Genomic DNA, 375,048 nt, shown 5'->3' with positions numbered 1-375,048 from the left:
CCCCGGGGGGGCCGCCGTTTCGGGTGTCGGGCGGGCCCGGGCCGCCCCGGGCCGGCCCGGGTCGGCACGGTCAGGTGGCGAAGACGCGTTCGACGGCCTGGCGGCCCCGGCGGGCCACGCGCAGGTACTCGTCCAGGAACTCCTGGGGCTCCACGCCGCCCAGGATCCTCGCCACCGCCGCCAGGTCGGGGCCCTGGCGGGGCAGCTGGTCGGTGGCGCGGCCACGGACCAGGGTCAGCAGGTTGCGGACGTGGGAGGCCTGCTCCCAGGCGGCGCGCAGCGCGGCCGCGTCCGCCGGGTCGACGAGACCGGCGTCGGTGGCGGCGGCCAGGGCGTCCAGGGTGCGGGTGGTGCGCAGGGCGGGGACGGTCCGGCCGTGCAGGAGCTGCAGCAGCTGGACGGTCCACTCCACGTCGGCGAGGCCGCCGCGGCCGAGCTTCGTGTGGGTGGTGGGGTCGGCGCCGCGGGGCAGGCGTTCGGAGTCGACGCGGGCCTTCAGGCGGCGGATCTCGTGGATCTGGTCGCGGGTGAGGCCGCCGTCGGGGAAGCGCATCGTGTCGGCGAGCTCCAGGAAGCGCTCGCCGACGCCCGCGGAGCCGGCCACGTGGCGGGCGCGGAGCAGGGCCTGCGCCTCCCAGACCTTCGACCAGCGGGCGTAGTACTGCTGATACGCGAACAGGCTGCGCACCAGCGGGCCCTGGCGGCCTTCGGGGCGCAGGTCCGCGTCGACGCCGAGCGGCGGGTCGGGGGCGGGGCGGGCGAGGAGGCGGCGCAGGTCCTCGGCGACGGTGAGGGCGAGCCCGCTGGCCGCGTCGTCGGCCATGCCGGGCGGGGGTTCGTAGACGAAGAGGACGTCGGCGTCGGACGGGTAGCTGGTCTCCTCGCCGCCGAGCCGGCCCATGCCGATGATCGCGAACTCGAGGCCGCGGTCGGCGGCGGGCGCCGACGTGACGCCGAGGGTCGCGCGCAGCGTGGCGTCGATGACGGCGGACAGGGCCACGCCGACGGCGGAGACGTCGAGGAAGCCGAGCAGGTCGGCGCAGGCGATGCGGAAGAGCTCGCGGCGGCGGGAGGCGCGGACGGCGTTGATCGCGGTCTCGGGGTGGTCGTGGCGGGCCGCGGCGGCGGCGAACTGCGTCGCGAGCTGCGCGGCGGTGCGCGGGACCAGCTCGGCGTCGTCGGCGAGCAGCCGCAGCGCCTCCGGATCGTGGACGAGCAGCTCGGTGACGTAGCGGGACAGGGCGAGCAGCCGGGCCAGGCGCAGCGCGACCGGGCCCTCGTCGCGCAGGAGCCGCAGGTACCACGGGGTGTTGCCGAGCTTGTCGGACACCTGCCGGTAGGCCAGCAGCCCGCGGTCGGGCTCCGGGGCGTCGGCGAACTCGCTGAGCAGGACCGGCAGGAGCTGCCGCTGGATCGCCGCGGTGCGGGAGACGCCGCCGGTGAGGGCCTCGATGTGGCGCAGCGCCCCGGCCGGGTCGGCGAAGCCGAGCAGTTCGAGGCGGGCCTTGGCCGCGGTCGCGGTGAGCCGCAACTGCTCGCTGGGGACCCTGGCGACCGCCTCCAGGAGCGGGCGGTAGAGCAGTTTCGCGTGCAGCCGCCGTACCTCCTGCGCGTGCCGGACCCAGTCGGCCCGGAAGGACTCGACGGCGTCCCGCGCGGCGTTGGGACGGTAGCCGAGGGCGTGCGCGAGCCAGCGCAGCGCGGCCGGGTCGTCGGGCACCGTGTGGGTACGCCGGAGGCGCTGCAGCTGGAGGCGGTGCTCGACGGTGCGCAGGAACCGGTACGCGCGCAGCAACGCCTCACCGTCGGCGAGGCCGACGTAGCCGCCCTCGATGAGGGCCCGCAGCCCGGCGATCGTGGTCGGGGTCCGCAGCGACTCGTCGGCGCGGCCGTGGACGAGCTGCAGCAGCTGCACCGCGAACTCGATGTCGCGCAGCCCGCCGGGGCCGCGCTTGATCTCGCGGTCGAGCTCGCTGCGCGGGATCTGCTCGATGATGCGCCGGCGCATCGCGCGGACCTCGTCGACGGCCTCGGGGCGCTCGGCGGCGGACCAGATCAGCGGCTGCAGCTCCGCCAGCCAGCGGGCGCCGAGCTCGAGGTCGCCGGCGGCGGGCCGGGCCTTCAGCAGCGCCTGGAACTCCCACGTCTTCGCCCACTTGCGGTAGTACGCGAGATGCGAGGCGACGGTCCGCACCAGCGCCCCGCGGCTGCCCTCCGGGCGCAGGGCCGCGTCGACGGGCCAGGCGACGAAGCCGCAGATCTCCATCATCCCCGACGCGAGGGTGCTGCCGGCCCGCATCGCGACCTCGACGTCGGCGCCGCCGACCGGCTCGCAGACGAACACGACGTCGACGTCGCTGACGTAGTTGAGCTCCCGCCCGCCGCACTTGCCCATCGCGACGACCGACACCGTGCAGACGTCGGCGAAGGAAGGGTGCTCGACCTGGACGATCGCCAGGGCGGCCGCCAGCGTGGCGTCGGCGAGCTCCGTGAGGCGGCGCATCGTGACGTCGACGTCCGCGGCACCCGTCAGGTCGGCCGCGACGATGCGCAGCAGCTCCCGCCGGTACGAGCTGCGCAACGACGGCACGGTCGACACGTCGCGGGTCGTGAAGCCGGCGGGGCGCTTGTTCTGCTCGCCGAGCAGCTCCTTCCACTCGTCGGGGTTGGCGACGAGCAGGTCGCCGAGGGTCGCGGACACGCCGAGCACCCCGATGAGCCGCTGCCGCAGCGACCGGTCGGTGAGGACGGCCTCGCGGACCTCGTCCCCGGCCGCCGCTCCTGCTGCCTCGATGAGCCGGTGCAGCTGGAACAGCGCCAGGTCGGGGTCGGCGGCGAAGTACAGCGTGTCGAGCAGCGTCGCGGCGTCGTCGTCGACGGGCCGGCGCGCCTCGGCGTCCCACAGCCGCAGCCCCTCCGGGCCGGCAAGCGCGGAGGAGCGGGCGTCGTCGGTGAAGCCGAACCGGGCGAGGTGGCCGGCGGGGGGCATCAGGCGGGCCCCAGCAGCGGCAGGGACCGCGGGCCGCCGTCGCCACCCTGGAAACCATCGGGGGTGCGGCCCAGCGCGACGGCCGCGAACCGCTCCGCGAACGGCTGCCACACCTCGGCGACGTCCGGCAGCGCCTCCTCGACGCTCTCGAGCAGCTCGATCGGGTCGATGCCGAGCTCGCCCAGCGTGCCGACGCCGTCCATCGCCCACGCGGCGAACATCTCCAGGTCACACTCGATGTGGAACTGCAGCCCCCACGCGGACGGGCCGATCCGGAACGCCTGCACCGGGTAGTGGGTGGACGCGGCGAGCAGCGTCGCGGTGACGGGCAGCTCGACGATCTCGTCGTGGTGCCAGTGCAGCACGTCCGGGGCGAACGGCACCGCGGCGAACACCGGGTCGTTGTCGGCGACGTCCCGGCGGGCCACCAGGCGCACCCCGATCTCGGGCCCGGCGGCGCTGCGCTCGACGGTCCCGCCGTGCGCCTGCGCGAGCAGTTGCGCGCCGAGGCAGATGGCGAGGGTCGGCACCTTGTGCCGGACCGCCTTGCGTAGCAGGCCTTCCAGCTGGGCGAACCACGGCGCGCCCCGCTCCCCGTCCGGCCCGGGGAACGCGTCCTGCTCGCCGCCGAGCACGACCAGCGCGGCATACCCCTCCAGGTCGGCGGGCAGCTCCTCACCGGCGTGCGGGCGGACGACGGTCAGCTCCAGGCCGCCGCCGGTCAGCCAGCCGCCGAGGCGCGCCAGGCCGTCGCTGGGGTCGTTCTCCACCACGAGCGCCACCCGTCCCCGTGGGGACCCTTCGATCGTCACGACCCGACAATAACGGCGTGCGAACGCTGCGACGCGGAGACGTGGTCGGACTGGTGTCACCGTCGGGCCCGACCAGGCCGGACCGGGTGGCCCGCGGCATCGAGCTGCTGTCGGGCTGGGGGCTCGAGGTCCGTGCGGGCCGGCACGTGTTCGACCGCAGCGGCTACCTGGCCGGGCACGACGGCGACCGGCTCAGCGACCTCAACGAGGCGTTCGAGGATCCCGAGATCCGCGCCGTCGTGTGTACGAGAGGCGGCTACGGCGCACAACGCATCGTCGACGGGCTGCGGCTGGCGTCGCCGAAGCATCTGGTCGGGTTCTCCGACATCACCGCGTTGCAGCTCGCGGTGTGGCGGCGGACCGGCTGGGCGAGCGTGCACGGGCCGGGCGGCGCGTGGTTCGACGACCGTCTGCCGGCCTCCTCGGCGGAGTCGTTGCGGGCCGCGCTGTTCACGTCGGGGCCGCTGCGGTCGTACCTGAGCGACGACGAGGAGACGAGTGCGGTGACGGTGCCCGGGCCGACGGTCAGCGGGGTGCTGCTGGGCGGGAACCTCTCGATGCTGGCCAGCACGGCCGGCACCGTCGACATGCCGTCGTTCGCCGGGGCGATCATGGTGCTGGAGGACGTGGGCGAGGCGCCGTACCGGGTGGACCGGATGCTCACGCACCTGCGGCGGGCGGGCGCGTTCGAGGGCGTCGCGGGGGTGGCTGTGGGGCAGTTCACGGACTGCGTGGGCGCGGGGCCGACGGTCGTGGACGTGCTGCGCTCGTGCCTCGGCGGTCTGGGGGTCCCCGTGCTGGGCGGGCTGCGGATCGGGCACGGGGTCGGTCAGGAGACGGTGGTCCTGGGCGCCCGGGCCGAACTGGATACGACCGTGGGCTGTCTCACGTCACGCGCCGACCAGTCTTTTGACTGATGGCGTGGGGTTGGTGCTGGGGCAGGATTGCGGCATGAGTTTCGTGACCACAGGGTTCGGGGGGCGGCGGCGTCCGCAGGAGCCTGACCTGCCGCCGGGGCAGTATCTCGCCCACGACTTCCCCGTGCTGTCCGCCGGGCCGACGCCGAAGCTGAGCACGGACCGGTGGGAGTTCGTCATCACCACCGAGACCGGGGCGCGGACGACCTGGACGTGGGCGGAGTTCACGGCGCTGCCGCACGAGGACGTCACCGTCGACATCCACTGCGTCACGAAGTGGTCGAAGCTGCAGACCGGCTGGCGGGGTGTCGCGATCGACACGCTCATGCAGGACGTCGAGTCGGCCGCCGACTTCGTGATGGCACACTCCTACGACGGCTACACCACCAACCTCCCCCTGGAGGACCTCCTCGACGGCCAGGCGTGGGTGGCCTACCGCTACGACGACGAGCCGCTCACCCCCGAGCACGGCGGCCCCGCGCGGCTGCTGGTCCCACACCTGTACTTCTGGAAGTCCGCGAAGTGGGTGCACGGCCTGCGGCTGATGCTGGAGGACGAGCCGGGCTTCTGGGAGGCGGCCGGCTACCACGACTACGGAGACCCATGGCGCGAGCAGCGGTACCAGGGAGACTGAACGGTCCGGAGCGGAGCGGAGGAGCCGTGCAGCATGGGCACAGTCCGGAGGTCAGGCGGCCGGAGCGCAGCGGAGGGCGACTGACCTGGCGTAAGGCGACGCTTCTGGAGGCGCGGTGGGAGACGTCTTCGGCGCGGACCCTGGTCTTCGACGTCCCTGACTGGCCAGGGCACCTGCCAGGGCAGCATGTCGACCTGCGGTTGACGGCCGAGGACGGTTACACGGCGCAGCGCAGCTACTCGATCGCGTCGGCGACGGGTGCTGCCGCGTCGGGTCTCGCTGCGCCGGGTGGCGACGGGCTGGGGGCGGGTGTCGTGGAGATCACCGTCCAGCGGCTCGACGACGGTGAGGTCAGCCCGTTCCTCGCTGACGTCTACGACGTCGGCCAGCCCATCGAGCTGCGCGGGCCGATCGGCGGCTGGTTCGTGTGGCGGCACACCGACCCCGCCCCGGTCCAGCTGGTCGCGGGCGGGTCCGGCATCGTCCCGCTGATGGCGATGATCCGGTCCCGCGCGGCGCACGGCGTGCGGACCCCGTTCCGGCTGCTCTACTCGGTGCGGACCCCGCAGGACGTCATCTACGCCGACGAGCTGCGCGAGCGGGCCCGCGACGACCGCGGTCTCGACGTGCAGTTCATCTATACGAGGGTGCGCGGCTCCCGGATCGGGGTCGCCGACGTCAACACCCACGCCTGGCCGGCCGACTTCGCGCCCGCGGTCTTCGTCTGCGGCCCGACCGGCTTCGTGGAGACCGCCGCCGACGTCATGGTCGCCCTCGGCCACGACGCCAGGAGCATCCGGACCGAACGCTACGGCTGACGCCACCCGGGCAGCACCCACCGGCCCCGGCCGACCACCGCCGGGGCGTCCGGCGGCGGCTCGGCCTGTCCGGGCGATGCGGGCCGCTCACGAAGGATCCGGCCCGCATCGGCAGCGGAGCTACATGATGCCGAGGTAGCGCTCGCGCTCGAACGGGGTGACGACGCGGCGGTACTCTTCCCACTCGGTGCGCTTGTTCTTCAGGAAGAAGTCGAAGACGTGCTCGCCGAGGACCTCGGCGACCAGCTCCGAGCCGGCCATGGCGTCGACGGCCTGGGACAGGTTCTCCGGCAGCGACTCGTAGCCGGCGGCGCGGCGCTCGCCGTCGGTGAGGGCCCACACGTCGTCCTCGGCGCCCGGGGGCAGCTCGTAGCCCTGCTCGATGCCGCGCATGCCGGCGCCGAGCATGACGGCGTAGGCGAGGTAGGGGTTCGTGGCGGAGTCCAGCGAGCGGACCTCGACGCGGGCCGAGTTGGGCTTGCCGTAGGCGGGGACGCGGACCAGGGCGGACCGGTTCGTGTGGCCCCAGCAGACGTAGGCGGGCGACTCGGTGATCCGGTTCGGCACCGACTGCGGGAAGAGCCGCTTGTAGGAGTTGACCCACTGGTTGGTGATCGCGGTGTACTCCCGCGCGTGCACCAGCAGGCCGGCGATGAACGCCTGGCCGACCTTCGACAGCTTCATCGGGTCGCTCGCGTCGTGGAACGCGTTGCGCTCGCCCTCGAACAGGGACAGGTGCGTGTGCATGCCGCTGCCGGGCTGGTCGGTGAACGGCTTCGGCATGAAGGTGGCGTGCACCCCGTGGGAGAGCGCGACCTCCTTGATGACGTGCCGGAAGGTCATGATGTTGTCGGCGGTGGTCAGCGCGTCCGCATACCGCAGGTCGATCTCCTGCTGGCCGGGCGCGACCTCGTGGTGGCTGAACTCGACCGAGATGCCGATCCGCTCCAGTGCGAGGACCGCCTGGCGGCGGAAGTCGCGGGCGACGGCGTGGGTGGTGTGGTCGAAGTAGCCGCCGGTGTCGACCGGGGTCGGCACCGAGCCGCGCTCACCCAGCGACTCCAGCAGGAAGAACTCGATCTCGGGGTGGGTGTAGAAGGTGAAGCCCTTCTCCGCCGCCCGCGACAGGGCCCGGCGCAGCACGTGGCGCGGGTCGGCCCACGACGGCGAGCCGTCGGGCAGGGTGATGTCGCAGAACATGCGGGCGCTCTCCCCCGACATGCCACCCTCGAACGGGAACACCTGGAACGTCGTCGGGTCCGGCTTCGCGACCATGTCCGACTCGTACACGCGGGCGAAGCCCTCGATCGCCGAGCCGTCGAAGCCGATGCCCTCCTCGAACGCCGACTCCAGCTCGGCCGGCGCGACCGACACGCTCTTCAGCGTGCCGAGCACGTCGGTGAACCATAGGCGCACGAAGCGGATGTCGCGCTCTTCGAGCGTCCGGAGCACGAACTCCTGCTGACGGTCCACGGTGGTTCCCCCACGAGCTGCGGTATTCGGCTGATTCGGGCAAGTCTCGCCCGGACGTGTTACGCCCAAGTTACCGGACCTACCCATCCCACCCCGCACTGGAGTGAACGTCACAGGAGCACCCCGTGCGGCGTTGGTCCACACTTGAGGCATGCCACGGTTGCGCCTCGCACTCGCCCAGATCGACCCGACCGTCGGGGACCTGCCCGGCAACTCGTCCCTGGTGCACGGCTGGACCAGCAAGGCGGCCGGTGCGGGCGCGCACGTCGTCGCGTTCCCGGAGATGATGCTGACCGGGTATCCGGTCGAGGACCTCGTGTTCCGCCGGTCCTTCGTCGCCGCCTCCAAGCGGGCTGTCGACGACCTCGCCGCCCAGCTCGCCGGCGACGGCCTCGGCGAGACCGTCGTCATCGTCGGCTACCTCGACGCCGACGAGGCCGGCCCGCGCAACGCGCTCGCGGTGCTGCACCGCGGCACGCAGGTCGCCACGTACTTCAAGCACCACCTGCCCAACTACGGCGTCTTCGACGAGGACCGCTACTTCGAGCCCGGCGACACCCTCACCGTCATCCGGGTCGGCGGCGTCGACATCGCCCTCACCATCTGTGAGGACCTGTGGCAGGAGGGCGGCCCGTTCGCGGTCGCCGCGGCCGCGAAGGTCGGCCTGGTCGTCAACATCAACGGCTCGCCGTACGAGCTGAACAAGGACGACACCCGCCTGGCGCTCGTCGCCCGCCGGGCCGCGGAGGCGCGGGCGACCATCGCCTACGTCAACACCGTCGGCGCGCAGGACGAGCTGGTCTTCGACGGCGACTCGATGGTCGTGCGCCCCGACGGGTCGCTGATCGCCCGGGCGCAGCAGTTCGCCGAGCAGCTCATGGTGCTCGACCTGGACCTGCCGGCCGCGGAGCCGGTCCCGCCCGTCGTCGAGGACGCCGAGATGCGGGTCGTCAACGTCCTCATCTCCGACAGCGTGGTGGCCGCCGACCAGCCGGCGCCCGCCCCGGAGATCGCCGCCCGCGTCACCGACGAGGCCGAGGTCTGGCAGGCGCTCGTCGTCGGCCTGCGGGACTACGTGCGCAAGAACGGCTTCCGCGGGGTCGCGGTCGCCCTCTCCGGCGGCATCGACTCCGCCGTCGTCACCGCCATCGCCTGCGACGCCCTCGGCCCGGCCAACGTCACCGCGGTGTCGCTGCCGAGCGGCCACTCCTCGCAGCACTCCAAGGACGACGCCGAGGACATGGCCCGCCGCACCGGCCTGGACTACCGCGTCGAGCCGATCCAGCCGATGGTCGACGGCTTCCTGGCCAACATGGCGCTGTCCGGCCTCGCTGTGGAGAACCTGCAGGCCCGCGTCCGCGGCGTCATCATGATGGCCATCTCCAACCAGGAGGGCCCACTCGTCCTCACCACCGGCAACAAGAGCGAGCTCGCGGTCGGCTATTCCACCTTGTACGGCGACTCCGTCGGCGCGTTCAACCCGCTGAAGGACGTGCCGAAGACGCTGGTGTGGAAGCTCGCCCGCTGGCGCAACGAGGAGGCCGAGCGGCGCGGCGACGTGCCGCCGATCCCCGAGCGCTCCATCTCGAAGCCGCCGAGCGCCGAGCTGCGCCCCGGCCAGCTCGACAGCGACTCGCTCCCCCACTACGAGGTCCTCGACGCCATCCTCGCCGGGTACGTCGACGGCGACCTCGGCCGCGACGACCTGATCGCCGCCGGCCACGACCCCGCCGTGGTCGACCGCACCCTGCGCATGGTCGACCTCGCCGAGTACAAGCGACGCCAGAGCGCCCCCGGCACGAAGATCTCCATCAAGGCCTTCGGCCGCGACCGCCGCCTCCCCATCACCAACCGCTTCCGCGAGACCCCCTCCTGACCCGCCCGGCCTGCCCGGCCCGGCGGGCCCGGCCGGCCCGACCCACGTGGACGGCCCAGCACCGGCTCGGATAGACATTGCGCGATCTACCCCCGATTCAGAGATCATCTTGAGGGCGGATCGCGCAATGCCAATGGCGCAAAAGCCGCATTCGAGGGCATTGATCAACGCCTGTCGCAGGTGTTCGCGGGCCGTCGGGGCGTCGCGGGCGCCGGGGCGTCGCGGGCGCCGGAAGCCGACTGGCGGGCGCAGGGTGTGCCGGACGCCTTCACCGCGCTCCGGCGAGCAGTTCGCAGTAGGTTCCCGCCACCCGAGCATCCGGAATCGTGGGAGACCCCACCCCAATCCACCGCGGCGGCCCGCCCTCGGGATGCGGCGCGCACGCGGGTGAGGCTGCCGCGCGTCAGCGCCGGCAGTGCGCCGCGCAGCGGTGCATTGGGGTGCGGGTGAGAATCCCCGCCGGGACCCGCCGCGCCAGCGGTGGGGCGGCAGCACAGCACAGTGAGATTCAGCATCCGTACTGCCGGAAGGTGGGGTGCGGTGCGACCATCGGGGGTGTAAGGCCCGGGGACCCCACGACGGGGCCTCGAGGAACCCGAAGGAGGACAGTGATGTCCGAGGTTCAGTCGCTGTACGGCGGTGCCGTCAACCGCCGGGTGCGCACCAGGGACCTGCTCGCCGCCAAGGAGCGCGGGGAGCGGTGGCCGATGCTGACGTCGTACGACCAGTACACGGCGGGCATCTTCGACGAGGCCGGCATCCCGGTCCTGCTGGTCGGTGACTCGGCCGCGAACAACGTGTACGGCTACGCCTCGACGGTGTCGGTCACCGAGGACGAGCTGCTGCCCCTGGTCAGGGCCGTGGTCCGGTCCACGCGGCGGGCGCTGGTCGTCGGGGACCTGCCGTTCGGCTCGTACGAGGAAGGGCCGGCGCAGGCGCTGCGGACCGCGGTGCGGTTCATGAAGGAAGGCGGCTGTCACGCCGTCAAGCTGGAGGGCGGCGTGCGGGTCGCGCCGCAGATCGCCGCGCTGACCGGGGCCGGGATCCCGGTGATGGCGCACATCGGGTTCACGCCGCAGAGCGAGCACACCATCGGCGGCTACCGGGTGCAGGGCCGCGGGGACGCCGCCGACGAGGTGGTCGCGGACGCCCACGCGGTCGCGGAGGCCGGCGCGTTCGCGGTGGTCCTGGAGATGGTGCCGGGCGAGGTCGCCAAGCGGATCACCCACGAGCTGCGGATCCCCACGGTCGGGATCGGCGCCGGCGGCGACACCGACGCGCAGGTCCTCGTCTGGCAGGACATGGCCGGGATGCGGACCGGGCGGATGCCGCGGTTCGTCAAACAGTACGCGGACCTGGCCGGCGTGCTCGGCGACGCGACCCGGGCGTTCGCCGACGAGGTGCGCTCCGGGGTGTTCCCGGCCCAGGAGCACACCTTCTAGCTGGCCGTCGGGGGCGCCGGTCGTACACCGGCGGAAACGGCGAACCGCTCAGCGCTCGGGACGCGAGCCCGGCCGGCGCAGACCCTGTGACATCTGCGCCGGCTGGTCGGGCTGCCCTACAGGGAGACCTCGAGCTTCTCCAGGCCTCTGATCACGAATCCGGGCTTCCACTGCGGCTCCCGGTCCAGCCGCAGGCCGGGGGCCTTCGCCAGCAGCGCGCCGAACGACGCGGCCAGCTCGATCCGCGCGAGCGGCGCGCCGAGGCAGTAGTGGATGCCGGCGCCGAAGGAGATGTGCGGGTTGTCGCGGCGCTCGATGTCCAGGCGCTCCGGGTCGGTGAACACGGCGGGGTCGTGGTTCGCCGAGCCGAACAGCAGCGCCACCTCCTGGCCCTTGCGGATGGTGTGCCCGCGCACCTCGATGTCCTCGAGCACCCACCGCTCGAACATCTGCAGCGGCGTGTCGTAGCGCATCAGCTCTTCGATCGCCGTCGGTAGCAGCGCCGGATCCGCCCGGAGTTTCCGCAGCTGATCCGGGTTGCGGAACAGGGCCCACCAGCCGTTGCCCGTCACGTTGACGGTCGCCTCGTGCCCGGCGTTGAGCAGCAGCACGCAGGTGCCGATGAGCTCGTCCTCGCTGAGGCCTTCGACCGCGGTGAGGGCGCTGATCAGGTCGTCCTGCGGGTCGCCGGCGCGGTGCCGGGCCAGGCCGCGCAGGTAGTCGGAGAACTCCTCCGCGGCGCGGACCGCCGCGGCCGCCGTCTCCCGTGGCGGATTCAGCTCGTACATCCCGCAGATCGCCGCCGACCAGGGGCGCAGCAGGTGCCGGTCCGGCTCGGGGATGCCGAGCAGCTCGGCGATGACGGTCACCGGGAGCGGCTCGGCGACCTCCGCGATCAGGTCGCCGCCGCCATTGGCGACGAACGCGTCGACGAGGCCGTCGGCGAGCCGCTGCACCACGGGGCGCAGCGCCTCGACCCGCCGCGGCGTGAACGCCTGCGACACGAGCCGCCGCAGCCGGGTGTGGTCGGGCGGCTCGCGGTCGAGCATGCCGTTGTTGTTGAGCGTCCAGAACGGCTCGTCCTGCGGCGGCGGGGGCGTGCGCCCCATCTCCTCGTGCGTGGCCACGTGCAGGTAGGTGCGGCCGAGCCGCCGGTCCCGCAGCAGCGCGTTGACGTCCTCGTGCCGCGACACCAGGAACTGGCCGCTCGGCTCGAACCAGCTGACCGGGTCCTGTTCCCGCAGCCGCCGGTACCCGTCGTAGGGGTGTGCGACGAACGCCGGCGACCACGGGTCGAAGGCGCTCACAGGTCCGTCACCCGTACGCCGGCGTGGACCTTGTACCGCTTGTTGATCGCGATCAGGTTGGCCGTGAGCGCCTCGACCTGCCCCGCGTTGCGCAGCCGGCCCGCGAACACGCCCCGCATGCCGTCGACCTTCCCGGCGATGGCCTGCACCTGCAGCGCCGCGTCGCGGTCGTCGCCGAGGACGAGCACGTCCAGGTCGATCTTCTCGATCTCCGGGTCGGTCAGCAGCGCGGCGCTGACGTGGTGGAACGCGGCGCACACCCGCGCCTCCGGCAGCAGCGTCGCGGCCTGCTCGGCGGCGCTGCCCTCGGCCACCGGCAGCGAGAACGGCCCCTGCTTGTCGAACCCGAGCGGGTTGACGCAGTCGACCACGATCTTGCCGCCGGTCAGGTGCGGCGCCAGCTCCGCGACCGTCGCCGCGTGGCCCTCCCACGGCACCGCGATGACCACGACGTCGGCCTGGCAGGCGAAGGCGTTGTCGCCGCCCTCCGCCGGCTGCTGGACGCCCGGCAGCGCGTTGAGGTCCTCGGCGGCCTGCGCCCCGCGCTCCGTGGAACGCGACCCGAGGACGACCCGCAGGCCCGCCCTGGCGAACCGGTACGCGAGCCCGCGCCCCTGCGGGCCGGTGCCACCGATGATGCCGACCCGCAACGCCGAGACGTCGGGCAGTTCGATCTGGTCGTAGGTCATGACTCAAGTCTTACCGTGCTGAAGAGCACCTTGCGGCTGGCGGGGTCCGCAGCTGTGAGGATTACCCGGATCCGCTCCCCCAGCGGCAGCCCGTCGCCCTCGCAGCGGGCCCGGACCGCCGGCTCGTCGAGGGCGATGTCCGCCCGGTGCTTCTCGACGTCCAGCACCGCCGCGTCGAACTCCTCACCGATGCGGTGCTCCAGCAGGACGGCCTCGACCAGGTCGATCGCGCCCCGCTCGGCGGCGTTGGCGACCCGGTCGGTGCGGCTCATGACCTCCGGCAGCCGCGGCAGCGCCTCGCGCGCCCACCCCGGCACCTCGGCGCCGTTGTGCAGGGCCAGGCAGACCTCGGTGACGTACCGGTCGGCGAGGCGCCGCAGCGGCGCGGTGACGTGGGCGTACGGGGCGGCGACGGCACCGTGCAGCGGCTGCTCCGGCCGCGCGCCGTCGAACGGGGTGTAGCCGGCGCCGCGCATCATCTCGGCGGCCTGGTCGATGAGCGCCGCCGCCCGCGGGTCCATCGGGTCGAGCGCCGCGATGACCTCGCCCGGGCCCTGCCCCTCGGGCCAGTCGAGCCGCAGCGCCTTCGCCGCCAGCCGCAGCCTGCGCACCGCCTCCTCCTCCGGCGGCGGCATCGTGCGCAGCAGTCCGATGCCGTGCTCGAGCATGATCTGCGCGGCGGCCATGCCCGTCAGCAGTGAGATCTGCGCGTTGTACTCCTCGACCGGCACCGGCCCGCGGATGGCGAGCCGCCAGCCGTCGCCGTCGGGCTCGATCTCCTGCTCGGGCATCGGCAGGTTGATCGCGCCGCGCTCCAGCCCCTTGCCGGTGAGGAGCCGGCCGATCTCCGGCAGGAGACTGATCGACGCGTGGGCCCGGCCGGCGTCGACGTCGCGCTGGACCTGCTCGTAGCTGAGCTTCGCCCGGCTGCGGACCGTCGCCCTGCGCACGTCGACCGCCGTGGTGGTGCCGCTCTGGTCGATGTCGATCGTCCACAGCACGGCGGGCCGGTCCTGGTCCGGCAGCAGGCTGGCGGCGCCCTCGCTGAGCACCGCAGGGTGCAGCGGGACCTTGCCGTCCGGCAGGTACACCGTCTGCCCCCGCCGCCAGCTCTCCTGCTCGATCGCGGGCGCGTTGCCGGTGAACGCGGCGACGTCGGCGATGGCGTAATACACCCGGTAGCCGCCGTCGCGCCGCTGCAGGAGCAGTGCCTGGTCGAGGTCCTTGGACGTCGGCGGGTCGATCGTCACGAACTCGAGCGCCGTGCGGTCCTCGCGGTCGTCGTGCGGGTCCTTGGCGGCGGCTTCCGCCTCCCGATCGGCGGCGTCGGGGAAGCCGGTGGGCAGGTCGAGCTCTCGGCGCAGCCCGGAGAAGTCGATGCGGGCGGCTCGGATACGTCGTAAGGCCACCGCACAGTCTTACCACCGGCACCCCGTCACACGGCAGCGCCACGGTCCCTCGTTCCGGACCGTGGCGCTGCCGTGTGGTTGTCGCTGTCCGCCGTTACGGGCGGGCGAGGCTCGCCCAGTCCTCGGGCGTCATGCTCGCGGCCTCTTCGACGTTGTTGCCGTTCTCGCGGCCGGGGATCGCCTCGGTGGCGGCACCACCGGCGGGCGCCACCGGGGCACCCTCGACGTCACCGATGCTGCCCGCGTCGAGCCCACCCTCGGACACGACGGCCGGCGGGGTCGCCGCCTCCGCGGGGGCCGGCGCGCTGGCGGCCGGAGCCGGCGTGTCGGAAGCCTCCGGGGCCGCCTTCTTCGCCGCCGTGGACCTGGCCGCCTTGCTCGGCGCGGCCTTGGCGGCCGTGGCCTTGCTCGGCGTGGCCTTGGTGGCCCTGGTGGCCCTGGCCGCCTTCGCGGGGGCCGCCTTGGCCGCGGCCGGCGCCGCCGCCGACTCGGTCGCCGCCGGGGTCGCCTCGGTCGCCGTCGCCTCCGTCGCGGCCGGGGCCGGCGTCTCGGTGGCCGCCGGGGTCGCCTCGGTCGCTGCCGACGCGGTCTCGGTCGCCGCCGGCGCGGTCTCGGCCGGGGCCGGGGTGGCCTTGGCCGCGGCCGACTTCGCCGCCCTGGCCGGGGCGGCCTTGGCGGTCTTCGCCGGGGCTGCCTTGGCCGCCTTCGCCGCCTTGGCCGGGGCCGCCTTCGCCGTGGCCTTGCTCGGCGCCGCCTTGGCAGCGGTCGCCTTCGCGGTGGCCTTGGCCGCGGGGGCCGTGGCGGTGGCGGGCGTCGCCGTCTCCGCGGCGGCCGCCGTGCCCGTGGCCGCGGCCGCCTTCGCCGGGGTCGCCTTGGTGCCGGTCGCCTTGGCGGCCGTCGACTTCGCAGCCGTCGACTTTGCGGCGGTCGACTTGGCGGCCTTTGCCGGGGCGGTCTTCGTGGCCGGGGTCGCCTTGGCGGTGGTCGCCTTGGCAGCCGTCGACTTGGCGGTGGTCGCCTTGGCAGCAGCCTTCGCCGGGGCCGCCGCCGCCGTCTTGGCCGGAGCCGCCTTCGCCGTGGCCTTGCTCGGCGCCGCCTTGGCAGCGGTCGCCTTCGCAGCCGTCGACTTGGCGGCGGTGGCCTTGGCAGCGGTCGTCTTCGCGGCGGTGGCCTTGCTCGCGGTCGCCTTCGTGGCTGCCGCGGGCGCCGCCTTGGCCGTGGCGGCCTTCGCCGGGGCCGCCTTCGCCGTCGTCGCCTTCGCCGTCTTGGCCGGGGCTGCCTTCGCCGCCGTGGCCTTTGCCGTCTTGGCCGGGGCCGCCTTGGCCGTGGCCTTGCTCGGCGCCGCCTTGGCCGCCGTCGACTTCGCGGCGGTCGTCTTGGCAGCGGTCGCCTTCGCGGCGGTGGCCTTGGCGGTGGTGGCCTTCGTGGCCGCGGGCGTCGCCTTGGCCGCACCCGCCTTAGCCGGAGCCGCCTTCGCCGTGGCCTTCGCCGCCGTGGCCTTGGCCGCCGTGGACTTGGCTGCGGTCGCCTTGGCAGCCGACTTGGCCGGAGCCTTCGCCGGAGCCGCCTTGGCGGTCGTCGCCTTCGCAGCGGTGGCCTTGGCGGTGGTGGCCTTCGCGGTCTTCGCGGGGGCCGCCTTCGCCGCCGTGGTCTTCGCAGCGGTCGCCTTGGCCGCCGCCTTGGCCGGAGCCGCCTTCGCGGTCGTCGCCTTGGCGGTCGTGGCCTTCGCGGCCTTCGCGGGGGCCGCCTTCGCCGTGGCCTTGGCGGCCGTCGCCTTCGCGGCGGTCGTCTTGGCAGCGGTCGCCTTCGCGGTGGTGGCCTTGCTCGCCGTGGCCTTCGTGGCCGCCGGCGTCGCCTTGGCCGCACCCGCCTTCGCCGGAGCCGCCTTCGCCGTGCTCTTCGCCGCCGTGGACTTGGCAGCGGTCGCCTTGGCAGCCGACTTGGCCGGAGCCTTCGCCGGAGCCGCCTTCGCGGTCGTCGCCTTCGCGGTCTTCGCGGGGGCCGCCTTCGCCGCCGCGGACTTCACGGCTGCCTTGGCGGGGGCGGGGGCCGACTTGGCCGCAGCGGCGGTCTTCGCCGGAGCCGCCTTCGCCGCCGCGGACTTCGCCGCCGCCGACTTCGCCGGGGTCGCCTTCGCCGTCGTCGCCTTCGCCGCTGCCGTCTTGGCAGTGGTGGCCTTCGCCGCCGGAGTCGCCTTGGCCGTCGTCGCCTTCGCCGCCGTCGACTTCGCTGCCGGAGTCGCCTTCGCGGTGGTGGCCTTGGCTGCCGTCGACTTCGCGGCAGGGGTGGCCTTCGCCGTGGCCGCCTTCGCCGCCGTCGACTTCGCTGCCGGAGTCGCCTTGGCTGTGGTGGCCTTGGCGGCCGTCGACTTCGCTGCCGGGGTCGCCTTCGCCGTGGTCGCCTTAGCTGCCGTGGACTTGGCGGCGGGGGTGGCCTTCGCGGTGGTGGCCTTGGCCGCCGTCGACTTCGCGGCGGGGGTGGCCTTCGCCGTCGTGGCCTTGGCGGCCGTGGACTTCGCGGCGGGGGTCGCGGACTTGGCCGCGGCTGCCTTCGCGGCCGGGGTCGCCGACCTCGTCGTGGCCCGGCCGGTCGTGGACTTCGCCGCCGGAGCCTTCGCCGCGGAGGCGCCCGTCGTCTTGGCCGCCGGGGTCTTCGCGGTCGTGGTGCCCGCGGCCTTCGCAGCGGGGGTCTTCGCCGCGGAGGCGCCCGTCGACTTCGCCGCCGGAGCCTTCGCCGCGGTGGCGCCCGTTGCCTTGGCCGCCGGGGTGGCCGACTTCGCCGCCGCCGACCTCGCTGCCGGGGTCTTCGCCGCGGAGGCGCCCGTCGACTTCGCCGCCGGGGTGGCCGCCGTCGCCGACTTGGTGGACGGGGACTTCGCGGCAGTGGCCGTGGTGGCGGTGCCGGTGGCGGTAGCCTTGGAAGCGGCCGGGGTCGTCTTCGTCGCGGTGGCCCGCTTGGCGGCGGGGCGCGCCGCCCTCGTGGACCTCGGCGACGACGAAGACGGGGACGCGGCGGCGGGAGCCGCCGTCGTGGAAGCCTCGGACGTGGCTGCCGGGGTGGTGGCGGTGGGCTGGGCCACCGTCGAGCTGGTCGCGCGCCGGCGGGGAGCGGCGGCGGCGACGGTCTTCGCGGCCTTGGCGGGGGTCGCGGTCAGTGCAGCGTCCGCTGCGGGAGTTGTCGTGGCCGCGCTCGTTGCGGCCGATCTCGTGGTGGCCTTCTTAGCTGCGGCCATCGTGGTCCTCCTGGAGGAGTTCTCCCGCATCCTGCGGGATGTTCGCGGTTGGGTTGTGCGGATGGAGACGGGTCGGACCGGAGTCGTATGCCGGGGCGGTTCGCGGTCGCCTTCGGCTCCGACGTGTTGCTAGCGCTTGCCTTCCCACCGTTCGTCTTCGGCATCCCACGCCTCGTTGCGTTGCTGGACTGTTTCCAACGCCCGCTGCGCTTCTGACGCCGAATCATAGGGGCCGAGTCGATCCCTTCCGGCGCACATGTCTGCCTCGGACTCGACCCGATGGTGGGAAAGGCACCAGTAGTACCGCTCAGCACCGCTGCTGCTCATGACATCACTGTGCACCGCAAATGAAACACGCGCCACCGAAACCGGCAAATAGCTGGTTGGGATTCCACAGTAGACGCAACCGCCCGACTCCGGGAGCGGACGCCCGCAGAAGGTCCGGAAGTCGTCGCGAACCACCCATCGGGTTGCCGGAAATCCTTGTGCGTCAACGATTCCGTGAATGGGCCGGCGGCGGCGGACGGCTCGCGGCAGGCACCGATGAGCACGGATGCCTGTGGCCACGATCACCCGAGGGTGAGCCGTTCGGTGGAGCGAGATTCGAGTCGGACGGGCGATCCTCCCACCATCGTTAGGAGGCGAACAGTCCACGGTGGACGCGGGGCTGCGGGGCCCCGATACTCGGTGCCGTGAACCTGAACGCAGCGGTCCTCGCGATCGGCGGCTCGGCCGCCCCGGGCGACGTCGTGAAGTCCCTGACGGGCGGGCGTCCCGCACTCGCCGCCGACGGGCACGCCCTCGTGCTCTACGACGACGCCGCGGCAGCTGTACGGGACGTCGCCGGCTACCTGCGGCCGCGCGGCATGACGATGGTCCGGTTCGGCCTGCACGTCGGCGGAACACCGCAGGGCGAAGAGCGACTGACCGGGCCCGTGGTGGCCGCCGCGACCCGCCTCGCCGACCTCGCCGGGCCCGGGCGGCTGCGCGTCTCCGCCGACGCCGCCGGAACGCTCGGCGACACGGTGCCGCTGGACCCGGCCGGCGACGGCTCGTACGAGATGCGCAAACGCTAGCGGGGTGGGGTTGCCCCGCGGGGCGGCGGCGGGCTGCGGGACAATTGAGGGGTGAGCCTCCATGCCGATGACCTGCCGGACGTCCTTGCCATCACGCCGCTGACCGCGCCGCCCGACGTGTCGCTGCGGCCGCCGGGCTCCAAGAGCATCACCAACCGGGCGCTGATCTGCGCGGCGCTCGCGCCGGGGCGCAGCACGCTGACGGGGGTGCTGTTCGCCGACGACACCCACGCGATGCTCGGCGCCGTGCGGGCGCTCGGCGCGACGCTGACCGTCGACGAGGCCGCGCACACCGTCGTCGTCGACGGCGTCGACCCGCGCACGCAGACCACGCCGGCGAGCATCGACGCCCGCCAGTCGGGCACCACCGGCAGGTTCGTGGTGCCGGCGGCGGCGCTGCGCCCGGCGCGCAGCGTCGTGGACGGCGCGCCGCAGCTGCGGGCACGGCCGTTCGGGCCGCTGACCGACGCGCTGCGCGAGCTCGGCGCGACGGTGGAGGACCTGTCCGAGGCCGGGCCCGGGCTCCTGCCGATCGCGGTGACCGGGCCGGTCGCCGGCGGGAAGGTCGCGGTGCCGGGCCACCTGTCGAGCCAGTTCCTGTCCGGGCTGCTGATGGCCGGGCCGCTGATGTCCGACGGCCTGTCGGTGGAGCTCACCTCGCCGCTGGTCTCCGTGCCCTACGTCGAGGCGACCACCGCCGTCATGGCCGCGTTCGGGGTCACCGTCGACGGCCTGCGCGTGCGCCCGGGCGCGTACCGGGCGACGGACTACGCGATCGAGCCCGACGCGAGCGCCGCGTCGTACGTGCTCGCCGCCGCCGCGATCACCGGCGGCCGGGTCACCGTCGAGGGGCTCGGCACCAGCAGCCTGCAGGGCGACGTGCGCTTCGCGGACCTGCTGGAGCAGATGGGCGCGCGGGTCGAGCGGACCGCCGACCGGGTCACCGTCACGGGCACCGGCACGCTGCACGGCATCGACGTCGACATGGCCGACATCTCCGACACCGCGCAGACCCTGGCGGCGGTCGCGGTGTTCGCCGACTCCCCCACGCGCGTGCGCGGCATCGGCTTCATCCGCAAGAAGGAGACCGACCGGATCGCCGCGATCGTCACCGAGCTGCGCCGCGCCGGCATCGACGCGGTCGAGGACGAAGACGGCTTCACGGTCAACCCGGGGACGCCCGCGCCGACGGCCTTCCACACGTACGACGACCACCGGATGGCGATGAGCCTGGCGCTGCTCGGCCTGCGCGTGCCCGGCATCGAGATCCGCGACCCGCGCTGCGTGTCGAAGACGTACCCGACGTACTTCATCGACCTGGCGCGCCTGTGAGCGACCTCCTCCTCGCCCGGCGGGCCGCGCTCGCCGGGGCCGAGGTCGGCATGCGCTACTTCGCCGCCCTCGCCGGGCTGCCGAAGGAGATCAAGGCTGACGGCAGCGTCGTCACCGAGGCCGACCGCGCCGTCGAGGCCGCGATCCGGGCCGTGCTGGCCGAGGAGCGCCCCGGCGACGCGATCCTCGGCGAGGAGGGCGGGCTCACCGGCACCGGCGGCCGCCGCTGGATCATCGACCCGATCGACGGCACCGCGATGTTCGTCGCCGGCGACGACCGCTGGCTCGTGCTCGTCGCTCTGGAGGAGGACGGCGAGATCGTCGCGGGTGTCGCCGCTGTACCGGCGCAGGGCACCATCTGGTGGGCCTCGCGAGGCGGCGGCTCGTTCCAGGGCGGCATCGGCGGCGACGACGCGCGGCGGCTGCGGGTGGCCGCCGACGGCGCCGAGACGCCCGAGGGCGCGACGCTCGGCGTCATCCCCGACGACTACGTCTTCCGGCCCGAGCGGGCGATGCTGGAGCCGCTGACCGCCGTGGCGCGCAAGGAGCCGTGGCCGGTGCACGCGGCGCTGCTCGTCGCCGACGGACGGCTCGACCTGTGCGTGCAGACCCGGGGGCAGATCTGGGACTTCGCGGCGACGTCGCTGATCGTGCGGGAGGCCGGTGGGCAGTACAGCGGCCTCGACGGCCGGCCGGAACCCGGTCCCGGCCCGTCGGTTTTCGCACGGAGCGCCACTTTGCACGCCGCAACCCTGAAGCTTTTCGACGGGCCTTGACACTCATCGATGCATTCGTCCAGCATGTCCGGCGGGGTCGTACTACATCACGCTTGGAGTCGCTGTGCGCCGTGCCCGGGGGTTGCTGTCCGCTGTCGTTGTCCTGCTCGCGTTGCTGGTCCCGGCGTCCGCGCACGCCGCGCCCAGCCCCGGCGCCTCGCCCGCGGCCGCCGAGGACGATCCCGCCACGAAGGGGTTGACGCGCACGTCGCTGGACCTCGGCGGCGGTGAGGCGCAGGCGAACGCCCTCGGGCCGGTCGGCATCCCGGGCGCCTCGATCTGCCAGCGGTTCTACATCTACAGCTACCGCGCGGCGCGCTACGTCTCGGAGGAGCAGGGGTACACCGGCAGCAGCCACAACATGCTGCGGGCCCGCTCCACGGCCGGCGCGCTGGGCACGTGGGAGCACTTCCGCCTCTGCGCCTACAACGGCCGGACCGACACCATCTACATCCAGGCCAGCTCCGGCTACCTCGTGACCGCCGAATACGGGTACAGCGGCAACCTCCGCGGCATGATGCGCGGGCGGGGCGAGTGGCCGGGCGTCTGGGAGGTCTTCGAGGTCTGGTCCGACGCCGGCGTCTACTACCTGCGCAACCAGTCCACGAAGGGCTGGGTCAGCGTCCGCGTCGACATGACCGGCAGCTCCGCCAACATGTTGCGCGCCAACGGCGCGAGCGCGGGCCCGTGGGAGATGCTGGCGTTCACCTCAGTGGCGTGAGCTCCGGCAGGTCCCGGCCGGCCAGCTCGTTGGCCTCCCGCCATGCCTGGATCCACAGCGGCGTCATCCGGAAGTACACGTAGCCCTTCCCCGGCCGGAACCCCGTCTTCTCGGCGAACGCGTCCTTCGTGCCGTCCGTCAGGTCGCCGGCCGGCACGGTCTGCACGGCACACTCGATGAGGACCACGTCCCGCGTCGGCCCCACACCGACGCGGGCCCGGCCGTTGGCCGCCAGGTTGCGCGCCGTCGGGTTGTTGACGGCCGTCGAGAACAGCAGGGTCGCCCCGTCCCACAGGAACGACAGCGGCACCATGCACGGCTCCCCGTCCGCCGACGCCGTCGCCACCCACGCGTCGACGTCCTCCTCCAGCCGCCGTACCGTGTCCGCCACGCGCTGCTCGGTGCTCCGTGCCGCCTGTGCTGTCATCGCCACTCCCCCTGGTCCCGGTCCCCTCAGTATCCGGGGCGCCTCAGCGCATCTGACACAGCACCCGCACGTCATGCAGCCCTTCCGGCGGGACGACCACGGGCTCGTCGGGGCGACACCATGGAGCGCCGCTGTTCAGGGGCTCTCCGGTCGCGACGTACCGCCCCGGCGTCAACCTGATGCTGAACCGTCCGTCGGCCGCCGAGGTGGTGCTCGTGGTCGTGCCGTCGGCCGCGTCGAACCACACCGTCCCGGCGGTGCCGCGCGAATACCCTGGCATCGGCCCGCCGACCATCAGGAGCGTCCCGGTGACGACCGCTCGGGCCGCGCCGGCCGGCTGCTGCTTCTGCCCCCACAGCGTGGGCCCGGCGGTCGCTCCCAGCGCCACCGCCACGACCGCCCCCACGACGGCGAGGTACCGCCGGTCCCGGTTCCGCCGCTTCCGCACCACCTCGTCGAACGCCGGCGCCTGCCCCGGCTCGTGCAGCTTCGCCTCGGCCGCCAGCAGATCCCCGAGCTCAGACATTCGACGACTCCTCTCTCAGCAGCCCCGCGAGCGCGCTCCGGGCCCGGCTCAACCGCGACTTCACCGTCCCGGGCGCGACGTCCAGCAGCTCGGCGGTCTGCTCCACGCCGTACCCGAGCAGGTGATGCATGACGACCACCTGCCGCTGCCCGACCGGCAACCGCCGCAGCGCCGCCGTGAGATCCACCCGGTCCCCACCCGGCGGCGACGCGTCCACCGGCGGCCCGTGCCGCAGCAGCGCCCGCAGGGCACTCCGCGCGTTCCGCCGCCGGTTCGCCACCAGCCTGATCGCCACCGTCCGCACCCACACCTCCGGCGACTCGAGCCGGGACACGCGCTCCCACCGCCCGAGCAGCCGCACGAACGCCTCCTGCACGCACTCCTCGGCCTCCGCCCTCCCCCCCGGCGACCAGCGCCACCACACCGACGAGCCTCGAGTAGCTGGCCGCGTACAAATCAGACACCGCATCGCGACCGGTGGACCTGCCCATACTCCTGTCACCCCCGAACCCCCGCCCCGGTTCCACCCCCGACCGACAATTCTTCGAACCCCGGCCTGGGCGTGGAGGTCGTGGTCGGCGTCGTCCTCATCGCTGTGGCCGCCATCCGAGCCGTCAGCTGAAGGTCCGACGTGATCCTCCGGCACGACCGCCGCGGCGGCGGCCACGCCGACGATGAGACCGGACGCGGAGTGGAGCAACGAACGCGACCGGACGGGCCGGCGGCGATGGCGCGCGGGACGCGCAGGTCCTGCCGCGCGCTCAGCGCTCCGGCAGTGCGCCGCCGCGGCGGCGCATGGGGGTGCGGGTGGGAACCCCCGCCGGGGCCCCGCCGCGGAGCGGTGGGGGTTATTGCAGCGCAGCGACGGACGAGTCGACCTGTACGCCGGGTTCTGTCCTCGCCCGGAGGGGCGGGGGCGGCCATCCATCTCGGCCTGCCGTTGCCGGCAGGCTCCAGCGGTCTACCCGCAGGCTCGGGCGGGCCGCCCTCGAACGCCTGCGTCTGACCTTGCTCCGGGTGGGGTTTACCTAGCCGCCCCGGTCGCCCGGGGCGCTGGTGGGCTCTTACCCCACCGTTTCACCCTTACCCGGCCCCGAGGGGCCGGGCGGTCTGTTCTCTGTGGCACTGTCCCGCGGGTCGCCCCGGGTTGCCGTTAACAACCACCCTGCCCTGTGGAGCCCGGACGTTCCTCGGCGGCACCGGTGAAGGTGCCGACGCGGCCGCCCGGTCGACTCGTCCGTCGTGATGACTATGGTAGGCGGCACCATGAACCTTGCAGACATCGCGCTCCTGTCCGGGGCCGGGCTGGCCGCCGGCACGGTCAACGCGATCGCCGGTGGCGGGTCGCTGATCACGTTTCCGGCGCTGATCGCGACGGGGTTGAGCCCGGTGGCGGCGAACGTGACCAACTCGGTGTCGGTGTTCCCGGGGTACGTCGCCTCGGTGTACGGCAGCCGGATGGACCTCAGCGAGCTGCCGCGGCGGACGGTGGCGGGCATCGTGCCGACGTCGGTGGTGGCCGCGGCGCTCGGGTGTGTGCTGCTGCTGATCACGCCGGCGAGGGCGTTCGACCTGGTGGTGCCGTTCCTGGTACTGGCGGCGGCCACCACCCTGGCGTTCCAGGACCGGCTGCGCAAGCTCGTCGGCAACCCGCGGGACATGTCGCCGGCGCGCAGGACGCTGAGCCTGCACGCGATGGTGTTCGCCGGTTCGCTGTACGGCGGTTACTTCGGTGCCGCGCTCGGCGTCATGCTGGTCGCGGCGCTGGGTCTGGTGCTCGACCAGTCGATGGCCAGGATCAGCGCGCTGAAGAACGTGGTGTCCGCGATCGCCGGCCTGGTGACGGTCTGCGTGTTCGCGCTGTTCGGGCCGGTCGAGTGGGTGGACGTGCTGGTGGTGGCGCCGACCGCGATGCTCGGCGGCTACGTGGGCGCCCGCCTCGCCCGGCGGCTCCCGTCCGCGGTGCTGAAGTGGCTGATCGTGGCGTTCGGCACCGGCGTCGGCCTGATCCTGCTGTACCGGGCGCTGACCTGACCTTCCGCGCCGGCAACGCGCGAGCGGCCTGCTGTACCGGGTGCTGACCTGACCTCCGCGCCGGTGACGCGCCGGTGACGCGCCGGTGACGCGCCGGCGGCCAGCACCAGAGCCGCCGCGGCGCCCGTTATGAGGCGGTTGCGCGGGGCCGGCGGATCCGGCATCAGCTCAGGTGTGCGGTGTCGTTGACGGTACGCACGGCGACCCCGCCGTCAGGCCATGAGTCGACGATCGAGAGGCCGGCCGGGTCGAGGTACAGGCGGTACATGAACGCGTCGCCGGCGGCGAGGGCGTCGCGCAGCATCGACTTGATCGGGGTCACGTGGCTGACGACGGCGATCCGCTGTCCCGCGTACTGCTGCTGGAGCCGCCGTACCGCCCGCCGCACCCGGATGGTGACCTGCTGCAGCGACTCCCCGCCGGGCGGCGCGACCAGGGGCGAGGCGAGCCAGCGGTCGAGCTCGGCCGGGTACGCGGCCCGCACCTCGGCGAACGTCAGCCCGTCCCACTCGCCGAAGTCGCACTCGACGAGGTCCTGGTCGGTGACGATCTCGACGTCGCCGACGAGGCCACGCACGGCGGCCGCGGTCTCCAGGCACCGCCGCAGCGGCGAGCTGACCACGGCGGCGAGGTCGGGGGCGAGGTCCCGGATCCGGACGGCGGCACGACCGGCCTGGTCGCGACCGCGGTCGGACAGCGGGATGTCACTGCGCCCCGAGTAGCGTTTCTCGGCGGTGTACGGCGTCTCGCCGTGCCTGACGAGCAGCATCCGCAACGGCGACCCGGTCGACGGCGGCGCCCAGGACCGGGCCACGGGCTCGGCGGGCGCGGCATCGACGTCCGACGTATTGACCAACGTCTGTGCTGTGGCGTCCGTGGAACCGGACGAGCGGGCAGGACCGGCCGATCCCGCGCCCGAAGACGAGCCTTCAGAAGAAGACAGGCCCCGAGACGAAGACGAGTTCGCGGCGGCGGCGACGGCGCGGGCGGCCGCGCGGCCCGGTGAGTCGGGGCCCGCGACCGGAGCGGCATCCGCAACAGCGGAACCAGAAGCAGCGGCGGAACCAGCAGCGGCGGCCGAACCAGAAGAGGCGGCCGAACCAGAAGAGGCGGGAGAGCCAGGAGTGGCGGGTGGGGTGGAGGCGCCGTCCATGGCGGCGTTCGCCAGGCGGTCGGCGTGCTTGTTCCGCTCGCGGGGGATCCACGAGTAGCGGACCGAGCGGAACGAGCGGGCCAGGTCCCCCGCCTCCGCTGCCAGGGGGACCAGGCCGGGGTGCTTGATCTGCCAGCGGCCCGACATCTGCTCGACGACCAGCTTCGAGTCCATGCGGACCTCGACCTCGTCGGCGCCGAGCTCGGCGGCGGCGCGGAGGCCCTCGATGAGGCCGGTGTACTCGGCGACGTTGTTGGTGGTGACGCCGAGCCGGCCGAGGCGTTCGGCGAGGACCTCGCCGGTGGTGGAGCGAACGACCGCGCCGTAGCCGGCGGGGCCGGGGTTGCCCCTGGACCCGCCGTCGGCCTCGATCGTGACCTTCACAGGCCGGACTCCGCGGTCCGGACGAGGATGCGCCGGCATTCTTCGCAGCGGACGACCTCGTCGGCGGCGGCGGCCTTGACCCGGGCCTTGTCGCCGCCGGCGAGCTCCAGGCGGCAGCCTTCGCAGCGGCCGTGGCGGAGCATGGCGGCGCCGATGCCGCCGCTGGACTCGCGGATCTTGTCGTACAGGGTGATGAGGTCGGCGGGGAGGTCCGCGGCGAGGGGCTTGCGGCCGGAGCGGCGGAACTCCTCGTCCTTGGCGATCCCGGCCAGGGCCTCGTCGCGGCGCTGCTCGGCGGCGGCCCGCACGGAGCGGGTCTCGGTGAGCCGGCCGGCGACCTCGTCGAGGGCGGCCTGCGCGGTCTCCCGCTGCTCCATCAGCTCCAGCTCGGCGTCCTCCAGCTCGCCCTGGCGCCGCTTGAGCGTGGCGATCTCGTGCTGCAGGGCCTCCAGCTCGCGGGCGGGGCCGGTGCCGGCGTCGAGACGCGCCTGGTCCTTGTCCTTGCGGGCGCGGACCTGCTCGGCGTCGCGCTCGAGGCGGCTGATGTCGCGGTCGAGGTCGTCGACGGCGACCTGGGCGCGGACGCGCTGGTCCTCCATCGTGGACAGCTCGCGGGCCAGCCGGTCGAGCTCCGCGTGCTCGGGCAGCGACTTGCGCTTGTGCGCGAGCTGGGTGAGCGCGATGTCGATCGCCTGCAGGTCGAGCAGGCGACGCTGAGCCTCTGGGTCGGCCTTCACTGGTTGCGGTCCTCCAAGGTGAACGTCCACGGTGAGGTGTCCACATCGGACACGATGGTCTGCAGGCCGGCTTCCTGCCGCAGGAACGCCGCCACGTCGTCGAGCCACGGCCGCTCCGACGCCCAGTGCGAGACGTCCAGCAGTGCGGGGCCGCCGTTGGCCAGGTGCTCGTGCGCCGGGTGGTGGCGCAGATCCGCAGTCAAGTATGCGTCAACGCCGGCCCGCGCCGCGTCGGCCAGGAACGCGTCGCCCGCACCCCCGGACACGGCAACCGTCCGGACCGTGTCCGTGGGGACCCCGGCCACCCGTACATCACCCACTGCCGACGACACGAGCGCGGCCAGGTCCGACAGTGCCATCGCAGATGGCAGCTCGCCGACGCGCCCGTGGCCGCGGTCTTCGGCGGTCGGGACCAGCGGCCGGAGGCCGGCGAGGCCGAGCCGTGCGGCGAGCGCGTCGGACACGCCGGGGGCGGCGACGTCGCCGTTGGTGTGCGCGGTGTACAGGGCGATGCCCGCCTTGATCATCCGGTGGACGATCGCGCCCTTGTACGTGGTGGGCGCGACGCTGGACACGCCGCGCAGCAGCAGCGGGTGGTGGGTGAACATCAGGTCCGCGCCGGCGGAGACCGCCTCCTCGACCGTGCGGGGGTCGCAGTCCACGGCGAGGAAGACCCTGGTGACCTCCGCGGACGGCTCACCGAGGGTGAGACCGACCCGGTCCCAGCTTTCGGCCCACGAGGTCGGGTAGCGCTGCTCGATGAGTTCGACGAGTTCGGCGACTAGCACGGCGCGACGTTACTCCACCCGCGGCGGGCCGAGCGCCTCGACGGGCAGATGCCAGGGAAAGCGGTCCGTGATCCGCTCGCCCGTGCCGGGCGGGTGGAGGGGCAGGACGTCGGGGCCGTAGAGGACGGTGACGCCCCAGGCCCGCAGCTTCTCGATCGACTCGCCGAACGCGGGGTGCCGGGCCATGGCGGCGTTGGTGAAGGGCACCGCGACGATCGGCAGGCCCATGCCGAGGCCCTCGACGACGAGGCCGAGGGCCAGGGTGTCGGCGATGCCCGCGGCCCACTTGTTGATCGTGTTGACGGTGGCCGGGGCGACGATCATGGCTTCGGCCTGCGGGAGGATGTCGGGGTCTCCGGGGTACTTGTACCGGTGCCGGACGGGGTGCCCGGTCTGGGCGATGAGGCTCGGGATGTCGAGCCACTTGAGGGCGTCCGGCGTGGCGACCACGCAGACCTCCCAGCCTTTCGCCTGGGCGAGCGACACCAGCCTGCTGGCGTGCTGCGTGACAGGCGATCCGCACATCACGGCGTAGAGGACATGACCGGCCATGCGGGCATTGTGCTACCCCGTGCCCTACACCCCCACGCTCATGTGCTCGGCGAGTTCAGCGACGGGCGCCGAGGGGGTGCCTCGGGTGCGCCGCAGGACGTCGCTGAGCACCTCCCGGGCCAGCGGCCGGCAGCGGATCTCCGAGGGGGCGAGCCGGTCGCCCTCCAGGAGCATCTCGCTGGCCTGCTCGATGTCGCCGAGGAGGGCGTAGGCGCGGGCCTGGTCGAGGTAGTGGTGCGCGCGGCGCTCCGGCAGCAGCGCGTGGAACGCCTCCAGGTTCAGCGACTCGTGCACCTCGACCGCGTGGCGCCCCTCGCCGAGCTCGACGGCGGCGGCGGCGCGGTGCAGCTGCACGTTCGTCGGCCCGAAGCTGGACCAGTAGTAGTTGTGGTCGCCGTCGAGGCCCCGGGCCGCCTCCTCCGCCCCGCCGAGCAGGTCCCGGACGGTGGCGCCGTCGCCGATGCGGGCGGCGGCCATCGCGCCCTGCAGCAGCAGCATCCCGTAGACCGACAGGCGCTCGGGTGCGCAGTCGTTGCCGTCGGAGCCGGGGGCGAGCCGGTTGGCGATGTTGACGTTGATCTCCAGCGCCGGGCGGGACCGGCCGAGGGCGAGCAGCGCGAGGGCGACCCTGGTGGTGGCGGCGCCGGCGAGGAGCTGGTCGCCGGCGCGCTGCGACACCGCGATCGACCGGTCGGCGGCGAGCCAGGCCAGCTCGTGCTCGCCGAGCTTGCGCAGCGCCGAGGAGGCGATCTGGTAGACCTGCCCGAGCAGGTGGGCGGCCTCGCGGCCCTGCCCGCCGTCGGCGTAGGCGGTGTCGGCGGCCTGGGACTCCCGCAGCAGGCGGGGCAGAGTGCGGGCGAGCATGCCGTACTTCGCGTGCTGGTAGCTCAGCCACGCGTGGGTGACGGCCTTGCGCATCTCGGCGAGGGGCGGCGGCTCGGGCGGCGCGTAGAAGAAGGCGCTGATCTGGTCGTAGCGCTCCAGGGCGGCGCGGATCTCCTCGACCTCGACCTGGTCGACGCAGTTGACGCTGTCGGGGCGCCGCTCGGGGTCCTTGCCCAGCAGGATCTGCACGTCGAGCTGGAGCACGTCGGCGATCTCGTAGACCACCGAGAACTTGTCCAGACGTCGCACGCCACGCTCGACCTTGTCGACCCAGCTCTTCGACTTCCCGAGCCGGTCCGCGAAGACCTGCTGGGACATCTTGCGCCGGTTCCGCCAGTAGGCCACGCGCCGCCCGATCGGCAGCTCATCCACGCCGCTCACCTCCGGAGGTCACCCGCTCGGCCGAAATCGCACCTTTTGTGCGGTTCGTCCGGCGTTCGTGCTCATACGTTCTGAAGTGCAAGTTGCAGACCCCGTTGCCATTGCCAACGACGCACACGTCGTCCGGTGACGCGACGTGGTTCTGTGCGCACTTTCGAGTGATCTCCGCTGCTAGGAGGAGCACATGCGGTCCTGGGAACGCGCCAAACTCCGCAAAGCGGCCGTCCGGTACGCCGAACACGGCTGGCACGTGCTGCCCGGCGCCTACCTGGTCGGCCAGCACGCGGGCCGGCACGCCAGGGAGCGCCGCTTCGACTGCGGCCAGCCCGGCTGCCGCACCGTGGCGTGCCACCCCACCGCGAACACGCCGAGCCGGTCGCCGGCGACCGTCGCCGAGTGGTGGCGCGTGCACCCCTACAGCGTCCTGTTCCCGACCGGGTACGCCTTCGACGTCCTGGAGGTCCCCGGCGCGCTGGGCCGGGCCGCGCTGCTCGGCGACGGCTTCGTCGCGGCGCGCGGGCCGGTCATGGTGGCCCGGCAGAAGGGTCAGGGGGACCGCTGGTCGTTCCTGGTGCTGCCCGGGCACGGACTGCTGCCGGAGCTGGCCCAGCAGCCCGGCGTGGTGCTGCACGGGCAGGGGTCGTGGGTGCCTGCGGCGCCGAGCCCGCAGTTCGGCGGTCGGGTGCGCTGGGAGCTGTCCCCGGAGTCGCACGGCTGGCGGCCGGCGGAGCCCTACGCCGTGCAGGCCCTCATGCTCGACGCGATCGGGGCCGGACCCATGGCGGGCACGGGACACCGGGGCATCTGGCGCACCGCCGCCTGACCCCACCACAGCAGACGGCCGGTCCTCTCGGGGGGACCGGCCGTTGCCGTTGTCCGCAACCGGGCCGCCGCTCAGGCACGAGCAACCAGCGCCGTCGATGGCCGAACGCCCGCGACCAGTGCCGCGACGGTCGTCGGCGCCCGGGGGCGGGAGGCCTCCGCCGCCCGGGCACGGGACATCGCCCGAGCGGCGGGGGTCGACGAGCGCGCTAGGCTTCGGAAAAAATTCACGTGCAGAATTCATGCCGCTGCCCAACGTAGCGTCGGTGTAGCCCTACGTCGACCCTTGTCCTCCGACTGGGCTACTCAAGGGTTGCGTGAATACCTACTCAACCCTGAGTGTTGATCTACTCAATTGATCAGTAACTCACTAGGACGTCCACGGTGGCCACCACCCGGCGGACGTCGGCGCCCGCATTCCGGTCGGGCACCTCCACCGGCTGGGCGGCGGGGTCGACCCGGACGATCCGACCGCCCTCGGGCAGCCTGACGCCGCGCGCCGCGAGCAACGCGGTCAACGCACCGTAGACGACCGCCTCCGCCCGGTCGGCTGCGGCCCACACCTGGAGCCCGATCCGCCAGCGGACCTGACGCGCCCACGGCAGGCGGGAGCGGACCGGCTCCCCCACCGCTTCCACGAGCAGGACCGGTGGATCACTCGTCGGATTGGCCGGTCGCGAGGTCACCAGGGTCGCGTCGGACAGATGGTGTTGTGCGCGCAGGTACGCCACGACGAGGCCGACCGCGTCCGGCTGCGCCACGGCCGTCACCGCCCCCGTCACCCTCGTCCCCCTCGCCCGTGTCCTTGTCGAGGACAACGGGACGCGCACCGCCTGGTCGCGGTACCAAAGATACATTTCATATTCCCCGAAGAAAGGATTCATGTGTGATCGGAGAAACGGCGCGTCCGGTCGAACGGTTCGTTGATTTCCGCCGCCGGTGGTTGCCACCGCCCCCCACTCCAGGGTAATGACCAGGAAAGATCGGGTGGGTGCTTTTGCGACAAACATCGGCGCCCCCCAATCGGCAATTTGCCGCCGACCGGAGGGCGCCGGAGCGCGGATCAGCTGAAGCGGGCTCCCTCGTCGCGGCGGTGCGCCCAGGCCGCGAGTCCCGCCGCCGCGACCGTCCAGGCGGCCAGGGACACCATCGCGGTGGCCGACACCGTGAAGTCGCCGACCGCGGCCCAGAGCAGCTCGGCGGCGCCGCGGGTCGGCAGGAACGGCGCGATCGTCTCGACGAACCCGGGCGCGTCGCCGGGCGCCGACAGCAGCCCGCCACCGAACGCGAGCGGGAAGAAGATGATCTGCGCGACGGCGAGGGCGGCCTTGGTCGGCAGGGAATAGCCGATCGCCAGGCCCATGAACGTGAACGGCAGGGCGCCGAGCACGACCGCGCCGAGGGCGAGCAGCAATTGCACCGGGGAGGCGGTGGCGGCGGTCAGTGCCGCGCCGATGACGACGACCGGGATCAGCGACAGGAACATGAACGTGAGCCCGGACAGGACCCGCCCGGTGAAGGCGACGGCGGGCCCGGCAGGCAGGGTGCGGCTGTAGGGGTCCCACGGCTGGGCGCGGTCCTCGGCGACGCCGACGCCGTAGGTGAACAGCGAGCTGGTCATCACCGCGAACATGACCATCGAGGCGGTCGCGTAGGTGGCGCCGGCCGGATCGTCCCCGGCGAACGGCACGACGAAGAACAGCATCGACGCGGCCGGGAAGAACGCCCCGCCGACGACGGCGACGGGGATGCGGGCGGTCTCCAGGATGCGGAACCGGGCATGCGTGAGCGCGAGCGACATGATCAGCGTCCCGTCAGGGTCAGGAATGCCTCTTCGAGGCTGGTGGGCCGGACCTGCAGCCCGCGGAACGGCACGCCCGTGGTGACGAGGTCCCGCACGAGCTGGTCCGGGTCGGCGGTGAGCAGGGAGGTGCGGCCGTCGGCCTGCTCGACGCCGACGACGCCGGGCAGCGCCGGCAGCTCGGGCAGCGTCGCGCTGTCGAGGCTGACCCGGTGGATGCCGACCATGGCGCGGATCGCGGCGACGGTGTCGTCGGCGAGGACCCGGCCGCCGGCGAGGACCACGACCCGGTCGGCGAGGGCCTCGATCTCCTCCAGGTAGTGGCTGGTCAGCACGACGGTGCCGGTGCGCCCGTACGCCCGGATGTGGGCCCACAGGTCGCGGCGCGCCTGCACGTCCAGGCCGGTCGTCGGCTCGTCCAGGAACACCAGGTCGGGGCGGCCGACGAAGGCGAGCGCGACGGCGAGGCGGCGCTTCTGGCCGCCGGACAGGCCGCCCGTCTGCCGCCCGGCGACCTCCGTCAGGCCGAACCCTTCCAGGAGCTCGCCGGTGGGGACCGGGTCGGCGAAGTGGGCCGCGACGAACGCCACGCACTCGCGCACCCGCAGCGTCGCGGGCAGGCCGGTCTCCTGCGGGGTGACCCCGATCCGGCGGCGGGCGGCCGGGTCGCGGGGGTCGCCGCCGAAGAGCTCGACGGTGCCGCTCGTCGGGCGCCGCAGGCCGACGAGCAGGTTGACGAGTGTCGACTTGCCGGCGCCGTTGGGGCCGAGCAGCCCGACCACGCCGCCGGCGTGGATGTCGAGGCTGACGCCGTCGAGCGCGACCTGGGCCTTGGCGCCGGTGCCGTAGCGCCGGGTGACGTCGACGGTGCGGGCGAGGAGCATCAGGACTCCCTGGTGGGGTCTAGGTGTTGGGATCCAGGAGGGCGCGGACGGCGGCCGTGTAGTCGTCGAAGGCGACCCGGCCGCGGTCGCTGAGGGCGGCCGAGGTCGTCGGGGTGCGGCCGCGGAAGGACTTGACCAGGTCGACATAGCCGGCCTGCTCCAGCTTCGTCAGGTGCACCGACAGGTTCCCGGCCGTCATGTCGAGCAGCTCCTGCAGGCGGGGGAAGGTCATCCGGTCGCCGGCGGGCAGCCCGGACAGCGCGGCCATGATCCGCAGCCGCGCCTGGGCGTGGATCACGGGGTCGAGCTCAGCCACGCCGCCGTCCCCGCCACCAGAGGACCACCGCGAGCAGGCACAGGCCGCCGCCACCGCCGGCGGAGATCAGCAGCGAGTGCCAGCCGGGGCCGAGGGCGACGCCGGCGATGTTGATGACGGTGAGCCAGGCGCCGAGAACGAACATGTCGCGCGACAGCCAGATGGCCGCGCCCGCCATGTACATGACGGCGACGGTGCCGACGGAGACGCAGGCCCACAGCAGGCCCTGCTCGTCCTGGGGCAGGTATCGGACGAAGCGCCCGGTGGTGGAGCCGACGCCGGCGAACGCGAGGAACCAGGCGATCCCATAGGCCGTGCCCTGCCACGACGAGCGGCCCTCGACGCCGCGCCCGCGCCGGACGGACGCGACCAGGGTGCTCACCATCGCGGCCGCCATCGCCGCGAACAGCACGACCAGTGGCAGCCACTCGGGCAGGTCGACGAAGACCCGGCCGCCGGGGCCGAACCGCAGGAACAGCAGCCCGTGACCCACCAGCCAGGCGAGACCCCAGGGCAGGTAGTAGACGAGCGGGTTGAGGGTGATGGTGCTGGTGACGGCCGTGCGCTCCTGCTGGATGAGGGCGAGGGACTCCGCCGGCGAGGCGGGCGGCGCGTCGTCATCGACCGGGGTCATGCAAACTACTTTACGCCGCAAACCTGTTTGCCGGAAGAGAGGGCCGCCCATGCGGACGGCCCTCGCTACCCGTCGATCAGGAGTCGCCGCCGGTCTCCCCCACCGGGGCGGCGTTGACGTCGTCGATCGCGTACTTCTTCGCCGCGTCCGCGGCGGCCGACGCCGGCACCTCGCCGCGGCGGGCGAGCTGGCGCAGCGTGGCGACCACGACCGACTCGGCGTCGACGTGGAAGTGCCGGCGCAGCGCGTGCCGGGTGTCGGACAGGCCGAAGCCGTCGGTGCCGAGCGACGTGTAGTCGGTGGGCACCCAGCGGGCGATCAGGTCCGGCACGGCCCGCATGAAGTCGGAGACCGCGATGACCGGGCCCTCGGCACCCTGCAGCGCCTGGGTGATGTACGGCACCAGCGGCTCGTCGGCCGGGTGCAGCAGGTTGTGCTCCTCGGCGAGGATCGCGTCGCGGCGCAGCTCGGTCCACGACGTCGCGGACCACACGTCGGCGGCCACGCCCCACTCCTCGGCGAGCAGCTTCTGCGCCTTCAGCGCCCACTGCATGCCGGTGCCGGAGGCGAGGATCTGCGCCTTCGGACCCTCCTGCACCGGTGCGGGCAGGTACTTGTAGAGGCCCTTGAGCACGCCCTGCACGTCCAGGCCCGCGGGCTCGGCCGGCTGGAAGATCGGCTCGTTGTAGACCGTCAGGTAGTAGATGAGATCCTCGGGCTTCTCGCCGTACATCCGGTTGACCGCGTTCTCGGTGATGTGCGCGATCTCGTAGCCGAACGCCGGGTCGTAGGCCACCACGGCCGGGTTCGTCGCCGCGATGAGCAGCGAGTGACCGTCCTCGTGCTGCAGGCCCTCACCGTTGAGCGTGGTGCGGCCCGCGGTGGCGCCCAGCAGGAAGCCGCGTGACATCTGGTCGGCGGCCGCCCAGATGCCGTCGGCGGTGCGCTGGAAGCCGAACATCGAGTAGAAGATGTAGACCGGGATGATCGGCTCGCCGTGGGTGGCGTAGCTGGTCGCCGCGGCCGTGAACGACGCGACCGAGCCGGCCTCGTTGATGCCTTCGTGCAGGATCTGCCCGTTGGTGGACTCCCGGTAGCTCAGGAACAGCTCCCGGTCGACCGGCGTGTAGTTCTGCCCGTGCGGCGAGTAGATCTTCGCGGTCGGGAAGAGCGAGTCCATGCCGAAGGTGCGGGCCTCGTCGGGGATGACCGGCACCCAGCGCCGCCCCATGCCCTTGTCACGCATCAGGTCCTTGAGCATGCGGACGAACGCCATCGTGGTGGCGACCTTCTGCTTGCCCGAGCCGCGCTTGATGTCGCCGTACACCGACGACTCCGGCAGCTTCAGGTCCACGTGCTTGGTGCGCCGGTTCGGCACCGGGCCGCCCAGCTGCGCGCGCCGCTCGCGCATGTACTGCATCTCGTCGGACTTCTCGTCGGGCCGGTAGTACGGCACCGCGTACGGGTTGTCGCCGATCGCGCTGTCCGGGATGTCCAGGTACAGCCGGTCGCGGAAGTCCTTGACGTCCTGCAGCGTCAGCTTCTTCATCTGGTGGGTCGCGTTGCGGCCCTCGAAGTGCGAGCCGAGCGTCCAGCCCTTGATCGTCTTGGCCAGGATGACCGTCGGCTGGCCGGTGTGCTCGGTGGCCGCCTTGTACGCCGCGTACAGCTTGCGGTAGTCGTGGCCGCCGCGCTTGAGGTTCCAGATCTCGTCGTCGGACAGGTGCTCGACCATCTTGCGCGTGCGCGGGTCACGGCCGAAGAAGTGCTCCCGCACGTACGCGCCGGACTCCGCCTTGTAGGTCTGGTAGTCGCCGTCCGGGGTGACGTTCATCAGGTTGACCAGCGCGCCGTCGGTGTCGGCGGCCAGCAGCGGGTCCCACTCCCGGCCCCAGACGACCTTGATCACGTTCCAGCCGGCGCCGCGGAAGAACGCCTCGAGCTCCTGCATGACCTTGCCGTTGCCGCGGACCGGGCCGTCGAGGCGCTGCAGGTTGCAGTTGATGACGAACGTGAGGTTGTCCAGCTCCTCACGGGCGGCGACGCCGATCGCGCCGATCGACTCCGGCTCGTCCATCTCACCGTCGCCGAGGAACGCCCATACGTGCTGCTGGCTGGTGTCCTTGAAGCCGCGGTTGTGCAGGTACCGGTTGAACCGCGCCTGGTAGATCGCGTTGATGCCGCCCAGGCCCATCGAGACGGTCGGGAACTCCCAGAAGTTGGGCATCAGCCGCGGGTGCGGGTAGCTGGGCAGGCCCTTGCCCATGCCGCCGTGCGACAGCTCCTGGCGGAACCCGTCGAGCTGCTGCTCGCTCAGGCGGCCCTCCATGAACGCGCGCGCGTACATGCCCGGCGAGGCGTGACCCTGGAAGAAGATCTGGTCGCCGCCGCCCGGGTGGTCCTTGCCCCGGAAGAAGTGGTTGAAGCCGACCTCGTACAGGCTGGCGGCGCTGGCGAAGGTCGAGATGTGACCGCCGACGCCGACATCGGGGCGCTGGGCGCGCTGCACGAGCATCGCCGCGTTCCACCGGATGTAGGCACGGATGCGCCGCTCCACGTGCTCGTCGCCGGGGAACCAGGGCTCACGCTCCGGCGTGATCGTGTTGATGTAGTCGGTGGTCGTGAGCGGCGGCACGCCGACCTGTCGCTCCCGCGCGCGCTCCAGCAGGCGCAGCATCACGTACCGGGCGCGCTTCGTGCCGCGCTCGTCGATCACTCCGTCCAGCGACTCGACCCACTCGGTGGTCTCCTCCGGGTCGATGTCCGGCAGTTGACTCGGCAGGCCGTCGCTGATCACTGGGCGCTTGCGTTCGGTGGACACAGGCGTTCCTTCTAGGTGTAGGACCGGTCGCCCCCGAGGTAGGACGGTGGTGGCCGATCGGGATGGCCTCTGGGTGTTCGGGTTGAGGCAATGTGTGAGCCCATGTCCCATCCTGCCTGCCCTCAGTGCAATCCGTCACGTCTACGGGGCGTCAACTGCGACGCGCGACACGATACCGGCGGGTAACTTCTGCGTGACAAAACCGCGACTGATCGACCGTACCGCGGGTCCGGATCGACTACGGTCCGGCCGTGTCCGACAACTCCGCCTGGTGGCTGCTGGTCCCGGTCCTCTGCGTCACCGCCTCGATCATCACGGTGGTCGTCGTCATCACGTTCGTCGTGCGCCGGGTGGTGCGCGGCGCCGTGAGCTCCGCCTTCAACAACACGACCGGCGGCGGGCTCCGGCGCGGCGGCCCGTCGTCGTCCTCGTCCCCCTTCGGCACCGACCCGATCGGGCCCGACTGGACCCCCGACGGTGGCGGCTCCGGCCCCTCGGGCGGGCACCACGGCTCCCACGGCTCCCATGACTCCCACGGCGGCCACGTCCATGGCTGGGGGCACAGCATGGACCACGGCCACTCGCACTCCCACTCGCACGACTCCGGGTCGTCCTGGTCGTCCTCCGACTCGGGCTCGTCGTCGTCCAGCGACTCCGGCTCCTCGTCCTCGTCGGACTCCGGGTCGTCGTCCTCCTCCTCCAGCGACTGAGGCCACCGGCCTCCCGTTGCGCGCGTTGACTACCGTGCGGCTGTGCCTGACAACGCGCCCTCGGGCCCACCGTCCGAAATGATCGCCGTCATCGTGATCTTCCTGGTCGTGGTGGTCGTGGTGGCCGCCATCGGCGCCGCCCGCGGCGGCGGCCGCCGCTCCGGGTCCTCCTCCGACGCGACCTCCTCCGACACCGGCTCCTCCGGCTTCGACTGGTCCTCCGGTTCCTCGTCCGACTCAGGCTCGTCCGACTCAGGCTCCTCCGACTCGGGCTCCTCGTCGTCGTCCTCGTCCGACTGACAGACTGGGGTCCATGCACTCCGAGGTCATCACCGTGCGCACCGGCTCCCGGCCGGTGGTGCGCGACATCACGGACGAGGCGTCGCGGTTCGTCGCCGGGCACGCGCCGGACGGCGACGGGCTGCTGCACGTGTTCGTCCCGCACGCGACCGCCGGCGTCGCGATCATCGAGACCGGCGCGGGCAGCGACGACGACCTGCTGCGCGCCCTCGACGACGTCCTGCCGGCCGACGACCGCTGGCGGCACCGGCACGGCTCACCCGGCCACGGCCGCGACCACGTCATGCCGGCGTTCGTCGCGCCGTACGCGACGCTGCCGGTCGTCGGCGGCCGGATCGCGCTGGGCACCTGGCAGTCGATCTGCCTGGTCGACCCGAACGGCGACAACGCCACCCGCCAGGTCCGTTTCAGCTTCCTGACCGGATGAGCGCGTTTCCTGCCGGGGTTCCCGGCCCCGGCGCGGGAGGATTCTGACGTGATCGAGCGTCGCGTCGCCGTCGTGTTCCTCGTCGACCCGCAGGGGCGGGTCCTGATGCAGCACCGTGACTCCCACGCGAAGGTCTCGCCCAACCAGTGGGCGATGCCCGGCGGCAAGATCGAGGACGGGGAGACGCCGGAGGAGGCGGCCCGCCGCGAGGTGCGGGAGGAGACCGGACTGACCGTCACCGACCTGGAGCACTACGTCACCGGTACAAGACCCTCGGTGACGACCGCCGACGGTCTGGTGGAGATGCACGTGTACTACGCGGCCACCGACGCCACCCAGGACGACATCGTGCTCGGCGAGGGGCAGGCAATGGTCTTCCTCACACCTGAGGAGGCACTCGCCCGCGACCTCGGCGTGACCGCGGCACTTCTGGTGCCGGGCTTCCTGGAGTCTTCGCAGTACAGAGCCCTGGCGACGCGCAACGGGCCGTGACCGTCGCGACACCGGGCGACGCGTCGGACTGGCAGACGAAGACCAAAGTCGGCCATGCTGTCGAGCGTGACCACCCCTCAGGACCTCGACGAGCGGTTCCGCGCGGAGCTCGCCGGGCTCGTCGCCGCCACGGTCATCCGGGACCTCGACGAGCCGGTGCGTGACGACACCGCGCTCACCGGTGTGCAGGCCCGCGAGTTGTACGACGCCCAGTGCACCAGCCGGCACCTCGACCTCGCGGCCCGCTGGCTGCGCAGCTTCAACGCCGGTTACTACACGATCGGCTCGTCCGGCCACGAGGGGAACGCGGCGGTCGCCGCGGCGCTTCGCCCGACCGACCCCGCCCTGCTGCACTACCGCTCCGGCGGCTTCTACTGCATGCGCGCCGCCCAGGTCCCCGGCAGCGACCCCATCCGCGACGTCATGCGCGGGGTCGTCGCCTCGGCGAAGGAGCCGATCGCCGGCGGCCGGCACAAGGTCTTCGGCCACCCCGACCTGCACGTCGTGCCCACCACCTCGACGATCGCCTCGCACCTGCCGCGCTCGATCGGCGTCGCGTACGCGCTCGGCCGCGGCCGCCGGCGCACCGGTTCACACGCCGACGCCGGTGCCGGCACCAACGGCCACGGCTGGCCCGGCGACGCCGTCGTCGTCTGCTCCTTCGGCGACGCGTCGATCAACCACGCCGCCGCGACCGCCGCGTTCAACACCGCCGGCTGGTGCGACCACGTCGGGCTGCGCCTGCCGCTGCTGTTCGTCTGCGAGGACAACTCCCTCGGCATCAGCGTCCGCTCCCCCGAGGGCTGGGTCGCCGCCGCCCTCAGCAGCCGCCCCGGGCTCCGGTACTACACCGCCGACGGGTGCGACAGCGCGGCCACCTACGACCGGGCCGCCGAGGCCGCCGCCTGGGTGCGCCGTTTCCGCCGGCCCGCGATCCTGCACCTCACCACCGTCCGGCTGATGGGCCACGCCGGCGCCGACGCCGAGATGGCGTACCGCACCCCCGTCGAGATCGCCGCCGACCTCGCCCGCGACCCGCTCGTGCACACCGCCCGGCTCATCGTCGAGGCGGGCGTCGCCACCCCGTCGGAGCTGATGGCCCGCTACGACGAGCTCGGCTGGGACGTGCGCCGGGTCGCGGAGGAGGTCCTCGGCGAGCCGAAGCAGGCCAGCGCCTCCGAGGTGACGGCGCCGCTCGCGCCGCGCCGGCCGGTCCGCGTGTCCCGCGCCGTCGCCGACGCCGCCGCCGACCTGGTCGACGAGGCCGTGGACCCCGACGCGGGCAGCGACATCGGCGACGACCTGGAGTTCTCCGAGGCGTACGAGCCGCCGCACTCCCACCGTGCCCCCGACACCGACGCGCCCGCGGCGCCGTCGTCTTCGGATTCGCCGTCGCCGTCGCCGTCGGATTCGCCGTCGTCCTCGGATTCGCCGTCGCCTTCGGATTTCACGGCGACCGAGGTGCCGGACGCATCGGAACTCTCGGAAGTGTCGGAGACATCGGAAGCGTCGCCGGAGCCGGCCGACACCCGCGCCAACGGGCGTCCGCCGACCCGCGCGGCCGCCTTCAACGGGAAGCTCCCCGAGCGCGCCGGCCCGCTCACCCTCGCCCAGACGATCAACGCCGCCCTGACCGACGCGATGCTCGCGTACCCGCAGATGGTGGTCTTCGGCGAGGACGTGGCGGCCAAGGGCGGCGTCTACGGGGTGACGAAGGGCCTGCGGGACCGCTTCGGCAGCGCGCGCGTCTTCGACACCCTCCTCGACGAGACCTCCATCCTCGGCCTCGGCCTCGGCGCCGGGCTGGCCGGGATGCTGCCCGTGCCCGAGATCCAGTACCTGGCCTACCTGCACAACGCCGAGGACCAGCTGCGCGGCGAGGCCGCCACCATGCAGTTCTTCTCGCAGGGCGCCTACCACAACCCGATGGTCGTCCGGGTCGCCGGTCTCGCGTACCAGCTCGGCTTCGGCGGGCACTTCCACAACGACAACGCCCTCGCGGTGCTCCGCGACATCCCGGGGCTCGTGGTCGCCGCGCCGGCCAGGGCCGAGGACGCGGCCCCCATGCTGCGCACCTGCCTCGCCAGCGCGGTCGTCGACGGCAGCGTCTGCGTGTTCCTGGAGCCGATCGCCCTGTACCACACCCGCGACCTGCACGGCGACAGCGACAACTGGTGGCTGTCGGAGTACGCGCCGCCCAGTGAATGGTCGGCCATCCACGTGCCGATCGGCCGGGCCCGCGCGTACCACAGCGGCCCGAACGACGACCTCACCATCATCACGTTCGGCAACGGCGTCCGGATGTCGCTGCGGGCCGCCGCCCGCCTGTCCGAGGAGGGCGTCGCCTGCCGGGTCGTCGACCTGCGCTGGCTGTCGCCTCTGCCCGTCGGCGACATCATCAAGCACGCCTCCGACACCGGCCGCGTCCTCGTCGTCGACGAGACCCGCCGCTCCGGCGGCGTCGGCGAGGGCATCATCGCCGCCCTGGTCGACGCCGGCTACGTCGGCGTGGCCCGCCGGGTGGCCGCGGTCGACTCGTTCGTGCCGCTCGGCCCGGCCGCCAACCACGTCCTCGTCTCCGAGGAACAGATCGTCCAGGGAGCGAAATCGCTGTTGGCCCGGTAGTTTGGACCTTTAGTTTTTCGATCGCATCGGTGCGCCACTTGCGTTGACGGCCCGTACTGTGTGGACTACGCGCTAACAGTGGTGTTGCGACAGGAGGCAGTGGACAGTGAACGCGACCGCGGGTCAGGCCGAGGTGAAGAGCCTGGCGGACCGGTTCGGCGTCGAACCGGGCATGGTCGTTATGGAGATGGGGTACGACGACGACGTCGACCAGGATCTCCGCGACGTCCTGATCGACCGGTGCGGTGACCTGGTTGACGAGGAGACCGACGAGGTCGTCGACGTTGTGCTGCTGTGGTGGCGCGACGACGACGGCGACCTGGTCGAGACGCTCATCGACGCGCTGGGCCCGCTCGCGGACAACGGCGTGGTGTGGCTCCTCACCCCGAAGGCCGGCCGCCCGGGGCACGTCGAGCCGAGCGATATCAACGAGTCGGCTCCCACCGCCGGGTTGCAGCAGACCTCGACGGTCAACGCCGGCAAGGACTGGACGGCCGCGCGCCTGGTCGCGCCGCGCGCCGCGAGGTCCCGCCGCTAGCTTGTCGGTGCGCTCGCCTTCCCCTCCGCAAGGAGCCATTGAAGGCGAGCCCTGACCCCCAGCCCGGCCCCGCCACCTTCGTCAGGCACCCGGGCCGTTCCCTCCTGCGCTCAATCCGCTCCTCGCCCACCCGCCGAGGTGCCGTTCCCCGCTGGACCGTGGCCACGCCCCGGCCTTCCTCGCCGCCACCGCCATGATCGTCTCGCGGATCCGGTCGCCCCGGCAGCCAGATCCGCTATCCGATCACTGCGCCACCCCACCGGCCGGCCGCCCCGCGCCACCACGATCGCGCACAAGTCCGCCCCTGTCCCCCGATCGTGGACACGCGCGGCCCCATCCCCCGGCTTCACCCACACCCCGCGTCGGCTCGCACCAGCCGGGGGCCGCGGACTTCGCACCCGCGCTGGCGCTGCCCGGCAATGCCACCCTCCTCAGGCCGACCACTCGCCACCGCCGGGAACCATGACCGACGGACAGCGATCCGCCCTTCAATCTGCGAGAGGGCGCGGAATCCGGCATCCGGAGCGTGGCACCGGTCGCCCGGAGCCCGCACGGCTTGTGGTCGTGCGGGGTCCAGCAACCACCATCGCGGTGAGCGTGGCGCCCGGCCACATGAGGCGAAGGGTGCGGCAGGTCGGCGGTGGGGTCAGGCGGCTGAGGAGCGGGTCTGGGTCGGCTTCCAGGTCGGGGTCGGGGACGGGGAGTTGGACCAGGACTTCGAGGGGGTCGGGGACGGGGACGGGTTGCCGCCGCCCGAGTTGGACTGGGGCTGGTAGACGCGGACGTCGGAGAACGTGACGTCGGCGGCGTCGCCGCTGGGGGTGAAGGCGCCGAGGTTGACCTTGCCGCGCTTGATCGATTCGTTGACCTTCGAGCCGAGCTTGACGCCGTTGGCGTAGACGGTGATCTCCGAGCCGATGACGACCAGGGCGACGTACGGGTCGCTGGTCATCTTGACCGGCCAGGACGCCAGCTCGTTGCTCTGGCTGGGGGCGGCGTCGCCCAGGGCATACAGGCGGATCACGCCGTCGCAGACGCCCACCGTGTACGCCTCCTGGCCCGCCCTCGCCCACATGCCCGCGCAGCCGCTCACGCGGTGCACCTTCGCCTCGATGCCGGCGTCGGTCATGTTGACGTTGAGCGTGTCCTTCAGCGTGCAGCCGGTCAGGCCGCGCGGATCCGACACGACGTGCAGGTCGTCGCTGGACGCGTCGCACCTGCCGCCCTCGGACTCGTCCTGGGAATACCACAGCTCGTGCAGGCCACGGTCCTGGAACTGCTTCCAGTTGCCGGGCACCCACGACGGCCGGTCCTGCTGCGAGTACGGGGGAAGCGTCTGCCCCTCGGCCGCCGTCGGCGCCACGGACCCGCCGCTCGTCACGGAGGTCGTGGGCTGCTGCGCGACGTCGTCGTCCTTCTTGTTGCCGCCGACCTCGGTGTACACCACGTAACCCGCGAGTGCGAGCGCCAGCACCAGGATGCCGACGAGCAGCGGGATCGCCACGTTGCGCCGCGCCGGCGGGGGCGGCGGCTCCTCCCGCGGCATCGGCGCGTATTCCATCCGCGACGCGGACGGCGAGTCGTAGACGCGCTGGACCGGCTGCGGCGGCTGCGCGACCCTCGGCGGCTGCGGCGGCGGCACGGGAGCGTGCCCCTGCTGATACCCCTGCGGCCCGCCGCGGTGCCCCTGCTGGACGGGTGGCGGTGCCATCGGGCGGAGCCGCTGCGTCGCCTCCGCGTCGCCGAACGCCGGGCTGACCGGCGTGCCGCTGACCGGCGCCGCGCCGGCCTGGAAGCCACCCGCCTGGTATCCGCCCTGGTATCCACCGGGCCCGCCGCTGACGGGCGGCGGCGCGCTGACGGGCGCGTTGGCAGCGGGAGGCGCGCTCATCGGAGGCCCGCTCATCGGCGGCGCGCTCATCGGCGGGCCACTCACCGGCGGACCGCTCATCGGCACCGCGCTGACCGGCGAGACCCCACCGGGCGGCGTGCCCTGCCCGTGCTGGAACCCGGCGGCGCCCTGCCCGCCCTTCCCCAACTGCGCCGCCGCCTGCTGCGCGGCCGCCTGCTGGGCTACTTGCTGAGCCGCCGCCTGCTGAGCCGCTGCCGCCTGCTGAGCCGCTGCCGCCTGAGCAGCCGCCGCCTGGGCCGCCGCCGGTCCCGCCTGCTGGGCGCCGGCCGCCGGCGCACCAAAAGCGCCAGCCGCGCCGGCCACTGCGGCACCCGCGACACCCGCCGCGGCAGGACCCGCGACGCCGGGCGCCTGACCCGCCGGCCCCCCGCCGGGCACAGGCCCACCGGACCCGGCCGGAGGCCCGGACTGCGGCGGCGCCATGCCGGGCTGCACGCCCACGTTGACCCAGGCGCGGAGGCTGCCCTCGGCGACCACCATCTCGGGCTGCTCGATGATCGTCGGCGCGACGCCGAGCTCCTTCTGCAGCAGCGTCGCCACGAGCGGGATGCGGCTGGACCCGCCGACGAGGAACAGCCCGGCGAGCTTGCTGTTGTCCAGGCCCGCCCAGCGCACGACGGCCGCCGTGGTGCGGACCGTCTGCTCCAGCATCGGCCGGGCCAGGTCCTCGAACGCCTCGCGGGTGATCTCGACGTCCGCGGCCGCGATCGGCACGTGCAGCCCGGTCGACGGGGTCCGGGACAGCATCTCCTTCGCCACCCGGGCGTCGTCCCACAGCAGCCGCCGGTGCCGCCGGTCCTCGGTGGTCTGCGGGCTCTCCAGCCGCGCCCACACCGGCGGGTCCTCCAGCTTGCGCTTCGCGTGGTCCACGATCAGCGCGTCGAGATCGATGCCGCCCAGGTCGTCGATGCCGTCGACGGCGCGGACGTCGAACCCGTCGCCCGCCCGGGTCACGACGCTGGCGTCGAAGGTGCCGCCGCCGAAGTCGTACACGAGCAGGCCCTGCTCAGCGGTGAGCGGGCGCTGCAGGACACCCGCGAAGTAGTGCGCGGCGGCGACCGGCTCGGGCATGAGCGCCGGCTGCGGCAGCCCCGCGATCGTCGCGCCCTCCACCAGCGCGAGCCGCCGCGACACGCCCCACGCCGCCGGGTGCGTCATCGTCACCGCGCCGATCTGCCCGCCGGCGACCCGCTTGGCCTCCGCCGTGACGTGCGACAGGACCGCCCCGATCAGCGCCGGCACCGTGAACTCGCGGTCGCCGAGCAGCACCGTGCCGTCGTCGATGCGGCGCTTCGGGCTCGCCTCGAAGCGCGCGGGGTCGACCCGCGCGGCGTGCACCGCGTCGCGGCCCACCAGGACCTGCCCGTCTGGCTGCGCATAGACGCAGGACGGCAGCAACGGCGAACCGTCGAACAGCAGGGGGCGGACCCGCCCATCCGGCCACGCAAGCAGCGCAACGGTGTGGGAGGTCCCGAAGTCGATGCCCAGACGTGGACCGGCAGTCATGCGGGCGAGTGTAGGCCCCCGGTACGACAAAGTGGCATGCTCGTGCCATGACCCTGGACGTCGGTGCCGAAGCGCCGGACTTCGCACTCAAGGACCAGAACAATCAAGAGGTCCGCCTGTCGGATTTCCGCGGGCAGAAGGCGGTGCTCCTGGTCTTCTACCCTCTGGCCTTCACCGGCACCTGCCAGGGCGAACTCGCCTCCATCCGGGACGAGATCGCCGACTTCCAGTCCCCCGCCGTCCAGGTGCTCACGGTGAGCGTCGACTCGCCCTACAGCCACAAGGTGTGGGCGGACCGTGAAGGATATGACTTCCCTCTCCTGTCGGACTTCTGGCCGCACGGCGCGGTCGCCCAGGCGTACGGCGTCTTCAACGACAAGGCCGGCTTCGCCAACCGCGGCACGTTTCTCATCGATTCGACGGGCGTCATCAGGTTCACCGAGGTCAATGGCCCAGGTCAGGCCCGCGACCAGGACCGGTGGCGCACGGCGATCGCATCGTTGCAGAGCTGATACAGACCTGATACCGACTGGGGCGGATGAGGCGCGGCAGGTAGCATCCTGGGGTACCCGGGTTCGCGTCGCCGTGACAGCAGTTCGGGGCGCGTAGCTCAGTGGAAGAGCACCCGCCTTACAAGCGGGGGGTCGTTGGTTCGAACCCAACCGTGCCCACCAGCACACACCTGACATCAACGCGGTCGAGAAGGCCTTGAGAGGGCGCGGCGATGTCCGCACGGCTGGAGGACTACCTCGGCGGGCCGCGGTTCGTGGGCACGGTCGTCTACGAGCCCGGCTGGTACCTGCTGAGCGTGCCGGACGAGGCGCACGCGGAGCTGCTGGCGCTGGTCGAGGAAGGCGTGGAGCTCAAGCCGGCGGCGCGGCCGCACGTCTCGGTCATGAAGGGCGAGGCGCCGTGCCGGAACGCGGGCGACTGGGGGACGGCGTTCGCCGGGGAGGCCGTCGCGTTCCGGGTCGCGCCGGTCGTGCACGGGGAGAACGGGCTGCACCTGTGGGTCGACTGCCACAGTCCACGGCTGTGCGAGATGCGGGAGCACTTCGGGCTGAGCACGCTGCGGCGGGAGGACGGGGCGTACCTCGTCAACTTCCATCTGACGGTCGGGCGGCGGAAGCAGGCCGTCGGCGCGCGCAAGCGGCCGCAGCTGCGGCTGTCACCGCAGAGCCACATCGACGTCGAGACCGGCATGCAGCACCTGTAGGGCGGCCTACAGCTTGTGCGGGCACTGGTGCAGCGGGCGCCGCGGGATGCGGGCCGGGCGGCGGATCGAGACGAGCCGGGCCGGGCGGATCGACGGAGCGGCGTGCGGCGCGGAGGTGGAGGTCGCGGTGCGGGACACGGCGGCCAGGTGCGAGGAGAGCGCGGCGTGCAGGAGCGTCGGCGACTGCTGCGGCATCGGCTGCATGCGCCGGTTGCTGCCGGTGTACGTCGAAACCGCCGGCGCGGGCGTGTACACCCGCTGCGCCGGGATGCGGGGCGCCGCCGGGACCGCGTCCGTGGCGGCAGGCTCGTCCTTCTCCGGCCTGGTGACCACGAACGCGACGATCGCCGCCACGACGACCGGGACCAGGTAGAGGAGGGCTCCGGCGTATTGCTCGGTCACGACGACGACTCCCAACGCTGCGCACAACTGACCTGCGCAACGCTACGGATTGCCCCGCATCGACGATGTCATCCGGTCGGTCCGCCCTGCAAGTCCGGGCGGGGTGCAGCTGAGGTGCAAACCTCCCGGAACCAGGCGAACGACGCCCGCCGCGTCCGCTCCTGCGTCTCGAAGTCGACGTGGACGAGGCCGAAGCGCTGGTCGTACCCCTCGGCCCACTCGAAGTTGTCCAGCAGGGACCACGCGCAGTAGCCGCGGACGTCGACGCCCGCCTCGACGGCCTCGCGGACGGCGGCGAGGTGCCCGGCGTGGTAGTCGATGCGGAACTGGTCGTCGACCGGCGCGTACGAGCAGCCGCTCTCGGTGATCCAGATCGGCGGGAGGCGGTCGCTGTACACCTGCCGCAACTGCACCAGGAGATCCTTCAACGCGGAGGGCACGACGGGCCACCCGAAGTCGGTGGTGGGGTAGCCGGTGATGTCGAGGCGGCTGAACGGGAGGTCCTCACCCTCGACCGGGGCGCTGATGAGGCTCGGGTTGTAGTAGTTGACGCCCAGCGCGTCGATCGGCTGGGAGATGACCCGCAGGTCGCCGTCCATGACGATCGAGTCGATGTCGGCGGTGGTGAGGGCCTCGACGATCGGCGGGTACTCGCCGAGCAGGACCGGGTCGGTGAAGAGCCGGTTCTGCACCAGGTCGTAGAACATGGCGGCGGCCTGGTCCTCGTCGGACCCGCTCTTCGGCCACACCGGCGAGTAGTTGTTGGCGAGGGTGATCGGCGAGGACGAGACGCGGCGCAGCGCCGACACGGCCAGGCCGTGGCCGAGGAGCTGGTGGTGGATGACCGGCAGCAGGTCCATGCCGAGCTGCTGGCCGGGCGCGTGGACGCCGAGGACGTGCCCGAGCACGAGGTGGATGTACGGCTCGTTGAGCGTCACCCACAACTTCACCCGGTCGCCGAGGGCCTCGCCGACGAGCTCCGCGTATTCGCCGAAGCGCATCGCGGTGTCGCGGTTGCCCCACCCGCCGAGGTCCTGCAGGGCCTGCGGCAGGTCCCAGTGGAACAGGGTCGCGACCGGGTCGATGCCGCGGGCGAGCATCCCGTCCACGAGCCGGTCGTAGAACGCGATCCCGGCGGCGTTGGCGGGACCGTCGCCGGTCGGCTGGATGCGCGGCCACGCGATCGAGAACCGGTACGCGGTCGCACCCAGCTCCTGGATCAGGTCGAGGTCGGACTCCCACCGGTGGTAGTGGTCGCAGGCCACGTCGCCGGTGGCGCCGCCGCGGGTCGTGCCGGGCGTGCGGCTGAACGTGTCCCAGATGGACAGCCCGCGGCCGTCCTCCTCCGCGGCGCCCTCGATCTGGTACGCGGCGGTGGACACACCGAACTGGAACCCCATGGGGAAGTTCTTTGGAAAGTCCGACATGATCGCACGCTACCGGCTGCGGCAGTATTGGGCCATGGCACACGAGATCCCAACCGCCGAGCTCGCCCCGGGCGTGCAGCTGCCCACGATCGGCTTCGGCACCTGGCAGATCACCGGGGCGTCCGCGTACGAGTCGACCCGCACCGCGCTGGACGTCGGCTACCGGCACATCGACACCGCGACCATGTACGGCAACGAGGAGGAGATCGGCCGGGCGCTGCGCGACAGCGGCGTCGACCGCTCCGAGGTCTTCATCACCACGAAGCTCCCGCCGTCGCAGGCGGGCCGCGAGCGGCAGACGATCGAGGCGAGCCTCAAGGCGCTCGGCGTCGACGCCGTCGACCTCTGGCTCATCCACTGGCCGCCGTCGCGGGGCAAGTCCGTGCCGGTGTGGGCGGCGTTCCAGCAGCTGCGCGACGCCGGCCTGACCCGCACCATCGGGGTCAGCAACTACGACGCGGCCCTCATCGACGAGCTCGTCAAGGAGACCGGCGAGACCCCGGTCGTCAACCAGGTCTCGTGGAGCCCCGGCGAGCACGACGAGCGCTTCCTCGCCGACATGCGCGACCGGCGGGTGGTCGTCGAGGGGTACAGCTCGCTGAAGAACACGCCGCTGGACGACCCGCGGCTGGTCGCGATCGCCGAGGCGCACGGGGTGACGGTGCCGCAGGTCGTGCTCCGGTGGCAGCTGCACCACGACATCGTCATCATCCCGAAGTCGACGCACCGGGACCGGATGGAGCAGAACCTGTCGGTGCTCTCCTTCTCCCTGACCGCCGAGGAGCTGGCGACCGTCGGTTCGCTCTAGGTCACCCGCTTCTCCTCAGTTTCTCCGTACAGTCCGGTCCACGCGCGCCCGCCAGCCTCCGTCGCGGGGCTGGCGGCGCAGCTTGGCCAGGGCCTCGACCGCGCCGGTCACCAGCTCGTCGTAGTCCGGCTCCGGCCCCTTCTGGATGAGGAACGCCAGGCCGGCGGAGTTGCTGACGGCCCACCCCGCCCGCCGGCCCAGACGGTGCGCGGCGTCCGCGCCGTGCGCCGTGACGAGCTGGATGTCGAAGGGGTGCCGCACCTCGCCACCCTCCCTGGTCACCACGATCCTCGCCTGCGCCAGGGTGTCGTCGCGGTTGAACAGCGCCCGCCACCATCGGGTCCTCGGCGCCTCGACGACGACCTCGACGCCCTGGCCGTGCTCGCCCGGGTCGCCGGCGGCCGCGACGGCGCGCACGAGGTCGACCACCCTCGCCGTGTCCGACCTGCGGAACGGCACCCAACTGTTCACGGCGACATCTTCGCGCACCGTTTTCCTCAGGTGTCCCTGCCGTCGGTCGTTCAGCCGGACAGAACATCCGAAAGGACGTCTGTCATGCGCCGCTGGCTCGGCTCCCGCCGCCTGTACACCAAGATCCTGTTCGTGGCCGCGGTGGCGGTCGCCGGGACCGCCGCCACCGGGATCGTCGCCCTGGTCGGCATCTCCGGCCTGAGCGACACGCGCAACACCGAGGTCGGCAGGTCCGCGCCGTACATCGCGGCGCTGCACTCCGCCGCGCTGACCGCCAAGACCGCCGCCAACGACGAGCGCGGCTACCTGCTCGGCGGCGACACGCAGTTCCGCGACGAGGCCCTCGGCCGAAAGACCGGCGTCGACGCCCAGCTCGCGACCGCCCGCCGGCTCGCCCCGTCCGGTCAGGCCGTCGAGGAGATCCAGGCCGCGACCGACGCCTGGTTCGCCGCCCTCCAGGCCGAGTTCACGCTGTTCACGACCGACCGCGCGGCCGCCGTGACCGCCGCCTTCGGGCCGAACCGTGACCTGCGCAAGTCGTACGAGACCCTCCTCGACAAGGAGGTCACCCGCGCCGACCAGGCCCTCGTCGCCGGGCGCGACTTCAGCGACACGGTCTCCTCGGTCCGCCGCACCGTCGTCACCCTGCTCGTCGTCGCGCTCGCCCTGGCCGTCGCGCTCGCGCTCTACATCGCCCGGCTCATCGTGCAGCCGCTCAGCCGCGTCTCCCACGTGCTGCGCGCCGTCGCCGACGGCGACCTCACCCAGGACCCCGACGTCGACCAGCGCGACGAGGTCGGCCGGATGGCCGCCGACCTGCGGACCGCGACCGGCAACCTGCGCCGCACCGTCGCGACCCTCGCCGAGCACTCGGCGGTCCTCGCCAGCGCCTCCGAGGAGCTCGCCACCACCAGCCGCGCGAGCTCCGAGGGCGCCGCCACGGGCGCCCGCCAGGCCGCCGCCGTCGCGACCCTCGCCACCGAGATGTCCGGCGCCATCTCCACCGTCGCCGCCGGCGCCACCGAGATGGGCGCCTCGATCCGCGAGATCGCCCAGAGCGCCACCCAGGCCGTCACCGTCGCCGGCCGCGCCGTCGAGGTCGCCGGCACCACCAACACCGTCATGAGCAAGCTCGGCGACTCCTCCGCCGAGATCGGCAACGTCATCAAGGTGATCACCTCGATCGCCGAGCAGACCAACCTCCTGGCCCTCAACGCCACCATCGAGGCCGCCCGCGCCGGCGACGCGGGCAAGGGCTTCGCGGTCGTCGCCTCCGAGGTCAAGGACCTCGCCCAGGAGACCGCCCGCGCCACCGACGACATCAGCCGCCGCGTCGCCGCCATCCAGTCCGACACCACCGGCGCCGTCTCCGCCATCGAGGAGATCAGCGCCATCATCGGCCAGATCAACGAGTACCAGACGACGATCGCCTCCGCCGTCGAGCAGCAGTCCGCCACCACCGAGGAGATGAGCCGCAGCGTCGAGCAGGCCGCCGCCACCGGCAACCAGGTCGCCTCCACCATCGGCGAGGTGTCCACCTCGGTCCAGCTGACCACCTCCGGCCTCACCGAAGCCGACCGCGCCGCCGGCAGCCTGGCCGAACTCTCCGGCAGCCTCCGCACCATCGTCCAGACGTTCCGCTACTGACGTACCTTCCGTGTGCGCGTGGCCCTCCGGTGCCGTGTGCCCTAGTCCGGCCACATCACCTTCTGCGTCCTGCTGAGGACGGCCATCCGCCGGCGGAGTCTTCGAGCGTCTTTCCGCGGCAGCGCGCGCAGCAAAGCTTCGAGCACCGTGCGCGCGTCCGGTGGTTCCGGGCAGCAGGCCCGGACACCGCATCCCACCGGTGTCTCGTCGCGCGGCGGCTGTCCCGGTTGGTGGACGAGCTTCGGCCAGCGACGAAGCGCATACGCCGTTGCGCGAGGCCAGGACCAGGACCGTTCAAGTCGCGCGATGACGCCCTGCGCGCTTCCCGACAGTCCGGAGATCCTGGAGCAGTCCTCGTGTCGCTCGGTCCAGTGGGGAACCAGCGGACGGAGGTCTTTCGGCCGCCTACGCGGCATGGTCCTTTCGCGGACGCGGCATCCCGCCATGATCGCACCTGCCGGGCTTCCTCGGCCAGGTCGGGCAACGCTGAGGGGGCGGGAAGCTCAGATCCGGGGCGAAACGCCCGATGGGTGGGGTAAACCCCTTTGGAGGGTGTCCGGATGAGCGCGACCACAGGTGGGCGGGGGCGGATCGGTGACGTGCCGGTCGGTGTGAAGATCTTCGGTGCGGTGCTGATCGTCATGGTGACGTCCGCGGTCGTGGTCGGGTTGGGTATCGCGGGGTTGAACCGGCTGGCGGCGGGTGGGCAGACCGTGTACGACGACGGGGTCCGGCCCACGCAGACGCTCGCCCAGCTGCGCGCGGACGTGCTGGCGGACCTGAACACGACGGTGAAGTACTTCATCTCCAGCGCCGAGTGGCGGGCGAAGCACAAGGAGCAGATGCAGCAGCTCGACGCCTCCATCGCCGCGTCGATGGAGCGGTACGCCGGCGAGACCGCCGACCCGGCCAGCCTCGACAGCCTCCGCAAGGACTGGGCGTCGTACATGCAGATCCGCGACACCGAGGTGCTGCCCGCCGCCGACAAGAACGACCTGAACGGGTTCTGGGACGGCTACAACAAGTCGGAGCAGCTGACCGACGACATGAACAAGCGGTTCGAGACCCTCGTGGCCGGTCAGGCCGGCGCCGCCGCCGCGGAGGCGAAGGCGCTGCGCGACCGGCGGGACAGCACCAACTGGCTGGTCGTCAGCGGCGCGGTGGTCAGCCTGCTGCTCGGCCTCGGCATGGCGTGGCTGGTCACCCGCGCGGTCGTCGGCCCGCTGCGCCGGGTCACGGGGGTGCTGGAGGGGGTGGCCGACGGTGACCTGACCCGCACCACCGACGTCGGCGGGCGCGACGAGGTCGGCAAGATGGCGTCGGCGCTGAACCGGGCGATCGGCAGCATGCTCACCGCGGTCACGACGATCAGCACCAACGCGGCCGCGCTCGGCGGGTCGTCGCGGAACATGGCCGGTCTCGGCGACACCCTCGCCGGCGGCGCCGCGCAGACGGCGCAGCGGGCCGGCGCCGTGCGCCACGCCGCCCAGGAGGTGTCGAACCACGTGCAGACGCTCGCGGCCGCCGCGGAGGAGATGGGCGCCGCGATCCGCGAGATCGCCTCGAGCGCCGGCGACGCGGCGACCGTGGCGGGCGAGGCCGTCGCCTCGGCACGCGAGACGACCGGCATCGTGGGCCGGCTGGGCGAGTCGTCGTCGGAGATCGGCAACATCGTCAAGGTGATCACCTCGATCGCCGAGCAGACGAACCTGCTGGCCCTGAACGCGACGATCGAGGCGGCCCGGGCCGGCGACGCGGGCAAGGGGTTCGCGGTCGTCGCCTCCGAGGTGAAGGACCTCGCCCAGGAGACGGCCCGGGCGACCGAGGACATCGCGGCCCGGATCCAGACGATCCAGGCGGAGACGTCCGCGGCGGTGGCCGCCATCGAGGGGATCTCGCAGATCACCGACCGGATCAGCGACTACCAGACGACGATCGCCTCGGCGGTCGAGGAGCAGACCGCCACGACCGGCGAGATCAGCCGGAGCGTCTCGGAGGCCGCCGCGGGCGCCGACGAGATCGCCCGCACGATCGGCGGGGTCGCCGACGCCGCCGAGTCGACGAGCCAGACGGTCGAGGAGTCGCGGGCGACCGCCGACTCGCTCGCCCGCATGGCGTCGGACCTCAACGAGACGGTCGGCCGCTTCCGGGTGTGAGGTGGCGCGCCGCCCTACCCGACCACGATGAGCGACCCGATCGCGGCCCGGTGCGTCACGTACTCCTGCGCGACGACGTTGACGACGGCGACGGTACGGTCCGCAGGCCCGTCCTTGACCGTCGCCACCACGTCGAACTCCCCGTTCGCGTCGGCGCGCCCCTGCTCCACGGTCAGCACGCCGATCCGGACGAGCAGGTGCGCGCCCGGCCGCAGCCCCCAGACGTGGACGTGCACGTCCGAGTCGCGCGCCGCGGTGCTCGGCGTGACCCGCAGCTCGGGCTTCGTGTCGAGCTCCCGCCGCAGCTCGGCGGTCGCCGCGGCGAGCTCGCGGGTCTCCTCCTGGAGCGGTCGCGTCCCGGAGATGAGCGACACCGAGGCGATGACCCCCACGACGCAGGCCGTCAGCGCCGCCAGCATGGCCCGGCGGGCGTCGCGGGCGGAGCGCTCCGGGATGTCCTCGACGGCTTCCCAGACCAGCGCGGTGTCCACCAGCGGCGACGAGAGGTTGTGCCGGTGGAGCGCGGGCTCGCCGTCCGTCAGCACCTGCAGCTGGACCGCGGCTCTGCGGCGCAGCAGCCCGGGTGCGACGCGCACCGACGTGCCGCCGCCGGTCGCTTCGAGGCCGGCCGACGCCGGGTCGAGGTTCATCACCTCGACCACCGGCACCGTCAGGTCCAGCGTGATGGGGCTGCCGGCGCTGAACTGCTCCCGGGGGATGTCGTGCCGGCCCGTGTTGCGGACCGAGACCCACACCACGAACGGGTCGGCGACCGGCGTCCCGCCGTGCTGGACCGTGAGCGACCCGGCCCGGAGGAACGCCGCGGGGGTGCCGAACCGGACCGCGATCCGCCGCTTCGGCGGCAGCAGCGCCGAATACCCGAGGCGCGCCGAGATGACGGCGAGGACCAGGCTCGCGACCGTCAGCGCGATGGTCAGGCCGTTGAACGCCGGGCCGTCGAGCAGGTTGAGCGCCAGTGACATGGGGGTCCTCGCCTGCCGGGAGTAGGGCCGCGACGGCAGACATTACTGTTCGTCGAACTCTTGCGGATCGGTCGAGCGCACAGACGCGACCGGCCACCCGTCGAGGTGACGGGTGGCCGGTCGGTCGTGCGGTGCGGATCTAGTGCGACGGTGCGGGCTCGAGCGGGTCGACGCGGTGCCGGCCCTCGCCCTCGGCGTCCACCGCGGCCGGCCCGCCCGTCTCCGACGGGGACGTGGTGGCGGCGTGCCGGCCCTCACGCTTGAGGCGGCGGCGCTCCTTCACGCCTTCGACCATGGTGTACAGCGTGGGCACGAGCACCAGCGTCAGCAGGGTCGAGCTGACCAGGCCGCCGATGACCACGATCGCGAGGGGCTGGGAGATGAACCCGCCCTCGCCGGTGAGGCCGACGGCCATGGGCAGCAGGGCGCAGATCGTCGCGACGGCCGTCATCAGGATCGGGCGGAGCCGGTGCCGGCCGCCCTCGATGACCGCCTGCCGGACGGGCATGCCGCTTTCCCGGTACTGGTTGATGAGGTCCATCAGCACGATCGCGTTGGTGACGACGATGCCGATGAGCATCAGGACGCCGATCATCGAGGGCAGCCCCAGCGGGGTGTCCGTGATGAGCAGGAGCAGGATCGCCCCGGTCGCCGCGAACGGGATCGACACCAGCAGGATGAACGGCTGCGCGATGCTGCGGAACGTCGCCACCATGATGATGAAGACGATCGCGATCGCGGCGAGCATGGCCAGGCCGAGCTGCGCGAACGCCTCCTGCTGGTCCTGGGTGACGCCGCCGAGGGTGACGGTCGCGCCGGCCGGCAGGGCCAGCGTGTCGATCTTCTTCTGCAGGTCCGCGGAGACCGTGCCCAGGTCGGAGCCCTCGGCCCGGCCGGTGACGGAGGCGCTGCGGTTGCCGTCGATGCGGGTGATGGCGACCGGGCCGGCGCCCTCCTTGACGTCCGCGATCTCGTCCAGCCGGACGAACGGCGTCTTGCCGCCCTGGACGGGGATCGCGAGCGCCTTGAGCGCGTCGAGCGTGGCCGGGGCCGGGCCGGAGCGCAGGATCAGGTCGCGCTCCTGGCCGTCGACGGTGAGCTGGGCGAGGTTCTGCCCGCGGTACGCGGCGCTGACGATGCCGCCGACGGCCGCGTCGGACAGCCCGTACTTCGCCGCGACGTCCCGCTTGACCCGCACCTCGATGCGCGGGTTGCTGGCCGCGAGGTTGCTCTCCACGTCCGCGATGCCCGGGGTGCCGGTCATCGCCTCCTGCGCGGCCTTCGCCGCGGTGGCCAGGTCCGTGGTGTTGTTGGCCTTGACGACGACCTCGAGCTGGTCGGTGGAGCCGCCGCCACCGCCACCGGCGGCGATCTTCACGGTGCCGAACGCCTTCTGGTCGGTGACCTGCTTGCGCAGCTCCTCGATGACCTTGTCGACGTCGGCGTTCTCCTTCGCGGTGACCGAGAAGTTGGACGTGTTGCCCGACTGCGCGCCGGCGAAGCCGAAGCCGGCCGAGGCGCCGATGGTGACCTGGTAGGACTCGATGTCGGAGCGGGCCCCGAGGAGGTCCTCGACCTTCTTCGTGGCGGCGTCGGTGACGGCGAGGCTGGAGCCGACCGGCAGCTCCTGCGAGATGGAGAACTCCGTCTGGCCGCTCTGGTCGATGAAGTTGGTCTTCAGCTGGCCGGCCAGGATGAGCGTCGCGACGAACACGAGGAGGCTGAAGCCGACGGTCGCCCAGCGGGTGCCGCGGCTGCGGGTGACCCAGCTGACGATCGGCACGTAGGTCCGCTGGAGGCGGCTGCGCTCCTCCTTGTCGAGGGCCTTGGCGAGGATCGCCTCCCGCTCCAGGGCGCCGACCTGCTTCGGCGGGCGCAGGAACCAGTACGCGAGGACCGGCACGACGGTCAGCGAGACCAGCAGCGACGCGAGCAGCGCCACGGTGATGGTGATCGCGAACGGGCGGAACAGCTGCCCGGCGAAGCCGCCGACGAGACCGATCGGCAGGAACACCGCGACCGTGGTCAGGGTGGAGGCGACGACGGCGCTGGTGACCTCGCGGACGCCGGTGAGGATCGCGTGGCGTTTCTCCTCGCCGTACTCCAGATGTCGTTTGATGTTCTCCAGCACGACGATGGAGTCGTCGACGACGCGGCCGACGGCGATGGTGAGCGCGCCGAGGGTGAGCAGGTTGAGCGAGTAGTCGCCGGTCCACAGGCCGATCAGGGCGACGACGACCGACAGCGGGATCGACACCGCGGTGACGAGCGTCGAGCGCAGCGAGAACAGGAAGACCAGGATCACCAGCACGGCGAAGAGCAGGCCGAGGGCGCCCTCCGTGCTGAGGCTCTTGATGGACTTCTCCACGAACGGCGCCTGGTCGAAGACGGACGTGATCGCCACGTCGCCGCCGAGCTCCTTCTTGAGGCCGTCGAGCTTGTCCTGCACCTCGTGGCTGATCTTCACCGCGTTGCCGTCGGGCGAGGCGGTGACCGCGATGCCGAGGCTGGGCTTGCCGTTGGTGCGGGTGATCGACGTCGTCTCGGCGGTCTTCAGCTCGACCTTGGCGACGTCACCGAGCTTCGCCGTCGGCGTGACGTTGAGGTTCTTCAGGTCGTCGAGGGTCGCGAGGGTACCGCCGACCTGCACGGAGAGGCTGCGGTCGCCCTCGGTGAGGGTGCCGGCGGGGAACGACACGCCGTTGGACTTCAGCGCGGCGGTCACCGTCTGGGAGTTGACCCCGGCCGGGAACGCCTTCGCCGGGTCCAGCGTGATCTCGACGTCCTGCTTCCCGGCGCCGGTGACCTCGACGGCGCGCACGCCCTCGATCCCCTGTAGCGCGGGCACCACGATCGCGTCGAGCTGCTGCGCGAACGCGACCTGGTCGCCGGACTTGCTGGCGGCGAGCACCACGGCCGGCAGGTCGTCGGTCGAGCCGGCGATGACCTGCGGGTCGACGGTCGACGGCAGCGTCGACTTGATCCGGTTGATCGCGGTCTGGATCTTGTTGGTGATGTCGTCGATGGACGAGCCGAACTCGAACGACACCTGGACCGTCGCGACCCCCTCACGCGTGGTGGAGGTGATGTCGGTCAGCCCCGGCACGCCCTGGAGCGCGTTCTCGATGGGCTGGGTGACCTGCTCCTCCACGATGTCCGGCGACACGCCCGGGTAGGGCGCCAGCACGAACGCGGCGGGGAAGTCGATCGACGGGATGAGCTGCTGTTTCAACGAAGGGATGGCAATGGCGCCGAAGCCCAGGACGACGATCGCGATGATCGCGACCAGCCCCCGGTTCGCCAAACTGAGCCGGGCGAGGAACGACATGTCTGGAGTCTTCTTCCGATCGGCTAAGACAGACGTTAGTTCGTGTGATGCTAACCGTTCGCCTCGCACAAAATGGTTACAGGGGGTACAACTTCCCTGTGAAGACTCACAGGGAAGCGCTGCTGCTGCGCGTGATGACGGCCGAGCAGCGTCTGCGCACCCTGTTCGCGTACGACCGGACCAACCGGCTGTTCTCAGTAAACCTCACGATGCAGCAGCTCAAGGTGCTTATTCTGCTGGCCCGGCACGATGGGATCGCCTCGCAGGAGCTGACCCGGCACCTCGGCGTGACGTTGGCCACCCTGTCCGGGATCGTCGACCGCCTCGTGACGCACGGCTACGTCACCAGGGCCGAGGACCCGCACGACCGCCGGATCCGCCGGCTCCACCTGTCGGCCGCCGGGCAGGAGCTCCTGGTCGAGATCATGGACAGCGGCGCCCGCGCCCAGCAGCGACTGCTGAGCCGCGTCGACGACGACACGCTGCTCATGCTGGAGACCGTCCTGGCCCGGCTGCTGGAAGCGGCCCGTGAGGATGCGCTGGAGCAGGGCATCGCAATCCCGGATGACCTCGAAAATGCCAGCCACTAGGCTGGGGGTGTGACGGTTCGCGTGCGTTTCGCCCCCTCCCCCACCGGGATGTTCCATGTCGGCGGTGCCCGTTCGGCCCTGCAGAACTGGATCTATGCCAAGCAGCAGGGCGGGGTGTTCGTGCTGCGGATCGAGGACACCGACGCGGCCCGCAACCGGCCTGAGTGGACCGAGGGCATCCTCAACGCCCTCGCGTGGATCGGCATCGCCCGCGACACCTACGAGGGGCCGTATTTCCAGTCGTCGTACGCGGAGCAGCACACCGCCGCCGCGCACGAGCTCTACACCGCCGGGAAGGCGTATTACTGCGACTGCACCCGGGAGCAGATCCAGGAGCGGTCCGGCCCGCAGTTCCGCGGTTACGACGGGTTCTGCCGCGACCGGTCCCTCGGCCCCGGCGAGGGCCGCGCGCTGCGCTTCCGCACCCCTGACGAGGGCTCGACCGTCGTGGTCGACCTGGTCCGCGGCGAGCCCACGTTCGACAACAAGCTCATCGAGGACTTCGTCATCGCCCGCGCCGACGGCTCCGCGGTGTTCCTGCTCGCCAACGTCGTCGACGACATGACCATGGGCATCACCCACGTCATCCGCGCCGAGGAGCACCTGCCCAACACGCCGAAGCAGCAGCTGCTGTGGGCGGCGCTGGGCAAGACCCCGCCGGTGTGGGCGCACGTGCCGGTGGTGGTCAACGAGAAGCGCCAGAAGCTGTCGAAGCGCCGCGACAAGGTGGCCCTGGAGCAGTACCGCGACGAGGGCTACCTCGCCGACGCGATGCGCAACTACCTGATGCTGCTCGGCTGGGCGCCGTCCAACGACCGCGAGATCGTGCCGTGGTCCGTGATCGAGGACGAGTTCCGCCTGGAGGAGGTCAACCCGTCGCCGGCGTTCTTCGACGAGAAGAAGCTCCGCGCGTTCAACGGGGAGTACATCCGCGCCCTGACGCCGCAGGAGTTCACCGACGCCTGCCGGCCGTGGCTGACCGGCACGCCGGTCGCGCCCGGCGGCACCCCGGTCGCCGCTCCCCCGTGGGACCCGGCCGACTACGACCCGAAGGTCTTCGACGCGCTCGCCCCGCATGCGCAGACCCGCATCGCGCTGCTCGCCGAGATCGTGCAGAACGTCGACTTCGCGTTCCTGCCGGAGCCGGCCGTCGACGAGGCCGCCTGGGCGAAGGCGATGAAGGACGGCGCGGCCGACCTGCTCGGCGCGGCGATCGCGGCGTTCGGGACGGCGGCGTGGGACGCGGAGTCGCTGAAGTCGACCCTGGAGGCGGTCGGCGCCGAGCGGGGGCTGAAGCTCGGCAAGGCCCAGGCGCCGATCCGGGTCGCGGTCACCGGCCGGTCGGTGGGGCTGCCGCTCTTCGAGTCCCTCGAGGTCCTCGGCCGCGACCGCACCCTCGCCCGCCTCCGCGCGGCCCTCGACAAGCTCTGACCGCGCGACCCCGGGCAGGGTTCGTCCGGCGGCGTCACCCTGCCCGCGGGTGTGACCCGGACCCGCCCGGGTAGCGGTTCGCCTCGTGAGAAGCCTGGTCGTGCTCGCCGTGCTCGCCGGTGCCCTGCTGACACCCGCCCGGGCCGCCCATGCCGAGGCCGAGGCCGCCCCGCGCACCGGGATCCACGTGCGCGACGGGCGGCTCGTCGAGGCCAGCGGCAGCGACCTCGTGCTGCGCGGCGTCAACCACGACTTCATGTGGTACCCGGACCGCAACAGCTCGTTCGCCGCGATCAAGGCCGCCGGCGCCAACGCGGTCCGGCTCCCGCTCGGCATCGGGCACCAGTGGCGGCGCAGCGGCACCGAGGACATCGCGAAGGTCGTCGGGCTGTGCAAGGCGAACCGGCTCATCTGCATCCTCGACGCGCACGACACGACCGGCTTCGGCCAGGACCGGAAGGCCGCGACGATGGCGCAGGCCGTCCAGTTCTGGCTCGACGTCCGCGAGGCCCTCGCCGGCTCGGAGGACCACATCATCGTCAACATCGCCAACGAGCCGTTCGGCAACGGCACGACGATGCCCTGGGTGCAGCAGACCTCCGACGCGATCCGGGCGCTGCGCGCCGCCGGCTACCGCAACGCGCTCATGGTCGACGCGCCCGGCTGGGGCCAGGACGAGTCGTTCGTGATGCGCGACAACGCGGAGAAGGTCCGCGACGCCGACCCGCAGGGCAACACGCTGTTCGACATCCACATGTACGGCGAGTTCGGCACCGCCGGGAAGGTCAACTCCTACCTGAGCTCGTTCACCGAGCGCCGCCTGCCGATCCTCATCGGCGAGTTCTCCGGCGAGCACCAGTGGGGCGACCCCGACGAGGACGCGATCATGGCCTTCGCGGAGGCCCGCGAGCTCGGCTACTTCGGCTGGTCGTGGAGCGGCAACGACAAGCAGTACAGCTACCTCGACCTGGTCGACGACTTCGACGCCGGGAAGCTCACCGCCTGGGGCCGCCGCTTCATCTCCGGCCCCAACGGGCTGACCACCGGCACCCGCGAGGCCACCGTCTACCGCAACAGCGGCGCCGCCTCCCAGCCCCGGGCACCGCAGCAGGTGCGGGTCCTGGACGTGACCAGCTCGCAGGTCGTGCTGTCCTGGAAGCCCCGGCGCTACGCGATCTACCAGGTGGTGGCGGTCGACGGCGCCGCGGAGACCCGCGTCCTCACGACCAACCGGTCGACGGTGACACTGCGCGGGCTGCGCGGCTCGACCGAGCACACGTTCGCCGTGTACTCCAGGGACCTCCTCGGCACCCGCTCGCCACGCTCCGCACTCGTCGCCGCCGTCACCACACCGGCGAGCTGACCGGCCGCCCGGCCGTTGTGCTACCGGTCTCTGGTCACCGCGCCGCGGTGACCAGTCGCTGGCCACTGCCGTGCATCAACGAGCCGCGCCGTCCCGGCGACACGGGCCGATCGGGAGAACGACACCAGGTCTGCCCGACCCGGTGACGGATCCGCGCCGGAACAGGCGCGCACGCACCGTGACGACCGATGTCCGCAGCGGGCACGCTCAATAGGCTCGTCCGGGTTCACCGAAGGTAGCGCCGACGTCACGCGCACCCGGTCTCGACCCGTCAGAGGAGTGCCCGCAGATGCACTTACCGTTGAAACCCGCCGTCTTACTCTGCGCGGCGCTCGCCGCCGTCCTGCCTGCCGTCGCCCCGGTGGGCGCGGCGCCGGCCGCCGCGCACGCCCCAGTCTGCGACGACCTCGTCGAGGTGATCGCGTTCCGCGGATCCGGCGAGGACCAGAACACCAAGGACGGCGAAGCCCACGAGTGGATGGGCCCGCGGCTCAAGGGCATCGTCGACGAGGCCCGGGCGATGACCACGTCCGACGGCGTCAACCTCAACCACGCACCCGTCTGGGGCGTGCCGCTCGCCGACTACCCGGCGATCCCGCTCGAGGACTACCTCAACCTGTCGCCGCTCAGCTTCAAGGCCGAGCCCGCGAAGATGCTCGAGTCCGCCGGCAAGGGCGGCACCGCCGCCTGGAAGCACATGGTCGAGTCGCGCCGCGCCTGCCCCGGCCGCCGGTTCGTGCTGCTGGGCTACTCCCAGGGCGCGACCGCGGCCCGGATCGCGCTGAAGTACACGCCCGACTCGTGGATCGCCGGCACGTTCCTCATCGGCGACCCGGAGCTGCACCCGGGCGCCGGCTACGCGAAGGGCACTGGCGCGACCGGCGGCGGCGGTTCGCTGCTCGCCGCGTACCGGACCATGGGCGGCGACGTCGACGCGCTGCTGCCCGACCAGCTCGCCGGGCGGAAGTTCGCCACGTACAGCTTCTGCCACGTCCACGACCCGGTCTGCGACGCGCGGCTGCTGTGGAACTCCGACGAGCACACCAACTACGGCGTGGCCGCCGCGGAGCGCAGGACCCTCGCCACCGTCATCGTCGACATGTACCGCACGGCGCGGAACAACCCGCCGCCGGCGACGGAGAAGGTCGCCCTCGACGTGGTGTTCGCCATCGACACGACCGGCTCGATGACGCCGTACATCACCAACGCCCGCAGCTCCGCGGCGAGCATCGCGGACAAGCTGCGCACGTCGTCCTCCAGCTTCCAGGTGGGGCTCGCCGAGTACCGCGACCACGGCGACGAGTTCGTGGCGCGGGTCGTCACGCCGCTCACCGGCGACGCCACCGCCTTCCGGTCGGGCCTGGACAAGCTCATCGCGGCCGGCGGTGGCGACACCCCCGAGGCCGTCTACTCCGGCATGATCACCGCCGCGGGGGTCGCGTGGCGGCCCACCGCCCGCCGGGTCGTCATCGTCATCGGCGACGCCCCCGCCCACGACCCGGAGGCGGTCACCGGCTACACGAAGGACGACGTCGTCAAGGCGTTCAACGCCGCGGGCAGCTTCGCCTCCGCCAAGCTGGCGCCGTCGTCGACCGGGCCGATCCGCCTGTACGGGCTGGCCGCCGACACCACCCTGCAGGCCCAGCTGAGCGCGATCGCCACGGAGACCGGCGGAGAGGTCGCCCCGATCGGCGACCCGGCCGACGTCGCCGCGAAGATCCTCGAGTCGCTCGCCGACGCCACGTCCGCGCCGGTCGTCACGCTGGGCGTGCCGGCCGCGTTCGCCGGGGTCCCCACGACGATGACCGCGACCGACGCGAACGCCGCCGCCGGTCTCACCTACGAGTGGGACGTCGACGGCGACGGCGCCGCCGACGAGACGACCACGACCGGGCAGCTGACGCACACGTACGCGAAGGCGGGCTCGTACAAGGTGACCGTGCGCGTCAAGGACGGCGAGGGCCACGAGACGGTCGCCACGGCAACCCAGACGGTGACGGCCGCCCCCGGCGTGGTGACCGTGCCGCTCGGCGGCCCGTCCGAGCCGCCGGGGAGCGCCACCCCGACCGCGCCGGCGACGACCCCGCCGGCGACGCCCTCCGGTACGCCGGCCTCACCGGTGCCGGCGACGACACCGAAAGCCGAGGACCAGCTCGGACGCACGGGCTCGAACCTGATGCCCCTGCTCTACACCGGCTTCGGCCTGATCGTGGCCGGCGCGGCGCTGCTGGTGACGATCCGTCGCCGCCGCCTGCGCTAGCCGCCGCTCCACCGGCTGACCGTCGCCGCATCGCTCGCGGCGGCGGTCAGCCACAGCGCCGCGTCGTGTCAGGCGCCCGCGGTGCCGTCGGTCATGCAGAGGCGCGGCCCGCCGACAACCCGGGTGCCCTGGTCCTGGCCAGGCTCACCCGCGGGGCTCCTCCGCGAGCGGGAGCAGGGTGCGGCTGCGGCCGGGGCGCGGGTACTCGACCGCCGCGGCGGCGAGCCGGGTGGCGTGCTCGCGCTGCTTCTGCCAGTGCCCGTACAGCGCCCCCTGCTGCGCGAGCCGCGACACGGCGCGGATCGTCTCGGGGTCGACGTCCCCGGGCGGCGCGTCCCGCCACGGCGTGCCCGGCAGCGGCATGAACACGTGCGAGTGGATCCTGGCGCCGAGCCCCGCCAGCTCCTGCGCCAGCCGCAGCGACGCCTCCGCGTCCGCCGGGTCCTCCCCCGGCATGCCGAAGATCATGTCGACGTTGATCCGGAACCCTTCGGCGATGCCGATCCGCACCGCCCGCCGCACCGACTCGACGTCGTGCCCCCGTTTCGCGGCCGCCAGGACGCGCTCCGACCCCGACTGCGCCCCGACGATGAGGTTGTCGTTGGCGCAGTACCGCTTGACGAGCCGCAACGCCTCGACGGTCATGTGCTCGGGCCGGATCTCGCTCGGGAACGACCCGAAGAACACCCGCCCGTCCGGGCCGATCCCTTCCTTGCAGCTCGCGAGGAGCTCCTCCACCGCCGCGAGGTCCGGCTCCTCCCCGTCGGTCCCGTAGGACAGCGACGTCGGCGTGATGAACCGCACGTCCCGCTTCCCGAGCTCCCGCATCCGGTCCACGTGCCACCGCACGTTCTCCACGCTGCGGTGCCGGAACCGCGCCGAGAACATGAACGGCGTCTGGCAGAACCGGCACGCGTAGATGCAGCCCCTGGTGATCTCGATCGGGTTCATCCGCTTGTACGACAGGGGGAACGCCCGATAGGTCCCCAGCGGCTCCTTGTGCGCCTTCCCGTTGCGCCGCACCGCGCCGGTGCCGTCCCGGTGGACCAGCCCCGCGATGCCCTCCGGCTCGCCGCCGCTGTCGACGAGGTCGAGGAACGTCCGCTCCCCCTCCCCCACCGCCGCGACGTCCCACCCGGCGTCGAGCGTCTGCACGGGCTCCGCGGTCGCGTGCACCCCGCCGGCGACGTGCACCGCCCCGGGCGCCTGCTCCTTGATCGTCGCCAGCTCCTCGGCGAGGGCGGCGGCGTCCGGCGAGTAGAACGACCACAGCACCAGCTTGCGCCCCGGCCGGTCGTTGATCGCCTCGATGGTGGCCCGCGCCGACTCCGCGAACACCACCTCGTACCGCGTCTGCGTGACGTGCTCTTCGAGCGCCGCCAGCAGCGTGTGGAACCCGTAGGTCACCGCCTTGCGGTACCGCAGAATCAGGACCAGGTCGCTCACACGGTGCAGTGTAGGCAGCCCGCGTCGGGGCGCCGCCGCGTGCCGTGCCGCTCGCGCCCTCGGTCAGTCGACGAACTCGATCGGCACGCGCGTGTACCCGGGGACGTCGTCCGGGATGCGGAACTCCTGGGCGCTCGCCGAGGCCACGAGGGTGTTGAGCAGGCTGGTGAGCATCGAGACGATCGCCTCCTTCTCCTTGTCCACGTCGGTGGCGAGGTAGGCGGCCTTCGTGGCGATCTTCCCGAGCACCGTCGCGTTGGCGGTGCCGAAACCGTAGGAGATGATGTGCGGCCTGCGGCGCCACGAGGCGTCGGTGAGCGCGTTGAACTGGGTGGCCCAGTCCTTGTCCATCGGCTCGCCGTCGGTGAGGATGAACACCGCCGGCCGGAGCACGGCGCGGCGGCCGTCGTGCGTCAGCCCGCTGATGTCAGCGTCGATGCGCTGCTTGACCAGCTGGAACATCTTGCCGTAGTTGGTCGTGCCCTGGCACGTGATGGTGGGCAGGTTCTCGACCGTCTCGATGTCCGACAGCTCCAGCACGACGTGCGCGTCCGTGTTGAAGGTGATGATGGAGACGTGTGCGAACTCGGCGACGCGCGGGCTGTTGCCGACCACGTCGAACACGTGGTCGACCGTGTCGTTGAGCAGACTCTCGTGCGATTTCATCGATGACGAGGTGTCGATGACCAGATAGGTCGGCAGGCACTTCGACTTCAGTGCTGGCGCGTTCACGGCGCTCGATCCCTTCGGTTGTCGGACGTACCACGGTCACCCGGCTCGCTCGTTGTACTGACGGACGGCTGGCACGCACACGCTCAGAGCGACGACAGCAGGGCGTAACCGCCGCAGAACAGCGCCACCGCGATGGCGATGAGGATGGCGATCGCGATGAACCCCAGAACCGGGTTCCCGCCGGCGGACGACGAACGCGTCGCCCTGGCGCTGACCCGCGGCGGCGGCCGGCGGATGTTCCCAGTGCCGCCGGCCGGCCGGGTCGGCGAGGTGCGCGCCGGGTTCCTTCCGGCCGGTCCGGGCACGATCGAAGGGGTGGCCCGGGTGCCCTGGGTGCCGGCGGGCGTCCGCCGCGGCTGCGTGGGCATTGGCCGGATCGAGCCCGTGACCGTCGCCCGGCCGGTGGCGGTGACGGGCCCACTGGTCAGGGTGGGCGGGCCCGGCTGGATCGTCTGGGTGGGGGTGACCGGCGCACCGGCTCGGGTGGGCGGGCCCGTCCGCTGCCGTGGCCGCCAGTCGATGACGCCGGACGGGTCGACCGTGCCGAACGCCTGCAGGAGCTGCCGGAGGCTCGGCCGGCCCTGCCTGGTCGGGGCCGTCAGCATCCGCAGCAGGGTGTCCGGGACGTCGCCACCCGAGCCAGAGAGCGCGGCCGTGACCTCGGGCACCTCGCGCTTCGCGGTGAGCACCCGGGCGATCAGCAGCGCGACCCGGTACCGATCGACGTACGTGTCGACCTGCTGCGGCATCGGTGTGAGCGGGTCCTCGAAGTTGGCCGTGTTGACGTGCGGGCGCGGCCCGTAGGAGCTGCCGTCGATGTCGATGAGGTACACGGTGTGCCTGGTGGGGTGCCAGAACGCGTTGGCGTAGGACCAGTCCGCGTAGACGATGCCGCAGCGCTCGAAGAGCCCGGCGAGCTGGGCCAGCATGACGCAGAACTGGGTCCGGTCGGGCGCGGACTGCTCCGGCACCCCGCGCTTGACGAGGTAGTCGTTCGGCTTGGCGAGCCAGTCGATCGGGAGCCGCTCGCGCCGGATCGACGCCGTCTTGGAGTTCGTCGACTTCCAGGAGACCAGCAGGTCGTCGGGGGCCTCCGGCATGACGACGCCGACGGTGCGGTCGCCGTCGGTGACCCGGCTGACCGGCCAGGCGGTCGACTGCGTCACGAGCGTGCGGTCCGTGGCGTCCGGCAGGGCCGCGGGCTGGGCGATCAGGCGGTCCATGGCGGCGATGTCCAGGGCCGCCGCCGCGTCCCAGGTGTACCGCTTGAACAGCAGCCCCGGGCGCGCCGGGATGCGCCAGACGCCCTCGCTCTGCCCGCCGCCCTGGAACTGGGGCGGGCCGTCGAACCTGCCGAGCACGGGGATCTGCACCACGGCCGGCAGGTGCATCACGCTCATGGCCGTGCCGCTTCCGGGCCGCCGGGCGCGTGCGGCCAGACCACCACCGCGGTGCGGTCGTCGAGCAGGCCCTTGGCCTGGAAGTCGACGTCGAGCATGAACGACGCGAGCGGCGGCGGATCCCGCCACCGGTCGGCGAACCAGTGCTCGGCGCCGTCGACCTGGCTGAACGCGTCGGCGACGCCGTCGGAGAGCAGCGCGACCGCCACCGCCTCGTTCAGGTCGAACAGGATCGCCCGGGCGGCCTGCGGGTAGTGCGGCAGGAACGCGCTGAGCACGCTGCCGTCGAACTGTTCCTTCGCCTCGCCGGTCAGGCACTGCCAGCGCTGCCGCCGCAGCATCCACAGGTGGGTGTCGGCCAGCTGCCCGGCCCAGGCGATGCGCCGTACGCCGGTGGAGCGCGTCGGCAGCACGGCCAGGGCGAGGGTGGTCCGGACGTGTGCGGGGTCGAGTCCCCGCTCGCGGGCGGCCGCGGCGATGTTGCCGGCGACCTCGGCGAAGATCCGCTCGACCGACAGGCGGTCGGGCGGCACCCCCTGGTCCAGCTCCCGGCGCAGCAGCCCGACGGCGGTGCCGACCGCGACCGACGCCCCGAGCTCCGCGCGCGAGCTGTCCGACATGCCGTCGGCGACCGCGATGATGAGGTGGTCGCCGGTGGCGTCCTGGGCGACCCGGTAGGCGTCCTGCCTCGGCTTCGCGGGGCGTTCGCACCGGTGTCCCGCGCCGACCACGGACGCCGCGCGGATCCGCAGGTCGCCCACGCGCGCCTGGTCGGCCGCGACGCCGGGCGGCGACGCCGGCTCCTGCGGCAGCAGCCACGCCATCTGCGAGGCCCGGGACACGGGGGCGAACCGGGGCGGCACGGCGTGCGCCGGCACCAGGTCGCTGTGCGCGGGGCCGCCGGCGGCGGGATCCTGCACCGGTTCGGGCCGGCCCTGACGTGGCGGGGGCGGCGCCTGGTCGGTGCCGTTCCTGCCGCGCTCCGCGGGCGGCCGGCCGTCCCTGTGGTCGTGGCCCGGCGACGGGTACCGGCGCTCGAACTCCCGGTCGATCGGCGGCGGGACCGGCGCCGGCGGGCCGTCGTCGGCACCGTCCGGGCCCGTGACGCGGCCGCCGGCGCGCTCCCGGCCGCCGCGCTGGGCCGAGCGGGCGTGCTCCCGCCACCCCCGGCGGGCTTCGCCCTGGTGCATGTCCCGGCGCGTGCCGTCCTGGCGTGTGCCGTCCTGACGCGCGGTGTCCCGGTCGTCCGGTTCTGAGGCGCCGGTGGCGCCGGTGGCGGTTCCCTGGCCGCGCAGCACGCTCGAGATGCCGTGGCGCAGCCGCGTCAATATCTGCATGGACATCGATCTCTTCTCGTTCGCCAGGGTGCCCACCGCGATGGGCACGAACACCGGGTAGGGACGGCGGTCAGTTGCTGGTCGGCCCGGACTGGGCCGGCCTGCGCTTCCGCCAACCGGCGACACCGGTCGGGTCGGCCGGCGGGGCGGCCGGCGGGGCGGCCTGGTGCGGGCCGGGCGCCGCGGTCGCGTTCCGAGGCTCGGGTGGCGATTGCGGTGTCGAGCGCGGCGCGGCCGGCGGGGCGGCCTGGTGCGGACCGGACGGCGCGTCCGGGGCGGCGGCCGGCGGACCGGCGACCGGCCCGCCGAGCCTCGCGTTCACCGGCGGCGGCCCGCCGGTCGCCATGTTCCGGGTGTTGCGGAGCAGCCGGTCGCGGATCTCCTCGATGTCCATGTTCTGGATCAGGCCGGCGTCGAGCATCCTGCGGAACATCTCGTCGGAGCTGCGGAACACCGCGTCCTGCCGCTGCTCGAGCTCCTGCTGCCGGGCGTGCATCAGCCGCAGCACCTGGAGAGTCTGGTCGGGGTGGTGCCGCAGGTGGGCGGCGAGCGACCCGAACTCCCCCCGCACCCCGGCAGCCACCGCGCGCATGCGCTCGCGCTCCAGCTCCTGCTCCGGCTGGAGGGGCGCGGCGTCGAGGGCATGCCCGCGGGCGGCGTCGTCGCGCGTGACGTGCGCGGAGACGTGGTCGATCGTCAGGCCGTAGCCGAAGATGCGGACCGGCGGGTCGTAGAGTTCGTTGATCTCCTGTTCGACCTGGTCGCAGTCGGTGATCTCGTACTTCCTGCCGACCTTGCGCATGGCGTCCATGACGCGCCGGACGACGACCTGCTCGCCGTCGCGGACCCCCTCGCGCACGACCTTGACCGGGTCGGTGACCTGCCAGCCGATGTCGACCTTCGCCGCGAAGAAGGAGCTGTCGCTCTTCGCCGGCAGCGGGTCCCGCCCGGTGGAGACGGTGCACTCGTGGTGGGAGATGTCGACCTCGTACATGGTCTTGTACCGGCCGGACATCGCCTCGCCGAAGGTCAGCAGCCGGCCGAGGTCCTCCAGCTTGCCTTCCTGGGTCGAGTACACCGCGGTCACGCCGGCTCTGAGGATCGGCCTGGCGAGCAGCTGCACCCTGGCGACCGGCTGCTCGCTCAGGATCAGCGAGCGGGGCTGCGCCGGGTGGCCCTGTCGAGGGTCCTGTCGAGGCATCGGGTACATCACCGGTCTCCAACCTTCAGGTGACGGCGGCCAGAACGGCCTGCGGATGCCGGCCGCCTACGGACGTCAGGCGATCCCGCCCGCGGTGACCCGCCCCTCCGGAACACCTGGCCGGCGCCGAGCTCGCGGCCGGGCCGCCCGACGACGAGCGGCGCCACGCGATGACTGATGCATACGCCTGCCATTGAGGGCCCTCCGGAGGATTCCGGTCATGCCGACGACCGCGGCGGGCCGGGCGGCCGCGGCGTGACGCACACGGTGCCCATCGGCATCCTCCGGTCGGTCGCCTGTCGCGGTCCTCCCCCATCTGACGGACAGCGGCGCAGGCGGGCACGACCGGCCCTCAGGTCCGGCCGCCACCGCCGCGACCGACACCGGGGTCGAGGCGGTGCCACGACCCCGGCGGTCATCAGGACGTCACGGACGGCCTCGTCTCATCGAACGGCGCGGAAGATCCCGCGCACGAGGTCCTGGATGTCGTGCCGTTCGTCGCCGGCGGTCGCCGCCCTCCGGTGGTCGTGGCGCGCGCCGAGCTCGCGGATGACCGCGGGGAAGAGCCACAGCATGCCCGTGACGATCGTGACGCGCGCCGGCGCCGCGTGGCGTGGCGGTCGGCGTCTCCTGCAGAGCGCGACGAGCGCCCCGACGGCCGTAGGCCGGTAGTGCATGGGAACCCCCTGGTTGATCGCGGATCTTGTCTTTGTTCGCGGTTAGGCATATTGAGCTGGACCGACGTCAATCGGTCCAGACTCCGGAACAATTCCGGATGACCTCGAATAGGCCATTCGGCCGACCGTGCCGCCGGCGCTGGGTATGGCTTTCCGGATCGACGGTTCGTAGGCTGTTCCGGAACGTTCGGCGCCGCGAGTCGAACGTGATCGAGGTGGTCTCAAGGGGGTTGAGCGATCTGACGATCGTCAGTGCCGCCGATCTTTCGACCGCCAGGGATTGGGCGGATTTCGGGCGGCTGCTCAGCCGGTTGAAGCTCGACCGTGGGCTGTCATTCATCCAGATCCAGAAGCGGGCAGAGGCGCTGAGCCTGCAACGGAGCCTCCCGCCAGCGACGGTGAATCCGATCATGAAGGGGATGCGGCGACCGGCGAAGGAGTCGCTGGAGTGCCTGCTCGAGGTCTTCGACGTGCGGCCGGCGGAGCGAACTGCCTGGCTGTCGGCGTGGCAGCGGCTCGCCGAGACGCTGTCGGCCACATCCCTGCCGCGCTTCGACGAGGTGTCGCCGCGGCAGCTCGGAGTGCATGCGGCGATCGCGGCCGGCGACAGCAGCGGGGAGCTGCCGGTGTACGTGCAGCGCGACTTCGACGATCATCTCCGCAGCCATCTTTCGGAACAGATCGATCAAGGCCGTTTTGTGCTGCTGGTCGGCCGGTCATCGTCGGGCAAGACGAGATCGCTGTATGAGGCGGTGCGGGTCGTCGCTCCGAATTGGCCGATTGTGCAGCCCTCCGGAACCGCCGAGATCATCGATCTCCTGCACGGCACGCGGCAGCGGATCATTGTCTGGCTCGACGAGATGCAGCGCTTTCTCGGTGCCGATCCGCGGCTTACCAAGGAACACGTCATACGGCTGCTCCAATTCCCCGCGCTGGTGGTCGCGACGCTGTGGTCCGACGACTACCTGATGCGGAGGTCGCCGGGTGGGTCCGGCGTCCCGGCAGACCTCCAGAACGACCGCAGGCTCCTCGATCTCGCAGAGGTCGTGAGCGTGTCCGCGGAGCTGTCCAGCGAGGAACGCGCCGCGGCCGTCCAGGCCGCCAGGACCGACCCCCGGATCCGGCTGGCGCTCGCCGTTCAGGATGCCGGGCTCACGCAGGTGCTCGCGGCCGGGCCCGACCTGCTGCGGCGCTGGGAGCACGCGCCGGACCCCTACGCCAAGGCGGTCATCAGCTTCGCCGCCGACGCGCGGCGGCTGGGGGTGCTGTCGCCGATCACCGAGGCCACGTTCGAGTCGGCGATCGGCGGCTACCTGACCTCGTCGCAGCGCGTCAACCGGCCGCCGCGGTGGCTCACCGACGCTCTGGCGTTCAGCCAGCAGGAGGTGCACGGTGCGGTGGCGGCGCTGGCGACAAGGGACGATGGCCGTACAGGCCGGCTGACCGGCTATGTCGTCGCGGACTACGTGGCGCAGCACATCCGGCGTGCGCAGTGCCCTCCGGCCGGTGCGTGGGAGGCGCTCGTCACCGGTGTCGAAGACGCGGAAGACCTGCGTCGCCTCGCCTTCGCGGCCACCGCCCGCATGCGCTACCGCCACGAGGAGCAGGCGCTGCGGCGGCTTCTGGAGCTCCACGGAGAGGGCGTCGTCGAGCTCGCCGGGGTGCTGTTGCGCAGCGGGCGCGTTCAGGAGGCGCTCGACTTGCTGCGCCAGCACCTGGACGCGACGCCGGACGACCGCGTCGCGGCGGCCCGCCATGCCCACATCGCCACGCTGGCCCGGCGGGTCGGCGAACTGCGCACCGCCGCGGAGGCCGGCGATGCCGAGGCTGGCCGGCGGCTCGCCGAGCTGTGCGCCGACGGAGGCGTGGCCGATGCGCTGCGAGCCAGGGCGGATGCCGGCAGCCTCCTGGCCGAGGAGGACCTCGCGGCGTTGCTGGCCGACCGTGGCGCCGTCGACGAGCTGCGGTCGCGAGCCGACTCGGGCAAGCAGCCGGCCGCCGACGCCCTCGCCGAGCTGCTGGCCTCGCACGGCCGCAGAGACCTGCTGCAACAGCGGGCCGAAAGAGGAGATCAGGCCGCCGCGCGGCAGCTGATGAAGCTCCGCGACTCGACCACTGCGGCGGACGGTGCCGCGGTGCAAGCGCAGATCGCTCACCTGCGACGCGGGATCATCGGCGGCGACGATGCGGCGGCCCGGCAGCTGACCACTCTGCTGTTCGACCTTCGCAACGAGGCCGAGCTGCGGCGCGAGGTCGACGCCGGCACACTTCAGGCCGCCGAGCGGCTCGTCGCGCTGCTCAACGCCGACGAGAACGTCGACCGTTCGTTCGTCGACCGTCTCCGCACGCACGGCCTCGAAGCGGACGGCGCCCCCTGTGTGCCCGGGGAGGCGTGACGATGGACGCGATCACGATGCCGCGCGGCGAGATGGCCTGGCACAAGCAGCTGGCGGGGATTCCGGTCGACCGCGTCGTGCACCTCGGCGGCGTCCCCGCCGCTGACATTGTCGCGGCGACGGCCCGCTTCGACGACCTCCCGGCGGCGGTCGTGGTGACGTCCGCGAAGGCGGCCGCCGGAAGCGTCGCGGTGCTCGTGTCCGAGGTGATCGACGCCCTCGACGTGGTGGCGCGGCAGCTCCTGCACGGATGGCTGCCCGAGGCCGAGCAGCTCGACGGTCCGCAGGGGGCCGCTGTGGCCGCGATCCGGGCGATCGCGATCGAGCGGGCCCGCGCCGCGGGGCTTCCGAGCGCCTTCCTGGCCGATCTCGCGGAGCGTGCGTTGACCGGCCGGCCGTCACCGCGGGTGCGGTTGCGGCCGGGGACACGGGTCGCAGGGCTTGCCCGTGTCGTCGCGACGGGCTTTCAGCGCGATCGGTTGGTGTTGTCCATGCCGGTCGGTCGCGTCGCTGTCGCGGGCGCGGAGTGGCTCGCCGATCACGGACGGCTGGGCGTTTGGCTCACCGGGGCCGGGTCACCCGGCCCCGAACGCTGCTGCACCGTCCACCTCACGCCACCACCACCGGCGGTGACGGGGGTCGCGGCGGCCGCCGGAAGGCCGCATCCCAGGAGCACGGTCGAGGCCGCCCTCGAGTCCGTGCTGCGGCAGCAGAACGAGCGGTGGGCGTATGGCCGTGCCTGGAACGCGACCTACCAGCCGTCGCCGGTACGCGGCGCGATCCGCCCGGATCTGCTGTGGGCGGCTGAGCGCGTGGTGGTGGAGCTGGACGGGCCAGAGCACTGCCGGCCCGCGCAGTACGACGCCGACCGGGTCCGCGACGTCCAGCTCCAGCTGGACGGTTATGCCGTGCTCAGGTTCACCAACGCACGGGTGCGGCACGACGTGCAGGCGGTGGCGGCGCAGATCGAACACCTCATTCGGACCCGAAGGCACGACTTGGCGAAAGGACAGCAGGGTGGCTGACGACCTCACCCCCTCGGAGAGCGCGCTGCTCATCGTGTTGATGGCGGAGGCCCGGGAAATCTCCAATCCCGAGCTGCAGGACCGTTACCAGATCACGCTCACCGGCAAGAGCCGGGAGAAGCTCAACAAGGCCGGCTACGTCAGGAGCGACAAGGTGGGCCGTTCGTTCGTCCACCAGCTCGACGACAAGGGCTGGGAGCGGATGCACCAGGCGCTCAACTTCGACAGCCCACGAGCCCGGGCGTTGGGCGCGGCGTTGAGCGCGCTGCACGACAACCTCCGGGAGCGCGTGCTGGGGCGTAACGCCTACCACCGGTTCAGCGAGATGTTCGCGCACACGCCGGAGCCTCGGGACGACGTCGAGGCGCGGATCCGGGAGACCTACACCGCGCTGGCACCACACCCCGGCGCGTGGGTGAAGCACACCGACATGCGGGGAAAGCTCAGCGACGTGCCCGCGGCGGCGTTGGACGAGGCATTCTCTCTGTTGAGCCGGGCCGAGGACGTCGAGATGATGCCGGAGTCCAACCAGAAGACACTGTCCGCCGAGGACCGCCGCAACGCCGTGCGCGTCGGGGGGCAGGACACGCACCTCATGGCCATCGGAACGCGATGAACGAAGATCAACGCAAGGCACTGGCGGCGCTCAGGTTCGACTGGGCGCCCGTGCCCGACGACGTCTGGCGCCCGTCACCGTTCCACGTCGAGGGGCTGCACCAGGGCGTCATCAACGACGTCCTGGCGGGGCTGGCGGACGCGCACGCGAGCGCCGACGGCAGCCCCTTGGGCCTGGTGCTGAAAGGCCGCCGTGGCTCGGGCAAGACCCACCTGCTGGGCTGGGTCCGGCAGCAGATCCAGGACCAGGGCGGCTACTTCTTCCTGGTCAGCGTGCTGGATGCCGAGGGATTCTGGGCGAGCGTCCTGGACTCGATGCTCAACGGCCTCTTCCGTACGGTCCCGGACAGCGACACCCAGCTGCGGCTGTTCCTGCGGCGGCTCGCGTCGGTGGTCGGCGCCCCCCGGACGGCGCGCCGAGCCGTCATGGGCGAGACCGAGCTGACCCCGGCCGCGCTGGACGCGTTCCTCCTCGGCCTGGCCGAGCACCACCGGGAGGTCGCACGCGAGTGCGACGACACCCTCCGTGCGCTCGCCCTGTCCGCTTCCGACGACGTCGCGCACCGCGACCTCGCGGAGAACTACTTCAGTTCGGAGCCGGACGCCGACCACGAGGAGCGCGCGCGCTGGCGTATGCGACGCCGTCCCCGCCCCGCACAGATGATCGTGCGTGACCTGTCCCGGCTGCTGGCGCTGACCGGTCCGACGGTGATGGCCGTCGACCAGATCGACACGCTGATCTCGCAGTCGTCGATCACGTCGCAGGACGGCCAGCCGTTCGAACCGGCGGACACCGGCGACTGGGCTCAGCTCCTGGTGCTGGAACAGCTCGCGCACGGCCTGATGGCGCTCCGCGAGATCACCCGCCGGACCCTGACCCTGGTGGCATGCATCCCTCCGTCATGGATGCTCATCAAGAGCCGGACGACCGACACCGTGCGCGACCGGTTCCGCGAGCCCGCCGAGATGCTGACGATCCAGCAGCCGGCCGTGGCCCGGAGCATCATCGAGAAGCGGTTCGCCCACAGCTACGGTCAGATCGGGTTCACGCCGCCGTATCCGACCTGGCCGGTGCGTCCCGAGGCGTTCGAGACGGCGGCCAAGCACACGCCGCGGCAGTTGCTCATCGAGATCGACGAGCACGTCCGGAGCTGCCTGCTGCACGACAAGGTCCGCGAGCTCGAGCGGCTCGGCGAGGCGCCGAGTACCGGACCGAGCCCCGCGCCGCCGCTGGCACCGCCGAGACTCGCGGATGAGGCGCGCGAGCGGTTCGACGCGCGATTCGCCGAGCTCCGGGATGAGGCCGACGTCGCGACACCGCTCGACCCCGACCGTGAGGATGCGATCGTTCCTGGCCTGCTGTCCGCCGGGCTGACGGCGTGGATCATCGAGCAGGGGATGGCCGAGGAGACCCTGAGCCAGGACGGCCCACCCGGCGCGAAGCCGATCCTCCACGCGCGGCTGCGCCGCACGCTCGACGAGGACAACGAGGACCAGGCGCACTGGTCCTTCCGGGCGATCAGCGCCCGGCATCACGGTGTCGCCGCGCTGCACCGCATCAACCGGGCGGTCACCGCGGCGGGCGTCGACAGCAGAGTGGCCAAGCGCCGGCTGTTCTTCCTGCGCAACGGCGCCTGGTCCGGCGCCAAGACACTCGCCGTCATCAAGGAGCTCAAGGGCAGGAACACGGCGACGCTCGCCTTCGGCGAGCCCGACCTGCGCACGCTCGCCGCACTCAAGGTCCTGCTCGACGAGTCCCATGCCGACCTTCCGGCGTGGTTGATGGCCCGGCGACCGGCCAGCGAGGTGCAGGTCTTCCGGCAGGCGATGGCGGACCTGGAAACGCCCGCGCAGCCCGACGCGAGGACCCTCGGCGGCGAGCCGCCGGCCGTTCCCCGGCAGGCCGGCGGCGACGCGCCGTCCGCGGCGCCGATGCTGACCGTCGGCCACGACTTCTCCACCGGCGCGCCGGTTCGGCTGGCCGTGGAGTCGTTGCGTAAGCACGTCGCGATCTTCGCCGGCTCCGGGTCGGGCAAGACGGTCCTGATCCGGCGCCTCGTCGAGGAGTGCGCGTTGCAGGGTGTCTCCGCCATCGTGCTGGACCCGAACAACGACCTGGCCCGGCTCGGCGATCCCTGGCCGGCGCAGCCCGAGGCGTGGGGGGCCGGTGACGCGGACAAGGCCGCGGCTTACATCGCCGGCACCGAGGTCCTGGTGTGGACCCCCCGCCGGGAGACCGGACGGCCGTTGAGCTTCCAGCCGCTGCCGGACTTCAGGAGCGTGCTCGACGACCCGGACGAGTTCAACGAGGCCGTGGACTCCGCGGTCGCCGCACTGATCCCGCGGGCGCGCCTGGACAGCCGGGCGGCCAAGGCGCACCTCGGCCTCGCCGTCCTACGGCGTGCCGTCGACCACTACGGCCGCCGCGGTGGCGGCACCCTGCGCGGCCTGATCGACACGCTCATGGATCTGCCCGACGGTGTCAGCGAGCTCGACGGCGCGGACAAGATCGCCGGCGGGCTGGCCCAGGCATTGACCGCGTCCATCGACAACGACCCGATGTTCGGCGGCGACAGTACACCGCTGGACCCGGCGGTCCTGCTGCAACCGTCGGACGGCAGGCGGGCGCGGATCTCGGTGATCAGTCTCGTCGGGCTGCCCGCCGACGATATGCGCCAGAGCTTCGTCAACCAGCTCCAGATGGCGCTGTTCGCGTACATCAAGAAGCACCCTGCCGGCGACCGGCCGCTGCTCGGCCTCTTCGTGATGGACGAGGCACAGACCCTCGCACCGTCGGGGACCATGACGGCGTGCACGCAGAGCACGCTCGCGCTGGCCTCACAGGCCCGCAAGTACGGCCTCGGGCTGGTGTTCGCCACCCAGTCGCCGAAGGGGCTGCACAATCGCATCCCGGGCAACGCCGCCACCCAGTTCTACGGCCTGCTGAACGCCCCGATCCAGATCGACGCCGCGCGGGAGATGGCGAAGGCGAAGGGTGGCGACGTCCCTGACATCTCCCGGCTGCGCTCCGGTGAGTTCTACGTCGCGGCCGAGGGCGAGGCGCCCCAGAAGGTCCGGACGCCGCTCTGCCTCAGCCACCATCCGAAGAGCCCGCTCACCGCCGAGGAGGTGCTCGGCCGGGCCCGGGGGCGGGCAGGTGCCGGCGGCGTCAGCTGAGGACGGGCTCGGTGCGCAGCTCGTGGGCGCCGTCGGGGCGGGTGACCTCGTAGTACAGGCGGCCCGGGACGGTGGTCAGGTAGCGCAGGCCGTGCGGCGGGTGGGGGGAGCCGCAGGGGGCGGCGGGCGCGGCGGTCAGCGGGCCGAACAGGCCGTCCGGGCCCAGGGCGCCGGTGGCGGTGCCGGTGCGCTCCTCCCAGTTCTCCCCGGCGGTGGCGCGGCCGTCGTACGTGGCGGTCAGCGTCCCCTCGTGGACCGAGACGGCGGAGAGGCGGACACCGCGGGCGTCCCAGTGGCCGGGCCGCGGGGCGAGGGCGACGCCCTGCCAGGCCCAGTCGACGCCGTCGGGGCTGGTGGCGTACCAGGTGGACATGCGGTCGGCGTGTTCGGGGGTTTCCAGGGGGTGGACGGAGGCCCAGAGGTGCCAGCGGAGGCCGTCGAAGTGCAGGACGGGGTCCTTGACGCCGATCTCGGCGGAGCCGGGCAGGACGGTCAGGGCGGGGGCGTCGCCGAGCTTCCCCGGCTCGTCGGCCTCCAGGAGGTCGACCCGCCAGTGCTTGGTGCCGGGGGTGGCGACGCTGACGTACAGGCGCCAGCGGCCCTCGGGGGTGACGACCAGGGCGGGGCGCTCCAAGGAGGCGCCGCCGAAGCGTTCCCTGGTGACCTCGGCGACCGTGGTGAAGTGCACGCCGTCCGACGAGCGGGCCACGACGTTCGCGTACCCGCGGCCCGAGCCGATCGGGCGGCGCAACCGGTACGCCAGGAACACCGACGAATCGAGCATGATCGCGCTCGGGCCGCCGGCCCAGTTGCCGGGCCCGCCGGCGGGTGGGGCGACGACGACGTCGGAACCTGTCAGGCGGGGCAGTGCGGGCAACGAAGGCTCCTAGCGGTAGTTGCTGGCGTGCTCGAGGCTCAGCCAGTCGGCGTACGACTCGCCGGAGACCTCCTGCAGCAGCTCGATCTCCTCGACGAACCGGGGCAGCAGCGCGGCACGCTGCTCGGCGGTGACCTTCGGCCGCCTGCCGTGCTGGCGGTGCAGGAGCGCGAGCAGCGGGGTGCTGAACGCCCGGCGCACCGGCACGGGGAACCGATGCCCGATCCTCCCACCGTTGCGCAGCAGGAGGCGCAGGCCGGCGTTGACCCGCGTGTCGGCGACGTACCGGCGCACGTTCTCCGGCGGGATCTGCGCCACGTGCCCGGTGCTGACGCCCAGGAACGCGCAGACCCGGTCGACGGTGGCCGCGGGGTCGTCGCGGAGGTCCTTGTAGCGCAGCAGCAGGAGCCGCTCACGAGGGAAGAAGCGCAGCAGGTGGCGCAGCTGGCTGCCGTACCGGCCGAGGGCCGTGTAGTGCCAGAAGTCCGCCCAGCCGGCCGCCTTCCTGGTCTCCTCCAGCTCGACCGCCCGCAGGAAGTCCGCCTCGGACTCCAGGCCGGCGCCCCACAGGTGGGACCAGTTGGAGTGGGCGCGGTCGACCGGGTCGCGGAGCACCAGGACGAGCTTCGCGTCCGGGACGAGCTTCGCGATGCGTTCGTGCGCCGCCAGGTCGTACAGGTAGAACGGCGTCGCCTCGCCCCGCAGCGCCCCTGCCGGTGCGGGGTCGAACAGCGCCTCGTAGTCCGCCCGGCGCCACACGTGCTCCTGGTAGGTCTGCCGGTCGCCGGGCCCGCCGGTCGTGGGCGGCGGGCCGTCGGACAGGAAGAACTTGGGCTCCTTGACCTCTGGGAGGAAGAGCTGCGGGTGTCGTACGAGTGCCGCGTGCAACGCCGAGGTGCCCGCCTTCGGCACCCCGGCGACCAGGAAGTCCGGCAACGCCATCACAGTCTCCTACCTACCTTGTCGATAGGAAAGATAGCCTAACTGCCACGGGCGGGGGACGACAACGGAGTCCGCCGATGGCATGCTGCGGTGATGAGCGTGGTCTCTGTCATCAACTACAAGGGCGGGGTCGGCAAGACCACACTGACGGCCAACATCGGCGCCGAGCTCGCCGCCCGCGGGCGCACGGTGCTGCTCATCGACCTCGATCCGCAGGCGAGCCTCACGTTCTCCTTCTACCGGCCCGCCGAGTTCGAGTCGCGGCCCACGATCCTGCCGTGGTTCGCCGGTTACCTGGCCACCCGCGCCGCCGAGCCGCTGCACAAGTACGTGGTGAGCCCGCGCGAGATCAACGCCGTGGTGCAGCCCCTGGGTGGCCGGCTGGACCTGCTCGCCGGTGACCTCGGGCTCATCGAGGTCGATCTCGACCTGGCCGCGGCGCTCGGCGGTGCCCGCCTGCGGGCCGGCAGCCCCCGCTACCTGCCGGTGCACCGGCTGCTCGCCGACGCCCTCACCGACCACGCCTTCGACGGGTACGACTCGATCCTCATCGACTGCGCACCCAACTTCAACATGGTCACCCGCACCGCCATGGTCGCCAGCGACCACGTCGTGGTCCCGGCCCGTCCCGACTACCTGTCGACCCGCGGCATCGACTACCTGCGGGCCCGCATGTCCCGGCTGGTCGAGGAGTACAACGCCGCCGCGCCCCACCCGATCAACCCGGAGATCATCGGCGTCGTCTACACGATGGTCCAGTACACCGGCGCGGGCCCGCTCATCTCGCAGCGCACCTCGGTCAACGAGACCTCCCGCATCGAGATCCCCGTCTTCCGCCAGACCATCCGCGACAACAAGACGGCCGTCACCGACGCCGGCGAGCGCAGCCTCCCCGTCGTGCTCGCCCCGCCCGGCACCACCTCGATCGAGACCCTACGATACGAGTTCCAGCAGCTGACGAGCGAGTTCCTGGCGCGCACCCGGATCTGAGGAGCCTTCCGCGATGACCGACCCCGCCGACCTCGCCCACGACGTCCTGCTCAAGGTCGCGGCGTTCGTGAAGTCCCTGCCGGCCGCGCAGCTGGCGGACCTCGCCTCCGGCGCGGCGAAGCTCACCCTGGTGTCGAAGGCCGGCGCTCCCGCCACCGCGTCGAGGCCCCTGTCCCGCCCCGTCGCCGAGATCGAGACCATGCTGTCGGAGATCGGCACCCGCGCCGCGGCCGTGCAGTACCTCAACGACGAACGCCTCACGGTGGCCCAGCTCCGCGAACTGGCCAAGGTCCTCGGCGTCGCCCTCCCCGGCAAGTCCACGAAGTCCGACATCACCACGAGAATCGTGGACTCCGTCGTCGGCCGGCGCCTGGACGCCTCGGCCATCGACCGCCTGGCCGGCCGCTGACGCTTCGCACCGGGGCGGTCACCCCCGACCGGGTGAGTCGGTCAGTCGCGGCGGTGGCGGCCGGTGGGGCGGGGGCGGTCGGCGCGGGTGTCGAGGAGGGCGGCGGTGCGGTGGAGGACCTCGTCCCACATGGACGTGGGGGTGTTGCCGGTGATGAGGGTGGCCAGGTCCTCGGCGAGGCGGTCCAGCTGGGTCATGTCGACGGTCGGGTCGGGGTCGGGTTCGATGACGGCGCGCTGGCGGGGGATGCGGGCGGTGACGTCGGGGCCGGGTTCGACGGGGAGGGGGTCGCCGGAGCAGACGATGTCGAGGTAGCGGATCGTGCGGGTGAGGGCGACGAACAGCAGCCGGTGGCCGCGGTCGTCCTCGGCGACGATCTCCTCCGGTTCGACGACGATGACGGCGTCGAACTCGAGGCCCTTGGCCTCCTGGGGGCTGACGAGGTTGATCGGGTGGTCCAGCTCGCCCTGGTCGGCGCGGCCCCACTGCAGGTCGTTGGCGTGCAGGGCGAACTCGAGCTCGGACCGGCAGGCGGCGGGGCAGACGATGCCGACGAAGCGGCCGCCGAGGGCGTGGTCCTTGGCGACGAGGGCGGCGCGGCCCGCGCGTTCGGCGGGCTCGACGACGTGGATGCCGGGGTCGGCGGGGCCTTCGCGGACGGCGCGGGTCGGCTCGATGTCGGGGGCGGCGACCGGTAGCAGCTCGGCGGCGAGCTCGTAGACCTGGCGCGGGACCCGGTAGCCGTACCGCAGCCCGACGACGACCTGGGGCAGCACCGCGGGCAGGTGCTCGGTGACCTCCTCCCAGTGGTCGCGGGCCCAGGCGCCGGTGGACTGGGCGAGGTCGCCGACGACGGTGAGGGAGCCGGTCGGGCAGCGGCGGGCGACGGCGCGCAGCTGCATCGGGGAGAGGTCCTGCGCCTCGTCGACGACGATGTGGCGGTACCGCCGCTGCACGCCGTTGAGGAGATCCTCCAGCTCGTCGAGCAGCGGCAGGTCGGCGTTGCTCCAGATCTGTTCGGAGAGCTTGTCGGCGCCGCGGCGGTGCAGCAGCGCCACCTCGTCGGCGGTGAACTCGTCGCCGGCGGCGCCCGCGAGCCTGGCCCGGGAGCCGAGGAGGGCGCGCAGGAACGCGGCGGCGCTCTGCAGGGGCCAGAGGCGTTCGAGGAGGTTCTCGACCGGGCCGAGGCGCTCCGGGTCGGTGGGGCCGCCGCGGGCGCGGACGAGGTCGGCGAGCTGCGCCCTGAGTCGTTGGCGCCGTTGCGCGTACGGGCCCCCGGCCTGCCGTGCGGACGCGACGGCGGCGGCGACCTCGACGCCGGAGAGGGTGAGGAACGTGCCGTCGAAGAGCATCCGCTCCGCGGGCTCGGGGGTGCCGACCCGGTTCTCCAGGGCCCGCGCGAGCAGCCGGGCCATCCTCGCCTCACCCTTGATCCGCCGGGTCTGTGCGGGCTCCGGGCGTCCACGTTGTACGGGCGGCGCCAGCTGGTCGATGTCGAGCTGCACCACGTCGGCGTCGCCGAGGCTCGGCAGGACGGTGCGGATGTAGCGGGTGAAGGCGGGGTGCGGGCCGACGACGAGCACGTCCTGGGGGCGCAGGCGGTCGCGGTGGTTGTACAGCAGCCACGACACGCGGTGCAGCGCGACGGCGGTCTTGCCGGTGCCCGGGCCACCCTCGATGACGAGCAGCTGGTCCAGGGGTGAGCGGATCAGCCGCGACTGGGCGCCCTGGATGGTGGCGACGATGTCGGTCATCGTGCCGGTGCGGCCCCGGTCGAGCTCGGCCAGCAGCGCGTCGTCGGGGCCCGCCTCCGCGAGGGCGGCGACGGCCGTCGCGAGCTGGGCGAAGACGACGTCGTCGAAGTCGCGGATCCGGTTGCCGTCGCAGTGGAACGTGCGCTTGCGCCGCAGGCCGCGCGGGTCCTCGTGGGTCGACTCGTAGTACAGGGCGCCGATCGGGGTCTGCCAGTTGACGACGAGCACCTGCCGCTGGTCGTCGAAGACGGTCTCGCGGCCGATGTAGAACGTGTCGTCGACGCCTGAGCGGCCGGGCGGGTCGGCGGGCAGGCAGTCGATCCGGCCGAACGCGACCTGCTCCTCCGGTGGGGCGATGGCCTCCTTGCGGCTGCGGCGGAAGACCGCGAGCCGGCGGCCGGCGCCCGCGTTGGCGGCCGCGTCGGGGACCTCGCCGAGCTCCGCCCGGGCGCGTTCGCGGTGCTTGCGGGCGAGGTCGAAGTGCTGCTGCTCCAGGGCGATCTCGGTGGCCAGCTCAGCCGGCTTGGACTCCACGGCCCGCCTCTCGCACGATCTTGACCACGCTACGTGATCTCCAGGTTACCCGCCGACAAGGACCTCGGTCGATCCCCCGTTTCGTGCGCAGATCGGCGGGTAGCGCCCGGCCGTGCTGATCAGAGCGGCGTTCCTCGCCCTGCTGCTGTCGTTGCTCGGGGCCGCATACGTCTCGGTGGAGCCCGCCTACGGCGCCAGCGGCATCAAGGCCGAACGCGGGCATCTCGTCGAGGCGAACGGGGAACGGCTCGTGCTGCGCGGGGTGAACCACGGGTACTACTTCGGCAAGGGGCCGAAGTCGGTGTTCGCCGACATCAAGGCGGCCGGGGCCAACTCGGTGCGGGTCGCGCTGTCCAGCGGCACCGGGTTCCCCGCGACCACCCCCGCCGAGGTCGCCGGGATCATCGGGCAGTGCCGGGCGAACCGGCTGATCTGCGTGCTCGACGTGCACGACACGATGGGGTACGGCACGGAGCCCGGCGCGGCGACCATCGCCCAGGCCGTCGACTACTGGCTGACGCTGCGCAAGGTGCTGCTGCGGCAGGAGTCGTACGTCATCATCAACGTCGCCAACGAGCCCTCCGGCCACGCGGTGAACATGGACTGGATCGGCGACACGAAACGGGCGATCGAGCGGCTGCGCGGCGCCGGCCTGCTGCACGCGATCATGGTCGACGCGCCGAACTGGGGCAACGACTCGTTCCACGTCATGTACGACCACGCGGCGGAGGTGTTCGCCGCCGACCCGGAGCACAACACCATCTTCGACGTGCACATGTACGGGCCGTTCAACACCCCGGACAAGGTCTCCGGCTACCTTGACACGTTCGTGCGGCAGCGGCTGCCGATCGTCGTCGGGGAGTTCTCCTCGATGCACCAGTACGGCGACCCGGACGAGGACGCGATCATGGCGTACTGCCAGCAGCACGACCTCGGGTACCTCGGCTGGGCGTGGAGCGGCAACAGCGCCGAGTACCACTACCTGGACCTGGTCGACGCGTTCAGCCCGGCCCGCAGGACCGCCTGGGGCAGGCGCCTCATCGACGGCCCGGACGGCCTGCGGCAGACCTCCCGGGAGGCCGGGATCTACGGCGGCTTCTGGTTGGCGGCCAGACGATGAAAAGCTGTGCGGGTGACGAACCAGGAGCCGCCGGCAGGGCGTGACACCCGCCGAAGCCTCGAGGCGAGCGTGCGCTCGATCGAGCGGGCCGCCGGCGCCCTCGCGACCGCGAGCGTGGCGCGGATGGACGAGACGCTGCCCTGGTTCCGGGACCTCCCCGCCGACCAGCGGGCGTGGGTGATGCTGGTCGCGCAGGCCGGCGTCCGGTCCCTGGTCGACTGGCTGCGCAACCGGCAGGAGGGCGCGACGCTGCCGCCCGACAGCTCCGACGAGTTCTTCGACGCCGCCCCGCGCGCCCTGGCCCGCTCGATCAACCTCGGCCAGACCGTCCAGCTGATCCGGGTCACGATCGAGGTCGTCGAGGAGCAGCTGCCGCTCCTGGCCGCCGAGGGTGAGGAGGCCGGGATCCGCGAGGCGGTGCTGCACTACAGCCGGGAGGTCGCGTTCGGCGCCGCCCGGGTGTACGCGCGGGCGGCGGAGACCCGCGGCGCCTGGGACGCGCGGCTGCAGGCGCTGCTCGTCGACGCGCTGCTGCGCGGCGACTCCTCCGACGTCCTCGCCAGCCGGGCGGCGGCACTCGGCTGGGCGGACGCGCCGCCGGTCGCGGTCGCGGTCGGCCGGTCCCCCGGCGGGGAGGCGACCGCGGTGCTGCACACCGTCTACCGCGCGGCCCGCCGCATCGGGGTCGAGATCCTCGGCGGCGTGCACGGCGACCGCCTCGTCGTGGTCCTCGGCGGCGCACCCGACCCGATCGCGGCGACCGAGCGGCTCCTCGTCGGGTTCGGCGAAGGCCCGGTCGTGGTGGGGCCGGCGGTGCCGTCGCTGGACGAGGCGACCGAGTCTGCCAGGGCCGCCCTGGCGGGGTTCCGGGCCGCGCCCGCGTGGCCGGCCGCGCCCCGCCCCGTCGCCGCCGCGGACCTGCTGCCGGAGCGGGCCCTCGCCGGCGACGCGGAGGCGCGGCGGATCCTGCGGCAGGAGATCTACGGCGCGCTCGTGCGGGCCGGCGGCGAGCTGCTGGAGACCCTGGACGCGTTCTACGCCGGCGGCGGCGTCCTCGAAAGCGCCGCGCGCGGGCTGTTCGTGCACCCGAACACGGTCCGGTACCGGCTGCGCCGCATCGGCGAGGTCACCGGGTTCGTCCCGCTGGTGCCACGTGACGCGTTCGCCCTGCGGATCGCGCTGACGATCGGCAGACTGGATCCGTTCGCACCTGCACCCTCGAGTCCGCCGTCCCAGTGATGCACCGGCAGCTGTGACGCAGTCGCGTGACGCATGTCGCAGCGCCACGTGACGCACGTCGCAGGACAGGTGAACAGAGCGTTGCGGTGGGTGACGGCGTGGATCTGTTGGGGCAACACCACGCAAACTCTTGTAGGGTTCCTACAAACGACCTGGTTCACTTTGGTGCGTCGCGCTACCCGCGCGATTGACGGAAATCCGGAAAAGTCATAGACGTGCTCGCCGTACTCGCCCCAGGGCAAGGCTCCCAGAAACCCGGCTTCCTGACACCGTGGCTCGCGCTGCCCGGCGCCGAGGCCCGCCTGCGCTGGTGGTCCGTCCTCGCGGGCGTCGACCTGGTCCACCTCGGCACGGAGGCCGACGCGGACGAGATCAAGGACACCGCGAAGACCCAGCCCCTGCTCGTCGCCGCGGCACTGCTCGCCGCGGAGCAGCTGCCGATGTACGACACCACGATCGTCGCCGGGCACAGCGTCGGCGAGCTCGCCGCCGCGTCGCTGGCCGGGGTGCTCAGCCCCGAGGCCGCCGTCACCCTCGCCGCCGTCCGCGGCCGGGAGATGGCCGCCGCGTGCGCGCTGGAGCCGACCGGCATGAGCGCGGTCCTCGGCGGCGACCCCGACGAGGTCATCGCCGCCATCGAGGCCGCCGGCCTGTACCCGGCCAACCGCAACGGCGCCGGCCAGGTCGTCGCCGCCGGTTCCCTCGCCGGCCTGGAGAAGCTCGCCGCCGCGCCGCCCGCCCGCACGCGGATCATCACGCTGCAGGTCGCCGGCGCGTTCCACACCCCCTACATGGCACCGGCCGAGGAGGCCCTCGCCGCGATCGCGGCCGGCGTCCCCACCGCCGCCCCGGCGAAGCTGCTGCTGTCCAACCGGGACGGCGCCGTCGTCGAGCACGGCCCGAGCATGCTCCAGCGGCTCGTCAAGCAGGTGACCGCGCCGGTGCGCTGGGACCTGTGCATGACCGCCCTCGCCGACCTCGGCGTCACCGCCGTGATCGAGCTGGCCCCCGCCGGCACCCTCGCCGGGCTCGTCAAACGGACCATCAAGGGCATCGAGATCGTCACCGTCCACACGCCCGACGACCTGACCGCCGCCCGTGACGTGATCACCCGCCACGGCAGCGCGCCGGTCCTCGAGCCGCACCCCCAGGGCAACGTGGTCCTGGCGACGGCGGCAGGCACGTTCACCCCCGCCGAGGACCTGGCCGAGGGCGCCGAGGTCGGCGGCGGGCAGCGCATCGGCACGGTGCAGACCCCGCAGGGCCCGGTCGACGTCACCACCCACGGCGCCGGTGTGCTCGCCGAATGGCTCGTCACCCTCGACGACCCGGTCGCGCCCGGCCAGCCGCTCGCTCGCATTGGAGACCAGCTATGAACCAGCCGACCGGGTCGAAGATCCTCGCGTTCGGGCACTACCAGCCGTCGCAGGTGGTCACCAACGACGACCTGTCCAAGGTGATCGAGACCAACGACGCGTGGATCCGCGACCGGGTCGGCATCGCCGAGCGCCGCGTCGCCGGCACGGAGACCGTCGCCGACATGGCGACCGCCGCCGCCGGGAAGGCCCTCGCCGCGTCCGGGCTCACCGCCGCCGACATCGACCAGGTGATCGTCGCGACCTGCAGCTCGGTCGACCGCTGCCCCAACGTGGCGACCCGGGTCGCGGCGAAGCTCGGCATCCTGGCGCCCGCCGCGTATGACCTGAACACCGCCTGCTCGGGCTTCTGCTACGGCCTCGCGAGCGCCGACCACGCGATCCGCGCCGGGGCCAGCCGCAACACCCTCGTCATCGGCGCGGAGAAGCTCTCCGACGTCGTCGACTGGACCGACCGCACGACCGCCGTGCTCTTCGGCGACGGCGCCGGCGCCGCGGTCGTCACCGCCACCTACGGCGACGAGCCGACGGGTGTCGGACCGGTCGTGTGGGGCTCCGCGCCCGAGAAGGGCGACGTGCTGAAGATCGAGGGCTGGCGCCCCTACATCAAGCAGGAGGGCCAGTCGGTCTTCCGGTGGGCCACCACGGCCATCGCCCCGTATGCGCAGGCCGCCCTCGACCGGGCGGGCGTGCAGGGCAAGGACATCGCCGCGTTCGTCGCGCACCAGGCCAACACCCGGATCATCGACGGCATCGTCAAGCGGCTCGACCTGCCCAACGCGATCATCCTCAAGGACCTCGTCGAGTCCGGCAACACGTCGGCGGCGAGCATCCCCCTCGCGCTGTCGAAAGCCATCGAACGGCGTGAGGTACCCTCCGGCGCGCCGGTGCTGCTGTTCGGCTTCGGCGGCGGCCTGACGTACGCGGGCCAGGTCGTCCGCTGCCCCTGAGGCACGCCAGCTTTTGTTTCGCCAGCGTTCGACTTCAGGTCGGTGCTGCGTCAACCCAAGGAAGGAAAGCTCTATGTCCACCCGTGAAGAGATCGCCGGCGGTCTCGCCGAAATCCTCGAAGAGGTCGCCGGGGTCAACCCCGACGACGTCGCCGAGGACAAGTCGTTCACCGACGACCTGGACGTCGACTCGCTGTCGATGGTCGAGGTCGTGGTGGCGGCGGAGGAGAAGTTCGGCGTGAAGATCCCGGATGACGAGGTGCCGAACCTCAAGACCGTCGGTGACGCCGTGTCGTACATCGTGAAGTCGCAGGCCTGAGAGCCGTTGCCGCGGTCTCGGGTCGTGGACGGTCACCCCGGACCTGCCCGAGACCGCGTCAAGAAGGTCAGCCCTCATGTGGGTCAGCCAGAGAGGTGTAGTGCTGTGAGTGTTGAGGTCGTCGTCACCGGACTCGGGGCCACCACGCCCCTGGGCGGGGATGTCGCATCCACCTGGGACGCCATGCTCGCCGGGAAGTCGGGCGTGTCGGCGCTGACCGAGGAGTGGGCCGCGCAGCTGACCGTGCGGATCGCCGCGCAGCTGGCCGTGGAGCCCAGCACGGTCATCGACCGGGTGCAGGCCCGCCGCCTGGACCGGTCCGAGATGACCGCGATCATCGCCGCCCGCGAGGCGTGGGCCGACGCCGGCGCCCCCGAGGTCGACAAGCTGCGGCTCGCCGTCAGCGTCGGCTCCGGCATCGGCGGCGCGCAGACCCTGCTCGCCCAGGACGACATCCTGGAGGCCAGCGGGCCGCGCAAGGTGTCGCCGCACACCGTCCCGATGCTCATGCCCAACGGCCCGGCCGCCTGGGTCGGCCTGGAGCTCGGCGCGCAGGCCGGCGTGCACTGCGTCGCCAGCGCCTGCGCCACCGGCGCCGAGGCCATCGCGCACGGCCTGGACCTGATCCGCCTCGGCCGCGCCGACGTCGTGGTCGCCGGCGGCACCGAGGCCGTGATCCACCCGCTGCCGATGGCCGGGTTCGCCTCGATGCGCGCCATGTCGATCCGCAACGACGAGCCCGAGCGGGCGTCCCGCCCGTGGGACAAGGGGCGCGACGGGTTCGTGCTCGGCGAGGGCGCCGGCGTCATCGTCCTGGAGCGCGCCGACCACGCCCGCGCCCGCGGCGCCCGCATCTACGCCCGGCTCGCCGGCTCGGGGCTCACCTCCGACGGCTACGACATCGTCCAGCCGCACCCGGAGGGCGACGGCGCCGTCCGCGCCATCGACTTCGCGCTCCGCGACGCCGGGATCGCCAAGTCCGACGTCGTCCACGTCAACGCGCACGCCACCTCGACGCCCGTCGGCGACCTGGCGGAGATCAAGGCGCTGCACCGCGCGCTCGGCGACCACCCTCTGCTCACGTCCACCAAGTCGATGACCGGGCACCTGCTCGGCGCGGCCGGCGCGGTCGAGTCGATCGCGACGATCCTCGCGATCTACCACGGGGTGGTCCCGCCGACCATCAACCTCGACGACCCCGACGAGGGCCTCGACCTGGAGGTGGCCGCGCACAAGGCCCGCCACCTGGACATCCCGGCGGCGCTGAACAACTCGTTCGGCTTCGGCGGCCACAACGCGGCGCTGGTCTTCGCCCGCGCCTGAGGTTTCGCCTGATCGGACCGGGGGCCTACGGGCCTCCGGTCCTTTCTCGTCTCCCGGCTTCGCGTATTCGGACGCATCGCGCGTACTACGGCTTCCCGGACATGTCTGCTGCGCGAAGTCCTCCGGCTTCGCCCGTACAGGAGCCGCATCGCGCACACCAACGGCTCTCCCCGGATATGTCCGCTGCGCGAACATATCCGAAATTTCGGTTATGTCGGGGAGCGCGAGCGAGTGCGGGTCAACCGGCGCCAGTGGCCGGTTTCGCGTCAGCTGCAGGCGCTCGCCGGTGCAGGCCTTGCACCGGCACCGCGTCAGCTGCAGGCGCTCGCCGGCAGGCCCTGCACCGGCACCGGGGAGCGGCCCGGGGCCTTCGCCTTGCCGACCAGGACGTCGGCGAGGGCCAGCATCGACGCCTGCGTCGAGGAGTAGGTCGCGACCAGGGTCCCCTTCGCCGAGCGCAGCACGTACGGGGTGTCCACCGCCACCGTCACCGCCGCCGACGAGGACAGGTCGGAGGTGCCCTTGCCGTACCCGAGCAGCCGGACCTCCGAGCCGCCCTGCTTCACCACGGTCGCGCCCGCCGCGGTCAGCGCCGCCTCCAGCCAGCCGCGGGCCGTCTCGCTGCCGGCGCTGGTGACCCGGACCGGTCCGGTGACGAGCGCACCCGTACAGGGGCCGCGCAGGACCGTGACGGCCGCGGCGGCGCTCGCCCGGGCCGCCGCCTTGCCGGCGTCGCCGTCGACGACGGACGCCTCGGGTCGTGGCACCGCGGCGAGCCGGAACTTGAGCGTCAGGATGCGGGTCGCGGCCTCGGTGAGGCGCTGCTTCGTGATCCGGCCGGAGCGCACCGCGTCGAGGAGGCCCTTGTACGCCTCCGTCAGCTTCGGCGGCATCAGCAGGATGTCGTTGCCGGCCAGGACGGCCCGTACCGCGGCCTCGCCCGGCCCCCACTGCTCAGCGGGCTCCATGTTCAGCGCATCGGTGACCACGACCCCGGTGTAGCCGAGTTTCGTCCGCAGCAGGTCGATGAGCACCTTGCTGGAGAAGGACGCCGGTACACCCGGATCCACCGACTTGACGTCCAGGTGTCCCGACATGACGAGCCCGACGTCGGCCTGCGCCGCGGCCACGAACGGCGGCAGGTCACCGGACTCCAGCGCCCCGGCGCTCTGGCCGAGGACAGGCAGGCTGCTGTGGCTGTCGACGGTGGTGTGGCCGTGCCCCGGGAAGTGCTTCACCGTCGCGGCGACACCCGCCGCCTGCAGGCCCTTGACCGCGGCGGACACCTGGGCGGCGACGAGCTTCGGGTCGCTGCCGAACGACCTGGACCCGATCACCCCGCCCGGCTGCGTGCCGAGCACGTCGGCGTCGGGGGCGAAGTCGAGGTTGATCCCGATGGCGGCGAGCTCGGTGCCCGCGGCCTTCCACGCGGCCTCCGTCAGCGCCGGGTCACCGCCCGCGCCGAGGGCGAGGGCGCTGGGCAGCTGCACCATGCCCTCACGGATGCGGGTGACCTGGCCGTACTCCTGATCCGTGCCGATGAGCAGCGGGACCTTCGCGGGCAGGCTGAGCGCGGCGGACTGCAGGCCGGCGGTGAGCTTCGCGACCTGCGCCGGCGACTCGACGTTGGTGGTCTTGTTGGTGCCGGCGGTCGGGTCGTCGGCGCTGCTGGACACCAGGATGATCCCGCCGAGGTGGTACTTCTTGACGATCTCCGCCGGGGTCGCGGCGCCCGCGTACGCCTTGTTGGCCGACACCGAGCCGGACGACACCTTGTCGGCGTTGTTGCCGTACGCGTACGGCATCAGCAGCTGCCCGATCAGCTCCTCGTCGGACAGCTTGGCCACCAGGTCCGCGGCCTGCTTCGCCGGGTCGCCGCCGGGCTTGACCGCCGAGTCCTGCGCCGTGGCGGACGGCGCCGGCGAGCCCGGTTTCCCGTCGGAGCACCCGCTCACGAGGACGGCGACGGCCGTCACGGGCACGAGCAGGCGGGACATGGATTCCAGACGCGGCACCGTGCCACTCAACCATGCACGTGCAACTCACGCTGTCTGCATCTTCACCCGACCCGGGTCGTTCTTCAGATCACCCGGGTCCCGTCTCGACTCTCCGGTGCCGTGCTCAGCGTCGCTCAGCTCGCCGCGGTCTGCCCGCCGTGTTCGCTCTGCCCGCCGTGTTCGCTCTGCCCGCCGTGTTCGCTCTGCCCGCCGTGTTCGCTCTGCCCGCCGTGTTCGCTCTGCTCGCCGGGCCTCGCTCAGCCGACGCGGGTGAGCAGGGTCATGGGGACGCCGTCGGCCGCGTGCCGGTAGGGCTCCAGCTCCGCGTCCCACGGGCCGCCGAGGGCCTTCTCCATGGCGTGGGCGAGCGTCTCGTACCCCCGCGACGTCGCGATCAGGCTGCGGAGGCGGTCCTCGGACAGGACGATGTCGCCGTTGGCACTCGTGGAGCCGTGGAACAGCCCGCGCCCCGGCACGTGCATGAACCGCTCGCCGTCGACGCCGTTGCTCGGCTCCTCCGTCACCTCGAAACGAATCATGGGCCACTGCCGCAGGGCAGCCGCCAGCTCGCCCCCGGTGCCGGACATGCCGGACCAAGAGCACTGCGCCCGGCGAGCCGACGGCTCGACAGGCTGCGGCGTCCACTCGAGTCTGACCGGCGCTCCGAGGACGCGTGCGATCGCCCACTCGACGTGTGACGACACGGCGAGCGGTGACGAGTGGACATATATGACGCCACGCGTGGGCACGTACAACCTCCCGGAGACCGAGGTGCGTCTTCCCCTACGACCTCGAACCCGGCACGGTCTGCCCTGTAGCTATGTGCTTGTGGGACCCATGATGACGATGATGCTCTCGGTGCGCCAGAGAATCGGCAACTCGGGTCCTACGAAATGTCCAACGGGTGGAGCCTCCACCAGGTAACTCACTTTTTTGGGCCGGACCCGGCGGGTGTTACAGTTTGCTGTCTTTCCTGGGCAGCAGTCTGCGATCTTCGCGGTTCGCGGCCCCATGGGTAGTACAGCACGACCTTCCGTAGTTACAGCCTCGACAAGGAGTTCCCGCCGTGGCGACCAACACCTCAAAGACCGCGCGGGCCTCAGTCCGCGCAGGCCAGGCCGCAGCCGGCGCCCTGAGCGTGCTGGGTGAGTTCAAGTACCTCATCCCGCTCAACGGCGGCAAGCACGTCTACGTGCGCAACCTGACCAACGGCAAGACCAACCGCCTGGCGACCTCGTCCGACGCGTTCATCGAGGAGATCCGCGTGCTGGCCGGCGCCGGCCACGCGACCAAGGTGCGCGTCGAGCTGCAGGCCCTCAACACCGCCCACCCCGGCCACGGCTGGGACGCGACCGAGCAGCGCCTCGTCGACGCGGGCGTGTTCGAAGCCGCCTGATCGCCTCCTCCGCACAGCTCTTCTTCACAGCTCTTCCACACGGCCGCCGCCCGGGTCCCGGGCGGCGGCCGTGTCACTCCATCACTCCGGAAATGCTCCCGAAGATCGCCGGGGTAGTTCGACGTACTTCCGGGTAACAATGGTTCATGGGTACCGTCGTCTCATCCCCCAGTGTGAGGCTCCCGGACGGCGCCCGCCTGTACAGCGTGCTGCACATGCCTGACCCCGCTCCGGCGGCGCACGGTGCGGCACGGACCCCGGTCACGGTGGTCCTCCTGCACGGCTGGACGCTCGACAACCGCCTCTGGCGGCAGCAGATCGCCGATCTCCCGGCCCGCCTCGCCACGTTCACGACGAGGCCCGTCCAGCTGCTCGCCTTCGACCTGCGCGGCCACGGCCGCTCCTCCGCGACCTCCGGCACCGACGCGACCCTCGAACAGCTCGGCGACGACCTGGCCGAGGTCGTGACCCAGCTGGTGCCCGAAGGCCCCGTCGTCCTCGTCGGCCACTCCCTCGGCGGTATGGCGATCATGGAGTACGCCCAACGCCACGCCAAGGCCTTCGCCGCCCGCGTCGTCGGCGTGGTCCTCATCTCGACGTCCGCGGAGGGCTCGTCCCGCACCAGCTACGGCCTGAGCCCACGCCTCGCCCGCGTCATGCGGATCCTCGAGATCCAGGGCGCCGGCCTGCTCGCCCGCTCCGGCGCCTGGCGCCCCCACCGCCGCCTGATGCCCCTGCTGTCCCCCGGCGTCCGCTGGCTCGTCTTCGGCGACCGCGTCGACACGTCCTGGGTGGCCCTGACCGCCTCGATGGTCGGCAACGCCCCCCTGTGCGCGATCGGCGGCTTCCGCCCCTCGGTCGACCTCCACCACCGCGTGGAGACCCTGGCCGCGATGCGCGGCCTGCCGGTCGCGGTCCTGGTCGGCACCCTGGACCGGCTGACACCCCCCGCCTGCGCCGAGACGATCACGCGCGAACTCCCCGACGCCGAGCTGATCACCTGCGACGACGCCGGCCACATGCTGCCCATCGAACGCCCCGACGCCGTCACCGACGCCATCGCCGACGTGATCCGCCGCGCCGCGAACACCATCCGCATGGCCCGCCACCGCCCGCGTACCGCAACCCCGCCCCCCAAGCTCCCACCCACCGCAAACCCCACGCACACAACCGTCAAGGTCACGCCCACCGCAACCCCGGCGCGCAGCACCGTCAAGGTCACGCCGACCGCAACTTCTGCCCGCAAGACCGTCAAGGTCACGCCGACCGCAACTTCTGCCCGCAAGACCGTCAAGGTCACACCCACCCCAACTCCAGCACCCAAGACCGTCGAGGTCACGCCCGCCGCACCGTCTGCCCGCAAGACCGCCGCAGCCACGCCCACCGCACCCACAGCCCGCAAACCCGTCAAGGTCACGCCCACCGCACCCTCGGCGCGCAAGACCGTCGAGGTCACGGCTGCCGCAACCTCAACGGTGACGGCCGTCAAGGTCACGAGCGGCACGACCACGGCCGCCGAGTCGGCCACCCCCGCGCCGACCGCGACCACACCCGCCGCGAAGACGGCCGCCGGCCCTCCACCATCCACTCCCGCGGCCACCGAACCCCCGCAGTCCCCTCCCACTGCCATCGAGACCGGCGCCGGCGAACCCGAGATCAGCGCGACGGCGGCCTGACGTCCGACCCCGAGACAGCGCGACGGCGGCCCGACGGCACAGGCAAGGCACAACGACGGCGCCGACAAAGCAAATCGACGGCGCGGCAGCGGCGCACAACGACGGCGCGGGCAAAGCACATCGACGGCGCGGCAGCAACTGCCGCGCACGCGTGCACCGCCGCAGCGACGTCGACCCGTACGCCGTCGCAAGCGACGGCGGACCCATGCACCGCCGCAGCCGACCCATCCACCGCCGCAGCCCCCGTGCACCACGACAGCGATGCGCACGGGTCCGTGCGACGCCCGCGACGCCCGCGGCGCTGCGGGCCCGTGCGCGGGGGGCGAGCGGTGCTGCGGCAAAGGCCACGTCCACGTCGACGTCGACCGGCGTTGACGCGAGGTCCGCTCCGAGGAGTGTCTGGAGTCCGACCCCGGCGGCGCGACCGGCTCATCCGACCGTAGCACAGCCGAACAAATTTCTTGTCGGCGTGGCACCCACAGTACCCCCGCCGTCACAGGGCCGGTCAGTGGGGTGGGGTGACGGTCACACCGTCCAGGGTTTGTACGAAGGCGGGGCCCAGTGCGGTCGCCGGGGTGTGTGTGCCTGGGGGGATGCCGCCGGCGAGGACTGCCTGGACGGCGCGGAGGGAGGCGTCGGCGGTCAGGGCGTAGGCGTTGGGGCCGGTCAAGGTGGCGGTGAGGGTGGCGCCGGAGGCGTCTGTCACTTCGCCCCAGACCTCGCAGCCGGTTGTCGCGCGGCGGGTCTCGGAGGGGCCACCGGCGGGGATCAGGGCTCGGGCGACCGCGCGCAGCGGGGCGAGCCGGAGCAGCCGCACGAGCGGCGACGCGGCGTTGCGGGGCAGCCGCATGTACACGGTGATGTCGGGCACGCCGGTCGAGTGGTAGGCGGTCACGAGGTCGCCCCAGCGGGTGGCGCCGACGGGGCGTGGGCCTGACGGGAAGGGGACGGTGCGGGAGGGGGTGCCGAACGGGGTCTCGACGAGGCGGCCGTCCACCCGGCGGCGGCCGCCGGACGCGGCCTCGGCGAGGCTGGTGCGGGCGGTGCCGCGGCTGAGGCCGCCCGGGGCGTCGAAGGCGAGCTCCAGCCGCACGGCGCCGGGCATGGCGGCGGCGAGCATCGCGGCGAGGCAGTCGGTGGGGACGACGTCGAAGCCGGCGCCGGTCAGAAGGACCACGCCGGCGGTCGCGGCGCGGGGTGACTGGGCGAGCATCCAGTCGAAGACGTCGAGCTCGCCGGTGATGTCGAGGTAGTGCACGCCGGCGGCGAGGCAGGCCTCGACGAGGGGGCGGGCGGTGGCGGCGAACGGGCCGGCGCAGTTGACGACCGCGCTGACGCCGGACAGGTCGGGTGCGGTGAGCGGGAACGACCGGTGCGGCAGGCCGAGCGGGTCCGCGATGCCGGCCACGGCGGCGGAGCGGCCGGCGAGCACGGGGCGCTCACCGCGGGCGGCCGCGAGCCGGGCAAGTAGTGACCCACTGTAACCGTTGGCGCCGTACACCATCCATGTCACGGTCGCCACGGTATGAGAAGGTGGAGGCCGCGGCAAAGGTGGAGCCACAGCGAACGCACAGCACGAAGGCACGACAATAGCCAGCGGGGCGACCGCGGGGAGGCGACTGTGCATCACATCGAGACATGGATGGCGACGCTGTCGCCGATCTGGGTCTACCTGCTGGTCGGCGGCGTGATCGGGATCGAGAGCATGGGGATCCCGGTGCCGGGCGAGATCACGCTCGTCACGGCGTCGTTGCTGTCCGTCACGACGAAGATCGACCCGTGGATGGTGGCCGGGTCGGCGTCGGCGGGGGCGATCATCGGTGACTCGATCGGCTACTTCATCGGCCGGCGGGGCGGGCGGCACCTGCTCGAGCGGGTCGGCCGGCGGTTCCCGAAGCATTTCGGGCCCACGCACCTGGCGAAGGCCGAGCGGGCGTTCCAGCGGTGGGGCGTGTGGGCGGTGTTCTTCGGCCGGTTCATCGCGCTGCTGCGCATCCTCGCCGGTCCGCTGGCCGGTGCGCTGCGGGTGCCGTATGGCAAGTTTCTCGTCGCCAATGCGCTGGGCGGTCTGACCTGGGCGTTCGGGACGGTGTTCGCGATCTACTCGGTGGGCCGGGTGGCGGAGAAGTGGCTGAAGGACTTCTCCTGGATCGCGCTCGCGCTCGCGGTCGTCGCCGGTCTCGCCACGACGTGGTACCTGCGCCGCAAGGCGGCCGCGGAGGCCCGGGCACTGCGCGAGGAAGCCGAGAAGACCCCCGCCACCACCCCGTAAAAGCGCGAGAAGCCCGGCAAGGACCCTGTAAAAGCGCGAGAAGCCCAGGCAAGGGCCCCGTAGAAGCGTGAGGAACCTCGCCAAGGATCCCGGAGAAGCGCCGGGAAGACCCCCGCGACCACTTCGCGCGAGCGGCGGCGCAGTAGGCTCGTAGGGTTGTTTTTAACCCGGTGCATAGGGGTGGGGCGTTGAACGACGCGGTTCGCGAGTCGGAGATCGCCGCCGAGCAGGCTTACCTCGACCGGGTCTACACCCGCCTCGACCAGCTGCGGATCAATGCGGCTGAGGTCGAGCGCGAGGGTTACAGCCTCGCCAGGGTCGGCAACTTCGGCGCGCTGGTGGAGCGCGACGCGATGGTGTATCACGCCGCGAAGCGCCGCCGCGCCCTGGAGAGCGAGCACGACGGTCTCGTCTTCGGCCGCCTGGACCTCGGCCCCGACGGCCGGTCCGGCGACGGCAAGGACGCCGCGTCCGCGGACCCGGTCGTGCCCGGCGGTGAGGTGCGTTACATCGGCCGGTTGGGGCTGCGCGACGAGACGTACGAGTCGCTCGTGGTCGACTGGCGGGCGCCCGCGGCGGCGCCGTTCTACCGGGCCACCCCCGCCGACCGGATGGGGGTCGTGCGGCGGCGCAGCATCCGCAGCAGCAACGAGAAGGTCGTCAGCATCGAGGACGACCTGCTGGATCCGGAGGCGGCGCCGAGCGACATGGCGGTGATCGGCGACGGGGCGCTGCTGGCGAACCTGTCGCGCGCGACGGGCACCGGCATGAAGGACATCGTCGCCACGATCCAGCGGGAGCAGGACGACGCGATCCGCTCCCCCAGCCTGGGTGTGACGATCGTCCGTGGCGGGCCCGGCACCGGCAAGACGGCGGTCGCCCTGCACCGCGCCGCATACCTGCTGTATGCGGACCGTAACCGGTACGAGTCGGGCGGGGTGCTCGTCGTCGGCCCGTCGGACGTGTTCGTCGGGTACGTGTCGCGGGTGCTGCCGTCGCTCGGTGAGGACACCGCGTCGCTGCGGTCGCTGGGGCAGCTGCTCGAGGGGGTCCAGGGCACCCGGCACGAGCGGCCGGAGGTGGCCGCGATCAAGGGTTCGCTGCGCATGCAGCGGGTGCTGAGCCGGGCCGCCCGGGGCCCGGTGCCGGACTCGCCTGAGCGGATTCGGCTGTTGTACCGCGGGGAGCTGCTGGTCCTGGAGCGTCCGGCGCTCGACGAGCTGCGTCGCACGGTGCTGAACCTGGGGGTGCGCCGCAACGCCGCGCGGGCGAAGGCGGCCGGGCACGTGCTCGACGCGTTGTGGCGGCAGAGCGTGGAGCTGCTGCCGTCGGGCCGGCAGCAGAAGCGGGAGGAGTTCGCGCCGGACATCGCGGAGCGGCCCGAGTTCGTAACTTTCATGCGGGGCTGGTGGCCGGTGCTGCGGCCGGCGGAGGTGCTCGGCTGGCTCACGGACCGTCACCGGTTGTCGCGGTGGGCGAACGGGGTGCTGAGCAACCGGGAGATCGCGGTCCTCGCCGGGTCGATCCGGCCGGACGACCCGTCGGTGGAGGACGTGGCGCTGCTGGACGAGCTGCAGGAGCTGCTCGGCGACCCGCCGGTGCGCAAGCGGGTGGCGCGGGATCCGTTCCATGTGGCGGAGGGGGTCCGGGAGGTCACCACGTACGCGGACCGGATGGCGGCGGCGCGGGCGCAGGCGGTGGAGCGTCCGGCGGACTACCGCGACTACGCGCACATCATCGTCGACGAGTCGCAGGACGTGTCGCCGATGCAGTGGCGGATGATCGGCCGTCGCGGGCCGAACGCGACGTGGACGATCGTCGGTGACCCGGCGCAGGCGGCGTGGGACGACGCGGCGGAGGCGGAGCGTGCGATGGACGGCGCGATCGGCACCCGGCGCCGGTCGGCGTTCACGCTGACCACGAACTACCGCAACTCGGCGGAGATCTTCGAGGTGGCGGCGCGGGTCATCCGCAAGGCGCAGCCGGACATCGAGCTGCCGACGGCAGTGCGCTCCTCAAACGAGAAGCCCGTACTGACGACCGTGACGGCACCGGAGCTGGAGGCGGCGACCCGGGCGGCCGCTCAGACGCTTCTGGACCAGGTCGAGGGCACGGTCGGGGTGGTCACGCCCACGGCCCGCCGCGACGAGGTCGCCAAGTGGGTCGCGGGGCTGGACGAGCGGCTGCAGACGGTGGGTGCGCTGGACTCGAAGGGCATGGAGTACGACGCGGTCCTGGTGGTCGAGCCGGCGCAGATCAGGGACGAGGCGAAGACCGGGTTCAGGACGCTCTACGTGGCGTTGTCCCGGGCCACCCAACGTTTGACCACGGTAGGAACCACACCCTTCTGAACACCGTTCGCACAGTTCTCTGTTCGAGTTTGTTGACTTCTGGTCGGCTAGGTTCGAAGCTGTAGCGCATGCGAGCGCACCTTGCCGCCCTTCAAGGGGGTGTCCACCCGGCCGTCAGTTTCGGCCGGGCCACCGGGGTGCACACCGTCCCTGGCGACGTAACGTCTGCGTTGGAATCTGCGATGGGATTTGCCATCCGCGCAGCCGCGCCAGCCGCTGCGCCTGCGAAGGGAACGGCGTGATGCTCGCACAGCAACGTCAAACGGCCATTCTGGATCTGGTGCGCCGGCACGGTGGCGTTCGGGTGAGCCAGTTGGTGCGCCAGTTCGGCGTATCCGACATGACCATCCGCCGCGACCTCGAGGCACTGGCCGACCGCGGCCTGGTCGACAAGGTGCACGGCGGTGCCACCATCGCCGGCCCCGGATCCACCGAGGAGCCCGGCTTCGACGCCAAGTCGGTGCGTCAGCGCAACGAGAAGGCCGCGATCGTCGAGCGGGCCGCCAAGCTCATCGAACCCCACACGGCGGTGGCGCTGTCCGCCGGCACCACCACGGCGGCGCTCGCCGCGCACCTGGTCGATGTCCCGGGACTGACCATCGTCACGAACTCGATCCCGGTCGCCGACACCCTGTACCACGCCGGCAGGCCCGACCAGACGGTCGTGCTCACCGGCGGTATCCGCACCCCGTCCGACGCCCTCGCCGGCCCGGTCGCCGAGGCGGCGATCGGCTCCCTCAACGTCGACGTGCTGTTCCTCGGTGTGCACGGCATGAGCCCGCGCACCGGCTTCACCACGCCGAACCTCATGGAGGCCGGCACCAACCGCCTGATGGTCTCCGCCGCCCGCAGGCTGGTCGTGCTCGCCGACCACACCAAGTGGGAGATGGTCGGCATCGCCACCATCACCCCGCTCGACGAGGCGGACATCCTCATCACCGACGTCGGGCTTCCCGCCGAGGCACGGGTGCAGCTCGCTGAGCGCGTCGGTGAACTCATCGTGGTCGATCCGAACGGTTAGCCACCCCAACTGGAGAACGAGTGAAGCGCACGGTCACCCACCTCGCCGACGGTCGGGAACTCATCTACTTCGACGAACGCGACGACGCGTCCAGGGACGCCGTCGACCTGCGGGAGCTGCCGCCCCCGCCCGCCGCGTCAGAGATGCGTCACGACCCCATCCTCGATGAGTGGGTGGCCATCGCCGCGCACCGGCAGTCCAGGACGTTCCATCCGCCGTCGGACGAGTGCCCGCTGTGCCCGTCGTCGCCGGCGTGGCAGAGCGAGATCCCCGCGAGCGAGTACGACGTGGTCGTGTTCGAGAACCGGTTCCCGTCGTTCAGCCACCGGGTCGGGCCGGAGCAGGGCGACATCCTGCCTGGGCTGGTGCCGACCCGGCCGGGCGCGGGCCGTTGCGAGGTCGTGTGCTTCACCTCCGACCACAACGCGTCGTTCGCGTCGCTGTCGCAGGCCCGGGTCCGCACCGTGATGGAGGCGTGGGCGGACCGCACCGCCGACCTGTCGACCCGCGACGACGTCGAGCAGGTCTTCTGCTTCGAGAACCGGGGCACCGAGATCGGCGTGACGCTGTCGCACCCGCACGGGCAGATCTACGCCTACCCGTTCGTCACGCCACGGACCCGCCGGATGCTCGAGTCGGCCCGGGCGCACCCGCAGGGCAACCTGTTCGCCGGCGTCCTGGCCGCCGAGCGGGCCGGCGGGGAGCGGGTCGTCGCGCAGAACGCGCACTGGACCGCGTTCGTGCCGGCGGTCGCCCGCTGGCCGTTCGAGATCCACCTGTACCCGCACCGGCAGGTCCCCGACATCCCGGCGCTGACCACCGACGAGCGCGCCGCGTTCGCCCCGATCTACCTGGAGGTGCTGCGGCGCCTCGACGGCATGTTCGGGCTGCAGATGCCGTACATCTCGGCGTGGCACCAGGCGCCGGTCCGGGTCGACCGGCACCTGGCCTACCTGCACCTGCAGCTGTTCAGCACCCGGCGGGCGCCGGGCAAGCTCAAGTACCTCGCCGGGTCCGAGTCCGGCATGGGTGTGTTCGTCAACGACGTGCGGCCGGAGCAGGCCGCCGCGATGCTGCGGGAGGTCCAGCTGTGACGACGGCCGCGGAGCGCCTCACGAAGGCCGCCAGCATGTGGGCGAGCCCCGGCAGGGTCAACCTCATCGGCGAGCACACCGACTACAACGACGGCTTCGTGCTGCCGTTCGCCCTCCCCCACGCGACCGCCGTGAGCGGCAGCCGGCTCGCTCAAAAAAGCTGGCAGGTCACGTCCGAGCAAACGGGCGAAACAGTGATCTTCGATCTGGAAGACAAGGTCGAAGGCTGGGCGTCCTACGTGGCGGCCGTCGTGTGGGCGCTGCGCGAGGCCGGCGTCGACGTGCCGGGCGCGACCCTGACCATCGCCTCCGACGTGCCGTTCGGCGCGGGGCTGTCGTCCTCGGCCGCCCTGGAGTGCGCCGTCATGGCCGTGCTGGTGGACCTGGCCGGCGTGGACGTGCCGATGCGGGACCGGCCGCGGCTCGCGCAGCGCGCCGAGAACGAGTACGTGGGCGCCCCGACCGGCATCATGGACCAGGCCGCGTCGACGCTGTGCCGGGAGGGTCACGCCCTGTTCCTGGACTGCCGGTCCCTGGCGACGGAGCAGGTGCCGTTCGACCTCGCCGGCGCCGGTCTGAAGATCCTGGTGGTGGACAGCAAGGCGCCGCACGCGCACGTCGACGGCGAGTACGCGGCCCGCCGCCGGGCGTGTGAGGAGGCGGCGGCGATCCTGGGGGTCACGGCGCTGCGCGACGTCGACGTCGACGGGCTGCCCGACGCCCTCGCCAAGCTCGACGACGAGACCATGCGCCGCCGGGTCCGGCACGTGGTGACGGAGAACCAGCGGGTCCTGGACACGGTCGACGTGCTGCGCGCCGGTGACCTGCGCGCGGCGGGGCCGCTGATGACGGCGTCGCACGAGTCGATGCGCGACGACTACGAGATCACGGTGCCGCAGGTCGACACCGCGGTGCGGGTGGCGCTCGAGCACGGCGCGCACGGCGCCCGGATGACCGGCGGCGGTTTCGGCGGCTGCGTCCTGGCGCTGGTCGACGAGGAGGGCTGCGACGCGGTGGAGACGGCGGTGCGGGAGGCGTTCGCCGCGAACGGCTTCACGCCTCCCGACACCTTCGTGGTGACACCCGGTCAGGGCACCTACAGCCTCAGCAGGTGAGTCAGCACGTCAGCCGGGCGTCGGCCCAGTCGGCGTGGTCGTAGTCGATCGAACCGGCCCCCGCGGTCACGAGCCGCAGGTCGGTGCGCCCGCTGACGGCCACGTCGACGGCGACGGGTGCCGCCGCGGTCACGGTCGGGCTGGTCCACAGCGTGACGCCGTCGGCGACGACGCTGAACACCACCCCGGTCGAGGACGTGCCGACCTCCGCGTCGATGCCGGCGACGGCGGTGAACCGGCTGCACGTGCCGCCGAGGGGCACGGTGACGTCGCCGGCGGCGTGGACGCCGACGCCCTTCGGGTAGCTGACCCCGCCGACGGTGATGACGCTGCCGTCGCCGGCGGCCTGCTCGCCGTTGGAGGTGTCGCGCTCCGCCGGACCCCAGCCGTTGGTGGCGGTGCCCCAGGTGCGGTCGCTGACGGCCGTACCGGCGCCGCTGCCGCCGCACACGAGCGTGGGTGCGCCCCAGTCGGCGTGGTCGTAGCTGATGCCGTTGCGGGCGTCGGTGGCGCGCAGCTCCAGCGTCAGGTAGCCGCCGGTGGACACGGTCAGCCTGGTGGGTGCCTGGCCGCCGGTCTTCACGCCCGTGTACCCGAGGAGCCGGCCGTCGCCGTACACCGCGAACCGCACGGAACCGTTGGCGCCGGCCTCGGCGTCGACGCCGACCTGGGCGGTGAACGTGCGGCAGGCACGGCCGAGCCAGACGTGGACGGCGGCGTCGGCGTGGGCGCCGATGCCCTTGGTGAACGCGGTCCCGCCGATGTTCAGGGCGGCGCCGTCGCCGGCGGCCTGTTCACCGTTGGCGCGGTCGCGTTCGACGGGGCCCCAGCCGCCGCTGGAGGCGAGCCACGGCAGGTCGCTCACCTGGAGGGTGCCGGCGGCGGGCGCGGCCGCGAGGGTCCCGGCGCGGGTCACCCGGAACATCGCGACGCCGTGCGACGGGACGGTCGCCGAGAGCGTGCCCGACGTGGTGCCGGTCGCTCCCGTCCAGAGGTTCTTCGTGGTGTACGAGCTGGAGCCGCCGATGCCGAGGGCGGCGGTCGTGGTGCTGATCGAGGCGGCGGCGCCGCCGCGGTTGAACAGCACGGCCGCGACCGACCCGTCGCTCATCGGTTTCGCCCACACCTCGGTGTCGCCGAAGTCGGCCATGCGGCGGCCCTGTGAGCCGCCCCAGTCCTGGTTGACGGCGATGACGTCGGCGTTGCGCAGCACGTTGAGCGTGGCCGCGGGGACGCTGCGCAGGTCGTTGCCGAGCAGCAGCGGCGAGGACAGCAGCGACCAGAGCGAGAAGTGCGCGACGTTCTCGTCGGCGGTGAGCGGGCCGTTGCCGACCTCGAGCATGTCGGGGTCGTTGTAGTACCCCTTGCGCGCGAACGTCTCCAGGCCCGCCTGCTGGTCCAGCAGCGACGTGACGCTGCCCCAGCTGGCGTTGATGTCGCCGGTGGTGCGCCACAGGCTGCCGCCGGTGTTCGGCGCGAACTCCCACGGCGCGTCGTCGCCCCAGTTGCAGATGCTGTAGACGATGTGCCGGCCGGTGGCCTTCAGCGCGTCGCCCATCGCCTTGTACCGCTGCGCGGCGGGGCGGCCCTGGTTGTTGCAGTTGTCGTACTTGAGCAGGTCGATCCCCCAGGACGCCCACGTCTGCGCGTCGACGGTCTCGTGGTCGAGGCTGGCCGGCAGGCCCTGGCAGGTGGCGGTGCCCGCCGAGGAGTAGATGCCGAGCTTCAGCCCGCGGGCGTGCACGTAGTCGGCGATGGCGGCGATCCCGCCGGGGAAGCGGACGGGGTCGGGGCGCAGGCGGCCCTGGGCGTCGCGGGTCGAGGCCATCCAGCAGTCGTCGATGTTGACGTACGTGTACCCGGACGCCTTCAGCCCGGTGCTCACCATGGCGTCGGCGGTCGCCTTGATGAGGTTCTCGTCGATGTTGCAGCCGAACCGGTTCCAGCTGTTCCACCCCATCACGGGGGCGGTGACGGGACCGGGCTGCGGGGTGGCGGTGGCGGACGCCGGTTTTGTCGCGATCGAAGTGATGACTGTTGATGCGAGCAGGGCCGTGGCGGCGGCCGTCAGGGCGCGCGTCAGCGCCCGGGGACTTCGGGTCATCCCAGCTCCCAGGTTGAGTAAGATCGAAAGTGTTGAATATTGTGGCATACGCGAGCGCGAATGGACACGATCGATCGCCTCGGTGTCGGGACAACTTCGGCAAGGTCTCGAACATGTGACAGTTGGTGTTTGGTTTTGGTCGGGTGGGTGGAAAGTCTTGACAGAAAAAGTTGGAGGATGAGTGAATGCGGTACACCCCGAACGCGGCGTGCCTCACGCCGCGGTCCCCCTCGCTCAAGGGAGTGACCCGACATGATCGATCTGCGTGGCCGCTGGCGGCCCGCCCTGGCCGTGCTCAGCGCCTCCGCCCTGCTGCTGACCGGCTGCGCGAAGTCCGAGGACGACCCGGCCGCGAAGACCACCGCCGACAGCTCGGCCGCGGTGCAGACGACGAAGTCCGCCGCCGCCGGAGGCTCCACCTGCACGCTGACGAAGTTCGGCGGCCAGAAGGTCGACCTGAAGACGGCCACCATCGGCTTCTCCCAGTCGGAGAAGGAGGCCAACCCGTTCCGCATCGCCGAGACCCAGTCCATCAAGGACGAGGCGGCGAAGCTGGGCATCCCGGCCGCGAACCTGAAGGTGACCAACGCCGACTCGAAGTTCGACAAGCAGATCACCGACGTCAGCACCCTCATCGACCAGGGCGTGCAGCTGCTCGTCATCGCGCCGCTCAACTCCGACGGCTGGGACTCGGTCTTCCAGAAGGCCGCCGCGAAGAAGATCCCGATCGTCACCATCGACCGGAAGATCAACGCGAAGCACTGCACGGACTTCCTGACGTTCATCGGCTCGGACTTCTACGAGCAGGGCAAGCGCGCCGCCGACAAGATGGCCAAGGCCCTCAACAACACCGGCACCGTCGCGATCCTGCTCGGCGCCCCCGGTAACAACGTGACCACGCTGCGGACCAACGGGTTCAAGGAGCAGATCGCCAAGGTCGCCCCGAACATCAAGATCGAGTTCGAGCAGACCGGCCAGTTCTCCCGCGAGGAGGGCCAGAAGGTCTCCGAGCAGCTGCTGCAGTCCAAGCCCAACATCAACGGCGTCTACGCCGAGAACGACGAGATGGCGCTCGGCGCGATCACGGCGCTGAAGGGCGCCAGCAAGAAGGCCGGCGACGTCAAGATCGTCACCATCGACGGCACCAAGGGCGCCGTCCAGGGCATCGTCGACGGCTGGATCTACTCGGTCATCGAGTCCAACCCGCGCTTCGGCCCGCTCGCGTTCGGCACCGCCACGAAGTTCTTCAACGGCGAGGAGATCGCGGAGAACATCATCATCTCCGACCGCGAGTACGACTCCGCCAACGCCGCGGCCGACCTGGGCCTCGCGTACTGACCCACTGACCGTTCGCAGCTGGCTGTCGCAGCATGGCCCAGGTCGGGGATGATCCCGGCCTGGGCCTTCTTCTAGATGGGACCTCTCGCATGTCCGCTCCGGACGCGCCGCTGCTCGAAGTGGCCGGCGTCAGCAAACAGTTCCCGGGGGTGCGCGCCCTCGACGACGTCTCGTTCACCCTGCGCGCCGGCGAGGTGCACGCCCTCGTCGGTGAGAACGGGGCCGGCAAGTCGACCCTGATCAAGGTCCTCACCGGCGTCTACCAGCCCGACGGCGGCGACCTGCGGCACCTGGGGCAGCCCGTCACGTTCAACGGCCCGCTCGACGCGCAGGCGGCCGGCATCTCCACGATCTACCAGGAGGTCAACCTCGTCCCGCTGATGAGCGTGGCGCGGAACCTCTTCCTCGGCCGGGAACCCCGCAACCGGCTCGGCCTCGTCGACGTCGCCCGCATGAACCGGGAGGCCGCCGAGATCCTCGCCGGCTACGGCATCACCTCCGACGTGCGCCGCCCGCTGGGCCTCATGGCGCTCGGCGCGCAGCAGATGGTCGCCCTCGCCCGGGCCGTCATGGTCGACGCCCGCGTCGTCGTCATGGACGAGCCGACCTCCTCGCTCGAACCCCGCGAGGTCGAGACCCTCTTCGGCGTCATCGCGCGCCTCCACGAGCGCGGCGTCGGCATCATCTACGTCAGCCACCGCCTCGACGAGCTGTACCGCATCTGCGACCGCGTCACCGTCCTGCGCGACGGCAAGCTCGTGCACACCGGCCTCATCAAGGACCTCGACCGGCTGCAGCTCGTCTCGCACATGCTCGGCCGGCCCATGTCCGAGGTCCGCAAGGAAGGCTTCACCAGCTTCGGCGGCGAGCACGCGGCCGCCGACAGCAAGCCCGTGCTGCGGGTCGCCGACCTCAACAGCCGGCACAAGCTCACCGGCGTCAGCTTCGAGGTGCTCCCCGGCGAGGTCGTCGGCCTCGGCGGGCTCCTCGGCGCCGGCCGCAGCGAGACCATCAAGGCCGTCGCCGGCGCGCTGCCGCTGGACCGCGGCACCGTCGAGATCGACGGCACCGTCGTGCGCCGGCCCAACCCGGTCGCCGCCCTGAAGGCCGGCATCGCCGTGCAGCCCGAGGACCGCAAGGCCGAGGGCCTCGCCCTCGGGCTGTCGATCCGGGAGAACATCGCGCTCGCGGTCCTGCCCCGCCTGTCGACCGCCGGCATCGTCTCCGAGCGCAAGATCGACAAGATCGTCGAGACCTTCATGACCCGGCTGCGGGTCAAGGCGTCCGGCCCGCACCAGCGCGTCGGCGACCTGTCCGGCGGCAACCAGCAGAAGGTCCTCCTCGCCCGCCTCCTCGCGACCGGCCCGAAGGTCCTGCTGCTGGACGAGCCCACCCGCGGCATCGACGTCGGCGCGAAGGCGGAGGTCCAGGCGCTCATCGACGAGCTGGCCGCCGAAGGCCTCGGCGTCGTGCTGGTCTCCTCCGACGCGGAGGAGCTCATCGAGGGTTCCGACCGTGTGGTCGTGCTGCGCGACGGCGCCGTCGCCGGCATGCTGCGCGGCGAAGAAGTGACAACGGAGCATCTGATGAACGTGATCGCGACGGCGGCGTCATGACCACCGCCGTGTCCTCCTCCTCGTCGTTCAACAGCGCCACGGTCCGCCGGCTGCTGCCCCTGTACGGGGTGTACGTCGCCCTCGCCGCCCTGGTGCTGTTCAACATCGTCTACACCGACAACTTCCTCGCCTGGAACAACCTGCGCATCCAGCTGGTCCAGGTGACGCCGGTCGTCATCGTCGCGCTCGGTATGGCGCTCGTCATCGGCACCGAGGGCATCGACCTGTCGGTCGGGTCCGTGATGGCACTCGGCGCCGCCCTCATCCCGCTGTACCTCGGGTACGGGATGGTCCCGGCGATCGTGCTCGCCCTCGTCGGCGGCGTGGTCGTGGGGCTCATCAACGGCGGCCTCGTCGCGTTCGTCGGCCTCCAGCCGATCGTGGCGACCCTCGCCATGCTCGTCGCCGGCCGCGGCGTCGCCCTGGTCGTGTCCAACGGCAAGTACAAGGACATCCGCGACAAGGACTTCCTCGCCATCGGCACCGACGCGTTCCTCGGCGTGCCCTACACCGTGTGGATCGCCGCCGTCCTCGCCGTCGTCGTCGGGTTCGTCGTCCGGCACACCGTGTTCGGCCGGCGGCTGCTCGCCATCGGCGACAACCGGGCCGCCGCGCAGCTCGCCGGCGTCCCCGTCAAGCGGGTCCTGGTCGGCGTGTACATGATCGCCGCGGTCCTCGCCGCCGTCGCCGGCGTGATCCAGGTGTCCCGGATCGGCTCCGCCGACGCGTCCCGCATCGGCCTGCTCATCGAGCTGTCCGCGATCACCGCCGTCGTCGTCGGCGGCACGCCGCTGACCGGCGGGAAGGTCCGCGTCCTCGGCACCGTCGCCGGCGCGTTCCTCATGCAGCTGCTGACCGCGACGATGATCGCCAACAACCTGAAGGACTCGACCGCCCAGATGGTCCAGGCGGTCATCATCCTGGTCGCGGTCTACACGGCCCGCGAACGGAGGACCCGATGACCCTCGTCGCCGAACCCCAGCTCGAGAAGGCCGAGGCGGCCTCGCTGCGCACCGAGCGGATCGTCGAGCTCGTCCAGCGCCAGGGCGCCCTCGCCGTCCTCGGCATCGTGCTCGTCGTCGGTCTCGTCGCGTACGACAACTTCCGCAGCTTCGACAACGCCGCCACCATCCTCGTCTCGGCGGCGCCGGCGGCCCTCATCGCGCTCGGCATGACCTTCGTGATCATCACCGGCGGGATCGACCTGTCCGTCGGCTCCCTCTACGTGCTCGGCGGGGTCCTCGCCGCGTGGGCGTCGCAGTACGGCGTCGCCGCCGCGTTCGCCGTGCCGCTCGCCGTGTGCGGGGTGTTCGGGCTCATGCAAGGGCTCGTCATCGCGTACGCGAGGCTGGCGCCGTTCATCGTCACCCTCGCCGGGCTGCTCGGCGCGCGCGGGCTCATGCTCGCCCTGTCCAACGAGGGCGGCACCACGTACCTCGTGGACCCCGGCGCCTTCAAGGACTTCGGCAAGGGCGAGCTGCTCGGCGTCAAATACTCCGTCTACCTGGTCGTGGTGCTCTTCGTGATCGGCATGATCGCGCTGTACCGCACCCGCTTCGGCCAGTCCGTCTACGCCCTCGGCGGCAGTGAGGACGCGGCCCGGCTGATGGGCGTGCGGATCCGCGGCACCCAGATCAAGGTCTACGTCCTGTCGGGGCTGCTCGCCGGCCTCGCCGGGGCGATCAACGCCGCGCGGCTCGGCTCCGGCGTCACCGTGCTGGGCACCGGCATGGAGCTCGACGCGATCGCCGCCGTCGTCGTCGGCGGGACCCTGCTGACCGGCGGCGCCGGCACCCTCGGCGGCACGATCGCCGGCGTCCTGCTGCTCCAGGTGATCCAGAACCTGATCAACCAGGACGGCAAGATCACGTCGGCGTGGCAGACGGTGATCAGCGGGGCGTTCATCGCGCTCGTCGTCGTCGCGCAGACCTACCTGGCCCGGCTGCGGCGGGTCGCGTCAGGCTAGCGTCCCGGCGCTGCACGGCGTCTCCGTATGGCACTCCGGTCGTCCTTTCGGCCGGGGTGCCATGCCGTTTTGCACCTTGCATTGCTGACTGCCCGACATGTTGCGCACACGGTGTGCGACTCTCACGATGGCCCGGCACACAACATGAACTCCTTGCCGCGTCGGGACCCCCGTCGGCGTTGGGAGGCCAGTATGAGTGTGCCTGGATACCGTGACATGCCAGGTCAGCAGTGGGATCCGCGGCAGCCCGTGGATACCCGCGAGGCCGAGGACTTCCTCGACCTGTTCCACCGGGAGAACCCGCAGCGCGGCGACGTCCGGGAACGCCTCGCCCGCGTCGTCGACGAGATCGCCGAGACGGGCACGTACACCCACACGTACGCCGAGCTGGTCTTCGGCTGCCGGGTGGCGTGGCGCAACGCGAGCCGCTGCATCGGCCGGCTCTACTGGCGCAGCCTCGTCGTGCGCGACCTGCGCAAGGTCGGCGCCCCCGACGAGATCTTCGAGGAGCTCGTCCGCCACCTCCGCCTCGCCGGCCAGCGCGAACGCAACGTGATCCGCCCCGTGATCTCCGTCTTCGCGCAGCACGTCCCCGGCCGCGCCTCCGCCCGGCTGTGGAACGAGCAGCTCATCCGGTACGCCGGCCATCGCGAGCCCGACGGCCTGATCACCGGCGACCCGCGCAACACCCAGTTCACCGAGACCCTGCAGCAGTACGGCTGGCGGGGCAAACCGGACAACCCCTTCGACGTGCTCCCCCTGGCCATCGAGGGCCCCGGCGGCGACGTCAACCTGTACGACCTGCCCGAGCACGCGGTCTGGGAGGTGCCGATCGAGCACCCGACGCTGCGCTGGTTCGCCGAGCTGGGCCTGCGCTGGCACGCCGTCCCGGCGATCGCCAACATGCGCCTCACCATCGGCGGCGTCGACTACCCCCTGGCCCCCTTCAACGGCTGGTACATGGGCACCGAGATCGGCGCCCGCAACCTCGCCGACCCCGACCGCTACAACCTGCTGCCGGTCATCGCCGAACGGATGGGCCTGGACACCAGCACCGAACGCTCCCTCTGGCGCGACGGCGCCCTCCTCGAACTCAACCGCGCCGTCCTGTGGTCCTTCGACCAGGCGGGCGCCCGCATCAGCGACCACCACTCCGAGTCGGAGCGCTTCCTCGCCCACATCGCCAGCGAGGAACGCGCCGGCCGCGAGGTCCCCGCCGACTGGTCCTGGATCGTCCCCCCGATGAGCGGCTCCACCACCGGCGTCTTCCACCGCTACTACCACGAGGCCGACCAGCGACCCGCCTTCTACCTGGACTCCGAGGCCCGCGACCTCGGCCGCCGCGGCCGCTCCCCGAACACCGCCGAGCCTTCTGAAGCCCCACCCTCATGCCCGTTCCACGAACCCACCCCACCCGCCACACCCCCCGAACCCCGCGGCTGGTTCGGCCGCCTCTTCCACCGCCCCTGATTCCCTATCGGGGATCGGCTGTCAAGGCCCGGCTTGACCGGGCTGGTTTCCGGTCGGAGGATCGTTGGTGGGGAAGGTTGCCCCGTTTGTCCGCGCCTTGTGCGCGTGACCTGTCATGCCCTGTGTGGGCTCGCTGAGGGGCCTTCCCCGCCTTGGTCTTGCTGCTGCGGCGTCGGATGTCCTCGGTCACGGTCCGCTGCTCGGCGATGATGCTCTTGGCCTGGTCGGGGGTGACCGGTCGGCCGTCGGTGTCGCAGATGACGTAGGGCATGCCGCGGTGCATGACGGTCCAGAGCCGTTCAGCGAGCCGCCCGGCGACGACGCAGAGGGCTTTGAGGCATGACGTGAGCGGCAGCGTGGCGTGGGCGGCAGGATCAGGCGGCGTGACGCGCGTAAGACAGCTGCTGATGACGGCGCAGCCCGGCCGGCCGGAGGCGTCGCCCACCACTCCCCGTTGCACGGGCCCGACACGCTGGCCACCCCCCACGCCAACACCGCGGCTGATTCGGTTGCCTCTTCCACCGCTCCTGACACCTGCAGCAGCGCCTCGCGCGGACGAGCAGCGCACCGGGCCAATCGCGAGCGACGCGGCCGAGCGACGCGGCCGAGCGACGCGGCCGAGCGACGCGGCCGAGCGACGCGGCCGAGCGACGCGGCCGAGCGACGCGGCCGAGCGACGCAGGCGGCATGACGTGGGCGGCATGACGTGGGCGGCATGACGTGGGCAAGACGCTTGACGACGGCTCGGCCCTGGTCAGGCTGGCGACGTCGTCCACCGCCCGCCCGCACCACGAGCCCGAACCGCTGGCCGCTGTGTCGCTGTGGCCGAACGGCGCCCTCGTCGGTGGTGCGGGACCCGCTGCCAGTCCTGCACCGCGGCGGCGGGCACTCCGCATCGCGGCTGGGCCGGGCGTCGCGTCCGCCGCACCCGACCGCCTGCACCTTCTCCGCCGCACCCGATCGCCCGCAGCGATGCGTTGCGCCGTGGTGAGCAGCGCGCCGGGCTATCGCGCGCGACACGCGCGCGACACGCGCGCGATACGCGTGAGGCGGCCGACGAGTGCTGCGGCGAGCCGCGGGGTGTCGTCCACTGCGGGCGGCGAAGCCGACGTGACGGCTCGACGGTCCCGGTGACTGCTTCCTAGACCGTACCAACAGCCACCTAATCGATCTCCAATCCGGTAAGCAGAACAGTACCCTCCGCAACAAGAAGGCCGCCCCAGGTCAGGTGCGGACCGGGGGCGGCCTTGAAACAGCGCAGGAGAGCGCAGGGAAGCGCGGGTGTCAGGACTTCAGGACGGCGTGGAGGGCGTCGACGGCGACGTCCACGTCCTCCGCGGTCACGTGCAGCGGCGGGGCCAGGCGCAGGGTCGAGCCATGGGTGTCCTTGGCCAGGACGCCGCGGGCCATGAGGGCCTCGCAGGCCTGGCGGCCGGTCATCAGGGTGGGGTCGATGTCGATGCCGGCCCACAGGCCGCGGCCGCGGACGGCGGTCAGGCCGTGGCCGACCAGGGCGTTGAGCCGCTCGTGCAGGTGGGCGCCGACGGTCCGCGCGTTCGCCTGGAACTCGCCGGTGTTCAGCAGCGCGATGACGGCACGGGCGACGGCGCACGCGAGGGGGTTGCCGCCGAACGTGGAGCCGTGCTCGCCGGGGCGCAGCACGCCCAGGATGTCGTGCGAGGCGGCGACCGCCGACACGGGCACGATGCCGCCGCCGAGGGCCTTGCCCAGCACGTACATGTCGGGGACGACCGGCGACGAGGCGAAGGTCGAACCGGTCCGGCCCAGGCCAGACTGCACCTCGTCCGCGATGAACAGCACGTTCTTCAAGGTGCACACGTCGCGCACGCCGGGCAGGTAGTCCGGTGGCGGGACGAGGACGCCGGCCTCGCCCTGGATGGGTTCGATGAGCACGGCGACGGTGGTGTCGTCGATCGCCGACGTGAGGGCGTCCAGGTCGCCGTACGGCACGATCCGGAACCCGGGCGTGTAGGGGCCGTAGTCGGCGCGCGCGTCGGGGTCGGTGGAGAAGCTGATGATCGTGGTGGTGCGGCCGTGGAAGTTGTCGGCGGCCACGACGATGGTGGCCTGGCCGTCGGGGACGCCCTTGACCTTGTAGCCCCACTTGCGGGCCACCTTGATCGCGGTCTCGACGGCCTCGGCGCCGGTGTTCATCGGCAGGACGAGGTCCTTGCCGCACAGCGCGGCCAGCTCCTCGCAGAAGGGGCCGAACTGGTCGTGCACGAACGCGCGGCTGGTCAGCGTGATCCGGTCCAGCTGGGCGTGTGCGGCGGCGATGAGCGCCGGGTGGCGGTGGCCGAAGTTGAGCGCGGAGTAGCCGGCGAGGCAGTCCAGGTAGCGGCGGCCGTCGACGTCGGTGACCCAGGCGCCCTCACCGGAGGCGATGACGACGGGCAGCGGGTGGTAGTTGTGCGCGGTCCAGCGCTCGGCCTGGTCCAGGAAGGGGCCGGTCGACGAGGAAACAGCGGTGGTCATGCGCGCACCTCCAACGTGCAGCACTTCGGGCCGCCGCCGGCCTTGTGCAGTTCGGACACGTCGACTGGCACCGGCTGGAACCCTTTCGACGCTAGCTCCCGCGCGAGGCGGGTGGCGGCGGATGGCAGGACGACCCGGTGGCCGTCGCTGACGGCGTTCAGGCCGAGGACGGCGGCGTCGTCGGCGGTCGCGATGACGGCTTCGGGGTACAGGCGGCGCAGCACCGCCTGGCTGCCCGGCGAGAACGCGCCCGGGTAGTAGGCGACATTGGTCGGCGACAGGACGGTCAGCGCCGTGTCGAGGTGGTAGTAGCGCGGGTCGACGAGCTGCAGGGTGATCACCGGCCGCCCGAAGAGTTCCTGCGCCTCGGCGTGCGCGGCGAGCTCGGTGCGCAGGCCGGTGCCGGCGAGGAGGTGCTCGCCGGCGAGGAGGATGTCGCCTTCGCCCTCGTTGACGCTCTTCGCCGGGTGGACCTGGAACCCGTTGCGCTCGAACCAGGCGAGGTAGGCGGGGCCTTCGTCGGCGCGCTCCGGGTGGCGGAACTGCGCGCCGTAGACGACCCCGTCGACGACGGTGGCGCCGTTGGCGGCGAAGACCATGTCGGGCAGGCCGGGCACCGGGTCGATGAGGTCGACGGTGTGGCCGAGCGACAGGTAGAGCTCGTGCAGCCGGGTCCATTGCGCGACGGCGAGGTCGGCGTCGACGGGCGCGGTCGGGTCCATCCAGGGATTGATCGCGTAGTCAACGGCGAAGTGCGTAGGTCGACACATCAGGTAGCGACGGCTCATGCGATCCAACGTAGGCGCCACCCGCCCGGCGTTCCATTGCGGAAAGCTGCTTCTTGCCGGCGTTTTCCTGTCTTGTACCGCGATCAGACGGCGATTCGTTGCGTCCAGAACCAAGCGGGACCCGAACGGGACCCGAGCCGGGTGGCCGGGACGGGCAGCCGGCACGCAATCGCGCAGCCGCCGCCCCGCACCCGGCGCGCAACCGCGCAGCCACCGCCCCACACCCGGCACGCAACCGGCTCAGCGCAGCTCGCGCCAGTCGCCGGGCTGGGCGAGCAGGCCGGAGACGCAGTCCATCGCCGGCTCTTCGGCGTCGAACTCGTAGGTGCGGGAGCGTCCGTCGGCGCCCCCTTCCCGCGACTCGACCCACCAGTGGCCGGCGTCCTCGAAGAGATAGACGTCGCGGCGGGCGAGCCGCCCCCAGGTGCCGTTCCACCAGTGCTTCCTGCGCTCCATGAGGAGACATTCGAACACACGTACCAAGGCAGATGGAAGCCCGCCCCGCTGAAATCGATCAGGTCTGCTTCGTGACGGTTAGCCGGGTGGCGGGCAGGGTACGCCAACGCATGCCTGTGCCACGGAATCTGGGGAGCTGACCATGGAGCAGGACCTCATCGGCCTGCTGGTCGGCGAACACCGCCGGCTCGAGTCGCTGTTCGCCGAGATCGAGACCGCGCGGTCGCCGGCCGCCCGCCGGAGCGCGCTGGACGCCGCCGTCACGATGCTGGCCTCCCACACGGCGACCGAGGAGCGGCTGCTGCACGCGCACCTGCCGGCGGAGCTCGCCGACTACGAGGCGGCCGAGCACCGGCGCATCGGCGAGCTCGTGGCGCGGCTGACGGAGCTCAACGACGTGGATCCCGCGTTCGGGATGCTGCTGGCGGCGCTCCTGGAGGCGGTGCGGGAGCACGTACAGGAGGAGGAGACCGAACTCTTCCCGCGGCTGCCGCAATCGGTGCGTGTGACGGAATGACCAGACGGGTAAGCCGTTCTGCATGGCAGTTCCGGAGGACAGGCAGCCGCTGATCGCGACGCTGAAACGTGCGGCGTTCCACTTGAAGGACGCCGGCATCCCGTTCTGCCTGGCCGGCAGTTTCGCCGTGTACGCGCGGGGAGGCGAGTCCGTCGACCACGACATCGACTTCCTCATCAAGGCCGAGGACGCGGAGCGGGTCCTGACGGCGCTGGCGGAGGTCGGGTTCCGCGGCGAGGTGCCGCCCGAGGGCTGGCTGGTGAAGGCCTGGGACTCGGTGGAGAACGAGGACAACCTCATCGACTTCATCTTCTGCCCGGTGCAGCGGCCGGTCACCGACGCGACGCTCGCCGACACCGACGTGATCGCCGTCAACGCGTGCCACATGCCGGTGCTGTCCGCGACCGAGCTGATGATCCACAAGGTTCTGACGTGGTCGGCGCACTACTGCGACTACGCGCGCGGGCTGCCGGTCGCGCGGTCGCTGCGGGAGCAGATCGACTGGCCGCGGGTGTACCGGGAAACGGCCCACTCGCCGTACGCGCATGCTTTCCTGTTCTTGATCGACCGCCTCGGCGTCATGTCGCTGGACGAGACCAGCGCCCTCGCCGCTTCCCTGTGAGGAGGCACTCGTGATCATCGACCAGCACGTCGAGAGCGAGCTGCACCAGCTGCTCATCGAGGACGCCCGCATCGCCGAGCAGGGCATCCGGGTGGTCCGCACCGAGGACGGGGTCAGCCTCGCCGGTGAGGTGGAGAGCGCCGAACGCCGCGACCTGATCTGCCAGGTCGTCCACGAGACGTTCCCGGACCTGCCGGTGCACTGCAACATCGGGCTCACCAGGGTCAACGAGCCGCAGGACGTGGAGGAGCTATGACGTTCGACGAAGGCAGTGTCAATGGCTGCGTCAGAGTCGCCGCGGTCGGCGACGTCCACCTCGACGCGGACGTCCTCGGCCGGTACCGGCCAGCGCTGGAGCACATCGGCGACAAGGCCGACATGCTGCTGCTCGCCGGTGACCTGACCCGGCACGGCACCGCCGACGAGGCGCACTGCGTCGCGGAGGAGTTCGGCGGCCTGGCCGTGCCGGTGATCGCGATCCTCGGCAACCACGACCACCACTGCGACCAGCCGGCCGAGGTGACGAAGGTCCTGGAGGACGGCGGGATCACCGTCCTGGAGTGCTCCGGCACGGTCCTGGACGTGGACGGCGTGCGGGTCGGGGTCGCCGGCACGAAGGGCTTCGGCGGCGGGTTCGCAGGCGCGTGCGCCAGCGAGTTCGGCGAGCCCGAGATGAAGGCGTTCACCCGGCACAGCCGCGAGCTGGCCGAGCGGTTCGGAGCCGCACTGTCGGCGTTGGACGCTGATGTACGGATAGCGCTCACCCACTATTCGCCGGTCCCCGAGACGCTGCTGGGTGAGCCGCTGGAGATCTACCCGTTCCTCGGGTCGTACCTGCTCGCGCAGGCGATCGACGCGACACCTGGGGTCGGGCTGGCCGTGCACGGGCACGCGCACGCGGGGTCGGAGCGGGGGACGACGCCGGGCGGGGTGCCCGTCCGCAACGTCGCCCACCCGGTCATCAAGCAGGCCTACAACGTGTACCAGCTGTCGTCGGTACTGACGCCCGCCTAGCTCCCGGGAGGGGCGTCACAGCGGCGTGACCAGTGCGCCCCTCAGGTGGGCCAGGGCGTGGGCGAGCAGGCGCGACACGTGCATCTGCGAGATGCCGAGCCGGTCGGCGATCTGCGTCTGTGTCATGTTGCCGAAGAACCGCATCGCGATGATCTTCTGCTCGCGCTCCGGCAGCTCCGCGATCAGCGGCCGCAGCGACTCGCGGTCGTCGACGGCCTCCAGGTCGCGGTCCATGCCGCCGAGCAGGTCGGCGAGCTCGGGGCCGGCCTCCTCGTTGCCGGTCGGCGCGTTGATGGACAGCGCCCGGTACGCGTGCCCGGACTCGATGCCCTCGATGACGTCCTCCTCGCTGACGCCGAGCTTCTCCGCGAGGTCCGCGACGGTCGGCGAGCGGCCGAGCCGTTGCGCGAGGTCACCGGACACCTTGGAGATCTCCAGCCGCAGCTCCTGCAGCCGGCGGGGCACCCGGACGTCCCAGCCCTTGTCGCGGAAGTGCCGCTTGAGCTCACCGACGATCATCGGGATGGCGTAGCTGGTGAACACGACGCCACGCGTCGGGTCGTAGCCGTCGACGGACTTGATGAGCCCGACGTTGGCGACCTGGGTCAGGTCGTCGAGGGGTTCGCCGCGGTTGCGGAACCGGCGGGCGAGGTACTCGGCGAGCGGCAGGTGCAGCTCGATGACCCTGGCCCGGATCCGGTCGTGGTCGGCGCCGCCGGCGGGCAGCTCGCTCAGCAGCGCGAGCAGTGCGCGCGCTTCGGTCTCGAGGTCCTTGTGGTTGGCGCGGTGGCGGGCGCGGGGCCGCGGGGCGGGGCGGTGGACGGTGGCGGTCATGGGGGAACCCCCTGCCTGCTGCCGCGATCCGTCCGCCCTTGGGTGCGGGCAGCGGTCACGGGAGAGATTTCGCCGGCAGACGCCCTGGTCTCGAACGTCCGGCGCGCAACCCGGCACGGCGACCGCGACTGGTTTGACGGTCGAGCCAATCAGCCGTTCAGCTGATGTTGCGGGTCATACAAACGTACGCCTGTCGCCCTGTGATGACAAGGCTACGAAGAGACGTCGGTGAGGGCCTCGTCGTCGGCGTCCGCGTCGCTGTCGGCGTCGCCGGTGCCGCTCTGCCCGGTCACCGCCCGGTAGATCCGCTCGACGTCGGTCGCGGTGCGTTCCCAGGTGTACCGGGAGCGAACCCGGTCGATCGCGGCGCTGGCGTAGCTCATCCGGCGCACCTCGTCGCCGAGGAGCCCGCGCAGCGCGGACGCCATCGCCGGCACGTCCCGCGCCGGCACCAGCAGCCCGGTGACGTTGTCGATGACGCTCTCGCCGATGCCGCCGACCTCGTACGCGACGACCGGCACACCGCAGGACATCGCCTCCAGGGGCGTGAGGCCGAACGGCTCGTACCACGGCGCGCAGGCGAGCACGTCGGCGGAGCGGTACCAGCTGGGCAGGTCCTGTTGAGCGACGGCACCGATGAGCCTGACCCGGTCGCCGACCCCGAACCGGTCGGCGAGCTCCATCAGGCGGCGGGCCTCGGGGTCGCGGTGGATCCGGTCCGGTGCGGGCCCGCCGACGACGACGAGCTCCGCGCCGGGGACCCGGCGCAGCGCCTCGACCAGGTCCGCGAAGCCCTTGCGCGGCACGAGCGGCCCGACGCTGAGGATGCGGCGCATGCCGGGGCGCAGGTGGTCGGCGCGGGGACCGCTCGGCGCGAACACCTCCCCGTCGACGCCGGACGGCACGACCACGGTGTCGGACCGGCGGATGCCCATCCGGCCGAGCTCGACGACCTCGTCCTCGCACTGCGCGACGACCCGGTCGACCATCGTGCCGAGGGTCCGCTCCAGGCCGATCCGCGCCTCGGGGCTGGCGTCGCGGTCCTTCAGCATGCGCCGCTTGACCGTGCCGAGCCCGTGGTACGTCTGCACGACCGGGATCCGGTGCTCCGCCGTCGCGGTCAGGGCGGCCAGGCCGCTGAGCCAGAAATGGGCGTGGATCACGTCGGGACGGGTCGCGTCGCCGCGCCAGTGGGCGGCGAGCCATCGCCCGAAGTCGCCGACGTGCGGCAGCAGCGCGTCCGCCGGCAGCTCCTCGACGGGGCCGGCCGGCACGTGCTCCACGGTGAACCCGGCGCCCGTCATGACGACGTCGTCGGGGGCGGCGGCGTCCCGGCGGGTGTAGACCCGCACGTCGTGCCCGCGGCGCCCGAGGGCCTCGGCGAGGGCGGTGACGTGGGTGTGCTGGCCGCCCGTGCCCGAGGTACCGAGCGCCAGGGGGCTCGCGTGCACGGACACGATCGCGATCCTCAAGCCGCACCCGCCCGCGGCGAAGACGCCTGTTGCACTGCGCGCACCTCCACGTGGCCGACCGTGCTGACCTGCCAACGCCCCTACCCTGGCCGGTTGGTGGTAAACATCAACGGTCGAGTCGCAACCGGCTCGGGTGACTTCTAGGTCGGCTGCACGTTCAACTGCACAGGACCGGGATGTGGAGGGCATGGTGGCCAAGCCGTCGGGCACAGGTCGGCCGGGTGCGTCGACGCCGTCTGACGGCGTGGGCACCTCGACGCCTGAGGACACCGCGCCGTCTCGGGCGGCCTCGGCGCCGGCCGGTGGTGCTGATGGTGGCAGTGCCGAGCCGGCGGAGGCCCTCGCCGCGCTCGTCGCCAAGCTGCGGGCCGAGCTCACCGGCGTCCGCACCGCCATGCGGAACCGGGCCGTCATCGAGCAGGCCAAGGGGGTGCTCGTAGAGCGGCTCGGCGTCAGCCCCGACCAGGGGTTCGACCAGCTGGTCCGGCTGTCGCAGCGCACCAACATCAAGCTGATCGAGGTCGCCGCCGCGATCGTCGGCACCACCTCGCCCGACCCGGACGCCCCCGATGTGGTGAATCTCATCGACGACGAGCTGCGCCAGCACGTCGCGCGCAGCCGTACCCGTACCGCGGCACCCTCCGGCGTCCCCGCACCGGCCGCGGAGAAGCCCCGCCGGCGGGCCAGCCGCTCCCCCGAGGTCGAGGCGCTGCAGTCCCAGCACCAGCTGCTCAGCGCCCGGATCGCGGCCGCCCGCGGCTACGACGAGATCGCCGAGGTCCTCGGCACCGCGCCGACCGCGTGGCCCGCCCCCACCTCGATCATGATCACGCTGCTCGACCCGGACGGCGCGCAACGCGGCGTCGGTGCGTTCGGCATCCCCGGCGAGGTCCGCAGCCGCTGGTCCCGGATCCCCCCGGACCCGGCGCTGCCGCTCGTCGTCGCCGTCCAGGACGTCGAGACGATCTGGCTCGTCGGCGGCGAGGAGGTCACCCGCCGGTTCCCGGTGATGGACCAGCTGCCGTTCAACGGCGACACCGTCCTCGCCTCGCCGCTCATCTCCGGCGAGCGGGTGCTCGGCGCCATCATCATGAGCTGGGCCGAGGGCCTCCCCGACGGCGACGAGCTGCGGCGGTACGTGGCGGCCCTGCTCGAACCCGTCGCGCGGCAGGTCGACGCGCTCATCGGCGACGAGATCGCCAGCGCCTGGTTCCACGTCGAGGGCGAGGAGAGCGCGCAGGCCGCCCCGGCGCAGGTGTGGCTGCCGACCGTCGTCGACGTCCTGCACAACCCCGCCGCACTGCTGTCCCCGGTGACCGTCGACGGCCAGCTGGTGGACTTCCGCGTCGAGTACGCCAACGTCATGGCCAGGCAGGTCCTCGCCACCGCCCGGGTCGACCCCGACGAGGCGACGCTGCTCGCCGCCTACCCGACGCTCGGCAGCGCCACCCTGCTGCCGGAGTTCGCCCGCATGCTCCAGGACGGCCAGCCCCGCCGGCTGGAAGGCCTGCGGGCCGACCCGCGGGCGGACGGCGTGCCGACCACACAGTCGATCTCCATGCACGCCGTGCGCCTGTGGGACCGGGTGTTCGCGGTGTGGCGGATCGCGACCGAGGCCGACCTCCTGTACGACCAGCTCCTGCAGGCCGAGCGGATCGCCGGCGTCGGCTCGTTCTGCTGGGAGCTGCGCGACCCCGAGCCGCGCTGCTCACCGGAGCTGATCCGGCTCTTCCACGGCGGCCGTGACGCCGCCCGCGTCCCCGTCGACGAGCTCACCGCCAGCGTGCACGCCGACGACCTCCTGGCCGTCCAGGACGCCGTCCGCCGCACCGTCGTGGAGGGCAAGCACCTGCTCGCCGAGGTCCGCGGCGCCGGCCGGGTCAACGGCCGCCGCCTGCGCCTCACCGCCGAGCCGCTCTTCGACGACACCGGCAACGTCACCGCCGTGCGCGGCACCGTCCAGGACGTCACCGAGGAGCGCGCCATCGAGGCCCGCCTCCGCCGCGCCGAGGAGGCCCTGGCCGCGCAGCGGCACCGGGTCGCCGACGAGCGCCGCGCCGCCCAGGCCCTGCAGAAGGCGCTCCTGCCCACCGACCCCGAGCTCGGCCACATGGAAGGCGTCGAGATCTGCGGCCACTGCCGCTCCCCCGAACGCGTCGGCACCGTCGACGGCGACTGGTTCGACGCCACCTCCCTCCCCGACGGCGGCACGATCCTCGTCCTCGGCGACGTCGACGACCGCGGCCTGTCCTCCATGACGACGGCGGCGAGGCTCCGGTACGCGGTACGCGCCTACGCGGCCCTGGACATGACCCCCGGCGACATCCTCAGCGCCGTCAACGGGATGCTCTGCGCGATGGAGGTCGAGCACACCGCCTGCCTCGTCGTGGCCCGCTACTCCCCCACGACCCGCGAGCTCCGCTGGGCCGCCGCGGGCCAGGTCGCCCCCATCCGCTACACCGCCACCGGCCAGGGCACCGTGCTGTCAGGCCCCCTCGGCCTCCCCCTGGGCGAGGTCACCGAGATGCGCTACTCCGACACGACCGTGACCCTCGACCCGGGCGACCGCGTCCTGCTCTACACCGGCGGCCAGGCCCGCGTCGACCGCCGCCGCGGCGGCGGCCTGGACCTCGTCCGCCGCGCCGGCGAACACATCGACCTGTCCAACTTCGACGCCGTCGTCACCCACCTCGTCACCAGCCTCAACATCCCCGACGACGAAGACGTCTGCGCCATGCTCGTGCACGTCCCCTGACCCACCTGGGACGCTTGTGCTCACATGGTGATACCGCGCTGAACGGGGGTTTGGGCGGGCGGGAGAATGTGGGAGGCGGCTATCGGGGGAGGCAGCCTGTGCCACGACCATGTTTTTCGCTGGAAGCACCGGGCGCGGGGTCGTTGTGCCCGACCACCCGCGTCCCCACGCAGGCCGCCCTGCTCGCCGCCCAGGCCGCCCGCCTCGCCACGCGGGCCTGTGAGTCCGCCCGCCGCCGCACGGACCGCCACCGCGCCAAGGCGGAGTTCGCGGCGGCTCGCGCACACGGCCTGGCCGCCCGCCACACCACGAAGCTGACCCGCCTGCGCAACGCCCGCGAGCCGGCCGCCGCAACCCCCTCCCCAACCATCCCGCCGCCGACAAGCCGCCCAACCGCGCCGCCCCAGCACCTCCCACCACCCCGGACCCGCCAGCCACCACGCCGACAAGCAGCCCCCAGCCCCAATCCCCGCCGCCGCAACTGCCGCAGCCCATCCAGCACGCCCGAAGCCACCACCCACCGGACCGGACCTCACCGGCCACCGGGTCGACACCGCCGGCGAGCAGCCGTCCGGGCGCGTCGCTCACCACAGCGGCACCCAGTCTCTCCGGGGTCACCGAAGCCACCGGTCACCATGCTCACGCCGCCGACGAGCGGGCGCCCGGCTCCGATCTCCACCAACTTCCCGGCTGTCCCGGGACCGGACCCCCGAAGCCGCCACTACCCAGCGCCGGGTATCGGTCGTCCGGGAGTCGCTGCCCCATCCACACCCCGAACCGCTGGCGTGCGTCGTCGGCCGCGGGCTTCGCCATGCGTGGCGCGGGCCGCTGCTTGCCTCCGTCCAGGTCGCTGGGGTGGCTCGTCCGTGTCGTGGTTTGGGGCGGGGTCAGGGGGTTCGGGAGTCCCAGGTCCAGGGGAGGTCGAGGTTGTCGAAGCGGCCCAGGGCGTCTCGGTGGCGGGCGGAGATGACGATGCGGTCGGGGCCGAGGTGGGCGAGGAGGTCGTCGTCGCCGTAGTAGCGGGTGTCCGGGGACGGCCAGTGCCACAGCGGGTCGTCCAGTTCGCGGAGGCGGAGCTGGACCTGGCGGAGGCCGTCGGGGTCCGGGGACAGGCAGACGAGGCCGTGCAGCGGGGTGTACGTGGCCTCGTAGACAGCGGCGTACACGAGAAACCTCGACAACGGCAGGCCGGTCGCGATCGTGTCGCTCTCCACGACGAGCGGGTCGGTGGGGCCGGGGGCGTACGAGTACCAGTCGTCGGTGCCGGACCAGAAGCGGACCAGGCCGGCGGACTCCGTGAGGTCGGCGGGGGCGAGCATCACGTGGTCGCGGCTCAACGGCAGGGAGTAGCGGGACGCGACGCGGTGCCAGTCGGCGAGCGCGGCGGGCAGGCCGGGCGGCAGGTCGAGGTCGCGGCGGGGGCGGTCGGGCAGGCCGTACCAGCGGGAGACGAAGCGGCCGAGGCTGTCGTCGGCGATCACGTCGAGCTCGTACACGCCCCAAATCATGCCCTGTGACCCACCGTTGCCCGTTCGCGACCAAAGCCCGGACGGCGGCTCGGCGGGGCGGTCGAGGCCGGGGGCCGGCAGGACGCGAACACGAAGGCGACCGACACGGCGGCGGCGACCTGGGCAAGACCACCGAGGCGATGAAGACCGGCGCGATCGACGCCTTCTTCTTCTCCGGCGGCCTGCCCACCGGCGGCGTCACCGACCTGTCCACCACCAGCGCCGACAAGGTCCAGCTGCGCGGCCTTCCTCCGGAGCGGGATGCACGATGCCGGCGCGGACGCCCGCAGTGCGCGGCCGAGTGGGTGGGAACGCCCTCGACGGGCGCTGGTCCATGCGAGAGCGGCGCAGCGGACGGCGCGGTCAGGGAATGAGGGTTGTGGCGGGGCGTCAACAGGCGGGCCGCGTCAACGGGCAGCAGCGTCAACGGGCGGCAGCTCGCCGACCTGTCGGCGGCGGGCCGCCGCGTCAACAGCGGCGGCGTCAACAGCGTCAACGGGCGGGGGCGTCAACGGGCGGCGGCGCGGTGGTGGGCGATGATCGTGGACAGGGCGGTCTGGATCTCGCGGGCGGCCAGCTCGGCGCGGCGGAGGGACGCCAGGTCCTCGGCGTCCGCGGGGTAGAACGTCAGGCGGCCGTCCTCGTGCAGGGTCATCGGCACGTCGAGCCGGTCCAGGATCGCGGTGAGCAGCTCCTGGCCGTGGCGCAGCGTCGCGGCGGACCGGCGCAGGGCATCGGCGGTCGCGGCGGCAGCGGTCGGTGCGGCGCCGGTCGCGTCGGCGGTCGCGCGGCGGGAGTCATGCAGCCGCAGCACCGCCTCGCGCATCGCCCGCCAGTCGCCGCGGACCCGCCACACGTCGTCGACCGTGACCGCAGCGGCCGTCGCGCCGCCGGCCGGAAGAGCCGTGACCGTCACCGCCGCACCTCCAACCGGAAGAGCCACCACAACCAGGCCGCCGCCGGCCGGAAGCCACCAGCTGGAGACCGCCGGACGCCGGGCAGCGCCGTCATGGCACCAACCGTAAGAGCCGCCCGGCACCCACCGGAAGCAAGATCTTCTTCCTGTGGATAAACGCCCGGCTACTCGGCCCGGTCCTGCATCTCCCACAGGTGGTCCAGGACGTGCCAGGCGTAGCGGCGGGTGGCGTAGCGGCTGGTCCAGCCGTTGTCGGTGAGTGCCGAGCCGTCACTGGGGCGGCCCAGGACGGTGAGGATGTCCTCACGGAGCGCGGCGATCGCCTCCGTGTCGGTGATCGCCGGCTGCGGATGCTTGATGCCGATCTTGCGACCGTACCCGGCCTCGGCGCCGACGACGTGGTCGATCATCTTGTCGCGGTCCCGGCCGCCGCCGCGCGGGCCCTTGCGCAGCGAGGCGGGGGCGGTCGCGGAGAACGCCCCGAACGCCGCCCACGCGGCGGTGAGCAGCTTCTTCTGCCGGGTCGCGACGGCCCGGGAGACCGCGCGGCCGTCGGCGTCGGGGTGGGCGTCGGGGACGCCGAACTGGGTGGCGGAGGTCCCCGGGCACCGTTCGACGACCTTGAACGTCGGCGAGGCGGGGAACGAGTAGCCGGCCGCCGTGGCGATCGGCTCGTACCGCGCACCGTACGCCGCAAGGGCCTCCAGCGCGTCGTCCTCGGTCTTCGCGAAGCGGCCCCAGCCCGGCCAGTCCAGGCAAGCCGCGAACACCTTCTTGTCGGTCACCTCGAGATACACGTCGGCCATGACTGTGACCTTAAGCCGCATTCCTCGGCGCCGCAGGGGTGCTTGCATACCATGGGTCACATGCCTGAGCTCGTGAGTTATCTTCGTGACGCACTTCTTGCCGGCGATGTCGAGACCACCCGGGCATCCAACCACGGCAACGCCGCGGCGTTCGCCGACGGACATGAGGGCTACCTGTTCGGCCTGCCGCCGCTGAAGACCTGGACGCTCGCCGAGGTGCTCGGCGTGATGGCCGAGCGGGTCGGCATCGACCCGGACCCGGAGCGGTCGACGGGCACGGACGTGATCGACCCGTACAAGACGGTGGCCGCGCTGGACAGGATGCGTGACCGGTTGCGGGAGGCGGCGCACCGCAAGGAACGCGTCCTGGTGGCGTCCGGCCACCCGGCCGGGATCGTCGAGGTGCACCTGGCGGTCGTGGTGGCGCTGCGCGCCGCGGGGTGCGAGATCCTGACCCCTGCGGCGGGCGCCCCGTTCGCGAGGCCGGGCCGGTATGACGGCCGCGAGTTCCCCCTCGCCGTGCGGTACATCGGCGGCGTGGCCATGGGTGCGGAGCGGGGCATCGCGATGTGGCACACGCACTCCCCGGACGGGATGCGGGAGATGCTGGGCGAGCTGGAGCGCACCGGACAACCCATGCCGGACCTGGTGTTCGCCGACCACGGGTTCGCCGGCGCGGCCGCCGCGGCGGGGCTCGACGTGGTGTCGTTCGCCGACAGCAACGACCCGGCGCTGTTCGTGGGCGAGGCCGAGGGGCGGGTCTCGGTGACGGTGCCCATCGACGACAACGTCCAGCCGCACCTATATGGGCCAATCAGCGCATACCTGCTAGAAGGGATAGCCGCTTAGTGATATGACACGGGTGCTATGGGGCAATTTGGACGAGATTCTTGTGCGCCTCCCCTGCCGATGACAGCATCGGTCGCGGCCGATATTCATCGGTACCGATACAGGGGAGGCTCACGTGAGACTCACAAGGTCCAGACTCCGTAGCGCCGCGGTCATCGCCGCGGGCACCGCCCTCGTCGCAGGCTCGGTCCTCATGCCGTCGCCGGCCCAGGCCGCGCCGCTCGGCAGCACCGACGCGCTCGTCTCGCAGCTCGGGCTCGCCACCGCCGGCTCGTACTGGGACGCCCAGCTCGGCAAGATGGTCGTCACCGTCACCGACGCCAACACCGCCAAGAGCGTCGAGGCGACCGGCGCCGTCGCCCGCAAGGTGAAGCACAGCGGCGTCGAACTGGCCCGCATCACCTCGACGCTCGACGCGAAGGTCTCCATCCCGGGCACCGCCTGGGCCGTCGACCCGGTCGCCAACCAGGTGGTCGTCTCCATCGACCCGACGGTGTCGCCCGAGCACGTCAAGACGATCGAGGCGACCGTCGCGTCGCTCGGCAGCGGCGCGAAGATCGAGCGGCTCCCCGGTGAGCTGCGGCCGACCATCTCCGGCGGCCAGGCGATCTACGCCGGCGGCTCCCGGTGCTCGCTCGGCTTCAACGTGGTCAGCGGCAGCACGTACTACTTCCTGACCGCGGGCCACTGCACCAACATCGGCGCGACCTGGACGACCAGCAGCGGCTCCGTCCTGGGCACCCGGACCGGCACCAGCTTCCCCGGCAACGACTACGGCATCGTCCGGTACGCCGCGGGTGTCGCCCACCCCGGCAACGTGTCGCTGTACAACGGCTCGTTCCAGGACATCACGGCCGCGGGCAACGCGACCGTCGGCCAGTCGGTGCGCCGCAGCGGCTCCACCACCGGCGTGCGCAGCGGGTCCGTGACGCAGCTCAACGCGACCGTCACGTACTCGCAGGGCCAGGTCAGCGGCCTGATCCGCACCACGGTCTGCGCCGAGCCCGGTGACAGCGGCGGCTCGCTGTTCGCGGGATCGATCGCGCTGGGTCTCACGTCCGGCGGCAGCGGCAACTGCAGCAGCGGCGGCGTCACGTACTTCCAGCCGGTCACCGAACCGCTGAGCGTGTACGGCGTCAGCGTGTACTAAAGCACCCCGGGAAAAGCCCTGTGCCGCCCTCCACCCGGAGGGTGGCACAGTGGTGCGCATGCGGGTGGGCATTCTGGGGCCGTTGACGGTCGACGTCGGCGGGCAGCCGGTCGACGTCGGCGGCGCCAGGCTCCGGACGCTGCTGATCCGGCTCGCCTGCGAGCCCGGCCGGCTCGTGTCCGTGGAGCAGATCGCGGTCGCGCTGTGGCCCGACGCCACCCCCACCGACCCCGCGAACGCCGTGCAGTCCCTCGTGTCGCGGCTGCGCAAGACCCTCGGCGGCGACCCGGCGCTGGTGTCCGGCGCTGGCGGGTACAAGCTGGACCTCGCCCCCGACGACGTCGACGCCTACCGGTTCGAGCGGCTCGCCGCGGCCGGCAAGGCGCAGTTGCGCGACGGCGACCCGGCCGGCGCCGCGACGCTGCTCGCCGAGGCCCTCGACCTGTGGCGGGGCCCGCCGGCCGTCGACGACGCGCTCGCCGCCCGCTGGGAGGAGCTGCGGCTCGCCGCGACCGAGGACCACGTCGAGGCCGCCGGCCCGCGCGCACCCGGGCTGGTGGCGCGGCTGCGGGAGCTCACCGCCGCCCACCCGCTGCGGGAGCGGCTCGCCGCCCACCTGGTCGAGGCGCTGCACGCCGAGGGCCGCCGCGCGGAGGCCCTCGCCGCGTTCGAGGAGTGCCGGCACCACCTCGCAGAGGAGCTCGGCGTCGACCCGTCGCCGCGGCTGCGCCGGGCGCACCTGCGGGCCCTCACCGACCGCCCCGCCGGCAACCTCCGCACCCCGTTGACCAGCTTCGTCGGCCGCGACGACGACGTCGACCGGCTCGGCACGCAGGTCCTCGACCGCCGGCTCGTCACGCTGGTCGGGCCCGGCGGCGCCGGCAAGACCCGGCTGGCGACGACGGTCGCCGCCCAGGACCCGCACGCCGCGTGGCTGGTCGAGCTCGCGCCCGTCGCCGAGGCCGCCGACGTGCCGGCCGCGGTCCTGCGCGCCCTGGACACCGGCGGGCAGCTCGAGCCGCCGCAGGTCGCCCGCCGCCTCGATGTCCCCGGCCGGATCGCGGAGCTGCTCGCGCCGACCGACGCGCTGCTCGTGCTCGACAACTGCGAGCACGTCGTGGCGGCCGCCGCCGCGCTCACCGAGGACCTGCTCGGCCGCTGCCCGAAGCTGCGCGTCCTGGCGACCAGCCGCGAGCCGCTCGGCATCCTCGGCGAGTCGCTGTTCCCCGTCGGGCCCCTCGCGGCGGACGCGGCGGTGCGGCTGCTGCGGGACCGTGCCGAGGCGGTGCGGCCCGGGTTCGTGGTGACGCCGGCCGCGGCGGAGATCTGCCGCCGGCTCGACGGGCTGCCGCTGGCCATCGAGCTCGCCGCCGCGAGGCTGCGGTCGTTCACCGCGGAGCAGCTCGCCGCCCGCCTCGACGACCGGTTCCGGCTGCTGACCGGCGGCAGCCGCACCGCGCTGCCGCGGCACCGGACCCTGCACGCGGTCGTGGCCTGGAGCTGGGACCTCCTGGAGGAGCCGGAGCGCGAGTTCAGCGCCGCCATCGCGGTGTTCCCCGGCACGTTCGACGCCGAGGCCGCAGCGGCGGCGGCAGGTGTACCGGATGCCGAGCCGCTCCTGGACGCCCTGGTCGACCGTTCGCTGCTCCAGGTCCTCAACGACGGCACGGCGGGCGACACCGTCCGGTACCGGATGCTGGAGACGATCCGGGAGTTCGCGCTCGACGAGCTGGCCCGGGCCGGCCGGGCCGGACAGGTCAGGTCGGCGCACGCCGCGCACTTCCTCGCGCTCGCCGAGCGGGCCGAGCCGCACCTGAGGACCGCGGCGCAGGTCGACTGGCTGGCCCGGCTCCGCCCGGAGCGGGCGAACCTGCACGCGGCCGTCACCCACGTCTGCGACAGCGGCGACGCCGTCACCGCGTTCCGGCTCGGGGCGGCGTGCGCCTGGTTCTGGACGTTCGAGGACAACCACGCGGAGGCCGCGGCCCTGCTCGGCCGGATCCTCGCCGTCCCGGACCAGGACCCGGCCGAGGTGCCGCTGGACGCGCGCACCGTCGTCTTCGCCGTGTACGTCATCAACAGCGGCTTCGCCGGGGACTTCCAGTACGCCGAAGAGCTCCTCGACGACCTCATCGCCCTGGCCGCGCGGGTGCCGCCGGGCACCGGCCACCCGTTCGTGTCCCTCGTCGAGCCGGTCGTGATGATGTTCCGCGACGACAGCGGTAACGGCGAGGCCGCGATCCAGCGCCGCCTCGCCGCGCCGGTCGAGCCGTGGTCGCGGGGCATGCTGCTGTCGATCCTCGGCCACCTGCGGGAGAACGACGGCGACATCGCCGGCATGCTCACCGCGCAGGAGGCGGCGGCGGTCGCGTTCCGGGAGGTCGGCGAGCGGTGGGGGCTGTCGATGACGCTCGCGTCGATCGCCGACGCGCGGGCCCGCCGCGGCGACCACCCGACCGCCGCGGCGCTGTTCGCCGAGTCGATCGAGCTGCATCACCAGCTCGGCGTGCACACCAGCGAGGCGTACCAGCGGATCCGGCTCGCCGCGCTGCGCCGCCACATCGACGGCCCCGCCGCGGCCCGCGCCGAACTGCTCCGCTTCACCGAGGACCCGACGGTGCTGCCCCGGGACGCGTCCCACGCGCTGCTGGAGCTCGGCCACCTGGCCCGCCACGACGGGGACCTCGACGAGGCGGAGCGCTGTTACACGACCGCGTGGCGCAAGCAGGAGCACTCGCCGCTGGTCGCGCCGCAGTACCAGGCGATCCTGCTGATCGGCCGGGCGCGGCTCGACCTGGCGCGCGGGGACCTGCCGGCGGCCCGGGAACGGCTGTCGGAGGCCCTTTCGCTGGCCGTACCGGCGAGAGACATGCCTGTCGTGGCACAGGTCGCGATCGGGTGCTCGGCGCTCGCCGCCGCCGCGGGGCTGCCGGTGACCGCCGCCGAGCTGCTCGGGGTGGCCCGCGCGATCGGCGGCGGCGACGACCTGTCCAACGCGGACCTGCCGCTGCAGGCGGCGGCGCTGCGCGAGGCCCTCGGCGACGCCGCGTTCGACGACGCCGTGCGCCGCGGCGCGGAGATGGACCGCGCCGCGGCGATGTCGCTGATCTCGGACCCCGCGCCGGCGGTTCAGGCCTTGCGGCGGTAGGCGCGGACGGCGAGCGGCGCGAAGACCGCCAGGATGCCCACCGACCACAGCAGGGTCTTGACCACGGCGTCGAGCACCGGCCCGCCGACCATCAGCCCGCGGGCCGCCTGCATCGCGTCGGCGACCGGGTTGACCTTCACCCACGCCTGCAGCCAGCCGGGGAGCGTGTTCGTCGGCACGAGCACGTTGGTGCCGAAGGTCAGCGGGAACATGATCACGAAGCCGAGGCCCTGGACCGCGCCGGGCTCCCTGACCAGCATGCCGAGCAGCACGAACATCCAGCTGAAGCTGAACGCCATGAACATCACCAGCAGGCACCCGGCCAGGACGGCCAGGGCGTTGGTCCCGAAGCGGAAGCCCAGGGCGTACCCGAAGCCGAGCATCACCACGATCGACACCACGAACCGGATCATGTCGCCGAGCACGCCGCCGATGAGGGGCGCGGACCGCCCGATCGGCAGGCTGCGGAACCGGTCGAACACGCCGGTCTTGATGTCGGTGTTGAGGCTGACGCCGGTCGGCGCCGACGCGAAGAGCACGTTCTGCACCAGCAGCGCCGGCAGCAGGAACTGCAGGTAGTCGTGCCGGGAGCCGGCGATGGCGCCGCCCAGCAGGTACACGAACAGGACGATGAAGATGATCGGCTGGAGCGTCACGTCGAGCAGCTGCTCAGGGGTGCGCATCGTCTTGATGAGGCTGCGCCGCGCCATCACCAGGCTGTGCCTGACCAGGCCGAACGGCCGTCCCGGCACCGCGGCCGTGAGCGTCGTCATGCCGCCACCTCCTGCTTCCTGTCCGTGCCCCGGGTGAGCGTGAAGAAGACCTCGTCGAGGCTCGGCAGGTGCAGGGACAGCTCGATGACGTCGATGCCGGCCTCCTCCAGCCGGCGGACCACGGTGCCGAGCGCTTTGGCGTCGTCGACCGGCACCGACAGCACGCCGCGCCCCCGCGACTCGACCCGGCCCTTCGAGATCGCCCCGAGGACCGCCTCGACCGTGTCGAGGTGCGCCGGGTCGGCCGGGCGGACGCTGATCGTCTGGCCGCCGACGATGTGCTTGAGCTGCGCCGGCGTGCCGTGCGCGATGACCTTGCCGTGGTCGATCACGGAGATCTCGTCGGCGAGCGCGTCGGCCTCCTCCAGGTACTGCGTGGTCAGCAGCACCGTGGTGCCCTCCCGCACCTGCGCCCGGACCATGTTCCACACGTCCTCGCGCTTCGCCGGGTCGAGGCCGGTGGTCGGCTCGTCCAGGTAGACGATCGCCGGCCGGCCCACCAGGCTCGCGGCCAGGTCGAGCCGGCGCCGCATGCCGCCGGAGTACGTCTTGACCGGCCGGTCGGCGGCCTCGCTGAGGTCGAACTCGGCGAGCAGGTGGGCCGCGCGGCTCTTCGCGTCGCGCCGGCGCAGGTCCAGCAACTGGCCGATGAGGACCAGGTTCTCGGTCCCGGTCAGGTCCTCGTCGACGGAGGCGAACTGCCCGGTCAGCCCGCTGATGCGGCGGACCTCGGCGGGGCGCTTGACGACGTCGTGCCCGCCGACGACCGCGGTGCCCGCGTCGGGGCGCAGCAGGGTGGCGAGGATGCGCACGGCGGTGGTCTTGCCGGCGCCGTTGGGTCCGAGGACCCCGAGCACGGTGCCCGGCTCGGCGGCGAGGTCCACGCCCGCGAGGGCGGTGGTGCTGCCGAAGCGCTTGACCAGGCCGGTGGCCTGGAAAGCGAAGGTCATGGTGGTGTTCCCCCTTTGGTGTGTCCTCCGCCAGGGTGCCTGACGCCGCTGTCATTTCGCGCACATCCGCCTGTCCCGTCGCGCACGGCGATCAGGTGTGGTACTAATTCCTACTAAGTAGATGCGAATACTGGAGAATCTGCGATGACTGTCGCTACCCGGACGGACCTGCTCTCCGTCGCACGCTGGCACGCTTCGGATCCTGCGGACTGGCCGATCGAGCCTCGTTACGATCCGCGCACGCGCTGGTACGGCAAGCTGTACGCCGCCGACGACCACGAGGTGTGGCTGCTCACCTGGCTGCCCGGCCAGGCCACCGACCTGCACGACCACGGCGGGTCGTCCGGCGCGTTCACCGTCGTGTCCGGCGAGGTCGTCGAGCAGACGGTGCAGGACGGGTCCCTGCTCAACACCACGATGTCCGCCGGGTCGGGGCGGCGCTTCGGCGCGCACCACGTGCACCGGGTCGTCAACGCCGGGGCACGGCCCGCGATCACCGTCCACGCGTACAGCCCGGCACTCACGGTGATGACCCGCTACCGGTTGCACGAGGGGCGGCTTAGTGTGGAGGCCATCCAACAGGCGGGGGCGGACTGGTGAGCGGGCGTTCCATCGACGAGATCCTGGCGTCCGCCCGGTCGCGGCTGACCCGGGTGACGCCGGCCGAGGTGCCCGGGGACGCGGTCCTCGTCGACATCCGCCCGGCCGCGCAGCGGGCGCTCGAAGGGGAGATCCCCGGCGCGCTGATCGTCGAGCGCAACGTCCTGGAGTGGCGCTTCGACCCCCGCAGCGACGCGCGGCTGCCCATCGCCGACCGGTTCGACCTGCCCGTCGTCGTCTTCTGCTCCGAGGGCTACACGTCCTCGCTCGCCGCGGCCTCACTGCAGGACCTGGGCCTGCACCGGGCGACCGACCTCGCCGGCGGCTTCCAGGCGTGGAAGCGTGCTGGGCTGCCGGTGTCCGACGGGCCGGTGTCAGACTAGGGGCGTGAAGCTCAAGCTGGACCTCCACGACATCTTCAACCGCCGCGGCGACATCGACCGCGCGTTGAAGGGGATCATCGACGAGGCGGTGGCCAAGCGGGCCACCCTCGTCGAGATCATCCCCGGGAAGGGGTCGGGGGCGCTGAAGAAGCGGGTCCTGCGCTTCCTCGACCAGCGCGAGATCAAGGCGCTGTACCACCGGGTGGAGAAGGACTCCGACAACTTCGGCCGGCTCTTCGTCCACTTCCGGTGGAACGAGTCCTCGGGTCGCGGCCGCCGCTAGACCCGTATGTCCAGTGCGACCACGTTCGTCCCGTCGGGGCGGGTGCTCTCCCCGTACCGGACCTGCGCGGCGCCCTCGACACCGATGCCGTAGCTGACGTAGCCCTCGTAGTCGCCGACCTGCTCGTAGCCCCGCAGGCGGCGGTAGCCGACGTCGCGCGGGCCGGTGCCGGCCTCGCTGCGCGCCGGGGTGAAGACGATGCTCAGCTTCGTGGTGCCGGGCAGGGTGACGGGGTCTCCGGAGCCGTCCCGCACCACCTGGCGCACGATCTGGAAGCTGTACGAGGGAAGCGGGCCCCTGAACGCGAACGTGATCCGCTCGTAGGCGTCGCCGGCGTGGTCACCGGTGCGCACCTCGACCAGGACCGGCACCGGGGGGACGGCCGGGTTGTGCGGGACGGTGACCTTCTGCGTCGGTTCCGTCCAGCTTCCGTCGGCCTTCTTGGTCGTGGAGGCGTTCGGCGTGGGGTTCGAGCGCTCCGTTGCGCTGGCGGTCGCGGCATTTGTGGGGCTTTTGTTCGCTCCTGTACCGGTGGCCTCCGGGGTACAGGCGGCGAGCAGGACGATCAGTGCGAGGGACGGCAGGCGTGTCATGGCACATCGACGCGCGTGCGGGTGGTTCGGTTGTCCGCTGCTGGTGGTTCGGTTGTCCGCTCAGAAAGCGTCCACCGCGTCCGCGAGGGAGCAGACCGCCACCAGGCGCAGGACGGTCCAGTCGGCGTCCTGCCAGTCGATGGTCTCCGGGGTCGGCAGCGGGCGGCCGTGCCGCTGGTGGACGGCGATGACGCTCCGGGCGTACCCGGCGAGGGAGATCGAGTCGACGGCCTTCCCGGCGGCGGTGATGCTCTGCCGGACCGCGGCGGCGTGCTGGTCGACCTTCGCCAGCAGGAACGGCTGCGCCAGGGCCGCCACCAGGCCGTCGACGCCGACCATCGCCATGACCTGGTCGAGGTGGAAGCGGGCGTCGAGCTCGGCGGTGGCGAGGTAGCTCGCGTCGAAGGCGGTCGGGGCGGCGGGGGTGAGTTCGTTGTTCATGGACGATGACGCTAGGCAGTCCGGAGGGCTTCCGGGCCCCCAACAACCATCCGGCACCCGTTCATGACCCACTGCACTCCGTTCGGGTCGTCGGACGCGGGTTTTTGTCGGTGGGGGCGTGCAGAATGTGCTCACCCCACAGGAGGCACACCTTGTCCGACCGAAGCTTCGCCGCACCGTCGCGGCGACCCCTTACGGCCGCGGCGGCCCTCGCGGTCCTGGCCGTGCTCGCCGTCCTCGGCATCGCCGACGTCCAGCCGCCGGCGCCCCGGTCCGCCTCCGCACCCGCTGGTGAGTTCTCCGCCGCCCGCGCGTTCACCCACGTCGAGCGGATCGGCCAGGAGGTGCACGTCACCGGCAGCCCCGCCGCCGACCGGGTCCGCGAGCACATCGTCGCGACCCTCACCGGCTATGGTCTGCGCCCCGAGGTCCAGGACACCGTGGGGGTCAATGCCGGCAAGTTCGGCGACGGCGGCATGGCCCGCGTGCGCAACGTCGTCGCGGTCCTGCCCGGCTCCGCCTCCACCGGCCAGGTCGTCCTCATGGCGCACTACGACTCCGTCCAGGTCAGCTTCGGCGCCAACGACGACGGCGCGGGCAGCAGCACCCTGCTCGAGGTCGCCCGGGCCCTGACGACCGGCGCCCCGCCGCGCAACGACGTCGTGTTCCTGTTCACCGACGCCGAGGAGGCCTGCCTGTGCGGCGCCGAGGCGTTCGTCAGCCGGCACCCCCTCGGCCAGAAGCCGTCCGTCGTGCTCAACTTCGAGGCCCGCGGCAGCAGCGGCCCCGCCGTCATGTTCCAGACCTCCGTGGGCAACGCCGACCTCATCGACGTCTATGCCCGCACCCCGCACCCGGTCGGCACCAGCCTCGCCGTCGAGGTCTACCGGCTGCTGTCCAACGACACCGACTTCACCCCGTTCCTGGCGCAGTCGCGGTTCACCGGCCTCAACACGGCCTACATCGACGGCTCCAGCGTCTACCACAGCCCGTTCGACCGGCCCTCGACGATGAACCGGGCCAGCCTCCAGCACCACGGCGACAACGCGCTCGCCCTCGCCCGCGCCCTCGGCGCCGCCGACCTCCCGCCGCTGCTGCGCCCCGCCGCCGGCGACGCGGTGTATTTCCCGTTCGCGGGCCTGCTGGTGCGCTACCCGGCGGCGCTCACCTGGCCGATCGCCGTCCTCGCCCTGCTCGCCGTCGCCGCCCTGGTGTTCCTGGCCCGCCGCCGCGGCCTCACTTCGGTCCCCCGCAGCCTCGCCGGCCTCGGCCTCGCCCTCGTGCCGCTCATCGCGGTCGCGGTCGCCGCCCAGTTGCTGTGGACGCTGCTGGTCGCGCTGCGCCCCGGCTATGGCGAGCTGCTCGACCCGGCCCGGCCCACCTGGTTCCGCTTCGGCGTCGTCGCGCTCACCGCCGCCGTCCTGCTCGGCTGGTATGCGCTGAGCCGCCGCCGGCTGGGCCCCGTCCCGCTGTTCACCGGCGCCCTCGGCCTGCTCGCCGTGCTCGGCCTGGTCTTCGCCGCGGCGATCCCCGGCGGCTCCTACCTGGTGGCGCTGCCCGCCCTGTTCGGCGCCCTCGCGGGGATCGCCGCGCTGTACGTGCCGCGCCCCTGGCTCGCCACTGCCGTCCTCACCGCCGGCGCGGGCGTCGCCGTGCTGATCCTCGCCCCGACCGTCGCCCTCTTCTTCCCCGCCCTGGGCCTCGCAACCGGCGCCGCCCCCGGGCTCTTCGCCGCCCTGCTCGGCCTCGCCGCCCTGCCCGCCCTGGAGCCCCTCTTCCGCCCCGCCGGCGCCGACCGGCACCGCCTGCTCGGCGCCACCCCCGCGCTCGCGGCGCTCGTGGTCGCGCTCGTCTGCACCACGACCGGGATGGTCACCGACCGTTTCGACGCCACACACCCCGAGCCGACCCACCTCATGTACGCCCTGGACCGCGACACCGGCACCGCCCAGTGGGTCAGCCTGGAGCAGTCCCCGGGCGCCTGGACCTCGCGGTATGTCCGCGACCACCGCTCCCTCGACGAGCTCTTCCCCGTCCTGCCCGCCGGCGAGCTGTCCACCGGCCCGGCGGAGGCCGCCCCGCTGCCCGCCCCCACCGCCACCGTCCTGTCCGACACGACCACCGGCGACCGCCGCACCGTCACTTTCCGCCTCGCCTCCCAGCGCCCCGTCCGCTTCGTCTCCTTCTACGCCGAGCCGGGCTCCCACCGCGTCCAGCAGGCCACGGTCGCCGGCCGCGACGCCGTCCCGTTCCTCCCCGACCAGAACCGCTTCGGCGTCGTCTTCCACGGCCCACCCACCGACGGCATCGAGGTCACCCTCGTCCTGCAGGGCTCAGGCCCTCTGAAGCTCCGCCTGGTCGACGGCAGCGACGGCCTCGACACCCTGCCCGGCTTCACCCCCCGCCCACCGACCGTCGGCATCTTCGGCAGCCACTCCAGCGAACTCACCGCCGTCGCCGCCACCACCACCATCTGACCCACCCCCGTGGCCGCCCTTCTTTTTCCGGGGGGCGGCCCACCTCCCACCAACCTCGCCAACCGCCACTCCATCGCCCACGCCCGTCGCCGCCCCGACGGTCTGCCCTCCACCGCCGGCCGGGGCCGTCCTGTCCGACACGAACCCCCGCCCGGTCCCACAGGGGCCCGCTCCACTGAACCCGCCCTGCTCGATGGCAGGCCTCGACCCCGCCCGCCTTCACCCAGCCCGCCCACGCCCGGCACCACTCCGGCAAGGGCGGTAACGCCACCGCCGTGGAGGCCACCCGCTCTCCTCGGAGACCTGACGCACCACGCGATCGACACCAGCTACGCCCTCAACACCCTGCCCGGCGCCACCGCCACTTCCCCAGCATCGTTCGGCGGCCACTCCACCACTCGCTCCGTCGCCACCACGACCTGACCTCCACCGCCACGAACCCCGCCCGCCCCTCACTACCCGGCAAACCCCGGCTCCCCTGACACCCCGCCGGCTCGATGGCAGCGACGAGGCCTCGACACCCTGCCGGCTTCACCCATGCCGCCCACCGTCGGCAGCCTTCTGCAGCCGCTTCAACGAACAGACAGCCACCGCCATCACGGTCCCGCTTCCCGGTCGCCCGTGTTCCCTCAGGTGCTGCCAGCTACCGCCCGCATCGTCGGCAGCCACCCAGCAAGCCCGCAGCGGCCATCACCACGTCCGACCCTCCGGCCGCTCTCGCTCTTTTGTCCCCGGCAGCCCGCCCGCGCCCTCGGGAGGGCTATCTCCTCGGCCGGCGTCGTCGGCAGCCAGTCCGGGACGGAAGGTGACACCGCCACCACCGCGATCTGGCCCCGTCCGCCACGCAGCCACTCCCCCGGTGCCACCTCGCGCATCGAGCCGCAGCCCGCCCCAAGGTCAGTGCTGCATCTCTCGACCGGATCACCAACTTCGCTCGACCGCCGTCCTCCGGGAGGAGCCGTCCGCGCTCGCCCGCCATCTGTGCGGCAGAGGCGTACACCTGCCATGCAGCATCAACTCCGCAGTTGAGGCCGCATCTGGTCCGTGTTCCGCCCCGAGCTCCGCCACGCTTCGGTTGTCGAGCCGCCGGGCGGACGGGGCGTCGCGCTCCGGATGCCGGTCTTCGCGGACCCAGCTTGATCAAAGGACGGTTCTGGCCGTCGGCGTCGCCGGATCCGTCCTTTGATCATGAGCCCGGGCCCGGGCGCCATCCGTGGGTGCTGGTTTCCGTGAACGGCCCGCACCCGCAAGGCCGGCCACCGGCTGCGGTGCGCACGCGCAATTCCCGCCGGGACCCGCCGCGTCAGTGGTGGGGCGGCAGGACGGTCAGCTGGAGATCAGGGCGGTGTGCTGGGACATGAAGTCCTGGACGGTGTTGGTGCGGATCGCGTCGAGCAGGGCGAGGGTGGTGGGGTCCAGGGCTTCGGCGGCGGGGTTCTGCGGGGACGAGAAGAAGGTGCCGTTGTTCGTCTTGATGGTCAGCAGGTTGTCGCCGGTGATGCCCTTCATGGCGAAGATCCAGTCGTCGAGGCCGATGCCGCCGGAGTCGATGGTCATGGACTGGCCGATGACGTCCAGGATCTTCTTGAGTTTCACGGGGTCGGTGAGGACGTCCTTGCTGAGGATCTGCTTGAACAGGGCCTTGATGAACTGCTGCTGGTGCCGCTGGCGGTCGTAGTCGCTGTTCGGGAGGGTCTCGCGCTGGCGGACGTAGTCGAGCGCCTGCCAGGGCTCCAGGTGCTGGAAGCCGACGTGGTACGTCTGCGGGGTGACACCGGAGATCGGGATGAGGGTGGTGCCGCCGGTGCCGTTGTCGCGCTGGAGGTAGGGGACCTTGGTCTCGCCCTTGGCGTCGTGGCCGATGTGGACCGACTTGACCTCCTGATCGACGTACATGTCGACGCCGCCAAGGACTTTGACGACGTTCTGGAAGCCGGTGAAGTCGATGATGGCGGCGGCGTCGAAGGTGACGCCCCAGTTCTCCTTGATCGTGTTGGCGAGGAGAGTGACGCCGAACTTGCGCTGCTCCTTGCCCGTGGTGTCGAGGCCACCGATGGCGAAGGCGCCATTGATCTTGTCGTGGCCGCCGGCGTACAAATGCTTGCCGTTGTCGAACTTGGGGATCTTCACCCAGGTGTCGCGCGGGATCGAGACCAGGTAGGCGGAGTCGTGCGAGGCCGGGATGTGCAGGATGATGATCGAGTCGGAGCGGATCGCCTCGGACTCGTCCTGGCCGGGGCGGGGGTCGATGCCCATGAGCAGAATGTTCTTCTCACCGCTGATCGTGACGTGGCGGCCCTGCTGCTCGGCGGCCGAGACGATCAGGTCCTCCTGCTTGACGTTGCTCGTGGCGTAGCCGATCACGGCGTCCTTCGCCACGAACGCGCCGCCCGCGACGATCATCATGAGCGCGCCCGCCACCACCAGCGAGCGCGCCCACCACGGATCCTTGCGGGAACGCCGCAGCGAGAAGGCCGGGTCGTCGGCGAGATGCTCGTGGCGTTGGAACACGTCCCGCAGCTCCTGTTCGAGCGAGGCGTCGGAGGTCATACCCCCATGACGGAATGAAGGGTCCCGCTGATTGCGGTTTTCTACGAAAAGACAGGAACCCGGTCAGCCGCCGACGACGAACACGCCGATCACGCTGAGCAGCACGAGCGCGGCGAGGAACACGAGCATGCCCTGCTCGCTGTCGAGGTTGGTGAGCTTGCGGGTCGTGGTCGGCGTCGGGGTGGTCATCGGGGGCCTCCTGTTGCGGTGTGGTGACTCAAACGGTAGGTACACCGTGAACAGGTTTGCTCCCGTCATCGTGCCAGCCCTCTGACCTGCGTTTACAAGCTTGCAAGGGTCTAACCGATGCGGGGTACCCCCTGGTGACGGGTATCCGCGAACAGCTCTGGAAACACCTTGCCCACCTTTGCTACCAGATACTCGCCGTACGTCCCGGTGAATGCCCGCAAATCCTGCCCGTCCCAGCGCGGGCCACCCTCGGAGCCGCCGGAGCTCGGCAGCGGCGGCACCTGCTGGGTGAAGTCGGGATCGAAGAAGAAGGGGAACGACAGCCGTTCGTTGCCGCTGACGTTGCGGACCCGGTGGGGTGTCGAGCGGTACCACCCGCCGGTCATCCGGTCGAGCATGTCGCCGATGTTGCACACGAACGTGCCGGGAATCGGCGGGGCGTCGAGCCAGCCGTCGGGCGTGCGCACCTGGAGGCCGCCGTTGCCGTCCTGCAGCAGCAGCGTCAGCAGCCCGTAGTCGGTGTGCTCGCCGACTCCCCACTCGTCGCTGTCCGGCGGGGACGGCGGGTAGTGGAAGATCCGGAACAGAACGGTGGGGTCGGCGGTGTACGACTCCGCGAAGTACCCGGCCGGCAGCCCGAGGCTCAGCGCGACGCCTCGCAGCACGGTCTGCGCGACCGTGGTCATTCGCGTGACGTACGACAGCACCGCCGGACGCAGGTCGGGCACCTGCTCCGGGAAGAGGTTCGCGCCGTGCAGCGGCAGCCCGGCGCGGACCTGCGGGGCGTCGGGGCCGAGCTCGGTGCCGAAGTAGAGCCCTTCCTTGCGGTCCGGGACGCCGGAGGTCAGCTCGGCGCCGACGGGGAAGAACCCGCGCCACGCCCGGCCGCCGCGGGCCATCGCGATCTCCATCTTGGCGGGCAGCGGCAGGTCGAAGAACGTCCGAGCCGCCGCGTCGAGCCGGTCGGTCAGCGACGACGGCACGCCGTGCCCAGTGACGTAGAAGAAGCCGTTGTCGCGGCAGGCCGTCTCGATGCCGCGGGCGGCGGAGTCCAGGTCGGAGATGTCGATGACCGGCAGCGCGTCCATGCCAGGAGCGTAGTTGTCAACCGTGGTTGACACGTACCGAAGCTGTCAACTACGGTTGACACATGACGGAAGCAGGCGATCTCGCCGACGCCGCGGCCAGCCCCGATCCCAGAGTCGGGCTGCGGGCGGCGGTGGCGCTGCGCCGCCTCGCCGACGCGCTCGAGGTGCTCCAGGTCGACAACGCCCGCCGGCAAGGCTGGTCGTGGCAGGAGATCGCGGACGCCCTCGACGTGACGCGCCAGGCGGTCCACAAGAAGCACGCGAGCCGGGCAGTGACACCGGTACAAGAGACAGGAGCACAGTGATGTTCGAACGGTTCACCCAGCGCGCCCGCACCGCGGTCCAGAACGCGCACGAGGAGGCCAACGCGCTCGGCCACCGGACGGTCGGCACGGAGCACCTGGTCCTCGCCATGTTCACCACCGGCGGGATCGCCGCCGACGTGCTGCAGGCGTGCGCCGTGGAACGCGAAGGGTTCGTCGCCACCCTCACCGGCACCGACGACGCGGCCGCGCTGCGCTCGATCGGCATCGATCTCGACGCGGTCCGCAGCAGCGTCGAGCAGACGTTCGGCCCCGGCGCCCTCGAGCAGGCCGAGCCGCCCCGGCGCGGCGGCTTCCTGTTCCGGCGCAGCAAGCTGCCCAACCGCTTCGGCAACGACGCGAAGAAGGCGCTGGAGCTGTCGCTGCGGGTCGCGCTGTCCATGAAGCACAACTACATCGGCACCGAGCACCTCCTGCTCGGCATCCTGCGCGAGGAGCGCGGCACCGGCGGCCGGCTCCTGCGCGAGCAGGGCATGAGCTACGACCGCACCATGGAGCTCGTCAAGGCCGCCCTGCGCAACGTCGCCTGATTCTTGTCATACCCCTGTGCTTGAGTGTCTGCATGGAACGGACACTGACGTGGCGACACCTCAACCGCGCTTTGCTGGCCCGGCAGTCGTTGGCGTCTCGTGTACGAGCTGACGCCCCCACCGTCCTGGAGACGATGGCTGGGCTCCAGGCGCAGTATGCCCCGTCCATGTACATCGGGCTGTGGACCCGGATCGAAGGCTTCGAGCGCGAGTCGCTGACCCGGCTCCTGGAGGCCCGCGAGGTCGTCCAGGCGACCATCCTGCGCGCCACCATCCACCTCGTCTCACGGGCCGACTTCTGGCCGTTCCTGATCGCGATCCGGGATGCCCGGCGCGACTGGTATCACCGCGTCACCCGCAACAGCGTCGGCCCCGCGGAGCTCACCGAGGCCGCGCAGAGCCTGCGCGAGCTCCTGCGGGAGCGGCCGGTCAAGCGGGCCGAGATCGACCAGCTCTACGGCCCGGAGGTCCGCGGCGGCGTCGGCATGCATCTCGACATGGTCCGCGTGCCCCCGACCGGCACCTGGGCCCGCCGCCGCGCGGACCTGTTCGGCTTAGCGGAGGGCTGGGTCAGCCCGCCCGAGATCACCGTCGAAGCAGCCCGGGAGCTGCTGGTGCGCCGGTATCTCGGCGGGTTCGGCCCGGCGCACCGCTCCGAGATCGCCGACTGGGCCGGCCTGAGCGTCACCGACGTCGCCAAGGTCCTGGCGACGATGGAGCTGCGCCGGTTCCGTGACGAGCGCGGACGGGAGCTCGTCGACCTGCCCGACCAGCCGCTGCCGGACCCGGAGACACCGGCGCCGGTGCGGTTCCTGCCCACCTACGACGCAACGCTGCTCGCACACGCCCGGCGGACCCTGATCCTGCCGGAGGAGCACCGCACCAAGGTGTTCCACGTGCGGATGCCCCAGTCGATCGGCACGTTCCTCGTCGACGGCCAGGTCGCCGGCACCTGGACGGTGAGCAAGACCGGCGTCGTGTCGTGGGAGCCGTTCGACAAGCTACCGGCATCGGTCCGCCGCCAGGTCGACACCGAAGCCGAGGCCCTGACCGCCTTCCACACAACACCGCCCCCACCCCGCACCACGCCGCCACCAAAGCCAAGGCCCTGACCACGTCCCACTCAACACCGCCGCCACACACACCCACGCGTTGCCCATCACCGCAACGGCCGAGACGGGTGCCGCGCGGGAAGCCGCCAGCACCGGTCCCCCGCCACGTCAACACTGAAGCCGAGCCCCTGACCGCGCTCCACTCAACACCGTCGCCACACGTCCCACGGCCCCCATCCCCGCAAACCACCGAAGCGGAAGCCGCCAGCGCCGCTCCACCGACACGTCAACACCGAAACCGCGACGCTGCCGGCATTCCACCCAACACCGCCCCATCCTGGCGCCACACCGACACCGAACCCACGGCACGGACCGAACACTGCACCCATGCATCAACGCACCGCCCATCACCGCAAACCACCAGAACAGAAGCCGCCAGCACCGCTCCACCGACACGTCAACACCGAAGCCACGACGCTGAAGGCATTCCACCCAACACCGCACCCGCCCGCCGTCACGTCGCCACCGAACCACAGCGCTGACCATGTCCCACTCGACGACGCCGTCACCCATCCACGCGCCGCCCATCACGCAAACCACCGGGACAGAAGTCGCCAGCGCCGATCCGCCGTCTTGTCAACGCCGAAGCCAAACGCTGACCACGTCTCAGTCGACACCGCCCCTACCCCGCGTCACGCCGACACCGCACCCACGGCACGGACCGAACACCGCACCCGTGCACCAACACGCAGCCATCGCCGCGAACCACCAGAACGGAAGCCCGCCGAGAAGCCACCGGCGCCGATCCACCGTCATGTCGCCACCAAAGCCGCGACGCTGACGGCATTCCACTCAACACCGCACCCGACCGCTGTCACGTCGACGCCGAAGCCGGAGCGCTGACCGCAGTCCACTCGACACCGCAACCGTCATCCACGCGCCGCCCACCACCGCAAACCGCCAGAACGGAAGCCGGCCGAGAAGCCGCCGGCGCCGGTCCACCAACACGTCAAACACCGGAGTGGCGACGCTGACGGCCCTCCTGCCAACGCCGCACCCGCCCCGCATCAACACCGACACCGCGGCACTGACCGCGTCCGACTCGACACCGCACCGTGCGCCAACGCGCCGCTCATCTCCGCAACCGCCGGAACAGGAGCCGTCGAGAAGCTACCGGCATCGGTCCGCCGCCACGTCAACGCCGAAGCCGAGGTGTTGGCCGCTTCCACTCAACGCCGCACCCGCCCCGCGTCACGCCGGATCCGAAACCGAAACTGCGGCACTGACCGCGGTCCGCTCGATGGCGCAACCGTGCATCCACGCGTCGGACTTCTGTGGGAGCGGGCGGCTGGCGTCAGGTTGACGACGGGGGCGGGGTGCTGGCCTTGTTCCATTCGACGTCGTAGTCGTGCATCCACGCGCTGGACTTCGCTGCGAATCGGCGGAAGAAGAAGGGCATTGTCAGGTCGCGGATGCGGGCGGTGACGGGGCCGGAGATCTTTGCGTCGCGGTTGGCGCCGGCGAACTTCAGCATCTGGGTGGTCCGGGGGCGGCGCAGGGTTTCGTAGTGGGTGAGGGCCGTGTCCATGTCGGGGGTGTCGCGTAGGCAGCGGGCGAGGACGACCGCGTCCTCGACGGCGAGGTTGGCGCCCTGGCCGGCGCCCATCGGGTGGGCCGCGTCGCCGAGGACGACCATGCCGTCGCGGTGCCAGCGTGGTACGCCGGCCGGCAACGCCTGCATCACGGTGCGGGGGTGCCAGTGGTCGGTGGTGCGGACCAGGGTGGCCGCCGGGCCGTGGTCGGCGTCGAACAGAGCCGCCAGCGCGGCGTGGTCCAGCGGGCCGGTGGGTGGTGCGGGCGAGGGGACCTGCGCCGCCCACAGGGTGCCGGCGGGGGTCGGGGCACACACCATCGTCGCCCTCGCGCCGAACGTGATCGTGAACGCGTCGGGGTCGACCGGGTGTGGTGAGCGGCCGCCGGCCGTCCACAGGCCCGCGTAGTGCGCGGCGGGTGCGGCCGGGTCGATGACGGTCCGCAGCCGTGAGTGGATGCCGTCGGCGCCGACGATGAGGTCGGCGGTCGCGGTGGTGCCGTCGGCGAACACGGCCGTGCGCCCGTGGCCGACGCCGGTCAGCCGGCGGCCGGTGACGATCCGCGCGCCCGACTCCAGGGCCAGGGCGCGCAGCGTCTCGACCAGGTGCCCGCGCATGAGCGTCACCCGTCCGCGGGCGGCCTCGCCGAGCACCTTGCCGCGACCGCTGCGCAGCCGTAGCAGCGGCAGCCGCGTGCCGCGGGCGGCTACCGCGTCCCGGCAACCGATCGCGTCGAGTGCCCGCAGCCCGTTGTCGCCGAGGCTGACGAACGACCCGACGTCGCCCGCCGGGTCCGCGTATGCCTCGTGCACCGTCACGTCCCACCCGATCCGTCGCAGCGCGATCGCCGCGACCGGCCCCGCGACCCCGCCCCCGATGACCATGGCCTCCATGCCCGCCTCCAAAACTGAATCTTCATTCGGTGAACTACGATTCAGTTTTACCGACTGCTACGGTCGACCGTCAAGAGGGGAGGTCGCGATGGCTACGCGCAGGGAGAAGGCGGCCCACACCTCCGCCGCCCTCAAGGAGGCGGCCCGGCAGCTCTTCGCCACCCGTGGCTACCTGAACACGAAGATCAGCGACATCACGGCCGAGGCCGGGCGGGCGGTCGGCTCGTTCTACGACCACTTCGCGAGCAAGGAGGAGCTGCTGCGGGCGCTCCTGGCCGACATGCAGGCCACCGCCGGCGAGGCACTCCCCGACCACGACCCGGACCACGACCTGTCCGACGAGGCGCAGCTGCGCTTCCACGTCGCCGCGGCCTGGCACACGTTCAAGACCCACCTGCCGGTGATGGTCGCCCTCTTCCAGTCCTCGATGCTGGAGGCGCCGTTCAGCGGGCAGGCCCGCACCCGCCTCGCCGAGGACACGGAGATCCTCCGGCAGCACCTGGAGCTCCTCGCGTCACGCGGCCACCAGCTGCCGGGCCGCCCCGCCGTGGTCGCCGAGGCGATGGGGGCGATGCTGGCGATGTTCGCCTACGCGCACCTCACCGCGCCCGAGCCGCGCCTGCCGGACGACGAGGCGATCGACACCCTCACCGCACTGCTGCACCGAGGCCTGCGGTAGAAACGTAGGCATGGCACGGATCGTCGTCACCGGAGCACACGGCAAGACCGGACGGGCGGTCGTCGCCGACCTGCTCGCCCACGGCCACCACGTCGTCGCCACCGACGCCGTCGGCAAGGCCGGCCACCTCAGCGAGCTCGGCACCCCCATGATGGTCGCCGACCTGACCGACTACGGCCAGGCGGTCGAGGTCGTGCAGGACGCCGACGCCGTCGTGCACCTCGCCAACATCCCGGCGCCGGGCATGTATCCGCCGGCGGTGACGTTCAACCGCAACTCGGCGATGAACTTCAACGTGTTCCACGCCGCGCAGAACGCCGGCGTCGGCCGGGTCGTGTGGTCCTCCAGCGAGACGACGCTGGGCCTGCCGTTCGACACTCCCCCGCGCTACGCACCGGTCGACGAGGAGCACTACCCGTTCCCGACGACGACCTACGCGCTGTCGAAGGTCGTCGGCGAGACCCTGGCCCGGGAGATCTCCGGGTGGAGCGGCATCCCGTTCGTCGGCCTGCGGCTGTCCAACGTCCACGCGCCCGAGGACTATGCCGCCGTCCCCGGCTACTGGAGCGACCCGCACGCACGGAAGTGGAACCTGTGGGGGTACGTCGACGTGCGCGACGTGGCCGCCGCCTGCCGGCTCGCGCTCGACGCGCCGGTCGAGGGCGCGAGCTCGTACGTGATCGCCGCCGCCGACACGATCATGGACCGGTCGTCGGCGGAGCTGATGCGCGAGGTGTTCCCGGAGGTGCCGCTGACCCGCGAGCTCGGCGAGTTCGAGACGCTGCTCTGCATCGACCGGGCCCGCGAGGTCCTCGGCTACGACCCGCGACACACCTGGCGCACCGAACTGCGCCACTGAAACCCGAAGCTCGCCACAGCAAACCCGAAGCACGCCAGTGAAACCCGAAGCGCGCCAGTGAAGCCAGGAAAGCCAGGAAGACGCTAGCTGGACAGCAGCGCCAGGAGCTCTGGCAGGGCGGTCGGCGAGACCGCCAGCTCGTGCAGATTGCACTCCATGCCCGACTCCGAGGCCAGGACGCCGGGCGTGGCGGGGTGGACGCGGCGCCAGCCGCGGGAGGTGAGCGCCGCCTCCATCACCACGACCACGGACGGGGTCGCGTCGAGGTCCTCGGGCTCGGTCGGGGGTTCGGGCTGCGCCGGCCAGTTCGCGGCGACCAGCTCGTCGAGGCGGGTCAGCAGCACCTCGACGACCTCAGCGTCGCCGTTCGCCGGACGGCCCAGCAGGGTGGCGACCTGGTCGTGCACGGCGCGCGCCTGCCGGACGACCCAGCCGGGCCAGGCGGTGGCCGGCACCGCGGCGAACGTGGTCCACTCCGCCGGCGAGCGGCGCAGGACGTGCCGGGCCAGGGCGCGCTCGTCGGCGGCCGGGAGCGGGTCGAGGGGCACGAGGTCCGCGGCCCGCAGCGCCAGGTGTGCGGCGGTCAGCGGCGCGATGGCGCCGGCGAGGTTCGGGTGCCGGTTCATCAGGGTCGTCCGGGTGTCGTCGTCGACGGACGCGAGGATCGCGCCGACGCGGATCGCGGCACGCCAGCCGTCATGGACGTCCTGGATCGCCGCCGAAGCGTGCTGCCACACCTGCTCCTCCAGGTCGAAGGCGAGGTCGGCGAACTCGAACTCGGCCAGGTCGGCCTTCACGACCGCACGGGCCGCGGTGTGCAGCCCGGAGGCGCTGCTGGCGGCCTGGTCGGCCTTGCGCTCCAGGGCGGTGGCGAACTCGCGGGTGGCGCGCAGCACCGCCGCCGCCCGCGGGGGCAGCTCGACACGCGACGGGTCGGCGGCCTCCTCGTACAGGTCCCGCAGGCGCGCGACGAGGTGGGCGCGGCGGTGGTCGACGACGGCGAGCTCGTGCGCGACCAGCGCGCGGATCTCGTCGATGGTCAGGCAGTACAGCAGCGGAAGCCCGACCAGCAGGACCCGCCGGCGGCGGCTGGCCCAGGCGCGGACGACGCCGTGGCCGGTGAGCAGGACCGCGTCGGGGGCGGCCACCCCGACCCGGGCGGCGACCTCAGTGACCAGGGCCAACAGCGTTCCGGTCGCGGCGACTCCCTCCGGTGGGGCCCCTGGGGGGCGTCCGTAGCGCATCAGGACCCATCTCGCGCGCCACACACTGATTTTGCCGGGCAACGGATCTTCGACGACGGCAACCGACACAGCGAAGCATCCTCATGACGGGGACGCGGCGCGTCAACGCGCACCGGCCATCCGGCGGGGGTGAATCCCGAAAGTCACCCGGATCGGTGCCGATGATGCCGTTGAGGACCCGGGGGTGAGATGTACCAGACGTTCAGTCCGTTGCTGGACGCGCTGAAGGAACGTGGAGCGGATCCGCAGGCGGTCGACCGGGCGGCGGAGGAGGCGGAGCGCACGGGGCGGTCGATCCGCGCCGTGCTCATCAACGACCACATCGTCACCGAGGATCAGCTCACCGAGGCGTCCGCCGATGCGTACGGGATCCAGACGCTGGACCTGGTCGGTTACCCGATCGATCCGGCGGCGATCACGAAGATCCCGATGGCGCTCGTCCTGAAGCACCGGGTCCTCGGCATCGCCCTCAACGATCTCGAAATCACCGTCGGCATCACCGACCCGGGTGACGTCCTGGCGCTGGATGACGTCCGCGCCGCGACGGGCCTCACGGTCCGCCCGGTCGTGGTGGCCCGCTCCGAGCTGCGCAAGATCATCGACCGGTTGAAGCGGGAGGAGAACGACCTCGGCGACGTCGCGGAGAGCCTGCGGGCGGAGTCGACGCCGGCCGTCTCGGCCCTGACGACGCTCAACGAGGACGCGCCGATCGTCCGGTACGTCAACTCGCTGCTCGAACAGGCGATCGTGAACCGCGCGTCCGACCTGCACCTGGAGCCCGGCGAGCACAACATGCGGGTGCGGTACCGCATCGACGGCGTCCTGCACGAGGTCGACACCGTGCCCAAGCACGTCCAGTCGGCGCTGATCTCCCGGTTGAAGATCATGTCGAACGTCGACATCACCGAGCGGCGCGTGCCGCAGAACGGCCGGATCACCGTCGAGATCAACCAGCGGGCGGTCGACCTGCGGACCGCGACGCTGCCGACGGTGTGGGGCGAGAAGATCGTGCTGCGCGTCCTGGACACCAGCGGCATGGACCTGAAGCTGGCGAAGCTCGGCTTCAGCAAGGCCAACGCGGAGCGCTTCGCGGCGTCCTACAACAAGCCGCACGGCATGCTGCTGGTCACCGGCCCGACCGGCTCGGGCAAGTCGACGACGCTCTACGCGACCCTCGCCGAGATCAGCAAGCCGACGGTCAACATCATCACCGTGGAGGACCCGGTCGAGTACCGGCTGCCCGGCGTCAACCAGGTGCAGGTGGACCACAAGGCGGGCCTGACGTTCGCGGCGGTGCTGCCCGCGATCCTGCGCTCCGACCCCGACGTGGTGCTCATCGGCGAGATCCGGGACCGCACCACCGCGCAGCTGGCGGTCGAGGCGGCGCTCACCGGCCACCTGGTGCTGTCGACCCTGCACACCAACGACGCGCCGAGCGCGGTCACCCGGCTCGTCGAGATGGGCATCGAGCCGTTCCTGGTCGGCTCGTCGGTCGACTGCGTGCTCGCGCAGCGGCTCGCGCGCCGGCTGTGCGACTGGTGCCGCACCGAGTACGAGCCGAACGAGGCGGAACTGGTCAGCGCGCGGTGGCCGTACGAGATCCTCGGCGCCCCCAGCACGCTGTGGCGACCTGTCGGGTGCCGCTCGTGCGCCAACACCGGCTACCGGGGCCGGATCGCGCTGCACGAGGTCATGCCGGTCTCCGCGGAGATCGAGAAGCTGGCGATCGACCGGGCCTCGGCGCACGAGATCCAGGCCGTCGCCCGCCAGGAGGGGCTCATCGACCTGCGCCTCGACGGCCTGGCGAAGGCCGCGGAGGGGCAGACCTCGATCCCGGAGGTGGTCCGGGTCGCCGTGTAACCCTCAACACAGCCGGGGCACTGCCGATGGGCCGCGTGTGGAGACCATGGTGACCAGCGACGAGCGCGCCTCGCTCGACGCGATGCTGGTGTCGCTCGTCCGCGTCGGCGGCTCCGACCTGCACCTGACCGTCGGGGCGCCGCCGACGGTGCGGATCAACGGCGGGCTGCGGTACCTGCCGGGCTACGACGACCTCACGCCCGCCGACACGGAGATGCTGGTCCGCGCCGCCGTGCTCAACGAGAGCCAGTGGAAGCACTTCGAGCAGATCCAGGAGCTGGACTTCGCCTACGCGATCGAGGGCGTGTCGCGCTTCCGGGTCAACCTGTACGCGCAGCGCGGCTCGTTCGGTGCGGCGTTCCGGGCGATCCCGCACAACATCAAGCCCCTCGACCAGCTCGGCGTGCCGGAGCAGGTGGCCCGGTTCGCGCACCTGCACCGCGGACTGGTGCTGGTGACCGGGCCGACCGGCTCGGGCAAGACGACGACCCTGGCCGCGATCCTGGACCTGGCGAACCGGACCCGCTCCTCGCACATCGTGACGATCGAGGACCCGATCGAGTTCCTGCACGAGCACAAGCGCTGCCTGGTGAACCAGCGGGAAGTGGGCGCGGACACGACGTCGTTCTCGATGGCGCTGAAGCACGCGCTGCGCCAGGACCCCGACATCATCCTCGTCGGCGAGCTGCGCGACCTGGAGACGACGTCGACGGCGCTGACCGCGGCCGAGACCGGACACCTGGTCCTGGCGACGCTGCACACGCAGAGCGCGGCGCAGACCGTCGACCGGGTCATCGACATCTTCCCGCCGCACCAGCAGCAGCAGGTGCGGGCGCAGATGTCCAACGCGCTGCAGGGCGTCGTCACGCAGGCCCTCGCGCCGCGCGCCGACGGGCAGGGCCGCACGATCGTCGCGGAGATCATGTTCGCCACGCCGGCGATCCGGAACCTGATCCGCGAGGGCAAGAACCACCAGATCCCGTCGTTCATGCAGTCCAGCGGCAACGACGGGATGCTCTCGTTCGACCAGCACCTGGCCGAGCGGGTCCGCCAGCAGCTCGTCACGTACGAGACGGCGCTGGAGATGTGCCACTCGGCGGAGGAGTTCCGCCGTCTCGCCGGCCGGATGTGATGTGAGTCGTCATGACAGCGACGAAGACGTACGACTACCAGTCGATCGACCACGACGGGAAACGCGCCAAGGGCAAGATCGAGGCGTCCAACGAGCTCGCCGCCGCGCAGCTGCTGCGCCAGCAGGGCCTGACGCCGCTCGCCATCACCAGCGCCGACACGCTGATGAAGCGCGACATCACCATCCCCGGGCTCGGCGACCGGACGACGCTCAAGGACCTGTCGGTGTTCTCCCGGCAGTTCGCGACGATGACGCAGTCCGGCATGTCGCTGCTGCGCTCCCTGTCGGTGCTGGAGGAGCAGGCGCAGAAGCCGTCGCTGAAGAAGGCCGTCGGCGAGGTCCGGCTCGACATCGAGGGCGGCATGTCGCTGTCCGGCGCGCTCGGCAAGCACCCGAAGGTCTTCCCGACGCTGATGGTGGCGATGATCCGGGCCGGCGAGACCGGCGGCTTCCTCGACAGCGCCCTGGACCGCATCGCCACGAACTTCGAGAAGGACGCCCAGCTGCGCGGGAAGATCAAGAGCGCGCTCACGTACCCCGTGATCGTGCTGCTCTTCACCGTCGTGATGATCAGCGCGGTGCTCATCTTCATCGTGCCGATCTTCGAGAAGATGTTCAAACAGCTCGGCGGCGAGCTCCCGCTCCCCACGAAGATCATCGTGAACGCCAGTCACACGCTCTTCTGGCTGGGCCCGCTCATCATCGCCGTGTTCGTCGTGGTCACGGTGACGCTGCGGAAGATGATGGCGGTGAACCCGGCGGTACGGCTGCGGGTGGACAAGATCAAGCTGAAGCTGCCGGTCTTCGGGCCGCTGTTCACGAAGATCGCGCTGAGCCGTTTCTCGCGCAATCTCGGCACCCTGCTCGGCGTCGGCGTGCCGGTGCTGCAGGCCCTGGATGTGGTCGGTGCCACCACCGGAAACGCTGTGATCAGCAACGCCATGGCCGATCTCCAGAACGCGGTGCGCGAGGGCCAGCCGATGTCCTCGCAGCTCGGCAACCACAAGATTTTTCCATCGATGGTCGTGCAAATGGTGGAAGTCGGCGAAGAAAGCGGCCAAATCAGTCAGATGTTGGAGAAGGTTGCCGATTTCTACGACCGAGAGGTGGACAGCGCGGCAGACGCACTCACCGCGTCCATCGAACCGATCATGGTGCTCGTCATGGGTGGCGTGGTCGGCGGGATGATCATCTGCCTCTACCTGCCGATGTTCTCGATCTACCAGAACATCCAGAGCAACTGACAACAGCACCTGAGAACCACCGAAAACGAACGGCGCGCCAGGCAGCGGAGCCTCGCCGCAACCACCACCACACCCCATGCAGGAGCAGGAGGCTCACCCATGAAGGAAACGCTGCGCAGGATGCAGAAGAAGCGTGCCGCCGGAGACAGCGGATTCACGCTCGTCGAACTCCTCGTCGTTGTCGTGATCATCGGCGTCCTTGTCGCGATCGCCGTCCCCATGTACCTCAACTACCGGAAGGGCGCGGCGAACAAGTCCGCCGAGTCCGACGTCCGCGCCGCGGTCAGCGCCGCCGAGCAGTTCTACACCGAGAACGGCAACAAGTACCCGGAGGACGTGCAGAGCGCGGCCGAGGGCGGCGCGATCGACATGTACCTCGACACCGCCGCCAAGACCGGCGTGAAGCAGACCGCCAACGCGTCGCCCGGCAACAAGCTGTATTTCCACAACTTCGGTGACGGCACGTACCGTATCTGCGGCCAGAACGCGGACGGCAAGACGTTCTACACGTACTTCAGCGGCACCGGCGGCTCGGTGAAGAAGTCGTCCAAGACGGACCTCAAGACCTGCGCCGAGGAAGGCGCCCCGGCCACGCCCTGACCGGTTCCCTGCGTCCGAGGCTTCGGTGGCGGCTCGCGGTGACGCGGGCCGCCACGCCGGTCTCTTCACGCATCTCCTCACGGATCTTCACGGGAAGGAGCACGCTGATGCTGCTCGCGCTCGTCGGCGTGCTCGGCCTCGCGATCGGGTCGTTCCTCAACGTCGTCATCCACCGCGTCCCCCGCGGCGAGTCACTGCTCCGGCCGGCCTCGCACTGTCCACAGTGCACGGCGCCGGTCCGGCCCTGGCACAACGTCCCCCTGCTCGGCTGGCTGCTGCTGCGCGGCCGCTGCGCCGACTGCAAGGCCCCGATCAGCGTCCGCTACCCCCTGGTGGAGCTCGGCACGGCCGCGCTGTTCGTCGCCGTCACCGCCCGCCTGGGCTGGTCGGCGGCGCTGCCCGCCTGGCTGTACCTCGCGGCGATCGCGGTCGCCCTGGCCCTCATCGACCTCGACGTGCTGCGCCTGCCCAACGCGATCGTCCTGCCGTCCTACCTGGTGGTGCCGGCCCTGTTCCTGCCCGCCGTAATGCTGGAGGGGGACTGGTCCGCGGGGCTGCGTGGCCTGGTGGGCATGGCGGTGCTCTTCGCCTTCTATCTGCTGCTGTCCCTGGTGTACCCGGGCGGCATGGGCTTCGGCGACGTCAAGCTCGCCGGCGTGCTGGGCCTGTACCTCGGCTGGCTGGGCTGGGCGCCGCTCGCCGTGGGGACCCTGGCGGCGTTCCTCCTCGGCGGGATCGCCGGGATCGCGCTGATGGCCGGCGGCCGCGCCGGGCGCAAGACCGCGGTGCCCTTCGGCCCGTCGATGCTCGCCGGGGCGCTGGTCGCGCTCTTCGCGGCCGCGCCGATCGCCGACTGGTACACCTCCATCCTCCTGCCCGCCTGACGGTTTTTCTAAGGAGCACGATGGCTGCCGTCAACCTCATCGGACTGGACATCGGCACGACGTCCATCCGTGCGGCGGAGACCAGCAACAGCAAGGACGGGCCGGTCATCAGCAACTTCGGCCACATCCTGCTGGGCCCCGGCGTGGTGCAGAGCGGTGCCGTCCAGGACGAGCACGCCGTCACCACGGCGCTGAAGCAGCTGTGGTCGACGTTCAAATTCCGCAGCCGCAAGGTCGCGCTCGGCGTCACCCACCAGCAGGTCGTGGTCCGCGAGACCTCCGTCGCCAACCTGCCGGCGAAGGAGATGCGCAAGGCGCTGCCCTTCCAGGTCCGTGACGCGCTGCCGCTGCCGCCGGAGAAGTCGCTCATCGACTTCTACCCCCTGGAGGATCCCGGCTCCGCCGACACCGTCCGCGGGCTGCTCATCGCCGCGCCCAAGGAGCCGGTCCTCGCCGCGATCCGCGCCGTCGAGGCCGCCAAGCTGCACGTCGCGCGCGTCGACCTGGCGTCCTTCGCCCTGCTGCGGGCCGCGTCCCGGCTCGACGAGCAGGTCGAGGCGCTCGTCGACATCGGCGCGCACGCGACCAGCGTCGTCGTGCACCACGACGGCGAGCCGCTCATCGTGCGGACCATCCCCCGCGGCGGCAACGAGATCACCCGGACCGTCGCCGACCGGCTCGACCTGCCCCTCGATCAGGCCGAGGAGGTCAAGTGCCGGGTCGGGCTGCGCACCGACACCGACGGGCAGACCGCCTCGGCGCTCAAGGACGCGGTCCGGCCGCTCATCAACGAGATCGGCAGCTCGTTCGCGTACCTCACGGCCGCCGGCCGGCAGGCCCGGGTCAGCCGGCTCGCGCTCACCGGCGGCGGCTCGATGCTGCCCGGCCTCCTCGAGGCCCTGCACGCCCAGCTGCACGTGGAGGTGATCGCCGTCGACCCGGTCATGCGGGTCCGCGGGCTGCGCCGGGTCCGCCACGGCAGCCTCGAGCACGTCCGCGCCTCGGCGGCCGTGTCCGTCGGCCTGACCCTGGGAGCGTCGTCGTGACCGAGCCGTGGTGGAAGGACGAGCCGGAGCGCAAGCTCACCGGCATCGTCCTGCCGTCCTGGGGCGACGACCAGCCCGACGACCAGCCCGACGACCAGCCCGACGACCAGCCCGACGACGAGCCCGACCCGCGGGCCCGCCCCGCCGACCGGCCGCGCACCCGCCCCGCCGACCCGCTGTCCGCCGCCCCCTCCCCCACCGGCCCGCCGCGCACCCGTGACGCCGGCCCGCCGCCCGGCTGGCCGGCCGACCCGCCACGCACCCATGACGCCGGCCCGTTGACCGCTGACCAACGGTCCGCCGACCCGCGACCCACCCGCGCCGCCGACCCGCTGACCGATCCGCTGACGGGCCCGCTCGACGCGTTGACCGGTCCGCTCGACGCGTTGACCGGTCCGCGCGGCGCCTGGCAGGACGAGGCGCCGGCCGCGGACGGGCAGCGCCTGGTGCCGCTGGTGCCGCTCGTGCCGTCCGGACCGCCGCCGGTGTGGCCGCCCGCGGACTTCGCGTCACCGGCCGGCGACGCACCGGACGCGCCGCGGGCAGCGGTGCGGCTGCCGTCCCTGGGCGAGCCGCTCGACGCCCCCCACGGCAGCGGCCCGCTCGAACCGCACCGCGACGACACCCTGGTCGGTTCGCGGTCGCCGCAGGCCACCCGGGCGGCGGCCACGGAGACGGCCGCCCCGCGGCGGGAGTTCCCCCGGTACATCGCCGGCGAGCTCGTCCTCCCCGGCACCGCCCCGCAGCCGCAGGCAGCACCGCAGCCCACGCAGTTCACCGACGCGCCCACGGCACCGCTCCCCGCGACCCTGCCCGCGACCCTGCCCACGACCCTGTCCACGACTCAGTCCACGACGCTGCCGACGGCCACCATGCCCACGGCGACGCCGCCGCCCTCGACCTGGGCGCCGCAGCCGGCGTCGTCCCCGCCGCCCGCCGAGCGGACCCCCACGCTGTCCCCGCAGGCCTCCGCCCCCACCACCCGGGAACCCGGACAGGACGCGGGGAAGGCCGCGCCGGTGCTGCCGGGCGTCCAGTTCACCGCGCCCGCCAGGTCCCCGCTGGCCCGCCCCCTGCAGGAAGCACGGCCGGACGAACGGCCGGAAGCGCGGCCGGAAGCGCGGCCGGAAGCGCGGCCGGAAGCGCGGCCGGAAGCGCGGCCGGAAGCGCGGCCGTCGAGGCAGGCCGGCGCGGCCCAGGACCCGGCGCTCAAGGCGCCCCCGCACCACCCGCCGGCGCCGGCCCCCACCCCCACCGGGCTGCCGCAGGCCGACGTGCCCCCGCCACCCCGCCCGACACCGCCGTCGGTCCCGCCGGCGCAGGCGGGATCACCGGCGGCGGGGCCGCAGCCGGGACCGCAGCGCGCGCCCGTGGCCGGACCCGGTGACGCGGCGACCGTGACCAAGCCCGCCGTCCCGGCCGCCGTCCACGCGGCGCAGCAGGGCGCCCCGGTCGCGCAGCAGGACCAGGAGGCACCGGCGCGGAAGAGCCGGGACGGGGCACCGCACCCCGCGTTCCCGGAGGCGACGGCCCGCTCCATGCGGATCCTGCCGATCGCGGCGGACCTGCTGCCGATGGAGATCACCGACCGGCGCCGGCTCAGCACGGTCCGGCGGCTCGTCGTCACGGCGCTGGCCGTGTTCGCGCTGCTGCTCGCCGGCTGGTTCGTGGTCGCCTACCAGCACACCCAGCAGGCGTACGACGAGGTCGACCGGATCAACGACTCGAAGGTCGACCTGCTGCGCGAGAAGGCGAAGTACACCGAGGTCGACAGCATCCAGAAGCAGCGCAAGGCGATCGCCGACCAGCTGCGGCTCGTGATGGCGCGGGACCTGTCGTGGTCGGCGCTGCTGACGTCGCTGCAGCAGGCGGCGCCGAAGGGCGTCGCGGTGCAGAGCGTCACCGGCTCGCTCGCCCAGACGGACAGCACCGCCGACCCCGACGTGGTCGGCCTGATCACGCTGACCGGCACGGCGCCGTCGAAGGCGGCGATCGCCGCGTACGTCGACACCCTCGGCAAGGTCACCGGGATCGGCAACCCGTTCCCGACAGACGCGACCGAGAGCGACGAGGGTCTCACGTTCACGATCCGCGTCGACATCACCCCGGCGGCGCTCGGCGGCCGGTTCACGTCGCCGAGCGCGGCACCGAGCGCCTCAGGAGGCAAGTGATGCGACCGGAGCGCCTGTGGCTGCTCGGCGGCGCGTTCGGCGCGCTGCTCCTGCTGGTCTTCACCTACTTCTTCGTCATCCAGCCGAAGTACCAGAAGGCCGACGACCTGCGGGGCATCGCCGACGACACCACGACCGAGGTGACCAGGCTGCGCAGCGTGATCGCCGGCCTCGACGAGCAGAACCAGCACATCGCCGAGTACCGCAAGGAGCAGGCCACCAACCTCGCCGCGCTGCCGCAGACCGACTCGGTCGCGGCCCTGCTGCGGGAGCTGCAGACGGCCGGCGAGCTGACCGGCGTCACGGTGAGCGGGGTCAGCGTCGGCGGCGCGGCGGAGGTCACCGTCGGCGGGCAGAAGGTGCAGGCGCTGCCGATCAGCCTGACCGCCGCCGGACCGGCCGCGAAGGTCAACCCGTTCCTGGACCAGCTGCAGAAGGTGCAGCCGCGGGCGCTGCTCATCGGCAGCCTGAACGTCGCCACGACGTCCGCCGGCAAGGCGACGCTGACCCTGACGGTCCAGGCGTTCTACGCCGGTGGGAAGTAGCGCCGGGATGCGACGGACTCCCCCCTCCGACGCCGGGTTCACCCTGGTCGAGACCCTCACGTCGATCGCGATCATCGGCGTGGTGATGACGGCGCTGACGACGTTCTTCGTCTCCACGACGGCGACGCTCAACAAGCAGCGCGGCCTGCAGATGGCGATCCGGCTCGCCCACGACGGCGTCGAGCTGGTCAAGTCGATGCCCGGCCCGTCCCTCGTCACCGGGCGCAGCGCGAAGGACGTGACCGCGCAGTTCGGCAAGCTCAAGAACGGCCAGATCCCCGGGCTGGCCGGCTTGGACGTGGCCGGCCTGCTCAAGGCGATGACACCGGCCTTCGACACCAACCTCGGCCCGCTCGCGGACAGCGTCACGCCGGTCCTGCCGATCGTGCCGGAGGTCATGAAGGTCAACAACACGGCGTTCGACCGGCAGTGGTTCGTCGGCTCGTGCCAGATGCCGCTCGGCAGCGACGTGTGCGGCCTGCTGTCGCTGCCGGGCACGCTGCTGCCGTTCTACCGCGTCGTCGTCGCCGTCACCTGGCCCAACGACCGGGCCTGCAAGAGCACCGGCGGGGTCTGCTCCTACGTGACGCAGACCCTCGTCAGCGCCTCCGTCGCGGACCCGATCTTCAACCCGCTCGTCACCGTCACCGCGCCGCTGCCGGACAACCCCGGCAACCAGACCGACGAGGTGTCGGTGCCGATGGCGAAGGCGATCACGCTCACCGCGACGACGGCCTACCCGCCGCTGAGCTGGACGGTGGAGAACCTGCCGCCGGGCCTGTCCTACACGCCGGCCGGGGTGATCACCGGCACGCCGACGGTCGCCGGCACCTACGTGGTCCGGGTCGTGGTCACCGACAAGGCGTCCAGCAACGACGCGTCGTTCAACTGGACGGTGGTGCCGACGCCGACCGCCGCGCCGGTCGACCAGACCTGGGACGCCGGCTCCGCGGCGACCTACACGCTGCCGGTCACCGGCGGCATCGCCCCCTACACGTGGGCGGCGACGGGCCTGCCGGCCGGCTTGACGCTCAACGCGGCGACCGGGGTCGTGTCCGGCACCAGCACGGTGAGCGGCGCGGCGGCCGCGGCCACCGTGAGCGTGACGGTGACCGACAAGAACGCCAAGAAGCACACCGCGTCGTTCAAGTGGAACACGAAGGTCGCGGTGCAGTTCCCGACCGCCAACACGCCGATCGCCCTGACGAAGGGCTCCGGATACACCGGCAATGTCGGCGCGGCCGGCGGGTCCGGCGGCTACACGTGGACGGCGACCAACATGCCGCCCGGGCTGACGCTGTCCGCGTCGGGCGCGCTCACCGGCACGGTGACCGGCTCGACCCGCTACCTGGTGACGCTGACGGTGAAGGACAGCAACGGCGTGACGAACTCGGCCGTCGTCCCGGTCAACGTGACCACGCCCGTCGCCACCGACCTCCGGATCGTCACGCCGACCACCGCGGCGCCGGACAAGACCGGGACGAAGGGCACCGCGATCGCCTCGCAGGCGTCGGCGGCGGCCGGCGGCACGACGCCCTACACGTGGGCGGCGACGGGTCTGCCGGCGGGGCTGTCCATCAACGCCAGCACCGGCGCGATCACCGGCACGCCCACGACCGCCGGGACCTCGACGGTGACGCTGACGGTCACCGACAAGGTCGGCGCGACGGCCGTCTTCATGTTCGCCTGGAAGATCACGTGAACGCCTTCCTGTCGCGGCTGCGCCGCGAGGACGCCGGGGTCACCCTCGCCGAGATGGCGGTGACGACCAGCATCATGTCCGCGGTCATGGCCATCTTCACCACCGGGGTCATCCAGCTGTTCCAGGCCGGCAACAACAACGAGCTGGTGGCGCTGACCGAGTCGCAGCTCAACACCGCGTTCCTGCGGCTGGACCGCAACCTGCGCTACGCGGCCGGGATCGGGCCGGTGCACGCCGACGCGGCCGGCAACCAGTTCGTCGAGTACCTCAACACCGAGGTCAGCGGCAAGCCCGAGTGCGCGCAGCTGGAGATGAACGTGGCGGCCAAGGTGCTGCGCCGCCGGGTGTGGCCGCAGACGACGACGCCGACGGCGAAGTGGGTCGTGCTGGCCAACGAGGTCGACGTCGCGAAGAGCTCGTTCACGCTGGTGCCGTCCGGCAAGTACACCGGGTTCCAGCGGCTGCGGATCGTCCTGTCGGTGACGACGAACCCGGGCCGCGGCCACACGGAGGCGCTCACCGACCTGACGTTCACCGCGCTCAACAGCAGCTTGAAGGACGACCCGAACAAGTTCTGCCCGGAGGCCCGAAAATGAGCCTGTTCCGACGGTTCAGAGTGCGCGACGACCGGGGGTCGCTGCCGCTCGCCATGATGCTGACGCTGGTCGGCACGTCCCTGTCGACGCTCATGGTGCCGGTGGTGATCGGGCAGGTGCGCGACACCGCGTCCACGATCGAGCGGGCCAAGGCGCTGCACGCCGCCGAGGCCGGCATCGACGTCGTCATGGGCGGCATCCGCGCCTCCCTGGGCAGCATCGCCAACCTCGTCTGCCTGCCGGTCGTCTCGCCGCTGCTGGGCGTCGTCGGCTCGGGCCTGCCGGGCCGCTACCAGGTGTCGGTGGAGTACCAGGACGCGGTCGGCACCCCGCTGTCGTGCGCGTCGAAGACCTCGCACCTGCTGGCGGTGCCGTCGTTCGCGGTGATCACGTCGACGGGCACGGCGAAGGGCGACCCCGGCGACCCGTTCCCGGCCGGCGACTCGCGGACGCTGACCGCCACGTACGTCTTCCGCACCACCAACGCCAACGTCGAGGGCGGCCTGGTGCGCTTCTACGGCGGCGCGTTCTGCCTGGACGCCGGGTCCGGCTCGCCGGCCGTCGGCACGAGCGTCACCACCCAGCCGTGCAACCCGGGCAGCTCGCGGCAGACCTTCACGTACACGACGGACCTGACGCTGCAGCTGGTCTCGTCGAAGACCGCGGCCAACCCGTCCGGCATGTGCGTCGACTCGGGGCCCAGCCCGGTGTCGGGCGCGCTGCTGCAGTTCCAGGTGTGCGGGAAGGTGACCGTCCCGTACTACCAGCGGTGGAGCCTCAACGACAGCTCCAACTTCCAGAGCACCTCGTCGACCGGCGGGCTCGGCTCGTTCTGCATGCACGCGAAGGCCGGCAGCACCGCCGGCGCGTTCATGGAGCTGATCGGGTGCGGCGGTGCGTCGGACAACACCCGCACGTTCGCGCCGGAGGCGAGCGTCGGCGCCGGCAACGCGGGCGCCCCCAACAACCTGGTGAACTTCAAGCAGTTCGGGCGGTGCGTCGACGTCACCAACTTCGACACCACCCTCGGCTTCCTCATCGTGTGGCCGTGCAAGCAGGCGCCGAACCCGCTCAGCGTGGCGTGGAACCAGCGCTTCACGGTGCCGCTGTCGGCCAACGGGAAGGACACGGTCAGCGGGCGGATCACCACGTACGACAACACCAAGACGAACACGCTCTACTGCCTCACGACCTTCAAGCCCGGTGGCAGCACCCACTTCGTGACGATGCAGAAGTGCCCGGCCGCGGGCAAGGACCCGAACGTCGAGTGGGACGTGTCGTACCAGATCGACAACTCCTACCCGACGAGCTACGTCATCAAGGACGCCTACGGCCAGTGCCTGTCCCCGGCGAACCTGGACGACCCGAAGCTGCCCCCCGGCGACATCTTCAAGGGCAGCACCGTCGTCAGCAAGCTCACCACCGCCGTGTGCGACGGCAGCAAGCTGCAGAAATGGAACGCGCCGGCGAACATCGAAGATCCGACACCCCTGAAGAACATCGGGGAGAAGTGACGATCCCGTAAGGGACCTCCTGACGCCCGGCCGCGCCGGAGATCAGGGTGCGGTCCGTGCATCGCCTGGATGGCTTCCGGCCTCACGGTGACGAGGCTGGACGCCATGACCATCACCTGGGAGAAACCGGCGCTGCGGCCGGTCGGCCTCGGCCGGCAGGTCGGCATCGTGACGGCGGCGGTGGCCGCGTACTTCGGGGTCCGCGGCGCCACGGAGGCCGCCACGGACCAGGCCCTCGCCAACGCGGCGAAGGTCGTCGACTTCGAGAAGTCGGTGGGGCTGTTCCACGAGTCGTGGCTGCAGTCGACGCTCGCCGGCAGCCCCGCCGTGGCGACGTTCTTCAACTGGATCTACATCTACGGGCACTGGCCGGTCATCGTCGCGACGCTGATCTGGCTCGCGCGGACCAACCCGGCGATCTACTACCGCACCCGCAACGCGATGCTGCTGTCCGGCGGGATCGGCCTGGTCGTCTTCATGCTCTTCCCGCTCGCCCCGCCGCGCCTGGCGGAGCTCGGCCTGGTCGACACGGTGACGCAGTCGGACGGCGCGTACCGGGTGCTGCAGCCGACGATGTTCACCAACCAGTACGCCGCGATGCCGAGCCTGCACGTCGGCTGGGACCTGCTCATCGGCCTGGCGATCCTGGCCGCGGCGCGCGGGCCGCTGCTGCGGGCGTTCGGCGCGGCGATGCCCGTGCTGATGGTGGCCGCCGTCGTGCTGACCGCGAACCACTACATCGTCGACGCGATCGCCGGCGCCGCGCTCACCACCACCTGCTGGCTCGTCCTGCGGGCCCGGGAGCGGCGCAGTCCCCGCGGCTATGCCGGATGGGACGGTCTGGCCCTGCGTTAGGGCCTACGCTTTGCACATGGAACACCTGGAGCTGGAGCACCTCGGGTTCCCGGCGGACGTGATCCCGTTGCAGTACCAGGCGCTGCTGCTGTCCGACGACCGCCGGATGGAAGCCTTCGCCGGCGCGATCGCCCACACCGTCCAGCCCGGGTCCAGGGTCCTCGACCTCGGCTGCGGGACCGGCGTCCTGTCCTTCTTCGCCGCCCGGCAGGGCGCCACCGTGACCGCGATCGAGCGCGAGCCGCGGGTCTTCGCGACCGCCCGGGCGGCCCTGCGGGCGGCGGTCGGCGACGCCGTCACCGTCGTGCACGCCGACGCCCGCGACTACCTGCCCGAGGAGCCGGTCGACGTGGTGCTGTGCGAGATGCTGCACGTGGGCCTGCTCCGCGAGCGGCAGATCGAGGTCATCAACAGCTTCAAGCGCCGCTACCTGCGGCACATCGGCGGGCCGCTGCCGCGCTTCGTGCCCGAGGCGTGCGTGCAGGCGGCGCAGCCGGTCGAGCAGGACTTCACGTACTTCGGCTACACGGTGCCGGCCCCGGTGTTCCAGCTGCCGGAGAACCTCCAGCCGCGCACCGTCGAGGCCGCCCCGCCGCAGGTGTTCCAGCAGTTCTTCTACACCGACCCGCTGCCGCACGACTGCGTCGGCGACCTGACCTTCGTCGCGGAGCGGCCGGCCGTGGTCAACGCGGTGCGCGTCATCACGAAGAACCTGTTGTCGCTGCTGTACGAGCCGCCCGGCTCCGTCGACTGGACCATGAACTACCTGGTCGTGCCGATGCGCGAGCCGGTCGAGGTGCTCCCCGGCGACGAGGTGCGGATCCGGTTCGACTACTGCCCCGGCGACGAGATCACCGTCCTCGCCGACAGCCTGACGGCCAGCGTCCCCGCCCACGCGCACTGATGCTCCGCTGGCTCACGGTCCTCGCGGTCTTCCTGGTCCTCGGCGGGCTGTGGTGGCTCGTCGCCCGGCGCCGCTCCCCCGACCGGCGGCGGACGTTCGGCCTGGTCGCGTCGGTGTCGGGGACGCTGCCGTGGATCTGGATGATCCTCACGCCGTCGTCGCACGCGCGTCGGGTGCACCTGGACCCGGTCAGCGGCCTCGGCGGGATCCTCGCGTCCGGGTTCGCCGAGGCCGCCGTGCAGATCGTCGGCAACCTGCTCGTCTTCGCGGCGTTCGGCGCGTTCGCCCCGCTGCGCTGGCCGCGGCTCACCCTGGGCCCGGTGCTCCTGCTGGCGGCCGCCGGCTCGGCGACCGTCGAGCTGCTCCAGTACGTCCTGGACCTGGGCCGGGTCACCGCCACCGACGACGTGCTGGTCAACACCCTCGGCGCGGGTCTCGCGTACGGGGCCGGGCGGCTGCTGCCACCCGGCCCTGTGTCACGAGGCCTTGATGTGGAACCGCTCGTCGGCCACGAGGGCGGCGAGCCGGTCCTCGGGCAGCGGTAGCGCGGCGAGGCTCTTGTCGCCGCCGCCGGGCCGGTCGTCCGACTTCGCCTGGGCCAGGAAGACCACCGTGCCGTCGGGGTACCGGTAGGCCGCCCACTGGTCGAAGTCGCGGCCAGGGGCGCCGGTCGCGACGCCGACGGTCACCCCGGCCGTCGTCGTCACCAGCTTGCAGCTCGCCGGGGCGGTCCAGAACCCGCCCGCGACCGCGCAGGCGTCCCCGGTCGCGGCGACCAGGCCCGGCTCGTACACGGTGACCAGCAGCTGACCGACGCCGCCGTCCTTGCCGAGCTGGGTGCTGGCCAGGTAGGACCAGGTGTCCTTGCCGCCGATCTTCCCCTCGTACTGGGCCTGCGACATGCGTGACGAGACCAGCTGGTCGGTGCCCGGGTTGTCCAGCGCCGTGTACGCCGCGGGCACGATCGCGAGGAGGTCCCGCATGAGCTGCTCGCCCTGGTCGAACTTGTGGCCGGCGCGGGCGGTGCGGTCCTGCTGCGGCTGCCCGTCGGGGCCGGTCGGCCAGACCTCCTTGGTCTCGGTGCCCGCCCCGGGCGCGGTGACGGTCCCGGACGCGTTGGCGGGCGGCGGCGTCTGCCCCGGCGCCCCCATCTGCAGCGGCGCGCCCGCACCGGGCCCGCCGCCGGCGACCGCGACCGCCACGGCGGCGACGACCGCGGTCACCCCGAGGCCGGCACCGCCGGCGACCAGGTTGCGGCGGCGGACCGCCCGGCGGCCGGTGGTGACGGCCACCGCCGGCGACATCGGCGGCGGCGGGGTGGAGCTGTCGAGGGCGTCGCGTAGCGACACCCGGAAGTCGTCCTCGTTCATGTCTGCGTCCTCGTCGCTTGCGAGTGGCTGCTGGTCTGCAAGTGCGTGCGAAGGGTCTGCAGCCCCCGCGCGGCCTGGCTCTTCACGGTGCCGGTGGTGCAACTGAGCAGGGCCGCCGTCTCCTCGACGGACAGGTCCTCCCAGTACCGCAGGATCAGGACCGTCCGCTGCCTGGCCGGCACGGCGGCGAGGGCGGCGAGCAGCGCGATCCGGTCGTCGGGCTCCCGGTCGTGGCTGACGGCGTCCAGCGGCCGGTCGGTGACCCGCACCCGGTGCCACCAGCCGAGCCGGCGATCGTCCAGGAACACCCGGAAGAGCGTCTGCCGCAGGTATCCGTCGAGGGCCTCGTGCCGGCTGACCCGGTCCCACACCACGTACAACTTGGTGAACGCCACCTGCGTCAGGTCCTCGGCCCGGTGCCAGTCGCCGCACAGCAGGTACGCCGTGCCGCGCATCGCGTCCGACCGCGCGGCGAAGTACTCGGCGAACGCCGTGTCCCGATCCGTCATGCGTAACTCACGGGTCCGGCTGTCCGATCGGTTGCACGGACCGCCGGAAAACATCCGTCCCGATACAGTCGGTACGTGACCACGGACAACCCGTTCTTCGCCGCGAGTGACCTGCCATACCAGCTGCCGCCCTTCGACCGCATCGAGACCGGGCACTACCTGCCCGCGTTCGAGCGGGGCATGGCCGAGCAGCGGGCCGAGGTCGAAGCCATCGCCAGCCTGCCGGAGCCGCCGACGTTCGACAACACCCTCGTCGCGCTGGAGCGCTCCGGGCGCGTCCTGCAGCGCGTGTCGGCCGCGTTCTTCAACGTCACCAGCTCAGACACCAGCCCCGAGCTGCAGGAGATCGAGTCGCGGGTGGTGCCGCTGCTGTCCGCGCACGGCGACGCGATCATGCTGGACCGCCGGCTCTTCGAGCGCATCGAGCAGCTGTACGCCCAGCGCGACGCCCTCGCCCTCGACGCCGAGCCGGCCTGGCTGCTGGAGCGGTACCACACCGAGTTCGTCCGGGCCGGGGCGCGGCTGTCCGAGCAGGAGCACGTGCGGCTCCGGGAGCTCAACTCGGAGCTGGCGGCCCTCGCGACCGAGTTCGGCAACAAGGTCCGCGACGGCATGAAGGCCGCCGCTGTCGTCGTCGAGGACGCCGCCGACCTGGCCGGGCTGTCCGCCGACGCGATCGCCGCCGCCGAGGTCGCCGCCCGCGACCGGGGCCTGACCGGCGGGTATGCGCTGAACCTGATCCTGCCGACGGCCCAGCCGGCGCTCGCGTCGCTGCACAACCGCGAGGTCCGGGAGCGGCTGCACACCGCCTCCGTCGGCCGCGGCTCCGCGGGCGGGGACCACGACACCACCGGCCTGGTGCTGCGCATCGTGCGGCTGCGGGCGGAGCGGGCGCGGCTGCTCGGCTTCGAGCACCACGCGGCCTACAACATCGCCGACAACACCGCCCGCAGCGTCGACGCGGTCCAGGAGATGCTGGCGAAGCTCGCCCCGGCCGCGGTCGCCAACGCCCGGATCGAGGCCGAGGACCTGCAGGAGGCGATCGGCGACGAGTTCACCCTGCAGCCGTGGGACTGGGCGTACTACACCGAGCAGATCCGCCGGGACCGCTACGCGATCGACGAGGCGGAGCTGCGGCCGTACTTCGAGCTGGAGCGGGTGCTGGGCGACGGCGTCTTCCACGCCGCCGGCCGGCTGTACGGCATCCGGTTCCAGGAGCGGCCGGACCTTCCCGCGTACCACGGCGACGCCCGCGTCTTCGAGGTCTTCGACCGCGACGGCGGGCCGCTCGGGCTGTTCATCGGCGACTTCTTCACCCGGCCGTCGAAGCGCGGCGGGGCGTGGGCCAACGCGCTCGTGCCGCAGTCGCGGCTGTTCGGCACCGCGCCGGTCGTCGTCAACAACCTCAACATCAACCGGGCGCCGGAGGGCGAGCCGACGCTGCTGACGCTCGACGAGGTCCGCACCCTGTTCCACGAGTTCGGCCACGCGCTGCACACCCTCTTCTCGCAGGTGCACTTCCCGAAGTTCGCCGGCACGCGGGTGCCGCGCGACTTCGTCGAGTACCCGTCGCAGGTCAACGAGGTGTGGATGCTGTGGCCGGAGGTCCTGGCCAACTACGCCACGCACCACCGGACCGGCGAGCCGCTGCCGCAGCCGGTGGTGGAGCGGCTGCAGGCCGCGGAGCAGTTCAACAAGGGCTTCGCGACCACCGAGTACCTGGCCGCCACGCTGCTCGACCTGGCCTGGCACACGCTGACCGTCGAGGAGGCCGAGGCGGTCACCGACGTGCTCGCCTTCGAGGCGGCGGCGCTGGAGCGGGCCGGCGTCGCGGTGCCGTTCGTGCCGCCGCGCTACCGGACCGCGTACTTCGCGCACATCTTCAGCGGCGCCGCGTACAGCGCCGGCTACTACTCCTACATCTGGAGCGAGGTCCTCGACGCCGACACCGTCGACTGGCTCACCGAGCAGGGCGGCCTGCGCCGCGAGCTCGGGGACGCGTTCCGTGACGGGCTGCTCGCCAAGGGTGGCAGCGCGGACTCGATGGAGGTCTACCGGGCGTTCCGCGGTCGCGATCCGTTGATCGAGCCGCTACTCAAGCGTCGCGGACTGATCAGCGTTCCTTAGGTTTTGTTAAGACGACTACCGGATGGGGCGCCGCGTTCCCTAAGCTTGCGCGGTGCGTGGCGCCACCCCCCGGCGTAGGCCCGCCGCCGCACGCCGCCTGCATTTCAGCAGGATGGCGCTGCTTGCTGCGGTCGCTCTCGTCGCCTCACTGGTCAGCGTCGGTGTCTCCTGGGCGATCTTCCCGGAGGAGCCGGCGGCGGTCACCGACGACACCTCCTTCGATGCCGCCAAGTTCTACGAGACGAACGCCCGGGCCAACGCGGCCCGCGGGGTCGAGCTGGCCTCCGCCCCGGGCGCGTCCCTGGTGCCGAAGCCGGTCGCCGGGCTGACCCAGGCGGCGACCAACAACGCGTTCATCGTCATCGAGGTCGGCCGGCAGATGGGGCTGCCCGAGCGCGCGTACGTCGTGGCGATCGCGACCGCGCTGCAGGAGACGTACCTGAAGAACATGGCCAACCCGAAGGTCCCCGCGTCGCTGAAGCTCCCGCACGAGGGCAGCGGCACCAACTACGACTCGATCGGCATCTTCCAGCAGCGGGTCAGCATCTGGGGCACCGTCGAGCAGCTGATGGACCCGGCGATCGCGTCGGCGAAGTTCTACACGAGGCTGATGAAGGTCTCCGGCTGGCAGTCGATGAGTGTCACCGGCGCCGCCCAGGCCGTGCAGCGCAGCGCCTTCGCCAGCGCGTACGCCAAGCACGCCACCACCGCGCAGAAGATCGTCGACCAGCTCACGCAGTAGCGGCTCCCGGGTTTCTGCTGTTGTGGCACCACTGGTCCAACCAGTTGATGTGTGAGACAGTCACCGCGTGACATTGACGCCGGCCCCGCGCAGCTCCGTGTCCGACCACGTGTTCGCGCAGCTGCGCGACGCGATCCTCAGCGGCGCCTACGCACCCGAGTCCGCGCTCCCCAGCGAGCGGGACCTGGCGGCGACGTTCGAGGTGAACCGGCACGCCGTCCGGGAGGCGCTGCGGCGGTTGCAGCAGCTCGGCCTGGTGAAGGTCAGCCAGGGCGGCGCGACCCGGGTCCTCGACTGGCGGGCGCACGCCGGCCTCGACCTCGCCATGTCCAGCGGCGACATCCTGCCGGTCGGCACCCTCGTGCGCGACATGATGGAGATGCGCGCCTGTCTGGGCGCCGACGCCGCCAGGTTGTGCGCGCTGCGCGGTACACCAGCCGCGAAGGAACACGTGACCGCCTGCGTCGACGCGGTCGCCGCCGCCGCGCCCGACCTGGACCGCATGGGCGAGGCGAACATCGCGCTGTGGCGGGCGATCGTGGCCGGCAGCGGCAACGTCGCGTACCTCCTCGCGTTCAACAGCCTCGTCAGCGGCGCGCTCGCCGTCGGGCACGTCCCGCCCACGCTGCGCACCGCCGAGCTGCTCGACGTCGCCGGGCACCGCCGGCTCGGCGCGCACATCACCGCCGGCGCCGCCGACTCGGCCTTCGCCGAGGCCCAGGCCCTGCTCACCGCCCCGCTCTCGGATCGCAAGGAGACCCGAGCATGATCCCCGCCGTGCTCTACGCCGTGCCCGCGTTCCTGCTGCTGATCGTCATGGAGGCGGTCTCGTACCGCTTCCTGCCCGACGACGAGGAGCGCGGCTACGAGGTCCGCGACACCACCACCAGCCTGTCCATGGGCCTCGGCAGCCAGATCATCGGCGTGCCGTGGAAGATCCTGGTCGCGCTCGCGTTCGCCGGCCTCTACGTCCTCACCCCGCTCAAGCTCGACCCGACCAGCCCGTGGACGTGGGTGCTGCTGTTCTTCGCCGACGACTTCGCGTACTACTGGTTCCACCGGCTGCACCACGAGGTCCGCGTCTTCTGGGCCGGCCACGTCGTGCACCACTCGAGCGTCTTCTTCAACCTGTCCACGGCGCTGCGGCAGAGCTGGACGCCGATGACCGCCACCCCGTTCTGGCTGTTCCTGCCGCTGCTGGGCATCCCGCCGTGGATGGTGTTCCTGCAGCAGTCGATCAGCCTCGCCTACCAGTTCTTCCTGCACAGCGAGCGGGTCGGCCGCCTGCCGGCGTTCATCGAGTGGTTCTGGAACACCCCCTCGCACCACCGGGTCCACCACGGCGCCAACCCCGAGTACCTGGACCGCAACTACGGCGGCATCCTCATCATCTGGGACCGGCTCTTCGGCACGTTCGAGCCGGAAGAGGCCCGCGTCGTCTACGGCCTGACGAAGAACATCGGCACCTACAACCCGCTGCGTGTCGCCACCCACGAGTACCGCGACATCTGGCGCGACGTGCGGACGGCGGCCACGTGGCGGCAGCGGCTGCGGTTCGTGTTCGGCCGTCCCGGCTGGCAGCCGGCCGCATGAAGCTCTGGCTCTTTTTCGCCGCCGCGGCGGTGGAGCTCACGGGCGTCGCGCTGTCGTGGGAGCCGCTGCAGTGGGTCGCCAAGCCGCTCCTCGCGCCGCTGCTGCTCTGGCACCTCGGACGCTTCTGCCTCGTCGGGTGGGGGCTGGTCTTCGCGACCGCGGGCGACGTGGCGCTCCTCGTGCCGGGCACCGTGCCCTTCCTGCTGGGCATGGCGTGCTTCCTCGGCACGCAGATCTGCTTCCTGGTCGCCTTCCTGCGGCACGGCCGTCCCCGCCGGCTCGTCGCGCTCGGCTACGGGATCCTGTGGGCCGTGCTGAACGCCGTGCTCTGGCCGTCGCTGGGCGATCTACGGGTGCCGATCCTGGTGTACAGCCTGGCGTTGAGCGCGATGGCGGCCGCGGCGTGGTCGGTCTCCCCCGTCGTCGCCGCCGGCGGCTTCCTGTTCCTGCTCTCCGACCTGCTGATCGGCCTGGGCGCCGCCGGCCTGGGCTTCCCGGGTCGCAACCTGGTCGTCATGGTGACCTACATCGCCGCGCTGTTCCTCATCGTCACGGGCGTCCTGTCACGCGACGGGACCGGCGACAGGGCCGGCGGACGGGCGGCGCGGGCGTAGCTCCGGCCTCAGAGCATGCCGTGTTCGATGATCCAGGAGAGGTTGGCGGTCTCCTCGTAGGAGAAGTCCAGGCTCACGATGACGGCGAAGCGGCGGTCGATCTGGTACGGGGTGTAGCGGTGGACGGCGCACTCCATCCAGATCGGGATGCGCGACGCCGGGTTGGCCAGGACGGCATGCTTGCCACAGCGGTGCTCCATGGCCCGAAACGCTAACCAGAGACGGCGGGCGTGCGTCAGCCTGCTGCCTGATACTCCAAATGGTGTACGGGACGGTGCCTCCGCGCGGACGACGACCTGGCGACGCCGCGCTCATAGCGTTCGGCACCATGACGAAGAGGAAGATGGTCGCCGCGTTCGCCGCGGTCACGTTCATCGCCGTGCTCAGCGGGTCCGGCGAGCACCTCGCGGAGGGGTCGCTGCCGCTCGCCACGACCCTGGCCGCGCTGCTCTGGGCGCAGCTGCGGTGGCCGATCACCGGGCTGGTGACGGGCATCTGCAGCGTCGTGGCGATGCGCGTGGCGGAGCTGACGACGGGCGGCTGGCTGTGGCCGGTGACGCTGCTGTACGTGTCGGCGACGCTGGCCCCCAAGCCGCGCCTGCGGGTCGTCGTCGCGATCGGGGCCGTCCACGCGGTCACGGCGTTCAACCTGGAGTGGACGGTGCTGCAGCACGGCGCGGTGCGGACGCTGCAGCACGTCGGGCCGGACGCGCTGTGGCTGACGGCGGCGCTCGCTGTGACCGTCGCGGCCGGCAGCTGGCAGCGCTGGACGCGGACGGCGATCGAGCAGCAGCGGGCCGAGGAGCGGCTGCGGGTCGCGCGGGAGGTGCACGACACGGTGGCGCACACGCTGACCGTCGTCGGGGTGCACCTGAACGTGGCCGCGGACGCCCTGGACAGCGCGCCGGACGAGGCCCGGGAGGCGCTGCGGCTGGCCCAGGACGTGCGCCGCAAGGCGATGGGCGACCTGTCCTCGCTGGTCGGGGTGCTCCGCGACGACCGCCGGCCGCCCGCCGAGCCGCTGGACCTCGCGGCGCTGGTGTCGCAGGTACGCGAGGCGGGGCTCGACGCGCGGCTCACCGTCGCCGGCGGGGACGCGCCGCTGCCGGTCCGCACGGCGGTCGGCCTCGTGGTGCGGGAGGCACTGACGAACACGGTCCGGCACGCCGGCGCGCGGACCGTCACCGTCGACGTCCGCTACGGGCCGGTGACGGAGGTGACGGTCACCGACGACGGCTCGGGCTCCCGGCGGGCCGAAGGGCACGGGCTGACCGGGATGCGCGAGCGCGTCGAGGCGCTCGGCGGGTCGCTCACCACGCGGGGCGACGGGGGTTTCACCGTACACGCGACAATTCCCGCATGACGGTCAACGTGCTGCTCGCCGACGACCAGGCCCTCGTGCGCGCCGGGTTCAGCAGCCTGCTGCGGCGCACGAGGGACATCACGGTCGTCGGCGAGGCGTCCACCGGCGACGAGGCGGTCCGGGAGGCCCGGCGGCTGCGGCCCGACGTGGTGCTGATGGACATCCGGATGCCCGGCCTCGACGGGATCGCCGCGACCGGCCGGATCGTCGCGGACCGGGAGCTCGCCGGGACGAGGGTCGTGATCCTGACGACGTTCGAGACGGACGAGAACGTGTTCGCGGCGCTGCGGGCCGGCGCGAGCGGCTTCCTCACCAAGGAGGTCGAGCCCGACGAGCTGCGCCGCGCGGTCCGGGTCGTGGCGGCCGGCGAGGCGCTGCTGTCGCCGAGCGTCACGGCCCGGGTGATCGGGCAGTTCGCGCACCGTCCGGCCGGGCCGTCGGGGGTGCCCGACGACCGGCTCGCCGGGCTGACCCCGCGGGAGGTCGAGGTGGTCCGGCTGGTCGCCGCCGGGCTGTCCAACGAGGAGATCGCGCGGGAGCTGTTCATCAGCCCGCTGACCGCGAAGACCCACGTGACCCGGGCGATCGCGAAGGCCGGCGTCCGCGACCGGGTGCAGCTGGTGATCCTCGCCTACGCCACCGGGCTCGCCCCGTCCTGAGCGGCCGCCGAGCCTACCGCGCCGATTACGGTTTGTGCTGGTCGATGCCGTAGCCGTTGCACTGGCGGCCGCCGTTGATGCAGTGGGCGACGAGCGCGGCCTGGCGGGCGGCGTCCCAGCCGTTCATGAAGTCGTAGTGGAACGAGGAGCCGTTGCCGGAGGAGTACTGCAGGCCCGAGGTGTCGCCGCCGGGCAGCTTGTAGGGCACCTTCATCTCGAACATGGGCAGCGGCACCGGGTTGCCCGCGGGGCACACGCCCTGCACCGGCCAGACGACGTGCGACTTGTGGTCGGCGCTGTCGAGGCTGCGCCCGTCCCAGCAGCTCGGCGCCTGCATCCGGACGATCAGCGACGACCCCGGCGGGCACGACGGCGGGATGGCCTTGCCGAGGTAGCTCCCGCAGTTCCAGGTGCCGGTGAACTGCCCGGCGTCCTGCAGCCGCATGTCGCCGACGATGAGCCGGAACCCGGCGGGGAACGGCTGCACGGTCCGGTAGTCCTTGACGCCGGACTTGTAGTAGATCGTGACCTTCTCGGGCTGCACGACGGCGCCGTTGCGGGTCAGCGTCGGGAACCAGTAGGACGACGCGTCGAGCGTGTCCTCGCAGGACGTCCTGCCCTTCAGCAGGGTCTGCGGGGTGGAGGTCGCGTTCGCGGCGGGGTTGCCGACGAACGTGTGGTTGTGCGCGGCGCCGGCGAGCCCGGGGAAGACGATCGGGTCGTCGCTGAGCCGGTGGGTCTCGGTGCAGTTGGCGTGGAACTCGCGGTACTGCGCCTGCGGTGGCTTGTCGGTGAACGTCTTGACCGGCGAGGCGGTGGCAGTCGGCACCGGCGCCGCGGACCCGGTCCCGGACGCTGACGGACTTACCGGATTTGTCGGATTCGCCGGTACTGACGACGAAGGCGACGAAGGCGCCGGCTGGCCGGTCACGATCGGGCCCTGGTCGGGGTCGCAGGCGGCGAGCAGCAGGCCCGCCGCCAGGAGAAGCCCGAGTTGTCTGCGCACGGTTGTGGTGCCTTTCGGTTCGACGGTGCCACCCGCCGCCGAACCTATGACCGGCCCGCCCCGGCGGTCATGAGTCGAAAGTCCCAGTGCTCCAGCGGACCACCGCCTCGGTGCGGCTGCCGACCTGGAGCTTGGCGAAGATGTTGTACAGGTGGTTCTTCACCGTCTTCTCGGTCAGCCGCAGCCGGTCGGCGATCGCCGCGTTGGACAGCCCGTCGCAGAGCAGGTCGAGGACGTCGCGCTCGCGGTCGGTGAGGCCGAACCGGTCCCGGGCCGCCCGCCGGCTGCCCTGCTCGCGCAGCGCGGACGTGGCGACGGACGCGGCGACCGGCGACAGCCAGCCCTGCCCGGCGGCGACGGCGTGGACGGCGCGGAGCAGGTCGGGCGGGTCGAAGTGGCCGTGGACCAGGTAGCCGCGGGCGCCGCCGCGCAGCATCGAGGCGATCACCCCGGGCGTGGCGTCGCTGGTGAGGGCGAGCACCGCGGTGTGCCGGGCCAGCTCGTCCACGATGGACAGCCCGTCGGCGATCGGCATGCGGTGGTCCAGGAGCGTCACGTCGGGCCGGTGCCGCAGCGCGAGGGCGAGCGCGTCGCGGCCGTTGCCGGCCTCCCCCACGACCCGGACGTCGTCGCTGAGGTCGAGCACGCCCCGCAGCGCCTCCCGCACGACCGGGTTGTCGTCCACCACGAGCACGCGGATCGTCACGGCAGGGCCTCCAGCGGGACGGCGGCGATGATCTCGGTGCCCCGGCCGGGTACGGAGGACACACGCAGCGACCCGCCGACGGTGCGCGCCCGCTCCGCCATGCCGACGATGCCGAGGTGGCCGTCGGCCTGCAGCGCGGCGAGATCCCGCGGGACGAAGCCACGACCGTCGTCCCTGACCCTGAGCTCGAGGCGGTCGCCGGCCCGGCGGACCGCGACGTCGACCCGCCACGCGCCGGCGTGCCGGGCGACGTTCTGCAGCGCCTCGGCCAGGATGCGCACGAGCTCGTAGCGCACCTCGACGCCGGGCTCCGCCGGCTCCGCGTCGACGCGGACCGGGATCCCGGACCGGTCCGACCAGTCGCGGGCGGTCGCCCTGACCGTGTCGGCGAAGCTGAGGTCGAGGTGGTCGATCCGCAGCCCCTCGAGGAGCTCGCGGGCCTCGCGGGCGGCGGCCTCCGCGCCGCGGGAGACGGTGCCGGCGAGCCGCTCGGCCAGGTCCGGGTGGCGGCGCAGCGACTGCGGCAGGGCGAGCGCGGCGAACGACACCCCGCGCAGCGTCTTGGCGACCGAGTCGTGCAGCTCCCGGGCCAGCCTGGCCCGCTCGGAGGCGGCCGCGGAGCGCTGCGCGGCGGAGACCACGTCGACGGCCAGGTCCAGGTGGCGCTGCAGGGCTCCGGTCGCGGCGGCCGCCCCGATCCCGGCGAGCACGCTGATCATCGGGAACGCGACGACGAACGCGGCCACGTCCGGCGGCGGGTCGTTGGCGCGCAGGACCGCCCCGGCGGCGGCGAACCCGAGGGCGGCCTGCACCACCCACAGCAGCAGCGCCCGCATCCCGAGCAGCGCCCCGCCGAGCGCGGCCGACCCGGCGACGTAGCAGAAGAACGCCATCCCGCCCCGGCTGAGCGCCAGCACCGCCACGGCGACCGCCAGGTCAACGGCGAGCACCGGCCACGGGTGCCGGGTCACCGCGGGCCACCGCGTCAGGGCGCTCACCTCCGCGACGGTGCCGGCCGCGACCGTCGCGATCACCGCCACGATCCGCCACCAGTCGTCGACGAGCAGCAGCCCGGCCGCCGCCGCGGTCGCCGCGATCGCCGCCCGCCCGAGCAGCACCGCCCGCGCGATCGCCGCGGGCGCCGCTGGTTGGACCGGATGTGGAGTCATCAGCGCAGCTGGAGGTCGTCGACGAAGAACCGGTAGGCGTTGGGCAGCATGTCGGTCGCGACGACCAGGTCGATGCGGCGGACCGGGCGGCCGGGCGCGAGCTCGCGCAGGTCGACGTCGAACGGGGTCCACACGTCGACAGGGGCGGTGAGCACGAGCGGTGGCGTGCCGGCCGGGTCGGGTGTCGCGGACACCGTCACGCGCAGGACCGTGCCGTGGACGCGGCCGCCGTAGACGCGGAACGTGAGGCGGGTCGCGGCCACCGGGGTGGCGGCGACGAGGGCGACGGCGGCGGTCTTCTCCTTCGGCTCGACCCGCAGCGCCACCTGGTCGGTGCCGGGCACGACGCCGTCGGTGACGACCTTCACCCCGACGCTGCGGACGCTCCACCCGGTGCCGACGGCGGCGCCGTAGACGGTGCAGGCGGGCCTGGCGCTGCCGGCGGTGCCGCACGGGGACGCCGCTGGAGCAACCGGGGACGCGGGCTGCGACTGCGCCGCAGACCCACCCGAGTTGCCGACCGCGGACGGCGAGGCGCCGGCCGCCGGTACAGGCGGAGCAACCGCTGCGGGAGCGGCTGAGGGCGACGGGTTGCGGTCGCGCGGCAGCAGCAGCGGTGGCACACCGACCGTGACCAGGCCGATGGCGACCGCCAGCATGCCGAGCCTGACCCGTCGCGAGAATATGCGGCGACCCTACTGGAATCCGCGGCTATGGTGGACGGACCATGACGACGACGAGCGCGGCCACGCGACGACGACGGTAACCACACCGCCGTCCGTCCCCGCCTTTGCCTTCCTCGTCTGGAGTCTCACGATGGTTGTGCCGTCGTTCGCCGCGCTGCTCGCCGCCCGGATCACCGCCGCCCTCCCGTCCGTCCCGGCCGGCTTCGACCCTCAGGTCCGCCTGTCGGAGCACGCCGACCTGCAGGCCGACGGCGTCCTGGCGCTCGCCCGGACGCTGCGGCGGCCACCGCGGCAGCTCGCCGCTGAGGTCGCCGCTGAGGTCGCCACTGGGGTCGCCACTGGGGTCGCCACTGGGGTCGCCGCCGCGCTGCCCGGCGGCATCGTCGCGGACGTGCGGGTCGCCGGGCCCGGCTTCCTCAACGTCACGCTGACCGGGGAGGCGCTGCTCGGCCGGGTCGCGGAGCGGCTTGCCGACCCGCGGCTCGGGGTCGGGCTGCCGGAGACCGGCGTCCGGACGGTGCTGGACTATTCGCATCCGAACGTGGCCAGGGAGATGCACGTCGGGCACCTCCGGTCGACGATCATCGGCGACGCCCTCGCCCGGGTCCTGACCCACCTCGGCGGCACCGTCGTGCGGCAGAACCACATCGGCGACTGGGGCACCCAGTACGGGATGCTCATCCAGTACCTGGCGGAGCACCCGGCCGACACGGCGGCGCTCACGCAGCGGTACAAGACGGCGTACGCGCTGTTCCAGGCCGACCCAGCGTTCGCGGCGCGGTCGCGGGCGCGGGTCGTGGCGCTGCAGGGCGGCGACCCGGACAGCCTCGCCGTCTGGCACGCGATGGTCGAGGAGTCGACACGCTACTTCTCCGACGTGTACGAGCGGCTCGGCGTCCTGCTCACCGCCGCCGACATCGCCGGGGAGAGCAGCTACAACCCGATGCTGGCCGGCGTCGCCGGGGACCTGGCCGCCGCGGGCGTGGCCCGGGTCAGCGACGGGGCGCTGTGCGTGTTCGCCGACGGCGCCGACGCGCCGCTCATCGTGCGCAAGAGCGACGGCGGGTTCGGGTACCCCGCCACCGACCTGGCCGCCGTCCGGCACCGGGTCACGACCCTGCGGGCCGACCGGATCGTCTACGTCGTCGACGCCCGGCAGGCGCCGCACTTCCGGATGGTGTTCGACACGGCACGGCGGGCCGGCTGGCTGCCGCCAGAGGTCGAGGCGGTGCACGCCGCGTTCGGGGTGGTGCTGGGCGCGGACGGGCGGCCGTTCAAGACCCGGTCCGGCGACACGGCCCCGCTCGTCGGGCTGCTCGGCGAGGCGGTCGAGCGGGCCACGGCGGTCGTCGCGGCGAAGAACCCTTCGCTGCCCGCCCCGGAGCTCGCCGAGCGGGGCCGGGAGGTCGGGATCGGCGCGGTGAAGTACGCCGACCTGTCCACCAGCCGGACCCGCGACTACCTGTACGACCCGGACCGGATGATGGCGCTGACCGGCAACACGAGCGTGTACCTGCAGTACGCGCACGCACGGCTGCGGTCGGTGCTGGCGAAGGCCGGCTCCGCCGTGCCACCGGTGCGGGCCGACGCGCCGCTGGAGGACGTGGAGCGGGCGCTGATCCTGCGGCTGGACGGCTTCGGCGACGTCGTCGCGGGCGTCGCGGCCGGCTGCGAGCCGCACCGGCTCTGCACGTACCTGTTCGAGCTCGCACAGGCGGTGACCGCCTTCTACGAACGGTGCCCCGTGCTCAGGTCACCCGAACCCTTGCGGGGCAACCGGATCGCGCTGTGCGCACTGACCGCCTCGACGCTGGCGACCGGCCTCGGACTGCTCGGGATCGCGGCTCCTCCGCAACTCTGAGCCCGCCCTCCGTCACCTTCCGCCACTCTTGCCGCCCTTTCCGCAACGGTACGGCGGCCCGTCACGGCGCTGGACGGACAACACCCCGGTTCACAGCTCTCCGCCTACACATACGCTGATCAATGCCCGGGTTTGTGGCTTCTGCTCCCTGAACGCCGCAGCCCGTGGTGCGGACATTGATCGCTCCTGGCGTCAGTCGTGCCCGGTGTCAGCAGGGCATGATGCCAGCCGCACGGGATCAGTCGCGCTCGGCGTCGGCGAGGTCGCTCTCGCGCGGAACGCCCGGGTCGGCGCCGCCCGATTCGGCAGACACGGCACCGGCGGCCATCACATCGGACGCCGCGCCGGAAGCCGGGTCAGACCCATCGGCTGAGTCGTGTATCGCGCCGGCCGCGGGTGCCGGTCCGTCGGCAGGGACGGCTCGGGCGGCAGCGGTATCAGCCCCCTGCGCCGGGACGGCTGCCCGGCAGACGTCGACATCGCCCACCACCCGGACGGCGGCATCACCGACCGCCGGGACGTCGGCGCCGCCCACCACCCGGACGGCGGCATCACCGCCCGCCCGAACCGCGACATCGCCCACCGGCCGGACGTCGGCGTCGACGGCCATCTCGGCGCCGGTATCACCCACGGCCCGGACGTCGGTGTCGCCCACCGCCTCGACAGAGGCGGCGTTCTGGTCGGCGATGTCGTCGGGCGCCGGCTTCGAGACGGCGGCACACGGCGAGACCTGGTCGGCGGGGCCGGGCTGCGACGGGACGGTTGGCGTAGCGCTGACGGCGGCGGGCGTGGTGCCGGCGCCGGCGTGGCCGTCGACGCCGACGGCGGACTGCAGGGCGGCCGCCTCGCCGCGCCACGGGCGGCCGAGGCGGGCGTGGCGGTGGCGGTCGGCGGCGCGGGCGGCGCGGTAGAGCCGGACGTACAGCGCGGGGGCCGCCCTGATGAGCAGCACCGCCGCGGCGAGGACCACCTGCCGGTGCCGGAGCGCGGCCCAGGCGTCGCGGGGGCGCAGGCCACGGCGGGCGGCGCCGACCGCGTCCCAGGCGTCGGCGGACAGCTCCCCCGCCGACGAGCGGGCCGCGGCGCCCGCGACCGCCAGGGCGCCGGCCCGGAGGCGGAAGTGCTGCCGGGCGGCGGGCGAGCCGGAGCCGTCGAGGACGAACAGGGCCTCGTCGACGGCGGCGGCGCGCTCGGCGGTGCGCGGGTTGAAGCGGGACACGGGGCGGCTCAGGTGGAAGTACGCGGGGCCGGCGACGAACGCGACCGTCCGCGCCCGCAGCAGCAGCCAGGCCATGACGGCGACGTCCTCGTGGCGCGGCCCGTGCGGGAAGGTGAGCCCGTCGAGCAGGTCCCGGCGGACGAGCTTGTTCGTCACGCCGGAGCGGATGCGGCGGAAGAGGAACTCCTCGACGGCCTGCTGGCCGGTCCACATGGTGGCGGTGTCGCGGGACGGCAGCGGCGGGCCGGTGACGCCGTCCTCGGTGACGGGCACCGTGCCGGCCACGACGATGTCAGCACGGTCCTCGTCGCCGAGCACGGCGAGCACGGCCGACGTGAGCGAGGCGAGCAGCTCCGGGTCGACCCAGTCGTCGCCGCCGACGAACCAGACGTACTCGCCTGTCGCGGCGGCCAGTCCCGTGTTGCGGGCCGCGGCCAGCCCGCGCGGGGTGTCGTGCCGCAGGACCCGCACCGGGAACGGCGCGTCGGCGGGCACCGGCCCCAGCTCGTCGGTGTCGTCGACGACGACCAGGTCGACGGTGACGCCGTCGGGCACCCGGGTCGCGAGCAGTGAAGGCAGGGCGCGAGCGGTCCTGCAGACGGGCATGATGACGCTGACCGTGACACTCATCGCCTGGTCACCTCCACTTCGGTCAACGATCCAGCCGCGGGGTGCGACGCGCGCGGGACCGGGGCGGGGATCGCGCCCAGGGCGGTGGCGTAGGCGTCCGCGAGCGCGGCGGCCTGCGCCTGGGGCGTGTGCCGGGCGGCGAACGCCTCCTGCAGCCGCGGCCGCGACGGTCGCCCGGTGGCGAGGACGGTGGCGAGCTCGGCGGCGACGGCCTCGGCGGTGCCGAGGTCCGGGTCGAGGCCGAGGGAGTCCAGGGCGGGGATGCTGCGGGCGACGAGCGGCAGCCCGGCCGCGGCCGCCTCCAGCAGCGGCAGCGGGCAGCCGTCCCAGGCGGCCGTGTGCAGGTACGCGTCGGCGGCGGCGAGATGGTTGCGCACCTCCGCCGGCGACCGCCAGCCGGTGACCCGGACGCCGGCGGCGCGCAGGGCGGCCTCGCCGCGTGGGTCGCCGCCGCCGACCCACGTCCAGGTGACCCCCGGCGGGTCGGGCAGCAGGGCCTTGACCCGCAGGAGGAACTCGAAGTCCTTCTGCGCGCCGACCCGGCCGACGGTGACGACCGACCCCACGTGCCGGGTGCGGTCCGGGCGGGCGGTGCGGGCGCGGGTCGTGTTGGGCACGACGACGGCGGGGATGCCGAGCTCGGTGGCGAGGCCGGCCTCGCGCGGGCTGACGCAGACGGCGAGGTCGGTCGAGGCGGCGACGGCCCGCTCCGCGCCGCGCAGCAGGCGCAGCGCGACGGCCGGCAGGTCGGTGCGTTCGAAGCCGAAGCAGTGCGGCGTGTAGAGGATCGCGGGCCCGGTCGCGGACCGGGCGACCGCCGGGATCACGGTGCGCCCGACGAGGCCGGCCCGGCCGCCGTGCAGGTGCACGATGCGGGGCGCGACGGCGGGCAGGGTCTCGCGCAGCGCCCGGCCGAGCGAGAGCAGACCCCCGCCGGCGTCGCGGCTGCCGCCGAACAGGTCCTCGAACCGGACCGGCAGGTCGGGGGCCGCCGTGCGGGCGCGGCCTCCGCCGGCCCTGCCGCGGAAGAGCAGGTGGTGCTCGAACTGGGGCGTGGAGCGGACGAACTCGACGATCGCGGCGGCCGTGCCGCCGTTCATCGACTCGGTGACGTGCAGGATCCGCGGGGTCTCTCGCCGCATGGCAACCTCCCGTTCAGCCGTGCACGGAGAGTATCAGTCAAACCACGCTATGTAGGCGCAAATCGGGCACGCCACACGATCGACCGGAGAGCGCTCTCCACTCGCGCCTTAAGTTCCGCTGAGCTGTGCCCGGAATGTGCGCTTTCGCACCCGCCGAGCGTCGCCACGTATTGACGGACCGGCCACACGGGCGCAACATTTGGGAGAGCGCTCTCCAACGGGCGCTTCCCCGCCACCGGTACCACCGCCGGCACCGGCGACGCGCGCGACCGCCTCACGCGCGTCAGGCACCACCGGACCGGCGACGGCGCCCGCCCACACCCTGGGAGCTCGATGAGTACACGACCGAGTACGAGACGGCTCAGAAGAATCCTGGCCCCCATCGGGGTCACCACCGCGGTGGTCGCATCGATGGTCGTCGGCGCGTTCCAGCTGACCGCCGCCGACGCCGCCGACGCCACCCTGCTCTCGCTCAACAAGCCCTCGCTCGCCTCCTCGCAGGAGCTCGGTGAGTCGCCGCCGGCCGGCGCGTTCGACAACAACCCGAGCACCCGCTGGGGCAGCCAGTGGAGCGACCCGCAGTGGCTGCGCGTCGACCTCGGCGCCACCGCCACCATCACGCAGGTCGTCCTGCAGTGGGAGAACGCCTACGGCAAGGCGTTCCAGATCCAGACCTCGCCCGACGGCAACGCCTGGACGAGCATCTACAGCACCACCACCGGCACCGGCGGCACGCAGACGCTCAACGTCAACGGCTCCGGCCGCTACGTGCGGATGTACGGCACGCAGCGCGGCACCGGCTACGGCTACTCGCTGTGGGAGTTCAAGGTCTACGGCACGTCCACCGGCACCCCGCCGCCGACCAGCGGCCCCGGCTGGGTCGACGCGCCCAACCCGGTCACCGGCGTGACCCCGTCGACGGCGACCCCGCCGGCGACGAACCCGCCGACGACGCACCACGAGTTCCAGGCCAACTGCGAGGTGAGCCGCAGCAACCTCAACGACGACCCGATCGTGTTCTTCGGCCTGCCGGGCGCGTCGCACTCGCACACGTTCATGGGCAACAGGACCACCAACGCCAACACGACCCTGTCGTCGCTGCAGGCCGGCACCACCGCCTGCATCACGCCGGGCGACAAGACCGCGTACTGGATGCCGACCCTGCTCAACAACGGCGTCGCCGTGCAGCCCGTCGGCCGCCAGGTCATCTACTACAAGAGCGGCGTCCTCGACTGGCGCAGCGTCCGGCCGATGCCGGCCGGTCTGCGGTACGTCGTAGGCAGCCCGTCCTCCACGCTCGACCAGTTCAAGAACCACCCGGGCGCGGTCGAGGGCTTCGAGTGCGGTGACCTGACCCGTCAGTGGGACATCCCCGCCAACTGTGTCGCGGGCAGCCAGCTCAACGTCCGGTTCCAGGCCCCCAGCTGCTGGGACGGCCTGCACCTGGACTCGCCCGACCACAAGGCGCACATGGCCTACCCGGTCGTGGGTGTCTGCCCGTCGTCGCACCCGGTCGCCGTCAACATGATCGAGTTCAAGATGGCGTGGCCGGTCAGCGGCAACATGGCGAACGTGGCGTTCTCCAGCGGCCGCGGCTACTCGTTCCACTACGACGTGTACAACGCCTGGGACCCGCCGACCCTGGCCGCACTGACCACCCACTGCATCAACGGTGGTCTGCAGTGCAACCCGCGCGGCTTCGACCAGTACAAGCCGGAGCGCGGCGCGGCGCTCAACGAGAACTACATGCTGCCGTAACGCACGAACACCGGTCGGCGCCCCGTTCCGTCATGGCGGGGCGCCGATCGCTGTCTATGTGACCAGCGCCGGAACGCGTAGAGTCCCGGCCGTGGGGCAGCATGTCGACAGGGTCGTGGCACCGGCCGCCCTGGGACGTGCGGTGCTGCTCGCCCGGGCCGCCGCCACGCTCACCGCCGGCGCCGTCGGGGTCCGCCTCGTCGCCGACCCCCGCCCGCTCCTCGCGGCCCTGGCCGTCGTCGCCGGCACCACCGCCGCCGGGCTCGCCGTGCTCTCCCGCCACCCGCACGTCGCGGGCCACCCGGTCCCCGTCCTCGCCGCCGACGCGCTCGCGGTCGCCGGGGTGCTCGCCCTCGACGGCGGCGGGGTCGCCTTCCACTGCGGCGCCGTCGGCGCGTCCGCCCTCGCCGGGGTCCTCGCCGGCATGCGCGCGCTGCCGCTCGCCGCCGGCTACACCGCGCTCGGCTACACCGTGGCCGCCACGGTCCTGCCCGCCGGCGCCGACCCGGAGCTCGCCGGCTTCATGCTCACGTTCCCGATCGGCTGCGTCCTCGCCACCGCCGGCGCCGCCGTCGCGACCGCCGCCCTGCGCCGCCACATGGAGCTGTCGGTGCGGGTCGTCGCCTCGGCACAACGTACCGCCGCCGCGTCGGAACGCGCCCGCCTCGCCCGGGAACTGCACGACTCCGTCACCAAGACACTGCGCGGGGTGAGCTTCGCCGCGCTCGCACTGCCCCAGTCCCTGCGCCGCCACCCAGACCTCGCCGAGCAACTCGCCGGCACCGTCTCCCGCGGCGCGGAGGCGGCCGCCCAGGAGGCCCGCGAGCTCGTCGACGGCCTGCGCCTGGACACCCTCGACGGCGACTTCGCCGGCACCGTCCAGGCGATCTGCCGGCGTTGGTCGCAGGTGTACGGCATCCCGGTGCGACTCGTCACCGCCCCGGTCGACCCGCCGGTCGCGGTCCGCTACGAGCTGTGCCGCATCCTCCAGGAGGCCCTGCAGAACGTCGCCCGGCACGCGTCGGCGGCCGGGACCACCGTCAGCCTGCACCAGGGCCGCCGGCACCTGCTCCTGCGCATCCACGACGACGGCCGCGGGTTCGGGCTGCCCGCCGACCTCTCCGAGCTGCGCACCGCACAGCACTTCGGGCTGATCGGCATGTACGAGCGGGCGAGCACCATCCAGGGGAGCCTGCACGTCGCGTCCGCCCCCGGCCGCGGCACGACCGTCGAGGTGACGGTGCCGGCATGATCGAGCTCCTGATCGTCGACGACAACCCAATCGTCCGGGCGGCGCTGCGGGGTTACCTGGACGGCCTCGACGGCGTCCGGGTCGTCGCCGAGGCCGCGGACGGGCGCGAGGCCGTCACGCAGGCACAGGCGCACCGCCCGGCCGTGACGCTCCTCGACCACCGGATGCCGGTCGCCGACGGGCTGTCCGCCCTCGCCGAGCTGAGCCGGCTCAGCGGCGTCCTCGTCATCACCAGCGACGCCGACCCCGACCTCATCGGGCGGATGCTGCGCGGCGGCGCCCGCGGGTACCTGGTGCACGGCGCGTTCGACCCCGACGAGCTGCGCCGGGCTGTGCTCGCCGTCGCCGCCGGGCACGGGTGGCTGTCCCCGGTCGCGGCGGCCGTCGCGACGGCGACCGTCCGGGCGCAGGCGTCGCGGGAGGAGCTGGCGGAGCGGCAGGAGGAGACGCTCGGCCGGTACCGGCTGACCCGCCGCGAACGGGACGTCCTGGACCTGCTCGCGGAAGGGCTGTCCAACGCGGCGATCGCGCACCGGCTGCTGCTGACCGAGAAGACGGTGAAGAACCACCTCCACCACATCTTCGCGAAGCTGCACGTCCGCGGCCGCATGGAGGCGGTCCTGCTGTGGACCGGCCGCCGATGACCGCCCCGTCCCCCGCGCCCGACCCGTCCTCTGCATCCGGTGCGCCCGCCGCTTCTGGTGCGCCCGCTGCTTCTGGGGCTGGCTTTGGAGCGGCCGCTGCATCCGGCGGGTCGTCTGCGCCCGGCGTGCGCTCCACGTCTGCGGCGGCCGCTGGGTCCCTTGTGGATGGTCCGCGGCGGGAGTGGGCACGGCGGGCCGGCTGGGTGGCCCTCGCCGCCGCGGTCGTCGCCACGGCGACGGTCGTGCCGCCGCTGGTGCTGCCGGACGGTCGCGGCCACCCGCCGGCCGCGACCGCCTCGACACCCCCGCCGGGCGGGCCTTCGCCGACGCCGGTCCCGACGACGCCGACCCTCACCACACCCGCCCCGACGACGCCGCTCTCGGCGCTGCCACGCACCTCGGCGCCTGCCCCGGGGGCCTCGCCACCCCGTACACCTGCCGCGTCCTCGACCTTCGCGGCGATCAGCCTGCACGCGGCCGACGCGGCCAACCTGCGCAACGGCGCCCGCGTCATCGAGTGCCCGACCTGCGTGGGCGGCAGCCGGGTCGGCTACATCGGCGGACCGAACACCCTCGCCATCCGGGTCACCGGCGTCACCGCGGCGGGCGAACGGACGATGACCGTCACGTACGAGACCGCCGAAACCCGCACGCTCCGCGTCGCCGTCAACGACGGCCCCACGCAGTCACTCACGCTGAGCGGCGCCGGCGACTGGCGCATCCCCGCCACCGTGACGCTCCGCGTGCACCTACCGGCCGGCACCAGCTGGATCCGGTTCTTCAACGACGAGGGCCCAGCCCCCGACGTCAACCAGATCCAGCTGCACTGACGACCCGCCGATGCCGCGCCCGCACCCACCCGGCGGGGTTGTGGACGTGCGCCCCCGCCGACCCCACCCCACCGAACCAGCACCGGACCAAGCCAGCACCAGCGTCCACCGGACCAGGCTCCCACTGACATCCACCGGACCAAGCTGCCGCCAGCGCCTCACCCCACCAGACCAAGCCGCCACCAGCGTCCAGCAGACCAAGCCAGCACCAGCGTCCACCGGACCAAGCTGCCGCCGGCACCCACCCCACAGGACCAAGCCGCCACCGCGTCCACCGGACCAAGCCACCACCGAACTCGCCGCCGCCTAACATCAACCACAACGGATCAGCGCTGACCGCCTCCTACACCACCAGCGCGGACATGACCTCCGCCGGACCAAGCCACCCCCAGCGTCCACCGGACCAAGCTGCCGCCGGCACCCACCCCACAGGACCGAGCCGCCACCGTGTCCACCAGACCAGGCCGCCACCAGCGTCCACCGGGAGGCCCGCCACTGGTGACCAACTCCACCGGACCGAGCCGCCACCGCGTCCAGCAGACCAAGCCACCACCAGCGTCCACCGGGACCAAGCCGCCACCGGCGACCACCCCGCCAGAACAGGCCGCCGCGCTGGCATCCACCCCACCGGACCAGGCGGCCGCTGGCGTCCAGCGGCTGCGACGAGCAGGTCGGACCCGTCGTCGGGCGGCACGGCCCGTCGTCGCGAGCCGGGCCGAGTCGTCGAGCCACCGGCGTGTGCCGGCCGGACGGCGCGGACGGCAGCGAGATCGGCCCGGCCGGCTGAGGCCCGCCCACCGGTGGGGAGTCGCCCGGCCACACACCGCGGCGAACGAACCACACCGGTGAGCGCTCACGGTCACGGCATCAGAACGTCCCGGCCGTGTTGCACTTGGCCTTCTGGACGACGCAGTTCTTCACCCGGTGGCCCTGTGCGGCGTTGTCCCAGGCGAGGAACGCGTCACCGTGGAACGACGACGCCATCCCCGACGACAGCGTGAACCCGTCGATCGACCCGGGCGTCGGGTAGGCGATGACGAACGACACCGACGGGATCGCCACCGGGAACGCGCCACCGCACTTGCCGTCGTACGTGTAGGCGACGTGCCCCTTGTGCGTCGGGCTGTCCAGGTGGACGCCGTCCCAGCAGTCCTGGAACACGAGCTGGAACAGCAGCGAGGCGCCCGGCGCGCACCGCGGCCAGTTGCCGTCGGCGCTGCGGCCGATCTCGCCGCCGGGGCCCGCGCAGTAGAACTGGTTGACGGTCCCGGCGGGGGTCGGCGCCTGCAGCTTCGCGTCGCCGGCGATCATCCGGAAACCCTGCGGGAACGGCACCGTCTTGCTGGAGTCCGTAAGCCTGGAGCCGTAGTACACGACGACGGCCTTCGGCTCGACCGGCTGGCCGTGCTCGTACAGCGTGGGCACCCAGTACGCGGAGAGGTCCGGCGCCGGCGCGCAACTGGTGCCGGCGTTGGCGAGCAGCGTGTCGGCGGTGCTGTTCGCGTCGGTGCTCCGGTTGCCGATGAAGCTGTGCATGTGCGACGCGCCCGGCAGGCCGGGGAAGACGATCGGGTCGTCCTTGCGGGAGTGGCTGTACGTGCAGGACGCGTTGAACTCCGGGACCCGGACGGCGCCGGCGGGCGCGGGGTCCATGGGCATCGCGTTGAACGCGGCGAGCTGCGCGCCCCACTTCGCCTGGTCGACGTCGACCCAGCCGGTCGCCGCCGGGCTGCTGCTGCTCGATGTGGCCGCGGTGAACGAGAACCAGTTGATGTTCACGAAGTCGCCGCCCGCGCCGCTGCGCAGGACCGCGAACACCGGCTGCGGGCCGGCGGTGGCGTGGGTGCCGGTCGCGGACAGCGTCGTCCACGCCTGCCAGCCGCCGGTCGCCGCGATCGGGAACTGCGCCAGCAGCGGCCCGGTCAGCGAACCCGTCCGCAGCTCGACGGTGCCGTTGCCGACGGCGGAGGCGACCCGGGCCGCGGCGGTGACGGTGCCGGCGGGGCCGAGATCGACGCCGTCGAACCGCATCCAGTCGCCGTTGGCGAGATACGCGACGTTCTGACCGCCGCCGGTGTCGACGGTGGTCTCCACCTGTACGCCGGACTGCGCGGCGAACGACTCGGCCTGCACGACGAGCGGGGTGGCGGCGTCGGCCATGTTGACGGCGGTGACGGTGACGGCGGCGAGCACGACGGCGATGACGCCGGCCGCGCGCCTGAGTCTTGACATGAGGCTCCTCCTGGCGGGGAAGGGGGATTGACCGCTTTCCACGCTAGGACCGGCACGACCGCGGCACCTGAGCCCGAAGACCCATTTTCGGGGTCCCAAATTTCGTTCTTTCGGTCAGGTGCGCAGGTACTTGAGAACGGCAAGGACGCGGCGGTGGCCGTCGTCGGGGCCGGGCAGGTCGAGCTTGGCGAAGATGTTGCCGATGTGCTTGGCGACGGCGGCGTCGCCGATGTGCAGCGCGCGGGCGATCCACGCGTTGGACCGGCCCTCCGCCATCAGCCCCAGCACCTCGCGCTCCCGCGGGGTGAGCCGTGCCAGGGGGTCGGCGGCGCGCTGCCGCGTCAGCAGCTGCCGCACCACATCCGGGTCGATGACGGTCTCGCCCGCCGCGACCCGCGCGACCGCGTCGGCGAACTCGGTGATGTCCCCGACACGGTCCTTCAGCAGGTATCCGACGCCGGCCCGTCCGGCGGGCGCGAGCAGCTCCGCGGCGTAGGCGGTCGCGGTGTACTGCGACAGCACCAGCACCGCCGGCTGCGGGTCGTCCTCCCGCAGCGTGAGCGCCGCGCGGAGACCCTCGTCTGTGTGCGTCGGCGGCATCCGTACATCGGTGATGACGAGATCCGGTCGGTGTTCCCGAGCGGCGTCGAGCAGCGCCTCGGCGTCACCGACGGCGGCCGCGACCGTGTGGCCGAACCGTTCGAGCAGGCTGGCGAGCCCCTCCCGCAGCAGCACCGCGTCGTCGGCGAGCACGATCTTCATGCCGGCCGACCTTAGGTCAGGCCGCACGGCAGGTCCACCCGCAGCGTCGTCGGACCTCCCGCCGGGCTGGTGACGGTGAACGTGCCGTCCATGACCGCGGTCCGGTCGGCGAGGCCGCGCAGCCCGGTGCCGGTGGCGGGGTCGGCGCCACCGCGGCCGTCATCGGTGACCGTCAACGTGAGGACGTACCGCGTGATCCGGCCGCTGACCGTGATCCTGGACGCGCCGGCGTGGCGGACCACGTTGGTCAGCGCCTCGCACACGACGAAGTACGCCGTGGTCTCCACCGCCGCCGACAGCCGCCGGTCCAGGGGCAGGTCGATGACGACGGGCACCTGGCAGCGTTCGGCGAGCTCCCCGACCGCGGCCGGCAGGCCCAGGTCCGTTAGCACCTGCGGGTGGATGCCGTGGATCAGCTCCCGGATCGACGCCAGGGCCTGCCGCGCCTGCCGTTGCGCGTCCTCGAGCAGGTGGGCCGCCTTGCCGTCGCCGACCTCCAGCCTCGCCAGCCCGAGCGTCATCGCGAGCAGCACCAGGTGCTGCTGGGCGCCGTCGTGCAGGTCCCGCTCGATCCTGCGGCGCTCCGCCTCGAACGCGTCGACCAGCCTTTTCTGCGACTGGGACAGCTCCTCGACCCTGCGATTGAGCTCGGCGTCGCGCGGCGCGAGCAGCCACCGGGCGAACGCGGCCTGCGTCGCGGCGACGGCGCTCAACGCGTACAGCCCGACCGCCGTCGCCGGCACCGCGAACGCCGTCGCCGCCAGTGCCTCCCCACGGGTGTCGACGACCAGGTCACCGAACTGGAACGGCACCCCCGCCTGCACGAACACCGGCGCCGCGGCCACGATCAGGCAGTCGACGAGCAGGCCGAGGCTGACCAGGTCGACGAGCAGCAGTACCGACGCCAGCGCCAGGACATAGATGAGCTCCCGCCACGTCGCACCCTCACCCAGCCGCGACCGGAACCACCCACCGAGCCCCGGCTTCGGCACCGGATGCGGGCTGGGCACCGGCACCCGGTCCAGGAGCCGCAGCCGCCGCCGCTCCAGCGCGCCGACCGGCAACCCCAGGAACACCACGGCCGGCGGGAACAGGATGCCGGCGATGAGCGCCATCAGCAGACCCACCGCGACGACGACGCTGCCCAACAGGTACAGCAGACACCGCAGCGGCCAGCCCGACAGCAGGAACCGGTGCGGTGCCCTCGCCATCGCCTGCCACACACCGCTCACGGCACCGACCATACGGACGTCACCGGCACCGTTCAGTAGACCTGGCTCCACCATTTTTTTGTCGTACCTGGTGGATAGTCTGGCGGCGTGAATCGGACGGATCGGTTGTATGCGCTGGTCGAGGAGCTGCGCGCGGTGGCGCCCCGCCCCCGCAGCGCCCGCTGGCTCGCCACCCGGTTCGAGGTCTCCACCCGCACCATCGAGCGCGACATCAGCGCCCTGCAGCAGTCCGGCGTCCCGATCTGGGTCTCCCTCGGCCGCACCGGCGGCTATGCCCTCGACCGCACCCACACCCTGCCCCCGCTCAACATGACCCCCGCCGAAGCGGTCGCGATCGCCGTGGCCCTGCACCGCCTCCACGGCACCCCCTTCCACGCCCCAGCCCGCACCGCCCTGCACAAGCTCCTCGCCGTCATGTCCCCCGCCGACGTCCATCGCGCCACCGAGCTCGCCGCCCGCATCCACCTCGTCGACGGCGCCGACCCCGGCCCGGCCCCCGTCTCCCCCGCGGTCGTCGAAGCCTTCACCACCGGCCGCGTCCTCGACATCGCCTATGCCGACCGCTTCGGCACCACCACCCGCCGCCACATCGAACCCGTCGGCTATCTCGGCGGCCCCACCGGCTGGTATCTGCTGGCCTGGTGCCGCCTCCGCGACGCGGTCCGCTCGTTCCGCGTCGACCGCATCCACGACGTCACCCCCACCCCCGAGCTCACCACCCCACGCCCGCTGCCACCCAACGCCCTCGACATCCCCGGCAAGCTCATCACCCGGATCGCCATCGCCGCCTGACCCACCTCCCGCCACACCCCCGACCGACCCTTCCCGGTCGCCACGCCTCTTCGGCGCCGGCCGATTCCAGGTCGTGGCATGGGCCGCGGTGGTGTTCGCCGTCCTCACACCGTGAAGCGCGTCGCCTGGTGCTTCTTCCACAACCAGCGCAACGCACTCCGCCCTGGTGGTTGCTGTCCGCGTACGGGTTCGCCGACCCGTCTGGTCGCAGGTCAGGCCAGCGCGGAGGTGGGGTTCTTCCCGCCAGGCCGGAGGCCGGGCGCCAGGTGGCGTGGTAACCCTCCGTGCCGTGGTCGCGGTGATGTTCCCCGGCCGCCGTCCTCGCATGGTCCAGCGCCGTCGAGGGCGTCGTTCGGTGCTTCCACACCGTCGTTGGCTTTCACAACCCACCCACATCCCACCGACCGGCGGAATCGCACCCTCTGCCGTGGTTCACATCAGCGAAGCGCACCCGGCTGCGGACTTGACCTCCGCCGTCGCGGCTGTCTCTGCGGGTCGGTCGTGGCCGTGGTCGGCATGATCGAAGTCGCTCGGTGGCTGCCCGGACGGCCAGGACCGTCCTTCGATCACGGTGGCGGTCTGCCCTCGTGGTCACCGTCCGCGCCGTGGTCGCAGTGATGTGCCCCGGTCGCCGTCCTCGCATTCCCCATGGGGCGGTCGGGGCCGCGGTTGGCGTGATCGAAGTCGCCGGGTGGCCGCCCGGGCAGCCAGGGCCGTCCTTCGATCACGGTGCTGGCCGGCCCTCGTGGGTGCCGTCCGTTCCATGGTCGCAGGGGCTGTCCCCGGCCGCCGTTCTCACATTCCCGTGGGGCGATCGGGGCCGTGGTTGGCGTGATCGAAGTCGCCGGGTGGCCGCCCGGGCAGCCAGGGCTGTCCTTCGATCACGGTGACGGTCAGCTCTCGTCGTCACCGACCGTGCCGCGGGCGCGGTGATGTGGCCCGGCCACCGTCCTCACAGTCCCTGCGGATTGGCCGTGGCCGTGGTTGGCGTGATCGAAGTCGCTCGGTGGCTGCCCGGGCGGCCAGGGCTGTCCTTCGATCACGGTGGCGGTCTGCCCTCGTGGTCGCCGTCCGCGCCGTGGTCGCAGTGATGTGGCCCGGCCGCCGTTCTCACATTCCCTGTGGGGCGGCCGGGGGCGTGATCGGCGTGATCGAAGTCGCGGGGTGGCTGTCTGGGCGGCCAGGGGTGTCCTTTGATCACGGTGGGGGTTCGGCTGGCGCCTCGCTGGTTGTGAGGTGAAGGGAAATGCCGACAGGACGGTGTCGTGGGAGGGGGTGAAGGTGGTGGGCAAGTGGCCGGGCGGGAGGACGTGCGGCTCCAGGACGACGGGGTTGAGGAGTGGGAATGAACGGCATCGGGTGGTTTCAGGTCGGGGTCAGTGACGCGGCGGTGGCGCGGCGGTTCTACGGGGAGTTGTTCGGGTGGACGTTCGGCGGGGACGGGGCGTATCAGATGATCACCACGCCGGACGAGAGGTCGGTCATGGGTGGGTTGGCGGTGGGGCAGCCGGGGCACGCGATCTTCTACGTCGTCGTCGAGGACGTGCCGGGGGTGTGTGAGCGGGTCGAGGCGGCCGGGGGCAAGGTGCTCGTGCCGCCGACGCAGACCGAGGACGGGCCGGTGTTCGCCAGCATCACCGATCCGGAGGGCAACCACTTCGGGATCTTCAAGCCGCGGGGGTAGCGCGGCCGCGACGCCGGCGGGGCACGCAGGGGGCCCCGCCGGCACGGTCCGGAAGCGGACTGAGCGGCCGAATTGTCCAATATGTGGAATCAGTCGCAGATGACGGCTGTGTATCATCGCCCGGGTGAAGGTATGCGTCGTGGGCACCGGTTACGTCGGCCTCACCACCGGCATCTGCCTGGCCTATCTCGGGCACGAGGTCACCTGCGTCGACCTCAGCCAGGAGAAGGTCGACCTGCTGCGGGCGGGGCGTTCGCCGATCTACGAGCCGTTCCTCGACGAGCTCATGCATGAGGCCGCGCACAACCTGACGTTCACCACCGACTACGCCGAGGGTGTCCCGGGCGCCGAGGTCGTGTTCGTCGCGGTGCAGACGCCGTCGCTGCCGGACGGGCAGCCCGACCTGCGGTTCCTGCGGATGGCCGCGGAGAGCATCGGCAAGACCATCGACGGCGAGTTCACCGTCGTGGTCAACAAGTCGACGGTGCCGATCGGCAGCGGGAACTGGGTCGAGTCGATCCTGCGGGAGTCGTTCGAGGGGTTCCACTCGCGGCGGGCCGCGGGCGAGTTCGCGGTGGCGTCCAACCCGGAGTTCCTGCGCGAGGGGTCGGCGATCCACGACACGCTGTTCCCGGACCGGATCGTCATCGGGTCGGACAACCCGCGCAGCCTCGACGTGCTCAACCGGCTCTACCGGGCGGTGCTCAACCAGTCGTTCACGGCGCCGACGTTCCTGCCGCGCCCCGAGGAGGTCGGCGCGGTCCCGCTCGTCTCGACGGACCTCGCTTCGGCGGAGCTCATCAAGTACGCGGCGAACGCGTTCCTCGCCCTGAAGATCAGCTACATCAACGAGATCGGCAAGCTGGCGAACAAGGTCGGCGCCGACATCAACCAGGTCGCGCGGGGCACCGGGCTCGACGCGCGGATCGGTTCGCGGTTCCTGCAGCCGGGCGTCGGCTGGGGCGGGTCGTGCTTCGGCAAGGACACCGCGGCGCTGATCGCGACCGCCGCCGAGTACAGCTACGACATGCCGATCGTGTCCGCCGCCCGGGAGGTCAACCAGCGCCAGCGTGAGGAGGCGGTCAACAAGCTCCTCGACGAGCTGCGCATCCTCAAGGGCCGCAAGATCGGCCTGCTCGGCCTGGCGTTCAAGCCCAACACCGACGACCTGCGCGACTCTCCCGCGATCGACATCGCCAAGCTGATGATCGCCCGGGGCGCCCGGGTCAAGCTGCACGACCCGGTCGCCGCCGAGCGGTTCCGGGCCGAGCAGCCGGAGCTCGCCGCGAGCCTCTGCGAGAGCGTCGACGAGGTCTTCGACGACAGCGACGCCGTCGTGCTCGTCACCGAGTGGCCGCAGTACCTGGAGCTCGACTGGGGCAAGTACGTCGGCCTCATGCGCACCCCCGTCGTCCTCGACGGCCGCAACGTGCTCGACCCGCAGCGGCTGAGCAGGCTCGGCTACACGTACCTCACCATCGCCGGACGACCCGTCGGCCTCTGAGGAGACGGGCGGCGGAAGAAGCCGCCGCCCGCCCGTACCACTCGGAAACTAGGCGAACCCGACGACCCAGCGCTGCGCGAGGGTGCCGTTGCAGCGGTAGATCTGCATCGCGAGGCCGGCGGCCGCCGACCCGCCGGGCACGTCGACGCAGTAGCCCGTGTCACGGAACCCGACCCGCGACTGGATCTGCACCACGTTCGGCAGCGTCGAGCCGGTGTTGAACTCCTCGTTGCTGATCGCCACGCACGTCCCCTGCAGCAGCCGCGCGTTGTTGAGCGCCCCGTCGAAGGCGTCGAAGCAGTACCCGCTGAGCTGGTTGAGGAAGCGGTACTTGGTGCCGCCGAGGCTGACCGTCTGCCAGCCCTGCGCGATGCTGCCCGCGACGCACGGCTGCTGCACGATCGCCGCGAACTCCGCGGTCGACGCCGGCTGGAGGCACATCCCGTTGCCGACGTTCTTGATCGGCCGGAACACGCCCGCCGCCAGCGGCGCCGCCTTCTCCGCCGGGGCGGCCGCCGCCGGTGCCCCGCTCAGCACCAGCGTCATCCCCATCAGCGCCACGGTGGCCGCGAGACCACCGAGCACCTTCCGCAAACTGAGCCGCATGTCCGCTCTGCTCCCTTCGACAGTCCTTCCCGGCGGAACCCCGCCGGCCTGCCGAAAGCGTCGTCCCCGGCCCTGATCCGCCGTTGACGCGCCGCTGACGCGGCCCTGCAAAAGCTGACGCGCCCTGCAAAGCTGACGCGGCCCTGCAAAAGCTGACGCGCCCTGCAAAAAGGAAGGTCAGCGGGGTGGCGGCTGGTACTTGACGCCGAGGTGGGGACGGGCGACGGCCGCCACTGCGGTGTCGGCGCCGGGGTGCCAGCCGAGCCAGGCCTCGCGGCGGCCCTGGAGGCCGAGGCGTGGCGGGCGGGGCATCGGGACGGTGGTGCGCAGGTGGTACAGGTGGCCGCCGGCGGACGGGACGGCACGCAGCTCGTCGATGTCGAACCAGCCGATCGTCGCCTCGTGCCGGCCCGACCGCAGGACGACGCCCCGGTCGGTCAGGGTGGTCGTGCCCGTCAGCCAGCCGAGCTCGGCGGCGACCAGCAGCAGCGCCAGCGCGGCCCAGAGCACGGCGAGGACCGTCCAGCCCCAGCGCAGGCCGAACGTGAGCGCCGACAGGAACGCGGGCAGGTCGTGGTCGCGGCTGTCGATCACCGCAACGGCGACGCTGAACGCGGTCATGAGGACGAGGAACGCCAGCACGAGCAGGCTGACCCGGTGGCTGCGGTGCAGCGCCCGGGCCCGCCGCAGCACGACCGGGGACATGATCAGAATCCGCCCTGGCGGCGGAGCCGTTCGAGGGTCTCCATCGCCTCGTCGGCGGAGGCCTGGAAGCGCTGCTCGGCCTCGGCGACCAGCTTGCTGGGGTCGCCGGTACCGTCGACGACGCCCATCACGTCGTCGCCCAGGATCTCGCGCATGGCCTCCATCGTCTGGCGCCGCAGGTCCTCCAGGGCGCCCTGGGCGGCCCGGAGGGTCGCGTCGCCGAGGTCCTGCGCGGGGCTGCGCATCGCCCGCGGGTCGATGGTGATCCGGGAGAGCCCGGCGTCGCCGCGCGCCTCCGCGGTGACGAGGCCGTCGAGGGCCTCGCCACGGCCGACCATCGCCGCCGACCGGCGCTGGAAGTCCTCGACCTGCCGCATCTGCCGCAGCGACTCCTCGACCAGCCGGTCGGGGTCCATGTTCGGGTCCACGTGCTGTTCCTATCTCATTTCGCCGGGCCGGGCAGCTCGCGCCGGGGCGCGACGTACCCGTTGCCGCCGGTCAGCGGGGAGTAGTCGATCGTGATCACCTTGAAGTCGGCGCCCTTGACGCCGCCGGGCTGCGACTGGAAGGCCTTCGACAGCGCCACGCCCGCGAGCAGGATGGCGGTGGCGCCGCCGGCGATCGCCGTGATGGTCTTCGCGGCCGCGCCCGCGGTCATCGCGACCGCCGACACCGCCGTCTCGGCCGCCGCGCGCACCGCGGGGAACGCCGGCGTGGCCATCGCGAGGCCGACGGCGACGGCGCAGGCGAACGCGAACGTCCCCGCCACGATCGCCATCACCGCGAACGCGTAGTAGGCCGCGGCGACCGTCTGCAGGCCGGTCCCGACGTTCTCCAGGTACTTCTTCAGGTCTTCGACCTCCTGGTTGTACACCGTGACGGCGTTGAGGTAGGCGTCCTTGTCCTCCGCGATCCACTGCGGGCCGACCTTGGCGTTCGCGTTGACCATCCGGGACTTGACCACCTCGAGCGCGGTGGCCGCCTGTTTCCACTCGTCGCCGGCCTGCCAGATCGAGCCGGGGTTGGAGATGCCCAGGCCGACGGCGAGGCCCAGCCGGATGGCGCTGGACACGAACGGTGCCGCCCCGAACGACGAACCCAGCGCGAACCGCAGCATGATGACACCAGAGGTGAACGGGTTCATGACGCCTCCTAGCGGTACATGACCTGGTTGGTCGACTCGGCCTGCTCCCACGTGGTCGCGATGCCGTCGAGCTTGCCGCGGAACGTGCCCAGCTGGTCACGGCCCGCCTTGACGTAGTCGGCGAGGTAGGCCTGGGCCTGCTCGTACGCGTGCTGCAACGGGAACCCGACCAGCCCGAACCCGGGCGACTCGATCACCGCCTCCGCCACCTGCCGGGCCACCGGGTCGAACGCGGGCGCGACGTCCTCCACCAGGTCCTTGCCGAGCTGCCGGATCGCGTTGGACGTGACGTGGATGTCCTGTGCCATCGACCCTCCCCGAATCGTCGTCGAAGATGCGACTGTAGCGGAACCAGGTGGCCGCCGGACGCGTCGGACCTGGCATGGAAGCACCCGGCGACATCCCGCCGCACTGGGATCCGAACAGTCGCAGCCGCGTCGGGCCGGCGGTCGTGACCCTCGCCGCGCTCGCGGGTGCGGGATGGCTGACGCTCGGGTTGGTCTGGCTCGCGTACCGCGACGCCCTCAACGATCCGGAAGGCATGGCGGCGATGGGCGCCGGCTTCGCCGGCCTGGCCCTCTCGCTGGTCGTCATGCCGCTGACCGCGCTCGCCACGGGGTTCGCCGCCTACCACCGCGCCGTCACCGAGGAGCGCTGGCCCCTGGTGGTCGCCCTGGCCGGGACGGTGCTGACGCTCGGGCTGTGCGGCTGGTGGAGCGTGGTGTTCGCGACCTGAGAGGGCTACACCACGGCGATCATCAGGTCGTGCGTACGGCAGAACTCGAGCTGGTCGAGCAGCTCCGCGGCGTCGTCGGCGGCGTAGTCGTAATCGCCGCGGTCGATCTCCGCCAGCACCTCGCGCATCCGCGAGACGACCGGCTCGATCGGCGTGTAGTACCAGCCGTCGACCGGTGACCCCGGCGCCTCGACGTTGCCGGCCTCGGGCGCGGTGCAGTTGGGCACGAACAGGTCGTGATCCATCGCCGCCGGCCAGTCACGGTCGGCGTCTCCGAAGCACGTGCCGGCCGCCAGGATCGGCGCCGCCTCGTCGCCGGGCAGCCACCGCCACCCGACCCGCCCGTCGTCGTAGGTGAACTCGGCGACCCGCTCGTGGACGGCGACCCGGAACCGCCGGCTCAGCCCGATCGCGGCGAGCTCCAGCAGCCACGCGACCCCGTCCCCGCCGGTCGGGTCGCCCTCCAGGACGTCAGCGTCGGGGATCAGATCGAGCAGGCCCGGCCCGTACGAGGTCACCCGCACACCCTAGAACCGGCCGTCAATCCGTCGCCTCACCCCGAGCGGCATGGCGGCCCGCACCGCGGATAGCGGGGCTCCGGGTGGGTAGGAGGCCTCGCCTGCGCGCACCGCTGCCAGTCACGCGGGTCCCGACCACAGAACGGAAACCCATGAGCAATCCCCCGGTCGCCGTCGTCACCGGCGCCTCCCAGGGCATCGGCGCGGCCGTCGCCGCCGCGTACCGCAAGCTCGGCTACGCCGTCGTCGCCACCTCCCGCTCGATCGGACCGTCCGGCGACCCGCTGCTGCTGACCGTCGCCGGCGACATCGCCGACCCCGCCGTCGGCGCCCGCGTCGTCGAGGAGGCACTGCGCGCGTACGGCCGCGTCGACACCCTCGTCAACAACGCTGGCGTGTTCGTCGCCAAGCCGTTCACCGGCTACACGTCCGCCGACTTCGACCTCATGACCGGCGTCAACCTGCGCGGGTTCTTCGACGTGACGCAGCGGGCGATCGCGGCGATGCTCACCCAGGGCGGCGGCCACGTCGTCAACATCACGGCCAGCATCGTCGACCACCCCACCTCCGGGGCGCCGGCGGCGCTCGCCTCACTCACCAAGGGCGGCCTCAACGCCGTCACGAAGTCCCTGGCCATCGAGTACGCGGCACGCGGCATCCGGGTCAACGCCGTCTCGCCCGGCGTCATCCGCACCCCAATGCACCCGCCGGAGACCCACGACGCCCTGGCGGGCCAGTCCCCCGTCGGCCGCATCGGCGACCCCTCCGACATCGTCGACGCCATCCTGTACCTGGAGACCGCCGGCTTCGTCACGGGCGAGATCCTGCACGTCGACGGCGGCCAGAGCGCCGGCCACTGAAGAGAGGTGACGCTCATGTCCGACGAAAGCGTGCTCCGCGACGTCCTGGACGGCTGGAAGTCCGCCGTGGACGCCCACGACCCCGACCGCGTCGCGACGCTCTTCACCGACGACGCGATCTTCCAGGGCGTGCACCCGTACGGCGTCGGCCCGGCCGCCGTCGTCGCGTACTACGCGCCGCAGCCGATCGGCCTCACCGCCGCCTACGACCTCCGGGAGACCCGCCACCTGTCCGACGACCTCATCCTCGGCTACGCGGCGGTCGAGTTCACGTTCACCGAACGCCCACCGGTACGCGGCTTCCTGGGCGTGCTCGTCCGCCGCTCCGGCGACACGTGGCGGATCGCGCACTACCAGTTCTCGCGTCCCGCCTGATACGTCAAAAAACTGACGTCCGGACCGCCGCCGACCGCCGTCCTCGTTACGACCTTCCGTTCAGGACCCCTCAGGGCCCTGCGGGATACCGGTTCAACGAGGAGAAGCAATGCGTACTGCGGGAACATCGGCAACGCGGTGGCTCGGCGCGGGCCTGCTGGCGATCTCGGCCGCGGTGGCGGTGAGCGGCTCCCCCGCCGCCGCGGCCGGGACCTGCACCGGCACCAACCCCGCCGACGTGACGATCGTCGACCTGGCGACGGTGGAGAGCACGATCACCCTCGCCGGCTGCACGGGTAACGCGTCGGCCACGAGCACCGTCGAGGTCCACATCGTCCACACGTACCGCGGCGACCTGGTCGTGTCGCTCGTCGCGCCCGACGGCAGCGTGTACATCCTGAGCAACCGCCAAGGGGGCAGCGCCGACAACATCGACCAGACCTACAACCTGAACCTCTCCTCCGAGCCCCTCAACGGCACCTGGCGGCTGCGCGTGCAGGACGCCGCGAACGGCGACAACGGCTACATCAACACCTGGACCCTCAACCCCGTAGCGACGAACGGCACCGCCTGCACCGCCACCAACCCCACCGACGTGTCCACCGTCGACCTGTCCACGGTCGAGAGCAGGGTGACCATCGCCGGCTGCGCGGGTAACGCGTCGGCCACGAGCACCGTCGAGGTCCACATCGTCCACACGTACCGCGGCGACCTGGTCGTGTCGCTCGTCGCGCCCGACGGCAGCGTGTACATCCTGAGCAACCGCCAAGGGGCCAGCGCCGACAACATCGACCAGACCTACACCCTGAACCTGTCCTCCGAGGCCCGCAACGGCACCTGGCGGCTGATCGTGCAGGACGCCGCCGCGTCCGACAGCGGCTTCATCAACGTCTGGACCCTGTCCGTCTGACGCACCGCCGGACGGGGCACTCCCGGTGCCCCGTCCGTTCGCAGCATTGACAGCAATGATTCAGGAAGCTTTCCTTACAGAATCGCGGCCGACAGGCCGGTCCGGTTCCCGGGAAAGGGCCACGCTGTGCGCCGGCTGACCACGGTCGCTCTCGCGACCTGCCTTTGTATCGCCCCGTTCGCTCCCTCCGCGGCCGCGGCCGGCGAGGTGAACCTGCTGGCGAACCCGGGGTTCGAGTCGGCGGCCGCCCGATGGACCTGCGGGGCCGGCACCGCCACCACCTGGGGCGGGCACTCGGGCCAGTACGCGCTGACCGGCACCCCGACGCTCGCGTCGACCGCCGAGTGCGCGCAGGTCGTGCCGGTGCGGCCGGGTTCGTCGTACACCGTCTCCGGGTGGGTCCGCGGCGGGTACGCCTTCCTCGGCACCGAGCTCGGCGGGACCTGGTCGCCGCCGAGCGGCCAGTGGACCCGGCTGTCGGTCCCCTTCACCACCGGCCCGACGACCACGACCGTCCGGGTGTACGTGCACGGCTGGTACGCCCAGGCCGCGTTCGAGGCCGACGACCTCGTGCTCTCCGGCCCGGACAGCCCCAGCACCGTCCCGGCGCCCCCGACCGACCTGAGCCCGTCCGAGACCACCAGCCACTCGGTGCGGCTGACCTGGACCGGCTCGCCGGGCGCCGGCCAGTACCGCGTCTACGAGAACGGCGCGCTGCGGGCCACCACCGGCTCCGAACCGTCCGTCACGTTGACCGGGCTCACCCCCGGCACCTCGCACACGTACGCGGTGTCGGCGGTCACCACGGCCGGCGAGTCGGCCCTGTCGCAGCCCGTCACCACGAACATCATGCCCGCCCAGACCACCCCGCCGTACGCTCCCCGCTCGGTCGCCACCTCCACCCCCGCCCCGGGCCAGGTGTGGCTCGCCTGGGAAGCGGTCCAGACCGCCACCGACGGCTACAACGTGTACCGCGACGGGGTGCGGATCGCCTGGAGCTACGGCCCGGCGTACCTCGTGACGAGCGTCCCGCCGGGCGCGCACACGTTCGAGGTGACCGCCCTGAACTCCGCCGGCGAGTCCCCCCGCTCCCACCCGGTCACCGTCACCACCTGACCACCCCGCGCGGCAGCGCCGCCCCGGCCGGTTCGGCCCGGGGCGGCGTCCGGGGCGCTACTGCGTGTCGCCGGGGCGGTCGACGATGGTCATCTTCGAGTAGATGACCTGGCGGTACACGTCGCCGCGGTGGCTGACGTGGTCGCCGTCGTCGCCGTGGCTCACGTGGTCCTTGACGGCGACCAGCCGCTCGCCGATGAACTGGTACGTCTGCTGGTCGAACAGCAGCTCCTGCGACAGGTAGCCCTCGACGATCCGGCCGAGCCCGACCGCCGGGCGGCCGTCGATGTTGACCGCGTCGGGGTTGATCGTCATCCCGGGCGCCTGCGCCAGGTGCCGGAAGATCGCCGCCTGTACGTTCGGCGGCACGACGTACTGGCCGATGAACGCGTCCAGCTCGATGCCCATCGAACCGGGTCCGGGCACGGCGTCCGGCACCTTGTCCGGGCGGGTCATCGACGTGATCGTCGACCACGCGATCCGGTACCAGTACTCGCCGCCCTGCCCGCGCCTGGTCACCACGAGCCGGCCGTCCTTGTAGCCCGCCCTGGTCTGCCCGTCGATGCTGTTCCACTCCTGGATCTTGCGGTTCTCGCCCATGCCGGTCCTGATCGGATCGTTCGGGTGCTCGTTCTCGTAGGCCGGCTTGTTGCGCAGCTCCAGCGTCTCGATGTACATGAACTGGTCGGGCCGCGGGTCCTTCCACGGCTTGCGCTCGGCCGTCCAGGCGGCGTTCTCCAGGTACTCGGCGGCGCTGGCCGGGCGGGCGAACGGCAGCACCCCCTTGGCGGCCGGTGCGTTCAGCGTCGGCGCGGCGTCCGGCACCGGCGCGTGGCCGCCGCCTCCCCGCACCACCATGACCGCGGTGACGGCGACCGCGGCGGCGGCCGCCACGACGACCCCGGCCGTGATGGCGAAACGCTTCCGGCTCATGCTGGTCACTCGCTGCTCCTTCGACGACATCCGCTGGTGGAGGGCCGCGCGGGCCCGGTTCTCGGCTGCCTGGCCGGGGACCTCGTCGCCCCCGAACGCCTCGCGCAGCGCGCCGATCTCGTCCATCACTCGCTCACCTCGATCTCGGCGCCGAGCGCCTGCCGCATCTCCTGACGCGCCCGGTGCAACCGGGACCTGGCCGTGCCGGCGGGAATGTCGAGCGCCGCCGCGACCTCCTGCTGGCTGAGCCCCGCCCACGCCACGAGCAGCAGCACCGCCCGGGCCGGCTCGGGCAGCCGTCGTAACGCCTCCGCGAGGCGGCCACGCACGGCCGTCGCGTCGAGCCGCCCGGCGACGGCGTCGGCGTGGTCGCCCGTTTCCTGCGCGTCGACAGCCTTGGCGAGGGCCTTGTACCGCCGCGTCTCGGCCCGCGCGTGACGGGCGATGAGATTGGAGGCGATGCCGTACAGCCACGGCCGCACCCCGGCCCGCGCACTGTCGTAACTGTGCCGGCGGTCGAACGCGACCAGGAACGTCTCCGACGCCACGTCCTCGGCCAGGTCGGGACCGAGCCGTCGGGCCGCGTACGCGTAGATCTGCCGGTAGTGCTGGTCGAACACGGCGGTGAACCGCTCAGGCACGCGTTTCGCCTCTTCAACGAGGTCGGCGCCAGCGTCCTGTCCCTGCGCTGCGCCGGGCTGCGTCATCACGACCAAGTCCGCCTCCCCCACGTCGTCCACAGTTGCATCACACCTGTAGTTCGCCGGAGGCACAGAAAGTGTTCAGCCTCACCGGGCGCCCGTGACACTGATAGCGGTCAAGGAGCGCGGTGATAGCGGTCAATGAAATCCTCGCCTTCGTCAGTTGCACTGCGTCACCTGCCCGAAGGAGCAAGATGAAGAACCCGAAAACGCGGATGCGAGTCGTTCGCGGCGTCGTGGCGCTCACGGCTGCGGCCGGTGCGGCGTTCGTCGCTCCCGCCGCGGCAATGGCCGAGCCCACTGACTGCACGTACAGCTGGAGCGACGCCCAGCGGGCCGGCGATGCCGCGGTCCGCTGCGAACAGGGAACGGGCCGGTACAGGATCGCCATCTCCTGCTCGTACGGGCTCAACGACAATCTCCGATACCTCTACTACGGTGGGTGGCTGTACGCGGGTGGCGGCTGGTCGGCTAGGGGCTGCCCGAACGACATGTACCGCAGGTCATTCGGCAAGCAGGTGGGATAGCGACTCCGGGGTCTGAGTGACCGGCGACGGCCGTGCGTCGGGGCCGCGCGGATAGCGCGAGGGCTCCTCAGCGGTGACCACTCACAGCGGTGCTGCCCTCACCGGTGCCAGGTTCTTGTGATGGCGGCGGGGAGGGTGTCACCGCACCGCAAGTTCCGCTCAGACCTGCGGCTGGTGACGCATGGCACGAGAACGGCTTGGTGATGACGACCAGGTTCGGCACCCTGATCGAGCCGCGAAACTTCCTCCGCTTGAACCGCGTCGTTCAGGCGCAGTAGTTGTGGAACGTGACGCGGTTCGACTCCTTGCTCGTCGGCTTCGTCACCCGGAGCCAGAACGTCACCGTCTCGGGTCGGCCGGGCCCGACCTTCACGACTGTCGACTCGGAGCCCGTGGCAACACCATCCTGCGTGGGGGTGCCGTAGTACGTGCCACTGCGGACCAGGCCGGCGCTGGACTCCACGTCGAACTTCACCTCGCTGCGCGCGGTGGAACTGACCTGGATGGTGAAGTCGAGCCGGACCGTCTGATCCCACTGGATGCACGGCAGGACGCCATACGACTCAGGGCTCATCTTCAGGGTCGCGCTGGTGACCGTCATCGCGGGCGGCGCAGCACTGGACGGCTTCGGTGCAGGCTTCGTCGTCGTCGTGGTGGTCCGCGTGCCGGAGGGACGCACGCTGACGCTCACCTGTGGTGACCCGCCGGTCGGCGCGCTGACGGGCATGGAACTGCCCGGCGCCGCACTCCCCCGCGACAGTGGTGCCGCAGCACCGCTCGCAACCGGCGTGCCGCCGCAACCGGCGGCGCCGATGACGATCAGCAGACACGTCGCGGCAAGGCGAAACCGGATGCGCATCGCTGGATCGTAGAGGGATTCATCAGCGCCCACCGCCCCGACCCAGCTCGGTGAAGCGCCACGAGCCGAGTGCTGTCGAAGCGGCCGTTTCCAACTCGACAAGCATGATCCGCTCAGCAGCGCCCTCTGAACCTTCTTCGCCGGTCCACGGCAACCGCGACATCGCCAAGGGCACCCTTCGAGGCATCCTCAACGATGTCTCCATGACGATTGACCACTTCGCTCCATCGCAACAAGACGGTCAAGGACAGTCTTGTCTCCCCGCCACACGCCCGCGAGCCATCGAATGGCGGCGCACGTCACCCTGAGACCGGGCCCGCCCAGGACACACACGACACGGCGGTTCGCGCAACGCATCGCCCACCCAGCACGAACGTGCAGGTGAGCACACCGGCGGAGCGCACGAAGCACCACTTCGAACCCCTCGATCATGATCGCAGGCACCACGTCGTTAGGACGTTTGTCCAGTTCACGACGAAGTGCCGTAATTTCAGCGCGCCGCGGATGCGCCCGTGCGCCGCTTCCAGCGCTCACACCCGCGCCGGAGGACGAGTTATGGTTTGCGCTATGGCTGAACCTCGCACAGTCACCGTGCCGGTCGTCGTCGAGCGCGACGAGGACGGGGTCTGGTGCGCCCACGCCCAGCTGCGTCCGGGTGTCGGCGCCCATGGCGAAGGCGACACCGAGGAAGCCGCACTGGACGACCTCCGCGAAGCGCTTCTCGGCCTCATCGAGGAATTCGGCGTGCCTCGCGAGCTGTCCGTCACTCTGGCAGCCTGATGCCGCCGATCCCTTCCGTTCCGGGGAGTCGCGTCGTCAAGGCACTTGAACGTCACGGCTTCACAGTGGCAAGGGTCAGCGGAAGCCACCACATCCTGCGGCATCCTGACGGGCGCGGCACAACAGTGCCGGTCCACGGCAACCGCGACGTTGCCAAGGGCACCCTTCGAGGCATCCTCAGCGACGTCGGCATGACGATCGACCAACTCGCCCCGTAAACACCCAGAGGCCACAAGCCCCGCAACAGGCAGGCCTGTGGGCGCAAAGCCCAGCCCCGCGACGGTGTTGAGGGGGTGTGGGTGAAGCGCAGCTCCCCCACTGGGGAGCGCCGGCTCCGCCGGTGCGCCGATGACTGTGGAGCGCACGATGCACCACACGAACCGCACGATCCGCGTCGAAGGCCCGCCGCTCACCACACAGACGGGCATGAACCGACGCCACCAGACCAGCCCGCGACGGTCCTGAGGGGGCGCGGGTGGAGCGCAGCTCCCCCGATGGGGAGCAGCCGGAGGCTGCGCGGGGAATCCCGCCGACCGCCGGCGAGCGGTCCCGGAGGGACCACGAGCAGGGTCCACCCAGGTCGGTGGGGCGGGCGGGACTCGAACCCGCGACCGAGGGATTATGAGTCCCCTGCTCTAACCCGCTGAGCTACCGCCCCGAGCGATGGCAAGCTTACCGACCTGCGCAAGCGGGACGCCGCCCGGAAAGGGTCCGGGCAGTAAAATGGCCCCGGTAAGGGGCCGTTTGGAGCTCCCGCGATAGGACTCGAACCTATAACCTGCCGGTTAACAGCCGGCTGCTCTGCCAATTGAGCTACGCGGGATTGCAGCGCTCAGACCCCCCAGGAAACCCGGTGAATCAGGGCGACCGGCAAAGAGTACAGCACGCACCCCGGGGTCGCGCCAGCGGGTTGTGCGCGGCGCGGCGGAGACCATCCCATCGTGTGCCAGATCTCGGCAAACGGGTACATGATCGATGTGTCGGAACGAGGATGGACGGGTAACCCAGGACCAGGACGGCGCTGAAGACGTAACGATGACCGGGCGCCGCTCAGAAGGAGGTTCGTCGCTATGCGCGGCAAGCTACTGTTCCTCGGCGGACTGGCCGCGGGCTTCGTGCTCGGCGCCCGGGCCGGTCGGGAGAAGTACGAAGAGCTCAAGGCGACTGCCCTGAAGATCAAGGAGAGCCCGACGGTGCAGGAAGCCGCCGGGGTCGTTCAGGAGCAGGCGACGCGGCTCTACAGCGAGGGCAAGACCATGGTGACCGACAAGCTGGCCAACAGCCGGTTCGCTGAGAGCGATCTCGGGCAGCGGCTGATGGGCTCCTCGGAGACGACCACCACGCCGGCCATCGAGCGGGACGTGCTGGCGACCACGGGTCCGTCCAAGACGACCCCCAGCGGCGGCACCAGCTACTAAGCGAAAGAAGCGAAAGAAGCGACAAAGACACGAAAGGCCGGCCGCGAGGCCGGCCTTTCGTGTGTGCGGGATCAGGACGAGGACGAGAACGCCGCGTCGAAGGCGGCCGCCGGGGCGTCGAACGCCAGCCGGCGCACGAACGAGAGGGCCTCGGGCGCGCCGATGAGGCGGTCCATGCCCGCGTCCTCCCATTCGATGGAGATCGGGCCGTTGTAGCCGATCGCGTTGAGCGCCCGGAAGCAGTCCTCCCACGGTACGTCGCCGTGGCCGGTCGAGACGAAGTCCCAGCCGCGGCGCATGTCGGCCCACGGCAGGTGCGAGGCGAGCCGCCCGCGGCGCCCGTCGCCGGTTCGGACCTTCGCGTCCTTGCAGTCGACGTGGTAGATCCGGTCGGCGAAGTCGAAGATGAAGTTCACCGGGTCGAGCTCCTGCCACACGAAGTGCGACGGGTCCCAGTTGAGGCCGAACGCGGGCCGGTTGCCGATCGCCTCGAGGGTGCGCTTGGTGGTCCAGTAGTCGTAGGCGATCTCGCTGGGGTGCACCTCGTGCGCGAAGCGGACGCCGACCTCGTCGAAGACGTCGAGGATCGGGTTCCACCGGTCGGCGAAGTCCTGGTAGCCGTCCTCGATCATCTGCGGCGGCACGGGCGGGAACATGGCCAGGGTGTGCCAGATGGACGAGCCGGTGAAGCCGACCACCACGTCGACGCCGAGCTTGCGGGCGGCGCGGGCGGTGTCCGCGATCTCGGCGGCGGCACGCTGGCGGACGCCTTCCGGCGACCCGTCGCCCCAGATGCGGGCGGGCAGGATGCCCTGGTGCCGCTGGTCGATCGGGTGGTCGCAGACGGCCTGGCCGACCAGGTGGTTGGAGATCGCGTAGACCTTCAGGTTGTGCTTGGCCAGGGTCTCCAGCTTGCGGTCCACGTAGGACTCGTCGGAGAGCGCCTTGTCGACCTCGAAGTGATCACCCCAGCAGGCGATCTCGAGGCCGTCGTAGCCCCATTCCGAGGCCAGCCGGCAGACCTCCTCGAAGGGCAGGTCGGCCCACTGGCCGGTAAACAGCGTGATCGGACGCGCCATGAGAGTTCCTCCGGTGTAACGGCGGTGATGAGGGCGCGAGGGAGAGACCTGAAAAGAGGCCGATGAACGCAAACAGCGGCGCGGGTGGGTTGCGCCTCCCACCCGCACCTGTCCAAGGGCCGACCAGGTGCAACACCCAGTTTAGGAACCAGGCGATGCCAGTACAACAGCCAAAAAAGGCGACCCGTCCGCCCGGATCGCACCTGCCCGGCCACGGGGGGAGTCGGCGTCACCACCCGGGACGTTGTGCAGGTGCTGTGGTGCATCCGAGCGGACGGGGCCCGGACAGCGGGGCCGGTCGGCGTCGCGACCCCGCCACCCGTCTGTCCGGTCGCGGGAGAACCCGCGACCGAAGTTCAGGCGCTGAACACCGTGAATTCGTCGACGTCGAAGAGCGATCCGCTGCCGCCGCGGAACACCAGGCACAGCGTGGTCGACGCGTTCGGGACCAGGGCGACCGAGGCCGTGCGGAACGTGTCCCAGCTGCCCGTGTTGGCGACCGCGAGCGTGCCGAGCAGCGCGCCGGTCGCCGAGCCGGCCCGGAGCTCGATCGTGCCGCCGGGGCCGGCCGAGGACCACTTGACGCGGACGCCGGCGGCGGTGCCCAGCGACAGTCCGGTGTACGCGGCCCAGTCGTTGTTGTCGATGAACCCGGCGGTCTGCCCACCGGTGGCGGGGGCGTGCCCGGCGACCTGCAGGCCGCTCATCGACGACCACGCCTCGCCCTGGCGGGTCGTGGCGGAGCGCGTCAGGGTGAGCTGGTCGAGGTCGAACAGGGAGCTGCCGGTGCCACGGAAGACCAGGAACAACGAGGTGCTGGCGTTGGTCGACAGCGGCGTGAACACGTCACGGAAGGTCTCCCAGCTGCCGGTGTTGGCGATCGCGGCGCTGCCGAGCAGGGTGCCGGTGGTGCTTCCGGCGCGCAGTTCGACGGTACCGCCCGCGCCGGCCGACGACGAGCGCAGGCTGACGCCGGTGACGTTGGACAGGTTCACGCCAGTGAACGAGATCCAGTCATTGTTGTCGATGTAGCCGGCGGTCTTGCCGCCGACGGCGGCCGCGTGGTTCGCGACCTGGACGCCGCCGGTCGCCGACCACGCCTCGGCCTGGTAGACGCTGCCGGACGGCTGGACCGGCGCCGCGCAGTCGCCGTCGACGCGCTTCGCCGTGTACCGGATGGCACCGAGCAGCAGGTTGCGGAAGTTGGTGTCGGCGTAGCTCTCCTCGGTGTGCCCGAAGCCGGTGTAGAACGACCGGCCGCTGTCGATGGTCTTGCACCAGGTGATCGGGTGGTCGCCGCTCATCGATCCACCCGAGTACGACGACTCGTTGAGCGAGGCCAGGACGTGCGCCGTGGCCCGCGGGTTGGTCTGGTAGTTGTACCACTCGTCGGTGCGGGTCCAGGTGGCGCCGAGGTGGGCCGTGGCCGGGTGGCTGCGGTCCTCGACGTTCACGCTCGCCTGCTGGATCGCCGGGTGCGACGCGAACCAGGCACCGGCGAGCGTGCCGTAGAACGGCCAGCTGTACTCGGTGTCGGCCGCGGCGTGCACGCCGACGTACCCGCCGCCACCACGGATGTAGGCCTCGAACGCGGTCTGCTGGGCGTCGTTGAGCACGTCCCCGGTCGTCGACATGAAGACGACCGTCTGGTACTGGGCCAGGTTGGCGGCGGTGAACGCGGCGGCGTCCTCGGTGGCGGTGACGGTGAAGTTGTTGGTGGAGCCGAGCGACTGGACGGCGGCGATGCCGTTGGGGATCGACGAGTGGCGGAAGCCCGCGGTCTTCGAGAAGACCAGGACCTTGTACGGGGCGTCGGCGGCGCTGGCGGGCACCGGGTTCAGTGTGGCCGCGGCGAGCAGGCCCGCCGTAGCGGCGGCGAACCAGTTCCGGGCTGTGCTTCTGGGCATGACAGATCCTTCACGATGGGCGTGAGCGCGCGCCGTCGCGCCGTCATGATGTCGTCTTCAGTTGTTGCCCGTCCGCCGGCGCGGCACACGTGCCGCGCCGGCCCGACGGACCCTTCCCCGCCGGCTACCCTGCCGCGGGGCGCAACCGCGGCAAGGCCCTCGCTGCCGGCGAGGAAAAGCTTCGTTTATGCGGTGCTCATCCCCTGATCCCCAGGAGGTGTTCCATGGCGAGCTGGTCGAGGCGTTCGAAGGCCATCCCGCGGGCGGCCACCGCTTCGACGTCGATCTCCTCGGCCCGCAGCGCCGAGAGCGACTCCCCCGGCATCAGCGTCGGCACCGAAAGCTCGTCGACGCGGGCCGTCGCGAGCGCCGCCGACACCTCGGGGTCGTCACGGAACGTACGGACCTTGTCCTTGAGGATCAGGTAGTTGCGCATGCACGCCGCGGCGGTGACCCACACCCCCGCGGCGTCCTCGGTACGTGGTGGCTTGTAGTCGAAGTGGCGGGGTCCCGCGTAGGCCGTCGGGTAGCCGGAGCTGTTCTCCAGCACGTCGACGGTCCAGAAGGCGCCGCGGAGGTTGCCGGCGCCGAACCGCAGGTCCTGGTCGAACCGCGGGCCGTGCTGGCCGTTGAGGTCGACGTGGAAGAGCTTGCCGTGCCACAGCGCCTGGGCGATGCCGTGGGCGAAGTTGAGCCCGGCCATCTCCTCGTGCCCCACCTCGGGGTTGAGCCCCACCCGCGACGGCTCATCCAGGGTCGAGATCAGTGCGAGGGCGTGGCCGATCGTCGGCAGCAGGATGTCGCCGCGGGGCTCGTTGGGCTTCGGTTCGATGGCGAGGCGGATGTCGTAGCCGCGCTCGCGGATGTACGCGCACAGGGCGTTGATGGCCTCGCGGTACCGGTCGAGCGCCGCCCGCATCTGCTTGCCGGCACCGGACTCGGCGCCCTCGCGACCGCCCCACAGCACGTAGGTCGGCGCGCCGAGCTCGGCGGCGAGGTCGATGTTGCGCAGCACCTTCTGCAGCGCGAACCGGCGGACGGCACGGTCGTTGGCGGTGAACGCGCCGTCCTTGAAGATCGGGTGGCCGAACAGGTTGGTGGTGGCCATCGACACCACCATGCCGCTGGTGTCGAGGGCCTCGCGGAAGCGGCCGATCAGCTTGTCCCGGACGGTTTCGTCGCTGCCGAACGGGATCAGGTCGTCGTCGTGGAAGCTCACCCCGTACGCCCCCAGCTCCGCGAGCCGGTGCACGGACTCGACCGGGTCGAGCGCCGCGCGCGACGCCGAGCCGAAGACGTCCTGGGCCTGCCAGCCCACCGTCCAGAGCCCGAACGAGAACCGGTCCGCGGGAGTGGGGGCGTAGGGATCGTTCATGCCAGCACGCTGACCCATGACGCGTCGGACTTCTCCACGGCGTCGAGCACGAGTTGTACCTGCAGCGCGTCCTCGAACGACGGCGTCGGGTCCTGCCCGGTGGCCACCGCCTCGATGAAGTCCCGCATCTCGTGGGTGAACGAGTGCTCGTAGCCGATGATGTGGCCCGGCGGCCACCAGGCGGAGAGGTACGGGTGCTCGCCCTCGGTCACCAGGATGCGGCTGAAGCCCTGCTCGGCGGCCGGCTTCGTGGCGTCGTAGTACTCGAGCTCGTTGAGCCGCTCCAGGTCGAAGACGAGCGAGCCGAGCTCGCCGTTGATCTCGACCTTGAGCCCGTTCTTGCGGCCGGTCGCGAAGCGGGTCGCCTCGTAGGTGGCCAGGCCGCCGCCGGAGAGCCGGGCGACGAAGACCGCGGCGTCGTCGACGGTGACCTCACCCGTCGTGGCGCCCGCGCTCGCGGAGAGCCCGCTGGACGCCTCCGGCAGCGGGCGCTCCTTGATGAACGTCTCGGTGATGCCGGTGACGCCGGTGATCTGCTGGCCCGTGACGAACTGGGTCAGGTCGATGATGTGCGCGCCGATGTCGCCGAGCGCGCCCGAGCCGGCCTTGTCCTTCTGGAGCCGCCAGACGAGCGGGAAGTTGGGATCGGTGATCCAGTCCTGCAGGTAGACGGCTCTGACGTGCCGGATGGCGCCGAGCCGGCCGTCGGCGATGAGGTTGCGCATCAACGAGACGGCGGGGACCCGGCGGTAGTTGAACCCGCAGGCGGACCGGACGCCGAGCGCCCGGGCCTTCGCCGCCGCCGCGACCATCGCGCGCGCCTCTTCGACCGTGTTGGCGAGCGGCTTCTCGCACAGCACGTGCTTGCCCGCTTCGAGCGCGGCGATGGCGATCTCGGCGTGGCTGTCGCCCGGGGTACAGACGTCAATGACGTCGATGTCGTCCCGGGCGATCAGCTCGCGCCAGTCGGTCACCGCTTCGGCCCACCCGAGCCGGCTGGCGGCGTCCGCCACCTTCGCCCCATCGCGGCCGCAGACGGCGACCATGGTCGCCCGCACCGGCAGGTCGAAGACCCGGTTCACGGTGCGCCACGCCTGTGAGTGCGCGGCGCCCATGAATGCGTATCCGACCATGCCGACGCGCAGCTCCCCGCTGCTGCCCTGAGTGGACACTGGCGGTTTCCTTTCTGGTGGTTGGCTCTACCTGACGACCTGCTAGGACTTGAAGCCGAGCGGCAGGTACTTGTCGACGTTGTCCTTCGTGATCGTCTCGGACTGCAGGACGATCAGCTTCGGCACCTGCAGCTCGACCAGGTCGCCCATGCCCTTGCCCTGGGCGGCGAGGCGGGCCAGGATGATCGCCGAGGACGCCATCGACGGCGGGTAGGTGACCGTCGCGGTCAGCACCGAGTCGCCGGCCTTGATGTGGTCCATCGCGTCGCGGGAGCCGGCGCCGCCGACCATGAAGAACTCCTTGCGGCCCGCCTGCTGGATCGCGGCGAGGACGCCGACGCCCTGGTCGTCGTCGTGGTTCCACACGGCGTCGAGCTTCGGCGCGGCCTGCAGCAGGTTCGCCGCGGCCTTCTGGCCGGACTCGACGGTGAAGCCCGCCGCGACCCGGTGCTTGACGGTCAGGCCGTAGGTCTTGAGCGCGTCGGCGAAGCCCTTCGACCGGTCCTTGGTCAGCTGGAGCTCGTCGATGCCCGGGATCTCGCCGATGACGGCGTCGGTCTTGCCCTTGAGCTTCTCGCCGATGTACTTGCCGGCGGCGATGCCCATGCCGTAGTTGTCGCCCTTGATCAGCGAGAATGAGGCGGCCGAGTCGGAGAACTCCCGGTCGAGGTTGATGACGATGATGCCGGCCGCGGTGGCCTTCTTGCCGATCTCGGTGAGCTGCGCACCGTCCTGCGGCAGCAGCACGATCGCGTCGGGCTTCGAGCCGATCAGGGTGTCCAGCGCCGCGATCTGCGCGGGGGCGTCCTTACCGGCGTCGACGACCTTCAGGGTCACGTCGGAGAACTTGGCGGCCTGCGCCTTGGCGTTCGCGGTGATGGCGCCGATCCAGCCGTGGTCGGCGGCCGGGGCCGAGAAGCCGATGGTGACGGCCTTGCCGGGCGCCTCCGAGGCGGCGGCGTTCACCTTCGTGTTGGTGCCGGCGTCGTCGTCCTTCTTGTCGTTGGACGTGCAACCGGCGAGCAGTGCACCGGCGCCGAGGGCGGCCCCGCCGAGGAGAAGCTTGCGGCGGGACATGTCACCCGAGGATGCGCTCATCACGACCTCCTGGTCGTCTGTGGGATGGGGGGCGGGTAGGTTTTGCTGCATTTTGGGCGTGTTGATCCACACTGCCGTCGCGACGGCGGTGCTGGGTGTTCGGTGGCGATGCGCCCTATCGAGGTGGGACCGAGGTGCCTATCTGTTGAGGCGGGTCCGGAAGAAGGAGCCGACCCGGAACTGCTGGATCAGGACCGCGGCGACGATGATGCCGCCGTTGATGATCCGCTGGACGTCCAGCTGCAGGTTGTTGACGATGAACAGGTTCGTGATCTGGGTGAAGATCAGCACGCCGAGGAGCGAGCCGACGATGGTGCCGCGGCCGCCGGTGAGGGCGGTGCCGCCGATGATCGCGGCGGCGATCGCGTTGAGCTCGTACAGGTCGCCGTGGGTGTTGCTGCCGGAGGTCGTCTGCGACACGATCATCAGCGCGGCGATGCCGCAGCAGAGGCCCGACAGCACGTACAGCAGCATCGTCTGCAACCGGACGTTGATGCCGGCCAGGCGGGCGGCCTCGGCGTTGCCGCCGATCGCGATGGTGCGGCGGCCGAAGGTGGTGCGGTTGAGCAGGACCCAGCCGAGCGCGGTGACCGCCACGAAGATGATGACCATGTACGGGACGCCGAGCAGCCGGTCGCCGGCGAGGCTCTTGATGAACGGGTCCGACGTGATCTGGGTGTGCGACCCGGAGATGTTCTGGGCGAGACCGCGGGCGGACAGCATCATGGCGAGCGTCGCGATGAAGGGCACCAGCTTGCCGTAGGCGATCAGGCCGCCGTTGACGAGGCCGGCGGCCGCACCGACGGCGAGCGCGGTGAAGACCATCGCGGCCGGCCCCATGTCCTGCGTCGCCACGGTGGTGCACCAGACGCTGGCGAGGGCCAGCAGCGCGCCGACCGACAGGTCGATGCCGCCGCTGATCATCACGAACGTCATGCCGACCACGATCACGCCGATGCTGGACGCCTGGGTCAGCACGGTCAGCTCGTTGGACCAGAGCCGGTCGAGGTCGAGGAAGATGTCGGGACGGGTGACGGCACCGATGATCAGCAGCAGCACCAGGACCCCGATGAGGGCGAGGTTGCGCTTGACGGAGTCGGCACCGTCCCGCTGCAACCAGCCCTGCCCGGCGGCGCTCGCCGCGCCCTTGCTCAGCTCCACGGAGTCGGCGGACGGTGTGGTCGCGGTGCTCATGCTGCGGTCCCTTCAGGGGCGGTGCTCGCCATATCGGCCCCGTCCAGCAGTGAGCCGGCCATCACGAGGTCGAGCACGGTGTCTTCGTCGAGTTCGTCCGCCGGAGCCTCCCGTACGAGCCGTCCCTCACGCATGACGAGCACGCGGTCGGACAGGCCCAGCACCTCGGGCACCTCGCTGGACACGAGCAGCACACCGACACCCTCGTCGGCGAGTCTGCGGATCACCTGGTAGAGCTCGGCGCGGGCGCCGACGTCGACGCCTCGGGTGGGCTCGTCGAGCAGGAGCAGCCGGGTGCCGCCCAGCAGCCACCGGCCGACGACGACCTTCTGCTGGTTGCCGCCGGAGAGGGTACGCACGGGGCGCCGGACGTCGTTCGGGCGCAGGTCGAGGCCCTGGGTGATCTTCTGGGCCTCGGAGCGCTCACGCCCGGCGTCGGTGAAGCCGGCGCGGGCGAAGCGGGTGAACCCGGCGAGGGTGACGTTGCGGTAGATCGGCTCGCCGAGCAGCAGCGCCTGGCTCTTGCGCTCCTCGGGGGCCATGCCGATGCCGGCCTTCACGGCGGCGTTGACGCTGCCCTTGCGCAGCACCTTGCCCCCGATCGCGACCGTGCCGGCGGTGGCGCGGCGGGCGCCGAAGATGGTCTCCAGCACCTCCGACCGCCCGGAGCCGACCAGGCCGGTGATCCCGACGATCTCCCCCGCGTGGACGTTCAGCGAGATGTCGCTGAACCGCCCTTCCAGGCTCAAGCCATCGACGCTGAGCAGCAGCTCTTCCGCCGGAGTATCCGACTTATTCGACTTATCCGATTTTTCCGGAAAGACATACTCGATGGTGCGGCCGGTCATCTTGCTGACCAGCTCGCGGGTCGGCGTGGCCTTCGCGTCGAGGTTGGCCGCCGTGGTGCGGCCGTCCTTGAGCACCGTCACGCGGTCGCCGATCTCGCGGATCTCCTCCATACGGTGGGAGATGTAGATGACCGCGATGCCCTGCGCCGTCAGCGCGCGGACCATGCGGAACAGGTTCTCCACCTCGTCGTGGGCGAGCACGGCGCTCGGCTCGTCCATGATGAGCAGCCGCGCCTCGCGGGACAGCGCCCGGCCCATGCTCACGATCTGCTTCGCGGCGGCCGGCAGCTTGCCGACCTCCCGACCCACGGGGATCTCCGCGTGGCCGAGCCGCGCGAGGATCTCCGCCGCGCCGTGGCGCATGGTGCGCCGGGCGACGAACCCGGCGCTGTGCGGCTCGTGACCGAGGTACATGTTCTCGGCGACGCTGAGGCCGTCGACGAGGTCGAGCTCCTGGTAGATGGTGGCGATGCCGGCCTTCATGGCCGTCTGCGGGCTGTTGAACGTGGCCGGCTGACCCAGCCACATGATCTCGCCGGAGTCCGGGGTGTGCGCGCCCGAGAGCACCTTGATCAGCGTGGACTTGCCGGCGCCGTTCTGCCCGAGGAGGCAGTGCACCTCCCCGGCCCGCACCTCCAGCTGGACCCCGTCGAGCGCACGGACGCCGGGGAAGGTCTTCACCACATCGGTAAGTTTCAGGACGATGTCGTCCGTAGTTGTCATGATGGCCGTCCATATGCGAGTTCGCTGGCCAGGACCGCGGCGCCAACAACGCCGGCGCGGGGGCCGAGCTCGGACAGGACGACCGGCAGATTGCCGGTCGCGAGGGGAAGCGAACGCCGGTAGACGACGCTACGAATCTCCGCCAGCAGGATGTGACCGAGGCCGGCGAGACCGCCGCCGATCACGATCATCGACGGGTTGATGAAGCTGACCAGGCCGGCCAGCACCCCACCCACCCGGCGCCCACCGTCACGGATCAGGCGGATGCACGTGACGTCACCCTCGGCGGCGCCGTCGGCGACGTCCTTGGCGGTCACGATGCCGTTGGCGTTCAGCCGGTCCGCGAGCGCCGGTGAGGCACCGCTGCGGGCCGCCGCCGTCGCGTCACGCGCCAGCGCGCCGCCACCGAACAAGGCCTCCAGGCAGCCGACGTTGCCGCACGAGCACACCGGCCCGTGACTGTCGACCTGGATGTGCCCGATGTCGCCGGCGCACCCGTCGGTGCCCCGGTACACCTCACCGTTGAGGTAGATGCCGCACCCGATGCCGGTCCCCACCTTGAGGAAGAGCAGGTTGTCCACCGAGTGCGCGACGCCGCCGTAGCGCTCGCCGATGCTCATGATGTTCACGTCGTTGTCGACGACGACCGGGCAGTTGAACTCGCGCCCGAGCACCTCCCGCACCGGGAACCTGTCCCAGCCGGGCATGATCGGTGGCGAGACCGGAACGCCGTCCCGGAAACTGACCGGCCCTGGCACGCCGATGCCGATCGCGTGCAACCGCTCGAACGAGCCATCCACACGGAACTTGTGCAGAATCTCGTTGACCCGTTGCAGTATTACTTTCGGTCCCGACCTGATGTCGGCGGGTTCCCCGTACGCCGCGACCGGCTCCAGCCGCCCATCGGTGATCTCGACGTCGATCGAGCTCGCCCCCAGGTCCACCGCGGCGAACCGCAGATCGGGGTTCAGCTCCACCAGCGTCGACCTGCGACCACCCCGGCTCGCCGCCGGGCCCGCCTCGCGGATGAGCCCGGTCGCGACGAGCGCGTCCAGGTCCGCGAGCAGCCGCGGCCGCGGCACCTCCAGGCGATCCGCCAGCTCCGCACGCGACAACGCACCGGTGTCCCGCAACAAGCGGAGCAGGCGCGACTGAACGGGGCCGTCTACCGCACTGACCGTGTTCACAATGGCACCTCCTCATCTGGTCGCAGGCAGGCGTCCGCGACACGCGGCTACACCACCACACCTCCGTTGAGGTGCCGGTTGCCGGGTCGTGTGCCATGCGTTACACCCGTGTTGCGTCGAGACTTTAGGCCCTCCGAAGCGCCGCGTCTAGGTCTTCTATCTCCCGTTACCAAACTTTTGCTGAATCCAACGGAAGTTGACCCTTTTCTGAACGTTACCGCGTTTCCCCAGCTCAAGCTGTAATTCCCCCCACCGCTGCCGCGGCGGACCCCTGCGGGGATCCCCACCCGCACCCCAATGCGCCGCTCCGCGACGCACTGCCCGCACCGAGGCGCGAGCCAGGCCAAGCGGCGCATGCGCGCCGCATCCGGTGGCCGTCCTCCGCAGTGACCAGGGCTCCCCATGCTCCGGAAGACCTTGCGCCACCTGTGCTGCACAAACCCTTCCGGATCACGGACCCCGTCAGCCCCGACCCGCACCCAGCGAACAGACGTTGACCAATACCCCGCATGCCCCCGCCTCGCGATGGACGTTGCGCGATCCACCCACAGCTCGATCACTCAACCCGCCCCGGATCCCACACCGCCTGTGGACAAAAGCCGCAAAGCCGGGCATTGATCAACGTCTGTGGCGGCTGGGCGAACAGCGTCTGCCCGCACCACCAGATCCGCCCCTGGACTACAGCGCCGGACGCACCACCGCACCCGGACCAGGCAACAGCCCCGTCGCCGGACTCGACCACATGATCCAAGGACAACCCTGGCCGCGCGCACGACCAGACCCGTCCTTGGATCAAGCCAGCACCCGCGACGGCCAGCCACCCGACACCGTGCACACACCGATCCCGAGCACCCGATCGAAGGACAACCCTGGCCACCCCCACCGCCACATCCGTCCTTGGATCAACCGGGCCGGCGCAACACCGCAACAGCGCGGTCACCGATCCCGAGCACTCGATCAAGTGCGGTCATGGCCACCCGCACCGCCAGATCCATCCCTTGGATCAACTGGTCCGGCGCACACCGCAGCTGCGCCGTCACTGGTCCCGGGCGCTTGATCGAAGGACAACCCTGGCCGCCCACACCGCCAGATCCGTCCTTGGATCATGCGGTCCGGTGCACATCGCGGCGGCGCGGTCGCCGGTCTTGAGCGCTTGATCGAAGGACGGTCATGGCCGTGGGCCTGCTCAGCGCCGCCGGTCCATCCGGATGCCGACGGTCACGGCCGTTGCAACATCCGGCATCGACAGCACTACGGCGGCTCGGCCAGGACCCCGCGACAGACCCGAGCTCGAAGCGCGGCCCAGCCCTACCCGGCCCGGCTCGGCCAGGACCCCGCGACAGACCCGAGCCCGGAGCACGGTCCAGCCCCACCCAGCTCGGCCCGACCCGGAAACTGCACCACCCAAGCCGCGCCGCCCGAAGGCCACACCATCCGCAACCACACCGCCCGAAGTCGCACAGCGTGGAGCCGGACAGCGTGGAGCCGGACAGCGTGAAGCCGGACAGCCCGAAGGCCCCGATGCCCCGCTGCCATGCCTCAGCGGCGGCGGGCAAACTCCCACCAAGGCGGAGCCGTCAGCCGGCTGGACGACGCGGGTCGCTCACTTCAGCAGCAGGGTGCCCATCCGGCGGCTGGCCATCGTCAGGCCGACCGCGGCCAGCGCGGCCAGGTACGCCACGTGCCACAGCAGCGTCCAGTCCGGCGAGCCCGTCGTGATCGCCCGGAGCAGGGCGACGCCGTGGTACAGCGGCGTCAGCTCGATCAGGACCTGCAGCGGCGCGGGGAAGTCCGACGGTGGGGAGAACGTGCCGCTGAACAGGAACAGCCCGAACTGGGTCACGTTGATGTAGTCGAAGTCCTGCCAGGAGCGCAGCAGCGTCGACAGCCCCATCCCGAGCGCCCCGAACGCGAACCCCACCAGCAGCGTCACGGGTAAGGCCATCAGCGCCCACCCCCACGTGGTGAGGTCCAGCGCCGCCATGACCAGGAGGAAGACGGCGGAATACATGCCGCCGCGGCACATCGCCCAGACGAGCTCGCCGACGGAGACCTGCATGGGCGTGATCGGGGTGGCGAGCGTCGCATCATAGATGCGCATGAACTTGAGCTTGCCGTAGAAGTTCATGGTGGTCTCCGCGAGCGCCCCGTTCATCGCGGAGGCGGCCAGCATCGCCGGCGCGACGAACTGCGCATAGGTCACGAGCCGGCCGTCGGGCAGCGCGATGTCCCCGACGAGCCGCCCGACGCCGACGCCGATCGACAGCAGGTACAGCAGCGGCTCGACGAAACCGGACAGCAGCACCCACCAGTACGCCGCATGCCTGGCCGCCGCGAGGTTACGCGCGGTGACGGAGAGGGCCCCGGAGGCGCGGTGGTCGAGACGGGACATCGCCCGCGGGAAGATCAGTGTCGTGACCATCAGTCGCCCAGCTTCCGGGTGAACGAACGCACCGCCAGCACATAGCCCACCGCGCACCACACCGCCAGGACCGCGACGTGGGCGGGCAGCCCCCAGGCGGTCGTGGTGCCCAGCGTCGCGGCCCGGGAAAGCTCCACGCCGTGCCACAGCGGCGACACGTACGCCAGCAGCCGAGCCGCCACAGGCAGGCTCTCCACGGGGAAGAACACGCCGGCGAAGAGCGTCATGGGCACCACCGCCACGCGGAACAGCACCGCGAACGCCCCATCGGTCTCGGTCCGCGCCGCGAACGCGAAGCACGGCGCCGCGCACGCCACGCCCAGCAGCATGGAGACCAGCGGGGTCGTGAGCGCCCACCACGAGTGCAGCGCGCCGAACAGCGCCAGCACCACCAGGAACCCGATGCTCGACAGCCCGACCCGCAGCGTGACGAACGCCAGATGCCCCCGCAGCACGTCACCCACCGTGAGCGGCGACGCCCGCATCGCGTGGTAGACCCGTGTCCAGTTGAACCCGCCGAACACCGGCCACGTCGAGTCGGCGACCGCGACCTGCAGGGCGGTCGAGGCGAGCAGCCCGGGCCCGAGATAGTCCAGGTACGGCACGCCGATCGACGTCGACCGCTCGTCGATGTAGTGCCCGACGGTGATCCCCATCGCGACCAGGAACATCGCCGGCAGCGCGAACGAGCTGAACACGCTCGCCCGCCAGGTGCGTTTGTAGGACACCAGGTGGTATTCGAGCGCCAGGGCGGTCCGGTGAGCCATCAGTCCACCAGCGTCCGGCCGGTGAGCTGCAGGAACACGTCTTCGAGCGACCCGCGCCGGACCAGCACGCTCGACGGCGTCAGCCCCCGCGCGTGGACCTGCGCGGCGGCCGCGTCGCCGTCGCCGGTGTAGACCAGGATGCGGTCGGGCAGCACCTCGGTGCGCTCACCGATGCCCTCCAGCTTGCCGGCCAACCCGTCGAGCGGCTCGTTGCCGAACCGCACCTCGAGCACCTCCCGCGTCGAGTGCCGCTCGATCAGCTCGCGCGGCGAGCCCTCCGCGACGATCCGGCCGCCGTCCATGACGACCAGGCGGTCGCACAGCTGCTCCGCCTCGTCCATGTAGTGCGTGGTGAGCACCAGCGTGACGCCGCGCTGCTTGAGCCGGAACAGCCGCTCCCACACCAGGTGCCGCGCCTGCGGGTCGAGGCCGGTGGTCGGCTCGTCGAGCAGCACGATCTCGGGCTCGTTGACCAGGGCCCGCGCGATCGTCAGGCGGCGCTTCATGCCGCCCGACAGCGGCTCGACCTTGTCGCCGGCGCGGTCCGCCAGCTGCACGAACTCCAGCAGCTCCATCGCCCGCGCCCGCGCGACCCGGCGCGGGATGTTGAAATACCGCGCATACACCGTCAGGTTTTCCAGCACGGTCAGCTCGAGGTCGAGCGAGTCCTGCTGCGGGCACACCCCGAGCCGCGCCCGGATCGCCGAACCGTCCCGCGCCGCGTCCATGCCCAGGATCCGCAGCGAGCCGCCGGTCGGTCGCGACACGCAGCCGATCATGCGCATCGTGGAGGACTTGCCCGCCCCGTTGGGCCCGAGGAACCCGAACGCCTCCCCCGCCCGCACCCGCACGTCGATCCCGTCGACCGCGGTGAAGGCACCGAACTGTTTCACCAGCCCGGTCGCCGCGATCAGCGCTCCGTCATCAGCCACGTGGCGACACTAACCCGGGGGTCTGACAAAAATCGGTCCGATTTGCCGCCGGCGACGGCCGGTTGGCACCATGTGCTGGTGAGCGTCAACCCGCGCTGGCTCGGGCTGGCCGCTTCCGTCCTCCTCGCCACCAGCGGTTTCCTGGCCGGCAAGCCGGTGCCGCGCGACGGGGCGTGGCTGCTCGGTGTGATCGTGTGGTTCGTCGCCCTCGCGATGCTGATCCGCGCCTGGTGGACGCTGCGCGACGCGACCGACCAGCGCGGCCTGCTGGTCACCGCCGCGCTCTGGAGCGTCCCGCTGCTGGTCGCGCCGCCGCTGGGCAGCCACGACATTTACGCGTACGCCTGCCAGGGCCAGCTCTTCGACGCAGGCTTCGACCTCTACGAGGTGGGGCCCGCCGCACTGCCCTGCACGTGGCTGTCCGACGTGCCCGAGCTGTGGCGCGAGACCCCCACGCCCTACGGTCCACTGTGGATCGCCGTGGAGGGCGCCGCGGCCTGGCTCGCGCACGGCAGCCTGCCCGCCGCCGTGCTGTTGCTGCGCCTCGCCGCCGTGCTCGGCCTGGTGCTGTGCGTCGCCGCCGTGCACCGCCTCTCCCGCGGCAACGCGCTGCTCGCCGCCAGCCCGCTCGTCCTCGTCCACGTCGTGTCCGGCGCTCACAACGACGTCGTCCTCGCGGGCCTGGTCCTGGCCGGTTTCGTCGCCGCGAGACGGCCCGGCCTCGCGGCGGCCGCCGCGTCCGGGCTCGCCTTCGGCCTCGCCGTCGCCGTCAAGGTCACCGCGCTCGGCGCCGTGCCGTTCGCCCTCCTGTTGGTGTTTTTCGCCGGTACGACCAGAGCCCGCTGGACGAGCACCCTCACCTTCGGCGTGACGATCGGAGCGACCTACGCCCTCCTCGCGGTGCTCACCGGCCACGGCCTCGGCTTCCTGCACGCCCTCGGCTCGACCAGCACCATGGTCCAGTGGCTCTCCATCCCCACCGGCGTGGGAATGGCCGTGGGTTACGTGCTGCGCATGCTCGGTCACCCAGAGTCGTTCGCGACGGCGGTGGCGGTCGCGCGGGCCGTGGGACTGCTAGCGTTGGCGGTGATCCTGCTGGGGCTGTGGTGGCGGACCGCGACCACCTTGGCCTCGCTCAAACGCGCCGCCCACCCCGGCGGCGCACCGATCAACAGCGGCAGCGCGACGGGCCCCGAGCCAGGGGGCAGCGTCACCACAGGCCGCGATGCCACGGCCGACCGCGCGACGGCCAGCAGCGCGACGGGCGGCGTGACCGGCGACGACGCGGCTGACGGCGTGACCGACGGCGCGGCTGACGGCGTGACCGGCGGCGCGGCTGACGGCGGCGCGACGGGGCGGCGGGCGCAGGACGTGGTGCTGACCGCGGCGGGGTGCGGCATGCTCGCGGCCGCGGTGCTCGGCCCGGTGTTCTACGCCTGGTACGCGATCGCCGGCATCGCCCTGCTCGCGGGCACGACGCTCACCGGCCGGCTGCGCACGGTCGTGCTGGTCGCCGCGGCCGGGTTGCCGCTGCTGACGCTGCCCGACAGCCTGGGGCTGGCGACGAAGACGAAGGTGCCCGGGGCGTTCCTGGACGTCGCGCTCGTCACGGCCGCCGCCGTCCACCTGGTCCGCCGCCGTCGCCGATCCGCGCCCCCGCCTACCGCACACTCGACCCAGGGCACACCCGCCGTCAGCGGGCCGGCCACCGACTGACCGACCCAACCAGCCAGCACCGCAGCCACCCCTCACCGCAGTCCGCCCAAGCGACACTCCCACCCTCAGCGGACCAAGCTCCCGGCCGCCCACACAGCGTGGCAACCGCCCCCGTCGCGAGCCACCCAGATGGCACCCCACCGTCGGCGGACCAGGCTCCCGACCGCCCACACAGCGTGGCAACCGCCCCTCGTCGCGAGCCGCCAAAATGGCACTCCACCGTCGGCGGACCAGGCTCCCGACCGACCGACCAGCCAGCGCGGCAACCATCCCACGTCGCGAGCCGCCCAAACGGCACCCCACCGTCGGCAGACCAGGCTCCCGACCGACCAGCCAGCGCGGCAACCACCCCACATAGCGAGCCGCCCATGCAGCATCCCACCATCAGCAGACCAGGCTCCCGACCTGCCACTCCGACCAGCCAGCGTGGCAACCACCCCACGTCGCGGGCGGCTCAGCGGCACCGCCGTCAGCGGACCAGAGGACTCTCCCAACCGTTCAGCGGCGCGGGCGACCCACGTTGTGAGCCGCCCGGTGGTATCGGCGACAACGGGCCGGGGTTCGGGTCGGGTGCTGGTGGCGGACCGTCCACCCGAAAGGCCGGCCGGGGCGAAACGTTGCGGGCGCGGGCGCCGTCGGGGGCAGGTGGGTGGGGTCAGGCGGGGGTGCCGATCGACTGGCGGGCGGCGGCGACCAGGGCGGCGGTCTGTTCGGTGACGGCAGGGGCGGTGGGGTCGACGCCTTCGTCGTAGCGGACGGTCCAGCGCAGGCCGTCGACGCCGCTGACGCGGCGGGCGACGACGCGGACGCCGAAGCCGGTGGTGAGCGGGTGGTGCGAGGTGTGCGCGATGGACTTGTTGACCCGGGTGCGGACCTGATCAGGCACCCTGTCGGGGTCGAGCAGCGTGATGACCAGCGGCGTCAGGTCCTCCATGACGACGTACCCACCAGGGCCGTCGACGGGCAGCTCCCGGGCGGCGATGAGGGCCAGCTGCCGGCCCGACCACGTGGCCTTGTGGATCTCGTGCCAGCCGAGCCGCTCGCCCGCGCCGGGGAGCCAGAGGCCGAGGTTGGTGACGACGACCACCGTGTCGCCGGTCGCGCCCGCCCACGACACGACGCGCTCGTCGGCGGCGAGGGCGGGCCGCTGCGCGGGCGGCAGCCGGCGCTTCTTCAGGAAGCCGAACACGACGCTCTCCTTCTGTCGGACGACCGCAGGACCAGACCCCGGCCGCACCCCACCGACCTGCTACCCACCACGAACCGGCCACGCACCACCGCCGGCAACCCGCCGCCGACCACCGGACCCCCGCCACGAACCGACCCCGAGCCGGCCACCACAAACCCGCCGCGAGCCGACCCCGAGCCGGCCACCACAAACCCATCGCAAGCCGGCACCGCACCGACCACCAGCAGCGACCGCCCGCCTGCGCCGAAGCGGCCACGAGCGCCAGAACGGCCACGAACGCCGGAGCGGCCAGGGGCTCCGGGACACCCGCCCCGCACGCGCACGGTCACCAGCGGCTGGCACTACGGTCGCGCAGCGCCCTCGCGTGCTGCTCCAGGGAGACGAGCTCGCTGAAGAGGCGCAGGTACTCGTCGGCGTGGGTGACCGGGTTGATGCGCTGCTGCTTGGACTTGAGGTCGGCGATCCGGCGGTTGAGGGCGGGCAGCTGCAGCCGGACGATCGTGGCCTCGACATAGCGGGGGTCGGGCTCGCCGTCGAGGCGGAGCGGCTCGACGGCCAGCTCGGTGACGAGGGCCGCGGCGGCCGGGTCTGGGCACGCCTCGCGGACCCGCTCGATCCAGACGGCCCCGCCGGTCGCGGACGAGGCGCCGCCGGCGTCGGCGATCGCGGCGCGCAGCGCCGTGTAGGTGGGGTGGGCGTAGATGTCGGCGCCGATGACGTCGAACATGGGGCCGGCGAGGGCGGGCTGCTGGAGGGCGAGCTTCAGCGCCTCGCGCTCGACGAGGGCCTCGGCGCTGTCGGGCGCGAGGATCTTGCGGGTGGAGGCGGCGGGTGGGGGCTCGACGACGCCCTTCGCGGCGGCGCCGACGGCGCGCTGGACCGTCTCCAGCTCCATGCCCAGGTCGCCGGCGAGCTTGCGGGCGTACTCGGGGCGCAGGGTGCGGTCCTTGATCTTCGCGACCAGCGGGGCGGTGGCCTTGAGGGCGCCGACGCGGCCTTCGGCGGTGTCGAGGTCGAAGCGCTGGATGACGGAGCGGAGGGCGAAGTCGAGCAGCGGCTGGCGGTCGGCGACGAGGTCGCGGACGGCGACGGGGCCCTTCGCCATGCGCAGCTCGCACGGGTCCATGCCATTGGGGCCGACGGCGATGAACGTCTGCGCGACGAACCGCTGGTCGTCCTCGAAGGCGCGCAGCGCGGCCTTCTGCCCGGCGGCGTCACCGTCGAAGGTGAAGATGATCTCGCCGCCGTAGCCGTCGGCGTCCAGCAGCAGGCGGCGCAGGACCGCGATGTGGTCGGCGCCGAACGCGGTGCCGCAGGTGGCGACCGCCACGGGCACGTCGGACAGGTGGCAGGCCATCACGTCGGTGTAGCCCTCGACGATGACCACCTTGCTCTGCTTGGCGATCTCGCGCTTGGCCTGGTCCACCCCATACAGGACGTGGGACTTCTTGTAGAGCGGGGTCTCGGGCGTGTTCAGGTACTTCGGGCCGTCGTCGTCGTCGAACAGCTTCCGCGCGCCGAAGCCGATCACGTCGCCGGAGATGTCCTTGATCGGCCACAGCAGGCGGCGGCGGAACCGGTCGATGAGGCTGCCCGAGCGGGCCTCCTTCGACAGCCCGGCGGTGATCAGCTCCTGCGCGGAGAAGCCCTTCAGCCGCAGGTGCTTGCTCAGCGGGTCCCAACCCTCGGGCGCGAAGCCGCAGCCATAGCGCTCCGCCTCCTCGCGGCCGAAGCCGCGCTGCGCGAGGAACTCGCGGGCCAGCCGGGCGCCGGGCGAGCCGAGCTGCTCGGCATAGAAGCGGGCCGCCTCGGCGTGCGCGGCGATGAGCCGCTGCTTCTGGCCCGTCTGGCGGACCGGCGCGCTGCCCGCCTCGACATACTGCAGCTGCAGGCCGGCGCGGCCGGCGAGCCGCTCGACCGATTCGACGAACGTCAGGTGGTCGTGGTCCATCAGGAACTTGATGGCGTCGCCGCCGGCGCCGCAGCCGTGGCAGAAATACACGTTGCGCGCGGGCGAGACGTTGAACGAGGCGGTCTTCTCGTCGTGGAACGGGCACAGCCCTTTCAGGTTGCCGCCCCCGGCCGACTTCAGCGTCACGTGCTCGGAGATCACATCCGCGATCGCGGTGCGCTCCCGTACCAAGGCGATGTCCTCGTCCTTGATCTTGCCGGCCACCCGACGCCACCTCCCCAACCCGAGGCCTACATCCTGCCTCGCGCCTACGACAATTTACGACCTCACCCGTGCAACACCACACCGGCCACGGCCTCGCCCGGACAAAACCACACAGCCACGGCTTCACACGGCCAACACCACACGGGCACCATGGGCGCACATCACCGTGCGATGCTGGCCGCCATGCCGAAACTGCGGGACGAGCGGGTCGCCTGGCTGGCCGTACAGGACCAGCTGCGGCGGCGCAGTCGGCGGCTGGGGCCGTGGGGCTGGCTGCTGACGATCGCCACGCTGGGCGCGTGGGCGGTGCTGCGGTCCCAGGGGCGCGGGTCGGCGCGGATGGCGGCGTATTCGCTCGCCGTCGACCACGTCACCGGCTACCTCGACGACGACGAGCGCGAGACGCTGCGCACGCACGGCACGGTGCCGCCGTGGTTCCTGTTCGAGGTCGAGCGGGCCAGGTGGGCGGCGCGCGACAAGCAGTCGCTCCCCGCCGGCCGCGAGACCCGGCTGGAGCGGCGCCGCCGGATCCTGCTCAGGGTCGTCCTCACGGGGACCGTCGCGGCCACCGTCCTCGTGTTGTCACCGACCGTGTGGGTACGGGCGGCCTCCCTCGGCCGTATCGGTCCCGCCTCGACGGCCCCGGAGGCGGACGTCGCGATCGTGTTCGGGGCCCAGGTCGCGCCGGGCGGGCAGGAGCCGATGCCGTTCCTCAAGGGGCGGCTCGACGTCGCCGCGCAGCTGCTCACGTCCGGCAAGGTGAAGGCGCTGCTCATCTCCGGTGACGCGCAGGGCGGATCCGGAGATGAGGTCCGGGTGATGCGCGACTACCTGGCGGGCAAGGGCGTCGATCCGGCCAGGATGGTCGTCGACCCGCACGGACTCGACACCTATGACACGTGCCGCCGTGCCCGCGACGTGTACGGCGTGACGAAGGCCATACTCGTCAGCCAGGAGCTGCACCTGCACCGTGCGGTGACGCTGTGCCGGCGGCTGGGCGTCGACGCGTACGGGGTGCCCGCCCTCTGCGAGGGATGCCAGCAGGTGACGATCTGGTACAACACGGCCAGGGACGTCGCGGCCGGGCCGAAGGCCGCCTGGGAGGCCCTCCGGCACCGACAGGCCGCAGTCGTGTCACCACCGGATCCATCCCTGCTGCAGGCGATGCGCTGACCCGCCCACCATCGTGGTTTTGGGCACGTCCGGCAGGCACCGGCGGCATACTTGACCCGTCCACGGCGCCGACATCAGATCGGCGCTTGTCCATGCCTGGCCCGATGGGTGGTGCGTTACCGGTGATGATCCCGCGTCCGGGGGTTTCCGGCTGATGGTCACCGTGCTGCGCACCGTCGACGACGTCCTCGCATGGGCGGAGCTGCTGGTCGGGCCGCCGCTGCGCACCGCCGTCGGGCGCCTCCCGGAGCCGTCGCGCGAGGTGGCCGAGCTGCAGCTCGGCGGGCTCGACGAGGATCCGCCCGCCGCCCGTACGCGCGCCGCACTGACACTCGTCTGCGCGGGCGCCGTCGGTGGTGACCCGCACGACGCGGTGGCGGGCGCCGTCGCGGTGGAGCTGGTGCACCACTGGTCGGGGCTGCAACGGGACCTGTTCGACGGCGACCTGACCCGCCTGCACCGGCCGACCGCCTGGAGCGTGGTGGGGCCGCACCCGGCGACGCTGGGCGGGCAGGCGATGCTGGCGCTCGCGTTCGACGTGGCGGCGACCGGCGACCCGACCAGACGCGTGCCACGCCCGCTGCGCCAGGCCAGCCGCGCCACGCCCGACACCGCGCCGTCCGTGCCGGCTGTGCCGTCCGTGCCCTCCAGGGAGCCGGTGCGGCAGGACCGGGCGACCCGGGACAGGTTCACCGAGCAGCACGGCACCCCCGACCCGTGCGCCGACGCGCGGCGGCAGTCCGGGGCGGCATCCGTCGACCGGGCCGGCGTCCGCATCCTCGGCGACACCGTCCAGCAGCTCCTGCACGGCCAACACACCGACCTCAGCACGGCCCTGGACCCCGTGCTGCCCCGGCACCGCTCCGGCAACGACCTGCTCCGCACGTGCATCTCCGCGGTCGAGCAGCGCAGCGGCGCCCTCTTCGGCTGCGCGTGCGCCCTCGGCGCGCTCGCCGGCGGCGGCGACCCGGCACGGGTCGAGCAGCTGCGGCTGTTCGGGGTGCGGCTCGGGCTGGCCGTCCGGTTCGCCGAGGACCTGCAGGGCATCTGGGGCGACCCGGCCGTGACGGGCCGCCCGGCGTTCGCCGACCTGCGCGGACGCCGCCGCTCACTGCCGGTCGCCGCCGCCCTCGCCGCGGGCGCCGACGAGCTGGCCGACCTGCTGCACCGCGAGACCCGCCTCAGCGAGGCCGACCTGGAGCGCGCCGCGAAGGTCGTCGAACGCTCCGGCGCCCGCTCCTGGTGCGCCCAGCAGGCCGACGACCTCCTCGCGCAGGCCCTGGTCGCCCTCGACCTGGCGATCCCCGAGCCGGCCGCGGTCGCCGAGCTCGTCGCCCTGGCCCGCTGGGCGACCCGCCACCCGGCCTGACCAACACCCCCGCCGGCGATCCACAAACCCGCGCCTGACCGGCGACCCATGAACCGGCGCCTGACCGGCGCGACCCGAGAAGGCGCGCCGGCCGGGTGCGGGTGAGCGTCAGGAGAGGGCGGCGACCACCTGCTCCGCGCGGGTGGCGTGCTTCTGGTACGCGCCCGGGAACGCCGACCGCTGCACCGCCTGGGCCGCGGCGGTCACGCTCATCCGCTGCCAGCCCTCGACCCGGTTGAGGGCGTTGTAGAAGAGCATCGCGGAGTGGGCGGGGTTCATCAGCTCGGCGACGGTGCCCCAGCCCTGGCTGGCCCGCTGCTGGAAGAGCCCGACCGAGTCGTGGTCGGTCGAGGTGCCGTCGTGCGGCAGCCCGAGGGACGCGGGCACGGCGGAGCTGGCGACGTTGTACAGGTCGCTCTCCTGCATCGCCGTCGCGATCGCCACGACCAGGGCCCGGTCGGGCATGCCCTGCGCCCGGCCCTGCTTGACGATGATCGCGGCGTTGTCCATCTGCCGCTGGTCGAGGCCGGCGACGGGCTTGACGACCGGCGGCGCCGGCGGCACGGGCGCGGCGGGCACCGCGACGGCCAGGGGCCCCGTCGCGGGCGCCGGCGCCGCATCGGCGGAGGGCGCGGACGACGGCCCCGAAGCGGACAGGGACGACGGCGACGGCCAGGACCAGGCGGCCGCGGACTCGGCATACGCGGGGCCGGTGAACATCGACGCCGGCGAGTCAGCCGGCAGGGTGCCCAGCAGCGTGGCGGACAGGACGGCGACCGAGACGGTGCCGGCCCTGGCGCCGAGCACGGGCACCAGCCGGCGATGTCGCGGGTGGAACTGGCGTGGCAACACCTTCAATATGGGCTTCACTACTGATGTTTCCTTCGTTTGCAGGCAGAAGACATGCGGCATCGGCACGCCGCCCGAGGACGGCATGCTGGAAGGGGGGAACCAGTGGTGAGGTGTTACGAGGGCGCGCGGGCGGCCGGCATCGACGCAGACTCCTTCCGGTGCCGCCTACCGGGTTAGCTGACGGGTTCGGGCGGGAAGTTTCGCCCTACCGCGGCCAGGCCGCGGATACACCCCAGAGGACGCGCATGGGTCCCCGGCTCGCGAAGATCGCGACTCGACGGCGCCCGCCCGGCAGCACCGATGCGGTGCAGGTCGACCGGAGCGGACTCAACGACCCTACTGGGCCGTCTCGGGCCGGGCCAACCGCAGCAACGGCAATCCACCCTGAGCACCCGGACGCTCACCGAACGCCGTCACCCGTCTGGTCACCTCGCCGGCGTGACGACCGCCCTTGACCAGGTACATCGCGCGGTCGGCGGCCCGCAGCGCGGCGCCCGCGTCCTCGACCGTGTCATCGATCACGGCCACGCCGACGCTGACCCTGACCCGCATGATCTGCCCCTGGTGCGTGACGGGTGCGCAGACGGCGCGTTCGAGGCGGTCGACCAGCACGCCGAGGTCGCCGGCGGCGACGTTGCCCATGAGGACGACGAACTCGTCGCCGCCGAGGCGCGCGACGGTGTCGGTGGGCCGCACCAGCGACTGGAGGCGCTGCGCGACGGCGACGAGGACCGCGTCGCCGGCCTCGTGGCCGAGGGTGTCGTTGACGATTTTGAAGTCGTCGAGATCGCAGAAGAACAGCGCGCTGATCACCTGCTCGGTGCGGGCCCGCCGGATCGCGGCCGCGAGGGGTTCGGCGACGGCCTCGCGGTTGGCCAGGCCGGTCAGCGGGTCGCGGGAGGCCCTGCGCACCAGGTCGGCCTCGGTGGCCTTGCGGCTGGTGATGTCCTGCACCTGCGTGATCGCGAACGCGGGCGACCCGGCGACCACCGACATCGTCGCGGAGATCCAGATCGTCTCGCCGTCGCCGCGGACGCAGCGCACCTCGTAGTCGCGGATCGTGCCGGCGCCGCCGGCGAACACCTCCCGGCTGCGCTCGAAGTCGTCAGGGTGGATGAAGTCGCCGAAGCGCATCGAGACGAGCACGTCCTCGTCCCGCCCGAGCAGCTCGCACAGCGCGGGGTTGACCCGGACGAGGCGGGTCGTGTCGGCTCCCTCCAGGCCGATCATGCACATGCCGGTGCCGGCGCCGTTGAACGCGAGCCGGAACGCGGCCTCGCTCGCCTCCAGGTGCTGCCGCTCCCGGCGCAGCGCCTCGACCAGGTTGGCGTTGTTGATCGCGATGCCGGCCTGCGCGGCGAGCATCTCCAGCAGCTCGCGCTGGAACGCGCCGGGCCGCCTGCCGTCGGCGGGCAGGTCGACGCTGAGCACGCCGACGAGCGAGCCGTCGGGCGCGCACAGCGGCGCGAACAGGGCGTCGAGGGGGTGCCAGCGCTCCTCCTCCGGGATGCCGTCCGCGCCGTCGGGGGCGGCGGGGATCCAGGACTGGATGCCGTCGTTGTGCCGCTCGTGCGGCAGGAACCGCAGCTGCCCCCACTCGTCGGCGGCGGCGAGGTGCGCGTCGAACTCCGCCGCCGGGTACCGGACGCCGAGCAGCTCCGCCCGCGCCTCCTCGGACCCGGCGATGGCGACCGCCTCGTACACACCCTCCGGATGCAGGTAGTTGACCACGGCGGCGCCGAACCCGACGTGCTCGACGACGGCGTCGGCAATCCGGTTCAACGTCTCGACGACGGTGCTGCCGGTGTTGATCCGCCCCGTGATCCGGTAGACGGAACGGATGGCGGCCATCGCCATGTCCCGATCTCGATCCACGGCTCGCCTACCCCGATCCGGCCGACCCTGCAGCCCTCACATCGACGCAACGCCTCCGATCCTAAGCAATTGCGGGCGCGGTCCGCCGCCACGCGGACCCGGGTCAGCGCCGCGGCTGACGACGGCGCGGCGGCGGCCGGCTTACGGTTCCGGCTCGACATCCCGTCGAGCCACACAAAATCGCCTGAAAGGTCGCCATGCCACACAAACTCCGCCGCCTCGTCGCCGGGGGCTGCCTGGTCGCCGCCCCGCTGGTGTACGTGGCGGGCCTGCTCACCGACCCCGCGCTGCGCGCCGGCGACGCCGCGGACGGCGCGTACGGCCGCCACCCCGGTCAGGTCTCGGTGAGCGCCGCGCTGCTGCACTGGAGCTGGGTCCTGCTCGTGCCCGGCATCATCGGCATGATCCACCTGGTCCGCCGGCGCGCCGTGCTCTTCGGGCACATCGCCGGGCTCGTCGCGCTGCTGGGCGTCGTCAACTTCTCCGCGCTGATGCTCGGCGACTTCTTCTACGCCCGGCTCGAGGCGGACCTCGGCACCGCGGCGGGCGACCGCCTCGCCGACGCCGCCTTCGCCGCCGGCGGGGCACAGTGGGGGTTCCAGGTGCCGGGCTTCCTCGGGCTGCTCGGGGTGCTCCTGCTGGGGTTGGCGCTCGCGTACGACCGGCGCGTCCCCTGGTGGGCACCGCCGGCGATGCTGGCCGGGATGCTGGCCGGCCCCGTCTACCCGATCGGCATGATCGCCGGCAGCCTGCTCTACATCGCGGGCTCGGGTGTGATCGGCGTACGGATGCTGCGGATGACCGACGCCGAGTGGGCTCAGGAGCCGGTGGCGGGCGGGACCGCCGCGGCGCCGAGCGGGAACGTGGCCGCGACGGTGTAGCCACCGCCGGGCCGGGGCCCCGCGTGGAGGGTGCCGCCGTGCAGGGCCGCCCGCTCCCGCATCCCGGCGAGCCCGTGCCCCGTGCCGGCGACCGCGGCCGACCCGTCGTCGCTGACCTCGACGGTCAGCGCGGGCGGCGGGAAGCCGATCGTCACCTCCACCGTCGCGGCCCGGGCGTGCTTGAGCGTGTTGGTCAGCGCCTCCTGGACCACGCGGTACGCGGCCAGCCCGAGCGCCGGCGGCACCGGGCGCGGCGTGCCGGTCGTGCCGATCCTGACGTCGAGGCCGGCGGCGCGCAGCGGCGCGGCGAGCCGGTCCAGCTGGTCGAGGCCGACCGGCGCCCGCCCGTCACGCAGGACGCCGAGCAGCATCCGCAGCTCCTCGACCGTCTCCCGGCCGGCCCGCTCGACGCTGTGCAGCAGGTCGCGTTCCCGTTCGCGGGCGGGGTCGCCGGCCAGCAGCATCCGCACCCCGCCGGCCTGCAACGTCATCAGGCTGACGTGGTGGGAGATGACGTCGTGCAGCTCCCGCGCGATGCGGGTGCGCTCCTGCGCGGCGGCGACCGCGGCCCGCTCGGCCATCCGGATCGTCCGCTCCGTCTGGCGCCGCAGCAGGACGCCGCTGCCGTACGCGACGCCCATGAAGATCGCGCCGATCAGTCCCTCCGCGAGGTCCTGCCCCGGCAGCGTCTGCAGCAGGGCGTAGGCGGCCAGGACGGTGGCGGCGCCGGCGGCCCGGGCCCGCCGCCCTGACGCCGCGCTGCCCACGGTGTGCACGAGGATGAGGTTGGAGTAGAACTGCCAGGCGGTGAGCGGGTAGTCGTCGTCCAGCACCGCGAACCGGAACAGAGCTGACAGCGCCGTCAGCGCGGCGAGGGTCGCGACCGGGAACCGGCGGCGCGGCAGCAGGATCACGCCGGCGAGCAGCGCCCCGGCGGCGACGAGCCCGGGCCGGTGCACCTGCCCCGGGCCGGCACCGGCCCGCCCGTACGCCTCGACGACACCGGCCCCGGCGACCGCGAGCGCCAGCACGGCGTCGAGCCAGGACGGCCGCGACGGCCCGGGAGCGCCGGTCATCCGCCCGGCCGGACGAGGCCCGCCTCGTAGCCGTACACCACGGCCTGAATCCGGTCGCGCAGCCCGAGCTTGGTGAAGATCCGGCCGACGTGGGTGCGGACCGTCGCCTCCCCCATCAGCAGCCGCGCGCCGATCTCGGCGTTGGACAGCCCGCGGACGAGCTGCTCGAGGACCTCCCGCTCCCGCCCGGTCAGCGTGTCCAGCGCGGGCGGCGCCACGGGCTCGGGGCGGGCGGCGAACGACGCGATCACCCGGGTGGTCACCGCCGGGTCGATGAGCGCGTCGCCGGCCGCCGCGATCCTGACCGCGTCGACGAGCTGCTCCGGCGGTGACACCTTCAGCAGGAACCCGCTGACCCCGAGCCGCAGCGCCGCGTGCAGGTGCTCGTCGGTGTCGAACATGGTGAGCAGCACGACCTTCGGCGGCCGCGGCCCGGCGAGCACCTCCCGGGCCGCGGCCAGCCCGTCCAGCCGCGGCATGGCGATGTCCATCACGAGCACGTCGGGCCGCAGCCGCTGGACGGCCGCGACCGCCTCCACGCCGTCGGACGCCTCGCCGACGACGGTGATCGATCCGGCGGCCGCCGTCTCCACGACCAGCCGCAGGCCGGCCCGGATCATCGCCTGATCATCGGCGATGACCAGCCTGACCTGCTCAGACATACCTGCAGGATAGCCAGCGCGGGCTAGCCCAGCAGCTCGCCCAGCGGCACCTTCGGGTCCTCGAGGCGGACCAGGTCGACGGTGGTGCCGGCCCAGCCGGCGCGGACGAGGGCCTGGATGTCGTCGGTGACGTCCCAGACGTTGACGTTCATGCCGGCGAGGACGCGGCCGTCCTGGACCCAGAAGGCGATGAACCCGTCCGCGACCGAGGTGCCGCCGCGGAAGACGACCCGGTCGTAGCCGCCGGGTGCGACGAAGCCGGAGTACTCCATGCCGAGTTCGAACTGGTCGGAGTAGAAGTACGGCACCCGGTCGTAGGTGGCGTCGCCGAGCAGGGACTTCGCCGCGACCTTGCCGCCGTTGAGGGCGTTGGCCCAGTGCTCGACGCGGATGCGCCGGCGCAGGCCGGGGTGGTCGAGGTTGACGACGTCACCGGCGGCGTAGATGTCGGGGTCGGAGGTGCGCAGGGCGGCGTCGACGAGGATGCCGTTGTCGACCTCGAGACCGGCGTCGACGGCGAGCTCGGTGTTGGGCTGGATGCCGACCCCGACGACGGCGACGTCCGCGGGCAGCTCCGTGCCGTCGGCGAGCACGACCGACCGCAGCTTGCCGTCGGCGCCGCGGAACTCCGCCACGGAGGCGCCGAAGCGGAACTCGACGCCGTTGGCGCGGTGCAGGTCGGCGAAGACGGTGGCGACCTCGTCGCCGAGGACCCGCTGCAGGGGCAGGTCGGCGACCTCGACGACGGTGACGGTCGCGCCGTGCTTGCGGGCCGCGGCGGCGGTCTCCAGGCCGATCCAGCCGGCGCCGACCACGACCACGCGCTCGGCGCTGCCCAGGTGCGCCAGCAGCGCGTCGGACTCGTCGACGGTGCGCAGGTAGCGCACGCCGGTCAGGTCGGCGCCCGGCACGTCGAGGGTGCGGACCCGGGAGCCGGTGGTGAGCAGCAGCTTGTCGTAGTGCAGCTCGTCAACGCCGTCGAGGGTGACGGTGTGCGCGGACGGGTCGACGCGGGTGACCCGGGTGGCGAGGCGCAGGTCGACGCCGTTCTCGGCGTACCACGACTCGGGGTGGACGAACGCCTTCTCACGGGCGTCCTTGTCGCCCTGCAGGTAACCCTTGGACAGCGGGGGCCGCTCGTAGGGGCGCTCGGTCTCCTCGCCGATCAGCACGATCCGGCCGGTGAAGCCCTCGGCGCGCAGCGTCTCCGCCGCCTTCGCCCCCGCGAGGCTCGCGCCCACGATCACAAATGTCCGCTCGTCAGCCATACGTCCCAGCCTTCCCTACCGGTCCGCGATCCGCCAAGGGTTCACACGCCCGCGGAACCCGCCGGATCCAGCAGCCGCTGGTGCCAGGCCGTGGCGGACAGGTCGGTGAGGCTGGCCACCTGGTCGATGACGACCCGCAGCCGGGCCGCGTCGTCGGGGGCCGCCCGCCACATCGGGGCGAAGACTGCGTCGAGGCCGTCCGGCGCACGGTCCGCCAGTGCGGCCACGAGCTCCTGGAGGACCGTGACCTCCTGCGCGTAACGCTGCTTCGAGCCCGGGCGGCGCATCACGTACCGCAGTGCCATCCCCTTCAGCAGCGCGCACTGCGCCCGCACGACGGGCGGGACGACCAGGTCGGCCTCGTAGCGGCGGACCGGCGCGTCGCCGTGCGCGGCCCGGGTGGCGGACACGGCGGCCGCCGCGAAGCGCCCGGTGAGCACGCTCGTCACCCGCTTGAGGGCGACCTGCGCGGCGTGGCTGCCGTCGTAGTGGCCCAGCGGCACGAGGACCGGGTCGGCGAGCAGGTCGAGCAGGACGGTCTCCAGGTCCGCGGCGCGCTCGGAGGAGTACGCGGCGGCGACGTCCTCGCACAGCGCGGCCCGCTCGCCGCCGTCGGCGCGCAGCGTGGCGAGGTTGACGTAGCCGCCGTGGACGCCGTCCTCGACGTCGTGCACCGAGTAGGCGACGTCGTCGGCCCAGTCCATGACCTGCGCCTCGAGGCATCGTCCGGCATCGGTGCGGCCCGCGCGCAGCCATTCGAAGACGGCCGCGTCGTCGGCGTACACGCCGAACTTGCGGTAGCCGTCGCGCCGCGGCCACGGGTACTTCGACACCGCGTCGAGCGAGGCCCGGGTGAGGTTCAGCCCGGCGGAGGCGCCGTCCGGCACGAGGACCTTGGCCTCCAGCCGGGTGAGGACCCGCAGGGTCTGCGCGTTGCCCTCGAAGCCGCCGCATGCCTGGGCGACCTCGTCGAGGGCGTCCTCGCCGTTGTGCCCGAACGGCGGGTGGCCGAGGTCGTGGGCGAGCCCGGCGGTGTCGACCACGTCGGGGTCGCAGCCGAGCCGGGCGCCCATCTCCCGGGCGATCTGCGCGACCTCCAGGGAGTGGGTGAGCCTGGTGCGCAGGAACGCGTCGGCGCCCGCCGTGTGCACCTGGGTCTTCGCGGCGAGGCGGCGGAACCCGGCGGAGTGCAGCACGCGGGCCCGGTCCCGCTGAAACGGGCTGCGGCCGTTGTCCGCGCTGGTCGTGGTGCGGTCCTTCTGCGGCTCGTGCACGTAGCGTTCCGCGTCCGGGTTCACGTGTCGAGCTTAGAGGTCTTCCCGGGTTCTTCGTCCCGCGCCGCAGGAACCGGATCGGACGGCGACGCGGGCGCCTCGCGACCGGCAGACGCCTCGCCGGCGGCGGGTGGGGCACGGCCGGCGGGTGGCTCGTCGGCGGCGGGTGGGGCACGGCCGGCGGGTGGCTCGTCGAGGGCGTCGACCATCGGCGTCATCAGCACCTTGATCGCCGCGACGACCGGGATCGCCATGAGTGCGCCGACGACGCCGAGGACCGCGCCGCCGGCGAGCGCCGCCAGCAGCACGGCGATCGGCGACAGGTCCACGGTGCCGCGCAGGACCCGCGGGGCGATCAGGTAGTTCTCCAGCTGCTGGTACAGCAGGAAGAACGCGACCACGACGATGGCGGCCGGCCAGAGCCCACGGGTCACCAGCGCGACGACCGTGCAGCCGACCGCGCCGACGGTGGCGCCGATGAGCGGGATCAGGTCGGTGACCGCGACGAAGAAGGCGAGCGGCAGCGCGAACGGCACGTCCAGCAGGAACAGGCAGGCGAACGACGACACCCCGGCGAACAGCGAGATGATCAGGTTGCCGATCATGTAGCCGCCGACCTTGTCGATCACGACGTCGATCGCCTGCGCCGCGTGGGGGCGGCCCCGCCGGGGCACGAGCCGCACGACGCCGCGACGGATCCGGGGCAGGTCGGCCATGAAGTAGACCGTGAGCACGGTGACCAGCAGGACGTTGAGGACGGCGCTGAAGATGCCGGTGATCACGCCGAGCGCGCCGCCGCCGATCCTGCCCGGCAGGGTCCTGGCGAGCTCGGTGAGCTTCGCCGTCAGTCCGTAGCGGTCGGCCACCTCGCGATAGGCCCGTGACCGTTCGGGCAGCTCCCGCAGGTACTGCGGGACGTTGCGCAACAGGTCGCCGGCCTGCCCGACCAGCGGCGGGGCCAGCGACCAGACGAACCCGGCCAGCAGCGCCACGGCGAGCACCATGATCACGGCGACCGCGACCGGGCGGCGCACCCCGCGGCGGACCAGCAGCCGCACCGCCGGGTCGAGGCTGACGGCGACGAAGACGGCGACCGCGACCTGCACGAGGATCTGCCGGACGTTGTACAGCGCGAACGCGCCGGCCGCGACGGTCAGCAGGCCGAGCCCGGTGGCGACGGCCCGACGGTACGCCCGGCCGAAGTCCGTTACCGGGGGTGGCGCAGGATGCAGAACTCGTTGCCTTCCGGGTCGGCGAGGACGAGCCATTCGGCGTCCTCGTGCTGACCGACGTCCACGTGGCGGGCGCCCATGTTGACCAGGCGCTCGATCTCGGCGTCGAGGTCGTCGGGGCGCAGGTCGAGGTGGAGCCGGTTCTTGGCGTGCTTGGGGTCCTGGTGGCGCAGGAAGATCAGCCGTGGGTGGCCGTCGGCGCCGGGGCCGACCACGACCTCCCGCGCGGACACGCTCTCGACCCGCTGGTCGAGGACCTCGGCCCACCATCGGCCGAGCCGCTCGGGGTCGAGCGCATCGACGATCAAGGCATCCCACCGGCTCCCCATGCGCACCTCCGTGGACGGCGTGGGGACCCACCATACGCCGCGCCGTCGGGCGTCGCAGCCATGCCGGAACGCGTGGGGGGGACGGCACTTTAGTCGCTTCCCGACCCCCATGTCCCGTAAACGTGCAAATTGCAAAAAGCAGTAACCGATCGGATCAGCGTTATCGCCCGAACGCACGGAGTAGATGATCAAGTGGCTTGGGGTAATTTGCCGGAAGCGCATCGTTACGGCCTCTCCCTCACTTTCTGCCGCTGTGCGCCACTTCCTCCTGCCCGCCGGGCTTGTACCGGCCCCGCCCGCGAACGGGAGACTCCGTGCCTGCTATCGATGACTGCCTGCGACGCGCCATGACGATCCGGGGGGCGATCGGGGCCAGCCTCATCGACTACACGACCGGACAGTCGCTGGGCATGCAGGGCGGACAGGAGCAGGTCGCGCCGCACGCCGACCCGGCCGCGGCGGCGCTGGGCACCGCGAGCGTCATCCACGCCGCGATGCAGACCGCCGCGTACGCCCCGGCGGTGCCCGGCGACACGGTCGAGGACGTCATCATCAGCACCTCGGCGGCATATCACCTGATCAGGCCCGTCAGGACCGGCTTCGACTCGCGGCTGGTGCTCTACGTGTGGCTCGACCGGGCAGAAGGCAACCTGGCCATCGCAAGGCGCCGGATCCGCACCCTCGCCGAGGAACTTGCATGATGACAAGTATGTCGGAGGTGGCGGCGTGACCAGTCGGGGCAGGGCGACCGTGAAGGACGGGCGGCAGCAGCCCAAGCTCGGCCGTGGCGTCACCCCGGTGAAGGCGCTCCAGCAGCTCGCCGGCCTCGGCGTGACCGGCGCGATGACCGTCGTCGGCCAGCCCGGCGGCGTGATCTTCCTCCGCGACGGCCTGGTCAACGGCGTCGAGTCGCCGGCCGCGCCGAGCGTCGACCGGCTGCTCACCGCCGCCGGGGTGGTCGACGAGCGGGTGTGGGAGACGATCCCGTCCCGGCCGGCCAGAGCCCTCGTGGAGGGCGGGCACCTCAGCGCGGCCGAGGTCGAGCTGTGCGCGATCAACGCGTTGTACGACGCGGCCTGGTTCGTGCTGTCCACCGAGCGGGCCGAGCTGCGCTTCGCCCCGGACATCGAGCACTGGCTCGGCGCCGAGAGCACCGTGACGGCGGACCAGTTGTGCGACCATGTCGCCCGGCAACGGCGCATCCTCGACGAGGTGCACCCCTCTGACGTCACTGACACAGCCGCGGTCAGGCCGGTCCTGCGACCGGGCCTGGACCGTGTGCTGCTGTCCGGGCTGCAGTGGGAGATCGTGCTGCACGCCGATGGGCAGCGCACCCCGCAGGACCTGGCCGGCCTGCTGGGGCGCTCCGCGTACGCGGTGACCCTCGACGTGCGGCGGCTCGCGGCGGCGGGCCTGATCGAGTCGCCGCCGCCCACCGGGGACGAGCTCCCGTCGTCGTCAGCGCCGTCGTCGACGCCGTCCTCGTCGGTGGTTGCGGCGTCGGTACCGGCGGCGCCGGCGTCTTCCCCGTCGGCGGATCCGGCGTCGGTACCGGCGGCGCGGGCGGCAACGGCGTCGCCTCCGGCCTCGTCGTCATCGCCATCGGCCGCGACGGGATCGGCCGCGGCGGGGCAGCCGGCCGGCTCGGCACCGGTCAGCGGCGGCGGCGAGGAGTTCCTGCCGCAGCGGGTGCCGGGGACGTTCACGTTCGAGGATCCGGCGACCGACACCCGCAGGCACCTGCCGGCGGGGGTCACCGCCCTGGCGGTGCTGCCGGGCGCGATCGACAAGGCACCCGACGACACGCTGCTCAAACGCATCCGCTCGGCGCTGCAGTCCCTGCGATGAGCCGACCGGGAGATGGAGGTAACGCGACGATGACCACCGATGCGGAACTGCGCGGCGCGCTCCTGCTGGAGCTCGGTCGCCTGCGCCGGGCCGTGCCGGAGCTCACCGGGTGCCTGGTCGCCAGCACCGACGGTCTGCTGATCGTCGACGAGGCCGAGACGGTCGTCGCCGAGGGGATCGCCGCGCTCGCGGCGGCGTGCCTCGGCGTCAGCCAGCGGATCGCCGACAGCGCCGGCCAGGACGACTTCCAGGAGGTGTTGATCAGCAGCATGGGCGGGCACGTCGCCATGTACATGGCCGGCCACGGCGCCGTGCTGGTGCTGCTGGCCGCCGCCGACGCGAACGTCGGGAGGCTGCACCACGAGGCGCGACGGTCGATCAGCGTGGTGTCCCACGTGGTGGCCACCGCCGCGCTCACCTTCGCGCAGGCGATCCCGGAGCCGGCCCGGTGGTAGGCCGCAACGGCGGGGCACACCGGCGACCCAGGCGAACGAACGAACCAACCCCCCAGACCATCGACAGTCCCCCCACGAACAAGCTCACGGAGGTAGCCATGGCGGACATGGAAACGGCGCTCAAGGAACTCATGACCATCGACGGCGCGATCGGCGTCGCGCTGGTGGACTACAACAGCGGCATGGCGCTCGGCGTGCTCGGCGGTTCGAAGGACCTGGACCTGACCGTGGCGGCGGCCGGCAACACCGACGTGGTCCGCGCCAAGATGCGCACCATCGAGATGCTGAACCTCAAGGACGGCATCGAGGACATCCTCATCACGTTGAACAACCAGTACCACCTGATCAGGCCCCTCACCGGGCGCTCCGGCAAGGGGCTGTTCCTGTACCTGGCGGTGCTGCGGTCCCGGGCCAACCTCGCGCTGGCCCGGCACCAGCTGGCCCGCGTCGAGGAGGACCTCGACGTCTGACCTCAGCGCAGCGGTTCCGCCCTAACGGGTGTCGGAGGTCGACTGCTCGGCGACAGCCGCGCGGCCGGCCTCCAACCGCGCCACGGGCACGCGGAACGGTGAACACGACACGTAGTCCAGGCCCACCTCGTGGAAGAAGTGCACCGACTCCGGGTCGCCGCCGTGCTCGCCGCAGACCCCGAAGTGCAGCTCCGGCCGGGCCGCCCGGCCCTCGTCGACCGCGATCCGCACGAGCCGGCCGACGCCGTCACGGTCGATGGACTCGAACGGTGACACACCGAAGATGCCGAGCTCCAGGTACCGCCAGAAGAACGCCCCCTCGACGTCGTCGCGGGAGAAGCCCCACCCCATCTGGGTGAGGTCGTTGGTCCCGAACGAGAAGAAGTCGGCGGCCTGGGCGATGTCCCCCGCGGTCAGCGCGGCCCTCGGCACCTCGATCATCGTGCCGATCTTCACGTCGACGTCGTGCTCACCGATGATCTTCTCGGCCTCGGCGCGGATCGTCTCCAGCTCCTGCACCGCACCGACCAGCGGCACCATGATCTCCGGGTGCGCGCCGTCGACCTGCGCGGCGGCCTCGACGATCGCCCGCACCTGCATCGCGAACAGGCCGGGGATGACCAGCCCGAGCCGCACGCCGCGCAGCCCCAGCATCGGGTTCTCCTCGTGCATGCGGCGCACCGCGTCCAGCAGGTCCTTGTCGTGCCCCGGGTCCTGGCCGCGCTCCTCCGCGACGGCGACCTTCACCGCGAGGTCCTCCAGCGGCGGCAGGAACTCGTGCAGCGGCGGGTCGATGAGCCGCACCGTCACCGGCAGGTCCCGCATCTCGCGGAAGAGCTCGACGAAGTCGGCCCGTTGCAGCGGCAGCAGCTCCTCCAGCGCCGCGTCGCGGTCCTCCGCGGTGCGGGCCAGGATGAGCCGCTCGACGAGGGACCGGCGCTCGCCGAGGAACATGTGCTCGGTGCGGCACAGCCCGATGCCCTGCGCCCCGAACCGGCGGGCCCGCGCCGCGTCCTCGCCCGTGTCGGCGTTGGTGCGCACCCTCAGCCTTCTGCTGCCGTCCGCGTGGGTGAGGACCCGGTGCACCGCGCTGACGAGCGGGTCGGCCTCGGCGTCGAGGGTGCCTTCGAAGTACTGCACGACCGGCGACGGCTGGACGGGCACCTCGCCGAGGTAGACGCGGCCGGTGGTGCCGTCGACGGAGATGACGTCCCCCTCGGACACCACGTGACCGTCCACCGTGAACTGTCCCTTGTGGAGGTTCACGTCGAGGTCGTCGGCGCCGCACACGCACGTCTTGCCCATGCCGCGGGCGACCACCGCCGCATGCGACGTCTTGCCGCCGCGGCTGGTCAGGATCCCCTGCGCGGCGATCATGCCGGGCAGGTCGTCGGGGTTGGTCTCCCGGCGCACCAGGATGACCTGCTCCCCCTCCTTCGCCATGGCCACCGCGTGCTTGGCGTCGAACACGGCCTTGCCGACCGCCGCGCCCGGCGACGCGCCGACCCCGCGGGTGAGCTGCTCGGGCTCCTGGGAGAGGTCGAACGTCGGGAACATCAGCTGCGCCAGCTGGGCGCCGTTGACCCGGCGCAGCGCCTCGTCGAGGTCGATGACGCCCTCGTCGACGAGCTGCGTGGCGATGACGAACGCGGCCGCCGCGGTCCGCTTGCCGACGCGCGTCTGCAGCATCCACAGCTTGCCGCGCTCGATGGTGAACTCGATGTCGCACAGGTCGCGGTAGTGCTCCTCGAGCTTCGCCATGATCTTCAGGAGTTCGTCGTACGACTTCTCGTCCTTGTCGGCGAGCTCCTGCAGCGGGATCGTGTTGCGGATGCCGGCGACGACGTCCTCACCCTGGGCGTTGGCGAGGTAGTCGCCGTAGACGCCCGGCTCACCCGTCGCGGGGTCCCGGGTGAAGGCCACGCCCGTGCCGGAGTCGGCGCCCAGGTTGCCGAAGACCATCGCGACCACGTTGACGGCGGTGCCGAGGTCGGTCGGGATCCGCTCCTGCCGCCGGTACAGCACGGCGCGGTCGGCGTTCCAGGACCGGAAGACGGCGCTGACGGCAAGGTCGAGCTGCTCGCGCGGGTCCTGCGGGAAGTCGCGGCCGGTGTGCTCGCGGAAGATCTCCTTGTACGTCCGCACCAGCGCCTTCAGCGCGGCGGCGTCGAGGCCCAGGTCGTCCTTCGTCTTCGCGGCGTGCTTCGCGTCGTCGAGCGCGTGCTCGAACTCCTCGCCGGGCACGTCACACACGGTCTTGCCGAACATCTGGATCAGCCGCCGGTAGGAGTCCCAGGCGAACCGCTCGTCCCCGCCGGCCTGCGCGGCGAGCCCGTCGACGCTGCGGTCGGTGAGCCCGACGTTGAGCACCGTCTCCATCATGCCGGGCATGGAGAACTTCGCCCCCGACCGCACACTCACCAGCAGCGGGTCGTGCTGGTCGCCGAGCCGGCGGCCCATCTTCGCCTCGAGGGCGGCGAGGTGCTCGCCCACCTGCGGGTCCATGCCCTCCGGCGGACGGCCGGTCTTCAGGAACTCCCGGCACGCGTCGGTGGTGATCGTGAACCCCGGCGGCACCGGCAGGCCGAGGTTGGTCATCTCGGCGAGGTTGGCTCCCTTGCCGCCGAGAAGGTCCTTGAGATCCCGGTTACCCTCTTCGAAGTCATAGACGAACTTCTCCACTGAAGCCTCCATGGTTGACTGATCCATCGTTAGGGTTCCCGTGTGCGGGACACCGTAAAGCGGCGTTCCGAGCTTTGGCATGGCCTTGAGACAAGTCGCACAAGGAACGGCACATTCGCCTCTTACGGGTGCAGTTGGGAGCGCTCCACCAAGCACCTTCGCGCATCGTTGCGTTTCGTGTCCGTTTTACGGCTTCCGCATTCCCGCACGTCGCGACGCTTGGACCTGCTCCATCTCCCGGCTTTTCGATCACTTCCGAGCATCGTTTGTGCGCGCTGCCATCGGCTATCTGAGTAGCCCGGCATGGCATGCTCGAAGGCGTGACGTTGAAGCTCGGTCCCTATGTCGTCGACCCGCCCGTGGTGCTCGCCCCCATGGCGGGCATCACCAACGTCGCCTTCCGGCAACTCTGCCGCGAGCAGGGTGCCGGCCTCTACGTCTGCGAGATGATCACCACCCGCGCCCTGGTCGAGCGCAACCCCAAGACCATGAGCATGATCCAGTTCGGCGCTCTGGAGAAGCCGAGGAGCCTGCAGCTGTACGGCGTGGACCCCGCCACCATCCGCAAGGCCGTCGAGATGGTCGTCGAGCAGGACCTCGCCGACCACATCGACATGAACTTCGGCTGCTCCGTCCCGAAGGTGACCCGCCGCGGCGGCGGCTCAGCCCTTCCTTGGAAACGGCGCTTGTTCCGCGACATCGTGACGTCGGCCGTCGAAGGCGCCCAGGGCCTACCGGTGACCATCAAGATGCGCATCGGCATCGACGACGACCACCAGACCATGCTCGACGCAGGGCGCATCGCCCAGGACGCGGGCGTGGCATGGGTGGCCCTGCACGCCCGCACCGCCGCCCAGCGCTACTCCGGAACAGCCAACTGGGACGCGATCGCTTCGCTGAAGTCCTCTTTGGACATCCCGGTCCTGGGCAACGGCGACATCTGGGAAGCTTCGGATGCGCTGGACATGATGTCCCAGACAGGCTGCGACGGCGTGGTCATCGGCCGCGGCTGCCTCGGCCGCCCCTGGCTCTTCGCCGACCTGGCTGCCGCCTTCGCCGGCCGCACCGACCGCGTCCTACCCACCCAGGGCGAGGTCGCTGCCCTGATGCTCCGCCACGCCACCCTCCTCGTCGAATGGTGGGGCCGCGAAAAGGAAGGCGTGACAGACTTCCGCAAACACGTCGCCTGGTACCTGAAGGGCTTCCCGGCAGGCGGCGAACTCCGTGCCGCCATGGCCACGTCCTCATCCCTGACCGAACTCGGCGCCCTGCTGTCCCAGCTGGACCCCGACGTCCCGTTCCCCCGCGAGATCCTCGGCCAACCGAGAGGCCGCACCGGCACCCCGGCAAAGGTCATCCTCCCCCAGAACTGGCTCGACGACCCCGACGACGACACCATCCCCGAAGGCGCCGAACTCGACGACTCCGGCGGCTGAGGGACCATTCGCCGGGGGTGGCGGTGGGCGGGCGTGGATGGGCCGAGCATGGGGGCATGGCGCGGGACACGGTGCTGGTCACCGGGGCGGCGGGTGGGGTCGGGTCCGTCGGGCGGACGGTTGTGGAGCTGTTGCGGGAGCGCGGTGTGCCGGTCAGGGCGATGGTGCACCGGGAGGACGGGCGGGCCGAGGCGCTGCGGGCGACCGGGGCCGAGGTCGTGGCCGGGGACCTCACCGACGCGGGTGACGTCGTGCGGGCGCTCGACGGCTGTGGGCGGGTGTACTTCGGGATGGGCGTGTCGGCGGGGTACCTGCAGGCGACCGTCACCGTCGCGGCCGCGTCGCGGGAGGTGGGGCGGCTCGCGGTGCTGGTCAACATGTCGCAGATGACGGTGTCGGAGATGACGCTCACCAGTACCGCGGAGTCGGCGCAACAGCGGATGCACCTGCTGGGTGAGCGGGTGCTGGACTGGTCCGGGCTGCCGGTCGTGCAGGTGCGGCCGACCGTGTTCCTCGAGAACCCGCTCTTCAGGGTCACCGGTGGGGAGCTGCGGCTGCCGTTCGGGCAGGCGCGGACCTCGCCGGTCGCGGCGCGTGACGTCGCGGGGGTCGTCGCCGCGGTTCTGGGCGAGCCCGGGCCGCACGTGGGGAAGGTGTACGAGCTGACGGGGCCGCGGTCGCAGGACATGACCGCGATGGCGGCGGAGATCGCGGCCGCGGTGGGGCGGCCGGTCGCCTACGTCGACGTGCCGATGCGGCAGTGGATCGACGAGACGCTGGCGCCGCTCGGGCTGCCGGAGCACCTGCGCGACCACCTGGTCACCATGGCGAAGCTGCACCGCGAAGGCCGGTACGACCGACTGACCCACGACGTCGAGGCGATCCTCGGCCGCCCGCCCACCGCCGTCCGCGACGCCGTCGCCGTTGCCGGCGCCGGAGTCTGACCGGGCTCAGCCGGAGAACCCCAGAGTCAGGTCGGCGGGGGTCACGGCTTGCGGCCCACCGCCGCGTACATGGCGACGTCCGCGGGGGTGGCGTCGGGGTAGGCGTCGCGCCAGTCGCTGACCGCGACAATCCCCGGCGGCACGAGGTCGAGCCCCTCGAAGAAGGCGCCGAACTCCGCCGCGGTGCGGGCGTAGCCGTCGGTGCGTCCCGCGGCGAACATCGCCCGGTACGCGGCCGCGCCCGCCTCGTCGGCGAAGTCCACGGTCGCGTTCGTGGCGACCAGGTAGCTGCCGGAGGGCAGCGCCGACAGCAGGGTCCGCACGATCGGCAGCGCCTCGGCGTCGGTGTGGATGAAGTGCAGAATCGCCACGAGGAGCAGGCCGACCGGCTGGTCCAGGTCGAGGGTGGCGCGCAGGTCCGGGTGGGCCAGGATCGCGGCGGGATCGCGCAGGTCCGCCTCCAGGTAGGCGGTCCTTCCCTCGGGTGTACCGGTGAGCAGCGCCCTCGCGTGGGTCAGCACGATCGGGTCGTTGTCGACGTAGACGACGCGGGACGCGGGGGCGGCGCGCTGCGCGAGCTCGTGCGTGTTGTCCGGGACGGGCAGGCCGGTGCCGATGTCGAGGAACTGCCGGACACCGGCCTCCTGCGCCAGGAACCGCACGGCGCCGCGCAGGAACGCCCGGTTGGCCAGGACGGCGGTGCGCACGGTCGGGAACGCGGCGGCGATCTCGTCGCCGGAGGCGCGGTCGGCGGCGAAGTGGTCCTTGCCGCCGAGCCAGTAGTTGTAGCGGCGGGCAGGGTGCGGCACCGTCGTGTCGATCCGGTCCTGTCCGGTCACGACCGACCCCTCACCGTGAGCGACGTCGAAGCGTCGATGCCGCCGAGATTAGTCGATACGTGCCGCACCCGTGCCCGCCCCCCGTGCAACTTCTAGCAGCCCTCCTGCTTCGGCCCCGGCTGCGCGGCCGGCGCCGTGTCGGCCACGGTCACGGACAGCTGCGCGGTGCCGCCGACCTGGGCGCCGCTCTCGTTGACGGTCCGCGAGCCGAGGAACGCGAACGTGACCGGGTCGAAGATCAGGTCACGGCGCCACCCGTCGGGGCCGACGCGGCCGACGGCGGTGCCGGTGCGGCCCGCGGTGTCCTGCGCGTCGCCGACGAGCGTGGCGCCGGGGATGAGCTTCAGCGCCTGGAACACCGCCGCGTGCTGCGCCGCGGGCATCGGGGCCGCGGCCAGCTCGATGCCGGCCTTCCACAGGTAGTGGTTCTTGTCGGCGCCGCCGCCGGGGAACCGGGCGAAGACCTTCAGCATGCCCTGGGCGTCGGCGGGCAGGGTGCCGTAGTACGCGTAGTCCCGCCGGGTCACGTCGCCCTTCACGGGGCACAGGACGCGCACGTCGACGCTGCCGGCCTTGGGAAGGTCCGCCGGGAGCGGCTGCCCCGGGTACGGGCGGGGCTCCAGCTGCTCGGTCCTGGACACGCCCGGCTTCGAGTTGTCGGACGCGACCCAGGTCGTGACCTTCATCGCGTACAGGAAGCGCCCGCCCTCGCCGAGCTCCGCCATGTCGGACATCAGCGACTCGGTGACGACGAACTGTCCCGGTCCCGGGTTGATCGCGCCGGGCGCCGCGGCCGCCAGGTCGAGCAGCTCCGCGACCGAGACGGGCCTGATCTTCACGGCCGGCGGGGCGGACGAGCCGGCGGCCGGCGGCGACCCACCGGCCACCCGCGGCGTGGGCGTGGGGGCCGAGGTCATCATGACGGCCACGGCGACGGCGGCCGCCGCGGTGGCGAGCCCGGCGGCGAAGATGAGCGGCCGGTGCGACCGGGGCCGCGGCGCCGACGCGCGCATCGCCGTCACGAACGCCCGCTCGGCACGCGTCACGTCGGCCATCTCGGGCACCTCGCTGCGGAAGTCGCGCAGTGGTTGCAGGTCGTTCACAGGTCCTCCTGAATGGATGTCGGGTCCGCCCCGCCGAGTGCCGCGCGCATCCTGCTTCGAGCCCGGTTCACCCGGGACCGCACCGTTCCCACGGGCACGCCGAGCGCGACCGCGATCTCCTCGTACGTGAGGTCGCCCCACGCGACCAGCAGCAGCGCGTCGCGGTACACCGGACGCAGCGCCGCCAGCGCCGCGGCGAGCCGCCGGTCGACGGCCCCCGCACCCAGCCGCGCGTCGCTGGACACCTCGAACGCCTCCGTCACCGGGTCGACGCCGGTGCGTTCGAGGGCCTTGAGCGCCCGGATCTCGGCGCGCCGGTGCCGGCCCACCAGGTTGGTGGCGATGCCGAACAGCCACGGCCGGGCGTCGAGCCGGTCCACGGCGTAGCGGTGCCGCTGCCGGAACGCCGCGAGGAACACGTCGGCGCAGACGTCCTCGGCGACGGACGGGCCGAGGCGGCGGGTCACGTACCGCTGGATCACCGGCGCGTGCCGGCGGAAGATCTGTGCGAAGAGCTCGGGCTCATCCTTGGACCGCGCGATGATCACGGCGTCGCCCACCGGTTCGGTGGCCACCGCCGTCTCGGTTGGTCTGGTCATCGGACATCAGGCCTCTCGGCTGTCGGTCAGTACATCTGGTACTTGCCCGACAGCCGAGAGACGGTTCCCGACTTTCTCAGATCACGTGAACGGTCCGCCCAGCCACTGCGGGAGCGCGTTCTGCCAGCGGAAGGACTTGCCGTCGCCGAAGTCGCCGCTGGCGCTCTACACCGGCGACACCGCGACCGGCACCCCAGCCGGCACCCCGGCCGGCACGGCCGCCCCGGTCGTCTACGCCGCCGGCGGGTTCGACGCCAACACGGTCCCGGCCGTCACCGGCGCCGACATCAACACCGACGGCAAGCCCGACCTCTGGGCCGACTCGCGCGGCACCGCGCTCGACGCCCGCCTCAACACCGGCGCCAACGCCCTCGCCGCGGCGGTCACCAACCAGCTCGGCAACCAGGGCCTGCTGAAGTCGGCGTACGCCGGGTACTGCGTGGACAACAAGGGCAGCGCCACCACCGCCGGCAACCCGATCCAGCTGTACAGCTGCAACGGCGGCCCGCTGTCGCAGTGGTGGACGATGACCAGCGACGGCGCGCTGCGCCTCGGCACGATGTGTCTCGACGTCAAGAGCAGCGGCACCGCCAACAACACGCCGGTGCAGCCTGGTGGCACCCACGATCGCCGCCGGCGCCGGGAACTTTCCGGACGCCGGCGGCGACTACCCGTCCGTGGAGTGCATGCGGTTCCGGGAAGCGCTGTCCGCCCGGATGGACGGTGAGGAAGAGCCGGTCGCGCCGGCGCTGGTCGACGCGCACCTGTCGCACTGCGGCGGGTGCCGGCAGTTTCAGCGGGACGCGGTCGCGGCGACGCGGCTGGTCCGGCTCCAACCCTTGCACGCCGCGCCGATCCCGGCGGAGCGCCTGCTGGCGGGCTTCTCCGACCAGCCTTCCGGGGCACGGTCCTTCGTCCTGCCGTCCTTTCGCGGGCGGTCCTTCTTCAAACGGTCGCGGCTGGTGTACGCGCTGCGGGTGCTGCTCGGTGCCTTCGGCGCGGCGCAGTTCCTGCTCGGCATCGCCCAGGCCGCGAACGCTGCGACCACGCACGCGCACCAGGCCGGCCACGTGTTCCACGAGTCGGCGGCCTGGAACGTGGCGATCGGCGCCGGCTTCGCCTGGATCGCGACCCGGCGGGCCACCCCGGCGGGGGCGCTGCCGATGCTGACGGCGTTCGTGGCCCTGCTCGCGCTGCTGTCGGCCAACGACCTGCTCGCCGGCGCGGTCGAGACGGCGCGGCTGGTGAGCCACGGGTTCGTCCTCGCCGGCTACGCCATCGTGCTCGCCCTGTCCCGGCCCGCCCTCGACCCGGCCGGCCCGCCGTCGGACCGGCAGCGCCCGCCGCGCCGCTGGGGGCGCCCGCCCGCGCTCGACGAGGTCCCGCCGCCGCCCGCTCCCGCTCCCGCGCCGCTGCGCCTGGTGCCTGGCCCCGCCTCCCGCCTCGACCGGGCCGTCTCTTGCGGGGACCGGGCCGCCTCTTTGGGAGACCGGGCCGCCTAGACCCGTCGTAGCAGGTACGTGTCCATGATCCAGCCCTTGCGGGCGCGGGCCTCCCGCCGGACCGTCTCGATCTCGTCGATCACCTTCCCGAGCCGCCCGGCGACGAGCAGCTCGTCCGGCGTGCCGAGGTACGCGCCCCAGTAGATGTCGACGTCCTCGTCCCGGTACGCCCGGCAGGCGAGGTCCGCGTCCAGCATGACGACGACGTCGTCGCACCCCTCCGGCCAGCCCGCGCCGAGCCGCCGCCCGGTGGTGATGTGGACCGCCCCGGCGACCCGGTTCAGCATGATTCTGTGCCGGGCGGTGAGCGCCTGCACGCTGGTGATGCCCGGGATGACGTCATAGCCGACCGCCACATTGCCCCGCGCGGCGATCGTGTCCAGGATGCGGATCGTGCCGTCGTACAGCGCCGGGTCACCCCAGGCGAGGATCCCGCCGACCCCGTCCTCACCGAGCTCGGCGAGCAGCGCCTCCTCGATCAGCCTGGCCCGCTCGTCCCGCCAGTCCCGCACCGCCCGCTCGTAGTCGGCCGCGGTCCTGTCCCTGGGCGGATCGGCGATGACCACCGTCCGGAACTCCCGCTCCGTCGCGAACCGGTCGCAGATCTCCCGCCGCGCCTCGGTCAGGTCGGCGGTCGTGTCCCCCTTGTCCAGCACGAAGAACACATCGACCGCGTTCATGGCGTTGATTGCCTGCACGGTCACGTGCTCCGGGTCGCCCGCGCCGATTCCGATGATCAGTACCTTCCGCACCGCCCCATGATGTCAGGCCCCGCCCGCCCCTCTGCATGATGGACCGATGACACAGGACCGCTGGGACGAGGTCATGACCCTCCTCGTGGAGTCCGTCCCCGCCGGCCGCGCGACAGTGGTCGTCGACGGCACGGACGCCACGACCGGCCCGGTGGCCGACCGCCTCGCCGCCGCCCTCCGCGCCGCCGGCCGCCCCACCACCCGCTCATCGACCGCCACTGGTCCACTGGCCACCGCTCGATCTGCGGTTGCCACCGGTTCAATGGGCGCCGCCGGCTCAGCGGCTGCCACCGGCTCGGCGGGCGCCGCCGGCGAGGTGTTCGTGGCCGATGGGGCTGAGGCTCGGGCGGGGGCGCCGGACGGGTGGGACGTGGTGGTCTGGTTGCGCACCTCGCGGCGCGAGCACGCCGCCGACGGGGCGCGGGGCGACACGGCGGACGTCGTCGTCGACCTGCACGACCCCGCGTGGCCCGTGATCCGGCACGTCGACCCGCGGCTGCTCGACCGGCGCCGCTGGCACCTCGTGGAGTCCCGCGCGTTCTTCGGCGTACGCGCCGGCACGTGGGACGCGAAGTTCGGCGACGACCTGCCCGCGTACGCCGCGGCCGTCGAGGCCGCCGGCCTGCCACCGGGCGGGGTCGTCGTCGACGCCGGCTGCGGCACCGGCCGCGCCCTGCCCGCCCTGCGCACCGCGGTCGGCCCGTCCGGCACGGTCATCGGCCTCGACCACACGCCGCAGATGCTCGCCAAGGCCCAGGAGAAGGGCAACACCGGACTGGTCCTCGCCGACGCCGGCAGGCTGCCCTTCGCCGACGGAAGCATCGACGCCGTGTTCGCCGCGGGTCTCGTCATGCACCTGCCGGACCCCGTCGACGGCCTGCGCGAACTCGCCCGGGTCACCAGGCCCGGCGGCCGCCTCGTGCTCTTCCACCCAACGGGCCGCGCCGCCCTCGCCGCCCGCCACGGCCGCGTCCTGCGCCCCGACGACCCCCTCGCCGAAGCCTCCTTGGCCGCGACGGCCACCCTGTCCGGCTGGCGCCTCACCACCTACGACGACGCCGCCGACCACTTCCTCGCCCTGGCCGACCGCCTCCCCTGACGTTGCCCCGCCGGTCGGTCAGTGCCGACGGGCGGACGGCCGTGTTACGAGGTGGGGGTGTGACGGGCGGCGAGGAGGCCGCGGGCCACCAGGAACTCCCTAGCCTCGGCGGCGGCGGCCGGAGGCAGCTCCGTCCATGGCAGGACCAACGGGTTGATCTTTGCGACGGTCAGGATCCAGAACTCGGGTGTCTCCTTGACCGCCTGGACCGACTCCCAGGTGTACCCGACGTTGAGGCTCTTGGTGTGCGCCTGCACGTCGACGTCGGTCAGGTCGTACGTCACCGTCTCGCCGAGCAGGCCGGTCTTCGCCTGCGCCGCGGCGCGCGAGACGAGCCACGGGAAGCAGAACACCCCGGCGCCGATCGCGGCCGGCGCGGCACCCGACGCGACGTCATTGGCGAACATGACGATCCCGACAGCGGCGAGGACCGCCCCCAGGACGTACAGGCGCAGCAGTTTGCCGCCCATGGTGGCCCTGATGGCTCGACGCGCCCGACCCGGCTCCGGCTCGACCGTGAAGCTGATTCGCATCTTTCCCCCATCGACGCGCACACGGTACACCGGCGTGATCGGCACTGGGGGGCCTCACATCCCGTCGGTGGCGGAGCCGACCGTCCAGTAGACCCGGTTGTAGTCCTCCAGCTCCAGCCGGTCGCCGGACTCCGCCACCCGGTAGGTCGTGACGCCGCAGTTCCCCGGCGTCTGACCCTCCGGCCAGCGCTGCGCCTCCTGGTAGCCCCACCGCTCCAGCAGGAACCGGAAGCACCGCAGCGTCCCGCCGTGCGTGACCACCATGACCTTCTGCCCCGCCCGGTCGCGGAACAGCGTGTCCAGGAACGTGTGCACCCGCCCCGTCACGTCCGCGAGGCTCTCCCCGCCAGGTGGCCGCGCCATGAACCCGCCGAACGTCTGCCAGTACTCGTTCAGCCACGGGAACGCCGCTTCCGCCTCCGCCGTCGTCATGTCGTAGGCGAAGCCCGGATCCCGCTCCCGCACGAAGATGTTGGTCCGGACCCGCATCCGCTCCAGCTCCGCCGCCGGATACGCCGCGAGCAGGCCCTCAGCGGTCTGCACCGTCCGCGCGTACCCGCTGGTGTACACGTAGTCGAACACCCCGAACCGCTCCCGGATCGCGTGCCCCGTCTGCTCCGCCTGCTTGCGCCCGTCGGCCGTCAGCTCGATCAGGTGATCCGGCACGCCCCGCACCACCTGCCGCGCCGCGTCGTCGGCGAAGTAGACGCTGCCCTTCTTCGCCTGGTTACGCGCCGATTCGGCATGCCGCACGAGCACCAGCAACGCCGGCCGTTTCGCTTCCATCTCCGGATGCCTCTTCTCTGAACGTCGGCTCGGTCAGGACTCGTACTGCTCGGCGGGCGCCTGGATCACGGTCGAACCCGACACCTCGATGAACGGGATGGTCTCGCCGTTGACTGTGTCCTTCAGCTGGCGGTCGGTGTACGTGCCGGTGAGCCGCAGCCACTGCTCCTCGCGCAGCCCGTCGGGCAACTGGCCCGCCAGGGCGACCTTGACGGGACGGGCGTCGGCGGCGCAGCAGCTGACCATCATCCGGGCCAGGAGCCAGGTGCCGCCGGGGCCACGCATCGCGAAGCCGGTCAGCTCGACCCGCCGGTCACCCAGCGACGTACCCCGGTCGAACACGGCCCTGGACGCATAGTCGAGCATGGTCAGCTTGACCGGGTCACCGGCCGGCAGCGGCGCGAAGTCGGACTTCGCGACCAGCGCCGCCCCCGACCGGCCGGCCGCATACGAGCCGAGCGCGGGCGGCGCGACCAGCAACAGCCCGAACACCGGAAGCAGCAGCAGCCACGCGACCTTCGGCCCACCGCTGCCATGCCCGTGCCCGTCGTCATCCTGCCCGTGCTCGTGCCCGTGTCCGTCGTGCGCCGAGACGCCGGCCGCGCCCTCCGGAACACCGGCGGAACCCCCCGACGCGCCGGCAGCGCTCTCCGCGACGGCGAGCCTGGCGGGGCGCATCTCGTACCAGAGCGAGAAGACCCCGGCGAGCACCAGGATCGCCCCCGACAGGATCAGGTACGGCTGCAACCCCGGCTTCACATAGTTCAGGTACTGGTCGGTGAGGCTGGCCCGCAGCACCGCACCACCGACGAGCAGCAGAATGACCGCCTGCGCCTGCCTGTTCACACCAGCACCGTCCCGCCCGTCGCCGACATTCTCTCCGCATTCATGACCGCTCCCACGGACCGCCCCACGACCCGCCCACCGCCGATCCTCCCGCCGCGCCCATCACGCCACCCCACCCGCAAGCCCCACCGCACCCACCACAGCGGCCTTGAAGGGCGTGGTCCCAACAGCACCGCCCCGACCAACCCGGACCCGACGACCACAACCCCCACCGCGAGCATCACAGCGAACACCACCGCAGGCATCACAGCGGAGCGCGGCAGAGTCGTCGGCAGCACCACCCCGACCGGAGCGGACACGGCGACCGCCACCCCAGACGCACGCATCACGCCAGGCACCACCGCGAGCCGCACAGCGAGCGCCGACGCGGGCGCCACGGCGAATCGCGGCAGCGTGGGTCAGCGGGACCGCCCCGACCAGAGCAGACCCAGCGACCTCAACCCCGGATACGAGCGTCACGCCAGACGCCACCGCGAGCGACCCAGCGGACGCCGGGGCGGACCTCGACAGGGTGGTCACAGCAGCACCGCCGCGACCAAGACAGACACGAGCGCCGCGACCTTCGTCCACAGGCAGCAGCGCGGGTGGCGCGGCGGGTGGCGACGAAGGTGGTGCGGTGGAGCGGGCGGGCGCGGTCATAGCAGGACTGTCCCGACCAGGGCGGACACGGCGATCGCGAGGACGAACGTGGCCGGGGCGAAGCGGATGGCGAAGCCGCGGCCGAAGATGCCGGCCTGCATGGCGAACAGCTTCAGGTCGATCATCGGGCCGACGACCATGAAGGCGAGGCGGGCCGTCAGCGAGAACTGGGTCAGCGAGGCGGCGACGAAGGCGTCGGCCTCCGAGCAGATCGACAGCAGGACGGCGAGCAGGCCGAGCACCAGGATCGCGACGAACGGGTCGGCGGCGAGGCCGGCGAGCCACGACTTGGGCACGGCGACGGCGATGACGGCGGCCGCGGCGGCGCCGATGACCAGGAAACCCCCGGCGTGCAGGACGTCGTGGCGGACGCTGGCCCAGAACGCCGGCCACTTCCGCATCCCGTCGAGGTGCGCCCGGGAGGGCATGCGCAGCCAGCTGCCCTTGCCGAACGCCTGCCACAGCCAGCCCATCAGGCACGCCACGACGAGGCTGGCGAGGGCGCGGGCGACGACGACCCGCGGCTGGCCCGGGAACGCGACGGCGGTCGAGACGAGCACGATCGGGTTGACCGCGGGCGAGGCGAGCAGGAACGCGAACGCGGCCGCCGGGGTAACGCCGCGGCGGACCAGGGCGCCGGCGACCGGCACGGACGCGCACTCGCAGCCGGGCAGGACGACGCCGGCGACGCTCGCGGTCGGCACGGCCAGGGCGGGGTGCTTCGGCAGCGCCTTCGCGAAGAACGACGGCGGCACGAAGACGGCGATGACGCCCGACAGCACGACTCCGAAGACGAGGAACGGGATCGCCTGGGTCATCACGGACACGAACACGGTCAGCCAGGTCTGCAGCGCCGGCGCCGACAGCGACTCGGTGAGCGGGTCGCGGAGCAGGACGACCAGCACGAGCAGCGCGGCGAGCACCTCGACCGAGCCGACCCTCCGCCGCGGCCTGGTGGCGGCGGTGGGGGGCGGCGGAGAAGTCACGGTCACGCCTGGAGGCTACCGTCCAGGTATGACAGTTCGGCGAACCGCATGAACACAACACGGGCACTGGTGGCGGTGTTCGACACCCCGGTCGCCGCGCACCTGCTGGACTTCGCGACGACGCTCGGCTTCCGGGTCGCCCTGGCCGACCCCGACCTCGAGGGCGTGGTCGTCGACGCCGACACCGACATCGTGGTCACCGATCACGACCGGCCGGAGCTGGGTGCCGTACTGCGCGACGCCCTCGCCTCGCCGGCCCGCTGGATCGGTGTGATGGGCAACCCGAGGCACCCCGGACCACACGTCGAAGCCCTGCGTGGTCTCGGTGTCCCCGACGATGAGATCGCCAGGGTGCACCGCCCGATCGGCCTGAACATCGGCTCGAGGACGCCGCCGGAGATCGCGCTCGCGACCCTCGCCGGGCTCGTCGCCGACCGTAACGGCCGACCGGGCGGAACCGACTTCCAATAAGCGCTAGCAGCCGGGCAGGCGCTCGATCAGGTAGGTCTCGACCTGGTCGAGCGACACCCGCTCCTGCGTCATCGTGTCGCGGTCGCGGACGGTGACGGCGTTGTCGTTGAGCGTCTCGAAGTCCACGGTCAGGCAGAACGGTGTGCCGATCTCGTCCTGCCGCCGGTACCGGCGACCGATGCCCTGCGCGTCGTCGAAGTCCACGGTCCAGCGCTTCCGCAGCTGGGCGGCGAGGTCGCGCGCCTTCGGCGACAGGTCCGCGTTGCGCGACAGCGGCAGCACGGCCGCCTTGACCGGGGCGAGCCGCCGGTCGAAGCGCATGACCGTGCGCTTGTCGACGCTGCCGCTGGTGTTGGGCGCCTCGTCCTCGTCGTACGCCTCGAGCAGGAACGCGAGGACGGCCCGGGTGAGGCCGGCGGCGGGCTCGATGACGTAGGGGACCCAGCGCTCCTTCTTCTCCTGGTCGAAGTAGGACAGGTCGACGCCGGAGTGCTTGGAGTGCGTGGTCAGGTCGAAGTCGGTGCGGTTGGCGATGCCTTCGAGCTCGGAGAACTCCTGGCCACCGAAGCGGAAGCGGTACTCGATGTCGACGGTGCGCTTCGAGTAGTGCGACAGCTTCTCCTTCGGGTGCTCGTAGAAGCGCAGGTTGTCGGCGGAGAGGCCGAGGTCGATGTACCAGTTCCAGCGCTCCTGGAGCCAGTACTCGTGCGCCTCCTCGTCCTTGCCCGGCTCGACGAAGTACTCCATCTCCATCTGCTCGAACTCGCGCGTGCGGAAGATGAAGTTGCCGGGGGTGATCTCGTTGCGGAAGCTCTTGCCGACCTGCGCGATGCCGAACGGCGGCTTCTTGCGCGCGGCGCCCTCGATGTTCTTGTAGTTGATGAAGATGCCCTGGGCGGTCTCGGGGCGCAGGTAGTGCAGGCCCTCGTCGTTCTCGACGGCGCCCAGGTAGGTCTTCATCAGGCCGTTGAACATGCGCGGCTCGCTGAAGGTGCCCTTGTTGCCGCAGTTCGGGCAGTTGATCTCGCTGAGGACGAACGGCTTGCCCTCGCCGTGCTTCTCGACGAACGCCTCTTCGAGGTGGTCGGCGCGGAAGCGCTTGTGGCACGACGCACACTCGGTCAGCGGGTCGACGAACGCGTCGACGTGGCCGGAGGCGGCCCACACGTCGCGGGACAGGATGACGGCGGAGTCCAGGCCGACGATGTCGTCGCGCTGCTGGACCATGGTGCGCCACCACTGCCGGCGGACGTTGTCCTTGAGCTCGACACCGAGTGGGCCGTAGTCCCAGGCGGACCGGGTGCCCCCGTAGATCTCGCTGGACGGGAAGACAAAGCCGCGGCGCTTCGCGAGGCTGACGACGGAATCGATGCGATCGGCGGCCATGGTTCCTCCTCGGCCTCACGGCGACTGGCTGTCGGCAAGGCATGCAGAAAGTTGGTCAAGACGGGTAAACCGTCAACGTCCACGTCGACGGTACGGTTACGCCCGGGCGAGCCGCACCAGATTAACCGCAGGGCCACGGGGCGGGATCAGTCGACCCCTCCGCAGATCACCCACCGGGTCGTCTGCTGCTCCATGGTGAAGGTCATCAGGGTCTCGGGCAGCCCGCGACGCTTGACGGTCGCCGGGACCTGCACGAGGTTCACGTCGACCCGGTCCTCGTGCACGACGTAGGCGATGACCTCGGAGCCCTTGTAGTGCTCCTCGTACCAGGCGACGCTGTGGCTGCGCTGCAGCTCGGGGCACAGGTGCCCGCGGGCGGTCTCGTACTCGGTCGCCTGGACGGCGCCCAGGTAGTCGTCGACGACGCTGGTCAGCTGGGAGCGGGCGACGCCCTCCAGGCCGGAGAGCAGGAACCCGCCGCCGAGGACGCCGCCGACGCAGCACAGGACGAGCACGAGCCCGCCCACGCCGAGGCCGATCCACAGGCCGCGCAGGTCCCGGTCACGGGGCGGCGCCGCGAACGGCGTCACCACACCGGGGCCGGGTGGCGGCGCCGGCACCTCGGTCGGCGAGGGCATCATGCCCCCAACAGTAGCCAACTACCCCATCACCTACGCGCGGTCGCTCGCGGTGACCGTGAGCGCGCCGCCGGGGGCGACCTCGGCGAGCTCCTCGAACGCCGACGGCTCGTCGAGCGACTGCGCGAGCAGCGGCGTCGCGTGCATCTTCACGTCGAAGTTGGACAATGCCCGCCGGTACGCGCCGACCGACTGCCACTCCGTGACGATGCTCCAGTGCGCCGGGTCGTCGAACGCGCGGGCCAGGCGTCCGCGGAGATACCCTGGGCAGGCCGCGAGCGCACCGAGCGCGGCGTGGGCCCGCTCGACGAAGCCTTCGTCGTCGCCGTCCAGCACGAACCTTGTCACCACCAGCATGACGCGAGCATACGGACGCGCATTCGGACCCTGAGGAGCTGCCCGAGATGACCCAGCGTGTTCTGTCCCGGCTGGGCCGGATCGGCCCGACCGCGGCGTTCCTCGGCGTCGGCGCGCTCACGTTCCTGGGGCTGGTCCTGCCGGGCGCGCTCGGTGCCGCGGTGCTGCTCGCCCTGGCCGCCGGCGCCGGGTGGCTGCTCGCCCAGACGTGGCACCTGCACCCGTCCCGCGCACGGGTGATGCGGCTGGCGGTCCTCGGGCTCGTGGTGGCCGTGGCCGTCGTGAAGCTCACCTGAAGTTGACAACGATTCCCATTATCAGGCACGCTCGGCAGCGTGGTACTTGAGGTGGACCGGGCCGTCGTCGCCTACGACGGCCGACCAGTGCTCGACGGGGTGACGCTGAGCGTCGCCGCCGGCGAGGTCGTGGCGATCCTCGGCGCCAACGGCTCCGGCAAGTCCACCCTCGTGAAGTCGGCACTGGGTCTGGTACCCCTCGCGAAGGGCGAGATCCGCCTCTTCGGCACCCCGCTCAAACGGTTCCGGTCCTGGCACCGTCTCGGCTACGTCCCGCAGCGCGTCGGCGCCGGCAGCGGCGTCCCGGCCACGGTCGGTGAGGTCGTCGCGGAGGGACGGCTCGCGCGGCGGGGGTTCCTGCGCTTCCCGTCCCGCGCCGACCGGCGCGCGGTCGAGGAGGCGCTCACCGCGGTCGGGCTCGCCGACCGCGCCCGCGAGCCCGTGTCGGTGCTGTCCGGCGGGCAGCAGCAGCGGGTGCTCATCGCCCGCGCCCTCGCCGGCGCCCCCGAGCTGCTGGTCCTCGACGAGCCGACGGCCGGCGTGGACGCCGGCAGCCAGGAGGCGTTCGCGGCCTGCCTGCACCGCTTCGCCGACCAGGGCGGCACCGTCGTCTTCGTGGCGCACGAGCTCGGCCCGCTGCGGCCGCTGATCACCCGCGCGGTCGTCGTGCACCACGGCGAGATCATCCACGACGGGGCACCCCCGGAGCCCGCCGGCCATCACGCCGAACCCGGCCACGACCACGTCCACCCCCACGCCGCCGTCGAGGCGCCCGGCCTCCTGGGCAGCGCATGAGCCTGTTCACGTACGACTTCATGATCCGCGCCCTCGTCGGCGCGCTGATCACGGGTGCGTCGGCGCCCGCCATCGGCATCTACCTCGTCCAGCGGCGGCTGTCGCTGATCGGCGACGGCCTCGGCCACGTGGCGCTCACCGGCGTCGGGTTCGGCCTGCTGCTGCACCAGTCGCCGGTGCTGATGGCGGTCGTCGCGGCGGCCCTCGGCGCCGTCGTCATCGAGCTCGTCCGCGAGCGCGGCAAGACCTCCGGCGACGTCGCCCTCGCCATGCTGTTCTACGGCGGCATCTCCGGCGGCGTCGTCCTGGTCAACCTGTCCGACGAGCAGGGCAGTCGCAGCCTTGTCACGTACCTCTTCGGCTCACCGCTGACGACGAGCAGGCAGGACCTGTCGGTGATGCTCGTCCTGGGCTGCGCGGTGCTCGCCGTCGCCGTCCTGCTCCGCCCGTGGCTCTTCGCCGTCTGCCACGACGAGGAGTACGCGCGGGTGTCCGGCCTGCCGGTCCGCGCTCTCAACCTCATCCTCGCCGTCACGACCGCCGTCACCGTCACCGTGGCCATGCGGGCCGTCGGACTCCTGCTGGTCAGCGCCCTCATGGTCGTGCCGGTGGCGACCGCCCAGCAGATCACCCGCGGCTTCAAGGCGACGATGCTCGTCGCGGTGCTGCTCGGGCTGACCGTCTCCGGCGGCGGCATCTGGATCTCCACCGAGGCCGACACCGGCCCCGGCGCCACCGTCGTCCTGCTCGCCATCGCCGGCTTCTTCGTCGTGACGGTCGGGGCCGCGGCCTGGAGGGCGGCGCGCCGTCGTACAACAGCCGGAAACGCCACCGAGGAGCGCTCCACACCTGAGGTGGTGCTCGACCGTGGTTACTGACAACGGTTACCGTTGCGCACATGTCGAGCATTGAGGGTTACGAGGCGGCCGGCGAGCTGTTGCGTGCCCTCGCCGCCCCGCTGCGCATCCGCATCGTGACCGAGCTCGCCGGCGGCCCCCGCTGCGTCCACGAGCTCGTCGACACCCTCGGCGCGCCGCAGCCGCTCGTCTCGCAGCACCTGCGCGTCCTGCGCGGCGCGGGCGTGGTGCGGGGCTCCCGCCGGGGCCGCGAGATCGCGTACGCGCTGACCGACGACCACATCGCCCACATCGTCGCCGACGCCGTCTCCCACGCCCGGGAGTCGACCGGCTCCTGACCGCCACACAGTGCGGTCACAGCGCCTGTCCGTCAGGCTGGAACGGTGAAGCTCTATGCCGACCGTGCCCCCACCGCCCTGCGGCAGTTCCTCACCGACGTGTTCGTGGTCGCGTGGGTCTATGTCTGGGTCAGGCTGGGGATGACGCTGTTCGACCTCATCCAGAAGCTGGCGGTGCCCGGGCAGAAGCTCGAGAGCGCCGGGACCGGGCTGGCCGACAACCTCAAGAACGCCGGCGACAAGATCAACGGTGTGCCCGGCGTACCCGACTCGGTCGCCGCCCCCTTCACGAGCGCCGCGAACGCCGCCCGCTCCCTCGCCGACGCCGGCCACCAGCAGCAGCAGATCGTCAACGACCTGGCCTGGATCCTGTCGGTCCTGGTGATCGCGGTGCCGGTCGCGCTGCTGGTCCTGGTGTGGCTGCCGCTGCGGATCCGCTGGATCCGCCGGGCCGGCTCGGCGGCCCGGCTGCGCAACGCCACCGCCGGCCGCGACCTGCTGGCCCTGCGCGCCCTGGCCACCCAGCCGCTGGGCAAACTGGTGAGGATCGACCCGGAGATCGCCGCCCTGTGGCGCAGGGGCGACAAGCAGGCGGTCGAGGCCCTCGCCACCCTGGAGCTCCGCAGCCTCGGCCTGCGACCTGCGGTGACATCGCTCGGTGAGCGCTCTGTTACCCGCCTGGAGATCAATTAGGCGCGGTGGAGTAGCGTGTTGGTGAAGCGGAACGCCGACGCGCCGCCCGGCTCGATGCCAGCCTCGGGTCGCCCCGAGTCCGGGCCTAGGTGGAGCGACGACGCCCCGCTCGCAAGCCGCCCGCCCGCGCGCGGGACACGGGCGTGGCGGCCCGCCCCGTACGCGGCCTGATCGCAAGCAGCCCGGCCGCACACGCGAGGCACGGGCGTGGGTGGCGGCCTGCCTCGGCGCGGCTTGATCGCAAGCGGCCCGCCCACGCACGCGAGACACGGGCGGTCAGCCGGGTCTCCGGCTGACCGCCGCACGCGCGGGAAGCCCGCACGCGCGGGAAGCCCGCACACGTGGGACGCCCGCACACGTGGGACGCCCGCACACGTGGGACGCCCGCACGCGGGGGACGCCTGCACACGCAGGACGCCCCCCACGCGTGGAGGTCAGAAGCGGCGGCGGACGTCCTCCGCGGCCGACGCGCCCGGCTCCCAGTCCGCGAGCCACGGGCCTGCGGCCGCGGGCGGGATGATCCCCTCCTCCAGGGACAGGTAGCGGCCCGCGATGACCCGCTTCGCGGCGGCGGACTCGATGGCGTCGGCGTTGTCCCACAGCTCGCGGAAGAGGGCCTCGGCGCGCAGGGTGGCCTGGCGGCAGAACAGGTCGGCGAGCTCGACCCCTTCGGGCCGGGTCGCGCGCTCGCTGCGGGCCTTCACGCACGCCGCGGACATCGCGAACAGCTCGGCGCCGATGTCCACGACGCGGCCCAGGAAGCCCTGCTTGTGTTCGAGTTTGCCCTGCCAGCGGGCCATGCCGTAGAAGGTCTCGCGGGCCAGGCGGCGAGAAGCGCGCTCGACGTAGCGCAGGTGCTGGGCGAGCAGGCCGAACTCGCTGTAGCCGGACGGCAGCTGGCCCTTGCCGGCGACCAGGGTCGGCAGCCACCTGGCGTAGAAGCCGCCGGCCCGGCCCGCGGCCTTGGCCTTGGCGCCCAGGCCGGCGTCGGGGTCGATGATGTCGCCGGCGACGGAGAGGTGGGCGTCGACGGCCTCGCGGGCGATCGCCAGGTGCATGATCTCCGTCGAGCCCTCGAAGATGCGGTTGATCCGCACGTCGCGGAGGATCTGCTCGGCCGGGATGGGGCGTTCGCCGCGGGCGGCCAGGGAGTCGGCGGTCTCGTAGCCGCGGCCACCGCGGATCTGGACCAGCTCGTCGGCGACCTTCCAGGCCAGCTCGCTCGCGTACAGCTTGACCAGCGCGGCCTCGATGCGGATGTCGTTCTGGTCGTCGTCGGCGAGGCGGCAGGACAGCTCCAGCATCGCCTCCATGCCGTACGTGGAGCCGGCGATGAACGCGATCTTCTTCGCGATCGCCTCGTACGAGCCGATCGGGCGGCCCATCTGGACCCGTTCGGCGGCCCACTCACGGGCGACGTTGAGGCACCACTTGCCGGCGCCGACGCACATGGCGGGCAGCGACAGCCGGCCGGTGTTCAGGGTGCTCAGCGCGATCCGCAGGCCCTGCCCCTCACCACCGATGACGTTGGCGGCGGACACCCGCACGTCGTGGAAGCGCGTCACGCTGTTCTCCAGGCCGCGCAGGCCCATGAACGCGTTGCGCCGCTCGATCGTGACCCCGGGCGCGTCACCCTCGACCACGAACGCCGTGATGCCGCCCCGGTGCCCCTCGGAACGGGGTACCAGCGCCATCACCACGAACAGGGTCGCGAGGGTGCCGTTGGTGGCCCACAGCTTGACCCCGTTGAGCAGGTAGTCGCCGTCCCCGGTCGGCACGGCGGAGGTGCGCAGGTTCGCCGGGTAGGAGCCGACCTCGGGCTCGGTCAGCAGGAACGCGGACACCTCACCGCCGGCGAGCCGGGGCAGGAAGCGGGACTTCTGCTCATCGGTGCCGACCAGCTTCAGCGGCTGCGGCACGCCGATCGACTGGTGCGCCGACAGCAGCGCGCCGATCGACGGGTTGACCGACCCGACCAGCGCGAGGGCGCGGCAGTAGTCGAGGTTCGACAGCCCCAGGCCGCCGTACTTGGTGTCGATCTTCATCCCGAAGGCGCCGAGCGAGCCCAGGTCGCGGAGCACCTCATCGGGGATGCGCGCGTCGCGTTCGATCTGCTGCCCGTCGACGCTGCTGATGTACGAGTGGAGCTTCGCCAGGAACTCCTGGCCTTCGGTGGTCTGCTTGTCGGCCGGCGGTGGGTCGATCAGGTCGAGGCGGAAGCGGCCGAGGAACAGCTCCTTGCCGAAGCTCGGCTTGCGCCATTCCTGCTCGCGGCTGGCCTCGATGACCTTGCGCGCCTGTTTCTCCGTGTGCGTACTGCTAGCGGTTGGCGAGGAAGCGACCTGCGTCATTGCGGCACCCCCAGGTGTCAGTCCAGTACCGACCAGGCTATTACCCGCCAGTAGCGAAGGCCATGCCTCGCCGGAGAGGATCAAGCGCCGTGATTTTCATGACGGGAACCTACGAGTGGGAAACGTTCACTGTTACCGTCGGGAAACAACTTCACATCCGACAGGGGAGCGCACAGCGCTGAGAGTGCGGCGAGCAAGCCGCAGACCCTCGAACCTGATCTGGGTAATGCCAGCGCAGGAAGCTCGGTCACCTCAGGCCACGCGCCACGTCCGCACCCGCGGGCGTGGCGTCGCGTCTCCTTCTGGCTCACCCCCGGACCAGGAGGCACCGAAATGGAAACCCGTTGGCGGACCGTCGACATCATCGTCGCGTCGGTCATCGCGGTGGCGTTCGCCGCCGTGTTCTACGCATGGAACAACCTGTGGAACGCCATGGAGAGCGTCGCCCTGCCGTGGCGCGCGTTCATCTACGGCGTGTGGCTGATCCCGGGCGTGCTCGGCCCGCTGGTCATCCGCAAGCCGGGCGCCGGGCTCTACACCGAGTTCGTCGCGGCGCTGGTCTCGGCCCTGTTCGGCTCGACCTGGGGCCTCGGCGTGCTGCTGTCCGGCCTCGTGCAGGGCGTCGGCGGCGAGTTCGGCTTCGCGTTCACCGGCTACCGCAGCTTCAAGCTCGGCAACGCGCTCGTCGCCGGCGCCCTCGCCGGGGGTGGCGCGGCCCTGCTGGACCTCAACATCTACTACGGCGCGTTCAGCAACACCGACAAGGCCCTGTACGCGGCGATCGTCATGGCCAGCGGCGCGGTCATCGCCGGCGCCGGCTCGTGGGCGCTGCAGCGCTCGCTCGCCACGACCGGCGTCCTGGACCGCTTCCCCTCGGGCCGCGAGCGGGCCGCCGTCTGAGCACGTCCCAGCAACAGTGAGCACCGTCGAGTTCAAGGGATTCGGGTGGCGGCACGCCGGGCGCAAGGCCTGGGCGGTCCGCCACTTCGACCTGCGGATCGAGCACGGCGAGCGGGTCCTCCTGGCGGGTGCCTCCGGCGCCGGCAAGAGCACCCTGCTCGCCGCGCTCGCCGGCCTGCTCGCCGAGGACTCCGGCGAGCAGGAGGGCGAGGTGCTCGTCGACGGAGCGCCGGCCCGGCAGCACAGGGCGGGCACCGGCATCGTCTTCCAGGACCCGCAGACCCAGCTCGTCATGAGCCGCTGCGGCGACGACGTCGCGTTCGGCCTGGAGAACCGGGGTGTGGCCCGCGACGAGATCTGGCCGCGGGTCGACGCCGCCCTCGCCGCCGTCGGCTTCCCGTACGACCGCGACCGCGACACGGCTCAGCTGTCCGGCGGTGAGCAGCAGCGGCTCGCGATCGCCGGCGTGCTCGTGTCGCAGCCGCGGCTGCTCCTGCTCGACGAGCCGACCGCCAACCTCGATCCGGCGGGTGCGCAGCTGGTACGGGCAGCGCTCGCGAAGGCTCTGCACGACGTCGACGCCACCATGATCCTCGTCGAACACCGCCTCGAGGACGCGCTGACCCTGGTCGACCGGGTGGTCACGCTGGGCGAGGAGCAGGAGCCGGTCGTCGTGCCGCACCGTCCCGGCTCCGGCCCCGGCCCGGTCCTGCTGACCGCGGAGCGGCTGGCGCTGCGGCACACCGGCAACGTCGTCGACGAGGTCGTCCGCGCCGGCGAGGCCCTCGTCGTCGAAGGCCCCAACGGCGCCGGCAAGTCGACCCTGGCGCTGCTGCTCGGCGGGCTGACGAAGCCGGCGAAGCCCGGCCGGGTGCACGCTCCCGGCGAGCGGCGGCCGCCGCACCGCTGGCGGGCCTCGAAGCTCGCCGGCCGGATCGGCTCGGTCTTCCAGAACCCGGAGCACCAGTTCGTCACCTCGACCGTCCGCGACGAGCTGCTCCTCGGCGGCCGCGACCCGAAGGTCGTCGACGACCTGCTGAGCCGGCTGCGCCTCGACAGGCTCGCCCTCGCCAACCCGTACACCCTGAGCGGCGGCGAACAGCGCAGACTCAGCGTCGCCACGGCCCTCGCCGCCGCCCCGGACCTGCTGATCCTCGACGAACCGACGTTCGGCCAGGACCCGCGGACGTGGCGGGAGCTGGTCGACCTCCTCGCGGACCTGCGGGACGAGGGCCGCGGCCTGGTGATCGTCACCCACGACCGTGACCTCGTGCGGGCGCTCGGCGACCGCCGGCTGCGGCTGGACCGCGCATGACCGCCTGGCTGCGCCGTCGCGACGCGACCGCGAAACTGCTCGCGGCGGCCCTGCTCACCGCCGCCGTGCTGTCGACCGTCGACCCGTTCGTCACCGCGGTCGCGATCGGCGTGGAGCTGGCGCTGCTGCCGCTCACCGGCCTGAGCGCGGCGCAGCTGTGGCGGCGAGGGTGGCCGCTGCTGCTGTCCGCGACCGTCGTGCTCGTCTTCACGGTGCTGCTCGGCGCCCGTACGGGACCGGTCGTCGGCACCGTCGCCGGCTTCGAGGTACACGAGCCGGCGCTCGGCTACGCGCTGCGGCTCGTCGCGATCGGCCTGCCCGGGTTCGTGATGTTCGCGACGATCGACCCCACCGACCTCGCCGACTCGCTCATCGCGCACGCGAAGGTGCCGCCCCGGTTCGCGATCGGCGCGCTCGCCGCGTTCCGGCTCGTGCCGCTGCTCACCGACGAGTACCGGCTGATCCGCCTCGCCCGGCGGGCCCGCGGCATCGACGCCGGTTGGAACCCGGTCGCGCACCTGCGGCTCGCGGCGTCGGCGACGTTCGGGTTGCTCGTCGGCGCGATCCGGCGCGGCATCCGGCTCGCCACCGCGATGGAGGCCCGCGGTTTCGACCGGGGGCAGCCCCGCACCAGCGCCCGCGAGACCCGTTTCGGCTGGTCCGACGGATCGGTCGTGCTCGCCGGCGCGACCCTCGCGGCGGCATTGATCTTGCTGAAGTTCGTGCATACATAGCCACGTCGCTACCTGATGTTCGTTCAGGCGGTCGAGATTCCCCGGTGAGGACCATCGACTCTGAACGGAGCCCCCAACATGGGCCACGGCCACCACCATCACCACGAGGACATGCCGCAGGCTGCCGGCGACGTCCCCGCGGTGCTCGACGCCTCGATCCCCGACAGCGAGCTCTCCCCCGGCGACGTCTCCCGCCGCGGCTTCCTGCGCCGCGCCGGCCTGCTCGGTGCCGCGGCCGCGGCCGGCGGTGCCCTCGCCGGCGCCGGGACCGCGCACGCCCACGGCGACGACGACGACCACGCCGGCTTCGACGGCTACGACCGGCACGGGCACGGCCGCCCGCTGGGCAACGGCTACAAGTGGCTCGCCGGCGACCACCACATCCACACCCAGTTCTCCAGCGACGGCATGTACCGGGTCTCCGACCACGTGCGGCACGCCTCCGCGTACGGGCTGGACTGGATGGTCATCACCGACCACGGCAGCACCGGCCACGTGAAGATCGGCGTCGACAAGGTCAACCCCGACATCCGGGCGGCCCGCGACGACTACAAGGACGTCCTCGTCTTCCAGGGCCTGGAGTGGAACATCCCGGCCGCCGAGCACGGCACCGTCTTCGTGCACCCCGGCGCCAACGAGGTCGCGGTCCTGAAGGAGTTCGAGAACACGTTCGACGGCTCCGTCGTCGGCGCCGTCGACCCGTCCCTGGTCACCGAGGCTCTCGCCATCGCCGGCGTGAAGTTCCTCGGCGAGCAGGTCACGAAGCGGCGGGTGCAGGACGCGCTGTTCCTGGCCAACCACCCCGCCCGTAACGGCATCGACTCGCCGCACGAGATCCGCGGCTGGCGCGACGCCAACCCGCGCATCGCGATCGGCTTCGAGGGCGCCCCCGGCCACCAGGCCGCCGGCATCGCCAAGCCGACCGGCGGCGGCTCCGCCCGTGGCTTCTACGGCAACGCGCCCGGCGCCGCCTCGTTCCCCGGCTACCCGCTGGAGAGCTACCGCACCTGGGGCGGCTTCGACTGGATGACCTCCACCGTCGGCGGTCTCTGGGACAGCCTCCTCGCCGAGGGCAAGGCGTGGTGGATCACCGCGAACTCGGACTCCCACGTCGTCTACGAGGAGACCGCGAAGCGCCCCGACAACACCGACTTCAACGCCAACGGCTACCACTTCGACCCGGTGTACGGCCAGCCGGCCAGCCTCACCCCCGGTGACTTCTGGCCCGGCTACTACAGCCGTACCCACGTCGGCGCGCGCAACTTCGGCTACGCCGCCGTCATGGAGGCCCTGCGGGCCGGCCGCGTCTGGGTCGACCACGGCGGCCTGATCAGCGCCCTCGACGTCCAGGTCCGCGCGGGCGGCTCCGGCGTCACCCTGGGCGACTCGCTGGTGGTCCGCCGCGGTCAGCGCGCCGAGCTCACCATCCGCATCAAGCTGGCGAACACGCCGAACTGGGCGAACTTCGTGCCGACCCTCGCCCGCGTCGACGTGATCCGCGGCGCCGTCACGGGCGCCGTCTCCGACAAGGACACGTTCAAGGCCCCCGACACGAAGGTCGTGAAGTCCTTCGAGGTCAACAAGTCCACGGGCACGGTCGCGTTCACCTACGACCTCGGCCCCGTCGACCAGCCCTTCTACGTCCGGCTGCGCGGCACCGACGGCAACCGCACCGCCCCCGGCTACCACGGCCCGGCGGTCGACCCGGCGGGCCCCGCGATCGACGTCGTCGGCGACGCCGACCCGTGGAAGGACCTCTGGTTCTACGCGAACCCGATCTGGGTCTACCCCCGGTAATGGGATTTCCCGACGTCACGGCGGCCGACCACCACATCCTGGTGGGCGGCCGCCCCGCGTTCACGTACTTCGAGGGCGGCGAGGTCCAGGTCGGCACGGGCACTGCGCCGGAGGGCGCCCGCGCCGTGCTCTTCCCAGGCTGGGAGAAGCTCACCGGCGTGCTGGCGGTCTCGACCGTACTGGCGGACTCCGCCATCGACCGCGTCGTCATCCTCGGCGGCCTGACCGCCGTCCCGGAGATGCTGATCGACACCGGCGACTTCGTCCGCCCCATCTGGCGCGACGGCGTGCTGACCCTGGTGACCCAGTTCGCCCGCGGCGGCGTCCTCGTCCCGTTCGAGTCTGCCTCCCAGCGCCCCTGCTGCCAGGACCACTGATCGCCGCCGGCGGTGCCGTCTCCGGCCCTGCCGGGGACCGCACCGCCGGCGAGCGCCGCCAGTTTCAGCTGGTCAAGGTTGGTACGACGGGGTTGGGGATGGCGCCGCCGAAGCGGCGGTCGCGCTTCGCGTAGACCTCGCAGGCGTACCAGAGGTGGCGGCGGTCGAAGTCGGGCCAGAGGGTGTCGACGGAGACGAACTCCGCGTACGCCGCCTGCCAGATCATGAAGTTGCTGGTGCGCATCTCGCCGGAGCTGCGCACCAGCAGGTCGACGTCGGGCAGGTCGGGCTCGTCGAGGTAGCGGGCGAAGGTCTTCTCCGTGATGCGGTCGGGCTTGAGCCGGCCCGCCTGCACGTCCGCAGCGATGCGGGCGGCCGCGTCGGCGACCTCGGCCCGGCCGCCGTAGTTGACGCACATGGTGAAGGTGAGCTTGTCGTTGCGCTTCGTGAGCTCCTCGGCGTACTCGAGCTCGTTGATGACGCTGCGCCACAGCTTGGGGCGGCGGCCCGCCCAGCGGACGCGGATGCCCATCTCGTGGAACTCGTCGCGACGGCGGTGGATGGTGTCGCGGTTGAAGTTCATGAGGAAGCGGACCTCCTCGGGGGACCGTTTCCAGTTCTCGGTCGAGAAGGCGTAGGCGCTGACGTACTTGACGCCGAGCTCGAGCGCGCCTTCGATGACGTCGAAGAGGGCGGCCTCGCCGGCGGTGTGGCCGGCGGTGCGGGGCAGGCCGCGTTGCTTCGCCCAGCGGCCGTTGCCGTCCATGATGATCGCCACGTGCTGCGGCACGGCCTCTTTCGGCAGCGCCGGCGGGCGGGCGCCGGTGGGGTGCTGCGACGGCGGACGGAATCTGCTCACGAACTGTCCTTTCGATCCCGGGCGCGGCCACGGGTGGTGTCGTCCCGGTCTACCAGCGGGAGCGAGCGTAGCGCCCGCTCCAGGTGCCACTGCAGATGCGCCGCGACCAGCCCGCTGGCCTCGCGCCGATGGTTGGGCTCGCTGGCGTCGGCGACCAGCCAGTCCGACGAAGCGAGCGCCGCCATCAGTTCGATCGTCGCAGGCGCCGGGTGCGACGCGCCGGGCGGGCGGCAGTCGGGACACACGGCGCCGCCGGCGGGCACGGAGAACCCGCGGTGCGGGCCGGCGGTGCCGCAGACGGCGCACTCCCGCAGCGCGGGTGCCCAGCCGGCGATGCCCATCGCGCGCAGCAGGTAGGCGTCCAGGACGAGGCTGCTGCCGTGCTCGCCGAGGGCGAGGGCCTTGATGGCGCCGAGGGTCAGCTGAAACAGGCGCAGCGCCGGCTCCTGCTCGACGGGGGTGAGCCGTTCGGCGGTCTCGGCGATCGCGGAGGCGACCGTGTACCGGGGGTAGTCGTCCATGATGCGGCGGCCGTACAGGTCGACGCCCTCCACCTGGCTGATCACGTCGAGGCTGCGACCTTCGAGGAGCTGCACGTCGACGTGGCCGAAGGGTTCGAGGCGGCCGCCGAACTTCGACATGGTCTTCCGGACACCCTTCGCGACGGCGCGGATGCGGCCGTGCCGGCGGGTGAAGAGGGTGATGATCCGGTCGGACTCGCCCAGTTTCTGCACCCGCAGGATGACCGCGTCGTCGCGGTACAGCTTCCCCTTGAACCCGGCCCCGGACACCGAAGAACCCTCAGAAGCCCAGGCGGCGCAGCTGCTTCGGGTCCCGCTGCCAGTCCTTGGCGACCCGGACGTGCAGGTCGAGGTAGACGCGGCCGCCGACGAGGTCCTCGATCGCCCGGCGGGCGCGGGTGCCGACGTCCTTGAGGCGGCTCGCCTGGTGGCCGATGACGATCGCCTTCTGGCTGGAGCGCTCCACGTAGACGTCGGCGAAGACCCTGGTCAGGCCGCCTTCCTCGACCAGCACCTCCTCGACCAGGACGGCGATCGAGTGCGGGAGCTCGTCGCGTACGCCTTCGAGGGCGGCCTCACGGATGAGCTCGGCCATGAGGACGTGCTCGGGTTCGTCGGTGAGCATGCCGTCCGGGTACAGCTGCGGCGACTCCGGCAGGTGTTTGATCATGACGTCGACGAGGGTCTGGACCTGCGCGCCGGAGACGGCGCTGACCGGCACGATGTCGGCGAAGTCGCCGAGCTCCTGCACGGCGAGGAGCCGCTCGGCGAGCTTGCCGCGGTCGACGAGGTCGGTCTTGGTGACGACCGCGACGAGGGTGGCCTTCAGCTCGGCGATCTCGCCGGTGATGAAGCGGTCACCGCGGCCGATCTCCTCGTCGGCGGGCAGGCAGAGGCCGATCACGTCGACCTCGCTCCAGGTGGCCCGGACGAGGTCGTTGAGCCGCTCCCCCAGCAGGGTCCGCGGCCGGTGCAGCCCGGGGGTGTCCACGAGCACGAGCTGCGAGTCCGGCCGGTGTACGACACCGCGGACGGTGTGCCTGGTGGTCTGCGGCTTCGCCGACGTGATCGCGATCTTCTGGCCGACGATCGCGTTGGTGAGCGTCGACTTGCCCGCGTTGGGCCGGCCGACGAAGCACGCGAAGCCTGCGTGGTAGTTGTGCTGCACGGTGGTTCAGCGTACTCAGACCTCGAGCTGCAACTGGCGGGGGCGTTGTGCAGGTGTTGTGACGGTGCGTGCGTCGGGTGGTGTGGCGAGGGCCGTCTGCAGCTCGATCGTGCCCTCGACGAGGCCCCGGCCGGCGGATCGGAGCACGATCCGGCCGGGCATGAGCCGGGACAGGGCCGTCGGCACGGCGCTGCGCTGCTCGGTCGCGAGGACCAGGTGCACGCCGACCGCTTTGCCGTCGCCGGCGAGCCGGATGAGGGCGTCGTTGAGCCGTACGTCGTGGCCGTCGACGAGGACGAGGACGCGGGCGCCGGCGTGCTCGGCGAGCGCGGCCCGCTCCACGACCAGCTTGTCGATGGTGGCGAGCAGCGCCTCGGCCTGCTCGACGGCGGTGCCGTCGACGCGGTACACGCGCAGCCTGGTGCCGTCGAACCGGGCCGAGAACGAGGCGGCGACCGTGTCGAGCAGGCTGCTCTTGCCGCCGCCGGTGGGTCCGAAGACGAGCAGGTGGCCGAGCTCGTCGAGGTCGAGCTGCCAGACCTGGCGGGCCTGCGAGTTGGGCAGGTCGACCATGCCGATCGCGGCGGAGAACCCCGACCCGTGACCTGCCGTCTCCGGCTGCGTCAGCTCTTCGAGGGTGTACGACTGGGCGAGCGGCGGCTGCCAGGGCCGCGGCTGGTCGGGGACGCGGGCCTCGCGGTGCGCGGCGCTGATGGCCTCCACGAGCCGCTGTAGGTCCGTCGGCGCGGACTCGTCGCCGCCGACGGGTGCGTCGAGGGCTTCGCGGTCGATGAGCCCGGACTCGAAGCGGACCTCGGTGACCGTGGTCGGGGTGGCGCGGCGGCCGGCCGGGGACCGGAACCCGCCGTAGGCGACCTGGACGGCCTGGAAGCCGCCCTCGGTGGTCCGCACGAACGCCCGCCCGGCGAGCAGCGGCGACAGGTGCGCCGCGTCGGGGCGTTCGAGCACCTCGAGGCTGTCGGCCTCCTCCTCGACGCGCAGCGCGATGCGCAGGTCGGCCTCGGCGCGCAGGTCGTCGTCGACGGCACCGTGCGGTTTCGCGGTCGCCAGCAGCAGGTGGACGCCGGCGTGCCGGCCGCGGCGGGCGAGCTCCCGCAGGGCGGGCACGAAGTCGGCGGGGGCGTCGACGAACTCGGCGACGACGACGAGCAGGTTCGCCGGGGCCGCCGCCGGGAACTTGCGTTCCATCTCGACGATGTCCTTGACCGAGTGCCGGCGCAGGACGGCCTCGCGGCGGCGCAGCTCCGCGTTGAGCGACACGAGGACCCGGCGGGCCTGGTGCGGGTCGGTGTCGGTGAAGACGCCGACGGTGTGCGGCAGCGAGACACATTCAGCGAAGGTGCCGACGGGCGCGGAACCCGGGTCGGCGTCGGCGGCCGGATCCGACCCGGAAACGGCACCGGAGGCGGGCGGGAAGTCCATGAGGACGAACGTGAGACGGTTCGCCGGGTAGGTGGCGGCCAGCGCGGCCAGGTAGGACCGCAGCAGCCACGAGCGGCCCGAGCCGCCCACCCCCGCGACGAGCCCGTGCGGCCCGTCCCGGCGCAGGTCCACGCTGACCGGCCCGACCCCGCCGGCTGCCATGCCGCCGAGCCCGATCGGCGCGGCCAGCCCGCGGTCGCGGGTCGACGGCACCCAGCGCTTCACGATCGCGCTCGGGCTCAGCTCGGTCAGGTTCAGCACCTCGGCGAGGGGCGCGACGCGCGGCGCGGCGCTGCCGGCGGCGTCGGGCGTGGCGGCGAGCGCGTGCGCGACCCGTGTCGCGACGTCCGCCGGCAGCGGCTCGCCGTCCTGCACGGAGACGCCCGGGGGCAGCTCGTCGCGGGTCGGCGCGCCGACCAGCAGGCTGATCCCGCAGCGCGGGCCCTCCTCGACGAGGCGGGTCAGGGACGCCGGCGGCACCAGCGACGGATCGGGCAGCACGACGACGACGTGCGGCACGAACGACTCGGCGATCGCGTGCCGGCCCCGGCGCCGCTGGCGCAGCAGCGCCTCGACGAGCGCCAGGACCTGCAGCCGGTCCTCCTCGCCCGCGGCGATCGTGCGTGCGCCGGGGGCGATCGCGGCGGTCAGCGTCCGGGTGTGCGGCAGCCAGCCGGTCCAGGTCCACTCCGGCGCGTCGCTGAGCACGACGACGGCGAGGTCGGTGGGGTTGGCGAGGGTCGCCAGCTGGGTCAGCCAGGAGCGCAGCACCCCGTCGGTGACGCCGGTGGGGCCGGCGACGCCGAGCGCGCCGAGGACCCGCAGGTCGGCCTCGACGGGCACGTCCCGGTCGACGGCGTGCCGGGCCCGCAGCGTCTCGGTCCGCTCGACGTGGGCCGGGTCGGCGTCGGGGCCCGGCGGCGGCTGTTCGAAGCGGAGCCGGCCCGGCAGGTCGGCGGTCCGCAGCCGCAGCGTGAGGAAGTCGCGGTCGTCGGGGCGGCGGGCCCAGAGGCCACCGGCCCGCACCGCGGCGAGCTCCGGGTTGTCGATGCCGCCGGCGTACCGGTCGGCGGCGCGGGCGAGATGCGCCAGGCTCGGTGTCGCGGCGCGGCGCATCCGCAGCACCGCCCGGTGCTTGACGGCGGCGTCGGCCTCGGCGCGTTCGACGGCGGCGGCGAACTCGGCGACCGGGTCGAGGGTCGAGCGCCGGAACGCCAGGCGCCGCTTCTTCGGCGGCTGCGGCACCGTCGGCAGCCACACGGCCGGCGCCGCGCCGACGGGCATGTCGAGGGCGGGTGTCTCCTCGACGGTGACGAGGGTGCCGGCGAGGCGCAGCAGCTGCCCGGGGGCGAGGGTGACGGTGCCGGTCAGCGGCTCGCCGTCGATGGTGGTGCCGGCCGGCGAGCGCAGGTCGGTCGCGGCGACCTCGTGGCTGCCGATGCCCAGGTGCAGGTGGCGGCGGCCGGCGGCCGGGTCGGCGAGGACCAGGTCACCGGAGGGGTCGGTGCCGATGACGAACTCCCCCGCCGGCAGCGGCAGCCACCGTCCGGCGTCGGGCCCGGCGACGACGAGCAGCTCGAAGCGGTGCTCGGCGGGCGCGACCGGCGTTTCGGGTGCCTGCTCGGGCGGGCCGAGCACGATCGTGTCGCCGCACCGCAGCCCCTGCGCGCCGAGCGGGCGGGCCGGGTCGAGGCGGCGGCCGGTGCGCAGGTTCCACGCCCAGGTCGCCTGCTGCGGCCGGTCGGCGGGGTCGAGGTCGCTCAGGAGCGCGGTGATGAGGTCGGTGACGGTGCCGCCGTGGTCGGCCCGGAGGCGGACCGTGCGGTCCCGTCCGGTTGACAGCGACGACGGCGTCGTGCCGTCCCGTCGCGCCACTCGCACGTCGATCAGCAGGTCCATGGACCGGCCCCTTCCTTCCCGCGCAGTGCGTCCGTCGGCTACCTGTCGGCGTTGTCCAGTAGGCCTGGTGGCGGGGCGGGCGCACTGCAGGGCTCCGCATCCGACAGTAAGCGCCGGAAGGCCGAGTGGATCGCATCGACGCGCACCAGGATTCCGTCACATACAGCAGTAAAACTGGCGGAAAGCCGCGTCGGTTACCCTCGTCAGCCATGACGGTACGAGTGGCGATGTGGTCCGGCCCCCGCAACATCTCCACCGCGATGATGCGCAGCTTCGGCGCGCGGGCGGACACGGTGGTGGTCGACGAGCCGCTGTACGCGCACTATCTGGCCGCGACCGGCATCGAGCACCCGGGCCGGGAGGAGATCCTGGCGTCCCAGCCCGTCGACTGGCGGGAGGCCGTGTCGGCGCTGGTCGCGGACGTGCCGGCGGCGGTGCACTACCAGAAGCACATGACCCACCACCTGCTGCCGGACATCGGCCGGGAATGGCTGGGGGCGGTCCGCAACGCGTTCCTCGTCCGGGACCCGGCGTACGTGGTCGCCTCCTACGCGAAGGTCCGTGGCGAGCCGACCCTCGCCGACCTCGGCTACGAGCAGCAGGTGGAGATCTTCCGCGCGTACGGCGGCCCGGTCGTCGACGCCGCGGACGTGCTGCGCGACCCGGCGGGCACGCTGTCGCGGCTCTGCGCGGCGCTCGGCGTCCCGTGGGACCCGGCGATGCTGGCGTGGCCGGCCGGGCGGCGCGACACCGACGGGGTGTGGGCGCCGCACTGGTACGCGGCGGTCGAGTCCTCGACGGGCTTCGCCGCCTACGACCCGCGCCCCGCCGACGTCCCGGAGCGCCTGCGGTGGCTCGTCGACGCGGCCGCCCCGCTCTACGCGGAGCTGTCCGCGCACAGCCTCTGAGCCGCTACAGCCGCTGGGCGTGCTTGCGGGCATGGTCGCGGTACGTCTCGGCGAGGCGGCTCGTGACGGGGCCGACGGTGCCGTCGCCGATGGGGCGGCCGTCGATCCGCACGACGCCGGCGATCTCGCCCATCGTGCCGGTGCAGAAGACCTCGTCGGCGGTGTACATCTCGACCTGCGACACGTCGCGGACGGCCACGCTCAGCCCCTCGCCGGGCGCGAGCCGGATGACGGTGTCGCGGGTGATGCCCTCCGGGCAGGCGACCGCCCGCGGCGTGACGAGACCGCCGTCGACGACCGCGAACAGGTGCGTGGCGTTGGTCTCCGCGACGAACCCGCGGCCGTCGAGCATCATCGCGTCGTCGGCGCCGGCGAGGTTCGCCTCCATCTTCGCCAGGATCGAGTTGATCAGGTTGTTGTGGTGGATCTTCGGGTCGAGCACGTCCGGGCCGGGGCGCCGCACGCTGGAGGTCACCAGGGAGAGGCCGCCCGTGTCGTACACCGGCGGCTTGTGCTCGGCGAGCACGATCAGCGTGCAGCCGGACGCGTTGAGCCGCGGGTCCATGCCGCTGGTGACCTTGACGCCCCTGGTCAGGGTGAGCCGCACGTGGACGCCGTCGCGCATGGCGTTGGCGTCCAGCGTCGCCCGCACCGCGGCCACGATCTCCTCGTCGGCGGGGATCCGCTCGAAGCCGAGCGCCAGGGCCGAGCGCCGCAGCCGCGCCAGGTGCTCGCGGAGGCCGTAGACGCCGCCGTCGTAGACCCGCAGCCCCTCCCAGACGGCGTCGCCGCCCTGCACCACCGAGTCGAACGGCGAGATCCCCGGCTCGTCGCGGTGCCGCAGCACGCCGTCGACCCAGTAGCGGATGTCGGCGTTGCGGGGGTCGTACTGCTGCAGCACGTGTTCAGGCTCCTTCGGATACGGCCTCAGCGGCCTCAGCGGCTTCGTCGCCCAGCTCCACCAGCAGCTCCCGCAGGTGGCCGGCCGCGGTGAGCAGCAGCTCGTCCGGCACGGGGGCGAAGAGCCGCGCCTGCGCCCTCGTCACGGCCCGCACGACCCGCTCGGCGACCGTGACCCCTTTCGGCGTCAGCCTGACCCAGGCGACGCGGGCGTCGGCGGCGTCGGCGGCCCGCTCGATCACGCCGTCCTGCTGCAGCCTGCGCAGCACGTTGCTGATCCCGCCGGACGTGAGCAGCAGGCTGCCGGCCAGGTCGGAGGGTTTCAGCGCGTACGGCGCACCCACCCGCCGCAGCGCGGACAGCACGTCGAACTCGGCCGGCGTCAGCCCGACCGCCGCCGTCTCGGCGCGGACGACCTCCTGCAGCCGGCCGGCGAGCCGGTGGATCCGCTTGCCGAGCTCCATCGCGGGCCCGACCGTGTCGGGCAGCTGCACCCGCCACTCGTCGACGACGTCGTCGACCCGGTCTCTGCGCACCAACGTCGATCCCCGGCGTCAGTCCGCGATGGTGGCGAAGACGACTGCGTCGGGGGCGGCCAGGTGGATGGGGGCGGACGGCGACACGTCGCGGACGGCGGCGCGGCCCAGGGTGTCCAGCGACGACGCCTCGGTGACGACGGCGGCGGCCTCGATCTTGCCGGCGCCGGACGCGACCGCCATCGCCACCGCCAGCTGCAGCGCGGTGACCGACAGGGACGGCAGGGCGACGGAGGCGGCGTTGTAGGTGCGGCCGTCGCCGTCGCGGACGGCGGCGCCCTCCGCGGCGCCGATCCGGGCGCGGGCGGCCCGGGCCAGGGTCACCAGCTTCGCGTCCTCCGCGGAGAGCTGCGAGGGCTCTGACTCAGGCATCGGCGTGCTGCCTTTCGCTGTCGTGGCTGGCCTGCTCCTCGTCGTCGGGGTCGGCCCGGCGGACGAGCAGGGTGTCGATGCGGTTGCGGCGGCCGGCGGTGCCCTCGGCGAGCAGGTGCAGGCCGCCGACGACGGCGGCGGCGCCGGGGATCGGGACGCGGCCGAGGGCCTGCGCGAGGAGGCCGGCGACGGTCTCGACCTCGTCGGCTGGAAGCTCCACGTCGAACAGCTCGCCGAGGTCCTCGACCGGCAGGCGGCTGGTGATCCGGTACGCGCCGTCGGGGAGTTCCTCGACCGGGGGGCGCTCGGCGACGTCGTACTCGTCGGTGATCTCGCCGACGATCTCCTCGAGGATGTCCTCGATCGTGACGAGGCCGGCGGTGCCGCCGTACTCGTCGATGATGATCGCCATGTGGGTGCGGGCGGCCTGCATCTCGCGGAGCAGGTCGTCGACGGGCTTCGACTCGGGGACGAACGTGGCGTCGCGCATGATCTGGGCGACGGGGATGTCGCCGGCGGCCGCGTCGCCGGACGTGCGGCGGACGAGGTCCTTGAGGTAGGCGATGCCGAGGACGTCGTCGACGTTCTCCCCGACGACGGGGATGCGGGAGAACCCGCTGCGCATCGCGAGCATGAGCGCCTGGCGGACGGTCTTGTGCGTCTCGATCCAGACCATCTCGGTGCGCGGGACCATGACCTCGCGGGCGATCGTCGTGCCGAGGGCGAACACCGAGTGGATCATGTCGCGCTCGCCGTGCTCGACGACGCCGCGCTGCTCGGCGAGGTCGACGAGCTCGCGGAGCTCGATGGTGGTGGCGAAGGGCCCCTCGCGGTAGCCCTTGCCGGGGGTCACGGCGTTGCCGATGAGGATCAGCAGCCGGGCCAGGGGGCCCAGGGCGGTGCCGAGCCACCGGACCGGGGGCGCGGCGATCCGGGCGACCGCGTAGGCGTGCTGGCGGCCGATCGTGCGCGGGCCGACACCGACGACGACGAAGCTCACCACCGTCATCGAGCCGGCGGTGATGAGCGCGGCGAGCCAGTCGCGGTCGCCGCCGACGGCCGCGGCGCTGACGAGCGCGACGAGTGTGGTCGCGGTCAGCTCGCACAGCAGCCGCAGCAGCAGGAGCAGGTTGATGTAGCGGGCCGGGTCGGCCGCGATGACCTGCAGGGCGTTGGCGCCGGGCTTGCCCTCCCGGGCCAGCTCGTGGGCACGGGCCGGCGACACCACGTTGAGCGCGGCGTCGGACATCGCGAACAACCCTGCCACCACGACCAGCCCTGCGGCGGTCGTCAGCAAGGTCACGTCACTCACTTGCGCCAGCTCTCCAGAAGCCGTGCCTGCAGGCCGAACATCTCGGCCTCCTCCTCGGGCTCGGCGTGGTCGTAGCCCAGCAGGTGCAGGGTGCCGTGGACGGTGAGCAGCGCCAGCTCGTCGATGGTGGCGTGCCCGGCGGCGGCGGCCTGCTTCGCCGCCACCTCCGGGCACAGCACGATGTCGCCGAGCAGCGCGGGCTCGCCGCCGCCCTCGCCGGGGCCGTGGTCGACGCTGCCCTCGTCCATCGGGAAGGCCAGCACGTCGGTCGGGCCGTCGCCGTCCATCCAGCGGTGGTTGAGCTCCGTCATGTACTCGACGTCGACGAGCAGGATCGACAGCTCGGCGAGCGGGTTGACCCCCATCTCGTCGAGCGCGTGCCGCGCCACCGCGAGAATGGTGTCGGAGTTGACGTCGACGCCGGACTCATTGGCGATCTCGATGGACAACAACTGCTCCTGTTAGCCGGGGTTACCTGCGGCGCCCGCGGTCGGGCACAGCACGCACCGGCGGCTTCTGGGCCTCCTGTGCCTCCTGCGCCTCGTCCCACTTGGCGTAGGCGTCGACGATCTCACTGACCAGCCGGTGGCGCACGACATCGGCGCTGCCGAGCTGGGCGAAGTGCACGTCTTCGACGTCACCGAGGATCTCACGGACCACCCTGAGGCCGCTGCGGGTGCCCCCGGGTAGGTCGATCTGCGTCACGTCGCCGGTGACCACGATGCGCGAGCCGAAGCCGAGCCGGGTGAGGAACATCTTCATCTGCTCGGGCGTCGTGTTCTGCGCCTCGTCGAGGATGATGAAGGCGTCGTTCAACGTGCGGCCGCGCATGTACGCCAGCGGCGCGACCTCGATCGTCCCGGCGGCCATCAGCTTGGGGATGGACTCCGGGTCGAGCATGTCGTGCAGCGCGTCGTACAGCGGGCGCAGGTACGGGTCGATCTTGTCGTAGAGCGTGCCGGGCAGGAAGCCCAGCCGCTCGCCGGCCTCGACCGCCGGCCGGGTCAGGATGATCCGGTTGACCTGCTTGGCCTGCAACGCCTGGACCGCCTTCGCCATGGCGAGGTAGGTCTTGCCGGTGCCGGCCGGGCCGATGCCGAACACGATCGTGTGCTGGTCGATCGAGTCGACATACCGCTTCTGCCCGAGCGTCTTCGGCCGGATGGTGCGGCCGCGCCGGGAGAGGATGTTGAGGGTCAGCACATCGGCGGGGCGCTCCGTCGTGTTCTGCTGGAGCATCCCGACGGTGCGCCGGACGGTGTCCTGGGTGAGCGTCTCCCCCTTGCGCACCAGCTCGATGAGCTCGCTGAAGATGCGCTCGGCCATGGCGTTGTCCGCGGCCGCGCCGGTGATGGTGATCTCGTTGCCCCGCACGTGCACGTCGCTGCTGACGGCCCGCTCGACGAGCTTGAGGATCTCGTCTCCGGCGCCGAGCAGCCTGACCATCGTGTGCGGGTCGGGGACCGTGATCTTGCTGATGGCCCGCACGGGCGGCTCCGACGACACTGCCGGTGCGGGGGTTGGGGTCTCGGTCATACGTCGGCCGCGTAGGGCCTCAAGCACCTGCTTCCGGGGCTCGCTCCTGCTGGGGTTGTCCCAGGCTCTTCATGGTATCGGCTGACCGCCCTTGAAGCCGTTCCCATTTCTTGCCGATGCCCGGTTAATGCCTTATAGGCTTTATATCCGGTTGGTTGTCGCCCGATCATGTCCTTTGCGCTGAAAGTCCGGACAGGCCCCTCCGCCCGGTGGTACTGAGGCAGAGGACCACATCGACAGGGAGGCCTGATGGTCGAGCGCAGCGGATACGTCGACGGTGAGCCCTGCTGGGCCGACCTGGTCGCCCCCGACCTCGCCGCCGCACAGCGGTTCTACTCGGCGCTGTTCGGATGGACGTTCCTGGACACCGGCGCCGACTTCGGGCATTACGTCATGTGCCTCAAGGAAGGCAAGGTCGTGGCGGGGATGAGCCCGCCGATGCCCGGCGCGGAGCAGACGCCCGCCGCCTGGAGCCTGTACCTCATGTCACACGACCTGGAGGACACCGCCCGCCGGGTCGACGCCGGCGGCGGCAAGATCATCGTCGCGCCGATGGACATCCCGGGCAACGGCCGGATGCTCTTCGCCCTCGACCCGTCCGGCGCCGCGTTCGGCGCGTGGGAGCCGGGCCAGCACACCGGCTCGCAGCTGTTCGACGAGGACGGCGCGCTGTGCTGGGCGGAGGTCAACACCCGCGAGCCGGACCCCGTCGACGCCTTCTACCAGGGCCTCTTCGGCTACCGGCAGGCCCGGGTCGAGGCCGACGAGCAGTTCGACTACACGGCGTGGAGCCTCGGCAACGCCGACCCCGTCGCCGGGCGGCTCACGATGACCGACGCTTGGGAGGGCATCCCGCCGCACTGGATGGTCTACTTCGCCGCCGCCGACACCGACCGCGCCGCCGACCTGGTCCGGTCGGCGGGCGGCCAGGTGCAGCACGGGCCGTTCGACTCCCCGCACGGCCGCATCGCGGTCGTCGTGGACCCCAACGGCGCCGTCTTCACGATCATCTCCCGCTGACCGCGCCCGGCCGTGCGGCACCGCCGGGCGCAGGGCGGCCCGCGACGACCCGCGGCGACCCGCGGCGGTCAGAAGCGGTACTTGTCGAACGTCTCCTGGCCGCGCGTGAAGCGGTACGTCGCCCAGTGCAGCCGCTCGACCGTGCCGTCCCCGGCGCGGGTCAGCCGCAGCAGCTCGCCCGCCTCCCGCCCGGACACCGTGCGGAACACGTCCGGCTGGCCGTCGACCGGCGCGAAGACCGCCGGGGGACGGTTCGCGGGCTGGTCCGCCTGCCGCGCCTGCAGGGCGCCGGAGTGCCAGCTGAAGACGTACTCGAAGCCCTCACCCCACCAGCGGCCCAGCAGCGAGCGGTACCGCTGCGGCGGCGGCTCGGCCGGCTGCCACGGCGCGATGTCGGCCGGGTCGCTCTCGACCGCCGCGGCGAGCAGCCGGTGCGTCAGGTCGATGACCTCACCGGCGGTGCCGGACGAGCCGAGCGCCGCCGCCCCGAACGCCGCGGGGGTGCCGGCGCCGCCGACCCGCCCGTAGGCGCCGGCGAGGAACCCCGGCATCGCCCCGTCGTGCCCGACGTGCACGATCCGGTCGCCGCCGGGCTGCGGCTGCAGGATCAGGCCCAGGCCGATCCCCCGCGCCCACAGCACGTCCTCGGTGACGGCCCGCGGCGCCCGCATCTCCTCGACCGTCTCCGCCGCCAGGACGCCGCCGGAAGGGTCGACCGCGCGCGGGTCGGCCAGGAACGCCGCCCACTTCGCCAGGTCCGCGGCGGTGCTCCACAGCTGCGCCGCCGGGCCGACCGCGCCGAAGTCGTCCGGGGGCTCCGGGTGCGCGTAGTCGGACCAGGCGTCGACCTGGTAGCCGACGACCGGCCGGGCCGGCGTGACGACGACGTCGTCCAGGCCGAGCGGGTCGAGGATCCGCTCCCGCAGCACCTCCTCCCAGGTGCCGCCGCGCAGCCGCCCGGCGAGGTGCCCGAGCAGGGCGATCGCGAGGTTGGAGTAGTGGAACCGCCGGCCGGCCGGCAGCACCCGCTCGGCCCGGTCGAGCTGGTCGAGCAGCGTGTCCACGTCAGGCGCCTGCATCGTGTCCCAGACGTCGCCGAACGGCTCACGCTGCAGCCCCGACAGGTGCGACAGCATCCTGCCGACGGTCAGGTCGCCGTGCGCCTTCACCGGCAGGTGCCGGGAGATCGGGTCGTCGAGGTCCAGGAGCCCCTCGTCGCGGCACTGCATGACCAGCACCGCCGTGAACGTCTTGGTGACCGAGCCGATCCGCAGCTGGCTGCGCTCGTCGACGTCCGCGCCGACGGTGAACGTCCACAGCGGCCGGTCCGCCCGGTGGATCGCGACGCTCAGCGCCGGAACGCGGGCCTCGGCCTGGACCTGACGGGCGAGCCGCTCGTACTTCTCGAGCGCGGTCATGCCGCCAGCATCCGGCCGAGCGGGCGGCCGCCGAGCACGTGCCCGTGCACGTGGAAGACCTCCTGGCCGCCGAACCGACCGGTGTTGAAGATGAGCCGGTACCCGTCGCCGGTCAGCCCCTCCTGCTCCGCCACCGCGGCGCAGGCGGCGAGCACCTTCCCGGCGAGCGCCGGGTCGGCGGCGGTGAGCGCCGCGACGTCGGCGTGATGCGCCCTCGGGATCACCAGCACGTGCGTGGGCGCCTTCGGGTCGATGTCGCGGAACGCCAGGGTGTCGTCGGTCTCGTGGACCACGGTCGCCGGGATCTCGCCCGCGACGATGCGGCAGAACAGGCAGTCATCAGTCACAGTCGCATCGTATGTGTCCTGCGGCTCTTGTACGGTGCTGCCATGGCTGGACGCAAGGTGTTGGTGACAGGGGCATCCCGCGGCATCGGCGAGGCGGTCGCGCACGCGTTCGCCGCGGCGGGCGACACGGTCGCGGTGCACCACCGCGACTCGGCGGACCTCGCCGAGAAGGTCCGGGCGGCGCTGCCCGGCGACGGTCACGTGATCGTCTCCGGCGACCTGACCGACCCCGCCGCCGTCCAGGCCTTCGTCGACGGCGCGGCACTCTCCCTCGGCGGCCTCGACGTGGTCGTCAACAACGCGGCCGTCGCCGTCGAGCACCCGATCCTCACCGATGACTACGCCACCTGGCAGGCCGCCTGGCAGGTGACCCTGGCCGCCAACCTGACCGGCCCCGCCAACGTCTGCTGGTGCGCCGCCCGCCACCTCGGCGAGGGCGGCCGGATCGTCAACGTCTCCTCGCGCGGCGCGTACCGCGGCGAACCCCGCTACCCGGCGTACGGCGCCGCCAAGGCCGGCCTGAACTCGCTGACCCAGTCCCTCGCCCTGGCCCTGGCCCCTCGCGGCATCGCCGTCAACGCGGTCGCCCCGGGCTTCGTCGCCACCGACATGGGCAACGCCGTCATGGCCACCGGCGACGGCGACGCGATCCGCGCGCAGAGCCCGTTCAACCGGGTCGCCCGGCCCGAGGAGGTCGCCGAGGCGGTGCTGTTCCTCGCGGGCTCGGAATGGTCCTCGGGCGCCGTCCTCGACCTGAACGGCGCCTCCTACTTCCGCTGAGCGGTCCTCACCAGCGGCCGAGGCGGACCGACAGGGCGGCCAGGGCGGCGGCGCCCGCCGTCGACGTGCGCAGGACCTCGGGGCCCAGGCGCACCGGGACGGCGTCGGGGAACGCGGCGAGCTCCTCCGGTGCGATGCCGCCCTCGGGGCCGACGACCAGGGTGATGTCGCCGTCGAGGGGGACGGTCGACAGCGGTTCCGACGCCTCCTCGTGCAACAGCAGGACGGTGCCGGTGAGGGAGAGCTGCTTCGTGGTCCGCGCGTCGGTGACCTCGGGCAGCCAGGCGCGGCGGGACTGCTTGACCGCCTCGCGGACCGTGGACCGCCACCGTTCGACCGGCTTGGCGTCCTTCCACCGCGCGATGCTGCGGGCGGCCTGCCACGGGACGATCCGGTCGACGCCGAGCTCCGTCATCAGCTGCACGGCCAGCTCCGCCCGCTCGCCCTTGGCGATCCCCTGCACCACGGTGATCCTCGGGTCGGGCGCGGGGACCTGCTTCAGTTCGCCGAGGTCGAGATCGAGCGCACCCTTGTGCGCCGCCGCGACCACCGCCTGCCGCAGGCCGCCGCGGCCGTCGCAGAGCAGGAGCGCCTCACCGGGCGAGAGCCGCTGCACGTTGGCCGCGTGATGCCCCTCGGGCCCGTCGAGCCGCCAGTGGTCCCCGACAGGAAGATCGGGGACCAGGAAGAGCGGAAGGCTCACGCCGCGACATCCGGACCGAACAGGCCACACGCGTGAACGACCTCCGCTGCGCTCCGGCCGCTCACGCGTGTCCGTTGAACGCGTCGCGCACCCGGGAGAAGAAGCCGCCCTGCTTGGACAGCTCGGCGACCTCCTCGCCGCGGGTGCGGGCGAAGTCGCGCAGCAGCTTCTCCTGCTCCGGCTCCAGCCGCGTCGGGGTGCGCACGTCGAGGTGGACGTGCAGGTCACCGCGGCCGGTGCCGCGCAGGTGCGGGACGCCCTTGCCGCGGATGCGCAGCGTCTGGTTGGGCTGGGTGCCGGCCTTGACGTCGACCGTCTCCTCGCCGTCGAGGGTCTTGATCGTCAGCCGGGTGCCGAGGGCCGCCGCCGTCATCGGGACGGTGACCCGGCAGTGCAGGTCGTCGTCCTTGCGGGAATACACGTCGTGCGGGCGCTCGTGGATCTCGACGTAGAGGTCCCCGGGCGGGCCGCCGCCGGGGCCGACCTCGCCCTGCTGGGCGAGGCGGATGCGCATGCCGTCCTCGACGCCGGACGGGATCTTCACGGTCAGCGTGCGGCGGGTGCGGACCCGGCCGTCGCCGCCGCACGTCGCGCACGGGTGCGGGATGACGGTGCCGAAGCCCTGGCAGGCCGAACACGGCCGGGCCGAGACGACCTGGCCGAGGAACGTGCGCTGCACCGACTGGACCTCGCCGCGACCGCCGCAGATCTCGCAGGTGGTCGGGTGGGTGTTGGGCGCGGTGCCGGCGCCGGTGCAGGTGCTGCACACGACGGCGGTGTCGACGGTGATCGGTGCCTCGACACCGAACGCGGTCTCGTGCAGGTCGAGGTCCAGCCGCAGGATCGCGTCGGCGCCCGGCCGGATCCGCGGGCGAGGCCCGCGGCTGGCGGTCGTGCCGAAGAACGCGTCCATGATGTCCTGGAACCCTACGAACGCCCCGCCCTGCGGGCCGGCCCCGCCGCCACCGGGCGCGAGCGGGTCGCCGCCGAGGTCGACCATCTCCCGCTTACGCGGGTCGGACAGCACCTCGTAGGCCGCGTTGATCTCCTTGAACTTCTCCTGTGCCACAGGATCGGGATTGACGTCCGGGTGGAACTCGCGCGCCAGCCGCCGGTAAGCGCGCTTGATCTCGTCGGCCGTGGAGTCCCGTTTGACACCGAGAATTCCGTAGTAGTCCTTCGCCACTGAGTCCTATGCCCCTGACTCGTCCATGAGGTTCAACCTTGTCCCAGCAGATCGCCGACGTAGCGTGCCACGGCACGCACCGTGGCGATGTTTCCGGGGTAGTCCATCCGCGTCGGCCCGAGCACACCCATGCCGCCCACCACGATGGAGCCCGGCCCATAGCCGGTCGCCACGATCGACGCGCTGCGCAGGTCCTCGATCTCGTTCTCGTCGCCGATGCGGACCCGGGTCATGCTCGGCTCGACCTCGCCGAAGAGCTTGAGCAGGATGACCTCCTCCTCGAGCGCCTCGAGGATCGGCCGCAGCGAACCCTGGAAGTCCAGCAGGCCGCCGCGGGCCAGGTTGGCGGTGCCGGCGAGCGCGATCCGCTCCTCGGTGCGCTCGACCAGGGTCTCCAGCAGGACGGTCGACAGGACGGTCATCGGCGGGCGCAGGCTCGGCCCGGACTCCTCGACGAGCGCCTGGACGAGTGGCGGGGTGTCCACGAGGCGCTTGCCGACGAGCTTCTCGTTAATTCTGCGGCGCAGCTCGGTGACGTCGTCGGCGAGGATCGGGCCGGGCAGGTCGACCATCCGCTGCTCGACCCGGCCGGTCTCAGCGATCATGACCACCATCAGCCGGGTGGTGGACAGCGGCACCAGCTCGAAGTGGCGCACGCTGGCCCGCGACAGGCTCGGATACTGCACGACGGCGACCTGCCGGGTCAGCTGCGCGAGCAGCCGCACGGTGCGGTGCACGACGTCGTCGAGGTCCACGGCGCCGATCAGGAACCGCTCGATCGCCCGGCGCTCGGCGGGGCTCAGCGGCTTGACGCGGGACAGCTTGTCGACGAAGAGCCGGTAGCCGGCGTCGGTGGGCACGCGACCGGCGCTCGTGTGCGGCTGCCGGATATAGCCCTCCTCCTCGAGGACGGCCATGTCGTTGCGGACCGTCGCCGGCGAGACCCGCAGGTTGTGCCGCTCGACGAGGGCCTTGCTCCCGACGGGCTCCTGGGTGGCGACGTAGTCCTCGACGATGGCACGCAGGACCTCGAGCTTGCGCTCGTCGAGAGCCATGCGCACCTCCTCGAGAAACTGGCACTCCCACTTTGTGAGTGCCAGTCTACGTCGCCCGCGCCGCCCACGGAATGATCGTCATGTGTGCGAACCGCCGCTATTGGACTGGTCTGCGCCAAGTTTGTCCAAAAGAAGTCATGCCACGTCGCTGGCGATAGTTGATCGGTACCCCTACCGTGGCCCCCATGAGTGAACCACCTCGCCCCGGGGAGTACGGCGTGCCGCAGGACCCCAACAACCCCTATTCGATGCCGGGCGGGGCACAGTATCCGCCGCCGGGCCCGGACTACGGCCAGCAGCCGCCGGTCTCCGGTGGAGGTTACCCGCCGCCGACCAGCGGCGCGGGCTACCAGGACCCGAACGCCTACCAGCAGGGCGGTTACCAGCAGCCCGGTGGCTACCAGCAGCCCGGCGGTTACCAGCAGCCGGGTCAGTACGGATACCAGCAGCCCGGTGGATACCCCGGCGCCGGCCCGGTCGGCTACGCGAACAGCGACGAGAAGACCTGGGCCCTGATCGCGCACTTCGGTGGCATCTTCATCGGCTTCATCGCCCCGCTCATCGCGCTGCTGGCCAAGGGCAACGAGTCGCCCACGGTCAAGGCGCACGCCAACGAGGCGCTGAACTTCCACATCACGTGGGGCATCATCCTGTTCGTGGGCGCCCTGCTGTCGGTGTGCACCTTCGGCCTCACGCTCATCGTGCCGTGGATCGTCATCGTCGTGTTCGCGATCATCGCGGGCATGAAGGCCAACGGCGGCGAGCTGTACCGCTACCCGATGACGTACCGCTTCATCAAGTAAGGCATCCGATCGTTCGAGGGGCGGCCATCGAGCCGCCCCTCGCCATGTCCGGCCCCTCTGAGTTCAGGTCAGGGCAGGTCAGGTCAGGTCGCGGGCCACGGCGTCCGCGAGCAGGCGGCCACGCAGCGTGAGCACGGCCCGGCCCTCGGCGAACGGACCGGCCTCCAGCAGCCCGTCGTCGAGGCAGCGGCGGGCGCCCTCCAGCGCCGGCGGCTCCAGGACGGCCAGGGGCAGGCCCGAGGCGAGCCGGATCCGCAGCAGCACGTCCTCGAAGCGCCGCTCCTCCTCGGTCAGCACCTCCCGCGCGTGCCCCGGCGACGCACCGTCGGCGAGGCGCGCCGCGTACGTGTGCGGGTGCTTCACGTTCCACCACCGCACCCCCCGCACGTGACTGTGCGCGCCGGGCCCGAGGCCCCACCAGTCGCCGCCGCGCCAGTAGAGCTCGTTGTGCCGGCAGGGCGAGTCGCGGGACCAGTTCGACACCTCGTACCACGTCATCCCGGCCTCCGTCAGGGCCTGCTCGGCGGCGAGGTAGCGGTCGGCGGCCACGTCGTCGTCCGGGTACGGCAGCTCACCGCGGCGCATGCGGGCCGCCAGCCGGGTCCCGTCCTCGACGATCAGGGCGTACGCGCTCACGTGGTCCACGCCCGAGCCGATCACGGTGCGCAGGGACGCCGCGAAGTCCTCGGGGCGCTCGCCGGGCGTGCCGTAGATCAGGTCCAGGTTGACCCGCTCGAACCCGGCCGCGTGCGCCTCCGCGACCGCCGCCGCCGGCCGCCCGGGGGTGTGCCGGCGGTCGAGCACCGTCAGGACGCCCGGCGCGACGGACTGCATGCCCAGGGAGATCCGGTTGAACCCGGCCGCGCGCAGCTGCCGCAGCCCCGCCGCGTCGACGGACTCCGGGTTGGCCTCCGTGGTGACCTCGGCGTCGCCGGCGAGGCCCCAGGTGCGGTCGATGCCGTCGAGGATGCGGGCCAGCTCCGCCGGCGGCAGCAGCGTCGGCGTGCCGCCACCGAAGAAGACCGTGTCGACCCGCGGCGGCGCGACCACCTTGGCGGCCAGGGCCAGCTCGTCGAGGACCTGCTCGGCATAGCCGGCGCTCAGGACGCCCTCGTCGGCGGTGTACGTGTTGAAGTCGCAGTACCCGCAGCGGGACGCGCAGAACGGGACGTGGACGTAGACCCCGAACCCCGCCTCCCCCGCCGCGTCGGCGACCCCGTCGGGCAGCGCGCCGTCCCGCGGGATCGGCTCACCTTCTGGCAGTGTTCCGGGCATTTCACTAGTGTGCCCGCATGCCACTCGTACGGTCACAGACGGCGCATGGCGTGGCGACGGTCACGCTCGACAGCCCCGCCAACCGCAACGCGCTGTCGACGGCCCTGATCGAGGAGCTTCTCGCCGCGCTCGCCGCCGCCACCGCGGACGACACCGTGCGGGTCGTCGTGCTCACCCACACCGGGCCGGTCTTCTGCTCGGGCGCGGACCTGAAGGAGACCGCGGCCGCGTTCGGCTCGGGCAAGCCGCCGATCAACCGGCTCGGCGAGGTGCTCACCGCGATCTGGGAGTGCCCGAAGCCCGTCGTCGCGCGGCTCACCGGGCCCGCCCGCGCGGGTGGCCTGGGCCTTATCGCCGCCGCCGACATCGCGGTCTGCTCGCTCGAGGCGACATTCGCGTTCTCCGAGGTGCGCATCGGCGTCATCCCGGCCGTGATCTCCGCCACGGTGCTGCCGCGGCTGTCCCCACGCGCCGCCGCGGAGCTGTTCCTGACGGGGGCGACGTTCGACGGCGCCCGGGCCCGCGAGATCGGTCTGGTCACCGCCGCCGTCGCCGCCGACCAGGTCGACGAGGCCGTCTCGGCGTTCGTCGCGTCGCTGGTACGGGGAGCGCCGGGCGCCCTGCGCGGCACGAAGGAGCTGCTCCGGCGACGGAAAGCCGACACGTTCCGTGACGAGCTGGCGGCCATGACGGAACTTTCCGTGTCGTATTTCGGTTCCGCCGAAGGAATCGAGGGAATCATGGCATTCCGGGACAAACGAGACCCAAACTGGATCCCTGACGGCGTCGCCTGAACGGCCGGACCCGTCCCGTCCCGGTGTGTAGCGCGGGGATGTGGTGGCGGGTGGGACGTACGCTGGTCAAGTTCTCAGGTCAGGAGGTGACGATGCGTACACGACACGTGCTGATCGCGATCGTGGTGCTCGGCATCGTCGCGACCGCCGGCATCTACGCGCTGCTGCAGAAGCTCGGCGACCACCTGCCGGCGCTGCTGCCGCCGGGCCGCGCCTGCGTCATCGACGCCGGCAGCGCGCCCGCCGCGTCGTCCGGCTCCTCCTCGACCGTCACCTCCGTGCCGCTGGACTCGGAGCAGGTCGCCAACGCCGCCACCATCACCGCCGTCGGCCTGCGCCGTGGTGTGCCCCGGCGGGCGCTGGTCGTGGCCCTCGCCACCGCGTGGCAGGAGTCGAAGCTGGAGAACCTCGCCGGCGGCGACCGCGACTCGATCGGCCTCTTCCAGCAGCGGCCCAGCCAGGGCTGGGGCAAGCCCGAGCAGATCGCCGACCCGCGCTACGCGGCGAACGCCTTCTACACCGCCCTGCTGAAGGTCAAGGGCTGGGAGAAGATGCGCGTCACCGACGCCGCGCAGGAGGTGCAGCGCAGCGCCCACCCCGAGGCGTACGAGAAGTGGGTCGACGAGTCGGAGATCATGGCCCGCGCCCTGAGCGGCGAGGCCACCGGCGCCGTCTCCTGCACCGTCACCGAGTCCTCCAGCCACGGCGTCGAGGCCGCGCAGACCCTCGCCGCCGGCGTCAAGCTCGACTGGGGCAACGTCAGCACCGCCGACGTCACCGACCTCGTCGGGGTCGCGCTCAAGGTCCGCGAGCAGAAGACCGGCTGGCAGTACGCGCACTGGATGGTCGCCCACGCCCAGGACCACGGCGTCAAGCGGGTCGCGTTCAACGACATGGAGTGGACCGCGAAGAGCGGCAGCTGGGCCCGGATCACGCAGCGTGGCGGCGCCGGCGGCGACCGCGTCGTCGCCGAGGTCTACTGACGCGCAGGTTGCACGCCGTTCGGACGGGATTTCGCACTGTCCGGTGGAGAACTCCCGACTCGGTCCGTTGTACACCTCGCGTTACCATCGGTCGTTCCCTGGTTGACGAAAGTAAGGGGAGGACATGACGTCCGCTGCACCCGACTACGGCGGTCTGACCGGCTATGAGCCGATCAGCGAGGCCGACCGCAAGGAATTCCTGGACCAGGGCTTCCTGCTGGTCCGCAACGTGTTGAAGGAAGACCACCGCGCGCAGCTCGAAGCCGCCATGGACCGGGTCTACGCCGAGGAGCAGGCGGCCGGCTCCAGCAGCATGAAGAAGGACGGCACGCTGCACCTGCTGGGCTTCCTGAACCGTGACGAGCTCTTCGGGCACCTGCTGACCCAGCCGACCCTCTTCCCGTACATGTGGGGCCTGGCCGGCTGGAACATCTACACGCACCACAACCACCTCGACATCACCCCGCCGGCGGCGATGACGGAAGCTCCCTCGTGGGGCTGGCACCAGGACGGGTACCGGCAGAACTCCGACCCCGAGACCATGGACCCGAACCTCCCGCGGCCCATGTTCTCGCTGAAGATCGCCTATGTCATCTCCGACCTCTCGGAGCAGGGCCGCGGCGCCACCAAGGTCATCCCGGGCAGCCACCTCTGGAACTCGCTGCCCCGCCCGGCCGACACCACGGTCGAGAACCCCGACCCCGAGGGCACCGTGGAGATCACGGCCAACCCGGGCGACTGCTTCATCTTCGACCGGCGCCTCTGGCACTCCCGGTCGCCCAACTACTCCGAGATCACCCGCAAGATGCTGTTCATCGGTTACACGTACCGGTGGATCCGCAACCTCGACGACATGCCGATCGACTACGACGGCGAGTGGTGGGCCAACCGCACCCCCGTCCAGCGCCAGCTCCTGGGCGAGGCCACGCACACGGCCAACTACTGGGGCATCAACTGGAACGGCTACATCGACGAGGAGATCCCCCTCCGCAAGGAGCTCAAGACCCGCGGCCTCCTCGACCGCTCCATCCCCTGGCTCCGCTAGCTTTACCCCCCTGCCTGACCGAAGCGGCCGTGCCCCTCAACCCCTGAGGCGCACGGCCGCTCCGCGTCCACCGGGGTCATGGCGCGCGAAGGCCCCCAGTCCGGGGAGGCTGGGGGCCTGACGCGATGGGGGTGTTACAGGGTGCTGCGGCGCCCGCGACCGGCCACGCCGACCACCAGGGCCACACCGACCGCGGCGACCAGCACCTGGATCAGCAGCTCGCCCCAGTCGACACCGGGGGTGTCGGTGGAGATGCCGATGGCGTTCGCGATGACGGTGCCGAGCAGGGCGGCGACCACGCCGATCACCATGGTCAGCCAGATCGGGATGTTCTGGCGGCCGGGGACGACCAGGCGCCCGAGCGCACCGACGATCAGGCCGACGATCAGTGCCGTGATGATTCCGGTGACAGTCACGGTGTCCTCCTTCAGAGCCTCAACCTGGGGGATTGCAGTTGCGGTTGCGCTCCTATTGCCCGTGACCTCAGGGGACCAAACGCCCCGGCGATCGACGAACCTCGCGTATGGCCGACTCCATCGTGATGAACGCGAGAGGGGGCGGATCAGACAAAGGCACCCAGGCGTACTCGGTGCCTTCGGACGTGTCGAGGGTGATGGTGGCGCCGGGGGCCAGCCGGGCCAGCCAGAAGCAGTCCAGGACGGACAGCTGTTCGTTCTGGTACTCGTAGGTGCCGATCCACATGCCGACGAAGTCGCCGAGACGGACCTCGACGCCGAGCTCTTCGCGGGCCTCGCGGACCGCCGCGTCGCGGGGGTGCTCCCAGCCGTCGCAGAAGCCGCCGGGCAGGTCCCACCAGCCGACCTGCGGCGGGCGGGCGCGGCGGATGACGACGAAGCGGTCGGCGTCGTCGAAGATGATGGCGGTGCCGGTCGGGCGGGGGTTGAGGAAGACCTCGTAGCCGCAGGTGGCGCACTCCACCGGCGGGGCGTCCGTGGACGCCCCGCAACGGGGGCAGTGCTTCACTTCTTCGGCTTGTCCGCGGTGGGGGCGTCGGACGTGGACAGTGCGGCGATGAACGCCTCCTGCGGCACCTCCACGCGGCCGACCATCTTCATCCGCTTCTTGCCTTCCTTCTGCTTCTCCAGCAGCTTGCGCTTCCGGCTGATGTCACCGCCGTAGCACTTGGCGAGCACGTCCTTGCGGATGGCGCGGATCGTCTCGCGGGCGATGATCCGGCTGCCGATCGCGGCCTGGATCGGCACCTCGAACTGCTGGCGCGGGATGAGCTTCTGCAGCTTGGAGGCGATGGTGACGCCGTAGTTGTACGCCTTGTCCTTGTGCACGATCGAGCTGAAGGCGTCCACGGGCTCGCCGTGCAGGAGGATGTCGACCTTCACCAGGTCGGCCTGCTGTTCCCCGCTGGGCTCGTAGTCGAGGCTGGCGTAGCCCTTGGTGCGGCTCTTCAGCTGGTCGAAGAAGTCGTAGATGATCTCGCCCAGCGGCAGCGTGTAGCGCAGCTCGACGCGGTCGGCCGACAGGTAGTCCATGCCCTGCAGGGAGCCGCGGCGGCTCTGGCACAGCTCCATGACGGCGCCGACGAAGTCGTTGGGGGTCAGGACGGTGGCCCGGACGGTCGGCTCGTAGATGTTGCTGCTCTTGCCGTCGGGGAACTCGCTCGGGTTGGTGACGGCGTGCTCCCTGCCGTCCTCCATGATCACCCGGTAGACCACGTTGGGCGCGGTGGAGATCAGGTCGAGGTTGAACTCGCGTTCGAGGCGCTCCTGGATGATCTCCAGGTGCAGCAGGCCGAGGAAGCCGCACCGGAAGCCGAAGCCGAGCGCGGCGCTGGTCTCCGGCTCGTACACCAGGGCGGCGTCGTTGAGCTTGAGCTTGTCCAGCGCGTCGCGCAGCAGCGGATAGTCCGAGCCGTCGATCGGGTAGAGCCCCGAGTAGACCATCGGCTTCGGGTCCTTGTAGCCACCGAGCGGCTCGGTGGCCGGCTTGGCGTTGATGGTGACCGTGTCACCGACCCGGGACTGGCGCACGTCCTTCACGCCGGTGATGAGGTAGCCCACCTCGCCGGCGCCGAGCCCGTCGCTCTTGATCGGCTCGGGCGAGATGACGCCGATCTCCAGCAGCTCGTGGACCGCGCCGGTCGACATCATCTTGATCCGGTCGCGGGCGCCGAGGCGGCCGTCGACGACTCGGACGTACGTGACGACGCCGCGGTACACGTCGTAGACCGAGTCGAAGATCATCGCCCGGGTGCCCTCGTCCGCGCCGGGCTTGGGCGCCGGCAGCTGCCGCACGATCTCGTCCAGCAGGTGCGGCACGCCGACGCCGGTCTTGCCCGACACGCGCAGGCAGTCGTCGGGCTCGCAGCCGATCAGGTGGGCGAGCTCCTCGGCGTACTTCTCGGGCTGCGCGGCCGGCAGGTCGATCTTGTTGAGCACCGGGATGATCGTCATGTCGTTCTCGAGCGCGAGGTACAGGTTGGCGAGCGTCTGCGCCTCGATGCCCTGCGCCGCGTCGACCAACAGCACCGCGCCCTCGCAGGCGGCCAGGCTGCGGGAGACCTCATAGGTGAAGTCGACGTGGCCCGGGGTGTCGATCATGTTGAGCACGAACTGCTCGCCGGTCAGGTCCCCCTCGCGGACCCGCCACGGCATGCGGACGGCCTGGCTCTTGATGGTGATGCCGCGCTCGCGCTCGATGTCCATGCGGTCGAGATACTGGGCCCGCATCTGCCGAGCGTCGACCACCTCGGTCAGCTGCAGCATCCTGTCGGCCAGCGTCGACTTGCCGTGGTCGATGTGCGCGATGATGCAGAAGTTGCGGATCCGGTCCGGCACGGTGGCACCGGGACGGTTCACGCCGGGGTCGTTCGTCGGTGGCACAGGCGTCCGTTCTCCGAGTTGGCGGGGATCAGACCCCTATCGTCCCATGCCCACGGATCACGTCGAAGCGGCGCCGGTACGAGGCCCCGCCGTTGCCGGAAATGTCCGGAAAAGGCGGGGCACACAGCAGCGTCAGAGCAGTGCGCCCTCGTCGTGCAGCCAGTCGACGAACCCCATCGCGACGACGGCCGCGCAGTCGACGAGCTCGGCGATGAGCTCGGGGTGGGCACCGGACAGCAGGGGCACCTGCATCTCGGCGTAGATCGGGAGCTGGCCGCGGTCGGTGGGGTCGCCGACATAGGCCTTGTAGAAGCGGCGTGTGTGGTTCCACTCGTTGACCACCCGGTAGGACCGGTCGGCCCAGTCCGGGGGCACCGTGGCATGCGGCCTGGCACGCACGACGAGGATCTCGTCCGACGGCCCCTCGAGGGCGAACAGCACAGCGTGGCGCTCCCACAGCGCGAGAAGGCTGCCATCCCCATCTGTCAGGTATCGAATCTCCAGCTGCTCGAGGGCCTCAGCGACCCGCAGCAACGTCACCGGTGCGATCACGCCCGCACCCACGTCCGGGGCTCCGTCGCACACCGCGTCGGTCACCGGAATCGGCTCTTCCCGTGCCAGCTGCGCGACGGTCGTGTCGGTCTGCGACCCGTCCGTCTGCTCGGCACGCCATGGCCACTTTGGCATCGTCCCGCGCTCCCTAGCTCCCCCGTGGCCTCCACCCGCAATTGCGGTCCGTCGCCGAGTGATTTCGCTCGGCGGTGGACCCGAATGAGGACGGTACCCGTTCGGACGAGTTTCAGCAGCCCCCAATTTCACCCTCGCCCCACCCGTTCGGGTGAGGGTCTTACCACCGTCTATCCGATGAAGAGAGTCTTGGCAGCACGATGCCAGGCTGAGCCATATGCGCAGGCCAGAGCCGTCCATGGACCCGATTTCCGAACATCGACGAAGTCTCGTGCAGGTGCACGTTCGCTCGTCATGAACCCCATTCGCACGACCGCCTGCACGAGCCGTTGGGGTATCTCGACCCGCTCCCCGCCGTCGGTCGTCACGACGATCGGCACATGATCGAGCAGCGCGTCGCGGAGCACCCGGGAGCCGACCGCGCGGCCACCCACGCCCTCCGCGGCGGCGGTCCGCAACGTGTCCGCCGCGGCCGCCCCGACCCGCCGGATGTCGGCACCCGGGATGCGTTCCACGACCACACCCGCGTCGCCGGGGATGGACCACCGCCACTCGCTGTCCCGGAATGCGGGAAGCTGGTCATCGAGCATCACCAGCAGCTCGCGGGCCAGGACGGTGTGATCGCCGTCGACGTGTCCGGGGACGCCGCGGCTCACCAGGACGCCCCACGGCAGGCGTGACCAGAGGGTGACGCGGTCGTCACCGGCCGGCCGCAGCCGGACCATCGCGCCGGCGTCGAGCCGGACCGCCCGGGCCAGGAATGCCCGGGCGTCCGCGGCCCCGAGGCCGTCTACCCAAGCCACGGAGCGCCCGCTAACCGAGCCACGGGGACAGGAACTCGCGCTCGACGTCCTTGACCCGGCGCGGCCGGCCGGCGGCAAGGTCGAAGGGCACGCAGACGGTCCGCGCGCGGGACGCGACCACGTCGCCGTCGAAGAGCTCGTAGGCGACCGTCAATCGACTCGCCTTGATCTCCTCCAGCCACAGCTCGATGCGCACGGGATCGCCGTAGTCGATGGGCCGCAGGTAGTCGATCTCATGACGTGAGATGACGATGCCGTCCTCGAACGTCTGCAACCCGGCCGACTTCGCCGCGGTGAACATCAACGCCACGCGCGCTTCCTCGTACAGGGTGAGGAAGCGCGCGTTGTTGACGTGCCCGTACGCGTCCAGGTCGGACCAGCGCAGGGCGCAGTGGTAGACGAAGCGGGCCACCTCAGTCGCGGGTGAGCTTGCGGTAGGTGACGCTGTGCGGGCGCGCCGCCTCCTGGCCGAGCCGGTCGACCTTGTTCTTCTCGTACGACTCGAAGTTGCCCTCGAACCAGAACCACTTGGCCGGGTCCTTCTCGTCGCCCTCCCAGGCGAGGATGTGGGTCGCGACCCGGTCGAGGAACATCCGGTCGTGGGAGATGACCACGGCGCAGCCCGGGAACTCCAGCAACGCGTTCTCCAGCGACGACAGCGTCTCGACGTCGAGGTCGTTGGTCGGCTCGTCGAGCAGCAGCACGTTGCCGCCGATCTTCAGCGTCAGCGCCAGGTTGAGCCGGTTGCGCTCGCCGCCGGACAGGACCTTGGTCGGCTTCTGCTGGTCGGGGCCCTTGAAGCCGAACGCCGCGACATACGCCCGGGACGGCATCTCGACCTTGCCGACCATCAGGTGGTCCAGGCCGTCGGAGACGACCTCCCACACCGTCTTGTCGCCGTCGAGGCCGGAGCGGCTCTGGTCGACGTAGGACAGCTTGACCGTCTCACCGACGCGGACCTGGCCGGCGTCGGGGTCCTCCAGGCCCACGATGGTCTTGAAGAGCGTGGTCTTGCCGACGCCGTTGGGGCCGATGATGCCGACGATGCCGTTGCGCGGCAGCGAGAAGGACAGCCCGTCGATCAGCACGCCGCGCTCGTCGAAGCCCTTGACCAGCTCCTTGGCCTCGATGACCATGTTGCCCAGGCGCGGGCCCGGCGGGATCTGGATCTCCTCGAAGTCGAGCTTGCGGGTCTTCTCGGCCTCGTTGGCCATCTCCTCGTAGCGCTCGAGGCGGGCCTTCGACTTGGTCTGGCGGGCCTTCGCGTTGGACCGGACCCACTCCAGCTCCTCGGTGAGGCGCTTCTGCAGCTTCTGGTCCTTGCGGCCGGCGACGGCGAGGCGCTGCGCCTTCTTCTCCAGGTAGGTGGAGTAGTTGCCCTGGTAGCCGTGGACCTGGCCGCGGTCGACCTCGGCGATCCACTCGGCGACGTGGTCGAGGAAGTACCGGTCGTGGGTGACCGCGAGCACGGCGCCCGCGTACTTCTGCAGGTGCTGCTCCAGCCAGTTGACACTCTCGGCGTCGAGGTGGTTGGTGGGCTCGTCGAGCAGCAGCAGGTCGGGCGCCTCGAGCAGCAGCTTGCACAGCGCGACGCGGCGGCGCTCACCACCGGAGAGCGTGGTGACGTCGGCGTCCGGCGGCGGGCAGCGCAGCGCGTCCATGGCGAGGGCGAGGGCGGAGTCGATGTCCCACGCGTCGGCGTGGTCGAGCTCCTCCTGGAGCTTGCCCATCTCCTCCATCAGCGCGTCGGAGTAGTCGGTCGCCATGAGCTCGGCGATCTCGTTGAACCGGGCGAGCTTCGCCTTGGTCTCCGCGACGGCCTCCTCGATGTTGCCGAGGACGGTCTTGGTCTCATTCAGCGGCGGCTCCTGCAGGAGCATGCCGACGGTGTAGCCGGGCATGAGCCGGGCCTCGCCGTTGCTCGGCTTGTCGAGCCCGGCCATGATCTTGAGCAGGCTCGACTTGCCGGCGCCGTTGGGGCCGACCACGCCGATCTTCGCGCCGGGCAGGAACGACAGCGTGACGTTGTCGAGCACGACCTTGTCGCCGTGCGCCTTGCGCGCCTTCTCGAGCACGTAGATGTACTGCGCCACGGTGCGCCCCTACCTCCGGTAAGTCTGTGTTCGCGTCGGGTCAATCTTTCCAGGCCCCCGGCCCCGCCCCCAAATCGGGCGTCACTTCTTGGGCTGCCAGTCCCGCACGTCCTCCGACGTGGTCTGCTTGCCCTCGATCACGAGCTTGTCCCGGGAGACCGTGTACCTGGTGCCCTCGTTGGTCGCGATGTACTTGTCGGCACCGGCGTTGGTGACGTTACCCCTGGGCACCAGGAGCCCGTTGTCGCCCTCGATCGGCGTCTCGCCGGACCCGTCGACACCCGAGAAGTTCTTGCGCTTGTCGTGCCCTTGGTACCACAGGCCGTCGCCATCGGCCTCCAGGCAGATCCAGACCTCGTGCCGGTCGGTGCGGATGTAGAGCTGCAGGACCAGCGGCAGGGCCGCCTTGGCGTCGCGGCTCTTGACCCCGTCCTCCATGAACGCCGGGCACGGCATGCCTTTCGGGGCGGCCTGGCTGGTGACGGAATCGACAGGCCGGGAAGACTGTCCGCTGCCGGCCTTTGACTTAGGGTCATCAATGTCTCGACGCCCTAGCACGAATCCGAACAATGCACCGATGACGGTCAGGATCAGCAAAGCGAGCAGGACGACGGTGAGCGTCCGGCCCCGTTCGGGCTCGGCGTAGGCATCGTGCGAGGACATGCCCAGCAGGATCGCACCTGTGAGCCAGGACGCTGCATGCTGCCGGGCACTTCGCGGATCAGTAGGCTGAAAGTACGAGGGTGGATCACCCAGGGGGAGGACACGACACGTGGCTGGAAACAGTGCATTCGTGGTGGTCGCCAATCGACTGCCGGTCGACAAGGTGGTCGGACCGGACGGCGAGGTCAGCTTCCGCAGGAGCCCAGGAGGCCTCGTAACGGCACTGGAGCCGGTCCTGCAGCAGCGCAACGGGACGTGGGTGGGCTGGTCGGGCGGCACGGGGGACGCGCAGCTGCCCGAGGAGACCTTCGAGGCGGGCGGGGTGCAGCTGCACCCGGTCGCGCTGAGCGCGGGCGAGGTCGAGCGGTACTACGAGGGGTTCTCCAACTCCAGCCTGTGGCCGCTCTATCACGACGCCGTGGAGACACCGATCTTCAAACGACGATGGTGGGAGTCGTACCGGCTGGTCAACGAGCGGTTCACGAAGGCCGTCGCCGACGACGCGGCACCCGGCGCCACCGTATGGATCCAGGACTACCAGCTGCAGCTCGTGCCGGCGCTGCTGCGCGAGACCCGACCCGATCTCAAGATCGGGTTTTTTCTGCACATCCCATTTCCCCCGGTCGAACTGTTCATGCAACTACCCCGCCGGGCGGAACTTCTCAAGGGTCTGCTCGGTGCCGATCTGGTTGGTTTCCAACGGCCACTCGGCGCACAGAACTTCGTCCAACTGTCCCGACATCTGCTGGGCACCCGGGTGCGGCGCGGCGTCGTGGAGTGGGAGGGCCGCACGGTGCGCGCCGAGGCCTTCCCGATCTCGATCGACGTCGAGGAGATGGAGCGGCTCGCCGCCTCGCCCGAAGTGCAGGCCAGAGCCAAGGCGATCAGGACCGAGCTGGGTGAGCCGAAGACGATCATCCTGGGAGTGGATCGTCTCGACTACACCAAGGGGATAGAAAGAAGGCTGAAGGCCTTCCGTGAATTGTTGTCGGATGGGCGACTCACGGCGCCGGATACGGTGATGGTACAAGTGGCTACGCCGAGCCGGGAGCGAGTGGAGCACTACCAGACGCTGCGGGTGAACGTTGAGCGTGAGGTCGGGCGGATCAATGGGGAGTACGGACGAGTTGGCCAACCGGCCGTGCACTACCTGCATCAGTCGTACAGTCGGGCTGAGCTGGCCGCGTTGTACGTCGCGGCCGACGTCATGATGGTGACTCCCCTGAGGGACGGCATGAATCTCGTTGCCAAGGAGTATGTCGGCGCCCGCGCCGACGGTGGCGGCGCGCTCGTGCTGTCGGAGTTCGCCGGCGCGGCGGCCGAGCTGCGACAGGCCTTCCTGTGCAATCCGCACGACCTCGACGGGGTGAAAGACGCACTCATGCGTGCGATCCACGTCGACCCGGTCGAAGGGCGCAAACGGATGCATGCTATGCATTCCCACCTGCGCTCACACGACGTCCGCGCCTGGGCGGACGCGTTTCTCGACGCTCTCGGCGCAGCATCATGACGATCACACGACCGCCCTTGCACCGCCGTGTGCACGTCAATTGCCCAAACGACCTCCATCGCTCCCACGAACAGGCCGGACATGAACCAAAACTCGGCGACAGGCAGCGTCCTCTCGCTCGACCCGGACCTCCGCGCGGCGGTGCTGCGCGTCGCCCGCGTGCCGAACCTTCTGGTGGCATGTGACTACGACGGCACTCTCGCCCCCATCGTCGCCGACCCTACGAAGGCGACCCCCAGCCCAGAATCCGTAGCGGCCGTCCGCGCGTTGTCCTCGTTGCCACAGACGACCGTCGGCGTGATCTCGGGCCGCGCGCTGCGCGACCTCGCCGCACTCTCGCGCCTGCCGGCCGAGGTGCGGCTGGTCGGCAGCCACGGCTCCGAGTTCGACGTCGGCTACATCGACGAGCTGCCGCCGGAGCGCCAGCAGCGCCGCGCGGAGCTGCACGCGGCGCTCACCGCGATCTGCCGCGACCAGCCGGGCGTGCGCCTGGAGGCCAAACCGGCCAGCGTCGCGGTGCACACCCGCGCGGCACCGCGCGACGTCGCCGGGCGGGTCTTCGACGCGGTCCGCAGCGGTGCGGCGCTGTGGCCCGACATCGAGGTGACCACCGGCAAGGAGGTCATCGAGCTGTCGGTGGTGCCGACCGACAAGGGCCTCGCGGTCGACGCCCTGCGGATGCAGGTGTCGGCGAGCGCCATCGTGTACCTCGGTGACGACGCGACCGACGAGAAGGCGTTCGCCCACCTGCACGGCCCCGACCTGGGCATCAGGGTCGGCTCCGTCGACGGCGGCACCGAGACGCTGGCCCGCTTCAGCATCCCCGACGCCGAGGCGGCCGTGGGCGTGCTGGAGCTGCTGCTGCACACCCGGCGGCGCTGGCTCTTCGGCGAGCAGGCGGTGCCGATCGAGCGGCACTCGATGCTCTCCAACACGCACACCGTCGCGCTGCTCACGCCGGCCGCCCGGGTCACCTGGCTGTGCCACCCGAAGCCGGACTCCGGCGCGGTCTTCGCCGACCTGCTCGGCGACACCGCCGCGGGGCACTTCACGGTCCAGCCGGAGAAGGGCGGGATCCCGCTGGGTCAGCGGTACCGCCCGGGCACGATGACCGTGGAGACCCGCTGGTCGGGCCTCACCGTCACCGACTGGCTCGACCACCACCGCACGGGCAACTCGCTGATGCGGGTGCTGTCGGGCAGCTCCCGGGCCCGGGTCGACTTCGTGCCCCGGCCCGACTTCGGCCAGGTGCACATCCGCCTGCAGCCGCTCGGCGACGACGGCCTGCTGGTGCTCGGCTCCAACGAGCCGATGGTGCTCTACTCCCCCGGCATCGAGTGGGAGATCAGCTCCGACGGCCACAGCGACCTGGCCCGGGCCACCGTCGACCTCGCCGCCGCCGGCGGCAGCGCCATGCTGGAGCTGCGGCTGGGCACCGACTCGATCGAGCCGCCGCGGGTGCAGCTCGAGGAGCGGCAGATCGCCGCGGAGGCCGCGTGGCGGGACTGGTCCGACGCGCTGAAGCTGCCGTCGGTCGCCCGCGACCTGGTCCGGCGCAGCGCGCTGACGCTACGCGGCCTGTGGCACAAGCCGACCGGCGCGATCCTGGCCGCGGCGACGTCGTCGCTGCCGGAGGAGGTCGGCGGGTCGCGCAACTGGGACTACCGGTACTGCTGGCTGCGCGACGCCTCGCTGACCGCCAAGGCGCTCGTCGACCTCGGCTCGACCGAGGAGGCCGAGTCGCTGCTGAAGTGGACGCTGAAGGTCGCCGACAACACCGACGGGCACCCGGAGCGGCTGCACCCGCTGTACAACCTCGACGGCACGGAGCTCGGGCCGGAGGCCGTCATCGAGGCGCTGCCCGGCTACGCGGGCTCCCGCCCGGTGCGGGTCGGCAACGCGGCCAACGGCCAGGTGCAGCTCGACGTGTTCGGCCCGGTCGCCGACCTGGTCACCACGCTCGCCGAGCTGCGCCCGCCGGAGGACGGCGACTTCGCCCTCATGGAGCAGATGGTCGAGGCCGTCGAGCGGCGCTGGCACGAGCCCGACCACGGCATCTGGGAGGCGCGCCGGCGGCCCCGGCACTACGTCTACTCGAAGGTCATGTGCTGGATGACCGTGGACCGCGGCATCCAGCTCTTCGAGCGGGTCGGCCGTCCCGTGCCGGAGTCGTGGGGGCCGCTGCGCTCCACGATCGCCGAGAACGTGCTCGACAAGGGCTGGGACGAGAAGCTCGGCGCCTACACCGTCGCGTACGGCTACGACGAGATGGACGCGTCGGTGCTGTGGATCGGCCTGTCGGGGCTGCTCGCCGACGACGACCCGCGGTTCCTCGCCACCGTCCTGGCGGTCGAGGCCGACCTGCGGGAGGGTCCCACGGTGTACCGGTACCGCTGGGACGACGGGCTGCCGGGCGTCGAGGGCGGCTTCCACCTGTGCACGACCTGGATGATCGAGGCGTACCTGCGCACCGGCCGCCGGGCGGACGCGGAGGAGCTCTTCGCCCAGTTCATCGAGTGTGCCGGCCCGACGGGCCTGCTGCCGGAGGAGTACGACCCGCTGACCGAGCGGGCCCTGGGCAACCACCCGCAGGCCTACTCGCACCTGGGCCTGATCCGCTGCGCCCTGGAGCTCGACCGCTCCTGACGTCGTGCATCTGAAAGGGGGCGCCCAGACGGGCGCCCCCTTTTCACGTCGCGAGGGCGTCGACGACCGGGCCGACGACGATCACGGCCGGCGGGCGCAGCGCCGCCTCCTTCACCGCGTCGGCGACCGTGGAGAGCCGCGCGCGCACGACCTTCTGGTCGCGGGTCGTGCCCTCCTGGATCACCGCGACCGGGGTGTCGGGCGCGCGGCCGTGCTCCTGGAGGACGGCGGCGATCGCCGGCAGGTTCTTCAGGCCCATCAGGATGCTCAGCGTGCCGCGCAGCCGCGCGAGGGCCGCCCAGTCCACCAGCGACTCGGGGTGCGCCGGCGCCAGATGGCCGGAGACGACGGTGAACTCGTGCGCCAGCCCCCGGTGGGTGATCGGGATGCCGGCCGCGGCGGGCACCGCGATGGAGCTGCTGATCCCGGGGACGACGCTCACCGGTACACCGGCCGCGACACAGGCCAGAAGCTCTTCACCGCCACGTCCGAAGACATACGGGTCGCCGCCCTTGAGCCGGACGACGAACTTGCCCTGCCGGGCACGGTCGACCAGCACCCGGTTGATCTCCTCCTGCGCGGCGGACGGGCCGTAGGGGATCTTCGAGGCGTCGAACAGCTCGACGTCGTGGCGCAGCTCGTCGAGCAGCAGGCCGGCGGCGAGCCGGTCGATGACGACCACGTCGGCGGCCGCGAGAAGCCGGCGGCCGCGGACCGTGAGCAGCTCCGGGTCGCCGGGGCCGGAGCCCACCAGCGCGACCCGCCCCGGGCCGGCCTCCGGCGGGGTGGTCGCGAGGATCGAGCCGGTCGCGAGGTGCTCGCCGATCGCGTCACGGACGGCGACGGCACGGGCGGGGTCGCCGCCGCCGAGCACGGCGACGGTCACCGGACCCTGCCGGGTCACCGCGGGGGTCCAGGCGGTGGCGGCGTGCCGGTCGTCGGCGCGGACGCAGAAGACCCGCCGGGCGGCGGCCAGCTCGCTGATCTCGGCGGCCGCGGCGGGGTCGCTGACCGCCACGTGGACCAGCCACGCGTCCTCGATGTCGCCCGGCTCGAAGCGCCGCGCGCGCCAGGTGACCCGGCCCGCGTCGACGTGGGCCTGCAGGGCGGGGGTGATGTGGGGGGACACCAGCACGACGTCCGCGGCGGCGTCGAGCAGTGCGGGGACGCGCCTGGTGGCCACGGCACCGCCGCCGACCACCAGGACACGCAAGCCGTCGAGCACCAGACCGAGGGGGTATGGGTTCACTTGTGGGCTACTCCAGCTGAGTCGAAAGTGGCTACCTCGTGCAACACGCGGACAGCACTGGCCACGATCGGCAGCGCCAGGACGGCGCCGGTGCCCTCGCCCAGGCGCAGGCCCAGGTCGACGAGCGGTTCCAGCTCAAGATAGCCGAGCGCCACGCCGGCTCCGGGCTCGGCCGACCGGTGCCCGGCGATCATCGCCGAGGTGCTGGCCGGGGCGAGCGCGGCGGCGGCGAGGGCCGCGGACGCGGCGATGACCCCATCGATGATCACGGGTACGCGCAGCGCCGCGGCCCGCAGGATGTAGCCGACGAGGGCGGCGTGCTCCAGGCCGCCGACCGCGGCGAGGATGTCGACCGGGTCCTCGGCGTGCAGCGCGACGACCGCGGACGTGACGACCGCCACCTTCCGGGCGTGGGTCTCGCTGTCGATGCCGGTGCCCAGCCCGGTCACCGACGCGGGGTCGGCGTGCGTGAACGCCGCGATCAGCGCCGCCGACGGGGTGGTGTTGGCGATGCCCATGTCGCCGGTCAGCAGCACCTTCGCGCCGCCGTCGACGAGCTTCTGGGCGATGTCGATGCCGACCTCGATCGCCTGGAGCGCCTCCTCGCGGGTCATCGCCGGCCCGGCGCTCAGGTCCCGGGTGCCGGGGCGGACCTTGCGCAGCTCCAGGCCGTCGGCGGGGTCGAGGGTCGCCTTCACGCCGACGTCGACGACGGTCACGCTCGCGCCGCACTGCCGGGCGAACGCGTTGACGACCGCGCCACCGGCCAGGAAGTTGGCGACCATCTGCGCGGTGACCTCCTGCGGCCACGGCGTCACCCCCTGCGCGTGCACGCCGTGGTCGCCGGCGAAGATCGCCAGCGCGGCGGGCTGCGGGATGGGGGGCGGGCAGGCGCCGGCGAGGCCCGCCATGCGCACCGCCAGCATCTCCAGCGCGCCGAGGGACCCCGGCGGCTTGGTCAGCCTGGCCTGCAGCGCCCTGGCCGCCGCGATCGCCTCGTCGTCGAGCGGCCGGATCGCCGCGAGTGTCCCAGAAAATGTCTCAGTGAGCACGTCACCCTCCCAGTACGTTGGACAACACCGCGACGAACGCGTCACTCGTGGCAGTGTCCCGCACCGCAATACGTAACCAGTCCGGGCCCAGTCCCGGGAACGTTTCGCCACGTCGCACCGCGAACCCGTGCCCGCGCAGGGCGTGCCGGACCCGCCCGCCATCGACGACCCTGACCAGGACGAACGAGCTGCGCGGTACACCGGCGATCTCCACACCGGCGGCTCGCAGCGCGGCGACGAGGTGGTCGCGGTCCGCCGTGAGCCGCTCGGCGATGGCCCGCTCGGTCTGGACCGCGAGGGGCGAGGCGCAGGCGGTGGCGGCGGCAAGGGCGGGGGTGGAGACGCTCCACAGCGGCGCGTGCCGGTCGAGCTCGGCGATCAGGTCGCGGGGGCCGAGGACGTAGCCGATGCGCAGGCCGGCGAGGCCCCAGGTCTTGGTCAGGCTGCGGATGACGACGACGTCGCGGTTGCCGCTGAGCGACTCGGGCTCGCCCGGGACGGTGTCGGCGAACGCCTCGTCGACGACGACCGTCCGGCCGGGCCGGACCCACCCCGCTATTTGTCCGGATTTATGCAGACATGAGGTTGGATTGGTGGGGTTGCCGACTATGACGAGGTCGGCCGATTCCGGCGGATTTTTCAGTGCGAATCCGTCGTCGGCCGACAGCAGCAGCCGGTCCACGGCGTGCCCCACGGTCAGCAGCGCGCTCTCCGGCTCGGTGAACTGCGGATGCACCACCACCGCGTGCCGGGGGCGCAGCACCTGAGCGAGCAGCGTGAACGCCTGCGCCGCGCCGGCCGTCAGCAGCACCTCGTCCACCGGCCGGCCGTGCCGCGCCGCGATCGCCGCGGTCGCCTCCGTCCGGTCCGGGTACCGCGCGAGGTGCGCCAGGGACGCCGCGACCGGCTCCGTGAGCCACGACGGGGGCGTCTCCTGTCGCACGTTGACCGCCAGGTCGACCAGACCGGGCGCGACCTCGGCATCGCCGTGGAACCGCAGCATCAGGCGATCGTCGCGTACGGCACGGCGAATTGTCCTAGCTTGGAGGTGTGATCGCGCGCACGCTGCGAGTGGCCGGCGGATTCCTGGCCCTCGTCCGGACCGGCCTCATCGTCGGGCTCGCGATCGCCGCCCTGGTCTATCCCATGGTCGCGCTCACCGGCGTGGGCGTGAAGCGCGGCACCGACGCCCTGTCGATGCCGGTCGGCGCGCTGCGGTCCTCCCTGCCGGCGCAGACCAGCCACGTCTACGCCGCCGACGGCACGACCCTCCTCGCCCAGTTCTACGAGGAGTACCGCACGTACACCACCATCGACACGATCTCGCCCACGATGCAACGGGCGATCGTCGCCGCCGAGGACGCCCGCTTCTGGGAGCACCACGGCGTCGACTTCAAGGGTGTCGCGCGGGCGTTCGTCGCGAACCAGAAGGCGGGCTCGGTGTCGCAGGGCGCGTCGACGCTCACCATGCAGTACGTGCGCAACGTGCTGCGCGACAGCGCCGACACCCCCGCCGAGGTGTCGGAGGCGACCGAGCAGACCGGCGCCCGGAAGCTGCGCGAGATGAAGCTCGCCATCGAGCTCGAGAAGCACATGAGCAAGACCGAGATCCTGGAGCGCTACCTCAACGTCGCCTACTTCGGTCACCGCGCCTACGGCGTCCTCGCCGCCGCCGAGGTGTACTTCTCGAAACGCCCCGCCGACCTCACCGTGCCCGAGGCGGCGCTGCTGGCGGGCCTGGTGCAGGCGCCGTCCTCGTACGACCCGGCGGCCACCGACGCGGCGGCCGCCACCGCCCGGCGCGACTACGTCATCGACCGGATGGCCGAGCTCGGGTACCTCAACGCCACCGACGCCGCCGCCGCGCGCGCCACCCCGATCGCGCTGAAGCTCAGCGAACCGCCGAACGACTGCCTGGAGACCCGGGCCGGCTGGGGCTTCTTCTGCGCGATGTTCCGGTCCTGGTGGGCCGCGCAGCCCGGGCTCGGCGCCAACCCGCAGGAGCGCCTCGACCGGCTGCGGCGCGGCGGGTACACCGTGACGACCTCCCTCGACCCGCGGGTCCAGGACATCGCGCAGGCGCAGGTGCTGAAGCGGGAGAAGACGCGCAGCGCCTACGCCCTCGGGCAGGTCGCGGTCGAACCCGGCACCGGGCTCGTGCGGGCGATGGCGGTGAACCGCACCTACTCCCTCGACCGCGCCAGCAACGGCCCGCACTCCGACCCGCGCCAGCGCAAACGCCTCCGCGGCAACTACCCGAACACCGTCAACCCGCTGCTCGGCGGCGGCGACATGGCCGGCTACCAGGCCGGGTCGACGTTCAAGATGTTCACGATGCTCGCCGCCCTCGAACAGGGCATGCCGCTGGACACCGCGATCAACTCGCCGAAGACGTTCGTCTCCAAGTACAAGACGGGCCGCGACAGCCCGGCGCACTGCGGCGTCGACAGCTGGTGCCCCTCCAACGCCTCGGCCTCCATGACCGGCCGGCACACCATGTGGTCGGGCTTCGGCAGGTCCGTCAACACGTTCTTCGTGCAGCTGGAACAGCGCGTCGGCGCCGAGGCCGCGGTCCGCATGGCCGAGCGCCTCGGGTTGCACTGGCGCACCGGCATCGACAAGCTGCAGGCCTCCCCCGCGAAGGCGAAGACCTGGGGCGCCTTCACCCTGGGCGTCGCCGACACCACCCCGCTGGAGATGGCCGGCGCGTTCGCCACGGTCGCCGCCGACGGCACCCACTGCGAGCCGATCCCCGTCGTGTCCATCCGGCAGCAGGACGGCTCCGAGGCCCTGGATGCGCAAGGTGTACCGGTGGCCCGCCCCCGCTGCGCCCAGGTGATCTCGCCGGACGTCGCCCGCGGCGCGATCGACGCGGCCCGCTGCGTCACGGGGTACAAGGCGGCGACCGGCGAGTGCGGCGGCGCGGGCACGGCGGCGCGCGTCTACTCGACGGTCCAACGGCCCGTCGCGGGCAAGTCAGGCACGACGGACGACAACCGGGCCGCGTGGTTCGTCGGCATGACGCCGGGGCTGACGATCGCCGGGTTCATCGCCGACCCCGACAACCCGCTGCACCGGGTCGGCTCCGCGAACGCCGGCAAGCCCCGCGAAACGGTCGCCGAGACGCTGCGCGACGCGCTCGCCGGCACCGCCGTGCGCCAGTTCACGCCGCCCAGCAATCTCGTCGCCCACGGCACGAACGCCAAGCCCCGCGTGCTCAAGAACCGCCGCTGACGCCCGCTGCTGGCCTTTTTTGTTTTGCTGGCCTTTGTTTTCTGGCCTTTGTTTTCAGGCACCGCCGCTGATGTCGGCCGGGACCAGTGACCAGCTCTCGAGGTCCACCCGGCCGGTGTGCAGCGACCCAGCGTTGCGCATGAGCCCCTCGTACGTGAAGCCGGCCTTCTCCGCGACCCGCCGCGACGCGACGTTGCCGGGGGCGACCCGCAGCTCGATGCGCTGGAACCGGTGCTCCAGCAGCAGCGACAGCGCCAGTACGTCGACCGCCTCGGGCGCGACGCCGTAGCCGCGGGCGTCGGCGGCCACCGCGTACGCGATCTCCGTCGACCTGGTCAGCCAGTCCGTGTTCTTCGTCCACAGGCAGCCGACGAGCCGCTCGTCCTCACGCCGCACGATCCCGTAGTGGTCGCCGGCGCCGCTGTCCCGGCGCTCGACGGCCAGCTCCGTGCACCAGGCGTAGCCGTCGAACTCGCTGTTGTCGTCCTGCGCGATCGGCAGCCACCGCCGGACGAGCTTGTCGGCGAAGATCTCACCGACCCGCTTGTCGTCGTCGGCGCACAGCGGACGCACCGTGAGCCTGGGCGTCTGGACCGACAGCAACGGGAAGCGGCGCAGCGCCACCGACCAGGTCGACACTAGGCGGCCTCCGTCGCACCGCCGGCGGGCGGACCCGACGTCGGCGGCCCGTCCCCCTCGCCCACCTCGGTCGCCGGCCTCTGCACCACGGCCTGCGGCGTGGCCGGCGGCGCTTGCGTCGTGGCCGGGGGTGCGGAGACCGGGTCGCTCTCCTGGACCGGCAGCTGCAGGTACGCCGTCGGCGCCTCCTCCGGGCGCTCGGCGGCGGGGATCGCCGTCATCCCGCCGGGCGCCGCCGACACGGGCGCGGCGACGGTCGGCATCGGGGCGGGCGAGACCGGCACGGCCGCCGACGTCGCCGGATCGGCCGGCCACTGGTGGCCGCTCCCGGCGCTCGACGGCGGGGTCGACACCGGCCCGGACGCGCCGACGGATCCGGCGGCCTCGGCGGCGCCGGCCTGGCCGGCCGCGATCACGGCGTCGACCGCGACGGCACCCGCGCCGGCCACGCCGGGCCCGGACACAGGGCTGGACGCGGCGACGGATCCGGCGGCCTCGGCGGCGTCGCCGGGGGCCGTGCCTGCGGGTGGGGTCGAGACGGACATGGGCGGAGCGGAGACAGTCGTCGGCACAACCCCAGACGATGGCAGCCCGGAGGCCGTCGCGGGCGCGTTCGCGGAGGAAGACACCCCAACGCTCGCCTCAGCAGCCGCGGTGTCCGCTCCGGCGCCGCCCGCCACCGCGGTTTCGGCTCCGGCGGTCTGGCTCGCGGACGCCAGGGCGACCGCCACCCGGCTGGTGGGGCCGAACGGGCTCGACGCGATGCCGTCCTGGTCTTCGTGCTGCTCGTCCTGAGCGCCGCCGGCCGCGGCCGGCGGCTGGGGCCGCTGGGGCTCCTGGGTCGCGATGGCCGCGATCGGCGACTGGGGCCGCCGGGGCTCCTGGGTCGCGATGGCCGCGGTCGGCGGCTCCTCGGCGTCCGCCACCGGGAGCGCGCCCGGGCCGACCACCGGAGCGGGCGGCGAGTACGTCGTCGGCGGGGCGGTGTACCCGGCGGGTGCCGAGACCGGGCCGGGGACCGACACGGGGCTGGCGGCCGGGGGCGTTCCCAGCCCGGACGTGCCCAGGCCGGACGGGGCGAAGCCGGCCGGTGCGGAGACGGGGCTCGCGCCGGGCGGGGCCGGGGTGCGCGCCGGGTCGGGCTTGGTCAGGCCGATCCGGGCGTCGCCGGTGTCCGCCGCTGCCGGCACGGCGGCGGTGCCGCTCACCGGGGCGGCCGGGAACTGCAGGGTCGTGCCGCCCGACGGGGCTTGCGCCGCCGGTGCCACGGACGGACGGCCATACGGATGGGTGCTCGGTGTCGTCCACTGCCCGTGCACCGGCGTGGCGGCGGCGCCGGCCGAGGCCACGAAGCGGGACGCGATGGACGGCGTGCCGGCCCAGTGCAGGCCGAGGTACGACGCGTGGACGCCGCGGTGCACGAAGCCCTCCGCGGGGCCGCCGGCCCAGGTCCAGGCGGCCTGCAGGCCGGCCCGGGGGCTGATCGTGGTCCGGTGCATCTTGTGCCCGACGACCTGGGCACCCACCGGGAGCAGCACCGACGAGCTGCGGGCAGTCGCTTCCCGGTACCCCAGGACGACCAGGTCGGTCTCGCGGGCCGAGGCGTCGACGACGCCGCACATGGGCCGGCCGTTGAAGTCGCGGCAGAGCCACACCAGGCCGGTGCCCTCCGCGGCGATCGGCTTGCCGGCGGCGGCGTGCGCGGCGACGGCGGCGCGGAGGCGGGTGTTGAAGCCGAGCTCCTCCGCGTACGACTCGGGGAGCGCGCCGCCCACGACGAGACCGTCCACGCCGGCGGGGAGCGCCTCGTCGCGCAGCGGGTCGAACGGCACGACCTCGGCACCGGCGGCGGTGAGCAGCTCGGCGGTCTCCGGGTAGGCGAACGCGACCCCGATGACCGGGCGGCGGCCGATGCGCGTGACGGCCGGCTCGGCGACCCGCGCGGCGGCCACTTCCTCGGCGGCGTTCCACGGGTCGGTGGTGAGCCGGGGCGCGGAGCGGGCCAGGGCCATCACCCGGTCGATGTCGACGGCGCCCGCGATCACCTCGCCGAGGCGCCGCACCGCGCGGACCGCGTCGAGGTTGTGGTGGACAACGGGCGCGACCCCGTGGTGCCGCGACGGCAGCGGCGCGCCGGCGTCGCCGATGTCGGTGAGCGCGTGGCGGCGCAGTGCGCCGAGCACCGGCACCCCGATGTCGTCGAGCGCCTCGCGCAGCAGCTGCTCGTGCCGCGACGAGGCGACCCGGTTGAGGATGACGCCGCCGAGCCACAGGAGCTCGTCGTACGCCCGGAAGCCATGCACCAGAGCGGCGACCGACTGCCCCATGGCGCCGACGTCCACGACCAGGACCACGGGCGCCCGCAGCAGGCCGGAGATCTGCGCCGTGGACTCGCTGTCGGTGCGGCCCGCGAGCCCGTCGAACAGCCCCATCGTGCCCTCGACGACCGCGATGTCCAGCGACTGGGCCCCGTGCGCGAACAGCGGCCCCACCCGCTTCGCCCCGATCATCCGCGGATCGAGATTCCGCCCGGGCCGCCCCGCGGCCAGCCCGAGATACGCGGCGTCGACGTGGTCCGGACCGATCTTGAACCCGGCGGCCCGGTAACCCCGGGCCGACAGCGCGGACAGCAGGCCTACGGAAACGGCAGTCTTGCCGTGACCGGAGGATGGCGCGCTGATCACCAGCCTCGGGATCGTGCTCATGATGCTCCTCTGGCGCTGGGGCAAACGTGTGTCCCGGACGATACCGGGTGGGCGCCACAGCAACTGTCCGGAACGCACCGGATACCGTTCTTGCTTGTGTACCGGTTTCTCGCGTCGCCCCGGTGGCTCGGCTACGCCGCGCTGACCGTCGCCGCCGCGACGGTCATGGTGCTTCTGGGCCTCTGGCAGCTCGACCGCTATCACCAGCGCGCGTCGATCAACGCCCGCATCACGGCGGGCACGTCGGCCACCCCGGTCCCGCTCACCGACGCCGTCCCCCGCCCCGCCGGCACCCCCGGCACCACCGGCCCCGCCCCCCACGCCGACACGGAGTGGCTCCGCGTCCAGGTCACCGGCCAGTTCGACCCGTCCCGCGAGATCCTCGTCCGCGGCCGCACCGTCGAGGGCCGGGTGGGCTTCGAGGTACTCACCCCGCTGGTCCTGTCCGACGGCACCGCCGTGCTCGTCGACCGCGGCTGGGTGCCCCCCGCCGAGTCAGGCGCCCTCGCCATGCCGTCGGTCCCTCCCGCCCCGCCCGGCGAGCAGACCATCCTCGGCCGCCTCCGCCCCTCGGAGAGCCGCGGCGGCCCGCCCAAGGAGGTCAACGGCCGCCTGGAGATCCGCCGCATCACCCCGTCGGCCCTCGCCCCGTCGATGCCGTACCCGGTGTACAACGCCTACATCAGCACCGACCAGCCCGCCCCCGGCCTGACCGCGGTAGCCCCCGAGAAGCAGAACGCCCTGCAGAACGCCGGCTACGTCCTGCAGTGGTGGCTCCTGGCCATCCTCACGCTGTTCGGTTTCGCCTACCTCGCCCGCAAGGAAGCCCGAGGCCCCGAACCCGAAGACCTCCTCGACGACCTCGCGGACTCCCCCGCATAACCCCCACACGCGCCACAAGCCATTGATCCCGCGCGGTTCCGGTATCCAGGACTACCAGAACAGTTCGGGATCACGAGCAGCCGACCTGTCGCCCCGCTCGAGTCCAGAAGCCGACAGCGCGGCACCCCCGGACCCCGCTCGACGCACGCACAGCCCGGTTCACCCCTGGGTCGGCCGTCACGACGACCAAGACCTGCGGGCGAGTCGTCGTACACCACCTGCGTGGACGCGACCGCCCCACTCGCACCTGGGCGAGCAACACACCCACCAACCGGGCACCCACAGCCCACCCTGGCTCACTCTCGGGCAACCCGTCACGGAGCCCAAGACCCGCTCGTCACGACCCGCCCCACCCACAGAGACCGGCCCACAACCGACCCACGGACGGAGATAGGCACCACAATCGACCTGCCCGCGAAGGCCGGCGACACAACCCGTCCGCGAAGGCAGAACACCGCCCGCGGAGACCGGCGGCACAACGGTCCACCCGCGCGAACGGCACCGACGTCACGACCCCAACCCGATCCCGGAGCCCAGCGATCAGCCCGCCCGCGGAGGCGGGACACCGCCGTGGAGGCTGGCGGCGCAACGGTCTACTGGCAGAGGCCGACACAACAACCGGGCTGCCCGCGACGGCCCGACCACACAACGGTCCACCGGCGCGAATGACAGCAACGTCACGACCCCAACCTGACCCCGGAGCCCGGCGACCAGCCTGCCCGTGGAGGCAGGACACCGCCCGCGGAGACCGGCGGCACAAACACTCCACCGACAGAGGCCAGCGCCACTGCCGGGCTGCCCGCGTCGGCGACAGCACAGCGGCCCACCCGCGCGAACGGCACCAACGTCACGACCTAACCCGACCCCGAACCCCAGCGACCCAACCTGCCCGCGGAGGTAGGACGCCGACCGCGGAGGCAGGACGCCGCCTGCGGAGGCAGGACGCACGCCGTGGGGCAAGGGCGCACGAGCCAGGACGCCCGGCTGCGAGGTGGGTGGGTGGCGAGGTCAGTGGGGGTGGGGATCGGGTCAGGAGTCGGTGGGGTGGGTGGAGGTGTGGATGGCGCGGACGGCGTCGATGGTGTCGGCGTCTTCGGGGCGTTTGTCCTCGCGGTAGCGCAGGACGCGGGCGAAGCGCAGGGCCACGCCGCCGGGGTAGCGGGGAGATTTCTGGACGCCGTCGAAGGCGATCTCCACGACCAGCTCGGGGCGGACCTTGACGACCCAGTCGGACTCTTCGACGGCGAGGGACTTCAGGCGGTCGGTCTGCCAGCGGAGCATCTCGTCGGTCATGCCCTTGAAGGTCTTGCCGAGCATGACGAAGCCGCCGGTCTCGGGGTCGCGGGCGCCGAGGTGGAGGTTGGACAGCAGGCCCTTGCGGCGGCCGTGGCCCCACTCGACGGCGAGGACGACCAGGTCGAGGGTATGGCGGGGCTTGACCTTGACCCAGGCGGAGCCGCGCCGGCCGACGTCATAGGGGGCGGCGGCGGACTTGATGACGAGGCCCTCGTGGCCGGCGGCGACGGCCGCGGCGAAGACGCGCTCGGCGTCGTCGGGTGAGGTGAGCATGGTGCGCTCGACGCGCAGGCCGGCGGGGACGGCGCGCTCCAGGGCCGCCCAGCGCACGGAGGCCGGCTCGTCGAGCAGGTCGGCGCCGTCGAGGTGCAGGATGTCGAAGAAGAACGGCTGGAGCACGGCGGTGCCGTCGCGGCGGGCGGCGCGGCTGGAGGTCTCCTGGAAGGGGACGGCGCGGCCGGTGTCGTCGACGCCGACGGCCTCGCCGTCGAGGACGATCGAGGTGACGTCGAGGGCGCGGACGGCCTCGACGACCACGGGGACGCGGGCGGTGAGGTCGTCGAGGCTGCGGCTGAAGACCGAGATCTGGTCGCCGTCGCGGTGGACCTGGATGCGGACGCCGTCGATCTTCGTGTCGGCGGCGGCGGGGACGCCCGTGTCGGCGAGGGCGTCGGTGGGGGTGGCGGCGCTCTGGGCGAGCATCGGGGAGAGCGGGCGGCCGACGGTGAGCGCATAGCCGGCGAGGGCGTCGGTGCCGCCGGTGAGGGCGTCGACGGCCACGAGCTTCAGGTCGCCGGCGAGCAGCAGGGCGCGGCGGACCTGGGCGATGGGGACGCCGGAGGCGCGGGCGACGGCGTCGACGAGGAGGCCGGCCTGGGCGCCCTGCCGCAGCTCGCCGCTGAGCAGGCCGATCAGGAAGCGGCGCTCGGGCTCGGTGGCGGCGCCGAAGAGCTCGGCGACGGCCTGCCGCCGGGCCGCCTGCGAGCCCTTGCCGGACAGCCGCGACATGGCGGCGAAGGCCTCGTCGACGTCGGTGACGGACAGGGAGGCGGTGTCGGCGGGCGGTGGCAGCTCCCGCAGCGACGCATAGCCGACGCCGGTCTGGCGCTGGCGCAGCTCACCGGACAGGTAGGAGGCGCCCGGCGAGAGCTCGGAAGGCTCCAGCTTCCGCAGCGCGTCGGCGAGTAGGTCGATCTTGGCGTTGCGCCCCGGGGTCCGCGCGACGTCGGCGGAGACGGAGGCCAGCTCGACGAATCTCATACCCCGGATTCTCACCCAGGGGTACGACAAGAACACCTCAGGCGGCGTACGCCAGCCGCACCGCGCCCAGAACCCAGCCCATCCGGCTGACGGCGGTGTCGGGGTGCTCCCCGAACTCGTGCGCGACCAGTGCGGCGCAGCCACGCGGCCCGTGCCGCCGGACGCTGCGCATCACCGCGGTGCGGATGTGCTCGGGGCTCATCTGATCGGAGGACTGCACGTCGGAGACGAACAGTGCTTCGGCCCGGACGTGTTCCAGAAGCTGCGGCGTCATCTTGTACCCCCTTCGGCTCCTCCAATCACACGCTCCCGCAGGTGTACCGCCGTGTCCGCCGGGTTGCGGACAGGGTGACACCGTCAAAACGACAGTTGCGCCGCCGGCACGGGCCGGGAGTACAGGTAGCCCTGCGCGTACTGGCAGCCCAGCGCCTTCAACGCCTGGGCCTGCGCGGCGGTCTCGACCCCCTCGGCGACCGTGTGCAGCGACAACCCCTCCGCCAGCTGCAGGATCACCTTCATCAGGGTCGAGTCGACACCCGAGGCCGTGAAGGTCCGGTCGATCTTGAGGATGTCGACCGGGAGGTGCACGAGGTACGCCAGCGACGAATACCCGGTGCCGAAGTCGTCGACGGCGATCCGCACGCCCCGCTCCCGCAGCAGCCCGAGCCGCGCCGTGCGCTCCGCGTCGTCGACGAGCACCGACTCGGTGAGCTCCAGGACCAGCGCGGCGGGCGGCAGCCCGGTCTCGTCGAGCACCGCGAGGACCCGCTCGGCGAAGTCCTCCTCGCGCAGCTGGTGCCCGGACACGTTGACGGTCACGGCGACCCCGTCGCGCTCGAACCACGCCCGCGCGTCGGTGCACGCCTGCCGCAGCACCCACCAGCCCAGCGGCACGATCATCCCGATGGCCTCGGCGACCGGGATGAAGGTCAGCGGCGGCACCCCGCCGGCCGGCCAGCGCAGCAGCGCCTCGACCGCGGTGACCCGCTCGTCGAGCAGGCGGACGACCGGCTGGTAGTGCAGCTCGAACTCGCCCGCGGCAAGAGCCCGGCGCAGCCCCGAGGCCAGCTCGCGGTGGCGGGCCGCGGCGGTGCGCAGGTCGGGCTCGAAGCGGACGACCCGGTCCTTGCCGGCCGTCTTCGCCGCGTCCAGGGCCAGGTCGGCGTCGCGCAGCACGTCGGCGGAGCTGCGCTGGTCGCCGACCGCGACGAGCCCGGCGCTGCCGGTGAGGTGCACCTGGTGGCCGGCCACCGGGTACGACGGCCGCAGCTGCGCGAACGCCGCCTCGAACGCGTCCGAAGCGCCGCGCCAGACGACCGCGAACTCGTCGTCGCCGAGGCGGGCCAGGACGTCGGCGTCGGGCAGCGCCGCCCGCAGCCGGTGCGACACCTGCTTGAGCAGCTCGTCGCCGGCCTCGTGGCCGAGCGTGTCGTTGACGTCCTTGAAGCCGTCGAGGTCGAGGAGCGCGACCGTGAAACCCGGCGGCGACGCCCCGGTGAGCACCCTGTCGAGCCGTTCGGTGAGCTGCCGCCGGTTGGCCAGCCCGGTCACCGGGTCACGGGTGGCGCGCTGCCGCAGCTCCCGCTCCAGCCCCTTGCTGCGCGCCGACGAGCTGGCGAGCGACTGCCTGAGCCGATCGGACCGCTGCCGCACCAGCAGCACCGCCGCGCCGGCCGCGGCGAGCGCCACGAGCATGGCGAGGCCGGACAGCGCTTGCTGGAGCATCGCCGGTACAGCCAGCGAAAACGCGACGAGGAACACTCCGGCGACGGCGAGCAGGGCGGCGGGCCGGCCCACCATCGGGGCGGGTCGCGGATGAGGGCTCGGCTTGCGTCGCACGCTCCGATGCTATCTATCACAAATCCGATTTTTCGCTACCTAACGGACAACACGCGCGCAAGCAAAAGGCGGGCCTCCCCGTGGGGAAGCCCGCCTTCGCGGGTCGGCGTGTCAGCCGCGCCAGTCGAAGCCCGCCTCGACCACGATCTTGTCGGCGGTGGCGGCGATCCGGTCGGCGAACTTGTTGGTGTGGTGCCCGCAGAAGGCCAGGTCACCGGCGGCGCCGAAGGTCACGCGAGCCTTGGCGGCGGCACCGCAGCTGTCGCAGCGCTCCCCCGTCAGCTCGGGGACGACGTGAACGGCCGGGCGCGAGATCAGCATCGGGGTCATCTCAGTCTCCTCGAGTCGAAGCGGTCAGCTGCTGCTTGAAATGTGGCTTTTCTGAGTGTTGAGCCTTACCTACCTAACAGTACGTTCGCCTGAATTAAGCGACTAGTTCGTAAGCGTTGGCTTTTGGTCACAGGCAGGTTGCCGACTCCGTCCGTTCGTCTGATGCATCACGGGTGAACGTCACATACCCGCCCGGCAACTTCCCGACACCACCTGGCATTTCCGCACCGTGCACGTCTGCCAGGTCCACTGTGGACAGCTCGCACAAGGACCGGGCACCCGAACGGCAACGCACGGCGAACCAGGGGTGTACCCCGAGGTGCCGAATCTTGTGGAGGTCCGGATGACACCGGCCGGACGGCAACACCGCTCCACAGGATTCGCATCCACGGAAGGGCCTACATACATGATTCGCCGCCACACCCGCGCATTGATGCCGCTCGCCGCGCTCACCATTGGTGCCACCGCCGGCGCCGTATCCCTCACCGGCATGGCCGGCGCGGAGACCACGGGCACCGCCGGCGCCGCGACCACGGGCGTCGTCCGCACCGGAGCGGGTGAGGACGGCTACAGCTCCAGCAGCCGCCCGTCGTTCAACTTCGGCGCCTCGGACACCCTCGTCGCCGGCCGCTCCGGCGCCGACACGATGGTCACGTACCTGAAGTTCAGGGTCGCGAACCCCGGCCCCGGCGCGACCGTCAAGAACGCCCAGGTCGTGCTGACCCGGGAGAGCAAGGCGCTGCCGAACACCCTGTCGCTGAGCCGGGTCGCCGACACGACCTGGACCGAGAAGTCCCTGACGGCGAAGAACGACCCGGCGATCGGCGCGGTCGTCAGCAACGCCAAGCCGAAGAGCGACGCGGCCACCGTCACCTTCGACGTCAGCGCGGTCGTCAAGGGCGCCGGGACGTACACGTTCGCGGTGACCTCCCGGGTCGCCAACACCCCGGCCCGCTTCAGGTCCTCCGAGGCGGCCACCGGCAAGCCCAGCCTGAACCTCACCGTCGCCCGGCCGGCCGCCACCAAGCCGCCGGTGGAGGCCACCCCCACGCCGACCAAGCCGGCTCCCACCCCGAGCAAGCCGGCCCCCACCCCGAGCAAGCCCGTGGCCACGCCGACGACGCCCGCCCCGACGACGCCGGCACCGACCACGCCGGCCGGTGGCTGCGCCGTCGACGCGAAGCTCGTCCCGTCCTGCGGCGTGCTGTGGGGCGCGGCCGCCGGCGGCTTCTCCGACGTGCCGCGCGACGAGGCGCTGAAGACCTTCGAGCAGAAGAGCGGCCGGACGTCGACGATCTATCACACGTACCACAAGGGCGACGAGCTCTTCCCCACCAAGAACGAGATCGCGATGACCAGCGACCCGGCCAACCCGCGGACGCTGATGCTGAACTGGAAGGTCGGCTACGGCACGAAGTGGGCCAACGTCGCCAACGGCGACCAGGACGCCCGCATCGACCGCCTCTCGACCTACATCAAGACCAACTACGGCACGAAGAAGTTCTTCATGGTCCTGCACCACGAGCCGGAGAACGACGTCGTCGCCACCGCGGGCTCGGGCATGACCGCCAAGGACTACGCCGCGATGTTCCGCCACACCGTCCTGCGCATGAAGGCCAACGGGGTCACCAACGCCGTCTTCGTCGTCGCCTACATGAACTACGAGAAGTGGAACAACACGTCCTGGTGGGGCGACCTCTACCCCGGCGACGACGTCGTGGACTGGGTCGGCGTCGACACCTACAACAACGCGCAGCCCGGCGGCTTCCACACCGGTGACTTCAACTACATGATGAACCGCACCAACGCCCCGGCGAAGTTCCCCGGCTGGTACACCTGGGCCACCACCAAGCACCCCGGCAAGCCCATCATGGTCGCCGAGTGGGGCGTCTACGACTCGTCGACGGTCGTCGACGGCAAGAACAAGGCGAACGTGTTCGCCACCGTCCTGCCGCAGCTGGCGAAGATGCCGCAGATCAAGGGCCTGGTCTACTTCGAGACCGCCAAGGACCAGAACGGTCACGACATCCGCATGGACGACACCCCGGAGGCCCTCGCGGCGTTCCAGAAGATCGCCGCCGACCCGCGTTTCAACGTCAAGATCTGACCCCGTCTCCGAAGAAAAGGGCCGCCCGTCCCGGGCGGCCCTTTTTCGGTGTCCACCGGTCGCCGACCAGCGGCCCGAGCCGGGGGACGGGGCAACTGCGCTGCTACCCGGCGGGTCCCGGGAGCACCACCGACGGCCCGCAATCTTGTTTCTGCAAGGCAATGACAGCAAATGTGAAAGCAAGGGATGTAGACATATGATGAACCGCCGCGTCCTCACTGTTCTGGCCATGACCGCCGCCGCTGCCGGCTCCTTCTCCTTCGCATCCGCCGCCGCGGCCGCCCCCGCCGAGGGCATCGTCCGCGGTGCCGGCGAGGCCGGGGCGCTCAAGGACCGCTACATCGTGGTCCTGAAGGACGGCTCGACGACGTCCTCCGACGCCCTCGCGGGCAAGGTCGGCGGCTCGGTGAGCACGCGGTTCGACAGCACCGTCAAGGGCTTCTCCGGCAAGATGAGCGCGACCTCCGCGCGCCGCCTCGCCGCCGACCCGGCCGTCAAGTACGTCGAGCAGGACCGCATCGTGCAGGTCGAGGCCACCCAGTCCGGCGCGACGTGGGGCCTGGACCGCATCGACCAGGCGGCCCTGCCGCTGAACGGCAGCTACACCTACGGGCCGGCCAGCAACGTCACCGCGTACATCATCGACACCGGCATCCGGCTCACCCACAGCGAGTTCGGCGGCCGCGCCAAGTCCGGCTACGACTTCGTCGACAAGGACTCGGACGCGACGGACTGCCAGGGCCACGGCACGCACGTCGCCGGCACCGTCGGCGGCGCCACCTACGGCGTCGCGAAGGACGTCAAGCTCGTCGGCGTCCGGGTGCTGGACTGCCAGGGCAGCGGCTCCTACTCGCAGATCATCGCCGGCGTCGACTGGGTGACGAAGAACGCCGTCAAGCCCGCCGTCGCCAACATGAGCCTCGGCGGCTCGGCCGGCTCCACGCTCGACGACGCGGTGAAGAAGTCGATCGCGTCGGGCGTCACGTACGTCGTCGCCGGCGGCAACGACTCCGCCAACGCCTGCACGAAGTCCCCGGCCCGCCTGCCCGAGGCGATCACCGTCGGCGCCACCGACAGCAAGGACGCCCGCGCCAGCTTCTCCAACTTCGGCAGCTGCCTGGACCTGTTCGCGCCCGGCGTGAGCATCCTGTCCAGCGCCAACAGCGGCAACACCGGCACGACCAAGATGAGCGGCACCTCGATGGCCAGCCCGCACGTCGCCGGCGCGGCCGCCCTCTACCTGGCCGGTCACCCGACCGCCACCCCGGCGCAGGTCCGCGACGCGATCGTCAACGGCGCCGTCAGCGGCAAGGTCACGGGCGCCGGCACCGGCTCGCCCAACAAGCTGCTCAACACCACCGCGCTGATCTCCACGACCGCGCCGACCAACCCGCCGACCACCACCCCGACCACCCCGACGACGCCGACCACCCCGACCACCTGCGCCGCGGCCTCCAACAACGCCGACTACTTCATCGCCGACCGGGCCACCGTCAACAGCAAGGTCACCATCGCCGGCTGCGCCGGGACCGCCTCCAAGACCTCGACCGTCAAGGTGGCCGTGAAGCACACCGACCGTGGCGACCTGCGTGTCGACCTGATCGCCCCGGACGGCACCGCGTACAAGCTGAAGTCCTCGATCTCCGGTGACGACGTGGCCAACCTGACCGCGACCTACACCGTGGACCTCTCCACGGAGACCCGCAACGGCGTGTGGACCCTCCGCGTGCAGGACGTCTTCGCCGGCGACACCGGCACGCTGGACACCTGGACCCTGACCGTCTGATTGCTCACCTCCCCCTGGTGACCGATGGCCCCCGCGCGATGGCGCGGGGGCCATCGGCGTTGTCAACCGTTGCAGAAACCGCGAATCGGTCTCAACTAGGTCTAACCCGTCGGTACGGTGTTTGGGCATCCGAGACTAGGGGGTCGCCGTGAGCACAGCGAGAGAGTCCATTGAGGTGGCCGTCCCGGCCGGGGTCGCGTACGAGCAGCTCACCCACTTCGAGAACTACCCGCAGTTCATGTCCGGGGTGATGAGCATGGCGCCGATCGACGCCTCGACGGCCCACATGGTGCTGGACATCGGCGGCAACCGCGCGGAGTTCGACGCCCGGATCACCGAGACGCGCCCCGGCGAGTTCCTGTGCTGGGAGGCCCTCGACGGCCCGCAGGTCAGCGAGGCGCTGCGGCTCGAGCCGATGGCCGACGGCATGACCAGGGTCATCGCGGAGCTGCAGATCGACGCCCGCGAGCTGATGCCGACCGAGCAGCACGCCGTCGAGGTGCTCAACCGGCGGCTCAAGGCGGACCTCAAGGGCTTCAAGCGCTTCTGCGAGGAGGCCGCCACGAAGACCACGGTCAACCGCCCGGCGACGGCCACCAACCGCCCCGTGACGGCGACGCCGGCGACCATCGCGCGCGGCATCGCGTCCGCGTCCGGCATGACGCACGCCTCCAACGAGCGCCCCCCTCAGGGCCCGCCCGCCGCCGGCAACCTCGGCCCCATGCAGCACATGCAGGCCCGCGGCCGGCAGACCCGGATCTGAGCACTCCGGACAGGACAGAAGGGGCGCCGGCCGCAGGCCGGCGTCCTTTGTCGATCAGCGAACAATCACCCGAAAAGCCACATATGATGAAATCTCATGAAGGGTGAGAGGGGCGAGGACTGCTCATGACCGCCATCCTGGTCGCCGACGATGACATGGACATCAGGGACCTCGTCGCCTTCAAGCTCGAGCAGGCCGGTTACGACGTCGTCGCGGTCGACAACGGGCTCGCCGCGCTCACCGAGGCGACCCAGAACCCGCCGGACCTCGTCGTGCTCGACGTCATGATGCCCGGCATGTCCGGCATCGACGTGTGCCGCCAGCTGCGGCAGGACGCCGGCACGAAGGCGCTGCCGATCATCCTGCTCACGGCCCGCGCCCAGGAGGGCGACGTGGAAGTCGGCTTCGGCGCCGGCGCCGACGACTACATCGTCAAGCCCTTCAGCCCCCGGGAACTGGTGAGCCGCGTCGAGGCCGTGCTGGCGCGGATGCGCACGTGACGCTCGCCGGCGCCGCCCTCGTGGCGCTGGCCGTCCTGCTCGTCGCGGCGCTGGTCTTCGGCGGCCTCATCGTCGGCGGCAGGGCCGTGCGCCGCGCCCGCGAGGCCCGCCGTGCCAAGCTCGCCACGCCCGCCCGCCGGCTGCTGCTCGCCATCGCCGCCGGGGACGACGACCCCGAGCAGGTCGAGGCGCTCGTGCGCCTGTCCGACGAGGTCTGGCAGGCGGTGGAGCCCAACGCGATCGCCCTGCTGGGCAAGGTCCGCGGCGAGGCGCACACCACGCTCGTCGACGTGTTCGAGCGCCGCGGCGCCGCTTGGCGGGCCCGCAGCCGGCTGCGCCGCCGCGACCCGGTGGCCCGCGCGCAGGCCGCCGAGGTGCTGGGCAACCTGGGCCGCAAGGACGCGCTGCTGCCGCTGTGCGACCTGCTCGGCGACCCCGACCCCGACGTCCGGGTGGTCGCCGCCCGCTCGCTCGGCCGCATCGGCGACGCCGGCGCGACCCAGCCGCTGCTCGCCACCCTGGCCAGCCGGCGCATGGTGCCGCAGCAGGTCGTCGCGACCGCGCTGACCAGGCTCGGCACCGCCGCGCAGGGTGCGCTGCTCGCCAGCCTCGACGACCCGCGGGCACCGATCCGCGCGACCGCCGCGGAGGTCCTCGGCCTCATCGGTGCCGTCGGTGCCACCGTACGGGTGGAGAGCGCGCTGCGCGCGGACCCGTCGCTCGACGTGCGGATCAGCGCCGCCCGGACCCTCGGCCGCCTCGGCACCCGGACCGCCCTGGCGCCGCTGCTCGACTCCCTCGAGCCGGACCGCCCCGTCGCCCTGCGGGCGGAGGCCGCGAAGGCCCTCGGCGAGCTGGGCGCCGTCACCGCCGCGGCCGCGCTGACCGTGCTGCTGTCCGACATCGAGTACGTGGTGGCCCACAACGCGGCCCGCTCGCTGCTGCGCCTCGGCGGCGCCGGCCGGGCGGCGCTCACCGCGGCGGAGCACCGGGCCGAGACCGAGCCCGACGACGAGCGGGTCCTGCTCGGCGCCGCGCACGCCCGCGAGGCGCTGGCCGCGGCCGAGCTCGACGACCACCGCAGGCAACTCGTGCCATGATCGCCGATTGGGTGCGGCAGCTGCTGACCGTCACGGACGTGTTCATCCTGACGTACTTCCTGCTGATCAACTCCAGCTACCTGGTACTGATCGTGCTCGCGTCGGCCGAGTTCGTGCACCACATGCGGCGGGTGCCGTTCGCCGGGCACGAGGAGACGTACCGCAGCCCGCTCACGCAGCCGGTCTCGGTGCTGGTCCCGGCGTACAACGAGTCGGCCGGCATCGTGCAGTCGGTCCAGGCGATGCTCGCCCTGCGCTACCCGGTCTTCGAGGTCATCGTCATCGACGACGGATCCACCGACGACACGTTCGAGCGGCTGCAGGAGGAGTTCGGCCTGGTCGAGGTGCCCCGCGTGGTGCCCGACGCGACCCCCACCCGGGGGCGCATCCAGTCGGTGCACGTGCCGAGGGAGCGGCCGGATCCGCTCGTCGTGGTGCGCAAGCAGAACGGCGGCAAGACCGACGCGGTCAACACGGGCATCAACGTCGCCCAGTACCCGCTCGTCTGCATGGTCGACGCCGACTCGGTGCTCGACCCGCAGGCGCTGCTGTCGGTGGCGAAACCCTTCACCGACGACCCGATCCGCACCGTCGCGTCCGGCGGCGTCATCCGCGTCGCGAACGGCTGCACGGTCGTCGCCGGCCGTATCGTCGACGTCCGGATGCCGCGCAACTGGCTGCCCAGGGTGCAGGTGGTGGAGTACCTGCGGGCATTCCTGCTGGGCCGGACCGGCTGGTCGAGGATCGGCGGGCTGCTCATCATCTCCGGCGCGTTCGGCATCTTCCGCCGGGACCTGCTCGTCGAGGTCGGCGGGCTCGACCACGACTGCATCGGCGAGGACGCGGAGCTGGTCGTCCGGCTGCACCGGCACCTGCGCCGGCAGCGCCGCGACTACCGGATCGTGTTCGTCGCCGAGCCGGTGTCCTGGAGCGAGGCGCCCAGCTCGCTGAAGGTGCTCGGCAAGCAGCGCCGCCGGTGGCACCGGGGCATCACCGAGATCCTCCGCAAGCACCGGTCGATGATCCTGAACCCGAGGTACGGGCGGATCGGGCTCGTCGCGATGCCCTACTACGTGCTGTTCGAGCTGCTGGCGCCGATCGTCGAGCTGGCCGGGGTGGTCCTCGTCCCGCTCGGGCTGTACGTCGGCGCGATCGACGCCCGGTTCGCGCTCGTGTTCGTCGCCGTCGCGTACGGCTACGCGCTGCTGCTGAACCTGATCGCGCTGACGGTCGAGGAGTACTCGTTCCACCGGTACCACCGCTGGACGGACCTCATCGCCTCGGTCCTCGCGTCGGTGCTGGAGAACTTCGGCTACCGGCAGCTGACCGCGATGTGGCGGACGATGGGCATGTGGGCCGCGATCAAGGGCGGCAAGCACGAGTGGGGCCAGATGACCCGCACCGGCTTCCAGACGGTCCTGACACCGGAGAAGGCCCCAGGGAAGACGTCCGAGAAGACGCCCGGGAAGTCACCGGTGAAGTCACCGGCCGAGCAGGTCACAGCCAAAGAGGACGTTCACGTGGAATCCTGATCGTGAAGGTGGTGCCGGCGCCGACGACGCTCTCGACGGCGATCTCGCCGCCGTGACCCTCCACGATCGTCTTCGTGATCGCCAGGCCGAGCCCGGCGCCCTGCACGGCCTCGCGGACGGCGAACGTGCCGCGGAAGAACCGCGTGAAGAGCTTCCCCTGCTCCGCCTCGTCGATGCCGACCCCCGTGTCGCGGACCACGATCACCACGTGGTCGCCGTCGTGCTGCGCGGTCATCTCGATGAGCCCGCCGTCGGGGGTGAAGTTGATCCCGTTGACCAGCAGATTGACCAGGGCGCGCTCGAGCTGCTCGGGGTCGGCGTCGACGGTGCCGAGGTGCGGGGCGGTGCGCAGCTCCAGGCGGTGGCCGCGGCGCTTGGCCCGCGGCTCGACGGCCTTGCGCGCGGCGACGAGCACATCGGTGAGGTCGGTGCGGACCAGCTCGAGGTCGAAGACCCCGGCCTCGACCTTGGAGATGGTGAGGAGGTCCTCGATGAGCGCCCGCAGCCGGTCGGAGTTGCGGCCGATGACCTGCAGCATCCGCGCCTGCGCCGGGTTGAGCTCGCCGGCCTCGCCGGAGGTGAGGACCTCCAGGTGGCCGATGACGTTGGTCAGCGGCGTGCGGAACTCGTGCGACACGGTCGCCACGAAGTCGCTCTTGACCAGGTCGAGCTCGCGGAGCCGGGAGACCGCCTCGCGCTCGTGCTCGTAGGCGGCGCGCAGCGCGTCCTCGGTGCGCTTGCGGTCGGTGATGTCGTGCACGAAGGCGTTGAAGCTCCAGCCCTGCATCGCGTCCCGCACGGCCCAGATGGCGAGCTCGATCGGGAACTCGTAGCCGTTGGCGTGCCAGGCGGCGATCTCGATCCGGTTGTCGAGCACGTGCCGCTCGCCCGTGGTCAGGAAGCGGCCGACGCCGAGGTGGTGGGCCTCGCGGAAGCGCGGCGGCACGATCGTGTCGGCCAGCCGGCGGCCGATCGCCTCCTCCTTCGACAGGCCGAAGACCTTCTCGGCGGCGGCGTTCCAGCCGGTGATCATGCCGCCCTCGTCCATCGCGACGAAGGCCTCGATGCAGCTGTCGAGGATGCGCTCCATGCGCTCGGTGCCGAAGCGCAGCGCCTGGGTGGCGGCCATGCGGTCGGCGACCCGGCCGAGCTGGATGCCGACGTCGGCCATGATCTCCAGCAGTCGCGGGTCGGGGTCCGCCGGCTCGATGGTGAAGAACTCCAGCACGGCCGCGACGACCCCGCGGGCGGTGATCGGGAAGGCGATGGCGGCGCCGACGCCCGCGGTCGCGCCCGGGATGCGGGCGCGCATGAAGTTGACGTCCGTGGAGACGTCCGCCGTCCAGACGGGGCGGCCGGTGCGGGCGGCGCTGCCGACGATGCCGCCGCCGTACGTGAACCGGAGCCCTTCGCTCGCGCTGCGCAGCCCGCCGAAGGAGTCGGGGACCTCCTCGTACCAGATGTCCGTGGACACGAAGACGCGCCGGTCGCGCTCGTCGGGCAGGCACAGGTGGCCGGCGTCCCAGCCGGTGGCGGCGCAGACCGCCTTGATCACCGGCAGCCCGGCGTCGGCGATGCTGTCCGCCTCGTTCGCGATCCGGGTCGCCTCCTGCAACAGGGAGACGAGGACGAGTTCGCGATCCTTCGACACATCTTCGATCCTAAAGTCGGACCCGCCGCGATCTGCCCTTTTCGAGCGGATAACGGCGGGTCCTGACTGGATCGCGGGCTGCGGGCCGCGTGCCCGTGGGTGAAACCGTTCAGGCCGTGGCCGGCGAGCACTGCAGCGCCGCCGCGACCTCGCGGACGTAGCGGTAGAAGCCGACCTCGCTGGCGCGGACGCCGTCGCTGACCGCGACCAGCCGCACGCCGCCCTCGACGCACGCCTGGGCGAAGCGCAGCCCGGGCAGCCGGTGCCGCTCGCTGACCTCGACGACCGTGCCGTTGGTGCGGCACGCCTCGACCAGGTCGGCGATCGCCGCGTCCGGCACCGCGGACTCGTCGATGCCGGCGCGGGCGAGGAAGTCCAGCGGGCGGGCGAGGCGGGTCGGCGCGTAGCGGGAGACCCGCTCCACGGCCAGGCCCGTCACGGTGACCACCTGGTCGATGACGTCCAGGGCGCGCATGGTGCCGTTGTCGATGAGCCCGCGCACGGCATCGGGGCTGAGCAGCCCGGCGGGCAGCGGCAGCCGGTTGAGCCCGACGGAGATGACCTCGAGGCCGTTGAGGTCGGACGGGAACGCCAGCCAGCCGTCGATGCCGATCGCCTCGACCTCGACGCCGCGGCGCAGGACGAGGTCGGTGCGCTGCTGGGCGCGCTGGATCGAGGCGAGGTACGGCGACAGCCAGCTCGTGTCGGGACCCACGCGGTCGGCGAACGTCACCTCGGTCAGCCCCGCCTGCTCGGCGCTGGCCACGAGGACGCTGACACTGTCCCGGCCGGACGAGAAGGCGGTGTGGACGTGGCCGTCAACGAGCTGGTCGATCATGTGGGCTCTCTTCCCTGGGGCTGGCTGCTCTTTCCAGGTATCAGGTTGCCGGGCCCGGGGCCCCTCCCCCGGTCCCGGCCAGTTGCGCTTGGGTTGACGGGGCCCTCACTCGCCGGCGCGGTCCAGGACCGGCCGCCGGTACCGGTAACCGAACCCCCGCACGGACTCGATCGGCGACGCGTCCGGGTCGGTCCAGCCGAGCTTGCGCCGCAGCCGCAGGACCGCGAACTTGACCCGCTCCGGGCCGATGCCGGTCGGGTCGTCCCAGGCCTGGGCGAGCAGCTGGTTGGGCGACAGCACCGCGCCGGCGTGCCGGACCAGCACGTTCAGCAGTCGGAACTCGGTGGGCGTGAGCCGCACCTCGTCACCGGCCACGAAGGTGCGGCGGGCGGCCGGGTCGATGCGCAGGACACCGTCGTCGTACACCTCGTCGGCCCAGGACGCGGGTCCGGCGCTGCGCCGCAGCAGCGCCTCGACCCGGGCCACGAGCTCCGCGTTGGTGAACGGCTTGGTGAGGTAGTCGTCCGCGCCGCCGCGCAGGCCGCGCACCTTGTCGGACTCCTGCCCGTGCGCGGTCAGCAGCAGCACCGGGACGTCACTGACGTCGCGCAGCCGCTCCAGGACCTGCCAGCCGTCCATGCCGGGCAGCCCGATGTCGAGGATGACGAGCTCGGGGCGCTCCGTGTAGGCGTCCCTGAGTCCGGTCCTGCCGTCCTTGGCGTGTGCGACCTGGTGTCCGGCCCGCGTCAGCAGCAGGCGCAGAGCCATGGCGATATCTGGATCGTCCTCGACCACAAGAAGCCGGCTCACGATCATCCCCCATTTCGTGCTGGTCGCGAAGGCAACGACAGCGTGACCGTCGTGCCGACCCCTTCGGTGCTGGCGACGCTGATGCCGCCACCGTGCAGTTCGACGATGGCCCGGCTCACCACGAGCCCGAGCCCCGTGCCGGGCATGACCTGCCGCCCGACCGCCGCGGCGACGTTGGAGCCGCGGAAGAATGCGCTGAAGAGCCGGGGCAGGTCGGCGGCGGGTATGCCGACGCCCGAGTCCGCCACGGCGACCGTCCAGCCGTCGCCGTCGGGCCCGGCCCGGACGGTGACCCTGCCGCCGCTCGGCGTGAACTTCACGGCGTTGCTGACCAGGTTGTCCACCACCTGGTGCACCCGGGTGTCGTCGCAGATCATCTCGGGCCCGTCCTCGCACTCCAGCACCAGCTCCAGCCCGGCCGCGAGCGCCGCCGGGGTCCGCTCGGCGACGGCGACGGCGAGGAGCTCCGGCAGCCGGGTCGGCATCGGCCGCAGCTGGAGGGTGCGCGCCTCGAGCCGGGACAGCAGCAGCAGGTCCTCGATGAGGCGCAGCAGCCGGTTGGCGTTGCGGTCGATCACGTCGAGGTAGGTGCGCTGGTCCTCGCTGAGGTCGCCGGTGGTGACGTCGCCGAGCAGGTGCGCGAACGCGACGACCGACGACAGCGGGCCACGCAGCTCGTGCGAGACGGTGGCGACGAACTCGTTGTTGAGCGCGGTCGCCTCGATCAGCGCCCGGTTGCGCTCCTCCAGCCCGCGGCTGCGCTCCTCCAGGCCCCGGCTGCGCTCCTCCAGCCCGCGGTGGACCGCGACCCTGGCGGTGACGTCCCGGAGGTGCACGAGGGTGCCCGAGTCCGTCTCGCCGGGGCCGGCGACCGGCACCAGATCGATCTCCAGGACCCGCCCGTCGTCGAACGGGATCTCCTCGCCGACGATCGCGCGCCGCAGGATGAACGCCTCGCGCAGCCGCTGGATCCGCGCCGAGTCCCGGCCGACCCGCTCGACCGCGCGGCCGATGACCGCGGCCCAGTCGAGCGGGTCGTCCTCGGCCAGGTCGCTGCGCGACGCGCCGGGGCCGACCATGCCGGTGTCCAGGAGCCGGTGCGCGGCGAGGTTCGCCAGCCGGACCCGGCCCTGCTCGTCGAGCAGCAGCAGCCCGTCGTCCATCGTCTCGACGAGCCGCGCGAGGCGCTGCCGCTCGACGGCGGCGGTGCGCTCGGTCTCGCGCTGGCGGGTGACGTCGATGCCGAAGAAGACGACGGCACCGACCTGGGCGTCGTCGACGAACGTGCGGGCGGCGACCTCGATGACGCGCCACCGGCCGGCGGCGGTGCACAGCCGCAGGTCGGTGGTCCCGGACGGGTGGTGGCCGGCGCAGCAGGTCAGGAACATGGCGACGGCCGCGGGCCGGTCGTCGGGGTGGATCAGGTCGACGAGGCGGTAGTCCGGGGGTCTGTGCCGGTCGTGCCCGAGGACCGTGCCGAACGAGTCGGACAGCGCGCTCCATCCCCGGGCGGGGTCGACGGTCAGGATCATGGCCCGCGCGCCGGTGGTGATCGCCCACGCGAGGGGCGAGCCGAGCATCGGCGGTGGCGGCACGGCGCGGCACGGCTGGACGAGGGCGCGGTCGGCGGCGGCGGCGATCTCCGCGGCGGCGGCGAGCAGCTCGGTGCGGGCGGGCGCGGCGCTGAACTCGACCCGCAGCTCCTGGCCCCACTGGGCCGGGCCGACCGGGAGCCGCTCCAGCAGGTCGAGCTCGCCGACGACCGGGGTCAGCGCGGCGACGATCTCCGCGGAGCGGACACCGGAGAAGCCCCGCAGCTCCGCGACGAGGCGCTGCGCGTCCACCACGGTGGTCGCGTTCGCGGCACGGACCACCAGGTCGACCACAGCGCCTTCGATCAGGCCCGTGTCAACCAGACGGTCGGTCTCTCCACGCAAAGCTCTCCTCGGCCGGCAGCCTTTGCGACATTCGTCGCTTACTGTCGGTACACACATATCCTACGCAATGTAATGACATGTCCTGTAACGTTTCCGAAGGACCGAGGGGGTGCTCATCGCTGACGACACCGCCACAGAAGCCACCGGATCGCCCGACGCGGCCACCGGCTCCGGCATGTCCCAGCTGGGGACCGAGTTCATCCGGGTGGCCGCGCACGAGCTGCGGACGCCATTGACGTCGATCATCACGTTCGCCAACATGCTCGACGCCGCCGAGGACATCCTCGAGCTCGACCCGGCCGACCGGCACGCCGCGCTCGCCGCCATCCGGCGCAACGCGGAGCGCATGCAGCTCACCGTCGCCGACCTCATGCTGCTGGCCGAGCTGGAGTCCGCCGAGGCGCCGCTCGACGCGGTCCGGGTCGACCTTCGGCCGCTGCTCCATGAGGTCACCGGCGGGCTCGCCGTCGTCCTGGACGTGCCGGACGCCGCGCACCTCTTCGGTGACGGGCCACTGCTGCGGCAGCTGCTGCGCACCGCCGTGGACGTCGCCGGCCTGGTCAACGACGCGGACCGGCCGATCGCCGTGACCGCCGCCCGCGCCGGCGGCACCTGGACGGTGCTGGTGGCCGCCACGGTCGCGGGCCCGCTGAGCGCCGAGCGCCTGCTGTCGATGCGGATCCCGCACCCCGACCACCCGGGCGAGCACCGTACCGCGGCGCTCGCCCTCATGCTCGGCCGCGAGATCGCCGCCCGTCACGGCGGCGGCATGGTGACCTGCGTGGAGCAGCGCGGCGTCACCGTCCGGATCACGCTGCCCCATTCCTGACGGCGGTTGTCAGGTTCGTACGGGAGGCTGCCACCCATGGAAACCAAGGCCGTCGCGCCGTTCACGATCGAGACCTGGGAAGACGACCTCTGCGACGAGCGCGCCGGGGCCCGCCTGTCGCGCACCAGGATCACCAAGACGTTCACCGGCGACTTCGCCGGCACCAGCGAGGCCTTCACGGTCATGTGCCAGGCGACGGTCCAGGAGTCCTCCGCGTACGTCGGCTTCGAACGCTTCCTGGGCAGCCTCCACGGCCGGGCCGGGACGTTCGTGCTGCACCACACCGCGTCGGGCGCCGGCGCCTCCTGGACGGTCGTGCCGGACACCGGTACAGGCGAGCTGACCGGCATCCGCGGCGTCGCCGAAATCTCGATCGCCGAGGGCGGCGCGCACACCCTGACCCTGCGGTACGAACTAGGCTGACCAGCAACTTTCGGCGCCTATGGTCGCACCATGACCAGCACATCGCACACGAGCACGAAGACGCGCGCCTTCCCGGTGCCGGCCGACGAGCAGGAACGGCTGCGGTCCCTCGCGGACTACGGCATCCTCGGGGTGCCCCCGCTGCCGGACCTGCCGTCGGTCGTCGAGCTCGCCGCCTACATCTGCGGCGTGCCGAACGCGGTCGTCAACATCATCTCCGCGACCCAGCAGCACCAGATGGCCGCCTACGGCTTCGAGCCCGGCGTCTGCGACCGCGAGGACTCGATGTGCGCGATCAGCATCGTCGAGCCGGAGACCGTCGTCGTCCGCGACGCGACCCTCGACCCCCGCTTCAACCGCAACCCGTTCGTCACCGGCGAGATCGACGACGTGCGCTTCTACGCCTCCGCGCACCTGCGCGACCGGGACGGCCACGTCCTGGGCAGCCTCTGCGTCTTCGACCAGCAGCCACACGAGCTCACCGCACAGCAGCGCGAGGGCCTGGAGAAGCTGGCCCGCATGGTCATGGACGTGATGGACCTGCACCGGCACGGCCAGATGCTCGAACGGGCCCTCAACACGGTGCAGCGCACCACCCGCGAGCTGCAGCGCTCCAACGCCTCCCTGCAGCACTTCGCCGGCCAGGTCAGCCACGACCTCAAGAACCCGCTCACCGGCGTCCTCGGCTTCGTGGCGATGCTGGCCGAGATCGACGCCGTGCTCGAGGACGCCACCGCGAAGCGCTGCGTCGACAAGGCCCTGTCCTCCGCGACCCGGATGTGGCGCATGATCGAGGACGTCCTGTCGCACGCGTCGCTCGGTGGACGCCCGTCCTTCGCCCAGGTCGACCTCGGCGCCGTCGTGCAGCAGGTCCTCGATGACGTCGGCGCCGCGATCTCGGCCGCGCAGGCGACGGTCGACACCGGTCCGCTGCCCATGGTGTACGGCGACGCCACCCAGCTGCGCGTCCTCGTCCAGAACCTGGTCAGCAACTCGCTGAAGTTCCGCGACCGCGGCCGTGCCTGCCACATCTCGATCACCGGCAGCGAGGACCCCGACGGCTGGACCTTCGCCGTCGCCGACAGCGGCATCGGCATCGCCGAGGAGGACCGCCCGCGCGTGCTGGAGATGTTCACCAGGCTGCGCACCGACGTGGAGGGCTCCGGCATCGGCCTCGCCACCTGCCAGCGCATCGTGGAGGCGCACGACGCCAGGCTGGTGATCGACGGGACCCCCGGCGGCGGCACCACCGTCCGCATCACGCTGCCCCGCAACGCCCTGCCCTTCCCGGTGCTCCTCTCCTGAGCCGCCGGGCTTTGGGAGGTGCGATTCCGGCCGGAGAGCCGACGGTGTCCACCGGTGTCCGATTGTCCTGCGGTGCAGCACGGTTGCCGACGAGCGCAGGTCAATTGCAGCGTCTGGCACCCGGCCGGTGCGGCCTGCGACGCTTACCTGGCAATGATCCACGCCGTAAACGTCCAGGCCACGACACACTTTCCCAAGGAGCCCAGATGACGATCCGATTGGTCGCCGTCGATGAACACGTCCTTCTCCGACTCGGCCTCAACCGTGTCGTGGCGACCGTCCCGGACATCACTCTGGTCGGCGAGGCGGGCAGCGCCGCCGAAGCCGAGCGCGTCGTCGCCGAGACCCGCGCCAACGTCGTCACCATCGACGCCTCCCTCGCCGACAGCGACGGCATCAGCCTCGCCCGCCGGCTCCGCGCCGCCAGCCCCGACCTCGGCGTCGTGCTGCTCAGCGCCGTCAGCGACGACAACCTCCTCTACCGCGCCCTCGACGCCGGCCTCTCCGCCTACGTCACCAAGGCCGCCCCGATCCCGTCGGTCCTCGCCGCCATCCGCCACGCCGCGGTCGCCCCGCACTCCTTCACCGCCCCGGGCCTCTCCTCCGCCCTCTCCCGCCGCCGCGGCCAGACCGGCCTGCTCAGCCAGCGCGAGCAGGAGGTCCTCTCCCTCATGCGCGACGGCCTGAGCCTGCCGACCATCGCCCAGCGCCTCGCCGTCTCCGAGGCCACGGTCAAGACGTACGTGTCCCGCCTGTACAGCAAGCTCCGCGTCAACAACCGCTCCCAGGCCCTCATGGCCGCCGTCAACCAGGGCCTCCTCGTCTCGGTGGACGCCGCCTGAAATTGCCCCACAGACGAAAACGCGGACCGGCACCCCCTCGCCGGTCCGCGCTGCAATCACCCCCACCGCTCCGCGGCAGGGCCCCGGCGGGGGTTCCCACCCGCACCCCCATGCTCACACCGCTCGCACTGCCACGCGCTCCGCGCGGCAGCCTCCGACGCCTGCGCGTGGCGCCCAACCCCACCCCACAGACGAAAACGCGGACCGGCACCCCCCTCGCCGGTCCGCGTTTTTGCTGTCTGTACGCCATGCTGCTGCGATGGACCGCTACGAAGGCATCTGCCACCTCGGCTGGTGGGCGAACTCCTCCACCGCGTTCGGCGCCGGCGAAGTCTCCGTCGTCATCACCTCGGACGGCGACACCTGGTCGGCGCACGGCCATCTGCTCGAACCCGGCCCCGAGGCCCTGGAAGGCTTCACCTTCCTCTGCGACCTCGACCCCGTCTTCACACTCCGCTTCCCCGACGACGCCATCGAGGTCTCCGTCCACCCCGCGACCGAACCGGGCCACTTCACGATGGCCGAGTCCACCAGCCCGGCCACCCGCCCCGTCTCCCTCTGACCCCCGCTTCAGCTCCCGGCGCGGATGTCCCCGGACGCTTCGACCGTCGCCACAAAGCGCCGGAAGACGGGCCAGGGAACGGGTCCACGCGCCGCGCATCGTCAGCATCGCGCGGTCGGACGGACCCGGCAGGAACGGTCCGCCATCCGGCTGGAGGGTCGCACTTGCCCGTGGGTCGACCGCGCGCTCGGAACACGGAAGCAGCGGTCACGTCCGGGGTGAGCCGGGCGTGACCGCCGCCGTTGTGCGTATGGGCCGTACGGACTTACAGGGCGAGGTCGTACTGGTAGAGGTTGTACTTCTGCATGAGGGCGACCAGTTTCGTGGTGTAGAGCGGGTCGGTGGCGTAGCCGCCCTTGTGGACCTCGGCGACGAACTGGTTCGGGTCGTTGAGGTAGTTGAAGGCGGCCGCGTAGCGGGACAGGTTCTTCAGGGCCATGCCGTGGTCGGTGAAGGAGGCGGTGGCGGTGGCGTACGTGCGGAACGTGGCGACCGTCGTGCTGCAGACGCCGGCGGCGTTGCACTCCTGGGTGCTGTAGGACTTGCAGCCGGCGGCGTAGGCGCCGGGGGCGTTGTTGAAGCACTTCATGCCGAAGAAGTTGCGGTCGTTGGCCGACAGGGAGCTGCGGCCCCAGCCCGATTCGAGGATGGCCTGGGCGAGGGTGACGGACGTCGGCACGCGGGTGTCGCGCTGGCTCTGCTGGGCGGCGGGGATCGACGCGGCCAGGAACTGCGCGTTGGTCATCGTGCCGGTCGGGCCCATCGGGACCGCGGCGACCGGGGTCGCGACGGGCGCGGCGGTCGTGGGTGCGGGGGCGGGGGCGGTGACACAGGTCGGCAGCTTGGGGTTGCCGGAGACGTACGCGTGGGAGATGAAGTCACCGATCGCGGTGCGGTCCCACTGGGCGGTGCGCCGGACGTTGCCGCGCAGGTACTGGCCGCTGACCTTGCAGGTGACCGTCACCTTCTGCTTGTTCTTGATCTTCCGGGTCTGCGTGAACCAGTTGGCGGCGCCGTTGCGGGCGGCAAGGGCGCCGTTGACGCGGACGGAGATGACGGCCGCGTCGGCTGGGGCGGTGGTCACGACGAGCGTCGTCGCCGTCGCGGCGAGCGCCAGAGCGGGCACGAGGACGTACTGCTTGAGACTGCGCAACATGAACTGATCTCCCATGAGGGGTGGGTGGTCCCCTCAAAGGTCGCCAGCTCAGGTAGCGCGGCCAGGTACACGCCGGGTTGCCGCAACGTTGCTCGCGGCACGATCCGGTCCCGTGTGTCAGTTCGTGCCGTACTGCTGCTTCAGCGTCAGGTAGTCACCGAGGCCGAGCCCGCGGTAGGCGGTGGAGCAGTCCGGGAGCCCGTCGGTCATCGTCTGCGACCCGTGCTCGGCGAACGGCACGTGCCCCAGGCCGAACGCGTGGCCGAACTCGTGCGTGACCGTGCCTTCGAGGTCCCAGCGCGACGAGCAGTCCGCGGGCGTCGTGGTGAAGAACAGGCCCTCGGTGTCGTCGATGAGGATATCGGTCTCGACGCTGCGGCCGTTCTCCTTGCCCCCGAACCACCAGATGCAGGTCACCGCGAGCAGCCCCTTCTCCAGCCGCCCGAACGAGACGGTGTTCTGGTTGTCCCGCTCGCCGCAGCCACCCGCCGGGGTCACGCCCGCCTTGTGGTCGGTGCGTCCGGCGTACGACTCCTGGATGCCGAGATTCGCCGGCAGCCCGCAGTCGTTGCGTCCGGTGTCCACGGTGGTCGCCGCGCTGCGCAGCGAGTTCACGACGGTGGTGCGGTCGCCGAGGTACGCGGGGATCGTCTGCTCGTTGACCCGCCAGCGCAACTCGTTGCGCCAGTGCATGCCCAGCCACGTGCCGGTCGGATCCGCGCACCGGCCGCCGCTGTCGGCCGCCCCGGCGAGCTCGGCGGTGGGTGGACCCGGAATCACCGGCAACCAGCCGCGCGCGACCGCGGCACGTGACACGTTCACCGACGCCGTTGGTGCGGTCAGTGAACCGGCCACGAGGACCAGCGCGAGCAGCTTTGCCAGACCAGTGTCGATCTTTGGCACAGAATCATTCTGGTCCGCGCGCCACCCCGAAGGGGTGACTTTCCGCAAACAGGGTGCCGACATGGCCCGCTGGATTCCCTTCTGCCGCCCGTCGACACCTCCCCGGCAACCCCATGTCAGACGTTCATCCCACCCTCACCGCACCCGCATCGGACAGCGCCGCACGGTCACGTTCCGTCATGCTTGCATCGCCGAAAGCCGCCCCCGAGGGAGTTGAAGATGACGAACCTGATCGCCAGGCTGCACGCCCGTCTCGTGCGCGACGACCGCGGCGCCGCCACCCTCGACGTCGGCCTCGTGGCCGTCCTGGTCGGCATGACCTCGGTGGCCGCCGTGACCCTGATCGGCGGCGACATCTCCACCTGGTGACCCTCCGTCCGCGGCTGCGCGCCGGCGTCAGACGGTGCGGGCGGGGACCGGGGCGTCGTGCAGGGGCAGGAGGCAGGTGACGATGGTGCCCTGGTCGAGGGCGGGGCCGGCCCAGATGTGGCCGCCGTGGCGTTCGACGATGGACTTCGTGATGGCCAGGCCCAGGCCGGTGCCCTGGCTCTGGAGCTCCTGCGAGCGGCTCGAGCGGAAGAACCGGTCGAAGATCTGGTCGAGCTCGGCCGGCGGGATGCCGATGCCGGTGTCGGCGACGGTGAGGCGGACCTGGGCACCGTCGAGGTCGGCGGTGAGGCGGGCGCTGCCGCCGGGCGGGGTGAACTTCAGGGCGTTGTCGAGGAGGTTGATGAGGACGCGTTCGAGCTGGTCGCGGTCGCCGTGCACGACGATGGGGGGATCGGGCAGGTCGATGTCGAGGTGGACGTCGCGCTGGCCGCGGACGGCCTGCAGGGCTTCCAGGGCGCCGGAGACGACGGCGCGGAGGTGGACGGGGCCAGCGTTGATCTTCACCTGGCCGGCCTCGATGCGCGACAACATGAGGAGGTCCTCGATGAGGGCGAGCAGGCGGCGGGCGTTGCGTTCGACGGCGGCGAGGAGACGGGCCTGGGGGCGCTGCACGGGGCCGGCGTCGCCGTCGACGATGACCTCGACGTTCCCGAGGATGCTGGTGAGCGGGGTCCGCAGCTCGTGCGAGACGGTGGCGACCAGGTCGGCGCGGACCTTGTCGAGCTCGCGCAGGCGGGCGGCGGCGGCCCGCTCGCGGTCCAGGGCGTGGCGCATCGCCTCGACGGTGCGGCGCTCCCGGGTGATGTCGCGGGCGACGGAGAGGTAGCCGGTGACCTCGCCGGACTCGCCGCGGATGACGCTGACGGTGAGGGAGACGGGCAGCGTGGCGCCGTCGCGGCGCACGTAGGTCCACTCGCGGGGCTCGGAGTCGCCGGCCTGGGCGGGCTCGAAGAGGGTGGCCAGGCCGGGCACCTCGGCAGGCAGGTGGAAGCGGTCGAGGGTGACGGCGCCGACGACGTCGGCGGCACGGTGGCCGAGGAGGCGTTCGGCGCCGGCGTTGAAGACGGTGACGGTGCCGCGCCGGTCGGTGCCGATGATGGCCTGCTCGGTGGCGGCGGCGAGGACGTCGGCGAAGAGGCGCTCGGTGTGCCGTTGCGTGGTGACGTCGAGGCCGGTGCCGATGACGTGGGTCAGGAGCTCGTTCTCGTCGGTGAGAGCGGTGTTGCTCCAGACGATGCGGTGGCGGCTGCCGTCGGCGGCGAGCCAGTCGTTCTCGAACGTGTTGGGGAACGCGTCGGCGGTGAGGTGGGCGAAGGCGTCGTCGCCGCGGCCGGTGTCGTCGGCGGACATGCCGGCGCTCCAGAAGGGGCGGCCGATGACCTCGTCGGCGGTGAAGCCGGTGACCTCCTCGCAGCGGCGGTTGAAGGCGGTGATCCGGCCGTCGGTGTCCAGCACCATGACGAGGAACCCGGCGCTGTCGAGGATCGCGCGGTTGAAGTCGCGTTCGCGGCTGACCTCGCGGGTCCGGGCGGCGAGCTCCGCGGCGGCGGCGCGGCTGCGGCGGACCCAGCTCTGCGCGGCGGACGCCATGAGGGCGCCGATCGCGAACACCAGCAGCCCGCGGCGCCACTCGTGCTCGAAGACGGCGGCGCTGCGCAGCATCGGCAGGGAGAAGACGACCGCCATCGCGACGACGCCGATCGCGGTGGCCGCGCGGCCGTGGTACAGCGCCAGCCAGAAGACGGGCAGCAGCGCGAGCGCGCCGTACCCGGCCGGGTCGTCGCCGGTCTCGGGGATGTTGAGCAGCGCGACGACGCCGAAGAAGCCCAGCGGCGGCGCGGCCTCGTAGATGGCCGGCAGGCGATGCCACGGCACGGTGACGGTCAGGCCGAGCAGCAGGGCGAGCACGACCACGGCGGACACGAGGGCCACGCGGTCGACCACGGGCCGGAAGAGGGCCGTGCCACAGGCGAGGATCGCCACGGTGAGGAACGGCGCGATGCGCCGCCAGCGGTCCGGGGCGCTCAGCGTCCGCAGGTCAGCGTCGCTGTAGAGCATGCCTTCAATTTTCGGCGGTGACGGCCCTAACGTCTGCCGATTGCGCCAGAACGAAGGCCGCGAGCAGCCAGAACGAAGTCCGCGAGCAGCGCCGGAACGGAAGGCGGGCAGCGTCGGTACGGAGGCCGCGAGCGGCGCCGGAACGGCAAGGCCGGCAGCGTCAGATACGGAAGCGGGCGACCAGGGCGTTCATGTCCTCGGCCATGCCGGCGAGCTGGCGGGCCGCCGCGAGCGACGTGTCCGCCTCCGTGGTGTTGCGCCCGGCGACGTCGGCGATGTCCGCGATGGTGGCGGCGATCTCGCCGGTACGGACGGCGACGTCGCTGACCGTCCGGCTGCTCTCCTGGGTCGAGGCCGTCTGCTCCTCGACGGCGCTGGCGATGGTGACCTGGAAGTCGTTGATGCGGGCGATGATCGAGCCGATCTCGCTGATCGCCTCGATGGCGTGCTCGGCGTCGGCCTGGATCTGCTCGACCCGCCGGCTGATGCCGTCGGTGGCGCGGGCGGTCTCCTGGGCGAGGTCCTTGACCTCCCCGGCGACGACGGCGAAACCCTTGCCCGCGTCGCCGGCGCGGGCGGCCTCGATCGTGGCGTTGAGGGCGAGCAGGTTGGTCTGCTCGGCGATCGAGGTGATCACCTTGACGACGTTGCCGATCTCGACGGACGAGGTGCCGAGGCGCGACATCATCGCGTTGGTCTGGTCGGCCATGCTGACGGCGTCGCCGGCGACCCGCAGGGCGTCGTTGGCGTTGCGGGAGATCTCCGCGATGGAGCCGCCCATCTCCTCGCTCGCCGACGCCAGCGTGTCGACGTTCAGCGAGACCTCGCCGGCGGCGTGGTTGGCCGCGCCGGCCCGGTCGCTGGCGAGCGCGGCCGCCGACACGATCCGCTGCGACGCGCCGGACAGCTCGTCGGCGGACGTGGCGACGGTGCGCGCCGACCTCGACAGCGCCTGCACGGTGCCGCGGACGCTGTCGATGGCCCGGTTGAGGTCGCGGGCCATCAGGCCGACCTCGTCGGTGGAGCCGACCGCCGAGGTGCGCGAGAGGTCGCCCTCGGCCATGCCGTTGAGCACGGAGGACACGTCGCGCAGCGGCGCGACGATGCCGCGCATGACGAGCCAGCTGATCGCGACGGTGAGCAGCAGGCCAATAACGCCGGCGGTGGAGAGGACGAGGACGGCCCGGTTGCGCTCGTCGCCGACGGACTTCGACGCGGCCGAGGCGACCCGTTCGAGGGCGTCGCCGACGCCGGGCAGCTTCGCCTCCACCTCGGAGAAGGCGGTCTGGAACTTCGCGTACGACGCCGGGTTGCGGTCGCCGCCGGCCGCCGCGGTGACCGTCTGGCCGGCGAGGTCGATGTAGTTCGCGATCGCCGGGGCGACGGCCTGCGCGGCCGCGCGGACGGAGGCGTCCATGCCCGGGGCGGTGAAGGTGGCGTGGACACCGCCGAGGATCTCGCTGTGGCTGGCGAGGTCGGCCCGCACCTCGGCCACCTCGGTGCCGGTGTCGCCGCCGCGGGAGACGGCCAGGAGCATGCGCAGCACGTCGCCGCGGATCGCGTCGTGGGCCATGTCGGCCTCGAGGGTCTCGCGGGTCAGCTTGCCCACGTGCTCGAGCTCCCGGGCCCGCTCCTCGCCGTCGGTCAGGGCACGCACCCCGACGAAGAGCAGCGCGCCGACGGTGACCAGGGCGACCGCGAGGACGGCGCCGAGTTTGACGGCGATCGGCCGGTTTCGGAGCCAGTTGCGCAGAGCGCCCATGACGTGCCCTTCTCGAGGCGTTATCCACCTGCCTATCGGCATCGGCGGAGACGTCCTGAGAAGTCGGGTTTGAACCCCGCTATTGCTGTTCGACGTCGGCGCGGAGCATGCGGCTCAGGGCCCGCACGGCGACGTCGCTGGGCGACGCGGCCTCGCGGTTGACCTTCTGGAGCTCGCGGTAGACCTCTTCGCGATGGACCTGGATGCTGCGCGGTGCCTTGATGCCCAGCCGCACGACGTCGCCGCGCACGTCGAGCACGGTGACGACGACGTCGTCACCGACCATCACGCTTTCCCCGGGACGTCGGGTCAGGACGAGCACAAGCCGCTCCTTCGCTGGGCGATACGCGAACAGTACCCGATATGCCGGTTGTCCGGGGTGAAAGACCCGATCAGGCGACGGCGACGAGCTTCTGCCGCACGGACAGGCCGCTGCGGGTCAGCACCAGCTGCACCGCGCGGCGACTCTGCTGGTCGAGCACTATGGGCGCCATCAGGTTGACGGTGGCGTCCTGGACGCCGTCGCCCGCGGTGACGACGAGCAGGACCAGCAGCCCGTCGGCGTCACTGACGCCGAGGGCGGCGAGGGAGTCGTCGTCGACCTCCGGCGCGTAGTCGGGGAAGAACTGCGCCGGCGGCACCACCAGGAACCGCAGCCCGGCGGAGTCGACGGAGGTCAGGGCATACAGCGCGCCCGTGTCCTCCAGGCGGACGAGCACGAACCGGCGGTCGTCCGGGAAGCCCGGCATCGGCGCAACGAAGTCGATCACCGGCAGCGTGGTGGTCTCTGGCTGTCCCACGGTCGCGACGCTCATGGATTCCTCACGTGTGTGCTGGCGGCGGGCCTACCGCAGGAAGTCGACCAGCGAAGGCTGGATCACCTTCGCGGTGGCGGCGAGAGCGGCCTGGTAGGCGGTCTGCTGCAGGGCGAGTTCGGTGATCGTCTTCGGCAGGTCGATGTCCTCGACATCGGACAGCTGCGCCTTGAGATCGATCACCCGATTCTGGGCAGTTTGCTGCATTTCGGACACTTGATTGTATCTGGAGCCGACCCCGGAGAGGCCCGCCTGGATGCGTTTCTGCGCCGTGTCGACCTCGGCGAGGTCCGACTGCAGGCCCGAGGGATTGCTGCGCAGGTGGTCGGCGATCGAGCCGAGCAGCTTGAACACGTTGCCGTTGCCGGCCTCCGGGCCGAAGACGTCCTCGGCGCCGGTGTCGACGCGGACGGTGGCGTTACCGCTGATCGTACGGTTGATCTTACCGTCGTCGCCCTGGTAGTCGCCGTTCTTGTCGTAAGCGATCGTGCCGGGGGTGCTGCCGCCGAAGATCGGCCGGTCGAGGTACGTGGTGTTCGAGAGGTTGATCATCGAGTCGCGCAGGTTGTCGACCTCCAGCGCGATCGCCTCGCGCGCCTCCGGGCTGCCGCCCGAGCCGCTCGACAGACCGGAGAGCACCAGCTCGCGCGCCCGGTTCATCTGCGTCGAGGCACTCTTCAGGGCCGTGTCGGCCATGTCCAGCCATCCCATTCCGTCGTCGGCGTTGCGCGAGTACTGGTTGAGCGTCGCCACGTCGGCACGGTGCTGCATCGCGATCACCGCGCCGCCGGGCGAGTCCGACGCCTTGGTGATGAGCTTGCCGCTGGACAGCTGGTTCTGCAGTTGCTGGTTGCGCGCGAGGTTGACCTGAAGGTTCGCCAGCGTGTTGCTGGCCATGGAGCGTTCCGTGACGCGGAAGCCGGGCATCCGTTCCCCCTACCGTTTCATGTTGATCAGCGAGTCGAGCGTGCTGTCGACCACCGAGATGACCTTCGCCGCCGCCTCGTACGCGCGCTGGAACTGCAGCATGTTGGTCATCTCCTCGTCGAGGCTGACGCCGGACCCCGCCTGTTCGGCGGCGGTCACGTCGTCGGAGATGACCTGCTGCGCGTCGGCGCGCCGGTTGACCGTCTGCGCCGCGATGCCGATGTCGACCACGTAGTTGCGGTACGTGACGTCGGCGCCCGTCTGGGCCTTCGCGAGGTCCGCCAGCGCGGTCGCGTTGTCGCCCTGGAACGGGTTGCTCGACGTGCTGGACGCGGCGACCTTCGTCGGGTCGGTGATCGCCACGCCGATGTCCCGGGCGTTCGTGCCGGAGAAGAAGGCACCGCCCTGCTGCGGCGTCGGGACCGTGGCGGGCGGCACCACGGTGATGTCCCAGCCCTGGGCGTGCTGGTCGTTGACGGTCTGGATGAGCAGGCCGGCAACCGTGTCGAGGCCCGTCACCGCGTTCGGGATGGTCGTGGTGAGCGACTCCAGCCGCGAGGCGATCCGGCCGGTGGAGATGGACACGGCCATGCCGTCGCTGAAGGTCACCGTCGACGGCGCGACGAGCCGGCCGTCGACGGCGGGCGAGCCGGACGCGACCAGCTCGCGTGCCGTGTCGCCCTGCACCAGCACTGCGCCGGCGAGCAGCACGTCCGTGGTGCCGTCCTCCTTGGGCCGGGCGGTCGCGCCGGTCAGCTCCGACAGCCGCAGCACCAGCTGGTCGCGCTTGTCGGTCAGCTCGTTCGTCGGCATGTCGGCGACCTTCGCCAGGGCGATCCGGGCGTTGAGGTCGGCGACCGAGGCGGTGGTCTGGTTGACCACGTCGACGTCGGCGGTGAGCTGCTCGCGCGTGGCGGAATACAGCTGCTCCAGGTTGGCCCGGGTGGTGCGCATCGACCCGGCGACCGTGTTGGCGCGGGAGAGCAGCTGGGTGCGGGCGGAGGTGTCGCCGGGGCGGTTCGCCACGTCGGACCAGGCGGACCAGTAGTCCGACAGCTGCGCCTGCAGCCCGGTGTCGCTGGGCTCGCCGAGCGCCTGCTCCACGTTGGCGTAGACGGTCTTCTGCGCCTGGAGGTACTCGTTGAGCCCGCGCTCGGCGCGGGTGCGGTTGGTCATGAACTCGTCGTGCAGCCGGGTGACGCCGGTGATCCTGACGCCGTCGCCGACGCCGCTGCTGATCGAGTAGCGGGCCGGCTCGGTCACGTTCTCGACCGGCGTGAGCTCCACCCGCTGCCGCGAATAGCCCTCGGTGTTGACGTTGGCGATGTTCTGGCCGGTGATGTCCAGTGCCCGGCGCTGCGCGTAGAGCGCGGACAGCGCGGTGTTCAGGCCGGAGAAGGTGCTCATCTACATCGCCTCGTCAATCAGCCGGTTGCGGGGGGCCGAACCGACGGTCTGCCCCCGCCGCCCATAGGTCTCGACGGAGCCCGCGACCGCCAGCATCGTCTCGCGGGCGGCCCGTGCGCCGGTGGTGAGGATGTCGCGGTTGGCCTCGGCAAGCGCGCTGACCTCGGCGGTCAGCGTCAGGAACGCCATGCGGTGCTGGTTGAGCAGGTCCGACCAGGGCGCCGGGGACGCCTCGGCGAGCTGGCTGAGGCTCGGGTTCGGGCCGAGCCCGAGGGAGGCGCCGATCGCCTCGACCTCGGCGGCCCGGACGACCTCCGTGCGCCGGATCTCATCCAGCACGACCTCGACCTCACGGGTGGCGTGCGCGAGCCAGCGGGTGCGCCCACCGGCCAGCACCAGCTGCTCCTCCTCGAGCTTGAACAGCAGCAGCTCCAGCATCTCGCGTTCCCGCCACAGGATGCTCGCGAGATCCGCCAGCCCCATGCCCGCTCCGCCCTTCACCGTGTCATCGATCGCTTCACCCATAGAGGTCGGCAGGTCGATGAGGGCCTTGAGTACAACCTCCCCGCAACTTTGCGTCACCGCGACCTGCACCCGTGGCTACCGAGGCTGGTTCTCGACCAACTCCTGCCACGAAGAGGTTGCCGTGACTGTCACCAGCGAAGCCCAGACCGAGACCCGGACCTCCCTGAACGCCGCGGAACTGGACGCCGCCGTGCGCAGCCACCTGCCCCTCGTCGGGCACCTGGTGCGCGAGATGCTCGGCCGGCTGCCCACGCACGTGTCCCGCGAGGACCTGATCTCGGCCGGGATGGCGGCGCTCGCGCACGCCGCGAAGGGCTTCGACCCCTCCAGGGGGATCCCCTTCGGCAGCTTCGCCACCACCCGTATCCGCGGCGCCCTCCTCGACGAGCTGCGCGGCCTCGACTGGGCCAGCCGCTCCGTGCGCACCCGCGCCCGCAAGGTCGAGACGACCACCCAGGAGCTGACCGCCGCCCTGGGGCGCACGCCGACCCAGGCGGAGCTGGCCGAGTCGCTCGGCGTGGCGCCCGAGGAGCTGAAGGCGATCGGCGACGACGTGCAGCGCGCGGTCGTGCTGTCGCTGCAGGGCTTCACCGCCGGCACCGCCGAGGACCTCGTGCCGGAGCGGACCCCGGGCCCGGAGGACCTGATCCTGCACCGGGAGAAGATCGGCTACCTGCACCACGCCGTCAACGCGCTGCCGGAGCGGCTGCGGTACGTGGTCACCGCGTACTTCTTCCAGGAGCGGCCGATGACCGACATCGCCGCGGAGCTGGGCGTCACCGAATCGCGGATCAGCCAGCTGCGCTCCGAGGCGCTCGTGCTGCTGCGCGACGGGCTCAACAACCACCTGGACCCGCAGCTGCTGAACGCCCCGGAGCGGGGCAACGGCTGTGTCGCCCGCCGGCGGGAGGCGTACTACAGCCAGATCGCGCGACAGGGCGACCTGAGTGCCCGGCTGGCGCACACGACGGCGCTCGGCATGCCCACCTCCGGCCTGGGAGACGCCGCCTGAGGACAACAACCAGTTAGCAACCCAGCGCGACCTTTTGTGTACCCAAAGTGACAGAGGCTGGATCTTGCCGGGGTTCCCGGCCCACGAAGACCCACTCCTGCCACGAAGAGGTTGCCGTGACTGTCACCATCCAGGAACGCAGCACCAGCGCCAGCACCAGCAACACGACCGCCCGCGAGCGGGACGACCTCGTCCGCACGCACCTGCCCCTCGTCGGGCACCTGGTGCGCGAGATGCTCGGCCGGCTGCCCGCCCACGTGTCCCGCGAGGACCTCGTGTCCGCCGGCATGGCCGCCCTCGCCCACGCCGCGAAGGGCTTCGACCCCTCCAGGGGGATCCCCTTCGGCAGCTTCGCCACCACCCGCATCCGCGGCGCCCTCCTCGACGAGCTGCGCGGCCTCGACTGGGCCAGCCGCTCCGTGCGCACCCGCGCCCGCAAGGTCGAGACGACCACCCAGGAGCTGACCGCCGCCCTCGGCCGGACGCCGACCCAGACGGAGCTCGCCGAGGCCCTCGGGGTCGCGCCGGAAGAGCTCAAGACGATCGACGACGACGTCCAGCGGGCCGTGGTGCTGTCGCTGCAGGGCTTCACCGCCGGCACCGCCGAGGACCTCGTCCCCGAGCGGACCCCGGGCCCCGAGGACCTGATCCTGCACCGCGAGCGGATCGGCTACCTGCACCACGCGATCGGCGCGCTGCCCGAGCGGCTGCGCGCGGTCGTCACGGCGTACTTCTTCGAGGAGCGCCCGATGAACGACATCGCCCGCGAGCTGGGCGTGACGGAGAGCCGGGTCAGCCAGCTACGGGCGGAGGCGCTCATGCTGCTCCGCGACGGGCTCAACAACCATCTCGACCCGCACCTGCTGAACGCGCAGGAGCGTGCCGGCGGCTGCGTCGCCCGCCGCCGGGAGGCCTACTACAGCCAGATCGCCGGCCAGGGCGACCTGAGCGCCCGGCTGGCGCACACGACGGCCCTCGGCATCCCGTTCAACCTCTGACCGAAAGACCCGGTTCCGCAGCGGAACCGGGTCTTTCGCGGTTATAGTTGAGTTGCGGAATATTTCCTCGGCAGATTCCTCATGCCCCGGACGCTGACGCCGATGTCATCGGCGAGCGAGCCAAGGACGGCTCGCGCAGCACGGCCCGGATCAAGGAGGAATCACCATGGGTCTTCGTATCAACAACAACATCGCCGCGCAGAACGCCTACCGGAACCTGTCGACGACCGACAGCCAGATGAGCAAGTCGCTGGAGCGTCTGTCGTCCGGTTACCGGATCAACCGGGCCGCGGACGACGCGGCCGGCCTGTCGATCAGTGAGGGCCTGCGGTCCCAGATCGGTGGCCTGAAGGTCGCGGTCCGCAACGCGCAGGACGGCATCTCGGTCGTGCAGACCGCTGAAGGTGCGCTCACCGAGACGCACTCGATCCTGCAGCGTATGCGTGACCTGTCGGTGCAGGCGTCCTCGACCGGTTCGCAGGACACCGACGCCCGTACCGCGGCGCAGACGGAGTTCACGCAGCTGAACGCCGAGCTCGACCGCATCTCCACCACCACGTCCTTCGGTGGCCAGAAGCTGCTCGACTCGAGCGCCTCCTACACCGGCACCTTCCAGGTCGGCGCCAACACGTCGACGGCGGACTCCATCGCCGTGAACCTCGGTACCGCCGCCTTCGGCAGCGTCACCGGCGTCACCGGCTTCGACTCGACCGGCCTCGGCACCGCCAGCCTCGACCTGGTGACCGGCGCCTCGGCCGCCATCACCGCGATCGACACCGCGATCAAGGGCATCTCGACCGCGCGGGCCACGCTCGGTGCGTACCAGAACCGGTTCGAGCACACCATCAACAACCTCAACACCACCGTGGAGAACCTGTCGGCGTCCGAGTCCCGCATCCGCGACACGGACATGGCCCAGGAGATGGTGTCCTTCACCCGCTCGCAGATCCTGACCCAGGCCGGCACCAGCATGCTGGCCCAGGCGAACCAGGCGCCGCAGAACGTCCTGTCCCTGCTGCGTTAACAGATCCCCCCAACCACACGAGCAACACACACACGCACCATCCTCCTCAGTCGATGACACACGGCGGCGCCCCCACCCACGGGGGCGCCGCCGCTGTTTTTCCCGGGAAATTGCTGCCCAGAACCCTTATGCGGCACGACCGGGTGCCGATGTTGAGAACGACCGGGCCACGGATGGCCCGGCCAGTGACCCGATTCAAGGAGGAACTTTATGGGTCTTCGCATCAACAACAACATCGCTGCTCAGAACGCCTACCGTAACCTGTCGGTCACGGACGGCCAGATGAGCAAGTCGCTGGAGAGGCTGTCGTCGGGTTACCGGATCAACCGTGCCGCCGACGACGCGGCAGGTCTCTCGATCAGCGAGGGTCTTCGGTCCCAGATCGGCGGCCTGAAGGTCGCGGTGCGCAACGCGCAGGACGGCATCTCGGTCGTGCAGACCGCTGAAGGTGCTCTCACCGAGACGCACTCGATCCTGCAGCGTATGCGTGACCTCTCCGTTCAGGCGTCGTCCACGGGTTCGCAGGACACCGATGCGCGCACGGCCGCGCAGACCGAGTTCACTCAGCTGAACGCTGAGCTGGACCGGATCGCGACCACCACGTCGTTCGGCGGGCAGAAGCTGCTCGACCCGACGGCAAGCTACACGGGTACTTTCCAGGTCGGCGCCAACACGGCGTCCGCCGATCAGATCGCGGTCAACCTCGGCACCGCCGCCTTCGGTGGGGTCGCCGTGACCGGCTTCGACTCGACCGGCCTCGGGGTCGACTCGCTCGACCTCGTGACGGGAGCGTCGGCGGCCATCACCGCGATCGACACGGCGATCAAGGGTATTTCGACCGCTCGGGCCACGCTCGGTGCATACCAGAACCGGTTCGAGCACACCATCAACAACCTGAACACAGCCGTGGAGAACCTGTCCGCCTCGGAGTCGCGCATCCGGGACACGGACATGGCCTCCGAGATGGTGTCGTTCACCCGCTCGCAGATCCTGACCCAGGCCGGCACGAGCATGCTGGCCCAGGCCAACCAGGCGCCGCAGAACGTCCTCTCCCTGCTGCGCTAGAGGAGCTGGAGTCGATGGCCTGACGAGGGCATGACAGGGCACGGCACCCACCCAGGGCGCCGTGCCCTGCCAGTCTCCAGCCGCCCCACCGCGAGCGGCGGGTCCCGCACGGGGGGTTCCCACCCCGCGGCCCCCCATGCGCCGCTGCGCGGCGCACTCAAGCCTTTTCTCCTCAACTCCTCCCGGGCTCGGCCGATCTGCCCCGTGAACAGGCCACGGAGGGCCGGACCGAGCTCAAGGAGGAACTGTCATGGGTCTCAGGATCAACAACAACATCGCCGCGCAGAACTCCTACCGGAACCTGTCGGTGACCGACAACCAGATGAGCAAGTCGCTGGAGAAGCTGTCGTCCGGCTTCCGGATCAACCGGGCCGCCGACGACGCGGCCGGCCTCTCCATCAGCGAAGGCCTGCGCTCGCAGATCGGTGGCCTGAAGGTCGCGGTCCGCAACGCACAGGACGGCATCTCGGTCGTGCAGACCGCTGAAGGCGCGCTCACCGAGACGCACTCCATCCTGCAGCGCATGCGCGACCTGTCCGTGCAGGCGTCCTCGACCGGTTCGCAGGACTCCGACGCGCGGACCGCCGCGCAGACCGAGTTCACGCAGCTGAACGAGGAGCTGAACCGGATCGCGACCACCACGGCCTTCGGCGGGCAGAAGCTGCTCGACCCGACGGCCAGCTACACGGGCACGTTCCAGGTCGGCGCCAACACCGCGTCCGCGGACCAGATCACGGTCAGTCTCGGCACCACCGCCTTCGGCGGGGTCGCCGTGACCGGCTTCGACTCGACCGGCCTGGGGACCGACGCACTGGACCTGGTGACCAACGCCTCCGCGGCGATCACCGCGATCGACACGGCCATCAAGGGCGTGTCGACCGCCCGGGCGACGCTCGGTGCGTACCAGAACCGGTTCGAACACACCATCAACAACCTGAACGTCGCCGTGGAGAACCTGTCCGCGTCCGAGTCCCGGATCCGTGACACGGACATGGCCCAGGAGATGGTCTCGTTCACGAGATCGCAGATCCTGACGCAGGCCGGCACCAGCATGCTGGCCCAGGCCAACCAGGCGCCGCAGAACGTGCTGTCGCTGTTGCGCTGACAGCGCTCGTAAGGCGGGGAGGGGACCGAGGTTTCCTCCCCGCACGCGTGTATCGCAGTTCTTCTGCGCTTCTTTAGGGGGTTCCACCATGGGTAGCGTCGACGGCCTGATCTCGGGCATGAGCACCTCGTCGGTCATCAGCGGCCTGATGCAGGTCGAGGCCGCCCCACAGACCGCCCTCAAGGCCAAGGTGGCCACGCAGCAGAAGGTCGTCACCGCGTACCAGGGCATCAACACCAAGATGAAGGCCCTGCTCACCGCGTCCAAGGCGCTGGTGGACCCCACCGCCTGGAAGGGCGGCGTCGCCACGTCGAGCTCGGACGCCGCCACCGCGACCACGACGTCGAGCGGCGCGCAGAGCGGTGCGCTGTCCTTCCGCGTGAACAAGCTGGCCGCCGCTCACGCGGTCGTCTTCAACAGCACGGTCGCCGCGACCACCGACACGATCATGAGCGGCTCGTCGTTCCAGATCGACGTCAACGGCACGCCGAAGACGGTCAACGTCACCGACACGTCGCTCAAGGGCGTCGTCGACGCGATCAACAAGACCCCCGACCTCGGCGTGAAGGCCACCGCGTTCCAGGTCTCCCCCGGCCAGTACACGATGCAACTCACGTCGACGACGACCGGCTCCGCCTCGACCTTCGACTTCACCAGCGGCGGCAACCCCTTCACCCTCGGCGCCGAGCAGATCGTCTCCACGGGCGCGGACGCCGAGCTGCTCGTCGGCGACCCGGCCACCCCGCTGAAGGTGACGTCGTCGACGAACACGTTCAAGGACCTGATGAACGGCCTGACCGTCACCGCCACGAAGGTGCAGCAGCCGACCGACCCGCCGGTGACCGTCACTGTCGCCCGCGACAACGAGGGCATCGCCACCAAGGTCCAGGCCATGATCGACGCGGCGAACCAGGCGCTGTCGGAGATCTCCAGCCAGACCAAGAACAAGAGCGGCTCGGTCCCCGGCGGCCCGCTCGCCGGCAACAGCATCATGTCGCAGGTCGCCAGCAACGTGCTCAACACCGTCTCCGGCGGCACCGCCAGCAACGGCAGCTACAAGGACGTCGGCATCGAGCTGACCCGCGACGGCCAGCTCACGTTCGACAAGGCGAAGTTCATCGCGGCGCTCGACGCCGACCCGGAGAAGACGCAGGCGCTCTTCATCGACACCGCCCAGACGGACGTCACCCTGAAGACGGGCCTCGCCGACAAGCTGTCCGGCGTGGCGGACACGGCCACCCAGACCAACACCGGCACGCTGTCCCGGCTGATCACCAGTGGCAACGACGCGATCACGGACCTCAACCACCGCGTCGACGACTGGGACGTCCGGCTGCAGGCGCGGCAGGCGACGCTGCAGAAGCAGTTCGGCGCCATGGAGACCGCGCTCGGCAAGCTGAAGAACCAGGGCAGCTGGCTGTCCGGCCAGCTCGCCTCGCTCGGTTAGGCCCTGCTCCCCCTCAGGCCACTGGAGATCGAATGACCACACAAGCCCTGCGCAACCGCTACGTCAGCGACAGCGTCGCGACGGCTCCCCCGTCCCGGCTGCTCGTCATGCTGTACGACCGGCTGGTGCTCGACCTGATGATCGCCGGCCAGTCGCTGGAGACGGGCGACAAGCCGACGGCGTCGGCGCGGATCCAGCACGCCCAGGAGATCATCATGGAGCTGCGGGCGACGCTGGACCCCACCGCGTGGAGCGGAGGGCCGGGCCTCTCCTCGCTGTACAGCTACCTGATCACCGAGCTGGTCCAGGCCAACGTCACCGGTGACCGGGGCAAGGTCGAGGCCGTGCAGAGCTTCGCCGAGCAGTTGCGCGACGCATGGCGGGAGGCGGCCGCGCAGGTGATCGGGTCCGGGCCGTGACCACGCCCCAGGGCGAGGCCGGCGGCGAGTGGGACGAGGCGTGGGTCGCGGCGCTCGACGCGATGGAGCTCGAGGCCGACGAGGTCGAGCAGATGCTGCGGCACCGCGACGTGCTGGAGGCCGCACCGGTGACGGCGGTGACGTTCAGCCCGCCGGAAGGGCTCGGCCCGCTGCCGATCGCGCTCGCGGACCGGGCGCGGCGGCTCGTACAACGGCAGCTCGACCTCTCCAGGGAGCTGACGATCGCGATCGCCGGCAACCGCCAGCAGGCGCGGCTGGTCAACCGGCTGCACCGCGAGGCGGCCGAGACCGTGCCCGTCTACGTGGACAACCGCACCTGAAGGATCCGGGGCAGAAAGCGCCCGCAACCGAAAAGCACTGCGAATGCGCCCGAAACTGCCGATGACACCGGCATGACCCACATCCCGGTGTCCGTGATCGTCGCCGCTGGGGGCAGCGCTGACGACTTCCACGCCTGCCTGCTGTCGCTGCGCGCCTCCCTCGGCCTGCGCGACGAGGTGGTCTGCGTGCTGCCGTCGGACCGCGCCGACCTGCGCGCCGAGCTGCGCGGCGAGCAGTGGCTGAAGGTGATCGAGTCGCCCGCCGGGGCAGGGGCCGCCGAGCGGTGGGCCGCCGGCGTCGACGCGACCCGCCACCCGATCATCATCCTCGTCGACGGTGACGTCGTGCTGTCCGCGCACTGGCTCGACCCCGTCCTGGAGCCCTTCGGCGACCCGTCCGTGGTCGCCACCGGCCCGCGCTGCCACAACAGTTTCGGCCCCCAGCAGGCCGAGCTGCCGAAGGAGGCGATGGCCAGCGCGGCGGCGTTCAAGGCGTTCGCCAGGCAGTGGCGGCAGGACCATCGCGGCGAGTTCAGCGACGTGGACCGGCTCGGGCCCGTGTGCGTGGCGATCCGCCGCGACGCGCTCGCGATCGCCGGCGGGCCGACCGCCGACCTGCCCTGGGACGGGCTCGCGGTGCAGGGGCGCGTCACCGTGGCGCACGCGGCGCTGGTGGCGCACGTGGCGTCGACGGACTGCGGGCTGCGCGGCGAGTTCACCGACGAGCCCGGCGCGCCGCTGATCAGCGCGGCGCTCATCGTGAAGGACGAGGCCGACGTGCTGGCCCGGTCCCTGGACGCGCTGCGCGACCTGGTCGACGAGATCGTCGTCTACGACACCGGCTCGACCGACGACACGGTCGCGATCGCCCGCGCCCACGGCGCCCGGGTCGTCGAGGGGTACTGGAACGAGCACTTCGGCGACGCCCGCAACCGCTGCCTGGAGCACTGCCGCGGCACGTGGGCGCTGTGGGTCGACGCCGACGAGATCTTCACCGGCGACGCGAAGGCGGTGCGGGCGGCCGTCGCCGCCGGCGGCGACGCCCGGGCCTTCTTCGTCACCATCGACAACCAGGAGGGCCACGAGGGCGGCTCCGGGCACAGCACCATCTACTTCCCCCGGCTCTTCCGCAGGTCGCCGTCGCGCCTGTACGGGCGGCTGCACGAACAGGTCGTCGACCGGGTCACCGGGACCGCCATGGTCGGCCCGCAGCTGACCACGGCGGTGCTCACCCACGTCGGCTACACCGCGCTGCGCAGGACGGTGAAGAGCAAGGCCGAGCGCAACCTGCGGCTGGCGGAGCTCGCCGCGGAGGACGTCAGCGGGATCACCGCCATCGGCAACCTCGCCCGCGCCCAGATCGGCTCCGGGCACATCGAGGAGGCCATCGAGACGTCCCGCCGCGGCCTGGAGCAGGCGAAGGAGAACAGCCACCGGGTCCTGTTCCTCAAGATCCTCGCCGACGCGTACCTCGCCCTGAAGCGCCTGACCGAGGCGAACGAGACCATCGAGGAGCTGCGCAGGATCGCCAGCACCGCGTTCACCGTCGACGAGCACGAGGTCAAGCTGCGCTTCGCCGAGGGCGACTACGAGCGGGCCCTGGAGATCGTCGCGGCGCTGCCGGAGTCGGGCATGAACGACCTGCTGTACGGCGTCGGCAAGGGCCGCTTCGCCGGGCTGCACATCGACGCGCTCAGCCGGCTGGACCGGAACCAGGAGGCGGCGGAGCAGCTGCGGCGGTCGCTGCGGGAGGGACGGGTGCCGGTGCCGGTCGCCCGGATGGCGCAGGTGCTGGGCGCCGCGGACGGCAGTCTCGCGGAGGTCGCCGAGCTGCTGCCCCGCGAAGGGGTGCGCGGGCTGCTCTTCGGCATCGCGGAGGCGCCGCCGGAGGCCGCCGACGAGCTGCTGGAAGCATTGTGGCGCCGGTACCCCGGCGAGCCGACGGTGCTGACCGTCGCGGCCCGGGTCGGCCGGCTGGTCCCGCTGATCCGGGCGATGGAGTGGTCGGCGCGGCTGCGGCAGCACGGGTTCGCGGAGCGCTGCACGCTGCTCGCCCTGTCCGGCAACTCGCGGCGCACGCCGCGGGAGCGGACCCTGGCGGCGGCGATCGCCCTGGAGATGTTCCACGACGAGGCCGCGCTGCCGCTGCTGAACGAGGCCCTCGCGGCGGTGCCCGACGACCAGAGCGCCCCGGTCCTGGAGGAGATGCGCGTCCTCGCCCCGAAGGTGTCCGGCTCCATCGAGCTCGCCGACGCCTGAAACACCGCTGACTGAGCACCGGCACGCAGACGCCAACGCGCAGCAAGGCCGACATGCCGGCACCTCGAACGGCCGGACGGTCAACCTCCCCGGACATGCCCGCTGTGCGAACATGTCCGACATTTCGGTTATGTCGGTGAGCGGAGCGAGTCGACATAACCGGGGCGGCGTCCGCGGAACCGAAGCGGCGTCCGCGGATCGGTGAGCGGAGCGAGTCGACATAACCGAAGCAGCGTCCGCGGAACCGAAGCGGCGTCCGCGGAACCGAAGCGGCGGAAAAGCGGCCGGCACCGCCCCTTGTGGGACGGTGCCGGCCTTTGCGTGGCTGCGGGGTCAGCGGCCCGCGCCGACCAGCTCGCCCTCGATCACCGGGGCGGGCGGCCGCGGCGCCTCACGGGGGCGCATGAAGCGCGGCGCCCACCAGTTGGCGTTGCCGAGCAGGGTCATCAGCGAGGGCAGGACGACCGCGCGGATGATCGTCGCGTCGAGCAGGATCGCGGCGGCGAGGCCGACGCCGAGCTGCTTCATGTCGATGGTGCTCAGCGTCGCGAAGATGGAGAACACCGCCACCATCACGATCGCCGCGCTGGTGACCACGCCGGCGGAGCCCGTGATGCCGTGCGCCACCGCCTCGCGGGTCGGCATGCCCTGCTTGACCGCCTCGCGGATGCGGCTGACGACGAAGACGTGGTAGTCCATCGACAGGCCGAACAGCACCACGAAGAGGAACAGCGGCAGCCACGACACGACCGCGTCCATGGACGTGAAGCCCAGGATGCCCTCCGCCCAGGTGCCCTGGAAGATCAGGACGACCAGGCCGTAGGACGCGCCGGCGGAGAGCAGGTTGAGCGCGATCGAGGTGACCGCGACGACCACCGAGCGGAACGTGAAGGCCATCACCAGGAACGTCAGCACCAGCACGAACCCGACGACCAGCGGCAGCTTGTGCTTGACGTGGTCGGCGTAGTCGACGTCGGCGCCGACGAACCCGCCGACGGCCGCGTCCGAGCCCGCCTTCACGCCCGGCACCTTGCCGACGGTCTGCGGGACCATGACCTCCCGCAGCTTGTCGAGGGACTCCTTCGCCTGCTCGGAGCGGCCGGCGAACGGGGTGGCGACGTCGAGCACGGCGACCTTGCCGTCGGCGGACACCTCGACGTCGGGCGCTGCCCCAGCCGGAAGGTCGAGGGGTGCGAACAGCGGGTCGGCGGCGGCCGCCTTCGCCAGCTCGGTCAGCGCGGCCTTCGTGGCGTCGAGCTGGCCGGCCGGGACTCGGACGGCGACGGTGTGCACGGTGCCGTTGCTGGGGTACGCCTTCACGAGCCGGTCGTAGGCCTGCATGGCGGGCGTCGTGCGCGGCAGGTCCTCCATGCCGGGGAAGCTCAGCCGCATGCTCAGCGCCGGCGCGGCGAGCGCCAGCAGCGCCAGGACCGAGATCGCCAGCGTGGCCACCGGGCGGCGCAGGGCGGGCCGGAGGATGAAGCTCCAGACCTTCGACTGGCCCTCGCCCTCGGCGCGGGGCCGGGTGAGGCGCCACAGCACCGGGACGCGGGGCCGGTCGATCCAGCGGCCGAGCTTCGACAGCAGCGCCGGCAGGACGGTCAGCGAGCCGATCACGGAGACGAGCACGACCAGGATCGAGCCGACGGCGAGGGACGAGAAGACCACGTCACCGGCGAGGAACAGGCCCGCCATCGCGATCGTGACGGCGACGCCGGAGACGACGACCGCGTGCCCGGACGTCTCGGCCGCGATCTCGACGGCGTCGAGGTGCTTGCGGCCCTTCGCCCGTTCCTCGCGCTCCCGGCGCAGGTAGAACAGGGAGTAGTCGACGCCGACGGCCATGCCGATGAGCAGGATGACGCTGGCGGTGGTGTCGGTCGACGGCACCAGGTGCGAGGCGAGCGTCGAGAGGCCGAGCGCGGCCGCGACCGACGACAGCGCCAGCAGCACCGGCACGCCGGCGGCGATGAGCGCGCCAAACGCGACGATGAGGATCGCGAACGTCACCGGCAGGCTGAGGAACTCGGCCCGCTGGAAGTCCTTGCCGAGCGTGTCGTCCATGGCCTGGCCGATGGACTCGCCGCCGGTCTCCTCGACCCGCAGCCCGGGGTGGGCGCGCTGCACGCCGGCGGTGGCGTCGCGCAGCTTGCCGACGCGGTCCTGGGCGGTCTCGGGGTCGCCGCTCATGGTGACCCGGACCAGCAGCGCGCCGCCGTCGTGGGAGGGCAGCGGGTCGCTCACCGAGGCGACCTCGGGCAGCGCCTTCATCGCGGTCGCCACGTCGGCGGCGGCCTTGTCCGCGGCGGACCGGTCCAGGGCGCCGGACAGCGGGGTGATGAGGACGCTCTCCGTCGCCGGGTTGTCGAAGTGGCCCTCGTTGACGATGACGTCGGCCCGGCCGGACTCGCCGATGGCCTGGTCGGAGTTGCTCGCCTCGACGGTGCCCGCCATTGTCCCGCCGATGAAGCAGACAGCGACGAACACGACCCACAGAGCGATTGCGCGCCAAGGGTGCTCCGCGCTCCAGCGCGCCACCCGTACGGTAACTGGTCTCTTCTCCACGCAAGAGACGCTATGGATTCCGCGCCCCGCGAACATCCGGGCTGCACCCGACGCGCACCCGGATTCGGGCATTGGGGGTTTTCCCCGAGGCCGATTTCCTCAACCCGGGCCGACGTGCGCCGATGGCTCCAATGAGCAAGGATCGCTCACTCCAGGTGCCAGGGACCGGCGACACACCGCAACAAGCCGTTTTTCGGTGGACGGGAGCGTCCCAGCCGTGTTCGAAGACGTCACGTCGGTCACCCTGCACAGCGCCCTGACGGGGCTGGCGAAACGGCAGCGGGTGATCGCCGACAACATCGCCAACATCGAGACGCCCGGCTTCCTCGCCGGGCGGGTGTCCTTCGAGGACTCCCTGCGCACCGCCGTCGAGGCCGGCCGGCCGCAGGACACGACGATCGCCGTGGCCCGGTCGCTGGAGCCGACCCGCGAGGACGGCAACAACGTCAACCTCGACCACGAGGTCCTCTCCAACATCGACACCGGTCTGCGGTACCAGACGATGCTGCGCGGCGTGGACGACAAGTTCGGCCTCCTGCGGACCGCGATCAGGGGCTGACGATGACCATCTTCAGCGCCATCGGCATCGCCGGCACGGGCGTCACCGTCTACCGCAAGTGGCTGGACGCGGTCGCCGACAACGTCGCCAACATGAACGACGCGCAGTCGACGTCGGGCCAGGTGTTCCGCGCCCGCTACGTGCAGGCCCGCGCCGTCGACTACGGCACCGGGGAAGGCGGCGCGGTCGTGGCCGGCACCGCGCTGGGCGATCCGAAGGGGCGTCTGGTGTACGAGCCGGAGAACCCCCTCGCCGACCGTGAGGGCTACGTCAAGTACCCCGACATCGACCTCGGCTCGCAGATGACACAGATGATCATGGCGCAGCGCGCCTACCAGGCGAACCTCACGGTGGTCGACCGGGCGAAGGACGCCTACCAGGCCGCGATCCAGATCGGGAAGGGCTGAACATGACCATCGACGCCGTCGGGGCCGTCAGTGCCCTTCCCGCGCTCCCGCCGATCTCCGCGTCCGACTCGAGCGCCCCGTCGTCGTCCGGCACCGACTTCGGCGCCATGGTCACGCAGGGCCTCCAGCGGCTGCAGCAGGTGCAGGACAACGCCGACCACCTCGCCGTGCAGGCCGCCACCGGCAGCCTGACCGACGTGCACGACTACATGATCGCCGCGACCGAGGCGAACCTCGCGACCAGCCTCACCGTCGCCGTGCGCAACCGGGCCCTTGAGTCCTTCAACGAGATCATGAGGATGCAGGCCTGATGCGTGACCGGCTCACCGCCCTCATGCGGCGGGGGACCGACGGCTGGAAGGCCTTCACCCCCGGGCAGCGGGCGGTCACGATCGTCGCCGTGCTCGCCCTGGCGATCGGCGGGTACTTCTTCGCGACCTGGGCCGGCAAACCGACCATGGCGCCGCTGTTCTCGAACCTGGCCGCCACCGACGCGAGCGCGATCGTCGACAAGCTCAACGCCGACGGCGTCACCTACACGTTGTCCGACGGCGGCAGCACCATCAACGTGCCCAGCGACCAGGTGTACAGCCTGCGGATCTCGATGAGCGGGGCCGGCCTGCCCGCCGCGGGCGACGCCGGCTACTCGCTGCTGGACAAGCAGGGCATCATGACCAGCGAGTTCATGCAGCAGGTCACCTACCGGCGGGCCCTGGAGGGCGAGCTCGGCAAGACGATCGAGGCGATCAACGGCGTCAACAAGGCCACCGTGCACCTCGCGATCCCGCAGAAGGACGTCTTCACCGACGACCAGGTCGCGCCGACCGCGTCGGTGCTCGTCGACACCGGCACGAAACCGCTGCCGGGCGGCGCCGTCACGTCGATCGTGCACCTGGTGTCCTCCAGCGTCGAGGGGCTCGAACCGAACGCGGTCACGGTCGTCGGCGCCAACGGCAAGGTCCTGTCCAGCGCCGGCGACGGCCCGGGGTCCGCCCCTGACGGGCAGTCCGGCCAGACGACCGCCTTCGAGCAGCGGCTCAACAGCGCGCTGCAGAACATGCTCGACACCGTCGTCGGGCCGGGGCACTCCGTCGTGCAGGTGACCGCCGACCTCGACTTCGACGCGACCGAGACCAAGACGCAGAAGTACGTCGCGGATCCGGCCGTGCCGCCGCTGTCGGAGTCCAAGTCGTCCGAGCAGTACACGGGCGGCAACGGCACCCCGGTCGGCGGCGTCCTCGGCCCGGACAACATCCAGGTCCCCAACGGCACCGGCGCCGGCGGCGACGGGACCTACCAGCAGTCCACCGAGACCCGCAACAACGCCGTCGGCATGGTCACCGAGACGAAGAAGACCGCGCCCGGCGCGGTGCGCAAGCTCGCCGTCGCCGTCATCGTCGACAGCTCCGTGGCGAAGGTCGACGAGGCGCAGCTGCAGCAGCTCGTCTCCTCCGCCGTCGGCCTCGACGCGACCCGCGGCGACCAGATCGCGGTCAGCTCGATGGCGTTCGACACGACCAAGGCCACGGCCGAGCAGAACGCGCAGGCGGAGGCCGCGAAGGCCGAGAAGAGCGAGCTGCAGCAGAAGTACATCCAGATGGGCCTGATCATCCTGGCCCTGCTGGTCCTGCTGATCCTCGCGGCGATCTCCAACCGCCGCCGGCGCAAGCGGGAGAAGGTGCAGCTGACCGAGCAGCAGAACGCGGCTCTGGAGGAGATGCAGGCGGCGATCGAGGCGGCCCGCGCCAAGCTCGCCCTGGAGGGTCACGGCGGCATCGGCGGCGCCCACGAGCTCGAGGGCGCCGGCGGGCCCGGCGAGGAGTTCGACCGCGACGGGCGCTTCCGGGACATCACCCAGATGGTCGAGAAGCAACCCGACGAGGTCGCGCAGCTGCTGCGCGGCTGGCTCGCCGACCGGCGCGGCTGAGCGGGCCGGTTGACCGATGACGACCGGGGAGATGACGGGGCTGCGGAAAGCAGCCATCCTCCTTGTCCAGATGGGCAAGGAGGACGCCGCGAAGATCATGGCGCATCTTCGCGAGGCCGAGGTCGAGGAGCTAACCGCCGAGATCATGCGGCTCGGGCAGGTCGAGGGCGACATCGCCGACGTGGTGCTCGAGGAGTTCCACGACATGGCGACCGGCCACCGGTACGTGGGGCAGGGCGGCCTCGACTTCGCCCGCGACCTGCTGGAGGCGTCACTCGGCCGCGAGCGGGCCGGCGAGATCGTCGGCCGGCTCAACACCGTCTTCATGGACGTGCCGTTCGGCTTCCTCGGCCAGGCCGACCCGCGCCAGCTGCTGTCGTTCCTGCAGGACGAGCACCCGCAGACGATCGCGCTGGTCCTCGCCCACATGACCGCCACCCAGGCGTCGCAGATCCTCGGCGGGCTCGCCCCCGAGCTGCAGGCCGACGTCGCGCACCGCATCGCCGTCATGGACCGCACCTCCCCCGAGATCATCCGCAAGGTGGAGGCGACCCTGGAGCGCAAGATGTCCTCGGTGCTCCAGCCGAGCGACCTGTCCGCGGTCGGCGGCCTCGAACCGCTCGTCGAGATCATCAACCGGACCGACCGGGCCACCGAGCGGCTGATCCTCGAAGGGCTCGCCGGGCGCAACCCGGAGCTGGCGGAGGAGATCCGCTCGAAGATGTTCATGTTCGAGGACATCGTGTCCCTCGACGACCGCTCCATCCAGCTGGTGCTGCGCCAGGTGGAGACCAACGACCTCGCGACCGCGCTCAAGGGCGTCCGCGAGGAGGTCCGCCAGAAGGTCATGAAAAACCTCTCCGAGCGTGCCGCGGAGAACCTCGCCGACGAGATCGAGATGCTCGGCCCGGTCCGCCTGCGCACCGTCGAGGAGTCCCAGGCGAAGATCGTCCAGGCGATCCGCACCCTGGAGGAGTCCGGCCAGATCACGATCCGCCGAGGGGACGACGATGAGTTCGTCGGCTGAGTATCCGCTCGCCTTCCCGCCGCCGGCGAAGAAGCGCGCGGGCACGCCACGCCCGGCGTTCCCGCCGCCGCCCCCGCCGCCACCGACACCCGCGACCCGCGCGTTCCCGCCGCCGGAGACCCCCTCGACCGTCCAGTACGGCGAGAGCGTCCTCACCGACGACCGCGCCGGCGCCGCGCCGCAGGCCCGGTTCGACGTCGACCTCCGGGAGCGCGAGACGTTCCCGCCGGAGCTCGTCGAGCGGGTCCGCGAGGAGGCGGAGGCCGCCGGGTACGCCGCCGGGTGGGCACAGGGCATGCGGGAGGCGAAGACCGGCGCCGAGGCGCAGGCCGCGAGGGTCGCCGCCGAGGCCGTGGCGGCCGCCGAGGGGCACCGCCGCCGCATCGAGTCGGCCCTGCGGGCGATCGACGCCGCCGCCGGCACGCTGGAGCGCCGGGCGGTGCCGGCCGCGCAGGACATCGAGGACCAGATCGTGGCGACTGCGTTCGCGCTCGCCGAGGCGGTCCTCGGCCGGGAGCTGCGGACCGCGACCGAGCCCGGCCGGGAGGCCCTCGCACGGGCGCTCGCACTCGTGCCCGGGACACGTCCGGTGACGGTCAGGCTCAACCCGGCGGACCGGCTGACGATAGGACAGACGGAACTGGTCATGGACGGCCGCACGGTGTCCCTCGTGGACGACCCGGCGCTCGGACCGGGCGACGCCCTCGCACTGTGCGACGCCACGTCGGTCGACGCCCGGCTCGCGCCGGCGCTCGACCGGGTCCGGGAGGTGCTCGAACAGTGACGTCGTCGCTCCAGCAGCGCATCGCCGCCGCCCGCCAGGCCGCCAACCCGCGCGTCAGCGGCCGGGTCACGTCGATCGTCGGCCTGTCGGTCACGGTCGCCGGCGTCGACGGCCGCGTGGGCGACCTCGTGGAGATCGGCGACCCGGGCGGCCTCGGCCCGACGGTCCCCGCGGAGGTCGTCTCCATCGACGGCGACCGGCTCGCTTGTCTGCCGCTCGGCGCGCTCACCGGCGTCGGCACCGGCAGCCCCGTGCGCAGCACCGGCTCGCCGTTGCAGATCGCCGTCGGCCCGCAGCTGCGCGGCCGCATCCTCGACGGGCTCGGCCGCCCGATGGACGGCGGGCCGGCGCTCACCGGCCTGGAGCGGGTCACGGTCGAGCACGACGCGCCCGACGCCCTCGCCCGCGGCCGGGTCCAGGAGCCGCTGTCGCTCGGCGTGCGCGCCCTGGACACGCTCGTGCCGTGCGGGCGCGGGCAGCGCATCGGCATCTTCGCCGGCTCCGGCGTCGGCAAGAGCAGCCTCATGTCCATGATCACCCGCGGTACGGACGCCGAGATCTCCGTGATCGGCCTCGTCGGCGAGCGGGGCCGCGAGGTCCGCGAGTTCATCGAGAACGACCTCGGGCCCGAGGGCCTCGCCCGGTCCGTCGTGGTGATCGCGACCTCCGACCAGCCGCCGCTGGTGCGGCTGCGGGCCGGCTTCGTCGCGACGCGGATCGCCGAGTACTTCCGCGACGGCGGCCAGGACGTGCTGCTGCTGATGGACAGCCTCACCCGCACCGCGATGGCGCAGCGCGAGGTCGGCCTGTCGGCGGGCGAGCCGCCGGCTACCCGCGGCTACCCGCCGAGCGTGTTCGCGCTGCTGCCGCGCCTGCTGGAGCGGGCCGGCCCGGCGCCGGTCGGCTCGATCACCGGCCTGTACACGGTCCTCGTCGAGGGCGACGACCACAACGAGCCGATCGCGGACACCGCCCGGTCGATCCTCGACGGGCACATCACCCTGGACCGGCGGCTCGCCACGTCCGGGCACTTCCCCAGCATCGACGTGCTGGAGTCGGTGTCCCGGGTCGCCAACGCGGTCACCACCCGCGAGCAGCGCGCCGACGCCACCGCCATGCGGCGGATGCTCGCCGCCCACCGCGACGTGCGGGAGCTGGTCGAGATCGGCGCGTACGTGAGCGGCACCAACCCCGACGCCGACCGCGCCCGGGCGCTGTGGCCGCAGATCAACGACTTCCTGCGACAGGACATGGACGACACCACCCCGGCTCCTCGGGCGTGGTCGATGCTGGATGCGCTGGTGAACTCCTGATGGCGAAGAACGGTTTCCGGCTCGGCGCGGTCCTGCGGGCCCGTAAGGCCCAGGAGGACGCGGCGAAGGCGGCCGTCGTCCGGGCCCGTGGCGAGGCCGCCGCGGCGCACGGGGCGGTGCACGCCCGGGAGCGCGACCTCGACGGCCGGCGGGTCCCGGACGGGGCGACGTCGGCGGCGTTCGCCGCGACCCTCATGGCCCGGCAGGCGACGGCGACGGCCCTCGCGGCGGCGATCGGCGCGGCGGAGCTCGCCGACCAGACCGTCCAGGACCGGCTCGACGACCTCACCGACGCGGCCGTGCAGCGCCGCACGATCGAGAAGCTCCAGGAGCGGCACGACCTGACCCGCAAGCGGACGGCGGCCGCGATCGAGGCCAAGGCGGTCGACGACCTCACCACCTCCGCCGCCTTCAACCGCAGGGGTGACGCATGAGCGGGCCGGAGCGCAGCGGAGGGCTGCGAATCAGGGTTGCAGGTTGGAGCTCAGGCCGACGCCGGAGCGCAGCGGAGGCGGCGGCATGACGGTGTACGAGGCGCAGGCGCGTGTCGCGGAGATCCGGACCCGGATCGGGCTCGGCGCGCCCGCCGCGGCCGGCAGCGGGGAGGCGTTCGCGGCGACCCTGAAGTCCACATTGGACAGCACCTCCGCGGTCACCGGCGGGGACGTCGTGGACGCGGCGAAGCGGTACCTCGGCACGCCGTACGTCTTCGGCGGCACCAGGCCGGAGAGCGGCCTGGACTGCTCCGGCCTCGTCCAGCGGGTCTACGCCGACCTCGGCGTCACGCTCCCCCGGGTGGCGAAGGACCAGGCGCGCCAGGGCACCGCGGTGGCCGACCTGGCCCACGCCCGCCCCGGCGACCTGCTCGCCTTCGGCAGCCCCGTCGACCACATCGCCATCTACCTCGGGAACAACCGCATGATCGCCGCGCCGCACGCCGGCGACGTGGTGAAGGTCCAGGACGTGTACGAGACGCCCACCGCCATCCGCCGGATCGTGAACACCTCGCTGGACCCGGCGTGGTCCTCCGCGCTGTCCGGCGCGACGGGCGCCGGCTCGCGCTCCGCGACGGCAATGGCACTGCGGCCCGCCGCCCTCACCGGGGCGACGGTGGCGACGCCGGCGGAGGTGCCCTATGCGGAGCTCTTCCAGCAGGCCGGCGCGAAGTACGGCCTCGAGCCCGCCCTCCTGGCCGCCGTGGCGAAGGTCGAGTCCGGCTACGACCCGGCCGCCGTCAGCGGCGCCGGCGCGCAGGGCCTCATGCAGCTGATGCCGGCCACCGCCCGCGGCCTCGGCGTCGACGCCCTCGACCCGGCGCAGGCGGTCGACGGCGCCGCCCGGATGCTGTCGTCGAACCTCGAACGCTTCGGCTCGATCGACCTCGCCCTCGCCGCCTACAACGCGGGCGGCGGCGCGGTCAGCCGCTACGGGGGCATCCCGCCGTTCGCGCAGACCCAGGCCTACGTCCCCAAGGTCAAGGCGGCCATGGAACAGCTCGCGGGAAGGGGTTTCGCATGACCGCACCACTGGACGTCACCCGGCTGGCCGCCGCCACCCGCGCCGCCGACCAGCCTGCCGCCGCCGGCCCCTCGGACGCGTTCGCAGCGGCCCTGGCGGCCGCCACCCACGGCCGCGCCTCCCGGGGCGCACCGACCCAGGGCGCCCGCGACCGCCGCCTCGATCAGCGCTTCGAGCAGCGCCCTGAACAGCGCCCCGAGCAACGCCCCGTGCGGCGCCCGGATCAGGACCGCGACCGGGACAGGACGGACAGGACGGACAGGACGCAGGACCGGCGCTTCCCGGTGCGGGACCGCCGGGCCGACGACCGCCGCCGCGCTGCCGAGGCCGACGCCCTCGCCTCCACCGCGGCCGCCCAGCAGCACCGGGAGCCCGTGATGCGGCGCCCCTCCTCCGAGCGGCCCCAGGAGCCCCGCGATGCCGCCGCCGCTCCGGTACGGCAAGCGCCCCGCCCGGCGGACCCCACGCCCGGCGCTTCGCGGCCCCTCGCGCACGCCCCCGGCCACCCGGCCACCGAAGCGCGTCCCGGCTCGGCCGGCGAGGCGGGCATGCGGCGCCCTCTGGAGGCCATGCTGAGGGCCGCCGCCGCCGAGACCGGCCCGACGGTCGTGACCGTCCCGCTCGTCGCCGCCGAGCCAGGACCCCATCCGGCGCTTCCCGCCACCCTCCAGCCGGCCGGGCACCAGCTCGACGCCCGGGCCGTGCCCCAGGCCGGGGCAGCGCCGCAGGCACAGGACCCGGCGCAGACTGCGGCCCAGGCCCAGCTCGGTCCGCGGCCAGGCGCCCCCACCGGGACCGAGATCGGTGCGGCGACCGGTGCGCAATCTGAGGGGCAGGCCGGGTCCCGGACCGCGGCTCACTTCGGGGCACAGCTCACGGCACAGCTTTCGACGCAGGCCGACGTCCAGGTCGCGGCGCAGGCTGGGACACAGCTCGCGGCGCAAGCTGGGGTACAGACCGCGGCGCAAGCTGGGGTACAGACCGCGGCGCAGGCCGGGGCACAGCTCTCAGCTCAGGCCGGAGCGCAGCTCGCGGCGCAGGCCGGAACGCAGGCCGGGGCACAGCTCTCAGCGCGGGCTGAAGCGCAGCTCGCGGCACAGGCCGGAACTCAGGCCACCGGGCAGGATGCGGCACGGACCGGGGCACAGGCAGCCGGGCAGGACGCGGCATGGACCGGGGCACAGGCAGCCGGGCAGGACGCGGCATGGACCGGGGCACAGGCAGCCGGGCAGGACGCGGCTCGGATCGGGGCGCAGCTCGCGGCGCGCGCCGGGGCGCAGGCTGCCGCCGGACAGGACGCGGCGCTGACCGGGGCGCAGGCCGCCGCGCAGGCGCTGCCCGACCCGGCGGCGCGACTCGCCACACCGCCGCAGGTGCCGGCCGATCCCCGAGCCGCGCGGCCGGCCGGCGAAGGGCAGGACCTGACCGCCTGGACCGGCAACCCGCTTCCCGGTGCCGGCCTGACCGCCACCGCGGCGACCACTCCGGTGGCGGCGCCCGTCGTGGCCGCGTCCGGCGCCACGCAGGCGCTCGGCTCCGGGGCAGCATCCGCCACCGTCCCGGCCGCCCCCGCGCAGGGCCTGCTCGCCCAGGCGGCGGCGCTGCTGACGGAGCAGGAGGCGGCACCGGCGGCCGACCCGGCCCAGCTCCCCCGGGCGCCGCGGACCACCGACCCGGCGACCGCCCAGCTCACCGGCGATGCCGCCCTGACGGCGCAGGCAGCGCCGCCCGTGGCGACGCCGGCCACCACACCGCTCGACCCGCAGCACCAGACCCAGCCCACCACGGCCCAGCCCACCACGGCCCAGCCCACCACCGCCGCCCAGTCCGCGCCCCAGTCAGCCGCTCAGTTCGCGGCCCAGTCAGCCGCCGCCCAGTCAGCCGCTCAGGCCGCGGCACGGTCCGCCGCCGAGGCCGGCGGCGCAGCGAGCCCGCAGGGGCTCCCCCAGTCCGTGCCCACGGCCGCCATCGCCGCCACCGACGCGGTGCCGGCCGGGGCGCGTGGCGGGGCGGTCGACGGCGGTCAGCAGGCGGCGCAGCTCGCGGCGCAGCAGGCGGCACAGGGAGCCGCACAGGGCGCGCTCGCCGGCGACGCGCAGGGCCGGGGCGGCCAGAGCGGGACACCCGGCGGCAACGGTCACGCGCGGCACCCCGCGCGGATCGAGGACGGTGCCGGCGGAGGGCAGGCGGTGGCCGTACAGCTGCCGCAGCCGCCGATGATGCAGGCCGTCGCGGCAACTCCCTCGCCCGCGCAGGCACCGCCGCCAGCACCGGTGGCGACGCAGGTCGCGATGGTGCTGACGCCGCTGCGGAAGGGGCCCGACGGGGTGCACCGGATGACGATCCAGCTCAGCCCCGGGGACCTGGGGCAGGTCAGCATCGTCGCCGAGGTGCGGGACGGGACGATCGCCGTGCAGCTGGCGGCGGGCAGTGACGCGGCGCGGGCCGCGCTGCAGGCGGCGCTGCCGGACCTGCGGCAGGACCTGCGGGACGCGGGATTCGGGCAGTGCTCGCTGGATCTGCACCAGGACGCTGACCGGCCCGGCAACCAGTCGCAACAGTTCTCAGGTTGGCAGTCGCAGGGTCGATCTCATCAGCAGGCACCCGAGTCGCGGGCGACCGAACCGGTCCTCGACCCGGACGCCCTGGTCGACGTGCGCATCTAGGTAGGGGGTTTCGCCATCACCACCCCGATCACGCCGGTCTCTGGCCCTGTCACCGGCCCTGCCAGTGGCCCCGCCCGCGCCCCTGTCAGCGCCCCTGCCAGCGGTCCTGTCAGTGGTCCTGCCAGTGGCCCCAACAGTGGCGCTGCCAGCGGTCCTGTCAGTGGTCCTGTCAGTGGCAACGTCGGCGACTACGTCCCGAAGCCGGTCCCCGGCAACGTCAGCGACTACGTGCCGAAGACGAACGCGCCCGGCGACGTCGCGAAGACGGACGGCACGAAGCAGGAAGCACCCGCGAAGCCCGGCGGCGACCTGGGCAAGGACGCGTTCCTGAAGCTGCTCGTCGCGCAGCTGAAGTACCAGGACCCGATGAAGCCGATGGACAACTCGGAGTTCCTGGCGCAGACGGCGCAGTTCACCACGGTCGAGAAGCTGACCGATCTGGCGACGGCGCAGCAGAGCCTGCTCACCGCGCAGCTGCAGCTCGGCGCGAGCAACCTGATCGGCAAGACCGTCGCGTACACCGACAAGGACGGCAAGGAGCAGTCCGGTGTGGTGACCGCGGCGACGTTCTCGGGCACCAGCCCCACCCTGCGGGTCGGCGACACGGATGTCGCGCTCACTGCGGTCAAGGAAGTCCGCAACCCGGCATCCTGAAAGGACCCCTCCCCTATGCTCCGCTCACTCTTCTCCGGCATCAGCGGTCTGCGGGCCCACCAGCAGATGATGGATGTCACCAGCAACAACATCGCCAACGTCAACACCGTGGGGTTCAAGTCGTCGCAGGTGGTGTTCCAGGACACGCTGAGCCAGATGATGCGGGCCGCGGGCGCGCCGCAGCAGGGGCAGGGCGGCACGAACCCCGCCCAGGTCGGCCTGGGCGTACGGCTCGGCGCGATCAACACGAGCTTCATCCAGGGCTCGGCGCAGACGACGGGCCGCGCCACCGACGTGATGATCTCCGGCGACGGGTTCTTCGTCGTCAACTCCGTCGACGAGATGCTCTACACGCGGGCCGGTGCGTTCAACTTCGACGCCGAGGGCAAGCTGGTCACGCCGACCGGCGCCGCGGTGCAGGGCTGGCCGGCGGTGAACGGCACGGTCAACACGAACGCGCCGATCGGCGACATCCGGCTGCCGATGGGCACACTGATCGCACCGAACGCCACCCGCAACATGGTCATCGCCGGTAACCTGCCGGCCGACGCGCCGCTGAACACCACGATCCCGCGGTCGATCAAGACGTACGACGTGCAGGGCAACGTGGTGACGCTGACGTCGACGTTCACGCTGACGGCCGGCGGGTGGGAGGTCAGCGTCAGCGACGGCACCACGCCGTCGTCACCGGCGAGCCTGACGTTCCTGCCGAACGGGCAGGTCAGCGGGCCCACGTACACCGACTCGAACGGCAACACGAAGATCGGCCTGCTGTACGACCCGGACAGCGACGGCAACGGCGTCGAGGTGGACCTGGCGGGCCTGACGGAGTACACGGGCAGCACGACGGTGAGCCCGCTGAGCCAGAACGGTTCGCCGGCCGCGACGCTGCAGTCCTTCAGCATCAACCCCGACGGTCAGCTCGTCGGCGTGTTCTCCAACGGCAACAAGCAGACGGTGGCGCAGCTCGCGCTCGCCAACTTCAACAACCCGCCCGGTCTGGAGAAGGTCGGCGACTCGCTGTACCGCTTCACGGTGAACTCGGGCCTGGCGCAGGTCGGCGTCGCCGGGACGGCGGGTCTCGGCACGTTGCAGAGCGGTGCGACGGAGATGTCCAACGTCGACCTGGCGCAGGAGTTCACGAACCTGATCGTGGCCCAGCGCGGCTTCCAGGCGAACTCGAAGGTGATCAGCACGTCGGACGAGGTGCTGCAGGAGCTGGTGAACCTGAAGCGGTAAGGGATTCCATCGGACAAAAGGCCCACCCTTCGGGGTGGGCCTTTTGCGTAGCACCTCCACGGCAACCGTCAACTCCTCACCTGTCGGCCGATCGGTCCGATGTGAACTCCGAAGGCACCACGGAGGGGGCCTCGCCCACTACCACCAAGGACGGGAGCGCGTCGATGATCCTGCTGACCCGACTCAACGGCCCGGTGTTCGCCCTCAACCCCGACCTGGTCGAGCGGGCCGACTGCACCCCCGACACCGTCGTGACCCTGGTCGACGGCACCAAGTACCTGATCGCCGAGTCACTGCCGGAGCTGGTGGCGCTGATCCGCCAGTACCGGGCGCAGGTGGTCGTGGACGCGCAGCAGCTCGTGGGGCAGACGTCGGCGGAGCGCGCCGACGAGGCCCGGGAGCGCGCCAAGGAGACCAACGTCGTCCATCTCCACCGTCGGGAGCGCTGACACATGGATCCGGCAACCATCATCGGGGTCGTGCTCGCCTTCATCGCGATCTTCGTCTCGATGATCCTCGAAGGCGGCAGCCCCGGCTCCATCTTCCTGTTGCCTCCGCTGATCCTGGTCTTCTTCGGCACGCTCGGCGCGGCCATGGCCGGCGGCATGCTGAAGGACACGATCGCGCTCGGCGACTCGTTCAAGCGGGTGCTGCTGGGCAGCGTGCAGCCGGCCGACGCGCTGGTCGACGACATCGTCAAGCTCGCCGAGAAGGCCCGGCGCGAGGGGCTCCTCGCGCTGGAGGACGCGATGAAGGAGGTGCAGGATCCGTTCCTCAAGAAGGGCCTGCAGCTCGCCATCGACGGCACCGACTCGGAGGAGCTCGCGACGATCCTCGAGGCCGAGGTGGACGCGAAACGCAAGGCCGACAAGCAGGCCGCGACGATCTTCACGGGCATGGGCGGGTACGCCCCGACGATCGGCATCATCGGCACGGTCATCGGCCTGATCCACGTACTGGAGAACCTGAGCCAGCCGGACAAGCTCGGCCACCTCATCGCCGGCGCCTTCGTGGCGACGCTCTGGGGAGTTCTCTCAGCAAACGTCATGTGGCTGCCGATGGGAGCCAAGTTGAAACGGCTGTCCGAGCTCGAATGCGCACAGATGGAGCTCGTGATCGCCGGCATCATCAACATCCAGGCCGGGGCCAACCCCCGCCTGGTCGCACAGAAGCTCCGAAGCCTGCTGCCGCCGGGCAGCGTCACTGAGAAGAAGGAGGCCGCCTGATGAGCGGACAGCGAAGCGGCTCGGTCCGCTCATCATGTGACAGGTTTGGCTCAGGCCGACGCCGGAGCGCAGCGGAGGTGGCGGCATGAGCGGAGGTGGGCACGCTGCCAAGGGCGGCACCAAGGGCGCGCACGCGAAGGGCCACGGCAAGAAGCACGGCGCGCACGAGGAGGAGCACGAGAACCACGAGCGCTGGCTGGTCAGCTACGCCGACATGATGACGCTGCTGATGGTGCTCTTCATCGTGCTGTTCGCGATCAGCCAGGTCGACCAGAAGAAGTTCGCGGAGCTCAAGAACGGTCTCGCGGTCGGCTTCGGCTCCCCCTCGGTGGCGTTCGACGGCGGCGAGTCCAACCTCATGGAGTCCTCCGACAGCGACTCCCCGATGGACCTGTCCTCGGGCATCGGCGGCACCACCAGCGACGCGACGGCGATCCAGGAGGCCGTGGCGGCGAAGGAGCGGGCGACGGCGTCGGCGAAGCAGAAGGCCGCGCAGCAGGAGGTCGAGAACTTCGAGAAGATCAAGGACCAGATCGAGAAGAACCTCGAGAAGCAGGGCCTGCAGGACTCGGTGAAGTTCACCATCGACGAGCGCGGCCTGGTCGTCACCGTCGTCACCAGCGCGATCGTGTTCGACGGCGGCGAGGCGCAGCTGCTGTCCGCCGGCCGGGAGATCATGGCCGGGATCGGCCCGGCGATCGCCGGCCTGCCCAACAAGATCGAGGTCGACGGGCACACCAACCAGCTCGCCGCCACGACCGGCAGCTACCCCAGCGGCTGGGAGCTGTCCACGGCCCGCGCCTCGACGGTGGTGCGCTTCCTGCACAGCAACGCCGGCATCCCGGAGACCCGCCTGATGGCGTCCGGCTACGCCGACACGAAGCCGCTGTACGCGGCGGACGACCCGCGAGCGGCGTCGCTCAACCGGCGGGTGGAGATCATCGTCCTGTCCTCCCTTCCGGCCGACACCCGGGCGCTGCTGCCCTCGGCCACCCCGACCTCGTAAGGAGCGGCCTGGATGGCGAAGGACGAGAAGGCGGCTCAGGCGGAGACCGAAGAGGCGCCGAAGAAGAGCAGGAAGAAGCTCATCATGATCATCGCGATCGTGGTGGTGCTGCTGGGCGGCGGGGCGGGCGGCTACTTCATGTTCAAGCCGTCCTCCGCGACCGCGGCGCCCGAGCCCGAGCCGGGCGCGGTGGTGCCGCTGGACCCGGTCACGATCAACCTGGCCGACGGGCACTTCCTGAAGCTCAGGCTGTCGCTGCAGGCGACCGCGGACGCGGCCGAGGCCCCGGACGGCAGCAAGGCGCTGGACATCGCGATCGAGCTGTACAGCAACCGGCCGATGGCGGAGCTCATGTCCAACACCGAGCGGGAGCGCTCGAAGGCGGAGCTCCGGGAGAAGATCGAGAAGGCGTACACGGTGGACAAGACGAAAGAGATCATGGACGTGTACTTCACGTCGTTCGTGATCCAGTAGGCCCGAACCGGCGGATCTGGGGGTTTCAAGGAAACCTCTAGGTCCGTTTCGGCCGTTTTACGTCAAGCTGCACCCAAAAAGACCGATGGTAAGAGAGTGACGCAGTCAACGTCGGCGACCGGGAGCGGCCGCACGCCCGGCAAGATGAGCCGGCGTGGCGGCAAGAGCTCCGGTCCTGAGCCGTATGACTTCCGGCGTCCGACCAAACTGTCCCGCGAACACATCCGAACCCTGCAGATCTCCTACGAGACCTTCGCCCGCCAGTACGCCACGCTGCTGACCACCAGCCTCCGGGCGGTGTCGCAGGTCAGCCTGATCTCCATCGAACAGCTGACCTACGACGAGTACATCAGCGGCCTGTCCAGTCCGACCGTCGTCGCCATGTTCAGCATCGACCCATTACCCGGCACTGCCATCCTGGAGTTCTCCCTGAGCACCGCCATGGCCTGCATCGACCACATGCTCGGCGGCCCGGGCGGCCCGCAGCCCCAGCGCCCGCTGAGCGACATCGAGATGCCGTTGCTGCACGGCCTCATCGAGCGGACGCTCGGCGAGCTGCGCTACGCCTTCGAGGGCATCGTGGCGTTACGGCCGGAGATGACGACGATCGAGTACAACCCCCAGTTCGCCCAGGCGGGCGCGACGTCCGACGCCGTGATCGTGGCGTCCTTCGAGATGCGGGTCGGCAGCGAGGAGTGCGTCGCCAGCATCTGCCTGCCGTTCGGCTCGATCTTCCCGAAGCTGCAGGGCGAGCAGGGCAGCGCGGTGCTCACCGAGGCACAGCGGGCGGCCCGTGAGATCGCCTACCGCAACGTGGTCGCCGGCCTGGAGGGCGCGCCGATCGAGGTCGCGGTGCGCTTCCAGCCGGTCCGCATGCACCCCGCCGACCTGATCGGGCTGCGGCCGGGCGACGTCGTGCCGCTCGCCCACACCACCTCGACGCCCCTGGCGGTGACCACGGCGGACATCACGTTCGCCTACGCCGTCCCGGGCGCGCAGGGCAACCGTCTGGCCTGTCTCGTGGTGCCGAGCCCGCAGCCAGGTCAACGACCGACACACCGGCCCGCAGGACAGCCGGCCGGACAGCTCGGCCAGAACCGCGCTGAGGAGAACCGCCGATGACCATCGCCACCAACGAGGCACTGCTGGCCCGCGCCGAGGCGGCCGCACAGGCCGCCGTGGCGCTGCTGCCCGCCAGCTCCCCGCTCTCCGTCGGTGCGCCCACGCAGAACGTCGACGAGCTCGCGATCGACGGCCAGGCCGTCCGCGCCCGGTTCGCCGGCACCGCGCAGGGCGAGGTCGCCATCGTCGTCACCCAGGACCTCGTCGAGGCCCTCGCGAACTCCCCCATGGGCGCCCTGGACCTGAGCCAGGCCGTCCGGCCCGCCCTGGAGGCCGCGGCGACCACCGTCGGGCCGGTCGTCGTCGACCCGGGCGAGGTGCTCCAGCCGGCCGGCGCCATGGGGCAGGTCGTCGCCGCGGGCGGCGTCCTGGTGCCGCTCACCACCGACGAGGGTGCCGTCCACGCCGTCGTCGCGCTGGCCGTGGCGGTCGAGGTGACCTCCGGCGGGGGCGCCGGCGACTTCCGCGACGACCGCGACGACCGCGGCCGGCCGCCGGCCTTCGACCTGCTGCACGACGTCGAGATGGAGGTCACCGCCGAGCTCGGGCGGACCCGGATGAGCGTGCGGGAGCTGCTGTCGCTCGCCCCCGGCGCGGTGATCGAGCTGGACCGGGCCGCCGGCGGCCCCGCCGACCTGCTCGTCAACGGGCGGCTCATCGCCCGCGGCGAGGTGGTCGTGATCGACGAGAACTTCGGCATCCGGATCACCGAGATCGTCGGCCCTTCGGACCGGGCCTAGTCGCTGATGTTCGAACTGGCTTTGCGCGTCCTGTGCTCACTCACCGTAGTGTTCGTCCTACTGTGGGCGTTGGCGCGGCTGGCCCGGCGCGGGGTCGGCGGCGGCCACGGCGCGGGGCTGGTCACCGTGCTCGCCCGCCAGCAGCTCAGCCGGGGCTCGTCGGTCGCGGTCGTGAAGGTCGCCGACCGGGCCCTCGTGCTCGGCGTCAGCGACGCGGGGGTGTCGCTGCTGGCCGACGCGGACGCCGCGGTGTTCTCCGCCGGCGCGCCGGAGGATCCGCGCCCGTCCCCCCTGGCCGGCTCGCTGCTCTCGGCGGAGGCCTGGCGGTTCCTGAGGGGCAGGCGATGAGGCTCCTGCTGGCTCTTGCCGCCTTCGGTACGGCGCTGCTCCTGCCCGCCGCCGCCCACGCCGCACCGACGCCGAAGCCACCGGTGTCGCCGACCCCACCCGACGGCACGGTCAACATCGACGTCGGCGGCGTCCAGCCCAGCCAGTCGATCACCATCATCATCCTGCTGACGCTGCTGTCGATCGCGCCGTCGCTGCTGCTGATGACGACCAGCTTCACGAAGGTCTTCGTGGTCCTGTCGATCACCCGCAACGCGCTCGGCCTCAGCAACGTGCCGCCCAACCAGGTCATCGCCGGCCTGGCGCTGTTCGTCAGCCTCTTCATCATGTCGCCGGTCGTCTCCGAGGTGAACGACGTCGGGCTCCAGCCCTATCTGAAGGGAGAGAAGACCCAGGCGGTGGCCTTCAAGGACGGGATGCAGCCGCTCGAGGCGTTCATGCTGAAGCAGACCCGCAAGGACGAGATCGCGCTCTTCACGAAGATCGCCGACCGGCCGCTGCCGAAGAACAAGGACGACGTGCCGCTGTCGACGCTGATCCCCGCGTTCGTCCTGTCCGAGCTGCGGGCCGCGTTCATCATCGGCTTCGTCATCTACATCCCGTTCCTGGTCATCGACATGGTCGTCTCGGCGGCCCTCATGTCGCTGGGCATGATGATGCTGCCGCCCGTCACCATCGCGCTGCCGTTCAAGCTCCTGCTGTTCGTCCTGGTCAACGGGTGGGGGCTGATCCTCACCGCCCTCGTGGCCAGCTACCACTGACGAGGTGTACCCCGCATGACCGACACCAAGATCCTCGAGCTCAGCCTGGAGGCCATGACGATCGCCGCGAAGCTCGGCGCGCCGATCCTGCTCACGGCGCTCGTCGTCGGCTTCGCCATCTCGCTCTTCCAGTCCGTGACCCAGATCCAGGAGTCGACGCTCTCCTTCGTCCCGAAGGCGGCCGCCATCGGGCTGGCGCTGCTCTTCGCCGGCAACTGGATGCTGCACGAGATGGTCACCTACACCGAGCAGCTCTACGCCCAGATCCCGGACCTGATCAAGGGTGCCTGAGTCCTACACCGTGCCGCTGAGCACGGTCCTGGCGATCCTGCTCGGCTCGATCCGGGCGGGCGTGTGGCTCGCCCTGTGCCCCCCCTTCAACAACCGCGGCGCGCCCGCCGCCGTGAAGGCCCTGCTGTCGGTGGCGATCGCCCTGCCCATCGCCCCGCGCCTCGCCCCGCAGATCCCGCCGGGCATGTCCACCGGCGTGCTCATCCTCAACGCCGTCGAGCAGGCCGTCATCGGCGCGGCGCTCGCCTTCATCACCGCGCTGCTCTTCGCCGCGGTCCAGATCGCCGGCAACATGATCGACCTCGTCGGCGGCTTCAGCCTGGCGTTCTCGATGGACCCCTTCATGCTCCAGGGCAACGCCGTCTTCGGCCGCTTCTACAACCTCATCGGCATGGCGCTCATGTTCGCCACCGACTCGCACCAGCTGATCCTGCGCGGCTTCGCCCGCTCCTACACCGCGATCCCGCTCAACGACGCCTTCTCCCTGGAGACCTTCGCCGGCATCATCAAGGACGGCTTCGGCGAGATGTTCCTGGCGGGCCTGCAGATCGCGGCCCCCCTGGTCGCGATCATGCTCGCCGTGGACGTCGCCCTGGGCCTGCTGACCCGCGCCGCCCCCGCCCTCAACCCGTTCTCCTTCGGCTTCCCGGCGAAGGTCCTGCTCACCCTGGTCATCGTCGGCACCGCGATGATGCTCCTGCCGAACGCGATCGCCAACCTGACCGACCGCTCCGTGACCCTGGTCCTGAAGCTCCTGGCCGCCTGACCGCGGCGCGGGGCGTCAGCGTTGCGGGTGGGTCAGGGGTTGTCCTCGGCGCGGCGCTGGGGGAAGGGCTCGCCGGCCACGGCCTCGGCGCGCAGCGGCTCATCGCCGGTGGCGGCGTCCGGGGACGGCTCGCGCTTCTTGTCGGGCTTGCCGTAGCTGTGGGTCACCATCCGGAAGACGGCGAGCATCACCGCGGCCACCGGCACGGCGATGAGCAGGCGGAGCAGCCCGGTCTGCAGGTCGAGGTGGTGGGTGACGAACGTGGCGTAGAGGGCGGGCGACGCGATCACCACGGCGAGGAACAGCGTGGAGAAGCGTGCCATCCCCAGCACGTCAGCCGCCCACCAGGCTCAGGCGCTCGCAGAGCATCGCGGCCCACTGGAACGGTGTCGAGGGCCGGCCGTCCAGGAGGGCGACGGGCACCCGCAGCGACAGCGGGCTGGCCGGGTCGCCGCTGGACATCGTGCCGCGCAGGCAGATGGCGTCGACGCGGCGCAGGCCCTGCAGGTGGTGGGCGACGTCGGAGGTCTTGCGGCTGGCGTCGACGACGACCCAGACCGCGACGGGGCGGACCGCCTCGACGATCGCGGCGGCCCAGGCGGACTCGTCCAGGGCGGCCTCGACGGCGACGACGCTGGGCGCGTCGGACTTGCGCAGCTTCTTGGCCCAGAGGCGCGCGTCGTGGGCGCCGGTGATGCGGCGCTTGGCGTCGATGCCCGCGGCAGCGGCGTTGCGGCCGGCGAAGAGGATGTGGTCGCTGTCGAGCCGCTGGGTCTCCGCGACCCACCGGGCGACCTCGACCGCGTGCGTCGACTCGCCGACGACGATGAGCGTCTCCCCCGGTCCGTCGGGCGCGGGCTCGGCGACGGGCAGCGCCGCGAAGGCGTCGACCACGGCGCTGTAGGTGTCGGCGGCGTTGGCCCGGAACGCGATGTCCGACGGCACGCCCAGCGACTGCAGCCGGCGGCCCAGCGCGGTCTGCCGCTCGGACTTCTCCGCGGCGGTCCGGTCGCCGCTGGCGCGTTCGGCCGCGGCGGCCCGCTCGGCGGCGGCCGCCTCCGAACGCGCCGCGCGCTCGGCGGCGGCGGCGGCCGTGCGCTCCGCGGCGGAGCTGCCGGGGCGGACCGAGAGGATGCCGTGCTCCTGGCTGGCGTCGGTCATCAGCAGGTCGTCATACAGGGTGCCGTCGAGGTCGG

Annotated in this window: 345 protein-coding genes, 3 tRNA genes, 1 other RNA gene, 2 pseudogenes and 2 riboswitches; of the genes and pseudogenes, 187 read left to right on the top strand and 164 right to left on the bottom strand. The window is 72.0% G+C overall.

Annotation, left to right across the window (positions count from 1 at the left end; translation table 11 throughout):
* Window positions 1-70 precede the first annotated feature (70 nt).
* Both ABZ321_RS15830 and ABZ321_RS15825 read right to left on the bottom strand, forming a co-directional pair.
* Entirely contained in the window at window positions 71-2,989 is a 2,919-nt protein-coding gene (locus tag ABZ321_RS15830; protein WP_354891436.1) for a bifunctional [glutamine synthetase] adenylyltransferase/[glutamine synthetase]-adenylyl-L-tyrosine phosphorylase, read from the bottom strand.
* A complete protein-coding gene (locus tag ABZ321_RS15825) occupies window positions 2,989-3,801 on the bottom strand; it encodes a type 1 glutamine amidotransferase (protein WP_344506225.1) in 813 nt (270 codons plus the stop codon). Before ABZ321_RS15825 ends, ABZ321_RS15830 begins: the two co-directional genes overlap by 1 nt.
* Window positions 3,802-3,818: 17 nt before the next feature.
* Here ABZ321_RS15825 and ABZ321_RS15820 point away from each other — a divergent pair, with 17 nt between their 5' ends.
* The 3 genes from ABZ321_RS15820 to ABZ321_RS15810 all read left to right on the top strand — a co-directional run bounded on the left by ABZ321_RS15820 (window position 3,819) and on the right by ABZ321_RS15810 (window position 6,170).
* Window positions 3,819-4,718, top strand: a complete 900-nt coding sequence (locus ABZ321_RS15820) for an LD-carboxypeptidase (RefSeq protein WP_354891433.1) — start codon at window positions 3,819-3,821, stop codon at window positions 4,716-4,718.
* A gap of 34 nt (window positions 4,719-4,752) precedes the next feature.
* Window positions 4,753-5,352, top strand: a complete 600-nt coding sequence (locus tag ABZ321_RS15815) for a sulfite oxidase-like oxidoreductase (protein WP_344506223.1) — start codon at window positions 4,753-4,755, stop codon at window positions 5,350-5,352.
* A gap of 80 nt (window positions 5,353-5,432) precedes the next feature.
* Window positions 5,433-6,170 (top strand): ferredoxin reductase, encoded by a 738-nt coding sequence (locus tag ABZ321_RS15810; RefSeq protein ID WP_354891453.1) that lies wholly within the window; start codon window positions 5,433-5,435, stop codon window positions 6,168-6,170.
* A gap of 120 nt (window positions 6,171-6,290) precedes the next feature.
* On the opposite strand, the gene glnA is transcribed toward ABZ321_RS15810, so the two are convergent.
* Window positions 6,291-7,643 carry a type I glutamate--ammonia ligase gene (glnA, locus tag ABZ321_RS15805; RefSeq protein ID WP_344506222.1) on the bottom strand — a complete coding sequence of 451 codons (1,353 nt, stop codon included), beginning with the start codon at window positions 7,641-7,643 and terminating at the stop codon, window positions 6,291-6,293.
* A gap of 151 nt (window positions 7,644-7,794) precedes the next feature.
* Here glnA and ABZ321_RS15800 point away from each other — a divergent pair, with 151 nt between their 5' ends.
* Window positions 7,795-9,519, top strand: coding sequence for an NAD+ synthase (locus ABZ321_RS15800; RefSeq protein WP_354891431.1), 1,725 nt, complete (start codon window positions 7,795-7,797; stop codon window positions 9,517-9,519).
* A gap of 611 nt (window positions 9,520-10,130) precedes the next feature.
* A complete protein-coding gene (gene panB / locus ABZ321_RS15795; protein WP_344506220.1) occupies window positions 10,131-10,961 on the top strand; it encodes a 3-methyl-2-oxobutanoate hydroxymethyltransferase in 831 nt (276 codons plus the stop codon).
* Between the two features lie 116 nt (window positions 10,962-11,077).
* Here the strand turns inward: panB and ABZ321_RS15790 are convergent, their stop codons facing one another.
* The 4 genes from ABZ321_RS15790 to ABZ321_RS15775 form a co-directional block, all read right to left on the bottom strand.
* The gene (locus ABZ321_RS15790; RefSeq protein ID WP_354891428.1) at window positions 11,078-12,268 is read right to left on the bottom strand and encodes a cytochrome P450; all 1,191 of its coding nucleotides are present in this window, start codon (window positions 12,266-12,268) and stop codon (window positions 11,078-11,080) included.
* On the bottom strand, window positions 12,265-12,957 hold the full coding sequence (npdG, locus tag ABZ321_RS15785; RefSeq protein WP_354891426.1) for an NADPH-dependent F420 reductase: 693 nt from the start codon (window positions 12,955-12,957) through the stop codon (window positions 12,265-12,267). Before npdG ends, ABZ321_RS15790 begins: the two co-directional genes overlap by 4 nt.
* Window positions 12,954-14,366: an RNB domain-containing ribonuclease gene (locus tag ABZ321_RS15780; RefSeq protein WP_344506217.1), complete on the bottom strand. Its 1,413-nt coding sequence runs from the start codon at window positions 14,364-14,366 to the stop codon at window positions 12,954-12,956. Before ABZ321_RS15780 ends, npdG begins: the two co-directional genes overlap by 4 nt.
* Before the next feature lie 94 nt (window positions 14,367-14,460).
* Window positions 14,461-14,631 carry a hypothetical protein gene (locus ABZ321_RS15775; RefSeq protein WP_344506216.1) on the bottom strand — a complete coding sequence of 57 codons (171 nt, stop codon included), beginning with the start codon at window positions 14,629-14,631 and terminating at the stop codon, window positions 14,461-14,463.
* A gap of 58 nt (window positions 14,632-14,689) precedes the next feature.
* On the opposite strand from ABZ321_RS15775, the gene ABZ321_RS15770 reads away from it, so the two are divergent.
* The 5 genes from ABZ321_RS15770 to ABZ321_RS15750 all read left to right on the top strand — a co-directional run bounded on the left by ABZ321_RS15770 (window position 14,690) and on the right by ABZ321_RS15750 (window position 21,503).
* Window positions 14,690-17,731, top strand: a complete 3,042-nt coding sequence (locus ABZ321_RS15770; RefSeq protein WP_354891422.1) for a hypothetical protein — start codon at window positions 14,690-14,692, stop codon at window positions 17,729-17,731.
* A 559-nt stretch (window positions 17,732-18,290) separates the two neighbouring features.
* Window positions 18,291-18,674: a hypothetical protein gene (locus tag ABZ321_RS15765; protein ID WP_344506213.1), complete on the top strand. Its 384-nt coding sequence runs from the start codon at window positions 18,291-18,293 to the stop codon at window positions 18,672-18,674.
* A 51-nt stretch (window positions 18,675-18,725) separates the two neighbouring features.
* Window positions 18,726-20,006, top strand: coding sequence for a 3-phosphoshikimate 1-carboxyvinyltransferase (gene aroA, locus ABZ321_RS15760; RefSeq protein ID WP_354891419.1), 1,281 nt, complete (start codon window positions 18,726-18,728; stop codon window positions 20,004-20,006).
* The gene (locus ABZ321_RS15755) at window positions 20,003-20,782 is read left to right on the top strand and encodes an inositol monophosphatase family protein (protein ID WP_354891416.1); all 780 of its coding nucleotides are present in this window, start codon (window positions 20,003-20,005) and stop codon (window positions 20,780-20,782) included. Before aroA ends, ABZ321_RS15755 begins: the two co-directional genes overlap by 4 nt.
* A gap of 64 nt (window positions 20,783-20,846) precedes the next feature.
* Complete coding sequence (locus ABZ321_RS15750) at window positions 20,847-21,503, top strand: hypothetical protein (protein ID WP_354891413.1); 657 nt, start codon at window positions 20,847-20,849, stop codon at window positions 21,501-21,503.
* Here ABZ321_RS15750 and ABZ321_RS15745 read toward each other — a convergent pair.
* From ABZ321_RS15745 to rnpB, 4 genes are all read right to left on the bottom strand, one after another.
* Window positions 21,487-21,930 carry a pyridoxamine 5'-phosphate oxidase family protein gene (locus ABZ321_RS15745; RefSeq protein WP_354891410.1) on the bottom strand — a complete coding sequence of 148 codons (444 nt, stop codon included), beginning with the start codon at window positions 21,928-21,930 and terminating at the stop codon, window positions 21,487-21,489. The two genes, ABZ321_RS15750 and ABZ321_RS15745, sit on opposite strands and share 17 nt — an antisense overlap.
* Window positions 21,931-21,973: 43 nt before the next feature.
* On the bottom strand, window positions 21,974-22,456 hold the full coding sequence (locus tag ABZ321_RS15740) for a hypothetical protein (protein WP_354891407.1): 483 nt from the start codon (window positions 22,454-22,456) through the stop codon (window positions 21,974-21,976).
* Window positions 22,449-22,832, bottom strand: a complete 384-nt coding sequence (locus ABZ321_RS15735; protein WP_354891404.1) for a sigma-70 family RNA polymerase sigma factor — start codon at window positions 22,830-22,832, stop codon at window positions 22,449-22,451. Before ABZ321_RS15735 ends, ABZ321_RS15740 begins: the two co-directional genes overlap by 8 nt.
* Window positions 22,833-23,321: 489 nt before the next feature.
* An RNA gene (gene rnpB, locus ABZ321_RS15730) (RNase P RNA component class A) lies at window positions 23,322-23,692 on the bottom strand.
* 30 nt (window positions 23,693-23,722) lie between these two features.
* On the opposite strand from rnpB, the gene ABZ321_RS15725 reads away from it, so the two are divergent.
* Window positions 23,723-24,490: a sulfite exporter TauE/SafE family protein gene (locus tag ABZ321_RS15725; RefSeq protein WP_354891401.1), complete on the top strand. Its 768-nt coding sequence runs from the start codon at window positions 23,723-23,725 to the stop codon at window positions 24,488-24,490.
* A gap of 163 nt (window positions 24,491-24,653) precedes the next feature.
* On the opposite strand, the gene ABZ321_RS15720 is transcribed toward ABZ321_RS15725, so the two are convergent.
* Genes ABZ321_RS15720 through ABZ321_RS15700 form a run of 5 tightly spaced genes read right to left on the bottom strand, consistent with a single transcriptional unit; the run spans window position 24,654 to window position 29,361 of the window.
* The gene (locus tag ABZ321_RS15720) at window positions 24,654-26,027 is read right to left on the bottom strand and encodes a bifunctional RNase H/acid phosphatase (RefSeq protein WP_354891398.1); all 1,374 of its coding nucleotides are present in this window, start codon (window positions 26,025-26,027) and stop codon (window positions 24,654-24,656) included.
* A complete protein-coding gene (locus ABZ321_RS15715; protein ID WP_344506194.1) occupies window positions 26,024-26,764 on the bottom strand; it encodes a C4-type zinc ribbon domain-containing protein in 741 nt (246 codons plus the stop codon). The genes ABZ321_RS15720 and ABZ321_RS15715 overlap by 4 nt, the downstream gene beginning before the upstream one ends.
* Window positions 26,761-27,552, bottom strand: coding sequence for a Nif3-like dinuclear metal center hexameric protein (locus tag ABZ321_RS15710; protein ID WP_354891395.1), 792 nt, complete (start codon window positions 27,550-27,552; stop codon window positions 26,761-26,763). The genes ABZ321_RS15715 and ABZ321_RS15710 overlap by 4 nt, the downstream gene beginning before the upstream one ends.
* A 9-nt stretch (window positions 27,553-27,561) precedes the next feature.
* Window positions 27,562-28,104: a flavoprotein gene (locus ABZ321_RS15705; RefSeq protein WP_344506192.1), complete on the bottom strand. Its 543-nt coding sequence runs from the start codon at window positions 28,102-28,104 to the stop codon at window positions 27,562-27,564.
* 24 nt (window positions 28,105-28,128) lie between these two features.
* A complete protein-coding gene (locus ABZ321_RS15700; RefSeq protein WP_344506191.1) occupies window positions 28,129-29,361 on the bottom strand; it encodes a helix-turn-helix domain-containing protein in 1,233 nt (410 codons plus the stop codon).
* Window positions 29,362-29,554: 193 nt separating this feature from the next.
* On the opposite strand from ABZ321_RS15700, the gene ABZ321_RS15695 reads away from it, so the two are divergent.
* Entirely contained in the window at window positions 29,555-30,193 is a 639-nt protein-coding gene (locus tag ABZ321_RS15695) for a bifunctional DNA primase/polymerase (protein ID WP_354891392.1), read from the top strand.
* A gap of 358 nt (window positions 30,194-30,551) precedes the next feature.
* Here ABZ321_RS15695 and ABZ321_RS15690 read toward each other — a convergent pair whose 3' ends face one another.
* From ABZ321_RS15690 to aceE, 6 genes are all read right to left on the bottom strand, one after another.
* Entirely contained in the window at window positions 30,552-30,962 is a 411-nt protein-coding gene (locus ABZ321_RS15690; RefSeq protein ID WP_354891389.1) for a hypothetical protein, read from the bottom strand.
* A 293-nt stretch (window positions 30,963-31,255) separates the two neighbouring features.
* Window positions 31,256-31,993: an ABC transporter permease gene (locus ABZ321_RS15685; protein ID WP_344506188.1), complete on the bottom strand. Its 738-nt coding sequence runs from the start codon at window positions 31,991-31,993 to the stop codon at window positions 31,256-31,258.
* A gap of 2 nt (window positions 31,994-31,995) precedes the next feature.
* Complete coding sequence (locus tag ABZ321_RS15680; RefSeq protein WP_354891385.1) at window positions 31,996-32,877, bottom strand: ABC transporter ATP-binding protein; 882 nt, start codon at window positions 32,875-32,877, stop codon at window positions 31,996-31,998.
* Between the two features lie 19 nt (window positions 32,878-32,896).
* A complete protein-coding gene (locus tag ABZ321_RS15675) occupies window positions 32,897-33,193 on the bottom strand; it encodes a transcriptional regulator (RefSeq protein WP_344506186.1) in 297 nt (98 codons plus the stop codon).
* Window positions 33,186-33,827, bottom strand: a complete 642-nt coding sequence (locus tag ABZ321_RS15670) for a transporter (RefSeq protein WP_354891382.1) — start codon at window positions 33,825-33,827, stop codon at window positions 33,186-33,188. Before ABZ321_RS15670 ends, ABZ321_RS15675 begins: the two co-directional genes overlap by 8 nt.
* A 76-nt stretch (window positions 33,828-33,903) precedes the next feature.
* Window positions 33,904-36,648, bottom strand: a complete 2,745-nt coding sequence (gene aceE, locus ABZ321_RS15665) for a pyruvate dehydrogenase (acetyl-transferring), homodimeric type (protein ID WP_344506184.1) — start codon at window positions 36,646-36,648, stop codon at window positions 33,904-33,906.
* A 251-nt stretch (window positions 36,649-36,899) separates the two neighbouring features.
* Here aceE and ABZ321_RS15660 point away from each other — a divergent pair, with 251 nt between their 5' ends.
* The 6 genes from ABZ321_RS15660 (at window position 36,900) to ABZ321_RS15635 (ending at window position 41,740) form a co-directional block, all read left to right on the top strand.
* Window positions 36,900-37,358 carry a hypothetical protein gene (locus tag ABZ321_RS15660; protein ID WP_354891379.1) on the top strand — a complete coding sequence of 153 codons (459 nt, stop codon included), beginning with the start codon at window positions 36,900-36,902 and terminating at the stop codon, window positions 37,356-37,358.
* Between the two features lie 42 nt (window positions 37,359-37,400).
* Window positions 37,401-37,658 carry a hypothetical protein gene (locus tag ABZ321_RS15655; protein WP_354891377.1) on the top strand — a complete coding sequence of 86 codons (258 nt, stop codon included), beginning with the start codon at window positions 37,401-37,403 and terminating at the stop codon, window positions 37,656-37,658.
* 13 nt (window positions 37,659-37,671) lie between these two features.
* A complete protein-coding gene (locus ABZ321_RS15650) occupies window positions 37,672-38,085 on the top strand; it encodes a YjbQ family protein (RefSeq protein ID WP_344506181.1) in 414 nt (137 codons plus the stop codon).
* Window positions 38,086-38,133: 48 nt separating this feature from the next.
* Entirely contained in the window at window positions 38,134-38,577 is a 444-nt protein-coding gene (locus ABZ321_RS15645) for an NUDIX domain-containing protein (protein ID WP_344506180.1), read from the top strand.
* A gap of 54 nt (window positions 38,578-38,631) precedes the next feature.
* Window positions 38,632-41,202 carry a thiamine pyrophosphate-dependent enzyme gene (locus tag ABZ321_RS15640; protein ID WP_354891375.1) on the top strand — a complete coding sequence of 857 codons (2,571 nt, stop codon included), beginning with the start codon at window positions 38,632-38,634 and terminating at the stop codon, window positions 41,200-41,202.
* A gap of 106 nt (window positions 41,203-41,308) precedes the next feature.
* Window positions 41,309-41,740 (top strand): DUF3052 domain-containing protein, encoded by a 432-nt coding sequence (locus tag ABZ321_RS15635; protein WP_033362448.1) that lies wholly within the window; start codon window positions 41,309-41,311, stop codon window positions 41,738-41,740.
* 646 nt (window positions 41,741-42,386) lie between these two features.
* On the opposite strand, the gene ABZ321_RS15630 is transcribed toward ABZ321_RS15635, so the two are convergent.
* On the bottom strand, window positions 42,387-45,158 hold the full coding sequence (locus tag ABZ321_RS15630; RefSeq protein WP_354891372.1) for an Hsp70 family protein: 2,772 nt from the start codon (window positions 45,156-45,158) through the stop codon (window positions 42,387-42,389).
* 47 nt (window positions 45,159-45,205) lie between these two features.
* Here ABZ321_RS15630 and ABZ321_RS15625 point away from each other — a divergent pair, with 47 nt between their 5' ends.
* The 3 genes from ABZ321_RS15625 to ABZ321_RS15615 all read left to right on the top strand — a co-directional run bounded on the left by ABZ321_RS15625 (window position 45,206) and on the right by ABZ321_RS15615 (window position 46,374).
* Window positions 45,206-45,670, top strand: coding sequence for a peroxiredoxin (locus ABZ321_RS15625; protein ID WP_354891369.1), 465 nt, complete (start codon window positions 45,206-45,208; stop codon window positions 45,668-45,670).
* 87 nt (window positions 45,671-45,757) lie between these two features.
* Window positions 45,758-45,832, top strand: a tRNA-Val gene (locus ABZ321_RS15620).
* Between the two features lie 50 nt (window positions 45,833-45,882).
* Entirely contained in the window at window positions 45,883-46,374 is a 492-nt protein-coding gene (locus tag ABZ321_RS15615) for a hypothetical protein (RefSeq protein WP_344506176.1), read from the top strand.
* 6 nt (window positions 46,375-46,380) lie between these two features.
* Here ABZ321_RS15615 and ABZ321_RS15610 read toward each other — a convergent pair whose 3' ends face one another.
* Together ABZ321_RS15610 and ABZ321_RS15605 are read right to left on the bottom strand one after the other, a co-directional pair.
* Complete coding sequence (locus ABZ321_RS15610; protein ID WP_344506175.1) at window positions 46,381-46,776, bottom strand: hypothetical protein; 396 nt, start codon at window positions 46,774-46,776, stop codon at window positions 46,381-46,383.
* 68 nt (window positions 46,777-46,844) lie between these two features.
* Window positions 46,845-48,203, bottom strand: a complete 1,359-nt coding sequence (locus tag ABZ321_RS15605; protein WP_354891365.1) for a GH1 family beta-glucosidase — start codon at window positions 48,201-48,203, stop codon at window positions 46,845-46,847.
* A gap of 34 nt (window positions 48,204-48,237) precedes the next feature.
* Here ABZ321_RS15605 and ABZ321_RS15600 point away from each other — a divergent pair, with 34 nt between their 5' ends.
* Complete coding sequence (locus ABZ321_RS15600; protein ID WP_344506173.1) at window positions 48,238-49,011, top strand: aldo/keto reductase; 774 nt, start codon at window positions 48,238-48,240, stop codon at window positions 49,009-49,011.
* Window positions 49,012-49,026: 15 nt separating this feature from the next.
* Here ABZ321_RS15600 and ABZ321_RS15595 read toward each other — a convergent pair whose 3' ends face one another.
* Entirely contained in the window at window positions 49,027-49,482 is a 456-nt protein-coding gene (locus tag ABZ321_RS15595) for a hypothetical protein (protein WP_344506172.1), read from the bottom strand.
* A gap of 84 nt (window positions 49,483-49,566) precedes the next feature.
* Between ABZ321_RS15595 and ABZ321_RS15590 the strand changes: the two genes are divergently transcribed.
* Together ABZ321_RS15590 and ABZ321_RS15585 are read left to right on the top strand one after the other, a co-directional pair.
* Window positions 49,567-51,129 carry a methyl-accepting chemotaxis protein gene (locus tag ABZ321_RS15590; protein ID WP_344506171.1) on the top strand — a complete coding sequence of 521 codons (1,563 nt, stop codon included), beginning with the start codon at window positions 49,567-49,569 and terminating at the stop codon, window positions 51,127-51,129.
* 560 nt (window positions 51,130-51,689) lie between these two features.
* Window positions 51,690-53,285: a methyl-accepting chemotaxis protein gene (locus tag ABZ321_RS15585; RefSeq protein ID WP_354891361.1), complete on the top strand. Its 1,596-nt coding sequence runs from the start codon at window positions 51,690-51,692 to the stop codon at window positions 53,283-53,285.
* A 14-nt stretch (window positions 53,286-53,299) separates the two neighbouring features.
* On the opposite strand, the gene ABZ321_RS15580 is transcribed toward ABZ321_RS15585, so the two are convergent.
* On the bottom strand, window positions 53,300-54,268 hold the full coding sequence (locus ABZ321_RS15580) for a hypothetical protein (protein ID WP_354891358.1): 969 nt from the start codon (window positions 54,266-54,268) through the stop codon (window positions 53,300-53,302).
* Window positions 54,269-54,407: 139 nt separating this feature from the next.
* Window positions 54,408-57,596 (bottom strand): efflux RND transporter permease subunit, encoded by a 3,189-nt coding sequence (locus ABZ321_RS15575; RefSeq protein WP_354891355.1) that lies wholly within the window; start codon window positions 57,594-57,596, stop codon window positions 54,408-54,410.
* Between the two features lie 98 nt (window positions 57,597-57,694).
* Between ABZ321_RS15575 and ABZ321_RS15570 the strand changes: the two genes are divergently transcribed.
* From ABZ321_RS15570 to ABZ321_RS15555, 4 genes are all read left to right on the top strand, one after another.
* On the top strand, window positions 57,695-58,186 hold the full coding sequence (locus ABZ321_RS15570) for a MarR family transcriptional regulator (RefSeq protein WP_344506167.1): 492 nt from the start codon (window positions 57,695-57,697) through the stop codon (window positions 58,184-58,186).
* Window positions 58,187-58,195: 9 nt separating this feature from the next.
* Window positions 58,196-59,617 carry a glutamate--tRNA ligase gene (gene gltX, locus ABZ321_RS15565; RefSeq protein WP_344506166.1) on the top strand — a complete coding sequence of 474 codons (1,422 nt, stop codon included), beginning with the start codon at window positions 58,196-58,198 and terminating at the stop codon, window positions 59,615-59,617.
* Window positions 59,618-59,702: 85 nt separating this feature from the next.
* Window positions 59,703-60,980 carry a cellulase family glycosylhydrolase gene (locus ABZ321_RS15560; protein WP_344506165.1) on the top strand — a complete coding sequence of 426 codons (1,278 nt, stop codon included), beginning with the start codon at window positions 59,703-59,705 and terminating at the stop codon, window positions 60,978-60,980.
* Between the two features lie 289 nt (window positions 60,981-61,269).
* Window positions 61,270-63,240: a cutinase family protein gene (locus tag ABZ321_RS15555; RefSeq protein WP_354891351.1), complete on the top strand. Its 1,971-nt coding sequence runs from the start codon at window positions 61,270-61,272 to the stop codon at window positions 63,238-63,240.
* Between the two features lie 144 nt (window positions 63,241-63,384).
* Here the strand turns inward: ABZ321_RS15555 and ABZ321_RS15550 are convergent, their stop codons facing one another.
* The 6 genes from ABZ321_RS15550 to ABZ321_RS15525 all read right to left on the bottom strand — a co-directional run bounded on the left by ABZ321_RS15550 (window position 63,385) and on the right by ABZ321_RS15525 (window position 69,931).
* Window positions 63,385-64,686: a TIGR04013 family B12-binding domain/radical SAM domain-containing protein gene (locus tag ABZ321_RS15550; protein ID WP_344506163.1), complete on the bottom strand. Its 1,302-nt coding sequence runs from the start codon at window positions 64,684-64,686 to the stop codon at window positions 63,385-63,387.
* Window positions 64,687-64,749: 63 nt separating this feature from the next.
* Window positions 64,750-65,418, bottom strand: coding sequence for a VWA domain-containing protein (locus ABZ321_RS15545; protein WP_344506162.1), 669 nt, complete (start codon window positions 65,416-65,418; stop codon window positions 64,750-64,752).
* 83 nt (window positions 65,419-65,501) lie between these two features.
* Window positions 65,502-66,818, bottom strand: coding sequence for a hypothetical protein (locus ABZ321_RS15540; protein ID WP_354891347.1), 1,317 nt, complete (start codon window positions 66,816-66,818; stop codon window positions 65,502-65,504).
* Entirely contained in the window at window positions 66,815-68,161 is a 1,347-nt protein-coding gene (locus tag ABZ321_RS15535; RefSeq protein ID WP_354891344.1) for a protein phosphatase 2C domain-containing protein, read from the bottom strand. Before ABZ321_RS15535 ends, ABZ321_RS15540 begins: the two co-directional genes overlap by 4 nt.
* A 64-nt stretch (window positions 68,162-68,225) precedes the next feature.
* A complete protein-coding gene (locus tag ABZ321_RS15530; RefSeq protein WP_354891341.1) occupies window positions 68,226-69,356 on the bottom strand; it encodes a hypothetical protein in 1,131 nt (376 codons plus the stop codon).
* Between the two features lie 443 nt (window positions 69,357-69,799).
* Window positions 69,800-69,931: a hypothetical protein gene (locus ABZ321_RS15525; RefSeq protein ID WP_354891338.1), complete on the bottom strand. Its 132-nt coding sequence runs from the start codon at window positions 69,929-69,931 to the stop codon at window positions 69,800-69,802.
* 308 nt (window positions 69,932-70,239) lie between these two features.
* Here ABZ321_RS15525 and ABZ321_RS15520 point away from each other — a divergent pair, with 308 nt between their 5' ends.
* Genes ABZ321_RS15520 through ABZ321_RS15505 form a run of 4 tightly spaced genes read left to right on the top strand, consistent with a single transcriptional unit; the run spans window position 70,240 to window position 77,246 of the window.
* Window positions 70,240-72,429: a hypothetical protein gene (locus tag ABZ321_RS15520; protein ID WP_354891336.1), complete on the top strand. Its 2,190-nt coding sequence runs from the start codon at window positions 70,240-70,242 to the stop codon at window positions 72,427-72,429.
* A 2-nt stretch (window positions 72,430-72,431) separates the two neighbouring features.
* On the top strand, window positions 72,432-73,454 hold the full coding sequence (locus ABZ321_RS15515; protein WP_354891333.1) for a DUF559 domain-containing protein: 1,023 nt from the start codon (window positions 72,432-72,434) through the stop codon (window positions 73,452-73,454).
* Window positions 73,447-74,070, top strand: coding sequence for a hypothetical protein (locus tag ABZ321_RS15510; RefSeq protein ID WP_354891330.1), 624 nt, complete (start codon window positions 73,447-73,449; stop codon window positions 74,068-74,070). Before ABZ321_RS15515 ends, ABZ321_RS15510 begins: the two co-directional genes overlap by 8 nt.
* Window positions 74,067-77,246, top strand: coding sequence for a DUF87 domain-containing protein (locus ABZ321_RS15505; RefSeq protein ID WP_354891328.1), 3,180 nt, complete (start codon window positions 74,067-74,069; stop codon window positions 77,244-77,246). The genes ABZ321_RS15510 and ABZ321_RS15505 overlap by 4 nt, the downstream gene beginning before the upstream one ends.
* On the opposite strand, the gene ABZ321_RS15500 is transcribed toward ABZ321_RS15505, so the two are convergent.
* Together ABZ321_RS15500 and ABZ321_RS15495 are read right to left on the bottom strand one after the other, a co-directional pair.
* Window positions 77,239-78,123: a hypothetical protein gene (locus tag ABZ321_RS15500; RefSeq protein WP_354891326.1), complete on the bottom strand. Its 885-nt coding sequence runs from the start codon at window positions 78,121-78,123 to the stop codon at window positions 77,239-77,241. The two genes, ABZ321_RS15505 and ABZ321_RS15500, sit on opposite strands and share 8 nt — an antisense overlap.
* Window positions 78,124-78,132: 9 nt before the next feature.
* Complete coding sequence (locus ABZ321_RS15495; protein WP_354891324.1) at window positions 78,133-79,065, bottom strand: sulfotransferase; 933 nt, start codon at window positions 79,063-79,065, stop codon at window positions 78,133-78,135.
* A gap of 93 nt (window positions 79,066-79,158) precedes the next feature.
* Here ABZ321_RS15495 and ABZ321_RS15490 point away from each other — a divergent pair, with 93 nt between their 5' ends.
* Together ABZ321_RS15490 and ABZ321_RS15485 are read left to right on the top strand one after the other, a co-directional pair.
* Window positions 79,159-80,055, top strand: coding sequence for a ParA family protein (locus ABZ321_RS15490; protein ID WP_344506157.1), 897 nt, complete (start codon window positions 79,159-79,161; stop codon window positions 80,053-80,055).
* Between the two features lie 13 nt (window positions 80,056-80,068).
* Complete coding sequence (locus ABZ321_RS15485; RefSeq protein WP_344506158.1) at window positions 80,069-80,464, top strand: hypothetical protein; 396 nt, start codon at window positions 80,069-80,071, stop codon at window positions 80,462-80,464.
* A 41-nt stretch (window positions 80,465-80,505) separates the two neighbouring features.
* Here the strand turns inward: ABZ321_RS15485 and ABZ321_RS15480 are convergent, their stop codons facing one another.
* Complete coding sequence (locus ABZ321_RS15480; RefSeq protein WP_354891321.1) at window positions 80,506-82,752, bottom strand: UvrD-helicase domain-containing protein; 2,247 nt, start codon at window positions 82,750-82,752, stop codon at window positions 80,506-80,508.
* A 112-nt stretch (window positions 82,753-82,864) separates the two neighbouring features.
* On the opposite strand from ABZ321_RS15480, the gene ABZ321_RS15475 reads away from it, so the two are divergent.
* From ABZ321_RS15475 to fabF, 6 genes are all read left to right on the top strand, one after another.
* The gene (locus tag ABZ321_RS15475; RefSeq protein WP_344506153.1) at window positions 82,865-83,872 is read left to right on the top strand and encodes a cellulase family glycosylhydrolase; all 1,008 of its coding nucleotides are present in this window, start codon (window positions 82,865-82,867) and stop codon (window positions 83,870-83,872) included.
* Between the two features lie 12 nt (window positions 83,873-83,884).
* Complete coding sequence (locus tag ABZ321_RS15470; protein ID WP_354891319.1) at window positions 83,885-85,111, top strand: helix-turn-helix domain-containing protein; 1,227 nt, start codon at window positions 83,885-83,887, stop codon at window positions 85,109-85,111.
* Between the two features lie 215 nt (window positions 85,112-85,326).
* The gene (locus ABZ321_RS15465) at window positions 85,327-86,487 is read left to right on the top strand and encodes an acyltransferase domain-containing protein (RefSeq protein WP_344506151.1); all 1,161 of its coding nucleotides are present in this window, start codon (window positions 85,327-85,329) and stop codon (window positions 86,485-86,487) included.
* Window positions 86,484-87,437, top strand: coding sequence for a beta-ketoacyl-ACP synthase III (locus ABZ321_RS15460; RefSeq protein WP_344506150.1), 954 nt, complete (start codon window positions 86,484-86,486; stop codon window positions 87,435-87,437). The genes ABZ321_RS15465 and ABZ321_RS15460 overlap by 4 nt, the downstream gene beginning before the upstream one ends.
* 73 nt (window positions 87,438-87,510) lie before the next feature.
* Window positions 87,511-87,756, top strand: a complete 246-nt coding sequence (locus tag ABZ321_RS15455; RefSeq protein ID WP_033362432.1) for an acyl carrier protein — start codon at window positions 87,511-87,513, stop codon at window positions 87,754-87,756.
* A 105-nt stretch (window positions 87,757-87,861) separates the two neighbouring features.
* Window positions 87,862-89,079, top strand: coding sequence for a beta-ketoacyl-ACP synthase II (gene fabF, locus ABZ321_RS15450; protein WP_344506149.1), 1,218 nt, complete (start codon window positions 87,862-87,864; stop codon window positions 89,077-89,079).
* A gap of 311 nt (window positions 89,080-89,390) precedes the next feature.
* Here the strand turns inward: fabF and ABZ321_RS15445 are convergent, their stop codons facing one another.
* Window positions 89,391-91,076: a glycoside hydrolase family 3 N-terminal domain-containing protein gene (locus tag ABZ321_RS15445; protein ID WP_344506339.1), complete on the bottom strand. Its 1,686-nt coding sequence runs from the start codon at window positions 91,074-91,076 to the stop codon at window positions 89,391-89,393.
* Between the two features lie 257 nt (window positions 91,077-91,333).
* Complete coding sequence (locus ABZ321_RS15440) at window positions 91,334-91,825, bottom strand: DUF3145 domain-containing protein (RefSeq protein ID WP_344506148.1); 492 nt, start codon at window positions 91,823-91,825, stop codon at window positions 91,334-91,336.
* A 317-nt stretch (window positions 91,826-92,142) separates the two neighbouring features.
* Here ABZ321_RS15440 and ABZ321_RS15435 point away from each other — a divergent pair, with 317 nt between their 5' ends.
* Both ABZ321_RS15435 and ABZ321_RS15430 read left to right on the top strand, forming a co-directional pair.
* On the top strand, window positions 92,143-92,472 hold the full coding sequence (locus ABZ321_RS15435; RefSeq protein WP_344506147.1) for a hypothetical protein: 330 nt from the start codon (window positions 92,143-92,145) through the stop codon (window positions 92,470-92,472).
* Window positions 92,473-92,687: 215 nt separating this feature from the next.
* On the top strand, window positions 92,688-94,148 hold the full coding sequence (locus ABZ321_RS15430) for an alpha/beta hydrolase (protein WP_354891315.1): 1,461 nt from the start codon (window positions 92,688-92,690) through the stop codon (window positions 94,146-94,148).
* Window positions 94,149-94,653: 505 nt separating this feature from the next.
* On the opposite strand, the gene ABZ321_RS15425 is transcribed toward ABZ321_RS15430, so the two are convergent.
* Window positions 94,654-95,652, bottom strand: coding sequence for a saccharopine dehydrogenase NADP-binding domain-containing protein (locus ABZ321_RS15425; RefSeq protein ID WP_354891449.1), 999 nt, complete (start codon window positions 95,650-95,652; stop codon window positions 94,654-94,656).
* A 117-nt stretch (window positions 95,653-95,769) separates the two neighbouring features.
* Between ABZ321_RS15425 and ABZ321_RS15420 the strand changes: the two genes are divergently transcribed.
* From ABZ321_RS15420 to galK, 5 genes are all read left to right on the top strand, one after another.
* A complete protein-coding gene (locus ABZ321_RS15420) occupies window positions 95,770-96,420 on the top strand; it encodes a DedA family protein (RefSeq protein WP_344506145.1) in 651 nt (216 codons plus the stop codon).
* A 188-nt stretch (window positions 96,421-96,608) separates the two neighbouring features.
* On the top strand, window positions 96,609-98,771 hold the full coding sequence (locus ABZ321_RS15415) for an ATP-dependent DNA helicase (protein WP_354891313.1): 2,163 nt from the start codon (window positions 96,609-96,611) through the stop codon (window positions 98,769-98,771).
* A gap of 241 nt (window positions 98,772-99,012) precedes the next feature.
* On the top strand, window positions 99,013-99,792 hold the full coding sequence (locus ABZ321_RS15410; RefSeq protein ID WP_033362424.1) for a DeoR/GlpR family DNA-binding transcription regulator: 780 nt from the start codon (window positions 99,013-99,015) through the stop codon (window positions 99,790-99,792).
* A 20-nt stretch (window positions 99,793-99,812) separates the two neighbouring features.
* Window positions 99,813-100,886 (top strand): galactose-1-phosphate uridylyltransferase, encoded by a 1,074-nt coding sequence (gene galT, locus ABZ321_RS15405; protein WP_354891311.1) that lies wholly within the window; start codon window positions 99,813-99,815, stop codon window positions 100,884-100,886.
* A 35-nt stretch (window positions 100,887-100,921) separates the two neighbouring features.
* The gene (gene galK, locus ABZ321_RS15400) at window positions 100,922-102,001 is read left to right on the top strand and encodes a galactokinase (protein WP_354891446.1); all 1,080 of its coding nucleotides are present in this window, start codon (window positions 100,922-100,924) and stop codon (window positions 101,999-102,001) included.
* A gap of 1 nt (window position 102,002) precedes the next feature.
* On the opposite strand, the gene ABZ321_RS15395 is transcribed toward galK, so the two are convergent.
* Window positions 102,003-104,105: an NPCBM/NEW2 domain-containing protein gene (locus ABZ321_RS15395; RefSeq protein WP_354891309.1), complete on the bottom strand. Its 2,103-nt coding sequence runs from the start codon at window positions 104,103-104,105 to the stop codon at window positions 102,003-102,005.
* 252 nt (window positions 104,106-104,357) lie between these two features.
* On the opposite strand from ABZ321_RS15395, the gene ABZ321_RS15390 reads away from it, so the two are divergent.
* From ABZ321_RS15390 to ABZ321_RS15370, 5 genes are all read left to right on the top strand, one after another.
* Window positions 104,358-105,443: an ABC transporter substrate-binding protein gene (locus ABZ321_RS15390; protein WP_354891307.1), complete on the top strand. Its 1,086-nt coding sequence runs from the start codon at window positions 104,358-104,360 to the stop codon at window positions 105,441-105,443.
* Between the two features lie 89 nt (window positions 105,444-105,532).
* Window positions 105,533-107,059 carry a sugar ABC transporter ATP-binding protein gene (locus tag ABZ321_RS15385; protein WP_354891305.1) on the top strand — a complete coding sequence of 509 codons (1,527 nt, stop codon included), beginning with the start codon at window positions 105,533-105,535 and terminating at the stop codon, window positions 107,057-107,059.
* Window positions 107,056-108,021: an ABC transporter permease gene (locus ABZ321_RS15380; protein WP_354891303.1), complete on the top strand. Its 966-nt coding sequence runs from the start codon at window positions 107,056-107,058 to the stop codon at window positions 108,019-108,021. The genes ABZ321_RS15385 and ABZ321_RS15380 overlap by 4 nt, the downstream gene beginning before the upstream one ends.
* Window positions 108,018-109,025 carry an ABC transporter permease gene (locus ABZ321_RS15375; protein WP_354891301.1) on the top strand — a complete coding sequence of 336 codons (1,008 nt, stop codon included), beginning with the start codon at window positions 108,018-108,020 and terminating at the stop codon, window positions 109,023-109,025. Before ABZ321_RS15380 ends, ABZ321_RS15375 begins: the two co-directional genes overlap by 4 nt.
* A gap of 192 nt (window positions 109,026-109,217) precedes the next feature.
* Window positions 109,218-110,495 (top strand): nitric oxide synthase oxygenase, encoded by a 1,278-nt coding sequence (locus tag ABZ321_RS15370; protein ID WP_344506137.1) that lies wholly within the window; start codon window positions 109,218-109,220, stop codon window positions 110,493-110,495.
* Window positions 110,496-111,779: 1,284 nt separating this feature from the next.
* On the opposite strand, the gene rocD is transcribed toward ABZ321_RS15370, so the two are convergent.
* From rocD to ABZ321_RS15355, 3 genes are all read right to left on the bottom strand, one after another.
* Window positions 111,780-112,991 (bottom strand): ornithine--oxo-acid transaminase, encoded by a 1,212-nt coding sequence (gene rocD / locus ABZ321_RS15365; RefSeq protein ID WP_354891299.1) that lies wholly within the window; start codon window positions 112,989-112,991, stop codon window positions 111,780-111,782.
* Window positions 112,988-113,788: a dimethylargininase gene (gene ddaH / locus ABZ321_RS15360; RefSeq protein WP_354891297.1), complete on the bottom strand. Its 801-nt coding sequence runs from the start codon at window positions 113,786-113,788 to the stop codon at window positions 112,988-112,990. Before ddaH ends, rocD begins: the two co-directional genes overlap by 4 nt.
* A gap of 231 nt (window positions 113,789-114,019) precedes the next feature.
* Window positions 114,020-114,235, bottom strand: coding sequence for a hypothetical protein (locus ABZ321_RS15355; RefSeq protein WP_344506134.1), 216 nt, complete (start codon window positions 114,233-114,235; stop codon window positions 114,020-114,022).
* A gap of 142 nt (window positions 114,236-114,377) precedes the next feature.
* Here ABZ321_RS15355 and ABZ321_RS15350 point away from each other — a divergent pair, with 142 nt between their 5' ends.
* From ABZ321_RS15350 to ABZ321_RS15335, 4 genes are read left to right on the top strand one after another with little or no spacing between them, the layout of a single operon-like run.
* Window positions 114,378-114,752, top strand: a complete 375-nt coding sequence (locus tag ABZ321_RS15350; RefSeq protein ID WP_344506133.1) for a hemerythrin domain-containing protein — start codon at window positions 114,378-114,380, stop codon at window positions 114,750-114,752.
* Window positions 114,753-114,774: 22 nt separating this feature from the next.
* A complete protein-coding gene (locus tag ABZ321_RS15345; protein WP_344506132.1) occupies window positions 114,775-115,374 on the top strand; it encodes a nucleotidyltransferase family protein in 600 nt (199 codons plus the stop codon).
* Between the two features lie 10 nt (window positions 115,375-115,384).
* Entirely contained in the window at window positions 115,385-115,630 is a 246-nt protein-coding gene (locus ABZ321_RS15340; RefSeq protein WP_354891294.1) for a hypothetical protein, read from the top strand.
* Window positions 115,627-116,388: a metallophosphoesterase gene (locus ABZ321_RS15335; protein ID WP_354891292.1), complete on the top strand. Its 762-nt coding sequence runs from the start codon at window positions 115,627-115,629 to the stop codon at window positions 116,386-116,388. The genes ABZ321_RS15340 and ABZ321_RS15335 overlap by 4 nt, the downstream gene beginning before the upstream one ends.
* Before the next feature lie 15 nt (window positions 116,389-116,403).
* Here ABZ321_RS15335 and ABZ321_RS15330 read toward each other — a convergent pair whose 3' ends face one another.
* Both ABZ321_RS15330 and ABZ321_RS15325 read right to left on the bottom strand, forming a co-directional pair.
* Window positions 116,404-117,222, bottom strand: coding sequence for an RNA polymerase sigma factor SigF (locus tag ABZ321_RS15330; RefSeq protein ID WP_344506129.1), 819 nt, complete (start codon window positions 117,220-117,222; stop codon window positions 116,404-116,406).
* Between the two features lie 212 nt (window positions 117,223-117,434).
* Window positions 117,435-118,679, bottom strand: coding sequence for a glycosyltransferase (locus ABZ321_RS15325; RefSeq protein WP_344506128.1), 1,245 nt, complete (start codon window positions 118,677-118,679; stop codon window positions 117,435-117,437).
* A 259-nt stretch (window positions 118,680-118,938) separates the two neighbouring features.
* On the opposite strand from ABZ321_RS15325, the gene ABZ321_RS15320 reads away from it, so the two are divergent.
* On the top strand, window positions 118,939-121,449 hold the full coding sequence (locus ABZ321_RS15320) for a SpoIIE family protein phosphatase (protein ID WP_354891290.1): 2,511 nt from the start codon (window positions 118,939-118,941) through the stop codon (window positions 121,447-121,449).
* Window positions 121,450-122,336: 887 nt separating this feature from the next.
* On the opposite strand, the gene ABZ321_RS15315 is transcribed toward ABZ321_RS15320, so the two are convergent.
* Window positions 122,337-122,945, bottom strand: coding sequence for a hypothetical protein (locus ABZ321_RS15315; RefSeq protein ID WP_354891288.1), 609 nt, complete (start codon window positions 122,943-122,945; stop codon window positions 122,337-122,339).
* A gap of 152 nt (window positions 122,946-123,097) precedes the next feature.
* Here ABZ321_RS15315 and ABZ321_RS15310 point away from each other — a divergent pair, with 152 nt between their 5' ends.
* Window positions 123,098-123,331 carry a hypothetical protein gene (locus tag ABZ321_RS15310; protein WP_354891286.1) on the top strand — a complete coding sequence of 78 codons (234 nt, stop codon included), beginning with the start codon at window positions 123,098-123,100 and terminating at the stop codon, window positions 123,329-123,331.
* A 134-nt stretch (window positions 123,332-123,465) separates the two neighbouring features.
* Here ABZ321_RS15310 and ABZ321_RS15305 read toward each other — a convergent pair whose 3' ends face one another.
* A complete protein-coding gene (locus tag ABZ321_RS15305; protein ID WP_354891282.1) occupies window positions 123,466-123,873 on the bottom strand; it encodes a hypothetical protein in 408 nt (135 codons plus the stop codon).
* A gap of 164 nt (window positions 123,874-124,037) precedes the next feature.
* On the bottom strand, window positions 124,038-124,679 hold the full coding sequence (locus ABZ321_RS15300; protein ID WP_344506122.1) for a hypothetical protein: 642 nt from the start codon (window positions 124,677-124,679) through the stop codon (window positions 124,038-124,040).
* A gap of 60 nt (window positions 124,680-124,739) precedes the next feature.
* On the opposite strand from ABZ321_RS15300, the gene ABZ321_RS15295 reads away from it, so the two are divergent.
* The 3 genes from ABZ321_RS15295 (at window position 124,740) to ABZ321_RS15285 (ending at window position 129,826) form a co-directional block, all read left to right on the top strand.
* Entirely contained in the window at window positions 124,740-125,528 is a 789-nt protein-coding gene (locus tag ABZ321_RS15295) for a phosphatase (protein WP_344506121.1), read from the top strand.
* A 115-nt stretch (window positions 125,529-125,643) separates the two neighbouring features.
* Window positions 125,644-126,678, top strand: coding sequence for a S1 family peptidase (locus tag ABZ321_RS15290; RefSeq protein WP_344506120.1), 1,035 nt, complete (start codon window positions 125,644-125,646; stop codon window positions 126,676-126,678).
* Window positions 126,679-126,736: 58 nt separating this feature from the next.
* The gene (locus ABZ321_RS15285; protein ID WP_354891280.1) at window positions 126,737-129,826 is read left to right on the top strand and encodes a BTAD domain-containing putative transcriptional regulator; all 3,090 of its coding nucleotides are present in this window, start codon (window positions 126,737-126,739) and stop codon (window positions 129,824-129,826) included.
* Here ABZ321_RS15285 and ABZ321_RS15280 read toward each other — a convergent pair.
* Together ABZ321_RS15280 and ABZ321_RS15275 are read right to left on the bottom strand one after the other, a co-directional pair.
* Window positions 129,808-130,599, bottom strand: a complete 792-nt coding sequence (locus ABZ321_RS15280; protein WP_344506118.1) for an ABC transporter permease — start codon at window positions 130,597-130,599, stop codon at window positions 129,808-129,810. The two genes, ABZ321_RS15285 and ABZ321_RS15280, sit on opposite strands and share 19 nt — an antisense overlap.
* Window positions 130,596-131,549, bottom strand: a complete 954-nt coding sequence (locus ABZ321_RS15275) for an ATP-binding cassette domain-containing protein (RefSeq protein ID WP_344506117.1) — start codon at window positions 131,547-131,549, stop codon at window positions 130,596-130,598. Before ABZ321_RS15275 ends, ABZ321_RS15280 begins: the two co-directional genes overlap by 4 nt.
* Before the next feature lie 144 nt (window positions 131,550-131,693).
* Between ABZ321_RS15275 and ABZ321_RS15270 the strand changes: the two genes are divergently transcribed.
* From ABZ321_RS15270 to ABZ321_RS15260, 3 genes are read left to right on the top strand one after another with little or no spacing between them, the layout of a single operon-like run.
* Window positions 131,694-132,149: a cysteine dioxygenase family protein gene (locus ABZ321_RS15270; RefSeq protein WP_344506116.1), complete on the top strand. Its 456-nt coding sequence runs from the start codon at window positions 131,694-131,696 to the stop codon at window positions 132,147-132,149.
* A complete protein-coding gene (locus ABZ321_RS15265) occupies window positions 132,146-132,532 on the top strand; it encodes a rhodanese-like domain-containing protein (protein ID WP_354891279.1) in 387 nt (128 codons plus the stop codon). Before ABZ321_RS15270 ends, ABZ321_RS15265 begins: the two co-directional genes overlap by 4 nt.
* A 4-nt stretch (window positions 132,533-132,536) precedes the next feature.
* Window positions 132,537-132,815 (top strand): Smr/MutS family protein, encoded by a 279-nt coding sequence (locus ABZ321_RS15260; RefSeq protein WP_344506114.1) that lies wholly within the window; start codon window positions 132,537-132,539, stop codon window positions 132,813-132,815.
* On the opposite strand, the gene ABZ321_RS15255 is transcribed toward ABZ321_RS15260, so the two are convergent.
* Complete coding sequence (locus tag ABZ321_RS15255; protein WP_354891278.1) at window positions 132,812-133,408, bottom strand: hypothetical protein; 597 nt, start codon at window positions 133,406-133,408, stop codon at window positions 132,812-132,814. The two genes, ABZ321_RS15260 and ABZ321_RS15255, sit on opposite strands and share 4 nt — an antisense overlap.
* 60 nt (window positions 133,409-133,468) lie before the next feature.
* A complete protein-coding gene (locus tag ABZ321_RS15250) occupies window positions 133,469-133,849 on the bottom strand; it encodes a DUF6401 family natural product biosynthesis protein (RefSeq protein ID WP_344506112.1) in 381 nt (126 codons plus the stop codon).
* Window positions 133,850-134,001: 152 nt separating this feature from the next.
* Here ABZ321_RS15250 and ABZ321_RS15245 point away from each other — a divergent pair, with 152 nt between their 5' ends.
* Window positions 134,002-136,326, top strand: coding sequence for a M28 family peptidase (locus ABZ321_RS15245; RefSeq protein ID WP_354891277.1), 2,325 nt, complete (start codon window positions 134,002-134,004; stop codon window positions 136,324-136,326).
* Between the two features lie 1,326 nt (window positions 136,327-137,652).
* On the opposite strand, the gene ABZ321_RS15240 is transcribed toward ABZ321_RS15245, so the two are convergent.
* The 3 genes from ABZ321_RS15240 to ABZ321_RS15230 form a co-directional block, all read right to left on the bottom strand.
* Window positions 137,653-138,876, bottom strand: a complete 1,224-nt coding sequence (locus tag ABZ321_RS15240; protein WP_354891276.1) for an LCP family protein — start codon at window positions 138,874-138,876, stop codon at window positions 137,653-137,655.
* Between the two features lie 63 nt (window positions 138,877-138,939).
* Entirely contained in the window at window positions 138,940-139,065 is a 126-nt protein-coding gene (locus tag ABZ321_RS15235; protein WP_344506109.1) for a hypothetical protein, read from the bottom strand.
* Between the two features lie 110 nt (window positions 139,066-139,175).
* Entirely contained in the window at window positions 139,176-140,153 is a 978-nt protein-coding gene (locus tag ABZ321_RS15230) for a 2-oxoglutarate and iron-dependent oxygenase domain-containing protein (protein WP_354891275.1), read from the bottom strand.
* Between the two features lie 62 nt (window positions 140,154-140,215).
* Between ABZ321_RS15230 and ABZ321_RS15225 the strand changes: the two genes are divergently transcribed.
* The 3 genes from ABZ321_RS15225 to ABZ321_RS15215 all read left to right on the top strand — a co-directional run bounded on the left by ABZ321_RS15225 (window position 140,216) and on the right by ABZ321_RS15215 (window position 142,118).
* The gene (locus ABZ321_RS15225; RefSeq protein ID WP_344506107.1) at window positions 140,216-140,458 is read left to right on the top strand and encodes a helix-turn-helix domain-containing protein; all 243 of its coding nucleotides are present in this window, start codon (window positions 140,216-140,218) and stop codon (window positions 140,456-140,458) included.
* Entirely contained in the window at window positions 140,458-141,006 is a 549-nt protein-coding gene (locus ABZ321_RS15220; RefSeq protein WP_354891274.1) for a Clp protease N-terminal domain-containing protein, read from the top strand. Before ABZ321_RS15225 ends, ABZ321_RS15220 begins: the two co-directional genes overlap by 1 nt.
* Before the next feature lie 134 nt (window positions 141,007-141,140).
* On the top strand, window positions 141,141-142,118 hold the full coding sequence (locus tag ABZ321_RS15215; RefSeq protein ID WP_344506105.1) for a winged helix DNA-binding domain-containing protein: 978 nt from the start codon (window positions 141,141-141,143) through the stop codon (window positions 142,116-142,118).
* A 1,294-nt stretch (window positions 142,119-143,412) separates the two neighbouring features.
* Here ABZ321_RS15215 and ABZ321_RS15210 read toward each other — a convergent pair.
* On the bottom strand, window positions 143,413-144,543 hold the full coding sequence (locus ABZ321_RS15210) for an NAD(P)/FAD-dependent oxidoreductase (RefSeq protein ID WP_354891273.1): 1,131 nt from the start codon (window positions 144,541-144,543) through the stop codon (window positions 143,413-143,415).
* 88 nt (window positions 144,544-144,631) lie between these two features.
* Between ABZ321_RS15210 and ABZ321_RS15205 the strand changes: the two genes are divergently transcribed.
* Together ABZ321_RS15205 and ABZ321_RS15200 are read left to right on the top strand one after the other, a co-directional pair.
* Window positions 144,632-145,222 (top strand): TetR/AcrR family transcriptional regulator, encoded by a 591-nt coding sequence (locus ABZ321_RS15205; protein ID WP_354891272.1) that lies wholly within the window; start codon window positions 144,632-144,634, stop codon window positions 145,220-145,222.
* A 10-nt stretch (window positions 145,223-145,232) separates the two neighbouring features.
* A complete protein-coding gene (locus tag ABZ321_RS15200; RefSeq protein WP_354891271.1) occupies window positions 145,233-146,081 on the top strand; it encodes an NAD(P)-dependent oxidoreductase in 849 nt (282 codons plus the stop codon).
* An 83-nt stretch (window positions 146,082-146,164) separates the two neighbouring features.
* Here ABZ321_RS15200 and ABZ321_RS15195 read toward each other — a convergent pair whose 3' ends face one another.
* A complete protein-coding gene (locus tag ABZ321_RS15195) occupies window positions 146,165-147,265 on the bottom strand; it encodes a hypothetical protein (protein ID WP_354891270.1) in 1,101 nt (366 codons plus the stop codon).
* Between the two features lie 249 nt (window positions 147,266-147,514).
* On the opposite strand from ABZ321_RS15195, the gene ABZ321_RS15190 reads away from it, so the two are divergent.
* From ABZ321_RS15190 to ABZ321_RS15125, 14 genes are all read left to right on the top strand, one after another.
* The gene (locus ABZ321_RS15190) at window positions 147,515-149,185 is read left to right on the top strand and encodes an ATPase, T2SS/T4P/T4SS family (RefSeq protein WP_354891269.1); all 1,671 of its coding nucleotides are present in this window, start codon (window positions 147,515-147,517) and stop codon (window positions 149,183-149,185) included.
* A gap of 46 nt (window positions 149,186-149,231) precedes the next feature.
* Window positions 149,232-150,317: a type IV pilus twitching motility protein PilT gene (locus ABZ321_RS15185; RefSeq protein ID WP_344506336.1), complete on the top strand. Its 1,086-nt coding sequence runs from the start codon at window positions 149,232-149,234 to the stop codon at window positions 150,315-150,317.
* 11 nt (window positions 150,318-150,328) lie between these two features.
* Window positions 150,329-151,561 carry a type II secretion system F family protein gene (locus ABZ321_RS15180; protein ID WP_354891268.1) on the top strand — a complete coding sequence of 411 codons (1,233 nt, stop codon included), beginning with the start codon at window positions 150,329-150,331 and terminating at the stop codon, window positions 151,559-151,561.
* Window positions 151,562-151,660: 99 nt separating this feature from the next.
* Window positions 151,661-152,161, top strand: a complete 501-nt coding sequence (locus ABZ321_RS15175) for a prepilin-type N-terminal cleavage/methylation domain-containing protein (protein ID WP_354891267.1) — start codon at window positions 151,661-151,663, stop codon at window positions 152,159-152,161.
* A gap of 107 nt (window positions 152,162-152,268) precedes the next feature.
* Window positions 152,269-153,045, top strand: a complete 777-nt coding sequence (locus ABZ321_RS15170) for a prepilin peptidase (protein WP_354891266.1) — start codon at window positions 152,269-152,271, stop codon at window positions 153,043-153,045.
* 20 nt (window positions 153,046-153,065) lie between these two features.
* Entirely contained in the window at window positions 153,066-154,091 is a 1,026-nt protein-coding gene (gene pilM / locus ABZ321_RS15165; RefSeq protein WP_354891265.1) for a type IV pilus assembly protein PilM, read from the top strand.
* A complete protein-coding gene (locus tag ABZ321_RS15160; RefSeq protein WP_354891264.1) occupies window positions 154,088-156,262 on the top strand; it encodes a PilN domain-containing protein in 2,175 nt (724 codons plus the stop codon). Before pilM ends, ABZ321_RS15160 begins: the two co-directional genes overlap by 4 nt.
* A complete protein-coding gene (gene pilO / locus ABZ321_RS15155) occupies window positions 156,262-156,807 on the top strand; it encodes a type 4a pilus biogenesis protein PilO (protein WP_354891263.1) in 546 nt (181 codons plus the stop codon). Before ABZ321_RS15160 ends, pilO begins: the two co-directional genes overlap by 1 nt.
* 7 nt (window positions 156,808-156,814) lie before the next feature.
* Window positions 156,815-158,509, top strand: coding sequence for a putative Ig domain-containing protein (locus ABZ321_RS15150; RefSeq protein WP_354891262.1), 1,695 nt, complete (start codon window positions 156,815-156,817; stop codon window positions 158,507-158,509).
* Window positions 158,506-159,105 (top strand): hypothetical protein, encoded by a 600-nt coding sequence (locus tag ABZ321_RS15145; protein ID WP_344506092.1) that lies wholly within the window; start codon window positions 158,506-158,508, stop codon window positions 159,103-159,105. The genes ABZ321_RS15150 and ABZ321_RS15145 overlap by 4 nt, the downstream gene beginning before the upstream one ends.
* Window positions 159,102-160,619 (top strand): ricin-type beta-trefoil lectin domain protein, encoded by a 1,518-nt coding sequence (locus tag ABZ321_RS15140; RefSeq protein WP_354891261.1) that lies wholly within the window; start codon window positions 159,102-159,104, stop codon window positions 160,617-160,619. The genes ABZ321_RS15145 and ABZ321_RS15140 overlap by 4 nt, the downstream gene beginning before the upstream one ends.
* A 105-nt stretch (window positions 160,620-160,724) precedes the next feature.
* Window positions 160,725-161,474 (top strand): phosphatase PAP2 family protein, encoded by a 750-nt coding sequence (locus ABZ321_RS15135; protein ID WP_344506090.1) that lies wholly within the window; start codon window positions 160,725-160,727, stop codon window positions 161,472-161,474.
* 16 nt (window positions 161,475-161,490) lie between these two features.
* Entirely contained in the window at window positions 161,491-162,378 is an 888-nt protein-coding gene (locus ABZ321_RS15130; protein WP_344506089.1) for a methyltransferase domain-containing protein, read from the top strand.
* A complete protein-coding gene (locus tag ABZ321_RS15125; protein WP_344506088.1) occupies window positions 162,378-162,923 on the top strand; it encodes a VanZ family protein in 546 nt (181 codons plus the stop codon). Before ABZ321_RS15130 ends, ABZ321_RS15125 begins: the two co-directional genes overlap by 1 nt.
* On the opposite strand, the gene ABZ321_RS15120 is transcribed toward ABZ321_RS15125, so the two are convergent.
* On the bottom strand, window positions 162,855-163,748 hold the full coding sequence (locus ABZ321_RS15120) for a hypothetical protein (protein ID WP_354891260.1): 894 nt from the start codon (window positions 163,746-163,748) through the stop codon (window positions 162,855-162,857). The genes ABZ321_RS15125 and ABZ321_RS15120 overlap by 69 nt on opposite strands.
* Window positions 163,745-164,257, bottom strand: a complete 513-nt coding sequence (locus ABZ321_RS15115; RefSeq protein WP_354891259.1) for a SigE family RNA polymerase sigma factor — start codon at window positions 164,255-164,257, stop codon at window positions 163,745-163,747. The genes ABZ321_RS15120 and ABZ321_RS15115 overlap by 4 nt, the downstream gene beginning before the upstream one ends.
* A gap of 75 nt (window positions 164,258-164,332) precedes the next feature.
* Here ABZ321_RS15115 and ABZ321_RS15110 point away from each other — a divergent pair, with 75 nt between their 5' ends.
* The 5 genes from ABZ321_RS15110 (at window position 164,333) to ABZ321_RS15090 (ending at window position 169,333) form a co-directional block, all read left to right on the top strand.
* Window positions 164,333-166,384 (top strand): M3 family metallopeptidase, encoded by a 2,052-nt coding sequence (locus ABZ321_RS15110; RefSeq protein ID WP_354891258.1) that lies wholly within the window; start codon window positions 164,333-164,335, stop codon window positions 166,382-166,384.
* 112 nt (window positions 166,385-166,496) lie between these two features.
* Window positions 166,497-167,126 carry a hypothetical protein gene (locus ABZ321_RS15105; protein ID WP_344506084.1) on the top strand — a complete coding sequence of 210 codons (630 nt, stop codon included), beginning with the start codon at window positions 166,497-166,499 and terminating at the stop codon, window positions 167,124-167,126.
* Between the two features lie 67 nt (window positions 167,127-167,193).
* Window positions 167,194-167,895 carry a GntR family transcriptional regulator gene (locus ABZ321_RS15100; RefSeq protein WP_354891257.1) on the top strand — a complete coding sequence of 234 codons (702 nt, stop codon included), beginning with the start codon at window positions 167,194-167,196 and terminating at the stop codon, window positions 167,893-167,895.
* Entirely contained in the window at window positions 167,892-168,719 is an 828-nt protein-coding gene (locus ABZ321_RS15095; RefSeq protein ID WP_344506082.1) for a sterol desaturase family protein, read from the top strand. The genes ABZ321_RS15100 and ABZ321_RS15095 overlap by 4 nt, the downstream gene beginning before the upstream one ends.
* Window positions 168,716-169,333 (top strand): lysoplasmalogenase, encoded by a 618-nt coding sequence (locus tag ABZ321_RS15090; RefSeq protein ID WP_344506081.1) that lies wholly within the window; start codon window positions 168,716-168,718, stop codon window positions 169,331-169,333. The genes ABZ321_RS15095 and ABZ321_RS15090 overlap by 4 nt, the downstream gene beginning before the upstream one ends.
* A gap of 8 nt (window positions 169,334-169,341) precedes the next feature.
* On the opposite strand, the gene ABZ321_RS15085 is transcribed toward ABZ321_RS15090, so the two are convergent.
* Window positions 169,342-169,533, bottom strand: coding sequence for a hypothetical protein (locus tag ABZ321_RS15085; RefSeq protein WP_344506080.1), 192 nt, complete (start codon window positions 169,531-169,533; stop codon window positions 169,342-169,344).
* A 128-nt stretch (window positions 169,534-169,661) separates the two neighbouring features.
* Between ABZ321_RS15085 and ABZ321_RS15080 the strand changes: the two genes are divergently transcribed.
* Together ABZ321_RS15080 and ABZ321_RS15075 are read left to right on the top strand one after the other, a co-directional pair.
* Window positions 169,662-170,696, top strand: a complete 1,035-nt coding sequence (locus ABZ321_RS15080) for a histidine kinase (RefSeq protein WP_354891256.1) — start codon at window positions 169,662-169,664, stop codon at window positions 170,694-170,696.
* Window positions 170,693-171,355 carry a response regulator transcription factor gene (locus ABZ321_RS15075; protein ID WP_344506078.1) on the top strand — a complete coding sequence of 221 codons (663 nt, stop codon included), beginning with the start codon at window positions 170,693-170,695 and terminating at the stop codon, window positions 171,353-171,355. Before ABZ321_RS15080 ends, ABZ321_RS15075 begins: the two co-directional genes overlap by 4 nt.
* A gap of 25 nt (window positions 171,356-171,380) precedes the next feature.
* Here the strand turns inward: ABZ321_RS15075 and ABZ321_RS15070 are convergent, their stop codons facing one another.
* The 4 genes from ABZ321_RS15070 to ABZ321_RS15055 all read right to left on the bottom strand — a co-directional run bounded on the left by ABZ321_RS15070 (window position 171,381) and on the right by ABZ321_RS15055 (window position 174,895).
* The gene (locus tag ABZ321_RS15070; protein WP_354891255.1) at window positions 171,381-172,184 is read right to left on the bottom strand and encodes a DUF1996 domain-containing protein; all 804 of its coding nucleotides are present in this window, start codon (window positions 172,182-172,184) and stop codon (window positions 171,381-171,383) included.
* Between the two features lie 244 nt (window positions 172,185-172,428).
* A complete protein-coding gene (locus ABZ321_RS15065) occupies window positions 172,429-173,067 on the bottom strand; it encodes a response regulator transcription factor (RefSeq protein ID WP_344506076.1) in 639 nt (212 codons plus the stop codon).
* On the bottom strand, window positions 173,064-174,236 hold the full coding sequence (locus ABZ321_RS15060; protein WP_354891254.1) for an ATP-binding protein: 1,173 nt from the start codon (window positions 174,234-174,236) through the stop codon (window positions 173,064-173,066). Before ABZ321_RS15060 ends, ABZ321_RS15065 begins: the two co-directional genes overlap by 4 nt.
* Window positions 174,236-174,895, bottom strand: coding sequence for a hypothetical protein (locus ABZ321_RS15055; protein WP_354891253.1), 660 nt, complete (start codon window positions 174,893-174,895; stop codon window positions 174,236-174,238). Before ABZ321_RS15055 ends, ABZ321_RS15060 begins: the two co-directional genes overlap by 1 nt.
* Before the next feature lie 157 nt (window positions 174,896-175,052).
* On the opposite strand from ABZ321_RS15055, the gene argS reads away from it, so the two are divergent.
* Window positions 175,053-176,783, top strand: coding sequence for an arginine--tRNA ligase (gene argS, locus ABZ321_RS15050; RefSeq protein WP_354891252.1), 1,731 nt, complete (start codon window positions 175,053-175,055; stop codon window positions 176,781-176,783).
* Window positions 176,784-177,021: 238 nt separating this feature from the next.
* On the opposite strand, the gene ABZ321_RS15045 is transcribed toward argS, so the two are convergent.
* Window positions 177,022-178,632: a glycosyltransferase gene (locus ABZ321_RS15045; protein WP_354891251.1), complete on the bottom strand. Its 1,611-nt coding sequence runs from the start codon at window positions 178,630-178,632 to the stop codon at window positions 177,022-177,024.
* Entirely contained in the window at window positions 178,629-179,774 is a 1,146-nt protein-coding gene (locus ABZ321_RS15040; protein WP_354891250.1) for a glycosyltransferase family 4 protein, read from the bottom strand. The genes ABZ321_RS15045 and ABZ321_RS15040 overlap by 4 nt, the downstream gene beginning before the upstream one ends.
* 399 nt (window positions 179,775-180,173) lie before the next feature.
* Here ABZ321_RS15040 and ABZ321_RS15035 point away from each other — a divergent pair, with 399 nt between their 5' ends.
* The 4 genes from ABZ321_RS15035 (at window position 180,174) to ABZ321_RS15020 (ending at window position 184,258) form a co-directional block, all read left to right on the top strand.
* Window positions 180,174-181,532: a DUF1996 domain-containing protein gene (locus ABZ321_RS15035; RefSeq protein ID WP_344506070.1), complete on the top strand. Its 1,359-nt coding sequence runs from the start codon at window positions 180,174-180,176 to the stop codon at window positions 181,530-181,532.
* A 91-nt stretch (window positions 181,533-181,623) separates the two neighbouring features.
* On the top strand, window positions 181,624-182,784 hold the full coding sequence (locus ABZ321_RS15030; RefSeq protein ID WP_354891249.1) for a histidine kinase: 1,161 nt from the start codon (window positions 181,624-181,626) through the stop codon (window positions 182,782-182,784).
* A complete protein-coding gene (locus tag ABZ321_RS15025) occupies window positions 182,781-183,428 on the top strand; it encodes a response regulator transcription factor (RefSeq protein WP_354891248.1) in 648 nt (215 codons plus the stop codon). Before ABZ321_RS15030 ends, ABZ321_RS15025 begins: the two co-directional genes overlap by 4 nt.
* Window positions 183,429-183,589: 161 nt before the next feature.
* Window positions 183,590-184,258 carry a hypothetical protein gene (locus ABZ321_RS15020; RefSeq protein ID WP_354891247.1) on the top strand — a complete coding sequence of 223 codons (669 nt, stop codon included), beginning with the start codon at window positions 183,590-183,592 and terminating at the stop codon, window positions 184,256-184,258.
* An 867-nt stretch (window positions 184,259-185,125) separates the two neighbouring features.
* Here the strand turns inward: ABZ321_RS15020 and ABZ321_RS15015 are convergent.
* The 3 genes from ABZ321_RS15015 to ABZ321_RS15005 form a co-directional block, all read right to left on the bottom strand.
* Window positions 185,126-186,490, bottom strand: coding sequence for a DUF1996 domain-containing protein (locus ABZ321_RS15015; RefSeq protein WP_344506066.1), 1,365 nt, complete (start codon window positions 186,488-186,490; stop codon window positions 185,126-185,128).
* Window positions 186,491-186,604: 114 nt separating this feature from the next.
* Entirely contained in the window at window positions 186,605-187,252 is a 648-nt protein-coding gene (locus tag ABZ321_RS15010) for a response regulator transcription factor (protein WP_354891246.1), read from the bottom strand.
* 11 nt (window positions 187,253-187,263) lie between these two features.
* Window positions 187,264-188,484 carry a sensor domain-containing protein gene (locus ABZ321_RS15005; RefSeq protein WP_354891245.1) on the bottom strand — a complete coding sequence of 407 codons (1,221 nt, stop codon included), beginning with the start codon at window positions 188,482-188,484 and terminating at the stop codon, window positions 187,264-187,266.
* An 87-nt stretch (window positions 188,485-188,571) separates the two neighbouring features.
* Here ABZ321_RS15005 and ABZ321_RS15000 point away from each other — a divergent pair, with 87 nt between their 5' ends.
* The 3 genes from ABZ321_RS15000 to ABZ321_RS14990 all read left to right on the top strand — a co-directional run bounded on the left by ABZ321_RS15000 (window position 188,572) and on the right by ABZ321_RS14990 (window position 192,464).
* Entirely contained in the window at window positions 188,572-189,276 is a 705-nt protein-coding gene (locus ABZ321_RS15000) for a YafY family protein (RefSeq protein WP_344506064.1), read from the top strand.
* 1,345 nt (window positions 189,277-190,621) lie between these two features.
* Window positions 190,622-190,960, top strand: coding sequence for a VOC family protein (locus tag ABZ321_RS14995; RefSeq protein WP_344506063.1), 339 nt, complete (start codon window positions 190,622-190,624; stop codon window positions 190,958-190,960).
* Window positions 190,961-191,084: 124 nt separating this feature from the next.
* Entirely contained in the window at window positions 191,085-192,464 is a 1,380-nt protein-coding gene (locus ABZ321_RS14990) for a UDP-glucose/GDP-mannose dehydrogenase family protein (RefSeq protein WP_344506062.1), read from the top strand.
* Between the two features lie 48 nt (window positions 192,465-192,512).
* Here ABZ321_RS14990 and ABZ321_RS14985 read toward each other — a convergent pair whose 3' ends face one another.
* The 5 genes from ABZ321_RS14985 to ABZ321_RS14965 form a co-directional block, all read right to left on the bottom strand.
* Entirely contained in the window at window positions 192,513-193,070 is a 558-nt protein-coding gene (locus ABZ321_RS14985; protein ID WP_344506061.1) for an RICIN domain-containing protein, read from the bottom strand.
* 177 nt (window positions 193,071-193,247) lie between these two features.
* Complete coding sequence (locus ABZ321_RS14980; protein WP_354891244.1) at window positions 193,248-193,775, bottom strand: hypothetical protein; 528 nt, start codon at window positions 193,773-193,775, stop codon at window positions 193,248-193,250.
* 2 nt (window positions 193,776-193,777) lie between these two features.
* A complete protein-coding gene (locus ABZ321_RS14975) occupies window positions 193,778-194,203 on the bottom strand; it encodes a YbaB/EbfC family nucleoid-associated protein (RefSeq protein WP_344506059.1) in 426 nt (141 codons plus the stop codon).
* Between the two features lie 14 nt (window positions 194,204-194,217).
* Window positions 194,218-194,919 (bottom strand): hypothetical protein, encoded by a 702-nt coding sequence (locus tag ABZ321_RS14970; RefSeq protein ID WP_344506058.1) that lies wholly within the window; start codon window positions 194,917-194,919, stop codon window positions 194,218-194,220.
* Window positions 194,920-194,927: 8 nt separating this feature from the next.
* On the bottom strand, window positions 194,928-195,227 hold the full coding sequence (locus tag ABZ321_RS14965) for a hypothetical protein (protein WP_344506057.1): 300 nt from the start codon (window positions 195,225-195,227) through the stop codon (window positions 194,928-194,930).
* A gap of 74 nt (window positions 195,228-195,301) precedes the next feature.
* Here ABZ321_RS14965 and ABZ321_RS14960 point away from each other — a divergent pair, with 74 nt between their 5' ends.
* Window positions 195,302-195,655 (top strand): hypothetical protein, encoded by a 354-nt coding sequence (locus ABZ321_RS14960; RefSeq protein WP_344506056.1) that lies wholly within the window; start codon window positions 195,302-195,304, stop codon window positions 195,653-195,655.
* Window positions 195,656-195,660: 5 nt separating this feature from the next.
* Here the strand turns inward: ABZ321_RS14960 and ABZ321_RS14955 are convergent, their stop codons facing one another.
* On the bottom strand, window positions 195,661-196,173 hold the full coding sequence (locus tag ABZ321_RS14955; RefSeq protein ID WP_354891243.1) for a hypothetical protein: 513 nt from the start codon (window positions 196,171-196,173) through the stop codon (window positions 195,661-195,663).
* 152 nt (window positions 196,174-196,325) lie between these two features.
* Between ABZ321_RS14955 and ABZ321_RS14950 the strand changes: the two genes are divergently transcribed.
* From ABZ321_RS14950 to ABZ321_RS14935, 4 genes and pseudogenes are all read left to right on the top strand, one after another.
* Complete coding sequence (locus tag ABZ321_RS14950; RefSeq protein WP_344506054.1) at window positions 196,326-197,033, top strand: SDR family oxidoreductase; 708 nt, start codon at window positions 196,326-196,328, stop codon at window positions 197,031-197,033.
* 15 nt (window positions 197,034-197,048) lie between these two features.
* A complete protein-coding gene (locus ABZ321_RS14945; protein ID WP_344506053.1) occupies window positions 197,049-197,408 on the top strand; it encodes an SgcJ/EcaC family oxidoreductase in 360 nt (119 codons plus the stop codon).
* A gap of 214 nt (window positions 197,409-197,622) precedes the next feature.
* Window positions 197,623-198,318 (top strand): annotated as a pseudogene (locus ABZ321_RS14940) (proprotein convertase P-domain-containing protein); the annotation flags it as partial.
* A gap of 207 nt (window positions 198,319-198,525) precedes the next feature.
* Complete coding sequence (locus ABZ321_RS14935; RefSeq protein WP_354891242.1) at window positions 198,526-199,434, top strand: carbohydrate binding domain-containing protein; 909 nt, start codon at window positions 198,526-198,528, stop codon at window positions 199,432-199,434.
* Window positions 199,435-199,491: 57 nt separating this feature from the next.
* Here the strand turns inward: ABZ321_RS14935 and ABZ321_RS14930 are convergent, their stop codons facing one another.
* Both ABZ321_RS14930 and ABZ321_RS14925 read right to left on the bottom strand, forming a co-directional pair.
* The gene (locus ABZ321_RS14930) at window positions 199,492-200,493 is read right to left on the bottom strand and encodes a hypothetical protein (RefSeq protein ID WP_354891241.1); all 1,002 of its coding nucleotides are present in this window, start codon (window positions 200,491-200,493) and stop codon (window positions 199,492-199,494) included.
* Window positions 200,493-201,008, bottom strand: coding sequence for a sigma-70 family RNA polymerase sigma factor (locus ABZ321_RS14925; protein ID WP_344506050.1), 516 nt, complete (start codon window positions 201,006-201,008; stop codon window positions 200,493-200,495). Before ABZ321_RS14925 ends, ABZ321_RS14930 begins: the two co-directional genes overlap by 1 nt.
* A gap of 254 nt (window positions 201,009-201,262) precedes the next feature.
* On the opposite strand from ABZ321_RS14925, the gene ABZ321_RS14920 reads away from it, so the two are divergent.
* Window positions 201,263-201,595 carry a hypothetical protein gene (locus tag ABZ321_RS14920; RefSeq protein WP_344506049.1) on the top strand — a complete coding sequence of 111 codons (333 nt, stop codon included), beginning with the start codon at window positions 201,263-201,265 and terminating at the stop codon, window positions 201,593-201,595.
* A 265-nt stretch (window positions 201,596-201,860) separates the two neighbouring features.
* On the opposite strand, the gene ABZ321_RS14915 is transcribed toward ABZ321_RS14920, so the two are convergent.
* Window positions 201,861-202,196, bottom strand: a complete 336-nt coding sequence (locus ABZ321_RS14915) for a hypothetical protein (RefSeq protein ID WP_344506048.1) — start codon at window positions 202,194-202,196, stop codon at window positions 201,861-201,863.
* Between ABZ321_RS14915 and ABZ321_RS14910 the strand changes: the two genes are divergently transcribed.
* From ABZ321_RS14910 to ABZ321_RS14900, 3 genes are all read left to right on the top strand, one after another.
* Window positions 202,186-202,467 (top strand): hypothetical protein, encoded by a 282-nt coding sequence (locus ABZ321_RS14910; RefSeq protein ID WP_354891240.1) that lies wholly within the window; start codon window positions 202,186-202,188, stop codon window positions 202,465-202,467. The two genes, ABZ321_RS14915 and ABZ321_RS14910, sit on opposite strands and share 11 nt — an antisense overlap.
* Before the next feature lie 554 nt (window positions 202,468-203,021).
* The gene (locus ABZ321_RS14905) at window positions 203,022-203,234 is read left to right on the top strand and encodes a hypothetical protein (protein ID WP_354891239.1); all 213 of its coding nucleotides are present in this window, start codon (window positions 203,022-203,024) and stop codon (window positions 203,232-203,234) included.
* Window positions 203,234-203,452, top strand: a complete 219-nt coding sequence (locus ABZ321_RS14900; RefSeq protein WP_354891238.1) for a type II toxin-antitoxin system HicA family toxin — start codon at window positions 203,234-203,236, stop codon at window positions 203,450-203,452. Before ABZ321_RS14905 ends, ABZ321_RS14900 begins: the two co-directional genes overlap by 1 nt.
* Window positions 203,453-203,818: 366 nt before the next feature.
* On the opposite strand, the gene ABZ321_RS14895 is transcribed toward ABZ321_RS14900, so the two are convergent.
* Window positions 203,819-203,892 (bottom strand) — tRNA-Ile (locus tag ABZ321_RS14895).
* A gap of 92 nt (window positions 203,893-203,984) precedes the next feature.
* Window positions 203,985-204,057, bottom strand: a tRNA-Asn gene (locus tag ABZ321_RS14890).
* 247 nt (window positions 204,058-204,304) lie between these two features.
* Here ABZ321_RS14890 and ABZ321_RS14885 point away from each other — a divergent pair.
* A complete protein-coding gene (locus tag ABZ321_RS14885) occupies window positions 204,305-204,652 on the top strand; it encodes a hypothetical protein (RefSeq protein WP_344506044.1) in 348 nt (115 codons plus the stop codon).
* Window positions 204,653-204,723: 71 nt separating this feature from the next.
* Here ABZ321_RS14885 and ABZ321_RS14880 read toward each other — a convergent pair whose 3' ends face one another.
* From ABZ321_RS14880 to ABZ321_RS14830, 11 genes are all read right to left on the bottom strand, one after another.
* Complete coding sequence (locus ABZ321_RS14880) at window positions 204,724-205,731, bottom strand: sugar phosphate isomerase/epimerase family protein (protein WP_344506043.1); 1,008 nt, start codon at window positions 205,729-205,731, stop codon at window positions 204,724-204,726.
* Between the two features lie 356 nt (window positions 205,732-206,087).
* Entirely contained in the window at window positions 206,088-207,638 is a 1,551-nt protein-coding gene (locus ABZ321_RS14875; protein WP_344506042.1) for a ThuA domain-containing protein, read from the bottom strand.
* A 196-nt stretch (window positions 207,639-207,834) separates the two neighbouring features.
* Window positions 207,835-209,013, bottom strand: a complete 1,179-nt coding sequence (xylA, locus tag ABZ321_RS14870; protein WP_344506041.1) for a xylose isomerase — start codon at window positions 209,011-209,013, stop codon at window positions 207,835-207,837.
* Complete coding sequence (locus tag ABZ321_RS14865) at window positions 209,010-210,146, bottom strand: Gfo/Idh/MocA family oxidoreductase (protein WP_344506335.1); 1,137 nt, start codon at window positions 210,144-210,146, stop codon at window positions 209,010-209,012. The genes xylA and ABZ321_RS14865 overlap by 4 nt, the downstream gene beginning before the upstream one ends.
* 81 nt (window positions 210,147-210,227) lie before the next feature.
* Window positions 210,228-211,283, bottom strand: coding sequence for a substrate-binding domain-containing protein (locus tag ABZ321_RS14860; protein ID WP_344506040.1), 1,056 nt, complete (start codon window positions 211,281-211,283; stop codon window positions 210,228-210,230).
* A gap of 138 nt (window positions 211,284-211,421) precedes the next feature.
* Window positions 211,422-212,477: an ABC transporter permease gene (locus ABZ321_RS14855; RefSeq protein WP_344506039.1), complete on the bottom strand. Its 1,056-nt coding sequence runs from the start codon at window positions 212,475-212,477 to the stop codon at window positions 211,422-211,424.
* Window positions 212,474-214,048 carry a sugar ABC transporter ATP-binding protein gene (locus ABZ321_RS14850; protein ID WP_354891237.1) on the bottom strand — a complete coding sequence of 525 codons (1,575 nt, stop codon included), beginning with the start codon at window positions 214,046-214,048 and terminating at the stop codon, window positions 212,474-212,476. Before ABZ321_RS14850 ends, ABZ321_RS14855 begins: the two co-directional genes overlap by 4 nt.
* Window positions 214,045-215,235 (bottom strand): ROK family transcriptional regulator, encoded by a 1,191-nt coding sequence (locus tag ABZ321_RS14845; protein ID WP_344506037.1) that lies wholly within the window; start codon window positions 215,233-215,235, stop codon window positions 214,045-214,047. The genes ABZ321_RS14850 and ABZ321_RS14845 overlap by 4 nt, the downstream gene beginning before the upstream one ends.
* Before the next feature lie 1,603 nt (window positions 215,236-216,838).
* Window positions 216,839-217,657 carry an ABC transporter permease gene (locus tag ABZ321_RS14840; protein ID WP_354891236.1) on the bottom strand — a complete coding sequence of 273 codons (819 nt, stop codon included), beginning with the start codon at window positions 217,655-217,657 and terminating at the stop codon, window positions 216,839-216,841.
* Window positions 217,657-218,424, bottom strand: a complete 768-nt coding sequence (locus ABZ321_RS14835; RefSeq protein WP_354891235.1) for an ABC transporter permease — start codon at window positions 218,422-218,424, stop codon at window positions 217,657-217,659. Before ABZ321_RS14835 ends, ABZ321_RS14840 begins: the two co-directional genes overlap by 1 nt.
* Entirely contained in the window at window positions 218,424-219,356 is a 933-nt protein-coding gene (locus ABZ321_RS14830; RefSeq protein ID WP_354891234.1) for an ABC transporter ATP-binding protein, read from the bottom strand. The genes ABZ321_RS14835 and ABZ321_RS14830 overlap by 1 nt, the downstream gene beginning before the upstream one ends.
* Window positions 219,357-219,434: 78 nt before the next feature.
* Between ABZ321_RS14830 and mptB the strand changes: the two genes are divergently transcribed.
* On the top strand, window positions 219,435-221,072 hold the full coding sequence (gene mptB / locus ABZ321_RS14825) for a polyprenol phosphomannose-dependent alpha 1,6 mannosyltransferase MptB (protein WP_354891233.1): 1,638 nt from the start codon (window positions 219,435-219,437) through the stop codon (window positions 221,070-221,072).
* Window positions 221,073-221,727: 655 nt separating this feature from the next.
* Here mptB and ABZ321_RS14820 read toward each other — a convergent pair.
* Together ABZ321_RS14820 and dnaG are read right to left on the bottom strand one after the other, a co-directional pair.
* Window positions 221,728-222,261, bottom strand: a complete 534-nt coding sequence (locus ABZ321_RS14820) for a hypothetical protein (RefSeq protein WP_344511873.1) — start codon at window positions 222,259-222,261, stop codon at window positions 221,728-221,730.
* A 325-nt stretch (window positions 222,262-222,586) separates the two neighbouring features.
* Window positions 222,587-224,437 carry a DNA primase gene (gene dnaG, locus ABZ321_RS14815; RefSeq protein WP_344511874.1) on the bottom strand — a complete coding sequence of 617 codons (1,851 nt, stop codon included), beginning with the start codon at window positions 224,435-224,437 and terminating at the stop codon, window positions 222,587-222,589.
* A 183-nt stretch (window positions 224,438-224,620) separates the two neighbouring features.
* Between dnaG and ABZ321_RS14810 the strand changes: the two genes are divergently transcribed.
* Complete coding sequence (locus ABZ321_RS14810) at window positions 224,621-225,610, top strand: ElyC/SanA/YdcF family protein (protein ID WP_354891232.1); 990 nt, start codon at window positions 224,621-224,623, stop codon at window positions 225,608-225,610.
* Window positions 225,611-225,764: 154 nt separating this feature from the next.
* Window positions 225,765-226,979 carry a polyprenyl synthetase family protein gene (locus tag ABZ321_RS14805; RefSeq protein WP_354891231.1) on the top strand — a complete coding sequence of 405 codons (1,215 nt, stop codon included), beginning with the start codon at window positions 225,765-225,767 and terminating at the stop codon, window positions 226,977-226,979.
* 108 nt (window positions 226,980-227,087) lie between these two features.
* Here ABZ321_RS14805 and ABZ321_RS14800 read toward each other — a convergent pair whose 3' ends face one another.
* Both ABZ321_RS14800 and ABZ321_RS14795 read right to left on the bottom strand, forming a co-directional pair.
* A complete protein-coding gene (locus ABZ321_RS14800) occupies window positions 227,088-227,828 on the bottom strand; it encodes a hypothetical protein (protein WP_354891230.1) in 741 nt (246 codons plus the stop codon).
* Between the two features lie 150 nt (window positions 227,829-227,978).
* Window positions 227,979-228,121: riboswitch (cyclic di-AMP (ydaO/yuaA leader) on the bottom strand.
* Window positions 228,122-228,167: 46 nt separating this feature from the next.
* A complete protein-coding gene (locus ABZ321_RS14795) occupies window positions 228,168-229,682 on the bottom strand; it encodes a diguanylate cyclase (RefSeq protein ID WP_354891229.1) in 1,515 nt (504 codons plus the stop codon).
* A 221-nt stretch (window positions 229,683-229,903) separates the two neighbouring features.
* Here ABZ321_RS14795 and ABZ321_RS14790 point away from each other — a divergent pair, with 221 nt between their 5' ends.
* Window positions 229,904-230,587, top strand: coding sequence for a hypothetical protein (locus tag ABZ321_RS14790; protein WP_354891228.1), 684 nt, complete (start codon window positions 229,904-229,906; stop codon window positions 230,585-230,587).
* Here ABZ321_RS14790 and ABZ321_RS14785 read toward each other — a convergent pair.
* The 6 genes from ABZ321_RS14785 to ABZ321_RS14760 form a co-directional block, all read right to left on the bottom strand.
* Window positions 230,524-231,663, bottom strand: coding sequence for a histidine kinase (locus ABZ321_RS14785; RefSeq protein ID WP_354891227.1), 1,140 nt, complete (start codon window positions 231,661-231,663; stop codon window positions 230,524-230,526). The two genes, ABZ321_RS14790 and ABZ321_RS14785, sit on opposite strands and share 64 nt — an antisense overlap.
* A complete protein-coding gene (locus ABZ321_RS14780) occupies window positions 231,660-232,325 on the bottom strand; it encodes a response regulator transcription factor (protein WP_344511881.1) in 666 nt (221 codons plus the stop codon). The genes ABZ321_RS14785 and ABZ321_RS14780 overlap by 4 nt, the downstream gene beginning before the upstream one ends.
* Window positions 232,326-232,348: 23 nt before the next feature.
* A complete protein-coding gene (locus ABZ321_RS14775; RefSeq protein ID WP_354891226.1) occupies window positions 232,349-233,566 on the bottom strand; it encodes an FAD-dependent oxidoreductase in 1,218 nt (405 codons plus the stop codon).
* Between the two features lie 68 nt (window positions 233,567-233,634).
* Window positions 233,635-234,891: a deoxyguanosinetriphosphate triphosphohydrolase gene (locus tag ABZ321_RS14770; RefSeq protein ID WP_354891225.1), complete on the bottom strand. Its 1,257-nt coding sequence runs from the start codon at window positions 234,889-234,891 to the stop codon at window positions 233,635-233,637.
* On the bottom strand, window positions 234,888-236,135 hold the full coding sequence (locus ABZ321_RS14765; RefSeq protein ID WP_354891224.1) for an AI-2E family transporter: 1,248 nt from the start codon (window positions 236,133-236,135) through the stop codon (window positions 234,888-234,890). Before ABZ321_RS14765 ends, ABZ321_RS14770 begins: the two co-directional genes overlap by 4 nt.
* A complete protein-coding gene (locus tag ABZ321_RS14760) occupies window positions 236,075-236,428 on the bottom strand; it encodes a VOC family protein (protein WP_344511885.1) in 354 nt (117 codons plus the stop codon). The genes ABZ321_RS14765 and ABZ321_RS14760 overlap by 61 nt, the downstream gene beginning before the upstream one ends.
* A 347-nt stretch (window positions 236,429-236,775) precedes the next feature.
* Between ABZ321_RS14760 and ABZ321_RS14755 the strand changes: the two genes are divergently transcribed.
* The 4 genes from ABZ321_RS14755 (at window position 236,776) to ABZ321_RS14740 (ending at window position 239,201) form a co-directional block, all read left to right on the top strand.
* On the top strand, window positions 236,776-237,129 hold the full coding sequence (locus ABZ321_RS14755) for a hypothetical protein (protein ID WP_354891223.1): 354 nt from the start codon (window positions 236,776-236,778) through the stop codon (window positions 237,127-237,129).
* A gap of 25 nt (window positions 237,130-237,154) precedes the next feature.
* Window positions 237,155-238,276, top strand: coding sequence for a hypothetical protein (locus tag ABZ321_RS14750; protein WP_354891222.1), 1,122 nt, complete (start codon window positions 237,155-237,157; stop codon window positions 238,274-238,276).
* 29 nt (window positions 238,277-238,305) lie between these two features.
* Window positions 238,306-238,731, top strand: coding sequence for a roadblock/LC7 domain-containing protein (locus ABZ321_RS14745; protein ID WP_344511888.1), 426 nt, complete (start codon window positions 238,306-238,308; stop codon window positions 238,729-238,731).
* A 98-nt stretch (window positions 238,732-238,829) separates the two neighbouring features.
* The gene (locus ABZ321_RS14740) at window positions 238,830-239,201 is read left to right on the top strand and encodes a hypothetical protein (protein WP_344511889.1); all 372 of its coding nucleotides are present in this window, start codon (window positions 238,830-238,832) and stop codon (window positions 239,199-239,201) included.
* Between the two features lie 21 nt (window positions 239,202-239,222).
* Here the strand turns inward: ABZ321_RS14740 and ppdK are convergent, their stop codons facing one another.
* Window positions 239,223-241,895, bottom strand: coding sequence for a pyruvate, phosphate dikinase (ppdK, locus tag ABZ321_RS14735; protein ID WP_354891221.1), 2,673 nt, complete (start codon window positions 241,893-241,895; stop codon window positions 239,223-239,225).
* Window positions 241,896-242,191: 296 nt separating this feature from the next.
* Here ppdK and dusB point away from each other — a divergent pair, with 296 nt between their 5' ends.
* Together dusB and ABZ321_RS14725 are read left to right on the top strand one after the other, a co-directional pair.
* Window positions 242,192-243,319 (top strand): tRNA dihydrouridine synthase DusB, encoded by a 1,128-nt coding sequence (gene dusB, locus ABZ321_RS14730; protein ID WP_354891220.1) that lies wholly within the window; start codon window positions 242,192-242,194, stop codon window positions 243,317-243,319.
* Between the two features lie 56 nt (window positions 243,320-243,375).
* Entirely contained in the window at window positions 243,376-244,263 is an 888-nt protein-coding gene (locus ABZ321_RS14725) for an NAD(P)H-binding protein (protein ID WP_354891219.1), read from the top strand.
* Between the two features lie 41 nt (window positions 244,264-244,304).
* On the opposite strand, the gene ABZ321_RS14720 is transcribed toward ABZ321_RS14725, so the two are convergent.
* The 3 genes from ABZ321_RS14720 to ABZ321_RS14710 form a co-directional block, all read right to left on the bottom strand.
* Window positions 244,305-245,102 (bottom strand): SAM-dependent methyltransferase, encoded by a 798-nt coding sequence (locus tag ABZ321_RS14720; protein ID WP_344511894.1) that lies wholly within the window; start codon window positions 245,100-245,102, stop codon window positions 244,305-244,307.
* A gap of 92 nt (window positions 245,103-245,194) precedes the next feature.
* The gene (locus ABZ321_RS14715; protein WP_354891218.1) at window positions 245,195-246,205 is read right to left on the bottom strand and encodes a CU044_5270 family protein; all 1,011 of its coding nucleotides are present in this window, start codon (window positions 246,203-246,205) and stop codon (window positions 245,195-245,197) included.
* On the bottom strand, window positions 246,202-246,804 hold the full coding sequence (locus ABZ321_RS14710; protein ID WP_354891217.1) for an RNA polymerase sigma factor: 603 nt from the start codon (window positions 246,802-246,804) through the stop codon (window positions 246,202-246,204). The genes ABZ321_RS14715 and ABZ321_RS14710 overlap by 4 nt, the downstream gene beginning before the upstream one ends.
* 85 nt (window positions 246,805-246,889) lie before the next feature.
* Between ABZ321_RS14710 and ABZ321_RS14705 the strand changes: the two genes are divergently transcribed.
* Window positions 246,890-247,531 carry a ricin-type beta-trefoil lectin domain protein gene (locus ABZ321_RS14705; RefSeq protein ID WP_354891216.1) on the top strand — a complete coding sequence of 214 codons (642 nt, stop codon included), beginning with the start codon at window positions 246,890-246,892 and terminating at the stop codon, window positions 247,529-247,531.
* Window positions 247,419-248,306, top strand: coding sequence for a zf-HC2 domain-containing protein (locus tag ABZ321_RS14700; RefSeq protein ID WP_354891215.1), 888 nt, complete (start codon window positions 247,419-247,421; stop codon window positions 248,304-248,306). The genes ABZ321_RS14705 and ABZ321_RS14700 overlap by 113 nt, the downstream gene beginning before the upstream one ends.
* Here ABZ321_RS14700 and cobF read toward each other — a convergent pair.
* Entirely contained in the window at window positions 248,303-249,058 is a 756-nt protein-coding gene (cobF, locus tag ABZ321_RS14695) for a precorrin-6A synthase (deacetylating) (RefSeq protein WP_354891214.1), read from the bottom strand. The genes ABZ321_RS14700 and cobF overlap by 4 nt on opposite strands.
* A gap of 46 nt (window positions 249,059-249,104) precedes the next feature.
* On the opposite strand from cobF, the gene ABZ321_RS14690 reads away from it, so the two are divergent.
* Window positions 249,105-250,157, top strand: a complete 1,053-nt coding sequence (locus ABZ321_RS14690) for a methyltransferase domain-containing protein (RefSeq protein ID WP_354891213.1) — start codon at window positions 249,105-249,107, stop codon at window positions 250,155-250,157.
* 44 nt (window positions 250,158-250,201) lie between these two features.
* On the opposite strand, the gene ABZ321_RS14685 is transcribed toward ABZ321_RS14690, so the two are convergent.
* The 4 genes from ABZ321_RS14685 to ABZ321_RS14670 all read right to left on the bottom strand — a co-directional run bounded on the left by ABZ321_RS14685 (window position 250,202) and on the right by ABZ321_RS14670 (window position 253,953).
* Complete coding sequence (locus ABZ321_RS14685; RefSeq protein WP_354891212.1) at window positions 250,202-250,690, bottom strand: hypothetical protein; 489 nt, start codon at window positions 250,688-250,690, stop codon at window positions 250,202-250,204.
* Window positions 250,691-250,744: 54 nt separating this feature from the next.
* Window positions 250,745-251,476, bottom strand: a complete 732-nt coding sequence (locus tag ABZ321_RS14680) for a histidine phosphatase family protein (protein ID WP_354891211.1) — start codon at window positions 251,474-251,476, stop codon at window positions 250,745-250,747.
* A 33-nt stretch (window positions 251,477-251,509) separates the two neighbouring features.
* The gene (locus ABZ321_RS14675; protein WP_354891210.1) at window positions 251,510-252,322 is read right to left on the bottom strand and encodes a TIGR03943 family protein; all 813 of its coding nucleotides are present in this window, start codon (window positions 252,320-252,322) and stop codon (window positions 251,510-251,512) included.
* Window positions 252,323-252,957: 635 nt separating this feature from the next.
* Window positions 252,958-253,953: a permease gene (locus ABZ321_RS14670; RefSeq protein WP_344511913.1), complete on the bottom strand. Its 996-nt coding sequence runs from the start codon at window positions 253,951-253,953 to the stop codon at window positions 252,958-252,960.
* A 42-nt stretch (window positions 253,954-253,995) separates the two neighbouring features.
* Here ABZ321_RS14670 and ABZ321_RS14665 point away from each other — a divergent pair, with 42 nt between their 5' ends.
* On the top strand, window positions 253,996-254,418 hold the full coding sequence (locus ABZ321_RS14665; protein WP_354891209.1) for an XdhC family protein: 423 nt from the start codon (window positions 253,996-253,998) through the stop codon (window positions 254,416-254,418).
* Between the two features lie 3 nt (window positions 254,419-254,421).
* Here ABZ321_RS14665 and ABZ321_RS14660 read toward each other — a convergent pair whose 3' ends face one another.
* The 3 genes from ABZ321_RS14660 to ABZ321_RS14650 all read right to left on the bottom strand — a co-directional run bounded on the left by ABZ321_RS14660 (window position 254,422) and on the right by ABZ321_RS14650 (window position 256,799).
* Complete coding sequence (locus ABZ321_RS14660) at window positions 254,422-255,804, bottom strand: glycine--tRNA ligase (protein ID WP_344511917.1); 1,383 nt, start codon at window positions 255,802-255,804, stop codon at window positions 254,422-254,424.
* A 146-nt stretch (window positions 255,805-255,950) separates the two neighbouring features.
* Window positions 255,951-256,445, bottom strand: coding sequence for a hypothetical protein (locus ABZ321_RS14655; RefSeq protein WP_344511919.1), 495 nt, complete (start codon window positions 256,443-256,445; stop codon window positions 255,951-255,953).
* A gap of 30 nt (window positions 256,446-256,475) precedes the next feature.
* Complete coding sequence (locus tag ABZ321_RS14650) at window positions 256,476-256,799, bottom strand: antibiotic biosynthesis monooxygenase (protein ID WP_344511921.1); 324 nt, start codon at window positions 256,797-256,799, stop codon at window positions 256,476-256,478.
* A gap of 47 nt (window positions 256,800-256,846) precedes the next feature.
* Between ABZ321_RS14650 and ABZ321_RS14645 the strand changes: the two genes are divergently transcribed.
* The 5 genes from ABZ321_RS14645 to ABZ321_RS14625 are packed head-to-tail and all read left to right on the top strand — an operon-like array spanning window position 256,847 to window position 259,778.
* A complete protein-coding gene (locus tag ABZ321_RS14645; protein WP_354891208.1) occupies window positions 256,847-257,095 on the top strand; it encodes a DUF6703 family protein in 249 nt (82 codons plus the stop codon).
* Window positions 257,096-257,134: 39 nt separating this feature from the next.
* The gene (locus ABZ321_RS14640) at window positions 257,135-257,890 is read left to right on the top strand and encodes a metal ABC transporter ATP-binding protein (protein WP_344511925.1); all 756 of its coding nucleotides are present in this window, start codon (window positions 257,135-257,137) and stop codon (window positions 257,888-257,890) included.
* On the top strand, window positions 257,887-258,768 hold the full coding sequence (locus tag ABZ321_RS14635) for a metal ABC transporter permease (RefSeq protein WP_344511927.1): 882 nt from the start codon (window positions 257,887-257,889) through the stop codon (window positions 258,766-258,768). Before ABZ321_RS14640 ends, ABZ321_RS14635 begins: the two co-directional genes overlap by 4 nt.
* A 20-nt stretch (window positions 258,769-258,788) precedes the next feature.
* Window positions 258,789-259,085 (top strand): metalloregulator ArsR/SmtB family transcription factor, encoded by a 297-nt coding sequence (locus ABZ321_RS14630; protein ID WP_344511929.1) that lies wholly within the window; start codon window positions 258,789-258,791, stop codon window positions 259,083-259,085.
* A 45-nt stretch (window positions 259,086-259,130) separates the two neighbouring features.
* On the top strand, window positions 259,131-259,778 hold the full coding sequence (locus ABZ321_RS14625) for a hypothetical protein (protein WP_354891207.1): 648 nt from the start codon (window positions 259,131-259,133) through the stop codon (window positions 259,776-259,778).
* A 434-nt stretch (window positions 259,779-260,212) separates the two neighbouring features.
* Here the strand turns inward: ABZ321_RS14625 and ABZ321_RS14620 are convergent, their stop codons facing one another.
* On the bottom strand, window positions 260,213-262,129 hold the full coding sequence (locus ABZ321_RS14620) for an acyl-CoA dehydrogenase family protein (protein ID WP_354891206.1): 1,917 nt from the start codon (window positions 262,127-262,129) through the stop codon (window positions 260,213-260,215).
* Between the two features lie 152 nt (window positions 262,130-262,281).
* A riboswitch (TPP riboswitch) is annotated at window positions 262,282-262,388 on the top strand.
* 74 nt (window positions 262,389-262,462) lie between these two features.
* On the opposite strand from ABZ321_RS14620, the gene ABZ321_RS14615 reads away from it, so the two are divergent.
* The 5 genes from ABZ321_RS14615 to ABZ321_RS14595 all read left to right on the top strand — a co-directional run bounded on the left by ABZ321_RS14615 (window position 262,463) and on the right by ABZ321_RS14595 (window position 267,252).
* On the top strand, window positions 262,463-263,029 hold the full coding sequence (locus tag ABZ321_RS14615; RefSeq protein WP_344511935.1) for an ECF transporter S component: 567 nt from the start codon (window positions 262,463-262,465) through the stop codon (window positions 263,027-263,029).
* A 16-nt stretch (window positions 263,030-263,045) separates the two neighbouring features.
* Window positions 263,046-264,344 carry an ATP-binding cassette domain-containing protein gene (locus ABZ321_RS14610; RefSeq protein WP_354891205.1) on the top strand — a complete coding sequence of 433 codons (1,299 nt, stop codon included), beginning with the start codon at window positions 263,046-263,048 and terminating at the stop codon, window positions 264,342-264,344.
* On the top strand, window positions 264,341-265,078 hold the full coding sequence (locus ABZ321_RS14605) for an energy-coupling factor transporter transmembrane component T (RefSeq protein ID WP_344511939.1): 738 nt from the start codon (window positions 264,341-264,343) through the stop codon (window positions 265,076-265,078). The genes ABZ321_RS14610 and ABZ321_RS14605 overlap by 4 nt, the downstream gene beginning before the upstream one ends.
* 111 nt (window positions 265,079-265,189) lie before the next feature.
* The gene (locus ABZ321_RS14600) at window positions 265,190-266,875 is read left to right on the top strand and encodes a PHP domain-containing protein (RefSeq protein WP_344511941.1); all 1,686 of its coding nucleotides are present in this window, start codon (window positions 265,190-265,192) and stop codon (window positions 266,873-266,875) included.
* Entirely contained in the window at window positions 266,875-267,252 is a 378-nt protein-coding gene (locus ABZ321_RS14595) for a hypothetical protein (protein WP_344511943.1), read from the top strand. The genes ABZ321_RS14600 and ABZ321_RS14595 overlap by 1 nt, the downstream gene beginning before the upstream one ends.
* 64 nt (window positions 267,253-267,316) lie before the next feature.
* Here the strand turns inward: ABZ321_RS14595 and ABZ321_RS14590 are convergent, their stop codons facing one another.
* Genes ABZ321_RS14590 through ABZ321_RS14575 form a run of 4 tightly spaced genes read right to left on the bottom strand, consistent with a single transcriptional unit; the run spans window position 267,317 to window position 273,142 of the window.
* Complete coding sequence (locus ABZ321_RS14590; protein WP_344511945.1) at window positions 267,317-268,111, bottom strand: isoprenyl transferase; 795 nt, start codon at window positions 268,109-268,111, stop codon at window positions 267,317-267,319.
* On the bottom strand, window positions 268,108-268,902 hold the full coding sequence (recO, locus tag ABZ321_RS14585) for a DNA repair protein RecO (protein WP_344511947.1): 795 nt from the start codon (window positions 268,900-268,902) through the stop codon (window positions 268,108-268,110). The genes ABZ321_RS14590 and recO overlap by 4 nt, the downstream gene beginning before the upstream one ends.
* 10 nt (window positions 268,903-268,912) lie before the next feature.
* Window positions 268,913-269,800 carry a GTPase Era gene (gene era, locus ABZ321_RS14580; protein ID WP_344511949.1) on the bottom strand — a complete coding sequence of 296 codons (888 nt, stop codon included), beginning with the start codon at window positions 269,798-269,800 and terminating at the stop codon, window positions 268,913-268,915.
* Window positions 269,801-269,815: 15 nt separating this feature from the next.
* Window positions 269,816-273,142, bottom strand: coding sequence for an FtsK/SpoIIIE domain-containing protein (locus tag ABZ321_RS14575; RefSeq protein ID WP_354891204.1), 3,327 nt, complete (start codon window positions 273,140-273,142; stop codon window positions 269,816-269,818).
* A 209-nt stretch (window positions 273,143-273,351) separates the two neighbouring features.
* Here ABZ321_RS14575 and ABZ321_RS14570 point away from each other — a divergent pair, with 209 nt between their 5' ends.
* A complete protein-coding gene (locus ABZ321_RS14570; protein WP_354891203.1) occupies window positions 273,352-274,050 on the top strand; it encodes an HAD family hydrolase in 699 nt (232 codons plus the stop codon).
* Between the two features lie 4 nt (window positions 274,051-274,054).
* Here the strand turns inward: ABZ321_RS14570 and ABZ321_RS14565 are convergent, their stop codons facing one another.
* Genes ABZ321_RS14565 through ABZ321_RS14540 form a run of 6 tightly spaced genes read right to left on the bottom strand, consistent with a single transcriptional unit; the run spans window position 274,055 to window position 278,706 of the window.
* Window positions 274,055-274,951 (bottom strand): aminotransferase class IV, encoded by an 897-nt coding sequence (locus tag ABZ321_RS14565; protein WP_344511955.1) that lies wholly within the window; start codon window positions 274,949-274,951, stop codon window positions 274,055-274,057.
* Between the two features lie 4 nt (window positions 274,952-274,955).
* On the bottom strand, window positions 274,956-275,486 hold the full coding sequence (locus ABZ321_RS14560; protein WP_344511957.1) for a MarR family winged helix-turn-helix transcriptional regulator: 531 nt from the start codon (window positions 275,484-275,486) through the stop codon (window positions 274,956-274,958).
* Between the two features lie 18 nt (window positions 275,487-275,504).
* Window positions 275,505-275,858: a cytidine deaminase gene (locus tag ABZ321_RS14555; RefSeq protein ID WP_344511959.1), complete on the bottom strand. Its 354-nt coding sequence runs from the start codon at window positions 275,856-275,858 to the stop codon at window positions 275,505-275,507.
* A complete protein-coding gene (locus ABZ321_RS14550) occupies window positions 275,851-277,179 on the bottom strand; it encodes a hemolysin family protein (RefSeq protein ID WP_344512080.1) in 1,329 nt (442 codons plus the stop codon). The genes ABZ321_RS14555 and ABZ321_RS14550 overlap by 8 nt, the downstream gene beginning before the upstream one ends.
* Window positions 277,167-277,619 (bottom strand): rRNA maturation RNase YbeY, encoded by a 453-nt coding sequence (ybeY, locus tag ABZ321_RS14545; RefSeq protein WP_344511961.1) that lies wholly within the window; start codon window positions 277,617-277,619, stop codon window positions 277,167-277,169. The genes ABZ321_RS14550 and ybeY overlap by 13 nt, the downstream gene beginning before the upstream one ends.
* Before the next feature lie 22 nt (window positions 277,620-277,641).
* A complete protein-coding gene (locus ABZ321_RS14540; protein WP_344511963.1) occupies window positions 277,642-278,706 on the bottom strand; it encodes a PhoH family protein in 1,065 nt (354 codons plus the stop codon).
* Window positions 278,707-278,955: 249 nt separating this feature from the next.
* On the opposite strand from ABZ321_RS14540, the gene ABZ321_RS14535 reads away from it, so the two are divergent.
* On the top strand, window positions 278,956-279,726 hold the full coding sequence (locus tag ABZ321_RS14535; RefSeq protein WP_344511965.1) for a VOC family protein: 771 nt from the start codon (window positions 278,956-278,958) through the stop codon (window positions 279,724-279,726).
* Window positions 279,727-279,794: 68 nt separating this feature from the next.
* Here ABZ321_RS14535 and ABZ321_RS14530 read toward each other — a convergent pair whose 3' ends face one another.
* Together ABZ321_RS14530 and ABZ321_RS14525 are read right to left on the bottom strand one after the other, a co-directional pair.
* Complete coding sequence (locus tag ABZ321_RS14530; protein WP_344511967.1) at window positions 279,795-281,144, bottom strand: serine hydrolase domain-containing protein; 1,350 nt, start codon at window positions 281,142-281,144, stop codon at window positions 279,795-279,797.
* Window positions 281,141-281,491, bottom strand: a complete 351-nt coding sequence (locus ABZ321_RS14525; RefSeq protein WP_344511969.1) for a histidine triad nucleotide-binding protein — start codon at window positions 281,489-281,491, stop codon at window positions 281,141-281,143. The genes ABZ321_RS14530 and ABZ321_RS14525 overlap by 4 nt, the downstream gene beginning before the upstream one ends.
* Window positions 281,492-281,533: 42 nt before the next feature.
* Between ABZ321_RS14525 and ABZ321_RS14520 the strand changes: the two genes are divergently transcribed.
* Window positions 281,534-282,271 carry an SDR family oxidoreductase gene (locus ABZ321_RS14520; protein ID WP_344511971.1) on the top strand — a complete coding sequence of 246 codons (738 nt, stop codon included), beginning with the start codon at window positions 281,534-281,536 and terminating at the stop codon, window positions 282,269-282,271.
* 7 nt (window positions 282,272-282,278) lie between these two features.
* Here ABZ321_RS14520 and ABZ321_RS14515 read toward each other — a convergent pair whose 3' ends face one another.
* From ABZ321_RS14515 to hrcA, 3 genes are all read right to left on the bottom strand, one after another.
* Complete coding sequence (locus tag ABZ321_RS14515; protein ID WP_344511973.1) at window positions 282,279-282,974, bottom strand: 16S rRNA (uracil(1498)-N(3))-methyltransferase; 696 nt, start codon at window positions 282,972-282,974, stop codon at window positions 282,279-282,281.
* Window positions 282,975-283,035: 61 nt separating this feature from the next.
* Entirely contained in the window at window positions 283,036-284,160 is a 1,125-nt protein-coding gene (gene dnaJ / locus ABZ321_RS14510) for a molecular chaperone DnaJ (RefSeq protein WP_344511975.1), read from the bottom strand.
* A gap of 32 nt (window positions 284,161-284,192) precedes the next feature.
* Window positions 284,193-285,215, bottom strand: coding sequence for a heat-inducible transcriptional repressor HrcA (gene hrcA, locus ABZ321_RS14505; RefSeq protein ID WP_344511977.1), 1,023 nt, complete (start codon window positions 285,213-285,215; stop codon window positions 284,193-284,195).
* A gap of 185 nt (window positions 285,216-285,400) precedes the next feature.
* Here hrcA and ABZ321_RS14500 point away from each other — a divergent pair, with 185 nt between their 5' ends.
* Window positions 285,401-286,018, top strand: a complete 618-nt coding sequence (locus ABZ321_RS14500) for a DUF4870 domain-containing protein (RefSeq protein ID WP_344511979.1) — start codon at window positions 285,401-285,403, stop codon at window positions 286,016-286,018.
* A gap of 78 nt (window positions 286,019-286,096) precedes the next feature.
* Here ABZ321_RS14500 and hemW read toward each other — a convergent pair whose 3' ends face one another.
* Complete coding sequence (gene hemW, locus ABZ321_RS14495; RefSeq protein ID WP_354891202.1) at window positions 286,097-287,293, bottom strand: radical SAM family heme chaperone HemW; 1,197 nt, start codon at window positions 287,291-287,293, stop codon at window positions 286,097-286,099.
* Between the two features lie 17 nt (window positions 287,294-287,310).
* Between hemW and ABZ321_RS14490 the strand changes: the two genes are divergently transcribed.
* The 3 genes from ABZ321_RS14490 (at window position 287,311) to ABZ321_RS14480 (ending at window position 290,115) form a co-directional block, all read left to right on the top strand.
* Window positions 287,311-288,087: an enoyl-CoA hydratase-related protein gene (locus ABZ321_RS14490; protein ID WP_344511983.1), complete on the top strand. Its 777-nt coding sequence runs from the start codon at window positions 287,311-287,313 to the stop codon at window positions 288,085-288,087.
* Between the two features lie 86 nt (window positions 288,088-288,173).
* Window positions 288,174-289,070, top strand: a complete 897-nt coding sequence (locus ABZ321_RS14485) for a hypothetical protein (protein ID WP_354891442.1) — start codon at window positions 288,174-288,176, stop codon at window positions 289,068-289,070.
* 124 nt (window positions 289,071-289,194) lie between these two features.
* Complete coding sequence (locus ABZ321_RS14480; RefSeq protein ID WP_344511987.1) at window positions 289,195-290,115, top strand: phytanoyl-CoA dioxygenase family protein; 921 nt, start codon at window positions 289,195-289,197, stop codon at window positions 290,113-290,115.
* A 134-nt stretch (window positions 290,116-290,249) separates the two neighbouring features.
* On the opposite strand, the gene ABZ321_RS14475 is transcribed toward ABZ321_RS14480, so the two are convergent.
* The 8 genes from ABZ321_RS14475 to ABZ321_RS14440 all read right to left on the bottom strand — a co-directional run bounded on the left by ABZ321_RS14475 (window position 290,250) and on the right by ABZ321_RS14440 (window position 296,994).
* Window positions 290,250-290,531, bottom strand: a complete 282-nt coding sequence (locus ABZ321_RS14475; RefSeq protein WP_344511989.1) for a GlsB/YeaQ/YmgE family stress response membrane protein — start codon at window positions 290,529-290,531, stop codon at window positions 290,250-290,252.
* Window positions 290,532-290,598: 67 nt separating this feature from the next.
* Window positions 290,599-291,054, bottom strand: coding sequence for an NUDIX hydrolase (locus tag ABZ321_RS14470; RefSeq protein WP_344511991.1), 456 nt, complete (start codon window positions 291,052-291,054; stop codon window positions 290,599-290,601).
* A gap of 41 nt (window positions 291,055-291,095) precedes the next feature.
* On the bottom strand, window positions 291,096-292,973 hold the full coding sequence (lepA, locus tag ABZ321_RS14465) for a translation elongation factor 4 (RefSeq protein WP_354891201.1): 1,878 nt from the start codon (window positions 292,971-292,973) through the stop codon (window positions 291,096-291,098).
* A gap of 132 nt (window positions 292,974-293,105) precedes the next feature.
* Window positions 293,106-293,660: a YbjN domain-containing protein gene (locus ABZ321_RS14460; RefSeq protein ID WP_354891200.1), complete on the bottom strand. Its 555-nt coding sequence runs from the start codon at window positions 293,658-293,660 to the stop codon at window positions 293,106-293,108.
* Window positions 293,661-293,830: 170 nt separating this feature from the next.
* Window positions 293,831-294,463 carry a hypothetical protein gene (locus ABZ321_RS14455; RefSeq protein WP_354891199.1) on the bottom strand — a complete coding sequence of 211 codons (633 nt, stop codon included), beginning with the start codon at window positions 294,461-294,463 and terminating at the stop codon, window positions 293,831-293,833.
* Window positions 294,464-294,473: 10 nt separating this feature from the next.
* Window positions 294,474-294,875: a thioesterase family protein gene (locus ABZ321_RS14450; protein WP_344511997.1), complete on the bottom strand. Its 402-nt coding sequence runs from the start codon at window positions 294,873-294,875 to the stop codon at window positions 294,474-294,476.
* A gap of 1 nt (window position 294,876) precedes the next feature.
* Entirely contained in the window at window positions 294,877-296,556 is a 1,680-nt protein-coding gene (ettA, locus tag ABZ321_RS14445; RefSeq protein ID WP_344511999.1) for an energy-dependent translational throttle protein EttA, read from the bottom strand.
* An 81-nt stretch (window positions 296,557-296,637) separates the two neighbouring features.
* A complete protein-coding gene (locus tag ABZ321_RS14440; protein WP_344512001.1) occupies window positions 296,638-296,994 on the bottom strand; it encodes a hypothetical protein in 357 nt (118 codons plus the stop codon).
* Between the two features lie 334 nt (window positions 296,995-297,328).
* Here ABZ321_RS14440 and ABZ321_RS14435 point away from each other — a divergent pair, with 334 nt between their 5' ends.
* Together ABZ321_RS14435 and otsB are read left to right on the top strand one after the other, a co-directional pair.
* A complete protein-coding gene (locus ABZ321_RS14435; protein WP_344512003.1) occupies window positions 297,329-298,729 on the top strand; it encodes a trehalose-6-phosphate synthase in 1,401 nt (466 codons plus the stop codon).
* An 81-nt stretch (window positions 298,730-298,810) separates the two neighbouring features.
* Complete coding sequence (gene otsB / locus ABZ321_RS14430; protein ID WP_354891198.1) at window positions 298,811-301,375, top strand: trehalose-phosphatase; 2,565 nt, start codon at window positions 298,811-298,813, stop codon at window positions 301,373-301,375.
* Between the two features lie 43 nt (window positions 301,376-301,418).
* On the opposite strand, the gene cobA is transcribed toward otsB, so the two are convergent.
* Genes cobA through cobC form a run of 3 tightly spaced genes read right to left on the bottom strand, consistent with a single transcriptional unit; the run spans window position 301,419 to window position 304,709 of the window.
* Window positions 301,419-302,624, bottom strand: a complete 1,206-nt coding sequence (cobA, locus tag ABZ321_RS14425) for a uroporphyrinogen-III C-methyltransferase (protein ID WP_344512007.1) — start codon at window positions 302,622-302,624, stop codon at window positions 301,419-301,421.
* Window positions 302,621-303,676 carry a nicotinate-nucleotide--dimethylbenzimidazole phosphoribosyltransferase gene (gene cobT, locus ABZ321_RS14420; RefSeq protein ID WP_354891197.1) on the bottom strand — a complete coding sequence of 352 codons (1,056 nt, stop codon included), beginning with the start codon at window positions 303,674-303,676 and terminating at the stop codon, window positions 302,621-302,623. Before cobT ends, cobA begins: the two co-directional genes overlap by 4 nt.
* Window position 303,677: 1 nt before the next feature.
* Window positions 303,678-304,709, bottom strand: a complete 1,032-nt coding sequence (cobC, locus tag ABZ321_RS14415) for an Rv2231c family pyridoxal phosphate-dependent protein CobC (RefSeq protein ID WP_344512082.1) — start codon at window positions 304,707-304,709, stop codon at window positions 303,678-303,680.
* Between the two features lie 113 nt (window positions 304,710-304,822).
* On the opposite strand from cobC, the gene ABZ321_RS14410 reads away from it, so the two are divergent.
* Complete coding sequence (locus tag ABZ321_RS14410; RefSeq protein ID WP_354891439.1) at window positions 304,823-306,910, top strand: transglycosylase domain-containing protein; 2,088 nt, start codon at window positions 304,823-304,825, stop codon at window positions 306,908-306,910.
* 54 nt (window positions 306,911-306,964) lie between these two features.
* Here ABZ321_RS14410 and ABZ321_RS14405 read toward each other — a convergent pair whose 3' ends face one another.
* Together ABZ321_RS14405 and ABZ321_RS14400 are read right to left on the bottom strand one after the other, a co-directional pair.
* Window positions 306,965-307,549, bottom strand: coding sequence for a GNAT family N-acetyltransferase (locus tag ABZ321_RS14405; protein ID WP_344512011.1), 585 nt, complete (start codon window positions 307,547-307,549; stop codon window positions 306,965-306,967).
* Window positions 307,549-310,254 carry a cobyrinate a,c-diamide synthase gene (locus ABZ321_RS14400; protein WP_354891196.1) on the bottom strand — a complete coding sequence of 902 codons (2,706 nt, stop codon included), beginning with the start codon at window positions 310,252-310,254 and terminating at the stop codon, window positions 307,549-307,551. Before ABZ321_RS14400 ends, ABZ321_RS14405 begins: the two co-directional genes overlap by 1 nt.
* A gap of 96 nt (window positions 310,255-310,350) precedes the next feature.
* Between ABZ321_RS14400 and ABZ321_RS14395 the strand changes: the two genes are divergently transcribed.
* Window positions 310,351-311,136, top strand: coding sequence for an SURF1 family protein (locus ABZ321_RS14395; RefSeq protein WP_354891195.1), 786 nt, complete (start codon window positions 310,351-310,353; stop codon window positions 311,134-311,136).
* A 1,029-nt stretch (window positions 311,137-312,165) separates the two neighbouring features.
* On the opposite strand, the gene ABZ321_RS14390 is transcribed toward ABZ321_RS14395, so the two are convergent.
* From ABZ321_RS14390 to ABZ321_RS14375, 4 genes are all read right to left on the bottom strand, one after another.
* Window positions 312,166-313,692: an ATP-dependent DNA ligase gene (locus ABZ321_RS14390; protein WP_354891194.1), complete on the bottom strand. Its 1,527-nt coding sequence runs from the start codon at window positions 313,690-313,692 to the stop codon at window positions 312,166-312,168.
* Between the two features lie 37 nt (window positions 313,693-313,729).
* Window positions 313,730-313,966, bottom strand: coding sequence for a hypothetical protein (locus ABZ321_RS14385; protein WP_344512018.1), 237 nt, complete (start codon window positions 313,964-313,966; stop codon window positions 313,730-313,732).
* Between the two features lie 83 nt (window positions 313,967-314,049).
* Window positions 314,050-315,531: a bifunctional diguanylate cyclase/phosphodiesterase gene (locus tag ABZ321_RS14380; protein WP_354891193.1), complete on the bottom strand. Its 1,482-nt coding sequence runs from the start codon at window positions 315,529-315,531 to the stop codon at window positions 314,050-314,052.
* A gap of 111 nt (window positions 315,532-315,642) precedes the next feature.
* Complete coding sequence (locus ABZ321_RS14375; RefSeq protein ID WP_033364102.1) at window positions 315,643-315,861, bottom strand: hypothetical protein; 219 nt, start codon at window positions 315,859-315,861, stop codon at window positions 315,643-315,645.
* 406 nt (window positions 315,862-316,267) lie between these two features.
* Between ABZ321_RS14375 and ABZ321_RS14370 the strand changes: the two genes are divergently transcribed.
* From ABZ321_RS14370 to ABZ321_RS14345, 6 genes are all read left to right on the top strand, one after another.
* A complete protein-coding gene (locus ABZ321_RS14370) occupies window positions 316,268-317,968 on the top strand; it encodes a DNRLRE domain-containing protein (RefSeq protein WP_354891192.1) in 1,701 nt (566 codons plus the stop codon).
* A gap of 229 nt (window positions 317,969-318,197) precedes the next feature.
* Window positions 318,198-319,754 carry a S8 family serine peptidase gene (locus tag ABZ321_RS14365; RefSeq protein ID WP_354891191.1) on the top strand — a complete coding sequence of 519 codons (1,557 nt, stop codon included), beginning with the start codon at window positions 318,198-318,200 and terminating at the stop codon, window positions 319,752-319,754.
* 148 nt (window positions 319,755-319,902) lie between these two features.
* On the top strand, window positions 319,903-320,517 hold the full coding sequence (locus ABZ321_RS14360; RefSeq protein WP_354891190.1) for an SRPBCC family protein: 615 nt from the start codon (window positions 319,903-319,905) through the stop codon (window positions 320,515-320,517).
* Between the two features lie 125 nt (window positions 320,518-320,642).
* Entirely contained in the window at window positions 320,643-321,017 is a 375-nt protein-coding gene (locus ABZ321_RS14355; protein ID WP_203847576.1) for a response regulator, read from the top strand.
* Window positions 321,014-322,117 carry a HEAT repeat domain-containing protein gene (locus tag ABZ321_RS14350; RefSeq protein ID WP_354891189.1) on the top strand — a complete coding sequence of 368 codons (1,104 nt, stop codon included), beginning with the start codon at window positions 321,014-321,016 and terminating at the stop codon, window positions 322,115-322,117. Before ABZ321_RS14355 ends, ABZ321_RS14350 begins: the two co-directional genes overlap by 4 nt.
* Window positions 322,114-323,649, top strand: a complete 1,536-nt coding sequence (locus ABZ321_RS14345) for a glycosyltransferase (protein ID WP_354891188.1) — start codon at window positions 322,114-322,116, stop codon at window positions 323,647-323,649. Before ABZ321_RS14350 ends, ABZ321_RS14345 begins: the two co-directional genes overlap by 4 nt.
* Here ABZ321_RS14345 and ABZ321_RS14340 read toward each other — a convergent pair.
* The 4 genes from ABZ321_RS14340 to ABZ321_RS14325 all read right to left on the bottom strand — a co-directional run bounded on the left by ABZ321_RS14340 (window position 323,615) and on the right by ABZ321_RS14325 (window position 328,834).
* A complete protein-coding gene (locus tag ABZ321_RS14340; protein WP_344512037.1) occupies window positions 323,615-325,300 on the bottom strand; it encodes an ATP-binding protein in 1,686 nt (561 codons plus the stop codon). The two genes, ABZ321_RS14345 and ABZ321_RS14340, sit on opposite strands and share 35 nt — an antisense overlap.
* A 109-nt stretch (window positions 325,301-325,409) precedes the next feature.
* Window positions 325,410-326,138 carry a hydrolase gene (locus ABZ321_RS14335; RefSeq protein ID WP_354891187.1) on the bottom strand — a complete coding sequence of 243 codons (729 nt, stop codon included), beginning with the start codon at window positions 326,136-326,138 and terminating at the stop codon, window positions 325,410-325,412.
* A gap of 105 nt (window positions 326,139-326,243) precedes the next feature.
* Entirely contained in the window at window positions 326,244-326,954 is a 711-nt protein-coding gene (locus ABZ321_RS14330; protein ID WP_344512041.1) for a response regulator transcription factor, read from the bottom strand.
* Window positions 326,951-328,834: an ATP-binding protein gene (locus tag ABZ321_RS14325; RefSeq protein ID WP_354891186.1), complete on the bottom strand. Its 1,884-nt coding sequence runs from the start codon at window positions 328,832-328,834 to the stop codon at window positions 326,951-326,953. Before ABZ321_RS14325 ends, ABZ321_RS14330 begins: the two co-directional genes overlap by 4 nt.
* Before the next feature lie 160 nt (window positions 328,835-328,994).
* Between ABZ321_RS14325 and ABZ321_RS14320 the strand changes: the two genes are divergently transcribed.
* The 5 genes from ABZ321_RS14320 (at window position 328,995) to ABZ321_RS14300 (ending at window position 332,846) form a co-directional block, all read left to right on the top strand.
* On the top strand, window positions 328,995-329,714 hold the full coding sequence (locus ABZ321_RS14320; RefSeq protein ID WP_354891185.1) for a histidine kinase dimerization/phospho-acceptor domain-containing protein: 720 nt from the start codon (window positions 328,995-328,997) through the stop codon (window positions 329,712-329,714).
* 36 nt (window positions 329,715-329,750) lie between these two features.
* The gene (locus ABZ321_RS14315) at window positions 329,751-330,137 is read left to right on the top strand and encodes a DUF3224 domain-containing protein (protein WP_354891184.1); all 387 of its coding nucleotides are present in this window, start codon (window positions 329,751-329,753) and stop codon (window positions 330,135-330,137) included.
* Between the two features lie 30 nt (window positions 330,138-330,167).
* Window positions 330,168-331,442, top strand: coding sequence for an ATP-binding protein (locus ABZ321_RS14310; RefSeq protein ID WP_354891183.1), 1,275 nt, complete (start codon window positions 330,168-330,170; stop codon window positions 331,440-331,442).
* A gap of 206 nt (window positions 331,443-331,648) precedes the next feature.
* Window positions 331,649-332,284 carry a response regulator transcription factor gene (locus ABZ321_RS14305; RefSeq protein ID WP_354891182.1) on the top strand — a complete coding sequence of 212 codons (636 nt, stop codon included), beginning with the start codon at window positions 331,649-331,651 and terminating at the stop codon, window positions 332,282-332,284.
* A 259-nt stretch (window positions 332,285-332,543) separates the two neighbouring features.
* A complete protein-coding gene (locus ABZ321_RS14300; protein WP_354891181.1) occupies window positions 332,544-332,846 on the top strand; it encodes a hypothetical protein in 303 nt (100 codons plus the stop codon).
* A 265-nt stretch (window positions 332,847-333,111) separates the two neighbouring features.
* Here the strand turns inward: ABZ321_RS14300 and gsmA are convergent, their stop codons facing one another.
* Complete coding sequence (gene gsmA / locus ABZ321_RS14295; protein ID WP_354891180.1) at window positions 333,112-334,002, bottom strand: sporangiospore maturation cell wall hydrolase GsmA; 891 nt, start codon at window positions 334,000-334,002, stop codon at window positions 333,112-333,114.
* A gap of 117 nt (window positions 334,003-334,119) precedes the next feature.
* Window positions 334,120-334,905, bottom strand: a complete 786-nt coding sequence (locus tag ABZ321_RS14290; RefSeq protein WP_344512057.1) for a hypothetical protein — start codon at window positions 334,903-334,905, stop codon at window positions 334,120-334,122.
* 219 nt (window positions 334,906-335,124) lie between these two features.
* Here ABZ321_RS14290 and ABZ321_RS14285 point away from each other — a divergent pair, with 219 nt between their 5' ends.
* Window positions 335,125-335,274, top strand: a complete 150-nt coding sequence (locus ABZ321_RS14285) for a hypothetical protein (protein ID WP_344512059.1) — start codon at window positions 335,125-335,127, stop codon at window positions 335,272-335,274.
* A 27-nt stretch (window positions 335,275-335,301) separates the two neighbouring features.
* Here ABZ321_RS14285 and ABZ321_RS14280 read toward each other — a convergent pair whose 3' ends face one another.
* The 7 genes from ABZ321_RS14280 to flgN form a co-directional block, all read right to left on the bottom strand.
* Window positions 335,302-337,353 (bottom strand): ATP-binding protein, encoded by a 2,052-nt coding sequence (locus ABZ321_RS14280; RefSeq protein WP_344512063.1) that lies wholly within the window; start codon window positions 337,351-337,353, stop codon window positions 335,302-335,304.
* A 160-nt stretch (window positions 337,354-337,513) separates the two neighbouring features.
* Entirely contained in the window at window positions 337,514-339,115 is a 1,602-nt protein-coding gene (locus tag ABZ321_RS14275) for a methyl-accepting chemotaxis protein (protein WP_354891179.1), read from the bottom strand.
* A gap of 79 nt (window positions 339,116-339,194) precedes the next feature.
* Window positions 339,195-339,437: a carbon storage regulator CsrA gene (csrA, locus tag ABZ321_RS14270; RefSeq protein ID WP_203847552.1), complete on the bottom strand. Its 243-nt coding sequence runs from the start codon at window positions 339,435-339,437 to the stop codon at window positions 339,195-339,197.
* A 70-nt stretch (window positions 339,438-339,507) separates the two neighbouring features.
* Window positions 339,508-339,915, bottom strand: coding sequence for a flagellar assembly protein FliW (locus tag ABZ321_RS14265; RefSeq protein WP_344512068.1), 408 nt, complete (start codon window positions 339,913-339,915; stop codon window positions 339,508-339,510).
* 45 nt (window positions 339,916-339,960) lie between these two features.
* Window positions 339,961-340,857 carry a flagellar hook-associated protein FlgL gene (gene flgL / locus ABZ321_RS14260; protein ID WP_354891178.1) on the bottom strand — a complete coding sequence of 299 codons (897 nt, stop codon included), beginning with the start codon at window positions 340,855-340,857 and terminating at the stop codon, window positions 339,961-339,963.
* A gap of 9 nt (window positions 340,858-340,866) precedes the next feature.
* Window positions 340,867-342,264: a flagellar hook-associated protein FlgK gene (gene flgK, locus ABZ321_RS14255; RefSeq protein ID WP_354891177.1), complete on the bottom strand. Its 1,398-nt coding sequence runs from the start codon at window positions 342,262-342,264 to the stop codon at window positions 340,867-340,869.
* A complete protein-coding gene (flgN, locus tag ABZ321_RS14250) occupies window positions 342,265-342,747 on the bottom strand; it encodes a flagellar export chaperone FlgN (protein ID WP_344512074.1) in 483 nt (160 codons plus the stop codon). It abuts the gene before it with no gap.
* A gap of 163 nt (window positions 342,748-342,910) precedes the next feature.
* On the opposite strand from flgN, the gene ABZ321_RS14245 reads away from it, so the two are divergent.
* From ABZ321_RS14245 to ABZ321_RS14205, 9 genes are all read left to right on the top strand, one after another.
* Window positions 342,911-343,801, top strand: coding sequence for a FliA/WhiG family RNA polymerase sigma factor (locus ABZ321_RS14245; RefSeq protein WP_354891176.1), 891 nt, complete (start codon window positions 342,911-342,913; stop codon window positions 343,799-343,801).
* 116 nt (window positions 343,802-343,917) lie between these two features.
* Window positions 343,918-344,799 (top strand): FliA/WhiG family RNA polymerase sigma factor, encoded by an 882-nt coding sequence (locus ABZ321_RS14240; RefSeq protein WP_344512078.1) that lies wholly within the window; start codon window positions 343,918-343,920, stop codon window positions 344,797-344,799.
* A 166-nt stretch (window positions 344,800-344,965) separates the two neighbouring features.
* Window positions 344,966-345,823 (top strand): flagellin, encoded by an 858-nt coding sequence (locus tag ABZ321_RS14235; RefSeq protein WP_354891175.1) that lies wholly within the window; start codon window positions 344,966-344,968, stop codon window positions 345,821-345,823.
* Between the two features lie 210 nt (window positions 345,824-346,033).
* On the top strand, window positions 346,034-346,888 hold the full coding sequence (locus ABZ321_RS14230) for a flagellin (RefSeq protein WP_344515690.1): 855 nt from the start codon (window positions 346,034-346,036) through the stop codon (window positions 346,886-346,888).
* A 250-nt stretch (window positions 346,889-347,138) separates the two neighbouring features.
* Window positions 347,139-347,993: a flagellin gene (locus ABZ321_RS14225; RefSeq protein ID WP_344515692.1), complete on the top strand. Its 855-nt coding sequence runs from the start codon at window positions 347,139-347,141 to the stop codon at window positions 347,991-347,993.
* A gap of 88 nt (window positions 347,994-348,081) precedes the next feature.
* Entirely contained in the window at window positions 348,082-349,440 is a 1,359-nt protein-coding gene (gene fliD / locus ABZ321_RS14220; RefSeq protein WP_354891174.1) for a flagellar filament capping protein FliD, read from the top strand.
* Between the two features lie 32 nt (window positions 349,441-349,472).
* Entirely contained in the window at window positions 349,473-349,859 is a 387-nt protein-coding gene (gene fliS, locus ABZ321_RS14215; RefSeq protein WP_344515696.1) for a flagellar export chaperone FliS, read from the top strand.
* Window positions 349,856-350,200 (top strand): hypothetical protein, encoded by a 345-nt coding sequence (locus ABZ321_RS14210; RefSeq protein ID WP_344515698.1) that lies wholly within the window; start codon window positions 349,856-349,858, stop codon window positions 350,198-350,200. The genes fliS and ABZ321_RS14210 overlap by 4 nt, the downstream gene beginning before the upstream one ends.
* 72 nt (window positions 350,201-350,272) lie before the next feature.
* Window positions 350,273-352,459 carry a glycosyltransferase gene (locus ABZ321_RS14205; RefSeq protein WP_354891173.1) on the top strand — a complete coding sequence of 729 codons (2,187 nt, stop codon included), beginning with the start codon at window positions 350,273-350,275 and terminating at the stop codon, window positions 352,457-352,459.
* Between the two features lie 333 nt (window positions 352,460-352,792).
* Here ABZ321_RS14205 and ABZ321_RS14200 read toward each other — a convergent pair whose 3' ends face one another.
* Complete coding sequence (locus tag ABZ321_RS14200; protein ID WP_354891172.1) at window positions 352,793-354,946, bottom strand: MMPL family transporter; 2,154 nt, start codon at window positions 354,944-354,946, stop codon at window positions 352,793-352,795.
* 295 nt (window positions 354,947-355,241) lie between these two features.
* On the opposite strand from ABZ321_RS14200, the gene ABZ321_RS14195 reads away from it, so the two are divergent.
* The 22 genes from ABZ321_RS14195 to ABZ321_RS14090 all read left to right on the top strand — a co-directional run bounded on the left by ABZ321_RS14195 (window position 355,242) and on the right by ABZ321_RS14090 (window position 373,852).
* Window positions 355,242-355,583, top strand: a complete 342-nt coding sequence (locus ABZ321_RS14195) for a flagellar basal body protein (protein ID WP_344515704.1) — start codon at window positions 355,242-355,244, stop codon at window positions 355,581-355,583.
* A gap of 2 nt (window positions 355,584-355,585) precedes the next feature.
* Entirely contained in the window at window positions 355,586-355,990 is a 405-nt protein-coding gene (locus ABZ321_RS14190) for a flagellar basal body rod C-terminal domain-containing protein (RefSeq protein ID WP_344515706.1), read from the top strand.
* 2 nt (window positions 355,991-355,992) lie between these two features.
* Complete coding sequence (gene fliE / locus ABZ321_RS14185; protein WP_344515708.1) at window positions 355,993-356,301, top strand: flagellar hook-basal body complex protein FliE; 309 nt, start codon at window positions 355,993-355,995, stop codon at window positions 356,299-356,301.
* Window positions 356,301-357,917 carry a flagellar basal-body MS-ring/collar protein FliF gene (gene fliF / locus ABZ321_RS14180; RefSeq protein WP_354891171.1) on the top strand — a complete coding sequence of 539 codons (1,617 nt, stop codon included), beginning with the start codon at window positions 356,301-356,303 and terminating at the stop codon, window positions 357,915-357,917. The genes fliE and fliF overlap by 1 nt, the downstream gene beginning before the upstream one ends.
* A gap of 16 nt (window positions 357,918-357,933) precedes the next feature.
* Entirely contained in the window at window positions 357,934-358,944 is a 1,011-nt protein-coding gene (gene fliG / locus ABZ321_RS14175) for a flagellar motor switch protein FliG (RefSeq protein ID WP_344515712.1), read from the top strand.
* Entirely contained in the window at window positions 358,928-359,728 is an 801-nt protein-coding gene (locus tag ABZ321_RS14170) for a FliH/SctL family protein (RefSeq protein ID WP_354891170.1), read from the top strand. Before fliG ends, ABZ321_RS14170 begins: the two co-directional genes overlap by 17 nt.
* A complete protein-coding gene (locus tag ABZ321_RS14165; protein WP_354891169.1) occupies window positions 359,725-361,041 on the top strand; it encodes a FliI/YscN family ATPase in 1,317 nt (438 codons plus the stop codon). The genes ABZ321_RS14170 and ABZ321_RS14165 overlap by 4 nt, the downstream gene beginning before the upstream one ends.
* Window positions 361,041-361,475, top strand: coding sequence for a cell envelope biogenesis protein TolA (locus tag ABZ321_RS14160; protein WP_344515718.1), 435 nt, complete (start codon window positions 361,041-361,043; stop codon window positions 361,473-361,475). The genes ABZ321_RS14165 and ABZ321_RS14160 overlap by 1 nt, the downstream gene beginning before the upstream one ends.
* A gap of 85 nt (window positions 361,476-361,560) precedes the next feature.
* A complete protein-coding gene (locus tag ABZ321_RS14155) occupies window positions 361,561-362,559 on the top strand; it encodes a transglycosylase SLT domain-containing protein (protein WP_344515720.1) in 999 nt (332 codons plus the stop codon).
* Entirely contained in the window at window positions 362,556-365,225 is a 2,670-nt protein-coding gene (locus tag ABZ321_RS14150) for a flagellar hook-length control protein FliK (protein WP_354891168.1), read from the top strand. Before ABZ321_RS14155 ends, ABZ321_RS14150 begins: the two co-directional genes overlap by 4 nt.
* A 228-nt stretch (window positions 365,226-365,453) precedes the next feature.
* A complete protein-coding gene (locus ABZ321_RS14145; RefSeq protein WP_344515723.1) occupies window positions 365,454-365,879 on the top strand; it encodes a flagellar hook capping FlgD N-terminal domain-containing protein in 426 nt (141 codons plus the stop codon).
* 15 nt (window positions 365,880-365,894) lie between these two features.
* On the top strand, window positions 365,895-367,118 hold the full coding sequence (locus ABZ321_RS14140; RefSeq protein WP_354891167.1) for a flagellar hook protein FlgE: 1,224 nt from the start codon (window positions 365,895-365,897) through the stop codon (window positions 367,116-367,118).
* A gap of 164 nt (window positions 367,119-367,282) precedes the next feature.
* Window positions 367,283-367,567, top strand: a complete 285-nt coding sequence (locus tag ABZ321_RS14135) for a flagellar FlbD family protein (RefSeq protein ID WP_344515727.1) — start codon at window positions 367,283-367,285, stop codon at window positions 367,565-367,567.
* A gap of 3 nt (window positions 367,568-367,570) precedes the next feature.
* Window positions 367,571-368,344 carry a flagellar motor protein gene (locus ABZ321_RS14130; protein WP_344515729.1) on the top strand — a complete coding sequence of 258 codons (774 nt, stop codon included), beginning with the start codon at window positions 367,571-367,573 and terminating at the stop codon, window positions 368,342-368,344.
* Between the two features lie 85 nt (window positions 368,345-368,429).
* Complete coding sequence (locus ABZ321_RS14125) at window positions 368,430-369,350, top strand: flagellar motor protein MotB (protein WP_354891166.1); 921 nt, start codon at window positions 368,430-368,432, stop codon at window positions 369,348-369,350.
* A 12-nt stretch (window positions 369,351-369,362) separates the two neighbouring features.
* Window positions 369,363-369,824, top strand: a complete 462-nt coding sequence (locus ABZ321_RS14120; protein ID WP_344515733.1) for a flagellar basal body-associated FliL family protein — start codon at window positions 369,363-369,365, stop codon at window positions 369,822-369,824.
* Window positions 369,825-369,920: 96 nt separating this feature from the next.
* Window positions 369,921-370,946: a flagellar motor switch protein FliM gene (locus ABZ321_RS14115; RefSeq protein WP_344515735.1), complete on the top strand. Its 1,026-nt coding sequence runs from the start codon at window positions 369,921-369,923 to the stop codon at window positions 370,944-370,946.
* Window positions 370,943-371,686 (top strand): flagellar motor switch protein FliN, encoded by a 744-nt coding sequence (gene fliN / locus ABZ321_RS14110; protein WP_344515737.1) that lies wholly within the window; start codon window positions 370,943-370,945, stop codon window positions 371,684-371,686. The genes ABZ321_RS14115 and fliN overlap by 4 nt, the downstream gene beginning before the upstream one ends.
* 48 nt (window positions 371,687-371,734) lie before the next feature.
* Entirely contained in the window at window positions 371,735-372,034 is a 300-nt protein-coding gene (locus tag ABZ321_RS14105; protein ID WP_354891165.1) for a flagellar biosynthetic protein FliO, read from the top strand.
* Window positions 372,031-372,795, top strand: a complete 765-nt coding sequence (gene fliP / locus ABZ321_RS14100; protein ID WP_344515741.1) for a flagellar type III secretion system pore protein FliP — start codon at window positions 372,031-372,033, stop codon at window positions 372,793-372,795. The genes ABZ321_RS14105 and fliP overlap by 4 nt, the downstream gene beginning before the upstream one ends.
* Window positions 372,796-372,810: 15 nt before the next feature.
* Window positions 372,811-373,086: a flagellar biosynthesis protein FliQ gene (gene fliQ / locus ABZ321_RS14095; RefSeq protein ID WP_344515742.1), complete on the top strand. Its 276-nt coding sequence runs from the start codon at window positions 372,811-372,813 to the stop codon at window positions 373,084-373,086.
* Window positions 373,079-373,852 (top strand): flagellar biosynthetic protein FliR, encoded by a 774-nt coding sequence (locus ABZ321_RS14090; protein WP_344515744.1) that lies wholly within the window; start codon window positions 373,079-373,081, stop codon window positions 373,850-373,852. Before fliQ ends, ABZ321_RS14090 begins: the two co-directional genes overlap by 8 nt.
* Before the next feature lie 32 nt (window positions 373,853-373,884).
* Here the strand turns inward: ABZ321_RS14090 and ABZ321_RS14085 are convergent, their stop codons facing one another.
* A complete protein-coding gene (locus tag ABZ321_RS14085; protein ID WP_344515746.1) occupies window positions 373,885-374,175 on the bottom strand; it encodes a hypothetical protein in 291 nt (96 codons plus the stop codon).
* A 10-nt stretch (window positions 374,176-374,185) separates the two neighbouring features.
* Window positions 374,186-375,048: pseudogene (locus ABZ321_RS14080) on the bottom strand (hypothetical protein); the annotation flags it as partial.

This window comes from Dactylosporangium sp. NPDC006015 (genome assembly GCF_040614215.1).
GTDB classification, from domain to species: Bacteria; Actinomycetota; Actinomycetes; order Mycobacteriales; family Micromonosporaceae; genus Dactylosporangium; species Dactylosporangium maewongense.
The sequence above is the reverse complement of the archived record's forward strand: the minus strand, read 5'-3'. Positions and strand labels throughout refer to the sequence as shown.

Bases quoted from the DNA above. Each gene is read 5' to 3' on its own strand.
- ABZ321_RS15830 (WP_354891436.1), bottom strand. From the start codon at position 2,989: ATGCCCCCCGCCGGCCACCTCGCCCGGTTCGGCTTCACCGACGACGCC.
- ABZ321_RS15815 (WP_344506223.1), top strand. From the start codon at position 4,753: ATGAGTTTCGTGACCACAGGGTTCGGGGGGCGGCGGCGTCCGCAGGAG.
- ABZ321_RS15800 (WP_354891431.1), top strand. From the start codon at position 7,795: ATGCCACGGTTGCGCCTCGCACTCGCCCAGATCGACCCGACCGTCGGG.
- panB (WP_344506220.1), top strand. From the start codon at position 10,131: ATGTCCGAGGTTCAGTCGCTGTACGGCGGTGCCGTCAACCGCCGGGTG.
- npdG (WP_354891426.1), bottom strand. From the start codon at position 12,957: ATGACCTACGACCAGATCGAACTGCCCGACGTCTCGGCGTTGCGGGTC.
- ABZ321_RS15745 (WP_354891410.1), bottom strand. From the start codon at position 21,930: ATGACAGCACAGGCGGCACGGAGCACCGAGCAGCGCGTGGCGGACACG.
- ABZ321_RS15740 (WP_354891407.1), bottom strand. From the start codon at position 22,456: ATGTCTGAGCTCGGGGATCTGCTGGCGGCCGAGGCGAAGCTGCACGAG.
- ABZ321_RS15725 (WP_354891401.1), top strand. From the start codon at position 23,723: ATGAACCTTGCAGACATCGCGCTCCTGTCCGGGGCCGGGCTGGCCGCC.
- ABZ321_RS15705 (WP_344506192.1), bottom strand. From the start codon at position 28,104: ATGGCCGGTCATGTCCTCTACGCCGTGATGTGCGGATCGCCTGTCACG.
- ABZ321_RS15695 (WP_354891392.1), top strand. From the start codon at position 29,555: ATGCGGTCCTGGGAACGCGCCAAACTCCGCAAAGCGGCCGTCCGGTAC.
- ABZ321_RS15685 (WP_344506188.1), bottom strand. From the start codon at position 31,993: ATGTCGCTCGCGCTCACGCATGCCCGGTTCCGCATCCTGGAGACCGCC.
- ABZ321_RS15680 (WP_354891385.1), bottom strand. From the start codon at position 32,877: ATGCTCCTCGCCCGCACCGTCGACGTCACCCGGCGCTACGGCACCGGC.
- ABZ321_RS15670 (WP_354891382.1), bottom strand. From the start codon at position 33,827: ATGACCCCGGTCGATGACGACGCGCCGCCCGCCTCGCCGGCGGAGTCC.
- ABZ321_RS15650 (WP_344506181.1), top strand. From the start codon at position 37,672: ATGCACTCCGAGGTCATCACCGTGCGCACCGGCTCCCGGCCGGTGGTG.
- ABZ321_RS15640 (WP_354891375.1), top strand. From the start codon at position 38,632: ATGCTGTCGAGCGTGACCACCCCTCAGGACCTCGACGAGCGGTTCCGC.
- ABZ321_RS15630 (WP_354891372.1), bottom strand. From the start codon at position 45,158: ATGACTGCCGGTCCACGTCTGGGCATCGACTTCGGGACCTCCCACACC.
- ABZ321_RS15625 (WP_354891369.1), top strand. From the start codon at position 45,206: ATGACCCTGGACGTCGGTGCCGAAGCGCCGGACTTCGCACTCAAGGAC.
- ABZ321_RS15615 (WP_344506176.1), top strand. From the start codon at position 45,883: ATGTCCGCACGGCTGGAGGACTACCTCGGCGGGCCGCGGTTCGTGGGC.
- ABZ321_RS15605 (WP_354891365.1), bottom strand. From the start codon at position 48,203: ATGTCGGACTTTCCAAAGAACTTCCCCATGGGGTTCCAGTTCGGTGTG.
- ABZ321_RS15600 (WP_344506173.1), top strand. From the start codon at position 48,238: ATGGCACACGAGATCCCAACCGCCGAGCTCGCCCCGGGCGTGCAGCTG.
- ABZ321_RS15590 (WP_344506171.1), top strand. From the start codon at position 49,567: ATGCGCCGCTGGCTCGGCTCCCGCCGCCTGTACACCAAGATCCTGTTC.
- ABZ321_RS15585 (WP_354891361.1), top strand. From the start codon at position 51,690: ATGAGCGCGACCACAGGTGGGCGGGGGCGGATCGGTGACGTGCCGGTC.
- ABZ321_RS15580 (WP_354891358.1), bottom strand. From the start codon at position 54,268: ATGTCACTGGCGCTCAACCTGCTCGACGGCCCGGCGTTCAACGGCCTG.
- ABZ321_RS15575 (WP_354891355.1), bottom strand. From the start codon at position 57,596: ATGTCGTTCCTCGCCCGGCTCAGTTTGGCGAACCGGGGGCTGGTCGCG.
- ABZ321_RS15555 (WP_354891351.1), top strand. From the start codon at position 61,270: ATGCACTTACCGTTGAAACCCGCCGTCTTACTCTGCGCGGCGCTCGCC.
- ABZ321_RS15540 (WP_354891347.1), bottom strand. From the start codon at position 66,818: ATGAGCGTGATGCACCTGCCGGCCGTGGTGCAGATCCCCGTGCTCGGC.
- ABZ321_RS15535 (WP_354891344.1), bottom strand. From the start codon at position 68,161: ATGTCCATGCAGATATTGACGCGGCTGCGCCACGGCATCTCGAGCGTG.
- ABZ321_RS15530 (WP_354891341.1), bottom strand. From the start codon at position 69,356: ATGCCTCGACAGGACCCTCGACAGGGCCACCCGGCGCAGCCCCGCTCG.
- ABZ321_RS15525 (WP_354891338.1), bottom strand. From the start codon at position 69,931: ATGCTGTGGCTCTTCCCCGCGGTCATCCGCGAGCTCGGCGCGCGCCAC.
- ABZ321_RS15515 (WP_354891333.1), top strand. From the start codon at position 72,432: ATGGACGCGATCACGATGCCGCGCGGCGAGATGGCCTGGCACAAGCAG.
- ABZ321_RS15505 (WP_354891328.1), top strand. From the start codon at position 74,067: ATGAACGAAGATCAACGCAAGGCACTGGCGGCGCTCAGGTTCGACTGG.
- ABZ321_RS15495 (WP_354891324.1), bottom strand. From the start codon at position 79,065: ATGGCGTTGCCGGACTTCCTGGTCGCCGGGGTGCCGAAGGCGGGCACC.
- ABZ321_RS15490 (WP_344506157.1), top strand. From the start codon at position 79,159: ATGAGCGTGGTCTCTGTCATCAACTACAAGGGCGGGGTCGGCAAGACC.
- ABZ321_RS15485 (WP_344506158.1), top strand. From the start codon at position 80,069: ATGACCGACCCCGCCGACCTCGCCCACGACGTCCTGCTCAAGGTCGCG.
- ABZ321_RS15460 (WP_344506150.1), top strand. From the start codon at position 86,484: ATGAACCAGCCGACCGGGTCGAAGATCCTCGCGTTCGGGCACTACCAG.
- ABZ321_RS15455 (WP_033362432.1), top strand. From the start codon at position 87,511: ATGTCCACCCGTGAAGAGATCGCCGGCGGTCTCGCCGAAATCCTCGAA.
- ABZ321_RS15445 (WP_344506339.1), bottom strand. From the start codon at position 91,076: ATGTCCCGCCTGCTCGTGCCCGTGACGGCCGTCGCCGTCCTCGTGAGC.
- ABZ321_RS15430 (WP_354891315.1), top strand. From the start codon at position 92,688: ATGCCTGACCCCGCTCCGGCGGCGCACGGTGCGGCACGGACCCCGGTC.
- ABZ321_RS15425 (WP_354891449.1), bottom strand. From the start codon at position 95,652: ATGGTGTACGGCGCCAACGGTTACAGTGGGTCACTACTTGCCCGGCTC.
- ABZ321_RS15410 (WP_033362424.1), top strand. From the start codon at position 99,013: ATGCTCGCACAGCAACGTCAAACGGCCATTCTGGATCTGGTGCGCCGG.
- galK (WP_354891446.1), top strand. From the start codon at position 100,922: ATGTGGGCGAGCCCCGGCAGGGTCAACCTCATCGGCGAGCACACCGAC.
- ABZ321_RS15395 (WP_354891309.1), bottom strand. From the start codon at position 104,105: ATGACCCGAAGTCCCCGGGCGCTGACGCGCGCCCTGACGGCCGCCGCC.
- ABZ321_RS15390 (WP_354891307.1), top strand. From the start codon at position 104,358: ATGATCGATCTGCGTGGCCGCTGGCGGCCCGCCCTGGCCGTGCTCAGC.
- ABZ321_RS15385 (WP_354891305.1), top strand. From the start codon at position 105,533: ATGTCCGCTCCGGACGCGCCGCTGCTCGAAGTGGCCGGCGTCAGCAAA.
- ABZ321_RS15380 (WP_354891303.1), top strand. From the start codon at position 107,056: ATGACCACCGCCGTGTCCTCCTCCTCGTCGTTCAACAGCGCCACGGTC.
- ABZ321_RS15375 (WP_354891301.1), top strand. From the start codon at position 108,018: ATGACCCTCGTCGCCGAACCCCAGCTCGAGAAGGCCGAGGCGGCCTCG.
- ABZ321_RS15370 (WP_344506137.1), top strand. From the start codon at position 109,218: ATGAGTGTGCCTGGATACCGTGACATGCCAGGTCAGCAGTGGGATCCG.
- rocD (WP_354891299.1), bottom strand. From the start codon at position 112,991: ATGACCACCGCTGTTTCCTCGTCGACCGGCCCCTTCCTGGACCAGGCC.
- ABZ321_RS15355 (WP_344506134.1), bottom strand. From the start codon at position 114,235: ATGGAGCGCAGGAAGCACTGGTGGAACGGCACCTGGGGGCGGCTCGCC.
- ABZ321_RS15350 (WP_344506133.1), top strand. From the start codon at position 114,378: ATGGAGCAGGACCTCATCGGCCTGCTGGTCGGCGAACACCGCCGGCTC.
- ABZ321_RS15345 (WP_344506132.1), top strand. From the start codon at position 114,775: ATGGCAGTTCCGGAGGACAGGCAGCCGCTGATCGCGACGCTGAAACGT.
- ABZ321_RS15335 (WP_354891292.1), top strand. From the start codon at position 115,627: ATGACGTTCGACGAAGGCAGTGTCAATGGCTGCGTCAGAGTCGCCGCG.
- ABZ321_RS15330 (WP_344506129.1), bottom strand. From the start codon at position 117,222: ATGACCGCCACCGTCCACCGCCCCGCCCCGCGGCCCCGCGCCCGCCAC.
- ABZ321_RS15310 (WP_354891286.1), top strand. From the start codon at position 123,098: ATGAAGACCGGCGCGATCGACGCCTTCTTCTTCTCCGGCGGCCTGCCC.
- ABZ321_RS15300 (WP_344506122.1), bottom strand. From the start codon at position 124,679: ATGGCCGACGTGTATCTCGAGGTGACCGACAAGAAGGTGTTCGCGGCT.
- ABZ321_RS15295 (WP_344506121.1), top strand. From the start codon at position 124,740: ATGCCTGAGCTCGTGAGTTATCTTCGTGACGCACTTCTTGCCGGCGAT.
- ABZ321_RS15285 (WP_354891280.1), top strand. From the start codon at position 126,737: ATGCGGGTGGGCATTCTGGGGCCGTTGACGGTCGACGTCGGCGGGCAG.
- ABZ321_RS15280 (WP_344506118.1), bottom strand. From the start codon at position 130,599: ATGACGACGCTCACGGCCGCGGTGCCGGGACGGCCGTTCGGCCTGGTC.
- ABZ321_RS15275 (WP_344506117.1), bottom strand. From the start codon at position 131,549: ATGACCTTCGCTTTCCAGGCCACCGGCCTGGTCAAGCGCTTCGGCAGC.
- ABZ321_RS15270 (WP_344506116.1), top strand. From the start codon at position 131,694: ATGACTGTCGCTACCCGGACGGACCTGCTCTCCGTCGCACGCTGGCAC.
- ABZ321_RS15255 (WP_354891278.1), bottom strand. From the start codon at position 133,408: ATGACACGCCTGCCGTCCCTCGCACTGATCGTCCTGCTCGCCGCCTGT.
- ABZ321_RS15250 (WP_344506112.1), bottom strand. From the start codon at position 133,849: ATGAACAACGAACTCACCCCCGCCGCCCCGACCGCCTTCGACGCGAGC.
- ABZ321_RS15240 (WP_354891276.1), bottom strand. From the start codon at position 138,876: ATGACCTCCGACGCCTCGCTCGAACAGGAGCTGCGGGACGTGTTCCAA.
- ABZ321_RS15235 (WP_344506109.1), bottom strand. From the start codon at position 139,065: ATGACCACCCCGACGCCGACCACGACCCGCAAGCTCACCAACCTCGAC.
- ABZ321_RS15230 (WP_354891275.1), bottom strand. From the start codon at position 140,153: ATGGACGCGCTGCCGGTCATCGACATCTCCGACCTGGACTCCGCCGCC.
- ABZ321_RS15225 (WP_344506107.1), top strand. From the start codon at position 140,216: ATGACGGAAGCAGGCGATCTCGCCGACGCCGCGGCCAGCCCCGATCCC.
- ABZ321_RS15220 (WP_354891274.1), top strand. From the start codon at position 140,458: ATGTTCGAACGGTTCACCCAGCGCGCCCGCACCGCGGTCCAGAACGCG.
- ABZ321_RS15215 (WP_344506105.1), top strand. From the start codon at position 141,141: ATGGCTGGGCTCCAGGCGCAGTATGCCCCGTCCATGTACATCGGGCTG.
- ABZ321_RS15210 (WP_354891273.1), bottom strand. From the start codon at position 144,543: ATGGAGGCCATGGTCATCGGGGGCGGGGTCGCGGGGCCGGTCGCGGCG.
- ABZ321_RS15205 (WP_354891272.1), top strand. From the start codon at position 144,632: ATGGCTACGCGCAGGGAGAAGGCGGCCCACACCTCCGCCGCCCTCAAG.
- ABZ321_RS15200 (WP_354891271.1), top strand. From the start codon at position 145,233: ATGGCACGGATCGTCGTCACCGGAGCACACGGCAAGACCGGACGGGCG.
- ABZ321_RS15190 (WP_354891269.1), top strand. From the start codon at position 147,515: ATGTACCAGACGTTCAGTCCGTTGCTGGACGCGCTGAAGGAACGTGGA.
- ABZ321_RS15185 (WP_344506336.1), top strand. From the start codon at position 149,232: ATGGTGACCAGCGACGAGCGCGCCTCGCTCGACGCGATGCTGGTGTCG.
- ABZ321_RS15180 (WP_354891268.1), top strand. From the start codon at position 150,329: ATGACAGCGACGAAGACGTACGACTACCAGTCGATCGACCACGACGGG.
- ABZ321_RS15175 (WP_354891267.1), top strand. From the start codon at position 151,661: ATGAAGGAAACGCTGCGCAGGATGCAGAAGAAGCGTGCCGCCGGAGAC.
- ABZ321_RS15170 (WP_354891266.1), top strand. From the start codon at position 152,269: ATGCTGCTCGCGCTCGTCGGCGTGCTCGGCCTCGCGATCGGGTCGTTC.
- pilM (WP_354891265.1), top strand. From the start codon at position 153,066: ATGGCTGCCGTCAACCTCATCGGACTGGACATCGGCACGACGTCCATC.
- pilO (WP_354891263.1), top strand. From the start codon at position 156,262: ATGCGACCGGAGCGCCTGTGGCTGCTCGGCGGCGCGTTCGGCGCGCTG.
- ABZ321_RS15150 (WP_354891262.1), top strand. From the start codon at position 156,815: ATGCGACGGACTCCCCCCTCCGACGCCGGGTTCACCCTGGTCGAGACC.
- ABZ321_RS15140 (WP_354891261.1), top strand. From the start codon at position 159,102: ATGAGCCTGTTCCGACGGTTCAGAGTGCGCGACGACCGGGGGTCGCTG.
- ABZ321_RS15135 (WP_344506090.1), top strand. From the start codon at position 160,725: ATGACCATCACCTGGGAGAAACCGGCGCTGCGGCCGGTCGGCCTCGGC.
- ABZ321_RS15130 (WP_344506089.1), top strand. From the start codon at position 161,491: ATGGAACACCTGGAGCTGGAGCACCTCGGGTTCCCGGCGGACGTGATC.
- ABZ321_RS15125 (WP_344506088.1), top strand. From the start codon at position 162,378: ATGCTCCGCTGGCTCACGGTCCTCGCGGTCTTCCTGGTCCTCGGCGGG.
- ABZ321_RS15120 (WP_354891260.1), bottom strand. From the start codon at position 163,748: ATGAACGAGGACGACTTCCGGGTGTCGCTACGCGACGCCCTCGACAGC.
- ABZ321_RS15115 (WP_354891259.1), bottom strand. From the start codon at position 164,257: ATGACGGATCGGGACACGGCGTTCGCCGAGTACTTCGCCGCGCGGTCG.
- ABZ321_RS15105 (WP_344506084.1), top strand. From the start codon at position 166,497: ATGGCGCTGCTTGCTGCGGTCGCTCTCGTCGCCTCACTGGTCAGCGTC.
- ABZ321_RS15095 (WP_344506082.1), top strand. From the start codon at position 167,892: ATGATCCCCGCCGTGCTCTACGCCGTGCCCGCGTTCCTGCTGCTGATC.
- ABZ321_RS15090 (WP_344506081.1), top strand. From the start codon at position 168,716: ATGAAGCTCTGGCTCTTTTTCGCCGCCGCGGCGGTGGAGCTCACGGGC.
- ABZ321_RS15085 (WP_344506080.1), bottom strand. From the start codon at position 169,533: ATGGAGCACCGCTGTGGCAAGCATGCCGTCCTGGCCAACCCGGCGTCG.
- ABZ321_RS15080 (WP_354891256.1), top strand. From the start codon at position 169,662: ATGACGAAGAGGAAGATGGTCGCCGCGTTCGCCGCGGTCACGTTCATC.
- ABZ321_RS15075 (WP_344506078.1), top strand. From the start codon at position 170,693: ATGACGGTCAACGTGCTGCTCGCCGACGACCAGGCCCTCGTGCGCGCC.
- ABZ321_RS15060 (WP_354891254.1), bottom strand. From the start codon at position 174,236: ATGACTCCACATCCGGTCCAACCAGCGGCGCCCGCGGCGATCGCGCGG.
- ABZ321_RS15055 (WP_354891253.1), bottom strand. From the start codon at position 174,895: ATGCTGGCGGTCGCCATCGGCCTGGTCACGGTCGGTGTGCCACCGCTG.
- argS (WP_354891252.1), top strand. From the start codon at position 175,053: ATGGTTGTGCCGTCGTTCGCCGCGCTGCTCGCCGCCCGGATCACCGCC.
- ABZ321_RS15045 (WP_354891251.1), bottom strand. From the start codon at position 178,632: ATGAGTGTCACGGTCAGCGTCATCATGCCCGTCTGCAGGACCGCTCGC.
- ABZ321_RS15040 (WP_354891250.1), bottom strand. From the start codon at position 179,774: ATGCGGCGAGAGACCCCGCGGATCCTGCACGTCACCGAGTCGATGAAC.
- ABZ321_RS15025 (WP_354891248.1), top strand. From the start codon at position 182,781: ATGATCGAGCTCCTGATCGTCGACGACAACCCAATCGTCCGGGCGGCG.
- ABZ321_RS15015 (WP_344506066.1), bottom strand. From the start codon at position 186,490: ATGTCAAGACTCAGGCGCGCGGCCGGCGTCATCGCCGTCGTGCTCGCC.
- ABZ321_RS15010 (WP_354891246.1), bottom strand. From the start codon at position 187,252: ATGAAGATCGTGCTCGCCGACGACGCGGTGCTGCTGCGGGAGGGGCTC.
- ABZ321_RS14995 (WP_344506063.1), top strand. From the start codon at position 190,622: ATGAACGGCATCGGGTGGTTTCAGGTCGGGGTCAGTGACGCGGCGGTG.
- ABZ321_RS14985 (WP_344506061.1), bottom strand. From the start codon at position 193,070: ATGCGGCTCAGTTTGCGGAAGGTGCTCGGTGGTCTCGCGGCCACCGTG.
- ABZ321_RS14980 (WP_354891244.1), bottom strand. From the start codon at position 193,775: ATGTCCCCGGTCGTGCTGCGGCGGGCCCGGGCGCTGCACCGCAGCCAC.
- ABZ321_RS14970 (WP_344506058.1), bottom strand. From the start codon at position 194,919: ATGAACCCGTTCACCTCTGGTGTCATCATGCTGCGGTTCGCGCTGGGT.
- ABZ321_RS14965 (WP_344506057.1), bottom strand. From the start codon at position 195,227: ATGGCACAGGACATCCACGTCACGTCCAACGCGATCCGGCAGCTCGGC.
- ABZ321_RS14960 (WP_344506056.1), top strand. From the start codon at position 195,302: ATGGAAGCACCCGGCGACATCCCGCCGCACTGGGATCCGAACAGTCGC.
- ABZ321_RS14950 (WP_344506054.1), top strand. From the start codon at position 196,326: ATGAGCAATCCCCCGGTCGCCGTCGTCACCGGCGCCTCCCAGGGCATC.
- ABZ321_RS14945 (WP_344506053.1), top strand. From the start codon at position 197,049: ATGTCCGACGAAAGCGTGCTCCGCGACGTCCTGGACGGCTGGAAGTCC.
- ABZ321_RS14930 (WP_354891241.1), bottom strand. From the start codon at position 200,493: ATGGACGAGATCGGCGCGCTGCGCGAGGCGTTCGGGGGCGACGAGGTC.
- ABZ321_RS14920 (WP_344506049.1), top strand. From the start codon at position 201,263: ATGAAGAACCCGAAAACGCGGATGCGAGTCGTTCGCGGCGTCGTGGCG.
- ABZ321_RS14915 (WP_344506048.1), bottom strand. From the start codon at position 202,196: ATGACGGTCACCAGCGCGACCCTGAAGATGAGCCCTGAGTCGTATGGC.
- ABZ321_RS14905 (WP_354891239.1), top strand. From the start codon at position 203,022: ATGGCTGAACCTCGCACAGTCACCGTGCCGGTCGTCGTCGAGCGCGAC.
- ABZ321_RS14900 (WP_354891238.1), top strand. From the start codon at position 203,234: ATGCCGCCGATCCCTTCCGTTCCGGGGAGTCGCGTCGTCAAGGCACTT.
- ABZ321_RS14885 (WP_344506044.1), top strand. From the start codon at position 204,305: ATGCGCGGCAAGCTACTGTTCCTCGGCGGACTGGCCGCGGGCTTCGTG.
- ABZ321_RS14880 (WP_344506043.1), bottom strand. From the start codon at position 205,731: ATGGCGCGTCCGATCACGCTGTTTACCGGCCAGTGGGCCGACCTGCCC.
- ABZ321_RS14875 (WP_344506042.1), bottom strand. From the start codon at position 207,638: ATGCCCAGAAGCACAGCCCGGAACTGGTTCGCCGCCGCTACGGCGGGC.
- xylA (WP_344506041.1), bottom strand. From the start codon at position 209,013: ATGAACGATCCCTACGCCCCCACTCCCGCGGACCGGTTCTCGTTCGGG.
- ABZ321_RS14865 (WP_344506335.1), bottom strand. From the start codon at position 210,146: ATGGTCGGATACGCATTCATGGGCGCCGCGCACTCACAGGCGTGGCGC.
- ABZ321_RS14860 (WP_344506040.1), bottom strand. From the start codon at position 211,283: ATGAGCGCATCCTCGGGTGACATGTCCCGCCGCAAGCTTCTCCTCGGC.
- ABZ321_RS14855 (WP_344506039.1), bottom strand. From the start codon at position 212,477: ATGAGCACCGCGACCACACCGTCCGCCGACTCCGTGGAGCTGAGCAAG.
- ABZ321_RS14850 (WP_354891237.1), bottom strand. From the start codon at position 214,048: ATGACAACTACGGACGACATCGTCCTGAAACTTACCGATGTGGTGAAG.
- ABZ321_RS14840 (WP_354891236.1), bottom strand. From the start codon at position 217,657: ATGGTCACGACACTGATCTTCCCGCGGGCGATGTCCCGTCTCGACCAC.
- ABZ321_RS14835 (WP_354891235.1), bottom strand. From the start codon at position 218,424: ATGGCTCACCGGACCGCCCTGGCGCTCGAATACCACCTGGTGTCCTAC.
- ABZ321_RS14810 (WP_354891232.1), top strand. From the start codon at position 224,621: ATGCCGAAACTGCGGGACGAGCGGGTCGCCTGGCTGGCCGTACAGGAC.
- ABZ321_RS14805 (WP_354891231.1), top strand. From the start codon at position 225,765: ATGGTCACCGTGCTGCGCACCGTCGACGACGTCCTCGCATGGGCGGAG.
- ABZ321_RS14795 (WP_354891229.1), bottom strand. From the start codon at position 229,682: ATGGCCGCCATCCGTTCCGTCTACCGGATCACGGGGCGGATCAACACC.
- ABZ321_RS14790 (WP_354891228.1), top strand. From the start codon at position 229,904: ATGCCACACAAACTCCGCCGCCTCGTCGCCGGGGGCTGCCTGGTCGCC.
- ABZ321_RS14785 (WP_354891227.1), bottom strand. From the start codon at position 231,663: ATGACCGGCGCTCCCGGGCCGTCGCGGCCGTCCTGGCTCGACGCCGTG.
- ABZ321_RS14780 (WP_344511881.1), bottom strand. From the start codon at position 232,325: ATGTCTGAGCAGGTCAGGCTGGTCATCGCCGATGATCAGGCGATGATC.
- ABZ321_RS14765 (WP_354891224.1), bottom strand. From the start codon at position 236,135: ATGGCTCGTCCTCGCCGACCCGGAAGGCAACGAGTTCTGCATCCTGCG.
- ABZ321_RS14760 (WP_344511885.1), bottom strand. From the start codon at position 236,428: ATGGGGAGCCGGTGGGATGCCTTGATCGTCGATGCGCTCGACCCCGAG.
- ABZ321_RS14755 (WP_354891223.1), top strand. From the start codon at position 236,776: ATGACGATCCGGGGGGCGATCGGGGCCAGCCTCATCGACTACACGACC.
- ABZ321_RS14745 (WP_344511888.1), top strand. From the start codon at position 238,306: ATGACCACCGATGCGGAACTGCGCGGCGCGCTCCTGCTGGAGCTCGGT.
- ABZ321_RS14740 (WP_344511889.1), top strand. From the start codon at position 238,830: ATGGCGGACATGGAAACGGCGCTCAAGGAACTCATGACCATCGACGGC.
- ppdK (WP_354891221.1), bottom strand. From the start codon at position 241,895: ATGGAGGCTTCAGTGGAGAAGTTCGTCTATGACTTCGAAGAGGGTAAC.
- dusB (WP_354891220.1), top strand. From the start codon at position 242,192: ATGCTCGAAGGCGTGACGTTGAAGCTCGGTCCCTATGTCGTCGACCCG.
- ABZ321_RS14725 (WP_354891219.1), top strand. From the start codon at position 243,376: ATGGCGCGGGACACGGTGCTGGTCACCGGGGCGGCGGGTGGGGTCGGG.
- ABZ321_RS14710 (WP_354891217.1), bottom strand. From the start codon at position 246,804: ATGACCAGACCAACCGAGACGGCGGTGGCCACCGAACCGGTGGGCGAC.
- ABZ321_RS14690 (WP_354891213.1), top strand. From the start codon at position 249,105: ATGACACAGGACCGCTGGGACGAGGTCATGACCCTCCTCGTGGAGTCC.
- ABZ321_RS14685 (WP_354891212.1), bottom strand. From the start codon at position 250,690: ATGCGAATCAGCTTCACGGTCGAGCCGGAGCCGGGTCGGGCGCGTCGA.
- ABZ321_RS14680 (WP_354891211.1), bottom strand. From the start codon at position 251,476: ATGGAAGCGAAACGGCCGGCGTTGCTGGTGCTCGTGCGGCATGCCGAA.
- ABZ321_RS14665 (WP_354891209.1), top strand. From the start codon at position 253,996: ATGAACACAACACGGGCACTGGTGGCGGTGTTCGACACCCCGGTCGCC.
- ABZ321_RS14660 (WP_344511917.1), bottom strand. From the start codon at position 255,804: ATGGCCGCCGATCGCATCGATTCCGTCGTCAGCCTCGCGAAGCGCCGC.
- ABZ321_RS14655 (WP_344511919.1), bottom strand. From the start codon at position 256,445: ATGATGCCCTCGCCGACCGAGGTGCCGGCGCCGCCACCCGGCCCCGGT.
- ABZ321_RS14650 (WP_344511921.1), bottom strand. From the start codon at position 256,799: ATGCTGGTGGTGACAAGGTTCGTGCTGGACGGCGACGACGAAGGCTTC.
- ABZ321_RS14645 (WP_354891208.1), top strand. From the start codon at position 256,847: ATGACCCAGCGTGTTCTGTCCCGGCTGGGCCGGATCGGCCCGACCGCG.
- ABZ321_RS14635 (WP_344511927.1), top strand. From the start codon at position 257,887: ATGAGCCTGTTCACGTACGACTTCATGATCCGCGCCCTCGTCGGCGCG.
- ABZ321_RS14630 (WP_344511929.1), top strand. From the start codon at position 258,789: ATGTCGAGCATTGAGGGTTACGAGGCGGCCGGCGAGCTGTTGCGTGCC.
- ABZ321_RS14620 (WP_354891206.1), bottom strand. From the start codon at position 262,129: ATGACGCAGGTCGCTTCCTCGCCAACCGCTAGCAGTACGCACACGGAG.
- ABZ321_RS14615 (WP_344511935.1), top strand. From the start codon at position 262,463: ATGGAAACCCGTTGGCGGACCGTCGACATCATCGTCGCGTCGGTCATC.
- ABZ321_RS14605 (WP_344511939.1), top strand. From the start codon at position 264,341: ATGACCGCCTGGCTGCGCCGTCGCGACGCGACCGCGAAACTGCTCGCG.
- ABZ321_RS14600 (WP_344511941.1), top strand. From the start codon at position 265,190: ATGCCGCAGGCTGCCGGCGACGTCCCCGCGGTGCTCGACGCCTCGATC.
- ABZ321_RS14595 (WP_344511943.1), top strand. From the start codon at position 266,875: ATGGGATTTCCCGACGTCACGGCGGCCGACCACCACATCCTGGTGGGC.
- ABZ321_RS14575 (WP_354891204.1), bottom strand. From the start codon at position 273,142: ATGGACCTGCTGATCGACGTGCGAGTGGCGCGACGGGACGGCACGACG.
- ABZ321_RS14570 (WP_354891203.1), top strand. From the start codon at position 273,352: ATGACGGTACGAGTGGCGATGTGGTCCGGCCCCCGCAACATCTCCACC.
- ABZ321_RS14555 (WP_344511959.1), bottom strand. From the start codon at position 275,858: ATGCCTGAGTCAGAGCCCTCGCAGCTCTCCGCGGAGGACGCGAAGCTG.
- ABZ321_RS14540 (WP_344511963.1), bottom strand. From the start codon at position 278,706: ATGACCGAGACCCCAACCCCCGCACCGGCAGTGTCGTCGGAGCCGCCC.
- ABZ321_RS14535 (WP_344511965.1), top strand. From the start codon at position 278,956: ATGGTCGAGCGCAGCGGATACGTCGACGGTGAGCCCTGCTGGGCCGAC.
- ABZ321_RS14530 (WP_344511967.1), bottom strand. From the start codon at position 281,144: ATGACCGCGCTCGAGAAGTACGAGCGGCTCGCCCGTCAGGTCCAGGCC.
- ABZ321_RS14520 (WP_344511971.1), top strand. From the start codon at position 281,534: ATGGCTGGACGCAAGGTGTTGGTGACAGGGGCATCCCGCGGCATCGGC.
- hrcA (WP_344511977.1), bottom strand. From the start codon at position 285,215: ATGGCTCTCGACGAGCGCAAGCTCGAGGTCCTGCGTGCCATCGTCGAG.
- ABZ321_RS14500 (WP_344511979.1), top strand. From the start codon at position 285,401: ATGAGTGAACCACCTCGCCCCGGGGAGTACGGCGTGCCGCAGGACCCC.
- hemW (WP_354891202.1), bottom strand. From the start codon at position 287,293: ATGCCCGGAACACTGCCAGAAGGTGAGCCGATCCCGCGGGACGGCGCG.
- ABZ321_RS14490 (WP_344511983.1), top strand. From the start codon at position 287,311: ATGCCACTCGTACGGTCACAGACGGCGCATGGCGTGGCGACGGTCACG.
- ABZ321_RS14480 (WP_344511987.1), top strand. From the start codon at position 289,195: ATGACGTCCGCTGCACCCGACTACGGCGGTCTGACCGGCTATGAGCCG.
- ABZ321_RS14460 (WP_354891200.1), bottom strand. From the start codon at position 293,660: ATGCCAAAGTGGCCATGGCGTGCCGAGCAGACGGACGGGTCGCAGACC.
- ABZ321_RS14440 (WP_344512001.1), bottom strand. From the start codon at position 296,994: ATGGAGGACGGGGTCAAGAGCCGCGACGCCAAGGCGGCCCTGCCGCTG.
- otsB (WP_354891198.1), top strand. From the start codon at position 298,811: ATGAACCAAAACTCGGCGACAGGCAGCGTCCTCTCGCTCGACCCGGAC.
- ABZ321_RS14410 (WP_354891439.1), top strand. From the start codon at position 304,823: ATGGTCGCGCTCACCGGCGTGGGCGTGAAGCGCGGCACCGACGCCCTG.
- ABZ321_RS14400 (WP_354891196.1), bottom strand. From the start codon at position 310,254: ATGAGCACGATCCCGAGGCTGGTGATCAGCGCGCCATCCTCCGGTCAC.
- ABZ321_RS14390 (WP_354891194.1), bottom strand. From the start codon at position 313,692: ATGAGATTCGTCGAGCTGGCCTCCGTCTCCGCCGACGTCGCGCGGACC.
- ABZ321_RS14385 (WP_344512018.1), bottom strand. From the start codon at position 313,966: ATGACGCCGCAGCTTCTGGAACACGTCCGGGCCGAAGCACTGTTCGTC.
- ABZ321_RS14375 (WP_033364102.1), bottom strand. From the start codon at position 315,861: ATGACCCCGATGCTGATCTCGCGCCCGGCCGTTCACGTCGTCCCCGAG.
- ABZ321_RS14370 (WP_354891192.1), top strand. From the start codon at position 316,268: ATGATTCGCCGCCACACCCGCGCATTGATGCCGCTCGCCGCGCTCACC.
- ABZ321_RS14365 (WP_354891191.1), top strand. From the start codon at position 318,198: ATGACCGCCGCCGCTGCCGGCTCCTTCTCCTTCGCATCCGCCGCCGCG.
- ABZ321_RS14355 (WP_203847576.1), top strand. From the start codon at position 320,643: ATGACCGCCATCCTGGTCGCCGACGATGACATGGACATCAGGGACCTC.
- ABZ321_RS14345 (WP_354891188.1), top strand. From the start codon at position 322,114: ATGATCGCCGATTGGGTGCGGCAGCTGCTGACCGTCACGGACGTGTTC.
- ABZ321_RS14335 (WP_354891187.1), bottom strand. From the start codon at position 326,138: ATGATCGACCAGCTCGTTGACGGCCACGTCCACACCGCCTTCTCGTCC.
- ABZ321_RS14330 (WP_344512041.1), bottom strand. From the start codon at position 326,954: ATGATCGTGAGCCGGCTTCTTGTGGTCGAGGACGATCCAGATATCGCC.
- ABZ321_RS14315 (WP_354891184.1), top strand. From the start codon at position 329,751: ATGGAAACCAAGGCCGTCGCGCCGTTCACGATCGAGACCTGGGAAGAC.
- ABZ321_RS14310 (WP_354891183.1), top strand. From the start codon at position 330,168: ATGACCAGCACATCGCACACGAGCACGAAGACGCGCGCCTTCCCGGTG.
- ABZ321_RS14305 (WP_354891182.1), top strand. From the start codon at position 331,649: ATGACGATCCGATTGGTCGCCGTCGATGAACACGTCCTTCTCCGACTC.
- ABZ321_RS14300 (WP_354891181.1), top strand. From the start codon at position 332,544: ATGGACCGCTACGAAGGCATCTGCCACCTCGGCTGGTGGGCGAACTCC.
- gsmA (WP_354891180.1), bottom strand. From the start codon at position 334,002: ATGTTGCGCAGTCTCAAGCAGTACGTCCTCGTGCCCGCTCTGGCGCTC.
- ABZ321_RS14285 (WP_344512059.1), top strand. From the start codon at position 335,125: ATGACGAACCTGATCGCCAGGCTGCACGCCCGTCTCGTGCGCGACGAC.
- ABZ321_RS14280 (WP_344512063.1), bottom strand. From the start codon at position 337,353: ATGCTCTACAGCGACGCTGACCTGCGGACGCTGAGCGCCCCGGACCGC.
- ABZ321_RS14275 (WP_354891179.1), bottom strand. From the start codon at position 339,115: ATGGGCGCTCTGCGCAACTGGCTCCGAAACCGGCCGATCGCCGTCAAA.
- flgL (WP_354891178.1), bottom strand. From the start codon at position 340,857: ATGCCCGGCTTCCGCGTCACGGAACGCTCCATGGCCAGCAACACGCTG.
- flgK (WP_354891177.1), bottom strand. From the start codon at position 342,264: ATGAGCACCTTCTCCGGCCTGAACACCGCGCTGTCCGCGCTCTACGCG.
- flgN (WP_344512074.1), bottom strand. From the start codon at position 342,747: ATGGGGCTGGCGGATCTCGCGAGCATCCTGTGGCGGGAACGCGAGATG.
- ABZ321_RS14235 (WP_354891175.1), top strand. From the start codon at position 344,966: ATGGGTCTTCGTATCAACAACAACATCGCCGCGCAGAACGCCTACCGG.
- ABZ321_RS14230 (WP_344515690.1), top strand. From the start codon at position 346,034: ATGGGTCTTCGCATCAACAACAACATCGCTGCTCAGAACGCCTACCGT.
- ABZ321_RS14225 (WP_344515692.1), top strand. From the start codon at position 347,139: ATGGGTCTCAGGATCAACAACAACATCGCCGCGCAGAACTCCTACCGG.
- fliD (WP_354891174.1), top strand. From the start codon at position 348,082: ATGGGTAGCGTCGACGGCCTGATCTCGGGCATGAGCACCTCGTCGGTC.
- fliS (WP_344515696.1), top strand. From the start codon at position 349,473: ATGACCACACAAGCCCTGCGCAACCGCTACGTCAGCGACAGCGTCGCG.
- ABZ321_RS14205 (WP_354891173.1), top strand. From the start codon at position 350,273: ATGACCCACATCCCGGTGTCCGTGATCGTCGCCGCTGGGGGCAGCGCT.
- ABZ321_RS14190 (WP_344515706.1), top strand. From the start codon at position 355,586: ATGACCATCTTCAGCGCCATCGGCATCGCCGGCACGGGCGTCACCGTC.
- fliE (WP_344515708.1), top strand. From the start codon at position 355,993: ATGACCATCGACGCCGTCGGGGCCGTCAGTGCCCTTCCCGCGCTCCCG.
- fliF (WP_354891171.1), top strand. From the start codon at position 356,301: ATGCGTGACCGGCTCACCGCCCTCATGCGGCGGGGGACCGACGGCTGG.
- fliG (WP_344515712.1), top strand. From the start codon at position 357,934: ATGACGACCGGGGAGATGACGGGGCTGCGGAAAGCAGCCATCCTCCTT.
- ABZ321_RS14170 (WP_354891170.1), top strand. From the start codon at position 358,928: ATGAGTTCGTCGGCTGAGTATCCGCTCGCCTTCCCGCCGCCGGCGAAG.
- ABZ321_RS14160 (WP_344515718.1), top strand. From the start codon at position 361,041: ATGGCGAAGAACGGTTTCCGGCTCGGCGCGGTCCTGCGGGCCCGTAAG.
- ABZ321_RS14155 (WP_344515720.1), top strand. From the start codon at position 361,561: ATGACGGTGTACGAGGCGCAGGCGCGTGTCGCGGAGATCCGGACCCGG.
- ABZ321_RS14150 (WP_354891168.1), top strand. From the start codon at position 362,556: ATGACCGCACCACTGGACGTCACCCGGCTGGCCGCCGCCACCCGCGCC.
- ABZ321_RS14140 (WP_354891167.1), top strand. From the start codon at position 365,895: ATGCTCCGCTCACTCTTCTCCGGCATCAGCGGTCTGCGGGCCCACCAG.
- ABZ321_RS14135 (WP_344515727.1), top strand. From the start codon at position 367,283: ATGATCCTGCTGACCCGACTCAACGGCCCGGTGTTCGCCCTCAACCCC.
- ABZ321_RS14130 (WP_344515729.1), top strand. From the start codon at position 367,571: ATGGATCCGGCAACCATCATCGGGGTCGTGCTCGCCTTCATCGCGATC.
- ABZ321_RS14125 (WP_354891166.1), top strand. From the start codon at position 368,430: ATGAGCGGAGGTGGGCACGCTGCCAAGGGCGGCACCAAGGGCGCGCAC.
- ABZ321_RS14120 (WP_344515733.1), top strand. From the start codon at position 369,363: ATGGCGAAGGACGAGAAGGCGGCTCAGGCGGAGACCGAAGAGGCGCCG.
- fliN (WP_344515737.1), top strand. From the start codon at position 370,943: ATGACCATCGCCACCAACGAGGCACTGCTGGCCCGCGCCGAGGCGGCC.
- fliP (WP_344515741.1), top strand. From the start codon at position 372,031: ATGAGGCTCCTGCTGGCTCTTGCCGCCTTCGGTACGGCGCTGCTCCTG.
- fliQ (WP_344515742.1), top strand. From the start codon at position 372,811: ATGACCGACACCAAGATCCTCGAGCTCAGCCTGGAGGCCATGACGATC.
- ABZ321_RS14085 (WP_344515746.1), bottom strand. From the start codon at position 374,175: ATGGCACGCTTCTCCACGCTGTTCCTCGCCGTGGTGATCGCGTCGCCC.